Source organism: Streptomyces sp. CA-135486 (assembly GCF_050936555.1).
Lineage (GTDB): Bacteria > Actinomycetota > Actinomycetes > Streptomycetales > Streptomycetaceae > Streptomyces.
Genome location: NZ_JBNJMM010000001.1, coordinates 1,143,090 through 1,604,462, shown reverse-complemented (window position 1 = coordinate 1,604,462; position 461,373 = coordinate 1,143,090). Strand labels below are relative to the sequence as shown.

Annotated in this window: 365 protein-coding genes, 8 tRNA genes and 7 pseudogenes (1 of these 380 cut by a window edge); 130 read left to right on the top strand and 250 right to left on the bottom strand. The window is 69.0% G+C overall.

Translation table 11 applies throughout. From position 1 onward, the window contains the following. A protein-coding gene (locus tag ACQEVG_RS07100) for an aminotransferase class I/II-fold pyridoxal phosphate-dependent enzyme (protein WP_432985126.1) crosses the window boundary here: on the top strand, positions 1-1,209 show its 3' portion. 252 nt of this gene lie to the left of the window's left edge; only the last 1,209 of its 1,461 coding nucleotides appear in the window; its start codon lies beyond the left edge, outside the window; its stop codon occupies positions 1,207-1,209. A gap of 74 nt (positions 1,210-1,283) precedes the next feature. Next, a pseudogene (locus ACQEVG_RS07095) lies at positions 1,284-1,651 on the top strand (SDR family NAD(P)-dependent oxidoreductase); the annotation flags it as partial. A gap of 131 nt (positions 1,652-1,782) precedes the next feature. Here ACQEVG_RS07095 and ACQEVG_RS07090 read toward each other — a convergent pair. Together ACQEVG_RS07090 and ACQEVG_RS07085 are read right to left on the bottom strand one after the other, a co-directional pair. Further along, positions 1,783-1,995 (bottom strand): hypothetical protein, encoded by a 213-nt coding sequence (locus ACQEVG_RS07090; protein ID WP_432978654.1) that lies wholly within the window; start codon positions 1,993-1,995, stop codon positions 1,783-1,785. A gap of 686 nt (positions 1,996-2,681) precedes the next feature. Further along, positions 2,682-6,224: a SpoIIE family protein phosphatase gene (locus ACQEVG_RS07085; protein ID WP_432978651.1), complete on the bottom strand. Its 3,543-nt coding sequence runs from the start codon at positions 6,222-6,224 to the stop codon at positions 2,682-2,684. A 419-nt stretch (positions 6,225-6,643) separates the two neighbouring features. On the opposite strand from ACQEVG_RS07085, the pseudogene ACQEVG_RS07080 reads away from it, so the two are divergent. Next, positions 6,644-6,962: pseudogene (locus ACQEVG_RS07080) on the top strand (DUF2252 family protein); the annotation flags it as partial. A 1,603-nt stretch (positions 6,963-8,565) separates the two neighbouring features. On the opposite strand, the gene ACQEVG_RS07075 reads toward ACQEVG_RS07080, so the two are convergent. The 10 genes and pseudogenes from ACQEVG_RS07075 to ACQEVG_RS07030 all read right to left on the bottom strand — a co-directional run bounded on the left by ACQEVG_RS07075 (position 8,566) and on the right by ACQEVG_RS07030 (position 22,434). Then, a complete protein-coding gene (locus ACQEVG_RS07075; RefSeq protein WP_432978648.1) occupies positions 8,566-12,537 on the bottom strand; it encodes a hypothetical protein in 3,972 nt (1,323 codons plus the stop codon). Between the two features lie 304 nt (positions 12,538-12,841). Continuing rightward, positions 12,842-13,678 (bottom strand): hypothetical protein, encoded by an 837-nt coding sequence (locus ACQEVG_RS07070; RefSeq protein WP_432978645.1) that lies wholly within the window; start codon positions 13,676-13,678, stop codon positions 12,842-12,844. A gap of 112 nt (positions 13,679-13,790) precedes the next feature. Continuing rightward, positions 13,791-14,228 carry a hypothetical protein gene (locus tag ACQEVG_RS07065; RefSeq protein ID WP_432978642.1) on the bottom strand — a complete coding sequence of 146 codons (438 nt, stop codon included), beginning with the start codon at positions 14,226-14,228 and terminating at the stop codon, positions 13,791-13,793. A 356-nt stretch (positions 14,229-14,584) separates the two neighbouring features. Then, positions 14,585-16,162 (bottom strand): solute symporter family protein, encoded by a 1,578-nt coding sequence (locus ACQEVG_RS07060; RefSeq protein ID WP_432978639.1) that lies wholly within the window; start codon positions 16,160-16,162, stop codon positions 14,585-14,587. Next, positions 16,159-16,788, bottom strand: coding sequence for a DUF485 domain-containing protein (locus ACQEVG_RS07055; protein ID WP_432978636.1), 630 nt, complete (start codon positions 16,786-16,788; stop codon positions 16,159-16,161). The genes ACQEVG_RS07060 and ACQEVG_RS07055 overlap by 4 nt, the downstream gene beginning before the upstream one ends. A gap of 420 nt (positions 16,789-17,208) precedes the next feature. Next, positions 17,209-17,433: pseudogene (locus ACQEVG_RS07050) on the bottom strand (IS21 family transposase); the annotation flags it as partial. Between the two features lie 23 nt (positions 17,434-17,456). Beyond that, positions 17,457-18,635: a DUF475 domain-containing protein gene (locus ACQEVG_RS07045; RefSeq protein ID WP_432978633.1), complete on the bottom strand. Its 1,179-nt coding sequence runs from the start codon at positions 18,633-18,635 to the stop codon at positions 17,457-17,459. Between the two features lie 61 nt (positions 18,636-18,696). Beyond that, the gene (locus tag ACQEVG_RS07040) at positions 18,697-19,134 is read right to left on the bottom strand and encodes an ATP-binding protein (protein WP_432978630.1); all 438 of its coding nucleotides are present in this window, start codon (positions 19,132-19,134) and stop codon (positions 18,697-18,699) included. A 196-nt stretch (positions 19,135-19,330) separates the two neighbouring features. Next, complete coding sequence (locus ACQEVG_RS07035) at positions 19,331-20,317, bottom strand: TAXI family TRAP transporter solute-binding subunit (RefSeq protein ID WP_432978627.1); 987 nt, start codon at positions 20,315-20,317, stop codon at positions 19,331-19,333. An 8-nt stretch (positions 20,318-20,325) separates the two neighbouring features. After that, positions 20,326-22,434, bottom strand: coding sequence for a TRAP transporter permease (locus ACQEVG_RS07030; RefSeq protein ID WP_432978624.1), 2,109 nt, complete (start codon positions 22,432-22,434; stop codon positions 20,326-20,328). Positions 22,435-22,649: 215 nt separating this feature from the next. On the opposite strand from ACQEVG_RS07030, the gene ACQEVG_RS07025 reads away from it, so the two are divergent. Together ACQEVG_RS07025 and ACQEVG_RS07020 are read left to right on the top strand one after the other, a co-directional pair. Beyond that, positions 22,650-23,432, top strand: a complete 783-nt coding sequence (locus tag ACQEVG_RS07025) for a response regulator transcription factor (protein ID WP_432978621.1) — start codon at positions 22,650-22,652, stop codon at positions 23,430-23,432. A gap of 15 nt (positions 23,433-23,447) precedes the next feature. After that, on the top strand, positions 23,448-24,878 hold the full coding sequence (locus ACQEVG_RS07020; RefSeq protein ID WP_432978618.1) for an ATP-binding protein: 1,431 nt from the start codon (positions 23,448-23,450) through the stop codon (positions 24,876-24,878). A gap of 19 nt (positions 24,879-24,897) precedes the next feature. Here ACQEVG_RS07020 and ACQEVG_RS07015 read toward each other — a convergent pair whose 3' ends face one another. From ACQEVG_RS07015 to ACQEVG_RS06995, 5 genes are all read right to left on the bottom strand, one after another. After that, positions 24,898-25,857 carry a TAXI family TRAP transporter solute-binding subunit gene (locus ACQEVG_RS07015; protein ID WP_432978614.1) on the bottom strand — a complete coding sequence of 320 codons (960 nt, stop codon included), beginning with the start codon at positions 25,855-25,857 and terminating at the stop codon, positions 24,898-24,900. A 1,251-nt stretch (positions 25,858-27,108) separates the two neighbouring features. After that, entirely contained in the window at positions 27,109-28,389 is a 1,281-nt protein-coding gene (locus tag ACQEVG_RS07010; protein WP_432978611.1) for a TIGR02679 family protein, read from the bottom strand. Beyond that, complete coding sequence (locus ACQEVG_RS07005; RefSeq protein ID WP_432978608.1) at positions 28,386-32,495, bottom strand: TIGR02680 family protein; 4,110 nt, start codon at positions 32,493-32,495, stop codon at positions 28,386-28,388. Before ACQEVG_RS07005 ends, ACQEVG_RS07010 begins: the two co-directional genes overlap by 4 nt. Continuing rightward, on the bottom strand, positions 32,492-33,721 hold the full coding sequence (locus ACQEVG_RS07000; protein ID WP_432978605.1) for a TIGR02678 family protein: 1,230 nt from the start codon (positions 33,719-33,721) through the stop codon (positions 32,492-32,494). Before ACQEVG_RS07000 ends, ACQEVG_RS07005 begins: the two co-directional genes overlap by 4 nt. Further along, a complete protein-coding gene (locus ACQEVG_RS06995) occupies positions 33,718-35,337 on the bottom strand; it encodes a TIGR02677 family protein (RefSeq protein ID WP_432978602.1) in 1,620 nt (539 codons plus the stop codon). The genes ACQEVG_RS07000 and ACQEVG_RS06995 overlap by 4 nt, the downstream gene beginning before the upstream one ends. Positions 35,338-35,444: 107 nt before the next feature. Here ACQEVG_RS06995 and ACQEVG_RS06990 point away from each other — a divergent pair, with 107 nt between their 5' ends. Together ACQEVG_RS06990 and ACQEVG_RS06985 are read left to right on the top strand one after the other, a co-directional pair. Continuing rightward, positions 35,445-35,645, top strand: a complete 201-nt coding sequence (locus tag ACQEVG_RS06990; protein ID WP_432985123.1) for a type II toxin-antitoxin system VapB family antitoxin — start codon at positions 35,445-35,447, stop codon at positions 35,643-35,645. Next, positions 35,642-36,026 (top strand): annotated as a pseudogene (locus tag ACQEVG_RS06985) (PIN domain nuclease). The gene ACQEVG_RS06990 and the pseudogene ACQEVG_RS06985 overlap by 4 nt, the downstream one beginning before the upstream one ends. A 62-nt stretch (positions 36,027-36,088) precedes the next feature. Here ACQEVG_RS06985 and ACQEVG_RS06980 read toward each other — a convergent pair. From ACQEVG_RS06980 to ACQEVG_RS06970, 3 genes are all read right to left on the bottom strand, one after another. Continuing rightward, positions 36,089-37,759 (bottom strand): SWIM zinc finger family protein, encoded by a 1,671-nt coding sequence (locus ACQEVG_RS06980; protein WP_432985120.1) that lies wholly within the window; start codon positions 37,757-37,759, stop codon positions 36,089-36,091. A gap of 657 nt (positions 37,760-38,416) precedes the next feature. Further along, positions 38,417-38,815: a PIN domain-containing protein gene (locus ACQEVG_RS06975; protein WP_432978599.1), complete on the bottom strand. Its 399-nt coding sequence runs from the start codon at positions 38,813-38,815 to the stop codon at positions 38,417-38,419. Further along, a complete protein-coding gene (locus ACQEVG_RS06970; RefSeq protein ID WP_027731192.1) occupies positions 38,803-39,054 on the bottom strand; it encodes a type II toxin-antitoxin system Phd/YefM family antitoxin in 252 nt (83 codons plus the stop codon). The genes ACQEVG_RS06975 and ACQEVG_RS06970 overlap by 13 nt, the downstream gene beginning before the upstream one ends. Positions 39,055-39,969: 915 nt before the next feature. Here ACQEVG_RS06970 and ACQEVG_RS06965 point away from each other — a divergent pair. Together ACQEVG_RS06965 and ACQEVG_RS06960 are read left to right on the top strand one after the other, a co-directional pair. After that, complete coding sequence (locus ACQEVG_RS06965) at positions 39,970-41,457, top strand: hypothetical protein (RefSeq protein ID WP_432978595.1); 1,488 nt, start codon at positions 39,970-39,972, stop codon at positions 41,455-41,457. A 388-nt stretch (positions 41,458-41,845) separates the two neighbouring features. Continuing rightward, positions 41,846-43,078 (top strand): hypothetical protein, encoded by a 1,233-nt coding sequence (locus ACQEVG_RS06960; RefSeq protein ID WP_432978592.1) that lies wholly within the window; start codon positions 41,846-41,848, stop codon positions 43,076-43,078. A gap of 150 nt (positions 43,079-43,228) precedes the next feature. Here ACQEVG_RS06960 and ACQEVG_RS06955 read toward each other — a convergent pair whose 3' ends face one another. The 37 genes and pseudogenes from ACQEVG_RS06955 to ACQEVG_RS06775 form a co-directional block, all read right to left on the bottom strand. Continuing rightward, positions 43,229-43,759 (bottom strand): hypothetical protein, encoded by a 531-nt coding sequence (locus ACQEVG_RS06955; RefSeq protein WP_432978589.1) that lies wholly within the window; start codon positions 43,757-43,759, stop codon positions 43,229-43,231. Further along, a complete protein-coding gene (locus ACQEVG_RS06950) occupies positions 43,756-44,337 on the bottom strand; it encodes a DUF6349 family protein (RefSeq protein ID WP_432978586.1) in 582 nt (193 codons plus the stop codon). The genes ACQEVG_RS06955 and ACQEVG_RS06950 overlap by 4 nt, the downstream gene beginning before the upstream one ends. A gap of 52 nt (positions 44,338-44,389) precedes the next feature. Further along, a complete protein-coding gene (locus ACQEVG_RS06945; protein ID WP_432978583.1) occupies positions 44,390-46,039 on the bottom strand; it encodes a DUF4192 family protein in 1,650 nt (549 codons plus the stop codon). Continuing rightward, positions 46,036-46,563: a hypothetical protein gene (locus tag ACQEVG_RS06940; protein WP_432978580.1), complete on the bottom strand. Its 528-nt coding sequence runs from the start codon at positions 46,561-46,563 to the stop codon at positions 46,036-46,038. Before ACQEVG_RS06940 ends, ACQEVG_RS06945 begins: the two co-directional genes overlap by 4 nt. Then, a complete protein-coding gene (locus ACQEVG_RS06935; protein ID WP_432978577.1) occupies positions 46,560-47,570 on the bottom strand; it encodes an N-6 DNA methylase in 1,011 nt (336 codons plus the stop codon). The genes ACQEVG_RS06940 and ACQEVG_RS06935 overlap by 4 nt, the downstream gene beginning before the upstream one ends. Positions 47,571-47,661: 91 nt before the next feature. Next, positions 47,662-47,964 (bottom strand): hypothetical protein, encoded by a 303-nt coding sequence (locus ACQEVG_RS06930; RefSeq protein ID WP_432978574.1) that lies wholly within the window; start codon positions 47,962-47,964, stop codon positions 47,662-47,664. Between the two features lie 61 nt (positions 47,965-48,025). After that, entirely contained in the window at positions 48,026-48,667 is a 642-nt protein-coding gene (locus tag ACQEVG_RS06925; RefSeq protein ID WP_432978571.1) for a hypothetical protein, read from the bottom strand. A gap of 297 nt (positions 48,668-48,964) precedes the next feature. Further along, positions 48,965-49,594 (bottom strand): hypothetical protein, encoded by a 630-nt coding sequence (locus ACQEVG_RS06920; RefSeq protein ID WP_432978568.1) that lies wholly within the window; start codon positions 49,592-49,594, stop codon positions 48,965-48,967. After that, complete coding sequence (locus tag ACQEVG_RS06915) at positions 49,591-50,091, bottom strand: hypothetical protein (RefSeq protein WP_031477205.1); 501 nt, start codon at positions 50,089-50,091, stop codon at positions 49,591-49,593. The genes ACQEVG_RS06920 and ACQEVG_RS06915 overlap by 4 nt, the downstream gene beginning before the upstream one ends. A 62-nt stretch (positions 50,092-50,153) precedes the next feature. Next, positions 50,154-50,495 (bottom strand): HU family DNA-binding protein, encoded by a 342-nt coding sequence (locus ACQEVG_RS06910; protein ID WP_432978564.1) that lies wholly within the window; start codon positions 50,493-50,495, stop codon positions 50,154-50,156. A 156-nt stretch (positions 50,496-50,651) separates the two neighbouring features. Then, positions 50,652-51,461, bottom strand: coding sequence for a hypothetical protein (locus ACQEVG_RS06905; RefSeq protein WP_432978561.1), 810 nt, complete (start codon positions 51,459-51,461; stop codon positions 50,652-50,654). A gap of 33 nt (positions 51,462-51,494) precedes the next feature. Next, the gene (locus ACQEVG_RS06900) at positions 51,495-51,905 is read right to left on the bottom strand and encodes a hypothetical protein (protein WP_432978558.1); all 411 of its coding nucleotides are present in this window, start codon (positions 51,903-51,905) and stop codon (positions 51,495-51,497) included. 19 nt (positions 51,906-51,924) lie between these two features. Further along, entirely contained in the window at positions 51,925-52,650 is a 726-nt protein-coding gene (locus ACQEVG_RS06895) for a hypothetical protein (protein ID WP_432978555.1), read from the bottom strand. A 34-nt stretch (positions 52,651-52,684) separates the two neighbouring features. Next, entirely contained in the window at positions 52,685-54,175 is a 1,491-nt protein-coding gene (locus tag ACQEVG_RS06890) for a DNA cytosine methyltransferase (protein WP_432978552.1), read from the bottom strand. Between the two features lie 210 nt (positions 54,176-54,385). Further along, positions 54,386-55,003, bottom strand: coding sequence for a hypothetical protein (locus ACQEVG_RS06885; RefSeq protein WP_432978549.1), 618 nt, complete (start codon positions 55,001-55,003; stop codon positions 54,386-54,388). Between the two features lie 90 nt (positions 55,004-55,093). After that, positions 55,094-55,372 (bottom strand): hypothetical protein, encoded by a 279-nt coding sequence (locus ACQEVG_RS06880; protein WP_432978546.1) that lies wholly within the window; start codon positions 55,370-55,372, stop codon positions 55,094-55,096. Between the two features lie 74 nt (positions 55,373-55,446). Then, positions 55,447-56,388 carry a helix-turn-helix domain-containing protein gene (locus ACQEVG_RS06875; RefSeq protein ID WP_432978543.1) on the bottom strand — a complete coding sequence of 314 codons (942 nt, stop codon included), beginning with the start codon at positions 56,386-56,388 and terminating at the stop codon, positions 55,447-55,449. Positions 56,389-56,472: 84 nt separating this feature from the next. Further along, on the bottom strand, positions 56,473-57,609 hold the full coding sequence (locus ACQEVG_RS06870; RefSeq protein WP_432978540.1) for a PD-(D/E)XK nuclease family protein: 1,137 nt from the start codon (positions 57,607-57,609) through the stop codon (positions 56,473-56,475). 73 nt (positions 57,610-57,682) lie between these two features. Next, positions 57,683-58,678: a phage recombination protein Bet gene (gene bet, locus ACQEVG_RS06865; RefSeq protein WP_432978537.1), complete on the bottom strand. Its 996-nt coding sequence runs from the start codon at positions 58,676-58,678 to the stop codon at positions 57,683-57,685. Positions 58,679-58,705: 27 nt separating this feature from the next. Continuing rightward, positions 58,706-59,050: a hypothetical protein gene (locus tag ACQEVG_RS06860; protein WP_158751397.1), complete on the bottom strand. Its 345-nt coding sequence runs from the start codon at positions 59,048-59,050 to the stop codon at positions 58,706-58,708. 108 nt (positions 59,051-59,158) lie between these two features. Further along, positions 59,159-59,362, bottom strand: coding sequence for a hypothetical protein (locus ACQEVG_RS06855; protein WP_389063194.1), 204 nt, complete (start codon positions 59,360-59,362; stop codon positions 59,159-59,161). A gap of 90 nt (positions 59,363-59,452) precedes the next feature. After that, on the bottom strand, positions 59,453-60,025 hold the full coding sequence (locus ACQEVG_RS06850) for a hypothetical protein (protein ID WP_432978533.1): 573 nt from the start codon (positions 60,023-60,025) through the stop codon (positions 59,453-59,455). A 156-nt stretch (positions 60,026-60,181) separates the two neighbouring features. Next, on the bottom strand, positions 60,182-60,631 hold the full coding sequence (locus tag ACQEVG_RS06845) for a hypothetical protein (protein ID WP_432978530.1): 450 nt from the start codon (positions 60,629-60,631) through the stop codon (positions 60,182-60,184). Between the two features lie 82 nt (positions 60,632-60,713). Then, complete coding sequence (locus tag ACQEVG_RS06840) at positions 60,714-60,959, bottom strand: hypothetical protein (protein WP_019753491.1); 246 nt, start codon at positions 60,957-60,959, stop codon at positions 60,714-60,716. Between the two features lie 330 nt (positions 60,960-61,289). Continuing rightward, positions 61,290-62,192 (bottom strand): annotated as a pseudogene (locus ACQEVG_RS06835) (peptidoglycan-binding protein); the annotation flags it as partial. A gap of 148 nt (positions 62,193-62,340) precedes the next feature. Next, entirely contained in the window at positions 62,341-62,778 is a 438-nt protein-coding gene (locus ACQEVG_RS06830) for a hypothetical protein (protein WP_432978527.1), read from the bottom strand. Beyond that, entirely contained in the window at positions 62,779-63,888 is a 1,110-nt protein-coding gene (locus ACQEVG_RS06825; protein WP_432978524.1) for a hypothetical protein, read from the bottom strand. Continuing rightward, a complete protein-coding gene (locus ACQEVG_RS06820; RefSeq protein ID WP_432978521.1) occupies positions 63,885-64,811 on the bottom strand; it encodes a hypothetical protein in 927 nt (308 codons plus the stop codon). The genes ACQEVG_RS06825 and ACQEVG_RS06820 overlap by 4 nt, the downstream gene beginning before the upstream one ends. A 13-nt stretch (positions 64,812-64,824) precedes the next feature. Then, positions 64,825-65,781 carry a phage distal tail protein gene (locus ACQEVG_RS06815; protein WP_432978518.1) on the bottom strand — a complete coding sequence of 319 codons (957 nt, stop codon included), beginning with the start codon at positions 65,779-65,781 and terminating at the stop codon, positions 64,825-64,827. Further along, positions 65,781-70,049 (bottom strand): phage tail tape measure protein, encoded by a 4,269-nt coding sequence (locus ACQEVG_RS06810; RefSeq protein WP_432978515.1) that lies wholly within the window; start codon positions 70,047-70,049, stop codon positions 65,781-65,783. Before ACQEVG_RS06810 ends, ACQEVG_RS06815 begins: the two co-directional genes overlap by 1 nt. Before the next feature lie 33 nt (positions 70,050-70,082). Continuing rightward, complete coding sequence (locus tag ACQEVG_RS06805; protein WP_432978512.1) at positions 70,083-70,397, bottom strand: hypothetical protein; 315 nt, start codon at positions 70,395-70,397, stop codon at positions 70,083-70,085. A gap of 26 nt (positions 70,398-70,423) precedes the next feature. Continuing rightward, complete coding sequence (locus tag ACQEVG_RS06800; protein ID WP_432978509.1) at positions 70,424-70,978, bottom strand: hypothetical protein; 555 nt, start codon at positions 70,976-70,978, stop codon at positions 70,424-70,426. 2 nt (positions 70,979-70,980) lie between these two features. Beyond that, positions 70,981-71,613, bottom strand: coding sequence for a hypothetical protein (locus tag ACQEVG_RS06795; RefSeq protein WP_383365727.1), 633 nt, complete (start codon positions 71,611-71,613; stop codon positions 70,981-70,983). A gap of 131 nt (positions 71,614-71,744) precedes the next feature. Further along, positions 71,745-72,188 (bottom strand): hypothetical protein, encoded by a 444-nt coding sequence (locus ACQEVG_RS06790; RefSeq protein WP_383365724.1) that lies wholly within the window; start codon positions 72,186-72,188, stop codon positions 71,745-71,747. Then, the gene (locus tag ACQEVG_RS06785; RefSeq protein WP_432978504.1) at positions 72,185-72,613 is read right to left on the bottom strand and encodes an HK97 gp10 family phage protein; all 429 of its coding nucleotides are present in this window, start codon (positions 72,611-72,613) and stop codon (positions 72,185-72,187) included. The genes ACQEVG_RS06790 and ACQEVG_RS06785 overlap by 4 nt, the downstream gene beginning before the upstream one ends. After that, positions 72,613-73,044, bottom strand: coding sequence for a DUF6093 family protein (locus ACQEVG_RS06780; RefSeq protein WP_383365719.1), 432 nt, complete (start codon positions 73,042-73,044; stop codon positions 72,613-72,615). Before ACQEVG_RS06780 ends, ACQEVG_RS06785 begins: the two co-directional genes overlap by 1 nt. Next, on the bottom strand, positions 73,034-73,408 hold the full coding sequence (locus tag ACQEVG_RS06775; protein WP_399102862.1) for a hypothetical protein: 375 nt from the start codon (positions 73,406-73,408) through the stop codon (positions 73,034-73,036). The genes ACQEVG_RS06780 and ACQEVG_RS06775 overlap by 11 nt, the downstream gene beginning before the upstream one ends. A gap of 81 nt (positions 73,409-73,489) precedes the next feature. Here ACQEVG_RS06775 and ACQEVG_RS06770 point away from each other — a divergent pair, with 81 nt between their 5' ends. Then, complete coding sequence (locus ACQEVG_RS06770; protein WP_383365715.1) at positions 73,490-73,708, top strand: hypothetical protein; 219 nt, start codon at positions 73,490-73,492, stop codon at positions 73,706-73,708. 7 nt (positions 73,709-73,715) lie between these two features. On the opposite strand, the gene ACQEVG_RS06765 is transcribed toward ACQEVG_RS06770, so the two are convergent. The 4 genes from ACQEVG_RS06765 to ACQEVG_RS06750 form a co-directional block, all read right to left on the bottom strand. After that, positions 73,716-74,192, bottom strand: a complete 477-nt coding sequence (locus tag ACQEVG_RS06765) for an NUDIX domain-containing protein (protein WP_432978499.1) — start codon at positions 74,190-74,192, stop codon at positions 73,716-73,718. 418 nt (positions 74,193-74,610) lie between these two features. Further along, positions 74,611-78,948, bottom strand: coding sequence for a caspase family protein (locus tag ACQEVG_RS06760; protein ID WP_432978496.1), 4,338 nt, complete (start codon positions 78,946-78,948; stop codon positions 74,611-74,613). Further along, complete coding sequence (locus ACQEVG_RS06755) at positions 78,932-79,951, bottom strand: hypothetical protein (RefSeq protein ID WP_432978493.1); 1,020 nt, start codon at positions 79,949-79,951, stop codon at positions 78,932-78,934. Before ACQEVG_RS06755 ends, ACQEVG_RS06760 begins: the two co-directional genes overlap by 17 nt. 198 nt (positions 79,952-80,149) lie before the next feature. Then, positions 80,150-82,039 (bottom strand): ATP-binding cassette domain-containing protein, encoded by a 1,890-nt coding sequence (locus ACQEVG_RS06750; protein WP_432978490.1) that lies wholly within the window; start codon positions 82,037-82,039, stop codon positions 80,150-80,152. Positions 82,040-82,418: 379 nt separating this feature from the next. Between ACQEVG_RS06750 and ACQEVG_RS06745 the strand changes: the two genes are divergently transcribed. Continuing rightward, complete coding sequence (locus ACQEVG_RS06745) at positions 82,419-82,895, top strand: TrmO family methyltransferase domain-containing protein (RefSeq protein ID WP_432978487.1); 477 nt, start codon at positions 82,419-82,421, stop codon at positions 82,893-82,895. Positions 82,896-83,035: 140 nt separating this feature from the next. Here ACQEVG_RS06745 and ACQEVG_RS06740 read toward each other — a convergent pair whose 3' ends face one another. From ACQEVG_RS06740 to ACQEVG_RS06715, 6 genes are all read right to left on the bottom strand, one after another. Continuing rightward, positions 83,036-84,091: a phosphotransferase enzyme family protein gene (locus tag ACQEVG_RS06740; protein WP_432978484.1), complete on the bottom strand. Its 1,056-nt coding sequence runs from the start codon at positions 84,089-84,091 to the stop codon at positions 83,036-83,038. Next, positions 84,088-84,432, bottom strand: coding sequence for a LuxR C-terminal-related transcriptional regulator (locus ACQEVG_RS06735; RefSeq protein ID WP_432978481.1), 345 nt, complete (start codon positions 84,430-84,432; stop codon positions 84,088-84,090). Before ACQEVG_RS06735 ends, ACQEVG_RS06740 begins: the two co-directional genes overlap by 4 nt. 109 nt (positions 84,433-84,541) lie before the next feature. After that, positions 84,542-85,885 carry a glutamine synthetase family protein gene (locus ACQEVG_RS06730; protein ID WP_432978478.1) on the bottom strand — a complete coding sequence of 448 codons (1,344 nt, stop codon included), beginning with the start codon at positions 85,883-85,885 and terminating at the stop codon, positions 84,542-84,544. A 47-nt stretch (positions 85,886-85,932) separates the two neighbouring features. After that, on the bottom strand, positions 85,933-87,468 hold the full coding sequence (locus ACQEVG_RS06725; protein ID WP_432978475.1) for an amino acid permease: 1,536 nt from the start codon (positions 87,466-87,468) through the stop codon (positions 85,933-85,935). 84 nt (positions 87,469-87,552) lie between these two features. Further along, positions 87,553-88,569: a hypothetical protein gene (locus ACQEVG_RS06720; protein ID WP_037640462.1), complete on the bottom strand. Its 1,017-nt coding sequence runs from the start codon at positions 88,567-88,569 to the stop codon at positions 87,553-87,555. 232 nt (positions 88,570-88,801) lie between these two features. After that, positions 88,802-88,996, bottom strand: a complete 195-nt coding sequence (locus tag ACQEVG_RS06715; protein WP_031477169.1) for a hypothetical protein — start codon at positions 88,994-88,996, stop codon at positions 88,802-88,804. A gap of 715 nt (positions 88,997-89,711) precedes the next feature. Here ACQEVG_RS06715 and ACQEVG_RS06710 point away from each other — a divergent pair. From ACQEVG_RS06710 to ACQEVG_RS06685, 6 genes are all read left to right on the top strand, one after another. After that, on the top strand, positions 89,712-90,440 hold the full coding sequence (locus ACQEVG_RS06710) for an HAD family hydrolase (protein WP_432978471.1): 729 nt from the start codon (positions 89,712-89,714) through the stop codon (positions 90,438-90,440). 241 nt (positions 90,441-90,681) lie between these two features. Next, entirely contained in the window at positions 90,682-91,914 is a 1,233-nt protein-coding gene (locus ACQEVG_RS06705; protein ID WP_432978468.1) for a helix-turn-helix domain-containing protein, read from the top strand. Further along, positions 91,911-92,474 carry a flavoprotein gene (locus ACQEVG_RS06700; protein WP_432978465.1) on the top strand — a complete coding sequence of 188 codons (564 nt, stop codon included), beginning with the start codon at positions 91,911-91,913 and terminating at the stop codon, positions 92,472-92,474. The genes ACQEVG_RS06705 and ACQEVG_RS06700 overlap by 4 nt, the downstream gene beginning before the upstream one ends. Positions 92,475-93,281: 807 nt before the next feature. Then, the gene (locus ACQEVG_RS06695) at positions 93,282-94,136 is read left to right on the top strand and encodes a GNAT family N-acetyltransferase (protein ID WP_432978462.1); all 855 of its coding nucleotides are present in this window, start codon (positions 93,282-93,284) and stop codon (positions 94,134-94,136) included. 273 nt (positions 94,137-94,409) lie between these two features. Next, a complete protein-coding gene (locus ACQEVG_RS06690; protein ID WP_432978459.1) occupies positions 94,410-94,925 on the top strand; it encodes a serine O-acetyltransferase in 516 nt (171 codons plus the stop codon). Positions 94,926-94,988: 63 nt separating this feature from the next. After that, positions 94,989-95,888 (top strand): aminoglycoside phosphotransferase family protein, encoded by a 900-nt coding sequence (locus ACQEVG_RS06685; RefSeq protein WP_432978456.1) that lies wholly within the window; start codon positions 94,989-94,991, stop codon positions 95,886-95,888. 122 nt (positions 95,889-96,010) lie between these two features. Here the strand turns inward: ACQEVG_RS06685 and ACQEVG_RS06680 are convergent, their stop codons facing one another. The 4 genes from ACQEVG_RS06680 to ACQEVG_RS06665 are packed head-to-tail and all read right to left on the bottom strand — an operon-like array spanning position 96,011 to position 99,534. Beyond that, entirely contained in the window at positions 96,011-96,736 is a 726-nt protein-coding gene (locus tag ACQEVG_RS06680) for a phytanoyl-CoA dioxygenase family protein (protein WP_031477162.1), read from the bottom strand. Beyond that, positions 96,733-96,933 carry a hypothetical protein gene (locus ACQEVG_RS06675; protein ID WP_158751384.1) on the bottom strand — a complete coding sequence of 67 codons (201 nt, stop codon included), beginning with the start codon at positions 96,931-96,933 and terminating at the stop codon, positions 96,733-96,735. The genes ACQEVG_RS06680 and ACQEVG_RS06675 overlap by 4 nt, the downstream gene beginning before the upstream one ends. A gap of 17 nt (positions 96,934-96,950) precedes the next feature. Next, a complete protein-coding gene (locus tag ACQEVG_RS06670; protein ID WP_432978451.1) occupies positions 96,951-98,624 on the bottom strand; it encodes a hypothetical protein in 1,674 nt (557 codons plus the stop codon). A gap of 25 nt (positions 98,625-98,649) precedes the next feature. Beyond that, on the bottom strand, positions 98,650-99,534 hold the full coding sequence (locus tag ACQEVG_RS06665) for a class I SAM-dependent methyltransferase (RefSeq protein WP_432978448.1): 885 nt from the start codon (positions 99,532-99,534) through the stop codon (positions 98,650-98,652). A 259-nt stretch (positions 99,535-99,793) separates the two neighbouring features. Between ACQEVG_RS06665 and ACQEVG_RS06660 the strand changes: the two genes are divergently transcribed. The 8 genes from ACQEVG_RS06660 to ACQEVG_RS06625 all read left to right on the top strand — a co-directional run bounded on the left by ACQEVG_RS06660 (position 99,794) and on the right by ACQEVG_RS06625 (position 108,297). Next, on the top strand, positions 99,794-100,297 hold the full coding sequence (locus ACQEVG_RS06660; RefSeq protein ID WP_432978445.1) for an NUDIX hydrolase: 504 nt from the start codon (positions 99,794-99,796) through the stop codon (positions 100,295-100,297). Positions 100,298-100,430: 133 nt separating this feature from the next. Beyond that, positions 100,431-101,546 carry a hypothetical protein gene (locus ACQEVG_RS06655; RefSeq protein ID WP_432978442.1) on the top strand — a complete coding sequence of 372 codons (1,116 nt, stop codon included), beginning with the start codon at positions 100,431-100,433 and terminating at the stop codon, positions 101,544-101,546. Then, positions 101,543-102,394 carry a glycosyltransferase family A protein gene (locus ACQEVG_RS06650; protein ID WP_432978439.1) on the top strand — a complete coding sequence of 284 codons (852 nt, stop codon included), beginning with the start codon at positions 101,543-101,545 and terminating at the stop codon, positions 102,392-102,394. Before ACQEVG_RS06655 ends, ACQEVG_RS06650 begins: the two co-directional genes overlap by 4 nt. Continuing rightward, the gene (locus ACQEVG_RS06645; RefSeq protein ID WP_432978436.1) at positions 102,391-105,477 is read left to right on the top strand and encodes a pyridoxal-dependent decarboxylase; all 3,087 of its coding nucleotides are present in this window, start codon (positions 102,391-102,393) and stop codon (positions 105,475-105,477) included. The genes ACQEVG_RS06650 and ACQEVG_RS06645 overlap by 4 nt, the downstream gene beginning before the upstream one ends. Further along, positions 105,474-105,998, top strand: coding sequence for a nucleotidyltransferase family protein (locus ACQEVG_RS06640; protein WP_432978433.1), 525 nt, complete (start codon positions 105,474-105,476; stop codon positions 105,996-105,998). The genes ACQEVG_RS06645 and ACQEVG_RS06640 overlap by 4 nt, the downstream gene beginning before the upstream one ends. Positions 105,999-106,022: 24 nt before the next feature. Continuing rightward, complete coding sequence (locus ACQEVG_RS06635; RefSeq protein ID WP_432978430.1) at positions 106,023-106,889, top strand: histidinol-phosphatase HisJ family protein; 867 nt, start codon at positions 106,023-106,025, stop codon at positions 106,887-106,889. Positions 106,890-106,921: 32 nt separating this feature from the next. Then, a complete protein-coding gene (locus ACQEVG_RS06630; RefSeq protein ID WP_432978428.1) occupies positions 106,922-107,674 on the top strand; it encodes a sulfotransferase family protein in 753 nt (250 codons plus the stop codon). Positions 107,675-107,763: 89 nt separating this feature from the next. Further along, on the top strand, positions 107,764-108,297 hold the full coding sequence (locus ACQEVG_RS06625) for a hypothetical protein (RefSeq protein ID WP_432978425.1): 534 nt from the start codon (positions 107,764-107,766) through the stop codon (positions 108,295-108,297). A 14-nt stretch (positions 108,298-108,311) separates the two neighbouring features. Here ACQEVG_RS06625 and argS read toward each other — a convergent pair whose 3' ends face one another. From argS to ACQEVG_RS06610, 3 genes are all read right to left on the bottom strand, one after another. Beyond that, entirely contained in the window at positions 108,312-110,039 is a 1,728-nt protein-coding gene (argS, locus tag ACQEVG_RS06620; RefSeq protein ID WP_432978422.1) for an arginine--tRNA ligase, read from the bottom strand. 641 nt (positions 110,040-110,680) lie between these two features. After that, positions 110,681-111,226, bottom strand: a complete 546-nt coding sequence (locus ACQEVG_RS06615; RefSeq protein ID WP_432978419.1) for a GNAT family N-acetyltransferase — start codon at positions 111,224-111,226, stop codon at positions 110,681-110,683. An 8-nt stretch (positions 111,227-111,234) separates the two neighbouring features. Beyond that, positions 111,235-112,566 carry a hypothetical protein gene (locus ACQEVG_RS06610; RefSeq protein WP_432978416.1) on the bottom strand — a complete coding sequence of 444 codons (1,332 nt, stop codon included), beginning with the start codon at positions 112,564-112,566 and terminating at the stop codon, positions 111,235-111,237. Between the two features lie 546 nt (positions 112,567-113,112). Between ACQEVG_RS06610 and ACQEVG_RS06605 the strand changes: the two genes are divergently transcribed. The 3 genes from ACQEVG_RS06605 (at position 113,113) to ACQEVG_RS06595 (ending at position 115,169) form a co-directional block, all read left to right on the top strand. Further along, positions 113,113-113,460 (top strand): helix-turn-helix domain-containing protein, encoded by a 348-nt coding sequence (locus tag ACQEVG_RS06605; RefSeq protein WP_432978413.1) that lies wholly within the window; start codon positions 113,113-113,115, stop codon positions 113,458-113,460. A 178-nt stretch (positions 113,461-113,638) separates the two neighbouring features. Then, positions 113,639-114,289, top strand: a complete 651-nt coding sequence (locus ACQEVG_RS06600; RefSeq protein ID WP_432978410.1) for an HAD family hydrolase — start codon at positions 113,639-113,641, stop codon at positions 114,287-114,289. Positions 114,290-114,311: 22 nt separating this feature from the next. Continuing rightward, positions 114,312-115,169 carry a DUF1932 domain-containing protein gene (locus ACQEVG_RS06595; RefSeq protein WP_432978407.1) on the top strand — a complete coding sequence of 286 codons (858 nt, stop codon included), beginning with the start codon at positions 114,312-114,314 and terminating at the stop codon, positions 115,167-115,169. 11 nt (positions 115,170-115,180) lie between these two features. On the opposite strand, the gene ACQEVG_RS06590 is transcribed toward ACQEVG_RS06595, so the two are convergent. Together ACQEVG_RS06590 and ACQEVG_RS06585 are read right to left on the bottom strand one after the other, a co-directional pair. Beyond that, the gene (locus ACQEVG_RS06590; RefSeq protein ID WP_432978404.1) at positions 115,181-115,732 is read right to left on the bottom strand and encodes a guanylate kinase; all 552 of its coding nucleotides are present in this window, start codon (positions 115,730-115,732) and stop codon (positions 115,181-115,183) included. Beyond that, entirely contained in the window at positions 115,729-116,742 is a 1,014-nt protein-coding gene (locus ACQEVG_RS06585) for an AAA family ATPase (RefSeq protein WP_432985116.1), read from the bottom strand. Before ACQEVG_RS06585 ends, ACQEVG_RS06590 begins: the two co-directional genes overlap by 4 nt. A gap of 219 nt (positions 116,743-116,961) precedes the next feature. Here ACQEVG_RS06585 and ACQEVG_RS06580 point away from each other — a divergent pair, with 219 nt between their 5' ends. Beyond that, positions 116,962-117,411 carry a helix-turn-helix domain-containing protein gene (locus ACQEVG_RS06580; RefSeq protein WP_432978401.1) on the top strand — a complete coding sequence of 150 codons (450 nt, stop codon included), beginning with the start codon at positions 116,962-116,964 and terminating at the stop codon, positions 117,409-117,411. Between the two features lie 113 nt (positions 117,412-117,524). Beyond that, entirely contained in the window at positions 117,525-118,511 is a 987-nt protein-coding gene (locus ACQEVG_RS06575; RefSeq protein ID WP_432978398.1) for a phosphotransferase family protein, read from the top strand. A gap of 177 nt (positions 118,512-118,688) precedes the next feature. Here ACQEVG_RS06575 and ACQEVG_RS06570 read toward each other — a convergent pair whose 3' ends face one another. The 5 genes from ACQEVG_RS06570 to queC all read right to left on the bottom strand — a co-directional run bounded on the left by ACQEVG_RS06570 (position 118,689) and on the right by queC (position 122,053). Next, complete coding sequence (locus tag ACQEVG_RS06570) at positions 118,689-119,510, bottom strand: serine/threonine protein kinase (RefSeq protein ID WP_432978395.1); 822 nt, start codon at positions 119,508-119,510, stop codon at positions 118,689-118,691. Between the two features lie 82 nt (positions 119,511-119,592). After that, on the bottom strand, positions 119,593-120,360 hold the full coding sequence (locus ACQEVG_RS06565) for a GTP cyclohydrolase I FolE2 (RefSeq protein WP_383365636.1): 768 nt from the start codon (positions 120,358-120,360) through the stop codon (positions 119,593-119,595). 3 nt (positions 120,361-120,363) lie between these two features. Next, positions 120,364-120,720: a 6-carboxytetrahydropterin synthase QueD gene (gene queD / locus ACQEVG_RS06560; protein WP_030951629.1), complete on the bottom strand. Its 357-nt coding sequence runs from the start codon at positions 120,718-120,720 to the stop codon at positions 120,364-120,366. Continuing rightward, complete coding sequence (gene queE, locus ACQEVG_RS06555) at positions 120,720-121,355, bottom strand: 7-carboxy-7-deazaguanine synthase (protein WP_031477140.1); 636 nt, start codon at positions 121,353-121,355, stop codon at positions 120,720-120,722. Before queE ends, queD begins: the two co-directional genes overlap by 1 nt. Before the next feature lie 2 nt (positions 121,356-121,357). After that, positions 121,358-122,053 carry a 7-cyano-7-deazaguanine synthase QueC gene (gene queC, locus ACQEVG_RS06550; protein ID WP_031477139.1) on the bottom strand — a complete coding sequence of 232 codons (696 nt, stop codon included), beginning with the start codon at positions 122,051-122,053 and terminating at the stop codon, positions 121,358-121,360. 109 nt (positions 122,054-122,162) lie between these two features. Here queC and ACQEVG_RS06545 point away from each other — a divergent pair, with 109 nt between their 5' ends. Genes ACQEVG_RS06545 through dbpB (ACQEVG_RS06530) form a run of 4 tightly spaced genes read left to right on the top strand, consistent with a single transcriptional unit; the run spans position 122,163 to position 126,603 of the window. Next, positions 122,163-123,077, top strand: a complete 915-nt coding sequence (locus ACQEVG_RS06545; RefSeq protein WP_432978389.1) for a hypothetical protein — start codon at positions 122,163-122,165, stop codon at positions 123,075-123,077. Beyond that, positions 123,074-124,216: a DGQHR domain-containing protein DpdB gene (gene dbpB / locus ACQEVG_RS06540; RefSeq protein ID WP_432978386.1), complete on the top strand. Its 1,143-nt coding sequence runs from the start codon at positions 123,074-123,076 to the stop codon at positions 124,214-124,216. The genes ACQEVG_RS06545 and dbpB (ACQEVG_RS06540) overlap by 4 nt, the downstream gene beginning before the upstream one ends. Next, complete coding sequence (dpdA, locus tag ACQEVG_RS06535; RefSeq protein ID WP_432978383.1) at positions 124,213-125,457, top strand: tRNA-guanine transglycosylase DpdA; 1,245 nt, start codon at positions 124,213-124,215, stop codon at positions 125,455-125,457. Before dbpB (ACQEVG_RS06540) ends, dpdA begins: the two co-directional genes overlap by 4 nt. Positions 125,458-125,505: 48 nt before the next feature. Next, positions 125,506-126,603 carry a DGQHR domain-containing protein DpdB gene (gene dbpB, locus ACQEVG_RS06530; RefSeq protein WP_289929089.1) on the top strand — a complete coding sequence of 366 codons (1,098 nt, stop codon included), beginning with the start codon at positions 125,506-125,508 and terminating at the stop codon, positions 126,601-126,603. Positions 126,604-126,658: 55 nt separating this feature from the next. Here dbpB (ACQEVG_RS06530) and dpdD read toward each other — a convergent pair whose 3' ends face one another. Genes dpdD through dpdE form a run of 8 tightly spaced genes read right to left on the bottom strand, consistent with a single transcriptional unit; the run spans position 126,659 to position 144,286 of the window. Continuing rightward, the gene (gene dpdD, locus ACQEVG_RS06525) at positions 126,659-128,698 is read right to left on the bottom strand and encodes a protein DpdD (RefSeq protein ID WP_432978379.1); all 2,040 of its coding nucleotides are present in this window, start codon (positions 128,696-128,698) and stop codon (positions 126,659-126,661) included. After that, positions 128,695-129,213: a phospholipase D-like domain-containing protein DpdK gene (gene dpdK, locus ACQEVG_RS06520; RefSeq protein ID WP_432978376.1), complete on the bottom strand. Its 519-nt coding sequence runs from the start codon at positions 129,211-129,213 to the stop codon at positions 128,695-128,697. The genes dpdD and dpdK overlap by 4 nt, the downstream gene beginning before the upstream one ends. Further along, complete coding sequence (gene dpdJ / locus ACQEVG_RS06515; protein WP_432978373.1) at positions 129,210-133,712, bottom strand: protein DpdJ; 4,503 nt, start codon at positions 133,710-133,712, stop codon at positions 129,210-129,212. The genes dpdK and dpdJ overlap by 4 nt, the downstream gene beginning before the upstream one ends. Further along, entirely contained in the window at positions 133,709-134,395 is a 687-nt protein-coding gene (locus ACQEVG_RS06510; protein WP_432978370.1) for a hypothetical protein, read from the bottom strand. The genes dpdJ and ACQEVG_RS06510 overlap by 4 nt, the downstream gene beginning before the upstream one ends. Beyond that, the gene (dpdH, locus tag ACQEVG_RS06505; protein WP_432978367.1) at positions 134,392-137,487 is read right to left on the bottom strand and encodes a protein DpdH; all 3,096 of its coding nucleotides are present in this window, start codon (positions 137,485-137,487) and stop codon (positions 134,392-134,394) included. Before dpdH ends, ACQEVG_RS06510 begins: the two co-directional genes overlap by 4 nt. After that, positions 137,480-138,412, bottom strand: a complete 933-nt coding sequence (dpdG, locus tag ACQEVG_RS06500) for a protein DpdG (protein WP_432978364.1) — start codon at positions 138,410-138,412, stop codon at positions 137,480-137,482. The genes dpdH and dpdG overlap by 8 nt, the downstream gene beginning before the upstream one ends. Then, positions 138,412-141,012: a protein DpdF gene (gene dpdF / locus ACQEVG_RS06495; RefSeq protein ID WP_432978361.1), complete on the bottom strand. Its 2,601-nt coding sequence runs from the start codon at positions 141,010-141,012 to the stop codon at positions 138,412-138,414. The genes dpdG and dpdF overlap by 1 nt, the downstream gene beginning before the upstream one ends. After that, on the bottom strand, positions 141,002-144,286 hold the full coding sequence (gene dpdE, locus ACQEVG_RS06490; RefSeq protein WP_432978358.1) for a protein DpdE: 3,285 nt from the start codon (positions 144,284-144,286) through the stop codon (positions 141,002-141,004). The genes dpdF and dpdE overlap by 11 nt, the downstream gene beginning before the upstream one ends. A gap of 542 nt (positions 144,287-144,828) precedes the next feature. On the opposite strand from dpdE, the gene ACQEVG_RS06485 reads away from it, so the two are divergent. Then, positions 144,829-145,350: a VUT family protein gene (locus ACQEVG_RS06485; protein ID WP_031477126.1), complete on the top strand. Its 522-nt coding sequence runs from the start codon at positions 144,829-144,831 to the stop codon at positions 145,348-145,350. 675 nt (positions 145,351-146,025) lie between these two features. Here ACQEVG_RS06485 and ACQEVG_RS06480 read toward each other — a convergent pair. The 13 genes from ACQEVG_RS06480 to ACQEVG_RS06420 all read right to left on the bottom strand — a co-directional run bounded on the left by ACQEVG_RS06480 (position 146,026) and on the right by ACQEVG_RS06420 (position 158,066). Beyond that, positions 146,026-146,346 carry a hypothetical protein gene (locus ACQEVG_RS06480; RefSeq protein ID WP_432978354.1) on the bottom strand — a complete coding sequence of 107 codons (321 nt, stop codon included), beginning with the start codon at positions 146,344-146,346 and terminating at the stop codon, positions 146,026-146,028. A 77-nt stretch (positions 146,347-146,423) separates the two neighbouring features. After that, positions 146,424-146,711 carry a hypothetical protein gene (locus tag ACQEVG_RS06475; RefSeq protein WP_432978351.1) on the bottom strand — a complete coding sequence of 96 codons (288 nt, stop codon included), beginning with the start codon at positions 146,709-146,711 and terminating at the stop codon, positions 146,424-146,426. Beyond that, on the bottom strand, positions 146,711-147,760 hold the full coding sequence (locus tag ACQEVG_RS06470; RefSeq protein WP_432978348.1) for a major capsid protein: 1,050 nt from the start codon (positions 147,758-147,760) through the stop codon (positions 146,711-146,713). Before ACQEVG_RS06470 ends, ACQEVG_RS06475 begins: the two co-directional genes overlap by 1 nt. Before the next feature lie 14 nt (positions 147,761-147,774). Continuing rightward, the gene (locus tag ACQEVG_RS06465; protein WP_306501640.1) at positions 147,775-148,191 is read right to left on the bottom strand and encodes a head decoration protein; all 417 of its coding nucleotides are present in this window, start codon (positions 148,189-148,191) and stop codon (positions 147,775-147,777) included. A 105-nt stretch (positions 148,192-148,296) separates the two neighbouring features. Next, positions 148,297-149,004: a hypothetical protein gene (locus tag ACQEVG_RS06460; RefSeq protein WP_432978345.1), complete on the bottom strand. Its 708-nt coding sequence runs from the start codon at positions 149,002-149,004 to the stop codon at positions 148,297-148,299. Positions 149,005-149,131: 127 nt separating this feature from the next. Continuing rightward, complete coding sequence (locus tag ACQEVG_RS06455) at positions 149,132-150,841, bottom strand: hypothetical protein (protein WP_432978342.1); 1,710 nt, start codon at positions 150,839-150,841, stop codon at positions 149,132-149,134. A gap of 123 nt (positions 150,842-150,964) precedes the next feature. Further along, positions 150,965-151,750, bottom strand: a complete 786-nt coding sequence (locus tag ACQEVG_RS06450; protein WP_432978339.1) for an HNH endonuclease — start codon at positions 151,748-151,750, stop codon at positions 150,965-150,967. Between the two features lie 75 nt (positions 151,751-151,825). Continuing rightward, complete coding sequence (locus tag ACQEVG_RS06445; RefSeq protein ID WP_432978336.1) at positions 151,826-153,262, bottom strand: terminase large subunit domain-containing protein; 1,437 nt, start codon at positions 153,260-153,262, stop codon at positions 151,826-151,828. Between the two features lie 53 nt (positions 153,263-153,315). After that, positions 153,316-153,849, bottom strand: coding sequence for a hypothetical protein (locus ACQEVG_RS06440; RefSeq protein WP_224736245.1), 534 nt, complete (start codon positions 153,847-153,849; stop codon positions 153,316-153,318). A 24-nt stretch (positions 153,850-153,873) separates the two neighbouring features. Beyond that, entirely contained in the window at positions 153,874-154,776 is a 903-nt protein-coding gene (locus ACQEVG_RS06435) for a ParB N-terminal domain-containing protein (RefSeq protein ID WP_432978332.1), read from the bottom strand. 2 nt (positions 154,777-154,778) lie between these two features. Next, entirely contained in the window at positions 154,779-156,113 is a 1,335-nt protein-coding gene (locus ACQEVG_RS06430; protein WP_432978329.1) for a hypothetical protein, read from the bottom strand. 133 nt (positions 156,114-156,246) lie between these two features. Next, positions 156,247-156,648 carry a hypothetical protein gene (locus tag ACQEVG_RS06425; protein WP_330283556.1) on the bottom strand — a complete coding sequence of 134 codons (402 nt, stop codon included), beginning with the start codon at positions 156,646-156,648 and terminating at the stop codon, positions 156,247-156,249. Between the two features lie 275 nt (positions 156,649-156,923). Further along, the gene (locus ACQEVG_RS06420; RefSeq protein ID WP_432978325.1) at positions 156,924-158,066 is read right to left on the bottom strand and encodes a ParB/RepB/Spo0J family partition protein; all 1,143 of its coding nucleotides are present in this window, start codon (positions 158,064-158,066) and stop codon (positions 156,924-156,926) included. 364 nt (positions 158,067-158,430) lie between these two features. Here ACQEVG_RS06420 and ACQEVG_RS06415 point away from each other — a divergent pair, with 364 nt between their 5' ends. Then, positions 158,431-159,579 carry an ISAs1 family transposase gene (locus ACQEVG_RS06415; protein WP_371583691.1) on the top strand — a complete coding sequence of 383 codons (1,149 nt, stop codon included), beginning with the start codon at positions 158,431-158,433 and terminating at the stop codon, positions 159,577-159,579. A 261-nt stretch (positions 159,580-159,840) separates the two neighbouring features. On the opposite strand, the gene ACQEVG_RS06410 is transcribed toward ACQEVG_RS06415, so the two are convergent. Then, complete coding sequence (locus ACQEVG_RS06410) at positions 159,841-160,014, bottom strand: hypothetical protein (protein ID WP_432978321.1); 174 nt, start codon at positions 160,012-160,014, stop codon at positions 159,841-159,843. Between the two features lie 243 nt (positions 160,015-160,257). Here ACQEVG_RS06410 and ACQEVG_RS06405 point away from each other — a divergent pair, with 243 nt between their 5' ends. Together ACQEVG_RS06405 and ACQEVG_RS06400 are read left to right on the top strand one after the other, a co-directional pair. Further along, positions 160,258-160,800: a hypothetical protein gene (locus ACQEVG_RS06405; protein WP_158751377.1), complete on the top strand. Its 543-nt coding sequence runs from the start codon at positions 160,258-160,260 to the stop codon at positions 160,798-160,800. Positions 160,801-160,805: 5 nt separating this feature from the next. Next, positions 160,806-161,573 (top strand): hypothetical protein, encoded by a 768-nt coding sequence (locus ACQEVG_RS06400; protein WP_432978317.1) that lies wholly within the window; start codon positions 160,806-160,808, stop codon positions 161,571-161,573. Here the strand turns inward: ACQEVG_RS06400 and ACQEVG_RS06395 are convergent. Then, positions 161,570-162,544, bottom strand: coding sequence for a recombinase family protein (locus ACQEVG_RS06395; protein WP_432978314.1), 975 nt, complete (start codon positions 162,542-162,544; stop codon positions 161,570-161,572). The two genes, ACQEVG_RS06400 and ACQEVG_RS06395, sit on opposite strands and share 4 nt — an antisense overlap. 107 nt (positions 162,545-162,651) lie before the next feature. Next, positions 162,652-162,912, bottom strand: a complete 261-nt coding sequence (locus ACQEVG_RS06390) for a DNA-binding protein (protein ID WP_432978311.1) — start codon at positions 162,910-162,912, stop codon at positions 162,652-162,654. Positions 162,913-163,075: 163 nt separating this feature from the next. Here ACQEVG_RS06390 and ACQEVG_RS06385 point away from each other — a divergent pair, with 163 nt between their 5' ends. After that, the gene (locus ACQEVG_RS06385) at positions 163,076-164,965 is read left to right on the top strand and encodes a tyrosine-type recombinase/integrase (RefSeq protein ID WP_432978308.1); all 1,890 of its coding nucleotides are present in this window, start codon (positions 163,076-163,078) and stop codon (positions 164,963-164,965) included. Between the two features lie 151 nt (positions 164,966-165,116). Here the strand turns inward: ACQEVG_RS06385 and ACQEVG_RS06380 are convergent. The 3 genes from ACQEVG_RS06380 to ACQEVG_RS06370 form a co-directional block, all read right to left on the bottom strand. After that, positions 165,117-165,190, bottom strand: a tRNA-Ile gene (locus ACQEVG_RS06380). A gap of 201 nt (positions 165,191-165,391) precedes the next feature. Then, positions 165,392-165,464, bottom strand: a tRNA-Asn gene (locus tag ACQEVG_RS06375). 5 nt (positions 165,465-165,469) lie between these two features. Beyond that, a tRNA-Asn gene (locus ACQEVG_RS06370) sits at positions 165,470-165,542 on the bottom strand. Positions 165,543-165,715: 173 nt separating this feature from the next. Here ACQEVG_RS06370 and ACQEVG_RS06365 point away from each other — a divergent pair. From ACQEVG_RS06365 to ACQEVG_RS06350, 4 genes are all read left to right on the top strand, one after another. Continuing rightward, positions 165,716-166,015 (top strand): YtxH domain-containing protein, encoded by a 300-nt coding sequence (locus tag ACQEVG_RS06365; protein ID WP_432978305.1) that lies wholly within the window; start codon positions 165,716-165,718, stop codon positions 166,013-166,015. Positions 166,016-166,051: 36 nt separating this feature from the next. Then, positions 166,052-167,497 carry an FGGY family carbohydrate kinase gene (locus ACQEVG_RS06360; RefSeq protein WP_432978302.1) on the top strand — a complete coding sequence of 482 codons (1,446 nt, stop codon included), beginning with the start codon at positions 166,052-166,054 and terminating at the stop codon, positions 167,495-167,497. 103 nt (positions 167,498-167,600) lie between these two features. After that, a complete protein-coding gene (locus ACQEVG_RS06355; protein ID WP_432985113.1) occupies positions 167,601-169,334 on the top strand; it encodes an ABC transporter ATP-binding protein in 1,734 nt (577 codons plus the stop codon). Continuing rightward, the gene (locus ACQEVG_RS06350; protein ID WP_432978299.1) at positions 169,331-171,253 is read left to right on the top strand and encodes an ABC transporter ATP-binding protein; all 1,923 of its coding nucleotides are present in this window, start codon (positions 169,331-169,333) and stop codon (positions 171,251-171,253) included. The genes ACQEVG_RS06355 and ACQEVG_RS06350 overlap by 4 nt, the downstream gene beginning before the upstream one ends. Positions 171,254-171,413: 160 nt before the next feature. On the opposite strand, the gene ACQEVG_RS06345 is transcribed toward ACQEVG_RS06350, so the two are convergent. The 5 genes from ACQEVG_RS06345 to ACQEVG_RS06325 form a co-directional block, all read right to left on the bottom strand. After that, positions 171,414-172,667 (bottom strand): RNA polymerase sigma factor, encoded by a 1,254-nt coding sequence (locus ACQEVG_RS06345; RefSeq protein ID WP_432978296.1) that lies wholly within the window; start codon positions 172,665-172,667, stop codon positions 171,414-171,416. 117 nt (positions 172,668-172,784) lie between these two features. Next, entirely contained in the window at positions 172,785-174,683 is a 1,899-nt protein-coding gene (gene dnaG, locus ACQEVG_RS06340; protein WP_432978293.1) for a DNA primase, read from the bottom strand. A gap of 34 nt (positions 174,684-174,717) precedes the next feature. Next, entirely contained in the window at positions 174,718-175,980 is a 1,263-nt protein-coding gene (locus ACQEVG_RS06335) for an NAD(P)/FAD-dependent oxidoreductase (protein WP_432978290.1), read from the bottom strand. Between the two features lie 128 nt (positions 175,981-176,108). Next, entirely contained in the window at positions 176,109-177,425 is a 1,317-nt protein-coding gene (locus ACQEVG_RS06330) for a deoxyguanosinetriphosphate triphosphohydrolase (protein WP_432978287.1), read from the bottom strand. Positions 177,426-177,471: 46 nt separating this feature from the next. After that, positions 177,472-178,467: a sirohydrochlorin chelatase gene (locus tag ACQEVG_RS06325; RefSeq protein WP_432978284.1), complete on the bottom strand. Its 996-nt coding sequence runs from the start codon at positions 178,465-178,467 to the stop codon at positions 177,472-177,474. A 150-nt stretch (positions 178,468-178,617) separates the two neighbouring features. Here ACQEVG_RS06325 and ACQEVG_RS06320 point away from each other — a divergent pair, with 150 nt between their 5' ends. The 8 genes from ACQEVG_RS06320 (at position 178,618) to ACQEVG_RS06285 (ending at position 194,844) form a co-directional block, all read left to right on the top strand. Further along, a complete protein-coding gene (locus tag ACQEVG_RS06320; protein ID WP_432978281.1) occupies positions 178,618-179,493 on the top strand; it encodes a DUF4132 domain-containing protein in 876 nt (291 codons plus the stop codon). Then, positions 179,490-184,442 (top strand): hypothetical protein, encoded by a 4,953-nt coding sequence (locus ACQEVG_RS06315; RefSeq protein WP_432978278.1) that lies wholly within the window; start codon positions 179,490-179,492, stop codon positions 184,440-184,442. The genes ACQEVG_RS06320 and ACQEVG_RS06315 overlap by 4 nt, the downstream gene beginning before the upstream one ends. After that, positions 184,439-185,590 (top strand): ATP-binding protein, encoded by a 1,152-nt coding sequence (locus tag ACQEVG_RS06310; protein ID WP_432978275.1) that lies wholly within the window; start codon positions 184,439-184,441, stop codon positions 185,588-185,590. The genes ACQEVG_RS06315 and ACQEVG_RS06310 overlap by 4 nt, the downstream gene beginning before the upstream one ends. After that, the gene (locus ACQEVG_RS06305) at positions 185,577-189,197 is read left to right on the top strand and encodes a vWA domain-containing protein (RefSeq protein ID WP_432978272.1); all 3,621 of its coding nucleotides are present in this window, start codon (positions 185,577-185,579) and stop codon (positions 189,195-189,197) included. The genes ACQEVG_RS06310 and ACQEVG_RS06305 overlap by 14 nt, the downstream gene beginning before the upstream one ends. Then, entirely contained in the window at positions 189,194-191,224 is a 2,031-nt protein-coding gene (locus ACQEVG_RS06300; protein ID WP_432978269.1) for a hypothetical protein, read from the top strand. Before ACQEVG_RS06305 ends, ACQEVG_RS06300 begins: the two co-directional genes overlap by 4 nt. 102 nt (positions 191,225-191,326) lie before the next feature. Beyond that, complete coding sequence (locus tag ACQEVG_RS06295; RefSeq protein ID WP_432985110.1) at positions 191,327-191,941, top strand: SanA/YdcF family protein; 615 nt, start codon at positions 191,327-191,329, stop codon at positions 191,939-191,941. 64 nt (positions 191,942-192,005) lie between these two features. Then, a complete protein-coding gene (locus ACQEVG_RS06290) occupies positions 192,006-192,587 on the top strand; it encodes a TIGR03086 family metal-binding protein (protein ID WP_432978266.1) in 582 nt (193 codons plus the stop codon). 115 nt (positions 192,588-192,702) lie between these two features. Beyond that, on the top strand, positions 192,703-194,844 hold the full coding sequence (locus tag ACQEVG_RS06285) for a molybdopterin oxidoreductase family protein (RefSeq protein ID WP_432978263.1): 2,142 nt from the start codon (positions 192,703-192,705) through the stop codon (positions 194,842-194,844). Between the two features lie 27 nt (positions 194,845-194,871). On the opposite strand, the gene ACQEVG_RS06280 is transcribed toward ACQEVG_RS06285, so the two are convergent. Further along, entirely contained in the window at positions 194,872-195,303 is a 432-nt protein-coding gene (locus ACQEVG_RS06280; protein WP_432978260.1) for a gamma-glutamylcyclotransferase family protein, read from the bottom strand. Beyond that, positions 195,300-195,632 carry a divalent-cation tolerance protein CutA gene (gene cutA / locus ACQEVG_RS06275; protein ID WP_432978257.1) on the bottom strand — a complete coding sequence of 111 codons (333 nt, stop codon included), beginning with the start codon at positions 195,630-195,632 and terminating at the stop codon, positions 195,300-195,302. Before cutA ends, ACQEVG_RS06280 begins: the two co-directional genes overlap by 4 nt. Before the next feature lie 397 nt (positions 195,633-196,029). Here cutA and ACQEVG_RS06270 point away from each other — a divergent pair, with 397 nt between their 5' ends. After that, complete coding sequence (locus tag ACQEVG_RS06270; RefSeq protein WP_432978254.1) at positions 196,030-196,539, top strand: hypothetical protein; 510 nt, start codon at positions 196,030-196,032, stop codon at positions 196,537-196,539. 93 nt (positions 196,540-196,632) lie between these two features. Next, a complete protein-coding gene (locus ACQEVG_RS06265; protein ID WP_432978251.1) occupies positions 196,633-197,262 on the top strand; it encodes a class F sortase in 630 nt (209 codons plus the stop codon). Position 197,263: 1 nt separating this feature from the next. Here ACQEVG_RS06265 and ACQEVG_RS06260 read toward each other — a convergent pair whose 3' ends face one another. The 5 genes from ACQEVG_RS06260 to ACQEVG_RS06240 all read right to left on the bottom strand — a co-directional run bounded on the left by ACQEVG_RS06260 (position 197,264) and on the right by ACQEVG_RS06240 (position 201,683). Beyond that, positions 197,264-198,049, bottom strand: coding sequence for a sulfite exporter TauE/SafE family protein (locus ACQEVG_RS06260; protein WP_432978248.1), 786 nt, complete (start codon positions 198,047-198,049; stop codon positions 197,264-197,266). Between the two features lie 37 nt (positions 198,050-198,086). Then, the gene (locus ACQEVG_RS06255) at positions 198,087-198,938 is read right to left on the bottom strand and encodes a putative protein N(5)-glutamine methyltransferase (RefSeq protein ID WP_432978245.1); all 852 of its coding nucleotides are present in this window, start codon (positions 198,936-198,938) and stop codon (positions 198,087-198,089) included. A gap of 252 nt (positions 198,939-199,190) precedes the next feature. After that, positions 199,191-199,841 carry a LuxR C-terminal-related transcriptional regulator gene (locus ACQEVG_RS06250; protein WP_432978242.1) on the bottom strand — a complete coding sequence of 217 codons (651 nt, stop codon included), beginning with the start codon at positions 199,839-199,841 and terminating at the stop codon, positions 199,191-199,193. Between the two features lie 21 nt (positions 199,842-199,862). Continuing rightward, complete coding sequence (locus tag ACQEVG_RS06245; protein ID WP_432978239.1) at positions 199,863-201,104, bottom strand: sensor histidine kinase; 1,242 nt, start codon at positions 201,102-201,104, stop codon at positions 199,863-199,865. A 39-nt stretch (positions 201,105-201,143) separates the two neighbouring features. After that, entirely contained in the window at positions 201,144-201,683 is a 540-nt protein-coding gene (locus tag ACQEVG_RS06240; protein WP_432978236.1) for a hypothetical protein, read from the bottom strand. 231 nt (positions 201,684-201,914) lie between these two features. On the opposite strand from ACQEVG_RS06240, the gene ACQEVG_RS06235 reads away from it, so the two are divergent. From ACQEVG_RS06235 to nirD, 3 genes are read left to right on the top strand one after another with little or no spacing between them, the layout of a single operon-like run. Beyond that, complete coding sequence (locus tag ACQEVG_RS06235) at positions 201,915-203,090, top strand: NAD(P)/FAD-dependent oxidoreductase (protein ID WP_432978233.1); 1,176 nt, start codon at positions 201,915-201,917, stop codon at positions 203,088-203,090. A 1-nt stretch (position 203,091) separates the two neighbouring features. Further along, on the top strand, positions 203,092-205,680 hold the full coding sequence (gene nirB / locus ACQEVG_RS06230) for a nitrite reductase large subunit NirB (protein WP_432978230.1): 2,589 nt from the start codon (positions 203,092-203,094) through the stop codon (positions 205,678-205,680). Then, positions 205,677-206,027: a nitrite reductase small subunit NirD gene (nirD, locus tag ACQEVG_RS06225; protein WP_432978227.1), complete on the top strand. Its 351-nt coding sequence runs from the start codon at positions 205,677-205,679 to the stop codon at positions 206,025-206,027. Before nirB ends, nirD begins: the two co-directional genes overlap by 4 nt. On the opposite strand, the gene ACQEVG_RS06220 is transcribed toward nirD, so the two are convergent. Further along, positions 206,021-206,995 (bottom strand): DMT family transporter, encoded by a 975-nt coding sequence (locus ACQEVG_RS06220; protein WP_432978224.1) that lies wholly within the window; start codon positions 206,993-206,995, stop codon positions 206,021-206,023. The genes nirD and ACQEVG_RS06220 overlap by 7 nt on opposite strands. A 147-nt stretch (positions 206,996-207,142) precedes the next feature. Between ACQEVG_RS06220 and ACQEVG_RS06215 the strand changes: the two genes are divergently transcribed. From ACQEVG_RS06215 to ACQEVG_RS06200, 4 genes are all read left to right on the top strand, one after another. Continuing rightward, positions 207,143-207,937 (top strand): AraC family transcriptional regulator, encoded by a 795-nt coding sequence (locus tag ACQEVG_RS06215; RefSeq protein WP_432985107.1) that lies wholly within the window; start codon positions 207,143-207,145, stop codon positions 207,935-207,937. 133 nt (positions 207,938-208,070) lie between these two features. Next, positions 208,071-209,303, top strand: coding sequence for a cytochrome P450 (locus ACQEVG_RS06210; protein ID WP_432978221.1), 1,233 nt, complete (start codon positions 208,071-208,073; stop codon positions 209,301-209,303). Between the two features lie 5 nt (positions 209,304-209,308). Then, a complete protein-coding gene (locus ACQEVG_RS06205) occupies positions 209,309-209,524 on the top strand; it encodes a ferredoxin (protein ID WP_432978218.1) in 216 nt (71 codons plus the stop codon). 277 nt (positions 209,525-209,801) lie between these two features. After that, positions 209,802-210,962, top strand: coding sequence for an alkaline phosphatase PhoX (locus ACQEVG_RS06200; RefSeq protein ID WP_432985104.1), 1,161 nt, complete (start codon positions 209,802-209,804; stop codon positions 210,960-210,962). Between the two features lie 60 nt (positions 210,963-211,022). On the opposite strand, the gene ACQEVG_RS06195 is transcribed toward ACQEVG_RS06200, so the two are convergent. The 3 genes from ACQEVG_RS06195 to dusB all read right to left on the bottom strand — a co-directional run bounded on the left by ACQEVG_RS06195 (position 211,023) and on the right by dusB (position 217,127). Next, complete coding sequence (locus ACQEVG_RS06195) at positions 211,023-212,042, bottom strand: ArsR/SmtB family transcription factor (RefSeq protein ID WP_432978215.1); 1,020 nt, start codon at positions 212,040-212,042, stop codon at positions 211,023-211,025. Between the two features lie 534 nt (positions 212,043-212,576). After that, complete coding sequence (gene ppdK, locus ACQEVG_RS06190; RefSeq protein WP_432978212.1) at positions 212,577-215,285, bottom strand: pyruvate, phosphate dikinase; 2,709 nt, start codon at positions 215,283-215,285, stop codon at positions 212,577-212,579. A 681-nt stretch (positions 215,286-215,966) separates the two neighbouring features. Then, positions 215,967-217,127 carry a tRNA dihydrouridine synthase DusB gene (gene dusB, locus ACQEVG_RS06185; protein WP_432978209.1) on the bottom strand — a complete coding sequence of 387 codons (1,161 nt, stop codon included), beginning with the start codon at positions 217,125-217,127 and terminating at the stop codon, positions 215,967-215,969. Between the two features lie 52 nt (positions 217,128-217,179). Between dusB and ACQEVG_RS06180 the strand changes: the two genes are divergently transcribed. The 4 genes from ACQEVG_RS06180 (at position 217,180) to ACQEVG_RS06165 (ending at position 223,289) form a co-directional block, all read left to right on the top strand. After that, on the top strand, positions 217,180-218,610 hold the full coding sequence (locus ACQEVG_RS06180) for an MFS transporter (protein WP_432978206.1): 1,431 nt from the start codon (positions 217,180-217,182) through the stop codon (positions 218,608-218,610). 95 nt (positions 218,611-218,705) lie between these two features. Next, positions 218,706-221,237, top strand: coding sequence for an ATP-binding protein (locus tag ACQEVG_RS06175; RefSeq protein WP_432978203.1), 2,532 nt, complete (start codon positions 218,706-218,708; stop codon positions 221,235-221,237). A gap of 153 nt (positions 221,238-221,390) precedes the next feature. Continuing rightward, a complete protein-coding gene (locus ACQEVG_RS06170; RefSeq protein ID WP_432978200.1) occupies positions 221,391-222,098 on the top strand; it encodes a dioxygenase in 708 nt (235 codons plus the stop codon). A 30-nt stretch (positions 222,099-222,128) separates the two neighbouring features. Continuing rightward, positions 222,129-223,289, top strand: coding sequence for a hypothetical protein (locus ACQEVG_RS06165; protein WP_432978197.1), 1,161 nt, complete (start codon positions 222,129-222,131; stop codon positions 223,287-223,289). A gap of 73 nt (positions 223,290-223,362) precedes the next feature. Here the strand turns inward: ACQEVG_RS06165 and ACQEVG_RS06160 are convergent, their stop codons facing one another. Continuing rightward, complete coding sequence (locus tag ACQEVG_RS06160; RefSeq protein ID WP_432978194.1) at positions 223,363-224,217, bottom strand: helix-turn-helix domain-containing protein; 855 nt, start codon at positions 224,215-224,217, stop codon at positions 223,363-223,365. Positions 224,218-224,318: 101 nt separating this feature from the next. Here ACQEVG_RS06160 and ACQEVG_RS06155 point away from each other — a divergent pair, with 101 nt between their 5' ends. After that, complete coding sequence (locus tag ACQEVG_RS06155) at positions 224,319-225,758, top strand: MFS transporter (RefSeq protein WP_432978191.1); 1,440 nt, start codon at positions 224,319-224,321, stop codon at positions 225,756-225,758. A 63-nt stretch (positions 225,759-225,821) separates the two neighbouring features. Here ACQEVG_RS06155 and ACQEVG_RS06150 read toward each other — a convergent pair whose 3' ends face one another. The 3 genes from ACQEVG_RS06150 to ACQEVG_RS06140 form a co-directional block, all read right to left on the bottom strand. After that, positions 225,822-226,031, bottom strand: coding sequence for a DUF6243 family protein (locus ACQEVG_RS06150; protein WP_432978188.1), 210 nt, complete (start codon positions 226,029-226,031; stop codon positions 225,822-225,824). Between the two features lie 185 nt (positions 226,032-226,216). Continuing rightward, positions 226,217-226,420 carry a hypothetical protein gene (locus ACQEVG_RS06145; RefSeq protein WP_432978185.1) on the bottom strand — a complete coding sequence of 68 codons (204 nt, stop codon included), beginning with the start codon at positions 226,418-226,420 and terminating at the stop codon, positions 226,217-226,219. 241 nt (positions 226,421-226,661) lie between these two features. Then, positions 226,662-228,041, bottom strand: a complete 1,380-nt coding sequence (locus tag ACQEVG_RS06140) for a glycine--tRNA ligase (RefSeq protein WP_360880011.1) — start codon at positions 228,039-228,041, stop codon at positions 226,662-226,664. A gap of 201 nt (positions 228,042-228,242) precedes the next feature. Between ACQEVG_RS06140 and ACQEVG_RS06135 the strand changes: the two genes are divergently transcribed. The 4 genes from ACQEVG_RS06135 to ACQEVG_RS06120 all read left to right on the top strand — a co-directional run bounded on the left by ACQEVG_RS06135 (position 228,243) and on the right by ACQEVG_RS06120 (position 231,408). Next, on the top strand, positions 228,243-229,214 hold the full coding sequence (locus tag ACQEVG_RS06135; RefSeq protein ID WP_432978181.1) for a metal ABC transporter substrate-binding protein: 972 nt from the start codon (positions 228,243-228,245) through the stop codon (positions 229,212-229,214). Between the two features lie 26 nt (positions 229,215-229,240). Continuing rightward, positions 229,241-229,999 carry a metal ABC transporter ATP-binding protein gene (locus tag ACQEVG_RS06130; RefSeq protein ID WP_432978178.1) on the top strand — a complete coding sequence of 253 codons (759 nt, stop codon included), beginning with the start codon at positions 229,241-229,243 and terminating at the stop codon, positions 229,997-229,999. Positions 230,000-230,001: 2 nt separating this feature from the next. Continuing rightward, positions 230,002-230,895 (top strand): metal ABC transporter permease, encoded by an 894-nt coding sequence (locus ACQEVG_RS06125; protein ID WP_432978175.1) that lies wholly within the window; start codon positions 230,002-230,004, stop codon positions 230,893-230,895. A gap of 63 nt (positions 230,896-230,958) precedes the next feature. After that, complete coding sequence (locus ACQEVG_RS06120; protein ID WP_432978172.1) at positions 230,959-231,408, top strand: Fur family transcriptional regulator; 450 nt, start codon at positions 230,959-230,961, stop codon at positions 231,406-231,408. Between the two features lie 837 nt (positions 231,409-232,245). On the opposite strand, the gene ACQEVG_RS06115 is transcribed toward ACQEVG_RS06120, so the two are convergent. The 5 genes from ACQEVG_RS06115 to ACQEVG_RS06095 all read right to left on the bottom strand — a co-directional run bounded on the left by ACQEVG_RS06115 (position 232,246) and on the right by ACQEVG_RS06095 (position 235,523). Beyond that, on the bottom strand, positions 232,246-232,581 hold the full coding sequence (locus ACQEVG_RS06115) for a hypothetical protein (RefSeq protein ID WP_432978169.1): 336 nt from the start codon (positions 232,579-232,581) through the stop codon (positions 232,246-232,248). Then, on the bottom strand, positions 232,578-233,423 hold the full coding sequence (locus ACQEVG_RS06110) for an isoprenyl transferase (RefSeq protein ID WP_404723322.1): 846 nt from the start codon (positions 233,421-233,423) through the stop codon (positions 232,578-232,580). The genes ACQEVG_RS06115 and ACQEVG_RS06110 overlap by 4 nt, the downstream gene beginning before the upstream one ends. Before the next feature lie 14 nt (positions 233,424-233,437). Then, a complete protein-coding gene (gene recO / locus ACQEVG_RS06105; protein ID WP_360879981.1) occupies positions 233,438-234,184 on the bottom strand; it encodes a DNA repair protein RecO in 747 nt (248 codons plus the stop codon). A 197-nt stretch (positions 234,185-234,381) separates the two neighbouring features. Continuing rightward, complete coding sequence (locus ACQEVG_RS06100; protein WP_432978164.1) at positions 234,382-234,651, bottom strand: DUF1905 domain-containing protein; 270 nt, start codon at positions 234,649-234,651, stop codon at positions 234,382-234,384. 29 nt (positions 234,652-234,680) lie between these two features. Continuing rightward, on the bottom strand, positions 234,681-235,523 hold the full coding sequence (locus tag ACQEVG_RS06095) for a hypothetical protein (protein ID WP_432978161.1): 843 nt from the start codon (positions 235,521-235,523) through the stop codon (positions 234,681-234,683). A 308-nt stretch (positions 235,524-235,831) separates the two neighbouring features. On the opposite strand from ACQEVG_RS06095, the gene ACQEVG_RS06090 reads away from it, so the two are divergent. Continuing rightward, positions 235,832-237,193 carry an FAD-dependent oxidoreductase gene (locus ACQEVG_RS06090; RefSeq protein ID WP_432978158.1) on the top strand — a complete coding sequence of 454 codons (1,362 nt, stop codon included), beginning with the start codon at positions 235,832-235,834 and terminating at the stop codon, positions 237,191-237,193. Between the two features lie 233 nt (positions 237,194-237,426). Here ACQEVG_RS06090 and ACQEVG_RS06085 read toward each other — a convergent pair whose 3' ends face one another. Both ACQEVG_RS06085 and leuA read right to left on the bottom strand, forming a co-directional pair. Continuing rightward, a complete protein-coding gene (locus ACQEVG_RS06085) occupies positions 237,427-238,086 on the bottom strand; it encodes a TerB family tellurite resistance protein (protein WP_432985101.1) in 660 nt (219 codons plus the stop codon). A gap of 230 nt (positions 238,087-238,316) precedes the next feature. Beyond that, the gene (leuA, locus tag ACQEVG_RS06080; RefSeq protein ID WP_432978155.1) at positions 238,317-240,077 is read right to left on the bottom strand and encodes a 2-isopropylmalate synthase; all 1,761 of its coding nucleotides are present in this window, start codon (positions 240,075-240,077) and stop codon (positions 238,317-238,319) included. A gap of 296 nt (positions 240,078-240,373) precedes the next feature. Here leuA and ACQEVG_RS06075 point away from each other — a divergent pair, with 296 nt between their 5' ends. Continuing rightward, positions 240,374-241,441, top strand: coding sequence for a M4 family metallopeptidase (locus ACQEVG_RS06075; protein ID WP_432978152.1), 1,068 nt, complete (start codon positions 240,374-240,376; stop codon positions 241,439-241,441). A gap of 25 nt (positions 241,442-241,466) precedes the next feature. Further along, positions 241,467-241,733, top strand: coding sequence for a protealysin inhibitor emfourin (locus ACQEVG_RS06070; protein WP_432978149.1), 267 nt, complete (start codon positions 241,467-241,469; stop codon positions 241,731-241,733). Here the strand turns inward: ACQEVG_RS06070 and ACQEVG_RS06065 are convergent. After that, positions 241,717-242,349 (bottom strand): TetR/AcrR family transcriptional regulator, encoded by a 633-nt coding sequence (locus ACQEVG_RS06065; RefSeq protein ID WP_432978146.1) that lies wholly within the window; start codon positions 242,347-242,349, stop codon positions 241,717-241,719. The two genes, ACQEVG_RS06070 and ACQEVG_RS06065, sit on opposite strands and share 17 nt — an antisense overlap. 162 nt (positions 242,350-242,511) lie before the next feature. Between ACQEVG_RS06065 and ACQEVG_RS06060 the strand changes: the two genes are divergently transcribed. Then, a complete protein-coding gene (locus ACQEVG_RS06060; RefSeq protein WP_432978143.1) occupies positions 242,512-242,685 on the top strand; it encodes a hypothetical protein in 174 nt (57 codons plus the stop codon). A gap of 3 nt (positions 242,686-242,688) precedes the next feature. On the opposite strand, the gene era is transcribed toward ACQEVG_RS06060, so the two are convergent. The 3 genes from era to ACQEVG_RS06045 form a co-directional block, all read right to left on the bottom strand. After that, positions 242,689-243,630 carry a GTPase Era gene (gene era, locus ACQEVG_RS06055; RefSeq protein WP_432978140.1) on the bottom strand — a complete coding sequence of 314 codons (942 nt, stop codon included), beginning with the start codon at positions 243,628-243,630 and terminating at the stop codon, positions 242,689-242,691. Between the two features lie 484 nt (positions 243,631-244,114). Next, complete coding sequence (locus ACQEVG_RS06050) at positions 244,115-244,468, bottom strand: cytidine deaminase (protein ID WP_432978137.1); 354 nt, start codon at positions 244,466-244,468, stop codon at positions 244,115-244,117. Positions 244,469-244,490: 22 nt separating this feature from the next. Beyond that, positions 244,491-245,351, bottom strand: coding sequence for a helix-turn-helix transcriptional regulator (locus tag ACQEVG_RS06045; RefSeq protein WP_432985098.1), 861 nt, complete (start codon positions 245,349-245,351; stop codon positions 244,491-244,493). A gap of 117 nt (positions 245,352-245,468) precedes the next feature. On the opposite strand from ACQEVG_RS06045, the gene ACQEVG_RS06040 reads away from it, so the two are divergent. Further along, positions 245,469-246,869 (top strand): MFS transporter, encoded by a 1,401-nt coding sequence (locus ACQEVG_RS06040; RefSeq protein WP_432978134.1) that lies wholly within the window; start codon positions 245,469-245,471, stop codon positions 246,867-246,869. Between the two features lie 205 nt (positions 246,870-247,074). Here ACQEVG_RS06040 and ACQEVG_RS06035 read toward each other — a convergent pair whose 3' ends face one another. From ACQEVG_RS06035 to hrcA, 15 genes are all read right to left on the bottom strand, one after another. Beyond that, positions 247,075-247,428, bottom strand: coding sequence for an MmcQ/YjbR family DNA-binding protein (locus ACQEVG_RS06035; protein ID WP_432978131.1), 354 nt, complete (start codon positions 247,426-247,428; stop codon positions 247,075-247,077). Beyond that, complete coding sequence (locus tag ACQEVG_RS06030) at positions 247,425-248,717, bottom strand: hemolysin family protein (RefSeq protein WP_432978128.1); 1,293 nt, start codon at positions 248,715-248,717, stop codon at positions 247,425-247,427. The genes ACQEVG_RS06035 and ACQEVG_RS06030 overlap by 4 nt, the downstream gene beginning before the upstream one ends. Beyond that, positions 248,714-249,211 carry an rRNA maturation RNase YbeY gene (ybeY, locus tag ACQEVG_RS06025; protein ID WP_432978125.1) on the bottom strand — a complete coding sequence of 166 codons (498 nt, stop codon included), beginning with the start codon at positions 249,209-249,211 and terminating at the stop codon, positions 248,714-248,716. The genes ACQEVG_RS06030 and ybeY overlap by 4 nt, the downstream gene beginning before the upstream one ends. Positions 249,212-249,223: 12 nt before the next feature. Further along, positions 249,224-250,240, bottom strand: coding sequence for a PhoH family protein (locus tag ACQEVG_RS06020; RefSeq protein WP_432978122.1), 1,017 nt, complete (start codon positions 250,238-250,240; stop codon positions 249,224-249,226). Between the two features lie 127 nt (positions 250,241-250,367). After that, positions 250,368-251,477 (bottom strand): carbohydrate kinase family protein, encoded by a 1,110-nt coding sequence (locus tag ACQEVG_RS06015; RefSeq protein ID WP_432978119.1) that lies wholly within the window; start codon positions 251,475-251,477, stop codon positions 250,368-250,370. A 94-nt stretch (positions 251,478-251,571) separates the two neighbouring features. Beyond that, positions 251,572-252,879: a glucarate dehydratase family protein gene (locus ACQEVG_RS06010; RefSeq protein WP_432978116.1), complete on the bottom strand. Its 1,308-nt coding sequence runs from the start codon at positions 252,877-252,879 to the stop codon at positions 251,572-251,574. Between the two features lie 240 nt (positions 252,880-253,119). Beyond that, positions 253,120-254,151 (bottom strand): adenosine deaminase, encoded by a 1,032-nt coding sequence (locus ACQEVG_RS06005; protein ID WP_432978113.1) that lies wholly within the window; start codon positions 254,149-254,151, stop codon positions 253,120-253,122. Next, a complete protein-coding gene (locus ACQEVG_RS06000; protein ID WP_432978110.1) occupies positions 254,148-255,056 on the bottom strand; it encodes a ribonuclease Z in 909 nt (302 codons plus the stop codon). Before ACQEVG_RS06000 ends, ACQEVG_RS06005 begins: the two co-directional genes overlap by 4 nt. A 16-nt stretch (positions 255,057-255,072) precedes the next feature. Further along, positions 255,073-255,432: a histidine triad nucleotide-binding protein gene (locus tag ACQEVG_RS05995; protein ID WP_432978107.1), complete on the bottom strand. Its 360-nt coding sequence runs from the start codon at positions 255,430-255,432 to the stop codon at positions 255,073-255,075. A 154-nt stretch (positions 255,433-255,586) separates the two neighbouring features. Next, complete coding sequence (locus tag ACQEVG_RS05990; RefSeq protein ID WP_432978104.1) at positions 255,587-258,775, bottom strand: S41 family peptidase; 3,189 nt, start codon at positions 258,773-258,775, stop codon at positions 255,587-255,589. Positions 258,776-258,822: 47 nt separating this feature from the next. Next, positions 258,823-259,173, bottom strand: a complete 351-nt coding sequence (locus tag ACQEVG_RS05985) for a hypothetical protein (protein WP_432978101.1) — start codon at positions 259,171-259,173, stop codon at positions 258,823-258,825. Positions 259,174-259,592: 419 nt separating this feature from the next. After that, a complete protein-coding gene (locus ACQEVG_RS05980; RefSeq protein WP_432978098.1) occupies positions 259,593-260,336 on the bottom strand; it encodes a 16S rRNA (uracil(1498)-N(3))-methyltransferase in 744 nt (247 codons plus the stop codon). Continuing rightward, a complete protein-coding gene (locus ACQEVG_RS05975; RefSeq protein ID WP_432978095.1) occupies positions 260,333-261,406 on the bottom strand; it encodes a nitronate monooxygenase in 1,074 nt (357 codons plus the stop codon). The genes ACQEVG_RS05980 and ACQEVG_RS05975 overlap by 4 nt, the downstream gene beginning before the upstream one ends. Positions 261,407-261,678: 272 nt before the next feature. Next, positions 261,679-262,815, bottom strand: a complete 1,137-nt coding sequence (gene dnaJ / locus ACQEVG_RS05970) for a molecular chaperone DnaJ (protein ID WP_404723361.1) — start codon at positions 262,813-262,815, stop codon at positions 261,679-261,681. After that, entirely contained in the window at positions 262,816-263,841 is a 1,026-nt protein-coding gene (gene hrcA / locus ACQEVG_RS05965) for a heat-inducible transcriptional repressor HrcA (protein WP_432978091.1), read from the bottom strand. A 177-nt stretch (positions 263,842-264,018) separates the two neighbouring features. Between hrcA and ACQEVG_RS05960 the strand changes: the two genes are divergently transcribed. Continuing rightward, a complete protein-coding gene (locus ACQEVG_RS05960; protein ID WP_432978088.1) occupies positions 264,019-264,741 on the top strand; it encodes an MBL fold metallo-hydrolase in 723 nt (240 codons plus the stop codon). A 9-nt stretch (positions 264,742-264,750) separates the two neighbouring features. Beyond that, positions 264,751-265,554 (top strand): DUF3097 domain-containing protein, encoded by an 804-nt coding sequence (locus ACQEVG_RS05955; protein ID WP_432978085.1) that lies wholly within the window; start codon positions 264,751-264,753, stop codon positions 265,552-265,554. Between the two features lie 83 nt (positions 265,555-265,637). Here the strand turns inward: ACQEVG_RS05955 and hemW are convergent, their stop codons facing one another. After that, positions 265,638-266,870 (bottom strand): radical SAM family heme chaperone HemW, encoded by a 1,233-nt coding sequence (hemW, locus tag ACQEVG_RS05950; protein ID WP_432978082.1) that lies wholly within the window; start codon positions 266,868-266,870, stop codon positions 265,638-265,640. Between the two features lie 74 nt (positions 266,871-266,944). Beyond that, positions 266,945-268,897 carry a SpoIIE family protein phosphatase gene (locus tag ACQEVG_RS05945; RefSeq protein WP_432985095.1) on the bottom strand — a complete coding sequence of 651 codons (1,953 nt, stop codon included), beginning with the start codon at positions 268,895-268,897 and terminating at the stop codon, positions 266,945-266,947. 206 nt (positions 268,898-269,103) lie between these two features. Here ACQEVG_RS05945 and ACQEVG_RS05940 point away from each other — a divergent pair, with 206 nt between their 5' ends. Both ACQEVG_RS05940 and ACQEVG_RS05935 read left to right on the top strand, forming a co-directional pair. Further along, positions 269,104-273,216: a HAMP domain-containing protein gene (locus tag ACQEVG_RS05940; RefSeq protein WP_432985092.1), complete on the top strand. Its 4,113-nt coding sequence runs from the start codon at positions 269,104-269,106 to the stop codon at positions 273,214-273,216. A gap of 10 nt (positions 273,217-273,226) precedes the next feature. Then, positions 273,227-273,808, top strand: a complete 582-nt coding sequence (locus ACQEVG_RS05935; protein ID WP_432978079.1) for a response regulator — start codon at positions 273,227-273,229, stop codon at positions 273,806-273,808. Between the two features lie 84 nt (positions 273,809-273,892). Here ACQEVG_RS05935 and ACQEVG_RS05930 read toward each other — a convergent pair whose 3' ends face one another. Both ACQEVG_RS05930 and lepA read right to left on the bottom strand, forming a co-directional pair. Next, a complete protein-coding gene (locus tag ACQEVG_RS05930) occupies positions 273,893-275,782 on the bottom strand; it encodes an AMP-dependent synthetase/ligase (protein ID WP_432978074.1) in 1,890 nt (629 codons plus the stop codon). A 278-nt stretch (positions 275,783-276,060) separates the two neighbouring features. Next, positions 276,061-277,926 (bottom strand): translation elongation factor 4, encoded by a 1,866-nt coding sequence (gene lepA, locus ACQEVG_RS05925; RefSeq protein WP_432978071.1) that lies wholly within the window; start codon positions 277,924-277,926, stop codon positions 276,061-276,063. Between the two features lie 232 nt (positions 277,927-278,158). Between lepA and rpsT the strand changes: the two genes are divergently transcribed. Further along, a complete protein-coding gene (gene rpsT / locus ACQEVG_RS05920) occupies positions 278,159-278,425 on the top strand; it encodes a 30S ribosomal protein S20 (RefSeq protein ID WP_360879857.1) in 267 nt (88 codons plus the stop codon). 445 nt (positions 278,426-278,870) lie between these two features. On the opposite strand, the gene holA is transcribed toward rpsT, so the two are convergent. The 8 genes and pseudogenes from holA to leuS all read right to left on the bottom strand — a co-directional run bounded on the left by holA (position 278,871) and on the right by leuS (position 289,649). Next, the gene (gene holA, locus ACQEVG_RS05915; RefSeq protein ID WP_360879854.1) at positions 278,871-279,857 is read right to left on the bottom strand and encodes a DNA polymerase III subunit delta; all 987 of its coding nucleotides are present in this window, start codon (positions 279,855-279,857) and stop codon (positions 278,871-278,873) included. 56 nt (positions 279,858-279,913) lie between these two features. After that, on the bottom strand, positions 279,914-280,159 hold the full coding sequence (locus ACQEVG_RS05910; protein WP_432978066.1) for a hypothetical protein: 246 nt from the start codon (positions 280,157-280,159) through the stop codon (positions 279,914-279,916). An 11-nt stretch (positions 280,160-280,170) separates the two neighbouring features. Beyond that, on the bottom strand, positions 280,171-280,953 hold the full coding sequence (locus tag ACQEVG_RS05905) for an arylamine N-acetyltransferase family protein (protein ID WP_432978063.1): 783 nt from the start codon (positions 280,951-280,953) through the stop codon (positions 280,171-280,173). 212 nt (positions 280,954-281,165) lie between these two features. Beyond that, positions 281,166-283,700: pseudogene (locus ACQEVG_RS05900) on the bottom strand (ComEC/Rec2 family competence protein); the annotation flags it as partial. After that, positions 283,697-284,764 (bottom strand): helix-hairpin-helix domain-containing protein, encoded by a 1,068-nt coding sequence (locus ACQEVG_RS05895; protein ID WP_432978060.1) that lies wholly within the window; start codon positions 284,762-284,764, stop codon positions 283,697-283,699. The pseudogene ACQEVG_RS05900 and the gene ACQEVG_RS05895, both read right to left, overlap by 4 nt. A 124-nt stretch (positions 284,765-284,888) precedes the next feature. Then, positions 284,889-285,734, bottom strand: coding sequence for a DegV family protein (locus ACQEVG_RS05890; RefSeq protein ID WP_432978057.1), 846 nt, complete (start codon positions 285,732-285,734; stop codon positions 284,889-284,891). Between the two features lie 78 nt (positions 285,735-285,812). After that, the gene (locus tag ACQEVG_RS05885; RefSeq protein ID WP_432978054.1) at positions 285,813-286,637 is read right to left on the bottom strand and encodes a hypothetical protein; all 825 of its coding nucleotides are present in this window, start codon (positions 286,635-286,637) and stop codon (positions 285,813-285,815) included. A 150-nt stretch (positions 286,638-286,787) separates the two neighbouring features. Then, positions 286,788-289,649, bottom strand: a complete 2,862-nt coding sequence (gene leuS, locus ACQEVG_RS05880; RefSeq protein WP_432978051.1) for a leucine--tRNA ligase — start codon at positions 289,647-289,649, stop codon at positions 286,788-286,790. Positions 289,650-290,245: 596 nt separating this feature from the next. On the opposite strand from leuS, the gene ACQEVG_RS05875 reads away from it, so the two are divergent. Beyond that, positions 290,246-291,763: a hypothetical protein gene (locus ACQEVG_RS05875; RefSeq protein WP_432978048.1), complete on the top strand. Its 1,518-nt coding sequence runs from the start codon at positions 290,246-290,248 to the stop codon at positions 291,761-291,763. After that, on the top strand, positions 291,760-293,355 hold the full coding sequence (locus tag ACQEVG_RS05870) for an NADH-ubiquinone oxidoreductase-F iron-sulfur binding region domain-containing protein (protein ID WP_432978045.1): 1,596 nt from the start codon (positions 291,760-291,762) through the stop codon (positions 293,353-293,355). Before ACQEVG_RS05875 ends, ACQEVG_RS05870 begins: the two co-directional genes overlap by 4 nt. A gap of 61 nt (positions 293,356-293,416) precedes the next feature. Here ACQEVG_RS05870 and ACQEVG_RS05865 read toward each other — a convergent pair. Further along, positions 293,417-293,489: transfer RNA gene (locus ACQEVG_RS05865), tRNA-Ala, on the bottom strand. 154 nt (positions 293,490-293,643) lie between these two features. On the opposite strand from ACQEVG_RS05865, the pseudogene ACQEVG_RS05860 reads away from it, so the two are divergent. After that, positions 293,644-294,816, top strand: a pseudogene (locus ACQEVG_RS05860) (glycosyltransferase 87 family protein); the annotation flags it as partial. Here ACQEVG_RS05860 and ACQEVG_RS05855 read toward each other — a convergent pair. From ACQEVG_RS05855 to ACQEVG_RS05845, 3 genes are all read right to left on the bottom strand, one after another. Beyond that, positions 294,791-295,024, bottom strand: a complete 234-nt coding sequence (locus ACQEVG_RS05855; RefSeq protein WP_040916346.1) for a hypothetical protein — start codon at positions 295,022-295,024, stop codon at positions 294,791-294,793. The pseudogene ACQEVG_RS05860 and the gene ACQEVG_RS05855 sit on opposite strands and share 26 nt — an antisense overlap. A 3-nt stretch (positions 295,025-295,027) precedes the next feature. Further along, positions 295,028-295,192: a hypothetical protein gene (locus ACQEVG_RS05850; protein WP_432978042.1), complete on the bottom strand. Its 165-nt coding sequence runs from the start codon at positions 295,190-295,192 to the stop codon at positions 295,028-295,030. Positions 295,193-295,262: 70 nt separating this feature from the next. Next, on the bottom strand, positions 295,263-296,699 hold the full coding sequence (locus ACQEVG_RS05845; protein ID WP_432978039.1) for an MFS transporter: 1,437 nt from the start codon (positions 296,697-296,699) through the stop codon (positions 295,263-295,265). 94 nt (positions 296,700-296,793) lie between these two features. Here ACQEVG_RS05845 and ACQEVG_RS05840 point away from each other — a divergent pair, with 94 nt between their 5' ends. Beyond that, the gene (locus ACQEVG_RS05840) at positions 296,794-297,675 is read left to right on the top strand and encodes a helix-turn-helix transcriptional regulator (protein WP_432978036.1); all 882 of its coding nucleotides are present in this window, start codon (positions 296,794-296,796) and stop codon (positions 297,673-297,675) included. Positions 297,676-297,755: 80 nt separating this feature from the next. On the opposite strand, the gene ACQEVG_RS05835 is transcribed toward ACQEVG_RS05840, so the two are convergent. The 7 genes from ACQEVG_RS05835 to ACQEVG_RS05805 all read right to left on the bottom strand — a co-directional run bounded on the left by ACQEVG_RS05835 (position 297,756) and on the right by ACQEVG_RS05805 (position 302,180). After that, positions 297,756-297,828 (bottom strand) — tRNA-Ala (locus tag ACQEVG_RS05835). Between the two features lie 105 nt (positions 297,829-297,933). Next, on the bottom strand, positions 297,934-298,599 hold the full coding sequence (locus ACQEVG_RS05830; RefSeq protein ID WP_432985087.1) for a histidine phosphatase family protein: 666 nt from the start codon (positions 298,597-298,599) through the stop codon (positions 297,934-297,936). After that, positions 298,596-299,027 carry a ribosome silencing factor gene (rsfS, locus tag ACQEVG_RS05825; RefSeq protein WP_432985084.1) on the bottom strand — a complete coding sequence of 144 codons (432 nt, stop codon included), beginning with the start codon at positions 299,025-299,027 and terminating at the stop codon, positions 298,596-298,598. Before rsfS ends, ACQEVG_RS05830 begins: the two co-directional genes overlap by 4 nt. Before the next feature lie 286 nt (positions 299,028-299,313). Further along, complete coding sequence (locus ACQEVG_RS05820) at positions 299,314-301,047, bottom strand: LCP family protein (protein ID WP_432978033.1); 1,734 nt, start codon at positions 301,045-301,047, stop codon at positions 299,314-299,316. Between the two features lie 19 nt (positions 301,048-301,066). Further along, the gene (nadD, locus tag ACQEVG_RS05815; protein WP_432978030.1) at positions 301,067-301,696 is read right to left on the bottom strand and encodes a nicotinate-nucleotide adenylyltransferase; all 630 of its coding nucleotides are present in this window, start codon (positions 301,694-301,696) and stop codon (positions 301,067-301,069) included. Positions 301,697-301,734: 38 nt separating this feature from the next. Further along, on the bottom strand, positions 301,735-301,896 hold the full coding sequence (locus ACQEVG_RS05810; RefSeq protein WP_432978027.1) for a hypothetical protein: 162 nt from the start codon (positions 301,894-301,896) through the stop codon (positions 301,735-301,737). A gap of 119 nt (positions 301,897-302,015) precedes the next feature. Next, positions 302,016-302,180, bottom strand: a complete 165-nt coding sequence (locus ACQEVG_RS05805; RefSeq protein WP_432978024.1) for a hypothetical protein — start codon at positions 302,178-302,180, stop codon at positions 302,016-302,018. Between the two features lie 120 nt (positions 302,181-302,300). Here ACQEVG_RS05805 and ACQEVG_RS05800 point away from each other — a divergent pair, with 120 nt between their 5' ends. Then, positions 302,301-303,440, top strand: coding sequence for a M48 family metallopeptidase (locus tag ACQEVG_RS05800; protein ID WP_432978021.1), 1,140 nt, complete (start codon positions 302,301-302,303; stop codon positions 303,438-303,440). A gap of 118 nt (positions 303,441-303,558) precedes the next feature. On the opposite strand, the gene ACQEVG_RS05795 is transcribed toward ACQEVG_RS05800, so the two are convergent. The 5 genes from ACQEVG_RS05795 to proB all read right to left on the bottom strand — a co-directional run bounded on the left by ACQEVG_RS05795 (position 303,559) and on the right by proB (position 308,648). Continuing rightward, complete coding sequence (locus tag ACQEVG_RS05795; protein ID WP_432978018.1) at positions 303,559-304,635, bottom strand: hypothetical protein; 1,077 nt, start codon at positions 304,633-304,635, stop codon at positions 303,559-303,561. 189 nt (positions 304,636-304,824) lie between these two features. Then, on the bottom strand, positions 304,825-305,430 hold the full coding sequence (locus tag ACQEVG_RS05790) for a hypothetical protein (RefSeq protein WP_432978015.1): 606 nt from the start codon (positions 305,428-305,430) through the stop codon (positions 304,825-304,827). Between the two features lie 78 nt (positions 305,431-305,508). Beyond that, a complete protein-coding gene (locus tag ACQEVG_RS05785) occupies positions 305,509-306,798 on the bottom strand; it encodes a glutamate-5-semialdehyde dehydrogenase (protein ID WP_432978012.1) in 1,290 nt (429 codons plus the stop codon). A gap of 64 nt (positions 306,799-306,862) precedes the next feature. Further along, the gene (locus ACQEVG_RS05780; RefSeq protein ID WP_432978009.1) at positions 306,863-307,390 is read right to left on the bottom strand and encodes a hypothetical protein; all 528 of its coding nucleotides are present in this window, start codon (positions 307,388-307,390) and stop codon (positions 306,863-306,865) included. Between the two features lie 130 nt (positions 307,391-307,520). Then, positions 307,521-308,648 carry a glutamate 5-kinase gene (proB, locus tag ACQEVG_RS05775; RefSeq protein WP_432978006.1) on the bottom strand — a complete coding sequence of 376 codons (1,128 nt, stop codon included), beginning with the start codon at positions 308,646-308,648 and terminating at the stop codon, positions 307,521-307,523. Positions 308,649-309,017: 369 nt separating this feature from the next. Here proB and ACQEVG_RS05770 point away from each other — a divergent pair, with 369 nt between their 5' ends. Next, positions 309,018-310,646 carry a hypothetical protein gene (locus tag ACQEVG_RS05770; protein ID WP_432978003.1) on the top strand — a complete coding sequence of 543 codons (1,629 nt, stop codon included), beginning with the start codon at positions 309,018-309,020 and terminating at the stop codon, positions 310,644-310,646. 60 nt (positions 310,647-310,706) lie between these two features. Here ACQEVG_RS05770 and ACQEVG_RS05765 read toward each other — a convergent pair whose 3' ends face one another. From ACQEVG_RS05765 to rplU, 7 genes are all read right to left on the bottom strand, one after another. Further along, entirely contained in the window at positions 310,707-311,900 is a 1,194-nt protein-coding gene (locus ACQEVG_RS05765) for a glycosyltransferase family 2 protein (RefSeq protein ID WP_432978000.1), read from the bottom strand. Between the two features lie 137 nt (positions 311,901-312,037). After that, positions 312,038-314,173, bottom strand: a complete 2,136-nt coding sequence (locus tag ACQEVG_RS05760) for a hypothetical protein (RefSeq protein ID WP_432977997.1) — start codon at positions 314,171-314,173, stop codon at positions 312,038-312,040. Between the two features lie 161 nt (positions 314,174-314,334). Further along, entirely contained in the window at positions 314,335-315,834 is a 1,500-nt protein-coding gene (locus ACQEVG_RS05755; protein WP_432977994.1) for a D-ribitol-5-phosphate cytidylyltransferase, read from the bottom strand. Positions 315,835-316,085: 251 nt separating this feature from the next. After that, the gene (locus ACQEVG_RS05750) at positions 316,086-318,107 is read right to left on the bottom strand and encodes a glycosyltransferase family 4 protein (RefSeq protein WP_432977991.1); all 2,022 of its coding nucleotides are present in this window, start codon (positions 318,105-318,107) and stop codon (positions 316,086-316,088) included. A 244-nt stretch (positions 318,108-318,351) separates the two neighbouring features. Continuing rightward, positions 318,352-319,788, bottom strand: coding sequence for a GTPase ObgE (gene obgE / locus ACQEVG_RS05745; protein ID WP_432977988.1), 1,437 nt, complete (start codon positions 319,786-319,788; stop codon positions 318,352-318,354). Positions 319,789-319,908: 120 nt separating this feature from the next. Continuing rightward, a complete protein-coding gene (rpmA, locus tag ACQEVG_RS05740) occupies positions 319,909-320,163 on the bottom strand; it encodes a 50S ribosomal protein L27 (protein ID WP_307663554.1) in 255 nt (84 codons plus the stop codon). A 14-nt stretch (positions 320,164-320,177) separates the two neighbouring features. Then, a complete protein-coding gene (rplU, locus tag ACQEVG_RS05735; protein ID WP_015033583.1) occupies positions 320,178-320,498 on the bottom strand; it encodes a 50S ribosomal protein L21 in 321 nt (106 codons plus the stop codon). Between the two features lie 284 nt (positions 320,499-320,782). Between rplU and ACQEVG_RS05730 the strand changes: the two genes are divergently transcribed. From ACQEVG_RS05730 to ACQEVG_RS05720, 3 genes are all read left to right on the top strand, one after another. Continuing rightward, complete coding sequence (locus tag ACQEVG_RS05730) at positions 320,783-322,603, top strand: hypothetical protein (RefSeq protein WP_432977983.1); 1,821 nt, start codon at positions 320,783-320,785, stop codon at positions 322,601-322,603. Positions 322,604-322,658: 55 nt separating this feature from the next. Continuing rightward, a complete protein-coding gene (locus ACQEVG_RS05725) occupies positions 322,659-323,258 on the top strand; it encodes an acyltransferase (protein WP_432977980.1) in 600 nt (199 codons plus the stop codon). A gap of 122 nt (positions 323,259-323,380) precedes the next feature. After that, positions 323,381-325,630 carry a glycosyltransferase family 4 protein gene (locus ACQEVG_RS05720; RefSeq protein WP_432977977.1) on the top strand — a complete coding sequence of 750 codons (2,250 nt, stop codon included), beginning with the start codon at positions 323,381-323,383 and terminating at the stop codon, positions 325,628-325,630. A 66-nt stretch (positions 325,631-325,696) separates the two neighbouring features. Here the strand turns inward: ACQEVG_RS05720 and ACQEVG_RS05715 are convergent, their stop codons facing one another. The 3 genes from ACQEVG_RS05715 to ACQEVG_RS05705 are packed head-to-tail and all read right to left on the bottom strand — an operon-like array spanning position 325,697 to position 328,846. Next, positions 325,697-327,145 (bottom strand): glycosyltransferase, encoded by a 1,449-nt coding sequence (locus ACQEVG_RS05715; protein ID WP_432977974.1) that lies wholly within the window; start codon positions 327,143-327,145, stop codon positions 325,697-325,699. 21 nt (positions 327,146-327,166) lie between these two features. Next, positions 327,167-327,721, bottom strand: a complete 555-nt coding sequence (locus tag ACQEVG_RS05710) for a hypothetical protein (protein ID WP_432977971.1) — start codon at positions 327,719-327,721, stop codon at positions 327,167-327,169. 9 nt (positions 327,722-327,730) lie between these two features. Then, a complete protein-coding gene (locus tag ACQEVG_RS05705) occupies positions 327,731-328,846 on the bottom strand; it encodes a glycosyltransferase family 4 protein (protein WP_432977968.1) in 1,116 nt (371 codons plus the stop codon). Positions 328,847-329,048: 202 nt separating this feature from the next. Between ACQEVG_RS05705 and wecB the strand changes: the two genes are divergently transcribed. Next, positions 329,049-330,137, top strand: a complete 1,089-nt coding sequence (wecB, locus tag ACQEVG_RS05700) for a non-hydrolyzing UDP-N-acetylglucosamine 2-epimerase (RefSeq protein ID WP_360880979.1) — start codon at positions 329,049-329,051, stop codon at positions 330,135-330,137. Between the two features lie 144 nt (positions 330,138-330,281). On the opposite strand, the gene ACQEVG_RS05695 is transcribed toward wecB, so the two are convergent. The 8 genes from ACQEVG_RS05695 to ACQEVG_RS05660 form a co-directional block, all read right to left on the bottom strand. Beyond that, positions 330,282-331,565: a nucleotide sugar dehydrogenase gene (locus tag ACQEVG_RS05695; RefSeq protein WP_404723398.1), complete on the bottom strand. Its 1,284-nt coding sequence runs from the start codon at positions 331,563-331,565 to the stop codon at positions 330,282-330,284. Then, positions 331,562-333,190 carry a glycosyltransferase family 2 protein gene (locus ACQEVG_RS05690; RefSeq protein WP_432977964.1) on the bottom strand — a complete coding sequence of 543 codons (1,629 nt, stop codon included), beginning with the start codon at positions 333,188-333,190 and terminating at the stop codon, positions 331,562-331,564. The genes ACQEVG_RS05695 and ACQEVG_RS05690 overlap by 4 nt, the downstream gene beginning before the upstream one ends. 11 nt (positions 333,191-333,201) lie before the next feature. Then, on the bottom strand, positions 333,202-334,218 hold the full coding sequence (locus ACQEVG_RS05685) for a Gfo/Idh/MocA family protein (protein WP_432977961.1): 1,017 nt from the start codon (positions 334,216-334,218) through the stop codon (positions 333,202-333,204). Then, on the bottom strand, positions 334,215-335,333 hold the full coding sequence (locus ACQEVG_RS05680; RefSeq protein WP_432977958.1) for a DegT/DnrJ/EryC1/StrS family aminotransferase: 1,119 nt from the start codon (positions 335,331-335,333) through the stop codon (positions 334,215-334,217). The genes ACQEVG_RS05685 and ACQEVG_RS05680 overlap by 4 nt, the downstream gene beginning before the upstream one ends. Positions 335,334-335,674: 341 nt before the next feature. After that, positions 335,675-339,613: an Rne/Rng family ribonuclease gene (locus tag ACQEVG_RS05675; protein WP_432977955.1), complete on the bottom strand. Its 3,939-nt coding sequence runs from the start codon at positions 339,611-339,613 to the stop codon at positions 335,675-335,677. Between the two features lie 231 nt (positions 339,614-339,844). Continuing rightward, positions 339,845-340,669 carry a TIGR03936 family radical SAM-associated protein gene (locus ACQEVG_RS05670; protein WP_432977952.1) on the bottom strand — a complete coding sequence of 275 codons (825 nt, stop codon included), beginning with the start codon at positions 340,667-340,669 and terminating at the stop codon, positions 339,845-339,847. A gap of 123 nt (positions 340,670-340,792) precedes the next feature. Next, complete coding sequence (locus ACQEVG_RS05665) at positions 340,793-342,067, bottom strand: hypothetical protein (RefSeq protein ID WP_432977949.1); 1,275 nt, start codon at positions 342,065-342,067, stop codon at positions 340,793-340,795. A gap of 6 nt (positions 342,068-342,073) precedes the next feature. Next, on the bottom strand, positions 342,074-342,607 hold the full coding sequence (locus ACQEVG_RS05660; RefSeq protein ID WP_432977946.1) for a GNAT family N-acetyltransferase: 534 nt from the start codon (positions 342,605-342,607) through the stop codon (positions 342,074-342,076). Between the two features lie 209 nt (positions 342,608-342,816). Between ACQEVG_RS05660 and ACQEVG_RS05655 the strand changes: the two genes are divergently transcribed. Next, the gene (locus ACQEVG_RS05655) at positions 342,817-344,400 is read left to right on the top strand and encodes a recombinase family protein (RefSeq protein ID WP_432977943.1); all 1,584 of its coding nucleotides are present in this window, start codon (positions 342,817-342,819) and stop codon (positions 344,398-344,400) included. Positions 344,401-344,459: 59 nt separating this feature from the next. Then, entirely contained in the window at positions 344,460-344,906 is a 447-nt protein-coding gene (locus tag ACQEVG_RS05650) for an N-acetyltransferase family protein (RefSeq protein ID WP_432977940.1), read from the top strand. A 173-nt stretch (positions 344,907-345,079) separates the two neighbouring features. On the opposite strand, the gene ACQEVG_RS05645 is transcribed toward ACQEVG_RS05650, so the two are convergent. From ACQEVG_RS05645 to ACQEVG_RS05580, 14 genes are all read right to left on the bottom strand, one after another. After that, positions 345,080-345,766, bottom strand: coding sequence for a response regulator (locus tag ACQEVG_RS05645; RefSeq protein WP_432977937.1), 687 nt, complete (start codon positions 345,764-345,766; stop codon positions 345,080-345,082). Beyond that, positions 345,763-347,178 (bottom strand): sensor histidine kinase, encoded by a 1,416-nt coding sequence (locus ACQEVG_RS05640; protein WP_432977934.1) that lies wholly within the window; start codon positions 347,176-347,178, stop codon positions 345,763-345,765. Before ACQEVG_RS05640 ends, ACQEVG_RS05645 begins: the two co-directional genes overlap by 4 nt. 10 nt (positions 347,179-347,188) lie before the next feature. Beyond that, on the bottom strand, positions 347,189-349,174 hold the full coding sequence (locus ACQEVG_RS05635) for an APC family permease (RefSeq protein WP_432977931.1): 1,986 nt from the start codon (positions 349,172-349,174) through the stop codon (positions 347,189-347,191). Positions 349,175-349,616: 442 nt separating this feature from the next. After that, on the bottom strand, positions 349,617-351,569 hold the full coding sequence (locus tag ACQEVG_RS05630) for a TIGR03960 family B12-binding radical SAM protein (protein ID WP_432977928.1): 1,953 nt from the start codon (positions 351,567-351,569) through the stop codon (positions 349,617-349,619). Between the two features lie 52 nt (positions 351,570-351,621). Continuing rightward, positions 351,622-353,184: a CHAD domain-containing protein gene (locus ACQEVG_RS05625; protein ID WP_432977925.1), complete on the bottom strand. Its 1,563-nt coding sequence runs from the start codon at positions 353,182-353,184 to the stop codon at positions 351,622-351,624. A gap of 109 nt (positions 353,185-353,293) precedes the next feature. Then, positions 353,294-354,496 (bottom strand): rod shape-determining protein RodA, encoded by a 1,203-nt coding sequence (rodA, locus tag ACQEVG_RS05620; protein ID WP_432977922.1) that lies wholly within the window; start codon positions 354,494-354,496, stop codon positions 353,294-353,296. 3 nt (positions 354,497-354,499) lie between these two features. Then, positions 354,500-356,668 carry a penicillin-binding protein 2 gene (mrdA, locus tag ACQEVG_RS05615; protein WP_432977919.1) on the bottom strand — a complete coding sequence of 723 codons (2,169 nt, stop codon included), beginning with the start codon at positions 356,666-356,668 and terminating at the stop codon, positions 354,500-354,502. 16 nt (positions 356,669-356,684) lie between these two features. Continuing rightward, entirely contained in the window at positions 356,685-357,350 is a 666-nt protein-coding gene (mreD, locus tag ACQEVG_RS05610) for a rod shape-determining protein MreD (protein ID WP_432977916.1), read from the bottom strand. A gap of 13 nt (positions 357,351-357,363) precedes the next feature. Then, a complete protein-coding gene (gene mreC, locus ACQEVG_RS05605; RefSeq protein WP_432977913.1) occupies positions 357,364-358,332 on the bottom strand; it encodes a rod shape-determining protein MreC in 969 nt (322 codons plus the stop codon). Between the two features lie 142 nt (positions 358,333-358,474). Continuing rightward, positions 358,475-359,494 carry a rod shape-determining protein gene (locus ACQEVG_RS05600; protein ID WP_020610253.1) on the bottom strand — a complete coding sequence of 340 codons (1,020 nt, stop codon included), beginning with the start codon at positions 359,492-359,494 and terminating at the stop codon, positions 358,475-358,477. Positions 359,495-359,748: 254 nt separating this feature from the next. Beyond that, positions 359,749-360,162: a nucleoside-diphosphate kinase gene (gene ndk / locus ACQEVG_RS05595; protein ID WP_360880945.1), complete on the bottom strand. Its 414-nt coding sequence runs from the start codon at positions 360,160-360,162 to the stop codon at positions 359,749-359,751. A gap of 131 nt (positions 360,163-360,293) precedes the next feature. Further along, positions 360,294-360,629, bottom strand: coding sequence for a DUF4233 domain-containing protein (locus ACQEVG_RS05590; RefSeq protein ID WP_432977910.1), 336 nt, complete (start codon positions 360,627-360,629; stop codon positions 360,294-360,296). A 6-nt stretch (positions 360,630-360,635) separates the two neighbouring features. Next, positions 360,636-362,126: a bifunctional tetrahydrofolate synthase/dihydrofolate synthase gene (gene folC, locus ACQEVG_RS05585; protein ID WP_432977907.1), complete on the bottom strand. Its 1,491-nt coding sequence runs from the start codon at positions 362,124-362,126 to the stop codon at positions 360,636-360,638. 129 nt (positions 362,127-362,255) lie between these two features. Further along, on the bottom strand, positions 362,256-364,877 hold the full coding sequence (locus ACQEVG_RS05580) for a valine--tRNA ligase (RefSeq protein WP_432977904.1): 2,622 nt from the start codon (positions 364,875-364,877) through the stop codon (positions 362,256-362,258). Between the two features lie 136 nt (positions 364,878-365,013). Between ACQEVG_RS05580 and ACQEVG_RS05575 the strand changes: the two genes are divergently transcribed. Continuing rightward, positions 365,014-366,003, top strand: coding sequence for a hypothetical protein (locus ACQEVG_RS05575; protein ID WP_432977901.1), 990 nt, complete (start codon positions 365,014-365,016; stop codon positions 366,001-366,003). A 61-nt stretch (positions 366,004-366,064) separates the two neighbouring features. Here the strand turns inward: ACQEVG_RS05575 and clpX are convergent, their stop codons facing one another. The 5 genes from clpX to ACQEVG_RS05550 all read right to left on the bottom strand — a co-directional run bounded on the left by clpX (position 366,065) and on the right by ACQEVG_RS05550 (position 370,734). Then, complete coding sequence (gene clpX, locus ACQEVG_RS05570) at positions 366,065-367,357, bottom strand: ATP-dependent Clp protease ATP-binding subunit ClpX (protein WP_432977898.1); 1,293 nt, start codon at positions 367,355-367,357, stop codon at positions 366,065-366,067. A gap of 145 nt (positions 367,358-367,502) precedes the next feature. Next, the gene (locus ACQEVG_RS05565) at positions 367,503-368,177 is read right to left on the bottom strand and encodes an ATP-dependent Clp protease proteolytic subunit (protein ID WP_360880933.1); all 675 of its coding nucleotides are present in this window, start codon (positions 368,175-368,177) and stop codon (positions 367,503-367,505) included. Positions 368,178-368,217: 40 nt separating this feature from the next. Next, positions 368,218-368,823: an ATP-dependent Clp protease proteolytic subunit gene (locus tag ACQEVG_RS05560; protein ID WP_360881024.1), complete on the bottom strand. Its 606-nt coding sequence runs from the start codon at positions 368,821-368,823 to the stop codon at positions 368,218-368,220. Between the two features lie 253 nt (positions 368,824-369,076). Further along, positions 369,077-370,480 (bottom strand): trigger factor, encoded by a 1,404-nt coding sequence (gene tig, locus ACQEVG_RS05555; RefSeq protein WP_432977895.1) that lies wholly within the window; start codon positions 370,478-370,480, stop codon positions 369,077-369,079. A 177-nt stretch (positions 370,481-370,657) separates the two neighbouring features. Then, positions 370,658-370,734: transfer RNA gene (locus tag ACQEVG_RS05550), tRNA-Pro, on the bottom strand. A gap of 187 nt (positions 370,735-370,921) precedes the next feature. Here ACQEVG_RS05550 and ACQEVG_RS05545 point away from each other — a divergent pair. Beyond that, a tRNA-Gly gene (locus ACQEVG_RS05545) sits at positions 370,922-370,992 on the top strand. Between the two features lie 315 nt (positions 370,993-371,307). Beyond that, the gene (locus tag ACQEVG_RS05540; protein ID WP_432977892.1) at positions 371,308-372,408 is read left to right on the top strand and encodes a tetratricopeptide repeat protein; all 1,101 of its coding nucleotides are present in this window, start codon (positions 371,308-371,310) and stop codon (positions 372,406-372,408) included. Positions 372,409-372,502: 94 nt separating this feature from the next. Here ACQEVG_RS05540 and ACQEVG_RS05535 read toward each other — a convergent pair whose 3' ends face one another. Then, positions 372,503-372,697: a hypothetical protein gene (locus tag ACQEVG_RS05535; RefSeq protein ID WP_313946321.1), complete on the bottom strand. Its 195-nt coding sequence runs from the start codon at positions 372,695-372,697 to the stop codon at positions 372,503-372,505. A 422-nt stretch (positions 372,698-373,119) separates the two neighbouring features. Between ACQEVG_RS05535 and ACQEVG_RS05530 the strand changes: the two genes are divergently transcribed. Next, entirely contained in the window at positions 373,120-374,286 is a 1,167-nt protein-coding gene (locus tag ACQEVG_RS05530; protein WP_432977888.1) for an acyltransferase family protein, read from the top strand. A gap of 28 nt (positions 374,287-374,314) precedes the next feature. Here the strand turns inward: ACQEVG_RS05530 and ACQEVG_RS05525 are convergent, their stop codons facing one another. Both ACQEVG_RS05525 and ACQEVG_RS05520 read right to left on the bottom strand, forming a co-directional pair. Continuing rightward, complete coding sequence (locus tag ACQEVG_RS05525) at positions 374,315-374,776, bottom strand: HD domain-containing protein (protein ID WP_432977885.1); 462 nt, start codon at positions 374,774-374,776, stop codon at positions 374,315-374,317. A gap of 58 nt (positions 374,777-374,834) precedes the next feature. Next, positions 374,835-375,980 carry a PP2C family protein-serine/threonine phosphatase gene (locus ACQEVG_RS05520; protein WP_432977882.1) on the bottom strand — a complete coding sequence of 382 codons (1,146 nt, stop codon included), beginning with the start codon at positions 375,978-375,980 and terminating at the stop codon, positions 374,835-374,837. 106 nt (positions 375,981-376,086) lie between these two features. On the opposite strand from ACQEVG_RS05520, the gene ACQEVG_RS05515 reads away from it, so the two are divergent. Beyond that, positions 376,087-377,340 carry a GNAT family N-acetyltransferase gene (locus ACQEVG_RS05515; protein WP_432977879.1) on the top strand — a complete coding sequence of 418 codons (1,254 nt, stop codon included), beginning with the start codon at positions 376,087-376,089 and terminating at the stop codon, positions 377,338-377,340. 35 nt (positions 377,341-377,375) lie between these two features. Here the strand turns inward: ACQEVG_RS05515 and ACQEVG_RS05510 are convergent, their stop codons facing one another. Both ACQEVG_RS05510 and ACQEVG_RS05505 read right to left on the bottom strand, forming a co-directional pair. Further along, positions 377,376-378,185 carry an Fpg/Nei family DNA glycosylase gene (locus ACQEVG_RS05510; RefSeq protein ID WP_432977876.1) on the bottom strand — a complete coding sequence of 270 codons (810 nt, stop codon included), beginning with the start codon at positions 378,183-378,185 and terminating at the stop codon, positions 377,376-377,378. 153 nt (positions 378,186-378,338) lie between these two features. Beyond that, a complete protein-coding gene (locus tag ACQEVG_RS05505) occupies positions 378,339-378,824 on the bottom strand; it encodes a ribose-5-phosphate isomerase (RefSeq protein ID WP_432977873.1) in 486 nt (161 codons plus the stop codon). Between the two features lie 182 nt (positions 378,825-379,006). Between ACQEVG_RS05505 and ACQEVG_RS05500 the strand changes: the two genes are divergently transcribed. Further along, positions 379,007-380,485 carry an amino acid permease gene (locus ACQEVG_RS05500; RefSeq protein WP_432977870.1) on the top strand — a complete coding sequence of 493 codons (1,479 nt, stop codon included), beginning with the start codon at positions 379,007-379,009 and terminating at the stop codon, positions 380,483-380,485. On the opposite strand, the gene ACQEVG_RS05495 is transcribed toward ACQEVG_RS05500, so the two are convergent. Further along, a complete protein-coding gene (locus ACQEVG_RS05495) occupies positions 380,449-382,155 on the bottom strand; it encodes a serine/threonine-protein kinase (RefSeq protein ID WP_432977867.1) in 1,707 nt (568 codons plus the stop codon). The genes ACQEVG_RS05500 and ACQEVG_RS05495 overlap by 37 nt on opposite strands. 134 nt (positions 382,156-382,289) lie before the next feature. Here ACQEVG_RS05495 and ACQEVG_RS05490 point away from each other — a divergent pair, with 134 nt between their 5' ends. Then, the gene (locus ACQEVG_RS05490; protein ID WP_432977864.1) at positions 382,290-383,015 is read left to right on the top strand and encodes a hypothetical protein; all 726 of its coding nucleotides are present in this window, start codon (positions 382,290-382,292) and stop codon (positions 383,013-383,015) included. A 128-nt stretch (positions 383,016-383,143) separates the two neighbouring features. Next, on the top strand, positions 383,144-383,455 hold the full coding sequence (locus ACQEVG_RS05485) for a hypothetical protein (protein WP_432977861.1): 312 nt from the start codon (positions 383,144-383,146) through the stop codon (positions 383,453-383,455). Positions 383,456-383,506: 51 nt separating this feature from the next. Here ACQEVG_RS05485 and ACQEVG_RS05480 read toward each other — a convergent pair whose 3' ends face one another. Then, positions 383,507-384,091 (bottom strand): biotin transporter BioY, encoded by a 585-nt coding sequence (locus ACQEVG_RS05480; protein ID WP_432977858.1) that lies wholly within the window; start codon positions 384,089-384,091, stop codon positions 383,507-383,509. 400 nt (positions 384,092-384,491) lie between these two features. Between ACQEVG_RS05480 and ACQEVG_RS05475 the strand changes: the two genes are divergently transcribed. Next, positions 384,492-385,928: an amino acid permease gene (locus ACQEVG_RS05475; protein ID WP_432977855.1), complete on the top strand. Its 1,437-nt coding sequence runs from the start codon at positions 384,492-384,494 to the stop codon at positions 385,926-385,928. A gap of 229 nt (positions 385,929-386,157) precedes the next feature. Beyond that, positions 386,158-386,793 carry a superoxide dismutase gene (locus ACQEVG_RS05470; protein WP_432977852.1) on the top strand — a complete coding sequence of 212 codons (636 nt, stop codon included), beginning with the start codon at positions 386,158-386,160 and terminating at the stop codon, positions 386,791-386,793. A 136-nt stretch (positions 386,794-386,929) separates the two neighbouring features. On the opposite strand, the gene ACQEVG_RS05465 is transcribed toward ACQEVG_RS05470, so the two are convergent. After that, the gene (locus ACQEVG_RS05465; protein ID WP_432977849.1) at positions 386,930-387,565 is read right to left on the bottom strand and encodes a mycothiol-dependent nitroreductase Rv2466c family protein; all 636 of its coding nucleotides are present in this window, start codon (positions 387,563-387,565) and stop codon (positions 386,930-386,932) included. Positions 387,566-387,692: 127 nt separating this feature from the next. On the opposite strand from ACQEVG_RS05465, the gene pepN (ACQEVG_RS05460) reads away from it, so the two are divergent. Then, the gene (gene pepN / locus ACQEVG_RS05460) at positions 387,693-390,272 is read left to right on the top strand and encodes an aminopeptidase N (RefSeq protein ID WP_432977846.1); all 2,580 of its coding nucleotides are present in this window, start codon (positions 387,693-387,695) and stop codon (positions 390,270-390,272) included. Positions 390,273-390,933: 661 nt separating this feature from the next. After that, positions 390,934-391,956, top strand: coding sequence for a hypothetical protein (locus ACQEVG_RS05455; RefSeq protein WP_432977843.1), 1,023 nt, complete (start codon positions 390,934-390,936; stop codon positions 391,954-391,956). 38 nt (positions 391,957-391,994) lie between these two features. Here ACQEVG_RS05455 and ACQEVG_RS05450 read toward each other — a convergent pair whose 3' ends face one another. Continuing rightward, positions 391,995-392,468 carry an NUDIX hydrolase gene (locus ACQEVG_RS05450; protein WP_432977840.1) on the bottom strand — a complete coding sequence of 158 codons (474 nt, stop codon included), beginning with the start codon at positions 392,466-392,468 and terminating at the stop codon, positions 391,995-391,997. A gap of 303 nt (positions 392,469-392,771) precedes the next feature. On the opposite strand from ACQEVG_RS05450, the gene ACQEVG_RS05445 reads away from it, so the two are divergent. Both ACQEVG_RS05445 and ACQEVG_RS05440 read left to right on the top strand, forming a co-directional pair. Beyond that, a complete protein-coding gene (locus tag ACQEVG_RS05445) occupies positions 392,772-396,098 on the top strand; it encodes a S8 family serine peptidase (RefSeq protein ID WP_432977837.1) in 3,327 nt (1,108 codons plus the stop codon). Between the two features lie 174 nt (positions 396,099-396,272). Beyond that, on the top strand, positions 396,273-397,301 hold the full coding sequence (locus tag ACQEVG_RS05440) for an aspartate-semialdehyde dehydrogenase (RefSeq protein WP_432977834.1): 1,029 nt from the start codon (positions 396,273-396,275) through the stop codon (positions 397,299-397,301). 134 nt (positions 397,302-397,435) lie between these two features. Here the strand turns inward: ACQEVG_RS05440 and ACQEVG_RS05435 are convergent, their stop codons facing one another. Continuing rightward, positions 397,436-397,939 carry a DUF1203 domain-containing protein gene (locus ACQEVG_RS05435; RefSeq protein WP_432977831.1) on the bottom strand — a complete coding sequence of 168 codons (504 nt, stop codon included), beginning with the start codon at positions 397,937-397,939 and terminating at the stop codon, positions 397,436-397,438. A gap of 174 nt (positions 397,940-398,113) precedes the next feature. Between ACQEVG_RS05435 and pepN (ACQEVG_RS05430) the strand changes: the two genes are divergently transcribed. From pepN (ACQEVG_RS05430) to ACQEVG_RS05405, 6 genes are all read left to right on the top strand, one after another. Beyond that, entirely contained in the window at positions 398,114-400,684 is a 2,571-nt protein-coding gene (gene pepN / locus ACQEVG_RS05430) for an aminopeptidase N (RefSeq protein ID WP_432977828.1), read from the top strand. A gap of 171 nt (positions 400,685-400,855) precedes the next feature. After that, on the top strand, positions 400,856-402,277 hold the full coding sequence (locus tag ACQEVG_RS05425; protein WP_432977825.1) for a sensor histidine kinase: 1,422 nt from the start codon (positions 400,856-400,858) through the stop codon (positions 402,275-402,277). Next, positions 402,274-402,690: a roadblock/LC7 domain-containing protein gene (locus ACQEVG_RS05420; RefSeq protein ID WP_360876075.1), complete on the top strand. Its 417-nt coding sequence runs from the start codon at positions 402,274-402,276 to the stop codon at positions 402,688-402,690. Before ACQEVG_RS05425 ends, ACQEVG_RS05420 begins: the two co-directional genes overlap by 4 nt. After that, entirely contained in the window at positions 402,687-403,046 is a 360-nt protein-coding gene (locus ACQEVG_RS05415) for a DUF742 domain-containing protein (protein ID WP_432977822.1), read from the top strand. Before ACQEVG_RS05420 ends, ACQEVG_RS05415 begins: the two co-directional genes overlap by 4 nt. Next, entirely contained in the window at positions 403,027-403,647 is a 621-nt protein-coding gene (locus tag ACQEVG_RS05410) for a GTP-binding protein (RefSeq protein ID WP_432977819.1), read from the top strand. Before ACQEVG_RS05415 ends, ACQEVG_RS05410 begins: the two co-directional genes overlap by 20 nt. Further along, positions 403,644-405,011, top strand: a complete 1,368-nt coding sequence (locus tag ACQEVG_RS05405) for a cytochrome P450 (RefSeq protein WP_432977816.1) — start codon at positions 403,644-403,646, stop codon at positions 405,009-405,011. The genes ACQEVG_RS05410 and ACQEVG_RS05405 overlap by 4 nt, the downstream gene beginning before the upstream one ends. Positions 405,012-405,013: 2 nt before the next feature. Here ACQEVG_RS05405 and ACQEVG_RS05400 read toward each other — a convergent pair whose 3' ends face one another. The 3 genes from ACQEVG_RS05400 to ACQEVG_RS05390 form a co-directional block, all read right to left on the bottom strand. Further along, a complete protein-coding gene (locus ACQEVG_RS05400) occupies positions 405,014-406,123 on the bottom strand; it encodes a terpene synthase family protein (protein WP_432977813.1) in 1,110 nt (369 codons plus the stop codon). A gap of 4 nt (positions 406,124-406,127) precedes the next feature. After that, a complete protein-coding gene (locus tag ACQEVG_RS05395) occupies positions 406,128-407,012 on the bottom strand; it encodes an SAM-dependent methyltransferase (RefSeq protein WP_432977810.1) in 885 nt (294 codons plus the stop codon). A gap of 128 nt (positions 407,013-407,140) precedes the next feature. Then, positions 407,141-407,992, bottom strand: a complete 852-nt coding sequence (locus ACQEVG_RS05390) for a helix-turn-helix domain-containing protein (protein WP_432977807.1) — start codon at positions 407,990-407,992, stop codon at positions 407,141-407,143. 148 nt (positions 407,993-408,140) lie between these two features. On the opposite strand from ACQEVG_RS05390, the gene ACQEVG_RS05385 reads away from it, so the two are divergent. Beyond that, positions 408,141-408,743 (top strand): NADPH-dependent FMN reductase, encoded by a 603-nt coding sequence (locus ACQEVG_RS05385; RefSeq protein ID WP_432977804.1) that lies wholly within the window; start codon positions 408,141-408,143, stop codon positions 408,741-408,743. A 160-nt stretch (positions 408,744-408,903) separates the two neighbouring features. On the opposite strand, the gene ACQEVG_RS05380 is transcribed toward ACQEVG_RS05385, so the two are convergent. From ACQEVG_RS05380 to ACQEVG_RS05365, 4 genes are all read right to left on the bottom strand, one after another. Next, positions 408,904-409,482 carry a dihydrofolate reductase family protein gene (locus tag ACQEVG_RS05380; RefSeq protein WP_432977801.1) on the bottom strand — a complete coding sequence of 193 codons (579 nt, stop codon included), beginning with the start codon at positions 409,480-409,482 and terminating at the stop codon, positions 408,904-408,906. 207 nt (positions 409,483-409,689) lie between these two features. Further along, positions 409,690-409,923 (bottom strand): hypothetical protein, encoded by a 234-nt coding sequence (locus ACQEVG_RS05375; protein ID WP_432977798.1) that lies wholly within the window; start codon positions 409,921-409,923, stop codon positions 409,690-409,692. 20 nt (positions 409,924-409,943) lie between these two features. Beyond that, complete coding sequence (malQ, locus tag ACQEVG_RS05370; protein WP_432977795.1) at positions 409,944-412,211, bottom strand: 4-alpha-glucanotransferase; 2,268 nt, start codon at positions 412,209-412,211, stop codon at positions 409,944-409,946. A 10-nt stretch (positions 412,212-412,221) separates the two neighbouring features. Continuing rightward, complete coding sequence (locus ACQEVG_RS05365) at positions 412,222-412,416, bottom strand: hypothetical protein (protein ID WP_360876049.1); 195 nt, start codon at positions 412,414-412,416, stop codon at positions 412,222-412,224. A gap of 241 nt (positions 412,417-412,657) precedes the next feature. Here ACQEVG_RS05365 and ACQEVG_RS05360 point away from each other — a divergent pair, with 241 nt between their 5' ends. Beyond that, positions 412,658-415,573 (top strand): beta-N-acetylglucosaminidase domain-containing protein, encoded by a 2,916-nt coding sequence (locus ACQEVG_RS05360; protein ID WP_432977791.1) that lies wholly within the window; start codon positions 412,658-412,660, stop codon positions 415,571-415,573. Between the two features lie 57 nt (positions 415,574-415,630). Here ACQEVG_RS05360 and ACQEVG_RS05355 read toward each other — a convergent pair whose 3' ends face one another. Beyond that, positions 415,631-416,167 carry an HNH endonuclease gene (locus ACQEVG_RS05355; RefSeq protein ID WP_142217192.1) on the bottom strand — a complete coding sequence of 179 codons (537 nt, stop codon included), beginning with the start codon at positions 416,165-416,167 and terminating at the stop codon, positions 415,631-415,633. 249 nt (positions 416,168-416,416) lie between these two features. Here ACQEVG_RS05355 and ACQEVG_RS05350 point away from each other — a divergent pair, with 249 nt between their 5' ends. After that, positions 416,417-417,481 (top strand): mechanosensitive ion channel family protein, encoded by a 1,065-nt coding sequence (locus ACQEVG_RS05350; protein ID WP_432977786.1) that lies wholly within the window; start codon positions 416,417-416,419, stop codon positions 417,479-417,481. Positions 417,482-417,651: 170 nt separating this feature from the next. Here ACQEVG_RS05350 and ACQEVG_RS05345 read toward each other — a convergent pair whose 3' ends face one another. The 4 genes from ACQEVG_RS05345 to ACQEVG_RS05330 form a co-directional block, all read right to left on the bottom strand. After that, complete coding sequence (locus ACQEVG_RS05345; protein ID WP_432977783.1) at positions 417,652-418,284, bottom strand: hypothetical protein; 633 nt, start codon at positions 418,282-418,284, stop codon at positions 417,652-417,654. 10 nt (positions 418,285-418,294) lie between these two features. Next, on the bottom strand, positions 418,295-425,308 hold the full coding sequence (locus tag ACQEVG_RS05340; RefSeq protein WP_432977780.1) for a polymorphic toxin-type HINT domain-containing protein: 7,014 nt from the start codon (positions 425,306-425,308) through the stop codon (positions 418,295-418,297). A 122-nt stretch (positions 425,309-425,430) separates the two neighbouring features. After that, positions 425,431-429,063 carry a LamG domain-containing protein gene (locus tag ACQEVG_RS05335; protein WP_432977777.1) on the bottom strand — a complete coding sequence of 1,211 codons (3,633 nt, stop codon included), beginning with the start codon at positions 429,061-429,063 and terminating at the stop codon, positions 425,431-425,433. 395 nt (positions 429,064-429,458) lie between these two features. Then, positions 429,459-431,345 carry a LamG domain-containing protein gene (locus ACQEVG_RS05330; RefSeq protein WP_432977774.1) on the bottom strand — a complete coding sequence of 629 codons (1,887 nt, stop codon included), beginning with the start codon at positions 431,343-431,345 and terminating at the stop codon, positions 429,459-429,461. 385 nt (positions 431,346-431,730) lie between these two features. Here ACQEVG_RS05330 and ACQEVG_RS05325 point away from each other — a divergent pair, with 385 nt between their 5' ends. From ACQEVG_RS05325 to ACQEVG_RS05280, 10 genes are all read left to right on the top strand, one after another. Beyond that, a complete protein-coding gene (locus ACQEVG_RS05325) occupies positions 431,731-432,933 on the top strand; it encodes an ROK family transcriptional regulator (RefSeq protein WP_432977771.1) in 1,203 nt (400 codons plus the stop codon). Between the two features lie 99 nt (positions 432,934-433,032). Further along, positions 433,033-434,370, top strand: a complete 1,338-nt coding sequence (locus ACQEVG_RS05320; protein ID WP_432977768.1) for an ABC transporter substrate-binding protein — start codon at positions 433,033-433,035, stop codon at positions 434,368-434,370. Between the two features lie 22 nt (positions 434,371-434,392). Then, positions 434,393-435,361 carry a carbohydrate ABC transporter permease gene (locus tag ACQEVG_RS05315; protein WP_432977765.1) on the top strand — a complete coding sequence of 323 codons (969 nt, stop codon included), beginning with the start codon at positions 434,393-434,395 and terminating at the stop codon, positions 435,359-435,361. A 3-nt stretch (positions 435,362-435,364) separates the two neighbouring features. Continuing rightward, the gene (locus ACQEVG_RS05310; protein ID WP_432977762.1) at positions 435,365-436,258 is read left to right on the top strand and encodes a carbohydrate ABC transporter permease; all 894 of its coding nucleotides are present in this window, start codon (positions 435,365-435,367) and stop codon (positions 436,256-436,258) included. 6 nt (positions 436,259-436,264) lie between these two features. After that, entirely contained in the window at positions 436,265-437,530 is a 1,266-nt protein-coding gene (locus ACQEVG_RS05305) for a 6-phospho-beta-glucosidase (protein ID WP_432977759.1), read from the top strand. Further along, entirely contained in the window at positions 437,521-438,516 is a 996-nt protein-coding gene (locus ACQEVG_RS05300; protein WP_432977756.1) for an N-acetylglucosamine kinase, read from the top strand. The genes ACQEVG_RS05305 and ACQEVG_RS05300 overlap by 10 nt, the downstream gene beginning before the upstream one ends. 42 nt (positions 438,517-438,558) lie before the next feature. Next, complete coding sequence (locus ACQEVG_RS05295) at positions 438,559-439,257, top strand: phytanoyl-CoA dioxygenase family protein (RefSeq protein WP_432977753.1); 699 nt, start codon at positions 438,559-438,561, stop codon at positions 439,255-439,257. Between the two features lie 319 nt (positions 439,258-439,576). Then, on the top strand, positions 439,577-440,968 hold the full coding sequence (locus ACQEVG_RS05290; RefSeq protein WP_432977750.1) for a hypothetical protein: 1,392 nt from the start codon (positions 439,577-439,579) through the stop codon (positions 440,966-440,968). An 11-nt stretch (positions 440,969-440,979) separates the two neighbouring features. Then, positions 440,980-441,987: a glutamate ABC transporter substrate-binding protein gene (locus ACQEVG_RS05285; RefSeq protein ID WP_432977747.1), complete on the top strand. Its 1,008-nt coding sequence runs from the start codon at positions 440,980-440,982 to the stop codon at positions 441,985-441,987. Between the two features lie 124 nt (positions 441,988-442,111). Next, a complete protein-coding gene (locus tag ACQEVG_RS05280; RefSeq protein ID WP_432977744.1) occupies positions 442,112-443,452 on the top strand; it encodes a hypothetical protein in 1,341 nt (446 codons plus the stop codon). Between the two features lie 40 nt (positions 443,453-443,492). Here the strand turns inward: ACQEVG_RS05280 and ACQEVG_RS05275 are convergent, their stop codons facing one another. After that, positions 443,493-443,804: a hypothetical protein gene (locus tag ACQEVG_RS05275; RefSeq protein WP_432977741.1), complete on the bottom strand. Its 312-nt coding sequence runs from the start codon at positions 443,802-443,804 to the stop codon at positions 443,493-443,495. A gap of 10 nt (positions 443,805-443,814) precedes the next feature. On the opposite strand from ACQEVG_RS05275, the gene ACQEVG_RS05270 reads away from it, so the two are divergent. The 4 genes from ACQEVG_RS05270 to ACQEVG_RS05255 all read left to right on the top strand — a co-directional run bounded on the left by ACQEVG_RS05270 (position 443,815) and on the right by ACQEVG_RS05255 (position 450,365). Beyond that, positions 443,815-446,178, top strand: a complete 2,364-nt coding sequence (locus tag ACQEVG_RS05270) for a tetratricopeptide repeat protein (RefSeq protein WP_432977738.1) — start codon at positions 443,815-443,817, stop codon at positions 446,176-446,178. Between the two features lie 3 nt (positions 446,179-446,181). Beyond that, the gene (locus ACQEVG_RS05265; protein ID WP_432977735.1) at positions 446,182-447,582 is read left to right on the top strand and encodes a protein phosphatase 2C domain-containing protein; all 1,401 of its coding nucleotides are present in this window, start codon (positions 446,182-446,184) and stop codon (positions 447,580-447,582) included. Between the two features lie 121 nt (positions 447,583-447,703). Next, complete coding sequence (locus ACQEVG_RS05260) at positions 447,704-449,062, top strand: vWA domain-containing protein (RefSeq protein ID WP_432977732.1); 1,359 nt, start codon at positions 447,704-447,706, stop codon at positions 449,060-449,062. Between the two features lie 82 nt (positions 449,063-449,144). Continuing rightward, entirely contained in the window at positions 449,145-450,365 is a 1,221-nt protein-coding gene (locus tag ACQEVG_RS05255) for an FHA domain-containing protein (protein WP_432977729.1), read from the top strand. A 63-nt stretch (positions 450,366-450,428) separates the two neighbouring features. Here the strand turns inward: ACQEVG_RS05255 and ACQEVG_RS05250 are convergent, their stop codons facing one another. Then, entirely contained in the window at positions 450,429-451,415 is a 987-nt protein-coding gene (locus ACQEVG_RS05250) for a methyltransferase domain-containing protein (RefSeq protein WP_432977726.1), read from the bottom strand. Between the two features lie 185 nt (positions 451,416-451,600). Between ACQEVG_RS05250 and ACQEVG_RS05245 the strand changes: the two genes are divergently transcribed. Continuing rightward, on the top strand, positions 451,601-452,005 hold the full coding sequence (locus ACQEVG_RS05245) for a globin (RefSeq protein WP_432977722.1): 405 nt from the start codon (positions 451,601-451,603) through the stop codon (positions 452,003-452,005). Positions 452,006-452,037: 32 nt separating this feature from the next. Here the strand turns inward: ACQEVG_RS05245 and ACQEVG_RS05240 are convergent, their stop codons facing one another. The 7 genes from ACQEVG_RS05240 to ACQEVG_RS05210 all read right to left on the bottom strand — a co-directional run bounded on the left by ACQEVG_RS05240 (position 452,038) and on the right by ACQEVG_RS05210 (position 460,825). Beyond that, a complete protein-coding gene (locus tag ACQEVG_RS05240) occupies positions 452,038-452,703 on the bottom strand; it encodes a hypothetical protein (protein ID WP_432977719.1) in 666 nt (221 codons plus the stop codon). After that, positions 452,700-453,140, bottom strand: a complete 441-nt coding sequence (locus tag ACQEVG_RS05235) for an acyl-CoA thioesterase (RefSeq protein ID WP_432977716.1) — start codon at positions 453,138-453,140, stop codon at positions 452,700-452,702. The genes ACQEVG_RS05240 and ACQEVG_RS05235 overlap by 4 nt, the downstream gene beginning before the upstream one ends. 9 nt (positions 453,141-453,149) lie before the next feature. After that, positions 453,150-454,814, bottom strand: a complete 1,665-nt coding sequence (gene ettA / locus ACQEVG_RS05230; RefSeq protein WP_432977713.1) for an energy-dependent translational throttle protein EttA — start codon at positions 454,812-454,814, stop codon at positions 453,150-453,152. A 292-nt stretch (positions 454,815-455,106) separates the two neighbouring features. Further along, a complete protein-coding gene (locus tag ACQEVG_RS05225; protein WP_432977710.1) occupies positions 455,107-456,519 on the bottom strand; it encodes an LAETG motif-containing sortase-dependent surface protein in 1,413 nt (470 codons plus the stop codon). Positions 456,520-456,744: 225 nt separating this feature from the next. Continuing rightward, positions 456,745-457,305: a single-stranded DNA-binding protein gene (locus ACQEVG_RS05220; RefSeq protein ID WP_432977707.1), complete on the bottom strand. Its 561-nt coding sequence runs from the start codon at positions 457,303-457,305 to the stop codon at positions 456,745-456,747. A 119-nt stretch (positions 457,306-457,424) separates the two neighbouring features. After that, positions 457,425-459,209 (bottom strand): GTPase, encoded by a 1,785-nt coding sequence (locus ACQEVG_RS05215; RefSeq protein ID WP_432977704.1) that lies wholly within the window; start codon positions 459,207-459,209, stop codon positions 457,425-457,427. Between the two features lie 5 nt (positions 459,210-459,214). Further along, entirely contained in the window at positions 459,215-460,825 is a 1,611-nt protein-coding gene (locus tag ACQEVG_RS05210; RefSeq protein WP_432977701.1) for a dynamin family protein, read from the bottom strand. A gap of 307 nt (positions 460,826-461,132) precedes the next feature. Between ACQEVG_RS05210 and ACQEVG_RS05205 the strand changes: the two genes are divergently transcribed. Continuing rightward, a tRNA-Arg gene (locus tag ACQEVG_RS05205) sits at positions 461,133-461,205 on the top strand. The last annotated feature ends 168 nt before the right edge of the window (positions 461,206-461,373 follow it).

Genomic DNA, 461,373 nt, shown 5'->3' with positions numbered 1-461,373 from the left:
TTCTCCACCTGTGGCAGTTCCCTGTCGGTCAAGACAGCGATGATCACGGTCGCAGGCCCCGGCGAGAAACTGCTGGTCTCCCGCAACACCCACAAATCCGTCGTCGCCGCCCTGATCATCAGCGGCATCCACCCCGTCTGGGTCCACCCGCGCTTCGACGCCGAGCGTCACCTCGCGCACCCTCCGGAGCCCGAGAACGTACGGCGGGCGCTGGAGGAACATCCGGACGCCAAAGGAATGTTGCTGATCACTCCTACCGACTGGGGCACCTGCGCCGACATACGAGGCGTTGCCCAGGTAATGCACGAACGGGATCTTCCGCTCATCGTCGACGAGGCGTGGGGAGCCCATCTGCCGTTCCATGACCAGTTGCCCGCCTGGGGAATGGATGCGGACGCCGATCTGGTCGTCACCAGCGTGCACAAGATGGGCGCAGCCGTGGAGCAGAGTTCCGTATTCCACCTCCAAGGCGCCAGAATCCCTCCGACGGTTCTCAAACAGCGCGAGGACCTACTGGGCACCACCAGTTCGTCGTCCCTCGTATACGCCTCGCTCGACGGCTGGCGCCGCCAGATGGTCGAGCGTGGACAGGCACTGCTGGATTCGGCGATCCGTCGCGCCGAACGCATCCGGAAGGAGATCGCGGCGCTCCCCGACCTCGCTCTGCTGGACGAGGAAGTCGTCGGCCCTGGCAAGGCCGCCGACCTCGATCCACTGCGCATCACGGCGGACGTACGACGACTGGGCATCACCGGCATGCAGGCCGCCGAATGGATGCGCACAGCCTGCCGCGTCGACGTCGGAGCCTCTGACACCCTCAGGGTGAATGCCCAGATCACCCACGCGGACGACGACGCGACCGAACGCTTGCTGACCGACGCCTTCCGCCGCCTCGCGGTAGCCGCCTCCACACTGCGGCCCCGACCAACGGTCGAGCTGCCACCTCCGAGAACACTCGAGCTGGAACAGGCCGTCCCGCCGCGCGTCGCATTCTTTGCCGACGCCGAGCAGATCCCGGCATCAGAGGCTGTGGGCCGCATCGCCGCGGAAATGGCCAGCCCCTATCCGCCGGGGGTCCCGGTTATCGCGCCCGGCGAAGTCATCGGCCGCGAAGCCATCGACTATCTGCGAAGTGGCGCCCGGGCAGGAATGCTTGTCCCGGACGCCGCCGACCCGACGATGGAGACGATTCGGGTGATGGTCCGCTGAGGCGACCGCACGCTCACGGCGCAGCGCGTAGCTACGCACACGACCACATTGGATCCAGCACTTCAGGAGTTGCCGTGGCTGCGCAGGAACGCCAGGTGCAGAACCCTGTCACGGCCCACCCCCGGCCCGACTTCCGGACCAGGAACAGTCCCATCCGGGGTGGACCGGGCCGATGGACCCACCGCCCGATCACGGTGAGTCCACCTACGAGGGGCACGGCCTGCTGAAGGACCGGGTCGCGATGATCACCGGCGGGGACTCGGGCATCGGCCGGGCCTTGGCCTTGGCCTTCGCACGCGAGGGCGCCGACGTGATGTTCACGCACCTGGCGGATGAGGCTGAAGACGCCCAGGAGACCTCCCGGCTGGTGCAGGAAGCGGGACGAAAAGCCGTCGCCGTGCCGTGCGACATCCGCGAGGAGCGGGAATGCAGGGCGCTGATCGCCCTCTTCGTATCGTGCGCGCACGAGTTCCTCAGCGGACCACGATCACGGAATCCGGCCCCTGGTGCCCTTGGCCCGCGTCGGCGGGGCTACTGGTCAGCGCAACGTTGCAGACGTATGAGTCGGCAAGGTCACTCGCCGAGACGGGTACGCAGCAGATGCTTGCCCAGTTCGGCGCCCTTGCGGCTGTCGGCTTGGGCTTTGCGGAAGAGGTCTGCAACCTCGCTGTCGCCGTCGCGCTCGGCGTCTTGGATGTATGTCTCCATGCGCAGGGCGTTACTCAGGCACGCCTCCACGCACCAGACCAGGTTGTAGTTCTTGTCCTTGGTGCCGGTGATACCCACGCAGCTGAGGCCGCGTCCAGCACCTGCAGGGCCGTTTCCAGATCGGGCCGTTACATGACGCTCAGTACGCCCACTGCGGTCGCGATCCCCAACGCGACAGGCGAGGAGCCGTTCCCGTTGCGGCTTGCGGAGCCGCAGCCGCGGCTAGCTGCCCAGGACCGCCGCACAAACAGGCTCGTATCGGGCTGACCTTGTCCGCTGGCTTGTCCCCTGGGGCGCCATGGGCCGTCAAAAGCCACCGCGAGGCCACCAGACCCAAGCGAGCAGCACGACAAAGCCGCAGGTCAGAACGTTTCTTCTGACCTGCGATGTGGTGGGGCGGGTGGGACTCGAACCCACGGCCGACGGATTATGAGTCCTTTGGGGATCTTGGCGGCCCTTGTCGATCTACGCCGATCTACGACGTTTTTGCTGGTCAGAGTGGGCGAGCTGCGTCGGCGTCACTTCGTCTTTGTCAGTCTGTTCCTGTCCTTGTGTCCTGACCGCGTCCCGAATGCGTCCCGGTTGTACAGGATCGAAAGGGACGAGAGCGATCTCGCCAGCTCGAAAAAGGGACTCGAGCCTCGGCGCAGCGGATTTCCCTTCCTCTAAGATCCGCGACTCCATTGGCAATGAAGACAGTTTGTTAGCAGTGGATTAGCAAATCCGCAGCTTCCTTAGCAATGACTACGAGCAGTGGCGGTCGGTTATATGGCACTTCCGCCAGCCTGCGGGTCGCCGATTCGACACGCTGGTTCGGCGGTGGCGGCGAGCAGGGCGGTGTCGTCGTCAACCCGGTCGGGGGTGTTCAGCAGGTCCAGGGCCCTTTCGGTGATCTGCTGGGGGTCGGTGCGGGCGGCGGCGGGCAGCGCGCCGCAGGTCTGGCGCAGGGCCGCCAGGCAGTCGTCCAGGGACAGCGCCCGGTTTTCCACCAGGCCGTCGGTGTATAGCAGCAGGCTGGTGCCGGGCGGGAACGCCACCTCGCGGTCGACTGGGGTGCTGCCCAGTCCCAGCGGCAGCGCCGGGGGCAGCTCCAGGTAGGCGGTGTCGGCGGTTACCAGCAGGGGCGGCAGGTGCCCGCTGGCGGCGTAGCGCAGGCGGTGGCGGTGCGGGTTGTAGACCGCGTACAGGCAGGTGGCGAAGCGTTCGATGGCGAGCGACTGCAGGTAGGCGTCCAGCCTGGCCAGCACCCGGGCCGGGCTTGCGCCCTCCATCGCGAGGCTGTGCAGGGCGGAGCGGAGTTGGCCCATCACGATGGCGGCTTCCACGTCGTGGCCCATAACGTCGCCGATGGCCAGCCCCACGGCACCGTCGGGCAGTGCGAGCACGTCGTACCAGTCGCCGCCGACCTCGGCGCCGCGGTTGCTGGCCCGGTAGTGGGTGGCCAGGCGCACCCCGGGCACCTGGGGCAGGCGGTGGGGCAGCAGGGCGCGCTGCAGGGTCAGGGCGAGGCGGCGCTCGTTGTGGTACTGGGTGGCATTGTCGTAGGCCAGGGCCAGGCGGTGGGCGAGGTTCTCCAGATACTTGTGTTCGACCGCGGAGTAGTCGGTGCGCCGGACCAGTACCAGGGCCCCCAGTGTCTGGTCGTGAGCGTGCAGCGGCAGGGCGAGCACGGCGGCGGGCGCCGGGTGCGGGCCGGCTGGGGCTGGGGCGGTGCCGTTGATCGCGTGGGTGGCGGCGGTGGCCAGGGCCTCGCGGGCAAGAAGGGGGGTACCCGCGATGTATGCCGGGGGCGACTGCGCCAGGGCGGGTGCCGCGGCGGTGAGGTGGATGCTGATCTGGTCGGCGAAGTCGGGCAGCAGGATCTGGCCGGCAGTCTGCAGTATCTGGTCCGGGTCGAGGGTGGCGGACAGCCGCAGGCCCGCGTCGGCCAGGGAGGCCAGCACGGCCAGCTGGTTGCGGGTCTCGGTCAGGACCTGTTCGCGCAGCCGGGACAGTTCCAACCCGGTGCGGACGCGCGCCAGCAACTGGCGCGCGGAGAAGGGTTTGGCCAGGTAGTCGTCGGCGCCGGCGTGCCGGCCCTGCACGGATTCCTCCTCGCCGGCGCGGGCGGTGAGCAAGACGATGGGCAGGCGGGCGGTGTGCGGGTCGGCGCGCAGCGCCCGGACCAGCTCAAAGCCGTCCATACGGGGCATCATCACGTCGCTGAGCACCAGCTCCACCGGCTGCGCCAGGGCCATCTCCAGGGCGGCCCGGCCGTCGGCGGCGAGCAGCACGTCGTAGTCGGGCTGCAGGAGCTGGGTGAGGTAGGCGCGCATGTCGGCGTTGTCGTCGACGACCAGCAGGCGGGCCCGGTGGGGGCCGTCGGTTTCGTGCGGGCCGGGGTCGTGGGGGGCATCGTGGGTCGCGGGGGCGTGCGGGGTGCGTGCCGCGGGGGTGGCCGCGGCACGGACGGGGTCGGCCGCCAGCCAGCCCAGCGCCTCGTCCACGTAGGCCGCGGCGCGGCCGGGCCGGCCGCCTCCGCCTTCCCTGGCGGTTTCCCCGAGGGATCCGGCGCCGGCCGCGGGCGGGGCCGGGCGGGGCCGGTGGGCGGCGGCGAAGGGGAGGTCCATGGTGACGGTGGTGCCCCGGCCGAGCCGGCTGTCCACGCCGACGGTGCCGCCGTGCGCTTCCACCAGGTCCTTCACCAGCACCAGGCCGAGGCCGCTGCCCTCGTGGGAGCGGGAGCGGGCGCCGCGGACCCGGTGGAAACGCTCGAACAGGCGCGGCAGCTCGTCCGCGGGGATGCCGGTGCCGGTGTCGGTCACGGTCAGCCGGGCCCGGTCGCCGGCCGCGGCCACCTGCACCCGGGCGCCGCCGGTGAAGGTGAACTTCAGGGCGTTGCTGAGCAGGTTAAGGATGATCTTCTCCCACATCTCCCGGTCCAGGTACACCGGCTTGGGCAGCGGCGGGCAGTCCACCTCCAGCGTCAGCCCGGCCGCCTCGAAGGCGGAGCGGAACACCCCGGCCAGCTCGGCCGTGGCACCGGCAAGGTCGACCGGCTCGAGGGTCGGGCGCATCTGCCCGGCCTCGGCCCTGGCGACATCCAGGAGTGTGTTGACCTGCTTCAGCAGGCGCAGGGCGCCGCGCTCGGCCAACTCCAGCTGCTCGCGCCGCTCGGGCCGGTCCTCGTCGGCCAGGGCCTGCTGGAGCGGGCCCAGGAGCAGGGTGAGCGGGGTGCGGAACTCGTGGCTGACGTTGGCGAAGAAGGTGGTCTTGGCCCGGTCCAGCTCGGCCAGCGCCTCCGCCCGCCGGCGCTGCTCGTCGTGGGCGAGCGCGGCCGTCAGCGCCCCGGCCACGGCGGCGGCGAGCACCTCCAAAAAGTCCCGGTACGCCCCGGCCGGCGGGAAGCAAGGGTTGACGCCCACCACCAGGACGCCCTCCACCTGACCCGCGCAGTCCAGCGGCAGGGCCAGCGCCTGCTCGACTGGGAGCCGGAGGGCCGCGGCGTGCTGCCCGGCCGTGTTGCCGCCGGTGAGCGCGGCGGCTGGCAGCGTGGCTGGGGCACCGTCGGCGACCACCTGCGCCAGCCGGGCCGCGACCTCCGACCCGTCGGCCGCACTCAGCGAGACGGCCTCGGGCGCCGGCCGGAGCCCGGCGGAGGCCGCCGGCCGCAGCATCCCCGGCTCGGAGGCCAGGAACAGGCCCAGGAACGGGATCTCCTCGGGATAGGAGCCCAGCACCTCCGCGACGACGCGGGCGACCTCACCCGGGGTGGGCAGCCCGGCGGTGCGGGCGCCGGTCTCGCTCAGCAGGCGCAGCCGGCGCTCGCCCAGTACCCGGCCGGTGGTCTCGGTGATGATCTGCAGCACGCCGCCGGCGGTGCCGTCGTCCAGCAGCACGGGCTGGAAGGCGGAGTCGAAGTAGCACTGTTCCGGAAAGCCGTGGCGCTCCATGATGAGCGGCTCATCGGGGATCAGCAGGGGCTTGCGGGTGTCGGTCACATAGTGGAAGTGGGAGCTCACGGGGTGGGCCCAGACCTCGGGGAACACATCCTTATAGGGCCTGCCGAGCGCCCAGGGGTGTTTGGCGCCGACAATGGGTGAGGAGCCCAGGTTGTACAGTGTGGCGAATTCGGCGCCCCAGTACAGAGCCATCCCGTGCTCAGAGGTGAGCATGAGGCGCAGGGTGTCCACCAGGGGCCCCGGCCAGGACTCGGGGGGTCCGAGCGGCGTCGCCGCCCACTCGATCCCGGCCAGAAGCTCGCCGAACGCGCCGGCCTCGGCGAACATCCGGGCCGCCGCGGTGCGCGGGTCTTCGGGCCGGGTCATCGAGAAATCTTCCTCCTGGCGCCTGTGTGATCCGCCCGCGCCCTCCCGAGGCTGCCGACGGCCTCGCTGCAGACCTTCCGGGCAGATCGGACCCGACGGTGTCGGCCGCCCACAGGGACTGCGAGTCGACGATCACCGCAGTCGGCGTGCGGCTCCAAGCCGCACTTACGGGCAAATCACAGTTTTAATTATTTTAACCTTGCAATTCTGGCAGGAGCGTAGCCAGAACCTCGGATCCGGCGCCGACGGTGCCGGCCGGGACTGCGGGACCGAGATCGAGTCCCAGGGCTGAGAGCAGACGCCCGCCCAGCATCGGTGATCCACCCGGCCGACATCGGAGGTGACCACGGAGCCCTTCTGTCCGCCGTGCCCTGTGCCGGGCGTCCCAACAGCCGCAGGGCCAGGCAGGAGGGTCTCAGATGTCACAGAAAGCGACCACGGCGATGCGCGCGGCACCGCACGCCACGCTCGAGGAACGCGCGGCTCCCGGCAAAGAGGCGCGGCGCCGTTCGCCGCGGTCGGGCCACGCCGTGTACAAGCCGTCTCCTGACCGGCCGGACCCGCTGGGCGATCCTGGAGTCGCAGTCCGCGGCACGGGTGCCCGAACTCGTTCCGATCCGCTACGGCCGGATGATGGAGTCCCCGTTCCGCTTCTACCGGGGCGCCACGGCGATCATGGCTGGCGACCTCGCCAGCACCCCGCGCTCGGGACTCACGGCCCGGCTGTGCGGGGACGCCCGCGGGCGCTCGTACAGCCGCGCCCCGTAAGGCGTCTCCGCGCGAACCGAAGTGCCCCTTCGGGCCGTTTCCAGTACGGGCCGTTTCTCCCGCGCCTCGGTCGGGCGACAGCCCTCCGGTCCAAAGGCTGCGCAGCACCCCGGCCGCCTGCAGCCACACCGCGCGGACTGAACCACCCACGTCCGGAGCGGTGTCGGGCAACACGGTGCCGAGGCAGTCGCTTCCGATTCCCTGCGTCCTGCCAGCGTCCCGAATTCGCCGTCCAGCCGCTCACACTGGCCAGATGCGGTGACTTCCCGGACTGTGGGGCCAACACATCCGCGTAGGTCAGGCCAGTTCGAACTACCGCCGACGGCAACGCTGTCGAACTCATGGGCAGCGGATTCAGTCCGTTGGGCCAAAGTCCTGAATCCACACGCGTGATGATACGTTTCTGGAGGTCAGAGACCTGCGCAGTGGGGCGGGTGGGACTCGAACCCACGGCCGACGGATTATGAGTCCTTTGATGATCGTGACGGCCTTTGTGATTCTGCTCAGATCTTGGGCGTTTCACAGGTCAGCGATGGTGTTGCTTGCGGCTCTCAGTCGCGCTTTGCAGGTCTGTGCAGATGCTTGTGTCCACACCGCGTCCACACAGCGCCTTCCTCGGCATCTCGGTTGCCAGCCAATCGGCTGCTCGACACAGGCAGCTGCGGGTGGATGTACCAGCGCGCAACGGAGAGTCTTACCGACGAGAGAGGCCCGGCCCTCATCGCCCGTGGGTGGAGCCGCACGGCATTTCCACGTCAGCTGCCTACGTGGAGAGTGGTGCAATGCGCCTCCGCCGGGATCGACACGGGCTGCACCACTACGCCTGAGTTCCAGCGCGTAGACCTTCACCACCGGCTCCGCCAGTGCCCTGTCGCACAGCATCGCGAGCACGAAGGACGCCCTGCGCCACCCGTCTTGTCCCTTGGTGAGCGAGGTCATGGTGCCGCCCTCGGCGACCTACTGGCAGCCGCCACAGCCAACCTCCACGCGTGCTGGGGCCTTGGCGGGGGTGCCCAGGGCGTGGTCGGCTGCCGCCATGCGGTACCGCGCCGGTTCCCGGAGAGCGACCTGGGGAACCGACGCGGTCATGAACAGGACTGCCGAAGCTGCGAGGCAGCCCGCGGAAGCCGGTCAGGTGCAGCTATCGATCTCCCGCGCTTGGACATGGGACCGCTGGGGCGCGAACGTGACTGTGTACGCGTAGCAGCGCAGGACCTCAGTGCCGCCGAACAAGCCGGCCTGGGTGCCGCGGACTTGGGCGACCACCGTTACGGTGTCACGATCCCGCGCTGTGTTCTGTTGGGATGCTTGTGAGTCCCGGAGCGCCCTGAAGATTTCTTCGCCTGTCAGATTGCCGTCTCCCGCCGCTTCCGCCAGGAGTCGCTGGCCCCGCTCAACCGAGGCTTTCACCTGTTGAAGGGCCTTTTCCTGGCTCTGCCGACGAGTGTGAATCAGAGCGTAGGTGGTGACTCCGACCAGCAGGAGCGCGACGATAAGGGCTACGAGGCAGCCCGAGGACAGAAGACGGAGTGGTCTCCTGTCATTCGAACCAACTGCATCTAATGTCATGCGACTAGCTTCCCGTATAGCCGATCGCTTGCAGTGTCTCCTCGATGAATTGCGCGTAGCCGGTGGTACCGGCGGGCTTGGGATGGAAGGACTCACGACTCAGGCACTGGCTGCCCGGGGTCCAGATCATGCAGATGGTGTTTACCTCGTCGTTCTCGTGGAAGTCGCCGTCGCCCTCCGGGCCGATCACGGTCCTGTTGAGCCATTCCGAGCTGTCGCACAGGCCATGTCCCTTGAACTTGGGGATGGGATCGGCGTGCGCCACCTTGATCCCTTGAGTTTTCAGCTTGGCAACCATGGCTGACTGCTTGGCCGCGACGTAGTCCGCCAGCCCGTTGAGCTCCTCGAACGCGGCTCCCTCACAGCTCCACTCAGCAACGATCCGCGGGTAGCCCATGAGGACGATCTGTGCGTTCTTCGCATGATTTGGGTCAGCGATCCGCCGGATGATCTCTTCCGTCTTGACAACCGCGGCATCGATGCGACCGGTGTAGTCCTCTTTCTTGCAGACACCGACGGCATAGCAATTGATGACGGCGTCCTGGAACGCGCCGCCGTCATTGCCTCCGATGCTCAGCGTCACAAGGGTGGTGTCCTCATCGAGCACGCCTGACTCGACCTGGGACATCTCGTGGAATTGTCCTTCGCCGGCGGCATAGTTGTCGGGGGTGTCCCAGGAGAAGGGGACTCCGTCGCCGAGTACATTCCAGGTTTTCGCTCCGGAGCAGGCCACGAAGCCGAGTTCAGCTCCTGCTGACCAGGCGTCGGAGAGCTGGCCGAGCGGCGTGCTCTGTCCGGGCAGGACCATCTTGCGTGGCCAGGATTCGGTGATGCTACGGCGGCAGGCGTTCCAGCGGCGGTTGCCGTGGTCGTCGTCGGATTCCTTGTAGTAGTTCTCCGTGCCTTCGCCGGAGGAGTACGAGTCGCCGAGCGCGGCGACGATGTGCTTCGGTTTGCCCGGTAGCGGCTGGAAGGCGACTGCGTCGAAGGCGATGTCCTCGTCACCGGTGCCGTCCTGCGTCAGGGTGCTGAGCTTCACCCGGGGTGTGCCGTTGATCTTGTGCACCCCCAGCGAGACCCAGTTGTTGGCACGCCGCTTCTGGTTTATATACCGGGTTTTGGTGAAGGAGCCGTTGCCGGTGTCGATGTCGTAGCGCGCCTGCTGGGTGTGCGCACCGTGATCCGGTAGGTGCACTGCGATGCGCATCCATTCGTTGCGCGGGGCGTTGAGCTTCCAGGTCCCAGAGAATTCGAGCCGGTCGCCCTTGTTGGCGAGGGTGCGGGTGTGTCCGAAGTAGAAGTGGCCACCGAAGCCGGCTCCGAGTTGGTGAAGGTCGACCTTCGAGGGATAGACGCCACTACTTCCCGTGAAAGTGAAGGTGAAGGTTCCCGCATTCGGCGCGGGACGTGGGCAGTTCGGTCGCACGGAGGCTGCGGTGGTGTCGTCCACGATAAGGGCGCCAGGAGGTGCGGCGTTCCCGGAGGCGGTGGCACTCACCGAGCAGTTGGGCGGGTAGGCAGTACCGTCGGGCTCCTCGGGATAGGTGTTGTCGAAACGGACGAGTTCCCGGCCGCAGGAGTAGTTGCAGTCGCTCTTCCAGTAGGTGACGGGGATGTGCCACCAGCACTTGCTGTCGCCCCGGCCGCAGGGTCCTGTGGTTCCGTTGTCGTTGCTGGCGTCGTCACTGATCCGGCTGGGGTCGCACTCGTTGGCCTGGGGCGAGCAGAACATGTCCTCCGGCGGCTTGGCGCGTGCCCTGTTGTACTTGGCGCTGCCCTTGACGGTGGCGTCCTCGCTGGTGCCGTTCCACCAGGCTGCGCGGAACCCGGCGACCATCTTCCCGTGGGCTTCGATTGCCTCCAGCGGATGAGCGGCGAAGCCGATGACTTTCTCTGGGTAGGGCCAGTTCTGCGGCTTTGCGGCGTCGGCGTAGTGGTCGTTGCCGAGCCTGTCCTCCATGAAGGGGAGACGTGCGGCGTCCCAGTCGGGGTTGGCGGGGTTATTGGCCCAGCCGACCCCCCATGGTCCGCTGCCGGTGTTTTGGTGGAACCCGGCGTTGTAGATCCACAGAGCGAAGAACCAGTTCTCCAGCCGGGACGGGTCACCGTCGTTAATGACCAGGCCCGCTTTACGGGTCTCGTTCCACTTGCTGGCAAGGATCTGCAGGCCTGCGGCAATATTTGCCGTGTAGTCAAGTGCGACGGCGCGCTGGGTCTGGTAGGGCCAGGCGGCCCCGCCGTGATCGGGGTCGTCGAAGCCGGCCTTGCGCATGTGGTCAGTGACCTGGGTGACGCCGTACCCGCAGTCGGCCTTGCTCCAGTCGACGTCCCAGTCGTTTCCGGTATTGCCGTCGTAGTAGTTGATGCCGTAGAAGTTCCCGATCAGCGGGTTGCCAGTGACGCCTGGGACAGTCATCCGGGCGGCCTGCCACATGTTGGACTCCTGGGCCGTGACGCCCAGCATGACCTGTGCGGGGATGCGCCCCCCGCCTTCCAGCGCCGGCGGCGGGAAGAGGGTCTGCGGCTGGTAGGCGGGCATGCCCAGGTTCTTCCAGTTCGCCGGGCGGGTATTCTTGAGGTTGCCCATGATCCCCTGGTCGACAGCCCACTCGACCTGCCGCGGCTTGGGCTGCATCGCCTGGTTGGCCGGGTCATTGCGGGGCACCGAGCAGACACGCTCGTCCTCAACGGGGTTGGTCGGAGAGCCAGCGGCTGCCAGCCAGACATTCGCCGCACGGGCTCGTGCTGTGCCCGTCGGGCGCTTCAATTTCGGTGACGCTTCGCCGCCCTGGACAATCGTCCTGCTGGGCCGCGCTACAGGATTCACTGTGAAGCTGAGCTTCCTGCCTCGTCCTGGCAGGACCATGGCGACGGCGACGGAGCGGGCTGCGGCGGCGTCCTGCGGCTGGATGCGAGAGTCCTTGCCGTCGGCCCATGCGGTGCTGGTCAGCACCGCATCCCCGCCGGTGCTCACCAGCGAATCCTTCGGGACACCCTGCAAGCGGCGTACCCCGGACGGCAGTCTGCTGGTGGTCTGCTTCACCTCCCCGGTCACAAAGACCGTGCTACCGCCGCGGGTGAGGCCGGTAGCAGTAACCGGGCCGCGGGCCAGGGAGGCTGGCCGAGTGGCAGCGGGCCGGCGGTGTTTGATCTGCGCCGCGGTGATGCGGCGTACCTCGGTCTGCACGTCCATGGAGTCCTGCGCTTTGGACGGCAGCTTGTCAAGGAAAACGAGACCGCCCCCGGCATCGGGTGTCAGCCGGTAGGGCACTCGACGGGTCTGGGCGATGCGGGTCCGCTTGCCGTCGGCGCTGATCTTCATGATCTGGGCGCCCGCAGCGGCTGCGATGCCGCCCCCTTCCAGGGGTACGGCTGAGGTGACCTGCCCTCGCGTTTCAGCAGGGGCGCTCAGCTGTCCGGTCGCCGTATCGAGACGGAACAGCCGAGTGGCGGATTTGTCCTCGCCTCCGGACTGCGACAGCACGGCGTTTTCGCCAGCCCCACATCCGGGATTATGGTACGCCAGCGACGTTTGCAAGTTGAGCTTGTGCACAGCTCCGCTGTTCATGTCCACCACTGCCGTGAACGCACCCCGCGCCATTAGTTCCGGCTTGTTCGTGAAGGTCCGGGGCGCATAGACCACCACCGCTCGCTTGCCGGAGGCCGTCAGGCAGACGTTGCCGATCCACAGATCGGCCTCGAAGCCCGGCTCCGACAACGACGCCGTCGTACGCCACGCATACCCTTGGTTCTGGCGAGCAGTCAGGATGTGGAAGCCCGTGGCGTCCCCGATCGCCGTCCACGCGAGGTCACCTGATCCCTTCCACCCCTTTCCCAGAACATCGGCCCGCTGGGCGCTCGGCACTTCGGCGGGATCGTCCGAGACCGTGGGCTTGACCGCCTTCACGGTCGCCCGGGGTGCGTCTGCCCAGGCCGATGCCTGAATGGACCCGATCAACAGAAATGTCGCAGCCATGACAACTAAGGGAACTCTGGCCTGTCTATGAAATTTCACTTTTTCTCCATGGACGAGGGGAAGCATGCCTGATCACTGCCCTTGGATGGCAAGGGTGTCCGGGGGAGGCGCTTTCCCATCTCGCAGTCCGGGAGGTGGAGCGAGGTTGGGAACGCAGTGGCAAAAGGACCCGGCATGTCGGCCGCGCCTCGCGGTGTCCCACGTGGAGCCGGCTCGCAGCGGATGCAGTGATCGAGCAGATGTGGAATGTGCGCTGTGCCGCGACCGATTCGGCCCCTCGCTGTGGCGGGGCCGAACGCGGTGGCTACTTGGCGATGGTTGAAGCTTTGGCGACTGCGGCCTTGTTACGCGCCTTCACTTTCTCAAGAGCGGGCCGGTTCTCCTCGATGGCTTTGAGCTGCAGCTTGACCTCGGCGTCGAACCAGGTCTTCTCGACGCTGTAGCGGTCCCGGCACTGAATGTCCGCCTTCGCCGTGGCGATCTCGAGGGCGGTCACCTTGTGCTGATCGTTGAAGCGGGGGTCGTCATTGGCCTCCATGGGCTCCTTGTAGGAGTAGCCCTTGGCCTTCATGCACGACGACCACTTGGCCAACGCCGCAACGACGTTCGGGTCGTTCTTGGACTGCATGAAGGACTCGCCATTGATCCTCTGCACAAGTTCGGCAGGTTGGGCTGGCGGAGCCTGGCCGTCGGCCGCCTGGACGCAGGCCCTCAGCTTCCCTTCATCCGCACCCGACTCGTCCACCGCGCCGGCCATCATGGCCTCGTCATAGGCCTGCTGCTGTTCAGCGGCGGGGTGGTAGCCCCGCCCGGCCGCAGTTTCGGCGTCGTGGATGCCGTACCGCCAGTCAACAAGTGTCGTCCCACCAGGTTCGGGGAGGTCCGGCGCGGGGGTCCACCTGTCGAAGCCCGCGTCCTCCATGCACTTGTCGATCAGGCTGTCCCGGGCGTTGCTGATCAGGCGAGCTTCCGCCTTGGTTGTCATGAAGGCCTCGACAGGCAGCTTCCATGTGGCCGGGTTCTGCGGATCACCCACAGCTGCCTTGGCGTTCGTGTTCTGCGGTGCTGCGACGTCGGCGTGCGCCGACTGGGCCTCGCTTGACGGCGAATCGTTCCAGGGCCCATTGAGCGTGAGAACCACCGCTCCCACGGCGGCGGCCGCCGTGACCGGGGCCCAGGCCCTGACGAGCGTCTTCTTCGAGTTCACTTGTCCCCCTCCTGCTCCTGCGTTATCGGCTGGCTGTCGAAGACACCTAAGCGACCCATGCGAAGGAGGCGTTCTCGTTGTAGACGTTTCGGAACCGGTCTATGTGCTGGTACGGAGCCATGGCGTCGTAGACCCCTTTGTATCCGCTATTGAAGTACACCCTGGCCGTGTACTTGTAGTGTCCGTTCTCGCCAGATGCCGCGTTGTTCTTGACCTTCTGATTGGACCCCGGCCAGGGGCTACTGACGCCAACCGGGCAGAATTTGAGGGGGTAGGCGTGACCATCACCAGGCCTCAGCGCGTCGAAGTCGTACACGCTGTACCCAATATTGCGGTACGCCCCGCCTTGGCCAGAGTTATAGAAGATATGGAACTTGAACTTTGAGGCGTGCGGGTCCTTGCCCGCCTCCATGCTGGTCAGGTTGTAGTTGTCTGCTGCGGGGTCGCCCGCGAGCGCGCTGGACGCAACAGCGAGCGAGAGCATCAGTGCGGCGGATGCCGCGCCTGCCACTACTGCAATTGATCTTCGCACCTGTGCCTCTGTTCGTGTCCGCCGCAGGCGGTCACGGGACAGGCGCTGTGATGCACGCCTTGCCCATTGGGGCGGGAGACACCGACATACCGCCGTGCCTCGCGTGTGCAGTCCCCCGTGACCGCTGCCAACGGCTCTTTTCTAACGTCCATCGGCATGCGCCAGTCGGCTTATCGAAGCCGAATCTGGCGCGGTATGAATATAGGCCTAGACCAGACCCTCAAACCAACTATCAGTTCGGTGACGAAGGCGAGGTCCTCCAGGTCCCATGTCGCGAGCTTCGACGCGCTGGGGCACGAGTGATCCGATCAGGCGGTCGAGGCAGGCGCCGCCGGGCCCTCGCTGTGCCGGCCCGCTGCTTCGGCGGAACGCCTCCGCGTGTCGAGGACTGATCCCAGCCATCCGAGGGCGAAACCCACGGGAATGCAGACCAGGCCGGGGCTGCGCATAGGGAAGATCGCGAAGTCTGCGTCGGGCAGCATGGCAGCCGGATGACCGGACACCGCGTGGGACAGCGTCATGAGGAGCAGCACGGTCAGCAGGCCGCCGTACAGGCTCCAGGTTGCCCCTCGGGTAGTGAAGCCCCGCCACCACAGGTTGTAGAGGATGGTGGGCAGGACCGCGGAGGCCGCGATGGCGAAAGCGAGTTCCACCAGGAAGGACAGGTTGAGGTCCTGGGCGAACATGGGCAGGGTGATGGCGCCGGCGCCGATCAGCAGGACCGCCCCTCGGGCCACGGCGAGTTCCTCCCGCTCCGAAGCCTTGCCCCGCCTGATCGTCGCCCCGTAGATGTCGTGGGCAAGAGAGGCCGCCGCGGTGAGGATGAGGCCGGTCACGACCGCCATGATCGTGATGAAAGCCAGGCAGGAGACGGCGGTGAGCGCAAGCGAGCCGCCGAGGGAGTCCGCCAGTAGGAGTACGGCGGTCTTGCCGGAGGGACTGTCCGAGGCGATGGCCTCTGTGCCGAGCAGGCCGGCCGCACCGAGCCCGATCACCACGGCCGCCGTGAAGAAGCAGATGACCAGAAGGCTGCCGAACTGTATCGATCGCCTTGCTTCGCGTGCGGTGGCCACAGTGCCGATCCGCATCAGCACATGGGGCAGACCGGCGGATCCGAGCACCCTGGTGAGCTCCATGCCCAGCGCATCAAGTGCACTGGCGCCTTCGTCGGCGTGCGCGCCGGGCCGCAGGAAGTCGTCACCGAGCGCGCTGTGGTCTGCTGCGGCACTCAGCAGGGCTGCCGGGTTCCAGCCGAAGCGCGAGAGCACCGCGAGCGCCAGGACGGCACCGCCCGCCAGGAGCAGCACGGCTTTGACGCACTGCACCGCGGTTGCCGCCCGCATGCCGCCGCCGACCGCGGAAAGAATCATCAGCGCCCCCAGACAGGCGACGAGGCCCCTCTGGGCGGCCGCCCCGTCCAGGCCGAGGATGGGCGCTGCGAGCGCCCCGGCGCCGACGAGCTGCGCAATCAGATACACCAGCGAGATGAGCAGGGCAACCACGCCGGCGGCCATGTGCGTGGGCCGCGGGCTCAGACGGCGGGCGAGAGAGTCGCCGACGGTGAACCGCGCCGAACCGTGGTACGCATCGGTGATCACGACCAGGAGCACGATCCAGGCGGCTGAGGAGGCCAGCACGTACAGGATGCCGTCGTAGCCTCTCAGCGAGACCAGACCCGGGTTGCTCAGCATCCCGGCGGCGGACATGTAAATGCCGAAGACGGCCAGCCCGTTGCCGACCCAAGACAGCCGTCGATGGCCGAGATAGAAGTTGCTCAGGGTGTCGCGGCCGACGGCAGCAAGGGAGAGGAACAGCGTGCACGTGCCGAAGGCGACGAAGAGCGTGAAGACCGGGAAGGTGTCGCTGAAGGAAGCCTGGGTGATCAACGGTCGCTCTCCGGGTGTGCGAGGCAGGACGGAACGTACTCGGTCAGCGGATCGATCGCGGCCTCGGCGTACGGCCTGTACCACACAGCGGCCCCGGCCGTGACGGCAAGCTGCACCAGCAGGAGGCCGAAGCCGACGTTGAAGGGGCCGGCGATCGGCTGGGCCAGCAGATCTCCGGCCTGCCTGGCCAGGACCGCGATGCCCATGTGGACGCCGAGCACCGTGACGGTGACACGCACCGGCAGCCGCCGCGCCGCGCGCAGGCGCTGCACCGCTGGATCCGGCCGGCGGCTGGGGGAGGCGGCAGCAGCGGGTGAGGACGCAGGGCCGACCGCCCACTGCGAGAGCGTGCTCCCCGTCTGCTGCTCGTAATGTGCCAGAACGGCCGCCATGCGCAGGGCCCACAGTCTTCGCTCCCTCGAGTCCTGATCGCCCGCGTCGGCCGCAAGCTGGGTTGCCCAGTACCGGGGCATGAGCGATTCGGACGGATGAAGGCCCGCGTAGCTCTGGGCGATGGCCTGCCTCAGCTCCGCGGGGGTGTATGACGAGCCTTGGCGGAGTCCGCTGAGGTAGAGGGCGGCGACGATGGTCGAGTCGTGTTCGGGGGACGGGCCGTGGGAGGACACCGAGTCTCCTTCGGACGGGAGGACAGACGGACGGAACGGCCGCATGGATCCAGTGGTGCGGAAATGCCCCGGAGCGCGATCAGCGCACGTCACGTAGGGCAGGAGAACGTGGCCGGGTTCACCCGGCAGCGCGTCCGGCGTAACCTGCCGGAAGGCCGACGCGACAGGAAGGGGCCGGACCGAAACGATCAGACCTACTTGCGTACGTTGCGTTCACCGACACGCCGATCCTCGGAACGGTTCCGCCGGGACGCTGCTCGGGGCCAGGGGGTGACAGCAGCTGTTGATTCGGAGCGGTAGGTGTTCCGAGTCGTTGATCCCTGCGCGAGTCAACTGGAGGGCGCAGGGCAATTGTCGCCGTCGGCGCAGGAGGCCCTTCGGAAGCGGGCCGTGGCTGCGCCGGTGGCGGGCCGGGAGCGGCTCCCAGCCGATCCGCTCGGCGATCAACGTAGGCATCGTCGGCGCGTCCTGGAACAACTCGCGAATGTCCGGCTCGACCGCGTCCACCGCCGAGCCCTTCGGCGGCCGGTCACTGGCCAACGCCGTGTTCTTCGAGATGCTCAGATGCCGCGCGATCGCCGTGATCGCCACCTGCTCGGCACGGTGCAGGCGGCGGAGCTCTGCCCAGTCCTCCACAGGAATCATCCGCTCCTCCTGACCTTGAACCACTATTCACCGTCGCCGAGAAGCCGACATGGCGAGTGCCAGCAGCGGGAGCAGAGGGGTCGCCGGGTGCATGTTGCGACCCCTCCTGGCATGGCCTCCTTCGCCGCGAGTGCGTTGTTGCGGCGGGCGGAGGCGAGGAAGGAGGCGGCGATCAGGACGACGCCGATCAGGCCGGTGATGATCTCGCTGATCTGGTGCTGGACGGTGATCAGCAGGATCGCGGCGAGGGCGCCGATGGCGTAGTGGGCGCCGTGCTCCAGGTAGACGTAGTCGTCGAGGGTGCCCTGGCGGACCAGGTAGACGGTGAGTGAGCGGACGTACATCGCGCCGATGCCGAGGCCGAGGGCCATCCAGAAGATGTGGTTGGTGATGGCGAAGGCGCCGATCACGCCGTCGAAGGAGAACGACCCGTCCAGGACCTCCAGGTAGAGGAAGAGGAAGAACGCGGCCTTGCCTGCGAGGTCGACCGCCGAGACCGGCTTGCCTGCGGCCCTGGCCTCCTCGTGCTCGTGTTCCTCCTCGTCTTCGAGCCTGTCCTCGAAGTAGCCGGAGAGGCCGCCGACGACAAGATAGGTGATGAGGCCGGCGACCCCGGAGAGCAGTACGGTGGCGGACTTGTCCGCGTGGCCCGTGCTGACGTGTGCGTGGGTGGCCAAGGTCATCGCCGTGGCCAGCAGGGCGATGAGCGCGACGCAGACCGCCAGCATGTCGATCTTGCCGAGCTTGGCGAGCGGGCGCTCCAGCCAGGCGAGCCACTTGATGTCACGGTCCTCGAAGATGAAATCGAGGAAGATCATCAGCAGGAACATGCCCCCGAAGGCGGCGATCGCCGGGTGGGCGTCGGTGACCAGGTCCTCGTAGCGGTCCGGCTCGTCGAGGGCGAGCTGCACCGCCTCGATGGGCCCGACTTTGGCACTGATGGCGACGATCACGACCGGGAAGACCAGCCGCATGCCGAACACCGCGATCAGAATGCCGACGGTGAGGAAGATCTTCCGCCAGAAGGCGCTCATCTTCTTCAGAATTCCGGCGTTGACGACCGCGTTGTCGAACGACAGCGAGATTTCCAGGACCGACAGGATCAGTACGATCCCGAAGGCCTCCCAGCCCCACTGCCACGCGGCGAAGGCGAGACCGGCCGCCGTGACGGCGAACGACCAGCCGAATGTCCTCAAGATCATCTTCATCCCAGCTTTGAGGAAAGTGTTCCGTGATACGTGCAGAGCCCAGCGATCGCCGGCGCTACCCCGCCAGCCGGTCAAGGTCTGCGGTCGGCAGCGCGGGCGCCACCTCGAACCAGACGACCTTGCCTGTGGCGGTGCGTGTGCTGCCCCAGCTCGCCGCCAACGACGCGACCAGCACCAGGCCCCGGCCGCTCTGGGCGTACAGCTCACGACCACGCGGTGCGGGCAGCGCGGATCCCGTGTCGGTCACCTCCACCCGCAGCCGGACCCCCGTCCAGCGCACCGTCACCGAGCACGGCCCGGTGGTGTGGCGCACCGCATTGGCGATCACCTCGCTCGAGAGCAGCCCTAGGTCGTCCTGCGTCTCGTCCGCGAGCGGGAGATTCCAGTCGCGGACCACCGCCAGGAGCAACCGACGGGCCTTGGGCACGGTCGCAGGGTCCTCCGGGGAGACCCGGAAGCTGTGGAGCAGTGACTGTCCCGGGATATCCGTCATGATCATTCCTTGGTGGGCGGCCCGCTCCGACAGGGGCGGGAAAATGGGCGCCATGCCTCGTGGAGGGAGGACCTGTCGGTGCTCCGGCCGTACGGGGAGCCTCTGATTCCCCTCGGCGGCGCCGGATTGCCTGGCGGTTGGGGGCCGGTCCCGTGGCGTCCACGGATGTGGACCGACCCCTGCCCGCGAGGCAGGCTCAGGACTTCTGGGCAAGCTCCTTGAGTGCCTTCTCCGCGCCGGGGTTCAGCGGGACGGGCGCGACGCCCTGCGCCTTGTCGAGCTGGATCTCCTTCGCGGCCGCGTTCACCTTCTCCAGGTCGCTCTTCTTGCCGTAGATCAGGCTGACGATCTCCGTGGCCAGATCCGGGTCGAAGCCCTTCTTCACCAGCAGCACGTTCGGTACGACGATCGTCGGGACGTCTTCCGGCTGGTTGTATACCGACGCCGGGATGGAACCCTTCTGGTAGACGTCGCCGTACTCCTTGTTCAGAGTGGGCAGCTGCGGGGTGATGTCGATGAGACGGACGTCCTTCTTGAGGCTGGTGGTCAGGTCGGTGATGCCGCCGGTGGGCAGTCCGCCGGACCAGAACAGGGCGTCGATCGCGCCGTCCTTCATGGCGTCCACCGAGTCGGGCAGCGCGGCCCGCTGCGCCTTCACATCCGACTTGGGATCGAGCCCGGCGGCCTCCAGCAGTCGGTTGGCGATCACTTCCGTACCGGAGCCGGGAGCCCCGGTGGACACTCTCTTGCCTTTCATGTCCTCGATGGTCTTGATCCCGGAGTCCGATCTGACCAGCACTTGCGTGTAGTTGGGGTAGAGCCGGGTCAGCGCCTCGAGTTCCTGCGGCTTCGTGAACGACTCCTTGCCGTTCACGGCGTCACCGGCGGTGTCCATCAGGCAGAACGCGATGTCGTAGGTGCCGGCCCCGAGGCCCTGGATGTTCTGTACGGACGCGCCGGTGGAGGTGGCGGTGGCCCGGTAGCCGTCGAGGTTTTCGGAGATCAGTTTCGCGAGACCGCCGCCGATCTGGTAATAGACGCCGGTGGTGGCTCCGGTCGCGATCGTGAGCCGGCCGCCTTTCGCGCCGCTCGTGCCCGTGTTCTCGCTCTGCTTTCCGCCGGCGCAGGCGGTGGCGGCGAGAGCGGTGACGAGGGCGGCGACGGCGAGGCGTGTGGCACGCATTCGGTACTTCATGAGGGGAGGTGTCCTTCCATGATGGTTTCCGCCGGGCGGCTCTCACCGGTGGTGGGAACCGCGGGGGTCTGCTGCCTGCGGCGTACGAGATGGATGCCGAGGGCGAGTACGAGTGCCACGACCCCCGCGGTGATCGCGACGGGTTCGAGGTAGAGGAGGCAGAGCGCGGCGACGGCGCACAGCGCGCGCTCCACACGCCCGGCCGGGCCGAGCAGCCACCCTCCGGTGGCCGCGGCCAGCGCGGCGACCGCGAGGGCGGAGACCGCGGTGGTCCACACGACGCCCGACAGGCTTCCCGTGCCGAGCAGTTGGGAGCCGTTGTCGGTGAGCACGAAGGCGAACGGCACCAGGAACGCGGGCAGTGAGTATTTCCAGGTCGCCACCATGGTGCGCATCGGGTTGCCGCCGGTGATGGCGGCGGAGGCGGCTGCCGCGAGCGCCGTGGGAGGGGTCACCTCGGACAGGACGGCGTAGTAGAAGATGAACATGTACGCCTCGGAGGCGGTGACTCCCAGCGAGAACAGTGCCGGCGCGATGATCACCGCGGCGATGATGAACGACGCGGTGACCGGTACCGCGAGCCCGAGGACGGAGACCGCGACCGCGGCGAACAGCACGGTCATGACGAGGGTCACGGTCGGGTTGTCGCCGAAGATCCCGGCACCGTCGACGATCACCGAGGCCAGGTTCAGGCCGAGCCCCGTCTGGGTGACGACGGCGACGATGATGCCCGCCGCCGCGCAGGTGGCGACCACCGGCAGCACCGACCGGCAGCCCTCGGCGAGCGCCTCGTACAGCCGCCGCGGCGTCATCCGGTGCTCGGGGTCGAGGAAGGAGAGCAGGAACTGCAGCGCCGTGGCGTAGACGACCGCCTTGAAGGGGGGCAGTCCCACCGCCATGAAGCCGACGATCATGAAGAGCGGGAGGAAATGGTAGCCGAACCGGCCCAGCAGTCTCAGCACCGACGTGCTCTGCTCCCCGACCACGGGCTGCGTCTGGTGCTTGCGGGCGTCGATCTCGACCGCGAGGAGGATACCCAGGTAGTACAGGAGGGTGGGCACCAGCGCGTACAGCAGGACGGTGAGGTAGCTCTCCCGCAGGTACTCGGCGATGACGAACGCCGCGGCTCCCAGGGTGGGCGGTGAGAGGATCGCGCCGATCCCGGCCGCCGCGAGGACGCCGCCGCCCTGCTCCTTGCCGTAGCCGGCCCGGCGCAGCACCGGCCAGGCGACCGACCCGAGGCTCACGGCGGTGGCGGTGCCCGAGCCGGAGACGGTGCCGAGCAGGAAGCCCGCGGCGGTCACGGTGCGGCCCGGGGCGCTGCGCGAGCCCCGGAAGGCCGCGAAGGACAGGTCGATGAAGAACTTGCCCGCGCCGGAGATGTCGAGGACCGCGCCGAAGATGGTGAACAGCACGATGTATGTGCCGGCCACGTTCAGCGGCACGCCGTACGCCCCGTCGGTGCCCATGTAGAAGTGGGCCGCGATCGCGTCGATGTCGAAGCCGCCGTGCGCGAAGGACCAGTCGTACGGGAGCAGCCCGCCGTAGTACGCGTAGAGCAGGAACGCCACGCAGAAGGCGGGCAGGACCCAGCCGGTGGTGCGGCGGCACGCCTCGAGTACCAGCACGATGAGGGCGAGCCCGACCAGCACGTCGAGGGAGGTGGGCAGTTGCCGCCGCTCGATGAAGGGGCCGAAATCCAGCAATGGGTAGACGCAGACGGCGAGCGCCGCCGCGGCGAGCAGCCAGTCGAACCAGCCCGGGTCGTCGCGCCGTGCGCCGTCACGGGTCTTGTCGCAGGCGTCAGCGGCGGCCGAGCGCCGCCAGGGAAGCAGCACCGCCGGTACCCGGACCGTTCCGCGGTAGGCCAGGAACACCAGCGGAAGCGTCGCTGCGAGGAAGATCGTCAGGTAGTACTGGCTGCCTTTGGCCAGCGGGAAGAAGACGGCGTACAGCACGAAGACCGACAGGGCCGCGCACGCCAGGGACACCGGCACGGACACCCGTGGGGAGAGTTTCCGGGCCGGTCGTTCCTGGTCGAACTCGGCCACCAGATCCTCAGCGGTCCGCTGCTGCGGCTCGGTCTGCGCCGTTGCCATGCTCATCTCGGCCATCTCCTGGGGCTGGGTGCTTCGCTGTAGCCCCAACCTGGCAGCCGTTACAAGCCGGCAACAGAGACCGCCTGCGGTCTTAACCTAGGTTTAGGGTTGGGTGACGGGGATCACTTCTACGCTCGTCCCGACGGCCGAAACCCGCGCTGCCCCTGGCCTTCGTCTCCTGACGGGGCTCAGGGTCCGGCGCACGAGAACAGGGGCCTGAGGTGCGGATACTCCTCGTCGAAGACGACAATCGGGTCGCCGACGCCCTGGCGGGCGCGCTGCGGCGCAACGGCTACGAGGTGCGGCGCGCGGCCAACGCCGCCGACGCGCTTGCCGCGCCCGCCGTCGATCTGGTCCTGCTGGACCTGGGCCTGCCGGACCGGGACGGCATCGAGGTGTGCCGGGAGCTGCGAGCCCGGGGCGGGGTCCCGGTGATCGCGGTGACCGCGCGGGGAGGCGAACCCGACCGGGTACGGGGGCTGCGCAGCGGCGCCGACGACTATGTGGTGAAACCCTTCGGCACCGCGGAGCTGCTCGCCCGTATCGAGGCGGTGCTCCGGCGCAGCATGAGCCAGCGCACCCACGAGGACCGGCTCGTCACCGTCGGCGGCCTCGAGATCGACCTCGGGCGGCGCGCGGTCACACTGGACGGGCAGCCGGTGCCCCTCACCCGCAAGGAGTTCGAGGTGCTGGCCGTGCTGGTGCGCGCCGACGGTGCCGCCGTGCCCCGGGACCGCATCGTCGTCGAGGTGTGGCAGACGACGTACGACGGCATGTCGCGCACGCTCGACGTGCATGTGGCCACCCTGCGCGGCAAGTTGGGGCGGGCGGGAAGTGTGGTGCTGACAGTGCGCGGCTTCGGCTACCGCCTCGCGACCGCCGACGGGGTGGCCCCGGACACGGTTCCGGCTGCGTCCCTGGCCCCGGACGCCCCTGATACGGCTCCTGCCCCGAACTCGGGCTGCCCGACCCCTTCCTCGCCGCCCACGGCGGCCGACACCTGAGCGCGCTGATCACCGATGCGCCGCCGACTCCTCGTCATCGTCTTCGCCCTGGTCGCGGGCCTCATCGTGGCGCTCAGCCTGCCCTTGGTGCGGGCCACCGCGGAACGTACGGTCCAGCGTTCGTTCATCGGACGGGTCGAGGACGGCGCATGGTTCGCCGACATGGCGGCCACCGCCCTCGAATCGGGACGGACCGGCCGCCTGGAGGCCGCCGCCGACCGCTATACGGCCCTGTACGACTCGCGGGTCGCCGTCGTCGACGCGGACAGCGAGATCGTCGTCGCCCCCCGCCCCCTGGACCTGAAGGAACCGCAGGTGCGGTCGGCGCTGCTGAGAGCCCTTGCCGACCGGCCGGCGCAGCAGCCCAGCGTGGTCTGGCCGTGGGACGACCGCCCGTTCGTCCTGGCCGAGCCGGTCAAGCGCGACGGCCGGGTGCTCGGCGCCGTACTCATCGTCTCGCCCACCGACCGAGCCCGTTCCGAGGTCGCCGACCACGTGACCCTCGTCGGCCTGGGCAGCCTCGCCGCACTCGCCGCCGTGGTCATCGCGGTCGCGGCCCCGGTCGTCCGGTGGGTGCTCCGCCCGGTCCACGAACTGGACCGCGCCACGCACGAGGTCGCCCTGGGGCGGCTGAAGACCAAGGTCTCGGAACGGGTGGGCGCTCCGGAACTGCGCCGCCTCGCCAACAGCTTCAACGCGATGGCGGACAGCATGCACGCCTCGCAGGAGCAGCAGCGCGCATTCGTGGCGCAGGCCTCCCACCAGCTGCGCAATCCGCTGACCGCGCTCCGGCTGCGGGTGGAGAACCTCGAGGAGTTCGTGAACGACCCACGTGGCCTGCACGAACTGCACTTCGCTGTGGAGGAGACCGACCGGTTCGGCGAGATCCTCGACGGGCTGCTGCGTATGGCCAGGGCCGAGGCGTCCGAGGCGGAACGCCGGAGCGTCGACGTAACGGCCGTGGTCGTCCACCGGGTCGACGCCTGGCGGACGGCCTACGAGGCGGAGGGCGTCCCGCTCACGATGCGGGTTCCGGACGGCGTGAGCGCGCTGTCCCTGCCCGACTGCCTCGACCACGCGCTGGACACCCTGCTCGACAACGCGCTCAAGTTCGGCGACGGCACCCCGGTGGACGTCTCGGTCGCCCGGGCTCCGGGCGGTGACGGTGCGGGGGCACACGGCGGGCAGGACGACGGTGTGGTGGAGGTGACGGTTCGCGACGGCGGCTCCGGGCTGACCGCCGAGGAACTGGCTCGGGCAGGGGGGAGGTTCTGGCGCAGTACACGCCATCAGAACGTTCGGGGTACGGGACTCGGTCTCGCCCTGACCCGCATGGTGGTGGAGGCGGGCGGAGGCGAACTTCGCCTGGCGGCGGCGAAGCCGCACGGACTCGCGGCGACCGTACGGTTGCCGAGTGCTCCCCCGCCCCCCGCTGCGGCACCCTGACCAGAACGTCGGGCCGGTGTCAGGGCTGCGACTCGCGGAACCAGTGAGCCGCACCCGGGTGCAGGTCAAGCGGATAGGTGGCGATCGCCGTACGCCGGTCCAGCCGGCGGGCCTCCGGGTGGGCGCGGATGAGCTGGGACTGCCCCTCGAACAGCAGCCGAGTCAGCCAGTACGCCTCCGCGTCCGGCATGTCCCTCCGCACCACCAGAAAGTTCGGCAAGCTCACGGTGGTCACCGCACTCTGCGCCCCGTAGACGACGGCAGGCACGGTGGTCTCCGTGTAGAGCTCGCCGTAGGACCGGGTGAGAGCAGGGACCACGTCGCCGAGGTCGACGAGGCGGATGGGCAACGTCCGGCGGAGCTCGGTGATCGCCGCAGTGGGCAGGCCGCCGCTCCACAAGAAGGCGTCGATCCGCCCGGCGGCCAGGGCGGCCGTCGCCTCCCGCACATCGAGGCGCTCTGCGCTCACGTCTTCGCCCGGAGAGAGCCCCGCGGCCTTCAGGACGCGTTCGGCCTGCAGCGCGGTGCCCGAGCCCTTGGCGCCCACGGAGACCCGCAGCCCGCGCAGCTCCTTCACACTGCGTACCGGGCTGTCCGCGGGGACCACTAGTTGCAGGTAGTTGTCGTAGAGCGCGGCGAGCGCCATCACGGGTACCCGCCCCTTGAACGGCGCCCGCCCGGCGAGGGCGTCCGCGGCGCTGTCGGCGAGCGTGAGGGCCACCTGCGCCTCGCCCGCGCCCAGCCGGCGCAGGTTGTCGACACTGCCCCCGGTGTACAGGACACGGGCCGACACGTCGGGCAGCCGACGCTCGATGAGATCGGCGTATCCGGCCCCGTACTCCGCATAGACGCCGCCCTGGTTACCGGTGGCCACGCTGATCTCACCGGACGGCCGGGGCGGCTCATCGTTTCCGGTGCACCCTGCGAGCAGCACCACCATCAGGGCGATGGTGGCGGCAAGCAGGCGTGCCACCGGCATGGGGCCTCCTTGGACACGGCGAACCGGGCTCTGACCGCCGGGGACGGACCACAGACCTCCGGCGGGCCCACGCGATCAGCCTAACGGGCCTGGATCGGGTGGCGTCCTCTCGGCGGAGGGCGAATCAGCGTCATGACCTACCACTGCGCTGATGCGCCTTCGCGCCGGCTGACTGGCCGCGGCGGAAGCTCCGGGCCAGGGAACGAAGCGGGGTGAGAAGGGTACGTCAGGGGTTCCTCGTGCTGCCGCTGAGGGGGTGCGTCCAAGGGGGTGCATGAAGCAGTGCGTCCGAGCTCGGCGGCCATACGCAGCGCCCACGTCCGCCGCGCGGCGGACGTGGTGGGGCTTGCCGTGGTGCCCCGCAGGCATTCGATCTAGACGGTCATGAGAGCACCCGGTTCGTCCGGAGCGGCGTAGGTCTCGGCGATGCCTGGCCGAGCTCGGCGTCGGAGCGCAGCGATTCGTGGTCGAGGCCGCTGAGACAGAGGACCGCTGCTGTGCTGGGATCCTGTGACAGCACAGAGGGAAGCCCAAGACCCCGGCCTGGTGGCCGGCACCGCTGCGGCAGCCCAGTGATCCAGACGTTGCCGGCCTCCGGTCGCCCATCGCCACACCGCGTCGCCCCGAGCCGGAGCGGGGTGGGCGACGATCCCAGGGAGCCACTTCCGATTACCTACGTCCTGCCAGCGTCCCGAATACAGCGTCCAACCGCTCGTAGAGGCCACCTGCGGCGGCTTGCCCCGGTGGTGCGCCAACACGTCTGTGCAGGTCGTGGCGGTTCGAACTTACGCCGACGGCAACGGCGTTGAAGTCGCGAGCAGCGGATTCAGTCCGTTCGCCCAAAGTCCTGAATCCGCACGCCTGCTGAGACGTTTCGGCAGGTCACAGACGTGCACAGTGGGGCGGGTGGGACTCGAACCCACGGCCGACGGATTATGAGTCCTTTCCTGATCTTCCAATCCGTCCCGGCTCTTACCTCGCCTTTCCTATAACCGCAGGTCAGATCCGCTTTTCCGTTCGGAGTCCGTGCCGGCCTTCCTGATCCTTCCGGGTCCTTCCGTCCCCTGCGTGTCCCCTGGCGGTCCCCGGAGAGCCCTCCCGTGGGAGGAGCCTGGGGAGGTCCGGCTGCATCAGCCAGGTCGAACAATGGGGGTGCTCCGCCTTTCGCACCCTCCGGCAGCGGAATCCCTTTCCGACGGCGAAGGCCGGCCCCTGCCCCACATCACTTGCCCAAGGTGCCGTCACCCCCGCTCACTGGCCGAGGTCGGCCAGCAGGTCGTCGAGTACCGCCTCTTCCTCGATGCGCACGCCGCCTTCGGTCATGGCCGCGGACAGGTCCGGGTCCCACGCGGCGGTGGTCGGCGTGCCGGTCAGGGTCGTGGCCAGTGGGATGGCGGCGACCGCGGTGCGGTAGTCGGCGGCCATGTAGCGCCAGGGGTGCCAAGGGACACGGCGCAGCAGGGCCGAGGCGATGCGCAGGCCGCCCCAGTCGAAGTCGCCGTGGTAGCGCAGGGCGGCGCCGTGTGCGTGCAGGTGGCGCAGCAGGGTGAGGGCAGCGGCCGAGGGCTGACCCTGGAGGCAGACCAGCGGGGGGCAGGCGGCGCCCAGGGTCTCGGCCGCGGTGGCCAGGATGGCCGGGTTCTCGCACACGTGGACGAGGGCGGGTGCCGTGCGCGGCGGGCACCGGGTGAGCTGCCGTAGCGTCAGGACCGCGGGTTCGCCCTCGCCGGCCGACCAGTCGAGGGCGGGGGTGCCACGCAGACCCAGGGCGAGGACGGTGGAGGAAAGGGCGTCCTTGAGGAGCCCGGCCGCGGCCCATGCCTCGCGGCGCCACTCGGCTCCGCTGCCGTCCGGGAAACCGGTCAGCGTGCGGGCGCCGGCCAGGACGAGTGTGGCGAGCGGGGTGCCGTCGTCGAGGGCGTGGGCGTCGCCGAAGGTCCCTGCGGCGAAGGCGGGCAGGGACACAGCCGGCTCGGCTGGCAGCCGGCGCAGGGCCTCGGCCGTGTCGCCCAGCAGGCTCTTCGCCGCCCGCGGGGTGCGGGCGATCCGGCGTACGAGGCCGTCCGCACGCAGCCGCTCGGCCCAGTCGGCCAGTTCGGGTCTGCGGGTGCGGATGAGCTCGTCGAGCGGGGCGTACGCGTCCCGCCAGGCGCGCTCCTCCCGCTCGCGTACGTCGGCCAGCCGGTCGACAGGTCCGGTGAGGGCGGTGACGGCTGCGGCCAGGCCGTCGGGGCTGACGCCGGAGCGGCGCAGCACGGCGTCCACGGCGTCGAGACGGACGCTCAGCGCACGTCCGGCGCCTGGGGCGCGGCCCAGCAGCCCTTCGGCGGCGGTCCGTTGCCCGGCGGTGGGGGCGGTCAGGGTGACCGGGCCGGTGAGGGGTTCGCCTCGCGCCATGCGGCGCCGTACACGGTCTACCAGCCAGACGAGGTCGGGGCCGCCGAGCAACCGGGTCAGGCGGTCGCGGTCGACGGGTGCCGCGGCCTGTCGGTGGATGTCCCTGAGCTCGCTCGTGTCCTCCCGCTCGCTCATGTCCACAGCGTGTCCTTGGTTTCGGCCGTGTCCAAAGTCGCCCGCGGGCCGGTCTGTGCCGGGATGCCGCTCGTCGGGCGACCCGGTTCGATGCCCCTGAGCCGGGCGGCGCCGTCCCACTCCCAGCGTGTCACCAGGACCGCCGGGATCTCGTCGACGCGCGAGAGCTGGGCGATGGCGATGGCGGGCACCTGTGGGTAGCAGGCCCATTCGCGTTCGGAGGTCATCACCACGTCCAGGTCGAAGGCGTGCAGCAGGCCGAGGCACTTGGCGCGGGAGTCGTCGTCGACCCCGGCGAACGCCTCGTCCAGGGTGACCAGCCGCGGGGCACTGGACGCGGCCGTGGCGTAGTGCGAGGAGGCCGCGGCGAACAGCGGCACGCTCACGGCCAGGACGCGCTCGCCGCCGGAAGCGGGCCCGGTGGCGGGAACCCACTTGCCGTGCTGGTGGCGTTCGATGCCGAACTCGTGCCAGGCGCGGTAGTCGAGGGCCGCGGTGAGCACCTCCAGCCAGCTGCCCGCAGTGTCGTCGGCCTGCCGGCGGATGATCTCGGCCTGGAGGAACTCACCGACCGCGGCCCGGTCCTCGACCGTCCACGCGTCGGCGGACTGGCGCAGCCGCTCACGGGCCTGCGTCAGACCCGTCGGTGCCTTGCGGGAGGGGCGCCAGACGAGCCGCAGTCGCATGCCGGTGGAGGTGGGTCGCTCCTCCAGTTCGGCGTTCATGGCCCGCACCTGGCGCTCTGCGGCGCCGATCAGTTCCTGGAGGGTGCCAGCGACTTCGGTCAGCAGGTGGGTTTCGAGGATCTCCCGCTCGTGCGCGGACAGGATGCGGGTCAGCTCGGCGACTTCCATGGCGAGGGCCTCGGCAAGGTCGGGGACGGCCCGGGTTCGGCCCTGGTAGACGATCTCGACGACCATGCCGTCCTCGGTCATCCGGGCCGAGGCGTTGTGGCCGCCTCTGGAGAGCGCGTCCTGGAGCTTCTTGTACTCCTCGCTGAGCTTCTTCTGCACGCGCTCCCAGGCGCCGTCGGAGTCGTCGGTGCCGGACAGGTCGCTCTCGATCGTGCGGGCGAGGGCGATGGCCGGGGTGGCGGCCCAGGGTCCGGCGTCCACGGCGGGCACGGCCGCCTGGGGCAGGGCGACGGTGAGCAGTCCGGTGGCCGTGAACCGCTGGAGCGCGGCGATGGCCTCGGCGCGGGCCGCGGTGGCCTCGCGGACCTCGACCTCCAGGCGTTCGATGTGCCCGAGTGCCAGGTGGGCGCGCCGGTCGGCGGCCGTTGTGTCTTCGCGTGCCCGGCGCTGCTCGCGCTCGCACGTGGCGAGCGCGGCCGCAGTGTCGGCGAGGCGCCGCTCCAGCTCCGCCACCGCGGCGCCGACGGTGGAACGCAGGGTGGTGTGGCGCTCGTCGGCGGCCGCCGCGCCACGGGCCGCCTCCTCGGCCCGCAGGGCCAGCTCCGCCACCCTTTCCCCGGCCCGCTCGGCTTCCGCGCGCTCCTCGACGACGGCCCGTGCCGCGTCGGTGCGCTCGCGCAGCGCGGGCCACAGACCGGCGAGGACGGCGGTGTGGTCGGCCAGGGCCTGGCGGACGGCGGTGAGGTCCGCGCGGTCCGTGGGCAGGTTCACCGCGGCAGCGGTGTCGGTGAGTTCGGTGGCGGCCTCGGCCTCCTGGCGGGACGCCTCGGCTAGGTCGGCGGCGCGTTCGGCGCGGCGGGCGCGGGCCCGGTGCGCGGCGTCGGCGGACGCGGCGGCGAGGGCGTGCGCGTGGCGCAGGGCGGCGTCGTCGGGGACGCCGGCCAGTTCGGCGTCCAGGGTGCTCCGGCGCCGGGCCACCGCCGCGCGTTCGGCGTCGAGACGGTCCATGTCCTCGGCGTACGCGGCGAGTTCGGCACGCAGGGCGGTGATCCGGGCGCGGCGGGCCTCCTCACGGGCGCCCTCGCCCACGTACTCGGCGACCTGCTTCGCCCAGCTGCCGGTCAGCGCGCCGACACGGAAGCCGCCGTCGACGCTCACCCAGGTGTCACCGCCCGGACCCAGCCCCACCCCGGCGAGCACGCGGGCGACGGTCCGCTCGCCCACCGCCGCAGCCTGCCGGTCGCCGTGGTCCACGGCCGGGCGGAGCACGTCGGCGAGCGTGCCGCCGGTCACCGGGCCGACCGGCGAGAGCAGCACGTCGTGCGCGTCGGCGCGCAGGACGGTGCCGTCCGGGTGCACCCAGGCGTCCAGGAGCCCGGACGCCTCCAGTGCGGCCTCCAGCCCTGCCCGTTCCCTCACCGTGACCTGTTCGTGGAAGTCGACCAGCCGCCACAGGGGTGCACCCGGGACCTGCTCGCGTAGGCCAGGGGTACGGGTCTTCGGCGCCGTCGGCCCGCGTCGGCCGCCCGCCTCCAGCTCGGCCAGCTCCCGCTCGGCCTCGCTGCGCCGGGCCTTCAGGACGGCTTGTTCCTGCCCGAGGAGGGCGGCCCGGTCGGCCAGCTCGGCCGCCCGCGTGCGGTGGGCGTGACCGGCCTCCTCCCGTGCGGGGTACGGTCCCTGGCAGTGGGTCACCCAGTCCTGCAGGGCGTCGAGCAGCCCGGCGGAATCGGCGACGGCGAGTTCCTCGCAGGCGTTCAGGTGGGCGCGGACGCGGGCGACGAGGTCCGCGCCCGCCGCCTCGGCGTTCTGCTCCTCCTCGGCCTGCCGCTGCGCGGTGTGGCCGGCCTCGGTTTCGGCGTCGTCCAGCCGGCGGGCGGCGGCGCGCCCCTCGGCGGCGGCCCGGTCGGCACGGCCCGCCAGTTCCTCCATGTGGTCGATGGTGCGCCGCCTGCGGGCCATCGACTCCTCGGCTGCCCGCCGTAGTTCGGCCTCCGGTGCACCATCGGTGCGCGGTACGTCGTCGAGGCGGGCAGCGGCAGCGGTCTCCCGGGCGTGCTCGGCCAGGTCGGCGACCCGCTCCTCGGCCGCCGCGAGGCGCCGCTCGGCCGTGCCGAGGCGGCCCAGGGTCCGGGTGTGCACCTGGGCCGCGTCCTGACGGTCGGCCTCGGCCCGCTTCAGCTCCTCGGCGGTGCGGCGCGCCTCGGCCGCCGCCTGCTCCAGCTCCCGCGCACTGCGCATCTCGGGACCCTCGCGCAGCGCGGCCTGTTGTGCCTTCAGCCGCGTGGCGGCCTCCTCCAGCTCCGCGAGCCGCCCGGCCGCGGCCTCCCGGTCCGTCTCGGCCTGCTCCCGCTCGGTGCGGGCCTGGGCCAGGTCGCGGTGCAGCTGCTCGTAGCGGGCGTGCTCGCTGCGGGGCAGCCGGGCGCGGCGGCGGGCGGCGACGCGAGCGTAGCGCCGGTAGTGGTCCAGGAAGGCGGAGGCGGCCCGCTCGGCCTCGCTCGCCGCCCGCAGCTCCTCCTTCTCCTCGTCCAGGGAGCGGAACGCCTCGGCCACGTCGGCGATCACGGCCTGGTCCATCGGCGGCAGCGCCTCGGTCAGGGCGCGGGACAGGGCGGCCTCGTTGGGCCGTTTCGACAGCTGCGGCTGGCGCAGCTGGATGAGCAGGTCGACCAGGGCGGCGTAGCGTCGCTCGCCGAGGCCGAACAGCGCCTCGTCGACGGCGCGGCGGTACGCGGTGGCCGTGTCGTACACCATGCCGTGCCCGGCGATGGCCTCCGTGAGCCGGTCGCGCGACAGGGCGGTGCCGGTCGCGTCGAGCAGGCTCAGGTCCTGGCCGATGCGCTGGTCGGTGACCGCGTACCAGTGGCGTGCGATGCCGCGTCCTGCGACGGCCTTCAGCCCGCAGGCGAGGGTGCGGAAGTGGTGGTGTCCGGTGTCGGTGTCGACGCGGCCGAACTCGATCCAGGTGTAGCCGAGCCGCTCGGGGTGCGGGTGCTCCCCGCCCAGCAGCAGGTTCCACTCCATGCGCTTGCCCGGGTCGGCATCGGGCTCCACGCGGCGCGCCGACAGATCGCCGTCCAGCAGGAACGGGAGCGTGAGGGCGAGCACCTTGGACTTGCCGGTGCCGTTGTTGCCGCGCAGCAGCAGGCGGCCGTCGCGGAACCAGAACTCCTCGGTGTCGTAGTAGAAGAGGTCGACCAGGCCGAGGCGCAGCGGCCGCCACCGGCCGGGCACGGGGTGGGGCAGGGCCGTCACGGTTGCGGTGCCTTTCGCTGGGACGTGCGGTGTCCGGATTCCACGACGACGGTCTCGCCGACCGCGTACCGGGCGAGCGCGGGCAGCGGGGCCACGCCGGCAGGTGTACGCCGCACCAGACCGAGCGCGGTCAGTTTGGTGAGCGCCTGCTCGACCAGTTCCCCCTCCATGCCCGGCTGCTTGGCGCTCTTGGACCAGAACGCGCCGTGGACGGCGGCCAGTTCCCGTACCCGGTGCTCCAGTTCCCCCTGGCTGACCTCGCCGTCCGCGCCGGCGAGGTGCTCGGCGAGCAGCAGGGTGACGTGCCCGTGGGTGCCCTGTTCGGGCATCCGTACGTCGGTGAGGTCGTCGTGGGGGTCGACCATGGCGATGCCCTCGGCCCGTACCTCGGGCACCAGGCCGGTCAGTTCGCTGACGCGTGCGGTGAGGAAGGCGCGCTGCCGGGTCAGGTATACCAGCTCCTCGTCGGTCAGCTCGTCGTAGTAGAGCACCGGGTCGTCGAGGAGACGGCGGGTCAGCTTCTGGCGGATCGCGCGGAAGCGCAATTCGTCGCTGTCCAGGGCGCTCTCCGCGGTGAGTGCGTCCAGCCGCTCCTCGAACCCGTCCGCGTCGATCAGCGACGGCCCGTGGCGGGCGGCCAGCAGCCCCGCCAGGACGCGGCGCTCCACGTCGTACAGCACGTCGCCCGCCCCGCTGACGTAGGCGTCCTCGTCCCCGGCCACCCTGCGCAGCACCCCGTACCGCAGCAGTAGCCGCACCACGGCGGCGAGGTCCAGGCGCTCCTCGCGCCGTTCCAGGGTGAACTCCACGCCGACGGCGGCCAGTTGCGGGTCGGCGGCGTCCAGCACCACCTGTTCGGCGAGGCGGCCGAGCGCGATCTGCGCCTCCCCGCGTTCCAGCGCGGCCAGCGCCAGACACAGCAGGACATAGCGGCGGCGGGTGAACGGCACACCGGCGCGGGACGCCTCACGCGCCGGGTGGGTCGCGTCGGCCAGAGTGCCGGGCGTCCTGCGCAACCGGGCGGACTCCGCGTCCACCCGCAGCGACCAGCCGGTGTTGCGGTCGAACCAGTCGCGCAGCTCGGCCGCGTACCGGCGCACCAGACGGTAGGCGTCGGCGCCGGGGCCTCGGGCGAGCAGCAGCGGCTCTTTCAGCAGGGCGCGGGCCGCCTTGTGCAACTCGGCGGTGCGCCGGTCGTCCAGGACCTCGCCCAGGGACGTGGTCATCGCGTCTCCCCCATGGGGATGCCGGCCGTAAGGTCGGTGATCGCGACGGTGTGGTCCGGCCCCCGGAACACGCCGCCCGGGGTGCGGATCTCGGCCGTCGTACCGTCATCCAGAGCGGTGAGGCGGATCTCCATCGTGCCGTCGTTGCTGGTCGCCACGGTCGTGGTCGTACCGGGCCGCCAGGTGGCCAGGGCGTCGCCGAGCAGCCGCAGGAACAGGCCGAACGCCGTCGGGTCCAGCTCACCGAGCGCGGACAGCCGGGTGGGGCGCTCCGTCGCCAGCCGGGCGCGGGCGGCCGCGATCTCGTCCGCCTGCTTCGTGGCGCGCTCGGCCAGCAGCCGCCGCTGCTCGGACCGGTCCTGCACCTTGCGGGGCTTGCCGCGCCGCTCATAACTCCCGGTACGGCGCAATTGCGGACTGATCCGCAGCGGCTCGGCCTCGGACCAGGGCGTGGCAGGGGCTACCGGACGCGTCCCACGTTCGGCGAGGGTGTCGGCGTCGACGGTGAGATGACGGGCGGGGTACAAGCCGAAGGCGGCGCGCCACAGCCGGTGCCGCGCCCCGTCGTCGGGGGCTTCGGCGAACCAGCGGGCCAAGGTGCGGAAGTCCGCCGACCGGTCCGAGCGCCCGGCCCGCCGCTCGTTCAACTGCCGAACGACAGTCAGGAGTTGCGGGATCGCGCCGAGTGCGCGCCCGCGCAGCAGGCGGGCCTGGGACTCGCGGCCGTCCGCCGACACGAACCAGGCGGCGAGCCCGGACCAGCGCCCCGCCCACCGCTCGTACGCCTGTATCTGCGCGGTGTCGGCCTCGTCCGGAGCGGCGTCGGCCGCCTCCCGTGCGGCCGCCAGCCGCAGCAGCACGCCCACCCGGTCCTCGTCCTCCAGCTCACCGATGAGCAGGGCGATCCGCCCGCCGAGAGTGATCAGATCCTGGATGAACCGCTCCAGGTACTGGATCAGCCGGTCCTTGTAGGCGAGAAACACCTCGACCTCGACGCCATGCAGGTCAATGGTGCGCTGGAGCGACCCCATGAACGCCCGCGCGTTCTCGGCGAGCGCCTCGAACCGGCTGGTCAGCGCGGACAGCGCCAAATGAGCCTTGGCCGCGTCGGGCTCCTCCTTGGCGGAGATGACGAGCAGGGCCCGCAGGTGCGTGACGATGTCGTGCAGCGCCACCGCCTGGAGTGCCCCGCGCCGCCCCAGCGCCTCGTCGTAAACCGACAGCGCCTGCTCGGCGGCCTCGCCGGCCTGGGTGAGCTGGTAGATGAACCGTCTGCGGTAGAAGTCCTCGACCGCGGTGACCCGGGAGGTGTCAGGGTCCGCCCGCAGATTGCCCCACCCGACGAGACTGTCCAGCGCCTTGACGACGGCGTCCGGACCGGCGGGGCGGTGCTCCGGCGGCAGCGCGGCGTGCACGTCCTCGGGCCGCAGATGCACCGCAAACCGTTCCTTGGCCGCCAGGAACACGCGCATCACCTGGCGGTAGAGGGCGGCGTTGGGTGCGGTGAGATGGGCGAAGGGGGCGAACGGGGTCTCCGTGGAGGGCTCCGCGGACTGGGCGGCCGCATCGGCCCCGGCAGGGCCGATGCGGTCGAGGGCGGCAGGGCGTGACGTCATCGTCCCGGCATTCTCCCCAAAGGAGACCTGCAACGACAATCCCGGTCCGACTCCTTGCGTCTCCACCAGACATAAGGGAGCGTGCATATTGATATACGACTCCCGATATAGGGGACCTCGGCATCGCGACCAAGCGCGACACCGCCCTGCGCGAGGTCACGGCCCGCTACCGGCGACTGCGCGCGCTGGCAGAAGCCCGCGACCTGGTCGCCGAGGGCGCACTGGACATGGACGTCCTCCTCGACAAGAGCACATACCGGCCCACCGGCGGGCAGGACACTGTCCGCGACGCAGGAGCAGATGCGTGACCGTCACCGACTACCTGATCGGCACCTCCGCCCTCGTCCGCATCCTGCTCGGCCGCCACGGCCGAGTGGGACGGCTCGCCGTGTGACATCACCGAGCTGGAAGTCCTCTGTTCCGCACGCTCGGCGGCAGACCGGGAACGCATGAAACGCGCGCTGGAAGCCCACTACACCCGGTGCCCCCTGCCCGACGGCATCTACCGACACGCACGCGTCGTCCACGAACTGCTCACCGCCAAGGGCGAGCAACGCGGTGCGGGCCTCGTCGACCTGCTCGCCGCCGCCGCGGAAGAGGCGGGGCTGACCCTGCTCCACCATGGCCACGACTTCGAGACGATCGCCCGCACGACCGGACAACCGGCAGGGATGATCGATCTCAATTGATCAGTCTCAGGGCCGTCAGACGCCCTCCGGCACGCGGATGAGCGGCCGCCGCCCGCCCACCTTCATAGCCCGTGCTGGTCAAGGATGCTCATCAGCTTCCGCCTGCGTTTCAGTTCTGTGCGCAGGCCGGCGAGATACACGGTGAATGCGTCCTCGGTCCCCAGCACGCGATGGCAGTCACGGACACCTCCCAACAGTCGTGCGAGACGCTCGTAGGCGCGGTCCCCGGTCGGCTCCTTCGACCGCTCGACCAACCGCAGGTACACGCCGAGCGCCTCGGCCGGACGGGTCTCGCGCGACAGGTCGGCGAGTCGCTCCCACTGCCGGTCGTCCGCGCGGCCGGCCGCCTCGCGCCAGGCGGCGTCCAGGTCGCCGTCGTCGAGCAGCGCGTCGATCAGCACTGGCCCGCCGTACCGGCCGCCGTCCTCAAGACGGGCGTCCTCGCCTAGGGCAGCCAGCGCCGCCGCGCGCTCAGCCTCCCAGCACTGCGCCGCCTGAGCGGCAGCGCGCAGCTGCCGGTAGGCGGCCAGGGACCGCTCGACACGGAACCGGTCACGGCGCACCGCGACACTGTCGGCCGCTCGCCCCGCCTTCGCGTACCGGACGCACACATAGTCGACCAGACGGCCGTCCATGTGCGCCTCGGCGGCGCACTCACGCAGTCCGCGCTCCGCCCAGGCGAGCGCCTCGTCCATGCGGCCCGCCGATTCCAGTTCCTCGGCGATACGCAGATGGGTGGCACCGGACGGGTCGAGGTCCTGCGCGTGCAGTGCGACCAGCGCGTCGACGTCGCCCTCCGCCTTGACCAGGCGTTCCATCAGGTACCGCTCCGCCCAGCCGGACGGTCTGCGCCTGAGTGCCTCGGCCGCCAGCTGTCGCAGGCGGGCCAGTCCGCTCGGCCCCAGCGCGTCGGCGTAGTCGAGCGGATCCAGGTCCGTCACGTCGTTGCTGTCGTCGAGCACCGTGCCGACCAGCCACTCGGCCAGCCGATCCGGATCGGGGCGTGCGACCCCGCAGGCCTCCAGATGTGCCTCGGCCACCGCGGCGGCCGCCTCCCCGACCACACCGTCGGAGTCGTCGATCTCCCCGTACGCCTCCCCCAGCACCCGGATCGCCTCCTCGGCCAGACCGACCGCCTGCGCCGCCTGCCCCTCGGCGGTCAGGGCGCGCAGGGCGCTCGCCGCCTCGGCGACCTGTCGTCCATACCCGGAGGCATCCGCGTACTCGATGTACCCGTACCGGGCGAACGGCCGCGGATCGATCAGGGCGACGATCCGGTCCCGGACCGTACCGAGGTCAGAGCGAGCAGCGGCTGCCCGCAGCTCCAAACGCCTTCGCAATTCTCGGTCCTCGGCGATCTGCTCACGCACCAGCGCCAGGAGCTCGTCACGCGACAGCGCCGAAAGCCACGCCTCCAAGCCGGAAGCCCGTGCCCGTGCCGCGGCTCGCTGCTGGGGGATCGTCTTCGCCCGCCGCAGCACGGTCAGCCCGACCGCCACACAGTGCTTGCAGAAGTTGCCCTCCTGCCCGTACGGGCAGTCGCACGACCCCGAGACCCCCTCGTCGCCGCCGAGGGTGAGCTCCACCTCGTAGACATCCGTACCGTGCACCACGGCGGTGACCGAGCCCTCCCCCACCTCCAGCCCACTCACCGCGTCCAGATACCCCAGCCCCCGCTCGAAGGACCGAGCCCCGGCCAGCACCCTCAGATCGTCCTCGCCCAATCCCACCACTTTCCGTGCCACACCGGCATTCAACCGCGGATCGGCAGCTCTTGGAGACCCGAGCAACCCGGCTCCACAGGTGTGCCCGCATGCGTCGACTGAGCACCCCATCGAGCAGCGGGACTTACGGTGCATCAGCGATGGTGGGCGGCCCCGAGCGAGGGGATGGTGAACGCCGGGTGGCCGCCGTCCTCAGAGCCAAGTGCGTCGGGAGCTTGCGCCGGATCTCGACCACCAACTGCTACACGAGCAGCATGCATTCACGCTCTCTCACTTCATGGGGTGATGCGGACGGAGGCCGAAGCGGCGGGCCAGGTCGTGCGCGACCGCATCCAGCCAAAGCAACTGACATGATCGTCCGCACACCGGGGCCACATGGACACGACCTGGATGTGACTCCCCGGCAGCGGACGCTGCCCGGTGAACGTCGTCGGCTACCCGAGCCGTAGCGGGCATCCCGTGGACCGCAGTTTCACACACCGCCGCTTTCGCCTATCTCACGGGGGTGGATGTGCCTGGCGTTGTTGGGGCTGCTGGCCTCAGCACGCACCGCTGAGTCACGGCGATGACAAAGGAAACCGCGTGCCACGCCACAACTCCCGTCACTCGGTGGGCAGCCAGCGGCTGAGGCAGGCGCACTTGCCAACAGCCAATCGCCCGGGCCCGTCACAATCTACGCACACGAACACCGGGAAGGTCGTCGAAGCGCGCTCGCTTGTCGTAGGTGACTACTGTGCGTGCGGTGGTCAGGGCGGTTGCCGCGATGATCAGATCGTGGGCTCCTCTGGGCTGGCCGGCCCTGCGGACGTGGGCGAGCAGTCGCGCATGAGCCCGCGCGATGTCCACGGTGTACTCCTCGACCGGAACCGTAGCGAGGATGGCGTCGACGAATGACTGGCGGGCAATCCGGTTGGTGTCGTCGGCCAGTTCGACGCCCTGGAGCAACTCCGCGGCCGTGATGGCGGCGATCACCGGGTCGTCATCGTCCGCGAGTACATGGTCGAGGACGACTTTCCGGCGCTCGACCGCGATCAATACGCCGGTGTCCAGGATCAGTCGTTCCACGGATCGTCCAGGGTCAGCAGATCACGGGTGGCCATCACATCGCCCTCGAAGGCGTCGTCGAGGGTGTCGACGTAGGGCAGGAGAGCATCCTTCACCGCACGGCCCGTGGCTTTGGGCGCCGGGCCGAGCACGGCCAGGCGTTTGCCCCCGCGGGTGATCACGATGGTTTCGCCGCGTTCCGCGCTGTCCAGCACGGAGGCGAAGTTCCGTGATGCTTCGGTAGCGGTCATTGTCTTCATGACCTCATGCTCTCAGAGAATCTGATACTCGACAAGGCGGAGGCCGAGCCTGATGACCTTCCCCTGCTTGATGTTCGACATCTCAAGCCGAACAGCGGCCGGAGAGCGATGCCCGGCAGGCTGGGGCGGGGTGGACAGTGACGGCGCCGACGGTCAGGCCGCCGGCTTCCTGCGGGTCCGCTCCATTTCCTCGCGTCCCCTGCGCGTCCCCTGGATCTTGCTTTCGGCTTCACTGCGTAACCTCCAGCAGCCGAGCTTGTTTCTAAATCGCCGCAGGTCAGAGCCTGACAAGGGTGCCCAGACACCCGCCGTGACACCTCAGGCAGTACTTGTGAGCAGCGGATTCTCTCCGTTGGGGCCGAGTAGGTGACTCAGAGGCACTGAAGAGACGTTTCCGCAGGTCAGGGCACGTTACTGGTGGGGCGGGTGGGACTCGAACCCACGGCCGACGGATTATGAGTCCTTTTCGGATCTTCCGATCCGTCCCGGCTCCTACCTCATCTTTCCTATAGCCGCAGGTCAGAGCACTATTGCCCTCCGCCTGCCTCCGTCGGCTTCCTGATCTTTCCCGGTCCTTCCGTCCACTGCGTGTCCACTGAAGGCCAAAGCCTGCCCGTTCTTGCGCGTCGCCGACAGGGTGTGCTCGGGCTTTCTCGCTGGTCGCGGGCTACGTCACGGAAGGGGAGATGAACTCCAGCGCAGCGGAGTGCCTTACCGGCGCAGCAGGTTCTCACCTCCTGTGCCCGGAGGTGGAGCATCGCGGCTTTTCGCAGGTCAGCCGCCTGCGGACAAGAGTATCGAAGTCGACCCGGAGCGGGGCGAGCATGTTCGCCCGGCTGCGTGCTGACAGCCCTGGTCGAGGGCATCACGAAGGCCACTATTGTGACCCGCCTTGATTCCTTGTGAACTTGTCGCATGCACCGCTGGAAAGCGTTGAACGATCGACAGCTCACGCTCCTCAGGAAAGTTGCCGCCGGCGAGGATCCCGGCGCCCAGGATCCGGGCATGCGGCGGTCAACCTATGCGCTGCGCGATCGGGGTCTCGTGACGGTGAGCCGTCGGGGTGGCGGCTGGCGGGCGGAGGTTACTGAGGCAGGGCGGTTCTACCTGCAGCACGGTCGTCATCCGGAGCATCCGGCACACGGGCGCACGGCTGCTGGTGACTCGAAGGCACCGGTTACCGTGGCGAAGGGCAGGGTCCGCGGCTCCACGACAACGACGACAGCTCATGGGAGCAAGCCGGCGACCACCCATAAGAAGCAGCCAACGCCGTACAGCGAAAGGCCCATCCCCGTCGCACGCCGCGCAAAAGCGACCAAGCTCGTGGAGAGATTGGTCGCCGAGCGCCATGTGGTCATATCAGAGCCTGACGAGGATGAGATCACCGAGTGGCGACGTGTCATCGACTTCGCCAAGCGGCACAAACTCGCGCCGGCGGGCAAACGCATCGAGAAGCAGAGACTGTGGAACGCCGGCCGTGATCTGCAAATCTCGTTGGTAGACGGCCCACATGCCAACTCTGGGCGGAGGTCCCCAGAGGAGAACCCGCGGGTTTCAGTCCCCGGGCAGTTGCGCTCGCCGCACCGCGTCGTGGCGGTTTTGCGAGACAGCCAGCGCCGGCTTCTTATGCCGCCCTCTCTGCGTCGCCGCGCTTTGCTGCTGCTGCAAGGGCTCGCAGCAGAGGCGGAACGCCGGGGATACAAGGTACGCGAGCAGCGGGTCCCTGAGCGTGACCATCGTTCAGCGCACTATTACAACGGCCGGTACTTCCCCGCGAGTTGTCGGGAAGGGGTGCTGGAGATCGTTATCGACGGCTTCACCAGCTGCGTCACTATCAAGCAGGAGTTTCCCCAGTCTGCTGATCCAGACCGCTCTCAGCAGCTTGCTCTGGACATCGGGTACAGCCGATCCCAGCGGCAACACCACTGGGGCGACCGCAAGCGGTCGAAACTCGAGGACGTCCTTGGGATCGTGCTCCGGGAACTGGAGACTCGCGCGGTCGAGGAGCAGCAGAGGAAGCTGGATGAGGAACGCGCGAAGGAAGAGCGCCGCATCCGCTGGGAAGCGGCCATGGCTACCGCCAGAGAGAAGGCTGCTCAGGCTCGCTTCGCAACGATTCTCCGTGAGCAGGCAAGGCAGTGGCAGGATGCGCACGCGCTCCGCCAGTACTGCGACGCTCTGGAGCACAGGCTCAATGTAGCGCCAGAAGAGGACGTCGACGTTGAATCGGCTCGCGCCTGGCTGCGGTGGGCACGCGACTACGCGGAGACCCTCGACCCTCTGACACAACTACCGACTATGCCGTCTGGGTTGGCGTTTGAGCCTGAAGATCTCAAGCCGCACCTCAACGGGTGGAGTTCGTACGGACCGGAGGCGCACACGTCTACTTGGAGGTCTTTCTGACGCAACCTCACCTGAGCCTCCGAGAACACTTGCGGCCACCTAACCCGGCCGCTTCTGGCCGGTGCGCGACCAGCCAACGAGAGAGCCTCGGAGTGCGATTACGCAGTTCTTCCGGACATGCCATGCCTATCGAAGGTCCCGGCCAGCTAAGTGGTCACGCCGCAATAGCCTTCACCCCGAGGAATGCCCTCAAGCGCCCCTAGCCTTCCTTGCACCTTCCATCAGTTTACTGCTTGACGAAATAGAGCACTCTGGGAGGGAAGTCGGGTGACGAATGAAATAACCACCAGGTCTGTGACTCCTAACTGTGATCCACAGGCGCGCCACAGAGATGCGAGTTAGACTCTGAAGGTCCGTTAGTCCGCTGAGGCGACAGCGGGGGACTCACATGCCATCGAGCAACACCACGCCACCGCCCGCGGCCGAGCCCGACGAGCCGCCGCAGAATCAGACACCACCGCCCGCGGCCGAGCCCGACGAGCCGCCGCAGAATCAGCGGGATAAGGAGCAGCTCGCGCTACTGGAAGATAGCTTTGAGCAGGTCCTGGACGCCACCAAGCATCAAGACGATAAAATCGGAAGACTCCTTACTGGGATCGCATTTTTGACGGCCGCGACCCTCGCTCTAGCGGCGTTGAATTCCGCTAACTATGCTGCGCGAATGTTCAACGTTCCACCTTTCACGCTACCCCTCGGCCTTGTCTCTATCTCCGTCTTCCTGCTCGGCGTAGCCGTTTCGGTGATACTCCTTCTCGCTGGACTGACGCAGCCTCTTGGGTTGCCTGGAATAACGGACTCGAGGGTTCCAGGGAGCCATATCCGCTACTCTCAGATCTACTTCCTTCACATATCGCAGATGACTAGAGACGAGTGGCAGGAACTGTGGGACCACGAGCCAGAACACCTCAGAAGAAGGCGCATCGAATCCCTAATTAAGGAGATTCACAGTCTCGCCAATCGAACCACATTCAAGCAGGACCGCAGCAGCGAAGGGGTCGCGGTTTTCTCATTCTCGCTACTCGCCTTCGCCGTGTCGGTCATCGTAATAGCTTCCACAGTTGATGAGCCACAAGGTGCGGTTGTAGGCATTGAGCTGTTCGATCGGGTTGCACTAAGCCTGCTCTTTGGGATCTACTTCTGGCTTCAACTTGCTTTGCGCGTTCGGCATGAACGACAGGAAATAATAGGGGTCGAAGAGGCAAGGATTACGACACTTTTTCGACTCAGGAACGCATTTGCAATCACCGCCGCACTCCTTGTTGTGGCGACCCTCATTTTCGCGCGGCCATGGGGTTCTGGAGTTTGGCTCACAGTCATGATTTTTGTGGGCATCACTAATCTTGCACTTCTATGCTGGATAGTCTTGATCGTCTCCTCACGTGACGGTTGGGCAAGATATCGAAAAGCCATTCCCATTGCGGGCACATTGGCCCTCCTCGCCGGAGCAACAGTGAGCGGATTCAATGGCTGGTATGCGGGCCAACTGCTCACTGTGGTGGTTGCTGTACTGACATTGCTCGTGCCCACACTTCTGAGGCCAACCCTCACTGTTGCCAAGTGGCGACGGGACGCACGGACTAGGAATGTGCAACAACCGGAGCAACTACCCGGTGTCCACTAACCCGCTTTCACGAAGCGGGCTGTCCGACAGGTGATCGGCAAAGCAGAAAGTGCCCCTGACCAGCGGTAATGAGGATTGTCTAGGTCCTCGTTCCCGCACCAGCCTGAGGCACTTCCCAGGTGAGTGGGCGTGTCGGGTCCTACCCGGGAATCATTGTTCCCTCCCGCCCTCCTTCGCTAGGGACGCGCGGGCTGTGCCTGATGCGCCTTCCCCGCATTCAAGACGGTGTACTACGGCGATCTCGACAGCGAGTCTCTGACGGGCCCGCTCGAGGCGCTCGCGGTGCTTCTTCAGTGCCTGCCGGGTGTTGTCGAGGGCCGTTGCTTGGCGTGCCTCCAACTCGGTGAGTCTGGCTATCTGCCGTTCGGCGTGAGCAATCTCGTCTGCCCGGAGGAGAGTGGCAGGTCGGCGGGGCGCCGGTCTGCGGGCGGGGGTGCGCTTCTTGTTCAGTTGTGCGCGGGCGAAGTCGAGGAACTCGTCGCGGGGGATGTACTTCACGCGCCTGTCGCCGATACCCGTCAGCAAGACGATCTTCGGGAAGGTTGCGTGGCGCTTGGCCCAGTTGCTGACGGTGGAGCGAGTGACGCCGACGAGGGCTGCTCCGGCGGCGAGGTTGATCAGTTCATCTTCGCGTCCCTTGTACTCGGGGCGGAGCCACGTGACGGACTTCGGGTCGCTCACGCCGCCTCGCTCTCGTGGTACTCCGGGAACAGCGTTTCGATGATCGCTGTCCGATGCTCCGTCCTTGGCGGTTGTACGGCGAGGTCATAGCCACCTCCGGGCGCTTTGCCGGGCAGGTGCCGTTTCTCGATTCCTGTGCGGATGGTGCGCACGGGCCCGCCTCTGTCGAACCAGCCCTTCGGGTACAGGTGCGTGGCGTGGGTGGTCCAGTGCCGGCCTCGGCGTTCGGGAAGCGCCGGGAGGTCGCGCCATCCCTCATGGGTGTGGTCGTGGGCGTCTTCGACGGCTTGGTCGCTTCGTCGGCGGTCGGGGCCTTCCCACGTGCAGCCGAGGCAAGCGCCCCGGTGGAGGTAGGGCCAGATGTCGCCGGATCCGTCCGGGGCGAGGCGGCCCCAGTTGCGGACGAGGACGGTGGGCTGGTGATCGGTGGTCGGTTCGGGCGGCGTGTGACGGGTGAAGCCTGGGTGTCCCCAGGCGATGCGCCAGCGGTCGCGGCTGTTGCTGTTCTTGTCGCGGTAGTGAGGCAGGTAGTCGGTGTGGCATGCGACGGCGCCACGGCGTTCGTCCGATGTCGTCATGGGTCGGTCTCCGGGCGGGTGGCCCCGGCGGTTGCCGGGGCCACGGTTTTGGTCAGGGGGTGTCGAGGTCCGGGCGGCTTGCGGCGAACTCCGCCGCCGCGTCGCGGTACGTCTCCAGAAGCCGGGCCGGGTCGCACTGCATGCGGATGCCGTCGAGCAGCAGCTTGGCCATCGTGTAGCCGGGGTAGATGTCGAGGGCTTCTGTGAAGGCATGGCTGGCGGTGACGGTGTCGCCCTGTCGCCAGGCGACCCAGCCGAGGAGGGTGAGGAGCGGGGGTGCCTTTCCGGTGTGCGGCGGCACACAGCGCCGGGCGATGTAGCCCCACAGCTGCCGCTCGTAGGGAAGGTCGCTGTCCTCGCCGGTGGACAGTGCGGCGTCCCTGGTGTGCGGATCTTGCAAGCCGAGGATGATGCGGGCGGCGATCTCGTCCGTGAGCTGGGGTCGGCCGTTGCGGAAGTCGACCAAGGCTCCCTTGATCAGATCGATGGTGCCGTGGCGGGCGAGGAGCCGTTCCTCTTCGCTGAGGACCTGGTCGTCTTGGTGGCTGGTGGCGGCGTCGAGGGCTTCGCGGTAGCGCACCGCGGTGGTGTCGGTGGTGGGGCGGTATTCGCTGGCGACCTGGACAGCGTGCTGGAGGTGTGCCGCGCGGTGGGCACGGCCCTCGCGGGCGGAGGCTAGCCAGTCTCGGGGGTCTTCGCCGTCGATGGTGCCAAGGTGTATGCCGGTGGCCAGCTCGTAATCGGGGTCCGTGGTGATGGCGTCGCGCAGGGCCAACCGCGCGGCGATGAGGTCTCCTTGCCGCCAAGCGACGAATGCGAACAGCGTCAGGATGGGCACGGCCTCCTGCGTGAACGGTTCGGCGCAGTGCCAGGCAAGGTAGGCCCACAGGCGTCGGGCGTGGGGAAGGTCGCCGTCCTCCGCGCGGGCCACGCCGGCCTCCACGGCGCCGTCGTCCTGAAGTCCGACGATGAGCTGCGTGGTCAGAGCGCGGCTGAGGACGGTCGCCCCGTCACGGAACCGGCTCATGGCGGCGTCGATCTGCTCCAACGTCAACGCGAGCGTGGCGTCGCGTCCAGCGTTGGTCGCGCACCGCGTGTTGAAGTGGTTGGCGGCGGTGTGCAGGTCCTTGAGGAAGTCGGGATCGGCCGTGACCGCCCGGAACTCCTTGATGATGTCGCGGGTGCGGGGGCCGGGAGTGCGCCCGAGGCGGGTCATTTGCGCGACGACGCTGGTGGGATCGTCCGGCGACGGGAGCGGTTCGCCCTCGCAGCACCCGTCGCTGTCGCACTCGTAGGCCCACCACCGGTTCGCGACGAGGCCGATCGTCTGGAGGACGTTGGCGCGGTGCTCCGTGAACTCGTTGGTGAGCCAGGTGCCGATGGGGGCGAGGAGCGCGGCGGTGTCCTCGGGGCTCTGGCCGGGGCGCGGTTCGCGGCAGAGGTAGATGATGACGCCCTCAGCGAGGTCATGGCCGCGGTCGTGGGCGTAGGACACGAACTGGCGGGCAGCGTGCTCGGCGGTGGCCTGCCACTCGGCGCTGTCGTCGGGGAGGGGGCACGTCATGATCGGCCCGTCGTGGAAGTTCGGGCCGGGGGCGTGGAGGGCGATGCTGTCGTCCGGGTAGTGGCCGAGGAGGTACGGCAGGATCTGGGCGAGGTTGGGCAGGCTGGTGACCTGCACGGTGTTGTCGGGGGTGCTCACTTCTGGGTTCCTTCCTTCTGCGATGCGGTGTCGGGCTGCCCGATGCGGGCGGGCGGTGCGGGGGCGGGCATGCCGCGTGGCTTGTTCGTGAGGGCGGGGAGCAGCCGTTCGCGGACGAGCGCGGTGAGGTCTGCGGTCAGGGCTTTGCTCGTGCGGGTGGTCAGGACGGCGTGCCAGGTGCGGCCGGGCTGGAGCCGGGCGTCGTTGGCGGCTTGTGCTTCGGCTTGCTCGATGTCGGTGCCGTCGGGGATCGGCGGCAGGTCGGGGCCTGCGGTGATCCAGGTCTGGATGGCGAGGCCGCGGGGCTGGACGCGGAGGCCGATGCGGTGGCCGTCGGGGTGCTGGTAGACGGCGGTGCGGTCGGGGGTGTCGGTGTCCTCCTTGCTCCACGGCGGGTCGAGGGTGGGGGCGAGCTGGTCGAGGGGCGGCAGGTCGGTCTCATCGCGGGGGCCGGCGAAGGCCGGGCGTCGGCGGCGCGGTGCCGGAGTGGTGCCTGGTCGGTCGAAGGGGTCGGGTTCGGTCACGCGGCGTTCTCTTTGCTGGGCATGAGTTCGTCGAGGAGGGCGAGGGCGCGGCGGTGGGCGATGATCGTGGAGGCGGTCTCCATGTACCGGTCGCGCTGCTCGAAGGCTTCTTTGGCTTCGGCGCGGGTCTTGGCGTAGTCGTCTTCCGGTGCGAGGGAGTCGGCGCAGCCGATGAGGCAGCGTGGGCCGAGGTCCCAGATGATCGCGTTGACGGCGGCGCACCCGGCGGACAGCGAGTCGATGTCGTTGCCGTACCAGTGGAAGTCGTGCGGATTGAGGCCGAGGTCGCGCAGACGTTGGGCGACGGAGCGGAACATCGTGCCGGAGCCGACGGCAGGTTCGCGGAAGGACATGCCTGGCTTGGCGAAGTCCTTGTCCACGGTCATGTTGGCCATCAGGTCGGTGACGCACGCCGGCGTGTGGTACTCGCCGCGCCACTTCTTGTCGCTCTTGTGGCGGAGGCCGGTGAGCAGGGGGCTGAGGACGTCGGCTTCGGAGCGTTGCCAGGGGTCGTCGTGGCCGGTGAGGTCCATCAGGCCGGTGTTGATGGCGGCGCGGGTGACGGCGTGGACGGCGCGGAGCTGCTGCTTGTCGGGGTCGGGGTTCCAGGCCCAGTCGTGGAGGCGTATCGCGCGGTTGATCAGGTCGGGGCGCTTGATCCAGTGGCCGAGGTAGATCTCCTTGAGGAGCTGCGGGAGTTCTTCGGGCTGGAGGTTGAGCACCCAGTCCGCCAGGCCGGGTACGTTGCGCAGCAGGGACAGCCCGGCGACGGTGCCGAGGGGGACGTCGATGCTGCTGCCGCCGAAGGACTGGTACCAGGCATCGAGGACGTTCTCCGCGATCTTGCGGGCGTGCTCGTGCGGGTCGCGCGGGGCGGCGTAGCGGCGGGCGGTGATCTTGCCGGTGGGGCGGGCCTTGGACTTGGGCGGGGGCTTCTTCGCCCACGATGGCGCGGGCCGCGCGGCGGTGGCCGGGGTTGCCGCGCGGGGCAAGAAGTCGTCGGACATGGCTGCGGATTCCTTTCTGCGGGCGCGCATGGGGCCGCCCCGGTGCGCTGGGCGCGGCCGGGGCGGCGTGTGGATGGGGTGGGGAGCGGGATCAGGTGGTCTGCTGGAGGTCCCGGAGGGTGGCGAAGATGCCGCGGACCTCAACGTCGTAGGCAGCGGCGGGGTAACCGGCTTGACGCAGGCCGTTGATGAGGAACATCAGGGCCGCCTCGTCGGTCTCCATGTCCTTGATGAGCTGGTCGAAGCTGGTGTCGCGCAGCTCTTCGGGGCGGTGCTCGTAGCCGATGCGCAGGGTCTCCTCGATCTCGGCGAGGGTCGCGGCGGTCTGCTTGTCGGTGAGGCCGAGCAGCGTGGCCCAGGCCGCCAGAGTCGCGTCGTCAACGGGGAGCTTCACGGGCTGATGCCTTTCTGGTGGGCCGTGCCCGGCCGCAGGGGGCGGCCGGGCACGGGCAGGGTCAAGAGGTGGGGTCGGTGGGGAAGGGGCTGTCCCGGTGGTCGGGGTGGCAGGCGGCGTACAGGCCGCCGGGGAGGCGTTCGGTGATGACGCCCCATCCGGCCCAGCGCATGACGGCGAGGTAGCCGAGATCTCCGCCTGCGAAGCCGGTGCGGCCCTTGGCGCCGGGGTCGGGCGCGATGAACACCCAGCCGGGCAGTTCTCCGGTGTCGTCGGGCAGGACCTGGAAGCCGGGGCGGAGTTCGTGGACGCCGTCGGTGTGGATGGGCGGCAGTCCGGCGGCGGTCAGGATGCGTACGGCGGCCTGGACGTGCGGGTGGCCGTGGCATTCGGGCGGGGTGCCGACGCCGGTGTGGATGGGCCGCTGGTACGGGAGGCGGCCTTCGGCTGCCTTGTAGATGTCCATCAGGAGTTGGGCGTCGCCGCGGCGGCCGGCGTGGCGCATGGCGAGGTTCGCGACGATGGCGATGGAGTGCCGGTCCTGGGTGAACAGGCGGCGGAACTGGTCGAGGGTCATGCCGGTCGTCACTTGCACGCGGGCGAAGGTGCGTGAGGCGAAGCGGACAGCGTGGGCGACGTGTTCGGGGTCGAGCCCTATTTCGTGGGCGAGTTGCCGGACTCCGGGCGAGTAGGTGTCGGTCATGGGTTCTCCAAGAGGCGCTTGCGCGTATGGGTGCGCCCCCGGCGGTTGGCCGGGGGCGCGGGGTGCTGCTGGAGTTCGGGGATGGTTAGCGGCGTCCGCCGCATCCGGCGTGGCCGCAGCCGCCGCAGAAGCCGCCGCTGTTGCACTCGCAGCCGCATCCGCGGTTCGGGATTTCCATTCCAATTCCCCTTCCCCTTCGGGCGTTTCCCGAATTCCTTATTTATATCTTAATGGCAAATACCCCAGAAGCAAGGTATGGCCAACCGAATGCGCATTTAATTTCCGCAATTAAATTCCCTAATCTGCGGCTGCCGGAATGAGATCGGGCCAGCGGACGGCTTCCAGCGCGCGGCGGTGTGAGTCGGGCACGGGCACGGTCGGGTAGCCGAGCCAGTCGAGTCCCATCGCGGCGAGGATCGTGGCGTCCGCCTGGTCGTAGCGGCCCGGCCCTTCACACTGGACGCCGTACCGCTCGACGGCCACCGAGCGCACCATGCCCTTCGCGACGCGGGCCCGGTCCTTGCGCGGGAAGTCCTGCGCCGGGTTGGCCCGACCGGTCGCGTAGATCGTGCGCCCGTGCGGGGTCACGACGGCGTACGGGATGCTGTGGCGCCACAGGTACTGCGTGACCAGCCACCACAGCCCGGCCAGCTCATGGTGCCCGGCCTGCCCTCCCTGGGCGTACGCGGCGCCCTCGACGACCACCAGGTCCGCGCCGTCCTTCACGCTCAGCGCGATGGCCGTGACCAGCCAGTCCAGCCGCTCGTGGCTGCGGCGGCGGCCGGGTCGGTAGGCGCGTGCCCAGTCCGTTCCCGCGATGCCGGTCGAGGTCAGCGACAGGTCGAGGCCGACAACACGCGGCTGCCACTCCCCCTTCTCCTGGACGCTCGGCAGGGTCACCGGGGCGCTTTGGAGTTCGGCGGTCACCGATCACCCTCGCCGGTTGCCGCGCGATGGTCGGTGATAAGCCGGTTGGCCTCAGCCACGGCCGCAGTCTTGGCGCGGGCCGTCCACTCGCCGTCGTAACTGCCGGGCGGCCCCCACAGATACCAGCCGGTGTCGTGGTAACCGTCCTTCGGATTCCTGCGGCGGTAGCTCAGTTCCCACCAGCCGTCGCGCCAGCGCCACAGGCGCTTCGCGTCCGGGTCGGGCACCCAGCCGGCACGCTCGGCCAGGGCCTGGAGACGAGCCACGTCGGTGCGCAGCATCGCCGCTTCGGCGGCGGCGTCCAGGTCGCGCGGAGCGGTGCACTCGCCGCCGCCCGCCTGATGCCCGGGCGAGGAGGGGCGAAGGCCAAGCTGCCGCACGGCCTCGTCCCTCTGTCGCGCGACGCGCCGTAGCAGACGGGCCGCGCCAACCATGCACCGCTCCTCCAGCCACTTCGCCGTGGCATCGATCTCGACGCCCACGGAACGGTCGTTCATCTCGAACTCCTTCGGCGGGGCCGTCTCGACGCGTGCCGGGACGGCCCCTGGTGTGCAGCGGGTTACGGGCGGGCGACCTTGGGGGTCTTGGGGTCCTTCTGGATGCAGTTGCCGGACTCGGGCATCGCCCGGCGGCCCGCGACGAGGCCCTGGAACCGGGCGCCGGGGCGGAACTTCACGACCCGGCGCTCGGCGACCTCCACCGGCTCACCGGTCTGCGGGTTGCGGGCGGTACGGGCCGGGCGCACCTCGGGGGTGAGGCTGCCGAAGCCGGTGACGGAGACGACTTCACCGGCGGCGACGGCGCGCACCATCGCGTCGAGCACGGCCTCCACGGCGTCGGCCGCCTGAGCGCGGTTGCCGGTCGCCTTCGCCACGGCCTGGATGAGCTGGGCCTTGTTCACGGACTTTCCTTTCGATTCGGCTGGGCCGCAGGAGTCAAGGGACGGGCGCGCCACGCGGCGGGCCACGGGTTCAGCCCGTAGCCGGGGTCGGCGACCTGGTCGCACCCCGGAGCACCGGACCTCACATCATGATTCATAAATGTCACCTATCTCGGCTCAGTCGGGCATGCGGACCAGGAACTTGCCAACCGCGAGCACCTGGGAGATGGGCAGGGTGATGGCCGCGTAGTCCGCCGAGATCAGCCGCGGCTCCTCACCGGGCTGGGGCCGGGCGGGCACGACCCACGCCGTACCCGTCCAGTCCGCGTAGCGCGCCCCGACCTCGAGGAACTGCCCGGCGAAAAGGAACAGGCGGGTGCGCAGCGACGAGGACCATCCTTCGCCCGGCACCGAGCCGTCCGAGCCGTGCGGGGTCTGGAGGCCGAGGAAGTCGGGACCGGCGGTCACCAGGGTGCCCACCGACCCCAGAGAGCGGAACTCGATCGCCTCGCCGCTGCCGCCGGCGTTCAGCCACCGGGACAGGTCGTCGGCGCTCAGCTGCACGGGACGACCGTGCAGCGCACCGTGGTCGCGAGCGTCGAGTACCAGGCGCAGCAGGGCGCGCCAGGGCAGGCGGCCGACGTGGGGTGCGGCGGGGATGGTGAGCTGCGCGACGCCCTCGGTGAAGCGGAGCAGTTGGTGGCCGCCACTGGTGAGGTGCTCGACGGTGACGGTGTCGGACGACTCCAGCCAGCCGCGCAGCGCGGTGGCGTCGTCGTAGCCGACGGGGGCCGTCCACACGTCGCCTGCGACGGCAGTGCGGGCGACGGCGAGTGTCCGGTCGCTGTACGCGACGACGTGGAGGTGGCCAGGGGTGCAGTCGAGGATCAGGGCGTCCAGGTCGCCTGCGTCCTCGTCCGCCCGGAAGCGGTGCGGCGCGGCCTGGTCGAGGATGGCCGCCAGGTCGCGGGCCTTGATGGTGAACATGTCGTATCTCCGCAGGAGTTGTAGGGGTGGTGATCAGGCGCCGGAGGCGCGCTTGCGAGCCCGGCGGGCTTGCTGGGCGAGCCGTCCGGCCTCCCGGCACAGGGAGCAGGCGCGCTCCCCGCGCCGGTTGTGGGCACGGGCACCGGCTTCGGTGCCGTGGGTGATCGGGCGTCGGCCGCGCTCGCGTAGTTCGGCGGGCTGAGCGCCTTCGCAAGTCGCGAGGACCTGGCCGTTGCGCCAGAGCCGCCCGCCGCACACGCCGTCGAACAGGCTCGCGCTCGGCATGACCAGGTCGATGCACTGCGACCGGAGCGGGCAGCCCTGGCAGGCCGCGAGGAGGGAGAGAACCAGCGACTCCGTCGGGGCTTCGGCCGCCGTCTCCTCGGACGTGAAGCGGGCGTCCCCGGCGCAGGGGGCCTGGGCGACCCACCCGTTGCCGCTCATCTGCTCCTCTTCCCGTCAGCTAGGCGGTCACCGGCAGCGGCATCAGGCGGACCTGATCGCTGATGCTGGAGCCGTGGGGATGGGCGAAGCCGCGCGGTACGGGCATCAGGTGACGGTCGGCCAGCGACGGGAGGAGGAAGACCTGTGCCACGAGGCGCGTGAGGGCGTCGTCGCACGCGTTGCTGAGCCGGGGCCGGGCCACAGGGACGGGGGCGTCACCGTCCGCCTGTTCCTCGATGACCCCGACGACGCGGCCTCCGCCTGCGCGGCCGTCCACGATGACCGCCGTCGCCGCTGGGTGGTGCCCGCGTATCAGCTGGGCCACGCGGGCGGCGCGGTCGGCCGGGGGCAGCTCCAGAAGCCAGCTGCCGTCCATGCCCGTGTTGCGACGCACGAGCGCCCACACCGGTGAAGTCGGGGGCAGGAGCGCGTACTCGATGTCCAGGGTGATGTCCGAGTCGATCTCGTTGAGCGGATGTCCGGCCTGGGTGCCGTCCCACAGCCAGGGGCACGCTCCCAGCGGGCTCGGCTGCTCGCCGAGCACGCCGTAGACGGAGACGGCGCGGTCTTCGCTGCTGCGGTCGATGGCCACGTAAGCGGCCTCGGGGCAGCGGGCGCGGATCTTGGCGGCGAGGTGATCGATGATGGCCAGGCAGTGGGCTTGCTCGGCTCGACGGAGCGCGAGCGACAGCTCCTCTCGCTGCTGAGCGAGGATGGCCACCTGGTGGTGCGCTGCCGGTTTCATGGCAGGGTGTCCCTTCTTCTTTGGGGTATGGGGGTCAGGCGAGGACGGGCTTGAGGCGTTCGCCCAGCCACCGCGCGACGTTGACGCTCACCGCATTGCCGGCCTGCTGGGTCTGGGCGGCCTTGGAACCGACAACCTCGTAGGTGTCGGGGAACCGCTGACCGCGCAACTGCTCGCGGGGCTGCAACATGCGGAAGTGGCAGTCCTCGATGGCGGGCGCGCTGCGCACGACGGCCGCAGAGTCGCGGGTCGACAGCGTGTGCAGGGGCTCAGCCGCGCTCTTCGGCGCTGCCTTGCGGTACGGGATCACCAGCGTGTTGCGCGCCCGGGTGCGGGCATCACGGTCGGGCACGACCAGGCCATGGTGGCGGGCCGTGGCGATGGTGCTCAGCGGGGCGTCGATCGGCGCGGCGTCGCAGTTGTTGCGGAACTCCACGATGAACGGGTCCACCGTGACGAGGGCTTCGCTCTCCCGGGTGGTGCGGGTGCGCATCGGCTCCCCGACGGGCGAGGCCGTGTCGTTCCACGAGCCGCCGACCGGCACCAGCAGGGCTTCGCCGAGCTTGGCCGTGCGGGTGGGCAGCGGCCGGGTGTGCGGGACGAAGGCCCGGTCGGTGCCGTCCTTGCCGTGCGTAAGCGTGACGACGGACGGCTGGTGGGGGAACTTCGCCAGTCCGGCCGCGATGCGGCGCATGGTGTTGGGCACCAGCGGGCGGGCGCGGTCCCCGATGCGCTGGCCGATGTCGTCCCACATGATCACGTCGGAGGCGGGCCGGACGTACGGCTCCACCAGCGCGTGGCGGCAGCGCCTGTTCGGGCAGCGATAGTCGTACTGCTGCTGGTACTTGCCGACCTTCACCCGCGGGTCACGCCAGCTCTGGCGCGCTTTGACGTCCCGCCCGCACTCGAAGCAATAGGCCAGCGGGCGAGGGGCGAGGTCAGGTCGGCGGATCCCTGTGAGGGTGAAGACCAGGTACACGCGGTCGCGCCATTGCGGGGCGTATGGATTGGTCTCCGACCCGATGTGCGCGGAGGACACGGAGACGATCTGGACGCGGTAGCCGAGCTTCTTCATGGCGCGGATCCACTCGGGGAACAGCAGCCAGTCGGTGATGAACTCGACGACGTTCTCCACGACGACGCACGGGAACCGCTTTGCCTCGGCGGCGCGCAGCACGCACCAGGCGGTCACCCGGGTCATCTCGAAGGCTTCTGGGGGCAGTTCGCGCCACTGCTCCTCTTCCTCGAACAGCGCGTCCTGCGCCGGGTCGGGCCGCTTCTTCCCGCCGGCGGGGCTGACCTCGGTGCAGATGACGCTGGCCCACAGCACGAGGGCCTTCGGGAGCCAGCGCATGGGGTAGTTCTGGATGTCGGCGCAGCGCGCCGCCGCGTTCGGGTGGTTGAGCCCGAAGGTGTCGACGGCGGTCTGCCAGTGGTTGATGCCGAGGATGGGGTCGAATCCGGCTTCCAACAGGCCGGTGGCATCTCCGCCCGCTCCGCAGAGCAGGTGGATGGATCGGGGCACGGTCTTGGGTCTCCAGGCGGTGGGGCCGCCCGGCCCGGATGGTGGGCCGGGCGGCCGTGGTCAGGACTCGTCGGAGGCGCGTAACGCGCGGTGGTGGCGGCTGTCCTCGACGCCGAGGGCGGTGAACCCCAGCAGGCCGAGGGCGCACACGATCAGCAGCCAGATCACCGGTCCGCGCCCCCGGTGGGGCGCGGTGCGCGGCGCTGCCGGTCAGTCATCGCTGCGGGTGACGCGGAGGGTGCAGATGTGCCCGACGTTCTCGAACAGCGCCAGCGGGTAGTCGCTCTCGGGCCGCTGCCACACGCGCCGGTAGCCCTCGTGGTCCATGAGTCGCTGTGACCACTCCCAGAACCGGGCGATGGCGGTGGCCGCTCCCTCGATCCCGCCGGTCTGGTTGTGGCAGGCGCCGTACGGCGCGAGGTGGCTGGCCGAGACGATGAGCCGGGGCGCGCGGTTGGGCACGTCAAGGGCGTCGACGCGCATCAGCAACGGGATGAGGCTGTTGCCGTGGTGGCGCTGGGGGCCGTTGGGAGTGGAGTCGTACAGGACGGTGTGCTTGCTCGGGGCCTGTGCGTCTTGCCGGACGGCCGTCCACCCGTTCACCTCGGCGGGGTCGGCGGGCAGGCTGTGTTCTGAGGCGATGATCAGCTCTGTGCCGTCGCCGAGGTCGGCGCGGACGTGGAACTCGCCTCCGGCGGTCTCGATGTCGGTGACCCATCCCGCGTAGCGCAGCGGCGTGATGACGTGGCCGTAGCTGTGGAAGAGCCGCTGCCACAGCGGGTCGGTGGTGCGGTTGTGGTCGGGCAGAGCCGCGATGGTGGTGGTCATGTGCTGGTCTCCAAGAGGGTGTGCACGGCGGGCGCCACTGAAAGGACGCCCGCCGTTGAAAAATGTCACCTATCTCAGGTGAAGCGAATGTCAGAGGGTGGGCAGTTCGCTGCGGGCGAGGATCTGCACCGACCACATCCGGCCGCCGCGGGTGACGACGCAGCCGATCGCCCGCCCCTCGTGGGGCAGGACGAAGCCGCTGCCACCTTCCTCCTTGCTCAGGTCGGTGACGAGTTCGTGGACGCCGTGCTCGGCACACTCGGCCGAGCAGTACAGGTGGTCGCCGAGGCGCGGCGCGACCGGCGCGCCGTGGATGACTTCGGCGACCACGACGTAGGCGTCGGGGGATGGGGTGAGCGTGTCACTCAAGGTTTCTCCAAGAGGTCGGTGAGTTCGGCGAGTTCCGAACTCATACTTATATCTTAATGGCGTACACCGGGGCGTCAATGTTGCCGATCTCGTGAACGCCCCTGCTGCTGACGAGAGTTGGCCCCCTCTTCGCGCCCCATTCGTGCCAGCTCTCGCACTCGTTGGCGGGCCATCTCCAGAGCTTGCGGGTCCGTTGCCGCAACGCGCCGCTCCTGCTCGGCGAAGAACTGCCGTAGCCAGTCCTGCTGCTGGCGGTGCTCGCGGTCGGCCGCTTCGCGCCGCGCCTGCTCCCTCCCGGCACGCGGGTTCGTCCCGCACCCCCGGCAGTTGCTCACCGGCTCGGCGTGCTTCGGGCAGCCCGCCCGCTGCGACTGTCCACGCTCCGCCTCCGGCTCCCCTGCGGCGTCAGCCGTGGGGGTAGGGGGGTTAGGAAGAGAAGAGGAAGAAGAAGGAAGAGAAGGGGTTTCCCCAGGGGAACCCGCCCGGTTTCCCGAGGGCAACCCACTGGGTTCCCCCAGGGCAACCCTGCCTGGAGCGTCATCAGGGTTCCCCTGGGGCAACCCTGGCTCCGAAGCGGCCTCGGCGGCGGCCCGTGCCTCTTCCCGTGCGGCGACATCCTGTTGTGTCCGGGCCGCCGCCGACGGCTTGCGGCGCGCGGCATTGCGGGCCAGCCGGGGGTTGGTCGGGGCACGCTGCGCCGCCCGGCGCCGCTCGATCAGCTCCTCCGTCGACGGGATGGGCGGCACGCCGTGCGGGAACACCCGGTACTCGGCACGACGGCCGACACGTCCGACCGTGACCCGCTCGACCAGACCGAGGCCGACGAGCTGCGTCACCACCGTGATGACCTGCTTCTCCCCTACGCCGGCCCAAGCCATCATCCGCTCCAGGCCCGGCCGGGCCAGCCGGGTCTGGTCGTCGGCCGAGTCCGCGATCTTCATGAGGACCAACTTCTGCGTGGTGTTGATCACCTCCTTCGGCAGGTAGGCGGCCACCACCATCAGTTGGATGCTCACCGGCACCTCTCCGTGTTCCGTCCGTTCCCACCGCGCCGGGGCGGAGGCGGAGCACGCCGGCTCCGCCCCCGCCCGGTGGCGCGATCAGGGCTTCTTGCGCGCGGTGACGTTGATGCTCACCGCGGTCCGCCGGTCGTGGTCGAGGCGCGTGGGCACGGGGATGCCCACCTCCTTCAACGTCGCCTTCATCGACGCCGCGTCGGGCACCATCGGCACCTCCAGCCCTGCACGGCGGTACAGCGCGACCATCGCCTCGACGTCATCGACCTTGGTCGGGTTGCCACCGCTCCACTTCAGGACGTTGTCGCCGTAGACGCCCGGCTCGGAACCGTCGAGCTGGGCGCGCAGGAACTTCTGCCGGTCCTTGAGCGGCTTGATCTGCTCGGAGACCTCGGCGTACTCGGCAAGCGCCTTCGCGCGTTCCTCGTCGTCGTGGACGAGCTGACTCTGCGGGGAGCGCCCGGCGACAAGCGGCCCCCAGCACGCAGTGCGGAACGGGCAGTGGTCGCAGATCGCGGAGATGCCCGGCCCCTGAAAGGTGCGCGGCAGCTCCTCCGGGGAGGCGGCGGCCCGCACCTGCTGAACCCACCAGCGGGCACGGCGGGCCCGGTCGGCCTCGTAGGCGATCTCCTGAACGTGGTCGTCACCCGAGTCGCGGTTGATGAACCGGAAGCGGATGCGAGCGACCGGCACCGGCCCTAGGTGAGCAAGCTGCCGCTGGCCCCGGACGCTGGCGAAGCCTTCCGTGCCGAGCAGATCGGCGTACAGGTACACCTGCCGCAGCTCCGCCTCGCTCGCGCCGTACCGCAGGACGCTGTCCCACTGGTACGTGCTCTTCGTCTTCACGTCCTCCACGGTCGTCTCCTCGGCCGGGAGCGTGGGGCGCAGGCGCTTGGGGAGCCGGGCGGCGGTGGCGCTGTCGAGCTGGACGGCGTCGATGTGTCCCCGGACGGTCTCGTCCTCGACGCGGCGCTCGACGAGCCAGCCGTACTCCTCGCGAGCGGCCTCGAGTATCCCGGCGTGCAACCAGGTCCCGAGGATCGCCTTCCGCTTCTCACCGACGTCAGTCGGGGTGCGGCCGTGCAGAAGGTACCCGGCCCGGCGTGCGCACACGGTGTCGCTGGCGCCGAGCTTGGTCTGCTGGGAGCGCGGACGGCGTGCGTCCGCCGCGTGAGCGGCGGGCCACAGGCTGACGGGTCGTCTCTCCAGTGCGATGGCCATAGTGGTCACGGTGTTCTCCAAGAGGATGGGGTGCCGCCCACCGACAGCGGGCGGCACGCGGTGTCGTCAGGGGTCAGGAGGCGCGGCGGGACGCGGAGGCCCGCTTACGCGGGGTGCGCTTCGCCGGGGCCGGGGCCTCGTCGGACTCTGCGGCGGTGTCCGGCTTGGCCTCAGGGGTGGCCTTCTTCGCTGCACGCGCCCGCTTCCTCGGCGCGGGCTTGTCCGTGCTCTCGTCCTGGCCCACGGCCTGGGAATCCTTGGCTGACTCGTCCTTCGCGTCGCCGCCCTTGTCGGCGCCCGCTTCGAGTCCGGCGGCCTCGCGCAGGCGTCGGGTCGCCTCTTCCGCCTCGCGGACGACGGCTTCGGCGTCGGCCCGCGCCATCTCCTCGTCCACGTAAACGCCGGACAGGTCCTGCGGTGCGGCCATGCGCAGCGCGCCGGCCTCGGCGCACTTGCGGAGCATGTGGGCGGGCATCTGCTGCCACATCTTCGCCACGACGTACGCGCCCTGCTTGCGGTCGTAGTACGTCGGGGCGAACTCGTCCCAGCGGGCGATGAACGGGAACCGGGCGTTGCCGCGCAGGACGGTGACCTTGACCGCGGCCGGGTACGCCTTGGACAGCCAGACCTCGTGGGCGTTGCCATCGGAGTCGTAGTAGACGGTGTCCTCGTACGAGATGGACTCCCCCGCCGTGATAGCCGCGCGGTGGGCGACCGTGCGGAAGCCGTCGATACCGGTCTGGATGGTCCAGGTCTTCTCCGGCTCGTCGGGATTGTCGGCGGCCTTCCAGTTGGTACGGCCGATCATGTAGATCTGCCGCGCGAACGGGTCGAGGCCGGACCGCACGCAGAAATGGAAGAACAAAGCCAGCTGGGCACGCGGCGCCTGGGCGAGTCCGGGGCTGATCAGCGATAGCGCGGCCACCTGACGTGCGTCGAACTCCACTTGGTCGGCGCGCAGCACAACGGCGCTCTGGGACACGCTGCGTTCGGGCAGCACCACGGTGGCGGTCAGGGCCGGGGCGCTGGACGGACCGTCGTCGCCCTGCTGCTCGGTCGGTTGATTCATGGGTCGTTCGTCTCCAAGAGAACTGGTTCAGTCAGTCCGCAAGGCGCGGACCTCGAACGCGCCCGCCCACTCGGGGTGGCGCTCGATGAGAAGCCGGACGTACCGGCTGCGGAAGTTGTTGTTGAGGCGGAACTCATCGCCCTCGGTCGCCGTGACGTAGCGCCAGCGCAGGACCTCGAAGAGCATCCCGATGCCGACACGGCTCGCGCCGCGCTTCAGGTAGTCGGCAGTCAGGGCCTCCAACGCGCGCAGCACCCAGGGGTTGAGCTCGTGGAATGTCTCGAACTGGGCCTGGATCGACGCCGACTGGCCGTCCGGCTGCCTCACGGCGTGGATGACCAGACCCGGTATCTCGTCCTGGACGGCTGCCACACCCACCCCCTAGTGACTTCTTTCAAGAATGTCACCTATCTTGAGGGTCGGCGGACAGATGATCAACCCCACCGGCTACAGGCGCGACTTCACGCACTCAACCCGAGATCAGACAGAGGTCCGCTCGGCCGCCTCCTCCATGCGCGCCTCGCGAGCCTCGTTGGCCGCCGATGCGGCCCGCAGGGCGTCGATGGCGACGTTGGACTCGGGATGCTTGAGGACGTAGAGCGAGAGGGCTCCTTCGACGACCAGGGCCTCACTGGCATTCATGACCGCGACCTCGCCGCCGCCCGGTGTGGCGATGAACTGCACTGCTGCCTCCTCGATGAACTGCGGACCCCCGCAACGGGGATTACTTATATCTTATTTGCAATTCGAGGCTAAGTACAGTGTTTGCGCAGGTCAGAGGGCCTTCCGGGCATGGCGGCCTCGGGTCAGTACGCGACTGCCGGGCCCGTCGTAGGTGCCGTCGCGCAGGGCGGCGACGACCTCTTCGTCCACGTCCCAGGACAGGCTCCGTGCGCTCTCGCGGAGCTTCGGGACAGCTTCGAGGACGGTCTCCAGCATCCAGAGCATTGACCCGGACAGCAGCCAGTCGTGCTCCGGGAACCGCCCTGTGGCGATGGTCGTCGCCAAGTTGCCCTGCGCGGGCAGGTGGAACAGCTCGATGATCTCCTGCTGGCCGACGATCGGCGGCAGTTCATCCCCCAGGTCCGGCTCCCAGCCCTCTCCCTGCTCCGCGATGATCCGCGCCTTCACGTCCAGGTCGACCTGGCGGAAGCGCGCGGTGGTCGCTCCCCACCCGGCCGCGAAGCCGAGCGGCCAGTACCGCACCCCGCTGACGACGATGGCGGTCTCCGGATCCAGCACGCTGCCGCGGCTCGGCGACAGCCACTGCGCGACCTGCTTCGGATCGACGCGGTACAGCGCGGCGAACTCCTGGTGCCCGACCAGATACGGCTTGCCCCGACTCATCCCCGTCCTCCGGTGTCTGCCCTGGATGCAGGGGGCAGCGTAGCCGTACGCGCACGCCGGCGTACGCGGCGGCCGCTGCTATGGTGGCGGCGGTCTTTTCTCCAAGAGGCCAAACGGCCCCCGCTTCGGCGGGGGCCGTGTGCGTTGCCGCGCGCTCTACGCGGTCTTGCCCTCGGGCTGGTCGGCGGTGGAGCTGAGCCGGGTCGAGCCCTGCTCCTTCGCCTGCCGCGTGAACCGCAGGGCGTGGACGGTGCGCCCGCCGGTCACCTCGCGGAAGGCGGTCGCCACCTCGGCCTTGGTCAGCCGCCGCCCTTCCAGCGTGAACAGCGGTCCGTCCGTACGGGCCCCGATCAGCTCGCGCAGCGTGTTGGCCGCCGACACGGTGATCCCGGCCTCGTAGACGTCGGCCTCGTTCGCGTGCCGGATGACGACCAGACGGTCATCCAGCTCCGCATCCGGCACGTCGAATGTCAGGACCTCGTCCAGCCGGACCTCCGACTCCCAAAGCAGTTGCCACACCGCGCGGATGGCAGCCGGGACCGCCTGGTTCGCGAGCGCGGTGTCCACCTCCAGGTCGCTGACGAGCAAGCTTGTCGTATCCATCATGACCCCCAGGCCGCAAGAACAAGTGCGCCCTCACGCTATGCGCGCCGTCGGACAACACCGCTTGACAGCCTGAGTGTTCGTCTCAGCCGCGGGCCAGGCTGAAGACGGTGAGGACCACCGCGGTGATGCTGGCCAGTACGGCGACGGTCGGCAGCGGCCACCTGGTCTTCTCCAGGGCGCTCACCCTTTCCTCCAGGTCCTCCAGGGCCTTGTCCGTTTGGTCGCTGCGCTGGACGAGCAGCGCCAACTGGCCGTCGATGCGCGCGAAACCGACCTCCAGCGCCTGGCGCAGCTCCGCCAGGGCGAGCGCGACCTGTCCTTCGGGCACGGTCCGTCCTCCTGTTCTCTCGCTGACCGGCGGTCAGTGCTTGGGCGTGGCCGGGTCGCGCTTGAGCGGGAGCCACGAGGCTGTTCCGGGCCTGCCCAGGACGGTGCCGAGGGTGGACTTCAACGCGCTGAGCGCCGCCGGTATCGCGGAGACCGCGGCAGCCTGCCACGCCGACAGGGACACCATGTCCGTCGTGCTGGAAGCTGCCATCAGGCCCAGCAGCGACTGGAGGTAGGTCGCAACAGTGCGCTCGGCAACGTCGGCAAGGGCCTGCGGCATCGGGTCGTGCTCCTGGTTCGGAGTGGTGGGGGTCGGGTCGGCGGCACCGGCGGGGCGCGGGACGCGCAGGTCCGCCCAGGTTTGCGGGCCGGGAATGCCGTCGGCGTCGGCGCCGTGGTGGCCGCGCTTGATCTGGTAGGCCGCGTAGGAACGGCGGTGCGCGTCGCTCCACACCGGGCCGGGCGGCGTGTCGTAGGAGTCACAGCCCTCGGCGATCAGCCGCTTCGCCATCGCGGCGATCACTGGGGAGGAGCGGCCCTCGCGGAAGAACTGCTTGCCCGGGTACGCCGCGTACTTCGGTGTCGGCTTGGGCTTCGGCTTGGGCTTCGGCTTGGGCTTCGGGCCGGGCTTCGGCTTACCGCCGTCCTTGAGGTGTCGAGCGACCCGGGCGCGGAAGTCGTCCATGTCGATGCCGCCCGGGTCCGGCTTCCCCGGCTGCCACTCCTTGTGGCCGATGACGGAGTGCTCGTTCCAGCCGTGCGCACGGCAGATGGCCGCCGCCGCCCGCGCCATCGCGTCGAGCTGGGCCGCCGGCCACGGCTGACTCCCGGAGTTGATGCACTCGAAGCCGTAGAAGTGCCGGTTGCCGTCGGTATCCGCTTCGTTGTCGCGCGGGAGGTCGCTCTTCTCCGCGATGACCGCGAGCAGGACGTCCGTGTCCCCCATGCCAGCGTGATTGGTCCGGCCGTAACCGACCAGGTGGATCGTCCCGGATCGGTCGATGACGCCATGGCACAGGGGACCTGGGAGATCCTGGTAGCCGACGCGGCACAGCTCCACCATGTCCTTCTCAGAGCTGTATGGCCCGGTGTGGTGGATCATGACCCCGTTCGCGGGGCCCCAGTTGCCGTGGGTGTTCCGGTTGTGGGTGCGCCATTTGCCGTGCTCAACCACGCCGAGCCCGGCGCCCTTCAGCACGGACAGGAACCTGTCCGCGCTCAGCGGTGTAGCCACGCGCTTCGTCCTTCTCCCCTGCGCCGGATGGCAGTCGGCCGTGGCCGCCGCGGCGGTCCGGTCCCTCGGGAGTGCGAAGCGGGTGGAGGGTCACCCAGGCGTCATGCTACCGGCGGCACACCGGCCGGTGGCCGGGGTGCGCAGCCGGTCAGGTGTCGCCGCGGTCGGTCCGGAACGATGTGCCATCGAGGCTGATCCAGGACGCGCGGACGCTGCCGCCGCCCGGGACGCGCAGCCGCACCATGCCCTTCGGCTCAATGTCGAGCTGGAGGCTGCGGCGTTCCGCGTCGGAGGCGACATCAACCGTGCGCGGGGCTTCCGGCCAGTACCCCTCGGGCAGCAGCGCGACCAGCTGTTCGTCGGCGGCCCGGCCGCTCGCCAGTCCGATACGGCCGCAGAACTCCGTGGTGTCCCAGGGGTTGGGGCGGAACTGCGGCGGCTGCTCCTCATCCGGGACGGTCGTGTCGCCGGTCAGCGGAAGGTCGCGCCACTCCGGGTACGGCGCGCGGCGGGCGCGCTCCAGGGTGACGACGCGCTTCTCCAGCTTGGCCAGTCGGCGGCCAAGGTCGGCGATCGTGTCCGGCACCTACTGCTCCTCTCCCTCGCTCGCCTCGTCCTCGGGCTTGTTGGTGCGCTCCAGCTTCAGCGTCACGCGCTCGGCCGTCTCACCCTCGCCGGGCCGTACCGTCCAGCCGACGATCCGGCACCAGCCGTCGTATTCGGTGTGCGGCTCGAACAGGCGGATCCGGACGTCGTCCCCGATGCGCAGGGCCTCGATCGGGGCCGCCGGGTGGTCGATGATCTCCAACTCGGTCAGGGAGGGCAGGACCTGGCGGGCCAGGCGTTCGCGGCGAGCCCGCTGCTTCAGCTTCGCCTCGTCCTTCTCGCTCGTCTCCAGCCGGTATTCCAGGCGCAGGCGGCCGTTGCGTACGCCGTCCACGGCGACCTTGCGCTTCTTGCCCTCGCCCGCGCCGAGCCCGATGACCCACTGGGCGTAGGAGTCGGCGTCCTTGATGACGTGCGGGGTGCCGACCACGTTCGCGCCGGTGGTGAACGTCAGGTCCTCGCGGCGTCGGCCAAGGCGCGGCGCACCGAGGAGGATGCGGCGCTCGGCGCGGCGCCCGCGCCAGGCCACGGACTCCGACCACTCCAGGCCGTCATCGATCTCGGCCATCTCGTCCACCATCTCGCCGAGGTTCCGCGGATCGGTCTTGGATGTGGTGTACGGGTCCTTCGCGGTGCCGGTCTTCGCCTTCGACTTCGTGTCGTCCACGACCACGCCGATGTCGCCGTCCGGCTGGGCCTGCGCGTAGGCCCACACATCGCGGATCACCTCGCACGGGTCCGCTTCGATGTACGGGCCGCGGCCGTCGAGGTTGCCGTGCAGGTCAAAGCGGCGGTGGAGGTAGCTCGTGAACCCGGAGGCTTCGATGGGCAGAGTGTTGCCCTCCGGTTCGGCGCGCCACAGCAGCCCGCCCCAGTCCAGGCGGGCGTTGCGCTCGACGAGGAGCACCGTGTCGCCGGCGTCGAGCGCGCCACCCAGGGAGCGACGGACCGCGGTCGGCAGGGTGGCCTTCAACGAGCCGGGCCCGGATATCTCCGGGCCGTACTCGACCTCGCTCAGCGGCAGGTTCCAGTGCAGAACATCGCCGGTCGCGGCCCGCGCGACGATGTAGCGGTAGTCGGCCATCGTCACGCAGGCCCTTCCGTGAACGCGACGTCGAGCGTGACCGTCGTGCCCTTGGCCACCGTCATGTCCCCGTCCCCGTACCTGTCGTTCTGGTTGATCTCGACGGCCAGGTGCTGGCGGGTGCCCCGGTAGGCGGGCGGCACGGCGAGCGTGTCGGCCAAGGTCACGGACGAGCGGCGGGTGGTGGTGCCGTCGTCGTCCACAACGGTCGGCTTCGCGGCGCGCTCCCCGAGCCGGGTGCGCAGCTCGGCGTAGACCGGTCCCGCTTCGGCACGCAGGCCGGACAGGGTGACGACGATGGCTGCCTCTGTCGCCCATGCGGGGATGTCGAGATCCCAGGCGGCTTCCTTGGGCCAGGCCGCCCACTGGCCGTGCTTGCCGGGCACCTTCTCCGTGATGGTCGGGTGCACGGTGCGCAGGGTGCGCTCGGTGCGCGGGTTGGCCAGCCGCCGCAGATCCGTGATCATCTCGGCGGTGATCGTCGCGGTGTTCCGGGGGATCGTGAGGCGGGCCAGCGGGATCGCGGTCATCTCCCGCAGCGCGGCGGTGTCCTGCGCGCCGATGCTCTGGACGAGGTGGAAGTAGCCGATCTCCTGGCGGCGCGGGTCGCGGTCGCCTTCGAACTCCGGGTCCTCGATGCGCAGCACGAGCAGGTCGGTGCGGGCGACGGGCCCAGTCGGCGGCACGTCGACCACGGTGTCGCCGATATTGGACTGGGTGTAGGCCCCTTGCCACGGCCGGGCACCGTGGATCAGAGCAGAGCCGTCGCCGACGCGGACACCGGGGCCTGGAGTCTCCAGGGGGCGGACCTTCAGGTCCTCACCGCCAGCGACACCCTGCCGGCCTCGGGCCAGGTCGCGGATCATCAGGCGCATCGCGCGGGCGGAGTGGTCGGCCCCTCGCACCATCATCGGGGGTTGCAGCGTCACGAGTGCTCTCCGTTCACAGGGTGGTGTACGCCGATCGCCACGCCACCTCGAGGCGCGCGGTGCCGGACGGGTCGGTCGCGCTCCAGGCGATCTCGGACCGTCCGGGCGGGAGGGTGAACAGGTCGAGACGGGATGCGGGGCTGAGGTCGTTGGCGACGTTGACGGCGCCGTTGCGCAGGGCCCAGCAGGTGCCGGGCCGGGTCTCGATCTCCACCCACTCGCCGTCCCGCAGCGACAGGTCGAGTTCGAGGACGCGGCGGGTGACGGTGTTCCAGATGCGCGGGTCGGCGACTGGGCCGTGCACGCGCAGGCTCGGGTAGGTCGGCACGTCGCCGTGGTTGATGACCCATCCGGGGCGGTCGTCGGCCGGGTGGTGTTGCGGGTCGGCCGGGCGGCGGCAGGCGGCGGGTCGGCCCATTGCCTCATCGACGGTGCGGTCCCCGCTGCGGGGGCGGGCGGCCTGGTCCAGGCCGAGCGTCAGCTTCGACAGCTCGTCGTCGTACCAGCGAGGGTTGTCCAGGCCGACGAATTCGATGTCGAGGGGTATCCACCCGTGCACCGCGTTGGCCGTGCTGGTCGCTTCCATGCGCCGAAGTCGCCCGTACATGCGGCGCGTTGGATGTCCGGGCCACCGGCCCCGCAGGACGTGACGGCCGTCGGGATTGGTACGGGCATCGGGGGTGTCCAAGGCTCGCTCCAGCCGGGCCAGGATCTCGGCGGCCTTCACAGGATCTCCGGGCGTCTTGATGCCCGCCTCGAAGCGCAGGGGACGCGGGCCGTAGAAGTCACGGCCCGGGGCGGTGCCATCGCTGTTGGAGTTGTCGGCGTCCTGCGGCCGGGTGCCGGGCGATCCGAGCCCTTCGACGTTCCCGACCGGGACGTAGCTGCCGGTGCCGAGGACGACGCCGCCGATCTCGTACTGCCACGGGGCGAGTTCGGGACGGCTGTGCTTGTTCGGTGCTGTGGTCATCACACTCTCCCGCCCCGCTGCGCGTTGCGCAGGGTGCGCATCATCTCGTTGCCGATCTGCTCGGGGGTGGCGGAGCTGTCGGTGACGGTGACCGGCATGGTGCCGATCAGCGGCTGCTGTTCGCGCACCACGACGACTTGGACCCGGCCGCCGGCCCGGGCGTCCACCACACGGGCGCGGGCGCGGTCGCTACCGGTGCGGATGTCGAAGGAGCGCACGACACCCGCCATCGCCGCGACGCTGCGGGCCTGCTTGAAGCTGCTGGCGAGCATCGGCGGATAGTCGCGGCTACGAGCGCCGCGTAGGCCGCCGTTGGCGTACCAGTCGACCTGGCCACCGAAGCGGTCAACGACTTCCTCCACGATCGCCTTGCTGCGCTCGCGCTTGGAGGCGGCCAAAGGCACGTAGGCCTCCCCGCCGGTCTCCCGCTCACCCCAGATGCGGTAGCTGCCGGCCGGGGCGATCTGTGCGACGTGCCGCTCGCGGCGGCCTGCGCCGGTGAGCCCGCCGTCGGCGAAGTAGTCGACCACCGCGCCGTCGGCATGCCGCTTGGCGGCGCGGGCCTGTGCCTCGGCCTGCTTCTCGATGGCGTCCGCGATGTTGGTGTTCTGCTCGGCGAGTCCACTGAAGACCGAGACGTGCCGGGTGGTGACCGTAACCTCCTTGCCACGCAGGGCATTGATGCGCTGCTGGATGGAGTCGGCCGCCTTGCGCGGACCGCCGGTGGGCACGGTGACCTTCACGTTCTTCGATCCGGGGACCTTCTCGATCCGGAACCCCAGCGCCTCCAGCTGCTTGCGGGCCTCGGCCGTCGGCGCGCGCACGATGACGGACTTCGCGCCGGGCGTCGAACGGATCTTCGCCTGCACGGCTTCCAGGCTCTTGATCGCCGCGGCGGTCGGCGCCGACACCTTCACGTTCTTCGCGTTCGGGGTCTGCCCGAGCTTGTCGATCAGCACGTCCAGGTTCTTGCGGGCGCCCGCGGTCGGCGCGGTGATCTTGATCTGCCGCGTGCCGGGGACCGTCTTGACGGTGAAGCCGAGGCTGCGCAGCTTCTTCTGCGCGCCGTCGCTCAGGGAGTCGACCTTGATCGTCTTCTGCTTCGGCAGCCGGTGGAACTCGGCCTGCACCGCGATCAGGTTCGCCAGCGTGCTGTCCATGCCCTTGGTCTGGAGCAGCAGCGACACCTTCGACGGCAGCAGGCCGAGGCTGTCGGCGACGCCCTCGGCCTGGACCTTGGTCAGCCCGTAGCTGCGGGCGGCCCGGATCGCTTCCGCGCGTGCCCGGCTCATCTCCCCGCGGGCCTTGGACAGCGCGGCCGGCAGGGTCTCGCCGTTGCGCTTGGCCAGGTCGAAGGTGGCGACGGAAGCGTCGGCCGCCGCGTCGGACAGGGAGGTGAGCTGGGTGTAGAGCTGCTGGCCGTTGCGTGTAGTCGTGTTGAGGGTCTTGTCCTCGTTGACGAGCTGCTTGCCACCGTAGCCCTGGCCCCGGTTGAGGTTCTTGCCGCCCTCTTTCAAGTCGAGGACGGCGCTATTCACCTTGGCCTTGGCGGCCTGGAGGGAGATCTGTCCGCCGGACAGCAGGTCGAGGGCGCTCTTGAGGGACCGGGTGCGGGTGTCGGCTTCGGCGGTCTCGTCGGCGAGGCCGCCGACCGCGCTCTTGAGGCGGTCGTACGCCGAGGTGCCGTCGCTCGCGCCCTTGGTGGCCTTGGCCAGCTCCTTCGCGTTCTTGATGGACTCGGCCATCTCGCCCTTGACGCTGCCCAGGGCGTCTGCGGCGTCCTTGTACTGCTGGCCGACATCGGTGTATTCGAGGGTGCTCACCTTCCCGCCGGCCTTGTCGACGTACTCCTTGTTCTTGTCAGCTGTGGCCTGGAGCTTCTTCTGCAGCGCGTCCAGCGACGTGCCCTGGCCGAGGTAGGCGTCGGTCAGGGAGGAAACCGACACTCCCGCGTCTTCCATCACCTTGGTCAGCTGGCCCTGGCTGACCTTGGTGTCGAGCAGGACCTGAGCGGCCTGCCCGCGTACGTTGCCGTTGACCTGGCCGCCCGACTCCCGCAGCGCGGAGGTCAGCGAGGAGATCCGGGACTGGTGCTCGGCCGCTGCCTGTGCCGCGCGCTGCTGACGGGCCGCGAGCAGCCCCAGGCCGACCGAGACACCGGCCATCGCGATACCGAAGGGGCCGCCCAGGGCCCCGGAGATGCCGGACATGGCGGAGCGCAGGCCCGAACCGGCGGCGCGGGACACTCCGTTCATCGTCCCCATGAACGTCACGCCCGCGCCGTTCGCGCTGCGGAACGCGGCGGTCATGTTGCCGAGGAAGCCGACGCGGGCCTGCACCGCAGCCCAGGCCGCCCCGTACCGGGACAGCGATACGCCCGCGCTCGCGGCCAGGCTCTGCTGGACCCGCATCTGCTGGCTGAAGCTGGTGAAGCCGCTGCGTACGGGGCCGGTGACGGTGTTGGCGAGGTTGGTCAGGCCCGGCTGCGCACGGCGGAAGAGCAGCATCGCCAGGGCCGCCGACTGGATGGGGGCGGGCAGCGCGCCGAAGGCGCTGACGAGACCACCGACGATATGGCCGATGGGGACCAGCACGGCGGACAGTCCGGAGACCGCGTCCATCGCCAGGTTGGCGACGGTCGCGATGATGTCGAGTGTGCCGGCTGCGGCGCCGCCGTCCTGTCCGATTCCGGAGATGGCCTTCAGGATCGGTTCTGCACCGTCGGCGGCATTGCGGAGGACGTCGCCGAGCGTGCGGCCCGCGTTGATCAGCAGGTTCAGGCCGGTGGCCAGAGTGTGTTCACCCAACTCCTTCAGCGGGCCGATCAGCGCCTGGGCCTCATCGATGAGCCCGCCGAGCCCTGCGCTGGTCTTGGCCTTCAGCTCGGGCCCGTACAGCACGGCGAGGTTGCGCCCGTACTCCAGCGCGGTGGTCAGGTACGGCGTGGCACCGGCCATGCCCCGCGTCAGCAGTCGCGTCACCCATTCCAGGCCGGGCGCCATGCCTTCGTAGAGGGCGAGTCCGGTCTGCCGGGCCTGGGTGCGCAGTTGAGTCATCGCGCCGGTCAGGCCCTGGCCGCGCGAGGCGGTGATGGTCGCGGCAGCCCCGGTCTGGCGTACCGCGACCGACAGCGCGTCGAAGGACTCGGTGCCCTGGTGTGCGAGTGCTGCGGCGCCGCTCAGCGCGGGCTTGCCGAACGCCTTGGTGACTCCGGCGGTGAAGTCCTTCTGGGACAAGTCGTGTTCGGCCTTGGACAGACCGTCGATGACAACCCGGAGCCCGCGGAACCTTCCCTCGGCGTCCCAGGCATCGATGCCCAAGTCCTTGAGGGCGCCCTGCATTTTGGGGGTCGGCGCCGCGAGGTTCGCGAAGATCCCGCGCAGGCTGGTTCCGGCCGTCTGACCGAGTATGCCGCTCTTGCCGAGCATGCCGACCGCGGCGGCGGTGTCTTGGAGCGAGACACCGAGAGCGTTGGCGACGGGCCCGGCGTACCGCATCGAGTAGTAGATGTCGGTGATCGAGCCCGAGGCGTTGTTGGCCGTGGCGGCCAAGGTGTCCGAGGCGCGTGCCGCCTGGTCGGCACCAAGACCGTACTGGTCCATGATGTCGCCCAAGTACTTGGCCGACGTGGCGGCGTTAACGTCGGCCGCTGAGGCGAGCTGGAGTGAGGCCCGGACGGCGTCGATGGACTGGTCCGCCCGGAAACCGGCCTTGCTCAGTTCGACCATGCCCTCGGCGGCGTCAGCCGCCGTCGAGCCGGGCAGCGACAGGTCGTTGCCGAGTTCCTGCGCCACGACCGCGGCGCGCTTCATCTGCGAGGCGGTGGCCGAGGTGACCGCCCGGAACAGATTCATCTGCTTCTGGTAGCGGTTGCCTTCCTGGATCATTTCGCCCGCGCCGAGCAGCAGGCCGCCACCGGCGAGCATGTTGGTGGCGGATATGCCGCGCCGTCCCGCGCCGGCGGTCGCCCGCTGGAGCCGGGACATGGACCGTGCGCCGTCGTCCCCCGCCGAGCGCAGCGCCGCACGGGCGGCCCCGGCACGGGCGGTGATCCGGTTCAGCTCACCGACGGCGCCGCGGGCGGAACGATTCAGCGCGGCGAACTGCGAAGCGAGGCGGGCCCCGTTGGCGTCCAATCGGGCCAGGGATCGGTTCGCGGCGTCGGTGCGGTCCCCCAGGGTCCGCATCTGCGCGGAGGCAGCACGGGTTCCCGCGATCAGGTCGCGGACCTCGGCGCGCATCGCGACCGTGAGGGTGAACCCGGCCACCGCGGCGGCCTCCTTACGTGGTGCGGGGGTGGATCAGGGGCGCGGCTCGTACTGCTCGCGCGGGAGGAGCTGGATCTTCACGCCGTAGCCGGACCGGTCCGAAGGCACGTGATCGCGTTCCTGCTCGATCAGCTCGCAGCCTGGGCAGCGCAGGGTGTCGGTGACGTAGGCGTGGGGGTCGCCGCCTCGCTCGCGGTCCCACTCCTCCAGCCGGGTGTGGCACTCCGGACACACCGACCGCTGCCACTCCGCCCAGGCCAACGCCTTGGCCCGGTCGAGGTCGGACCAGCGGCCATCGCCGCCGAGGAACTGCGAGTGCGGGATGCCATACCGCTCGCACAGCTCCAATTCGGCGCGCAGGCCGGCGTCACGGCTCAGCCTTTTCCCAGCTCGACCCGGCTCTCCTGCTGGATCTGCCAGGCGGCGTCCCACAGCGCGTTGGCGTCCGGAGCCGACCAGCCGTTCAGCAGCTCCTCGGCCTCCTCACGGCTCATGCCGTCCACGGAGGCCGCCGCCACCAGCGCCGCGGGGAAGGTGTCGGCGTTGAAGATCGCCCCCTCCTCCGCCTGCTGTTCGGTGGGCGGGTGCTCGGAGATCAGCTCCTCCAGCACCGGGCGCGGCAGTGCGCGGAAGGTCAGGAACTCCGAGGCAACGTCGAGCGCCGCCAGGGCCTGGTCCCGCGCCGCATCGGCGTCGGTTGCCTGGCGCGCGGCCAGTTCGTCACCCGGGTTGGCCTCGGCGACGAACCGGGCACGGCGGGCGGCCTGCTCGGCCTCTTCGTACTGCTGGCGCAGCTCGGCGTCATCGCAGATGCGGAGCCGGTTCTGCGGGCGGGCTCGGCGGCGGAGCCGTTCCATCTTGGCCGACCACGCCCCCTCCGCCGCCGTGGCGGAGGGGGACGGGCGCTTGGCCTGTGCGGGGCGCGACACGATCAGCCCTCGTCGGCGTCGTGCTCGCGGACCGTCGCCTCGGTCTTGGTCTTCGTGGTGCTGACCACGGTCACGTCGACGTGGTCACCGTCGTGGCCGTGCCCGTGGTCGTCGTCGCAGTCCTCGTCCGGCAGCGGACGGGGATGGGCCTGCGGCACCGGGCGGTCGAGTGACGGCTCGTCGGTGATCGTGAAGTCCACCTTGAACTTCGCGGCTTCGTTGCCGGTGCTGTACGTCGCGGCGCGGGTGGCGACCTGCACGGGGAACACGTCCACCGAGCGGGAGCCGGGCAGGTCGCCCTTGCGGAGCAGGATGATGTAGCCCTTCGCGCCCTTGGGGAGCTGCTGCTCGATCGCGTCGGAGAAGCGGTCCTCGTAGAACGTCAGGCTGGAGTTCTCGGCCTTGTCGTTGCCCGGGATCGAGGAGTTGAAGGTCGAGCCCATGTCGGGGGTCTCGATGGGGTCGTTCTCCAGCGCCCAGCCCTCGATGTCCGAGACGGCGTCGGTCAGGCCGAAGGCGTTGGTGATCTCTGGGCGGCTGGGGTACTTCGGGTCGTTGAGGTCCTTGGACCACAGGATCTTGGAGATGCCGCGCCGCAGAAATCGGGTCTGGGTCTTCTTCGTGCTCGTGGACACAGGTCCGCTCCCACTTCTGGGGCAGCGTCCCGTGCCGAGGCCCTGCCCCTTGAGGTTCAAAGGGGGTTCGCCTGGCCTGGGGCCTAGCGTCCGCGCGGGCCTCCGCGGTGAGGATCAGAAGAATCGATTCTTCATGCTGGGGTCACGGTGATCGTGACCCGCTGCACGTAGGACACGATAGCGCCTGCCGCCGACACCGAGGGCTCTCCTCCGGCGTCGTAGGTCAACTCCCGGTCGATGACGCGTGCTTCGGGAACGTGCAGGTCGTGGGTCCAGCGTCCGTCGGTCCGGCCGACGACGCCGGCGCGTACGCGGTCGGCCAGCCACTCGACCTGATCGGCTCGTTCCCCGACCGAGGTGACCTGGTAGGACCAGGAGGCATCGGCGTGCCAGTCCCACAGGGGTGGGCCTGCGAACTCGGCGGGCAGCGAGTCGAGGATCGTGTACGGGACGGGCGCGGGCTCCCAGCCGGATTTCCCCTGAACGCGCGGGAGTTCACCGACACCGCAAGGGCGGCCCGTGGTGTGCTCCAGGAGGGCGGCGAGCGCGCGGGTCACCGGAAGACGAGCGATCACGGCAGCACCCCGTCGGCCAGGGCCTGGATGAACGCCGGTTCGGTTTGCTGGAACGCGGGCTCGACGTGCGGGAACGGCGGCTGCCGGTAGTGCCGCCCGAGGCTGTCGACGCCGACGAAGCCGTATTCCAGTCGTCGCGCCTGCGGGGCGTCGGAGAACACCTCGGCGGTGACCTCGCCGCCAGCGGTGCGCATCCGCACGTCCCAGGAGGCGCGGTACTGCCCGGTGATCACGTTCGGTCCGGGCCTGCCGCTCGCGTTCCGCTGGATGCGGACCCGCAGCAGCGTGGCGTGGTGCCGGGTGATCGTCCGCGTGCGGGCGCGGGTGGCGGGACCCATCCGGGCCAGGGCGGCGGCCAGCGCGATCGGATCACGGAACGCGGTCGCGTCCGGGTGGGCGTTGGGGTGCGGGTTCGCCGGTGCCATCAGTCGATCACCTGCACCCTGACGATGCGCACCACGCTATAGGTGCCCACGGTCTCGTCCGAGACGCGGAAGCGGCGGCCGATCAGCTGAGGATCACGCGGCCCGCCGGGCCTCACCGATCCGGCCACGCGCACCACGTCGTCCGGCCGGAGTTCCGGAGCATCAACGGGGAGCACGGCCTGGTAGTCCGTCGTGGGCGGCTCGACTGCGACGGCACCGCTCAGCGGCCGGGTGATCGCGGGACGGCCCAGCGGCATCACGGCGCCGAGCCCGTCCCAGACCAAGCACTCGTCAGGCGTCGGGGACACGAGCTGCCCGGTGGCTTCGTCCAGCACATCGTCCGCGCGGCCGGCGCCGTCCCGCCACACTTCGAGCTTGTCGTCCAGGATGCGGCCGACAACCCGGCGTGCACCCTCCACGTCAAAGGCCACGCGCCCACTCCACGAGCTGGGTGAGCATCGCCTGAGTCAGGGAGTGCGGGCCGGTACCGAGGTCGGGCCTGGCCAGCGCAACCCGCTCCAGTTCCGCAGCGTCAATCGCCGCCAGAAAGACGGCGGCGGCCGGGCCGGGGTCGGGCACGTCGGCAACAGCGACACGGGCCATGCCCTCGAAGATGGTTTCGACGTGGTCCCCGGAGTAGAGGACCACCTGCGGCGGCTCTCCTTCTCGGTGGCTGACGGTGTAGCCACTCAACGCACCCGGGTCTACCCGCCGCCCGTCGATCTCGATCGCGGCCTTCGCGCCGCGAGCGGTGATCTGTACTCGGTGCACGTTCTCGTCGCTGTCGTGATCCATTCCCACGACGCTAGAACGGCTGTCGGACAGCCCTGCCAGTACGATATCTACGCGATCCGGCACGTGGACGGGGAGGTGCCCATGGGGGCACGTACGCCGTGGTGGTACCGCGTGCCGACCAAGCCACTTGGGATCATCGTCACCTGCGCCGTCGCCATCGCGATCATCGTCAGCACGCCCGACATCGCAACAGGCGGCATCGTCGCCGCCATATTCGCGGGCGGCTGCGCCGGCCTCCTCACACAGTTCGTTCAGGGCGCGGCGCAGGCCCGCTACGACGAGCGTTCACAACAGGAGTGACGCCCGCCTACCGATGAGCGGGATCACCTCTCCCCGCCATTTCCCCCAAACGCCCCGAGCGCGTGTGCTCTGCGAACAGCAGGATTCCGAGTGCCCCGCCAGCCAGCGTGATGGAGCCGTCGGTAGCTGCGGCCACTGCGTCTTGCAGGTCCCACCACTCCACAGTCATGCCGTTCTCGTTGCCGCTGAGCTTCCGCTCGCCGGGGGTGAGATCCATCGCCGCGAACAGGTGAAGGCGTACGGTCGAGCGGTTCAGCAGGCGTGTCACGGTGAGGGGGGTGAGCTGCTGCGCGATCACGCCTGCTTCTTCCTCCAGTTCGCGTCGGGCTGCCTCCTGTGGGTCTTCTCCCGGCTCGATCGTTCCGCCGGGGAGGTTGAGGGTGTCGCCGTGCAGGTAGTGCCAGACGCGGACGAGTGCGATCTTTCCGTCTCCACGCTGGGCGACGACGGCCGCGCCATGCCCGATCTCTTGGTACTCGAACACGGTCCGCTGCCGTCGGGCCGCGTGACGTCGTCCCGTCTGATGCAGAAGTCCTGGGTACGCACGGGCTCCAGGTGGCCATGGCGGGTCCAGCCGCCGCCAGGTTGGTGGGTCACTTCACTCCTTGGGTAGGGCGAGGTGCGTGGGTTCTAGGATCCGCAACTTCGTTAGCAATGAAGGCAGTTCGTTAGCAGTGGATTGGCAAATCCGCGATGTCGTTGACAATGGCTACTTTCAGTAGTGGTCCCCTTTGAGGCCATTTCGATCGTCGTTCAGTCTGTTGCTGGTCGTCCGCACGGTGCCCGGCAGGGCGGTACGGCGCGCGGGCAGCGCCCGCCGTACGGGCAAGATGCCCACGGCGTCGCCGGGATCAGATGTGGGGTCATACGGGCCTGGTCGCCTCACCGACGGTCCATCTCGCTTACCCCTGGAACTCGATCACGGAGAAGCCTTCACCGTCGCCGATCGCCAGCATCGGCCCGGCAAATGCGAGAGAGAGGACCTTCGACCGGCGGCGCAGAGTCGCCAGGCATGTCGCCGAGGTCGGGCCCCACAGTCGCACTGTGGCGTCATCGCTCCCCGAAGCCAGCAGCAGTTCGCCGTGTGGAGTGCGGCCAAAGGCCATCGCATCCACTGCGCCGGTGTGGCCCTGCAACGGTTGACCAATCAGGGTGCCGCTGATCAGATCCCATACCCCGATCGTCCCGTCACGGCTGCCGTAAGACACAAGCAGTCGGCCCTCCGGGGAAACGCCGAACGCTAGCGAGCTCACGATGTCGTCATGGCCGTACAGCGGTTCGCAAATCGGAGCGCCGCTGCCCAGATCCCACGCGCGCACCGTGCCCGCATAGTTCCCGCCGACCAGCAACAGTCGACCTTCTGGTGAGGCACCCAACGCCATGGAGACATACCCCGAGGGGAGGCGGCCGGGTTTGCCGACGGCGGAGCCCGTGGCCTCGTCCCACACTCGAACAACATCAGAGTGGTCGCCCGATGCCAGCAGCAATCGTCCCTCTGCCGAGGTGCCGAACGCTAGCGACCCCACCGAGCTGCGGTGGTGGGCGTACACCGGTTCGATGATTGGGCTACCGCCAATGGGGTCCCACACCGCTACTGTTCCGTCCCGGCCGCCAGAGGCAAGTACGAGTTGGCCCTCCGGCGTGTTGCCGAACGCCATCGAATCCACCGCATCGTCGTGGACAACAAGGGGTTCCCCGACCAGGGTGTCACTGACCGGGTCCCACACCCGGACCAAGCCGGCTTCGTCACCACAGGCAAGCAGCAGTCGGCCCTCCAGGGAGACGCCGAACGTCACCGCAAGGACCGGGGCCTGGTATTCGGTCATCGGCTCGCTGACTTCAGCGTCGCTGGCTGGCCACCACAGCCGCGTCATCTCGTCACGACCGCCAGACGCCAGCAGGAGTTGGCCCTCCCTTGAGGTGCCGAACGCGAGTGATAGCACCGAGCGAGTGCTGCCGTGCAGCGGCGTGCTGGCCGGAGCGCCGGTCAAAGGGTCCCGTATCAGCACAGTCCCGTAGTGGTCGCCCGAGGCCAGCAGTAGTCGCCCCTCGGGGGAAGTTCCGAACGCCAGCGAATAGACGTGGCCGGTGTTGCCGATGAGTGGGTCGCTGACCGCGGCGGCACTGACCGGGTCCCAGACCCGCACCGTCCCCTCACTGTCGCCCGTGGCGAGCAGGCAACGGCCGTCTGGTGTGGTTCCGAACGCCAGGGCGTGCACGGAGCTGTGCTCGCCTGCCGCAGGCTCGCTGACCACAATGCCGATGGCCGGGTCCCACACCCGCACCGGCCCCAATAGGGCGCAGGTAGCTATCAGCAGACGGCCCGCAGGAGTGCTGCCGAGCGCCACTGCGAAGATCGGGCCCTGGTGACCCGGGAGTGGTGCGCCGACCGCGGCCCCAGTGACCGGGTCCCACACCTGCACCGTGTTCTCGAATTCGCTCAGGGCCAGCAGCCGGCGCCCCTCTGGGGTGGGTATCCACACGACTCTGCGAACCTGGCCGGGATAGCCGGTGAGTGGCTCGCCGACGGCGGCGCCAGTGGCCGGGTCCCACAGCTGTACCGTCCCGCCTTCGTCGCCAGCGGCAAGCAGCAACTGACCATCCAGCGTGGCGGTGAACGCTACCTGCACATCACCGCGGTGGCCGGTGAGCGGCTCGCCGACGGCGGCGCCAGTGGCCGGGTCCCACAGCTGTACCGTCCCGCCTTCGTCGCCAGCGGCAAGCAGCAGCCGACCATCCGGCGTGGCGGTGATCGCCACCGAGACGACCCATCCGTTATGCCCCTTGAAGGTGAGCAGGCTGTCATCACGAAAGGCTTTGGCCATGCGGGTGTGGTACAGCGGGAGAATCCCGGTGGAACCTTCCGGGACAGGGGCGCCTGTGACGACGAGGGTGGCCTCTTCAAGGTAGGCGGCGTTAGCGCGGGCATCCTCGCTGAGCAAGGGGCGGACGCGTCGGTAGAGACGTGCTCTGTTGCGTAGGTGCGGGGCGGTGGGGGTGAGAAGGGGGGTGAGGGTGGCGGGGTCGGCCACCGCGAGGAAGTCGAGGTCATGCACGAGCAGGGACAGGGCATCGAGGCTGGCAGCAGCTGCGTGCTGCCCCAGGTAGGTACGCAGATAGGGGTGGGCAGCGAGCCAGTTTCGGCGGCCGGGTGCGTCGGATGGCACGGTACGCAGAAGCGCGTGGGTGATGGCCTGCTGTGTCCTAGCTCGGCGCTGCTGCCAGGCATCGCCAGACACAGGGTCGGCATTATTCTGCTCGACACTGGGTTGGCCGCGGAGATGGGCGGCGATGAGGTCGTGGAAGGGCCGGAAGACTGACCGCCCGCCTGGTCCGAGGTCCTCGACGATGTAGGCCCCGGCTTTGTCCAACAACCAGCGCACGTCCGCGTCGCTGATCGGTCTGCCCTCGCCTGGCCCTTCCTCTCCCTGATCGGCTAGTGCCTGAGCGACGGAGACCCAGAGGTTCTCCCAGGGCAGGCCGGGACCGTTAGCCCAGGCCAAGGCCTCCAGCAAGGCGTGGGCCAGAGGCGTCTTATTACCCGTCAAGCGGGTCAGATCTTCGTCGAAGGCATCACCCACACTCGCTGGCAACTGGGACTGCCAGTCGTTGGTGACGTCGACCACCTCGGCGCGTTCGCGTACGGCCCGGGCCAGCAACTGGCCGATGAGGAAGGACTCGGCGACGCGGCCTCGGCCGGTTGAAGCTGTGGCTTGATGGGCGATCGCCTCGGCAACTGCGGCAGCAACGTCATCCGGTCGACCATCTGCTGCGTGGCGGGCCGGTTGATAAGGGGTGGTGATGCCTTCGCGGGAGGCGAGCAGCAGTTGGCGGATGTAGTCGACCAGGGCATCTGGATCAAGGTAGGGCTCGGTGTCCAGATCGATGGTTAGGTCGGCCTCGCCAATGTGGGTGAGCCCATGACTGCGCACGCCAACCAAAACCTTCAGATCGTGTCGACGCGTCAGCGGCAGGAGCAGGCTGCCGAGTAGAGTCGCGACGGAGTTAGCTTCATCGACGGCGTCGACGACCACGACCCGCCCAACGTCAATGGGGTTGGACTCCAGGTTTTCGAGCAGGCCCGAGGCGGTGTCGGCGTCGCGGCCGAGCCCCGCCGCGATCGCGCGGGCGACCTGGTCGGTGGTTAGGCCGCGGGCGTGAACGGAGACGAGCGAAGTGTCTGTCTGGAGCAGGGTCGCCGTGAGGGTAATCAGTCGGTCGGGCCCTGCCGACGCGAGCAGCCGCTCACGGTCGGGCCCTCTACTGAGATAGACAGTCAGAGAAAGCAGCGCCGATTTGCCTGTGCCCGGGCTGCCTGTGACGACAGCGAGCCCCCCGCGCTGCGGGCCAGTCATCCACTTCGCGAGGTCCTCCGCAGCGCGAATGCGTCCGGTCCTGCCGGTGAGGTAGAAGCCGTTGGTGGACTCCTGCGGCGTGCCGCGCAGCCGGGACAGCCAATGCTGCTCGGCCACCGTGACGCCCGGGATGCCAGGGTCGAGGATGGGGAAGAACGGCGGAGGCTCTTCCACCCCCGCAGCCGGTGCGAAAACGCGGACCCGCTGCCCCTCGCTGGCATGCGCGTTGTTGATGGCTTGCGCGATGATATCTGGGTGGATATATGGCGGGGCTGAGGTCGTGCCGGTCGGCGGCTTCCGCAGTGCCTTGGCGAATTCCTTGGCGAAGACTCCCTCCTGGGCATACTCGAGTGGGCCCGAGCTAACCATGACCCAGGTGTTGGGATTGCCGATTCCCTGGACAGCGGCGCGGATCACCTCAATGCCGCCGGCTCCAGCGAAGCAGCAATCGAGAATGAGCAACACCGTCGGCTGGGCTGCTTCGAGCCCTTCCCCCTCGTCCCGGCGGGTGAGCAGCTCGCATAGGTCCGTTGCCATGAGCGTGGAGCGGGTCAGCGCACCTGGAAGGTAGTCCCGCAGAACGAGATAATAGCTACCTCTCTCGGGTTGGAGCCCATGGCCGGTGTAGTAGACGATCACGACATTCGCTGCACGCGCGGCCTGTTGCACCGCCTTGCATAGCTCCTCGCGCCCGGGGTCAATGCAATAACCCGGAGCGTGGCTTACCGCGGCAACACCTCGCTCTTCAAGTGCCTCAACGACCGTCTTCAACGCAGTGGGGACTTTTGTCAGCGTCTGGAACAGGTGGCTGGCCCGGTAAGTCTCTGTACCGGCGGCCAGCAGCACCCGCTCGGGCAACTTGGATGGATCAGGCAAGGGCTGCACCGAGCGCGCTCCCTGTCTGCTTGGCGCCTAGGTAGCGGTTGACGGCGTGCGGTTGATCACCGTTGTCGACCAGACGGTCATCGACTTTCACGTTCGGCGGTGATCCGGAGAACAGCTCAGCGAGATCCTTACGCAGGGCGACGACGTCGTTGGGATCGGCAACGTTGACCCAGCCCGCTACGCCGCCCGGCCAGGCACCCTTCCCATCGGTCGGTGTGGGAGTGAGCCGGTCGAAGATCAGATTGGGGATCCCTAGCGGCGACCCGAGGGTCACCAGGAGCTCCACAGAGGTTGGCCGACATTGATACAGGTACTCATACGCAACCACGGATCCTAGAGAGTGTCCGATCAGAACGCGCGTGTCGTCGCTGATCTCCGCCTGCACGCGCTTCAGCACGCGTTCCTTTATCGAGGCACACGAAAGGAACCGCGTGACCTGTTTGAGGTCACCGACCAATGCCCGCTCTGCGATTCCGGCGAACGCACGCGCGCGCAGCATTCGCTCCACCATGACCTGCGCTGCGACCCGGCCTGGGCCCATGACCTCTTCCGGCGGTCCGAGTGACGGATCCTGGGCCACTGTGGCGCGGTAAAACTCATTCAGCAGGTCACGCTCCAGACCAGTCTGGACATCTGCGGATGTGTATGGCGGGTCGTGTGCCGCCATCGCACCTCGTGGGCGGAACAAGTCCCCGAAGAACACAACCCGCACATCGCTGGCCGTCAGCCTTTGCGCCGCAGATTGCTGTCCTGCGGCAACCAAGCCGTCTCGCAGTGCGTCATACCAGAGTGACGCGAGTTGATAGCCGCCGCTGTACTGCTGCGCGATCCCATGTATCCCCGCAATCGCCGCCATATCAACAATTCTCTGCTGAACCGCCCGGGAAAGCTCGGCCACCAGGGCCAACCGGATGAAGTCGAGCAGCGTCCGCGTAACAACTGCGCCGAGTCGTTCCCAGGTCCGGCAGACAGTGAAGGACATGGAGGAAGGGATCTTGCTCACCCATGCGGGGATGTTCGCTAGCGGGCTGTCACAGAGCCCCGAATCTGGATCTCACCCTGAGTGACCGTCCTCAGGGTCACAAATCGCCGGTTGCTCAAGACGCACCGACACGCAACTGCTCACCGAGCCGAATTCGTAGGTTTCCGCAGGAACTAGTGCTGACGGAATCGCGGATCCTACATGGGTTTGGTCAGGTGATCAGCGGTCCTTGGCCAGGGCGAGGAGTTCTGCGAAGAGCCCACCGCCGTTGGCGAGTTCCTGGTATCGGCCCTGTTCGGTGATCCGGCCGTCTTGCATGACGATGATCCGGTCGGCGATCTTGGTGTTTTCGAGTTGGTGAGTGACCACCACCGTGATGCGGTCTGCGGCGATGCTCTTGATCTCCTCGAAGATGTCGTGCTCACCGCGTGGGTCCATCTGCGAGGTGGGCTCGTCGAGGATCAAGAGTGCCGAGCGCCGGTACAGCGCACGGGAGCAGGCCAACCTCTGCCACTGTCCTCCGGACAGTTCGGAGCCACCGAAGAACTCCCGGGCGAGGAGTGTGTCCAGTTCCTTGGGCAGTTCTTCGATCGCGGTGCGCATGCCGACGGCGTCGATGGCCTCCCACACGGGATCGTCGTTGAAGGTGCGGGGCTGTCCGAGCGTTACGTTCTCCCGGGCGCGCAGGGGCCACTGAGCGAAGATCTGCGGGACCAGGCCGGTGTGCGCCCACACACTGCTCGGGTCTGCGGAGGCCAGATCGACTCCGTCCCAGATCACGCTGCCTTTATCGGGTAGGAGGATCCCGGTGATCAATCGGCTGAGGGTGGACTTTCCGGAGCCATTCTCGCCGACGATCGCCAGGATCTCGCCCCGGCGCAGGGTGAGGGAGACGTGGTCGACGGCTGGCCGCTCCTTGCCGGGGTAGCAGTAGACCGCTTCCTCCAGACGGATCTCTTCGACCGGTGCGGAGATTTTCTCCTTGCCGCGCTTAGGGGCGCGCTCGGCGGCGAGGTCGAGGAAGGAGCGCATGTCGGCGAGGTACAGGGAGGTGTGGAACAGCGCGGCGCCGTTGATGACGAGCTGGGACAAGGCGGCCAAGGTGGTCTGGACGGCGACGACAGCGGTGGCGGCGATGGCCAGGTCCAGGCGTCCGGTGGAGGCCAGCCAGGCGAGGGTGGCCCAGGTGGCGAGGAGGAAGATGCCACCGAGAGCCGAGGTGGTCAGCACGATGCGCAGCATGCGGGGAGCAGCAGTAAGGGTGCGCTGGTCGATGCGCTTGGACAGAGTGCGGTACCAGTACACGATGTAGTCGGTCATGCCGTTGGCACGGACTTCGTCGCCGTGTCGGGAGGTGGTCGCCCACCAGCGCATCATGCCTCGTACGTTGCGGTCACCGACGTTGGCGTAGTGCGTCTCGTAGTCGACTCGGGCGGAGAGCACGGCACCGAGGCCCGCGGGCACGACAGCCAGGAGTAGCAACGGCAGCATCAGAGGGTGCAGCGCCGTGAGGACTCCGCTGGCGGCGATCATACGAACGGAAGCAGCCGTGAACCGCTGCGCGTCCTTGACCATCATCGTGGTGCGCGAGACGCCGACTTCGGCGGCTTCCTGCCGGTTGGCGAACCCGTCTTCGCTGTATGCGGAGGCTTCCACTCGGCAGACTGCCTCGACCAGGGCGGTGTCGGCCGCCGTGATCAACCCGGGGCTGATCCGGCCGTCACCGTAGGAGGACAGCGCGCTGGAGATTCGGCCAACGGCGACCGCTGCCGTGATGACCACGAGCGCGGGGAAGGCGGCGTGCAGCCGTTCGGACACGGGCCCGTCACCGACGAGGTGCTGCATGGCCGTTGCCGTGAATGCCAGCACTACGGCGGCGGTAACGCCGGTGAGCACCTGGCACACCAGGAGCAGGATGACGGCCAGCCGGTCGATGGCCCACGCCATCTGCGCGGTCTGCCGCAACACGCTGGGCAGCCGGGCGCACATGGCTGTGAAGGTGGCCTGTCCCAGCGGGTTCTTCCCGTAGTTGCTCTCGAACGAGATGGTCGCTGGGGGCGGAGGAGGGGGCGTTTGCGGGGCTTCGATCGGGGTGTCAGTGGCGGTCAACTGCGTCCCTCCTGTGCGGTTGTTGCGGCACCTGGGCGGTGTCGCGGTGCCAGGCTCAACGAGGCTGCGAGCGAATCGAACGCGCTCGATTTCGGACGACGCACAGGCCTGGAATCTGGGGGCGTCGAACGCGTGGTCGTGGTGACGTACGGCTTTCAGGGCGACCGAAGTTGGCCGAAACGCCGACACCTGTGGCGGTTGTGACTTTTGAGGTTTCCTGACCGAGGGGCGACCGTGTTCCGTCGCCCTACGGCGTGATGACCAACGTGAGGGCCACGGCAGCGTGTCGGTTCCCCGGCCATCGCCGAGTTGGATGCTCTGACGCCCGTCTGGCCCCCGTAGATTGACGGCGTCACGACGAGGATCAAGGGGAAAGCGCATGACTCAGTCGCTGGAGATCAAGCCCATCGGCATCGTGGTTGGAGGGCGTACCGAAGTCACCGACGACCATTGGAGCGGGAGCGCGATCATCCGACTGAACAGCGACTTCCCCCTCGAGGTGGTACGGGGCCTTGAGGAGTTCTCCCACCTGCTGGTCGTCTGGCACTTCCACAAGGCGTCTCCCAGTGATGTCGCCCTGCATGCACGCAGCCCTCGTAACAACCCGCGGTGGCCGGCCACCGGCACGTTCGTGCACCGAAACCATCGTCGCCTGAACCAGCTCGCGCAGTCCTTCCCACGCCTCCTTAAGGTCAACGGCCTGGACCTGCACGTCACCGACCTCGACGCTATCGACGGCACCCCCGTCTACGACCTGGGGCCATACTTCGCGGAAATGGGTCCCCGTGGCGAAGTCCGGGAGCCGAAGTGGCCAGCCGAGATGCTGTCGGACTACTGGGGCCAGGCTCAAGACTGAGCCAGGGCGCGCTTCAGCGCGGGAACATGCCACTTTCAGCACCCTTTCGTGCAACCCCTTGGCGGGCTCCGCGGTTCCGGAGACGGCATGCGGGTGGCAGGGGTAAGAGCTGCCGGTCACGAGCCAGTGCCACGCATCGATCACGGTCGGCCTCCAGGTCGCTCAGTGGTGGAGCGGAGCACATCTTCGAGATCCGCAAAGCGGTCCAGGAGTCGGCTGATGCTGGTCTGCCGCTCGTGCCAGTGCCGCTGCAAGTCCGCTTCCGCTTCCGCAGGCAGGCCGTACTCGGATGTGACCGCGCCGTAGAAGCTGAACAGCATGTAGAGCAGCGCAACACGTACGCACGCCACGACGTCGGCCAACGGCAGAGTGGGGTTCTCAGATCGGTAAGCCTGAATCATCACCAGAGCGCAGTCAGCCCACTGGTCGCTGATGGCGACCGTACGGGGGTCGAAGGCAGCGCGCCCCAGCTCCCAGGCCGGAAACGCCCTCGCTCCGCGGAAGTCGATGACGCCGGTGACGACATCGGCGAGGACGAGCATGTTCGTGCGGGTGAAGTCGGCGTGCACAGCCTGCTCCACGAACTCCTCGGGAAGCCCCGCTCGTAGACCGTCCACGTGTGCGCGCAAGTCATCGCACCGCTGGTTGAGTTCGTGGCTCAGAAGCACCATGTCCGGGTGCTGCTGCCGCTTAGCGGCCGCCAGCACGGCGCCGGCTTTGACCATGGAGTCTTCGACCGAACCGGTTCGCCACCGTGTGTGCTGCCGTAGCCGGGGCAGCGGATAGGCGGCCAGGACTCGGTGCATACGTCCCAGGACCATGCCGATCTGTTCGGCTCGCGCTACCGTCATCGCCGAGGTGGCCACCCGACCCGGAGCTTCATCGGCCACCGCCCAAGCACTTCCTTCGGCCACCGCGACGAAACTGCCGTCTTGGTCGGGCCATACCCTCGGCACGGGAAGCTGTGCCGCGCGGCAGTACTCCGCCATGTCCCAGGCCGCTCGGACTGCCGTGAGGTCCACGGTCGCCCCGTACTCCTTCACGAAGAGCCGGCGGCCGTCGGCCGTCAGCACGCGCCGGTTGATGGTGTCGGTGCCCATCGGCACCATCTCGACCGTTTCGACGGCGATCCCGTACTGGTCGGCCAGCACGTCGGCCACCAGTTCCTCGTTCCAGTCGGTGTCCATCTCGCTCATCGTCCTTCCAGGGAGGAATGCCGCCGGGCGGTGTGCACGGTGAACGCGTTGTCCTCGGTGAGCACATCGCCTGTGGCGTACTCGACGCTCCACGTTCGGCGCACAGGGATGATGGTCTCGGTGACGTCGCTGAAGGCCGAGTCGCGCAGCACGGTGAGAGCAGCGCGGCCGCTCACCCCGAGCCGACGGCTCGTGGACGACGCCTGGACGCTCACCGTGCCGCGCGTGATGTTGAGGGCGAGGGCTGTCGCCTCGGTGTCGAGACCGTTGGCGATCTTGTGGAGGACCCGGTCCTGTGCTGGGGTCAGCCGGTCGGGAACCGTACTGGGGCGTGCAGACATGCTCTTCCTTCTTCGTTCTTCAACCCGCCCGGGTTATGGCTGGCTACCGGGGCGGCCAGCACCGGCGAGGGGGGCCTCCCCGTCCGGGCCTGGTCACTGGCAGCGTGGATCAGGCGCGGGTGAACCAGCGGGCCTGTTCTGCGTCGGTGACGATGCCGCGGTGATGATCGAGCTCGAGTTGGGCGAGGTGGGCGTAGTGTTCGACGACGCCCTTGCCGAACGACCCCTGAGCGACGGGGCTGTGCCGGAAGGCGGAGCGGGCCTGGTCGAGGGTGAGCGGCACGAGGGGTACGTCCACGGTCTCGTAGGCATTGGTGGTGCAGGGCGGTGGCGGGGTGAGACGCGGCTCTATGCCATGGACGATGGCGGCTATGGCGGCGGAGAGGGCGAGGTAGGGGTTCGCGTCGGCCCCAGGGAGACGGACTTCCAGGTGCAGTCCCGTGCCGTGGCCAGCGATCCGTATAGCGCAGGTGCGGTTGTCCGGCCCCCAGGTCATGTGGGTGGGGGCGAAGGAGCCTGGCGTGAATCGCTTGTAGGAGTTGGTGTTCGGCGCATACAGCGGGGCGAGCCCGGGGAGGGCCGCGAGCAGTCCGGCGACCGCTTGCCCGCCGGTCTCGGAGAGTTGGCCGGCTGGGTCGGAGAGCATGGGGTTGCCGCTGCGGGTGAGTGAGATGTGCAGGTGGAGTCCGCTGGCGACACCGGTCTGGGGCGCGGCCATGAAGGTGGCGGTCATGGCGGACCGGTTGGCCAGGGTGCGCACGGCGTGCTTGAAGACGACGTGGTTGTCGCAGGCGGATAGCGCCGCTCCGTAGGGGAAGGTGACCTCGACCTGGCCGGGAGCACCTTCCGTCTTGATGGCCTCCACCGGCATCCCGGCCCTGGACAGCGAGCCCTGCAGGCGCCGGAAGAACCGGTCGTACTCCGGGGGGTGGTCGAGTGCGTAGTCCAGGTTGTCGACGGTCACCGGCACGAGCCCGTTGAGGCCGATTCTGCTGGTCGGGGTGTAGGCGCCGCGGTAGAGGACGAATTCGGTCTCCAGGCCGGCCTGGGCGTGCAGACCGTGGCTGGCGAGGCGTGTCAGTTGGTGGCGCAGGATCTGTCTGGGAGCGACTTCGATGGGCTCTCCTTCCGGGCCGAGGGCGTGGCCGAGGATGAGGGCGGTGCGTGGCATCCAGGGCAGGATCCGCAGCGTCGACGGATCCGGCTCGACGCGCAGGTCCTCGTACCCGCTGGCCCAGGAGGTGAGGGCGAATCCGTCGACCGGGGTCATCTCGGGGTCCGTGGCCAGGATGTAGGCGCACATCTCAGCGCCACCGTCGAGCACGCGGTTGAGAAAGTGCCGTGCCCCGTACCGTTTGCCCTTGAGGCGCCCCTGCAGGTCCGGAACAGCAAGGAGCACTGTGTCGATCAGCCCAGCACCGACGGCCCTGCGCAGCTCCTCGACACCGAACACGCGAGCAGGATGATCCGCGGAGGTCGGCGCGGCCTCAGCCTGGTTCATCACACGACCTCTTCCTGGATCTTCGCCATGCCCGAGTTGGCGTCGGCTGCGGCGGCCGGCACCGTGTAGTCACGTCCCGCGACGCGCCACCACAAGGACGCGAGGCCAAGCACGATCAGCAGGGCGATGGGTGCGTAGTTGAACGTGGTCACGGAGACGAGTCCGGAGTCCGGACGCGTCTGGGGCAGGCAGAACAGCACCGTCACGAAGGCCACCCAGGCGACGGCGACCACCCCGACGGGTACGCCCCAGCGGCCCAGGTTCCACGGGCCTGGCTGGAAGCGGTGACGGTTGCGGACCCGCAGATAGATCGGAATGGCGTACGCGGGCGTGATCCCGATGACGTTGATCGCGGTGACCGCGGCGTACGCGGTCGGGCTGTACAGCGACGGCAGCGCAAGCACTGCGGCCACGCCGACCGACAGCCACACGGCGCGCGTCGGCGTGCCGGAGCGGGCATCGACGTGGCGCCACAGGTGCGAACCGGGCAGGGCACCGTCCCGGGAGAAGGCGAACACCATACGGCTGGCGGCAGCGGTCTCCGCGTTGCCGCAGAAGAGCTGCGCGACGATCACCACGAGCAGCAGAGCCTTCGCCCCGGCGAGCCCGATGGCATCGAGGAAGATCTGCGCCGGCGGCACCCCGGTGGCAGTGGCCTGGGTGGCGGTGTAGTCCTGGATGGCGAAGGTCAGCCCGGCCAGGAGCACGAACCCGGCCAGCCACGACCAGCCGATCGCTCGCACGATGCCGCGGGAGGCGGAGACCTGCGCGTTGGTGGTCTCCTCCGACAGATGTGCGGAGGCGTCGTACCCGCTGAAGGTGTACTGCGCCAGCAGCAGCCCGATCAGCACCACGTACATCGAGTTGGACCAGCCGGTGTTGTTGACGAACTCGCCGAACACGAAGGACGGGTCCTGGTGGTGGGAGGGCACGATCGCCAGCACGCCGACGATCAGGGCGACGCCGCCCAGGTGCCACCACACGCTGATGGAGTTCAGGATGCTCACCAACCGGACACCGAAGAGGTTGAGGGTGGCGTGGAGGGCGAGGATGCAGACGTAGATCGCCAGGATCTTGCCCGGCGTGGGGACGAAGCCGAACTGCAGGTTCAGGAAGGCGCCGGTGAACAGCGCGGCGCCGTAGTCGATGCCGGCGATCGCCCCGAGGAGGCCTAGGAGGTTGAGCCAGCCGGTGTACCAGCCCCATTTGCGCCCGCCGAGTTGCTCGGCCTGGTAGTACAGCGCGCCGGAGGTGGGGTAAGCGGAGGTGACCTCTGCCAGTCCGGCGCCGACGAGCATCACCATGAGGCCGACGGCGAGCCAGCCCCACATCATCACGGCCGGGCCTCCGGTGCCCAGGCCAAAGCCGTACAGCGTCATGCAACCGGAGAGGACGCTGATGACGGAGAAGCTGATGGCGAAGTTGCCGAACGGCCCCATGCGCCGGGTGAGCACTGGCTCGTAGCCGAGCTCGCGCAGGTACACGTCATCGGCTTTGCCGCCAGCACGCTGACGGCTCGGGCCTGAGCGGAACATGAAGCAACCTCCAGTAAACGAGGGACGGGGTCAAGCACGTGCGATGGGCGGGTTCATGCCAACCACGTGCTGCAGCGGGAACAGTCAGGGATGCGGGCCGACGCGTGGCCCGTGCGTACGCGCGAAGGACAACGATTCCCTTCGCGCCCGGAGCAAGAGCGCCTCGCCACGGTCCAGCGTCGAGGGGCCTTCAGCCACCGAGCCCCACGGCTCGCGCGACGCGTAAGGCTCCATGGCGGCGAAAACTTCGGCCGCTTCAACGAAGTTGTGGCTGACCCACAAGGCATAGGCCAGGTGGCTCATATCGGCCACGGACCGCAAGTGCCGGTCCCCCTTCAGGAACCACTCGGCGAAGGCTTTGAGCGTGTAGGTGAGCGTCGGCTCCTCCACCCACTGCCGCCGCCACAATGGATCGACCCGTCCCTGCGCCAGTTGCTGTCGGCACTGCTCCACCTGCGCGTACACCGGCAGAAGCAGCAGCGGCGAGCCGATCGGTGCCCACGAAGCCACCCACCTGCCGAAATCAAAGACAGCAGCCAACGACGCAGCCCGGGGAGCCTCCCGCGCAAGCAGGAACTGCAGCACCCGGTGGAAGGCTTCGCGGTTGTACGGGTCGCGACGGTTGACCTCGTGCAGCAGCCCCCACGGCCCGCTCGGCAGCATCGGCTCCGACGACCATTCACGATGCTCCCGCAGCACCTGGCGGGAGTCGATCTGCGCCAAGGCCAGCAGACATACCCACGGCACGGGATCCTGCTGCGCGCGGCGAGCGGCCAACAGTGCCGTATGCCGCGCACCGGCTTCGAGGTCCGCCACTCCCGGGTGCTGTTGGCGATGTGCGCGCAGAGCGCGTTCGGCGAGTACCCGTGCCCGCATCACCTGGGCGTCGTAGCTGTCCGGCTCCTCAGCCAGCCACACATCGACCACATCGGAGCGCGCAGCAGCGACCGCCAGCACCTGAGTGCGTGAAGTCCGAAGCGTCCAATGGGCCTGCGTGCCGCGTAACAGGTCCCGAGCAGCCCTCCAACGACCTGCCTGCAGTTCAACCAGCGCGACGCGTAGGTCGTCATCCGCGCCAGCGGGGTGATACACCGGGCGCATCAGCGACCGCCCGGACAGACATGGAGCGCCGACTCTGCAATGCTGCCAAACAGACGGGCAACCCCGGCCCTCGGGATGCGGTGGAAGGGGAGGCGATTGGCCGCAGTAGCGATAAGCGACATCGAAGTCCTTGGCAGGTGGGGGGCTTCCGCTCGTGGGCAACGAGAGGCTGAAGCTGGAGGGCCGCCGGGAGACCCGGGAGCCTTTGGCTCGCCCGTGCCCCGACGGTCGGCTAGAAGTCGATCTTCGCGATCAGTTCGACCGCACTCTGCACGCCGTCCCTGATCGTCGGCGCAGCAGAACTGCCAGCCAGGAAGAAGCCGAACAGAATGCACACGATGCCGTGCACGACGTTCAGGCCCGCCTTCTTCACGAGGAGGAAGACGATTACGCCCAGGAGCACAACGGCGGAGAAGCTAACGACCACAACGGGCCTCCAGGCGGAGGTGCCTGCCACGGCCTGATTGGTGCTGCGCCGCCGGATCCCACTGGGGCATCCGTGGCAAGGGCTGATCCATCCGTACTCGTAGGGCCGAAAACACCTTGGACTCCGGTGGCCGAGATCAGGGACAGCTGAACCCGCAGCGCGAGCATCAGGCAGGCGTCATAAAGATCCGTTCCCGGACGGTTCGCCGGTGCCATGTGCTACGGGAGACCCCAGAGTGATGGGAAAAGGCGCGGTGCGCACATTGCCCAGGTGATATCACTGGAGTGATCTCGGTTCCACCAGGGATAAGTTGGGCCAGCAGGGCCGAGTTCAATCAGGGCAGGAGTGCTTGCGTAGTCGCCGCGACGCTGCGATCAACGACGGCGAGATCCACGGCCAGGCTGGCAGCCTGATACCTCGACCTGGGCGAGCCGCAGCGCGCCGTCACCAGCTTCACGAAGGCGCACGAATCACTGAACCCATCCGACCAGCGCACGCGGGCCCTGTCCCGGTCCGCGTCCGCTCATCTCCGGCAAGGCGACGTTGAAGCAGCGTGCAACACCGCACAGGGCACTGGATCTCGCCGAGCAGCTGCGGCCCGCTTGAACGAGCACGCCGAGACGATGCTCGGTGACCTCCGGACGACAGGAGATGCTGCGTACGCTCGGGACCTAGTGGACCGTGCCGCCGCTGTGACGGGAGTAAGGAAATGAGCGTGACCGGCGCCCAACCGACCCTGGTCCTGTGGGACATCGATCGCACGCTGCTCTACGTCGGAGACATCGACCGCCAGGTGTACCGCGAGACGTTCGCCGCAGTCGTCGGCCGTCCCGCCGAGCGTCTGCCGGCGCGCGGTACGGGCGTGACTATGCCCCGCGCCATCCGCTCCCTACTCCTGGACAACGGCGTACCGGAAACGACAGTCCCGGAGCTGCTGCCACGCATGGTGGAACTGCTGCCCAAGCGTCTCGCCGCCCACACAGAGGATCTCCGCAGCCAAGGCGTCCTCATGCCCGGAGCCGTAGCTGCCCTCGAGGCCGTGCGCGATCACAAGCACTGGATGCCTACGGCCGTTACCGGCAACCTCAAACCAAACGCTCTCCTGAAGCTCGCGGCCTTCGACCTCGACGGCTACCTCGACGCCGACATCGGCGGGTTCGCCTCTGACGACGACCACCGCCCTGCCCTCGTTGGCATCGCGCAGAAACGCGCTCAGGCCAAGCACGGAGCGGTCTTCACCCGCGCCAACACGGTGATCATCGGGGATTCCCTCGAAGACGTACGCACCGGCCTGGAGGGGGGCGCTTCGGTCATCGGCCTCACCTCGGGCAAGACCACACGAGACGAGCTTGCAGCGGCAGGGGCTGACATCATCCTCGACAGCCTGGAAGACATCGCGAGGCTCCGAGCCTCCATTGAGAAGGTGACGGCTCGACCTGAATAGGGGAAGTCGCCTGGCCGTCAACTCGCCCGGCAACTTCACCGTAGGCGAGAGCGGTGCCCGGGTCTCCCGTACCCGTGGGTGCATCGATCGAGCCTCTCGAAGCCGGACAGAGTGTCCGGCACGCTCCAGACCCGAGAGCCGATGCTGAGCCCCGGCACCACCTACCCGAATCACTCCCTGATCCCGGGGTCTGGTCGGCCGCTACCGTGAATTGCAGACCGAAAGCCGGGAGGCAGCGCACATGCGGGGTCTTGGGGACCACCTCAGCATCGGAGAGCGGATCGCGTTCTACCGCGAGCGCCGGGGCTACACGCAGCCTGTGCTCGCAGGGCTCGTCGGGCACAGCACCGACTGGCTGTCGAAGATCGAGCGGGGTGCGCGGAAGCCTCCGCGGATCGACAAGCTCGCCGAGCTCGCCCGCGTGCTACGCGTACCACTGGGCGACTTGATGGGGCAGCCCCTCCTCATGGAAGACGACGACAGGCACATGGACGACGTGCCAGCCGTTCGTGATGCACTGATGAACCCTCGCCGGCTCTCCAAGCTGCTGTTCGGGCCGACGGCAGACAGACAGCTGCCCCGGCCAGAGCAGGCCCAGACGTTCGTGGAACGAAGCTGGGATGACTACCAGGCTGGCGTTCTCGGGGACGTTATCGCCGCGTTGCCTGGTCTGCTCCGCACGGCTCAGGAGCTCGAAGACCTTCCGCCCGGCGATGAGCGTCGACGAGGCCTCGCGGTCTCCGCTCGCACGCATCATCTGGCGGCGACCACCCTTGCCAAAGTGGGTGAGTCCGACCTGTCGTGGCTCGCGGCCGAGCGCGCCATGCGGGCAGCCGACGAGTCCGAGGATCCACTGTCACTCGCCTCCGCCGCACGCTCCGGCACTCATGCCCTCCTGGCCAACGGGCGTTACGTGGACGCCCTCGAACTGGGCGACACCGCCGCAGCCTGGCTCGCGCGCCAGGTCGACGAGGACGATCCCGCCGCCCTGAGCCTGCTCGGCATGATTCACCTGCGTGCCGCTGTAGCCGCAGCGCGTCACCAGGACCGGCCCACAGCCAGCACTTTGCTCGAACGTGCGACGAGGCTGGCCGATCGCCTCGGCTCCGACGAGAACTACTGGCAGACCTGCTTCGGCCCGACGAACGTCGAACTGCACCGACTCTCGATCGAGCTGGACTTGGAGAACATCCCGTACGTCATCGACCACGGGAACATCGACGTCGACCACATGCCGCCAGAACGCGCAGTGTCCCACCGCATCGACTACGCCCGCGCCCTTTGCCTCAGCGGACGCGTCGACGACGCCTTCAGCGAGCTGCGCGAGGCTGAGCGCACATCGCCGCAGCTCGTACGGAACAATCCGCGAGTACGAGAGACTCTTCGTGATCTGAGGAAGCAGTCCCCGGTCACTGGTGGCAGACACTCGTCCGAGCTGCTGGCCATGGCCCAACGGTGCAGGGCGGTGCAATGACGTTGATGCAGGGCAAGGTGCTGGGCGTCGTAGGGTCGGGCGCCGGCGGAGTCGAGGAGCTGCATACGGGACTCGTGGTTCCCGCCCTCGAACGCGGCTGGACCGTCGCGGTTACGCTCACACCGACAGCAGGTGAGTGGCTCCGTTCCAGCGGAGAGGCCGCCAGGATCGAGGAGCTGACGGGCCTGCCCGTACGAACTGAGTCACGTATGCCTGGTGACTCGCGCCCACACCCTCCGGTGGACTGCTACGTCGTTGCCCCCGCGAGCGCCAACACCGTCGCCAAGCTCGCCTTGGGCATCTCGGACAACCAGGCGTTGACGCAGGTCAACGAGGCTATCGGGACCCTCAACCTTCCAGTTGTCGTCTGGCCGCGGGTGAATGCCGCGCACGCTCGCCACCCGGCGTGGGAGGGGCACATCAAGGCTCTGCACGATACGGGGGTTCGGTTGATCTACGGGGACGAGGTGTGGCCGCTCGCCGAGCCGCGGGCTGGGATGCCGGGGCGCCGGTACCCGTGGGAAGCCGTACTAGACCAGGTGGAGACGACCATCGTCTGATGCTTAGTCAATAGCCGTTAGGCGGCGCTGAGTCGGACCCGGACAGACTGTCCGGGTCCTTTGCTCTGCACCGAGCCATTCTGAGGGCGTCACCGACCAACGACCGACTGTGCTGGCGAGGCAGCGTACGGCCATGAACGGGAACGGTCATACGCTGACCGGCTCGCTGTGGTTGTCGGAGGGCAACGCCACCGGTATCAGTTCACCAAGGAGTGGATGTCCGTGTCAGGGCTGCGCACCGCTGAGGGACCCGCGACTGCCATGCGTCCGCGCCGCTGCATCGAGTGTGCGTGCCAACTGAGCAGATACAACAGGGAGGACTGCTGCAGTGCCTGTCTCCGAGGGCGGCAGGTGACCGCACCGGCCTCCCGCTGCGTGCCCGAGCAGGTCTGGGAGGTGCCAGAAGTCCGGTTAGCCCTGGCAGAGCGAGACTTCGGGAGACTCTGCACGTTGGTGCGAACCCTCGGAGCCCTGCGACAGGATGACATGGTCACGCTAACTGGGTTGAGTCAGTCATTCCTGTCAATGCTTGAAAGAGGCGAACGCCGCCTCACAAACGTAGACAGAATCGTCCAACTTCTCGCCGGCCTGAGAGTCCCCCTCGAACTCACAGGCCCGATATTACGGCCATAGGCAAGTCCGGAAACAAGTGACTTCCATTCGCTCAGCCGCGTATCGCCATCTCCCCCATGCCTGCGCGATCACTTCTGAGAGCAGGCGCGACTGGCAGAGTCCTGATCGCGCCCCGCGGCCTCGCACCGTCCGAAAATCAGGGGCGCAGCCAGTGAACGCGCGGGATCATCAGGCATGCGCCCAGATGACTGGCACCTCGCAAACGACGTCGAGAGCTTCCTAGCGCGTGCAGGGCACTTCTTACGCTCGCGCCCCGCCCTGCACACCATCCCTCTGACGGTGACCGAGGCGCTGCGTACGCGAGGACCGCATGCCTACGGCACCGAAGCCCCCATTTTCGGCACCCTGGAGAGGACGGGCGAGGTCCTCGCGGCCTACCTCCGCACCCCGCCACACCGCCTGGTCCTAACCCCCCTCACAACTGACGAGGCCGACACCCTTGTCTCTCATCTGATCGCTCTCGGCCTCACCATCCCCGGGGTCAGCGCGGACCGCGACACCGCCGCCGCCTTCGCCGAGTCCTGGCAACAACACACCCGCGTGACGCCGATGCTCCATGAGCGCCAGCGGCTGTACCACCTCGGCTCTCTCAACCCTCCGGAACCGCAACCGGAGGGCCAGGCCAGGCTCGCTGGCGAGCGAGACCGTGATCAACTGATCTCCTGGTACAGGGAGTTCGCTGCCTCCGTCGGAGGAGTCGTCACCTCGGACCCCGGTTCCTGGGCCGACACTCGGATCGCCCAGGGACGAGTCACATTCTGGGAGACCCCGGAGGGCACTCCTGTCTCCATGGCGGGCGTGACACCGATGGTGGCTGGCCAGATCAGAGTGGCTCCTGTCTACACTCCAGCCCACCTTCGCGGCCGCGGGTACGCGGGTGCCGCGACGGTCGCGGCGAGCCGAGCGGCGCTGGTGGCGGGCGCGGCCGAAGTGTTGTTGTTCGCGGACTTGGCCAACCTCACGAGCAACGGCCTGTATCAGCGGATCGGCTATCGCCCCGTGACGGACTTCGCGCTGTACGACTTCTAATCAGTCGGACGCGTAGGATCTCCACCCTCGACGTCACCATCCCACCCTGAAAGTGCGCTCGCATGGCCTGCAGAGCATCGTCCCAACGCGGAACAGCGGCGGTTCCTCCAACCATGTGCTGGCACGTGTTGTTCAGCCGCCTCACCGAAGAACGCCACAGTGTGCGGCCTCCTTCGCTCTGGCCGATGTCGTATTACGCCAGTGATATCGGTACCGGGTGCATGGCCGTACGCTGGCCCGCGCGGACGCAAATTCTGCACAGTGGAGCAGTGTGTGATCGGCCCCTTGTTGGAGGCCACGGACTACAACTCCCATCTCTCAGGATACGACAAAGGGGTATTTGCCATGACTCCTGAATGGCTATGGCTGCGCTCTATCGCATTGCGGCGGCGGGGACACCGTTGGATGGCGAAGCGAGTAAAGCAGTTCAACTCCTTCCTCTACCACAACTCGCTCGCCGCAGGTGGGGACATCAGTCCTGATGTGTACCTGGGACATCATGGGCTCGGCACAGTCATTCACGACAACGTGACTATCGGCAGACGTGTGCGGATATGGCAGAACGTCACATTGTCCGTGCGCGCCCCTGCAGGATCACCGCACCGCATCATCATCGAGGACGACGTCATGATCGGGGCTAACGCCGTAGTGATCACCCCGTTCGAGAAGAGCCTCCTCATCGGCCAAGGGGCGAACATCGGAGCCGGAGCTGTCGTAACCCATGATGTTCCGGCCGGCGCCACAGTGGTCGGTGTACCCGCCCAGGTCGTGAGAGTGAAGACGACCTAGCCTGTCCGTTCGACTTGAAGACGACAGACAGAGCAGAGCGGATCAGGCCTACAAGGGTGCTGGATGATCGAGATACCGGACGACTTCACAAGCAGCACAATCGACCGGGAGGGCGAAGGCAGCAGGGTCTGGATTGCGTCTCTGCCCCTTCTGGTGGATGAGCTACTCGAGCGTTGGAGCTGCACCCCAACTGCTACAGCAATGCACGGACAGGTCGGCCTTGTAGTCCCCGTGCTGCGCCATGGCAGCCCCGGCGTCTTGAAGATCTCGCATCCGCACCCCGGCCTTGTCCACGAGCCCCACGCTCTTGCCTGCTGGGATGGACACGGAGCCGTTTTGCTGCATGAGCGTGACGACTCGAACTTCGCCATGTTGCTGGAGCGAGCAGAACAGACCAGCCTTGCTGATCTCGATGACGTTGACGAGGCGGTGGCCGCCGCAGGCCGCCTCGTCCGTCGACTGGCTGTGCCAGCTCCGCCTCGCCTGCCACGACTGCGTGATCATGCCGAGCAGTGGTGGCTGGATGAAATCCGCGAGGGAGCAGAGGAGTTGGGCCACCCGCTGCCGCAACGGGCAGTCGACGCTGCGCTTTCGACCGTGAAGGAACTTGGTCCCGATCAGCCAGACACGCTCGTCCACGGCGACCTGCACTATGCCAATGTGCTGCGGTCCGAGCGAGAACCCTGGCTGGCGATCGATCCTAAGGGGTACGTCGGCGATCCGGCTTATGACGCCATCAAGCTACTCCGTGGCTACTTTGATGATCTGCTCACCGCCAGCGACCTGAGGACCGCGCTATTTCGTCGTCTCGACATCTTTGCCGATGCCGCCGAACTCGACCGAGAGCGCGTATCCCGTTGGGCCCAGGCGCGTGCAGTGATGTCCGCGCAATGGGGTCGCCAGAATGGAGACCCTGCTTGGCTCGTGGACATCACTGACCAGATCGCCGAAGTCCTGAGCTGAGCTCCCGCTGCGGATGCGCCCCCTCTGGCGGATCATGCCGAATGCGCGGCACCAATAGGACGCGGTTGATTCCCCGCGACCCGATCCGCCGCGCAGCCCTGGCCTCCACAGCCCCTTCTAGTCTAGATAGGCACCCCGTTGATGGTTTCCGGGGGACGCTGCATTCCAAGGAGAGTTCGCAGCGCCCCGGTGCGGGCCCATGGGCCTTCTTCCGGAGGATCGCTCATCGGCCGGACCCACCTCTCCACGAAGCTCAGAAGGATCGCCGATCGCGGATGGGGAGAGGCGTTGAAGCCCGAACGGTGCCACGTTGCCGCTGCCATGACCAGCAGGGAGCCAGGCTCGGCGTCGAATACCACCTGGCCATTGATCTGCTGTGGGTCCGGCGGCGACTTCCTTGTGTGAGAACTGGGAACCAGCTCAGTCGCGCCATTGGCGGCATGGAACGGACTCAGCGGCAGCACGCATTGCAGCCCCAGGAGTGATCCCGACACGGGTGCTGGCATCTCGTTGTACGGATAGTCGATGTGCCAGCCATCGACGGGCTGCTGCGGGTGGACGACGTTCAGACTGAAGTCGGAGAGGAGATGGTGCTCGCCCAGAAGCTCGTCCAAGACGGCCGTAAGAGCGGGGTTGGCCAGCAGGTCCACGAACGGTTCACCGTGACGGAACAGGTCCCACACTCGCGTGGACTTGGGGTAGTGATTCGCATGCACTCCAGATACGAGGCGGTTCACGTGGTCTTGGAGCCGCGCTGTGGCCGGCCCTGTGAGGAAGCCCGGCCAGATCGCATAGCCCTGCGCCCGCACATCAGCCGAGACGTGGGCCGGATACTCGGGGAGCGTCATTGCTGCGATGTCCTCCTCGACTGTGCTCGCAGTTCGATGGCCGTACCACGATGGTCGTGGTGCGAGACGTCAACGAGCGTCACGCCTGACGCGAGGAGCCCCAATACCTGGGTAACGAACCCGTCCACATCGCTGTCGGCCCGACGGATGTCAAAGCTGGTGACATGGTCCAGTTCCGGTTCGACAGTGGGTTCCACGCAAGCTCCAGGTTTCTTCACGACTGCTCCAGGAGGCGCTGGGCAACGCGAGCGATGGCCTCTTCAGAGGTGAGCAGCGTGACCGGCTGTGTACCCAGCCACTCCGCCAGCCCTTGCAGGTAGTGCTTGACAGAGTCGTCGTCATCGGCCAGGTGGGACAAATCCAAGATCGCGCAGGCGGTTTCCTGGCGCGCGGCTGTCCGTGCTATTCGGCGGAGGTTCGCGTCGAGGCTTCCTTCGCGCGCCACGATGTGTTCGGCGGCCAACACCCCCAACGAAGGAACCGCAGGTGCGAGCTCAATCCAGCGTGTGATCGCCCGCGGTACGGGACCCGGCGTGATGGCCAACCTGGCCCCGCGGTCGATGAACTCCTGAGGCGGAACGGCCGGGGGCTCAACCCCTGGCAGAGCCACGATGCCCGCTCGGTCGCGAGGGCGTGACACGGTCTCCGAAGCAAGGCCGTCGGCATCAGCCGCCGAGGTTCCGTCGAGCAGCTGCACATTCTTCAGCGGCAACGGAAGCATGCCACGGAGGCCCGCCACATCGCGGCCCTCCCCGAAGGTCAACGCGAGCATGAGCTGACGCTGCGGCACCCTCGGCCTCACAGGATGGGCCAAGTCTTCGATGGCCTCCAAGGTCTGGAAGAGCCCCTCGTGGTTCGCCTCGGGACGCTCTGTACGCGGGAGGCGGTCAAGAGCTTCCCGGACCAGCTGTTCAAGTACGTCGGGGTCGGCAGTGGAGGTTGCGCCACCATACTGGTCGACGACTCGACTAGCGTGTTCGTCGAGTCCTTCGAGGAAGGACACGTCAGGCACGAGCACCAGGTGGGCCTGCCCGCTCAGGGCCTCAGAGAGCGCGTTGTTCCCGGGCTTGATGACTGCCACGCGGGCTGCCGCAAGGAGCGCCGCCAGACGCGGCTCGTAGCGGCGTACCGTGACGTTCGCTGTTTCGCTCAGGGGCCTGCCGGCGTAGTACGGGCCGGTAACGAAGACGAAGCGGGCGCGGTGGCCTGTTGCGAGCAGTCGTTCCGCGACCTGAGCACAGGCGCTAAAGAGCCGGTCCCCGTAGCCGTCGGGCATCTGGTCGCCGCCCGCGCCGCCGTTCACGACGACCAGCGGCTCGCCGTGAGGTGCGTACTCGGCTCGCGTTCGCGCGATCTCCTCAGGCGTGGGCGTGTAGCTCAGGTTACCGACGAAGGAGAAACGGCCGCTCCACTCGACTGCGGCGGCGGATTCTCCGCTGTGGCCCTCGAGGGCAAAGTCTGCGCGGCTCTGGGCAATGAGGACCTTGTCGAAGGCCACGAACCTGCCCTGGCTGCGCAGGTGGTCGAAGGAGGCCCCGTCGAGGCGGCGCATGACCAGTAGCCGCGGACGGTCGGCGAGAGAAGGAAGACCAAGGTAGCGCGGGTCCGGGTAGGTGTCCTCGACCACCACGGCGGGGTCGAGCTTGTCCAAGAGCCGATCGAGGATCGCGGTGTACGCATCCTCGGCGACAGCCGAGGAAACCCGGTGCAGCAGCGGAAAGTTGACGACGTCCACCGGAGTGTTCTTGAAGAGGCTCAGGGAACTCGCCTGGCTGATGATCACCGGCTTCAGACGGCCCCTTTTCTGCATGGCCTCGGCGATCAGAACAGCGCGCCTGAGATGGCCAAAGCCGATGCCGTTCTTCACCAGCAGCGCAACGGTCTTCACGAGGCTCCTCCCAATCTCTGCGGGCCTACCTGCGGGCGAGTACGGCGTACAAGAGCGGGATACGGGGCTCGCTTGCCGGGAGCTGCCACCAGCCCTCCGGAGTGGACTCCATCCGGTGCCATCGGCGCCAAGGCAGCTGGTGAGTCTCACGCAGGGCCTCGACACGCAGGCCGGCTCCGATCACAGCGTTGATCACGTCGTCCAGCCCGTGCATCCACTCGAAGAACTCCGTGGAACCCTCCAGGGCGGGACCATCGGTATACGTGTGGGTGGACTCGCGCTGGATCGCGCCATTGGCCAAGTAGTCGTGCCCGATCACCAGCTCCTCGGCCTCGTAGTTGTGACCGACGAGGTCGGGGCCGTCACCTCTGTGCGGCTTTGGGCGCAGAGCGTTGAGGAGGGGATGGAATTCAGCGATGTAGAGCTTGCCGCCGGGGCGCAGGAGTTGCGTGATTGCCTTGGCCCAGGCGTCCAGGTCTGGGAGATAGTACAGAGCGCCCTTACCTGTGTAGATGATGTCGAACTGGCGGCCCTCGAAGACGCGCGGGGCGTCGTAGACGTTGGCGTGCACGTACTCGACGGGGATCGCGGCGCGAGTAGCGAGGTCCCGGGCCGCAGTGATTGCGTCGCCGGAGATGTCCAGGCCGACGGTGCGGGCTCCACGTTGGGTGAAGGCGATCGTCTCAGTGCCCAAGTGGCACTGCAGATGGAGCACGTCGAGGCCGTTCAGCTCTCCGAGGTCGACCCACTCGAAGGGGGCGAACCAGCGGGACGGGTCGGGAGTCTTCCCTTCCTCGAGGCCGTAGTACCGACTGGCGATGTGGACGGATGTTCGCGCGTCCCAGTTCAACTCGTTGACGCGCATCATGTCCTGGTGCTCGGGGGCGAGTCCTCCTGCTGCCTCAGTCATGCAGTTATCGAAGCACCGAGGCATACGATTCGCGCATCACAGTGGTGATATCACTCCAGCAATAGACGTCAGACCCCCATGAGGTCATCCTCGGTCGGAAGTTACCCGCCCGGGCCAAACAGGCCTGAGAGCGGGTGCTCGCAGGAGTTGAATCAACAACTTCCGAAGAGGGAAGCGCCACCGCTTGAAGGAAAGTGGCCTTCTCACGTGCTCGTGTCCAAGTCCGAACATCTCGCTGGGCCGGGAGAAGAGGCACAACATGACCACGCTGACGCGCCGCTGGTTCCCTAGGCGAATGCCGGACGACACGCGAGTTCGCCAGATTTACGGCTTCTGTTTCGACAGTGCCGGCCGCGTGTTGTTGGGCGACGAGAGTGAAGAGGGCGCTCAGTGCACATTGCCCGGAGGGGCCCCAACGTGGGACGGATTTGACTGCCTCGCCGCTTTGACCAGGGAGTGCCGGGAGAAGTACGGGGTCAGCATTACCAGGCCCATCTATCTCGGTTACTGGAAGGTTTTGGGTCAGAGCCCTGAACTGCCCGATGCCGAGTTGTTCCTCGCTGCGAGGGTCACCACTTTCCACCGCACGAGCGTGGCCCCGACGGCTCACCGATTGCCGGACAGGCTGCTGTCCCCGATTTCTGAGGTCGCCGACAGGCTTGGCTGGAGTGAGGATGGCCCGATTCAAGTGGCTGGCTCAGTAGCAACCAGCGTCTTCGGCCTGAACCCGTCCACCGCAAGACAGACGCTGCGGCGTGCGTAGGGCTCGCTGGAAGTAAGGAAAATTCTGAGGTCGTCCGGACAAGGCCGTACCAATCAGGGCCCCAACCGGCGATATCCCGCCGAGCCACTAAGCGACCCTCGCGGCCGTCGCCAACTCGTCGGAGCCGTGACAGATGCAGATATACGGGAGTGTGCAAGGCCGTGATGCAGTTGAAGCGAAGGGAGAGTTCATGAGGGCCTGGCCGCCGAGCCTCAATCCCCATGAGAGCGGGATCCGAAAGGTGAGCGAACACCCCGAGCATGGAATCCTGGTCCTTGCCTACGGTCACAAGCGGTATCACCGCCAAGCGCACACGCTTGCCCTCTCCTTGCAGCGGCACTCACCCGGGCTACACCGCACACTGGTCACAGACGATGGCAACTGTCGTGCTGCCGAGATGTACGACGACGTAATCGAGATGGGTGCGGCGCAGTCGGATGACTGCCGACAGAAGCTGTACCTCGACAGGTACGCGCCCTACCCGTCAACGCTCTATTTGGACGCCGACGCGATCGCTGTACGCCCCGTCGAGCCGGTCTTCGACCTCTTCGACGCATCCGACATCGGAGTTGTCGGCCGCGACATCACCCCAACCGAGGAGAGCGCCTGGTACGGCGACGTCGCCTCAATGTGCGTCAAGGCAAACTCAACCTGGCTGCCCAAGTGCAACAGCGGGCTCATGCTCATACGGCCCTCGGATACAACGCGAAAGGTCTTCGATCGAGCCCGCCAACTCGCCAATGACTACGACGAATTAGGGCTTCATCCCTTCCGGCGTGGAATCGCCGATGAGCCCCTTCTCGCCATGGCACTGGCCGAGAGCGGCATCCACGCACAAGACCTCACCGCGATCACGTCCGCAACCCCCATCGGCATCAGCGGCCCACTCCAACTTGACGTACTCAACGGGGAATGCGCCTTCGCCAAGAACGGCACGAAAGTAGCGCCCGTACTCATTCACTTCGCCGCCGACTACAGCTCGGACTACCGGCTCGCCGGCGCCCCCTACCGACGCGAACGATGCGCCCTTCGGCTGGCACAGCACAGGCACATCACCGACACGACCGCTCGGATCATCGCTGACCTCCGGTACGGGCTCCAGTGCGCCGCCTTCAACACCTGGATCCGCATAGCAGGTCGCGCTCCACGTGACCCCTCCGGCGTCTTCGACGAACCGCGGCGGCGCAGCACTAGCCCTATGGCGATCAGCGGCACGAAGCAGCCCTCAGCCCAGGAGAAGACCACGTGAAGCAGACAGGTCAACCCATAGGCACCGTGCAGAACACCAGCACGGGAGATCCAACCTTCAGGATCTCCTTCCTCTTCCACAAGGACCTCGCGCTGCTCAGCGAGACCCTCCCGCGCTGCCTGGACGCCCTGACCCGGCACACCCAGGAGACCTACGAAGTGGTGCTGCACTGCGACGGAACCCCACCCGAAACCATCGCCCGACTAACGGACAATCTCGACCAATGGGGAGTCGACGAACTGCGCGTCCGTCGTCGCGACAGGTTCGTACCCTCCGGCGACGCATCGAACAACGGGCATCGCAGATTCTTCGACCTGCGCTCTCCGTACCTCATCGTCATCGAAGACGACGTGGTCATGTACCGCACCGACCCGTCCTTCGATCCCCTGGCCACCTGCCGACGCCTCTTCGAGCGCCACCCGCACGTGCCCGTGCTGAGCAAGGTGAGCGACTACGACCAATGGTCGTGGAAGCTCGAAGACAAGGGGGACGAGATCGAGCCGGGAGTACGCTCAGTGAACCGGCTGTCCACCCACTTCATCGCCTACGACGTGCAACGCTTCACCCCCGTTGCCAACCGGTTCGGCGCCTTCGACCTCGACGTTTTCATCGATCGGCACGACCTCAGCTACAACTGGGAAGACCTCGTGTCGCACGTGGGCACCACAGGCAGCCGCCAAATCGCCTTCCCTGAGAGCTGGCCCGTCGAGATCTTCCACTGTGACCGCAAAGTCGAGCCGGGTTCGATGTACCACACCCAGGACCCCGAGACGAAGGCGCACGTCCTGGCCGAACTGGAACAACAGTTCCGCCCCGCAGTGGACACGAGCGAGGGAGCGGCGGCATGACGTCAGCTCCGCAGACTGCCCGACCGGTACGCCCGTACGCCGAGCGGCTGGCGCAGTGGCGTACGGCCATGGAAGCAAATCGGCGCATCTCCGACCGTTTCCGTAACCGGTACTCCATCGTCCTCACACAGATGGAAGCCGCCGCTGCCCCAAAGGACGTGGCAGCGGCGCGGGAACTCGCCGACCGCCATCCGCACCACGCTGTCAGTGCCCTGGCAGGAGCTAGCACCATCGCACCGACCGAGACGAAGAGCCCACTGTCCTTCAGCGGCGACGAGGACCTGGTGAACGTCCTCCAAGAGCTGTTCACGACCACGGCGGAACTGGAAGCCTTCCTGGCCAGGCAGGCCCCTCTGGCGCAAACCGCGGTCCCCATCCACCCCTCCCGCCAGGCGCGGCTCATCCAGGCGGACGGGCCACTGCCGTACGACCTGGTGGCGCTTGTATGGCCTTTCACGTCCGTGGGCACCAGGCGCACCAACGAGGCGCTGATCGCTGGCCTCCTCCCGCAGACTGCCGGCGACGGCCAGCTGCAGTTCACCGTTCAACGCTCATACGCGCTCGTCCAGGCACGCCACGACACAGATCCCTGGGCGTTCTCTCAGAACCTCGGCATCACGCTCGAGGACCAGCTGCGCTCGGGCAACCTCACGCCGACTGAACGGCACCACGTCGTCACCGCCCTACGGGATTTGCGGCGGGCCATGCTGGCTGCGGGCCAGATCTGGCAGGGATTCGCCCCGAGGAACATGTTCCTCCACAACGGCGTGATCGTCCTCATCGACTTCGAGGAAGTCGTCGACACCGCAAGTGCGCCGGCCCGAGCATCCGAGTGCCTGCTGTGGCACCGCATCTTCTTCGCGGACAGCCTGACCCCCGGCGAGGCGGAAGAGATCTTCGCAAACGACGACGGAGCGCCTCAGATTCCTGATTCTCTCGCACTGCCCGCCGACCCCTTCGAGAAGGCGCTGCTTGCCGTCGAGTCTGTTACCTGGGGGCAACGCCGCGACCTTCTGATGCAGTCGCTCCGTCTCGAAGGCCGCCACAACCGCCCTGAGCGGGCACGCGACAACGGAACCTTCTACGGGCACGAACTGGGCCACTTCTGGGGTGACTTCCTGCCGGTCGCCCAGGAGGTCCGCCTCTTCAAGCAGCTGTCCCGGCTCGAAGACGAAGCGACCCTGGTCGGATGCCTCGAAGCGTTCGAGGCGGCCATGGAAGCGGACATCTGCCGCACCATCCGTCTGGCTTCCCCGGCCGATGACCGCCCTGCGATGCGCACCGATAGCCTCATCGAGGTCCTGGACGCCACTGGCACGGCCGCCCTGGCCGAAGCACGCCACAGCACCGAGGACTGGTACGAGCGTCTGGACACCGACCCTGCGCGCCTGGTCGACGACCTGCTGTTCCACCTGGGCACGCATGTCGACGGTGTGACGCAGGAAGCCAAAGACACATACCTGGTCGGAAGCCTCGAAGCGCGCGACAAGCACCAAGCCGACCTCATAGAGACCCTGCGGTCTGGGCTGGACTTCCTGCACGGCCGTGAGCCGGAACAGCCCTTCCTGCGCTACGCCGACCCATCCGCGTTGAGGAAGTCGATCGCGCAGCCGCTCCCACAGCATGGCACCGGCTTCGGACAGGTCCTCGCCGAAGTCAATGACGTTGTCGCCCGCTACTCGATCGGGCAGGGCCACCCCCGGTATCTCGCATTCCCCGACTCCGGCAATGCCCTGGCTGCCCTCGCCGGCCACGTCCTCAGCCCGCTGCTCAATCAGAACCTCATCGCGGTCGACCGCAGCGCCCCCTCAGCGACCTTCGTAGAAGCCCAGGTTATCGAGTGGCTGCGCGAGTTGATCGGCTATCCGACGGTACCGCTGACCGAACTCCGCGGCGTCAAGGACGTCTCTGGCCTATGGACAACCGGCGGTCACCTGTCGAACCACATCGCCATGCTCGCCGCCCTCGGGCACACATTCCCGCAGGCACGCAAGAACGGCCTTCGCGCACTCGACACCCAGCCCTCCGTCGTAATGGCCGGTCCGATCGCTCACTACTCCCACAGCGACTCCGCCTTCCACCTCGGCCTTGGCTGGGACGCCGTTCTCTCCGTCGATGCCAAGGACGGCTTCACCACCGACCCGAAGGCCGTCGACAAGCTGCTGTCCAACCCGCCCTCCGGACGCACCCCGTTCATGGTGGTCGGCGTCGCGGGCAACTGCCGCACCACAGGCCTGGACGACCTCCAAGAGTTGGCCGACGTGTGCCGCAAGCACGGCGTCTGGTTCCACGTCGACGCCTGCCACGGAGGCAGCCTCATCTTCAATGAACGCTTGAAGCAGCAGCACCTGCGCGGAATCGAGCAGGCCGACTCCGTGTCCCTCGACCCACACAAGGGCCTCTTCACCCCCTACCCCTCCTCCTACGTGCTCTTCCGGCAGCGGGAAGTCCTGACCCAGTTCAGCCGCCACGAGAAGACCGTCATGGAGGACGACTGCTGGGACCTCGGGCTGATCACACCCTTTCTCGGGTCGCGAGGCTTCGAGAGCCTGCCGACCTGGATGCTTCTCCGTCACGTAGGCACAGACACGCTGGGTGCCCTCGTCGAGTCACGCCAGGCCCTAGTGCGATACCTGGAACGGCGGCTCGACGAGACCGGGCTGTTCATCCGGCTCAACGACGTCGACTTCTACCGGTTGGCGTTCGTGTTCTGCCCTCCCGCCGTACGGCGAGCCGTCGCAACGCTGGATCCGGCAGGCAAGAAGCGCGCGGCGAAGATCATCAGCTCCTACACCTCCCGCGTCAACACCGCCCTGTACCAGGCCGGCGAGGTCTGCTTCGACGAGCACTCCCTGGCCGACCTCGCCGACCGTGTCGGCGCAGGACGAGGCACTAGCTACACGATCATGGCCGCATGTCCGGGTAACCCGCTGCTCACCCAACGCGATCTCGACGTGGCCGTGGAACGGCTGGTCGACGAGGCGCTGCCGCTCGTCCAGGCCATGCTCACGGAGATATTCGGCAACACCACCCCCAACGCTCCACGTCTGAGCGGCCCGGCCGGTTGGAACGACGCCGAATGACCATCACAGTCACGGCAGCGATCGACCAGTACCTCCACGACACGTGCCCGCATGCCATCGGCGTGTTCATCTACGGGTCCGTCGCGACCAGCCGGGCCGGTCCCGGCAGCGATATCGACTGCTTCGTACTGCTCGCCGAACCCGAGACCGCCGAGACGGCGACCCGACTGCGATCCGGGTTCGCCGAACTACAAAGCCGCCTCGGCTACACACCGGACCCCGACTACCCGATCGAACTGTTCACCCTCCAGCAGTGTCAGGAGGCCCTCGACAGCAGCAGCGTTCGCCAAGCCGTTCAGCAGGCTCAGGCACGCGGGCACGTAGACCCCGAGCTGGCCGCTTCAGACGAGGCGGAGGTGCTGCGCGCCCTACTCGGGACACGCCTCACCGTACGCGCCTGCCCCCAGCTCGACGAGCTGACTGACCACGCCAAGCAGGTCGTCGCACAGCAACTGGGCATCCCGGGATCACCAGCCGAGCGCAGGGCGCTTCAGGCGCTCGGGGTCCGCAACCGCAGTTGAACTACACAAGGGAAGGACGATCCGTTGACCACGGAAGAATTCGCATGGAAGGCCGCGCCGGGACTGCCGCTTCCGGCAGACAACCACGTCCACACGGAGTGGTCCTGGGACGCCTCGACAGCGGTGATGGAGAAGGCCTGCGAAGAGGCCATACGCCTCGGCCTGCCGGCCATCTCCTTCACCGACCACGCCGACTTCACCACGTGGGCATTCCCTGGGGAGAAGGAAGACTCCTCCATCGTCCGTGTCATCGACACACACGCAACCAGCGGCCTGTTCGACTCGGACGGGTACTGGGAGTGCCTCGAACGCTGCCGCGACCGCTACCCGGATCTCAAGATCCTGTCCGGGATGGAGCTCGGTGAGCCCCACATGTTCAAGGACGAGATCGGCGCGCTGCTGGAGCGTAGGACCTTTGACCGGCTCCTTGGCTCGCTGCACTCGCTGGTCGTCGACGGACAGATCCACTATGCGCCGTTCCTCTTCACGCCCGACAACGCCCAGGAACTGATGCGCACCTACCTCATCGAGACGCTCAACATGGTGGAAAGCAGCGACGCATTCCAGGTCCTCGCCCACATCGACTACCCGATGCGCGCTTGGCCGAAGGACGCGAAGCCGTTCAACGCGAACGACTACGAAGAGGAGTACCGGGCCGTCCTGCGCGCTCTGGCCCGCTCGGACAGGGCACTCGAAATCAACACCCAAGGCCCCTGGCCCGCGGCAGAGGTTGTGCGCTGGTGGTACGAGGAGGGCGGATCAGCGGTCTCCTTCGGCAGCGACTCCCACGAGCCGGAGACCGTCGGCCGGAACTTCGCCGCAACGGCGGCCATGGTCGAAGCTCATGGCTTCAAGCCGGGCAAGGACCCCATCGACTTCTGGCGTCGATGACCAATCCAGGACAGGAAACGAGGAGACTGCGCGTGCCATCGAAGCCAGCACCGGATCGCCTGGTGCCATCGCCGGTGTTCATCCTCAGCTCGATACGCTCCGGGTCGACGCTTCTGCGGTGCATCCTGGACACTCACAGCAAGATCCGGGCACCGCACGAGTTGCACTTGGCCGATCTCGAAGTCCAGCTCACCAGCCCCTACATCGAATTGGCGATGCAGGCCTCGAACCTGGAGAAGGACGAGATCGAGCACCTGCTCTGGGACCGCATGCTCCACCGCGAACTGGCCTTCACAGGCAAGGACATCGTGGTGGACAAGACCCCCGGTAACCTGCTGCTGTGGCGCAGGCTCGCGACATGCTGGCCGCAAGCCCGGTACATCTTCCTGCTCCGGCATCCCCTGCACATCCTGGAGTCGGCGCTGGCCGGTAGACCCGAGCAAGACCCGGAGCAGACAGAGCAGTTGGTGACCACGTACCTCCAGGAGCTCGATGAAGCCCGCCGCACACTCAAGGGAACCACCGTGCGCTACGAGGACCTCACCGGCGATGCGGAGCAGTTGACCCGGGAGATCTGCACGTACCTCGACGTGCCGTGGGAGCCCGAGATGCTCAACTACGGGAGCGTGGACCACGGCCCGTTCGTGCAGGGGATCGGCGACTTCACCGACAACATCAAGAGTGGCGTCGTCCAGGCCAGCCGCAGCATGCCGACAGACGCAGATGTGCCGGACAGTCTGATGGAAGCCTGCCGCGCCTTCGGGTACCTGGAGGCTCATCGGTGACAACTACGGCAGCCACGGGCCAAGGGCAGGACAACCGCACCACCCCCCTTCAACGACAGGACGCCCGGCAAGAGCAGGCGCGTACCGTCATGAACGCGCTGCAACCGCTCAAGCAGTGGAAGCAGTTCGGCGTGCCGGAGCTGTGCGGAGCGATGTCGTACGGCCTGCTGGTTGCCCCCGACATAGACATCGAGATCTACGGCGCTCTACGTGTCGAATCCGGGTTCGCCCTCGTGTCCGCGTGGGCACAGGACCCGGCCGTCGACAGAGTCCTGTTCCTCAACGCGGTCAACGAGCCAGACGCCGGCCTCGGCTGGGAGGTGCGCTACCGCGTCCACGGCATGCCGTGGACAGTTCAGATGTGGCTGCTACCCGCCGACTACGACGGGCCGCGCTCGGCTGACCTCGTGGAACCCATGCGCGCCGCACTGAGTCCCCACACCCGCAGTGCGATCCTGAGCATCAAGGAATCCCTCGTGGCACGCGGCACCGGGTACCGGTCCATCGATGTCTACCGCGCGGTCCTCGACGACGGTGTTAACGACGTTGAGGAGTACGACCAGTGGTGCCGGTCGTACTCCTCAACGGGATTGCTCAACTGGCGCCCGCTACCTCGCCGGTAGCGGGCGCCCACGCATCACATACGGTCAGGGGCTTCGATACCGAGGAGGCCCAGGCCCAGCTCCAGTGTCCGAGCGGTGATGTCACAGAGAGCCAGGCGGCTCTGCTTGACATCACCCTCGGCGCGCAGGACAGGGCACTTCTCGTAGAAGCTCGTGAACGCCGAAGCCAACCCGTACAGGTAGTTGGCGAGCTTGTGGAACTCGAGCGTCTCGGCAACCTCTGCGAGGAGGCTGCTGAACTCGAGCAACTCCAGAGCAAGCGCACGCTCGGCAGGCTCGGTGATGACCAGCTTCTCTACACCTTGCAGCGGCGTTTCCACGCCAGCGCGGCGGAAGATGGAGCAGATCCGAGCTCGCGCGTACTGCAGGTAGGGGGCGGTGTTGCCTTCGAACGACACCATCCGGTCGACGTCGAAGACGTAGTCCCGCGTGCGATCGGTGGAGAGATCCGCGTACTTGACCGCGCCGATACCGACCGCCTGGGCGACCGCGGCACGGGCATCTTCATCAAGCTCGGGGTTCTTCTCGGCGACTACTGCGGAGGCCCTGACCACGGCCTCTTCGAGGAGGTCCACCAGCTTCACTGACTTACCGGCACGGGTCCGCAGCATCTTGCCGTCGTCGCCGAGGATCGACCCGTGTCCGACGTGCTCGGCGCGGGCGGGGGGAACGAGCCAGCGTGCGTCCCGAGCAACGTCGTAGATCATCGCCAGGTGCTGGTGCTGGGGCAGGCCCACAACGTACAGCAGACGGGTGGCCTGGAGGTTCCGCAGACGGTGCCGGATCGTGGCGAGGTCGGTGGCGCCGTAGCCGAAGCCGCCGTCGCCCTTCTTGACGATGATCGGCAGAGGGTCGCCGCTCCGGTTCTTGTAGCCCTCGGGGAACACGCACTGGGCGCCATCGCTCAGCCGCAGGAGGCCGAGCTCGTCCAGTTCATCCACTACGGACTGAAGCTGGTCGTTGTAGTAGCTCTCGCCGAAGAAGTCGTCTTCGGTCAGCCGGACACCCAGCATGCCGTAGACGGTCATGAAGTACTTCTTCGACTCGTCCACGAGCGTCTTCCACAGACGCAGAGTGGTCTCGTCGCCGCTCTGCAGCAGGACGACCCGCTTGCGGGCCCGGTCCTTGAATGTCACGTCGGCGTCGAACTTGACGCGCGCTGCCCGATAGAAACCGTTCAGGTCACCGACCGACAGCTCGTGCGCGGCCTCGGACTCGCCGATGTCCAGCAGGTGCTCGACGAGCATGCCGAAGGGGGTACCCCACTCGCCGATGTGGTTCTGTCGGATGACGGTGTGCCCCTGCCACTCCAGTAGGCGCACTGCCGCATCGCCGATGATCGTCGAACGCAGATGCCCGACGTGCATCTCCTTGGCTGCGTTCGGGGCGGAGTAGTCGATCGCGATGGTTTCCGGGTTCTTGGCTTGCGGCACACCGAGTCGCTCGTCACCGACCGAGTCGGCGAGGAGGCGTGCGAGCACGTCGTCAGCGAAGGTCAGGTTGATGAAGCCGGGGCCCGAGATCTCGACCGAGGAGCAAAGATCGCCCAGCTCGGCGGCCTCTACTACCCGGCTGGCGATGTCACGCGGGTTGCCGCCGATCTTGCGTACGAGCGCCAAAGCGGCGTCCGACTGGAAGTCAGCACGCTGGGATCGTCGGATGACCGGGTCGACGGGGGCGCCAGCCACCGTCTCGAATGCCGGGGCCAACCTCTGATGCAGCAATTCTTCCAGATTCGCCATTCGAAAAATCTATCCGAGGCGAAAGAACAGTGTCCAATCACAGCGTCCAGGGGCCTAGCAGCACCTGAAGGGCGCATCGCGGGCCCCATTACCCGCACGAATGAAGGCGAGCTTGGAAGCTTGCTGATCAGCCTGTACGAAGAATATGCGGCATTTGTCTCCGGGTACCTCAAGATCGTTTACATCTAAGTTCCCGCAGTCATCAGCCCCCAGGGCCGCCTGCTACAGGGCGGACCTCTCCCTGCCGTGCGGACGTTCGCCCGGAGCTTCGAGATGTTCAGCGAAGGCCTCCGTGAGGTTGGCCAGTCCGCCATCCCCTGCCCGCAGTGGCGCAGCAGGGGTAACCGATCACGCCGGAGTCCATGTAGGCGTCCATACCGACGGTGAGAGCTACCCCCAGCATCGCCCTCATGATCGACGGTCTCGTAGCCGGGCGCACAAGCTTGGGAGCGGAGCGCAACGGGATGGAGGTCGCTATCTCGCCAGCGGGCATGTCGCCGAATCAGCCACACCCGAAAGGCTCCGGGACCGGACGCACCTGAGGCCTGTCCGACTGGGCGGGGTTTCGCGCCGCGGTCAGAGGCCGCATTTCGAAGGCCCGGGTCAAGGACCCGGGCCTGAGGAGCGGAGTCTGGTGGTTCCTACATAGGCTGCCACTCGTGCTCGAGGACGGAATACAGGACGCTGTCCCGCCAGGAACTGTTGGTGAAGACGTGGTCCCGGAGGATTCCTTCCTTGGTGAAGCCAAGTCTCTCCACCAGGGCGATCGAAGCAGAGTTCTCCGGACCGATGGCGGCACTGACGCGGTGAAGCTGGAGAACACGGAAGGCGAAGTTGGTGAGAGTCCGGGCGGCATCGGTTGCGTACCCGTGGCCCCATTCATCCGCCGCGATGGCATAGCCCAGCTTCCCGGCCTTGACGCCGGCGAATGCGATGCGGGCGAAGCCGATCATGCGGTCGTCGTCGAGGCGGGCCACCGCGAGGTAGAACTCCGTCCGAGGCGACTCCTGGGCGCGCTTCACCGCGCCTTCGATCATGGCCTGAGCCTCGTCACGGCTGCGGCTGTCGAAGGACAGGAAGCGCGTGACCCGCTCGTCACCGATGATTCTCAGTGCGTCGTCGACGTCGTCCAGCGTGAACTCGCGAAGGACCACACGCCGGCCGCTCAGGCGCAGGGGGTAGGTCACGAGACTCCTCAACGGGGGAGAGACTTCAGTGGTGTGCGGGTGAACATCTCGATCTGCTCTTGCAGGTCCGATCCTGCCTCAGCCAGCGGAGAGTCCCGCAAAGCCCTGTGTACTCGCTGCGCGCTGTGAACGATCCCGTTGATGCGCTGCTCGGGTGCGAGGTCAAGGACGGGGACGACGGCCTCCGTCGCGCCCTCCAGCTCGCCCATCTGGATCCGAGCGATCGCCAGGTCGGCCCGGCTACCGGCCTGGTCGCCGAAGGCCCATTCAGGGGTCGACTCGTCCTCGTACTCCAGCACGGCCCGCTCGGCGTAGTCCTGAGCAGCTCCCGCTTCGGATGGCAGCCACGTCAGGGCGTCAGCCGCGTAGTAGATCTGGCGCACCCGGCCGAAAGTGCAGAGTCCGCCCAGCTCGTCCACCTCGTCCTCCTGGACGGACTCCCAGGCGTCCTCGGCTCGCTGGATCGCTGCGCGGGACTTGTCTGCGTTGCCGAGTGCCGCCCAGGCGCGGGCCTCGTTCATCGGCAGCCACACTTTGGCCGTACTGCCCGCCAGGTCGGCGAACTCCGCGCCAGATTGCGCGTACTGCACGGCCTCTCGGGTGCGGCCAGCCCAGTACGCCACCAGGGACTGCACGCCGCGGATCCACGCCCGCAAGCCGTTGTGATCAGCCTGGTCCGCGCACATGAACGCTGTACGGGCCTGCGTGAGCGCGGCATGCGGATCAGCCAGGTCGTGGCTCGCCTTGGCCAACAGGCCTCCGGTCACTCCTGCCAGAAGGTAAAGCTGGCGCGCTTGCCCAGGGCGCCGCTGGCGCTCGAGCAAGGTGTAAATGGTGTCCTGCGCCTCGATCATGTCAGGCAGCAGTTCAGAGAGAGGTCGCTGCGGATAGTCCATGGCGAGGCGTTGAACGTCCGCGTGGACCTGTTCCATGGCCTCGGGAGTGAGGTCGGTCTGCCCCGTCGTCAGGGCGAAGCGTCGGGCCCGCTGTGCCGCCACGTTGATCAGCTCCTTGTCTGCCGTGGGATGGCCAGTCGCAATGACCACACCCGAAGGCGTGCTCCCCGCCACGAGCGCCCCATCCCACGGGCTGAGCAGCTCCTCAAGCGGTTTGCCGAACATCATCTGCAGAACACGGCGGGTGACGGGGTTGACCCCTGACCGCTGACCAGAGGCAAGACGTCGAAGGTGCCGAGCAGTTAGCGTCGCGTCCTCCCCCATCTTGCGGGCTAGCACCCCGAAGTCCCGAGCGATCTCCTCGTACGTCTTGGGCTGCTGCGATAGCAGTAACTCAAGCACTGTTCGTGGATCCTGGCCGCTCTTGCCGGCGTTGCCAGCCATAGCGTTGCCCCCTGCTACGTGGTCTGCATCGTCAGGTTCCCGCGCTTTCAGAGAGCTGCCGGTCTTGGTCCCGTTCTGGTCCGCATACGGTCCGCCAGGGGTCCGGATCAGGCCCTCGCGTGGTCATCGTCTCCTATCCGAGGCTTCTCGTCATGAACTTGACGAGCACTCAGCGCAGGTCAGTGGTCGGCATGGCCTTGCTCTCTCGGGTTTTCAGCTCGTACTCAGAGGGCGCTCCCGTGTGCGCATTGCGGCTCGGCAGCCGGGCCACCGAACTCGCCCATCGCGGCGCCGCCGTCCGGACCTCCGTATCTTCGGCGAGTCCGTGAGGCCTCAGGCTGTCCAGTCGCCGATGTCGTGATCCTTTACCCGCCATGGTCCCACCAGTCGTCCCAGCGTCTGGCCGCGAGAGAGTGCCCACCAAACGGAGGAGATGTGTCTGTACCGGCTGTACCTACCTTCGAGGCGCCTCGCTCCCGACAGGCGCGCCGGTGCAACGGGTGCGGGTGCCACCTCAGCCGCTACAACGATGAGACGTTCTGTGCGGTGTGCATCCGCCGGACACAAGAGCCACCGACGCTGGCGCATGTCTGGTCCGATGCCGAGGTTCAACAGGCGCTCGCGCTACGGGACTTTGGGACCTTCTGTGTGCTGGTCCGTCGCCTCGGAGGGTTACGGCAAGAAGACCTGGCCGCGTTGACCGGGCTCGGTCAGCCGTTTCTATCGATGCTGGAATCAGGCGTACGGCGGCTCACCAACATCGACAAGATCATCATGATGCTCGATGGCCTTGATGTGCCGATCGAGCTCACTGGCCCCATGCTGCGGACCTCAGCGCACCCCGCTCCACTCCAGGACAAACCCATGGGGCCATTGGGGCATCCGCCGTTGTAGGACGCGGTCGGTGGCGATCGGTGTGCCGTCGAGGCGACGCCTGCGCGCGAAGCTTTCCGCTGCCGAGCCCCAGGGGATACGTGCTCGGATGTGCTGTGAACGAGAGCGGGCACGCCTGAGACCGCTGACGTACGCCTGTGTATCCGATGACTCATAGCCTCCCGTAGGGTCGGCCTCCATGCAGCAGCTGGTGATCTTCGACCTCGACAACACCCTCGTTGACCGTCAAGGCCCCCTTGCCGATTGGGTCTCAGCCTTCTCCGCCCACCACGCTCTGGACGACCACGACCGCGTGCGCCTACTCCAGTTCATGCGTGAGCGTTGCTGCCCATCAACTTTCGAGGTGATTCGCGCACAGTTTGGACTTGCCCCTTCGCCCGAGACGCTCTGGCGCGACTACTGCGCCCACATGGCACGTTCCGTCACCTGCTTTCCCGGAGTGCTCGACGGCCTGGCCATGCTCAGAAGCGCCGGCTGGAACGTGGTCGTCGCCACGAACGGCGGGACAGAGATCCAGACAGCGAAAGCAACCACCTCAGGGGTCGCCGATCATGTTGATGCAGTGTGCACCTCAGAGGCAGTCGGCGAACGGAAACCGGACGTAACGATCTTCGAGAAGGCAGCTGCCGCATGCGGAGCCGATCTTGCGCTCGGCGGTTGGGTGGTGGGTGACGGCGTGGAGACAGATATCCGCGGCGGCAGGGCCGCCGGACTACGCACCATCTGGATCAGCGGCGGCAGGCCCTGGCCCGAAGGAGACATAGTCCCGGAGCACATCACCGCTGACGCATGCCAAGCGATCAAGCTGCTGCTCACCACCGCGAGCTGAGGACATCGTGACGGATTCGCAAATGATCACAGTTGGGCTGCTGCACCCAGGCAGCATGGGCGCTGCCTTCGGTGCCCAGCTGCGCAGGCAGAACGTGCGGGTGCTGTGGTGCACGGACGGCCGCAGCAGCCGCTCCCTAGCCCGCGCCGAGAACGCCGGCCTCGAAGGCGTTCAGAACCTTGGGCATCTGGTGGCGCGCGCCGACGTGCTGTTGTCTCTGTGCCCGCCTGCGGCTGCGGTGGACGTCGCACAGCAGGTGGCTGCCTGCGAGCTCGACGGCCAGTTGTACATCGAGGCGAACGCGATCACACCGCGCCGCGTCAAGGATGTCGCAGAGCTTCTCCCCGGCGCGGTAGTCATCGACGGTGCGGTAGTCGGCTCCCCGCCGACTGGCGGCAGGCAGCCCACGCTGTATCTGTCCGGAAACCCGGACGGCTGTATCCGGGCCACGGCCTTGTTCAGCGAGAGTGAGGTGAAGACCAAAGTGCTAGGCGCCGAGGTAGGGGCCGCCTCCGCGCTGAAGCTGTCGTACTCGAGCTATCAGAAGGCCTCCCGTGTCCTGGCGGCGCTCGCCTACGGCGTCGCCGATGCCAGCGGCGTTGCCGGCGAACTCCTTGAGATCGCAGGCAAACGGGGCGGCAGCTACCTGACCGAGATCGACTACATCCCCAAGACCGCGTCCCGCGCCTGGCGCTGGGGCCCGGAACTCGACGATGCAGCAGCCCTGCTGCGGGAAGCCGGGCTGCCGGACGACCTGATGCGTGCAGCCAGCCGAGTCCTCAGCCGGTGGTCGGGCGCCCGAGAGCGCGAGCTCACCATCGACCAGGCCCTCTCACACCTCTGCGTCGACCACGACTGCGGGGAACGCGACGAACCGTAGTGCCCTGGTGATCAAATAGCTCGTCGAGTCAGAAGATCAATCTCTTGTGCCGCCTCTGCGGGGGACATTGCCTCAGTATCGAGCTGCAGATCCCAGGCGAAATCCGGGCTCGCCTTGATGTCCTCGGCTGTAGCGTCCCAGGCTGTCAGGCGGGCCTCCGTGTCGCTATCGCCGCGCCCCTTGGATCGAATCTCGGTGCTTTCCCTCGAACACCACAGCAGCACACTGGTCCACGACGCGGCGAACTTCTCCACCACCGCCTCAAGGCCTGCAATCTGCCCTAGATGGAGGATGGGGATGCGCCCCTCCTGCGTGGCCTGGACGAGGCCGGGTCGGTCCACGAGGTAGATGTTGCCGTACCTATCGTTGCGGTAGATCACCTCCCCGCGCGCCTCCAGCTCTGTGAGCTGATCAGCCGAACCCATCCGGTAGCCATGGGTGCGGCCACTGCCAATCTTCAGGCGCGTGAACGCACAATATGCCTCGTTGAGTTCGCACAGCGCCGCTGTGACGGTGTCCTTTCCGGATGCGGGAGGACCGTACAACAGGATGCCCCGGTTCATGCGAATACCGTCCCAAAGATCTGCCGAACCTGATCAGTGAGGGATATGGCCGCGCCGAGACGGTTGTCCACCACCAAGTGCGGTACAGCTGGTCGCAGTTCCGGATCCACGGTCGAGGCGTACTCCTCCCAGTTCTGCAACTTCCAGCTGTCGCGGGCTGCTGAACGGAAGCTGATGTACTCGTGCATAGTCTCCAGGTCGCACCGGATCCAGATGACCGCCACGGTCACGCCCCGTGCCTCACAGCGGTTGATCAGCCGGCGCATCCACTGCACGTCGTTCACTTCAGCCACGAACGGTGCGGTGAGCACCGTGCTGATCGAACAGTCGACGTTGGCATAGGCGGTCTCCAGCAGGCACTGGTACTCCAACGGCCGCACCTTTTCCCGATATACCTGGGAGTGGCGGTCATTTGGGTCGCTTCCCATCTCGACAAGTAGACGTTCAACGAGCGGACGCGTGATGGGGTCTTTGTCGAGAACGGGCCACCCGGTGAGCCGTGAAATGAACCTCGAGAACTCCGACTTCCCGCTTCCGGCGAAGCCACCCACCATCAACAGGGTTGGCCGATTCGGGTCGCCGCCTGTGTGGCGACGTTTCCACGCGTCAATGATCCGCTGCTGAACCTCCTGACCGTCGTTGCCGGCGTCGTCGCCTGGAGCGATCTGCAGCACCGCGCGCTCGACGGCCAGTACGTGGTCGCCGAGAGGCTCCACCTGCGCTGGGGTGAGCTTCAACTGCGTCTGCTCGCCCGGCAAGGCCTTCCGAAACCCCAACTCGGGCTCGGTGGACCGGTAGAGAAGGCAGTAGGCCCTGCGGTAGTGGGGGCCGGGGTAGACCTCGCCCTGCTCGTGCTGCCACAGGGTCTGAAAGTTTGCTGCTGGCACAGTGAGTCCAGCGGCGCGGGCCACTTCACGTAGCCGCTCACCGGCACCCTCAAGCGTCAGACCATGTGCTTCGCGCATGGCGCGAAGCTGGTACGGACGCCACCCCGCGCGACTCTTCGCCATGCCTACCGCCTGCCCATTACTCACCATGATCGGGACTCTAAGTCTGCCCCGTGCGAACCCATGTGTAAGCGGATGTTGAAAAGTCACGTCGCCCGATGTTGAGCGGCTTCACCAAGCCCCAGTGATACTCCGCGGTACTGATCGCAGATGTGATTGGCCCCTCCGGCAGAGCACTGGCCGGAGCCCAAAGTTGAACACTCGACGAGGGGGACGATCAGGGTGTCGGGGCCGCGAACCACCGAGGTAACTGCAACCGCGCGCGCCAGTGGCCGGTGTACCACCTGCGGGTGCCGCCTGAGCCGGTACAACAACGACAGCATCTGCTCCGGCTGCAACCGCAGTAGGACAGCAGCCCATCCAGCTCGCCCCTCTGTCCCCGCTCAGGTCTGGTCCCACCAGGACGTCAAAGACGCCCTACTCCAGAGGGACTTCGGCAGACTCTGCCAACTCGTACGAGAGCGCGGCCATCTCCGCCAGGAGGACATGGCTCTCCTAACGGGGTTGAGCCAGTCGTTCCTGTCGATGCTGGAGTCCGGGCAGCGGCGCCTCATCAACATCGACCGGATCATCGTGCTCCTGGACGGCCTGGACGCACCCGCTGACCTCACAGGACCGATGCTCCTTCCTGCCCAGGTCATGCCGGCCCTGCCTCTGTATGCCGTCTCCTGACCTTGGGACCCAGCATGAGAACTCCACGATTCAGGGGAAACACGCGCCGCTGACGATCAGAAATCAGCAGGAAACCTGTCGCGCGCTGTCGAGCGTTCCTTCACCCTTGCTGCATGCCGAAGATCCTCACCCCGCGGCTTCAATACGATTCCACTGCCGCGCGCCCGCGCTGGTCACAGCTTCCGCAACACGTACGCGATCTCATCGAACGCCATCTCGGCGGTGCCGTACACGCCGAGGAGAGCGCCGGGGGCGGCTTCACCAGCGGGTACGCAGCCGTGGTCGAGGGCACTCACGGCTCCCAGTTCGTCAAAGCTGTCGACGCCCGGACCAACACGGTGGTGGCCGAATGCTACCGGCGCGAGGCACTGATCAACGAGGCGCTCCCGTCGGCCGTTCCAGCGCCCCGTATCCGCTGGTTGGACGAGCAGGAAGGGTGGCTCGTGATCGCCTTTGACGCGGTCGAAGGAGGACGTATGCCTGCCGCGCCGTGGACGACCGACGACCTCAACCTCACCCTTGCCACTTACGCTGTCACCGCCGAGGCTCTCGCGGAACCGTCCGAGCAACTTCAACAGGTCGGTCTGAAGCCGGTCGGTGACGGCGGCGACTTCGACGACTGGCGCACCGTAGCCTCCGGTGCGCCCAGCCCGAAGGTTTCCCTTCCCGACTGGGTGCCTTTCGACAAGCTGGATGCGTTGGCTGAGCTGGAATCAGCATGGCGACCAGCGGTGGCCGGCAACGCCGTCCTGCACCACGACCTGCGTCAGGACAATGTTCTCATCGACGCCCACGGGACCGCATGGATCTGCGACTGGAACTGGCCCTGCCTCGGCGCCAGCTGGTTCGACCTCGTACTGCTCCTGGCCACCGCGTACGCCGACGGCCACGATGCCACCGCCCTCTTCCAGACCCATCCCACGGCTCGAGGAGTGAACGGCGAACAGCTCGATGCTGTGCTCGCCGCCCTCTCGGGCTTCTTCCTGGTCTCCGGCGCGCAGCCACCGGCGGACTGGTCCCCTTACATTCGCCAGCACCAGACATGGTGTGGCGAGGTAACTCTGCGATGGCTCGCGGATCGCCGGCGCTGGCGGCTCTGAGGACGATGGCCGTCCACGGTCTCAGCGGGATCCTGGCCACAACCTGCCAGGGCTGTCTCAGGCCAGGCCCGACGAGCTACCCGAAGATTCGGGGACCGCAGTCTCGTCGGACAACGAAGATGGCATGCACCCTCCTCGGCTGTGCACTCGCTCAGCTCAGTCGCCGAACCTTAGAAATCAACTGTCGAGACCCCAGACGCCACGCCATGCCTGCGTCAACGCCTCGACAGAGCCGAACCGATGAGCGGGATCGTCGGCCGTCGCACGCTGAATCACGGCCAGCTGAGCACGAGAGCCGCGCCACGCCTGCTCCTCATCACCGGCGTCCAGGAGTAGACGCAGCGCGCGGCCAAGCACGAATACGGTCGTGCGAATGTCGATGGTCGAGCCCCTGATGAACTCTTCGGGCGCCATGTAGCGCCGTGACCCTGGGAGCCTTTCCTCTTCCAGGATGAAGGGCCCAAACCGGTACTCATCCAGATCACATAAGACCATGCGGTGTGCTTCGAAGTCGTACAGGAAGCATCCGTCATAGAGATCGACCGCGACCAACCCCGCCTGCTCGACAGCCAGGTGTGCGTCCAGGACCTCGTCCATCGCCCGCAGAATGTCGGGGACAGGCAGCCTGCGAAACCGGGCCATCGGGCTGTCTGGGGCGGCGCGGCCCCCGTGTGCATGGGTCGTGGGGTGATATAGGACCTCACCCTCGGCCCAGGGGTAGACCAGCGCCAGGCCATCTCGGAGTTGGAAGTAGTGCCGCAGGGGCACGATCGCCGAGTGCTGCACTGCGCCGTGCACGTCCACGGCTCGGCGTAATGAGGATGCTGCCGGCGGAGTGGTTGCGCCCTTTACGAACCACCGTTCATCGCCGACAGCCACCCCGTAAGACTGGCAGCCAGAGTCCTGGTCGCGGAAGGCTCGGAAGATGCTGCCCACGTCTTCCAGGTACGGCTCCAACAGATCAACGGCTTCAACGTCCAGCAGTGGATGCGAGGGCATGGGCCACATCATTCACTGCTCTGTCGTGCAACCACTCGATGTGAGCAGAACGATGCGGCAGTGGCTTCTACCCGATGCTCGCTCACCCGGCGACGTATGCGACGGCGTCGTGGCTATGGATGCTTTCTAGGTTGCGGACCCTCACCGAGTGACGAAGACCCCGCTCGCGGCAGACGTGGCTGACTTCGCGGGCAATGTCTTCGACGAACACAGGGTGGTCGTACGCCTGCATCGTCAGCACACGCTCATCCGGACGCTTTACCAAGGGCACGACGGGAGCGGACGCACACCGTTCCAAGAGTCGTACGGCCTGCTGCACCGCAAAGGGGTAGGGAGTGTCCCCGTGCCCTGTCACGGACAGCGTGACGCGGCTGCGCTGGTTGTGGGCGCCGTAGTCAGAGATCGCTTTCGAGCACGGACACAGACTGGTGACCTCGGTGGTAACCGACGTGATAACCGTCGTGTCTCCGTCGTCCCAGCGGCCGTCGAACCGGACATCGTGGACCTGGTACGACTCGGCGCCAGTCGCTGGCGCGACTACGGTCGTGCTCAGCGGGACGGCTACCGACACCGCGAGCGCCGGTGCATCCAGGAGGTCCGCACCGACTTTCAGAACGTGCGGCAGCCTTCGCGGATCGAACCGGCGAAGGTGCTCGTGGACGAGAGCCACCATGCGGCTCATGTGGGTGCCCCGGCGGTCATGCTGGAGCCGCACGGTCACGTCGATCTCGGCGATGCCCTCCTGGCGGAGGTGGCCGTCCTCGAAGTACAGCGGGTAGCGCAGGCCGCTGATGCCAACATCGTCGATCTCGATGCCGCGGGTGTCAGTCTCGTTCTGGATGTCGTGCATCGCTCACTCGCCCCGATAGGTGCAGCCTGACGTGCACGTCTCGCGAACGGTGAGCGCGGAGAGGTCGGGCAGGGTCGGCTTCAGCCGCTCCCAGATCCAGCGGGCGAGGACCTCGCTAGTCGGGTTCTCCAGGCCCTCAATGTCGTTGAGGTAATAGTGGTCGAGCTGCGCTTCGAGGGGCTTGAAGGCCTTCTTGAGGTCGCCGAAGTCCATGACCCAGCCCGACTCGGGGTCGACGGGAGCCTCGACATGGACGATGACCTTGTAGGAGTGGCCGTGCAGGCGCGCGCACTTGTGGCCCTCGGGCACGTTGGGCAAGCGATGTGCAGCTTCGAAGGTGAACTCGCGGAAGATTTCCATTACTGAATTCCCAGATACTTGTGCGTCTGGAGAGAGAGGATCCAGCGCGGGTTCTTCATGCAGTAGTCGACAGTCGCCCTGGTGTTGGCTTCAACGTCCGGGCCGTCCATGGGCTGGAGCCGAAAGTACCGGAAATCCAGATGCTCGAACTGACCGGGGTCGCCGCCCAGTTGAGGGTAGACCAGCTTCAGTTCGTCTCCGCTAGTCACGACCAGTTCGGAGCCGATCTTGGGGCTGACGCAGAGCCAGTCGATGCCGTTCGGCGGTACGCGGGTGCCGTTCGTCTCTACGGCAACCTCGAAGCCGCGGGCGTGCAGCGCGTCGATCGCCGCTTCGTCGAGTTGTAGAAGCGGCTCGCCGCCGGTGCACACCACGAAGCGATGCTCCCTGGATGATGACGGCCACGCCTGCTCGATGGCTTGAGCGAGGTCGTCCGGGGTCCGGAACCGGCCGCCGCCTTCCCCGTCGGTTCCGACGAAATCTGTGTCGCAGAACTGGCAGATCGCACGGTGACGATCCTTCTCCAGTCCCGTCCACAGATTGCACCGGGAGAAGCGGCAGAAGACGGCTGGACGGCCTGCGTGACTCCCTTCGCCTTGCAGGGTGTAGAAGATCTCCTTGACCAGGTAGGTCATTCTCACGCGCCCTGGTACTGCACGGGGTCGGTGACGCCGGCCTCGGCGAAGCCCTTGAGGCGGAGCAGGCAGGTCTCGCAATGTCCGCATGCCCGCCCCTGCTCGTCCGGGTCGTAGCAAGAGGAGGTAAGGGCGTAGTCCACGCCGAGGCGCAGGCCCTCACGGACGATGTCGGCCTTCGACATGGCGATGAGCGGTGAGTGGAGCTTGAGACTCTGCGTGCCCTCGACCCCGGCGCGGGTGGCCAAGTTGGCCATGCGCTCGTAGGCCTCCATGTACTCAGGCCGGCAGTCCGGGTAACCGCTGTAGTCGACCGCAGTTACACCAGTGAAGATGTCACTGGCGTTGACAGTTTCGGCGTACGCCAGAGCGAACGAGAGGAAGATCGTGTTCCGTGCAGGCACGTAGGTGATCGGCACGCCGCCTTCCTCGGTGTGGTCCAGGGAGTCGTGCTTGGGCACGTCAATGTCGGAGGTCAGTGCCGACCCACCGAAAACTCGCAGGTCAATGTCAGCAATGACGTGCCGGGCCACACCCTGGGCCGCGACCACGCGCTTCGCAGCCTCAAGCTCCACGCTGTGGCGCTGGCCGTACCGGAAGCTGAGGGCATACGGCGTGTAGCCCTGGTCCTTCGCGATGGCCAGAACCGTGGTCGAGTCCAGACCACCGCTCAGCAAAACGATCGCAGGACGTCCCATGCCTTACTCCCTAGTTAGACCGTCGTGTACGCGTGCAGCCTAGCGTGATAACTGGCAGGTAGAGTAACCGCCATCAGGTACTAGTTATGGCTGTCAGGAGTCGAGCTGCGTGAGGCAACTATCGCTGGTGGTTACGTGTACCGACCGCAAGGTCGACACGCCGGACGCAGCTCTGTACGCCAGGAACCTGCCGAAGGGCAGCGTGAAGGAACGCTCCAGTAACTGGCAGAAGCGCATCCAGACAGCGACCGCACGCGGCGGAGCCTCTCTGCCCTCGCTCACGGACCTCTACCGCGGTGATCACTGGACCCGAGCTCGCCGACTGACGGTGGCTGCCTCGGCTGCAGGTTTCAAGACGCAACTGTGGGTGGCATCGGCCGGACTGGGCCTACAGCCGGTGGAGCCGAAGACGGAGACTGCGCCTGCCTATGCGGCAACCTTCAGCACGCGGCACGCCGACTCCGTAGCCACTTCTGCAGCGGAGAATGCCCAGTGGTGGGGCCACCTTCAAGCGGGATCCGGCCAAGCCCAACTCCAGGAACTCGGTCAGCGGGGGCCGGTGCTCATGGCGCTGTCCGAAGCCTATGCAAGCGCGATGGAGGAGGAACTCCTAGCTCTTGGATCCCTCGGGGGTGAGGCGCTTCTCATTGGTGGCTTGCGCGAGATCCCTGGAATCCACCGAGTTCGTTCCGACGCTGGGCTGCGCCATGCGCTGGGGGGCACGTTGACGAGCCTGAATGTGCGCATGGCTGAGTCGTGGCTCCAGCACTCCAAGGACGGCACTCTCATCTCGCCGGCCACGCAGAAGGCGTGGAACGAGTGGGCTACAGCCACCACGAAGCCAGAGCAGTACAACCGACAGCCCATGTCGGATGATGACGTGATCGTCTTCATCAAGCGGGAGACAGCGAAGCTGCCAGGCGTCTCCCGCACACGGCTACTGCGAGCTTTGCGCGATGACGGCAAAGCCTGCGAGCAAAGCAGATTTGCGAATCTATACAAGAGGACCATGGGGGAACGGTGACAGAAAACGTCATCCGCCGCAGGGCACTACGGATCGAGCAAAATCCGGGCATCCCGCTGTATGTGTTTGCGCTCGAAGCGGGAGAGATTGACCGCGTAGCCGACGTGGCCCGGATCTCTCGGGACGAGGCAGGCAGACTGTTCGGGTACCAGAGGGCGGAGAAGAAGCAGCATGTGAACCAGATCCTGGAATACCTCGACAGCGAGAACGTGCTGTTCCCTAACGGACTCATCCTTGCTCTGCCCACCTCGGTACGGTTCCGGGGGAGTCGTGGGCCAAACAGTACAGACGGCCTCTCCACGATCGGGACGTTGGAGATTCCCCTGCCGGCGTCGTCAACCGCGCCCAGGCCTGCCTTCATTGTGGACGGTCAGCAGCGAAGCCTTGCCCTCGCACGCACTCGGCGGTCCAAGCTGCCTGTCACGGTGGCTGGCTTCGTGGCTGAGGACATTCAGGTGCAGCGTGATCAGTTCCTTCGCGTCAACACCGTGTCGCCCCTGCCCGGCAGCCTGGTGACGGAACTTCTCCCCGAGGTGCATACCAAACTCCCGACGAAGCTGTCCGCGAAGAAGCTGCCTTCCGTCTTGGTGAGTGCTCTGAACCAGGACTCCGATTCCCCCTTCAAGGGACTGATCAAGCAGGCGTCAACGATCACGGATAGACGGTCCAACGCTGTGGTGAAGGACAATAGCCTGATCTCGGCTATTGAGGAGTCTCTGAAACCGTCGGGCGCATTGTTCCCGTACAAGAATCTCTCGAACGGTACGGTCGACACTGACGCAATGCGCAACATTCTTGTCACGTACTGGAGTGCTGTGCGAGACACCTTCCCTGATGCCTGGGGCGTGTCTCCTACCAAGAGCCGCCTCATGCACGGCGTCGGCATCCGCTCGATGGGGCGACTGATGGACCGAGTCATGGACCGAGTGCTAGCCGACGCAGAACCAGGTTCGCCGGAAGCCTATGAGAGGGCTAAGGCCGAACTGGCGTTCATCGCGCCACACTGCCGATGGACCAAGGGGCGCTGGCCGGAACTCAACACCCCCTGGAATGAACTCCAGAACTTGCCGCGCCATATCAGCACCCTATCGAACCTTTTGATTCGCATCTACCTCCAGTCAAGGACGAGCGCGTCGTGAAGTTCTACTTCCCTGACAGTCAAGACCAGATCTATCCCAGGTATGACTTTATCCACGATGAGTACCCCGATGAGCGCCATCGCCAGCGGGACGACTTGTATGCCCATCAGGCAGTGAAGCCGGCCCCCTACGACGGGATACTGGTCAGCAAGGCCATCGTAGATGGGTCAATTAAGGGGGCCGGGAAGTACAGCGCCCCTCAGAGGGCACGGCTTTATCGCGACGGTGTGAGAACCTTTTTCGGGCTGCCTGAACCGATGGAGAGCCTAGGCGACTGCGGATCCTTCAATTACATCAATGAAGAGCGCCCACCTTACGAGACTCCTGAAGTTCTCCACTACTACACTGAGTGTCGATTCAATGCGGGAATCAGTATCGACCACGTGATCTTCGGGTACCGGCCCGATGCTCCCGACGAGGAGGTCGATGAGGCATGGGTAACGCGTCGCGAGATGTCACTCGATTATGCGCAGAAGTTCTTCAAGGCCACTAAAAGTCACAATAGACTGATCGCTGACGGGAAACTGCATCTGGAGCCAGTCGGCGCAGCGCAGGGCTGGAGCCCGGCCAGCTACGCGGATAGTGTCGTGCAACTCCAGAAAATGGGCTACAAGCGCATCGCCTTGGGGGGCATGGTTCCGCTGAAGACGCCGGAAATCATTGCTTGCCTTAAGGAAATTTCCAAGATTCGCAAGCATGACGTCGGGTTCCATCTTCTCGGAATTACCCGCATCGACAGCATGGAACGCTTTGCCGATTATCACGTCACTAGTTTCGATAGCACATCGGCATTCCGGCAAGCCTTCATGGATGAGAAGAACAACTATCACACCGCCGATCGTTCGTACGTTGCGATTAGGGTTCCCCAAGTTGATGGAAACCCTACTCTAAAGCGGCTGATCTTGGCGGGTATGGTTTCGCAGTCGGCGGCAATCAAGGCTGAACGTGAATGCCTCAGACTGCTGCGCCAATATAGAGACGATGAGGATTTCGACGTGCAGGAGGTCATCGATGCTTTGCGCGCCTATCACGCCCTCATCGGTGACCCCAAGAAACTAAAGAAGGTCGACGACTATAGAGAAACTCTTGTCGACCGCCCTTGGGATCGCTGCCGGTGTGACCTTTGCAAGAAGCACAAGATCGACATGGTCATCTTCCGCGGAACAGAGAGAAACAAGCGTCGCGGGTTCCATAACATGACTGTGCTCGAAGCTAAGATGCGCAAGCTGCCGCTCACATAATCGCCCAGACCGCGCACAGCACTCAAAGTAACTCAAACAGGAGATGATGTGGCCGACCGCTACGTTCTGAAGGTTCCCGCCCTCAAGGTGCTCCAAGGCGACAAGGAGATCTACTGCTTCGCTGTCGATGGCAAGAAGTTGGAAGACTTTGCAGCCGTCTCGCGCATCCGCCGCGACAGCCAGAGGAAGCTGCAGGGGTACCAGCGGCCTGAGGTCCTGAGCCACATCCGCTCGATCCGCCGCTACCTTGAGTCCGAGGGTGCGATGCTCCCCAACGCCTTGGTTCTCGGCTTCGATGATCGCGTCACGTTCGAACCCGCGGTTCGCGGCGGCAGCGTGAGCTACTCAATCCCCGGCGAGTTGATCATCCCGGTCGACGAGTCACTGGCTGACGACGAGAAGCCGGCTTGGCTCGTGGACGGTCAGCAGCGCAGCGCAGCGATCAGGGACGCTGACCTGGCAGAGTTCCCCGTCGCGGCTGTGGGCTTCATTGCGTCTCAGGAAGAGCAGCGGTCGCAGTTCATCTTGGTCAACTCGACCAAGCCACTGCCCAAGGGGCTCGTGTACGAACTCCTGCCAGAGACCACCGCCAAGTTGCCGCGCTCGTACGCGCGCCGCCAGCTCGCCGCGAAGATCATGGTCATGCTGAACATGGGAGACGGCCCCTTCTGCGGAAGGATCAGCAGCCCCACGTCGCCTACCGGCAATATCAAGGACAACAGCATTCTGAGCATGCTGGAGCACAGCATCTACGAGGGCGCACTCTTCCAGTACCGGAATGCCGAGGACGGCTCCGCGGACGAGGAGGCGATGCTGGCGCACCTTCTGGGCTTCTGGACAGCAGTCGAGAACGTCTTCGAGGGTGCGTGGAACAAGCCTCCCAAGGATTCCAGGCTGACTCATGGCGTGGGCATCCAGGCCATGGGCTATGTAATGGATCAGCTCACCACAGGCGTCCACTACGACAAGGTCAACTGGGACAAGATTCGCATCAGCCTGCGCCGACTCGAGAAGCACGTCGCCTGGACTCCCGGCGGCACGTGGAAGTTCTCGAATGGCGAGGAACGCAACTGGAACGGCCTCCAGAACACGGCCAAAGACGTACGGCTGCTCAGCACTCACCTGCAGACCCTGGTCAGCAAGTAGCCGAAGCCTTGCCCTTGGTGGTCTCCCCGGAAAGATCAGGGAGACCACCAGTGCGTTAGTGGTCTACTGCGGCTGCTCGGAGACCGGCCACTGCTGCTCGCAGCATGGACGCCGATCCGCTGCCGTCCGCGTAGTGGATGTGCTCGGTGCGGGCGTGCTGCGTAATGAAGCCCGTCGCCGCGTGCTTCGCGCAGCGCGTCGCGATAACGACCAAGTCAGCGGAGCGTGCTTTCTGCCGAAGCTGAGCACTGCCGACGTGATCGCTGGCCTTTGCGGCGTCCACTGCGGGGGCAAGCTGCTTGATCTCCTCGGCGCAGCGCGAGAGCACAGCGTCGTCCAGGGAGTACAGCAGCACTTTCATGGGCGGAAGGTCTGAGAGCGACAGCTCACGCTCATCGTCGTCGGAGCCGACCCGGTCCTGCCAAGAGAAATCGACACCAAGTTCCCTTGAGAGACGCTTGGCGAACGCCAAATCAGCTTCGTTGAGGCGCCCTTGGTGCCGCCAGAGCGGCTCCAGCAGGTTGTATGCGAGCTTGCTGCGAGCGTCCACGTCTGGGCAGGCGACCAAGAACAGCCGGTCGACGAAGTCCAGCGCAATTGATGCCCGTTCAGGTGAGACCCATCGACTGCTGTAGGCGCCGATCTCGTCGAGAAGTTCGGCGTAGGTGTGCGCCGAAGGGCCACTTCGGAGTGCGATCTCTGTGAGGGCCTGGAGCGCGGCGAGGTCGCCGGGGCCGAACCGGTCGAAGGCGACCGCGTTCCGAATGAATGCATGGGCGGTCAGACCAGCCGGAGCAACATATCCGTCGGCGTCAATGAACGCTCCAACCGCCCGCCAGGCCTCCTCAGCAGCTTGATTCTCCAGCCCGTCCAGGAATCCGGCGAGGGACGCATCATGAACTGCGGGTGGAGCCCACGCAGTCCAACTGCGCTGTTCAACTGCTGACTTGCCTGCACGGCTGCCCGCGGCTACGGCAGCGAGGAAGGCCGGCCAGGAGTCGATCGGCGGAATCGTTTTCGACACATCGTCTTCAGGAACTTGCGGCACGGGCTCTGCCACGACGGGAGGTGCTTCCTCGCCAACGCCTTCAGCAAGAACGCGTTGAGCGTCCTCCCAGACCAGCGGGGGCAGTTCTCCGATGCGATCTGCGCTCCGAACGACTGTCACGAGACGACGCAGAGCAGGCAGGTCCTCAAGGATGGTGGCCGCCATCAGAAGAACAGCGACGGCCTGTGCGCCGAGCTTGCCTGCATCGGTATCCAGCAGGGCAGGGACGAAGCGACCTCGTTCTTGGAGCTTCGCCCGTGCCGATGAGAGGTCGCCCTCTGCGAGAGGCTCCTCCAACGTCGAATACACAGCGGTCAAGATTGCTTCCTTGACCGGGAGGGGAGGGTCCTGCCGGATTGCGTCAGGCAGCTCAGGGAGTTGGAGAATCTCCTCACTGCGGCCGAGCCGGTCAAGCCGCTTGATCCTCAGGTTCGCTAGGTTGGCTGCGGTGACACCACCAGCCGCCGCTAGATGCTCAAGGACCACGTTCGAGGCGGCCTCAGCGCCCGCGGAGAGCGACGCATCGAACTCGGCGAGGAGCCGGCCGATCGGTTTGGCCACCCGCCACATCCTGGGAGGACGCCGAGCCTCGGTCCTCTGCATCAACTCCAGGGCCCCGGCCAGGTTCAGGCGGTGCTCAAGCGTGCGCCCCGTCTCCAGACGGAACGTGGTCCGATCGCCAGCGAAATCGCGGATGGCCTGCTCGATGGGATCATCAGGGTCCAGCCAGGCGGGCTGGATCCCAACCTGCTCGTCATACGCGATGTACGTCGGGCCAGCGAAAGCGCGGATCAACTCGGCTGTTTTGGCACGCTCGCCAGGTTCCCGTGCAATGACGTACACGACGAAACGATCGCGGTCCGTATAGACGCGCGGAAGGACTACGGGCGCGTCGTCGCCGCGTCGAATGGCTTCGACGAACGGCAGCGTGCGGTCCTTGTAGCGGAAGTCCGGATCGAGGTTCGGCCAGACACCGTTTCCTGGGCCGAAGAATCGGTGCAAGAACCCTTCGAGAGCCTCTCGCTGCTGATTCTGGGTCTGCGTCACGAGCCACTCCTCCACCGCTGAGCCAGGTCCAGCCGCGCCTGACCGGCATCTGGCCCGCCCACCTTGTAGGTGACCAACTCATCGTTCTTCGCCATACCGCGCACCGTGTAGTTCATCGACCCGGTGAGAATCCATTCCTGCCCGCACAGCGTCTTCTCGTGGACGTCGGGGTCGCGCTGGACATGCACTCGGTCCAGTTCTGCGGCCTCGATCCGACGCAGGAACGCATCGTTGTGAGGGTCCGGGCGCGTGACCACGTGGATGTGGGCCCCGGCTCCAGCGATGCGTAGAAGGGCGTCTGAAAGCCGCCAACTGCTCGGCGGAACGTCGCCAAAGAAGGCGTCGTAGGTGCCGTGGCTGTTGTCGATGACCTGCACATCCGTGATCCACGGCGAGACCAACCACAAGTCGTGGCTCGGGCTGAGCATCTCTGCCATCAGCGCCGCCGACAGCATCGAGTCGATGCGCAGCCCTGTACGAGCACCTGTGCGCACGGTCCTGGTCAGATTCTTCACTGGGTTGCCTCCCGCAACTCCACCCGCACACGGAGCTCATCTCGATGCCTGGCGTAGCCACGGACCTCCCCGTGGACCCGCAGGACATCCCGGTCCACCGGCAGCGCCGGCACACGGACCAGGGCTTCCGCCAGGGCCTGCGACTCGCCTGCTGGACAGACGAGCTCTGCGGCACCGCTATCGGTCATGGCCTTCTGATAGGCAAAGACCCAGTCGCTCGCCGTGACGTCCACTTCGGGCAGACGGTCGTTATGAGCCTCGCGCACGAGGAGGCGATCCAGCACTGGCGTGTCGGCATAGGGCTGGTAATGCTGGAGGTCCTGCGTACGAGCCTGCCGTCCGCGAGGCCAAAGCATGCTGAAGGCCTGGTCGGCTGTCAGCCGCTTGTTCCCGCCGACGTTCAGTTGCTTGTCGCCGACCGCGAAGGCAATGACGTTCGCGTCGACCTCAACACCGAGCCTCTGCTCCAGTTCCGCCCACGCGTCCACCATGGCGAGAGCCTGCGCGTCAGTGTCGGGTCCGGACCCTGGCCGAAGAAGGCGGGCCGACAACGCTGAGACCGCAGTGACACGCGGACGGCCGTCCAACTGTTCCCACGCGGATAGGAGGGTGTTCAGGGCCTCCTGGGCGGCTTCGGCATCCTCGGCTCCTCGCAGTGCGCGCATGGCTTCTGCGGCATCTCCCCCCGGCTCGTCGGACAGGTGACGGAGCAACCGGGTGAGCGTGGCATCTACATACTCGTAGTCGCTTGGGGCCAACGCACTGGTGACAAGCGCCCAGAAGCGGCGAGGGTCCTCCCCGTAGAAGCGCACCAGGCTTTCTACAACACCCAGTCCCCCTACAGAGGTTTCACTGAGCCACACGACAGAAGGGTCGCTGCTGGTGGCACCAGGCGCCACGTCGACGATCAAGTCCCCGTCCTGTGAGTCGGGGCAGGCTCGCTGCGCGGCGGCGAGGATCGCCGCGGCCACCGTGTCGCGATAGGCGCGCTGAGCCAGGTCCTCAGTCCGGGCAGCAATATCCGGGTCGACGAGGTGTTCGGCCGCACGGTCAACGGCGGCGAGAACCCGTGCGTCGCGCAGCAAGTCCGTGAGCCCTTGAACCAGTCGCGCATTCTCGACAGCGTGGTCGGGGTCGCTATTGTCGCGGTAGAGGACGCTCAGGATGCGAGGCAGCTCCCCAGTCCACGCTCCGTTAGCGAGTGCTGCTCGGATCTCCCCAGGAGTACGAGACCCCTTGAGGCCTTCGAGCGCGAAGGCGGTGAGATAGACCTGGCTGAGCCACGCACGCTGGAACTTGTTCGCGACGTCCTCGAGAGCAGGATCCCCGGCGAAGGTGTACGCGAACGCGAGTGACCGCCACTGCGGAGACGACAGGTACTCCCTGATCACAGCTTCCGAGGTGTTCAGGGGCCTGAGCAGGATCTGTGCAGCGTCGACACCCAGCCGGAAGCCGAGCGCAGCTGGCTTGCCGTGTAGTTCGTAGTAGACCTTGCGTGTCTCGACTTCTCCGCGTTCGAGCGCCACCTGACAATCGGCGCCGATGGTCATGCGCCGCATCTCGATGGGATTGCCGGCAGCGTGTGTAGCGAAGCGGACGGCCTGCACGCGCTCGTACCAGAGAGACGGGTTAGGAATGTCCGCCGGGGCCGGAGGCGCCTCCTCGGACACAACGATTTGAGTACCCCAAATGGGGAGGCCCTGCGATCGGTCGGAGATTTCCTGGCCTGGCTGCTCCAGTTTCAACTGTGTGGGCCGAAAGACCTGAAGTCCCTCCGGTCCATGCCCATCGGGATGCCAGGTCCCCTCGGGATCAGCGTGCTGCACGATCTGGGGGAGTGGCAGAGTGCTGCTGCCGGCGGGTGGAACTGGGAGCCATGTGCGGTGCTCATCACGGCGGTGCCCGAATCGTCGGCTGACGCGCCCCGGTACGGCCTCGCGTAGCGCCCTGGCGATCGGCAGTTGCTCCAACGTGTCGTTCGTATTGAACGGCAGGAGCAGTTCGACCTCCGGCAGATTCAGCGGATCGAAGAGTGAGCGCGTGATGAACTCGGGGAGCAGAGTACCTTCCTTCGCGCCCGGATCGATGCGCTGGAATGACCAGTCGCTGCGAAGGCGCCGCAGCGCCGTGGGAACGACAGACAGCAGGAGTGATCGGGGCTGTTCCCACAGCAGCGCCTGTACCTCGTCTGCGCTGACCTGCAGAGCTCTCCCCAGGTGCTGGGCAAGCTCGTCCTGGAGATCAGGCTTGTCGAGGATCGCCTGCAGCAGGGATGTCAGCATGTCGTGGCCCGGCCGGTCCTCGTTGCGCACGACATGGCCTGGGGGGGCCTTGAGGATCTTTCGGGGGTTGGCCCACAGTTTCTTGGAACGGAGCTTGCGGCTTGCCCAGTCCAACAGGGCCTGGGTGGCTTGGATCTTGAGTACGAAGCGGTTGCCGATCGGCAGGCTTCGTGCAGGCACCTGAGGCGCGAACAGGGTCTCGTACGCCTGGTATGCGAGTCGGTCGCGGCCGTAGTCCGAGAGGGTAACCACGGTCAGTGGCCTTGTGCCGCGCTCTCGGCCAGCGCGCCCTCGGCGCTGGATGAACGCTGCTGCGTCACGGGGCGCTTTGTGCTGGAGCACCAGGCCCACTCGTGGGTCGTTGAAGCCGACTTCTAGGGAGGCCGTCGCTACGGTCAGGTTCGCGTCGTGGTCGACCCCGACGTCCTGAGAGGACGTACGGCCAACATGCAGGTGGTGGAGTTGCAGGGTGGGGTCGAGGTCATGCCCGATCTTCTCGGCAATGTCCCACGACTGGCCGTCCAGGTAGCGCGCAGCATGCTCGTCACGTTCAGAGGAGCGCAGGCCTGCAAGCACGGGCTTGCGGCCGTTACGGCGGCCGGCGCGGTTCTGCCCGCCTTCCGCATCGCGGAGATCGTTGTAGAAGCGGTTGGTGACGTCCAGATCGTCCGTGAACAGGAAGCCCGTGGAGCCGTACAGATATTGCCTCTTGTCCAGGTCGAGCAAGCGGCCATGGAGCATGGCCGTTTGGATCGACGTAGACAGCAAGCTTGTTCCCGACACGGGGTCGCCGCGGAGTGCCACAGCGTACTCACGGCCCTCGAACGTCATGTCCTCGTCGGCCGGTTCAATCGGGTCGACATCGACCGGACGAAGACCGACGAGTTGAGCGAAGAACTTGTCCGCGTCACGAAGAGTCGCGGAGAGACCGACGAACGTCATGGGACGGCGGGCTGCCTCACGCCAGCGGCGCAACAGCAGTGCCACTTGCGCGCCGTGAAGCCCGCTATAGGTGTGGACCTCATCGAGGAGCACGAGGGAAGGGGCAGAGTCGCTGCCGCGCCAGCCGAGCAGCCACTCCAGATAGCTGTCGCCGCTACAGAGGTTCAGCATCTCCGTCGTGGTGAACAGCAAATCGGGAGGGTTCTTCTTGAGGGATTCCCGGGTGAGAGCAAGACGCCCGTCCTTCAGGACGTAGCCGCACTTAGTGCAGTTCAGTTGCTCACGGCCACGCTGGCGGTCCTCGTCTGTCCACTGGAGTTCCCCAGTGCCGCAGTCAGGGATGGGGCATGGCAGAAACGGGCACACGACTCCCCGGGGAGTGCGCTTCCAGGCAGTGGTGTGACGTGAGTTCGGTTCCAGCCTCTGATCCCGAGCATTCCATGGGGTATCACCGTAGAGCGCACCGACTCGGATGGGACGTCGCCGGCTCTCGTGCAGCGCCTGCTCGATGTCGTCAACAGACCGGATCGACTCTCGCAGTTGATCGCGCAGGAGTTCCTTGCGTGGATAGAGCGCCAGGGTGTGAACGCGCTTTGCCGCACCAGGGCGGGCGTGTTCCGCCATCGCTGCGAAGGCTGGCAGGTAGAACGAGAGTGTCTTACCGCTACCCGTACCAGCTCCGACGATGATCCCTTTGGACCGCTCAGAGTTGAGCGAGGCGAATACGGAGCGGGTGGCATCCAACTGGAAGCGTGCCAGTTCGCGGCCCTGCAATTGGGCTGTTGCTACGTGTTCTTGTACCTCACCCCAATGGGGAAGCTGTGCGAGGACGCGGAGTGCTTCGGATGCCGGGATGTTTCGGCGCGGGTAGCGTCGCGGCGCGACGTGTAGCCGATAGTCAGCGACGAGGCGCCGCTGATGCTGCCACCAACCAGGCCGCTCCTCCTGCGCCCACCCACCTCGGGTAAAGAGCTGTCGAAGACCAGTCGTGAGTCTGAGTGACTCCGCCAGCCGGGTGCGATACCGCGGCGGCGACGTCACGGGCACCGGCACCTCGAACAGCAAGGCACGGAGCAGGAACTCCTCCAGCACAGAATCAGCGGACATGCCGGCCGGGGCATCGTCGTGACTGTGCAAGAGACTGTCGATGGTCTCTATCACCTCGGCTTGGGAGAGCGCAGTCTCCGTGACGCCCCAGGACAGCAGCGGCAGTTCGCGGTTTTCCAGGTGATTCAGGAGTTCGTTCGCAAAGCGAACGTCGAGTTGCTCTGTCACGCTCCGGTCCTCTGCAGGGTGATGTGGATGTCCATCTCAAACTGGCGCAGCAGCGCAATGTCGCCATCTGTGATGTCGCGGAGCGTGGGGCTGGGGCGCTTCTCAAGCCGCTCCAGGAGCTCTAGTAGCTCGCTGGGGGGATCACTCTTGTCGTGTAGGGACTCCGCGAGGAGGGTGTACGTGCTGGTGAAGAGGGTGACGTCCGCCTTGGACAGGTTCCTGGTTGCCACCGCCTGCCGGAGTTCCTTCTCCCGGTTGCGTGCTGCCTCGCGTTCGTCGCGCGAGAGCATGGGGATCCGGGCCAGGGGAAGGTCGGCGACTTGTGCTGCTGCCCAGGTGACCCACGCCGTGCTGCTATCAGCCTTGAGCTTGCCTGACAGATCTTGGACTTTCTTTCTGGCTGTGTTGAAAACCGTGTCACTGGGCAGCCCGTTGAGGGCCTTCCGCTCGAACGCGGTGCGTGCGGTGTCGATGCCTGACAGGTCGGGCTTGTGCGTCGCGCCGAGTGCGGCAAGCGTATGGCTCAATTCCACTTGGGTTCTGAGTTCGGCCAGCGCAGCGCGGAGTTCTTTCGTGCGGCTCAGAACCCGCGCTGCCTCCTTCTCTCCGACAGCACCTGCAGCGATCTGGCGGGCACGGTTTTGCAGCTGTACGGCCTTGTCATACACAGACAAGTTGGTCACCAGTCCTCCCCGTCGTCTTCGGCGGACGGGACAGCGGTGAGCGTCTGCCACTCCACACAGATTTGCCCCACGTCTTCCGCAGCACTGTCGCCTGCGGAGCCACTAGAGCGTGACTCGGCGCTGGCAAGAGCAGCGTCAAGCCAGTCGTTGCTGGCAACGAGTAGTTGTTGAATCAGTTTGAGCGAGTCGCCGCGGTCCTTGACTGCCGCAACTACACGGGCATGCAGGCGAGTTGAGGGATCGCGGCTGTCGTCGCTTGCCTTGGCCAGGTCATCTTCGAGTACAGAGATGGCCTTCCAGTCCGCGTTCTGGGCGCCCAGAAGGAGAGTGTTGAATTGTCGTGTCTGTTCAGCGGTCAGTGGTAGTCCCACTTCTCGTGCGGCACCGAGAACGTCGCGGATTGCAGCCATGGTCTGGACTCCAGTGGTGCCACGTGGCTGACGGCTTCGGATCGAGTTGAGTAGATCTGCGTGGTGGGTGAGTTGGTCCTCGATGATGGTTGTCCAGGACGCGAACCCAGTGACGGCTGGCTTCACCCATTTCGGGATGTCCATGGTCTCGGCATCCCAGTTCCATACGGACGCGGCCCTGTCGAGTAGAGGAAGAACGCGTGCGGCGTCAACCATGTTGACCGCACCGATGCCTTGGGCAATGCCGACGGCATATCGGAGTTGCTTCACGAGTTCGGGGCGCACCTTGAGGTGTCCCTGGAGCATGTCCATCCACTTCGCTGCACGGATTCCACCATCCTCACGGCGCCACTCTTGCCCCTCATCGAGCGCCGCGGCAATGAGCTGAGAATGAGTCATTCCGGGCCAGGCCTTGCCAGCCATCGCCGCACCAAGCAGCGATGCGCGGAAACCCGCAACTAGGTGATCGTCGGTAACCTCCATGTGCCGCTGCAGTCGCGCAGTGAGATCTTGGCCGTGCTTCTCTGCCAGGAACGCCAGCCGTCGGATGTCCTCGGCTCGCGCCGGGAGCTCCCGGTCAGCCTTCAGCAAGCTGTCGAAGAACCAGCTGTCCTTCGGGCGACGGGAGAACGTGATGGGGGCATCCTCGACGCCGGCCAGGTTCTCCTTTGCGCCCTCGATGGAAACGACGGTCGCCTTCGTGGGCCAGGCCGCCCTCCGTAGTTCGGTACTGCCCACCTCCCGCATCAGAGGTGAGTTCCATTGGTACCGCTGCAATACTGCGGTGGAAACGACTACACGGATCCGGTTTGCGGTGGCGGTATCCAAGCCGCCTTCGAGGGTCACCCAGTCGTCCACTGTCTCCAGCATTCGCTGAAGCTCCCTGGGTAGCTCGTCGTGTCTGCCGCTGGCGCCTGTATCGGGCCTCGCCCCCCCGCCATCAGCCAGCCCTGAGCCGGTGGCAGGCACAGTCGGAGGGCTTTGCCCTTCCTCACTGCTCAGCGGCTCCAGAGAGAAGGCCTCCAGGATGGTGGGGTGGAGGTTGTTGGCGTGCTCAGGGGCGTCTCCCCAGAACTCGAGCACGAGGTTCCGCCGCTCCGCAGAGTCAGGGTCGTGCTCGGCTACGAAGCCGAGCACGTCACGGCTAACTGGTTTGTCGAGCTTCGTCGGCCGGAACCGTTGCCGGAACATGGGGTCGGGGAATTTGCCCTGCTCCATGGCAGTGGCATGCTCAACCAAGACCGGTCGCACGACGCTTCCCAGCACGACACGGGGGTTGAAGGACCAAGGCTTGGCCTGGTCTGCTGTCGAGTGTACGGCCCTCACGAGAGAGGACTCGTTGAACGGATACAAGCCGTGGCCGTCAGCGGTTACTCCGAACGCCTCGTGGCACTCCGTACGGAACGAGCAGGTCAGACATTTATTGGGGACCTCGTCATTGTTTGCGCGCTCAAGTTCTTCGCGGCCCAAACGCCCAGCGTTCAGGTAGCGGCCGACGAACGACGCAATCTCTGTGCGTCCCGTCTCCTCCGGGCTGAAGGGAACATCCAGGTGGTATACGTAGCCCGTCCCAGCCTGGATACGGGTCAGGGCTGTCTCATCCAAGGATTGGAAATAGCCCGTCGTCACGGCCATGAGCGTGCGGATAGGAGCGAGAGTCGTCTTGCCCTCACGGTGCGCTGCCTCTACAACGGCATCTAGGAGGTCCCGCTGAACCCCTTGGATGAGAGCAAAATCCTCGATGAGCAGGACAATCTCCTTGCCCTGCCTGTGATACTCCTCTCGAACCTGCGTCATCGCATCGAGGAGCCGGCCTGCCCCAAGGTTCGCGGCACTCTTGATAGCGGCTTCGAGGTGCTTATTGAGGAGATCAACAGCGATGCTTTGAAGGTCGCCGCGTGTGCTCATGGTGCCAAGCAGGCGTTGCGCCATGCCAGACGCGGATTGGATGTCACGAATGTCGAGCGGAAGATCACCGACGCTGAAGCCCTCGGGGCGGTCCGCTTGCCCATCCCGGCGATTGTGAATCAACTGGTGGGCCAATTCGGGCACGAACTTGCCGGGTGCGAGCAGTTCCGCACGGACATGAGGGTCGAGGAGTACCGCTGCCAACTTGCCTGGACCGACAAGCATTCGGGCCAACGGGCGTGACTCTGAGCTAGGAGAGGTCGCTTCAAGCGCCTCGCTCAGTTCATTGAGGATGCGCCTCGCCAGGGACTCCTCGTCGATGTCCTCAGTGAACCTGTTGATGTCATCTTTGAGTTGAGCCAACTCGCTGCTGTCTGCCTTCGCGATGAGCGTGCTGACAACAGCCTTGAGACTGGTCTTGGACTTCTCGAGGTAGATGACCTCTCGCTGGTCCGCCCCCTCCTCCATCACGGCCAACTCTTCGCGCACCCACCGGACAAGGTGCGACTTACCAGAGCCAGACTCGCCGACGACCGGCATGAGCAACGCGCCGCTATCCGCCCGGAGCGCCATGAACTCGTTGAGTACCGACCTCTCACCGATCGGGTTGCCCTCGATAGCGAGTTCTTTCCCGTCCATGATTCGGGCACGCTTGATCCGTAGCGGCGCGTGAGTGGCCAGGAAGACCGCCCTCGAAGGGCTGACTGCCTCTGTGTTGATGGTGGAGGCTGCCACTGCTGGTTCCCAGCAGAGCATCCCGCGGAAGTCAGCCATCGGTGGGCTCCAGGATGGTGATGTCGCTAATTGGGCGTGGGCTGCCGGGTCGTTCAGGATCATGCAGCAGAAGGATCTTTCGGGCATCGTCGTCATGCTCCAGGCGAAGCCACTTCTCGTCGTGGCCACGTAGCAGAGCGAACGACAGTGCAGTGCCGGCCGTACTGTCACCCGGACTGGGGATCCCTACCGCGAGCGAGTGTGCGCCGCCAGGCAGCACAGGTAGGTGCTCTCGCAGCACTTGCAATGCCTCAACAGCATTGACGCGTTGGCCGGCCTGCCACACTTCGAGCACGGATTGCTTGACAGCAAGAGTGCAGTCCGGGACTAGCGGGCCGCGGCCGTCAGTTCGGAAGACAGGTGCAGCAGCGAGACCGAGCGCAGTCGCCCAATAACCGAACCGGGGCCACCGAGTGTCGTTGGCGAACAGGGGAAGGACCTCGTCCTTCAGTAGTCTGCGGTCCTTGCCGTCCTTCTGATCCAGGAGTCGCTGTGCGGCGACCCAATCAATCGGTTGCTCCATTGGGTCGTGCATGAGAAACCACGCCAGGGCACGAGTCAGGTCTCGGGGCCCTGTCGGGTCGTTGTCGGCGCCCAGGTCCGTGTTGTAGTCCGCTTTGAGAACCGCGCGACGCAGGATGCGGGTGTAAGTCTCCAGATCGTCGCTGCTGGCGAGTTCTTTGGTTGGGCCGACCAGTGAGAGTTCTTGCTGGTTGGCATCGACGTGCGCCAACTCCAGGACCTGGAGGGAACTGATGGCGCAGTCAAAGGGAGGCCTGGTCGACGTGTCCTCTGAACGCAAGGACGGAGGACTGACCAGCGCCCGCGCCTCGTCCAAGGCGATGCTCTTCCCCAAATAGGTAAGGAGGCGCACGACCGCCCACGTCTGGGAGGGGATGGCGGCGTCTACGTTCAGAAGAGTCATCAGAGTTCCTCCAAGGCACGGCGGATCGACAAGTTCGCCGGGTGGACATCGACGAGTGGTGTACCTCGGCGTTCTGGGTGATGCATGGCCCGGGGGTGGATCAGGTAGGTCGGTGCATCCCAGGTGAAGCGTCGAGCGATCTGAGGCCCTGGAGCTTCTGTGTTCGGGTCCGCCATCCAGATAACAGGGCCAGCCCAGTCCGACAGGAGGACTCCGTCGTCATCGATGATCACGGTGCGGGTGCGTGCCGTCGCCTTTAGTTGGCTTCTGAGACGCCCGTCCAGGCCTGGCCCTCCGACCACGCAGATCCTGCGACGGACAAGGCTTTCCACGAGCCGAGCCGCCAATGCCTGGTCGTTGGTGTCTTCCCACCAAAGGCTCAAGCATTCACGGTCCCCAAAGTACGGCGCCAAGGGCAGATGCCCGTGACTCTCGGGCGCTGGGAGTAGGGGCTGTGGTTCTCCAGCAAGTCGGTAGAAGCCTGACGGAAGCAGCCTGGCTGTGGCCCTGCAGTGAGGGCAACCACGGCAGGTGATACCGGTGCGGCGATAGCCACCACCGTGCGGGATACGGTAGTACGCGCCCAGTACGTCGCCGATGCACTGATCACCCCGCAGAGTAGCTTTCAGTTCACGGAGTGCCGAAGCTCGACCATCCAGCAACTTGTGACGCTCAGCTTCAAATCGATCATGAAAGCTCTCGGGGTTCCTCGCGTCCGAGTCCAGGAGTTCCACGTCTGCGTAGCCGTCAGCCGTGGCATAGAAAAGGTCAAGCCGCGCCTTCCAGAAGATATCCGACTCTCCCTCATTCTTTGCGGGAGCCTGTGGTGGATGGACGGCCACAATCCCCGATCGCATCATGAGATTCAGGATCCGAATGTTCCATTGCCGGTTCCGTTGAAAGCCCTCGTTCATGTCAGGGGGGTAGGCATCGAGACTCACTCGGTGACGCCCTTGGATCGTCTCCCGGCCGTGGAACATCGCCTCCCACCGCTGCCATGCGCGCGGGGCGCCAATGACCACCTCGTCGCTCATCTTGTTGGCGATGGCCTCGTCCTTGCGAGTGGTGGCCAGGTAGGCGATTGAAGGGCTTCCGTTGCGCCCTGCCCGGCCGACTTCTTGGTAGTAGCGGTCCACCGTTTCCGGCAGGCAGGCGTGCACAATCGTCTTGCCGTCGTCGAGATCCACGCCCAGACCGAAGGCAGAGGTGCCAACCACGACGTCGTACCGTTGCTCCACATCGCCTTCAGCCGTCCTACCAGTCCATCCTTCCAAGGCATCACGACGTTCTGGATCGGTGGAGTCACCAGTAACGACAGCTACGCGTCGAAGACCGTGGTTACGAAGTCGGCCCGCCCACTCCTGCGCATCTACGACCTTGGTCGTGTACAGAATCATCGGCTTCGGCAAGTACGAGACGGCATCGAGGACGGCGGCCTCCCGGTCGGCCTCGCTCCGAAAGACGTCGATGTAGTAGCTCGGCTCGTGACGGAGTTGGGATGCCCAGACGATCCTCGCCCGCCGCGGCGAAGCGAACAGCGAGTCGAGCGTCTCCACCTGCTGCCCAGTGAGTGTCGCGCTCATCGCAACAGTAATTGGCTGCCGCCCCTCTGGTGCCTTACTGAGCCAGATGCGGCGGTAGCTCGACATCGTCTGGAACGCGGTGCGGAAGCTGTTGCCCCACTGCTCGACCAGATGTGCTTCGTCGATCACGAAATAGTTGAGCAAACCGGCCTCAGCCGCGTCCTCCAAAGGCTGCTTCAAGCTTTTCACCAGAGCCTCGGGCGATGTGAATACCAGCCGTTGACGGCCGGCCGCGATGTCGTCTCGTATCTGTTGCCGGTCTTCTTCCGACAGCCCGCTGGTGTAGGCGTACCGGCGTGTGGGGCTGTGATGTCCGTACCGTTCAAGGGTCTTGAAGGTGCGCCGTTCCAGGTCCGCTGCTAGAACACTCGTAGGCACAACCACCACCGATACGCCGCTGCTCATGCTCGCCAGGAGCGCGGGAGCCATCGCAACGGCGGTCTTTCCATGTCCCGTGGGGAGACAGACGATCGTGGTGCTCCCCGGTTCGACAAGCGCGATAGCTCTGGCTGCCTGCCGCTGGCCGCTCGACACATAGTGACTGTGATCCTCACCGAGGGCGGTCGTGAAGAACGGGTCAGCCGGATACGACTCCAGCTTGCGACGGTGCGGTGAGTCCTCGCCGAGATGGATCTGCCGAAGATCCTCTTGAGCCGCCTGGCGGGAGACGTCATCTGGCACGGGTGGATGCCACGGCAGCGCGCTCACCCACAGGTTGGCGCCACGATCGCGAATCGCGGTTTGGCAGCGCATCTCTTCCCACTGTGCGCGACTAGGCAGCCGCGGAAGTAGCGGGACCGTGAATCCAGTTGTGTTCTCACGTGCTTGAGCTTCGAGCAGGATCTGTCGAGTCAGCGAGGCAATGTCCCTCCACCCGCTGGACTTGTTGGCCAGAGCATCGCGGAGCCTGCGCAACGTCCCCTTTGCTTCAGTGAGTTCGGGGAGTTGCTGGAGGTCTCGGTGCTTGGACAGGTGGTCGAAGAGCGTCTTGGCGCCGGTCCAGTTGTCAGTTGCCACGACGGACCCTCCTGAGCCCCGTCTTCACCAAGCAGGTCGCAGCCACGAGCCGAACCGTCGGTTCGCTCAGTGCCCGCACGAGCGCATCGGTGATGTCGACATCAAGCAGATAGCTCTCTTCGCCTCCCAGGAGCCGACCCGCTGCTTGTCGGGCTTCCGCCTGCGCTTTCGCGACGGCTAGGCGTTCCTGCCCCTGTTGCTGGGCCAGGTCGGACCGTTCGGCCAAGTTGGTCACTCGCCTGAGTTCAGCTCGGGCGACCTTCTCAGCGGCACGTGCGGAAGCTTCGTACCCGGGCTGGCCGTCGAACAGGTCCAGCAACTCGTGGATGTTGCCAGAGTTGTAGTTGTGGTCGGTGGTCCTGTATGGGGCATCCAGCCACTTCTGGGTGTTCTTGTCGGTCAGGGCCTCGGCTGCTCCTGCCGGCACCCACACCTTCAGCGTGAAAGGCGGGAGGAGCTGCGCAGCTTGGCGCCTCAATGCTGCTTCAGCGTCGCGGGGCCTCCGCACGAGAGGCAGTGCCAGTTCGAGTGCCGAGGAGATGTCGGCTTCGACGAGGAAGTCGAAGCCGAAGTGGGGCTCCGGCTCGCCCCGGTGGCTCGGGTCTGCACGCCAGAAGGCCGTGGCCTGGCCGCGGTCGTCGCACCACACAACGTTGGCGAGCATGTCGACGAGCGGACTCCCGATACGGAACAGGCGTGTCCCGGGGGCTTTGAGTGCCTCGGACCTACTGAACGTGCCCTTGGCCGCGTCCTCGGTGAGGTTCCGTCGGTCGTAGAGGTGCGGGGAGATGAGGGTGCGCGATTTGAGGTCGAAGACCTCGCACATGCAGTCCTTGATCTTCCGGGTGGTGTGGCGAAGTTTGATCCCGTCAGAACTCTCTTCGCCGGTGTATCCCAGCATGGCTTTGCGGGTGGCGTCCCAGCCAGCTTCGAACGTTGCCAGCCGTTCGGCGAAGTCGATGTCGTGAGGGGACGTGCTGAAGATCGCCTCAAGGGTGTCCATGGTGTTGATCTCGTGGAGGGCCTTGGCGAGCGTCTCCTGCACAGTCTCGGAATAGCCAGGCAGGCCTTCTGGCCCGTGCTCGAGTGCCTCTGCCCAGACGTCAGGGAGACCCTCCGCGATGGCGTCCTGGAGTGTGGACACCGAACCGCCGAAGATGCGGTATCCATCGGTGAGCAGCGAAAGCCACGCCTCGGTGTGCGCTTCAGCATCCGTGAGTACGAACTGGAGTGGTGCCTGGCGCTGCCGGTGGGACTCGACGTAGCGGTCGGTGCGGCCGAGACGCTGCTCGAGTTGGTTGGGCGACCACGGCAACCGCACATGGATTACGGTCTGGGCGGTCTGGAGATTCAGCCCGTCCTCGGCAGAGTCATCCGCAATGAGAACGGCAGCCTTCTCGCTGGGTTGCCGCCATGCAGTAGTGGCCGACTCTGATGCGTCGGGGCCCGCGCTGCGGGTGTGCTCAAAGAAGCCGACCTTGTTGAACCGTGCGCGCAGACGCGCGGTGAGCGTCGAAGCGAGTGAGCCTGGTCCACAGAAGACGATGATGTGTCCTCCCTTGCGCAGGGCCGGGAGAAGATCGTTGATGAGGTCGTCGACTTCAGACGCGCGGGCCTCGTCTGTGATCTCTGATTCGAGGCTGTCCAGACTCTCTGCTTCGTGGGGTGCCAGTGGCACGTTAGAGAGGTGGTCCCGCTCGCGGGCACTCAGACCGGCACGCTGAGCGGCGGCTTCATCACCGCGGACCCGCCAGCGAAGTGCGTCGAGATGGTCGGCGGACGGGCCACCGAGACGGGACGCGAGCACGGCCAGGGCCAGGGCGTAGTCGGCGCGTTTACCCTCAAGCTCTTCATCAAGGAGATGTCCCCACAGTCGGGTCTGCCATTCCAAGAGGCTGTCCGCGGCCGGGGAGTGGGACTTGGCCGTCAGCTTTGTCGGCTCCGCGCGACCCCGCACCTCGTAAGGGACGGCCGCTGAGTCCTTGTCTTGGCGGAGTACGTTCAACCGGCGGTTCCTGATCACACGCCGGTGCAGTCGGTACGTCTCGCTAATGTGTGCCCGAAGAGTAGCGACGCGCGCTGTGAGATCCCGCACCCCCGCCTCCGACTCGTCGAGGAGGTTCTCCTCCTCGCCGAAGAGGGCGCGCACTTGGGCCCCCAACTGCTTGAAGCGGGCGTCTTCGGGGGGCAACAGCGTCTCGATGATGCCGATCGTGGACGGCAGCAGCGGATAGAAGTCTGCGTTCAAGCCGAGGACGTGGTTGGCCAACTCAGCCCGGTCGTTGTACCGCTGCTCGAACGCCTCCCGCTCGCTCCACTTGTATACGTCGGGATCGAGTAGATGCAGGAGCCCCAGATGTGTGGTGTGCCGGGAGGTGACCGGCGTCGCGGACAGGAGCAAGAGCTTCGACGCAGAGTGCGCGAGATCGCGCAGTGCGCAGTAGGTGGGGTCAGTGTCATCACGGTCTTGGACCAACTGGTGGGCTTCGTCGACCACAAGAAGATCACGTCCGAGGTGCTGCTCCCACACCTCGGGAGAGTCGTGGGATATGACCTTTACGCGGCTCGGGAAGTCATCGGTAAAGAACTTCGTGCGCAGTTCGGCCACCCACTGCCGGCGCAGAGACTCGGGAACGAGGAACGTCACACGTGCCTGCGGGTTGTCGATCAAGGTCTGCAGGGCCACGTATGAAGCCTCGATGGTCTTGCCTAGCCCGACCTCATCAGCGAGTAGGTACCGCTGGACGGGGTCCGAGAGCACGGTCAGCGCGGCGCGGACCTGATGTGGGTAGATTTCGGCGGCAGCGGCCAGGAACGCCGGTGTACTCGCGCTCGCCGCGCGTTGAGCGACCAGGCTATGCAGCATAGGAATGCGCGCGTTGTAGAGGTGCCCGGACTCGTTGCCCCCGGACACGAGAACCTCAAGAGGGTCACGTACGGGCTTATTCCAGCGCACACGGAGTTCGGATTCTCGGACCGGCATGTCGTAGCCGGCGTTAGGGAACCGGACGAAGTAGCCCTCAGAGGTCGCGTCCAGGACGCGACCGGGCATCCACTCGTCGGTGCTGGGGTTGTGGCGAAACACGCGTGTTTGAGGTTTCAACCGCACGCGCGCGCATGCGACAGCGGGGATGGTCTGGGATTCGATCTTGGGCTCGGCCGTGGACTCGAAGAAGTCCACGCGCAGCGAGCCGTCGGTGATCGCGCCGACTCGTCCGATTCCAGGGGCCCCCTGGAACTCGACGAGGTGCCCAACCGCGAAGCCCGAAGACATTCTTCTGCTCGCCCCCCACCTGCTCGTTTAACAACTGACACGAGCTTAGGCGCCCCCACTGACAACACGGTCGACGGACTATTAATGAAACTCGCACACATATTCGAGATTGGATTGCGGGTGTGTCGTTGATGGCACCTACCTGGCGTAAACATAGCGGGTTAATCGGCACAAAAAGGGTAATCGGATGCGCCGCGCGACGCGTGACGCGCCAGAAAATACGACTGAAACGGAACCTTGCCCTGCGAGGCAAGCTCGGCTTCGCGGCCGAGGGAGGCTCGCCGTCACGATCGTGCCGCCGCGAGGAGTGGGTCGCGTGACCTGCGCCGGTTCGAAATGGCTTCGGCGTGTAGGGGTGCACGGCGTTAAGTCGTTCACGCATATGCCTCTGACAGTGCACTTGATCTCGGCCAAAGTCCTGAGCCTGGGGCCGGGTACGTAGTGTCAGTGCCCTGGGCTGTACTGTCTGGGCGCTCGCCTCGCTGTCCGTCCGCGGCGTGGTATCGGCGCAAAGACGACATCACTGACACAGAGAGAAGAACGTGAAGCTCCCCGCCCCTGCCGGTATCGCGACCCTCGTCGCCTACGTCGCCACCATCCCCGCGGCGAACCTCGCCGTCACCCATTTCGGAGCCGTCCCCGTCGGCTTCGGCTACGCCGCCCCTGCCGGCGTCTACATGGTGGGTCTCGCCTTGGTACTTCGGGACCTCGCCCGTGAGTCCGCCGGCCGTGGTGCTGTTCTCGCGGCCATAGCCGTCGGCACCATCCTGTCGTACTTCCTTGCTGACCCGGCGCTGGCTGGCGCCTCAGCTGCCGCCTTCGCGGTGGCCGAGACAATGGACTTCGTCGTCTACGAGCCTCTCCGGAAGCGCGGCCTGCTGATCGCGATGCTCGCCTCGAACGCCGTCGGCCTGCTGGCGGACAGCCTCCTCTTCCTCAAGTTGGCCTTCGGTTCCTTCGAGTACCTGCCCGGCCAGATTCTCGGCAAGGCGTGGATGACCTTCGCTGCAATCGCCGTGCTGGCCCTCCTTCGACGCAGCAAGCCAGCGAGCGCGAGCGCCTGATCACCTCAGCACCGTTGGCGACGTCATCGAGGGTGCTGGTGAGGGCGTCGCGTGGCACTGACCTGTGCACGCGCAGCACCAGGACAACTCCCCGTTAACGTCTGGCCATTGACGCCAGGGCACGAGTCGCAAGGCCAACTTGCCCCGCTCCTGGTGCCTCCGATACGGTCGCGTCATCAATGAGGGCCCCACCGTGCCTACTAGGTCTGGTGGGGCCCTTTTGTGTCCTCTCGAACCCGGGGGGACCGAGTGTCGCGTGCCACCGTCTTCTTCAGGTTTGGCGGCCAGGGAGACGGCGGCCGTGCTCATGCGAAAGGACAACTGGTGAGTACACACCATGGCACAGGCTCCAGCCAGCAGTCACCCGGGCATGGCCCCGCAGATGACTCCTGGGGCCCGGAGGCTCCATCGTCGACGTCCGCCCCTGTACGGCGTGCAAACGTACAACTGCTGGTCGGCGGCCGCACCGTCTTCGCGGTGTACATCTCGCCCGCGATTGTGGCAGGTACAGCAGTTGCGTCCCTGGTACTCGGAGCGGCGAGTGGGGGCCACTGGCCTTGGCCGTAGAACCGTGAGACAGGCCGCGGGGCCACCTGCTCCCGCGGCCTTCGGCCGGCCATTGAAGGCACAGACGGCGTGCTGCAGTGTCTCGTCGGCGTGGCCCTGGGCCGCGCGCTATCTGTAGCGGCGGGTCGGCACGAGCCTAGCCACTGCCAGAGTTTCGCTCGCTTCGTCTTCGTCCTCTGGCGCAGGTACCTGCCGTACAGCTTCGATATGCCGCTCGATCCCTCGCAAGTTCTCCTGGAGGTCCATGGTCACAACCCCGTCTACGGTGACCTTCAGCGGATCCGCGAGGAGCTTCGCTCGCCGCTCGCCCAGCACCTCCAGCGCAACTGCGCGCACCGATCGCAGGCGGAAGAAGCGGCGTTCCAGGTCGGCCGGGTCGGTGTCCGGGCCGACCTGCGCGAGCAGCCACGACCGCTGGAACTCGTCCACCAGGTTCACATCCCTCGGTACGAGGTACGGCCTGGAGCCGCTCGGGGAAGTGGCTCCAGGCCGTACGTGTGAGCGTATTACGCAGAGGACGAGCGTCCCCGTCGCGACGCAGTCTTCTTCGCCCCGCCCGCGCCGGCCGTCTCCTCCTGGCCGTCGTCCTTGCTCCCGGACGGCTCCGCCGTCTCCACCGCGACAGCCTCATCCGGCTCGTCGCGGTCGTCCGGCGGCACCTCCCACGCGTCCGGGTTGGTGATCAGCACGGCCACCTCCGAGTCCGGGCAGTCGCCCGGCAGCAGGACCAGTTCCTCCCTCGTGGTCGGGTCCTGTACGTAGACCGCGGCCTTCAGCCGCCCCCGGCCCGCCATCACAGGACCTTCGCCACGATGTGCGCGTCCGGGGTGTGCATGACGGGCATCCCGACCGCGGCGCCCTTGGTCCAGATCTGCACGGGGTCATCCTGGACACCTCGGGTGATGATCAGGCCGGGAGCATCCTCGCGGATGATCTCGGGGTTCGACCCGCGCGACAGCACCAGGGCCTCCGCGGTCACCCCGTACATGGTCTGGGCCCACTTCTCCCGCTCCGGCGGCACGAGAATCCACAGGTCCTCGGGCAGCACCTTGCGGGGCTTGCCGTCCACCCGCACCTGGGCCTTGTAGAACTGGATCGGCGGCAGGCTGTAGTTGCCCCGCACCACGTTGATCTGCTGCGGAGTGAGCGTCGCCGTCGGGGTGGTCGACGGGTTCACGCTGCCGTAGTAGGCCGCCCGGTAGGCGTTGTTCGCCGCCAGGTAGCTGAACGCCTTCCGGGAGGTGATCACCAGCTCCGGCTCCGGTGCGCCGATGTCGTCCAGGTGCTGAATCCACCGCAGTTCGTCCGCGATCGGGTCGGAGGCCGGCTCCGACCACGGTATCCGGGCGACCGGCATGTTCTCGGCGGGGACGTTCCAGTCCACCTCCAGCGTCAGGCCGTTCTCCTGTTCCAGCGTGAACCGGCCGTCCGCGAGTACGTCGCCGGCGGCCAACTCCAGCCGGGAGCGGATGGCCTCGACGTGCCGTTCCACGTCGTCGTACAGCAGCTCGATCAGCCGGTCCTGGTCCGAGCCGTGCGACGCCTCCAGCAGGATCTGCTCCTGCTCGGAGACGACGAGCTTCTGGCCCAGCGCGGGCAGCGCGCCCTCGCGGGACGTCTGCCACGCCTCACGAGTCGCGAACGGCACCGAGGCGTTGAACGCCCGGTACTTGGCGACGTTCACGTACCGGCCGGAGTCCTTCGTACGCCACTTCACCTCCCGCATCTCCACGGTCGGGAAGATCGTCTGGGTGAGGAGGAAGTCCTTCGGGGACGGGATCGCCCTGGCGAACGCCGTCAGGTCCATGACCGAGACGTCCTTGAGCAAGTCCTGAATCGTCACAGCTCAGCCCCCGCTCACACGAAGCGGATCTGCGCGGCACGCGGGTGCCACACAAGCTGGGACACGTCGATGCCGCCCGGCACCTTCGACGCCTTCACCGCGCCGTGCCACAGCAGCGCGGCCGGAACCCGAGTCTGGCCCGGCGCGAACGGGGCCTCGGCGATCACGAAGCCGCGCAGGATCTGGCGGCCGCAGTGCGCCTCCGGGTCGTACGGGCCGTACAGGCCGGACTCAGCGACCCTGCCGACCGGCACACCGGACAGCACCCGGCCATACGGGTCGCAGCCGTCGCCGCACACGTAGTGCGTGCCCTCGCAGAACAGGTTCAGGTCGAGGGTGATCGTGTCGACGGAGTCGGTGCCGTGCAGGGACGCCAGCCACTCGCGGTTGGCGGTGGTGTACTCGGACTTCGAGACGGGCTGGATGGTCATGTGCGTGTCTCCATGGACGCTGCGGTCAGATTCCGCACACCGCCCACGGAGGCGATGCCGTCCACGAAGTTCAGGGGGCGTGGTCCCCCAAGGTCTGGGCCCGGACTATCGGGCTGCGGAGTCGCTGAACTCCGGGATCAGGCCACGGCGCTTGGCCATCTCCAACCCAGCCGAACCGGGCCTGGACACCGGGGCCGTACGGATCGGGCCGCGACCGGCCGGTGCGCCCGCGGGGGCGGCCGGCACAAGCGCGCGGACCCCGCCGAACAACTCAGGGCGACGTGCCCGCAGGGCCTCGGCCGCCGACTGGATCTGCGCCTCGTCCGCGTCCTCCTCATCCACGGCCAGCAGACGCTCCGCGTCCACCAAGTCGTCACCCTCCGCACCGAGCGCCACCAGCGCGGCCCGGCGAAGCGCCGCCCTCTCCCGCTCGGCGGCCAGCTCCTCCCGGCGTGCAGCCTGCAACTCCCGCTCGGCAGCCACCTGTTCCCGACGCTCCACCTCCGACAGCGCGGCCTGCTCTGCCTCACGCTGCGCGGTCACGAACTCGGTAAGTGCCTTCGGGGAGTCGAACCCGAGCGTGGACAACAGCCGCTTGATCGCGGCCCGTTCGCCCTGCGCCTTCTCGCGGGTGAGCATCTTGCCCAACCGGTCCTGGGTAACCGTGACCTGCTGCTCCTGGCCGCCGCTGTCCGTGGCGTCGTCGAGCTGGTCGTTCGTCTCGTCCTCCGACGAGGCACCAAGAATCGGGTAGATCGGCCGCCCGTCACGGCGGTGGCCGACAGGACGGCGAGGCGGCAGGGGCCGGACCATACATCTCCTCCAGAGCGCGCCCCCGCGCTGACAGCCAGTGTAGCCACCTGCACCGACACGGCCACGAGCCCTGTCCGACTGCCCCCAGGATGGCGTCGAACAAGGAAGGCACCACCCCGAGGCCGCGTCACCGGCCCGCCTCCACCGGCTCCCGCTCGCTCACCTTCCCCACCGGCTTCCTCACCCCGGCCGACCCCGACCCGTCGTCCTCCTCCTGGTCGCCGTCATCCTCGTCGCGCTCGCGCCGAGCAGCGGCCTCCGCCATCCGCACCGCGGCCTCCTGCTCCGCCTTAGCCCGGATCCGCTCCACCTCCTGCGAGGCGTCCTTGATCGGGTACCCGGCCTCCAGCAGCATCGCCACCGCCGTCTCCAGCGACAGCACCCCCGCCCCGTACGCCTTGACGACCTCCTCCAGCACCGCGCCCCGGTCCGTCGGCGTGTGCGGCGCCCACGCCAGCCGCGCCGGCAGCGTCTCCCCAGCAGCCCAGCCCTCCGCACGCCCGGCCTGGTACAGCCGCTGCACCATCTTGAACAGCAGCCGGTACTTATGTTCACGGGCGAGCCGCATCATGCCGATCAGAGCATCCAGCGGACCCAGAGCCAGCTTCAGCGCGTACCCCGACGGTACCTCCGTGGCCTCCAGCGTCCCGAGCCCGGCCGCCGTCACCCGCGAGTTGGCCGCGATCCGCTCCAGCAGGTGATCCACACGCGCCCGCAGTTCGGCCAGCTGCGGCGACGTGTCCAGGGCATCCATCCGCCCGGTTTCACCGAGTTGCCACACCGCACCGGCCTTCACCTGAAGCTCCTGAGGCTTGCCCGTTGCCCGGTCCACCGGCAGCCGCGCACCCGCGAGGCCGATGATCGGCGTGCCCGTTGTCGCGGAGGCCGCGGAGCTGTCCGAGTCCGTGGCCGCGAGCTCATCGAGCGCCTGCAGAACCCGAGCCAGAATCGAGCGCCCCCACTGCTCCCCGCCGTCCGGAATCGTGTTCGCGATGTGCACCACCGGCACAAAGTCGATCATCAGATCCAGCCGGTTCAGCTCCGTGCCGTCCGATCTCACCCGGAAACGCGCCTTGTCCATCGGCAGCCGGTCTAGCGTCTCACCGTTCTTCAGGTCCTCCAGCAGCCACTCCGCGTCCGTGAGATAGCACGTCACGTTGGACGCCCGCCCCGGCTCCCACGGGTACTGCCGTCCACCAGCCGCAGCGCCGACGTCGCCGTCGGGCTCGTCCTCGAAGATCGGACCCAGCTCGTACGTCACCCGGCGCACCCTGGCCTTCAACCCTGCGTCGTCGTCCGCCGGCAACTCCCACGCCAGATGCACGCAGCTCGGGAAGTCCTCATCCTCATCGCCCCACTGCGGGAAGAAGAACCCCGGATCGTAGACCCGCAGCGTCGGCCGCTGCTTCTGCGGGTTCCACGCCAGCACCATCACGCTGTCCCCGAGCAGCACCGCCGCCCGCTCCGCCTGCTGGACCCGGAACGTCAGCAGCTCCTTGTCCGCCCACTTCCGCAACCGGTCCTGCACCGCGGCGGCCTCCGCCGCGCCGGGCGTCGGCGTCTCCTCATCGGCGTGCTCCGCGCCCTCGACCGCGACCTTCTGTTCTGAACCGAGGAGGTAGCCGAGCGCGGTGTCTACGAGGTTCGCCGCGTCGCCCAGCTCCCGCCGCTCCAGCGCGCTCTCGTCGCCACCGGCCGCCGCGAGCTGTCCGGCCTGGTTGTTGTCGTACGCCGCCAGCACCTTGTATGCGGCCAACCGCCGTAGCTCCTGCGGCGGGACCCACGTCTTGGCCAGCTCCGGAAACGCGCGGCTGCCGGGACGCCCGGCATCGGCCATAACGGGCTTGTAGTTCAGCCACGACCACGCATCGATAACGAGTTGGCGCAGGCCCACAGTCTCCTCCGGACGTCGGCCCCGCGCCGTTGATCAGCCTATAACCCAGCGAACCCCACGACCCGGCTACGTGACACTGGCCGCCCAGGTGGCATGGCGTTCTGCCGCCACCTTGCGCAGGCGTTCGGTAAGCGCACCCCGCTCCGCTCCGTGCGTCTTGTTGCTGTGGCAGTTCGGGCACAAGGCGATCATCGCCGCCGGATGATCCCGGCCGCCGCCAGCGTGGTCATCGATGTGGTCGACCTCGAGCAGCGGCTCCCCGGCCTTCGTCCGGTACGGGAGGTCCGGCAACAAGCACTCTGGGTTCTCGCACCTTCCCCCACTTCGGATGACCACCGCCCGACGTGCTGCGGAATTCCGAACACGTCGGTCTCCCCCCACGGCCCGCCGCTCCTGATCCCGCCCGGACTCCTCCCATTCCGCCGCCCTCATACACAACGCCCGGTACGCGGCTACCGGGGTGGTGCGAGCACGCAACCGTCGGGGTGCGTACGGCTCGGGAACCAGATGGAAGCTGTCCGGTGCGGCCTGATCACCTGCCGCCTCATCCAGCCCTGCCCATGCGGCCTTCAGCTGTGCTTCGACCGCCTCCTGTTCGGCACGGTCCTTGACCACGAGCGTCAGCCTCTGGCCCTGCCTGGCCATCTCGATCGCCACCGCCACAGCGGTCGCGGTTTTCCCCGTCCCGGTGGGCAGACTCATCACGCTCTTCATGCCCACCCCGAACCGGCCGAGCACGCCCTCACGGCGAGATCTCATCTTGCGGGCGTCCACGACCGACGCCACGGCCGGAACCCCAACGGTCCGGCCGCTCTCCACCCATGCCGGCATCACCCGAGCTTCCCCCGCCATCCCCGACTCCCTGTCTGTCCAGCGCCGATCAACTCGCAACGCTGCCACAACCCACTGACAACGGCCTTGGCCCAACTACCGCCGACCAGCGAGCCGCTGGTCATCCCCACCACGCGGAGGCGGCATCGTCGGATCCAGGAACAGGTCCCACAACGCCCACACCGCCGAGTCCAGCAGGTCGGGCGAGTCCTCCGTCTCGCCCTGGCCGACAAACGTCGTCATCTGCTCCTCCAGCTCCGCGAACCGCCGGGCCGGACCCACATGCGACACCCTGGCCTGCTCGTACAGCTGCGCCGCCGGCGCCGCCCGCGCCCGCTTCCCACGCGTCGCATGAACGATCCGCCAGTTCACCGTCGGGTCCACCTGCTCCAGCAGCGCGGGCAGGTAGTCACCACCGTTGTTGGCCTCGATCACCACGCAGTCGGCGCGGTGCTCGTGGTATAGCTCAGCGGCCCGCTTCATCGCCTGCGTCGGCGTATGCCGGTCCTGCTCGCAGTGCAGCAGGTACCCGCGGGGCCGTTCGTCCCCGAACATCGTCTCCACTGGGAACCCACGGCCCGCCACGGTGAACGCGGTCATGTCCGCGTTCTCGTGCGACTTCGTGGCCGGATCGACGGAGACCACCACGCGCTGGAGGTCAGGCAGATGCTCGGGCCGGGGGCGGAAGCCCTCGACTTCCAGCATCCACCCCTTCCACAGCGCGCCCTCCACGTCCTCGAGTAGCTCGCCGGACAGCTCCTGCCGCCCCAACCGGGTGCCGGCGTACTCCTCCTCCAGCTCTTCTCGGGCCGCCGCCGACAGGTTCGCGTCGTTCTCCCGCATGTGCCCGCGGGTCAGCACCACCCGAGGCGGCGCCCCGCCCTCCAGGTGCGCCTTCTCCTGGGCACGGCCCCGCTCGACGAGCCTCTTGACGTGTGGGAGCGGCTTCGGCGTCGTGGAGATCACGACTTGCGGGGTGTCCGCCTCACGCAGGCAGAACCACAGCATGTCGTAGACCTCTTGCGCGGTGTGCCGCGACCAGGCCGCGTACTCGTCGCACCATGCCTTGTCGAACGCCCAGCCGCGCAGGTTGTCCGGCGTCTCTGCACCGAATCCCCGGATCAGCGTGCCGTTGACCAGGCGCAGCGTCGTTTCACCCAGCGACGAGTTGTACTTCGCCACTTCCTCAGGCGGGAACACCGACAGCAGCCCCGACTTCGGGGACTCGAAGCAGATGTCCCGCACGAGCGTCGCGTTCTTCGCCACCACCGCGATCTGAAGACCTGGTGTCTGCGCCCACTCCTTCACCGTCTCCGCCGCCGTCCGGGACTTGCCCCAGCCACGGCCGGTGAGCAGCATCCACACCGTCCACAGCCACAGCGGCTTACGCTGTGCCGCGCGGGCATGGTGGTGCAGCCACCCAACGTGGGGCAGCCCATCACAGTTCGGGACCTCGCACGCCCACCTGCGCGCCGACAGCTCATCGGCGCGGACCAGTGCGGCGACCTCGGCCTTCATCTGCTCATCGCTCATTACCGACGGGTCCGCGAACCCCTCAACCATGCGGCGCTTGGCCCGACCGCGGCTCACTGCGCGCCCTCCGACAGCCGGCGCTCCAGTTCACGGCGGAGCTGGTCCATCCGGGCCCGGCGCTCCTCGTCCGACAGTGAGGCCACGTCCACGCCCTGGTCCCGGTCCTCGACCGTCCCGGCCGCCGGGGCCTCACCCACGGCCCGCCGTTCGATCTCCGCCGCGACCTGGATGTAGCGCAGCAGTTCGGATGGCGACAGCTCCCGCGGGTCGAGTGTCTGAAGCCGCGCGACCGCCTTGCTCTGAACGGCCTGCGCCAACTTCGCGTGCCTGCGGGCGATATCCCGCCGCGCCTGTGCCTGTTCCGCGAGGAACAGGCGGTCCTGCTCCCGGTCGTAGGCCGCGGCCCGCATCACCCATGCGTACTGCCGCGACCACCGGCCCAGCAGCGTGCGGGATTTATGCAACTCGCGTGCCGTCTTTGTCAGACTCCGCGCTGGACCGAGATCGCGGTACACGGCGAACGCCTCGAACGCCTGGACCGACTCCCCGCTCTGCCGCTCCCAGGACTCCACGGTGTCCTCGGCCACCGCTCACCTCCTGGCCGACGGCCGTCAGTTGCTCTGTGCGGCCAGGACTTCCAGCGCCCGCCACGGCTCGTCGGCCGGGACGGTGCCGTCCTGCACCATCCGATCGATGGCCGCCCGCACGACGGCGGCCGTCTCCACCGGCACGTCCCGAACGCCGAACACCGTCTCCAGCGGTGCCGTCCCCGCCCTCGTCGCCTCTCCCGTGGTCGTGTCGAACCAGCCTTCGGCCAGCTCGCCGAGATGCCGCTCGAACACAGCGAGGATCACGCTGAGGGCCGTCGCGCTGTTGCCGATCTTGTATGCGGCTCGGGAGGTCTCCAGCGCATCGAGCACCGGCTCGTACTGCTCCAGCCCGGCCACCCACCGCTGGTCCGCCGTCGCCGTGGATCGGGCCGCGTCGAACGCGGCCTCGGCTCGCTCCAGCTCATCGGGCAGGAACATGAACTGCACGCTGGCGAAGTCGAGGTTCGCCTCGCCCAGGGAGGCGACGTCCACCTTCTCCAGCAGGTCCAGGGCCTTGTCGTCCAGGCCCGTGTACTGCCGCCACTCCACCGACTCCAGCTCGTCGTACAGCTCCTTGAGGATCGCCGGATCGTCCTGGCCTGCGATGGCGTTGTGCGAGAGCTGGAGAGCGATCTGCCGCTGGCGGGGCAGCGGCTCGTCTATCTGCATCCACCAGATCTGCGACAGGCCGGCCTCGATCGCTGCGAGCGTGCGGTGGTTGCCGGACAGGACGACCAGCCGCCCCGTGTCGCGGTCGTTCCACACCAGCGGCGTCGAGGTCAGGCAGCCGTCACGCTCGATGTTCGCCACGAGCTGCCGGAACTGCTCGTGTGGCAGGAACCGCGCGTTGACGTCGAGCAGCGTCAGCGTGCGCGGGTCGCCTTGCACCATCTGCGGCGGGGCGAGGCGCGTGGTCTCCTCCATGGTCAGACTCCCGTCTTCGTCGTCGGGGCGCCCCACCGCTTCGCCCACATCTGAAGGGCCTCGGCCAGCGTGTGCTGGCCCACAGCCCCCTGGTATTGGAGCTGGAACTTCCAGCCGTCCTCGTTCGATGGGCTGCGTTTGTGCAGCCGCAGCAGCCCGCGGTACTTCATCGACACCGGGTTGTTGCTGAACGCCGTCGTCGCCACCCGCCGGATCCGCCGCGAGAACGCCCGCTGGCACAGCAACTGCGCCTCGGCGCTGGTGGCCGCGAGCACGATCAGCTTCGACAGCCGCGGGTAGTCGGTCGGCGCGACCGCGAAGTCCGAGAGCACGTACGCCTCGTCCGGCGTGTACGTGCTCGGGGCCATAGCGAACACGCCCAGGAGCCGTCCGCCGCCGTCCTTCACCGCGACGGCCAGGTTCGCCGCGCCCGGTGCGATCTTCGGGTTGAGGTACCGGGAGCGCAGCGCGTTGAACTGGCCGGGTTTCAGCAGCGACAGCGTGAGCGGGCCGACCAGTTCGTCACCCTCGCGCAGGCGGGGGACCTTCACCGGTTCGATCGGCTGGCGTGGAGCGACGATCCTCGTCCGGGCCTGACTGGCGTACACGTAGAAGGGAGCGGCGCGCGGGGTCGCCTTGATCACGCCGTGCAGGTAGGGGTGCAGCTCGGGCACGTCGTGGTTGGAGGCCGTCAGCCAGTACGGCCGATCCGTGATCGCGCCGAGCACGCTGACCACGTCGTCGTCGGACAGCGGCTCGTATTCAGGCGCGTCCCAGGTGAAGTGCGCCTCCAGCGGCTCGTACAGCTTCTCGTAGCCGCCGCCGTAGAAGGGAGGGAAGGAGCACACCGGGGCGTCACGGGGAACCTTCTGGAGCCAGGAGCGCACGTCTTCCACCTCGTACGAGGCGAGTTCGATGTCCGAGCCGGACAGCCGCTCGACCGTCTCGGCGTGCTTGACCTTCCACTGCTCACGGTAGGAGCGAACGACCCGTTCGTGCCACAGCCCCTCGCGGCCGACACTGGCGAGGAACCGCGTGCCGAGCATCAGCGTGGCGACGGTGCCGACACCGTCGTCCAAGGAGTCCGCGAGCCAGCCGAGTTCGTCTCGGCTCTCCTCTCGGAGCTGGATGCCGACCGGTTGCCGGGTGAGCCATCGGCCGACCGCGCTGGTGTAGATGGACACGTCGGAGGAATGGAGGGCGAAGCCCATGCCGGCCACGCTGCGCTCGATGGTGAAGTTGCCGCAGCACGGGACGTACACCGGGCCGCTCGGCCACTGGCTGGCGGTCTCGCGCACGATGGAGCGCATGGGGCCCGGGATGGTGCCCTGGAACATCTCTCGCCTCCCGACGAACGACAACGCCCGGCCCCGGCGGGTGCCGGGGCCGGGCGCTGCGCTGGAACCTTACACAAGGAGCAGGCAGCCCTTTGGAATCATGTCACCTATCTTTGCGGTGCGGTTCCGACGCTCATATCAAGGTGCCCTGCTGATCCATCGGGGACAGCTCCCGCACGTCATCTCCGGTGGCCTCCTTCCACCAGGCGGCGAACACTCGGCGGTGGCACCACAGGCCCGGCTTGGCCAGGTCCTCGAAGCAGAGCAGCACCAGACGGTGATCACCCTCGGCCTGCGTGATCTGCCGCAGCCGGGCGGCGATCCGCTCGGGCCCGAGCCGGTCGAGGTCAGCACGGTAGGCCGTCGTGAACTCGGGCTCGGGCTGGGAGAGGTAGTCCCGACGCGGCGCGAGCTCCCGCACCGAGTGGGTGAGGGAGTACGGGAGTTTGAAGCGGGGAGCGCCCAGGGTGATGCGTACCGGCACCCCTTGCGGGGGCTGGAACGCCTGGAACCGATTGGTGAACAGGGTGAGCACGTGGCCATTCCTTTCATGGTGCTCAGATGCCGGGGTGCGTCGACGTCGCCGCCGGCGGCCCCGGTGACCGATGATGCCGCCCGCTCGGACCTTCGGGGGCCTGAGCGGCACCGGGCGCGTAGGGAGAGTCCCCCTGCACGCCCGGCCCGGGACGAAACGGGTTGGAATTCAGAGAGGAATTCAAGCGGAAAGAGGCGCGGCCGGAATTCCGGCCGCGCCCACTCACCCAAACCCGTAGGAGAGAAGGGGCGCGACCGCTGCCGCGCCCCTCCGTTCTACTTCGCTGCCGCTTCAGTCTTCTTGGCGGGCGTCCGGCGCGCCGGGGCCTTCGTGCCCGCGGCCGTGCGCGCCGCGGGCTTCGGGCCGGGCTTGGCCGCCACCTTCTTCCCCGTGGACTGCGACTCGTCCGCTGCCTTCGCCTCCGGCTTCTCGGCCTTCGCCTCGGGCTTGGCCGCCGCCTCGGTCTTCTTCGCAGCCGCGGCCTCCTGCTGGACCTCAACGGCCGCCTTGTTGAACTCCTCGGTCATGGCCCGCTGGATGCCCTGCGCCTTGCTCAGCAGGTTCCGCACCATCTGCACCTTGGCGTACAGGCGGCCGACGACCCGCAGGTGACGGGTGAGGTCGTCACCGAGGATGACGGCCAGGTCCTCCGGCTTCTTCTCCGCCAGCTCCTCCAGCAGCGGGATCAGGACCTCCTCCGCCTTGCCGAGCTCGTCCTTCGCCTTGGCCTTGGCCTTCTTCTGCTTCTCCTGCTCCTCGGCCGTCGGCGCCTTCTCGTTGGTGAGGGAGGTCTGCTGCTCCATCATCTTGAGGCCGTTGGCGAAGTGCTGCGCCTCGGCCTCGCTGTCGAAGTCGCCGCGCACGTACCGCATGGCGGCCACCATCTGGTTCGCCGGGTTGAGCTGGGCGATGTGCCAGGCGAGGTTGTTCTTGATCTGTCCCTGGTCGACCATCTCGGCCACCTCGGGGCGCAGGGTGAGCAGGCCCAGCCTCCAGGTGATGTGGGTCTCGGTCTTGCCGAACTGCTTGGCGATCTTCGCCGGGGTCCATCCGGCGGCCTTGAGGTCGGCGTACGCACCGGCCTCCTCCATGATGGTCATGTCCGCCCGGTTGACGTTCTCAGCGATGCTGAGGACGTACGCCTCTTCCTCGGTGGCACCCTCGACGACCTTCGCCGGGATGACCTCCAGGCCGGCCGCCTGGCAGGACCGCCAGCGCCGCTCGCCCGCGATCAGCATGTAGGGGACCTTGGCACCCTCGACCGGCCGGACGACGACCGGCTGGAGGAGGCCGTTCTCCTTGATGCTGTTGGTCAGCTCCTCCTGCGCCTCCTCCGAGAAGAACTTCCTCGGCTGCTCCGGGTTGGGAGCGATCTCGCTGACCTTGATGTTGATGAACTCGACCTTGTTGTCAGCCATTTCCCCGCGCCTTTCGTGAATTCCGTTTGGGGCGTTTCCCTTTGTTCTTACACTTACATCTTAATGGCGAATACCGCCAAAGCAAGTTCAGAACTCTTTTATTTCAAGGGAATTCAGAAAAGGGAATTTGCCCCATTGCTCAATTCCTCTTTCTGGGCGCGAACATGAGAGAGCCCGCCACGACCAAGCGGTCACGGCGGGCTGGCTCCCGTCACGCACCCCAGGGCTGATTCAAAGTCTTGGGGGTCATGGAAACGTGCAGGTCGCGGAGGTGCGACGATCCGGCGGAAGTCCGTCACGAACACAACGAAGCTCCGGTTGACGGGGTGACCTTCCCAAGTCGCCCTGCCCGTCCGGAGCTTCGATGTGCCGCCAGTCTGCCACTGTCTGCCTGACCAAGTCGCCCACCGCCGCCCAGCGAGGCGTGAAGGGTGTCGCCGAACGACTGGCCGTTCTTCGCGATCCGCGAGATCGGCGGGGACGACGCCATTCGCTGGCATCGGTCCTGCTCACCGCCTGCTGCGCGGTGCTGGCCGGGGCTCGCTCCTATCTGGCCGTGGGCCAGTGGGCCCGCCACGCGCCCCTGGACGCACTGGCCCGCCTCGGCGTGCGCGCCACCGGCCCACTGGGCGTGCGCCGCGCACCGTCCAGCTCAACCATCCGCCGTCTGCTGACTCTCGTATGTCCCGGCGGGCTTGCCGACCTACTCGGATGCGACCCCACGGGCAGCCGGCACCTGGCCATGGACGGCAAGACCGCCCGCGGCTCGCGCACGGACACCGGCCCGGCCGCCCACCTGCTCTCCGCCGTCCTGGAAGGCGGACGCACCGTCAGCCAGCTGCGGGTGCCGGACAAGACCACCGAGGTCACCGGCTTCACGAAGCTGCTGTCCCCGTTCGACCTGACCGGTGTCGTGGTGACCGCCGACGCCCTGCACACCCACCGTGACCACGCCAGGTGGCTGGTCGAAGCGAAGAGGGCGCACTACCTGCTCGTGGTCAAGCGGAACCAGCCGACGCTGCACAACGCGTTGCGTTCGCTGCCGTGGAAGGAGGTGACCGCCCGCCGCTACGACCGCGAGGCGGGGCACGGGCGACGTGAGACCCGCTCGGTGCGCACCCTCACCGTCACCAGTCTCGGGCTGGACTTCCCGCACGTGGCGCAGGCCGCGAAGATCCACCGGCATCGCACCGACCTCAAAACCGGCAAGATCACCCGTGAGACCGTCTACGCCATCACCGACCTGACGGCGCGTGCGGCATCTCCCCAGGCCATCGGCCAACTCGCCCGCGCGCAATGGGGCATCGAGGCCGTGCACCACGTAAGAGACACCACGTTCGGCGAGGACGCCTCGAAGATCCGCACCGGCCACGGACCGGAGAACATGGCCACCCTGCGCAGCTTCGCGATCAGCACCCTACGCACCGCTGGGCACCACAGCATCGCCGCCGGCCTGCGCGAGCTCTCCTACACGCCCTTCACCCGCCCACTGGACCTGATCGGACTGCCTTGACCAGCAACACCACATGATCACCAGGACTTTGAATCAGCCCTGTCACGCACCCCGACGGCCGCACCGGACGGCCGACTCCTCACCGGGCGGGGCGCGGGGGGGGTCGGCCGCCCGGCGAGGAGTAGGGAAGGACGCCGCTCGCGCGACGCTGCCGTGCGGGCTCCTGCGGCTGCTGTACCCGCCCGGCACGTCAGAACGTACAGCAGCATCTCAAAAATGTCACCTATATTGTTCCCGTCTGGGTGCTGGTCACCCTGTGACTCAACAGCACCCATCCTCTTGCGGGCCGTCGTCTGGCTCCCTGCCGCGCATACCGGCCTGCCACTCCAGCAGCTTTCGGGCCTCCTGGCGGGTCGAGACGCCCGCCACGCCCCGAAGCAAACACGGGGGCTGCTTGGCCAGTTCAGCGATCCGCCGCTCGTCGATTTCGGACATGCGATTCCTCCCGTGAACGGCAAGCGCGCCGCCTTCGCCCGCCCAGATGCGACTTCTTCGACAGCCCACCATGAGGCAGGCAACGGAGCGCGTGACGCCCGCAGTTCACCCGCCGGCTCCCCCGAGGAAACTGTCCAACAAACCCTATAACCCCTCCGAGCTGCGAGGTATCGTAGAGGCAGGGACGATTGTTACCGGCCAGTCACCTGCGGCGAGCATACGACACGGCCAGAGAAGGCGGACATGACAGACACCACCGACCGGCGTCAACACATGAGCCTGGCCTCGAAGTTGCTCGTCCTGCTGCGCCTGCGCCGCGATCCGGACGGGTTCACTCCCAGCGCCCGAGACGTCTCCGATGCGACGACCCCAGTGGGCCAGCGCAAGCCCCTGCTGTCGCACGGCACTGTCAACAGCTTGATGAACGGCACCAGCAGCAATCCCAGGTCGTCTACCATCGCTGCGCTCGCTCAGGCACTCGACGCCCCGGCCGCCTTCCTGCTCTCAGGACGGGAGTGGGACGACCTCGCAGCCCTGTCCGTGTACCGGGAGCACCCTGAAGCCCGCGAAGTCCTGCGTTTAATGCAGGGCCTCGAAGTGCAGGACATTCTTGAAATCCGTTCGAAGCTCCGGGAGATTCGTGTTCGCAGGGGACTGTCCGAAGAGGTCCCCGCGATCCCCCCACCTCCCCCCGGCGTCGACCAGCCCCGTGAGGGCCGGCCGCGCCGCCTGCTGAGCCTGCACGAAGCCGCTGAGAGGGCAGCGGATGATCTGGAAGGACGTTGAACCTCTTGGACGGCCTCATCTACGGTGTCTGTGCCCTTGCCACAGCCATCAGCGCGGCGACACGCCTGCAGTACACCCGTAAGCGTCGCAATCAAGCAGTCTATCAAATCGCCCACAGGGCCCGAATGTCGGCGTTCGCAGCCTGCTTCATCGGCTCACTCCTGGCGATCCCCACAGTCGCCGAAGCCGTTGACCGACTCATGGACCTCAACGAGGTCTCCTCCCTCGCCTCGGACCTCGCCGCGGTGATCTTCTGGGCATGCCTCCAAGTCATGATCGTGGACTGGACGCACTCAAGAAGCCACGTACAGGCGGGAGTCGCGGTGCGCATCATCGCCGTGTGCTGTGTTGTCGCGGCGATGATCTGGGAGTTCCACATGGCCGACACCGCGCACACGGAGCTGTCCGCGACCTACGCGCGTAGATCCGACGTCCGGCTGTACCTGCTCACCTACCTCGGCTTCACAGCCGTGGCCGGGCTGGAAATCGGCGCCTTTTCTACCGGGCTGGCCATTGCGGCCTGGCAGCAACGACGCGCAGCCGCAACCGGACTGTCCATCGCTGCAGCCGGGGGCATCTTCGCCGTCGCCCATGCGCTCAGCCGTAGCGCGTACATCATCGCTGACCGGACCGGGCACGCTTGGCCGCTGTCTGTCGAAAACGCCGTCAGCCCCGCCTTGGCGGGGCTCTCCATCATCTGTGTGGCCACCGGTCTTGCGCTGGCCACCATCGGCTACAACGTCAGCCCCAAAGGCGCTGGCAGAGCAGTTTAGGCGGACTTCTCCTCAGCCTCCGCGCCCCACTGACGCCAATGAAGTGCCACCCGGTCCGCGTCCACCGTGCGAGAACCCCTGGACGCGGCCGGGTACACGGCCACCTTCTCCAGCATGAGAACCAGGACACCCTTCTTCGCCCTCATCGGCGCGTGCTTCCACCAGCGCACGAGGTCAGGGATGTCACCGACCGGCACGTGCTTGACCTGCTCCAGGAGACGAGCCTTTGTCTCACTGTCCCGGATCAGCTGCGTGAGTTCCTTGTCGGCCGCCCTGAACGCCTTGAGTGACATGTCCGGCGAACGCCCGTAGTCCACGCCCAGCTTCTTCTGCCGACGGCGCGCGGCTGCCGCCTCCTTACGCAAGAGGGCAGCCTGGGCCAGCAGTTCATCTCGCGCCTGACCAATCAGCGCGCTGACCTCCGACTTGGCCAACTCTGCCAGCACATGCTCAGCAACGTACGTCTCCAGCAGGTCAGCATTGATGCGGACCTTGCCGCACCCGCCCGGATGCTGAGCTGTGCTGGGCGCACACCGGTAGCCGCGGCTGCCGCGGTTCGAGGGAGAGGAGCCCAGCGAGGTCGTGCACAGCCCGCAGGTACCCATCAGACCCGGAATCAGGTACTCGCGCTGTGGCGCCCGCTGCTTGTCGGGGTCATGGACGGGGCGCATGGCACGGATGGCCTCGAAGTCCTCCCGAGGGATGATCGCGGGGCCGCCCGTTTCGACGAGGTTGCGGTTCTCGTCTTCCTCCAGGCCGGCAATGGCCGGGTGATCGAGCACGTTTGCCAGGACGTCTGGCTTCCACAGGCCACCGCGCGTCGTGCGGTACCCCTCGGCGTTCATCCACTCCGTGATGGCGGGATAGGGCTGCTTGAGCAACCGCCGCGAGGCGGCAGCACGAATGCCCTCCGCCTCGCTCTCGCGCACCCGCCGGTACGCCATGTCCTCAAAGCCGTACAGCCTCGGCATCTCCTCGCCCCTCCTACCGACCCCCTTTAGTGAACTAGTTTACCGAAGATAGGTCACATTGTTGGAAACCCAACAAACACCCCAAGATCACACGCCGCCTCCGTCGATCACGTACTCGCCCCCGCGTCCCGGCGCTGCTCGATGCCGAGGACCTTCCACAGCTCCACCGTTGGTACCCGGACTGTGCCGCCTAGCGGGAGGGTCCGAACAGGGAACTTCCCATTGCGGATCAGCTCGTACGCCTTGTCTCGGCCGATTCCCAGAGCACGCCCGGCAGTTGTCACGTTGACCGTGGCCGGAAGAGCCAGCAGCTCCTCCAGACCCATCGCTCCGGCCGAAGCCTGTCCGCCCGCTTCCTGAGCAGTCATCTCGTTGGTCGCAATCTCCCCCGCGCCAACTTGTCAGCAACTTTACAACGCTGTCCGACACCCCTAGCAAGATCGAGAGAGATCACGCCAGACACGTACGGACACGTACGCACACCAACGGCTGACTGTGATCCAAGCGACAGTCAACAGGGAGCAGTGTCGGATGTTCGAGCCGAGCTACTACAGGCGGTGCCAGTGCAAGGGACCACTCAAGGACAAGAAGGGCAACCCCGTCCTCGACACCGACGGCAACCCCAAGATCGGCTCCATCGGCACGACGTGCCCCAAGCTAGGCAAGGGGCACGGCACCTGGAACTTCTACTTCGAGCTCGAACCAGCCGAGGGCGGCACCCGCCAGCGGGTACGCCGCGGCGGCTTCACCAAGTTGGAAGACGCCAAGAAGAAGGCCAGGGAGATCTACGACGCCGCCATGGCCGGCGGCGACGTGCTGTCCGATGAGAAGTGCGGCGACTTCTTCCTCCGGTGGCTCAAGGCGAAGAAGTCCCTGGCCCGTACGACCCGCCACGGCTACGAGGAGCACATCAACAACTACCTCCTCCCGCATCTCGGGCACATCAAGTGCCGCGACCTCAAGGTTCGGCACCTCGACAAGATGTACGACGCGATCGAGAAGGAGAACGCCAAGCGGATCCTCCATCGGCTGCGTGTCGACGAGCTCCAGAAGAAGCGCGACGCCGCGCACCGGGCCTGGGTGAAGACGGCGGGCTACTCCAAGAAGGAGGAGCGCCGCGCCGCGCGCCGGACATTTCTCGACGCGAACGCAGAACTGCGCGAGGGCAAGAAGGGGCTACGGAAGGTCACCTCCGCAGCCACGATGCACCGCATCAACGACACTCTCAGCTCGGCACTGTCCTGGGGGATCAAGCGCGAACAGCTCTTCCAGAGGAACTGGGCCCAGCTCGTGGAGCTGCCGCCAGTCACTCGGCCCAAGCCGCTCGTCTGGACTCCCGAGCGCATCGAGCACTGGAAGCGCACCGGCGAGAAGCCCGGCCCGGTCATGGTCTGGACACCGGAGCTGACCGGCCAATTCCTCGACTTCGTCAAGGACGATTGGCTCTACGAGCTGTGGCACAGCTTCATCTTCCTCGGCCCCCGCCGCGGCGAGATGGCCGCACTGCCCTGGACGGAGGTCAGCCTCGATGCCCTGTGGCTACGGATCTCCCAGCAGATCGTCGAAGTGGCGTACGAGCTGTACGGAGAAGCGCCGAAGGCCGACAGCGTTCGCACCCTGTCCCTGAGCCTGGAGTCCGGGGACAACCTCGCCGCCTTTCGCGCGAAGCAGGAGAAGCAGCGCCAGGAGTGGGGGGACGCCTACGTCGAGAGCGGCCGGGTGTGGACGCACGAGAACGGCGAGGCGCTGCACCCCGACTGGATATCCCGACGCTTCACCCGCCTGGTCGAGCTGTCCGGCCTGCCGCCGGTCCGCCTCCACGACCTGCGCCACCTCGCCGCCACCCTGTCCCTGCTCGCCGGGCACGACATCAAGGTCGTCCAGGAGAAGCTGGGGCACTCCTCGCGCCAGATCACCTCCGACACGTACACCAGCGTGCTGCCCGAGATGCTGCGGGCCGAGGCCGAGTCGGTCATGGCCGTCGTCCCCCGCGACGTCCCCTTCCAGGTGCGCACCCCGCTGACGATCCCCGAGACAGCCTGGCAGAACGACATCGCCGTCTTCTTCGCGCACGGCGCCAGGCAGTCAGGTGGCACCTGGGCCGTCGGAGCGCAGCCCCACCCGGACTCCGACCTCCTCGGCATGATCACCCTGACCGGCCGGGGTCAGGACGACGCCGCCAATGCAGCGGTGAAGTGGGTGCGTGATCACTGCTCCGCGAGCGACCTGGAGCTGGTGCGTGTGGAGAACTTCAACGACCGCTACCCCGAGGAGCAGCGTGCCGACTTCTCGCTCACGCGCTTCACGGTCGCCCGCTCCGAGTCCCCGACCGTCGAGGGGTGGGCCCTACCGACCGGCCTGCCGCCGGCGGCGTCCCGCCCCGGTCGCCAGGCTCCGAACAGGCGCCGGAAGGTGGCGTGAGGGCGCTTCTGTCCACTGAATCGTCCCCGCGTCCACTGTGCGTCCACTGGATCTTGGTCTGAACGGATGAACGGGGGTCGCCACCCTGGAGCGGTGGCCCCCGTTCTCGCGTTTCCGCAGGTAGAAACGGTTCTCTGGGAGAACCTCGGGGTGGGGCGGGTGGGACTCGAACCCACGGCCGACGGATTATGAGTCCGCTGCTCTAACCGGCTGAGCTACCGCCCCTAACGGCGCGTCGCGCACAAATGTGCGCGCCGTCTGCCGCAGCATAGCCGCTCATACGATCTCCTGCCTCGGATGGTCGGCAACGCACAACCATGAGGACTGCGCTGCCCCTGCCCGGTTGCAGAAGTCGCGAAGAAGATCGTCGGAACATCGTCCAGGACACATGAAAAAGGACCCCGAGGGGCCCTCTTCCCGCATCTGCTCCCCCGGCTGGACTCGAACCAGCAACCCTCCGGTTAACAGCCGAATGCTCTGCCAATTGAGCTACAGGGGATCGCGCTCCCCCGACTGGACTCGAACCAGTAACCTGCCGGTTAACAGCCGGCTGCTCTGCCAATTGAGCTACAGGGGATTGCTGCGCGTGCACCGAACGTACCTACCCGGGGCGTCCCGGGGGGCGTGTGCTCGCTGCGACACATACATTAGCGCAAGCAGGGGGGTGCTCCGCCAATCGGTATGGGCCTGGGTGATCACGGGCCACGACGGGTAGGCGGCCTGCACCGACGCAAGGGAAGGGTGGCAGTCATGCGGTACAAGGTCACGTTCGTCCTTGGACTCGCCCTCGGCTACGTACTCGGCACTCGGGCCGGGCGTGAGCGGTACGAACAGCTGAAGAAGTCAGTGCGCGAGTTCTCCCAGAATCCCGCCGTGCGCAATGCCGCCGAGGCCGCGGCGCAGAACGGCCGCCAGGTGGCGGGCAAGGCCTTCCACGCGGTGAGCGAGAAGGTCGGGGACCGGGTGCCCGACTCCGTGGCCGAGCGGGTGCGCTCCCTGCGGGAGCGGACCGCGAGCGGTGAGGACGACTGGGGAACCACCAACACGTGACGTGATACCCCCGCGGGTGCGGCAGAATCTTCAGACATGGGGATAGTCGCCGGCTTGGACAGTTCGTCTGGATTCACGCGCATCGTGGTCTGTGACGCGGACACGGGTGCCGTGCTGCGCCAGGGATACGCGCCGCACCCCGTCGAGGCCAAGGCCACCGAGATCGATCCGCAGGCGTGGCTGCTCTCGCTCGGTGACGCCGCGGCCGGCGGACTCCTCGAAGGCGTGCGGGCCATCGGCGTCTCCGCACAGCAGCACGGCCTGGTCACGCTGGACGCGCAGGGCAATCTCGTACGGCCCGCGCTGCTCGGCAACGACAAGCGGGCGCAGGTCGCCGCCGCCGATCTGATCGATGCGCTGGGCGGGCGGCAGGCCTGGGCCGAGGCCGTCGGCTCGGTGCCGCAGTCCGCGCAGCCGGTCGCGAAGCTGCGCTGGATGGCGCGCTCCGAGCCCGAAGCGGCACAGCGCGTCGCGGGCATCATGCAGCCGCACGACTGGCTGGTGTGGCAGCTGCTCGGCCGGCCCGCCCGCAGGACCACCGACCGCGGCGGCGCTTCGTGCACCGGCTTCTGGTCTGCGGGTACCGGCTCCTACCGCACCGACCTGGTGGAGCTCGCGCTCGGGCACCAGTGCGCGCTGCCCGAGGTGCTCGGACCTGCCGAGGCGGCGGGGACGACGCCCGAGGGGCTGCTGATCTCCGCCGGGACCGGCGAGACGATGGCGGCGGCGTTCGGGCTCGGTGTCGGGGTCGGCGACGCGGTGGTGTCACTGGGCGCATCGGGCTCCGTGATGGCCGTGCACCATGAGGCGCTGGCCGACCCGAGCGGGCTGATTACGTCGTTCGCCGATGCGACCGGGATGCACCTGCCGGTCGTGCACACGCTCAATGCCGTACGGGCGCTGCGCGGCGCGGCCGAGCTGCTGGGGGCCGAGGGACTCGACGAGCTCTCCGCGCTGGCGACGAAGTCGACGCCCGGTGCGTCGGGGCTTGTGCTGTTGCCGTATCTGGAGGGCGAGCGCACCCCGCAACTGCCGCACACCGCAGGGACGCTGAGCGGTCTGCGCCGCGAGTCGATGAAGCCCGAGCATCTGGCGCGGGCCGCCTTCGAGGGCATGCTCTGCTCGCTCGCGGACGCCATGGACGTGCTGCGCGGGCGCGGGGTCGAGGTACGCAGGGTCTTTCTGCTGGGTGCGGCCGCCGAACTGCCCGCCGTACAGGCCGCGGCGCCCGCGATCTTCGGGGCGCAGGTCGTGGTGCCGCAGCCCGCCGACTATGCGGCGCTGGGCGCGGCCCGGCAGGCCGCATGGGCGCTCGGGGTCTCGCAGGGGACACTGTCGCCGGCCGTTCCGCCGGCCTGGCAGGGCGCGGCTGCGCAGATTTTCGGGCCGGGCGAGGAGCTGGCGGTGGGGCAGGCGGTGCGCCAGCAGTACGGAGCGACGCGGGACCAGATCCATCCCGGGGCGTTCAACCCGCCATCCTGACCCACGACATCTTGACCCTGCCTTGAATTAATGGCTTGAGGTTCCAGGGGTGGAGTGTCGGAAGATTGGGGTGACCCCAGATCTTGCCGACGAGAGACAGCGTGTGCTGATACGACTACTACGGACTCATCTGAGCCCGTACAGACAACCCATCGCCCTGCTGGTGGTGCTGCAGCTCCTACAGACCAGCGCCACCCTCTATCTACCCACTCTCAACGCGAACATCATTGACAGCGGTGTTGTCGAGGGGGACACCGGCTACATCCTCCGGGTCGGCGCTCTCATGATCGCCGTCAGCATCGTCCAGGTGCTCTGCAACATCGGAGCGGTCTTCTACGGAGCCCGGACGGCCGCCGCCCTCGGACGCGATGTCCGGGCCGCGGTCTTCGACCGGGTGCAGAGCTTCTCCGCCAGGGAGGTCGGCCACTTCGGGGCGCCGTCGCTGATCACCCGTACGACCAATGACGTCCAGCAGGTGCAGATGCTGGCCCTGATGGCGTTCACGCTGATGGTGTCGGCGCCGATCATGTGCGTCGGCGGCATCATCATGGCGCTCGGCCAGGATGTGCCGCTGTCGGCGGTGCTGCTCGCGGTGGTGCCGGTGCTGGGCATCGCGGTGTCTTTGATCGTCAAGAAGATGCGGCCCCTGTTCCGCACCATGCAGGAACGTCTGGACACGGTGAACCGGGTACTGCGGGAGCAGATCACCGGCAACCGCGTCATCCGCGCCTTCGTCCGGGACGAGTACGAGAAGGGGCGCTTCCGCGGGGCCAACACCGAGCTGACCGATGTGTCCCTGTCCACCGGCCGGCTGATGGCGCTGATGTTCCCGGCCGTGATGACGGTCGTGAACCTGTCGTCCATCGCGGTCGTCTGGTTCGGTGCCCAGCGGGTCGACAGCGGCGCGATCCAGATCGGCGCGCTGACCGCGTTCCTCGCGTATCTGATGCAGATCGTGATGGCCGTGATGATGGCCACCTTCATGTTCATGATGGTGCCGCGCGCCGAGGTCTGCGCCGAGCGGATCGAGGAGGTGCTGGGCACGGATTCGAGCGTGGTGCCGCCGGCCGAGCCGGTGCGGCAGCTGCGCCGTCGCGGGCATCTGGAGGTACGGGACGTGGAGTTCCGCTATCCGGGTGCGGAGGAGTCGGTGCTGCGCAGCGTCGGCCTGGTGGCCAGACCCGGCGAGACGACCGCGATCATCGGGTCCACGGGCAGCGGAAAGTCGACGCTGCTCGGGCTCGTACCGCGGCTGTTCGACGTGACCGGCGGCGAGGTGCTCGTCGACGGGGTCGATGTGCGCGAACTCGATCCCGTCCTGATGGCGAAGACGGTGGGGCTCGTTCCGCAGAAGCCGTATCTCTTCTCCGGGACGGTGGCCACGAATCTGCGGTACGGCAAGCCCGACGCGAGCGACGAGGAACTGTGGGAGGCGCTGGAAGTGGCGCAGGCCGCCGACTTCGTACGGGAGCTCGAAGGCGGGCTGAACGCGCCGATCGCGCAGGGCGGCACCAATGTCTCCGGCGGGCAGCGCCAGCGCCTCGCGATCGCCAGGACGCTGGTGCAACGCCCGGAGATCTATCTCTTCGACGACTCCTTCTCCGCGCTGGACTATGCGACGGACGCGGCGCTGCGCGGGGCGCTGGCCCTTGAGATCGCCGAGTCCACGGTGGTGATCGTCGCCCAGCGGGTGTCCACCATCCGGGACGCGGACCGCATCGTGGTTCTGGACGAGGGGCAGGTCGTGGGAAGCGGACGCCATCACGAGCTGATGGAGAGCAATGAGACCTACCGAGAGATCGTGCTCTCGCAGCTGACGGAGGCTGAGGCCGCATGAGCGGGCCGGGCGGACGGATGATGATGGGCCCCGTCGAGCGGTCCATGGACTTCAAGGGCTCGGGCAAACGGCTGCTGCGGCAGCTCGCTCCCGAGCGGATGACGCTGTGGGTGATGCTCGCGGCGTGTGTGCTGAGCGTCGCGTTCGCGGTGGTCGGGCCGAAGATTCTGGGGCAGGCGACCGACCTGGTCTTCGCGGGGGTCGTCGACCGGGAGATGCCGGCGGGGACCAGCAAGGAGCAGGCGGTCGCCGGCCTGCGGGACAAGGACCAGGGCGGGCTCGCCGACATGCTGTCCGGCGTTGACTTCACGCCCGGCGACGGCATCGACTTCACCGCCGTGGGCCATGTGCTGCTGGTGGCGCTGGTGGTGTATCTGGCCGCGGGTCTGCTGATGCTGGTGGCGACCCGGCTGTCGATCCGGGTGATCAACCGGACCGTCTACCGGATGCGCGAGGACGTACAGGCGAAGCTGTCGCGGCTGCCGCTGTCGTACTTCGACCGGGCCAAGCGGGGCGAGGTGCTCAGCCGGGCGACCAACGACATCGACAACATCTCGCAGACGCTCCAGCAGACGATGGGCCAGCTGATCAACTCGCTGCTGACCATTGTGGGCGTGCTGGCGATGATGTTCTGGATCTCGCCGCTGCTCGCGCTGGTCGCGCTGGTGACCGTGCCGGTGTCGGTGTTCGTGGCGACGAAGGTCGGCAAGCGCTCGCAGCCGCACTTCGTGCAGCAGTGGAAGTCCACGGGCAAGCTCAACGCCCATATCGAGGAGATGTACACCGGCCATGCACTGGTGAAGGTCTTCGGGCGGCAGGACGAGTCGGCCAAGGACTTCGCCGAGCAGAACGAGGCGCTGTACGAGGCGGGGTTCAGGGCCCAGTTCAACAGCGGGGTCATGCAGCCGCTGATGTTCTTCGTGTCGAACCTCAACTATGTGCTGGTGGCGGTCGTCGGCGGGCTGCGCGTCGCGTCCGGCGCGCTGTCGATCGGCGATGTGCAGGCGTTCATCCAGTACTCCCGGCAGTTCTCGATGCCGCTCACCCAGGTCGCTTCGATGGCGAACCTGGTGCAGTCGGGTGTCGCCTCGGCCGAGCGGGTCTTCGAGCTGCTGGACGCCGAGGAGCAGGAGGCCGACGAGCCGACGGGCGAGCGGCCCCGGCGTCCGCTCGGGCAGGTCTCGCTGGAGAAGGTCGCCTTCCGCTACGACCCGGAGAAGCCGCTCATCGAGGATCTCTCGCTGAGCGTGGAGCCGGGCCACACGGTCGCGATCGTCGGTCCGACCGGCGCGGGCAAGACGACGCTGGTGAATCTGCTGATGCGGTTCTACGAGGTCACCGGCGGCCGGATCAGCCTGGACGGCGTGGACATCGCGAAGATGTCCCGGGAGGAACTGCGGTCCGGGATAGGGATGGTCCTCCAGGACACCTGGCTGTTCGGCGGCACCATCGCGGACAACATCGCGTACGGCGCCTCCCGCGAGGTGACCCGGGCGGAGATCGAGGAGGCGGCGCGGGCAGCGCACGCCGACCGGTTCATCCGTACGCTCCCCGACGGCTACGACACGGTGATCGACGACGAGGGCTCGGGCGTGAGCGCGGGCGAGAAGCAGCTGATCACCATCGCGCGGGCGTTCCTGTCCGACCCGGTGATCCTGGTGCTCGACGAGGCCACCAGCTCGGTGGACACCCGTACCGAGGTGCTGATCCAGAAGGCGATGGCGCGGCTCGCCCACGGTCGTACGAGCTTTGTCATCGCGCACCGGCTCTCCACGATCCGGGACGCGGACGTGATCCTGGTGATGGAGAACGGCGCGATCGTGGAACAGGGCACGCATGCCGAGCTGTTGGCCGCGGAGGGGGCGTATGCGCGGCTGTACGCTGCGCAGTTCGCGCAGGCGGTGGTGGAGGTCGAGTAGGGCGGGGGCGGTGCGCCCGTAACCGGGGCTCCGCCCCGGACCCTCCCCCTACGCCCTGCGGGCGTGGGGGGGGACCCCCACCCCTCAATCGCCGGAGTGGCTGCATTTTCAGGCCGTCCGGCGATTGAGGCCGGGGGGTCTGGGGGGGCGGAGCCCCCAGTCAGTCCAGGTAGCCCCGCAGCTGGTCCGCGAACGCGTGGTCGCGCAGCTTGTTGAGGGTCTTCGACTCGATCTGGCGGATGCGTTCGCGCGTCACGCCGAAGATCCGGCCTATCTCTTCGAGCGTGCGCGGCCTGCCGTCCATCAGCCCGTAGCGCAGCTGCACCACCTTGCGCTCGCGCTCGCCGAGGGTGGAGAGCACCGCCTCCAGATGCTCACGCAGCAGCAGGAAGGCAGCCGACTCGACGGGGGACGCGGCATCGCCGTCCTCGATGAGGTCGCCGAGGGCCACATCGTCCTCCTCCCCCACCGGCGCATGCAGCGAGACCGGTTCCTGGGCGAGCCGCAGCACCTCGCTGACCCGCTCGGGCGCCAGGTCCAGCTGGACCGCGACCTCTTCGGGGGTGGGTTCGTAGCCGCGCTCCTGGAGCATCCGGCGCTGGACCCGGACGACCCGGTTGATCAGCTCGACGACATGGACCGGGACCCGGATGGTGCGGGCCTGGTCCGCGAGCGCCCGGGACATGGCCTGCCGGATCCACCAGGTGGCGTACGTGGAGAACTTGTAGCCGCGGGCGTAGTCGAATTTCTCAACTGCCCTTATAAGGCCGAGGTTTCCCTCCTGGACGAGGTCGAGCATGGTCAGGCCGCGGCCGATGTACCGCTTGGCCACGGAGACGACGAGCCGGAGGTTGGCCTCGATCAGCCGGCGCTTGGCCATCCGGCCCATGACCACCAACCTGTCGAGGTCGACAGCGAGTTGGGAGTCGTCGATGTCGGGGGTGTGGCCAAGCCGCTCCTCGGCGAACAGACCGGCTTCGACGCGGCGCGCCAGCTCCACCTCCTCGACGGCCGTGAGCAGCGGAATCCTGCCGATCTCCCGCAGATACTGGCGGAACAGGTCGGAGGAGGGGCCGCTCTCGACACGGCTGCCGGCCCGGGGGCCCGGGGGCTCGGGCACTTCCACCGGATCCTCGACAACGGTCTCCGGGACGGCTTCGGGCACGGTCTCCGGGTGAAGTACGGCCCGGCTCTGCGCGGGGACCTGCGCGGATACGGCCGCGACAGTTTCGGTCTCGGTCAGGGTCTGGGTCTGCACGGGGGCGACCTCCAGGGTGATCGCTGCCGGGTCGGGGGCGTGCGGCAGCGGGACGGGGGCGGCCGGGCCGCTTTCCGTCCCGTACACGATGAGCGGATCCGCGGGGGTGAGAGGCCCACTGTGGGTGGACCGGCCGCGCTCCGGGGACTCAGGCACCGCACCCCAGTGTGGGGTACGACACACAGCGTCCACGAGGGGCGTGCGGCGACTTTTTGAGTCCAGTGCGTGACCGGGCGGTTACCGAAGCAGGATCTGCGGTCGACCGGACAGGGTCTAGAGGGCGGCTGCGCCTTGGTTGCGCAGGGACTGTGCGTACTGCTGGAGAACCCAGAGTTCGCCCTGTACGGCAGTGTGGTGCTCGGGGTCGGCGTGCTGGCCGAGGCGGGCGAGGGTGCCCTGGACCTCACGGATACGCCGGTCGACCGCACGCAGGCGGACCTGCACGAGCTGGACTCCGGCATAGCTCTCGTCGACGGTCCTCGCGTGGACGGCTTCCACCGCGAGCTCGGTGACCAGCGCGCGCACCGTATCGTTCGCGGCGGCCTCGCGGACCCGCGCGAGGTACTCCGGGGTGTCCTGGGTGCCCTGTTCGGCGCCGCCCGCCTCGGCGATGGTCTGGCGGACCGCGGCGTACGGCGGGGCGGTGAACTCGTCGACTCCGTACGCGTCGAAGGCCGGTGAGACCAGCTCCGGGTGCTGGAGCGCCAGCTTCAGCAGCTCGCGTTCGGTGCGGTGGGCGGGGCTGCGGAGATTGAGGGCGGGGCCGGACGGCACGGCCGGGGCCTGGACCTGCTGTGCTGCGGTGTTACGGGAGGGAGCCGGGCCGCGGCCGCCGCGGTCACGGGCCCAACGCGCCAGCTGCGCAACGCGCTTGACCACGAACTGCGTGTCGAGGATGCCGAGGATGCCGGCCAGCTGCACCGCCGACTCGTGCTGGATGGCGATGTTCTTGATGCCCGCGACGATCGGCGCGGCCTCGTCCAGCGCGGCGGCCCGGCCCGCGGGCGTCTCCAGATTGTGGCGCTGCACGCTGTGGCGGATCGCGAACTCGAAGAGCGGGGTGCGCGTTTCGACCAGTTTCTGCACCGCGTCGTCGCCCTCCGCGAGGCGCAGCTCGCAGGGGTCCATGCCGCCCGGGGTGATCGCGATCGAGGTCTCGGCGGCGAACTTCTGGTCGTCCTCGAAGGCTCGCAGCGCCGCCTTCTGGCCGGCCGCGTCGCCGTCGAAGGTGAAGATCACCTCGGCGGTGGCGTTGTCCATCAGCAGCCGGCGGAGGATCTTGATGTGGTCGCCGCCGAAGGCCGTGCCGCAGGTGGCGATGGCGGTGGTGACCCCGGCCAGATGGCAGGCCATCACGTCCGTGTAGCCCTCGACGACCACGGCCCTGCTGGTCCTGGCGATCTCCTTCTTGGCGAGATCGATGCCGTAGAGCATCTGGGACTTCTTGTAGATGCCCGTCTCAGGGGTGTTGAGGTACTTCGGCCCGTTGTCGCTCTCGTACAGCTTGCGCGCTCCGAAGCCGACGACATCGCCCGAGATGTCGCGGATCGGCCACATCAGGCGGCCGCGGAACCGGTCGATGGGCCCGCGGCGGCCGTCCTGGGAGAGGCCGGAGAGGATCAGCTCCTTGTCGCTGAAGCCCTTGCCGCGCAGAAAGCGGGTGAGGTGGTCCCAGCCCTGCGGGCTGTACCCGACGCTGAAGTGCTGGGCCGCGGCCTGGTCGAAGCCGCGCTCGGCAAGGAACTTGCGGCCCGTCTCGGCCTCGGCGCTGTTCTCCAGCTGCTCGATGTAGAACTGCGCGGCGATCTTGTGCGCCTCGACCAGGCGGATGCGCTCGCCCCGCTGATGGCTGGGGTTGTACCCGCCCTCCTCGTAGCGCAGGGTGATGCCCGCCGTCGCGGCAAGGCGCTCGACCGTCTCGGAGAAGGAGAGATGGTCGATCTTCATCACGAAGGCGATGGTGTCGCCGCCCTCCTGGCAGCCGAAGCAGTGGAAGAGACCCTTGCTCGGGCTGACCTGGAAGGAGGGGGACTTCTCGTCGTGGAAGGGGCAGAGCCCCTTGAGGTTGCCGCCGCCGGCGTTGCGCAGCTGGAGGTACTCGGAAACGACGGCGTCGATCGGGACCGCGTCCCGTACCGCCTTCACGTCGTCATCGTTGATCCTGCCTGCCACGCGTGAAGTCTACGGTGGCGCGGTGACACTCCCGTCAGCCGTGGAGGGAAGTGAGCGCCGCGGACGGGTCGGAGAGCGCCTCGGGGTCCACCGGGGTGCCGGAGCGGATCAGCTGCTGGATGGGGTCGGTGACGTCCCACACATTGACGTTCATCCCGGCGAGGACCCGGCGGTCCTTCAGCCAGAACGCGATGAACTGCCGCTTTCCGACGTCTCCGCGCAGCACCACCTGGTCGTACGAACCGGGCGGCGCCCAGCCCGAGTACTCCAGGCCCAGGTCGTACTGGTCGGAGAAGAAGTACGGAATGCGGTCGTAGGAGACCTCCTGGCCGAGCATGGCGCGCGCGGCGGCCGGGCCGCCGTTGAGGGCGTTCGCCCAGTGCTCGACGCGCAGCCGGGACTCGAGGACCGGATGGTCGGCGGCCGCGACGTCGCCCGCGGCGTAGATGTCGGGGTCGGAGGTGCGCAGGCTCGCGTCGACGGCGATGCCGCCGCCGTGCGCCCGGTCGGCCATGTCGAGACCGGCGGCTTCGGCGAGCGCCGTGCGCGGGGCGGCGCCGATCGCGGCGAGGACGGCGTGGGCGGGGTGCTCGTCGCCGTCGTCGGTACGGGCCGCGAGCACCATGCCGTCCTGACCCGTGATCTCGGTCAGCCGGGCGCCGAAGTGGAAGCGGACGCCGTGCTCGCGGTGGAGTTCGGTGAAGACCTGGCCCAGCTCGGGGCCGATCACGTGGTGCAGGGGGGTGGCTGACGGCTCGACGATGGTGACCTCGGCGCCGTAGCCGCGGGCGGCCGAGGCGACCTCCAGGCCGATCCAGCCGCCGCCCGCGATGACCAGCTGGCCGTTGTCGCGGCCGAGCGCGGCGAGTACGTTCCGCAGCAGGTCGGCGTGGGCGAGGCGGCGCAGATGGTGGACGCCGGCCAGCGCGGTGCCCGGGATGTCCAGGCGGCGCGGCTCGGCGCCGGTGGCGAGCAGCAGTTTGTCGTAGTGCAGAACGGTGCCGTCGCCGAGCCGGACGGACTTGGCCTCGCGGTCGACCGCGACGACGGTCTGGCCGAGGTGCAGTTCGACATCGGCCTGGGCGTACCAGGCGGGTTCGTGCACGAAGACGCTGTCGCGCTCCTCCTTGCCCGACAGATAGCCCTTGGAAAGCGGCGGCCGTTCGTAGGGGTGGTCGCGTTCGTCACCGATGAGGATCACTCGTCCGGTGAACCCCTCGGCGCGGAGGGTCTCGGCCGCCTTGGCCCCGGCAAGCCCACCGCCGACGATGACGAATGTCCGATGTGCGTCGACCACTTGATGCCTCCTCTTTGCTTTTACGCTGCGCAGCCTTCAGCGAGCGTCCCGCACGGAGCGTGATGGCGGAAGAGGGAGTGGCCCGGGCGTGTCATCCCGGACGCGCCGCGGCCGCCTCTCCCGGCTGTTCAGCGGCGGGCCGTGAGGTCGGTGTGCAGGGTGCGCGCCGAGGCGTCCGTGAGGGAGGCGAGCTGGTCGACGATCACCCGCTTGCGGGCACGGTCGTCCGGTGCGGTGTCGAACAGTGCGCGGAACTGCGGGTCGAGGGCGTCGGGTGCGCGGGCCGTCATCGCCTCGGCCAGCGCGGCGAGCACGATGCGCTGGTCGGCGCGGAGCGCCTCCTGCTCGGCGCGCTGCATCACATAGCGGTCGGCGACGGCCTTGAGCACCGCGCATTCGTTGCGCGTCCCGCGCGGCACGACCAGCTCGGCCGCGTACCGGGTGAGCCGCCCCGATCCGTACGCCTGGCGGGTCGCTCCCTCGGCGGCGAGGCAGAACCGGCCGATGAGCTGGCTGGTGGCGTCCTTCAGCCGGGCCTGCGCGACGGCCGAGCCGTCGTAGTGGTGCGGCCACCACTCCTGGTCGACGAGCCGGTCCAGGGCCTCGGCCAGCTCCTGCGGATCGGTGTCCTCCGGTACGTACCGGCCGATCGCCACCCGCCAGATGTCGCTGCGCTCGGGCTCGGCGATGAGGAGGTTGGGGTCGATGTGGCCGGCGTGCAGACCGTCCTCGAAGTCGTGCACCGAGTACGCCACGTCGTCGGACCAGTCCATGACCTGGGCCTCGAAGCACTTGCGGTATGCCGGGGCTCCCTGGCGGGCCCATTCGAAGACCGGCAGGTCGTCCTCGTAGACGCCGAATTTCACCGAGTCGGGATCGGTGGGGTGCCCGCCGCGCGGCCACGGGTATTTGGTGGCGGCGTCCAGGACGGCCCGGGTGAGATTGAGGCCGACGCTGACAAGATCCCCGCTCCCGTCGTGGACAAAGCGCTTGGGCTCGATACGGGTCAGCAGGCGCAGTGACTGGGCGTTGCCCTCGAAGCCTCCGCAGTCCTTGGCGAAGTCGTTGAGGGCCTGCTCGCCGTTGTGCCCGAAGGGCGGGTGGCCCATGTCATGGGCGAGGCAGGAGGCCTCGACGAGGTCGGGGTCGCAGCCGAGGGCCGCGCCGAGCTCGCGTCCGACCTGGGCGCACTCCAGGGAGTGGGTGAGCCGGGTGCGGGGGCTGGCGTCCCAGGCCAGGTTGCGCGTGCCGGGGGTGACCACCTGCGTCTTGCCGGCGAGCCGGCGCAGCGAGGCAGAGTGCAGCACGCGTGCGCGGTCGCGCTGGAAGGCGGTGCGGCCGGGGCGCTTGTCCGGCTCGGGAGCCCAGCGCGCGGTGGCCGCCTCGTCGTACGCGCCGTCGAAGGAGCCGCTGCCTGATGAGGTGGTGCCGGTGGTGCCTGCCATGCACCGAAGGTAACCGGAGCCGGTGGCAGTCGGGCGATGAGGTGGCTCACGCGGTGGCGAGTTCGCGCCACTGACCGGTGTACGAGGACGAGGACGAGGTCGGGTCCGGGGTCACCGCCGCTGTCGAGGCCGGGGGCGTCGTGGTCAGGGCGTCGTCGTAACGCTGGAGCACCAGCCGGGCGAGGGCCGGGTGGGCGCCCAGCGGGGCGGCGGCGATCCAGGGCGCGGCGGCGGCGCTGGCGGCGGCGAACTGGCCCGGGAAGGCGAAGTAGGAAGCGACGGCGATGCGGTGGCGGCCGCGGGCGGTGAGCGCGCGTATGGCGGCGGGCACGGTGGGCGAGACGGCGGAGGCGTAGGCGGGGATGACGGGCACGCCCCCGAGACGCTCGCTGAGCAGGTCCGCCATCCGGCGGGCGTCGGTCGCCGAGTCGGGATCGCGGGATCCGGCGGCGGCCAGAACGACTCCTGCGCTGCGGTTCGCGCCGTCCTCGGGTCGCCAGCCGGCCTTGGCCAGGCGGGAGCAGAGGGCCTCGACGAGGAGGGGATGCGGGCCGAGCGGGGCGGCGATGCGGATGTCCGCGCCGACCACTGCCGCGGCGGACTGCGGCAGATCGTGCTTGACGTGGTGGCCGCGGCCGAGCAGCAGGGGCACGAGGACGGCCCGGACGCCTTCGGCACGCTGCTCGGCCTCGACGGCGGCGAGGGTGTCCGGCAGCAGTGGCTCGTTCAGTTCGATGTGGCCGAGGCGGACGTCGAGTCCGGGGCGCAGTTCGCGGACCCGCTCCAGCAGCCGGGTGACCGTGTGCAGGGCGCCTGCGTCGCGGCTGCCGTGGGCGACGGCGACGAGGGTGGGCCTTGATATCTGGGGCATGCGCCTGCGGCTTCCGTTCAGTGTGACGTGGCTGAGTTGAGTGCCCAGCTGGTCCGTGATGCGCGAGAGCAGCTGCGCGGTGCTGTCGAGAGGGCCGGCGTCGAGGGGAGTTCTCTCGAGCCGGGGCGGGTCGAGGGGCAGGGACTCACGAAGGTGTGCCGACTCCGTCATGCACCGATCCTGACGGGCGCAGGTTGCGAGGTCGTTGCGTGAGGGTGACGAGTGTTTTCCACGGGCTCACCGGCTGCCCGGCGGCGTTGTCAGACCCGTCACCTACTGTGATCGACATCGGAACCGGAACGTCGGGGAGGCGGTCTCGCCATGGGCTGGATCGAGACGGAGGGCGGCGGATACGCCGTGACGCTGGACGGCACAAAGCTGCTGTGCAGAAATGCGGCGGGGCGGGCCTTGAAGCAGGTGCCGGCGAAGCTGCGGGACGACGCCGAGGTGGTGCGGCTGCGGCAGCTCGCCGAGTGGCTGGAGCGGCACGAACGGGAGTGCCGGGAGCAGGTGGACACCTGGCTGGTGCGCTCGCTGCCGGTGCCGGTGGCGCTGCTGGCGCGGGTGTGGCCCGACACGGCGTGGCAGACGGCCCTGCGCGATCTGGTGGTGGCACCGGTCGGGGCCGACGGGACGGCCGGCATGGAGCGCGCCGGGTTTCTGCGGGACGCGGACCCCGAGAAGGGCGCGGGCATCGTCGACCTGGACGGCGACTCGGTGCGGCTGGAGTGCGAGACGGTGCTCATACCGCACCCGGTGCTCCTCGAAGACCTCGACGATCTGCGGGAGTTTGCCGTGGAGCTGGAGGTCGAGCAGGGCGTGGAGCAGCTGTTCCGCGAGGTGTGGCGGCGGCCCGAGGAGGCGCGCGGCCACGACTGGCAGACATACGCCAACGGAAAGTTCGAGCAGCTGCGGCACGCGACCACGCGCGCGGTCCAGCTGGGCTACCGGGTGCGCGGCGGCCAGGCGGTGTGCCCGCTGGTGGAGGACGGCCGGCCGCTGGAGGCGGCGTACTGGGTGGGGGACGACTATCCGGACGGGGAGACGCTGACCGGGGCGCTGGAGTGGCGGGACAGGGACGGCCGGCGGCTGCCGCTCGCCGAAGTGGGGCCGGTCGCCTGGTCGGAGGGTGAGCGGATGGCAGCGCTGGTGTACGCGGGCCGGGTGGTCGCGGACGACGAGGAGGGGCGGCTGTGAGCACCGCACGGAGGACGACACGGGGATCGGTGGAAGACGGGCTGCTGGAGGCCGGGGCGGTGCTGCCGCTCGGCGCGGGAAGACGCCGGAAGAAGGGGCGGGGCGACGAGCTGACGGCGCGGGCGTACGGACACCCGGCGCTGGAGGGCCGCACGGTGGTGCGGCTGGTGCCGGAGGCGATCGCACCCGCCGAGGACCTGGCCCTGGAGTATCTGGGGTTCGCCGGCTCCGGGTCGGCACCGGTGGGCCGGGTGAAGCGGCAGTCGCTGGGCTTTCCCGCCTGGGCCCTGGTCCACGACCCGGACAACGGCCATCATGCGCTCGCCGTGGTCAAGGAGATGGAGCGGCTGGCGCGGCTGGTGACGACCAAGCCGGGACTCGCCAAGGAGGGCTTCGACGAGATCGGCGAGCGGCTGGACCGTTCCGTGCCGCACTTCCTGCCGACCTTCTACGAGCAGGCGGCGCGGCTCTTCCTGGCCGCCGAGTCGCGGCAGCACGCATCGGTGTTCTTCGGCAAGGCGCGGGCCGCCGAGCAGCGGCATGCGCTGGCGGTCGACGAGGAGCGGTTGCGGGAGGTCTTCCTGGAGTTCGCCGGGGCAGGCGCGCTGAGCGGCAAGGCCCTGCGGGAGTACGCGAAGGGGCTGGCCGCGCGGCTGTCGGCGCCGGCGGCGTACGCGGAGTTCAGAGCCGTGTCCGCGGAGCGGTGCGCGGCCGGACTCACCCCGTACGCGGGCATGATTGAGGATCTGCGGCGGCTCGCCAAGGCAGCGGGTCTCGACGCCGCGGCCGAGGAGCGCGCGCTGATCGCGGAGATCATCCACACGGGCGCGATGAACCGCGCGGCGGGGAGCTTCTGGAAGTCGGCGCTGCCCGCGCTCGCCGCTGTCGCCGCCGAGGACATCGCCGTACGGGAGCGGCTGCTGGCGCTGCTGCCCGTGACGAGCGGTGACAGCCCTGAGCAGTTCGACGAGGAATGGCTCGCGCTGCTGGACCGGTGCGGGGCGATCGGGCTGCTGCTCGACGGGACGGTTCCGGCGGCCGAGTGGCTGTCGTCGTGGGCCCGCCACCGCCAGCGTGGCTGGCGCGGCATGAAGCGGCTGGCGGCCGACCTGACGCTGCTGGAAGGGCTGGCGGACCGGCTGATCGCGGACGGCACACCGCTCAAGCTGCTGCGCGGCGGCGGCTGGCGCACCACCGTCGACGTCGATCTCCTCGACCTCGCCCTGGCGCTCGGCGTTCCGGTCGAGTCGCCGTCGGACGGCATGGAGAACCTGGAGCTGGCGCCCTGGCTGTCCGACGAGCGCGAGGGGCGCAGGGATCTCGCGGCGCTGGCGGCCGACGCCCGGTTCGCGCCACTGCTGCGCGGCGGAATCGAGCGGCTGGCAGGCACCCATGAGGCCGCCATCCAGCTGCAGCGGATCGCGGAGCACCCGGCGCTGCGCACGGCGCTCGCGGGCTGGCTCACCGACCGGGCCGACGATCTGTCGCAGCCGCTCGGACTGCCGGGTCTCGACCGGCTGCTCGGCCGGCTGACCCACTTCTCCGCACCGTCCGTGCTGGCGACGGCTCCCGAGGCCGTGGCGCGGATCACCGCCGTCGACCCCGCCGGCGCGCTGGCGCGCACCCTGCGCGCGGGCATCCTCGACGAGCTCGGCTGGCCCGCGCTGGAGGCGGCCGCCCCAGAGCTCGGCAAGGTCGACCCCAAGGCCTCCGGCCAGCGGTACGGCCGCAGCGTCGACGAGTGGTACCGCCTCTCGGACGCCTGGCCCGCTCTTGTCGTACGGGTCGGCATGCAGGCCGCCGCGGTGGGGCCGGACGCCGTGCTCGACCGGCAGACGCTCTCCCTGCCGGTGCCTTCGTCGCACTATTGGGACGTGCCCACGGTCCGTTACATCGGCGGCCAGTGGCTGGTGGCCAACGGCCACGGCGACAGCCGCCGGGCCCGCTGGTCGGGCAGGGCGGCCGAGGTGTTCAAGCCCGCGGGCGAGCTGAACGACCACTGGATCGCGTACCAGACCCCCTCGCTTCAACTGCCCGACGGCAGCCGCACGTTCGGCGGGCGGCCGATCCACGCCGGCGACACCTCGTTCGCTGCGGAGCGGCGGCCGGTCGCTTCGGACGGCATCTCGGTGTGGGTGCTGCACGAGGGCAAGTGGTGGGAGTACGACCCGGAGTCGGCCCGCAGGGGCCGGATCTCGGTGCCCGCCTTCTTCGACTCGGCGCTGGCCGAGGGCACGGGCACACTGCTGGAACACTCCTGCCGGCTGCTGCCCGTACAACCAGGCATGGAGTCCTCGCCGTTCGGCAGCAAGGACGGACTGCTCGGCTGGTGGGTGCGGTACGACCCGCAGGCCCGGACGCTCACCGCCTGCTCGGTGGACGGCAGCCGCAGCCCGGCCGTCGAGATCCCGGCGGGCAGCAGGTTCGAGCATGTCACGCACGGCATTCCGCTGCCGCCGCTGCGACTGCCGGGCGGAGCCGTCCTGCATCCGCGCGAGGAGCGCGGCCATGACGCGAAGGTCGAGCTGTACGACACGGACGGCATCTGCCTGGCCACGCTCCAGGAGGGTGACCACGGCAGGGCGCATGCCGCGGGGACCCCGCTGGTGCCGCCGATCGGCTACTGGCACGCGCTGCGGCCACGCGACGAGCGGGGCTCGGCCGCGCTGCGGCAGGTGACGGAGACAGAGGCCGGGGCGCTGCTCGCGGCCGTCGCACAGGGCGCGAAGCCGGACGCCGCCGTACGGCAGGTGCTGCCGGAGATCACCCACCCGGGGCTGCTGGCGGGCGTGGCCGGTCTGGTGGAGGAGGCGGCCCGGCACGGCAAGCGCATCGGCGTCCTCGCGGAGCATGCGACGAAGGGGCAGCGGGACCCGGCCGCGGACGAGGCGCGGGAGCAGGCCGTACAGCATGCGTACGACGGCAGGCTGCGCGATGTGCTCGCCGCTTTCATGGGCTCCAAGCACTTCTACGCGGCGCACGGCTGGGAGCGCAGCACCACCACGGCCGTGGATCAGCTCCGGCTGCTGCGCGGGGTGCTGGCGCCCGGTGCCGATGACGCCAAGGTGGCGCTGACCGGCACCAGCGTCGGCTGGCTGACCCTTCCCGGCGCCGGTATGGCGGCGATCGCCGTGCGCGCGGCAGCGCCGGCGACCGAGGACGCGGACCGGGCTGCTCTGCTGGAATTCCTCGATGCGGCGCTGGAGGTACGGGCGGACGGCGACGCGGTCCTCATCGACCCGCGCGGGCGGCTGCGGCTCGTCCAGCTGAAGGCGGAGCGGACCTCGCACGGCGATCAACTGCTGGGCACGGTAAGGCACTCGGAGTCGCGGCGGCTGCTGATCGTCGCCTGCCAGCGCGTCGAGGACGAGCACGCGTTCTGGAACGGCATCGAGTACGACCCGGCCGGGTCCTTCGGTGCCTGGGACGGCTTCGCGCTCGTCGAGTCGGAGGTGCTGGGCACGGCCGGCGACCCGGTACGGGCGGACGCGGTGCGCCGGCTGGTGGACGGCGTGCGGGAGCGGGGTCCGCTGCCGTACCGGCCGGAGCAGGCGCAGGAGTTCGCCGAGCGGGTCGGGGTCGGCGCGGTGACGGGTGCGCTGCTGTCTCTCGGCGTGCCCGGAGTCGGCGAGTACGGCAGGGACGGCCTGCTGGCGGCCGAGTATCTCGTGCCGCTGGGTGCCAAGAGCGCTCAGGCGCAGACGGGACGGGCAGTCTTGAGCGCGCTGACTCCTGCCGAACGGCAGGTGTTCACCGGCCTGTTGCTGCCGGTCGAGCCCGCGCGGGTGGACGAGCTGTGGACGAAGGGCTTCGATCTGGAGCCGCTCACGGAGGCCTGGCTGGCGGCGCGCGGCAAGCGGCGCACCGCGCCCGCCTGGCTGATCACCCGCGTGGTCGCGGAGATCGGACCGGGCACAATCCTCGACTCGGTACTCAACCCGGAGACGCAGAGCCAGCTCACCGGCCGCACGGAACAGCACTCCGACGGCGGCGGGATGATTCCGGCGGAGCCGCAGAAGATGTTCACCGGCTCCATGATGAGTTCGTACGTCACCGTGCTGCGCTGGCTGGCCTACCGGCTGCCGTACGGCGATCCGCTGCGCGAGATCCTGCCCCTCACGCTGCGGATGGTGCGCGAACGCATGGCCGATCCCGGGCTGCTGCTCGATCTCGGTGTCGACTGGGACATCGACGGGAACGCGACCTCGGCGAAGCTGCGGGAGACCTACGCACTGCCGCTGAAGCGCGAAGGCGCCGACAAGGACGGGGTGGTCGAGCTCTCGGACGCGTTGGTGCTCGCGCCGATGCGGTACCGGGCGGAGTGGGACTCGGTGTGGGTGCGGCCCGCGGCTCTGCTGGGCGAGGGCGGGGGGCCCGACCATCCCGCGCTCAAGCTGCTGGCGGGGATCACCCGGGAGACGCCCGGGCTGACGTCGTTGCGTGCGGTGCTGAGCGATGAGTTCACGGCACTGGTGGCGGCCGACGGACCGGCGGGTGCTCCGCAGTGTCCATCGCGCAGCGCCCCGGAGTTGGTGGGGCAGGCTGCTGAGCGGTACGGGCTGTCGGAGGATGCGGCCGCGCTGTATCTGATGCTGCTGGCGCTGCCCGATCCGACCGACCGGAACCAGGCGGAATGGACCGGCTGGAAGACCGCCCGGCTGAAGGCGGCACGGGCGGAACTGGCCGCCACCGACCTGGTGGTGGAGGCCAAGCGCGCCCGCGCGGGGCGTTCGCTGTTCCTGCCCGGCGGCTGGCTGGAGCAGAGAACACCGCGGCTGCCCGCGGAGAGCTGGAAGGCGGCGCTCCTGCCGTGGGATCTGTACGGCTTCGTGGTGCCGGACCGTCCGGTGGCGCTGCTGTTCGCGGCGGCGTGGCAGCGGGTCGTGGACGGCGATGCGCCGGGGTTCGAGGAGTTCAAGGGCCGTAGCGGCAGGGGAGGTTCGCGATGAGCGAGAACACCGTGGATGTGGGGCGGGCACGGCAGGTGGAGCTGCCCGAGGACCGGTACGGCGAGGAGCTGGCCTTCCTCGCCGCGTACGACGCCGGGCCGAGGCCGCCCGGGTGGCGGATGACACCGCGCGCCGCCGTGCTCTTCGTCTGCGGTTCGGACGGCGAAGCGCTCCGGTCGGCCGACGGTCAACAGCTCGGCGTCTCACGGAAGTTCGTGGGCGACCGCGCCCTGGTCGAGCGGTGCGTGGTGACACTGGCGGGCGAGCGCGGGCTGCTGCTCGTCGGCAAGCCCGGCACGGCCAAGTCGATGCTGTCCGAGCTGCTGGCCGCCGCGGTGTGCGGCACCAGCACGCTCACCGTGCAGGGCACCGCGGGCACCACCGAGGACCAGCTGCGGTACGGCTGGAACTACGCGATGCTGCTGGCCAAGGGCCCGAGCCGGGAAGCCCTGGTGCCCTCGCCGGTCCTCACCGCGATGACCCGCGGCGCGGTCGCCCGGGTCGAGGAGGTCACCCGCTGTCTGCCCGAGGTACAGGACGCGCTGGTCTCGCTGCTCTCCGAGCGCCGGATGTCCGTGCCCGAACTGGCCGGCGGCGACGGAGCGGACGGGACCGTGCACGCCGTGCCGGGCTTCACCCTCATCGCCACGGCCAACCTCCGCGACAAGGGCGTCTCCGAGATGTCCGCGGCGCTGAAGAGACGGTTCAACTTCGAGGAGGTCGGACCGATCGGCGACCTCGACGCCGAGACGGCGCTGGTGCGCGGGCAGGCCACGGCGGCGCTGGCGCGTACCGGCGCGGCCTTCGGGGTGGACGAGGCGGTGCTCGAGGCGCTGGTGACCGCGTTCCGGGACCTGCGGACCGGGCGCAGCACCGAGGGCTGGGAGGTGGAGCGTCCTTCGACGGTCATGTCGACGGCGGAGGCGGTGCACGTGGCCACCTCGATGGGTCTTGGCGCGGCGTATCTGAGCGACGGGCGTGATGTCGTACGCACCCTGCCCGGGCATCTGCTCGGCACGGTCCGCAAGGACGATCCGGCAGACCACGCACGGCTGTTGGGGTACTGGGACGGTCCGGTGCGGCGACGGGCGGAGGGCGGGGCGCCGCTGTGGCGCACCCTGTGGGAGCTGCGCGATGAGCTCTCCTGAGCCGGACCCCACCGGTGCGCTGGCTGCGCTCGCGGGGTGCCGCGACCCGTATCTGATCGGGGTGCGGCACCACTCCCCAGCGCTGGCGGCGGCCGTTCCCGCGTTGCTGGACGAAGCGGCGCCGGAGGTGCTGTTCGTCGAGTTGCCGGAGGAGTTCGCGCCGTGGCTGGAGCACCTCGCCGACCCGGCGACGGTGCCGCCGGTCGCTCTGGCGGGCAGCGGGGCCGGGCTGGTGTTCCTGCCCTTCGCGGAGTTCTCGCCCGAGCTTGCGGCGATCCGCTGGGCGCGGGAAGCGGGCGTGGAGGTGGTGCCGTTCGATCTGCCGCTGGGCGCGCGCTCGCAGGGGGACGCCGATCCGGTGGACCCCGGTCCGGGGGCGGGGTCGATCGCGGCCGCGCGGCGGGCCAGGGCCGGGGGGCGGCCCGGTGACGATCTGTGGGACCGGCTGGTGGAGGCGACCGCTCCCGGTTCGGGCGCACAGGCGCTGCGGCGTGCCGCGCTGATGGTCGGCTGGGCGCTGCGTCGGGACGCGGGCGCGGTGGACCCGTACGACCTGCGGCGCGAGGCGAACATGCGGCGGCGTCTTGCGGAGCACCCGGGGCGGCGGGCGGCGGCGGTCATCGGGGCGTTCCACGCGCCCGCGCTGACGGCCGCGCTCACGGCCGACGGCGGCCTGCCCGAGCCGCCGCCGACGGACCGCGCCGAGGTGGTGACGTCCCTGGTGCCGTACTCGTACACGCTGCTCGACGAGCGGTCCGGATATCCGGCCGGGATCCGCGACCCGGAGTGGCAGCGCGGCGTCTTCCACGCCGCGGGCGATCCGGCGCGGCTGGACGAGCTGCTGACCTCCACCGCCGTACGGATCTGCGCGACCGTACGGGACGCCGGTCACCCCAGCGGGCCTGCCGACGCCCGTGAAGTGGTGCGGGTCGCCAGAGACCTGGCGTCGCTGCGCGGCCTTCCCGCCGCCGGGCGGGGCGAGCTGGCGGAGGCGGCGCAGACCGTGCTCACCCAGGGACGTCTGCTGGGGCGGGGCCGGGTCGTGGCCGCCGCGATGGAGCAGGTGCTGGTCGGCAGACGGCAGGGCAGGCTGGCACCGGGCACGCCGCGTTCGGGGCTGGGGCCGGCGGTGGAAACGCTGCTCGGCGAGCTGAAACTGCCCGGTCCTGACGCGCCCGGGCAGCGCGATCTGCGCCTGGACATGCTCCGTTCCGAGCTCGACCGGCGGCGCGAGATCTGTCTGCGGCGGCTCGCGGTCTGCCGCGTTCCGTACGGGGACGAGTCCGCTGTCGCCGGCACGGGCGACGCGGCCGCGCTGACCACGCGGTGGGCCGTGGCCTGGTCCCCGTCGACGGCCGCGATGCTCGATGTGGCGAGCGTGCACGGGGTCACGCTGGAGCAGTCCGCGGCCGGGATGCTGCGGCAGCGGCGCGCCGAGGAGCGGCGGCAGGGCGGGCCGACTGCCGCTCAGGCGCTCGACGGTCTTGCGGAGGCCGCGCGGTGCGCCCTTCCCGGCCTCGCCTCGGAACGGCTGACCGAGACTGCCGAGCTGCTCCCGGCCACCGGTAGCCTGCCCGAACTGCTCGCCGGGATGGCCCTGTTGGACCGGATCAGATCCGGGCATGTGCCGGGGCTCGACGCCAGGTGGGAGCGGGGCGCGGTCGACGCGGCCTACGAGGAGTTGGCCGCGGCAGGGGTGCGCGCGCTCGACGGCCTTGCGGGCTCCACCGAACCGGACGACGCCCGCGCTCTGGTCGCGCTCGCCGGGCGCGCCGCCGAGGTGGGCGGGGTCCTGCGCCTCGCGGACGCGCTGACCCGGCTGGAGGCGGAGGCGACGCCGCTGATACGGGGTGCGGCGGGCGCGGCGCGGGTGCTGCTGGGGCAGCGGGACCCGGGCGATTTCGGTGCCCGTCTGGCCTCACGGGCGGACGGCGCGACATCGGCGGAGCTGCGCGCGGGACTGACCGAGTTCCTGCGCGGCACCCTGCTGGCGGCGAGTCCGCTGCTGGAAACGGGCCGCGCGCTGGACCCGCTGCTGGAACGGGTGGAGTCGCTGCCGGACCGGGCGTTCCTGGACCGGCTCCCCGCGCTGCGGGCGGGCTTCGACACCCTGTCTCCGGCGGCCAGATCCCGCCTCCTGTCGGTGGTGGAGGACCGCACGGGCACGGCGGCGGGCACGCTCTCGGGCCCGGTGACCGACCCGGCGGTGCTGGCGCTCCTTGCGTCGGCGGACCTGGCGGGCCGCGAGGCCCTGGCGGTACGGGGGCTGGCGGTACGGGGGCTGGCGGTACGGGAGTTGGTGCGGGCGGGGTCGGGCACCCCGGATCGCCCGGCCGAGGAGGCGAACCCCGCGGTCGGCGCGCCCGCACCCGCACCCGCGCCCACGCCCGCACCCGCGCCCACGCCCACGCCCACGCCGACGCCCGCGTCCACGTCCACGTCCCCATTCGCGTCCACATCCGGGACGGGGACCGGGGCCGACGGGCTCACTCCCGGTGAGCGATGGCGGCTTCTCCTGGGACGGGGACGGGAGTTGTCCGGGCCCGGGGCGCGTATTGCCGCCGCGCTCGACGAGTTGTACGGAAGCGGCCGCGGCGAGGGCTCCCGGGGCGAGGACGGGAATGACGGCTTCGGTTCCGGCGGCGGGAGCGAGGCCCCCTATCCCGATGTGCGTGCCTGGTCGGACGAGCTCGCCGCGCTCTTCGGTCCCGGGGTGCGCGAGGAGGTGCTCGCCGCGGCCGCCGACGCGGGCCGGCTCGACGCCGCGCTGGAGCTGGACCCCGCCGCCGCCCGCCCCTCCGTCGAGCTGCTGCGCACCGTCCTGTCCTACGCGGGCGGTCTGCCCGAGCAGCAGCTCGCCCGCCTCAGACCTCTGGTGGCCCGGCTGGTGCGCGAGTTGACCGAGGCCCTCGCCAACCGGCTGCGTCCCGCCCTCACCGGGCTCGCCCATCCACGTCCCACCCGTCGCCCCGGCGGCCCGCTGGACCTCCCCCGTACCCTGCGGGCAAATCTGGCGACGGCCCGCCGGGACGCGGTCACCGGCGCGGTGACGGTCCTGCCGGAACGGCCCGTCTTCCGTACCCGGGCCCGCAGATCGACGGACTGGCGGCTGGTGCTCGTCGTCGACGTCTCGGGCTCGATGGAGGCCTCGACGATCTGGTCCGCGCTCACCGCGTCCGTGCTGGCCGGAGTCCCCGCCCTGAGCACGCACTTCGTCGCCTTCTCCACCGAGGTGCTCGACCTCACCGACCATGTGGACGACCCGCTGAGCCTGTTGCTGGAGGTCCGAGTCGGCGGCGGCACAAGCATCGCCCGCGGACTGCGGCACGCCCGCGAGCTGGTGACCGTGCCGTCCCGCACCCTGGTCGTCCTGGTCAGCGACTTCGAGGAGGGCGGTCCGATCGGCCCGCTCCTTTCGGAGGTACGGACACTGATCGACGCCGGCTGCCATGTCCTGGGCTGCGCCTCGCTGGACGACAAGGGCCTACCGCGCTACTCGGCGGGCGTGGCGGGCCGGTTGGTGGCGGCGGGCATGCCGGTCGCGGCACTCAGCCCTCTGGAGCTGGCCCGTTGGGTCGGCGAACGCGTAGGAGGTACGCACCGGTGACGACGAACCCTTCCCCGGGACTGCCCCCGGTGGCCGCCGAGGTGGCGGCCGGGGCGCTCGACCTGCTCCCGGCGAGGCTGCGCAAGCGCGTGGACGGCGCGTTGGCGAAGGCGGCGGCGTGGCCGGTGGAGGCCACGCCCGACGGCGTTCGCGTCAGGGTGGACGACGACACGGCGGTGACGCTGAAGGTCACGGACGGCATCGTGGCGCACGCGGCCGACGCGGCGTGCGACTGCCTGCTGGCCCCGGCGTGCCTGCACCGCGCGGCGGTCCTGTCCCTGACACCGCTCGCGGAAACTGCGCCGCTCACGGAGGACGCGCTGCCCGGGCAGGAGGCGGCGCCCGCGGAGGACGCGGCTGCCTCGGCGGACGCGCCACCCGGGCAGGAGCCAGCACCGGCTGTGCACGCCGCGACCGCACGGGCCCAGGCTCCCTCGGAGCACGCCGCGACCGCACAGGCCCAGACTCTCTCGGAGCACGCCGAGGGCACAGGCGCAGGCACAGGCGCGGGCTCGGGCACAGTCCGCATGCCCAACGCCCGGACCACCGTCGCCGGGACGCCCCCGGCCGCACACCTCACCCCCGCCCAGACCACCGCCCTGCGTGCCCTCCACTCCGCCACAACGGCCGTTCTGGTGAGCGGAGTTACCGGTGGGGGTGCCGTACAGCGTGCCGAGTTGCTCCATGCCGCCCACTCCGCGCGCCTCGCCGGGCTGCATCTGCCGTCCGCCGCCGCGGTCCGCATCGCGCGGCGGCTGGGCGAGGCGCGTTCCGAGGATCCGGCGTTCCGGCTGTCCGAGCTGTCGGCCGAACTGGCTGGGCTGCTCGATCTCGTACGGCGGCCGGCCGACGCTGTCACACCCGCGCGCCGCGCCTACGAACCGGCCAAGCCCCTGCGCCTGTACGGCCTGTTCACCGAGCCGGTCGTCACAGCCTCCGGCTATGCGGGGGCGACCACCTACGCCGTTGCGCCCGACGGCACCCTCCGCACCGTCTCGGACGTCGCGCCCGGCGGGCCCGAGCGGGCGGCTCAGGCGGCGGGTTCGCCGGTGCCCGGCGGATGTGCGCTGCCGCTGCGCGAGTGGGGCGACGGCGGCGGAGTGATCCTCACCAACCCGACGGTGTCCCCGGACGGCCGGATCGGCGGGGGCTCGCGCGTCCGCTCCGTACGGGCGACCGGAGCCCAGTGGCATGAGCCACCGCTCGACGCACTCTGGCAGCAGCCGCCCGCGGCTCAGCTCGCGGCCGCCCTCGACCGGCTGGCCCAGCCCGCCGACACCCGCCCCGCGGGCAGCGACCTGCTCTTTCTGACCGGGACGATCAGTGACGGCGGCTTCGCCGTCACCGAAGGCCCGGCCCTGCGACTGCTCGCCCCGGACGAGCGGCCCGAGCTGCCGTACGCGGAGAATCTGCGGCTGCTCGGCGTGCGCCCCGGGCTCGCTCTGCGGCTGATCGCCCGGGCCGTTCCCGACCGCCCTGGCGGCGTCCATGCCCTCGCCGCCGCCTGGACCGGGCACGACGGCGAGACGGTCCGCGCGGACCTCGGCCTGCGTCGGCTGAACCGTTCCCACATACCGGCACAGACCGCCGCCGCGCCGGCACAGGCCGCCGCCATCCCGGCACGGGCCACCGCCACATCCGGACAGGCCCCTGCCCCGAGCGTCGGCGACCGGCCGCTTCCCGCCGCGCCGCCCGCTCTCCCCCTGGAGCTGGACCTGCTGCGCCGGGCCGTCGACCGTACGGTCGCCGGCGGCCGCGCGGTCACCGCCGCATCGGCCGACGGCGAACTCCCGCGCAGACTGCGCGCCGTGGGCCTGACCACGGGCGCGGAGTGCGCGCGCGCCCTCGCCGAGGCGGCCGCGGACCGCCGCCATGACGCGCTCGGGCGGCTGCTGCCCGCCGACCCGGACGCCTTCGCGGCGGCCTGGCTGGCGACGGCGGTCTACTCATCGGCGGCGGCCAGATCCCTGCTGCTGGCCGCCTGGTCTGCGCCGGGAACGAACCGATCAGCCCCTCCGCGCGTCTGACCAGGCGTGAAGCGACCAAGACTCACCTTGCGACTGCCGCAGCCGCGCCTGCCGAAGTTGCCCCGCACCCGGCGCGCCCAGCGGCGCCTCGCCCAGACGGTGATGCTCGCGTGCGTATTCGCGCTCGCGCCGGCGACCTGGATGCATGCCGTCGCCGACGGCCGGGTCCGCACGGTCGCCGAGGTGCCCGCGCGGGATGTCGCCGTCGTCTTCGGGGCCGGTCTGTGGAAGGGCCGCCCCACGCCCTACCTCGCGCACCGGCTGGACGCGGCGGCCGAGCTGTACCGGGCGGGCAAGGTCAAGGTCGTGCTGGTCACGGGTGACAACAGCCGCGTGGAGTACGACGAGCCGGACGCCATGCGCACGTACCTCACCGCCCGCGGTGTGCCGGACAAGCAGATCGTCAGCGACTACGCGGGGTTCGACACCTGGGACTCCTGCGTACGCGTCAAGAAGATCTTCGGGGTCGACCGCGCGGTCCTGGTGACCCAGGACTTCCACATCCGGCGCGCCGTCGCGCTCTGCCAGGCGGCCGGCGTCGAGTCGTACGGGGTCGGGGTTGCCGAGCCCCATGACGCGACCTGGTACTACGGCGGGACGCGGGAGCTGTTCGCGGCGGGCAAGGCGGCACTGGACGCCGCGTTCGCCCCGGATCCGCGGTTCCTCGGGGCGAAGGAGCCCGGCGTGCAGGAAGCGCTGGCCGCGGCGGCAAGGTGACACGCGTCGGCGGCTCGCGGCCACAGACTCGCTTCGCGATCCGCCGCGCGCGACAGTGAGCTGTATGGAAAAAGACGTAGCAACCCTGCTCAGCCTGCACGCCGAATCGCTCGCGCTCTTCACCGACCGCGTCCACTCCGTGCGGGCCGATCAGTGGGACGACCCGACGCCCTGCACCGAGTGGTCCGTACGCGATCTCGTCAACCATCTCACCGCGGAACAGCTGTGGGTGCCGGACCTGATGACCGACGGGTTGAGCACGGAAGAGGTGGGCGACGCATACGAGGGCGATGTGCTCGGCGACAACCCGCGGGCCGCCTGGGACGCCGCCGCGCGCGCCGCCCGCAGGGCCTTCGCGGCGCCCGGCGCTCTGGAGCAGACAGTGCAGCTCTCGTACGGCGAGACCCCGGCCGTCGCCTACTGCGCACAGATGATCACGGACGCGGTCGTGCACGGCTGGGACCTGTCCCGGGCGATCGGCGCGCCCGAGCGGCTGCCGGACGCGCTGGTCGGCTTTGCGCTCGAGGAGGTCACGCCATACGCGGCGGAGCTGTCGAAGTCCGGGATGTTCGCGGCGCCCATTGAGCCGCCGCCGGGGGACAGCCACCAGGCGAGGCTGCTGGCCCTGCTCGGCCGCCGCGCCTGACGCGACCTCGCGGGACGCCGCCTCACGGGGCGGCGGGGCGCGGGCGGAGGTGGGCGTACCCGGACCGTAATCCGGAACGCCCCAACGCGTAACACGGGCGTTTCAACCTGGCTGTATGCCCGACGTCGCAAGCGCCACCCCCACCGCTCCGGCCGCCACCCCGACCCACTGTCCCTACTGCGCCCTGCAGTGCGGCATGAGCCTGCGCGGGGGCGCCGAGGCGGTCGAGGTCGTGGAGCGCCCGGACTTTCCCGTGAACCGGGGCGCGCTGTGCGGCAAGGGCCGTACCGCGCCCGCAGTGCTCTCCTCCCGGGTGCGCCTGACCGAGCCCCTGGTTCGTCGCCACGCCACAGGCAGGCTCGAGCCGGCCACCTGGGAGGAGGCCCTGGAGACGGTCGCGGCCGGGCTGCGGCGTACGAGGACTGTGTACGGTCCCGACGCTGTCGGCGTCTTCGGGGGCGGGGGGCTCACCAATGAGAAGGCGTACGCGCTCGGGAAGTTCGCGCGGGTCGTTCTCGGCACCTCGCAGATCGACTACAACGGACGTTTTTGCATGTCGTCGGCGGCGGCCGCGCATCAGCGGGCGTTCGGCCTCGACCGCGGGCTGCCGTTCCCGCTGGAGGACATTCCGCGCAGCGGGTGCGTGATCCTCGTCGGGTCGAACCTCGCCGAGACGATGCCGCCCGCGCTGCGCTATCTGACCGAGCTGCGGGAGAACGGCGGCAAGCTGATCGTCGTCGACCCGCGGCGCACGCGGACCGCGGAACAGGCCGATCTGCATCTTGCGCCCCGGCCGGGGACGGACCTGGCGCTCGCGCTGGGACTGTTGCATGAGGTGGTGGCACAGGGGCGTACGGACGAGGCGTTCATCCAGGACCGCACGAGCGGCTGGGAGGAGGCCAGGGCGGCGGTGATGGCGCACTGGCCGGAGCAGGTCGAACGCCTCACCGGCGTCGGCGTGCCCCAACTGCGCGAGGCGGTACGGCTGTTCTGCGACGCGGACTCGGGGATGGTGCTCACGGCGCGCGGACCCGAGCAGCAGTCCAAGGGCACGGACACGGTGAGCGCGTGGATCAACCTGTGTCTGGCGACGGGGCGGGCGGGCCGTCCGCTGTCCGGCTACGGCTGCCTGACCGGCCAGGGCAACGGGCAGGGCGGCCGCGAACACGGCCAGAAGGCGGACCAGTTGCCGGGCTACCGCAAACTGGACGACCCGGCGGCGCGGGCGCATGTCGCCCGGGTGTGGGGTGTGGAGCCCGAGACCCTGCCGGGCCCGGGCCGCAGCGCGTACGAACTGCTCGACGCACTGGGCGGCGACATCCGGTCCCTGCTGCTGATGGGCTCGAACCCGGTGGTCTCCGCACCACGCGCCGGGCATGTGGAGGAGCGGCTGCGTTCGCTGGACTTCCTGGCGGTGGCGGACGTGGTCCTCTCGGAGACGGCGGCGCTGGCGGACGTGGTGCTGCCGGTCACCCAGTGGGCGGAGGAGACAGGCACGATGACCAACCTGGAGGGCCGGGTCCTGCTCCGCAGGCGTGCGCTGTCGCCACCGCCGGGAGTACGCAGCGACCTGGAGGTCCTGGGCGGCCTTGCGAGCCTGCTGGGCCACGAGAAGGGTTTCCCGTCGGACCCGGAGGAGGTCTTCGACGAACTCCGCCGGGCGTCGGCGGGAGGCCCGGCGGACTACTCGGGCATCACGTACGGGCGGATCGCGGCGGAGGACGGGGTGTTCTGGCCCTGCCCGGAGACCACGGCGGCCGAGCCTGACGGCCCCGGGCGCGCGGCCCACCCCGGGACGCCCCGGCTCTTTCTCGAGCGGTTTGCCACGCCCGACGGGCGTGCCCGGTTCATCGCCGTCGCGCATCGGGCCGCCGCCGAGGAGACCGACGAGGCCTATCCCGTGCTGCTGACCACCGGGCGGGTCGTCTCGCACTATCAGTCCGGGGCGCAGACCCGGCGCGTCGACGAGCTCAATGCCGCCGCGCCGGGGCCGTTCGTCGAGTTGCATCCGATGCTCGCCGAGCGGCTCGGGGCCGTCGAGGGTGAACCCCTCGCCGTCGTGTCGCGGCGGGGCCGGGCTGTCGGGCCCGCGCGGATCACTGCCGGGATACGGCCGGACACCGTATTCATGCCGTTCCACTGGCCGGGCGAGGGCCGGGTCAACTCGGTGACGAATCCCGCGCTCGACCCGACCTCGCGGATGCCCGAGTTCAAGGTGTGCGCGGTCCGCGTGGAGCGCGTGAACCAGCAGCTCTAGCCGCAGCCCAGCCGCGGTTCGGCCGGTTCAGCCGCGCCAGTCGCCGCTGCGGATCCGCGCGCCCTTCGCCCGCAGCTCACGGGCCACGACCGGCGCGGCGACGTACACCCACGCCCGTATCGCCGTGCCGTCCGGGCGCACGACCTCGCGCGCCACCCGTTCGTACAGATTGCGCGGGTGACCCGGCGCGAGGTACTCCTCCAGCCGGTCGAGTACGGCCAGCAGCTCGCCGTACTCCCCCGGCGCCGCCGTCACCACCTCACCGACGACCGTGCCGCCGCCGGGTTCGAGAAGGGCGTACGGATAGCCCGGCCCCTCGTACAGCACCGCGTCCTCGAGCACCGCGGGCGCCTCCGCCGCCGTGCGGCCGTGCAGGAACAGGTCGTGGTTGCACTCGCCGGGGCGCAGCGTGCCGTAGACGAAGAACGGCAGCGCTTCCCGAGGCCCGCACCCGCTCACGGCGCGACGGTCTCCGCGCCGATCCACGCCAGATACGCCGCGCTGCCTCCCACCACGGGCGTCACGATGATCTCCGGGGTCTCGTAGTTGTGCCCCGCGATCAGCTGCGCTTCGAGCGCCGGATAGCACGCCTCTGTCGTCTTGAAGAGAACCTGCCACTCCTCCGCCGTCTCGATCGCGTTCTTCCAGCGGTAGACGGACGTGACGGGGGCGGAGATCTGCGCGCACGCGGCCAGCCTCGCCTCCACCGCACCGCGCGCGAGCTGCTGCGCCGTGTCGGCGTTGTCGGTCGTGGTGGATACGGTCAGTACGGTCAGCGCCTCGGCCACTGACAGGCTCCTTCTCGCCGTCGGGTTCCGGGGCGGGACCCGAGTCCAGCACCGGTCGGTCGGGCCACCGTACGCATGCTGTGGAACAACATGCCGCTGTCCGTGCTCCCGCCCGGCGGCTGCATGTCACCCGTCGCGCTCCGGAGGGAACGGGCCCCAGTCGCCATGACCGCCGGGCCGACGCGCCGTCACCCGTTCGGCGCGCCGGGGCCCCCATAGGTCACCTGATTCCCCATCACCCGTGATGACCTGCGACGACGCCTCACGTCCAGCGCGACACACCGGGCCAAGCCGGGAAATCTGATTGACCATCAGCAGGCTTGGTCGTGGGCTGCGCCGTACCAAGGGAGAGGAGGACGACGCCCGTCGCAGCTCCGCACTTCCCCGGAGGACCACCATGCGCACCACCGCCCGCCTGCTCACCGGCACCGCGCTGGCGCTCGCCACCCTGGCGATCGGTGCCCACGGGGTCCACGCCGAGGATGTCGACTCGCTGGAGATCTTCCCCTCGACCGCCACGCCGGGCACCGTCATCATCGTGAACATCACGATCTGCGGCACGGGCGGCCGCGGCGTCGGTGACGCGCGTGCGCTGGGCGTCGAGGAGTTCAAGCTGGCACCGGGGACGCACAAGGAGGTCGTGGGCGGCCAGTTCAGGGTTCCCGACCACGCCCAGGCGGGGACCTACGCCATCGGCGTGAAGTGCAACAACGGCCGGCATGCCTCCGGGGACCTGGTCGTACGGCACCACAGCCAGCAGCCCAGTGGCCATGTGAACACCGGCGTCGGCGGCAGCGTGGGCCCCGACACCACCAAGATCGCGGCGGGTGTGGCTGTGCTGGCCACGGCCGCCGTCGGCGGGACGCTGCTCCTGCGCCGTCGGGCGAGCGGCGCGCAGGACAGGTGAGGGGCCGGTTGCCACCGCCCCTCGTACCGCCGTGTCCCCGCTCCCGTCAGGTCTTCGCGACCTGCCGGGAGCGGGCGAGATTCCGGAGGACCGATGAGCGCCAGGGGCAAGGGCTGGGGCATAGCCGTCGCCGTCTGCGCCGGCCTCTGGCTGGTTCACAGCGGCTCCGAGAATGTGACCCCACCCGTTCCGTCCGCCGCCGAAGCGTTCGCGGCCGGCCCCAGGATCCACACCGACGCGGCCGCCGACCCTCTGCCGCCGTCCGCGCCGGTACGGCTGCGCATACCCGAGATCGAGGTCGACGCCCCGGTCGCACGACTGGGCCTCCGCGAGGACGGCAGCCTGGAGGTGCCGCCGGCCGGCGACCGCAACCTTGTGGGCTGGTACCGCGACGGCACTGCCCCGGGGGCGAAGGGCACGGCGATCGTCGCCGGACACGTCGACAACGCGAAGGGTCCTTCCGTCTTCTACAGCCTGGGCGCGCTGAAGAAGGGGCACCGGATCGAGGTGTCCCGCAAGGACGGCCGCACGGCGGTGTTCACGATCGACGCCATCGAGGTGTACGAGGCCGACGACTTCCCGGACGAGAAGGTGTACGGGTCCAGGGACCGCGCCGAACTGCGGGTGATCACCTGCGGGGGCGGATTCACGAAGAAGACCGGCTACCGGGGCAATGTGGTGGCGTACGCGCATCTCATCGGGGTACGGCCCGCGCCGGTGTGAGCTACGCCGTCCACTGGTCGAAGGCGAGCTTCGCGACCAGCGAGAACACCACGACGAGCAGCACCCCGCGGACGAATTCGCTTCCCTTCCTGAGCGCCATCCGTGCCCCGAACATCCCGCCCGCCAGGTTGAACAACGCCATCAGACCGGCCAGTTGCCACATCACCGTGCCCTGATAGGCGAACATCGCCAGCGCCCCGCCGTTGGTGCAGACGTTGACGATCTTGGCAGTGGCGGACGCGGTCACCAGGTCGAGATGGAGTACGGCGGTGAGCGCGAGCACCAGGAAGGTGCCGGTGCCGGGCCCGAACAGCCCGTCGTAGAAGCCGATCCCGCCGCCCACGAGCACGATCGCGACCACCGTCCTGGCCCGGCCGACGGTGTGCCGGTCCGCGTCCGTCGCGGTGCCGAACGCCGGGCGCAGCATCACAAAGGCGGCGACGCCGAGCAGCACCACCATGATGACGGGCCGCAGTACGTCGCTGCTGATCCCGGCCGCGAAGAACGCGCCGCCCATCGAACCCGCGAGCGCGGCGAGCCCGATCCGTACCGCCGTCTCCACCTGCACCGGCGCCTTGCGCACATAGGTGATAGCCGCTCCCGAGGTGCCGACGATGGCGACGGCCTTGTTCGTACCGAGGATCTGCGCGGCCTGGACCTGCGGCAGGCCGAGCAGCATCGCCGGCAGAAGCAGCAGCCCGCCGCCACCGACCACCGCGTCGATCCAGCCGGCCGCCGCGGCGGCGAGGCAGAGGAGGACGAGCGTGGTCAGCGATATGTCGGGCATGCTCGCGACCCTACGAAGGTGATGGGTGTGGCGTCCATCAGTCCCGGAAGAGTTGAGCGACGTCTGAGCCTGCGGCGGCGGGCCCGGTCGCGACGGGCAACCTGGTGCCGATGACGACGGTGGCGTACAGCTCATCGGACGCAGCCACGCGCGGGACCAGTCCGCCGCGGGCGACGGTCTCCACGGCCCGCGGCGCCTGGCGCTCGCTCGTCTCGAAGAGCAGACAGCCGCCCGGAGCCAGCCACCGCGCGGCCTCGGCGGTCACCCGGCGCAGCACGTCGAGCCCGTCCGCGCCGCCGTCGAGCGCCACCAGAGCCTCGTGCACGCGGGCCTCCGCGGGCAGCAGTTCGATCTCCTCGGTCGGCACGTACGGGACGTTGGCCAGGAGGACGTCGACGCGGCCGCGCAGGCCGGCGGGCAACGGATCGTAGAGATCGCCCTCGTACACCCGCCCACCGGCGGCGGCGACATTGCGCCGGGCACAGCGCACCGCTGCGGGGTCGATGTCGGAGGCATGCAGCTCTCCCCCGTCCAGCACTGCGACGAGCGCCGCGCCCAACGCGCCCGAGCCGCAGCACAGATCGACCACGACGGCCCCCGGCCCGGCGAGGGCGGCGGCCTGACCGACAAGGAACTCGGTACGGCGGCGAGGTACGAAGACGCCCGGGTCCACGGCCACCCGCAGACCGCAGAACTCGGCCCAGCCGAGGACGTGTTCGAGGGGCTGCCCGGCGATGCGCCGGTCCACCATGGCCGCGAGGTCGTCCGGGGTCCGTGCCGTGGAGATGAGCAACTGCGCCTCGTCCTCGGCGAAAACACAGCCGGCGGCGCGCAGCCTGGTGACGATGGCGGGCTGAGAAAGGGACGACGGAGAAGGAGAAACTGACACGAGAGCCTTTCGGGACACCGAAGGGCGCTCTCCCGGTCAGCTAGCTCGGGTGAGCCGCAGAGCCGTGAGATGAGAGCACCCAGCCTGCTACAGCGGTAATGGGTCTCACCTCCTGGAACGTGTGCTGCTGGAGACGGCAACATTACCCGACGGGGCCGACGACGGGCACCCGAGGACCCTCGGCTCAGGTCCTCGGCACGGAGCCTCGGGCTCAGGTCCTCGGCACGGAGCCTCGGGCTCAGGACCGCGGGCTCAGGACCGCGCGTCCAAGTAGCGCAGCACCGCCAGGACGCGGCGGTGGCCCGGCTCCCCCGGCACGAGGCCGAGCTTGGCGAAGATGTTCGCGATGTGCTTCTCCACCGCCCGCTCCGAGACCACGAAGCTCTCGGCGATCGACTGGTTCGTACGGCCCTCGGCCATCAGTCCGAGCACCTCGCGCTCCCTCGGGGTCAGCGCGTCGAGTGCCGAGGCCCTGCGGGTGGCGCCGAAGAGCCGGGCGACCACCTCGGGGTCCAGCGCGGTGCCTCCCGATGCGACCCGTTCCAGTGCCGCCACGAACTCGCCGATGTCCACGACCCGTTCCTTCAGCAGATAGCCCACCCCCGCGCCGCCGTCGCCGAGCAGCTGGGTCGCGTACCGCGTCTCCACGTACTGGGAGAAGATCAGCACTCCGATGCCGGGCCACGAGGAGCGGATCTCGACGGCCGCGCGCAGGCCCTCGTCCGTGTGGCCCGGGGGCAGCCGGATGTCGATCACGGCCGCGTCCGGCTGGTGTTCGGCGACCGCCGCGAGCAGGGACGCCGCGTCGCCGACCGCCGCCGCCACCTCCACGCCGCGCAGGGCGAGAAGCTGGACCAGGCCGTCGCGCAGCAGCGCGGAGTCCTCGGCGATGACCACGCGCATGGGATGAGTCCTCGGTAGGTTTCAGCGGCAGGGAAGCAGGACGGTCACCACCGTAGGGCCTCCCGCCGGGCTGTCGCAGGTCAGTACCCCGTCGACGGTTCGGATCCGGGCCAGCAGCCCGGTCAGTCCGCTGCCCGCCCCGATCGCCGCCCCGCCGCGGCCGTTGTCCCGTACGGACAGGCGCAGTTCGCCGTTCCCGCACGACACGTCGACGGTGGCTCGCGTGGCGTGCGCGTGCTTGACGACGTTCGCGAGGAGCTCGGCAGCACAGAAGTAGGCGATGGACTCCAGGGCGGGCGAGGGACGTTCGCGCATGTCCGCCGTCAGCGACACCGGCAGCGGCACGTCCGCCGTGAGTGTCTCCAGCGCCGTGTCCAAACCCTGGTCGAGTACGGGCGGATGGATACCGCGCACCAGATGGCGCAGGTCGGCCACCGCCTGGGTGGCGTTCGTACGGGCCGTCTCGACCACGGCGAGCACCCGCTCCCGGTCCGCGTCCGCCGCGATCAGTTCGCCGATCATCGTCAGGTGCATGCCGAGTCCGACGAGCCGGACCTGTGTGCCGTCGTGCAGATCCCGCTCGATGCGGCGCAGGGTCGCCGCCGCGTCCTCGACGGCCAGCGCCCTGGTCTCCTCCAGCGTGCGGATCCGGCGTTCCGCCGGGTCCCGGCCGAGCAGCGTGGACAGCAGCAGCCGGTGCGGTACGAGGGCGTGACGCAGCAGCCAGGGGGCTATGTAGAGCAGCAGCGCGCCGGCCGCCACGACGACCGGCCAGCGCGGCCAGGAGTCCATCTGGACGCCCCAGAACTCGAGCGTCACATGCCGTACGGAGCCGTCCGGCTCGCGCACCGTCGTATAGTTCCAGCGCTTGAGGAGGGGGTGCAGGACGAACAGCGCCCCGTACACATAGGCGACGACGGCCGCGGCGAAGGGCAGGAGTGCGGTCAGCGGGGCCGCCGACGCGCAGCCCACCGCCCGCCAGCCGGCCCGGTCCCCCAGCACCGCCCGCCGCCAGCCGAAGGCCCCGGGTTCCTCGCGCCGCACCGGCGGCTCGATGTCGAGGCCGAGCAGGGCGCGGGCGAGGGCCCGCTGGAGCCCGCCGGCGGCCAGCGCCCCGCGCACGGTCAGAGCGATCAGCCACGGACCGGCCGCCGTCACCGAGAGCACGCCGCCCACCAGCAGCCCGCCCAGCACCAGCGGCATGTTCACCAGGGCGAGCGGCAGGGCGAGGACGGCGTATCCGGCGGTGCGCAGTCGGCGCATGGGGCGAGACGGTATGAGGCGGGGCTGCATGGCGCCAACCTAGAGCTGGTGGATCACGGGTACGGAAAGGACTCCACACATCGCGGCGACTGCCGCAGCGATCCCAGCGGTCCTCGGCAGCCCCCTGCGGTCCCTGCCGAGGAAGCCCGTGACCAGCCGGGCCTGCAGCTTCGTGAATCCCTTGACGACCCACGGCGTGAGGAGCAGGAAGGGCACGCCGCCGCCGATGGCGTGCACGGCCCAGGCGCCGGCCAGGGTGGGGCCTCCCCAGGACTGGGTGGGGTCGTTGTCGGGACGCAGCGGGAAGCCGAGGTTGACCGCCACCACGGTCCAGCAGTAGAAGGTGACGGTCAGCGCGGCAACGTTGACCGGCAGGCTGACCAGCGCGTGCGCCAGCGCGAGCGGTCCGGTGTGTTCCGGCCCGTCGTCGTCCCCCCCCGAGCAGGCGCGCGGCGAGCCCGCGCTGTATGCGCCCGGCCGGGCCGCCCACGAGAGCGATAGGGACGCACAGGATGCCGACCGGGAGGGCGAGCGCGATGTATCCGACCCGCTTCCAGGTATACGCGGTGAAGGGGGCACGGAGGATCGCGCGGGTACGGTTCGCGACGAGCGGGGTCCGGTGTGTGGTGTCCATGCACCCCAGGCTTCCGCGGGGCGGGCCGCCGCTCGATCGTGCCAGTACGGAGCTGTGGGGTGGGGCAGACCGGACCCCAACCCTCACACCCTCTCGCCCGGCGCGCTGAGCTCAGCGTTCCCGGTGAGTAACAGCAAAGGACCTGCCGGGTAACACCGACGCCGCAGGCTGCTGACATGGCTTCGCAGACTGTGGTGATCGGCGGCGGGACGGCGGGCGCGCGACTTGCGCGGCAGCTCGTCACCGGCGGCATGTCCGTCACCGTCATCGGCGAGGAGCCGCACGCCCCCTATAACAGGGTGCTGCTCGCGGATGTTCTCGCCGGACGGTACGGGCCCGAGGTGATCGCCCTGCCCGAGGTGCCGGTGCGGTCCGGCGTGCGGGCGACCGCCATCGACCGGGACCGGCGCCTCGTGCACTGCGAGGACGGTACCTCGCTGGCGTACGACCGACTGGTGCTCGCGACCGGCTCGAACCCGGTGCTGCCACCGCTACGGGGGCTCGACGGCGGGCTGCCCGAGGGGGTGCACGCCTTCCGCACCATGGACGACTGCGCGGCCCTGTCCGCGGCCGTACGGCCCGGCATCGGCGCGGTCGTCGTCGGCGGCGGGCTGCTCGGCGTCTCCGCGGCACGGGCGCTCGCGGCACGCGGCGCCAAGGTGGTGCTCGCCCAGCAGGGTGAGCACCTCATGGAGCGCCAGCTGGACGTCGCCGCCTCCCAGTTGCTCCGCACCCACCTCGAAGAGCTGGGCGTCGAGGTGCACACCGAGTGCCGGGTTCGCGGACTGCGCGGACTGCGCGGCACGAGCGTGGAACTCGCCGACGGCTATGTCCTCGACGCCGAACTCGTCGTCATCGCCTGCGGCGTCCGCCCCCGGGTCGGTCTTGCGCGGGACGCCGGTCTCGATGTCCGCAGGGGCATCGTCGTCGACGACGAACTGCGCACCTCGGACCCGTACATCCACGCCATCGGCGACTGCGCCGAGCACGGCGGTCAGCTCTATGGACTTGCGGGCCCGGCCCTCGACCAGGCGGACGTCCTGGCGACCGTACTCGCGGGCGGCACCGCCGCATACACCGGCACCCGCGCCCTGACCCGGCTGACCCTGGCCGGCCAGGGCCCCTTCGACCTCGCCGCGTTCGGCGAGACGACCCCGCTCCCGGGGGACGACGTCGTCCGGCTCGCCGATGCCACCCGGGGCGCATACCGAAAGGTCGTCGTCCGCGGGGACCGGCTCGTCGGCGGGATTCTCCTCGGCGATCTCGGCACCGTCGGCGAACTGGCCCGTACCTGGGAGGGCGACGAGCCGCTCCCCTCCACCCCGTTGTTGCATCTGCTTGGAGGCTCCTGAGATGTCCACCCCCACGATCGTGGTCGTCGGCCACGGGATGGTCGGCCAGCGCTTCCTGGAGGCCCTCGCAGAACGCGGGGTTGCCGGGCGGGCGCGGATCGTCGTGCTGTGCGAGGAGCCCCGCCCCGCCTACGACCGGGTCCAGCTGACCTCCTACTTCAGCGGCCGCACGCCCGACGAACTCTCCCTCGTCGAGGACGACTTCTTCGAGCGCCACGGCATCGAGCTGCACATCGACGACCCGGCCGAGACCATCGACAGGCAGGCGCGCACGGTCACCTCACGCGCCGGACGGACCTTCACGTACGACACGCTCGTGCTGGCCACCGGCTCGTACCCCTTCGTGCCGCCCGTGCCCGGCAAGGACAGCGACGGCTGCTTCGTCTACCGCACCATCGAGGACCTTCTCGCGATCGAGGAGTACGCCAAGAACTGCACGACCGGCACCGTGGTGGGCGGCGGGCTGCTGGGTCTCGAGGCGGCCGGGGCCCTCAAGGGGCTGGGACTCGCCACACACATCGTCGAGTTCAATCCGCGGCTGATGTCCCTACAGGTGGACGAGGGCGGCGGCGCCGCGCTGCGCCGCACCGTCGAGAACATGGGCCTGGTCGTGCACACGGGCGTCGGCGGGAAGGAGATCATCGCGGGCGAGGACGGCGCGGTGACCGCGATGGCGCTGTCGGACGGCTCGTCCATCGACACCGACCTGGTCATCTTCTCGGCGGGTGTGCGGCCCAGGGACCAGCTCGCGCGCGACAGCGGGATCTCCGTCGGCGAGCGCGGCGGCATCACGGTCGACGAGCAGTGCCGTACGAGCGACCCTGCGGTGTACGCCATCGGCGAGTGCGCGCAGGCCGCCGACGGCCGGGTCTACGGACTGGTCGCGCCCGGATACGAGATGGCGGAGGTGGCCGCCGACGCCATCGCCGAAACGGCCGGCAACACGGGCGGCTTCACGGGCGCCGACACCTCCACCAAGCTCAAGCTGCTGGGCGTGGACGTGGCGTCCTTCGGTGACGCGCACGGGACCGCCGACGGCTGCCTGGACGTCGTGTACTCCGACTCCCGGTCCGGGGTCTACAAGAAGCTGGTCATCGGCCGCGAGGGCGAGCTCCTCGGCGGCGTACTGGTCGGCGACGCCGACTCCTACGGCATGCTGCGACCGTTCACCGGCTCCGTCCCGCCGCTCTCGCCCGAGCAGCTCGTGCTGCCCGCTGGGATCGGCGCACCGACCGCGCTCGGCCCGTCCGCGCTGCCCGACGACGCGGTCATCTGCTCCTGCCACAACGTCACCAAGGGCACGATCCGCGGAGCGGTCACCGAGCACTCCTGCACCACCGTGCCCGAGGTCAAGAAGTGCACCAAGGCCGGTACGGGCTGCGGCAGTTGCGTCAAGGTGCTCGGTCAGCTGGTCAACGCCGAGCTGGAGGCCTCGGGCGTAGAGGTCGACAAGGGCCTGTGCGGCTGCTTCGGCCAGAGCCGCCAGGAGCTGTACGAGATCGTGCGGGCGCTGCGCATCACCTCGTACCAGGACCTCCTCGACCGGCACGGACGGGACGCCGCCCGCGGCGGCAACGGCTGTGAGATCTGCAAGCCGACCGTCGGCTCGATCATCGCCTCCCTCGCGCCCACGATCGGCGCCTCGGGCTATGTCCTGGAGGGCGAGCAGGCCGCGCTCCAGGACACCAACGACCACTTCCTCGCCAATATCCAGAAGAACGGCTCGTACTCGATCGTGCCGCGTATTCCGGGCGGCGAGATCACGCCGGAGAAACTGATCGTGATCGGCGAGGTGGCCCGTGACTTCGGTCTCTACACAAAGATCACGGGCGCTCAGCGCGTCGACATGTTCGGCGCACGCGTCGATCAACTGCCGCTGATCTGGGCGCGGTTGGTGGAGGCGGGCTTCGAGTCCGGGCATGCGTACGGCAAGGCGCTGCGCACCGTGAAGTCCTGTGTCGGCCAGACCTGGTGCCGCTACGGCGTGCAGGACTCGGTCCGGATGGCGATCGATCTGGAGCTGCGCTACCGGGGGCTGCGCTCCCCGCACAAGCTGAAATCCGCCGTCTCGGGCTGCCAGCGCGAGTGCGCGGAGGCGCAGTCCAAGGACTTCGGCGTCATCGCCACGGCGAACGGCTGGAACCTCTACGTCGGCGGTAACGGCGGCGCGACCCCGCGCCACGCGGATCTGCTCGCCCAGGATCTCTCCGACGCGGAGCTGATCCGGCTGATCGACCGGTTCCTGATGTTCTACATCCGCACCGCCGACCGTCTCGAGCGCACCTCGACGTGGCTGGAGCGGATCGAGGGCGGACTCGATCACATTCGGGACGTGGTCGTCCACGACTCGCTGGGCATCTGCTCCGAGCTGGAGTCGTTGATGGCGGACCATGTCGCGGGCTACCGCGACGAGTGGTCCGAGACGATCAACGACCCGGAGCGGCTGCGTCGCTTCGTCTCGTTCGTCAACGCGCCCGACGTCCCGGACCCGACGGTGAAGTTCGTGCCCGAGCGCGACCAGGTCAAGCCCGATCTGCCGCTGCTGTCCATCCGTCCGCTGGAAGCCCTGGAAGGTACCGCCGCCCGATGACGATCGCACCCGAAAAAACGGAAACTCAGGTCCAGCTCCGCCTGGGCCAGGAGTGGATCGCGCTCTGCGCGCTGTCCCTGCTCACCCCGGGCCGGGGGGTCGCGGCGCTGCTGCCCGACGGCCGCCAGGTTGCGGTCTTCCTGGACCGCGAGGGCACTGCGTACGCCATCGACAACCGCGACCCCTTCTCGGGCGCCCAGGTCCTCTCCCGCGGCCTTCTCGGCTCGTCGTCCGGCGGCCCGTTCATCGCGTCGCCGCTGCTCAAGCAGCGCTTCGACCTGGCGAGCGGGCGCTGCCTGGACGACGACACGGAATCGGTGACGGCGTACGAGGTACGGCTTCACTGACCTTGAACTCCGCTCACGCGTCGCGTGTCACTGCCCTGATCGCCCGCGACGCGTGAGCGGCCAAACCGCCATCTCCTCCCTTGCGTCACGGCGAGCACCGCTCCGCCGAGGAGTATGAGCGCGCCCACCGTCTGGACCGGGCCGAAGGACTCACCCAGGAAGACCGTGGCGCAGAAGGTCCCGAACACCGGCACCATGAACATCATCACGGACGCCGACGCGGGTCCGACCGCCGCAACTCCCCGGTAGTAGAGGAGATTGGCGACTGCGGTCGGGCCGACGGCGAGGAAGACGACGTTCAGCCAGAACCCCGGCGTGAGATCGCTCCAGGCCACCCGGCCCATCTCGGGCGCGGAGTAGATGCCGAGGAGCACCGCGCCGGCGAGCGTGGCGTACATCGTCGCGCGCAGCGGCTCGATTCCCGCCAGGACCCGCGGTCCGGCCAGGGTGTACGCGGACCAGCAGCCGGCGCCGAGGAGGAAGAGCAGATCCCCGGCAAGCCGCTGCGTACCCCCGCCGCCGGTGCCGACGCCGATGAAGAAGACCACCGCTCCGGCCACCCCCAGGCACAGTCCCGCGATCCGCGCGGGCGAGGCCCGTTCCTTGCGGCTGACCAGCAGAAAAGTGGTGGTGAGTACGGGGCTCATGACAGGGATGATCACGCCGCCGTCCATGGCGGGCGCGAGGGCGAGGCCCCCGAAGAAGCAGATGTTGTACGCGAAGACGCCGAGGACCCCCGCGAGTGCGGCCCGGCCACGGTCGCGTGCCGAGACCGCCGTGTCCCGCCTGCCGAAGAGGCGCAGGGTGAGCAGCAGCGCCAGCGCGCCGCCGCCGAAGCGGAGCAGCGCGGCGATGCCGTGCGGCACCTGCTCGACGACGACCTTCGAGCTGCTGAAGGCGCTGCCCCAGAGCACCATGGTGGTCGTCAGCAGGAGGTAGGGGTTGTCGTGGCTCTTGACTGTGCGCATGCGCCGATGGTCCTCCCCCGGCACCCGGCCCGTCTTGAACGCTCGTGCGGCGGCGACAATGGAGAGGTGGACACCGCACCGACCACGGCAGACGCCTGCGACGGCTGGGCACGCTACTGGCGCGACCCCGACCGCCCGCTGGAGGCCATGCACGCGCACTTCTTCCAGCACGTGTACCACGTGCACAGCCATGACGCGTACTCCTTCGGGATCACCGAGGCCGGCGCCCAGCGCTTCAGCTGCCGGGGCGCGGCGCACACCAGCGGCGCCGGAATGGTCATGGCGTTCAACCCGGACGATCCGCACGACGGGCGGGCCGCGGCCGAACTCGGATACCAGTACCGGATCGTGCACATCGGCCCCGACGTCGTACGCGAGCTGCTCACCGATGTGACCGACGGGCGGGCCGTGATGCCGCTGTTCGCGCAGCCCGCGCTGAGCGATCCGGTGCTCAGGACCGCCCTGCTGCGTCTGCACACCGCGCTGGTCGGCGACGCCGATCCGCTGGTGCGGGACGAACGGCTGACCGCGACCGTCACCGCCATGGTCGGGCGCGGCACGACGCGACCGCTGCGGGTGCGCGAGCTGGAGCGGGGCGGCCGGACCAGGACCGTGGCGCGCCGGGCGCGGGCGCTCCTCGAGGAGGCGTACGCGGAGCAGATCCCCGCCGAGCGGCTCGCCGAGGCCGCGGGCTGCAGCCGGTTCGCGCTGTACCGCGCCTTCCACGCCGAGTACGGCATGTCGCCCAGCGACTGTCAGCGGCTGCTGCGGCTGCGCCGGGCGCGGGCGCTGCTGGCGCACGGCAGTTCGGCGGCGGAGGCGGCGGCCGCGGTCGGATTCGCGGACCAGAGCCACTTCCACCGCTGGTTCGTGCGCTGCTTCGGGGTGACTCCGGGCGCGTACCGGAACGCCACGCCCATCGTGTCCGGTCTTTCCGACTAAGCCCAGGGCGAGAAGGAGCCATCGGAGCGGGCTGCGCCACTGCGCTATTTGGCCGAACTGTGCGTGGACGACTAGATGCCCGAGGCATCTAATGGTGATCGGCACGGCGGAACTCTTCGCTTATGAGGTCACCATGACTGAACCCACTGCCGCAGAACGCATCGCCTCAGAGCCCGCAGACGTGGACCGGATCACCTTTCCGCAGAACCGCAGCTGCCCCTACCACCCGCCCACCCCCTATACGCCCCTGCGCGAAGCGCGGCCCCTCTCCCGTGTCTCGCTCTACGACGGCCGCTCCGTGTGGATCGTCACCGGACACGCCGTCGCACGCGAGCTGCTGGTCGACCCGCGGCTCTCCACCAACCGCGAGAACCAGGCGTTCCCGATGCCCACGGAGCGCTTCGCGCGGCTGAGCAATCGCCGTACGGCACTGCTCGGCGTCGACGACCCCGAGCACAACACCCAGCGGCGGAGGCTCATCCCCAGCTTCACCCTCAAGCGCGTCACCGCGCTGCGGCCGCAGATCCAGCAGACCGTGGACCGGCTGCTCGACGCCATGACCGAGCAGGGGCCGCCCGCCGAGCTGGTGAGCGCCTTCGCGCTGCCGGTACCGTCGATGGTGATCTGCGCACTGCTCGGCGTGCCCTACGCCGACCACGAATTCTTCGAGGCGCAGTCGCGCAGGCTGCTGCGCGGCCCGACCGCCGCCGACACGGAGGAGGCGCGCGACCAGCTGAACGACTACCTCGGCAGGCTGATCGACCGCAAGCGCAGGGACCCGGGCGACGGGCTCCTCGACGAGCTCATCCAGCAGCAGCTGCGTGAAGAAGCCGTGAACCGGCGCGAGTTGATCAGCATGGCCGCGATCCTGCTCGTCGCGGGTCACGAGACGACGGCGAACATGATCTCGCTGGGTACGTTCACCCTGCTCCAGCACCCGGAGCAGCTGGCGGAGCTGCGCGCCGAGCACTCCCTGATGCCCACCGCCGTCGAGGAGTTGCTGCGGTTCCTGTCGATCGCGGACGGAATGCTGCGGGTGGCCACGGAGGACATCGAGGTGGCCGGCACGACCATCCGGGCCGACGAGGGCGTCGTCTTCTCGACCTCTTTGATCAACCGCGACACCGCCGCGTACGCGGAGCCGGACGCGCTGGACTGGCACCGTTCGGCCCGCCACCATGTCGCGTTCGGCTTCGGCATCCACCAGTGCCTCGGGCAGAACCTGGCCCGCGCGGAGATGGAGATCGCGCTGCGGACGCTCTTCGACCGGCTGCCAGGACTGCGGCTTGCGGCGCCCGCCGAGACGATCCCCTTCAAACCCGGCGACACGATCCAGGGGATGCTCGAACTCCCCGTGGCCTGGTAGGCGCCATGGGTACCGACCGTAGGGACACCGGCATCGCCATCGACAAGGACAGGTGCGTCGGGGCGGGGCAGTGCGCGCTGACCGCGCCGGAGGTGTTCACCCAGGACGACGACGGATTCAGCGAGCTGCTGCCGGGCCGCGAGGACGGCACGGGCGGCCCGCTCGTACGGGAAGCGGCCCGGGCGTGCCCGGTGGGAGCCATCCGCGTCCCGCACCGCTGAGACGCGCGCATGGGGCGGGCGGGAGGGTGGCCGGGTACGCCCGTCAGGCGGTGGAGGAACAGCATCGCGACAGGACGCCCGGGTGGTGAACGGCCGCGCGCCCGGCGCACGCCCAGGCGCAACCTTCCCTACCCCCGAGTCGGCGCGCTGGTCGACCGCTGCAGGTCACCACTCGTTGAGGTGCTGTCAATTCAGGACTCCTAGGTTCCGTTACCGCGCCAACTCCGGGACGCCGACCGGCGCCCCGGAGCGGTCACCACCCTCACCTGGAGTGACAGTGGAACGTCGCAACTTCCTGCGTGGAGCAGTCATAGGCACGTCCGCCGCCGCCTTCGGCGGCACCCTGATGCGCGGTGCCGCCTATGCCGCCCCGGCCCAGCCCGGCCCGGGGCCCTACGGGGCCCTCGGCGCCGCGGACGCCAACGGCATTCAGCTGCCCAGCGGATTCAGCAGCCGGGTGATCGCCCGGTCCGGTCAGCACGTCGGCTCGACCTCGTACAACTGGCACAACGCCCCCGACGGCGGCGCCTGCTTCGCGGACGGCTCGGGCTGGATCTATGTCTCCAACTCGGAGATCAACCCGTCCGGCGGCGCGAGCGCGGTGAAGTTCTCCTCGGCCGGCGCGATCACCGGTGCGTACAGAATCCTCTCCAACACCCGCCAGAACTGCGCGGGCGGCAAGACGCCGTGGAACACCTGGCTGTCCTGCGAGGAGGTCAGCCTCGGGTACGTCTACGAGACCGACCCGTACGGCGTGAACGCCGCCGTCCGCCGGGACGCCATGGGCAAGTTCAAGCACGAGGCCGCGGCCGCCGACCCGGTCCGCCATGTCATCTATCTGACCGAGGACGAGACCAACGGCTGCCTCTACCGGTTCATCCCCACCACCTGGGGCAACCTCGCCTCCGGCACGCTCCAGGTGCTCGTCGCGGGCTCCGGCACCTCCGGCTCCTTCAGCTGGCAGAACGTGCCCGACCCGGACGGCTCGCCGACCACGACCCGCACCCAGGTCTCCGGCGCCAAGCACTTCAACGGCGGCGAGGGCTGTCACTACGCCAATGACACCGTCTGGTTCACCACCAAGGGCGACAACCGGGTCTGGCAGCTCAACCTCGCCAGCAGCACCTACGAACTGGCCTACGACGACTCGCTGGTGGTCGGCGGCGGCGCCCCGCTGACCGGCGTGGACAACGTCACCGGCTCGTCCTCCGGCGATCTGTTCGTCGCCGAGGACGGCGGCAACATGGAGATCTGCATCATCACACCGGACGACGTCGTCGCGGTGTTCCTGCGGATCAACGGCCAGTCCTCGTCCGAGATCACCGGACCGGCCTTCTCCCCCGACGGCACCCGGCTGTACTTCTCCAGCCAGCGCGGCACGAGCGGTTCGTCCTCCGGCGGCATCACCTACGAGGTGACGGGACCGTTCCGCTCCTAGGTCGTATACGGCCTGACCGTTCCGCGCCGGGCCGTATACGGCCTGACGACCGGCCTCGACCTAGCCCGCGGCCTCCGCGGTGGCGCCGCCCCTCAGCAGGGCGGCGCCCAGCGGAGTGAGGGTGTGCAGTACGGCGTTGCCATGGCGCAACGTCACTATCAGGCCCGCCTCCCGCAGAACCGCCGCGTGCTGGCTGGCGGAGGCCAGTGACACCCCTGCCCTGCGGGCGAGTTCACTGGTCGTACAGCCGTAGCGGATGGCCTGCAGAACGGCTGAGCGGGTGTGGCCGACCAGCTTGCCGAGCGAGGGTCCGCCGCTCTCGCAGAAGGCCGGTGCGCTGCTGTGGGCGGCGGGATAGACGAGCACCGGCGGCAGCTTGGTGTCGCGGTAGACCACCGGAGTGCCGCGGCAGAAGAACGACGGCTGGAGCAGCAATCCCCGCCCGTTCAGATGCAGTTCACGGTCGACGGGATAGTCCGCCTCCAGGACCGGCGGCCGCCAGCGCAGCACCGGCGGCAGCGAGTCGAGCAGTTCGCCCGCGCCGCCGTCAAGAAGCGCGCGGCCGCGCACCGCACGGTCCGCCTCGACTCTGGCCTGGATGTGCGGCCAGTACGGCTCGATGGCGGCGCGGTGATAGCTGCGCAGCGCGCCGGCGAGACGGGCCACCGCCTCGGGCCTGCCCTCGGCGAGGTCCGCGAGCCGGCCCGGCAGCACCGGCGTGGTGGGACGGCCCCGGAGCACGGAAACGGGGGTGCGTCCGGTGGCCGCCAGGGCCAGTTCGGAGTGCAGGCGTCCGGGCGGTGTGGCCCGCAGCGCCTCCAGTCCCGCCTCCAGACCGCACCCTCCTTCGGGAGGTGTCAGAAAGTCCGGGAAATAACCCCGCGGCGGCACCAGCGCGGCGAGCAGCCGTGTTTCACCATTCAACCGGGCCCGGGTTTCCGAGCGCCATTCCCCGAACGCCAGGGCACGTCGCCGCTCCCGCAATCGGTGAAAACTGAGAATGGTTTCCCACAACACATCCGGTCGGGCCGCCATCCGTACCCCGGCTAGGTCGTCCCCAGTGAAATGGATACGAAGCACTGAACCCCCACCTGTTGCATCCGCAATCGCCCCCGGCACTGAGTATGCACGCAATCACAGGACGTTACCACGGTGTTTCAGCCACAGTTGAAACGCCTCGCGAGGGTCGGGTGCCAACCGAAAGGCTGTACGGCGTCGGGCAGGAAACCTTCTGTCACCGATGGGCGCTGCGAAGACCGTGGGGGGCTTTGCGCGTCCGGCGGCGGGCGACAGAAGGTTGCGGCTCCCTGTCCGGCACGGGTAATGGGGCGCGGCCTGCGGATGGGGATCCGCAGGCTGCGCCTCGCCCCTTGTTTGCTCAGTGAATGGCAGGAAGATGGCAGGAATTCGATTGCCGGTAACGGCCTGGTGCCGTGGCGGTCCGGAATTCAACAGGGACTTTTTCAAACCCGTGAAAAAGGCGGAAGGGGCGGGCGCCCCGCACAAGGCGCCCGCCCCTTCCTCTGGTGCTCCGGAGCCGCCACCGGGTCGGTGAGGGTGGGTACCGAGCTCCCGGGGGCGAGCCCCCGAGAGACCGGCAACGGCTCCGGCGGCCTATCGGGAGTCGCTGCCCTTCGACTCGGCCGCCGCGCGGCCGGCCTCCAGACGCGCCACCGGGATGCGGAACGGCGAGCAGGACACGTAGTCCAGACCCACCTCGTGGAAGAAGTGCACCGACTCCGGGTCGCCGCCGTGCTCACCGCACACGCCCAGCTTCAGATCGGGCCGGGTGGCCCGGCCCGCCTCCACCGCGCTGCGTACGAGCGAGCCGACGCCGTCCTTGTCGATCGTCTCGAACGGGGAGACCCCGAAGATGCCCTTCTCCAGGTACGCCGTGAAGAAGCTCGCCTCGACGTCGTCGCGGGAGAAGCCCCACACGGTCTGGGTGAGGTCGTTCGTGCCGAAGGAGAAGAACTGGGCCGCCTCGGCGATCTGACCGGCGGTCAGCGCGGCGCGCGGCAGCTCGATCATCGTGCCGATGGTGAGCCTGAGGTCGGTGCCGGTGGCGGCCTGCACCTCGGCGATGACCTGGTCGGCCTCCTCGCGGACGATCTCCAGCTCCTGGACGGTGCCCACCAGCGGGATCATGATCTCCGCGCGGGGGTCGCCCTTGGCGTTCTTGCGCTCGGCCGCGGCCTCGGCGATCGCCCGTACCTGCATCGCGAACAGACCGGGGATGACCAGCCCGAGGCGTACACCGCGCAGACCCAGCATCGGGTTCTGCTCGTGGAGCTTGTGCACGGCCTGGAGGAGGCGCAGGTCGTTCTCGTTGGCGTCCTTGCGGGACTCGGCGAGGGCGACGCGCACCGACAGCTCGGTGATGTCGGGCAGGAACTCGTGCAGCGGCGGGTCGAGCAGCCGGACCGTGACGGGCAGCCCGTCCATCGCCTCGAAGAGCTCGACGAAGTCCTTCTTCTGGAGCGGCAGGAGGGCGCCCAGCGCCTGCTCGCGCTCCTCGTCCGTGTCAGCGAGGATGAGCCGCTCGACCATCTCGCGGCGCTCACCGAGGAACATGTGCTCGGTGCGGCACAGGCCGATGCCCTGCGCGCCGAAGCGCCGTGCGCGCAGCGCGTCCTCGGCGTTGTCGGCGTTGGCCCGTACTCGCAGGCGGCGTACCCGGTCCGCGTAGGCCATGATCCGGTGCACGGCGCCGACCAGTTCGTCGGCGTCGTCGGCGCCCGCGTGCATCCGGCCCTCGAAGTACTCGACGACCGGGGACGGCACGACCGGCACCTCGCCGAGGTAGACCTTGCCGGTGGAGCCGTCGATGGAGACGACGTCGCCCTCTTCGATGACGGTCCCGTTGACGGTCAGTCGGCGCCGCTTGGTGTCGACCTCGAGGTCCTCGGCGCCGCAGACACAGGTCTTGCCCATGCCGCGGGCGACGACGGCGGCGTGCGAGGTCTTGCCGCCGCGGCTGGTCAGAATGCCCTCGGCGGCGATCATGCCGTCGAGGTCGTCGGGGTTGGTCTCACGGCGGATGAGGATGACCTTCTCGCCGGAGCGCGACCACTTGACCGCGGTGTACGAGTCGAAGACGGCCTTGCCGACGGCCGCACCCGGGGACGCCGCGATACCGCGGCCGAGCAGCTCGGCCTTCGCGTTCTCGTCGAAGCGGGGGAACATCAGCTGGGCGAGCTGCGCGCCGTTGACCCGCTGCAGCGCCTCGGCCTCATCGATCAGGCCCTGGTCCACGAGCTGGGTGGCGATACGGAAGGCCGCGCCGGCGGTCCGCTTGCCGACCCGGGTCTGCAGCATCCACAGCTGGCCGCGCTCGATGGTGAACTCGATGTCGCACAGGTCCTTGTAGTGCGTTTCGAGGGTCTCCATGATCTGCATCAGCTGGTCGTACGACTTCTTGTCGATCGTCTCCAGCTCGGCGAGCGGCACGGTGTTGCGGATACCCGCGACGACGTCCTCGCCCTGCGCGTTCTGCAAGTAGTCGCCGTAGACGCCCTGGTGGCCGCTGGCGGGGTCGCGGGTGAAGGCGACGCCGGTGCCGGAGTCGGGGCCGAGGTTGCCGAAGACCATGGAGCAGATGTTGACGGCCGTGCCGAGGTCGCCGGGGATGCGCTCCTGGCGGCGGTAGAGCTTGGCGCGGTCGGTGTTCCACGACTCGAAGACCGAGCGGATCGCGAGGTCCATCTGCTCGCGCGGGTCCTGCGGGAAGTCGCGGCCCGCGTCGCGGGAGACGATCTTCTTGAACTGCTTGACCAGCTTCTTGAGGTCGGCGGCGTCGAGGTCGGTGTCGACGGTGACCTTCTTGGCGGCCTTGGCCTCGTCGAGGGCATCCTCGAAGAGCTCGCCGTCGACGCCGAGGACCGTCTTGCCGAACATCTGGATGAGACGGCGGTACGAGTCCCATGCGAAGCGCTCGTCGCCCGCCTGCTGGGCGAGCCCGACCACCGAGTCGTCGGAGAGACCGATGTTGAGGACGGTGTCCATCATGCCCGGCATGGAGAACTTCGCGCCCGAACGTACGGATACGAGAAGGGGGTTGTCGGCCTGGCCGAGCTTCTTGCCCATCGACTGCTCGAGGGCGTCGAGGTGCGCACTCACCTCGTCGCGCAGCGCGGCGGGCTCCTTGCCACTGTCGAGGTAGACCTTGCACGCCTCAGTGGTGATCGTGAAGCCCGGAGGGACGGGCAGGCCGAGGTTGGTCATCTCAGCGAGATTCGCGCCCTTGCCGCCGAGCAGGTCCTTGAGGTCCCTGTTGCCCTCGGTGAAGTCGTAGACGAACTTCTGATCTTTGTTTTCCGACACGGGTCTCGACTCCTCGAGGACTCGGTGGCTGCCCTGACGGCGAGGAACATACCCAGATCAAAGGCGTCTGGGTACGTCCACTTGCTCGTCATACGGCTGTAACCACTCATCCGCCACCAGATCGAAAGTATCCAGCGGCGAAGTGGATCTATCGTGTGTTTTCAAGTCCTGAAGCCATGAATGCGCAGGGCGATGATTTTAGGGGTCACTACTACACCCAGCGACGATTCACTATGCCGACTGAACCCAGAAAGGGTGGCACTGGGTGCCACACGTCCGAGAGGTGCAGTCGACGCTATTTTGCTCATCTGAGCGCCACCCCTATCAAGGGTGGCGAGAATCACGCGGCCGCGAGGCCTTCCGTCCCATCATCCGGACCCCGTTTCCCGGGCCGAAACACACCGCCTGAGCACGTCGAGATCCACGTCCTCCAGGCTATCCGCGAAGACCCGGCCGGGCGATGCGAGCGCCCGGAGCGGGTGGTGACCGCCTGATGGGGACCGGGATGCGGCTGGTCCGTACGGTGTCGTCGGCGCCGCTGCCGGCGAGGTGGCACTCAGGGCCACGCCGGCCGGCGGCTTGTTCGGGCGGCGGCGACGACCCCCATCAGATGAGCGGCGCTGTCCTCCGGGGCCGGGACGCGCTGCTGGGCCGGGGCGGAGCCCCGGCGGCCCGCCGGCGTCAGCCGCCCGAGGTGTCCAGTTCCGCGTCCGCGCTGACGCCCGCGCAGTCGTACGGGTCCTTCAGCCATCCCTCCGGCAGGACAACCCGGTTGTTCCCCGACGTACGACCGCGAGGCCCATCCGCGCCCACCGGCCACGGCTGGTCCAGATCCAGCTCGGCCAGCAGCCCGTCCATCTCCGCGAGCGACGACGTGATCGCCATCTTCTTGCGCATCTCGGAGCCGACCGAGAAGCCCTTCAGATACCAGGCCACATGCTTGCGGAAGTCGATCACGCCGCGCGCCTCGTCGCCGATCCACTCCCCCAGCAGCTCCGCATGCCGGCGCATCACGACCGCGACCTCCCTCAGCGTCGGCGTCGCATACGTGCCCGCACCCTCGAACGCCGCCACCAGGTCGCCGAAGAGCCACGGCCGCCCCAGGCAGCCGCGCCCCACGACCACCCCGTCGCAGCCCGTCTCGCGCACCATCCGCAACGCGTCGTCCGCCGACCAGATGTCGCCGTTGCCGAGCACCGGGATCTGAGGGACGTGTTCCTTCAGCCGGGCGATCGCGTCCCAGTCCGCCGTGCCGCCATAGTGCTGCGCCGCCGTACGCCCGTGCAGCGCGATCGCCGTCACGCCCTCGTCGACCGCGATCCGGCCCGCGTCGAGATACGTGATGTGGTCGTCGTCGATCCCCTTGCGCATCTTCATGGTCACCGGCAGCGCGCCGGCGTTCGAGACGGCTTCGTTCAGGATCGCCCTCAGCAGCGGCCGCTTGTACGGGAGCGCCGAGCCGCCGCCCTTGCGTGTCACCTTCGGCACCGGGCAGCCGAAGTTCAGGTCGATATGGTCGGCCAGATCCTCGTCCACGATCATCCGGACGGCCTTGCCGACGGTGACCGGGTCCACTCCGTACAGCTGAATGGACCGGGGGGTCTCACTCTCGTCGAAGTGGATGAGCTGCATCGTCTTCTCATTGCGCTCGACCAGCGCCCGCGTCGTGATCATCTCGCTGACGAACAGCCCCTTACCGCCGGAGAACTCACGGCAGAGGGTCCGGAAAGGCGCGTTCGTGATGCCGGCCATCGGCGCGAGCACCACCGGCGGCTGCGCGGCGTGCGGGCCGATCCTCAGCGCCGGGGAGGGCGTCGACAGGGGCGGGGCGAGCGTGGTCATCCGTCCATTGTCGCGTACGACGCCGGTCACTAGTCAGCCGTACTATCCGCGTATGCCCGAGCTCACACATCGACGGCGCCTGCTGGTCCTGGCGATCTGCTGTATGAGCCTGTTGATCGTCAGCCTCGACAACACCATCCTCAATGTCGCGCTGCCGGCCATGCGCAGCGAGCTGGGCGCCTCCGTCGCCGGGATGCAGTGGACCATCGACGCATACACGCTGGTCCTCGCCTCACTGCTGATGCTCTCCGGCTCCACCGCCGACCGGATCGGCCGCCGCCGCGTCTTCCGTATCGGGCTCGTGCTGTTCACCCTCGGCTCGGTGCTCTGCTCCCTCGCCCCCAGCCTCGAAGCGCTCGTCGCCTTCCGCATGGTCCAGGCGGTCGGCGGCTCCATGCTCAACCCGGTCGCCATGTCGATCATCACCAACACTTTCACCGACCCACGCGAACGCGCCCGCGCGATCGGGGTCTGGGGCGGTGTCGTCGGCATCTCCATGGCCGCGGGGCCGCTGGTCGGCGGAGTGCTCGTGGACAGCGTCGGCTGGCGCTCGATCTTCTGGGTCAATCTGCCCGTCGGGCTCCTGGCGCTCCTGCTGACCTGGCGTTACGTACCGGAGTCCCGCGCCCCGAAGCCGCGCCGCCCCGACCCGGTCGGCCAGCTCCTGGTCATCGCCCTGCTCGGATCGCTCACGTACGCGATCATCGAGGCGCCCGCTCCCCTCTTCGCCGTGATCGCCGCCGTCGCACTCGTGGGACTGCTGCTGTACGAGCCAAGGCGCCGTGAGCCCCTGATCGACCTGCGCTTCTTCCGCTCCGCGCCGTTCAGCGGGGCCACCGTCATCGCCGTGTGCGCCTTCGCCTCGCTCGGCGGATTCCTCTTCATCAACACCCTCTATCTGCAGGACATCCGCGGCCTGTCCGCCCTGCGCGCCGGTCTGTACATGCTGCCGATGGCCGCCCTCTGCTTCGTCTGCGCACCTCTGTCGGGACGGCTGGTCGCCGGCCGGGGACCGCGCCTGTCGCTGCTGATCGCGGGCACGGCGATGGCCGCGAGCGGGGTGTTCTTCGCCGCCTTCCGGGCCGAGACGTCGACGCCCCTCATGTTCGCCGGCTACGTCCTGTTCGGCCTCGGCTTCGGCATGGTGAACGCGCCGATCACCAACACCGCCGTCTCCGGAATGCCGCGCGCGCAGGCCGGCGTCGCCGCCGCCGTCGCCTCCACCAGCCGCCAGATCGGGCAGACCCTCGGCGTCGCCGTCGTCGGGGCCGTTCTCGCGGCCGGTGTCTCCGCCACCTCGTACACCGCAGGCTTCGTCGCCGCGAGCAGGCCCGCCTGGTGGGTCATCACCGGATGCGGACTGTGCGTACTCGTCGTCGGAGCACTGACCAGCGGGCCATGGGCGCAGGAGACGGCGCGGCGCACGGCGGAGCGGCTCAAGTCGCCGGAGCGGGACCAGGCGCCGTCCACAGCGAGCGCATAGCGGGCGCTCAGCCCGTGCTCAGACGCCGTGGGGCGTGGCTCACCTTCTGCGGAGACGGTGGTGCCGGGTGCGGCCGGTCGGCAAGGATTCGAGGGATGAGCCCGAGTCGAACGTGCGAGGAGTGCGGGAGAGAGCTGCCCGGCAAGGGCAGGCGTACGGGAAGTGAGCCGGCGCAGGGTGGCCGGCCCGCCCGCTACTGCCGTGCCGCCTGCCGGCAGCGAGCCTTCCGCCGCCGCTCGGCACAGGACGGCACGGGCCGTACGCAGCCGCCCGCCGCGCCCGGCGCCCCCACACCGGCCGCGCCCGTGCGGGGCCGGGAACTGCCGCGTGCACTCGACTCCTTCGTCGGCCGCAGCCGCGACCTGTCCCGGCTGCGCACCCTGGTGAAGTCGGCGCGGCTGCTGACCCTCACCGGCCCCGGCGGGGTCGGCAAGACCCGCCTCGCGCTGGAATTCGCCGGGAGCCTGCGCGGCGGCGCCGACGGCCGGGCCCAGTTCGTCGAGCTGGACTCGCTGCACGACGGCAACCAGCTGCCCCAGGCGGTGGCCACCACACTGGGCCTGGGCGAACGCGGCGGCCGCAGCGGCGTCGAGATGCTCGCCCACACCCTGGGCGACCGCTCGATACTGCTGATCCTGGACAACTGCGAGCACCTGGCCGAGCCGTGCGCACAGCTGGCCGCGGCCCTGCTGAGCCGGTGCCCCCGGCTGCGGATCCTCGCCACCAGCCGCGAGGTGCTGCGGGTTCCGGGCGAAGTGGTGTTCCGGGTCGGCGAACTGTCCCTGTCAGAGCTCGCCGACGAGGACGACCCGGCAGCCGTGCTGCAGGCCGATGCCGTACGGCTCTTCGTGGAGCGCGCCGCCGGCCGCGTGCCCGGATTCGCGCTGGACGCCGGCAACGCCCGCACCGTGGCGGAGATCTGCCGTCGTCTTGACGGGATGCCGCTGGCCATCGAACTGGCGGCCCGCCGCACCGGAGCCCTTCCGCTGAGCGACATCCTGGCCGGCCTGGACGACCAGCTCGCCCTCCTGACGGACGGCAGCAGGACCGGGCCCGGCCGGCACCGCGAACTGGCCGCGGCGATCGACTGGAGCCATCGATTACTGGACCCGGAGGAGCAGACCCTCTTCCGCCGGCTCGCCGTCCTCGCCGGCGGATTCGACGCCGTGGGCGCGGCCGCGGTCTGCGCCGACGGCGAGGTCCCGCCGCGTGATGTGCTGCGCGTGCTGTGCGCCCTGGAGGCCAAGTCCCTGATCGTACGGCTGCCGGGGACCGAGGACCCCGCGAGATTCCGGCAGTTGAGCGCCATCCGTGCCTACGCGCTGGACCGGCTCGCCGACTCCGGCGAGCTGCACAAGACCTGGCAGCGGGCCCTGGACTGGCTGACCGGTCTGCTGGAGCCCGCCGCCGAGCGGCTCTTTGCCGACCAGATCGGTGGAGCGCCGGCGAGGGAACGGGAGAACCTTGCGGCGGCCGTCGCCTACGCCACCGGCCGCGACGGCAAGCCGCCCCTCGGGCTGGCCCTCGCGCTGGCGCGGGTGCGCTTCCAGCAGGAGCAGCTGACGGCCGCCCGCGCCCTGCTGACCCAGGTACTCGCGCAGGAGGACGGCTCCACGCACGGCGGTGCGGCACTGGCACTCGCCGCACGCGCGGCCTGCCAGCAGCAGGACCCGGCGGCCGCGCTGCACTTCGCGGAGCAGGCGGTGGCGATCGAGCGGCGGCGCGACAACCCCACCGCACTCGCCAACGCCCTGGACGCCCGGGCGGCCGCCCTGGTGTGCGGCGGCGAGTTCGCCCGGGCAGTCGCCGACTTCGCGGAGTGCCTGGACATCGTCGCCACACTCGGCCGCCCCCGCGACACGGCGTCGTGCCGCCACCATCTGGCCTGGGCGCTGCTGCACATCGGCAAGGCGGCCGAGGGCGACGAGCTGATGGCGTCCTGCCTGCCGCTGCTGCGCGGACAGTCCCCCTGGACCCAGTCGGCGGCCGCCCTGCACACCGCCGGTGCGATCCGGCTCGCCCTGCGCGATGCCGACTCGGCCCAGGGCCTGTTCGCCGAGGGCCTGCGCTCGGTGCCCGGCGAGAGCTTCCACGCGCTGTATCCGCTGGAGGGGCTTGCCGTCGTGGCGGCCGAGCGGGGCCAGATGAAGCGGTCACTGCGGCTGTTCGCGGCCGCGGCGCAGGCGCGCCGACGGCTGGACACCGAGCCGGAGGCCGAGTGGCAACGGCAGGTCGAGTCGGCGACGGCCCGCGCGGCGTCGGCGCTGCCCCCGGCGGGGCGGGAGGCTGCGGTGGCCCAGGGCCACGGGATGGGCTGGGAGCGACTGATCGCGTACGCCCTGCGCGGCACCGACGAAGGAGCGACACCAGCCGTCCGTACGGAAAACGGGCAGTCCCCGCTCACAGGGCGGGAGATGACGGTGGCGGCGCTGGTCGCCGAGGGACTGACCAACCGCGAGATCGCCGCCCGTCTGGATCTGTCGGCGAGCACGGTCTCGACCCACCTCGACAACGTGCGGGACAAGCTGGGCATGCGCTCCCGTACGCAGATCGCGCTGTGGGTGGCCGGCAGGGAGAAGCGCCGGGCCGCCTCCGAGCACGGTCCGCGCCGCGGCGAGGTTTCGTAACGCCGCCAAGTCGCCGGTCATCCGATCGATCCGCGTGCCCGCCGCAGCGACCAAGCTGAGCGGAACAGGGCATTCCAAGGACCCGACGGCGTGGATCCGGTTCCTCCCCCCACGGAATGCCCTGCCTGGACAGTAATCCGGCAAGGAGACGCGATGCGGCACGACCACGATGCGGACGGCGAACACACCAGCTCGAGGCGGGCGTTCATCAGAACGAGCTCGGTGGGAATGACCGCCGCCCTTGTGGCGACGAGCGGGGCCGGTGCCGCTCTGGCGGCACCGGTGAGCACTGTGCAGAAGGCACGCGCGGCGGGACGCCCGCTGGCCGTCACGCCCGCCTGCGACGGTCATGAGACCCCGGCGGCGACCGAGGGCCCGCTCTTCAAGCCGCAGTCCCCCGAGCGGACGGACTTCCTCACCCCCGCGATCCGCGGAGTGCGGCTCGAACTGAGCGGCATCGTCTACGACACCGCCTGCAAACCCCTGCCCGGGTCGCTCATCGAGTTCTGGCAGTGCGACCAGAACGGCGACTACGACACCGCCGGCTTCTCGCTGCGCGGACACCAGTACACCAACAGCAGGGGCGCGTTCCGGCTCGCGACGATCATCCCCCGGGACTACTGGGGCCGTTGGGGCCAGCGGGCTCCCCATATCCACACCCAGGTCCAGGCCCCCGGCGGACCGGTGCTCGTCACCCAGCTGTACTTCCCCGACAACACCCAGGCGTACGGAAGGGACTTCGCCGCGCTCAACGCCGCGGACCGGCTCCTCAACCGGGCCTGCACGATCACGCTCGCAGGCCCGAAGGACGGCCGCTACACCGGCGCCTTCGACTTCGTCATCCAGACCACGGCCAAGTAGCCGACCGCCGATCACCCAAGGATTTCCGTGATGAATACGAGCAAGTCATCCCGGCGCCTGCATCTCGGACGGCGGCCGCTGGTGGCGGCGCTGGCCGCGGGCGCCATCGCGGCCGGGGGCCTGATCGCCGCCGGCACCGGCTGGGCCGGACCCGCGCCCGCCGCCAAGGACGCGGCGGCCGCACCGGCGCGCGTCGCCGGACAGTGGCAGTCGACCGCGGTCCCGGTGACCAAGGGCGACATCACCGCCGTGGCCGCGCTCAGCGACAAGCAGGCCTGGTCCGTCGGCTACCGGCTCAAGAGCGACACCGAGCTGGAGACCCTGGCCCTGCACTGGGACGGCACGTCCTGGACTCAGCAGTCGACGCTGCCGGACGGCAGCTTCCCGCAGGCGCTCGCCGTACGGTCGGCCAGTGACATCTGGGCGGTCGGCGCGACGGCGGTCCACTGGGACGGCACCTCCTGGACCACGCGCAATCTCGACCGTGACCCCGCGGGCCGGTTGACACCCGACGCGGTGGTGACAACGTCCGACGGGAAGGCCTGGACGGCCGGCCGCGCGGTGCCGCAGGGCATCAAGAACGGGGTCCCCGCCATCCAGGCGTGGGACGGCACGGCCTGGCGCCGGCAGACCCTGCCCGATGTCGGCAAGGGCGAACTCACCAGCCTCACGGCCGTCGCACCGGACGACATCTGGGCGGCGGGCACGTCCTTCGCCACCGACGACGCCGCGGAGACGGCCCTGCTGCTGCACTGGGACGGCACCTCCTGGACGCGGGTCGCCGCGCCCACCGCCGCCACGGACGAGCACCGCTGGCTCAGCGGCATCACCGCACTGGGTGCCGATGACATATGGGCGGTGGGCGGTTCGACGTCCACGGCAGGCGATCGCCCCTACGCCGTGCACTGGGACGGCAAGAAGTGGACCGACGTCAAGACACCCGAGATCGCCGACGGCCGGCTTCGAGCCGTCGGTAGGGCCGGGGACGGCAAGCTGTGGGCGGTCGGCGGCAAGGGCGCTGTCTCACTCGCCCTGCGCTTCGACACGCAGCAGCGCCGCTGGGAGAAGGCAGCCGACCCCGGTGTGGTGGTGCGAGCCTTCACCACTGTGCCGAAGACCGCAGACCTGTGGACCGTGGGCATCGCCAAACAGGGCGACCTGGTCCCAGCGGTGACCCGCTTCACGGGCTGACCGGCACACCGAACCCGGGCCCGGACCGCACGCCACGGTCCGGGCCCGGACCCGTGCGGACTTTCTTGCGCGTTCAGACCTCGGCGAGCGCCAACGCCTGGAGTTTCTCGAGCCGTTCGCGGCTCTGCTCGTCGAGGGGTACGTAACTGATCAGGCGCGGGCCCGTGGTGGGCCCCAGCCAGAGGTTGTTGTGCTCCAGGTGCAGCAGGCCGACATGGGCGTTGCGGATCAGCTTGGTCCTGCCGCCCTGGCTGACGACCTCATGGCGCGCCCACACCTCGCGGAACTCCTCCGAGGCCGTCTCAAGACGCCGCAGCAGTGCCGTCCAGGCGGGCTCGGCGAGATGCTCGGCCATCGACGCACGGAACTTGGCCGCCATCGTCCGGTTCACGTCCCCCACATCGGCGACCGCCGCGCGCCAGTCGTCGTTGGTGAAGGCCAGGATCATGCAGTTGCGGTCCTCGGGCGGCACCGCGTCGAGGTCGCAGAGCAGCCGTCCGTACGTCCGGTTGTAGGCGAGGATGTCGTACCGGCTGTTCTGGATGCAGGCCGGGATCGGTTCCAGCTGCTCCAGCAGCTGCCGCAGCGCCGACGTGACGGTCGGGCAGGGCCCGCCCGGCGCCGGGTCGGCGGCCGCGGCCAGCGCGAAGAGATGGGCGCGCTCGCTCTGGTCGAGGAGCAGCGCGCGGGCGAGCGCGTCGAGGACCTGCGGGGAGACCTGGATGTCCCTGGCCTGCTCCAGCCAGGTGTACCAGGTGACGCCGACGGCGGAGAGCTGGGCGACCTCCTCCCGGCGCAGCCCCGGGGTGCGCCGACGGCGGCCACGCGGCAGGCCCACCTGCTCGGGCGTGATCCGCTCGCGACGGCTGCGCAGAAAGCCCGCGAGCTCATGCCTGCGTACGTCGGACTCCTGCACCATCGTCGTCATGCCCCCAGGGTGCCGAACGGCCGGGACCATTGCCAGGTACTGCTTGTACCAGGATAAAGAGACTCTGGTACCAGGCTACGCGGGGGCGCATCGTCGAGGACGTGAGTGAGACCAGTGTCCTTTCCCAAGAGCCCGTCCGCGCCGCCGACGGCCGGAGCGCGCCTGTCCTCGGCCCGCTCGGGCTGTTCACCCTGCTGCTCGGTGCGGCACTTCCGCTGATCGACTTCTTTATCGTCAATGTCGCCCTGCCGACCATCGACCACGACCTGGCCGCGGGTCCGGCCCTCCTTGAACTGGTCGTCGCCGGATACGGACTCTCGTACGCCGTGCTGCTCGTCCTCGGCGGACGGCTCGGCGACATGTTCGGCCGCCGCCGGCTCTTTCTCATCGGCATGGCCGCCTTCGGACTGACCTCCCTGGCGTGCGGCCTCGCGCCGGACGCCTGGACGCTGGTCGGGGCGCGGGTGGCCCAGGGCGCCGCGGCCGCGCTGATGATGCCGCAGGTGCTCGCCACCATCCAGGCGGCGACGGCCGGGCCGCGCCGGGCCAGGGCAATGAGCCTGTACGGAGCGACCGCCGGGCTTTCGATGGTCGCCGGGCAGATCCTCGGCGGCGTGCTCGTCGCGGCCGACATTGTCGGCAGCGGCTGGCGCGCGGTCTTCCTGGTGAACGTGCCGGTGGCGCTGATCGGTCTGGTGCTGGCTGCCCGCTCGGTGCCAAGGACGCGCGCCGAGCGCCCGGCGCCGGTCGATGTGCCCGGGACGCTGCTGCTGACCGTGGCCCTGCTGACGCTGCTCGCGCCGCTGACGGAGGGGCGGGCCGCCGGCTGGCCGCTGTGGACCTGGATCGCGCTGGCGGTGTTCCCGTTCGCGGCCGTCGCCTTCTACCGGGTGGAGCGGCGCGCGGACCGGCGGGGGCGTACGCCGCTGGTGCCGCCGAGCCTGTTCGCGCAGGTCTCGCTGCGGCGTGGGCTCGCGCTGGTGCTGCCGTTCTCGATCGGCTTCGGCGGCTTCATGTTCGTGATCGCGGTGGCGATGCAGCAGGGGGCCGGGATGGGGGCCGTCGCCTCCGGTCTGGCACTGGCCCCGATGGCACTGGCCTTCTTCGTGGCGTCGCTGGCGGGGCCGCGACTGGTCGTGCGCTACGGGAGCCGGATCGTGACGGCGGGCTCGGTCATGCAGGCCGTGGGCATCACGGTACTGACGCTGACCGTGTGGGGCACCTGGCCGCACGTGGGGTTCGCTGAACTGCTGCCGGGCGTCGCACTCGCCGGCTTCGGCCAGGGCCTGCAACTGCCGGTGATCTTCCGCATCGTGCTCTCCGACGTACCGGCGGAGCGGGCCGGGGTGGGCGGCGGGGTGATGGTGACGACCCAGCAGTCCGCGCTGGCGCTGGGCGTGGCCACGCTGGGCTCGCTGTTCCTGTCGCTGGTCACTTCGGCGGGGATGCGTGAGGCGCTGACGGTCACGCTGCTGGTGCAACTGGGGATGGTGGTGCTGGTGGCGCTGCTGAGCCTGCGCCTGCCGCGCACGGTGAACTGACCGCACGCCCGGACATGACCGTGGGCCCGGATCGCACTGTGCGATCCGGGCCCACGGTGTTGATCAGGCCTCGCCCTGCGGCGACTGGTCGGGCGACTCGTCGTCCGTCGCGCCCTGGGCGCGCTCGCGCATCTTGCGCACCAGCTCCTGCTTCTGGTCGGCGGCTGTCTTGCGGTCGGCGTTGCGCGCCGGACCGTTGCCCTGCTGGTCGGCGCGCGACAGCTTCTTGCGCTGTCCGCCCACGCCGAGGAGGTTGTTACGGCTCTTGGCCACGGGGTTCTCCCATGAGAAGTGACTCGGGACTCGTCAGACGGGGGCGGTAATCGACCGCCACCCTCTCACTCGTAGATCTGGAAGAACGAAGACATGCAGGTGACGCTACCGTGCCGGGGGCAGCCTGAGCACATCGAATTCGAGCGTGTGGCCGGTTCAGCCCGGTCAGCCGGTGCGGGGAGCCGTCACGCGCTCGGGTCGACCGTCGCCTGGTGGGCCTCGGCCAGATGCTCCTCCGCCTTCAGCCAGGGCAGGAACTGCGCCCCCTTGCGCCAGCCGCAGGTGTCGCAGGTCAGCATGCGCTGCATGCCCGATTTCTGTACATGCACGACGTGTTCGCGGCCGTGCTGATCCCATCTGCTGACCTTGCTCGTGGTCATGGACGGCATCGTTCCTCCAGGTGATGGGTGCGCCCAGTGTGCAGCAGGTTCAACATCAACAGCACTACCTTGTCGCGCTATTGCCCCACGCTTCGCCCCGCATGCTCCCGGCGGGCGCTCAGGCGCCACCTCCGGCCCGGCGCGGCATGTCGATGAACTCCTCGACGTGCGCGACGCGTTGGCGCTTGCGATACGGGGGCACGCGAAGGCCGGCCGGGCCCTTGGCCCGGCCGGCCGGTGAAGCGACTGGTCAGCAGCCGAGCAGACGGCTGCCCAGGTACTGCTGGATCTGGTCCAGCGAGACACGCTCCTGCGTCATGGTGTCGCGCTCGCGCACGGTGACGGCGTTGTCGTCGAGGGTGTCGAAGTCGACGGTGACGCAGAACGGGGTGCCGATCTCGTCCTGGCGGCGGTAGCGGCGGCCGATGGCGCCCGCGTCGTCGAACTCGATGTTCCAGTTCTTGCGCAGGTCCGTGGCGAGACCCTTGGCCTTCGGGGAGAGCTGCGGGTTGCGGGACAGCGGCAGCACGGCGACCTTGACGGGCGCGAGGCGCGGGTCGAGGCGCATCACGGTGCGCTTCTCCATGACGCCCTTGGCGTTGGGGGCCTCGTCCTCGTTGTAGGCGTCGAGGAGGAAGGCGAGCATGGCGCGGCCGACACCCGCGGCGGGCTCGATGACGTACGGGGTCCAGCGCTCGCCGGCTTCCTGGTCGAAGTACGACAGGTCGTTGCCGGAAGCCTTGGAGTGCGCCGAGAGGTCGTAGTCGGTGCGGTTGGCGACGCCCTCGAGCTCGCCCCACTCGTTGCCGCCGAACTGGAAGCGGTACTCGATGTCGGCGGTGCGCTTGGAGTAGTGGGAGAGCTTCTCGGCCGGGTGCTCGTACCAGCGCATGTTCTCCTCACGGAGACCCAGGTCGCGGTACCAGTTCCAGCGCTGCTCCATCCAGTATTCCTGCCACTTCTCGTCCTCGCCCGGCTTGACGAAGAACTCCATCTCCATCTGCTCGAACTCGCGGGTGCGGAAGATGAAGTTGCCGGGCGTGATCTCGTTGCGGAAGGACTTGCCCATCTGGGCAATCCCGAACGGCGGCTTCTTGCGCGAAGTCTGCTGCACCTGGGCGAAGTTGGTGAAAATGCCCTGGGCGGTCTCGGGGCGCAGATAGGCGATGGAGCCGGAGTCCTGGGTGGGGCCGAGGTGCGTGGCGAGCAGGCCGGAGAACTGCTTGGGCTCGGTGAACTGGCCCTTGTTGCCGCAGTTGGGGCAGTTGACCTCGGCAAGGCTCTCGGGCAGGCGGCCGTGCTTCGCCTCGAACGCCTCCTCCAGGTGGTCGGCGCGGAACCTCTTGTGGCAGGAGGTGCACTCGGTGAGCGGGTCGGTGAACGTGGCGACGTGACCGGAGGCCTCCCAGACCTCGGTGGCCAGGATCACCGACGAGTCGATACCGACGACGTCCTCACGGGAGGTGACCATGTAGCGCCACCACTGGCGCTTGATGTTCTCCTTGAGCTCGACGCCGAGCGGGCCGTAGTCCCAGGCGGCACGCTGACCACCGTAGATCTCGCTACAGGGATAGACGAAGCCACGGCGCTTGCTCAGGCTGACGATGGTGTCGATCTTGTCGGCGGCCACGGTGCTCTCTTCATTACGACGACGACGGGAATTAACAGGTGCGGCGCGAAGCGCCTCGGTGAGGGGGTGGTGGTCGGGAGACGGGCGGGCGAATGCTTCAGATTACCGGCGGCCGCACCCCCCGGATCAAATCGGTAGGGGCCAGGGGCGGCTCAGCACCCTTGTTGACAATCGTTTCCAGTTTTGTTGAAAATGACTGTCATGAACGTACGCCGCCTCATACCCACCACTGCCGTTGCGGGAGCCGTCGTCCTCGGCCTCATGGCCGTCTCCGCCTGCTCCACCTCCGCCGCCGACGGCCGGAGCGACGACGGCAAGCTGAAGGTGGTGGCGTCGTTCTACCCCATGCAGTTCCTGGCCGAGCAGATCGGCGGCGACCATGTCTCGGTCTCCACCCTCACGCCGCCGGGCGTCGAGCCGCACGACCTGGAGCTCAAGCCGCGCCAGACCGCCGCGCTGAACGAAGCCGGCTACATCCTCTACCTCAAGGGCATCCAGCCCGCCGTCGACAAGGCCATCGCCCAGTCCGACGCGAAGAACAAGCTCGACGCCGCCACCCTGACCACGCTGGAACACCACGGCACGGAGGGCGGCCACAGCCACGAGGGCGAGGAGGCCGGGCACGACGAGCACGGTGACGAGGGCGAGGCCGGCGCCGACCCGCACATCTGGCTCGACCCCGTGAAGTACGCCGAGGTCGCCAAGGGCGTCGGCACGTCCCTGGGGAAGGCCGACCCGGACCACGCGGCGGACTACAAGAAGAACACCGACGCGCTGGTCACCAAGCTGAACGGGCTGCACACCGAATTCCAGTCGGGCCTGAAGAACACCACCACCAAGACCTTCATCACCACCCACTCCGCATTCGGCTACCTCGCCGAGCGCTACGGCCTGGACCAGGAGGGCATCGCGGGCCTCGACCCCGAATCCGAGCCCAGCCCGGCCCGTATCAAGGAGCTGCAGGCCGTCGCGGCGAAGGACAAGGTCGGCACGGTCTTCTTCGAGACCCTGGCCAGCGACAAGACCGCAAAGACCCTCGCCAAGGACACCGGCCTGAAGACGGACGTCCTCGATCCGCTCGAGGGGATCACGGACAAGTCCCAGGGCCGCGACTACACCGAGGTGATGAAATCCAACCTCGCCGCGCTGCAGAAGGCTCTCGGCGCGAAGTGACGCACGACGTATCGGAGGCAGGAGCGATGGAGCCCGTCATATCCGCCAGCGGGGCGCAGGCTACGCTCGGCTCGCGGCCCGTGCTGCGCGGCATCGACCTCACCGTCGAGCGCGGTGAGGTCGTCGCGCTGCTCGGCGCCAATGGTTCGGGCAAGTCGACCGCCGTGCGCTCGGTGATCGGCCAAGTGCCGCTCACCGGCGGCGAGATCGCCCTGTTCGGCACCGAGCTGCGCCGTTTCCGGGAGTGGTCGCGCATCGGTTACGTACCGCAGCGCACCACCGCCGCGAGCGGTGTGCCCGCGACCGTGCGGGAGGTCGTCTCCTCCGGTCGTCTCTCGCGTACGAGGCTGGGCCGGCTCGCCAAGGCCGACCGGGCGGCCGTGCAGCGCGCCATCGAGCTCGTGGGGCTCACGGACCGCGCCAAGGACTCCGTGAACGCCCTGTCCGGCGGCCAGCACCAGCGGGTCCTGATCGCCCGTGCGCTCGCCTCCGACCCCGAACTGCTGATCATGGACGAGCCGATGGCGGGCGTGGACCTCGTCAGCCAGGAGATCCTCGCCGGGACACTGCGCGAGCAGGTCGCCGCCGGGACGACGGTGCTGCTGGTGCTGCACGAGCTGGGTGCGCTGGAGCCGCTCATCGACCGCGCGGTGGTGCTCCGCGACGGCTGCGTGGTCCATGACGGGCCCCCGCCGAAGGCCGTGGGGCAGCACGCCCTGCCCGGCCACGACCACGTACATCCGCACGCGGCCGACGAGCCGCTCCGCACGGGACTGCTGACCTGATCATGGAAATCCTCGAGACCGCCTTTATGCAGCGGGCGCTCATCGCGGCCGTGCTCGTCGGCATCACCGCGCCCGCCGTCGGCATCTATCTGGTGCAGCGCCGGCAGGCGCTGATGGGCGACGGAATCGGACATGTCGCGATGACCGGCGTCGGCCTCGGCTTTCTGCTGTCGACCAACCCCGTCTGGATGGCGACGCTCGTCTCCGTCGTGGGCGCGGTCGCGATGGAGCTGATCCGGGCGTACGGACGCACCCGCGGCGACATCGCCCTCGCGATGCTCTTCTACGGCGGTATGGCGGGCGGCGTGCTGCTGATCAACATCTCGGACACCGGGTCGACGGCGAATCTGAGCTCATACCTGTTCGGATCGCTCTCCACGGTCTCCGAGGAGGACCTGACGGCGATCGCGCTGCTCGCCGCGTTCGTGGTGCTCGTCTCGCTGGGGCTGCGGCGGCAGCTGTTCGCCATCAGCCAGGACGAGGAGTTCGCCCGGGTGACCGGACTGCCGGTGCGGGCGCTGAATCTGCTGATCGCCGTCACCGCGGCGGTCACGGTCAGCGTGGCGATGCGGGTGGTCGGGCTGCTGCTGGTCAGCGCGCTGATGGTGGTGCCGGTGGCGGCGGCGCAGCAGCTCTCCCGGTCGTTCAGGGCCACCTTCGCCGGGGCGGTGGCGATCGGTATCGCCGTCTCACTGGCCGGAACCGTCACCTCCTACTACCAGGATGTGCCGCCAGGAGCGACGATCGTATTGCTGGCCATCGCGGTCTTCGTGACGCTGACCGCGCTGGCGGCACCTCTGGCGAGACGGCGTGCACACACGGCGGAGGCGAGTACGGCAGAGTGCACCGCGGACCTGCCCGGCACCCGGCGGCCGGGCGACGACGTCAAGGTCTGAGTCCGGGCCTGGCACAATGACCCGACGTACCTGGCGTATGGCGGGCAAAGCGAGGAGGCACCTGTGGCGACGGCGCCAACGGGCGGGAACACCGCCCCTGTGCGAGGCCGGTCGACCCGGCAGCGTGCCGCGGTGGCGGCGGCGCTCGACGAGGTGGACGAGTTCCGCAGTGCGCAGGAGCTGCACGACATGCTCAAGCACCGCGGCGACTCGGTGGGCCTGACCACGGTCTACCGCACCCTGCAGTCCCTCGCCGACGCGGGCGAAGTGGACGTGCTGCGTACGTCCGAGGGCGAGTCGGTCTACCGGCGCTGCTCGACCGACGACCATCACCACCACCTGGTGTGCCGTGTGTGCGGCAAGGCGGTGGAAGTGGAGGGCCCGGCGGTGGAGCAGTGGGCGGAGACGATCGCGGCGCAGCACGGGTATGTGAACGTGGCGCACACGGTGGAGATCTTCGGCACGTGCGCGGAGTGCGCGGGCTCCTTGGCGGGCTCCTCGGCGGAGGGCTGACCGGACCGAGGTCCGGGCGCACCCCGGGCGTCTCCGTGCGGTTCGCCCGCGAAACCCACCACCGGCAGCAACCACCAACGCCTCCTGGCCCACGCCGGCCACGAACCCGGTCACTTGCTGCTTCGGGGCTCGAATTCTGGACTGCAGGTCAGCCCCGGCCGCTACGAGTGCATTGATCTTCTGACCCGTGTCCGGACGGAGGAAGTACCAGTCGGGAACCTCGGCACGAAGCGCCTCGTACAGGCAGCGCGTTTTTCCAGCGGCGGAGCCGCCGACCAGGACGACCAGGCCGCCTGCAACAGTGTGCCCTCTCAGCCATGCGCGGAGATCCGCGTCCAGGTCGCGAGGGACGTACTCCGGATACTCCTCCGACAGTTCCGGATCGGATTCTTCGGGAAGAGGGATAGCGGCATGAATGTTCAACACCAGCCGCCCGGTCACGTGCTCGACTCTCTCGTGTCGGCCACCCACCGCACCAAATGCCTCATCGCGCAGGCCAGACTGCTGCAATGGCCGCGACAGTCGAACGCTCAGCGCCTCGAACAATCCCTTAGCCAGTCCTGCACCCAGAAACGCCGCAGCGCCGATCAGAACAGTCATCCAGGCAGGAACGTGGATGGGCAGGCCAGTTGATACCGCAGCCAACACCGCTGCGGCGATGACCGCTATCAGTGATACCGCGTAGATCAGCCGCTTTCCCCCCATGGGACAAGCATGGGCAGTCGTGTCCATAGGTGTCTACAGGCTCTCACCGGCGCGGGTGGTGGCGGCCACGAGGATCGGATGCGCGTCCGCCCGGTGGACCAGGCGTACCGGCCGGCGCAGCGACGGCGGTTCCTAGCGGTCGTAGCAGTCGTAGGAGCCGTCGTCGTTGCGGCCGACGCTGTTGTGGTCCCAGCAATGCATCGCCGGTGCGACGGTGTACGCGCGCCAGGTCAGCGCGACGGCCACACATGCGGTGGCCACCAGGGCAGCGCGGGAGCGGCGTCCCGCGAAGAAAAGACCGGCCACAGCGGCCCCTGCCGCGAGGACAACGAAGAAGAGGGCGAGCCCGGCGTCGTTGTCGCGCAGCCCGGGGAACGTCTCCATCTCGATGGTGCTCATGATGCTTGCGTAGGCGAACAGCGCCGCGACCGTGAAGAGCACGGCGCCACCACATCCACGTCCGCTCATGCAGAGGTGCCCTCGGGCCGCCCCCGCATCGCCTCCAGCTCCTCGTTCGGGATCGCACCGCCGAACCGCCGGTCCCGCTGCGCGTACTCCAGGCACGCCCGCCACAGGTCCCGCCGGTCGAAGTCCGGCCACAGCACGTCCTGGAAGACCATCTCCGCGTAACTGCTCTGCCAGATCAGGTAGTTGGACGTACGCTGCTCGCCGCTCGGCCGCAGGAAGAGATCCACGTCCGGCATGTCCGGGTAGTACAGGTACTTCGCGAACGTCTTCTCGTTCACCTTCGACGGGTCGAGCTTCCCCGCCGCCACGTCCCGCGCAATCGCCTGCGCCGCGTCCGCGACCTCCGCCCGTCCGCCGTAGTTGACGCAGAAGTACAGCGTCATCGCGTCGTTGTCCTTCGTCTGCTCCTGCGCGACCTGGAGCTCCTGGACGACCGACTTCCACATCTTCGGCATCCGCCCCACCCAGCGGATACGGATGCCCAGCTCGTTCATCTCGTCACGGCGACGCCGGATCACGTCCCGGTTGAAGTTCATCAGGAAGCGCACCTCGTCGGGCGAGCGCTTCCAGTTCTCGGTGGAGAAGGCGTACAGGGAGAGGTTCTTGACGCCCATCTCCAAACAGCCCTTGAGCACGTCGAGGACGACACCCTCGCCGACCTTGTGCCCCTCGGTGCGCGGCAGCCCGCGCTCCTTGGCCCAGCGGCCGTTGCCGTCCATCACGCACGCCACATGGTTCGGCACCAGCTCGCCGGGGATCTTCGGCGGACGCGCGCCCGACGGGTGCGGCTCGGGGACCTTGTACTCGCGGCGGGACCGGCCCAGGATTCCGCGTCGTGCCATGCGGCTCACATCTCCTATTTCTCTACGTATCTGAGCGAGCGCAGGCCGCGCTCCAAGTGCCAGTGCAGATAGGCGGACACCAGCCCGCTGCCCTCCCTGACGTGACGCGCCTCGCACGCGTCCGCCGTGGGCCAGTCGCCGGTCAGCAGTGCGCTGAGCAGACCGATGGCCTCCGCAGAGGGTACGACGCTGCCGGGCACCCGGCAGTCGCCGCATATGACGCCGCCGGCGGCGACGGAGAAGAAGCGGTTCGGCCCGTGCAGGCCGCATTTCGCGCAGTCCTCGAAGCTGGGCGCGTAGCCGTTGACGGCGAGGGAGCGCAGCAGGAAGGCGTCGAGGACGAGGTTCGGCGCATGCTCGCCGCGGGCGAGGGTGCGCAGGGCGCCGACGAGGAGGAGGTACTGCTGGACGGCGGGCTCGCCCTCGTGGTCGGTGAACCGCTCGGCGGTCTCCAGCATGGCGGTACCGGCGGTGTAGCGGGCGTAGTCGGTGACGATGCCGCCGCCGTACGGAGCGATGGTTTCACTCTGGGTGCACAGCGGGAGCCCGCGGCCGACGAGTTCGCTGCCGCGGGCGAAGAACTGCACGTCGACGTGCGAGAACGGCTCCAGCCGCGCCCCGAACTTGGACTTGGTCCGCCGCACGCCCCGGGCGACGGCCCGTACGCGCCCGTGCCCGCGCGTGAGCAAGGTGATGATGCGGTCGGCTTCGCCGAGCTTCTGGGTGCGCAGGACGACGCCGTCGTCACGGAAAAGACTCATCGCGCGCCCCCACGGGTGCCCGGCCGGCCCGCGGCGCAGCCGCTATCGAGGGCAGTCGGGGGTTGCCCCCCGGGTGAGCACAGCATGATGCGGCCGGCCTCACCCAGCTTCTGGGTGCGCGGCACGACGCCGTCATCACGGAACAGGCTCATGGCGCCATTGTCCCGTACGGACAGCGGCCGACGGCCATCGGAGGGTCAATCCGCCACGCGCTCCTCAAGATGCACGGTCACCGAGTCGCCGGCCTCCTTGCCGATCGCCTTGCGCACATCCGCCTTCACCGGCAGTTTGTGCGTGCCGTCTCCGAGCGCCATGAACGAGCTGCGGAACGGATGACCGTCGATCGTCCCGCGGACCTTGACCAGGCCCCGGGTGCCGAAGTACTCGACGGACTCGGACCACACCAGGTAGGTCCAGCCGCCCTTCTCCGGGCTCTTCTGCAGCGTTGCGCTGAATTCCTTGTCCATGCAGTTAGGACGGCGCGGGGCAGCAGAACTCATCGGAGCCGCCAGTGGGACCGCTTTCGTCGATGGTGTCCGCGGCTGGATTGCTCCATCTCCGTGTCCTTGTTGATGGCGCGGGCCAGGATCACCCCGATGAGGATCAGTCCGACGCCGAACCAGGACGCCGCGGCGTCGAAGATCAGGGAGACCACGCCCACCGGGATGATCAAGCCGACCAGCGGGATCAGCAGACTGCGCACCGGTGGCGGGAGCTCGCCGGTGCGGGTGCGGCTGCGGACGAGCTGGGGGTACCACTCGGTGTAACTGAGCGCGGTGACGATCGCCACGATCTGGATGATCCACGCGGTCCAGAGGTTGTTCGCGTTGTGCAGGACGAGATCCCCGAAGCCGCCCGCGATGGCCGCCACCAGGAAGGCCGCGCCCCAGACGCCGGTGATCACGTAGTTGATGCTGAGGAATTCGGGCGACTTCCAGTATTCGGGGCCGACGCGCTCCCGTCCGTACTGCACCGTGAAGGGCACCCGTACGGCCATGGAGCCGAAGGCGATGACCACCAGCGCCAGGTTGGAGATCTCGCCCGCGTATGTCTCCAGCCACTGGTGGGTGCCCGGCGAGGCGGCGGCTCCGACCGCGGCGAGCAGGGCGAAGAAGACGATGTCCGACACTTCGAGGATCTTGACCGAGCTGCCGCGCCGGCGCTTCCGCGTCGCGATGAGGAGCGCGACCGCCACCGCGAGGGCGAGACCTACGGCCAGTTCGAAGCGGCCCGGTCCGACGAGGACCGAGAAGATGATCCACGGGGACATCCCGACGATCGGGCTTTCGAGCGCGGCGTCGAGGCGACCGCCGGGTGCCATGCCTGCGACAGCTTTCATTGCGGGGGCCCCTTTGCCCGGGCACATCCTCCTGGTCCCAGCGTGCCGCGTGATGCCCGGCGGCGCCAGATGAGGCCAGGCGGGGGCCGTGGCGGTGGGTCACGGGCCGAAGGTTAGGGTGTGCTTACCTGGCTCTTCTGTCGGGTGCCGGGTCATAGACCAGGCTTATGGGTTCATAGGTACGGGGCGGGTACCGCGGCGGGAGCGCTGTTGCCAGGGTGGCGTAGGAGAGCCGGCTCCCTCCGCACGCGCCAGGCCGTCTCACTCGCCGGTCACGCCCCATGGACCTCGTTCGAAGGGAACCATTCATGCCCCGCCCTCTGCGGATCGCGATCGTCGGTGCCGGCCCCGCCGGGATCTACGCCGCCGACGCACTGCTGAAGTCCGAGGCCGCCGTCGAGCCCGGTGTCTCCATCGACCTCTTCGAGCGGATGCCCGCGCCGTTCGGGCTGATCCGGTACGGCGTCGCACCCGACCATCCCCGGATCAAGGGCATCGTGACCGCCCTGCACCAGGTGCTCGACAAGCCGCAGATACGCCTCTTCGGAAATGTCGACTACCCGAGCGACATCGGCCTGGACGATCTGCGTGAGTTCTACGACGCGGTGATCTTCTCCACGGGCGCGGACGCGGACCGGGCGCTCGACATCCCCGGCATCGAACTCGACGGCTCGTACGGGGCCGCGGACTTCGTGTCCTGGTACGACGGCCACCCGGACGTTTCGCGCGGCTGGCCGCTCGACGCGGAGAAGGTCGCCGTACTCGGCGTCGGCAATGTCGCGCTCGACGTGGCCCGTATTCTCGCCAAGACGGCGGACGAGCTGCTGCCGACCGAGATCCCGCCGAATGTGTACGAAGGTCTCGCCGCCAACAAGGCCCTCGAGGTCCATGTCTTCGGGCGGCGCGGTCCCGCGCAGGCCAAGTTCAGCCCGATGGAGCTGCGCGAGCTCGACCACTCGCCGAACATCGAGGTCATCGTGGACCCCGAGGACATCGACTACGACGAGGGCTCCATCGCCACCCGGCGGGGCAACAAGCAGGCGGACATGGTCGCGAAGACGCTGGAGAACTGGGCGATCCGGGATGCCGGCGACCGCCCCCACAAGCTGTTCCTGCACTTCTTCGAGTCCCCGACCGAAGTCGTCGGCGAGGACGGCAAGGTGGTGGGCCTGCGTACGGAGCGGACACAGCTGGACGGCACCGGCAATGTCACCGGTACCGGCGAGATGCGCACATGGGACGTGCAGTCCGTCTACCGGGCGGTCGGCTATCTCTCCGACGAACTGCCCAAGCTTCCCTTCGACTTCCTCACCGGCACTGTGCCGCACGAGGGCGGACGGGTGATCGAATGCGGCGAGCATGTGCAGTCGACGTATGTGACCGGCTGGATCAAGCGCGGACCGGTCGGGCTCATCGGCCACACCAAGGGCGACGCGAATGAGACGGTCGCGAACCTGCTGGAGGACCACGGGAATGGGCGGCTGCACACGCCGGTCGCGCCCGGCGAGGACGCGGTCGTCAACTTCCTTGAGGGCAGGGGCGTTCGCTACACGACGTGGGAAGGCTGGCACCGCCTGGACGCGGCGGAGCGGGCGCGGGGCGAGGCGGAGGGGCGGGACCGGGTGAAGATCGTCCCCCGCGAGGAGATGCTGCGCGCGAGCGGGGCGTAACCCTGGGCTCGGCCCCGGACCCCCGCGCCTCAATCTCCCCCAGACTTCGTCCGGGGGGACCCCCACGTGGCTTGAAATGCCCGGGCGAGCCGGAAGTTCGGGCCGGGCAATCAAGCCCGTCCGGCGATTGAGGACACGCGGCCGAGGGCGCGGGTGGCCCCGGGCGCGCATTACTCCCGGGGGAGTACGCCACGTGCGGGAGCCACGTAAGCGGGCGGCGCGCGGACCGCGTACTAGAACGGCGTGCGGGCCGTGGCCAGTAGCCGCGCCGTGTCGTCCGCGCCCAGTTGCAACGCCGTACCGACCGTGGTCAGCACATCACGCTCCGCCGGGCTGTACGGACCGTCCGCGAGGGCGATACGCGCACCCTGCAGCAGAATCGATTCGCGGCCCGCGGGAGCCAGATGCGGTGCGAGCGGCTCCAGCGCCTCGTGCAGTTCGATGGCGAGCGCCGCGCCATAGGGCCCGGTGTCGGCGACGAAGCGACCGGTGTCCGCCGCGAGCGCCTCGATCAGACCGGTGAGCTGGTCCTCGGTGCAGTCGTCGAGGCCGGCCGCGCGGACCGTGGCCACGGCGGCGTCGCGGACCGGGCGGGAGGAGGTGCCTCCGGAGGCGAGGACCGCGAGGGCGACGGTGTGGACGGCGTCGCGGAGCATCGCGGAGAAGCGGGCGGTGGTGGGGTGGTCGAGGGCGTCGGTGCCGAAGTGGCCGTGGCAGGCGGCACATTCGATGACCGGGCCTGCCGCGCCGCGCGGCAGCAGGGGCAGGCCGAGGAAGGTGAAGCGGCGTCTGCCGGTGCGGCGGCGGTAGTTGCGATCGCCTCCGCAGTCGGGGCAGAAGAACTCGCCGTCGCCGACCGTGTTCCAGGAGGTATGAACGCCGCAGACCAGCATTTTTCGGCCGAACGGTCCCTGGTCTGGCTGCACGTCGCACCTCCGTAATGCTCCGGCAACATTGCCGCGTTGACGTGATGTTAGCCACAGCGACGATGTGGCGTCAGCACCCCGGAAGCAGGACGCCGGGACATGGCCGATTCCTCGCCCTGACATGAGTCGCCGGACGGGCTCGATTTCAAGCCCGTCCGGCGATGGAGAACGAAGATACGGGGCGAGCCCCGCCCGTCCTAGCGCGCGGCCCTGTTCACCGCGGAGACAACCGCCTTCAGCGACGCCCGGGTCGTGTTGGCGTCGATACCGATCCCCCACAGCACCTTGCCGTCGATCGCGCACTCGATGTACGACGCGGCCTGCGCGGACGCGCCCTCGCTCATCGTGTGCTCCTGGTAGTCCAGCAGCCGCGCGTCCACGCCCACCGCGTTCAGCGCCTCGAAGAAGGCCGAGATCGGGCCGTTGCCGGTACCGGTCAGCACGGTCTCGGTGCCGTCCACGACCGCCTCGACATTCAGCGTGTCGGTGCCGTCCTTGTCGGTGGAGCTCTGGCCGGAACGCAGCTGGATACGGCCCCACGGATTGTCCGGGTTGGGCAGGTACTCGTCCTGGAAGACCGACCAGATCGCCTTTGGCGTGACCTCGCCGCCCTCGGAGTCCGTCTTCGCCTGGATGATCTTCGAGAACTCGATCTGCATCCGGCGCGGCAGGTCCAGCTTGTGGTCGTTCTTCAGGACGTAGGCGATACCGCCCTTGCCGGACTGCGAGTTGACCCGGATGACCGCCTCGTAGGAACGGCCGACGTCCTTGGGGTCGATCGGCAGATACGGCACGGCCCACTCGATCTCGTCCACCGTCTTGCCCTGGGCGGCCGCGTCGGCCTCCAGAGCGTCGAAGCCCTTCTTGATGGCGTCCTGGTGGGAACCGGAGAAGGCGGTGTAGACCAGATCGCCCGCATACGGGTGGCGCGGGTGGATCTCCATCTGGTTGCAGTACTCGCTCGTACGACGGATCTCGTCGATCTGCGAGAAGTCGATCTGCGGGTCGACGCCCTGCGAGAACAGGTTCATGCCCAGCGTCACCAGGTCGACATTGCCGGTGCGCTCGCCCTGCCCGAACAGACAGCCCTCGATCCGGTCCGCGCCGGCCATGATCGCCAGCTCGGCGGCGGCGACGGCGGTGCCGCGGTCGTTGTGCGGGTGCACCGACAGGCATACGTGCTCGCGGCGCGTCAGGTTCCGCGACATCCACTCGAAGCGGTCGGCATGCGTGGACGGCGTCGAACGCTCCACCGTGGCAGGCAGGTTGAGGATGATCTCGCGGCCGGCCTCGGGCTGCCAGACGTCACAGACGGCCTCGCAGACCTCCAGCGCGAAGTCCAGCTCGGTGTCGGTGAAGATCTCCGGGCTGTACTGGTAGCCGAAGGTCGTCTCGGGGCCCAGGATCTTCTCCGCGTACTCCATCACCAGCCGCGTGCCGTCCACGGCGATCTGCTTGATGTCGTCCTTCGAGCCGCGGAAGACGACCCGGCGGAAGGTGGGTGCCGTGGCGTTGTACAGGTGCACGGTCGCGCGGTGGGCGCCGACGATGGACTCGACGGTGCGCTCGATCAGGTCCTCGCGCGCCTGGGTCAGGACGGAGATCGTCACGTCCTCGGGGATCGCGCCCTCTTCGATGATGGAGCGTACGAAGTTGAAGTCGGTCTCGCCGGAGGAGGGGAAGCCGACCTCGATCTCCTTGTAGCCCATGCGCACCAGCAGGTCGAACATCTCGCGCTTGCGGGCGGGCGACATCGGGTCGATCAGGGCCTGGTTGCCGTCGCGCAGATCGGTCGACAGCCAGCGCGGCGCCTTGGTGATCCGGTTGTCCGGCCAGGTGCGGTCGGGGATGTCCACGGCCTCGTACTTGCCGTACTTGTGGATCGGCATCCCGGACGGCTTCTGGGTGTGGGTCGCGTTGGTGACGGGCGTGGGGCGACCGACAGAGTTGTCAGACATTGCGTAGGGCTCCTCGGGGTCCATCAAGTAGGACGGCCGACTGAGTCGAAGCAGCACCAGATCCCGCGGGGAGGGGGTCGGCCTACGACTACAGGCCCTCGCCGCGGCAGCTAAGAAGAAGCAGCCCGAAACGCATGATGCAGAGAAGCGTAACCGAGTGGCGAGAAGACGGCTGTCCCGTATCAGTATGCGGGACACCATTCCGGTTACGCCCAAACAGTGGTGCATCACTCCATTTCACTAATCATGGTGGCAACTAGTGACAGCTCCATGACCCAGTGCCACAGTCCCGTTGCATGAACTCCAACGCCCGCCGGGTGAACCCGGTCTTCTGCACCATCGTGCCGCCCCATGTCCTCGACAAACTGGCCCGCGCCGAGGACCCGGCGATCGCCGAGTCGGCGGCCCGCACTCTCGAACACGACGCCCTCCAGCGCACCCGCCGCCGGATCACCACGGTCCGCGGCCTGGCTCCGAGCGTGAGCGCCACCGTCTCGGACCGGCCGAACCGCACGATCTACGACGCCGGGCACCGCGAGACCGTACCGGGCAGGAAGGTGCACTCCGAGAACGACCAGCCCGCCACGGACGCCACGGTCAACCGCGCGCACGCGGGCCTCGGTGCGACCTTCGACCTGTATCTGCAGGTGTACGGACGTCACTCGATCGACGACTCGGGCCTGCCGCTGAACGCGACCGTCCACTACGGCGAGAAGTACGACAACGCGTTCTGGGACGGACATCGGATGGTCTTCGGCGACGGGGACGACGATCTGTTCCTGGACTTCACCCTGCCCGTGGACGTGATCGGGCACGAGCTCACCCATGGGGTCACGCAGTACACGGCGAACCTGGAGTACTTCAGCCAGTCCGGCGCGCTGAACGAGTCCATGTCGGACGTCTTCGGCTCGCTGATCAAGCAGTACGCGCTGGGCCAGAGCGCCGACCAGGCGGACTGGCTGATCGGCGCGGGCCTGCTCGGGCCGAATGTCACCGGTGTCGCCCTGCGCTCGATGAAGGAGCCGGGCACGGCGTTCGACGACGATGTCCTCGGCAAGGACCCGCAGCCCGCGACGATGGAGGACTACGTCAAAACCGGTCGCGACAACGGCGGCGTCCACATCAACTCGGGCATCCCGAACCATGCCTTCTACCTCGTCGCCACCGCACTGGGCGGCAATGCATGGGAGCGGGCGGGCCAGATCTGGTACGACGTACTGACCGGTGGAGAGCTGGCGACGACCGCACAGTTCTCGGACTTCGCCGCCCTCACGGTGGCCGCGGCCCGCGCGCGCTACGGCGAGGGCGCGGAGCAGGAGGCTCTGCTGAAGGCGTGGTCCCAGGTCGGGGTACCTAGCAGCTGAGCCGTTCTCGTACTAGACAGAACCCATGCGTATCCAGGTAAGGCGCACAGGAGGATTCGCCGGCATCGAGCGGGTCACCGAGGTGGACACCACCGGGCGGACCGACGCGGGCGAGTGGCACGCCCTGGCCGAGCAGGCCGTGGCCGACGGCCGGGGCACGCCACCCGCGGGGGTGCCGGACGGGTTCAGCTACCAGATCACGGTCGACGGGCGGACGGTGTACTGCGCCGACCCCCGGCTGTCCGAGGCGCAGCGACAGCTGATCTCGCTCGTCCTCAAGGAAGGTTCCTGAGGGAGTCGGGAGCGGAGGCGGTCGCCGCTTCGACACTGTCCCCCTGACCGATCGCGAAGTCCCGGACGAGTGCGAACAGGGTCTCGTCCGGGGTGCGCGGGCCGGTGAAGTAGCCCGCCCGCTCCAGTTGGGCGAGACCGTGCATCTGACACCAGAGCTGCCAGGCCCGCAGCGACGCGTCGCCGTCCCGGAAGCGGCCGGCGTCGGTGCAGCGGCGGATCACACCGTAGGGGACACGGAGCATGCCGGTGCCCATCTCCCGGTCGGCGTCGGTGAGTTCGAAGCCGGCCAGCTGGGATCCGCCGAACATGACGGCGTAGACGTCCGGCTCGGCACGGGCGAACTCCTGGTAGACGTGGCAGATGGCGTACAGGTCGGCGACCGGGTCGTCGGTGGGCCGTGCGACATCGGTCCGGGCCTTGAAGCGCTCGAACCCTTCGCGCATCACCTCGCGCACGAGCGCCGGCATGGAGCCGAAGTGGGTGTAGACCGCCATGGTCGAGGCGCCGACGGCCTTGACCAGGCGGCGGGCGCTGAGAGCGGCGGGGCCTTCGTCGGCGAGGACGCGGGCGGCTTCGTCGAGGAGTCGGCGGCGTACGGGTTCCGGGGCTGACACAGCAGCAGCGTAACGCTGTTATGGCTATAACGGTGTTATTCAACGGGATGCGGGGACCATGCTGCTGACCAAGAGGGTGTTGCGGACACGCGTGCGGCGGCTGCCGGAAGCGGCGGGTGACAGCGGTTTACGCAAGGGGCGGGCCCGGCGCTGCGGTTACTGGTGCTCGGCGACTCGACGGCCGCGGGGGTCGGCGCGGCCGACCACGAGGAGGCGCTGGCCGGCCGGCCCGATGCCCCAACGCCCCGGACGCCGAAACGCGTCCGCATCCACAGCATCGCGGCCCACAAGGCGCGCAAGCGGGCCGGGGCCGAATGCGCCGAGCTCACCCCGTGAGGGTCAGAAGCCCAGCTTGCGCAGCTGCTTGGGGTCCCGCTGCCAGTCCTTCGCGACCTTCACATGGAGGTCCAGGAAGACCGGCGTACCCAGCAGCGCCTCGATGTGCTTGCGGGACTTCACGCCGACTTCCTTCAGGCGCTTGCCCTTCGGGCCGATGATGATGCCCTTCTGGCTGGGGCGCTCGATGTAGACGTTCGCGTGGATGTCCAGCAGCGGCTTGTCCGCCGGGCGGTCCTCGCGCGGCAGCATCTCCTCCACCACCACCGCGATCGAGTGCGGCAGCTCGTCCCGTACGCCCTCCAGCGCGGCCTCGCGGATCAGCTCCGCGACCATGACCTGCTCGGGCTCGTCCGTGAGGTCGCCCTCCGGGTAGAGCGTGGGACCCTCCGGCAGCAGCGGGATCAGCAGATCGGCCACCAGCTGGACCTGCTTGCCGCCGACCGCCGAGACGGGGACGATCTCCGCCCACTCCATGCCCAGCTCCTGGCCGAGCCGGTCGATCGCGATCAGCTGCTCGGCGAGGGTCTTGGAGTCGACCAGGTCGGTCTTGGTGACGATCGCGACCTTCGGGGTCTTCTTGATGCCCGCGAGCTCCTTGGCGATGAAGCGGTCGCCGGGGCCGAGCTTCTGGTCGGCGGGCAGACAGAAGCCGATCACGTCGACCTCGGCCCAGGTGGTGCGCACGACGTCGTTCAGACGCTCGCCGAGCAGCGTGCGCGGCTTGTGCAGGCCAGGGGTGTCGACCAGGATCAGCTGCGCGTCCGGGCGGTGCACGATGCCCCGCACGGTGTGCCGGGTCGTCTGCGGCCGGCTGGAGGTGATCGCCACCTTCTGGCCGACGAGAGCGTTCGTGAGGGTGGACTTGCCCGCGTTGGGGCGGCCGACGAAGCAGGCGAAGCCGGCCCGGTGGGGGGCTTCGGAAGACTGGGTACGAGCGCTCATGGCGCCCATTCTCCCTGATGCCAGACGCCCTCGGTGACGCGCGCCCGCCCACGCCGCGCCCGGGCCCACACCGCCGCACCCGTCACGGCCGCCGCAAGCAGCAGCGCGACCAGCACGGCAGCGCGAATAAAGAGATCCCCCGCCGACTCGTGCACGTCTGCCGACGGCGACCGAGCCGGTCGCTGCGCCGATCTTCTGAGGAATGCCGGCGGCCATTGACGCGTGAGGGCCGAAAGAAGTCAATGGAATCGAAATGCGCCGTCTGATGACCCATCAGATACTGTCAAGATCCGCGTTCTCGCAGGCCGGAAGGGGAATCGGCGCCACCGGATCGCTGACGCCGATTCCTGTCACAGTCGTGCTGTCACCGCCGCGGGCATCATGACCCCCTCGACGAATTTGCCGATCCCGACGGTGCCGGAGCCCGCCGGCGCGACCCAGGCGAACAGCCGCCGGCGCCGCGCTGCCGTCGAGGCGAGGCGCATCAGCCCGCCGCCACCGAGGCCTTGAGCTCCCCGTCGGGCCCGGCGAGCAGCACCGGGGTCGCGGGCCCGCCCAGGTCGCGTACTGCCGCGCGGTCCGCGTCGGAAGCGGCCTCGGCCGCCGAGACGACGGCCGCGGCCTCCAGGGACTTCGCGCCGCTGGCGACGGCCATGGCGACGGCGGTCTGCAGGGCGCTGAGCTTGAGCGAGTCCAGGTCCACGGTCCCGGCGACGTAGGTACGTCCGGTCTCGTCCCGTACGGCAGCGCCCTCGGGCACACCGTTGCGGGCCCGGGCGCTGCGCGCCAGCGTGATGATCTTGCGGTCCTCGGGGCCGAGGTCGGTGCTCTGCGTCATGGCTCGAGCATAGACGGCCTGGTCAGCCCGCCACGGGATACATGGAGCCCCGGCGTCCCTCCGGGCTCGCCAGCCACTCCAGCTTCTGCGCCGTGTCCGCCTCGGGCAGCGCCGTATGCATCACGATCGCGAGGTCGGGGCGGGCCGGGACCCGCAGTTGGGTCGATTCCACGAAGAGCGTGCCGACCAGCGGGTGCTCGATCTCTTTGCGGACCTGGCCGCCGGGGGCGATGTCGCGCCGCTCCCACAGCTCGGTGAACTCGTCACTGACCGCCTTCGCCTCCTCGACCACCGCCTTGAAGCCCTCGTCGTCCGGGCAATCGGAGCAGGCGGCGCGGAACTGCGCGACGACATACGGCGCGTTCTGCTCCCAACTCGTCGCCCGCGCACGGTAGATGGGGTCGGTGAAGAAGGCGACCAGACAGTTCTGCACGAGGTCGGGGCGCATACCGAGGATCATCCCGGCCGCGTCGTTGTACATGATCGTGTTCCAGTAGCGGTCCATGATGTGCGCGGGGTACGGCATCCAGGCGTCGATCAGCCTGCGCAGCCCGGCGCACATGTCCGCATCGCCCGGATCGACCTCGGGCGCGGGCGGGTTGAGCCCGGCGAGTACATAGAGATGGCGGCGCTCGGTGCTGCTCAGCCGCAGCACCCGGCCCACCGAGTCGAGGACCTGCGGCGAGACGGTGATGTCCCGCCCCTGCTCGAGCCACTGGTACCAGGACACGCCGACGCCCGCGAGGACGGCGACCTCCTCCCGGCGCAGTCCGGGCGTACGACGGCGGGCCCCGCCGTCCGGGAGGCCCGCCTCGGCCGGGCTGATCCGGGCGCGCCTGCTCATCAGAAACTCGCGCAGCTCACCGAGGCGGTGCGCCTTCATCACATTGTGCTCGACCGACGCGGCCACGTACTCCCCCTGTCCGTCTGCCTGGTGGTCCGACCAACAGGATAAGTTCCCGCTCCCCATGGCTATTCCTGGAGACCGAAGGTGTTGACCATGGCAATCGACACCTCCGTCCCCACTCCCCCAGCGACGGCTCCGCCGAAGCTCACCGGCCGCGCGCGACTGATCCTCTTCGTGCTGTGCGCCGCGCAGTTCATGGTCGCCCTGGACTTCTCCGTACTGAATGTGGCGCTGCCCGACCTCGGCAAGGACCTGGGGCTCAGTCAGTCCGCCCTGCAGTGGGCGGTCACGGCCTTCGCGCTGCCGTCGGGCGGCTTTCTGCTGCTGTTCGGCCGGATCGCCGATCTGTACGGGCGGCGCAGGCTCTTCCTGACCGGGCTCGCCGTCTTCGGCGCGGCATCGGTGCTCGCGGCGCTCGCCTGGAACCCGGCGGCGTTCCTGGCCGGGCGGGCGTTGCAGGGCCTCGGCGCGGCGGTCATCGTGCCGACCGGCATGGCCCTGCTGACCACCACCTTCCCCGAAGGCCCGCAGCGTGACCGGGCGTTGGGCATCAGCGGCACGCTGCTGTCGCTCGGCTTCACCGTCGGCATGGTGCTGGGCGGCGTGATGACCGACACGCTGGGCTGGCGCTCCACAATGGGTCTGCTGGCCCTGTTCACCCTGATCGTCCTGCCGCTGGCGCCGGGGCTGCTGCCCGAGTCGCGTACACCGGACCGGCCTCGGCTCGACGTGCCCGGCGCGATCACCGTCACCGGCGGTCTGCTCGCGGTGATCTACGCCCTGTCCACGGCGGCGCAGCGCGGCTTCGGCGGCGCGGACGTCGTGGACACGCTGGTCGCGGGCGTCGCGCTGCTGATCGCCTTCGGGGTGGTCGAGTCCCGGTCGGCCGCCCCGCTGGTCTCCCTGCCGATGCTGCGGCGGCGGACGGTGGCCTGGGGCAATCTCGGGGGCCTGGTCACCTTCTCGATGATGAGCACGGTCGTCTTCGTCCTCACCCTGTATCTCCAGGAGACCCTGGACCTCTCGGCGTTCCGGACGGGTCTGGTCTTCGGCGTCCAGGGCGTCCTCTCGGCCGTCGCCGGTACCTATGCCCCCAAGGTCATCGGTCGCCTCGGCGCCCGGCGCACCCTGGTCTACTCCCTGCTCGGCCAGGGCCTGTTCGTGGCGGCACTGCTGTGCCTCGGCGCCGAGTCGGGCGCGCTGCTCGCGACGGCCGCGGTGTCGCTGGCGAGCATGTGCCATCTGGGCGCGATCATCTCGTACGGGCTGACGGTGACGTCGGGCGTCCCGGACGAGGAACAGGGCCTGGCGACGGGTCTGGTCACGACGACGCAGCAGGTGGGCATCACGATCGGCATCCCGCTGCTGGGGGTGCTGGCGACGACGCAGGGTTCGCTGTTCGACGGCGTGCGGGTGGTGCTGGGGGTCGACGCGGCGATTGTGGTGGGGGCGGCGGTGCTGGTGGGCTTTGGCTTGCGGAAGGGTCGGGCGTAACGCCTGCGGCGGGGCTTTCCCCTACCCGCCCCTTCCCTGAACTGGGGCTCCGCCCCAGACCCCGCGCCTCAAACGCCGGCGAGGCTGGAGATGTGCGGCTCACCAGCACAATCAGGCCCCGTGGGGGTCCCCCCGGACGAAGTCTGGGGGAGTTTGAGGAGCCGGGGTCCGGGGGCGGAGCCCCCGGTTCGTTCGGGAAGGGCGGCTACGGCCGGTCCAGGCGGAGCCGGTCCGCCCTCGGGAGGCCCGCCACCACCAAGTCGTACGAGTCCTCGATCAGCTCGCGGACCATCCGGTCCGGCAGCTCCCCCACCGTCACCGTGTTCCAGTGCCGCTTGTTCATGTGCCAGCCCGGCACGATCGCCTCGTACTCCCCCCGCAGCCGCACCGCAATCTCCGGCTCACACTTCAGGTTCACCTTCAGCGGTTTCGCATCCAGCGCGCCGAGCGCGAAGAGCTTGCCGTGGACCTTGAACACCGATGTCTCGGGCCCGAACGGAAACTCCTCCACCGCCGCGTTGAATTCGAGGCAGAACGCCCTCAGTTCCTGTGCCTTCATGCCGCCGCACCCTCTTCCGGTCGCACCGGCTCCGCCAGCACCGTGACGATCTTGTTCCGGCGGCCGGCCGGGGACTCGGCCGTCAGGCGCAGGGCGCGCCCGTCCGGCAGGTCGACCACCGCGGACGCGCCCGCGATCGGGACACGGCCGAGTGCCTTCGCCAGCAGACCGCCGACCGTCTCCACGTCCTCGTCGTCCAGTTCGTCGAGGCCGTAGAGCTCGCCCAGGTCCCCGATGTCGAGCCGGGCGGTGACCCGGAAGCGCCCGTTGCCGAGCTCCTCGACCGGTGGCAGTTCACGGTCGTACTCGTCCGTGATCTCGCCGACGATCTCCTCCAGGATGTCCTCGATCGTGACGATGCCCGCCGTCCCGCCGTACTCGTCGATGACGACCGCGACATGGTTGCGCTTCTGCTGCATCTCGCGCAGCAGATCCCCGGCGTTCTTGGTATCCGGCACGAACACCGCCGGCCGCATCGCCGTCGAGACCAGGTCCGACTCCGACTCACGGTTGATGTGCGTCTTGCGCACCAGGTCCTTGAGGTAGATCACACCCACGATGTCGTCCTCGTTCTCCCCGGTGACGGGGATCCGCGAGAAGCCCGAGCGCAGCGCGAGCGTCAGCGCCTGCCGGATGGTCTTGTAGCGCTCGATGCAGACCAGATCGGTCCGCGGCACCATGACCTCGCGTACGAGCGTGTCGCCGAGTTCGAAGACGGAGTGCACCATCCGCCGCTCGTCGTCCTCGATGAGGGACTCCTGCTCGGCCAGGTCCACCATCGCCCGCAGCTCCGCCTCGCTGGCGAACGGGCCCTTGCGGAAGCCCTTTCCGGGGGTGAACGCATTGCCCAGCAGGATCAGCAGCTGCGGAATCGGGCCCATGATCCTGGCGAGCGGCAGCAGGACGTACGCCGCGGCCGTCGCCGTGTTCAGCGGATGCTGGCGGCCGATCGTGCGTGGTGAGACGCCGACCGCGACATAGGAGACGAGCACCATCACGCCGATCGCGACGAGCAGTGCCTGCCAGGTCTCGTTGAACTCCTCCAGGCAGGCATAGGTGACCAGCACCCCCGCCGCCATCTCGCAGGACACCCGCACCAGCAGGGCGACATTGAGATAGCGGGTCGGGTCGGCGGCGACCTGCGACAGCTTCGCGGAGCCGCGGCGCCCGTTGCGTACGGCCTCGGCGGCGCGGAAGCTCGAGACACGGGCGAGGCCCGCCTCCGCGCACGCCGCCAGCCAGGCGACGACGACCAGCAGAATCGCGCCGAAGATCAGTTGAGCGGTCATGAGACGGTCGGCGCCGGGGACGGACCGGTCAGGCCCTTCTCCGCCCGCCAGCCGTCCACGATCGCCGCCTGCAGACCGAACATCTCGGCCTTCTCGTCCGGCTCCTCATGGTCGTAACCGAGCAGATGCAGCACTCCATGGACCGTCAGGAGCTGGAGCTCCTCGTCCATGGAGTGCTGCGTCGGCGCCTCTTCGCCCTGCTGCTTGGCGACTTCGGGGCAGAGCACGATGTCACCGAGGAGCCCCTGCGGGGGCTCTTCGTCGTCCTTGACCGGCGGGCGCAGCTCATCCATCGGGAAGGACATGACATCCGTCGGACCGGGAAGGTCCATCCACTGGATGTGCAGCTGTTCCATGGCCTCGGCGTCCACGACGATCACCGAGAGCTCGGAGAGCGGGTGGATACGCATCCGCGCGAGCGCGTAGCGGGCGACATCGAGGATCGCCTGCTCGTCGACCTCGGTTCCGGACTCGTTGTTGACGTCGATCGACATGGTGCGCTGTGACTACTTCCCGTTTTGGCTGTCGTACTTCTCGTACGCGTCGACGATACGGCCGACGAGCTTGTGCCGTACGACGTCCTGCGAGGTGAGCAACGAGAAGTGCACGTCCTGCACGCCGTCCAGGATCTCCCGGACCTGGCGCAGACCGCTCTTGGTGCCATTGGGCAGGTCGACCTGGGTGACGTCACCCGTGATGACGATCTTCGAGTCGAAGCCGAGCCTCGTCAGGAACATCTTCATCTGTTCGGGATTCGTGTTCTGCGCCTCGTCGAGGATGATGAACGCGTCGTTGAGCGTCCGTCCTCGCATGTACGCCAGGGGCGCGACCTCGATCGTGCCCGCCGCCATCAGCCGCGGGATCGAGTCGGGGTCGAGCATGTCGTGCAGCGCGTCGTACAGCGGCCGCAGATACGGGTCGATCTTCTCGTAGAGCGTGCCGGGCAGGAAGCCGAGCCGCTCGCCCGCCTCGACGGCGGGCCTGGTCAGGATGATCCGCGTGACCTGCTTGGACTGCAGGGCCTGGACCGCCTTGGCCATGGCGAGATACGTCTTGCCGGTACCGGCGGGGCCGATGCCGAACACGACCGTGTGCTTGTCGATCGCGTCGACGTACCGCTTCTGGTTGAGGGTCTTGGGGCGGATGGTGCGGCCGCGGCTGGAGAGGATGTTCTGGGTGAGCACCTCGGCCGGGGTCTCGTCCGCTCCATTGCCGTTCTCGCTCGCCTTGAGCATGGCGATCGAGCGTTCCACTGCGTCCTCCGTCATCGGCTGACCGGTGCGGAGCACCAGCATCATCTCGTCGAACAGGCGCTGGATCAGTGCGACTTCCGCCGCGTCGCCGACCGCGCTCACCTGATTGCCCCGGACATGGATGTCGGCCGCCGGGAAGGCCTTCTCGATCACGCGCAGCAGGGCATCACCCGAACCCAGGACGGTCACCATCGGATGCTTGGCGGGGACGGTGAAGTGGGCTCGTGCCTGCCCCGGCGCTGGGGTCTGGGCTGTAGGTGTCTGAGTCATGGGCCGGCTCTGTGGCCTGCACATACCTCCCGTTGCAGGGTTCTCGCTGCTCGACAACCTCTGGAACACCAGCGTACGACCTGACACTGACAAGGCCGAGGGCTTTTCCGGCGGGGCCCCGGCGGATCTACGCGGAGCGGCCGAAGCCGATGGTCGGGACGGCTCTGCGCAGCGGCCAGGGCCGGGCCTGCGTGGGCAGCAGGGCGTCGAGGAAGGCGTACCGCCGCAGGGCCGCCGGGTCCTGGTCGGCGACGCCCTGGACCCGCTGCCACCAGGCCCCGACCTCGGACCAGCCCGGGGCGGAGAGCGATCCGCCGAATTCCTGCACCGACAGGGCCGCGGTCAGCCCGGCGAAGGCGAGACGGTCGGCGAGCGGCCAGCGGGCGAGGGTGCCGGTGACGAACCCGGCCACGAAGACATCGCCGGCGCCCGTCGGGTCGAGCGCCTCCACCTCGATGGCCGGGACCTGTGCGGTCTCGCCGGTGGCTCCGTCCACGGCGTACGCGCCCTCCGCACCGAGGGTGACGACGGCGAGTGGTACGCGGTCGGCGAGCGCGTGGGCGGCGGCGCGCGGGCAGTCCGTGCGGGTGTAGCGCATCGCCTCCTCGGCGTTGGGCAGAAAGGCCTCGCAGTGCTCCAGATCGGCGAGGTCGGCCGGGTCCCAGTGACCGGTTTCGTCCCAGCCGACGTCCGCGAAGATGCGGCTGCCCTTGCGCGCGGCCTGGGCGATCCACTCGGCGCGGCCGGGGGTGAGGGATGCGACGGCGGCCCTGGCGGGCGGCGGGCAGTCGGGGGCGGGCTCGGGCGGCGGGGCCTCGTGGCCGTGGGAGACCATGGTGCGCTCGCCCTCGTACGCCATGGAGACGGTGACGGGCGAGTGCCAGCCGGGCACGGTGCGCGAGAGGGTGAGGTCGATGCCCTCGCCCTGTTCCAGGGCGTCCCAGCAGTACTCGCCGTAGTGGTCGTCCCCGAACGCGGCGGCGAGCGAGGTCCGCAGCCCCAGCCGGGCGAGCGCGGTGGCCATATTGGCGACGCCGCCGGGGCTGGAGCCCATGCCGCGGGCCCAGGACTCGGTGCCGCGGACGGGAGCGGTGTCGAGGCCGGTGAAGATGATGTCGAGGAAGACGTTGCCGGTGAGGTAGACGTCGCAGGCCGGGTCGGCGGGGGTGCGCACGGCGGCCAGGGGGTCCAGGCCCGCGGCAGTGTGGTCCCGTTGCTCTCCGTGTCGAGTGGTCACCGTGCCGCCGCTCCTGGTACGTGGTGCAGATCAGGCCAGTGTGCCTGACGTAGCCCCGACCTCGCCCCTCCTCGCCACCGTGCCTGACCGGTCGCTACCAGCGGGGTACCGGCGGCGCCGTCCAGCCCGGCTCGGCGACGCGCATCGCCGCCGCGTCGTCCCGGTCCCGCATCGCGCCGTCGTCGTCGAGCCAGCGCCGGTGCAGGCGGGCCAGCTTGTTGCGGTCCAGTTCCACGCCGAGTCCCGGCAGATCACTCACGGCCAGGCGACCGCCCTTGAATTCGAGGCGCTCGGTGATCACGTCCTCGCTCTGCCACGGGTAGTGGCTGTCGCAGGCGTGGTCCAGATGGGGTACGACGGACGCGACATGGGTCATGGCGGCGAGGCTGATGCCCAGGTGGGTGTTGGAGTGCATGGACAGGCCGACCCCGAACGTCCGGCAGATCGCGGCCAGTTCACGGGTGTTGCGCAGCCCGCCCCAGTAGTGGTGGTCGCTGAGGACGACCTGCACGGCCCCGCGGGCGAAGGCCTCCGGGATCTCGGCGAAGGTCGTCACACACATGTTGGTGGCCAGCGGTACGTCGGTGCCGGCCGCGACCGCGGCCATCCGGTCCGTCGTGCTCGCCGGGTCCTCCAGATATTCGAGGACGTCACCCAGCTCCTCGGCGACCCTCAGTGAGGTCTCGACCGACCAGGCGCCGTTGGGGTCGAGCCGCAGCGGCCGGCCGGGGAAGGCCGCCGCCAGTGCGCGGACCGCCGCGATCTCCTGGTCCGGATGGAAGACGCCGCCCTTCAGCTTGAAGGAGGTGAAGCCGTAGTCACGGGCGAGGCGACGGGCCTGCGCGACGACCCCCGCCGGGTCGAGCGCCGCGCCCCAGTCGTCGGACTCCCCCGCCCCGCCAGGGTGTTCGGCCCACCGGTAGAAGAGGTACGCGCTGTACTCGACGGCGTCCCGCACCTTGCCGCCGAGCAGCGCGTGCACGGGCAGTCCGAGCGTCTTGCCGAGCGCGTCGAGGCAGGCGACCTCGAAGCCGGAGACGACCGAGAGCCGCAGCTTGTCGGCGGTCTGCACACCGCGCAGCCCGCCGGCGTCGACGGCGTCCGCGCCGGTGGCTGCCGCGGCGAAGTCGCCACACACCAGGTCCGCGAGCCGGTGCAGCCCGTTCACATCGCTGACCGGGCTGCCGGGCAGCGCGTCCGCCAAGGGGGCCGCCAGGTCGAGGTACTTGGCGTCGCCGTAGGTCTCGCCGACACCGGTGACGCCGCCCGCCGTGACCACTTCGACGATGAGCCGCGGGGTGTACGGCTGGTGCACGCCCTGCGTGTTGAGCAGCGGGGCGTCGGCGACGAGGATCGGGGTGAGCCGCACCTGGGTGATCGTGAGGTCGTTGCCGGTGCTCATGCCGTCTCCCCATGGGGTGTGTACATGTATGAGAATGAAGATTAGGTACGCGAACGATGAGCGTCAATGGCAAGTCACCGGGTTCGTGGTGAGCGTGGGCCAGGGGGCGTTGGTGTTGCTGCCCGGTGGGTGGTTTCGCGGGCGAACCGCACAGGGATGGCCCCGTACCCCGTACCCACACCTCAATCGGCCCAGAAGCCGGAAATTCAAGCCCGTCCGGCGATTGATGCGACCCGGGGTCTACTCCGCGCCGCCCGCCTTGAAGTCGTACGCCTCCACCTCCGCCAGCAACCGCCCCCTCCGCTCCTCGTCGTCCTCCAGGAACGACGCCACGAACGAATTGCGCGCCAGCTCCCGCAACTGCTCCTCGCTCAGCCCCAGCGCCTCGTGCACCGCACGGAAGTTGTCCCCCACATAGCCGCCGAAGTACGCCGGATCGTCGGAGTTCACCGTGCACAGCAGGCCCTCGGCCATCATCCGCGGCAGCGGGTGTTCCGCCAGCACGTCCACGGCCCGCAGGCGCACGTTCGACAGCGGGCAGAGCGTCAGCGGAATCCGTTCCCGGGCCAGGCGTTCGACCAGGTCCGGGTCCTCCATGCAGCGCAGGCCGTGGTCGATGCGCTCCACGCCGAGGATGTCCAGGGCCTCCCGGATGTACGCCGGCGGGCCCTCCTCGCCCGCGTGGGCGACCTTGCGCAGGCCGAGCGCGGCCGCTGCCTCGTACACCTCGCGGAACTTCGACGGCGGATGACCCGCCTCCGCCGAGTCCAGGCCCACCCCCGTGATCCGGTGCAGATACGGCTTCGCGGCCTGAAGCGTCTCCATCGCCGACTCGGCGGACTCGTCCCGCAGGAAGCACATGATCAGCCGGGTGGAGACGCCGTACCGCTCCTCGCTGTGGTCCAGCGCACGGGCCAGTCCCTCCACCACCGTGCCGAGCGGGACGCCCCGCGACGTGTGGGCCTGCGGGTCGAAGAAGATCTCCGCGTGGCGCACGCCCTGCGCGGCGGCGCGCGCCAGATACGCGTCGGCGAGATCGGCGAAGTCGTCCTCCGTGCGCAGCACGGCCATCAGGCCGTAGTACAGGTCCAGGAACGACTGCAGATCCTGGAAGAGATACGCGCGGCGGAGCTCCTCGGTGTCCTTGTACGGGAGCGTCACGCCGTTGCGCGCGGCGAGCGCGAACGCGAGCTCCGGCTCGAGGGTGCCTTCGATGTGGAGGTGCAGTTCGGCCTTGGGGAGTGGGGGGAGTGACACGACGTTCTCGCTCACTGGTGACGTTTGGGGAAGGGGACGCGCAACAGATCCCGGGCAATGGTCAGATCGCCGTCGAAGCCGGCCGCCCGCGCCTGCCGCTCGAACTCCTCGGCCTCGTTGTACCGCTGCGAGAAGTGCGTCAGCACCAGATGCCGCACACCCGCCTCACGGGCCGCCGTGGCCGCCTGGCCGGCGGTCAGGTGGCCATGGTCGGCGGCAAGTTGATGATCCCCGTCGAGGAATGTGGACTCGATGACGAGCATGTCGCAGCCCTCCGCCAGCGCGTGCACGCCGTCGCAGAGCCGGGTGTCCATCACGAACGCGAAGCGCTGGCCTCTGCGGACCTCGCTGACCTGCTCCAGCGCGACGCCGTTCACGTGGCCCTCGCGCTGGAGCCGGCCCACGTCAGGGCCCTTGATGCCGTGCTCGGTGAGCTTCTCCGGCAGCATCCGGCGGCCGTCCGGCTCGACGAGGCGGTAGCCGTACGACTCGACCGGGTGCGACAGCTTGCGCGCCTCGAGGGTGTACGAACCGGTCGCGGCCAGCAGCCCGTCCGCGGCGACCGGGGCGGGGGCGAGCTCGGCCGTCTCGCGGTACGCCGTCGCGTACCGCAGCCGGTCGAAGAAGTGCTGCCCGCTCGCCGGATAGTGCACGGACACCTCGTGCGGCACCCGGTCCAGGTTGATCCGCTGGATCACTCCGGCGAGTCCCAGGGAGTGATCGCCGTGGAAGTGCGTCACGCAGATCCGGTTGATGTCGTGCGCGGCGACGCCGACCCGCAGCATCTGCCGCTGCGTACCCTCGCCGGGGTCGAACAGGATGCCCTCGCCGTCCCAGCGCAGCAGATAGCCGTTGTGGTTGCGGTGCCGGGTCGGGACCTGGCTGGCCGTGCCGAGCACGACCAATTCACGTACGGACAAGGTGAGCCGGCTTTCGTTATCCGGGGGGCCACTCGAGGCCGCGGCCGCCCAGCAGATGCGCGTGAGCGTGGAAGACGGTCTGGCCCGCGCCGGCGCCGGTGTTGAAGACGATCCGGTATCCGGTGGCGTCGATCTTCTCCTCGGCGGCGACCTCGGCGGCCTCCCGCAGCACATCGGCGACGAGCTGCGGCTGGGCCGCGGCGAGGGTCGCGGCGTCGCGGTAGTGGGCCTTGGGGATGACCAGGACGTGCGTCGGGGCCTGCGGGTTGATGTCGCGGAAGGCGACGATCTGCTCGGTCTCGCGTACGACGGTGGCAGGCACCTCCCCCGCGGCGATTTTGCAGAACAGGCAGTCAGCCTGCGGTTCTCCCGCCATGCCGGGCTCCTCCTCGGTGAGTGCACTGGGACCGGCATCGTATCCAGTGATCGGGTTCCCAGGCGCGGCGTGCCGGGGCGTTGGAGGAGTCTCCCGAGTTCGCGGGCGGGGGCCCGCAATGCGAGCCCCCGCACCCTTCAGCCGGCCCGCACCACTACGGCAGCACCGGCGGCGACTTCGCCGGGTTCTCCGACAGCACCGCCAGCGCCATCCGCACCGCCTCGTCCAGCTGCGGGTCACGCCCTGCCGCGTGGTCCTGCGGCGACATCACCACCTCCACGTCCGGATCGACGCCGTGGTTCTCCACCCCCCAGCCGTACCCCTCAAGCCAGAAGGCGTACTTGGGCTGAGTGACCAGCGTCCCGTCCACCAGCGAGTACCGGCTGTCGATGCCGACGACACCGCCCCATGTGCGCGTGCCCACCACCGGGCCGATCCCCAGTGCTTTGATCGCCGCGTTGACGATGTCGCCGTCCGATCCCGAGAACTCGTTCGCCACCGCGACGACCGGGCCGCGCGGCGCGTCCAGCGGATAGCTGAACGGCTGCATCCCGCGCGGCAGGTCCCAGCCCACGATCCGCCGCGCCAGTTTCTCGACGACGAGCTGCGACGTATGCCCGCCGCGGTTCTCCCGTACATCCACGACCAGGCCCTCGCACGCGACCTCGACCCGCAGATCCCGGTGGATCTGGGCCCAGCCCGGCGCCTGCATGTCGGGGACGTGCAGATAGCCGAGCCGGCCGCCGGACCTCTCATGGACGTACGCGCGCCGGTCGGCCACCCAGGCGTGGTACCGCAGTGGCTCCTCGTCGGCGAGCGGGACGACGACCGCGTGCCGTGGATCGCCGCCGCCCGCCGGGGAGATGGTCAGTTCGACGGGCTTTCCCGCCGCGCCGACGAGCAGCGGCCCGGGCCCGGCCACCGGGTCCACCGGCCGGCCGTCCACCGCGAGGATCGCGTCCCCCGCGCGCACCGCGACGCCCGGCGCGGCCAGCGGCGAGTGGGCGTGCGGGTCGGACGTCTCGGACGGCAGGACGCGGTCGATGCGCCAGATGCCGTCCGCCGCGCGGGAGATGTCCGCACCGAGCAGACCCTGCCGCGTCGACCTGTCCCCGTACCAGGTGCGCGGCGTGACGTACGCGTGCGAAGTGCCGAGTTCGCCCTGCACCTCCCAGAGCAGGTCGATCAGATCGTCGTGGGTGGCCACCCGCGAGAGCACCGGGCGGTAGCGGTCCAGTACGTCGTCCCAGTCGACGCCGCCGAGGTCCGCACGCCAGAAGTTGTCGCGCATCAGCCGACCGGCCTCGTCGTACATCTGCCGCCACTCGGCGGCCGGGTCGATGCTGCCGCGTACGCGCGAGAGGTCGACGGTGATGTTGGTGTCGCTGTCCTCGTCGCGCGAGGCCCTGCGGTCGCTGGGCACGACCTTGAGGGTGCCGTCGGTGTACAGCAGCACCCGCTTGCCGTCGCCGCTGACCGAGAAGCTCGTGGCGTCGGACGAGAGCTCCTCGACCCGTTGCTGGACGAGGTCGAACCGCTCCAGCTCCGTCCGGGGCCCGGGGTCGTCGGGCGTTGCACGGGTCGCGCCGAGGACGCCGCGCACCGGGTGGCGCAGCCACAGCAGCCCGTCCTTGGCGGCACGCAGTGTCGAGTAGCGGGCGGCCTCGACGGGGAAGGGCACTATCCGGTCCGCGAGCCCGTCGAGGTCGATGCGCGTGACCGCGGCGTCCTCCGCGTCCTGCCCGCCGTCCTTGTCCTTGTCGGCGTCGAAGGCCCGGCCGTGGCGCTGCGGGCCGAACGGCGACGGTGTGGTGGCCGCCAGGGTGATCAGGTGCGGGCGGCAGCCGCCGACGAAGGCGAGGTCGAAGACGTGTGTGTCGTAGACCGGGTCGAAGGCCCGCTCGGAGAGGAAGGCGAGATGCTTGCCGTCGAGGGTGAAGGCGGGCTGGAAGTCGCGGAAGCGCAGCGGGGTGGCCTCGGCGACCGACAGATCGGCGGTGTTGGCGAGCTTCAGCTGGCGCAGCGGATCCGGTCCCGCGTGCGACCAGGCGAGCCAGCCGGAGTCGGGCGAGAAGGCCAGCCCGTTGGCCTCGCCGTGCTCGCTGCGGTCGACCTCGCGGACCTCGCCCGACTCGCGTTCCACGAGGAGTACCCGGCCGTCGTGGGAGGCGACGGCGGCGCGGCTGCCGTCGGGGGCCGCGGCGAGGCTCAGTACGCGGCCGAGCCGCCCCGCACCGAGCCTGCGGGGCGTCGCGCCGGGTCCGGTGGCCGGGGCGAATTCGAGCGCGTCCTCGCCCTCGGCGTCGGTGACCCAGACGACCTGCTCCTCGCCGTCCACCCGGAAGGTGCGGGGCAGCCTGGCCCGTACCCCGGGCTCCACGGCGAGCGCCCGCGCGGGTCCCTCGCGATGGGTGACCCAGTGGATGCCGCCGCGGATCTCCACGGCGCTGCCGCGTCCGGTGTGGTCGGGGGTGGCGGTGCCGAGGTGGTGGTCGGCTCTGACCGGGCGGGGCCGCAGATCGGTGCGCTGACCGCCCAGGCGGATGTCGAGCCGGCGGGGCTCGGCCGTATCGAGGTCGTCGAGGAGCCACAGTTCGCCCGCGCCGGCGTAGGCGACGCGGGTGCCGTCGGTGGCCGCGTGGCGGGCGTAGAACCCGTCGACCGAGGTGTGCCGCCGCAGATCGGAACCGTCCGGCAGGGACGAGTACACCGCCCCCACTCCTTCGTGGTCGGAGAGGAACGCGATCCTCTCCCCCACCCACAGCGGATACTCGATGTTCCCGTCGAGCTCCTCATGCAGGCGTACGAACTCCCCCTCGCCCGCCCGGTCTATCCACAACTTGCCCGCCGTGCCGCCCCGGTAGCGCTTCCAGGCGGCGGCCTCGCGCCCCATGGTGGCGGAGAGCAGCAGGACGTGCGGTCCGTACGCGATGTCGCCCACCGGCCCGTACGGGAGCACGGTCGCGGGCCCGCCGTCGAGCGGGACGGCCCGCGCCCAGGTGCGGCGCAGCGAGGCCTGGCCGTAGGTGCTGATCGCGAGGATCTCGCCGTCCGGGGTCCAGCCGCGTACGGAGGTCTTGATGCTGCCCCAGTACGTCAGCCGGTCCGTGGGCCCGCCGTCGATGGGGCCCAGATGGACCTCGGGGGCACCGTCCCGGTACGAGGTCCAGGCTATGTGCGTGCCGTCGGGCGAGATCCTGGGATGGTTCACCGGAACGTTGTCGGCGCTGACACGCCACGCCCGGCCCCCGTCGAGCGGGGCGACCCAGACGTCGTCCTCTGCGGTGAAGGCGATCAACTCGCCGTGGACATGCGGGTACCGGAGGTAGGCAGGGTGCGTCACACCGTCACCCTAGGCAGGGTGCCACCGCCCGGTCACGGCTTTGGGGATCACTTGCCCGGCGGGTCGCGTGTCTCGGTCACGGTAACGGTCACCGTGACCGTGGGCCGCGGCTGCCCGCCCGGTGGGGTGGGCGAAGGGCCGCTGCTGGAAGCGGCGTTGCAGTTACCGAGGACGCTGGCCTCGAAGACAACCTTGCCGTCGATCCTGGCGATCAGGTTGCCGCGTACGCACGCGCCGGAACGCTCCTCCGTCACCCTGCCCTTGAGCGTGATCTTCTGGCCGGAGTCGGTCTCTCCCTGGCAGTCGACGGTGGCAACGCCCCCGCCGGAGGGCGGCGTGGACGCCCCGGCACTGGCCTTCCCGTCGCCGATCTTCGCCGTACAGCTCAGCCAGCGCACCTTGAAGCCGATCCGCTCCAGCGTGCTGGTCCCCGTCTTGTCGGTGGTGACCGCGACCGCGACGGGCTCAGCCCGCCGCTCACCGGCTCACAGGCCGCGACACCCACAACTGCCGCCCCTGCGACGCCGATTGCGACAAGGGAGCGCCGGTACCTCGTTGGTCTCATGCCCCGCATAGACGCAGGGTGGCACCTAGTCCCCCGGGAGGAAAGAGTGGTTGCGGACACAAATCCCCCGTACGGTCGGTGACATGACCAGAAAGCCGCATCGCACGCGCCGGCTCGTGGTCGACGCCGACACGTTCCTCGCGGTGCGTGCGGCGGGCCGCTCAAGTCGCTGGGCCAGATCGTGACCCCGCAGCATGTCTTCACACTGCCCGCCCAGCCGGCCGCGAAGTGAAAGCCGGGCCGGTCAGACAGCTAGGACCAGCGGCCGGTGCGGCCCAGCAACAGCGCCGTCGCGGCCGTGCCGGCGGTGGAGGTGCGCAGCACGCTGCGCCCCAGCCGGTACGGCTTCGCACCCGCCTCGGCGAACGCCGCCAACTCCTCCGGGGACACGCCCCCTTCGGGCCCCACCACCAGCACGATCGACCCCCGCGCGGGCAGTTCCGCGGTGGCCAGGGGCTCGGCGCCCTCCTCGTGCAGCACGGCCGCGAAATCGGCCTCGGCCAGAAGCGCCGCAACCTGCTTGGTCGTTGCCGCGTCCGCGACCTCGGGAAAGCGGAGCCTGCGCGACTGCTTGCCCGCCTCGCGCGCCGTGGCCCGCCACTTGGCGAGGGACTTGGCGCCCCGCTCGCCCTTCCACTGCGTGATACAGCGCGCGGCGGCCCAGGGCACGACGGCGTCGACGCCGGTCTCCGTCATGGTCTCGACGGCGAGTTCGCCACGGTCGCCCTTGGGGAGGGCCTGGACGACGGTGAGACGGGGCGTGGGCTCGGGCTCCGTGGGAAACTGCAGCGGTTCGACGATCAGCCGGTCCTTGCCCTCGGTCCGCAGCACCACACCTGCCGCGCCGCGCCCTCGCCCGTCCGTCAGCACGATGTCCTCACCGGACTGCAGCCTGCGTACGGAGACGGCGTGCCGCCCTTCCGGCCCGTCCAGGGTGATCAGCGAGCCCGGGCCCACGCCGTCCAGTGAGTCGACGAGGAACACGGGCGCGGTCATCGGGAGCCGCCCAGCGCGAGCGCGGCGCGCGCGGAGTCGGCTTCGGCGGCGAGGACCTCGACGAGCTGCCCGGCGGGCAGTTCGCGGGCCATCCGGTGGCCCTGACCGGCCCACAGCGCCATACCCTGCGGGTCGCCCGCCTTGGCGGCGGCCTTGCGCAGGCCACTGGTCAGGTGGTGCACCTCGGGGTAGGCGGCGGGGGCGTACGGGCCGTGCTCGCGCATGAAACGATTCACCAGGCCGCGGGCCGGCCGCCCGGAGAAGGCGCGGGTCAACTCCGTACGTACGAACAGCGGATTCGTCATGGCCTGCTTGTGCAGCGCATTGGCGCCGGACTCGGGGCAGACCAGGAACGCGGTCCCGAGCTGCCCGGCGACCGCGCCCGCGGCGAGCGCGCCGGCGATCTGACCGCCGCGCATCAGGCCGCCCGCGGCGATGATCGGCAGCTGTACGGTCTCGCGGACCAGCGCGATGAGCGAGAGCAGCCCGATCCCGGCGCCGTCGAACGCGGGGTCGTCCCGGTGCGTGCCCTGGTGCCCGCCCGCCTCGATGCCCTGCACACACACGGCGTCGGCACCGGCCCACTGGGCGGCCTGCGCCTCGTCGGGCGAGGTGACGGTCACGACGGTGAAGGTGCCGGCCTTGGCGAAGGAGTCGAGCACGTCACGGGTCGGGCAGCCGAAGGTGAAGGAGACGACGGGAACGGGGTCGTCGAGGAGGATGGCGAGCTTGGCCTCGTACCCGTCGTCGCGCCCGGAGTCGGGGTCGCCCAGGGGCGTCTCGTACCAGGCCGCCTCACCGGCGAGCTGATGCCGGTAGACCTCGACGGCGGCGGGGTCGGCCGTGCCCGGCTGCGGCATGAAGAGATTCACGCCGAAGGGCTGCGAGGTGAGCCCGCGGACCTGTTTGACGTCCTGGTACATGCCGTCCGCGGTCTTGTACCCGGCAGCGAGAAACCCGAGCCCACCGGCTTCGGACACGGCGGCGGCCAAGGGGGGACAGGATGCGCCGCCCGCCATGGGGGCCTGCACGATCGGGTGCCGGCAGAGATCGGTCAGTGCGGAGGACATGCAGGCATGGTGCCACGTCACCGGCGCGGCACCGAATCGGGTGTTCGGTGCCCGAAAGAGGGCGTGGGCGGGGCTGTGCGGGCCCCCGCTGCGGCGCCGCGGCCGAGCTCTGGGGTGCGATTTCCCCCACCCGGCCATTTCCCGAAACCGGGGGGCATGCCCCCGAGCCCCGTCCGCCGTCGGCTGCGCGACCGCGCAAGGTCTGCGGTACCCACGCGGGGCGGACCCGCCGACAGGCGCGCGCAGCTCACGCGCCCCCGCCGGCCCAGACCCTACCGACCGTTGAACGCGTCCTTCAGGCGGGAGAACAGACCCTGCTGGCCCGGCTGGAACTGGCCCAGTGGCCGTTCCTCGCCCCGCAGCTTCGCCAGATCCCGCAGCAGCCTCTCCTGGTCCGCGTCCAGCTTCGACGGCGTCATCACCTCGACGTGCACGATCAGGTCGCCGCGCCCCCCGCCCCGCAGGTGCGTGATCCCGCGCCCGTGCAGCGGGATCGACTGGCCCGACTGCGTGCCCGGGCGGATGTCGACCTCTTCCATCCCGTCCAGCGTCTCCAGCGGGCACTTCGTGCCCAGCGCCGCCGCCGTCATCGGGATCGTCACCGTGCAGTGCAGATCGTCGCCGCGCCGCTGGAAGACCGGGTGCGGCAGCTCGTGGATCTCCACGTACAGATCACCCGCGGGGCCGCCGCCCGGCCCGACCTCGCCCTCGCCGGCGAGCTGGATGCGCGTCCCGTTGTCGACACCGGCCGGGATCTTGACCGTAAGAGTCCGGCGGGACCGTACACGCCCGTCGCCCGCGCACTCGGGGCACGGCGTCGGCACGACCGTGCCGAAGCCCTGGCACTGCGGGCACGGCCGCGAGGTCATGACCTGCCCCAGGAAGGACCGCGTCACCTGCGAGACCTCACCACGGCCACGGCACATGTCACACGTCTGCGCCGAGGTGCCCGGCGCGGCGCCCTCGCCGGAGCACGTGGTGCACACGACGGCCGTGTCGACCTGGATGTCCTTCGTCGTGCCGAAGGCCGCCTCGTTGAGGTCGATCTCCAGGCGGATCATGGCGTCCTGGCCTCGCCGCGTGCGCGACCTCGGTCCCCGCTGCGACGCCGTCCCGAAGAACGCGTCCATGATGTCCGAGAAGTTTCCGAAGCCACCGGCTCCGAAGCCGCCCGCGCCACCGCCGCCCGCCTGCGACAGCGGGTCCCCGCCGAGGTCGTAGACCTGCTTCTTCTGCGGGTCCGACAGCACCTCGTACGCGGCGTTGATCTCCTTGAAGCGCTCCTGCGTCTTCGGGTCCGGATTCACATCCGGGTGGAGTTCACGGGCAAGCCGGCGGAAGGCCTTCTTGATCTCGTCCTGGGACGCGTCGCGGCGTACGCCGAGTACGGCGTAGTAGTCCGTGGCCACTTACGACTCCGCCAGGATCTGTCCGACGTAACGTGCCACTGCGCGTACCGCTCCCATCGTTCCGGGGTAGTCCATGCGGGTCGGTCCGACCACGCCGAGTTTGGCAACTGCCTCGTCGCCCGAACCGTAGCCCACCGCGACGACGGACGTGGAGTTGAGGCCCTCATGGGCGTTCTCATGACCGATCCGTACGGTCATGCCCATGCCGCCCGATTCCTTCGCCTCACCGAGCAGTTTGAGGAGCACCACATGCTCCTCGAGCGCCTCCAGCACCGGCCTGATGGTCAGCGGGAAGTCGTGCCCGAAGCGGGTCAGATTGGCGGTGCCGCCGATCATCAGCCGCTCCTCGGTCTCCTCGACCAGGGTCTCGAGCAGGGTCGAGAGCACCGTGGAGACGGTCCCGCGGTCCTCCGAATCGAAGGACTCGGGAAGGTCCTGCACCAGCTGCGGCACATCCGCGAAGCGGCGCCCGACGACCCGGCTGTTGAGCCGGGCCCGCAGGTCCGCGAGCGAGCTGTCGCCGAACGGCGCGGGGCAGTCGATCATGCGCTGCTCGACCCGCCCGGTGTCCGTGATCAGCACGAGCATCAGCCGGGCCGGCGCGAGGGAGAGGAGCTCCACATGCCGGACGGTGGACCGGGTCAGCGAGGGGTACTGGACGATGGCGACCTGCCGGGTCAGCTGCGCCAGCAGCCGTACCGTACGGCCGACCACGTCGTCGAGATCGACGGCTCCGTCCAGGAAGCTGTGGATGGCGCGCCGCTCGGGCGACGACAGCGGCTTGACGCCGGCCAGCTTGTCGACGAAGAGCCGGTAACCCTTGTCCGTGGGGATACGGCCGGCGCTGGTGTGGGGCTGGGCGATGTAGCCCTCGTCCTCCAGCACGGCCATGTCGTTGCGGACGGTCGCCGGCGAGACGCCGAGCTTGTGACGCTCGGTGAGCGCCTTGGAGCCGACGGGCTCCTCGGTGCCGACATAGTCCTGGACGATGGCGCGCAGCACCTCGAGTCTGCGTTCGCTGAGCATCGCGCACACCTCCAGCTGTGGTTCCTCGGTGGTGCCTGGCACTCGCTGCGTACGAGTGCCAGCATTTTCCCCGTGCCAGTGTACGGCGGTGAGGTACACCCCTAGCAAGGGCCGCCAGCCAGGACAGCCGACCACGCTACCGCGCGCTGTGCCGGTCGCTGCCAGTAGCGTCGCGGTATGGACGTCAGTTGGGAAGACTTCGGCTGGGAGCGGTTGGCCGACGGGGTGGGGCGTCGACGGCTGCCGGTCTGGGACGCGACCACCGGATTGATCGCCGGTGAGGACCGTGTCCTCATGTACGACACGGGCTCCACACTGCGTGAGGGCGCCGAGCTGCGCACTCAGGCACAGGCGCTGCTGCCCGGCCGCCGCGTGACGCATATCGCACTGAGTCACCCCCACTTCGACCATGTGCTGGGGACGGCGGCGTTCTCGGGGGCCGAGGTGTACGGCGCGGTGGGCATCGCGGATCTGATGCGGCGGGACCGGGACGCGATCCGGGGCTCGGCGGTACGCCACGGGGTCTTGGCCGCCGATGCGGCGGAGGCGGTCGACGTGCTGGTGGTGCCGCAGCATCTGGTGTGCGGCGAGTGGACGCTGGAGCTGGGCGGCCGCCAGGTGCTGCTGGCGAACGTGGGCCCCGGTCATTCGGGCCACGACCTCGCGGTGCTGGTGCCGGGGGACCCGGAGGTGGTGTTCTGCGGCGACCTGGTGGAGGAGTCCGGCGAGCCGCAGGCGGGCCCGGACGCCATCCCGTCCCGCTGGCCGGCGGCGCTGGACCGGCTGCTGTCACTGGGCGGCGAGGACGCGGTGTATGTGCCGGGGCACGGGGCGGTCGTGGACGCGGCGTTCGTACGCGCGCAGCGAGACATGCTGGCGGCGCGCTTCGGGGTGTCGTAGCGTCGCCGAATGCGCAGCTACAGCCCGGATCTGACCCCGCCTTGGAAGAAGTCGCGGCCCGCACCGGAGGTGCCGGCCGAGCCCGATCTGGTCGTGGAGGAGGTCGGGACGGGCTTCTGCGGTGCGGTGATCCGCTGTGAGGCGGGGACGGTGACGCTGGAGGACCGCTTCGGCAAGCACCGGGTCTTCCCGCTGGAGCCGCGGGGCTTCCTCCTGGAGGGGAAGGTGGTCACCCTCGTCCGCCCCTCGGCTGCGGGCCCGGCCCGCCCGGCCCGTACGGCCTCGGGATCGATAGCGGTCCCGGGGGCGCGCGCCCGTGTCGCCCGTGCGGGCCGCATCTACGTGGAGGGCCGCCACGACGCGGAACTCGTGGAACGCGTCTGGGGCGACGACCTGCGCATCGAGGGCGTCGTCGTCGAGTACCTGGAGGGCATCGACGACCTCCCGTCGATCGTCGCCGACTTCGCCCCCGGCCCGGACGCACGCCTCGGCGTCCTGGTGGACCATCTGGTCCCCGGCTCGAAGGAGTCCCGCATCGCGGACCGGGTCACGGGCGCGGACGTGCTGGTGGTGGGCCATCCCTACATCGACGTGTGGGAGGCGGTGAAGCCCTCCTCGGTGGGCATCCCGGCGTGGCCGTCGATCCCGCACGGCCAGGACTGGAAGACGGGCGTCTGCCGCGCACTGGGCTGGCGGGAGAACACGGGGGCGGCGTGGCAGCGGATTCTCTCCGGGGTGCGGTCCTACAGGGACCTGGAACCGGAGCTGCTGGGGCGGGTGGAGGAGCTGATCGATTTCGTGACGGCGCCGTAGGAATGTCCCGCCCCTCCGGCGACTGAGGAGCGGGGCTCGGGGCGGAGCCCCCACTCGGGAAGGCCCGGCAGGGCTCCGCCCCGTCAGTCCACCAGGTCCCGCACCACCGCATCCGCCAGCAACCGCCCCCGCAACGTCAGCACCGCACTCCCCGCCTCGTACGCCCCCGACTCCAGCAGGCCGTCCCCCAGCGCGCGCCCCGCCGCCGCGAGGCCCGCGGGCCGGAGCAGCGACAGTGGCACGCCCTCGCGCAGGCGCAGTTCCAGCAGGACGCGCTCCACCCGGCGGTCCTGCGGCGAGAGCACCTCGCGGCCCGCCCCCGGCGACCGCCCCTCCGCCAGCGCCGCCGCATACGCGCCCGGGTGCTTCACGTTCCACCAGCGCACGCCGCCCACATGGCTGTGCGCCCCGGGTCCCGCGCCCCACCAGTCCGCGCCGCGCCAGTACAGCTCGTTGTGCAGGCACCGGCCCGCCCGGGAGGTCGACCAGTTGGAGACCTCGTACCAGTCGAAACCGGCGCGCGACAGCACGTCGTCGGCGATCAGATACCGGTCCGCGTGGACGTCGTCGTCCGTCATCGGGACCTCACCGCGCCGGATCCGCCGCGCCAGCTGCGTGCCCTCCTCCACGATCAGCGCGTACGCCGAGATGTGGTCGGGACCCGCGCCCACCGCCGCGGCGAGCGACGCGCGCCAGTCGTCGTCGGACTCCCCCGGCGTGCCGTAGATCAGGTCGAGGTTCACATGGCCGAAGCCCGCCGCCCGCGCCTCCGCCACGCATGCCTCGGGCCGCCCCGGCGTATGTGTACGGTCCAGCACCTTCAGCACATGCTGCCGCGCGCTCTGCATGCCGAAGGAGATCCGGTTGAAGCCGCCCTCGCGCAGCTCCGCCAGATACTCGGGGTTCACCGACTCCGGATTCGCCTCGGTGGTGATCTCCGCGTCGTCCGCGAGCCCGAACTCCTCCCGTACGGCATCCAGCATCCGTACGAGATCGGCGGCGGCGAGCAGCGTCGGCGTACCGCCCCCGACGAACACGGTCCGGACCTGTCGCGGGTCGTCGCCGAGCACCTTCCGGGCCAGCCGCACCTCGTCGGTGAGCGTCGCGGCGTAGTTGTCGCGGGAGGCCAGCACGCCGCCCGAGCCGCGCAGCTCGGTCGCCGTGTAGGTGTTGAAGTCGCAGTAGCCGCAGCGGGTCGCGCAGTACGGCACATGCAGATAGAAGGCGAGCGGCCGGTCTCCGGCGCCCTCGAGCGCGGACGCGGGCAGCGTCCCGTTCTCGGGCATCGGCTCACCATCGGGCAGTACGGAAGGCATGCCCCCCATTGTCCGTCACCCAGGACGTGGCCCGGCACGTCGCCTGTGGGCACCCAGGACGTGGCACGGCACGGCTACTGCGCCCGCAGCACCAGCAGCGCGAGATCGTCTCCCGGCGGCGTCTCCGCGAACTCGTGCACCGCCTGCCTGATCCGCTCGGCCACCCCCTGCGCGGTCAGCCCCACGCAGCTCGCCAGCACCCGCGCGAGCCCGTCCCCGTCGTCGAACATCCGCGCCCCCGAGCGCCGCTCCGTCACCCCGTCCGTGACGCAGAGCAGCGTGTCGCCAGGTTCCAGGTCGAAGGTCTGGCTCTGGTAGGCCACGTCCTCGACGACCCCGAGCAGCACCTGCGGCTCAGCCGCCGTGAGCACCCGGCCGTCGGGCCTCAGCAGCAGCGGCAGGGGATGGCCCGCGCTCGCGACTGTGCACCGCACGCCGCCCTGCGCAAAGGGCACCAGCTCGCCGTAGAGGACGGAGAGGAACCGCGCCTGCGGCCCCTCCGGCAGCCCCTGCCCGCCCGCGGCAGCCACCATCAGCGCGGCTGCCTCGGCCGCCTCCATCGCATCGTCGAGGAGGAGTCCGTTCAGCCGGTCGAGCACCGCGCCGACCTGGTATCCCTCGCGAGCGAGCAGCCGCAGCCAGGGCCGGGCGAGCCCGGTCACGACGGCGGCCTCGGGCCCGCTGCCCTGGACGTCGCCGAGCATGAAGCACCAGCGGCCGCCCGAGCCCGCCGGGAAGATGTCGTAGAAGTCGCCGCCCGCGACTCCGTCGTCGCTCGGCTCGTACACGAGGAACTGGTCGACGCCGGGGATCTCCCCGACCTTGCCCGGCAGCAGCCCGCGCTGCAGGATCCTGCTGATGGTGGCCTGCCGGGTGTACTGGCGGGCCGCGCCGATCGCCAGAGCCACCCGCCGGGCGAAGTCCTCGATCAGCGCGGTCACTTCATCGGGCACGCGCCCCGGCCCGTGCCGGGCGACGACCAGTGTGCCGAGCCCGCGCCCGCCCGCGACGAGTCGGTAGGCCAGCGCCGTCCCCTCCTCTTCGCCGGGTTCGCCCTCGGTCGGCCAGGGGATCGACACCGGCCCGTTGCGCGGTGTTTCGGGCAGCCGTGGCGGCTCCTTGCCGAGGACCTCGCGCAGCTTCTCGATCCGGGACTCGTCGCCGTGCCAGACGCGGGCGAGCCGTTGCGCGGCCCCCGACGGGCCGCCCGTGCCCCACCCCGCGCGCCCGGCCTCGCCCTCCAGCCAGATCGCGCACCAGTCGGCGAGCCGCGGCACCAGCAACTGCCCCGCCAGCGCGGCGACCATGTCCTCGTCGAGTTGCCCGGCGAGCAGGTCGGACGCTTCGGCGAGGAAGGAGAGCGCGCCGCGGCTGAGCCAGTCCTGGTCCTCGCGGACGGCGCGGCGCGGCGCGGGCGCGAGGATCTCGGCGGCGCGCAGTCCGCGTTGCATTGCCGGTTCGGCGCCGGGCAGCGGGCAGGTGTCCCAGCCGTCGACGGGCAGCCGGGCCCAGACGGTCTTGAGGGCCGTGAGGTAGGTGATGCCCCAGCGCTCCGCGAGGGCGCCGACGAGATGGAGGCCGCGCCCGTACTCAGGGGTGCCGGTCCGGTCCTCGCCGTCCGGTTCGTTCCGTACGGCCCTGGCCGGGTGATGGTCGGAGACCTCGATCACCAGCGCGGCCGGCTCGCCGTCGGCCTGCTCCTCGAGCCGGCAGAGGAGTTCGACGGTGGTGCCCGCATGCACGACGGCGTTGGTGACCAGTTCGTTGACGACGAGTACGGCGTCGTCCGCGAGCCGGTCCGTACTGTGCCGGCCCGGCTGGCAGCCCCCGCTGCCGGCCGTCCCTCGGCAGAAGGCGCAGGTGGCGAGCAGGCCGAGGTTGGTCCAGTCGGCGAGGGCGGCGCGTACGAAGCGGCGTGCGGCGGACGGCGCGAGGGGGTTGCCCGGCAGACTGGTGCGCGAAATCGACCGTGCGTCATCCCGTAACGGGTACAACGGCGTTGAGCGTTGGACCGTATCGCGCTGCATCGGAAAGGACCCCACGGTGTGGCTCCTGGTCGGTTCTGGCAATGCGCCGCTTATGACACCGACAGAGTGACAGACTGAGCCTGCCCATAAGCGTCGAGTCACCGAAGTGGGCGGATATGAATAAAGATCTTGCGCTGTCGCCCGCCCAGCCGCCCTCCGACGGCGCCTGGATACGTGTGGCGGAGCTGCGCCCGCTGCTGGCCGCGATGACGGCACTGCGGGACGGAGACTTCACGGTACGTGTGCCCGAAACCCATGAGGGCATGTCGGCGGAGCTGGCGGCGATGTTCAACCAGATCGCCGTGCGCAATCAGCACTTCGCGGATGAACTGACCCGGGTGCGCCGGGAGGTGGTGCGGCACGGCAGGCTGGACGACCGTCTGTCGGCGAGCCCCGGCCAGGGCGCCTGGACGTCCGGAGTCATCAGTACGAACGCGCTGCTGGACGCCTTGGTGGTACCGGCCGCCAACGCCACCCGGGTGCTGGACGCGGTGGCGGGCGGCGATCTCACTCAGCGGGTCGATCTGCACGACGGCAACCGCCAGTTGCGCGGCGATCTGCGCCGTCTGGGCCGCGCGGTCAACAAGATGGTGGACCAGCTGTCCCTGTTCACCGGCGAGGTGACCAGGGTGGCCCGGGAGGTGGGCACCGAGGGCCGCCTCGGCGGGCGCGCCAAGGTGCAGGGCCTGTCCGGCAGTTGGCGGGACGTGACCGAGGCGGTCAACACCATGGCCGCCCGGCTGACCGCGCAGGTGCGCGACATCGCCGCGGTGACCACGGCGGTGGCGCGCGGCGACTTGACCCGTACGGTCACGGTCGAGGCGACCGGCGAGCTCCTGGAGCTGAAGCTCACCGTCAACACCATGGTCGACCAGCTCTCGGCCTTCGCCGACGAGGTCACCCGGGTGGCCCGCGAGGTCGGTACGGAGGGCCAGCTGGGCGGGCGGGCCCAGGTCCGCGGCGTGTCCGGCGTCTGGAAAGACCTCACCGACAACGTCAACTTCATGGCGTCCAACCTGACGTCCCAGGTCCGCAACATCGCACAGGTCACCACCGCCGTCGCCAACGGCGACCTGTCCCAGAAGATCACCGTCGACGCCCAGGGCGAGATCCTGGAGCTGAAGTCGACCATCAACACCATGGTCGACCAGCTCTCCGCCTTCGCCGACGAGGTCACCCGCGTCGCCCGCGAGGTCGGCACCGAAGGAAACCTCGGCGGCCGCGCCCAGGTCCGCGGCGTGTCCGGCGTCTGGAAAGACCTCACCGAGAACGTCAACTTCATGGCCGACAACCTCACGTCCCAGGTGCGGAACATCGCGCTCGTGTCCACGGCCGTCGCCCAGGGCGACCTCGGCAAGAAGATCACGGTCGAGGCGAAGGGCGAGATCCTGGAGCTGAAGTCGACCATCAACACCATGGTCGACCAGCTCTCCGCCTTCGCCGACGAGGTCACCCGCGTCGCCCGCGAGGTCGGCACCGAAGGAAACCTCGGCGGCCAGGCTCAGGTCCGCGGCGTGTCCGGCGTCTGGAAGGACCTCACCGACAACGTCAACTTCATGGCGTCCAACCTGACGTCCCAGGTCCGCAACATCGCACAGGTCACCACCGCCGTCGCCAACGGCGACCTCTCCAAGAAGATCACCGTCGACGCGCGCGGCGAGATCCTGGAGCTCAAGGACACCGTCAACACCATGGTGGAGCAGCTGCGCGCCTTCGGCGACGAGGTCACCCGGGTGGCCCGCGAGGTGGGCACGGACGGCAGGCTCGGCGGCCGCGCCCAGGTACTCGGTGTCACCGGTCTGTGGAAGGACCTCACCGACAACGTCAACTACATGGCCGACAACCTCACGTCCCAGGTCCGGAACATCGCGCAGGTGGCGACGGCAGTGGCCCAGGGCGATCTCTCCAAGAAGATCGACGTGGACGCGCGCGGCGAGATCCTGGAGCTGAAGACCACCATCAACACCATGGTGGACACGCTCTCCTCGTTCTCCTCCGAGGTCACGCGCGTGGCCCGCGAGGTGGGTTCGGAGGGCCAGCTCGGCGGCCAGGCGCGGGTCGAGGGTGTGTACGGCACCTGGAAGCGCCTGACGACCAGTGTGAACGAGCTCGCGCTCAACCTCACCACCCAGGTCCGCGCCATCGCCGAGGTGGCGTCCGCCGTCACCCAGGGCGACATGTCCCGCTCGATCACCGTCGAGACCCGCGGCGAGGTCTCCGAGCTCAAGGACAACATCAACCTGATGGTGTCCAACCTCCGCGAGACCACCAGGGCCAAGGACTGGCTGGAGTCCAACCTCGCCCGCCTGGCCAGTCTGATGCAGGGCCACCGCGACCTGATGGAGGTCGCCGACCTGATCCTGCGCGAGCTGACCCCGCTGGTGAACGCGCAGTACGGCGCGTTCTTCCTGGCCGATCCGGACGCCGACGGCACTCCGTCCCGTACGACGTCGACCACCAAGGGACTGGCGTTCATCGCCGGTTACGGCTCCGCCCAGTCGGCCACCATAGACACCACCGGCATGCCGGGCCACGGCCTGGTCCGCCAGGCGGCCCTGGAGAAGAAGCGGATCCTGCTGGAGGAGGCCCCGCCGGACTACATCAAGATCAATTCTGGACTTGGCGAGGCGTCCCCGACCAGCGTCGTCATCATCCCGATCCTCTTCGAGGACAAGCTCCTCGGCGTGATCGAGCTGGCGTCCTTCTCCCGCTTCTCCGACGTCCACCTGGCCTTCTTCGACCAGTTCGTGAACACCATCGGCGTCGCGATCAACACCATCATCGCCAACTCCCGTACCGAGTCACTGCTGGGCGAGTCCCAGCGCCTCGCCATACAGCTCCAGGAGCGCTCCAACGAGCTGCAGCGGCAGCAGGCCGAGCTGCAGCGCTCCAACGCCGAACTGGAGGAGAAGGCGGCGCTGCTGGCGACCTCCTCGCAGTACAAGTCGGAGTTCCTGGCGAACATGTCGCACGAGCTGCGCACCCCGCTGAACTCGCTGCTCATCCTCGCCCGGCTGCTCTCCGACAACCCCGACGGCCATCTCTCCGACCAGGAGGTGCAGTTCGCGGCCACGATCCACCGCTCGGGCTCCGACCTGCTCCAGCTGATCAACGACATTCTGGACCTGTCGAAGATCGAGGCCGGCCGGATGGACGTACGCCCGAAGAAGCTGCCGCTGATCAAGCTGCTGGACTACGTGCACGCCACCTTCCGCCCGATCACCATCGACCGGGGTCTCGCCTTCGAGGTCGCGGTGGGCGAGGACGTACCGCGCGAGATGTTCTCCGACGAGCAGCGGCTCCAGCAGATCCTGCGCAATCTGCTCTCCAACGCGATCAAGTTCACCTCATCGGGCCGCGTCGAACTGCGCGTGAACAGGGTCAAGGACCCCGACAACAAGCTGCTCAAGGGCATGGAGGACCTGATCGCCTTCGCCGTCACCGACACCGGTATCGGTATCGCGAAGGAGAAACTGCCGGTGATCTTCGAGGCGTTCCAGCAGGCCGACGGCACCACCAACCGCAAGTACGGCGGCACGGGCCTCGGTCTGTCCATCAGCCGGGAGATCGCGGGGCTGCTCGGCGGCCGGATCATCGCGGAGAGCGAGCCGGGCCGCGGCTCCACCTTCACGCTGTACGTCCCCGTGGTCTACCCAGGCCATGTCGGCGCCGAGAGCGACGGCTCCCACGACGGCCACGACCCCCAGGAGGTGCGGGCCGTCCCGCCTACCTCGCCGGAGCGCCCTCTCGCCGACCACATGGGGCTCCCGGACCTGGACGACGGCTGGCCGACGACGACCAAGCTGGAGGAGTGGAGGTCGGGCCGGGCCGGCCGGATCCTGTCGAGCCGCCGCGTCCTCATCGTCGACGACGACATCCGCAACGTCTTTGCGCTCACCCATGTACTGGGCAGGGTGGGCATGCCCGTGCTGTACGCGGAGAACGGCCGGGAGGGCATCGAGACACTGGAGCGCAACCCCGACGTCGAACTGGTCCTGATGGACATCATGATGCCCGAGATGGATGGTTACGAGACGATCGAGGCGATCCGGCGCAGCCCGCTGTGGACGGATCTGCCGATCGTCGCGCTCACCGCGAAGGCGATGCCCGGGGACCGCGAGAAGTCGATCGCGCAGGGCGCGAACGAGTACGTACCGAAACCCGTCGATGTGGACCGTCTGCTGACCGTCGTCTGCGCCCTGCTGGACCCTGAGCGCGAGACGGCCGACCCGGACGGCGCGGCGTCCGAAGAAATACCCGCAGCACCGGGAGAGCCAGGCGGCGACGAGCAGCCGGCTGTCCCACCGACGATCACGTAAGGCAGACACGATGAGCACAGAGGCGCCCACCGCCGACCGCGCGAGCATCCTCCTCGTGGACGACATGGAGGACAATCTCGTCGCCCTGGAGGCAGTACTGGGGTCCCTCAACGAACCGCTGGTGCGGGCACGTTCCGGCGAGGCGGCGATGAAGGCACTGCTGCGGCAGAAGTTCGCGGTGGTCCTGCTGGATGTCCGGATGCCCGGCATGGACGGCTTCGAGACGGCGACCAACATCAAGCGTCTGGACCAGACGAAGGACGTCCCGATCATCTTCCTGACCGGGGCGGAGGCGGACCGAGGCTACGCCTTCAGGGGGTACGCGACGGGGGCGGCGGACTTTCTGACCAAGCCGTTCGACCCGTGGGTGCTGCGGGCGAAGGTGAATGTGTTCCTCGATCTGCACCGCAAGAACCGCCAGTTGGAGCGACTGCTGGCCCGCGAGCAGCATCAGCTGGGCACGATCGCGGACCGGCTGGGTGCGATTGAGAAGGCGCTGGACCTCAGCGGCCCGGCCGATGCGCCGGAGCTGCGGACGCAGTTGACGCGGGTGGAGGAAGCACTGAGGGACCTGGGCCGCGTCCGAGGCTGAGGCCCGGACCGGGACCGGGACGCCACCCTTTTGCCTGCCCTGCAGGGAGCAAGGGGTGGAGTCCCGGTTCGGGAAGGCGCGGCCTCAGGCCTCGCGGGAGCCCGCGTACATGTCCTCGATCAGCTCGCGGTACTCACGCTCGACGACCGGCCGCTTCAACTTGAGGCTCGGCGTCAGTTCGCCGTGCTCGATGTCCAGGTCGCGCGGGAGCAGCCGGAACTTCTTGATCGTCTGCCAGCGCTGCAGCCCCTCGTTCAGCCGCTGCACGTACCCCTCGATCAGCTGCTGGGCCTGCGGCGTGGCCACCACCTCCGCGTACGACTTGCCGTCCAGGCCGTTCTCCTTGGCCCAGCCGAGGATGGTCGGCTCGTCGAGCGCGATCAGCGCCGTGCAGAAGTTACGGTCCGCGCCGTGCACCAGGATGTTGGAGACGAACGGGCACACCGCCTTGAACTGTCCCTCGACCTCCGCCGGCGCGATGTACTTGCCGCCCGACGTCTTGATCAGGTCCTTCTTGCGGTCCGTGATCCGCAGATAGCCGTCCGCGGAGAGTTCGCCGATGTCCCCGGTGTGGAACCACCCGTCGGACTCCAGGACTTCCGCGGTCTTCTCCGGCAGACCGTGGTAGCCCTCCATGATCCCGGGGCCGCGCAGCAGGATCTCGCCGTCGTCCGCGATGCGCACCTCCGTGCCGGGAAGCGGCTTGCCGACCGTGCCCGTGCGGTACGCCTCGCCCGGGTTGACGAAGGACGCCGCGCTGGATTCGGTGAGGCCGTAGCCCTCCAGGATGTGGATCCCGGCGCCGGCGAAGAAGTAGCCGATGTCGGGCGCGAGCGCGGCGGAGCCGGAGACCGCGGCGCGCAGCCGCCCGCCGAAGGCGTCACGGAGCTTGGAGTAGACGAGCGCGTCGGCGACCTTGTGCTTTGCGCTCAGCCCGAAGGGCGCGGAGGCCGTGCCCGTACGGCGGAAGTTGTCCTGCACGGCCTTGGCGTACTCGCGCGAGACACCGGCCGCCCACTGGAAGATCTTGTACTTCGCGCCGCCGCCGGCCCGCGCCTTCGCGGCGACGCCGTTGTAGACCTTCTCGAAGATGCGCGGCACGGCCGCCATATAGGTCGGCTGCACCACCGGCAGATTCTCGATGATCTTGTCGACCCGGCCGTCGACGGCGGTGACATGGCCGACCTCGATCTGTCCGGAGGTCAGCACCTTGCCGAAGACATGGGCGAGCGGCAGCCAGAGGTACTGCACGTCGTCCTTGCTGATCAGCCCGGTCGCGGCGGTGGCCTTGGCCATGTACGACCAGTTGTCGTGCGGCAGCCGCACGCCCTTGGGCCGTCCCGTGGTGCCCGAGGTGTAGATCAGCGTCGCCAGCTGGTCCGCGGTGATCGCCTCGATCCGCTCCTTCACGGCCTCGGGATGCTTTTCGAGGTACTGCGCGCCGCGCGCCTCCAGGTCGGCGAGCGAGAGCACCCAGCCATCGGGCTCGCTCTCGTCGGGCTCGACGCCGGTCGTGTCGAGGACGACGACGTGCTTGAGCTCCGGCAGATCCGCCCGCTTCTCGCGCGCCTTGGCGAGCTGGGAGGCGTCCTCCGCGATCAGCACGCGGCTGGCGGAGTCGGCGAGGATGTACCCCGACTCCTCGGCGTTCGTGGACGGGTAGATGGTCGTGGTCGCGCCGCCCGCGCACATCACACCGAGGTCGGCGAGGATCCACTCGACCCGGGTGGAGGAGGCAAGCGCGACCCGGTCCTCGGGCTGCACGCCGAGATCAATCAGACCGGCCGCGATGGCGTAGACCCGCTCGGCGGCCTGGCCCCAGCTCAGCGACTTCCAGTCGTCGGGCCCTTGACCGGCGGCGGGGGCCACCGGGTAGCGGTAGGCCTCGGCGTCCGGCGTAGCCGCCACACGCTCGGCGAAAAGAGTCGCCACGGAGGGCGGTCGGTTCTCGATCAGGGTCTGTGTGTCGCTCACGACGTCCTCCGGGCCTGCGGCAGCACTGCAACTGGCTGGTTGTTTAACTGGCGAGTAACCATCGAGCCGTGATCAGAGTAGAGCGCACAAAGCCGGTGCGTAAGAGGCTGCAGGCTGCCGCTTGATAACGAACAGACGCAGAGATCAATGGCTGGAACCGATGGTCGGTGTATCCCTCACCTATCGGGTGATGCGCCCGCAGACACACGAAAAGCGCCCGACCGGACCACGGTCGGGCGCTTCCGCTCATCAGTCGCGACCACTGGCGACGCTTGAGGCTACTTCTTCCCCTTGCCACCCTCGTCACTGGACAGCACGGCGATGAAGGCCTCCTGCGGAACCTCCACGCTGCCGACCATCTTCATCCGCTTCTTGCCTTCCTTCTGCTTCTCGAGCAGCTTCCGCTTGCGGGAGATGTCACCGCCGTAGCACTTGGCGAGGACGTCCTTGCGGATGGCGCGAATGGTCTCCCGGGCGATGACCCGGGAGCCGATGGCGGCCTGGATGGGCACCTCGAAGGCCTGCCGCGGGATGAGCTCGCGCAGCTTGGCGACCAGCCGGACGCCGTACGCGTACGCCGCGTCCTTGTGCGTAATGGCGGAGAAGGCGTCGACCTTGTCGCCGTGCAGCAGGATGTCGACCTTGACCAGGCTGGCGGCCTGCTCGCCGGTGGGCTCGTAGTCGAGGGAGGCGTAACCGCGCGTCTTGGACTTCAGCTGGTCGAAGAAGTCGAAAACGATCTCGGCGAGGGGGAGGGTGTAGCGGATCTCGACCCGGTCCTCGGAGAGGTAGTCCATGCCCAGCAGCGTGCCGCGGCGGGTCTGGCAGAGCTCCATGATCGAACCGATGAACTCGCTGGGGGCGAGGATCGTGGCCCGTACGACCGGCTCGTGCACCTCGGCGATCTTGCCCTCGGGGAACTCGCTCGGGTTGGTGACGGTGTGCTCGGTGCCGTCCTCCATGACCACGCGGTAGACCACGTTGGGTGCGGTGGCGATCAGGTCCAGCCCGAACTCGCGCTCCAGCCGCTCCCGGATGACGTCCAGGTGCAGCAGCCCGAGGAAGCCGACGCGGAACCCGAATCCGAGCGCGGCGGACGTCTCGGGTTCGTACACCAGCGCGGCGTCGTTCAGCTGGAGCTTGTCGAGGGCGTCGCGCAGCTCGGGGTAGTCCGAACCGTCCAGCGGATACAGGCCGGAGAACACCATCGGCTTGGGGTCCTTGTAGCCGCCGAGGGCCTCCGTGGCGCCCTTGTGCAGGGTGGTGATCGTGTCACCGACCTTGGACTGGCGGACGTCCTTCACCCCGGTGATGAGGTAGCCCACCTCGCCGACGCCGAGGCCGTCGGCCGGCAGCATCTCGGGCGAGTTGGTGCCGATCTCCAGCAGCTCGTGGGTGGCGCCGGTGGACATCATCCTGATGCGCTCGCGCTTGTTCAGCTGGCCGTCGATGACTCGTACATACGTCACCACGCCGCGGTAGGAGTCGTACACCGAGTCGAAGATCATCGCGCGGGCGGGCGCGTCGGCGACGCCGACGGGCGCGGGCACGTCCCGTACGACCCTGTCGAGGAGGGCTTCCACACCGACACCGGTCTTGGCCGAGACCTTGAGAACGTCCTCGGGCTGACAGCCGATGAGGTTGGCGAGCTCCTCGGAGAACTTCTCCGGCTGGGCGGCCGGCAGGTCGATCTTGTTGAGGACCGGGACGATCGTGAGGTCGTTCTCCATCGCCAGATAGAGATTGGCGAGGGTCTGCGCCTCGATGCCCTGGGCGGCGTCGACGAGGAGGACCGTGCCCTCGCAGGCCGCGAGCGACCGGGAGACCTCATAGGTGAAGTCCACGTGGCCCGGGGTGTCGATCATGTTGAGGATGTGGGTCGTGTTCTGACCCTCGCCCTCGGTGGGCGCCCACGGCAGCCGGACCGCCTGGGACTTGATGGTGATGCCGCGCTCGCGCTCGATGTCCATGCGGTCGAGGTACTGAGCGCGCATCTGCCGCTGATCGACCACACCGGTCAGCTGAAGCATCCGGTCGGCAAGGGTCGACTTGCCGTGGTCGATGTGCGCGATGATGCAGAAATTGCGGATCAGCGCCGGGTCGGTACGGCTCGGCTCGGGCACGTGGGTAGGAGTCGCGGGCACGCAGGGTCCTGATTCTTGAGACGCGGGGCGTCTCGTCTCGGGCGATGTCGGATCGATACGTAGCTTCCATGGTCCCATGGCTGCGGGGCTGCGACCGGTTTGGGCCGTCCGATGGGCGGCTGGTAGCCTGGGCAGCTGTGTCTCGTGCCCTCTCATGTACGAGACACGACGTAAAAGATCAAGGTCCGTAAAGGATCAAGATCAATTTCATCGAACCTGAAAAGGCTCTTTCGTGGCGAACATCAAGTCCCAGATCAAGCGGAACAAGACGAACGAGAAGGCGCGCCTGCGCAACAAGGCCGTCAAGTCGTCGCTCAAGACCGCGATCCGCAAGGCCCGTGAGGCTGCCGCCTCGGGCGACGCCGAGAAGGCCACTGTGGCCCTCCGCGAGGCGTCGCAGAAGCTCGACAAGGCCGTCTCCAAGGGTGTCATCCACAAGAACGCCGCCGCCAACAAGAAGTCGGCGCTGGCCTCCAAGGTTGGCTCCCTCAAGGGCTGAACCTCTTGATTGTCGCCGGTAGGGATCCAGCGGGCCCTCTCATCCGCTCCCGCCCCGGCACCTCTTAGCGCCGCACGCGGCCTGCGTTCGCCACGCGGGTGCGGCGCACCAGCTTGAACCGTGGGCCCCGTTCGCCGTCCTTCCCCAGGACGTGCGGTCGGGGCCTTCGGCGTTGCGCGGGTGAGGGCGGAAGCGCGGGCTGTGCGGGTCCCGGCCGGGGGCGGGGCAGGGGCGGGCGCGAGGCAGGGGCGGGCGCGGCGCGAAGCAGGCGCATCCCTGAGAGCTTCGGCCCCGAGGGCCGAGGCGTCGCGAAGCCGGCGCTCCCGGGGGGGGCCGGGGCGTCCGCCCCCGCGGGGCTCTCGCCCAGGGGTCCGGGGCGGAGGCTCCCCACGCGGCGGAGCCGCACATCGATACGGCGGGAAGGGGCGGGGTCGGGGAAACCGCGCTAGCGACGCGACCGCGCCGCGCGAGCGATCGCCACCACCGCCTTCTCCAGCGCATACTCCGCGTCGTCCCCCCCGCCCTTCACACCCGCATCCGCCTCCGCCACCGCGCGCAGCGCCACCGCCACCCCGTCCGGCGTCCAGCCCCGCATCTGCTGCCGCACTCGGTCGATCTTCCACGGCGGCATGCCCAGCTCGCGTGCGAGATCCGCGGGCCGCCCGCCACGCGCCGAGGAGAGCTTGCCGATCGCCCGTACCCCCTGCGCCAGCGCGCTGGTGATCAGGACCGGCGCGACCCCCGTCGACAGGGACCAGCGCAGCGCCTCAAGTGCCTCCGCCGCCCGTCCCTCCACGGCGCGGTCGGCGACCGTGAAGCTGGAGGCCTCGGCCCGGCCGGTGTAGTAGCGCCCGACGACCGCCTCGTCGATCGTGCCCTCGACATCCGCCGTGAGCTGCGAGACCGCGCTCGCCAGCTCGCGCAGATCGCTCCCGATGGAGTCGACCAGCGCCTGGCACGCCTCAGGCGTCGCCGACCTGCCCAGCGCACGGAATTCGGACCGTACGAAAGTGAGCCGCTCCGCGGGCTTCGTCGTCTTGGGGCAGGCGACCTCCCGCGCGCCCGCCTTGCGCGCGGCGTCCAGGAGACCCTTGCCCTTCGCCCCGCCGGGGTGCAGCAGCACGAGCGTGATCTCTTCGGCGGGCGCGTCGAGATACGCCTTGACGTCCTTGATCGTGTCCGCGGACAGATCCTGAGCGTTCCGCACGACCACGACCTTGCGCTCGGCGAAGAGCGAAGGGCTGGTCAGCTCCGCGAGCGTGCCCGGCTGCAACTGGTCCGCGGTGAGGTCGCGCACGTCCGTGTCGGCGTCGGCGGCACGCGCTGCCGCCACCACCTGCTGCACGGCGCGGTCGAGAAGCAGATCCTCCTGGCCCACGGCGAGCGTGACGGGGGCGAGGGGATCATCGGTCGAATTCTTCCTGGTGGCCATCGCGAACCAGCATCCCACGCACCACTGACACGACCCCCGTCCTCCCTACCGCTTCCCTACGGCTCCTCGCGCCAGCCGTCCCACTCCCCCGCGAACTCATCCAGCTTCGCGGGGTCCAACCGCCCCGCCGGGTCCTCGACGACGACCAGCCACTGGGCGTCCTCGGCGTCGTCCTCACCGGCCAGCGCGTCCCGTACGAGCAACGGCTCATCGACGACGCCGAAGCGGTCGCTGAGCGCCTCGACCGCCTCTTCCGCGGCATCCCGGTCGGGCAGCACCAGTACATGTCTCACAGCACTCACAGGGACATTGTTCAGGTTGCTCGGCCCGGAGCCGGCGGCAGGCGGTCGAGCAGCAACCCGAAGTGGTCGCGGTACGCCGCCAGCACCGCCGCGTCGTCGGCCAGCGGCTGCTCCTGGCGCCCACCGTGCTCGGTGGTGACGAGCTTTCGGCCGCTGAGCGTGATCCTGCCCTCGGGGGAGAGCCGGGAGCAGACGACGGACCGGGTGAAGTGCGAGGCGGGCGAGGTGCGGTGCCACCACGCCCCGGCCCGGAAGTCGTCCAGCACGCGGGGCCGCCGCTCCAGGCGGAACTGCGGCTTGCCGTCGCGGTGGACGTCGAGATCGCCGTGTTCGGACTCCGGCACCTCGACGATCCGGAACGTACCCGCCGGGTCATGCTGATCCCCCCGCTCGTCGAACGCGAGCGGGTGGTGGGCATGGTCCCCGAAGCCGACGTCGGCCAGCCAGGGGCCGGTCGAGTCCGCCGTCCCGACGAGCAGGGCGAGATGGTCGTACGGGATGCCGAGCCGGCCCTCGCCATCGAAGACACCTGCCTGGAGAAGGGTGACGGTGAAGCCCAGGTCGCGCAGCAACGCGGCGAAGGCTCCGTTGAGTTCGTAGCAGAACCCGCCGCGGCCGGCGTCCACGATCTTGGCGAGGAGCGCCTTCTCCTGCAGCTCGATGTCCTCGCCGAGGTGGATGGAGAGGTTCTCGAAGGGGACCGTCCAGAGGTGCCGCAACTGCAGATCGCGCAGCGCGGCGGCGTCGGCGCGCTCCGGGCGGCTCGCCCCGATACGACGGAGGTAGGCATCCATGGGGAGAGTGTGGCCCGAGGGGTGCACACCCGCCATGGACCCTTGGTCCTACGCCTGCCGCCCGAGGCGACGGCTCGCACCCCGGCCCGGGGCCGGCGGCCAGGTCGCACCACGGCCGGGGGCCGGCGGCCAGGTCGCTCTCCGGCTCCTAGTAGGGGAGTTCGCACAGCCGCGGCACCGGTGGAGGCAGCAGCCGCGGAAGGATCCGCGCCGCCCCGGGGGACCGCCCTCAGGTCCCGGCCGCCTCCCGCCACCGCGATCGCCCCGTCCGTGTCCGTACGCAGCACCACCGCGCCCTGGGCGCGGAGCGCGCCGACAGTACGGGGAGAGGGGTGGCCGTACCCGTTGTCGCGGCCGACGGAGATCAGCGCCAGGCGCGGGCGCACAGCGTGCAGCAGGCCGGGGTGCTGATGCGCGGAGCCGTGGTGGGCGACCTTGAGGACATCGACGTGCGGGAGTGCGGGAAAGGCCCGCAACAGCCCCCGCTGGGACGGTGGTTCGAGGTCGCCGAGGAGCAGCAGGGTGGGGCCGCCCTCGATCCGCACGAACAGCGTGACGCTTGCGTCGTTGGGCCCTTCGATCGCCGGGGCCGCTCCCGCCCCCGGCCAGAGCACCTCCCAGTCGAGAGGCCCGGAACGGCGCCGCTCCCCCGCCTCGGCCCGTACCACCGGCACCCGGGCGGAGTCGGCCACTCGGCGTACGAACGCAGCCTGGTCCTGCGGCTCGTCGAGCACCGTGGTCTCGATTGCGCCGACCGCCCGGCCGCGGAGGACCCCGGGCAGCCCGGCCACGTGGTCGGCGTGGAAGTGGGTGAGGAGCAGCAGCGGGACCCGGGTGACTCCCAGCTCGCGCAGACACCGGTCGGCGAGGTCGGGGGCCGGCCCCGCGTCCACGACCACGGCCGCGCCGTCGCCCGCCGCCAGCACCGTTGCGTCCCCCTGCCCCACATCACACATCGCGAACGTCCAGCCCGGCGGCGGCCAGCCGGTGATGAACCTGGTCAACGGGACCGGACGCACGATGGCAAGCACGAGCAGCAGCGCGCACACCGCGGCCGCCCAGGGATGTCGCGGCAGCCGGCGGGCCAGGAGTCCGACCAGAACCGTGACGGCGGCCAACAGCAAGCCGCCGCGCCAGCCGCCCGGCCAGTCCGTTGTGGCGCCGGGCAGCGCTGCCCCCGTGCGGGCGACGGAGGCGATCCCCCCGGTTGGCCACCCGGCACAGCGGGCCACCAACTCGGCGACCGGCATTGCCACCGGGGCAGCGGCGAGCGCAGCGAAACCGAGGACCGTGGCCGGGGCGACGGCGAGCTCAGCGATCAAGTTGCAGGGGATCGCCACCAGGCTGACCCGGGCGGCGAACACGGCCACCACAGGAGCGCACACGGCCTGTGCGGCGGCTGCCGCGGCCAGGGCCTCGGCGAGCCGGGGCGGCACCCGTCTGCGTTGCAGCGCCGCACTCCAGCTCGGGCCGATGGTGAGCAGGGCGCCTGTGGCCAGCACGGAGAGCAGAAAGCCGTAACTGCGGGCGAGCCACGGGTCGTACAGGACCAGCAGCAGCACGGCGGCGGCCAGCGCCGGGACGAGCGAGCGGCGGCGTCCGGTGCCGATGGCGAGCAGTACGACGGTCCCGCAGGCCGCCGCCCGCAGCACGCTCGGTTCCGGCCGGCACACCACCACAAAGGCGAGCGTGAGGGCCCCTCCGAGGATTGCGGCTCCGCGCAGCGTGATGCCCAACCGTGGGGCCACACCCCGCCGTTCGGCCAGCAGGGCGGTGCCCGGTGGCCCGATGAGCAGGACGAGCACGATGGTCAGATTGCTTCCTGACACAGCGACCAGATGAGTCAGGTCGGTCGCCTCGAAGGCGTCCTGGAGATCGGGCGTGATCCGTGAGGTGTCCCCGACGACCAGCCCGGGCAGCAGCGCACGAGCGTCCGGGGCGAGCCCGTCCGTCGCCTCGCGCAGTCCGGCCCGGAGCCCTCCGGCTGTGCGCTGGACGGCTGTTGGCGGTCCGGTGATCTGCGGCGGACCGTTCCCCTGCGCCTTCAGCACCGCCGCGAACGGGTCGTCGTCGCCCGAGGGCGGTGCGAGCCGTCCGGTCACCCTCAGCCGGGTGGAGGGCAGCAACCGCCGCCACTGCGCGCCGGTCCCGTCGGCCTTGCGGAGGGCACCCGACGCCACGATCACGAGGACGGGCGTCTGGATCTCGGTAGCCCCGCCACGAGGAGCCGTCACCCGGGTGGCCTCGGCGTTCAGCACGAGGAATCCGCCACCCGCCCGATTCCCGCGGATACGGGGACGGATCATCCGGGGGTCGGACGTGACCGTCAACTCGGTGGTGACGTGCGCGTATTGGCGTGCCAGCTCCGGTAGCGGCCCGCGCCGCACATCTGCGCCGTGCAGCCCTGCCGAGGCCGCACCCGCTGCGGCGCACAGCAGCATCGCTGCCACGGCTGTGGCGTTGAGCCGACGCCGTCGGGTGTGTGTGCTGACGGGCGTCTCCTCGCCACCGCGCGTGATGCGGCCCCTGCCCCCGCTCGCACCGACGACCAGTAGCAACCCCGCTGCGGCGACGCACACCATGACGCCCACCGCCGTCCACCACCCCCGCGCGCCGACGGCCAGAGCCGCCGCTGCCCAGGCGGCCAGGGCCGGTGGCACCAGCCGCAGATCAACCGGCCCCTCCTGCCGGGGGTCGGCCGCCCCCAGCCGGTGCCCCGAGCCGGCGTGAACAGCGGGGCGCGTCATGGCTGTACCAGGGTCTGGAGGTCCGCGAACCGGCGATCGCCGATCCCGTCGACGTCGCGGAGCTCGTCGACGGACCGGAAGCCCCCGTGCTCGGTGCGGTAGTCGACGATGTGCTGGGCCAGTACGGGACCGACCCCCGGCAGGGTGTCCAGCTGTTCCACGGTCGCCGAGTTGAGGCTGACAGGACCCGCGGCCTGTGACCCGCCCTGGCCTGACCCCGTCGGCCCCGGCGGTGCCGCCGGTGCGGGTCCGCCCACTACCACCTGCTCGCCGTCCATGAGCACCCGTGCCCGGTTGAGCCCGGTCAGATCCGTGCCGGCCTTGACGCCTCCGGCCGCCCGCAGTGCGTCCGCGACCCTCGATCCGGCAGGCAGCCGGAGCACTCCCGGCCTGCGCACCTTTCCGCTCACGTCGACGACGATCCGCCCGCCGGGCTCCGCGGCCGTCGGCGGCGGCCCGGGCGAAGGGCTCGGCTCCGGCATGGCCGCGCTCTGATGGACCAGCTCCGGGGCCCGTACAGGCTGCGGACTCGCCATCCAGAAGTGCTGGACCGCGAAGGCCGCGGCCACCACCAGCACGACGGTCAGGGCTGCCAGCGTCCTGGCTTCGAGCCCGCATCTGAGCTGGACCCACAACGGCAGCCGTTCGCGCGCCGCAAGCCGCACGCGCTGCCAAACGCCCGTGCCGATGGCGCCCGTACCGATGTCGACGCCCCCGGGAGGGACGCCGACAGCGGCAGTCCCGCCGCCTTCTCCGGCCCGGGAGCGCCCGCCGCCCTCTCCGGCCCGGGAACGCCCGCCTCCCCCTTCGGCCCGGGAGCGAACGACAGCCGCGTCGAGCACGACGGCCGCGTCCGGACTCGGGTCCGCACTGCCCCGCGGCCCCTCGAAGAGGGCGTCCGCCCGGCGGCGCAGGGCTGTACTGGACACCGTGGCATTCGAGATGGCGGCCACGCGTCGTCTACTGCGAGAGCGCGAGCCTGATCCGCGCCCGTCACGGGCACGGCTGTCCGAGGCGGGGGCGCGGCCCGGCCCACTGGTTGCAGAACGTGATCGGATAGCCATGCCACAGGACGGTAGGCACATCCGTCCGAACCCGCTGAGCGGGCTCAATTTCCGTGGACAACCGCCCTGTTGTGGATAACTCGGTCACCTACAAGGGTGACTGCGCGTACGCCACACTGTGCACCTACCGCGGTGAGATCACGGCCGCCAGCAACCCCGGCCCCGTGTGCGCCCCGATCACCGCGCCCACCTCGCTGACATACAGGTCGGCCAGGCCGGGAACCCGCTCGCGCAGCCGCTCCGCCAGCACCGCGGCCCGCTCCGGCGCGGCCAGATGGTGCACGGCGATGTCCACACTGCTCGCCCCGGCCCGGTCGACGACGATCTCCTCAAGCCGGGCGATCGCCTTCGACGCCGTACGTACCTTCTCCAGCAGCTCGATCCGGCCGCCGTCCAGCTGCAGCAGCGGCTTCACCGCGAGCGCCGAGCCGAGCAGGGCCTGCGCAGCCCCGATCCGTCCGCCACGACGCAGATAGTCCAGGGTGTCGACATAGAAGTACGCGGACGTGCCGGCTGCCCGCTTCTCCGCAGCGGCCACCGCCTCGTCGATCGTGCCGCCCCCCTCGGCCGTCTCCGCGGCGGCGAGCGCGCAGAAGCCCAGCGCCATCCCGACCATCCCGGTGTCGACCACCCGCACCGGCACCGGTGCGTCCTTGGCGGCCAGCACCGCGGCGTCGTACGTACCCGAGAACTCGCCCGACAGATGCAGCGAGACGATGCCGGTGGCGCCGGCTTCGGCCCTGGCCCGGTACACCTCGGCGAACATCTCTGGACTCGGCCGGGAGGTGGTCACCGAGCGTCGCTTCTGCAACGCCAGTGCCAGCGAGCGGGCCGAGATCTCGGTCCCCTCTTCGAGCGCCTGATCACCGAGCACAACGGTCAGCGGCACCGCGATGATGCCGTGACGCTCCATCGTCGGCGGCGGCAGGTAGGCCGTTGAATCGGTGACGATAGCGACATGGCGGGACATGAGCGGGAGGTTACCCGCAGGGGCTGCCGGACGGCAGCCCGGCCCCTCGCGAATGATCGCGTCGCCGCGCCCGGAGGGTCAGTTCGTGGTCTCCGGTCGCGTGGACTTCTGCCAGGGGTATGTGGTCTGCTGCCGCGGATCGCGCGCTGTGATCGCCGGCGGCTGCTCGGCCACGGTGTGCCCCGGCCCGGGCTGAGCCCCGGTTCCGGCACCCGTCCCGGTCCGCGACCCCGACTCGGACCCCGCCTCGGGATCCGCCCAGGTCTGCTCCGGCACAACCCCGTCGCCGGTCCCCGCATCCGGCCAGGACGCCTGTGGGGCGTGCGCCGCCTTCGGCCCATCGGCAGCCGGCGATTCCACCTCCGACCAGTGCCGCAACGCCCCCGCCTCCACGTCGATCTGCGTGCTCAGCGCGTCCAGCTCGTCGTCCGCGAACTTCCGTGCCCGGTCCCGCGCCGCCCACCGCAGCGACTCCGCCGAGTGCGTGATCCGCTCCGTACGCTCTCGCAGCCCCGGCAGCAGCGAGGCCACCGTCGCCCGGTCGGGCTCGCGCTCCAGCCGCTTCAGTTCGTCGTCGAGCTCGTGCCCATGCGCACTCAGCCGCTTGAACAGGGCGAGCGACTCGGACAGCGAGGCGTCCTCCGCCACGCCCGCGTGCAGCGCGTCCTGGGTCGCCCTCATCGACGTACGCAGCGCCAGCCGCAGCTGCGCCAGCTCGCCGACCACGCCGCCCTGCCCATAGGACTTCGCCCGCAGGGTGGTCTCCTCGACGGTGCGGCGCGCCTGCGTGACGGTGCGTTCCACACCTCGCTTCGCCGCGCCGACGATCTTCACGGTCACGTACACCCCCAACGCCACGAAGGCGACGAAAAGCAGCGTCAGTATCAGAATCGCGGCTTCCATGAGCGCCCCTCCGGCGTCGGCTGTTGTCCCTCCACCGTAAACGGAACGGGCAGGTTGGGGGTTCCGTCGGAACCCCCAACCTGCCCGTAAGGGAAACCCCTCACTCTGCGCAGCGAGGCTGCCCAGCGCCGTGACGACGCAGGGCCGCGACTACGCAGGGACGATGTTGACCAGCTTCGGCGCCCGCACGATCACCTTGCGGATGCCCGCGCCACCCAGCGCCGCGACCACCGCAGCGTCTCCCAGTGCCAGCGCCTCCAGCTCCTCGTCCGAGATCGACGGGGAGACCTCCAGCCGCGCCTTGACCTTGCCCTTGATCTGCACGACGCAGGTCACCGACTCGTCCACGACATACACCGGGTCGGCGACGGGGAAGTCCTGGTGCACGACCGAGTCGGTGTGCCCCAGCCTGTGCCACAGTTCCTCGGCGATGTGCGGGGCCAGGGGCGCGATCAGCAGCACCAGCTGCTCCGCCACGCTCCGTGGCAGCGGTCCGCCCACCTTGGTCAGATAGTTGTTCAGCTCGGTGACCTTGGCGATGGCGGTGTTGAAGCGCAGCGCCTCCAGGTCCTGTCCGACGCCGTCGATCGCCTTGTGCAGGGCACGCAGCATCGCCTCGTCGGCCTCGCCGTCGACGACGGTCACCTCACCCGTCGCCTCGTCGACCACGTTGCGCCACAGCCGCTGCAGCAGCCGGTACTGGCCGACCACCGCGCGCGTGTCCCACGGCCGGGACACATCCAGGGGGCCCATCGCCATCTCGTACAGACGCAGCGTGTCCGCACCGTACTCGGCACAGATCTCGTCCGGAGTGACCGCGTTCTTCAGGGACTTGCCCATCTTGCCCAGCTCGCGCTTGACGGGTTCGTCCTCGAAGTAGAACTTTCCGTCCCGCTCCTCGACCTCGGCAGCGGCCACCGGGAAGCCGCGGCTGTCCCGGTAGACGTACGCCTGGATCATGCCCTGGTTGTACAGCTTGTGGAACGGCTCGACCGAGGAGACATGCCCCAGGTCGAACAGCACCTTGGACCAGAACCGCGCGTACAGCAGGTGCAGTACGGCGTGCTCGGCGCCGCCGACGTACAGGTCGACGCCGCCGTGCGGCTGACCCTCGCGCGGCCCCATCCAGTACTGCTCGATCGCCGGGTCGACCAGCTTGTAGTCATTGTGCGGGTCCAGGTAGCGCAGCTCGTACCAGCACGAACCCGCCCAGTTGGGCATGGTGTTGGTCTCCCGGCGGTAGCGCTTGACGCCGTCGCCCAGGTCCAGCTCGACGTTGACCCAGTCCTCGTTGCGGGACAGGGGCGTCTCGGGCTGGGTGTCCGCGTCGTCCGGGTCGAACGTGCGAGGCGAGTAGTCGTCGACCTCGGGCAGCTCCAGCGGCAGCATCGACTCGGGCAGCGCGTGCGCGACGCCGTCCTCGTCGTAGGCGATCGGGAAGGGCTCGCCCCAGTAGCGCTGCCGGCTGAACAGCCAGTCACGCAGCCGGAAGTTGACCGTCCCCTCACCGATTCCGCGGGCGGTCAGCCACTCGGTGATCTTCGCCTTGGCCTCGGCGACGCCCAGGCCGTTCAGCGAGATCTCGTCGTTGGCGGAGTTGATCGCTGGCCCCTGTCCGGTGAAGGCCTCGCCCTCCCAGCCCTCCGGCGGCTGGACGGTACGGATGATGGGCAGCTCGAATGCCTCGGCGAACTCCCAGTCGCGCTCGTCCTGCCCGGGGACGGCCATGATGGCGCCGGTGCCGTAGCCCATCAGGACGTAGTCGGCCACGAAAACGGGGATCTGCGCGCCGGTGACGGCGTTCACGGCGTAGGCGCCGGTGAACACACCAGTCTTGTCCTTGTGTTCGGTCTGCCGCTCGACGTCGCTCTTCGTCTGGGCCTGCTTGCGGTACGCGGCGACAGCCTCGGCCGGAGTCGCGGCGCCGCCCGTCCAGGCCTCCTTGACGCCCTGCGGCCACTCGGCCGGGACGATGGAGTCGATCAGGCCGTGCTCGGGCGCCAGCACCATGTACGTGGCGCCGAACAGGGTGTCGGGACGGGTGGTGAAGACCGTGATCCGCACGTCGTCGTGACCGTCGACCGAGAAGTTGACGCGCGCGCCCTCGCTGCGGCCGATCCAGTTGCGCTGCTGCAGCTTGATCGCCTCGGGCCAGTCCAGCACGTCCAGATCGTCCAGCAGCCGGTCGGCGTAGGCGGTGATGCGCATGTTCCACTGGCGCAGCTTGGCCTTGAAGACGGGGAAGTTGCCGCGCTCGGAACGCCCGTCCGCGGTGACCTCCTCGTTCGCCAGCACGGTGCCCAGCCCGGGGCACCAGTTGACGGGCGCGTCGGAGGCGTACGCCAGCCGGTAGCCGCTCAGTACATCGGCGCGCTCCACGGCGCTCAGCTCGCTCCACGCGCGCGTGGAGCCCGGCACGGCACGCTCACCGCTCTCGAACTGGGCCACCAGCTCGTCGATGGGGCGGGCCTTCTTCGCGTCCTCGTCGTACCAGGAGTTGAAGATCTGCAGGAAGATCCACTGGGTCCACTTGTAGTAGTCCGGGTCGATCGTCGCGAAGGACCGGCGCTTGTCGTGGCCCAGGCCCAGCCGACGCAGCTGGGTCTTCATGTTCTCGATGTTCGCCTCGGTGGACACGCGCGGGTGCGTGCCGGTCTGCACGGCGTACTGCTCGGCGGGCAGGCCGAAGGCGTCGAAGCCCAGGGTGTGCAGGACATTGTGCCCGGTCATGCGCTGGTAGCGGGCGAAGACGTCGGTGGCGATATAGCCCAGCGGGTGGCCGACGTGCAGACCCGCACCCGAGGGGTACGGGAACATGTCCATGATGAACTTCTTGGACTTCGCCGCCAGGGCCGGGTCCCCGGCCAGCTCACCGCTCGGGTTCGGCGCCTCGTACGTGCCCTCGGCGTCCCAGACGTCCTGCCAGCGTGCCTCGATGTCGGCCGCCATGGCAGCCGTGTAGCGGTGCGCTGCAGCCACCTCTGCGGCGGCAGCGGAATTCGTCTCGCTCATGATCCTTGAAGCTCCATCGATTCGTCTCTGCCAGCGGATTCCAAAACGAAAAAACCCCTCGCACAGGAGGGGACGCCGCGCCGATTCCGACCGGATTCTTCATCCGTCGGGACTGATCAGCGCGGCTCGCTAAGCAGAAGGCGTACGGCACGCATGGCGTCAGGGTACCGCAGCGAGCGAACCGGGCGCATGGGACCAGCCTCCTAGGCCACTCGACGGCCATCGGTGATCACCCAAGGCCACCGAACGCTCGTTGAAGATCCACCGAAGCTCCATCAACGGAATCCGGCATTCTTCGCAATTGCCTCAATCAACCCCTTGGCACCCGCCTCCGGAGCACCCACGCCGAGCCCTCCGATACGCGCCACGCGCTCCGGCGCACACCCTGAGTGAGTCCCGGCGCAGACCCCGAACGACGTGGGCGCGATCCTCTAACCGCCGTTAGTTACCCCGCGTATCGCCCCTATCCGGGGCAACCTCAAAGTCAGTTCTCTGTGGTTCGGCTCTCTAAACGTTGAAACGTCGTACCACTCAGTATGGGTCGACCTAGCATGCGTCAACGGGACCGCATTTCCCGCACCATTCGGAGTCGCCCCATGAACCCTCAACGCAATAACCGTTCGTCCCCCGCCCCGAGTGCCGGGCTCAGCCGCCCTGTGCAAGGCGGCCTGACTGTCGCGGCGTTCGTGCTCATACCCGTGCTCGCCGTCGGCGGGAGTGACAGTTTTCGCGCCGCGCTCGACTTCACCAGCGGCGTTCTGTCCCTGTTGTCCCTGACCGCTTCCGTCGCGTGGGGTCTGCTCGCCACCGACCGGGTGCTGCTCAACACCCGCCACCGGCTCCTCGCCCAGGCAATCCACCGCGCCACCGCCACCGCGTCGCTCGGCTTCCTGCTGCTGCACGCCACCGTGAAGGTATCGCTGGGGAAGACGGAAGTGATCGGCGCACTGATCCCGTTCGGACTGGGCGTCAGCGGTACGAACGGCCTCATCGGCTTCGGCTCGCTGGCCGGGTTCCTGATGGTGGTCGCCGCCACGACGGGCGCGCTGCGCAGCACGCTGGCAGCCAATATTCGCACCGCGGGCCGCTGGCGGCCGCTGCACATGCTGGCGTACCCGGCCTGGTGCGCGGCGCTGGTGCACGGCCTCTACACCGGCCGGCCCGCCGCGACGTGGGTCACGACCATGTACTGCCTGGCGCTCGCCGGGGTCGCCACGGCCGTGTCCGTACGGCTGCTCCCGCGCCCGACTCAGCGGCGCATCGCCAACAAGATCATGTCGCTGACCGGCGGCGGCTCCGACGGCCCGTCGACCGACGAGGAGTCGCGGCGCGACCTGACCGTCTCCCCGCTGCCCGGCGCGACCGCACCGGCGGGCCTCAACGGCATCCGGGGCATCCCCTCGCAGCGTCCGTACGAGTCGGAACTCCAGCGCCAGCCTCCCTTCGACCAGGCGCGCGCGCAGCCCAGGCGGCTGGCAGCCCCCTCGCCCCAGCTGTACGAGGTGCCCCCGCCGCCTGAGGCCGAGCCGACCGTCAGCCGCGGCGTGGGCCCCGGCCCCGGGATCTCCGCCGCGTACCGCGCGGTCTCCCTCGCCGGCGACGAGGCCGCTCCGCTCGCTGAGCGCATACCGATGACGGAAGAGATCCCCATCGTGTCGGAGTCGGGCCCCCCGCCCGGACTGTGGCCCACCCCGTCCCCGCCGCCGCCCGCCCAGGCGTTCCGACCCGAAGCCCCTGAGTCCCCCGCTCCTTCGGCGTACGAGCCCCCGGCGTATGCGCCCCCTCCCGCCTACGACCCGGCTCCCCCGACCACCGCCTTCGACACTCCGACCACCTTCGACACCCCGGCGTTCGACACCTCGACCTCGTTCGAGACCGCGGCCGCCTACGACCCCGCTCCCCCGTTCGGGACCCCGACCGCTTACGACCCCGCTGCCCCGTTCGAGACTCCGACCGCTTACGACCCCGCCCCCTCGTATTCCTCGTACGAAGAAAGTCCCTCCCCGTACGCCGCCGGCAACCCCGCCGCGTACGACGACACAGCGCCGATGCCCGGGCTCTTCCCGCCCCCGGCCGGGGAACCCTGGCACGCGCCCGCAGGAGACCGACCGTGAACACCCCCCTCCCTGATGTCCCCGAGGTCCGTGTTGTCGGCCTTCCCCAGCTGACGCAGGGGTTCGATCTTGTCGAGCGCCTCGACCTCCCCATGCATCTCAAGGTGCACGGCCCTCTTGAACCCATGACCGGCGAGCGGCTCGCGCAGCTCGCCGACGACATATCGCTGCGCGGCCGCGGCGGCGCGGGCTTCCCCTTCGGGCAGAAGCTCCGCGCCGTCGCCAAGTCCGCCATCCGACGCGGGGTGCGGCCCGTCGTCGTGGTCAACGGCAGTGAGGGCGAGCCCGCCTGCCGCAAGGACACCGTGCTGCTCAATCGCGCCCCCCATCTGATCCTGGACGGCGCCCTGCTGGCCGCCGAGGCGCTCGGCGCGCGCACTCTGGTCGTCGCGGTCACCCGCAACTCCACCGAGATCTCCATGCGCGCCGCACTGGCCGAGCGCGGCCTGTCCGACCGGCGCGGGCAGCAGCTACGCGCGCGGATCGTCCGCACCCCTGAGCGGATGGTCTCCGGCGAGGCCTCCTCCGTCATCCGCGCGGTGAACGGCGGACCCGCGCTGCCGCCCGGCCGCCGTGAGCGCGCGTCCGACACCGGCGTCGGCGGCGCCCCGACCCTGCTGTCCAACGCCGAGACCTTCGCGCAACTCGCCGTCGGCGCCCGCATCGGCGCGCGCCGCTACAGCCACACCGGCCTGGACACCGAGCCGGGCACGGTCATGCTGACGATCTCCGGGGCGGTGGCGCGCCCCATGGTCGTCGAGGTCCCCACGGGTGTGCCGCTGCGGTACGTGCTGCAGCTGGCGGGCGCCCCGCCGCTCCCCCAGGGCGTGCTGACGGGCGGCTACCACGGCAACTGGATCGACTCGGTCGCCGTCCACGAGTCCAACGTCTCGCGCGAATCACTGGCCGCCGTGGGCGGCTCCCTGGGCGCGGGCGCGATCCTCCCCATCGGCCCGGAGACCTGCCCTCTCGGCGAGGCGCAGCGCGTGGCCAACTGGCTCGCCGCCGAGACCGCGGGCCAGTGCGGCCCCTGCAAGCTGGGCCTGCCCGCAGCGGCCGGCGGTCTGTCCGATGTCATCAACGGCGGCGGCCCCGCCGCACTGGAGGCGCTGCGCGAGGTGACCCAGGCCGTCAAGGGCCGGGGCGCGTGCAAGCACCCCGACGGCTCGGCGCGCTTCTTCGCCTCGACCCTGTCCGCCTTCACGGACGACCTCGCCGCCCATGTGCTGCACGGCGGCTGCGGACGCGAGACGACCGGTGTGCTGCCACTGCCCCTGCCCGGCTACGAGGAGGCGGAGGAGTCGATTCCGAGCGGCGAGAAGGTCTTCATCGACTGGACGCTCTGCCAGGGCCACGGGATCTGCGCGGAAATCATCCCCGAACTGATCCGGCTCAACCCCGACGGGTATCCGGCGGTGGCCGACGCGGTCGTTCCCGTGCACCTGCAGGGGCGGACACAGCGGGCCGTACGGCGGTGTCCCGCGCTGGCTATGCGTATCGAGCAGGCGCCGGCCGAACGGGCTCCCAAGCCCGCCGACCGCCCCGCCCTCCCCGGCGGCAACCGCAAGGCCCTTGGCAGCGGCCGCAGTTGACCGGCGCACAGGAAAGCGGGCCATCCGATCGGATGGCCCGCTTCCTTGTGTCTGCTTGAAGTGGAGCTAAGGAGAATTGAACTCCTGACCTCCTGCATGCCATGCAGGCGCTCTACCAACTGAGCTATAGCCCCTTGCGATGTGCCGCCTTGCCGACTTCCAGCTGGGAGTTTCCTGTGTGAAGGTTCCCCCGCGGCGACGTCGCCAAGAGTACACGCTCCCCCCGGGGCATCACCAAATCGTTTCCGGGCCCTACGAGCCGGTCCGGTAATGTCCCCATTCGTGACCATGATCACGCGGCCCGGAACCCAACGTTCCATCCTCGCCGCCGCAGCAGTCTGTCTGCTCTCCTTCACGGCCTTCTGGCTGGCGCAGCGCGCCGCCTACGTCTCGATGATCGACCTGATGGTGTACCGGGCCGCGGGCGCGACCGTACGCGCGGGGGCGGACCTCTACGCAATGCGCACCACCGAGGCGAACCTCCCGTCGACCTACCCGCCGTTCGCCGCACTGCTGTTCACGCCGCTCACGCTGCTCGGCGTTCCCGAGATGCGCACCCTGGCGACCGCCGCGAACCTGCTGCTCGTGGTGGCACTCGTCGACCTCTCGCTGCGGCTGACCCACCCGCGTGCGGACCGGCGCACGACGACGCTCTGGGTGGCGGCGGCGGCCGTATGGTGCGAGCCGGTGTGGGCCACAGTGCGGTACGGCCAGATCAATCTGCTGCTCGCCGTCGCCGTGCTGTGGGACTTCACCCGCCGTGAAGGGCACCGATGGGCGGGCGCGGGCATCGGGTTCGCCGCCGCCGTGAAGCTCACCCCCGCACTCTTCGCGCTGCTTGCACTGATCGCAGGGCTGGTACATCTACGGGCCCGGGGCGGGGGCCCGAACCCATGGCTGCGGCGGGCGGCGACCGCGACCACGGTCTTTCTCGGCGTGACCCTCGCGTCCGCCGCCGCCCTTCCGTACGACTCCCGGCGCTTCTGGACCGGCATGGTCTTCGCGGCCGACCGCGTCGGCCACGCCGAGGACACCGCCAACCAGTCGCTGCGCGGTGTGCTCGCCCGACTGCTGCACACCCCCGATCCGGGGCCGTGGTGGGCCGTGACGGCCGCTCTCGTCGCCTTGGCGGGCCTCGGGGTGGGCGTGGATTGCGCGCTGCGCGGCGATCGCGCCTGCGCGGTCGTGGCCGGTGCGGCGACGGCCCTGCTGATCAGTCCGATCTCCTGGTCCCACCACTGGGTGTGGTGCGTGCCCATAGTGCTCTTGGTGGCGGCACGCGGCAGGACGGGGTGGGCCGCAGCGGCGGGGCTGGTGTTCCTTTCGTACGCCCTGTGGTGGGTGCCCCACGGCCAAGGGCGACTCGAACTCGCCCAGAACGGAAGCCAGATGGTCCTTTCCGCTCTCTATCCACTCACGGCCGCAACCGTTCTGGTCATGCTGTGGCGAACGAATAGAACCGTTTCAGGGTGCAGTGCTCATCCAGGAGTCGCCCGTAGATCGGCTCCCCTTCGAGTTCCCGATAGGTCTCGATGGGGTCGCCCTTTATGATCAGCGCCCGCGCGCACTCCTCGCACCAGTACTGGTACTCCGGATTGATCGGATCCATGTCCCGGACGATGGGCGTACCACTGCCGCACCAGTCGCATTTCCGCCTGTGTGCACCCATCATTCAGCTCCAGCTGTGGCCGCAGGCCGTGCACACGTAGGAAACTCCACCATGGTCGCCGAGGACTTGGGCGACATGCCCCGATCCGCAGGACGGGCAGCTGAGACGAGCGCGTTCCTCCGCCGCGGCAAGCAGGTCATCGGCCTCCTCGCTGTTCCTGGCGGACATCGTGCTCTCCCTCCCGTCCTGGCCGGTGTCCCCTCCGGCCGTCCGATTCTGCCATGGCCACGCAAGAGGGTCAGTGGCGTTTGGGCACGAGACCGGCCACCGCTCCCAAGATCGACGCCGCCGCCAGCGTGAGGGCGCTCACCCACAGGGCATCCGCAGACCCCTGTACCCCGGGTACTGTCTGCCGATTCAGGAAAAGTGTGCCGAATGCGGCGACGCCGATCAGCTGGCCGAGCTGCGTGACCGTCACCAACAGACCGCTGGCGTCCGCGGCGTCCTGCTGCCGTACGGTCGCGAGCGCGCCCGTGAGCGTGGGGCTGAAGGCGAGCGCCAGACCGGCGCCGACGAACATGAAGGCGAAGTACAGCCACAGTCCGCCGTCCCCGCCGTCCCGCAGCACCGCGCCGACCGCAACACACGCGAGCGCGGTGAGCGCGAAACCGCCCGGGACCAGGGCCTTTTGGAGACCCGCGGGCCAGCGCCGCCAGGTCAGACCGACCGCTCCGAAGATCAGCGCGGTGGGTGCGAACGTCAGCCCCGCGCGGAGCGCACTGTGGCCGAGACCACCCTGGACATGCAGGGTCAGGGTGAAGAGGAAGCCCGCGTTCACCGCCATCACGAGTGTGATCCGCAGCACCGCGCGACCCATGCCCGGGATGCGCAGCACGCGCGGCGCGATCAGTGGTGCGCCGCCGCGGCCGGCGAGTCGCGACTCGTACGCCAGGAAGATGCCGAAAAGGACCACGGAGGCCGCGAGCGAGAGCCAGGACCAGGCCGGCCAGTCCTGTTCCTGCCCGAGCACCAGCGGCACCGTGAACAGTGATACGGCCGCGGCGAGCAGCACCAGGCCGGGCAGATCGAGGCCGCGGGCGCGCTCGGGCTCGTCGCGCCGGTCCTCGGGCAGCACCCGCGCGCCCAGCACCAGCAGGAGAAGGCCGATCGGGACGTTCACCAGGAACACCGGCCGCCAGCTCGCGCCGAAGAGATCGGCACTGACCAGAACACCGCCCACGACCTGCCCGGCGGCGGCTCCGGTGGCCAGGACCGCGGAGTACGCGCCGAGCGCCCGCACCCGTCCCTCGCCGGTGAAGTTCCGCTGGATCAGGCTGAGCACCTGGGGGATCATCAGGGCCGCGCCCGCCCCCTGGACGAGCCGGAAGGCGATCAACTGGCCGGTGCCCGCGGCGAGTCCGCAGGCCAGCGAGGCGGCGGTGAAGAGCAATAGCCCGCCCAGATAGGCCCGTCGGTGCCCGAGCAGATCACCGAGCCTGGCGCCGGTGATCAGCAGGACGGCGTACGAGATGGTGTAACCGGCGATGACCAGCTGCAACCCCCCGCCGGACGCGTCGAGTTCTGTACGGATGGTGGGGGCCGCGACATTGACGATGAAGGTGTCGAGGAGCGCCATGAACTGCGCGGCAAGCACGATCGCGAGCAGCAGCCGTGGCCGGTTGTCAGTGGCTGGGTGTCTACTGAGCCGTGGAGTCTGGACCGAGGTCGTCGTCATGGCAGTGAGCCTGAGGGGGATCCGGTACGGGTAACGAGAGCCCGCTGATGCTGGTACCAACAGCACCTGGCAACGGCCGGCCCCGACCTCGACCATGAGGGATGTGACCACGATGACGGCGACGACGACGCACACCACGGGCGCGGCGCACCATCGCCGCAGACCCGAGCTGGCCGCGTTTCTGCGCAGCCGCCGGGCGCGGGTGACGCCCGCCGATGTGGGCATGCCGCCGGGCCTGAGACGACGTACACCGGGTCTGCGCCGTGAGGAGGTCGCCCAGCTCTCCGGTGTCGGCGTCACCTGGTACACCTGGCTGGAACAGGGCCGCCCGATCAACGCCTCGGCCCAGGTCCTGGACGCCGTGGCGCGTACGCTCCGCCTCGACCAGCCGGAGCGCGAGCATCTCTACCACCTCGCGGAGGTGCCGTACGCCGCGGACCCGCAGAAGGCGGCGGAGAGCGTCAGCCCGGAGATCCAGGGCATCATCGACGCCCTCGACCCGCGTCCCGCCGTGGTCTACAACGCGCGGTACGACGTGCTCGCGACCAACCCCGCCTACCGCGATCTGTTCGCGCTCAACCGCACAGAGCCCTTCGGCATACGCAATGTGCTGTGGACACTCTTCACGCTCCCCGAGCCGGCCTGTCCGCTGGTTTTCCGCGACTCGGAGCTGCCGCTGATGGTGGCGCAGCTACGCGGTGCGTACGGCAGGCATGTGGGCGAGCCCGCCTGGGAATCGTTCGTCCACCGGCTCTCGGTCGCCAGCGACTACTTCGCCGAGCTGTGGGAGAGCGGGAACGTCCTGCCGCCGGGTCCGCGCGTGAAGACGTTCCGGCACGAGCGGATAGGCGAGGTGCGGATGACCTCCGTATCGCTGTCGATCAACGGAATGCCGGAGTGCCGGATCGTCGCCTACACACCGAACGACGAGGAGAGCCTGCGACGGATCGAGCTGCTGCGGGAACTGCGCGACTGATACGGGGCTGTGCGACTGGGCGACTGGGAAGCAGAAAATCCCGCCCGGTCGAACGAATCGACCGGACGGGATCTTGACTGTGGAGCTAAGGAGAATTGAACTCCTGACCTCCTGCATGCCATGCAGGCGCTCTACCAACTGAGCTATAGCCCCGCGTGTTCTTCGCGCTCCGCGCTGCGAACAAGAAGAACTTTAGCCTGCGACCTGCCGGAAAGTGAAATCCGGGGGTGGGGTGCCGACGGCCGGGCCCGGGCGGGGTCAGTCGTCGTCGCCGAGGACCGGTTCCGGGAGGGTGCCGGCGTTGTGCTCGAGCAGTCGCCAGCCGCGCGCGCCCTCGCCGAGCACCGACCAGCAGCAGTTGGAGAGGCCGCCGAGACTCTCCCAGTGGTGGGCCTCCAGGCCGAGCAGCCGGCCGATGGTGGTACGGATCGTGCCGCCGTGACTGACCACGACGAGGGTGCCGTCGTCGGGCAGCTTCTCGGCGTGGTGCAGCACCACGGGAGCGGCCCGGTCGGCAACCTCGGTCTCCAGCTCGCCACCGCCGCGGCGCACGGGCTCGCCACGCTTCCAGGCGGCGTACTGCTCGCCGTACTGCGCGACGATCTCGTCGTGGGTCAGGCCCTGCCAGGCGCCGGCGTATGTCTCGCGGAGGGCGGCGTCGTAGGAGATGTCGAGTCCCGTGATCCCACCCAGCTCGCCGGCCGTGGCCGCCGCCCGCTTGAGGTCCGAGGCGACGATCGCGTCGGGCTTCAGGGAGGCGAGCAGCCGGGCCGCCCGGCGCGCCTGGGCGACGCCGGCCTCGGTCAGTGTGATGTCCGTGGAGCCCTGGAAGCGGCGTTCCAGGTTCCACGAGGTCTGGCCGTGCCGCCACAGGACGACGCGGCGACCCCTGTCTCGCTTGCTGCTCCTGTCGCGGCCGTTCAGCTCAGCTCACCGTCCGGACCGCCGGCGAGCCGGGCGTGCTCCTCGGCCTTGCCGCGGGTCTTCAGGGCGTCCTCGGGGAGAGGCAGCTCGGGGCAGTCCTTCCACAGCCGCTCCAGGGCGTAGAAGACACGCTCTTCGCTGTGCTGGACGTGCACGACGATGTCCACGTAGTCGAGCAGGATCCAGCGGGCGTCGCGGTCGCCCTCGCGGCGCACCGGCTTGGCGCCGAGCTCCTTGTTCAGCCGCTCCTCGATCTCGTCGACGATCGACTTGACCTGGCGGTCGTTGGGCGCGGAGGCGAGCAGAAAGGCGTCGGTGATCGAGAGCACATCGCTGACGTCGTAGGCGATGATGTCGTGCGCGAGCCGGTCGGCTGCCGCCTGAGCGGCGGTGTTGACGAGCTCGATGGAGCGGTCCGTGGCGGTCACAAGCAGGCTTTCGTCGGCGGTCAGGTACCCCTCAAGGGTCTCACGGACCACCGACAGCCCATGCCGCGTTTATTCGGCCTCGATCACAGGGCTTGATCACCGGCCTTGATCACGGGGCATGGTCGCGGGTCTCGATCGCGGGTCTTGATCACGAACCGTGGCGCCCGCCCCCTCACCGGTCGCCGTGACCGCCCGTCGACCGCCCCCCGATCACTCACGCCTCGATCGCTCACGCCTGGATCACTGCCCGAGCGCGGTCGCCCGGCGCCGGTCGATCACCGGTCGATCACTCGTCCTGGCCGGCCGGCTTGTAGTCCTTGCCGAGCACCACGGAGACATCCGCGTTGGCGGCCGCAGCGCCCTTCGTGACCGCGCTCGCCGGCAGGCCGAGAGTCTTGGCGACCTCCACCGCCTTCGCCTTCTGCGCCTCGTCCCTGTACGTGACCTTCGAAGTCGACTCGGTGTCCGCCTTGCCGCCGTCGAGGACCGAGTAGCCGCCGTTGACCAGGGCGATCCGGGCCTTCTCTGTGAAGCCGGCGTTCCCGGTGGCGTTCTTGATCCCCACGCGCACGGCCGCGCCCTTGTCCGGTGCGGTGACGCTGCCGCCCAGGATGTCCTCGACGACACTGTCCGCGGCCTGCGCGGTGAGCGTACCGTCCTGCTGGACCGGCAGCAGCGCCGTCTTGAAGTCGCCGCCCTTGGCGTGCTCGGCCAGCTTGGCGAGCGCGGCGCCCAGGTCGCTCTCGCGCAGCGACGGGTCGAGGATCTGCGCCAGCGTCTCCACCGTGACGGTCGCCGACTTGGGGTCGTCGGGGAACTTCTTCAGGACGGCCTGCATGACCTGGCCGAAGCGCTGCAGCTGCTTGGCCTCGGCCTCGCCGGGCCCGAGGTAGGTGGCGTATGCGACGGCTGCGCGCCCGTTCAGCGTCTGGTTCTCGCCCTTCTTCACCAGCGGCGCCTCGCCCTTCTTGGCGCCGGGCACCTCGGTGTCGGTGGTCAGGTCGATGGTTCCGACCAGCTCGACGAGGTTCTCCAGATACGGGGTGTCGAGCCGCCAAGTGCCGGTGATCCTGGCGCCCAAGAGGGTACCGATCGCCTCGCGCGTGCCCGTCGATCCGTCGTCGTCGACCGACTTGCCCAGCGTGGTGGCGGTGCCGTCGTCGTTGGCAACGGAGAGGGAGTTGGGGAGCAGGACGGTGGTGCCCTGCTTGGTGGTGGCGTTGTTGACGAGAAGGGCGGTCGAAGTGCCCTTCTTCTTGGTGTTGTGCAGATGCACCACGATCACGTCCCGCTTCTGCGGTCCCGTCGCGGTGTTGCTCTTCTTCTCGGCGCCCGACAGGACGGGCAGTTTGCCCGCGTACCAGAGGTAGCCGACGCCGCCGACAACGGCGAGCGCCAGCACGACCACGAGCGCAACGAAGCGATTACGGCCGCGGCGCTTGGCCTCCTCGCGCCGCTCGGATCGGCTCTCGGTGAACTTCAGCCAGTCGATGACGTCTTCCGAGTCCTCGTCCGGCTCTTCGATGAAGGAGAACTGCTCGGTGCCGTATTCACGTTCGCCCTCGGGCCGGCGCTGCCCGGGCACGGCGGCCTGCGCCTGGTCGGGCTCGGGTGCCCTCGCGGGCGGCTCGGCCGGAGCCTGCTGCTGCTGTTGCCGCAGTTGTTGCTGCTGCGGGATGTTCCACTGCTGGGTGGTGTCGACGACTGCGGGCTGCTGACCGGTGTCGTAGCCGTAGCCGTATCCCTGCTGTCCCTGGCCCTGCTGGGGGTACTGGGCATACGGGTCGTACTGCTGGGCCTGGTCGGTCCCCGGCGGCTGCTGGGCGTACGGGTCGTAGCCGTAGCCCTGGTCGGGTCCCTGCGGTTGCTGAGGGTGTTGTTGCTGAGGGTGCTGCGGTTGCTGCTGCGCGTAGGGGTCGTACTGCTGGGGCTGCTGATAGACCGGCTGCCCGTACTCGTCGTAGCCGATGATCTGCGGCTGCTGGTAGTACGGGTCGTACGGATTCTGCTGGTCGTTCAACGGTGCCCCTCTCCGTGGCTCACTCGCCGCGGTACAACTGGCGCTTGTCGATGTAGCGCACCACACCGTCCGGAACCAGGTACCAGACCGGATCGCCTTCGGCGACCCTCGCCCGGCAGTCGGTCGACGAGATCGCCAGCGCCGGAACCTCCACCAGGGAGACCCCGCCCTCGGGCAGCCCATCGTCCGTCAGGTCGTGACCCGGCCGGGTCACACCGATGAAGTGGGCGAGCGAGAACAGCTCTTCGGCGTCGCGCCAGCCCAGGATCTGGGAGAGAGCGTCGGCTCCGGTGATGAAGAAAAGATCCGCGTTCTTGTTGAGCGAGTGCAAGTCCCGCAGCGTATCTATCGTGTATGTCGGCCCGCCGCGGTCGATGTCGATGCGGCTCACCGAGAACTGCGGGTTGGACGCCGTGGCGATGACCGTCATCAGATAGCGGTCCTCGGCCGGAGAAACCGCCTTGTGGCTCTTCTGCCACGGCTGCCCGGTCGGTACGAACACCACCTCGTCGAGGTGGAACAGGGCGGCCACCTCACTGGCGGCCACCAGGTGTCCATGGTGGATCGGGTCGAACGTCCCGCCCATCACGCCGATTCGGCGCTTGCCGGAACCGGAACCGGTACCGGTAGGCACTTTCTGCTCTCCCATGCGTGCAGAGCCTACTGGCACGACGGCTCGGCCCGGGCTCAGCGGTCGCGATTGAAGCGGGTGGTGATCCACAGAAGCAGCAGGAGTGCGAAGAGTGCGCCGCCACCGGTGAGGTAGGGGCTGAGGCTTTCGTGGTTGCCACCGTGCTCGCCGCCTTCGGCGAGAGTGACCAGGTTGGCGGCGGTGCTGGCGAGGCTCATCTTCAGCAGGACCTATCGATCGGGAGTCGGAGCTCGGGACGGGTTCAGGCGACTATCCGACGGAGCGGAGAGACTTCGCGCACATCGTATGCGGGCCGCCCGGGCACGCTCACGCCGACTCAGTCGTTGTCACGGTCGTCGGCGCCGTTGCCGCGGTAGCCGCGCAGCAGGAACCAGGCGAGCAGGGCGGCTCCGACGATCGACGCGATCAGCAGGATGCGCAGCGTGTTGCCCAGTCCCTGCTGCTCGGATGCGGCGGCGAGCAGTGCGGCGGTGTCCGGCATGTCGGGTCTACTCCTCAGTTATCCACAGCCCCCGCCACACGGTATCCCCAGCACCTACGCTGGGGTCCGTCAGGGGGACGAGCCAGCACTCGCACCAAACAGGGGCATCAGGGGGCTTGAATGACAGACAGCAGTAACGAGAACGTGCCGAGCAGGCAGCGCAAGCGCTTCCCGGGCATCTCCTCACGTGCGTACGAACATCCCGCGGACCGCTCGGCGCTGGTCGCCCTGCGCAAGCTCAGCGGCTTCGACACGGTTTTCAAGGCGCTGAGCGGACTGCTGCCGGAGCGCAGCCTGCGGCTGCTCTTCCTCTCCGACTCGGTGCGGGTGAGCGACGCGCAGTTCGCGCATCTGAACACCATGCTCCGGGACGCCTGCTACATCCTGGACCTGGAGAAGGTCCCCGCGATGTACGTCACGCAGGACCCGCGGCCCAATGCCATGTGTATCGGCCTGGACGAGCCGATCATCGTGGTCACCACCGGTCTGGTGGAGCTGCTCGACGAGGAGGAGATGCGGGCCGTCGTCGGGCACGAGGTGGGCCACGCGCTCTCCGGTCACTCCGTCTATCGGACGATACTGCTCTTCCTCACCAGTCTCGCGCTGAAGATCGCATGGATTCCGCTCGGCAGTGTCGCGATCATGGCGATCGTCACTGCGCTGCGTGAGTGGTTCCGCAAGTCCGAGCTTTCGGCGGACCGTGCCGGGCTGCTGGTCGGCCAGGACTTGCAGGCGTCGATGCGCGGCCTGATGAAGATCGCCGGTGGCAACCATCTGCACGAGATGAACGTCGACGCGTTCCTTGAGCAGGCCGAGGAGTACGAGGCGGGCGGGGATCTGCGCGACTCCGTGCTGAAGATCCTCAATGTGCTGCCGCGCTCGCACCCGTTCACCACGGTGCGGGCCGCCGAGCTGAAGAAGTGGGCTGCGAGCCGCGACTACCAGCGGATCATGGACGGCCACTACCCCCGGCGTACGGAGGACAAGGACACCTCGGTCTCCGACTCCTTCCGCGAGTCCGCATCGCACTATGCGGAGACGGTGCGCACGAGCAAGGATCCGCTCATGAAGCTGGTCGGCGACATAGCCGGCGGCGCGGGCGACCTGGGCGGGAAGCTGCGGGACAAGTTCACCGGCGCGAGCGGCAGCAGCGGCTCGGGCCCCGGCGGAAGCGCCGGTGGGAGCAACGCGAATGGCGACGGCAGCGGCCCGGCGGGCGAGAACGGGAGTGGGAGCGGCGGGGGCAAGGGCGAGGGCTGAGGCGGCGCGGGCCGGAGCAGGACGGAGCGCGGCCGGGCGAGCGCTCAGCCCCCGGGACGACACGGCCCCGGGCACGGCGGGCGCGGATCACCAGATCGCGGCGAGCGCACGGCGCCGGTCACGGTGACGGCTGCGCGCCCGGTGCCAGTGAGCCGCAGAGCGCCGCGGTGGGGCGGCCCGTCGCGTACGGGTCGGTTCCGGCCGGCCCGGACGCCGTCGCCCGCTCGCCGGCGAGCAGCGGGCGCAGGCCGCCGGTCGTGTCCGCCGAGCAGGCTTGGGGCCCGGCCTGGACATAGCTGACCAGCAGCTCCGCGCGGTGCTGGTGCAGATCGTCCCGGTCGAAACGGAAGTGCAGCTCACGGCGGACCGTGAACAGCGAGGCATCGCCCACCCGCGGGCCGTTCACCCCGGCCGGCCGCAGTGCGTAGGCGAAGGTGTGGTCCGACGTCACCTCCAGGGCGTCGGGCCCCACCTCGGCGACGCGCAGTGTGCCCTGCACCCTCACCTGGGGGTCGGCCAGCACCACCTTCGCCGGGTCGTAGCGCACCAGCCACCCGCTGGCGGCATGGCGGCCGTCGGCGGCGGGGGTGGTCATGCTCCGGTCGAACTGTGCGTACTGGTCCGGGTCGAGCAGCAACCGGACCGGCCGCACCGCGCCTCCGGTGAGGACGTCGGGGTCGAGCGAGGACTCCACGATGTAGTCCTTCGCGGTGGTAAGAGCCGTCATCACCTGGCTCTCGGAGAAGCTCTTGGTGTGCCGAACGCCGGGGAGAGTGATGCCCGAGGCGCCGATGCGGAAGTTCGCGGCGGGGCTGTGCGCATAGAGGTCGGCAGGAGTGCCGCCAGGGACCGGGCCCTGGGGCGCGAGCGGAAGGAAGGTGATACGCAGCGGTTCCGCCGGCTTGAAGGCCGGGGTCTGGTACGGATGCCGGATGCCCAGGTATATCGCGGTGCCGAAGGCCACCGCGATCAGCAGTATGAGCACCAGGACCTGCTTGGCCCCCCTCCTGCGGCCCCAGGCGGGGAGGCTGCGCACGGCGCGGGAGTGCTCGACCATCCGTTCCTGCGCGGAGAACTCCTGAAGCCGCGCAGCCCGTACGAACGATTCGTCGAAGACGACGGATCGGTACTCGTCCTCACCACCGCCGGGGAGCCCCTCGGGTGTCCCCTCGGGCGGGTCTCCGCGCCCAGCCATACTTTCAGGGTAGGTCCGCCGGGGCCACGGTAAACGCCCTGGTGCACGACAAACTCTGACGAGTTCTCACGCGGTCGCTCAAGAGCTCGTACAGCGGCTGGGGAGAAGCTGCTCAAGGGCTGATCAGAGGCGGTTCCAAGGAGGTCGAGAAGGTCGGGGGTGCGCGTCCAGGGTGTCAGCGTCCAAAGGTCAGGGGGTGCGGGGGTCGGCTGAGACAGGCGGCGCGGAGTACTCCGCCGAGGCGGAGGGGCTGCTCACCCGGTCCGTGGCCGAGCCGTTCGTGGGTGTGGCGTCGACGCCGGTCGTGGCGGGCGGCGGCACCCGGTCCTGGCGGTTGCCCGCGGCCCCTCGGTAGACGGCCGTGAAGGCGAGGGCGACCATTCCGATGCCCATCACCAGGGCGAGGATCCAGGCCACGGGCCGGTGCCAGCGGGCGCTGCCGCGGTAGGGGCGCAGCGCACCGCCGTGCCTGCCGTACGGCCCGCCGTACTCGTCGTCAAAGTCCGTGCTGTCGTCGTACGCCCGCTCCCGGCCGTACTCTCCGAGGCCGTACCCGTCGTCGTAGAGCTCTTCGTCGGGCACTCCGCCGCGGGATCTGCCCCGTGCGGCCTCGGCCTCTGCGCGGGCCTGGGCGGCAGCCAGAAGCCGCTCGACGGCGGTCGGCTCATGAAACTCGGCGGCCCGTACGAAGTCCTCGTCGAACGCCACGGTGGCGAAGTCCTCGTCCGCGCCCCCGCGGTCGTCGTCGGGCTCCCAGCCGTCCGGGAACGGCTTGCCCCCCACGTCGTCCGGCACGCATTCAGAGTAGACCTGGCCGGTCGGTTTGGGCAGACAGAGTCCGAACTCCGGCGGCCCGAGTGACCCAGCCGACAGCTACCGAGTGTGACCGTCTCCTGTCACGATGTACTTCGTCGAGGTCAGCTCCGGCAGTCCCATCGGGCCACGTGCGTGCAGCTTCTGGGTGGAAATTCCGATCTCGGCACCGAAACCGAACTGGCCACCGTCCGTGAAACGCGTGGACGCGTTCACGGCGACCGTGGTGGAGTCCACCAACTGGGTGAACCGGCGGGCCGCCGCCTGCGAGGTGGTGACGATCGCCTCCGTGTGCCCGGAGGACCAGAGCCGGATGTGGGCGACGGCCGCGTCCAGGGACTCGACGACGGCGGCCGCGATGTCGTACGAGAGGTACTCGGTCTCCCAGTCCTCCGCCGTGGCCGCCACGAGGGTGGCCTTGGTGGCGTCGGCGTACTCCAGCACCCGCTCGTCGCCGTGCACGGTGACCCCGGCGTCGGCCAGCGCGTCCAGGGCGCGCGGCAGGAATGCGGCCGCGACGTCCCGGTGGACCAGGAGCGTCTCGGCGGCGTTGCAGACACTCGGGCGCTGCGCCTTGGAGTTGATGAGGATGTCGACGGCCATGTCGATGTCGGTCTCGGCGTCGACATACACATGGCAGTTGCCGGTGCCGGTCTCGATGACCGGGACGGTGGACTCCTCCACGACAGTACGGATCAGGGAGGCGCCGCCGCGCGGGATGAGCACGTCGACCAGGCCACGGGCCCGCATCAACTCCCGTACGGAATCGCGGCTTTCACCGGGCACGAGCTGCACCGCGTCGGCCGGCAGGCCGGAGCCTCCGACGGCATCCCGCAGGACCTTCACCAGTGCGGCGTTGGAGGAGTAGGCGGAGGAGGAGCCGCGCAGCAGCACCGCGTTGCCGGACTTCAGGCAGAGGGCGGCGGCGTCCACGGTGACGTTCGGCCGGGCCTCGTAGATGATCCCGACGACGCCGAGAGGGACGCGCACCTGGCGCAGGTCGATGCCGTTGGGCAGGGTCGAGCCGCGCACCACCTCGCCGACCGGGTCGGGCAGCGCGGCCACGTGCCGCACATCGGCGGCGATGGCCCGAACCCGCTCCGGGGTCAGGGTGAGCCGGTCGATGATCGACTCGCTGGTGCCCGCCTCCCGGGCGCGGGCGATGTCCTCGGCGTTGGCCGCGACGATCTCGCTCGTACGGACCTCGAGCGCGTCCGCGATCGCCAGCAGCGCGTCGTCCTTCGCCGACCGCGGCAGCGGCGCGAGGTCGGCGGCCGCACCGCGGGCCCGGTAGGCGGCCTGGGCGACCGGGGAGAGGCTGTCGTACGGCGAAAGCGGCGACGTCGTCATACCCGCAGGGTAGTGCCACTCCGGCGGGCGTCCCTCACGTATTCCGCACTGCGAGACAGAAGCCTCAGAAGGGATGCACGCCCACGGGGGCGGCCGGTGGCGGGCCGTACCCCTCAGCGATGCGCTGGTGGTAGGTCTGGCGGTCGATGACCTCGAGGCCGACGATCTCCCACGGCGGAAGCCTGGCGGTGGAGCGGTGCTCGCCCCACAGTCGCAGCGCGACCGCTGCGGCGTCGTGCAGGTCCCGCGCCTCCTCCCAGTAGCGGATCTCCGCGTGGTCGTTGGCATAGCGGCTGGTCAGCAGGAAGGGGTGGTCGTGCGCGAGCTGTTCCAGACCACGCCGGACCTCCTTCAGCGGGGCTTCGGCTCCGGAGACGCTGAGCGTGATGTGCCACAGCTTCGACTGCACACGTTCCCTGCTGTGTGCGCCCGTCTCGGATCCGGTCTCCTGGCCCGCTTCGGCGTCGTCGACGTCGCCGAAGTCCGCGCCCGCACCGACGCTGGTCAGGGCGCGTTCCTCGCCCACGGCCCTACGGGCGTGAGGGATGCCCCCCGACCCGCGGGGCACATCCCCTGGGCGCGCTCGTCTCACCGGCGGCCTCCTGTTGCGTGTCGTCCTGCTGTACCCCGCCATTCCTCCGCAACAAAGTTGACCAGTCCGGGACGGAGCATGGGGCGCTTTTGGTGAAGGTCCCTGTCGGAAGACCGGTCTTTCAGCCGATTCAGGGGTGCAGGACGACCAGATCGTCCCTGTGTACGACTTCGCGCTCGTACTCCGGGCCCAGCTCCTGGGCGAGCTCGCGGGTGGAGCGGCCGAGCAGCTGCGGGATCTCCTTGGCGTCGAAGTTGACGAGTCCGCGGGCCACCGCCCGGCCCCCGGTGTCGCGCAGCTCGACCGGGTCCCCGGCGCTGAACTCGCCCTCGACCGCGGCGATCCCGGCCGGCAGGAGCGACTTCCGGCCCTGCACCACGGCCCGTACCGCGCCGTCGTCCAGGGTCAGCGAGCCCTGCGGGGTCGAGGCGTGGGCGAGCCACAGCAGCCGGTCGGCGGAGCGGCGTCCGGTGCTGTGGAAGTAGGTGCCGGTGGCACGGCCGGTGAGGGCGTCGGCGGCCCGGACGGCGGAGGTGAGGACGACGGGGACGCCTGCGGCGGCCGCGATCCTGGCCGCCTCGACCTTGGTGACCATCCCGCCGGTGCCGACTCCGGCCTTGCCCGCGCTGCCGATCTGCACATGGGCGATGTCGTCCGGGCCGCGCACCTCTTCGATCCGCCGGCTGCCGGGCCTGGCCGGGTCTCCGTCGTAGAGGCCGTCGACGTCCGAGAGCAGGACCAGCAGATCGGCTCGTACGAGATGGGCGACGAGGGCCGCGAGACGGTCGTTGTCGCCGAAGCGGATCTCGTCGGTGGCCACCGTGTCGTTCTCGTTGACGACAGGGACGGCGCCCATGTCGAGCAGCTGGTCCAGGGTCCGGTAGGCGTTGCGGTAGTGGGCGCGACGGCTGGTGTCGTCGGTGGTGAGGAGGACCTGGCCGACGCGTACGCCGTAGCGCGCGAAGGAGGCCGTGTAGCGGGCGACGAGCAGTCCCTGACCGACGCTTGCGGCGGCCTGCTGGCGGGCCAGGTCCTTGGGGCGGCGGGCCAGGCCCAGCGGTGCGAGGCCCGCGGCGATGGCGCCGGAGGAGACCAGCACTATCTCCTTCTCGCCGCCGCTGCGGACCTTGGCGAGCACGTCGACGAGGGCGTCGACGCGGTCGGCGTCGAGTCCGCCGGACGCGGTGGTCAGCGAGGACGAGCCGACCTTGACGACGATCCTGCGCGCTTGCGTTACCTGCTGTCTTGCCACTGTCACAGAGCCGAATCTATGCCAGCGCGCGCGGCGGGTGCGCGCGTATTCCACTCGCTGGACAGGCGGTGGCGGCCCGGGCGGCCGCCAGGAGGCTGAGCCGTACGCAGTCGCGAACACCAGGCGGGCGGAAGGCGGGCACTTTTCCATCACCCGGTAGAGATGCTGTGTGCGCGGCCAGGTACGACCCGAGAGCGGACCCCAAGCCCGCTCAGCCGGGCTGAGCAGCCAATCTCCTTGACGTACAACGGACTTGAGCCAGTGATAGATCACGATTTGCGAATCTGATCAGGTATCAACCGAAGTTTGTCCACCGAATGTTTGCTCTGCGAGCATCCATTTGCCTCATTGGCAATGCGAGTCTCGGAGACAACTTTGTCGAAACGTCGAATACCGGTCGCGCGCTCAGGGCGGATCATCGCCGTCGGTGCCGTCGCGGCGGTCACAGCAGGTCTTCTCGTCATCCCCGCCATGGGTGACGAGGCCCCTGCGTCCGACCCCGCCACCCTGACCGAAGCGGCCACGGGGGCCGAGCAGCCAACCGCCGACTACGCCACGGACGCGGAGGCCGAAGAGCCCGCGTTCACCACCATGGCGTGGGGCGGTCCCGGCTCGGCCACCAAGGCGAGCAACTTCAATCTCAAGGCGGGCAGGAGCCTCACCTCACGTGTCAAGCGGCTGGACGCCGCGCTCCCCAAGCAGGGCGTCCAGAAGATCCTCAAGTACGCCAACCGCCCGTTCACGTCCGGCGCGGCCTGCAAGGTCGACCCCTTCGGGAAGGGCGACAACGGCAAGAAGCCGCTCTCTCCCAGCAAGAAGTACTGCTGGAAGGGCGACGACGCCGTCAGCCCGGAGTGGATTCCGCAGGCCATCACCGGGGTCTCGGACGCGCAGAAGGACGAGAAGTGGGGCGGCAAGCGCCCCATCCTGATCGGCTCGTACGACGACGCGAACCCGGGCCGCGGCAACGGCTGCACGGCCAAGGAGTCCGACCAGTGCAACGAGAAGGGGGTGCGCCTCACCTTCCTCGACCCGGCGACCAAGAAGTACCGGCACGCGCTGCTGGTCTGGCCGTACATCAGCAAGAAGACGAAGAAGATCACCTTCGACGCGGTGCACGCCAGCGGCGACAAGAAGGCCAAGCAAGCCAAGAAAGGCAAGAAGGGCAAGAAGGGCAAAAAGCAGACGGGCATCCACATCGGCGGGATGGCCTGGTACGGGAACTACCTGTACATCGCCGACACCTTCAACGGCCTGCGGGTCTTCGACATGCGCAAGATCATGGACCTCAACCCGGACAACAAGGTCGGCACCAATGACAAGGTCGCCGGCGGGATGAAGGTCGACGTCAAGAACAAGCGCAAGATCGGCCGGCACGGCAAGACCTGGTACAGCTTCGGCTACCGCTATGTGATGCCGCAGGTGGCCACCTGGACCTTCAAGGCCAAGCAGCACAACAGTCCCGCGCACGCCTATTGCGTGGGCACCGGCGCGCCCAAGTCCTCGTATCTCTCCATCGACCGCTCCACGGCTCCGGACGTGCTGGTGATGGGTGAGTACTGCAAGACGGCCAAGGGCCACCCGTCCACGGGCCGCATCAGCGCGTACCAGCTCAACCCCAGGACGGGCAGGCTGGCGTCCAGCGGCGGAGTCACCGTGACGCCCAACTGGGCGTACTTCCTTCCGCAGGACGGCATCCAGGGAGCCGCGCGCTACAAGGGCAAGTACTTCCTGAACCAGAGCCACCGGTACTCCAACGGCACGATCGTCCAGGCCAGGATCTTCCCGAGGAAGGGCCTGCTGACCTCCGGGCCGCCGGTGCCCACGGCCGTCGGACCCGAGGACTTCTATCTGGAGCACGGCCGGAAGACCGGGAATCCACCGCTGCTCTGGTCCGTCTCGGAGCACAGGTCGACGATCAAGGACAAGTCCTGCCGGGGCAACACGCCCTGCGGACGCGTGATTTACGCACACAAGGTGAGCGCCGTCGAGTCCTACTCGTAGCGGCACGCCCCACAGCGGGGCCCGTACGGCGCGCGATCGCCGTACGGGCCCCGTCACCGCTCATCTCGTCAGGCGGTGCACTACACGCCGTACGAAGGAGGCCCCTCGCGGGCCCGGCGCCGAATCCGACTGGAGCGGCGTGACACGCTCCCCACCGACCTGCTCGGCGACCCGCACCTCGTACACCCCGTCGGGGAATCCCTCCACACCCGCCCCGAAGTGCGGATACGCGAGACACCGGCGCCCTTCCCGCTCCACCACCCCGGGTACGCTCCCGGCCCGCTCGAAGGCGAGCACGTCCTTGAGGACGTCGAAGCGGCCCGCCGGGGCGCAGCTGAGCCGCAGCCGTTCGCCGACCTTGAGACGGCGCGCCACGCCGTCGGTCCAGTACGCCTCCATCAGCGGTGCCACGAGGCCGAGCTTGTCGCGCCCCCGCTCGTCCGGCTGCTTCAGCACGATCGGTCCCAGCTGGGGCAGCACCGAGGTCACGAAGGGCCTGACCATCAGCAGGTCACGCCGGTCGCCGGGTGGCACGTGCACCGCGATCAGCTTCATCAGGGCGTGCGCCGCCTCGATGATCGCGGCATGGTCGACGCCCTTGGTGACGTGCTTGCCGTCGTCCCGGCCGACCAGGTAGTAGCAGGTGTAGTCGGCGACCACGGAGACGCCGTCGGCCCGCAGATACGCCTCCATGGTGAACAGCGCGTCCTCGCCGAGCCGCATGCCCTCGTCGAAGCGCAGATCGTGGCGTACGAGGAGCTCGCGCCGGAACAGTTTCTGCGCGCTCAGCGTGAACTTGATGTTGGAGGAGAAGACGTCCGTCCGCTCGGCGCTCTTGCGGTACATCGTCCGGGGGGCGCCCCTGTTGACACCCTCCATGCGCCCGAGCACCACATCCGTGCCGGCCCGGTCGGCCATCGCGACCATCCGCTCCAGCGCCTCGTCACCGAGGTGGTCGTCGGCGTCGAGGAAGAAGACATAGCGGCCGCGGGCGAGCGAGAGCCCGAGATTGCGCGGGCCACCTGGGCCACCGGAGTTGGCCTGCCACACCACGCGCGTCTCGGCCTTGCTGCGGGCCGCGAACTCCTCCAGGCACTCCCCCGTGCCGTCCGTCGAGCCGTCGTCGACGGCGACGATCTCGATCCGGTCGGCGCCGATCGTCTGTGCCTCGACCGACTCCAGGCAGCGCACCAGGTAGGGCATGGCGTCATAGGCGCCGATGATCACGCTGACATCGGGTTCATTGCCGTTCATGGCACTATCCTCCCGCTGTCGGCGTGCCGTCCTGTTACAGGACGCGAAACGGCCCGCAACTCCTTCTCCGTGAGCTCCGTGAGCTCCGTGTACGAAAGGAGTGCGGGCCGTCCGTCCGTTGCGTATGCCCCGGTAGGTCAGCGGGCGACCGACGGGTCCAGGCCTGCTGCCGCGGTCCCGGCCTCGGTCTCGGACTCGGTCCCGGTGACACGCTCGCCCTCACCGGCCGCGGCGTCCTCCGCGGCAACCTCCGCCACGTCGTCCATCGACAGCTCGACCAGCTGCTGGCCGGTGCCCGCGTTGCGCGCCTCGGACCGGGCGGCCACGGCCGCCACCGCGGCGTTGAACTGCTCGATGGAGGTCGGCTCGTCGGGCCCGAGCAGATACCGCTTCAGCTCACGCCGGTCATCCGCGAGGGCGTCCGCCGCCGGATCGGCGACGGCGTCCAGGAACTCGCCCAGTTCGTCGGCGCTGTTGGAGAGGATGACCGCGGCCCGTACGGCGGTGTTCTGCCGCTTGAACTCCTCGGCACCCACCTCTGCCGAGTCCGTCACGGCATACGGCTTGCCGCTCGCGATGAAGTCCGAGACCACGCTGGAGATGTCGGACACCATGCCGTCCGCCTCGTTGAAGCAGTCGTACAAGTGCGGCTGCGAGCCGGTCACCGTCTTGTGCTCCCACCAGCCGAACGAGCGCCAGTACGCGTCGTTCCACTCGGCCCGCAGCCGCTTGATCTCCGCGAGTCGCTGCGGGTCGGCGAGCGAGACCCGCGAGACCTCGGACTCGTCGCCGCCCGCCCGGCCGGGCTTGGACAGCTCGGCCAGCCGCGCCTCGACGCGGGTCAGCGTCGCCTGCGCAGCCGCCTGGTCGGCCTGTGCGGCGGCGGCTTCCTTGGCCCAGCGGGGCTCGGCGGCGCGTGCGGCGGCGGCCTTGTCGACCATCGTCGTGATGCGGGTGTGGACCGCCTTGGCCCTGGCGCTGCGCGTGCCGGTGAAGGGGTGCGGCTTGTAGATCAGGCGGACGGGACGCTCGGCATTGAGCAGGCCCTTGACGATGTTCTCGCCGGCCAGCAGCAGCGAGGTGTTGCCCGGGTTGTCGTCCCAGCCCTCCCACGTGGGGGCGTACAGGACGGTCGGGATCGGGTTCTTGGGCGTGCCGGTCCCGGTCTCGATGGAGGCCAGCTGCGGGCGGCCCACCTCGACGATGTCATCGTCGCGTACGCCGATGTCCGCGAGGGCGTAGCGGTCGCGGCCCGCGCGGCCGGCCGTCCACACCTCGTCGTACACCTTGCTGAACGGGTTGACGCTGGCCACCTTGTCGCTGTCGCCGTGCCCGATGAAGACGTGCTTCATGGTCGGTACGCGCAGGATGTGGATGTTCTTGCCGACGTTGGCCGGGTACAGCGCGACGCGGACCGTGGACAGGTCCATGTTCATCAGATGGATGCCGCCCGGCACGCAGATGACCGGCACCGAGGTCTCGCCGAGCTGCGGCACGATGTAGCGCTCGCGCAGAATGATCAGCGGCCGGGCCTCCAGCTGCTCCATCGTCTCGACCCACATCTTCACCTGGTACGCCGACTCCTTGGAGCCGGAGAAGTACAGGACCACGGTCGGCCGGTACTCGTTCAGCCAGGCGTCGATCCCCTTGAGCACCTTGGCCGCGGTGGGCACGCGCCGGCTCGAGCGGATGTACCGGAAGAGGGCCGCGGTGTAGAGGACGGCCAGGCCGAGGCTGACGCCGAGGCCGACGTACGCGACGACGTCGCTGTCCATCCGGGTGGCGGCCAGCACGCCCGCGACGGCGGGGATGTCCAGGTGGAGCATCTTCTCCGAGGAACGGCGCAGCAGCAGCTTCGGCGGGGCGTCCGGGATCTTCATGCCGTACAGGTCGACGTTGCGTGTCACCACCGGCATGGTGCGGCGCAGCCGGATCAGGGTGGCCAGGGCGCCGTGCGGGGCCTGGAGGCCGAAGATGAGCAGGAAGCCGCCGACCGCGAGGTAGAAGAGCGTCTGCTCGGCGAGGTTCAGCCGGGACAGCAGCAGCACGAGCAGCAGCTGACGCACCAGAAAGTGCATCGGCAGACCAAACTTGATCTTGTTCAGTCTGTTGACGAGATAACTGCCCCGCTGATGCAGGTACCAGTCCGCGACATACGTCACGACAGCGGCCGCGACGAAGCCCCAGAAACTGGGAATCAGCGCGGCGATCAGCGCGCACGGAAAGCCCAGTCCCAGAAGGACTGCGGCGACCAATTCAGATCCGCTGCCCACGCGGGCCAGGCGAATGGCGGTCGAAATCAAGAACCTGCTCCAGGGGGTGCCGGTTTTACCACATTAAATACGCAATCGCGAAGACCAGGCTTCACGAATTCGGGCCTCCGCGATCGCAATTTCGGCGACCACAGAGGCCCTAATTCAATTAGTCGTAATTATTACACATCTTCCTGACGATCCAGGACGGATGCCAATGCCTGCTCGAACCCGGACGCCTCGCTGGCCTCGCGGGTCGGGTCCTGCTGCCGTACGTCGATGACGTGGCCGGTCAGCTCGGAGAGCAGGACGTCGAGAGAGCTCCTGGCCACCGTCTCGGAGGAGAGCAGCGAACCGCTCGGCTCCTCGCCGAAGGCCTTGGTGCGCATCGGGGTCGCCGTGCGCTCCGGATTCACGCAGTTGACGCGAATTCCTTCGCCTGCCCATTCGTCGGAGAGGGCCTGGGTCAGGTTGACCATGGCCGCCTTGGTCGACGAATAGAGACTGTACTCGGCGCGTCCACGGGTGTAGCTGGAAGAGGTGTACAGGAGCAGCTGCCCCTTGGTCTCCGCCAGGTACTTGTACGAGGCACGGGCAATCTGGACCGGCGCCAGGTAATTGACGTTCAACGCCTCCTGAATCGTGGTGTTGTCCGTCTCCGCGAGCTTGCCGATGCGCAGCACACCCGCGGTGTTGATGACGTAGTCGATCCGGCCCGTCTCGGAGTACGCCTTGGAGAGCGCGTCGTCGACGTGCTCCGGGTTCTCGACATGCGTACCGGTGGTGGAGCGGCCCAGCGCGTACACATGGGCGCCGTACCGCTTCGCCAGTTCGGCGATGTCCGCGCCGATGCCGTACGAGCCGCCGAAGACGACCAGGGTGCGGCCCGCGAGCAGTTCGCGGTACGCCGCCTCGTCGGCCTGCCGGGGTGAGGCGGTCGTGGCCAGCTGGAACAGCTTGTCGGCGATGAACACGTCGACCGGCTGCGTCACCTTCATGTTGTACTCGTCGCCCGCGACGACATAGATCGGCACGTCCGGCAGATACTTCAGGACCACCGAACAGTCGTCGGTGGCCTGGAAGTTGGGGTCTCCGGCCGCGACCTCGTATGCCCTGCGGATGGTGGAGAGCTTGAAGGCCTGCGGCGTCTGGCCGCGGCGCAGCCGCGAGCGGTCGGGGACGTCGGTGATGAATTCGCCGTCCTCGCCGTGGGTGCGGGTCACGATGATCGTGTCCGCCGACGGGATTGCGACATCGACAGCCTGGTAGCGGTCGAGGGCGTCGACACAGTCCTGGATCACACGCTGTGACAAAAGCGGACGGACAGCGTCATGGAACAGGACGTTGCGGTCCTCGCCCTCGGCAAGTCCCTCACTCAGCGCGGCGATCGCGCGCTCGGTGGTCTCGTTGCGGGTCGAGCCGCCTTCGATGACCCGGGTGACCTTGGTCAGTCCGGCCTTTGCGATGATCTTCTCCACGTCAGGCACAAAACCCGGCGCCATCAGCACGATCACGTCATCGATGGACTCGGCCAGCTCGAAGATCGTCAGCGTGTGCTCGATGACAGCCTTGCCGGCGATCTTCAGCAGCTGCTTGGGGATCGACAGGCCCACGCGCTGGCCGGTACCACCGGCGAGCACGACTGCTGTGGTGCGGGGCTTGGCTATGGGCTGCACTGACACAGACGACGACCTACCTTGCGGGGGCTGGGGAACATTCCGATAGTTGCACTCTGCGTTACCGTCTCGCAAGGCGGTCGCCTTTCACTCCACACCGCTGCGCAACCTGCTGTTCGCCTTGTGAACAGGGCGGATTAGGCCATGTCCGGCGATTGACCGAGTGACCGACGCCACATGGGAACGAGTTGCACATCACTCCTGCACCCAAAAAGCCTTAACAAGTCCGACCCTCGGAATCCATGTGCGGGAAATCTCTACAGATCAACCACGTTGAGAGCCAGATCGTTGGAGGCGGTGTAGAGGAAGCGGACCCGCACCCGCTGCTTCGGCCTTCTGAGGACATTCTTCGCGAGCGCGCGCACAAGACTCCCCTTCCTCTTCTTCGGGAGAATGGTCAGCGGATAGTTGTAGATGTCCTTCTTCATCACCACGTCGTCAAGCACCCTGCCCACCTTCACCGGTTGGGCATTCGGTGCATAGCGGATGAATACGTCCCAGACATCGTGCGCGGTGACTTGTTGAGCGGCAGGCGCCGCGCAGGGAACGGTGAAGTGGAAGCCCCTTTCGCCGTCCCACTGCCCGGTGAAGGTCAGTTCGTGGGCCTTGCCGCGACGACGCAGTACGAGCACCGGGTCGCCGGCCACCGTCGCCGGGCCGAGCAGACTGCCGGACAGGGCGATCTTCTTGCCGACGAGCCGCACGTGTCCGGCCTCCGCATGCACGGGACGGACCCACGACCGCAGCACGAGCGTGCCCTTGGCCTTGTCGACATACGGCACGAGGTTGCGGACGGGGCCGCCGGGCACCAGCCGCTCGGCGGCGTGCATGGCGCCACGCTGGTCGACATTGCGGCTGCCGAGGCGGGCGCGCGCACCGGTCGCCGCCGACTCGGCGAAGAGCTCCCAGACACCTTCGCCGAGCTGCTCGCCGGCCGGGATCGTCGCGACCCCGTCCGGGCCGAAGGGGAAGGTGCGGACCTCGGTGCTGCCCTCGGTCCGTACGCACAGCAGCCGCAGCCCGGCGTCGTCGGCCGCCGGGCGCGGGCCGACCAGGGTGAGGGCCAGCTCGCCGTCGGTACGCACCACGCAGTCGGCCACGGGCGCGAAGTCCGGTACCGGACCGCGCCGTGAGGTGGCGGCGGCCAGCTCCTCGAAGAGGTTCTCGTACTCCTTGACGACCTGCGCGGGGTCGAAGCGGCGGGCGCTCTCCCGCGCGGCCGTGCCCAGCCGGCGCCGCAGGTCCTCGTCGTCGATCAGCTTGAGCAGCGCGTCGACGACGGCCTTCACATCGCCGACCGGCACAAGAAGGCCGTCCACGCCGTCCTCGATGATCTCGCGCGGTCCGTAGTCGCAGTCGGTGGAGATCATCGGCAGACCACAGCGCATGGCCTCCACGAGCGTCATGCCGAACGACTCGTGGCGCGAGGTGGAGACGGCGATGGCGCCCTTCGCCCACTCGGGTTCGATGGGTGAATGCGGCCCCATCAAGTGGACCTTGTTGTACAGGCCCATCTTCAGGATCTGGTCGCGGAGCCCCGGGCGCTGGTCGCCGCCGCCGTAGATGCGCAGCACCCAGTCCGGGCGCACGGCGGTGACCTTGGCGAAGGCGTTGATGAGGACGTTGTACTGCTTCTCGGACGCGAGGCGGCCCGCCGCCACGACAACCTTGCCCGTCCCGTCGGAGGGAGCGACCTGCGGCTCGGGGACGCTGTTGGGGATGGACAGCACGCGGGTACTGGGCAGCGGCATCTTCTCCCGCCAGACCGCGGCGTCACCCTCGGAGACCGTCACGAAAGCGTCGATCGCGGCGAGATGCTCGTACATCTCGGCACGCAGGGCCGCCTTGTGGTGGTTGTGCGTCATGTGTTCCTGGCCGATGCGGACCGCCCCGTCGGGGGCGAACTGCGCGACATACGCGACGAGACCGGGCCGGGTGCCGACCACGATGTCCGCGTCGGAGGCGGCGTAGTGCGCGCGGACGCGGTCGTCGGTGAGGCGGCTGTACTCCTTGTAACGCGCCTCGCTCTGCGGGAAGAACGCGGCGGGCTGGAGCTGGAAAGGGTGCTCTTTCTCGTTCGTCGGCGAGTTCGGGCGGGTGTCGACGAGGGGCACGACGGAGATGCGGGGGTCGATGTTGAAGAGCGGGATGTCACGGTGCCGGAAGACCGAGACGATCTCCACCTCGTGCCGGTTCACAAGCTCTTCGGCGAGGTTGAGCGTGGTGCGGATCGTCCCGCCAATACCGTAAACGGTATGGATGAGGAAGGAGATCTTCATCGGCCCTTGGTGCTCCGTTCAGCTGAGACTCGGGTGACGTACAAGAAGTGAGGCCCCGTCACGCCAGCTAGACGGCCCTGGCAGCCCGGAGGTTGCTCTGATCCGACGATTTAGCAGGATGCGTGCCGCAGAACGGGACGAACACGGCGTACACACCCACTGTGCCCTGTCCCGCGGGCCTCGCAGGACAGGGCACAAGCTGATGGACCGGCGCGGCGGGCGTCAGGCGGCCGCGCTCAGCGGCCTAGAAGGGGTCGAACTCGTCGAACTCGCGCTGCGCGTCGTCCCGCTCCGCCTCGCGGTCCCGGCGCCGCTGCGCCGCCGGACGCGGGGCCTCAAGGCGGTGGTCCTCACCGCGTCGGCCCAGCATCTCCGCGCCCGCCATCATCGTGGGTTCCCAGTCGAAGACGACCGCGTTGTCCTCGGGGCCGATGGCCACGCCGTCACCCGCACGGGCTCCGGCCTTCATCAGCTCCTCCTCGACACCGAGGCGGTTGAGGCGGTCGGCCAGATAACCGACGGCCTCGTCGTTGTTGAAGTCGGTCTGGCGCACCCAGCGCTCCGGCTTCTCGCCGCGCACCCGGAAGAGGCCGTCCTCCTCCTTGACGACCGTGAAGCCCGCGTCGTCGACCGCCTTCGGGCGGATGACGATACGGGTCGCCTCCTCCACCGGCTTGGCCGCGCGCGCCTTGGCGACGATGTCGGCGAGCGCGAAGGAGAGCTCCTTCAGGCCCGTACGAGCCACCGCCGAGGCCTCGAAGACCTGGTAGCCGCGCTCCTCCAGATCCGGGCGGATCATGTCCGCGAGGTCCTGGCCGTCCGGGATGTCGATCTTGTTGAGGACGACGATCCGCGGGCGGTCGTCGAGCCCGCCGTACTGCCCCAGTTCCTCCTCGATGATGTCGAGGTCGGAGACGGGGTCGCGGTCGGACTCCAGCGTCGCGGTGTCCAGCACATGCACCAGCACCGAGCAGCGCTCGACATGGCGGAGAAACTCCAGGCCCAGGCCCTTGCCCTGGCTGGCGCCCGGGATCAGGCCGGGGACGTCGGCGATGGTGTAGACGGTCGACCCGGCGGTGACCACGCCGAGGTTCGGCACCAGCGTCGTGAAGGGGTAGTCCGCGATCTTCGGCTTGGCCGCGCTGAGTACCGAGATCAGCGAGGACTTTCCGGCGCTCGGGTAGCCGACCAGCGCCACGTCGGCGACGGTCTTGAGCTCCATGACCACGTCACGTGCCTCGCCCGGCTCGCCGAGCAGCGCGAAGCCGGGCGCCTTGCGGCGGGCGGAGGCCAGCGCGGCGTTGCCGAGGCCGCCGCGGCCACCCTGGCCCGCGATGAAGGTGGTGCCCTGGCCGACCAGGTCGGCGAGCACATTGCCCTGCTTGTCGAGTACGACGGTGCCGTCCGGCACGGGCAGGACCAGGTCCTGGCCGTCCTTGCCGGAGCGGTTGTCGCCGGCGCCCGGCTGGCCGTTGGTGGCCTTGCGGTGCGGGCTGTGGTGGTAATCGAGGAGTGTGGTGATCGACTGGTCTACGACCAGGATCACATCACCGCCACGGCCGCCATTGCCGCCGTCGGGGCCGCCGAGCGGCTTGAACTTCTCCCGGTGTACGGAGGCGCAGCCGTGGCCTCCGTTACCCGCGGCGACATGCAGCTCGACGCGGTCCACGAAGGTGGTCATGGGTACGTGCCTCCAGTAAGTACGGAAATGTCTGGGGTGTGCTGTCTGGCTTGCACAACACGCGAAAGGCGGACCCACTTCCCGAACGGGAAGTGAAGTCCGCCCTCGCAAAGCTTCCGATCAGGCGACCGGAACGATGTTCACGACCTTGCGGCCACGGTGCGTGCCGAACTGCACGGCGCCGGGCTGCAGCGCGAACAGGGTGTCGTCGCCACCGCGACCGACGCCCGCACCCGGGTGGAAGTGGGTGCCGCGCTGGCGGACCAGGATCTCACCGGCGAGCACGACCTGACCGCCGAAGCGCTTCACGCCGAGCCGCTGAGCGTTGGAGTCGCGCCCGTTCCGAGTGGACGATGCGCCCTTCTTGTGTGCCATCTCTCCTCAGTCCCTTACTTCGCAGCCGCGGGGATGCCGGTGACCTTGATCGCCGTGTACTGCTGACGGTGACCCTGGCGACGGCGGTAGCCGGTCTTGTTCTTGTAGCGAAGGATGTCGATCTTCGCGCCCTTGTGGTGGTCCACGACCTCGGCCGTGACCTTGATACCGGCCAGCACCCACGGGTCGCTGGTCACGGCGTCACCGTCGACAACGAGCAGGGTCGAGAGCTCGACCGTGTCGCCAACCTTGGCAGTGGAAATCTTGTCAACCTCAACGATGTCGCCGACAGCAACCTTGTGCTGGCGACCACCGCTGCGCACGATGGCGTACACGCGGATCTCTCTCTCGCTCGGAACGGAACCCCTGATGCCAGCCGCTCGCGCAGGCCGAAGCCTGCGGCGATCCGGAAGGACGAGCGGCCTCTCCCGAACCGGCGGAGCCGTCGGGAGGGAGTTGCTCAGGGGTGGGCGTGCATGGAAACACACCGAGGGTCAAGGTTACGGGGCCCGGCTTGAGGGGTCAAACCGGGTACGCGCCATGAATCCCTGGTGGATGTCCGCCGTGGCCTGTTGAATGTGCGCTCGTGTCTCTGCGCTCCGTGATCACGATGCCTCGTATGCTCCGCCACGGCTCGGCCGTGGGCGCGGATCTGCCGCCGGACGAGGCCGTCACCGTCGATGCCGTGGCCGATCCCGCCCTGCGCGCCGCGTTGAGTGCCGCCGCGGCCGGCGACGCCGCTCCGGCCCGCGAGCTGCTTGCCGAGACCCGGCTCGGCGCCCAGTGGGAGCGGCGCAGCGCGTGCGTCACGCGGCTGGCCGAGAGCGCGCTGCACAACCCGGGCTGGCTGGAGGGCTGGCTGGCCCGGTCGCCCGAGGACCCGGACGCGGTGCTCGTGAAGGCGGATCTCTGTATCCAGCAGGCCTGGGAGATACGTACCGGCTACCGGGCCCGGCATGTGTCCGAGGACCAGTTCCGGGCCTTCTTCACGCTGCTCGACGACGCGATTCCGGTGATCTCCGCGGCGGCCGCGCTGAACCCGACCGACCCGGTGCCGTGGGAGATCGCTCTGACGCACGCACGGGGCATCCAGGCGCCGCGCGATGTGTTCGACGCGTACTGGGCCGAGGCCGTCGCCCGCGCACCGCACCACTACGGCTGCCATGCCACCGCGCTGCAGTACCTGTGCGACAAGTGGTACGGCTCGCACGAGGAGATGTTCGACTTCGCCGAACGGGCCGCCGACGGGGCGCTGCCCGGATCGAAACTGCATGCCCTGCCGCTGCTGGCCGCCATCGAGTACGAGGTGATCTCCGACGACTCCACCGAGGACGGCCCGATCGACCGCGCCCGGGTCGAGGCAGCCGTCACCCGCGCCCTGGAGCTCTCCGCCTGGTACGCGCCGGGCGACCCGGACGCCGCCGGGTTCCGCAATCACCTCGCCCTGATCCTTATCTTCGCCGAGCGGTGGGGGGATGCCCTGGACGTCTTCCGGGCGATCGGCGTGCACGCGCGCGCCTACCCGTGGGCGTACGTCGGCGAAAGCCGCAAGGAGTTCCTGGAGTTCCGCCTGGGGGTACGGATGCAGGTCGCGTCCAAGACCCCGTTCTTCGGCAGACCGCCGCAGCCCACGACCCCGGCGGCCGGCGTCCCCTCCGTACCGGCGCCACGCTCGCTGGCGATAGCCGCGGCCCCGCCGCACGAGGTCGCCGAGGCGGCGCTGATGTGCGGTGTCTCGCTCCGTATAGCCCCGGCCGCGTCCCGTATGAGCTACGTCGAGCTCGTCCCCGACCCGTCCCCCGGCAAACGTGCGACGCTCGCAGCCGGCGAGGAACTGCTGACGGCCGCCGCCGACAACTTCACCACTGGTGAGAAGTGGCCCGCCCTGGTCCTGCGCCGCACGGCCGACCGCTGGGGCTTCACGCTCTTCCACAAGGGCAAGCCGCGCGCCTCCCATCTGTGGGACCCCTCGGCCCCCGTCACCGACCACGCTGAGGCCACCGCCACCGCGCAGGCCCTCGCCGCGATCTTCCCGGTGCCGGACCAGCGCCCCCTGGTCACCCTGCTCCGCGGCACGAACGACCCGGCCGCGCGCCAGTCGGAACTGGTGACGGCGCTCGGACTGCCCCCGCTCCCGGACGGCTTCGGCGAACGCGACGAGATCCTGGCCGGCGCACCCGGAGCCCAACTCCTCGCCCGCCGCGGGGTGTTGAAGGGAATCCGCGACGCCATGTCGACGGACCTGGGCACTCCGACCCTGCCGATCCCCCGCCCGAGGCGCTGGTGGGTGCTGCGGACCGCGGGCCTGGTGATCCTCGTCCCTGCGGCGGCGTACGCCTGGTGGTCCCCGGAGGTGAGCTGGTACCGCACGCTGGTCCCGTCGGCGGCGGCGCTGTTCCTGGCACTCCAGCTGCGGAAGGCCTGGGCCCAGCGGCGCTGAGCGCGGCGCGAGCCGTATGCTCGCCGGGCGAAGCCGCGCACCGGAAGGCAGAGAAGTGAACTACAGGGTCCAGCCCACCGCCCAGGTCGACGAGAGCGCCGTGATCGGCGACGGGAGCAGCGTCTGGGAGCTCGCCCAGATCCGCGAGGGCGCAAAGCTCGGCGAGGGCTGTGTCGTCGGTCGCGGTGCGTATGTCGGGACCGGTGTGCAGATCGGCAACAACGTCAAGCTGCAGAACTACGCCCTGGTGTACGAGCCCGCCGAGCTCGGCGACGGTGTCTTCGTCGGCCCCGCCGTGGTGCTCACCAACGACCACAACCCGCGCTCCGTCGACCCCGAGGGCAAGCAGAAGCGCGGCGGCGACTGGGAGGCCGTGGGCGTCAAGGTCGCCGAGGGTGCCTCGCTCGGTGCGCGTTCCGTGTGTGTGGCGCCGGTGCGGATCGGGCGCTGGTCCATGGTCGCCGCGGGCGCCGTCGTCACCAAGGACGTACCGGACTTCGGGCTGGTCGTCGGCGTACCGGCGCGGCGGATCGGCTGGGTCGGCCGGTCCGGTGTCCGGCTGGTCGAGCGCGAGAGCGAGGCGGGTGTGTGGGAGTGCCCGCAGACCGGTGCCGTGTATGTGGAGAAGGACGGCGTGCTCAGCGAGCGCGGCTGACCGTGCTCGACGAACGCGGCTGACCCGTCCGACGTCACACCTATGCGCTCTCCTCGGCCGCAGAGCCCGCTTCAGGCTTCGATACGCTGGGCCCCTGCGTCATGTTGTGCGAAGGGAACCAGATGAAAAGCCACGTGCTCTATCTCGCGCTCGGAACGTACCGGGTTCGGGCAGCACGCGAGCATGTCAAGGAACTTGCGTCGTCCGGCTCGCAGATCGCGCTGGTCGTCACGGACAGCGAGGAGTGGGCGGAGACCGCCGACGAACTCTCGCGCCTGGACGGCGTGGATGTCGTGCAGCTCTCCCACGACAAGCACGGCTCCGCATGGCCCGCCGCCAAGAAGCTGGTCTCCGACAAGTCGGGGCCCTTCGCCACGGCCGAGCGGCTGATCGCCGGTGACGCGCACGCGCTCCCGGTGGCCTGGGCGGCCGTCAAGCGCCGGCCGGAGCTCACGCTGGAGCTGGAGCCGGCCAACACGGACGGCCACACCGCGGGGCCTTCGGACCTCGCGGTGATCACCCCCTGGTACCCGTCGCCGAACAACCCGTACGCCGGGTCTTTCGTTCAGGCGATGACGGCGGCGGTGGCCGACCAGTTCGACCGGGTCACGGTTCTGCACACCGAGGACTGGTCGGGCAGGGCCCACCCCGCGCTCAACGACGCGATCAAGGTCACCACGGACCGCCTCCAGGAGCGCCGGGACCTCATCCCCGTCGTGGACAGCCCCGAGGGCACTGTCGTGCGGGTCCCGGTGCCGCTCATAAACCGCAAGAACTACAGCCCCTGGGTCGCCGCCCAGGAGAAGGCGCTCCTCCCCGCACTGCCCACGGGGAAGATCGAGGCCCCGCTGGTCCACGCCCACACCGGCATCTACGGCGGTGTGCTCGCCCTCCACCTGGCCAAGCCGGACGCGCGGGTGGTCGTCACCGAGCACTCGTCCTTCCTCGACCGGGTCTTCGCGCAGCCCGCCGCCCGTGAGCTGTACGGCGAGGTGCTGGAGCGTGCGGACGCGTTCCTGTGCGTCAGCACCCGGCTGCGGGACCAGATCGCCGAGGAGTTCCCGGCGTACGCGCACAAGCTCGGCGTCGTACCGAACATGATCGACTTCGGTCGCTTCACCCCCGGCCCCGAGCGCTCGTCGGAGCTGCTCAGCTGGCTGTACGTGGGCCGTCTGATCAAGCCGAAGGGCGTCGACGAACTTCTTGAGGGCTTCGCGCTGGTGGCGAAGAAGGAGCCGCGGGCGACCCTCACTCTGGTCGGCCACGGGCCCCGCGAGGAGGATCTCGCCGCCCGCGCCAAGGAGCTGGGCCTGGCCGACCGGGTCAGCATTCTGCCGCCCGTGTCCCCCGAGGACGTCAACGAGCTGATGCACCGTCACGACCTGCTGGTGCACGCCAGCAAGGGTGAGACCTTCGGCATGACGGTCGTCGAGGCGGTCGCCGCCGGGCTGCCCGTGCTCGCCACCCGCAGCGGTGGCCCGCAGGAGAGCCTGGCCGGGATCGAGTCCAGGGCCGGCGCGTTCATGGACATCAGCGAGGACCCCAGGGTCATCGCCGACGCCTACTGGCAGCTGCGCCAGGACACGGCCGGGATCGACCTGCCGGCCGCCCGTGAGGTCCTGGAGAGCAGGTACGGCACCGAGGCGGTGGCCAAGCAGCTCATCTCGGTCTACGAGGGCACCCCGCTGCCCGCCGCGGAGGTGGCGGCCCCGGTCGTGAAGGCGGCCGAGAGCGCACCCGCGGTCGACGAGCAGACCGCGCAGGAGACCGCCCCGAAGAGCGCCCCGCCGGCGGAGCCGCTCGGGCGCGCGGTCATCCTCGCGCTGACGCCTCCCGGCAAGCCCCGGCGCATCGTCGAGTTCGCCAACTTCCTTGTCGAGGTGGGCGTGGAGGTCACCCTCGTCGCGGGCCGGGCCGACACCTTCTGGCAGCGCGCACAGCTGGACGCCCGCGTCCCCGTGATCAGCATCGAGGACGCCGAGAAGAAGCTGCGCATCCCGCGCGGCGAGCGCTTCCTCGTCTACCGCGCCCCGCGCGCGGTGCTGCGCAAGGCCCGGAGGATGGCTGCCCGCAACCGCGCGTCCATCGGCCCCGAGCTCGCCGTCGCGTCCGTACAGCGGGCGCACACCCGGGCCGCCAACGCCTTCCACAAGAAGATCTTCAACCGTGGGTACAAGGAGATCCGGCCGCAGCTGCTGTCCCGTATGGCCAAGCGTGTGGCCCTCCCGGAGCTGCGTCTCGACCTCGCCGACCATGTGTTCGTGAGCGACATCAACTCCACGGTGACGGGCTGGAAGTGGGCCAAGGCCCACCCGCATCTCACGGTCACCATGCACCTGGACCGGGAGATCTACGCGCCGAAGGGCGAGTGAGCTGCCAAGCCGCCAACGGCGAAGGCCCCGACCGGAGTTCCGGTCGGGGCCTTCGCCGTTGCGGTTCTAGTTCTCCGAGGCGCTGTCCGACGTGGTCTGCGAAGCGCTCTCCGAAGCCTCGGCGGGCTCCCGGCCGATGATGGTCCGCAGCTGCTCCTCGAACGGCTTGAGCACCGCGTCACGCTGGTACTTGTCCGCGTGCCGACGCGCGCTCTCGCGCTGCTCCGGCGTCAGATCACGGGCGGCCTTGCCCGCCGCGACCATGGACGCCGCGAGAGCGTCCACATCCAGGCTGTCGGCGTTGAACCAGAGCGGATAGCCCTCCAGCACGTCCTGGGCGGCGATGCCCGGCGCGTGCACCGAGACGATCGGGTGCCCGAAGGCCATGTACTCGAAGATCTTGCCGGAGGTCACGTACTTGCCGCCGCCGGCCAGGAAGACCAGCACGTCGGCGTCCTCGTAGACCCCGCCGACCTCGGTCTTGGAGACCGGGCCGCAGTAGCGCAGACCGGTGTCCTCGGCGCCGTTCTCGGGGCCCTCCTCGTCCAGGCCGAGCTTCTTCTTCAGCGTGGCCGGGCTGTTCTTGAAGAAGCCGAGGTGACCGTGGATCTGCAGCTCGGCGTCCGCGAGGTCCGGGTGACGACGGGCGATCTTGAACGCCTCGGCCATCTCCTCCACCGGCTGCTTGACGGTGAGCGTGCCGAGGTAGGCGAACTTCAGCGGACGCGTGGACCCGTCGGCGGAGGGCTCCGTCACGGTCGTGGGCTGCTCCTCGGTCTCCGAGGGCTCCGGCGCCGCCGGAATCACATCGGCGTCCCAGCCGTTGGGGACCACCATCATGCGGTCCGCGACCTCGGGATACCGCTCCGCGTGCCAGCCCCGCAGCGCCTCGTTCACGAACACCGAGGCGGACGCCCTGTTCAGCATCCGCTTCTCCCAGGCCCAGGCGATGTGGCCCTTGGGGAAGGCGGGCTCGTCGTGGAAGAGGTCCAGCGTCCACGAGTCGCGGTAGTCCATGACGTACGGAACACCCGTGAGCCGGCTGAACAGCCAGGCCGCACCGAAGGACGCGAACGGGTTGCCGGTGGCCACCACGATGTCGAAGCGCTTTTTGGAGTGCAGCTTCAGCGCCCGTACGACGGAGGCCCAGGCCCACGACGAATAGCGCTCCGGGAAGAGCTTCGTCTGGCTGAACTGGTAGACGCGCTTCGCCATCAGCGGGAAGCTGCGGCGCAGCCAGCTGAACTCACGCAGATCCTGCTGCCAGGTGTACTGGTTGAGCTCCGGACGCTCCACCCGGATACGGGGGTCGACGGTCTCGGAGAGACCCTCGTCGACCGAGCCGATCCTCTTGTAGAGGAAGTCCAGCGGCGAGGCGAAGACCGTGACGTCCCAGCCCTTCTCCACCAGATGGTTGGCCGTCGCCCTGGCGCGGTACACGCCGCTGGCCCGGGAAGGCGGGAAGTAGAACGCCAGGTAGAGCACGCGGGGCCGCCGGCCGCTGCGGTTCTTCATGAATCTTCCTCGTTGTCGAAATCAGCGAGCGGCTGAGGTCTGCGGGGACACGTCGGAGTCGATGCCGTAGCTGACCCTGGGGACTGCCAGGCCCTCGGACTCCCACGCCTGAATCAGTTGTACGGCACGGGGCACCGAAAGCGCATCGGCCACCACCATGAGCTCCGGGCCCTTGCGCGGCGAGAAGTGGCGCCAGACCATCCGGTCGGCGAGCCTCGGCCACACACGGCGGTGCAGCGGAACGAACACCCTGCGGTGTATACGGCCCGCCACCCGGCGCTCGTACGCCTTGAGGGCACGCTTGGCCCTGCTGCGGAGCGGGCCGCGGCCGGCCACCCGCACCACGAGCCGCGGCACGCGGTAGAGCACCAGACGCTCCAGCCGGCGCGGCAGATGGCTCGCCTCCAGCTCGTCGGCCGTCACCAGCTCGACCTCGGGGGCGAAGCCCTGGTCGAGCCACGGCTTGCGCACGCCGACCAGGACGACCGCCCGGCCGCCGCGCGCCACCACTTCCGCCGACTCTTCGACGACGGCCCGCTTGCGGGAGGCGCCGAGAGCCAGGAACAGGACCTGCATGTCACTCCATCACGGGGAGTCGGGGAACCAGAGACGGTAGTGCGCCTGGGCGACGGCCTCGTAGCCGTACTGCGCGGCCAGCTGGTCCTGGGCACGCTTCAGATCCAGACCGCTGCTGTCGAAGCGGCTGCGCAGGCGCCAGTAGCCGTCCCTGATCGACTCGGCGTTCTCTTCCACATCAATGAGCTCGCCGGCCGCGTCCTCGATGCCGGCCAGCGTCTTCTCGGGCCCTCCGCAGCGGGTCACCAGCACCGGCATACCGGCGGCGATGCCCTCCACGATGGTCATGCCGAAGGTCTCGTACCGGCTCGGGTGCACCAGCAGATCGTGCTCGCGCATCAGGTCCAGTGCCTGCTCGTGCGGGATCGAGCCGGGAAGGTCGACGGCGTCGCTCAGACCGAGCTCGGCGACCCGGGCGGTCAGCGTCCGCCGCAGCGGGCCCTCACCCACCAGCGTCAGCCGCAGCGCCGGGTCCTGGGCGTGGCACTGGGCGAAGGCCTCGACCAGCCAGTTGACGCCCTTGAGCTCGACCATGCTGCCCAGGTAGAGCCACTTGCGCAGCTCGGTGACCGGGGCGGGGCGGCTCTCGTCGAAGGAGATCGGGTTGGGGATGCGCAGGATCTTCTCCGCGTGGTGCGGGAACTGCCTGCTCAGCACCTCGGTGACCTTGTCCCCGACGGCGAAGAAGCCGGTGACGCGGGCCAGCAGCTCGTCGTACAGCTCCACGGCGTCCGGGTCCTGGAAGACCCGCTCCAGGAAGGAGGCGTGCTCGGTGACGAAGACCCGCGCGTTTGGCCGGGCGTTCTGCAGGGCGGCCCAGCCGCTGGGGAGCCCGACATGGGCGTGCACGACCGGGGCGTCGATGGGCTTGCCGCCGAGGGCCGCGCGCAACTGCCGTTCGTGGCTGCGGGACTGTGCGCCGTAGTCCTGGCCGCGCGGGGTGGTGACCGGGAAGTGCACCAGTTCGGCGCCGCCGGCGGTGGGCACGCGGTGCGCGGCCCGGGTCACCAGTTTGCCACCGGCCGCTTCCACCGCTTGAGTGGTGGCTGCGTCCATCGGGGCGACCCACGGGTCGCAGTGGTAGACCACGAAGCTGTCACAGCCCGGGGCCGTCGCACCGACCATTGCCTGGACGAAGGATCCTCTGAAAGGCAGCTCACGTGTGGGATACCACGGCGTGACTACGGCCGCATCCCTGGATGCTGCCTGATTCATTACCGACTTCCTCCCCGGAGCACACGTCGAGGCGTCACTTTATCATCGGACGGAATTCGGTCTCCGGCCCCGCCGGCGGCCGGTAGCCCAAGGTATCGAGGAGCAGTTCACGGTGAAGGTCATCAGCGTCGTCGGCGCTCGTCCCCAATTGGTCAAACTCGCACCGATCGCCGCCGCGTTCGCGGAAACCGACCACCAGCATGTGATTGTTCACACGGGTCAGCACTATGACGCCGACCTTTCCGACGTCTTCTTCTCGGGCCTTGGCATTCCGGACCCCGATGTGCATCTGGGCATCGGCTCGGGCAGCCACGGCGCCCAGACCGGCGGTGTGCTCACCGCGATGGACCCGGTCCTGGACGCCGAGCAGCCCGACTGGGTCCTGGTGTACGGCGACACGAACTCGACGCTCGCCGGTGCGCTGTCCGCGGTGAAGATGCACCTGCCGGTGGCGCACCTGGAGGCCGGGCTGCGCTCCTTCAACCGCCGGATGCCCGAGGAGCACAACCGCATCCTCACCGACCACGCCGCCGACCTGCTGCTCGCGCCGACCGAGGAGGCCATGCGCCATCTGGCGGCCGAGGGGCTGAGCAAGCGCTCCGTGCTGGCGGGGGACGTCATGGTCGACGTGTGCCTGCGGATCAGGGACGCGGTGCTGGCCGGCGAGCACCCCAAGCCGGTGCTGCCCGAGGGCATCGACCCCGAGGCGCCGTACCTGCTGGCGACGCTGCACCGCCCGGACAACACCGACGACCCGAAGCGCCTGGCGGCGATCGTCGACTCGCTCGCGAGCCTGCCGGTGCCGGTGGCCCTGCTGGCGCACCCGCGCCTCGTCGTGCGCGCCGAGGAGCACGGCATCAAGCTCAACCAGGGCTCACTGCACTCGGGCCGTCCGCTGCCGTACGCGGGTCTTGTCGCCGCGGTCCTCGGCTCGGCCGGTGTGGTCACGGACTCGGGCGGTCTGCAGAAGGAGGCCTTCCTGCTGGACCGCGTCTGCACCACGATCCGCCCGGAGACCGAGTGGGTCGAGACGCTGGAGGGTGGCTGGAACCAGCTGGTCCCGAACCCGCACGAGCTGGACGCCGCCGAGTGGGCCAAGATCGCTACTCGCCCGGCTCCGGCGGCCGAGCGCGGCACCCCGTACGGCGACGGCCGGGCGGCCCACCGCGTGGTGGAGTTCCTGGAGCAGCACAAGCGCTAGCACACACGGCGAAGGCCCCGGCCGCCTCCTGCGAGGCGGGCCGGGGCCTTCGTCCTGCTACATCAGCCATCAATTGAGCAACCCCAACGGCGCCCAGCCACACCCGCGAGAGCGGCGCCGGTTCAGGCGCAAAGGGGGACTACATCACCCGCCGATGACGACGCGGCGTACGCCTTCCCAGCGCGCCGGGTCGGTGGTGCGCCGGCCGTCGACCAGGACGCGGACGTCCGGCAGGTCGGAGGCCGCGAGCTCGCGGTACTCGGCGTGGTCGGCCTGCAGGATCGCCGCGGTGACGACCTGTCCCTCGTGCGGGGTCAGACCGTGCGCGGTGAGCTCCTCGGACGTGTACATCGGGTCCGAGACGAAGGGGACGGCCCCGCGCGCCTTGAGCGCCTCGACGGTCGGGAAGACGCCGGAGAAGGCCGTCTCCTTGACGCCGCCGCGGTAGGCAGCGCCGAGCACCAGCACGCCCACGCCGTCCAGGTCGCCGTAGGCGGCGGCCAGCAGGTCCACGGCGTACTCCGGCATGGCGGCGTTCGCCTCGCGCGCCGAACGCACGACGGTGGCCTCCGGGTCGTTCCACAGGTACATCCGCGGATAGATCGGGATGCAGTGGCCGCCGACGGCGATGCCGGGCTGGTGAATGTGGCTGTAGGGCTGCGAGTTGCAGGCCTCGATGACCTTCTTGACGTCGATGTCGTTCTTGTCGGCAAAACGGGCGAACTGGTTCGCCAGGCCGATGTTGACGTCGCGGTAGGTGGTCTCGGCGAGCTTCGCCAGCTCGGAGGCCTCGGCGGTGCCCAGGTCCCAGACGCCGTTCGGCTGCGCCAGGTCGTCGCGCTCGTCGAAGTCGAGCACCTGCTCGTAGAACTCCACGCCGTGCTTGGCGGAGGCCTCGTCGATGCCGCCGACGAGCTTGGGGTAGCGGCGCAGGTCGGCGAAGACACGGCCGGTGAGCACCCGCTCCGGTGAGAAGACCAGGTGGAAGTCCTTGCCCGCGGTGAGCCCGGAACCCTGCTCCAGCATCGGCGCCCAGCGGGTGCGGGTGGTGCCGACCGGCAGGGTGGTCTCGTACGAGACGAGGGTGCCGGGCTTGAGTCCGGCGGCGATCGCCTTGGTCGCGGAGTCCATCCAGCCGAAGTCCGGCACGCCCTCGGCGTCCACGAACAGCGGGACGACGACCACGACGGCGTCGGACTCGGCGACCGCGGCCGCGGTGTCGGTGGTGGCGGACAGCAGTCCGGCGTCGACGGTCTCCTTGAGCAGACGGTCGAGGTCGTGCTCGCCGGGGAAGGGCTCGGTGCCGGCGTTGACCAGCTCGACGACCTTCTCGTTCACATCGGCGCCGATGACCTTGTGGCCCTTGGCGGCGAACTGCACGGCGAGCGGCAGCCCGATCTTGCCGAGCGCGACTACACAGATATTCATCGGGTTACTTTCCTCTTCAACCGGACCAGCAGGGGCCGCACACGCGGCCACACCTTATTCTCGGGCGGGAACAGCAGGCCGGTCAGTATGACCATCCTGCCCTTCTGGTTCACGCGAGCGCCCACCCGATACGCGGTGCCGCTGCGCCAGCGCCGGGCCAGCGGCATGGGCTTGTCCTTGCCACGCACGGGGATCTCGTACGTCGAGCCCGCGACGTCCACATGGACGCGCACCCCGAGCGAGGCCTGACGGGGCTCTATCGGGATCCGCCCACGGACGACCGTGCCGGCTCCGTCGGCGGTCACTTCCTGGGTGAAATCCCCCACGGGGGCGGGCAGTTGATGTCCGACGGGCAGTCGGCGGCCGCCCGCCTTGTCCGCGCTCTTGGGCATCGAGCCCTGGATGAGACGGATGACGGCCGACCCGGTGTCGCCGGTCAGCCCGAGCCGTACCGCGATGGCCAGCGAGAGATCCTCGCCGTCCTGCTCCCACTCGGCCGAGACGAGCTCCGTGCCCGACGCGAGCTGGGCGGCCACCGACTCCCCGGTCACCTCGAAGACCCGGTCGGGGATGTTCAGTACGGGGTCCCTGAAGCCCGGGTAGCGGGCGTAGGCCCGGCCGTCCTCCAGGTGGAACGGCGGAGCGCCGTTCTCCTCCTCCGCCTCGATCGCCCGGGTGAGCTCGTCCACCGCGCCGCGCTGGGCCAGCGTGAGCCTGACCCGCCGCATGACCGGCAGGGCGTCGCTCAGCGAGTCCGTGAGGTACTCGTCGGCCAGCTCGGCGATCCCGGCGCACACCTCGCGCCGGGTCTCCGCGTCCAGCGCCGGGAAGTCGCCCTTGAGGAGCTTGGAGAGCTCCCAGTTGAAGTGGCGCTCGAAGAGCATGTCCCGCCTGTGCCCGGCCTCGACGAGCCCGGCGGCGTGATGCAGGATCTTCGCGGTGCAGCGCAGCCGTGACAGATGGCTGGACTTGTAGGTGATGTTGCTCGCGTCCCCGCGCTTCACCGCGTAGTAGTACGTGTAGTCCGCGAGCACCGAGATCTTGCCGGCCCTGACGCACGCCTCGATGGTGAAGGGCATGTCGCTGCCGACCGGCAGGTCCTCGGGGAACCGCAGGTGGTACTTCTCGACCAGCTCACGGCGGAACAGCTTCGTGTTGGCCAGCGTGTACGGCAGCGCCGAGTCGAACATGCTGATGTCCGGGTTGCTCTTCTTGAAGAGCGCCTGGTGGACATAGCGGCCGTTGGTGCCGACCATCTTGCCGATCACGACGTCGGACTCGTGCTTGTCCGCATAGGCCACCATCCGCTCCAACGCCTCTTTGCCGAGGTGGTCGTCGGAGCCGATGAAGTAGACGTAACGTCCGGTGACCAGGTCCAGCGCCCTGTTGCTGGGTGCGGCCGGGCCACCGGAGTTCGCCTGGTGTATCACCCTGACGGTGTCCGGGTACTTCTTCGCGAAGCGGTCGAGCTCCGCTGCGCTGTCGTCCGTGGAACCGTCGTCGACGGCCACGATCTCAAGCCTGTCCAAGCCAATGCTCTGCCCGACAAGGGAGTTAAGGCATTCCGTCAGGTACGGCATCGTGTTGTACACGGCGACGACGACGGAAACATCAGGACTGGTCAAGGCTCCTCGCCCTACTGGGCCGCGGCGTGCGCGGAGAGATCGACTGTGATGCCGCTGGCGGCGGATTCCAGCACGGCTGCCGCCACTTCGACCGTACGAAGACCCTGGCGCAACGTACAGATGTCGTCGGACTTGCCGTGCACGGCGTCACGGAAGAGCTCGTGCTCGACCAGCAGCGGCTCCCGCTTCGGGATGGCGTAACGGATCATGTCGCCCTCGGCCACACCGCGGAAGGCCTGCAGCGCCTCCCACTCGGTTGCCTGGGCGGCGTTCGAGTAGAAGGTCAGGTCGGCGGTGAGGGTGTCCGCGATGAAGCAGCCCTTCTCACCGGTGACCGAGGTGAAACGCTCCTTGAGCGGGCTCAGCCAGTTGACCAGGTGGTTGACCATGGTGCCGTCGGAGAGCTGACCGACCGCGGAGACCATGTCCTCGTGCGGACGGCCCGACTTGGAGACCGTACGGGCCGAGATCGATGTGTACGTCTGGCCGGTCACCCAGCCCGTGAGGTCGATGTCGTGGGTGGCGAGGTCCTTGACCACGCCGACATCGGCGATGCGGTGCGGGAAGGGGCCCTGGCGGCGGGTGACGACCTGGTACACGTCGCCGAGCTCACCGGCCTCCAGGCGCTGACGCAGCGAGCGCAGCGCCGGGTTGCAGCGCTCGATGTGGCCGACGCCGGCGACCAGGCCGCGCGACTCGAAGGCCTCGACGAGGCGGCGGGCGCCCTCGACGGTGTCCGCGACCGGCTTCTCGACGAGCGCGCTGACACCGGCCTCGGCGAGCTTGAGGCCGACTTCCTCGTGCAGCGCGGTCGGGCAGGCCACCACGGCGTAGTCGATGCCGAGCGAGATCAGCTCCTCGACGGTGGAGAGCACGGGGGCGCCCTGCGCCCAGCCGTTCTTGTCCCCCATCGGGTCGACGACGGCGACGAGTTCGACGCCGTCCAGGCCGGCGAGCACGCGGGCGTGGTGGCGGCCCATCGAGCCGAGGCCGATGAGGCCGGCCCGCAGTCCCTGGGCGGTGGTCACTGGTTCTCTCCAAGCTCGTTCACGGCGGCGACGATGCGCTCGAGGTCCTCGGCGGACAGCGAGGGGTGCACCGGGAGCGAGACGACCTCGGCGGCCGCCCGCTCGGTCTCGGGCAGGTCCCAGTTGCGGCCGGCCTTCTGGTCCGGCTCCCAGTACGGCTTCAGCCGGTGGATCGGAGTCGGGTAGTACACAGCATTGCCGACGCCGGCCTCGGTGAGCTTCGCCATGGCGGCGTCGCGGTCCCCGCTGATCCGGATCGTGTACTGGTGGTAGATGTGGCGCGCACCCTCGGCGACCGTCGGGGTCGTGACGCTCGGCGCGGTGATGTGCTCGGTGAGGTACGCGGCGTTGGCGATGCGCTGCTCGGTCCAGCCGTTCAGCTTCGACAGCTGTACGCGGCCGACGGCGGCGGCGACGTCCGTCATCCGCATGTTGGCGCCGACGATCTCGTTGGCGTACCGCTGCTCCATGCCCTGGTTGCGCAGCAGGCGCAGGGTGCGGGCGATTTCGGCGTCACCCGTGGAGATCATGCCGCCCTCGAGGGAGTGCATGTTCTTCGTCGGGTAGAAGCTGAAGGTGCCACCGGAGCCGAACGCGCCGACCGGGGTGCCGTTCAGCGCGGCGGCATGCGCCTGGCAGGCGTCCTCGACGACGGCCAGCTTGTGCTTGGCGGCGATGGGCATGAGCTTGTCCATCGCGGCGGGGTGGCCGTACAGGTGCACCGGCATGATCGCGGCGGTGCGCGGCGTGATGGCGGCCTCCACGGCGGCCGGGTCCAGGCCGAAGCTGCCGGGCTCGATGTCGGCGAAGACGACGTCGGCGCCGACGAGCCGGACCGCGTTCGCGGACGCGGCGAAGGAGAACGAAGGAACGATCACTTCGTCACCCGGGCCGATGCCCAAAGCCAGCAGAAGGAGGTGCAGCGCGGAGGTACCCGAGTTGACGGCCACGCAGTGGCGCCCCTCGACCAGCTCCGAGAAACCCTCCTCGAATGCTGCGACCTCGGGGCCCTGTACGACCCTGCCGCTGCGCAGTACGCGTACTGCGGCCTCGATCTCTTCCTCACCGATGACCGGGCGGGCAGCGGGGATGGGCTGCTGGTTGCTGCTCGTCATGGACGTCCTCCTTGAACACCGCAAGAGCTCTTTGTGGCAGAGGTCAGGGGCGGAGCGGACGTCTCGCGAGGCCGCGCTGTACCCCTCCGGCGCAAAGCCAACGCCCTACCGAGGATCTGGGACCGGTCTTGTCCCGAACCGGGCCGGTCACCCACCGTAGTGTCCGGAACGGGGCCCGCACCCGGCAGCGACCGCCGTCACATTATCAGGGATTTCCTAGTCAATTTCAGGGCTGTTAACGGAGCACTGCATCGATTCGGCGACAAAAACCGTGTCCCATCCCGCGGTCTGCGAGATGGGACACGGTCCGTTCACTGAGGCCTCATCAACTGTTCAGCTGTTCAGCCCTCGGTGGAGGCGGTCACCGCCGGCAGAGCCTGCTGCTCGGCCGCCGCCGTCTTCTTCGCACCGGCCTTCTTGGCGGTCGTCTTCTTCGCCGCGGTCTTCTTGGCCGCCGTCTTCTTGGTGGCCGCCTTCTTCGCGGTGGCCTTCTTGGCGGTCTTGCGGGCCGCCTTCTTGGCCGGGGCCGAAGCGTCGGCGTCTTCCTGAGCGCCGTCCTCCTTCGGCTCCGCCGTCGCGGGGACCACGACGACCGCGGCGTCCTCGGCGCCCGAGGGCGAGCCGGCCGGGGCGGTGACCTTGCGGGTCACCCGGCGGCGCGCACGCGGCGGAACCGCGACCGGGGCCTCGTCGACGACCGGCGCCTGGGCAGGGGCCTCTTCGGCCTCGGCCTTGGGCTCAGCATTCGCCTCGGTCCTGGCCTCGATGACGACCTCGGCCTCGGCCTCGGCGGCTGCCTTCGGCGCACCGGCAGGGGCAGTCGCCTTGCGGGTGGCCCTGCGGCGGGTACGGCCCGCGGGGGCCGCCTCCTCCGCCGGAGCCTGCGCCTCGGCGGGCTGCGCCGGAACCTCGGCCTCGAGCTCAGTACGGGGCTCGGCCACGGCCTCCGCCCTGGCCTCTGCCTTGGCTCCGGTGACGATCTCCGCCTCGGCGGCCTTGGGGGCACCGGCCGGAGCCGACGCCTTACGGGTCGCCCGGCGGCGGCCACGACCGCGCGTCGCTGCCGCCTCGGCCTCCGCGGGGCTGCTGTACAGCTCCTCGTCCGGCACGAAAGTGTCCGACAGCGGCTCCGCCACGGGGGCGGCCACCTCGGCGGCGACCTCCGCCTCCGCCTCCGCCTCGATCTCGGCCTCGGCGGCCACCTCGTGCTCGTGGACGTGCTCCGCACCACCACGGCCGCGCTTCTTGGAGCGCTTGCCGCCTCCTCCGCCGACGGAGGTCGGCTGCTCCATGTGCACGATCACGCCACGGCCGTTGCAGTGGACGCAGGTCTCGGAGAAGGACTCCAGCAGACCCTGGCCCACCCGCTTACGGGTCATCTGGACCAGGCCCAGCGAGGTGACCTCGGCGACCTGGTGCTTCGTACGGTCACGGCCCAGGCACTCGAGCAGCCGCCGCATGACCAGATCGCGGTTGGACTCGAGCACCATGTCGATGAAGTCGACGACGACGATGCCGCCCAGGTCACGCAGCCGCAGCTGACGCACGATCTCCTCGGCCGCCTCCAGGTTGTTCCTGGTGACGGTCTCTTCGAGGTTGCCGCCCTGACCGGTGAACTTGCCGGTGTTGACGTCGATCACGACCATGGCTTCGGTCTTGTCGATCACCAGCGAACCGCCGCTCGGCAGCCAGACCTTGCGGTCCAGCGCCTTCATCAGCTGCTCGTCGATCCGGTAGGTCGCAAAGACGTCGACCTCGCTCGTCCACCGCTGCAGACGGTCGACCAGGTCGGGCGCGACGTGCGAGACATAGCCGTGGATGGTCTCCCAGCCCTCGTCACCGCTGACGATGACCTTCGAGAAGTCCTCGTTGAAGATGTCGCGGACGACCCGGACGGTCATGTCCGGCTCACCGTAGAGCAGCGTCGGCGCGTTGCCGGTCTTGGCCTTCTTCTGGATGTCCTCCCACTGCGCCTGCAGGCGCTCGACATCGCGGCGCAGCTCGTCCTCGCTCGCGCCCTCCGCGGCCGTACGGACGATGACGCCCGCGTCCTCGGGGACGATCTTCTTGAGGATGGTCTTCAGACGCGCGCGCTCGGTGTCGGGCAGCTTGCGGCTGATGCCGGTCATCGAGCCCTCGGGCACGTACACCAGGTACCGGCCGGGCAGCGAGACCTGGCTGGTCAGGCGGGCGCCCTTGTGGCCGATCGGGTCCTTCGTCACCTGGACGAGAACGGACTGGCCGGACTTGAGCGCGGCCTCGATACGACGCGGGCCGTTGGCCATGCCCAGCGCCTCGAAGTTGACCTCACCGGCGTAAAGGACGGCGTTGCGGCCCTTGCCGATGTCGACGAACGCGGCCTCCATGGACGGCAGTACGTTCTGCACCTTGCCCAGGTAGACATTGCCGACGTACGAGGTCGCCTGCTCCTTGTTGACGTAGTGCTCGACGAGCACGTTGTCCTCGAGGACGCCGATCTGGGTCCGCTCGCCACTCTGACGGACGATCATCTCCCGGTTGACCGCCTCGCGGCGGGCCAGGAACTCGGCCTCGGTGATGATCGGCACCCGGCGGCGGCCCTGCTCGCGGCCCTCGCGGCGGCGCTGCTTCTTCGCCTCCAGACGGGTCGAGCCCTTGATGGACTGCACCTCGTCGGACGGCTCGTCGCCCTTGGCGCGCGCGGGACGGGGCTCGCGGACCTTGACGACCGTACGCTCCGGGTCGGTCGCGGCCGTCTCGTCCTCGGCCACGGCCTCACCGCTGCGACGGCGACGGCGGCGACGGCGACGGCTGCTGGAGGTGCCTGCGGCCGAGGGAGTCTCGGTCTCGCCGTGCTCCTCTTCCTCCGCGCCGTCCTCCTCGTACTGCGCCTCCTCGGCGGCAAGCTCGTCGGGCTGCTCATCCGAGGTCTCGTCGGCCTCGGCGGACTCGCCACGACGGCGGCGGCGGCCACCACGGCGACGACGGCGCGAGGGGCGGTCCTCGAACTCGTCCGACTCCTCGCCCTCCTCGGCGGCCTGCTCGGGCTCGGTCTCCGCCTCGGGCTCCGCCTGCGCGGCGGGCGCGGGGGCCTCGGCCGGCTCGGCGGGCTCACCACGGCGGCGCCGACGGCGACGGCCGGCGGGCTCGGGAGCGGTGGTCTCGGCGACCGGCTCGGCGATCTCCTCGTCCTCCTCCGGCTCCGTCTCCCCGGCCGCGGCGGCGGCAGCGGCTGCCGTCTCCGGGGTCTGGAACATCGGCTCGGTGAAGACCGGGGCCTGGAACACGGCCACGGCCGGCCGCGTGGCACGGCGGCCACGCCCAGGGGCCTCGCTCTTTGCGGCCTCTTCCGGCTGCGCGGTGAACTCGGGCGCGCCGGTGCGACGGCGCGTACGACCCCGGGTCGCGGCCTTCTCCGCGGCCGCGACCTCGGCCTCGTCGGAGGTGATCTGCGCGACGGCGCCCGTGGGCAGGCTCTCGCCCGCCCCGGCCACGCCGTTCTCGTTGGCCTCCACGGCCTCGACGGCCTGCGGGGCACCAGCGGGCGCGGTGACCTTACGGGCGGCGCGACGGCGGGTACGGGTCGCGGGGGCCTCCTCCGCCTGCGGCTCCTCTGCGGTCTCGGCCGTCTCAGCGGCCTGGGGCGCACCGGCGGGGGCGGACGCACGGCGGCGCGCACGGCCACGCGATGCGGGGGCCTCGGCCGGGGTCTCGTCCTCGACTGCGGCCTCGGCCGTGACCTCGGCCGTGACCTCGGCTGCGGCGGGCTCGGCGACCGGTTCGGGCGCGGCGACCTTACGGGTGGCCCGGCGGCGGGTACGCGGCGCGGGGGCCTCCTCCGCCTGCACTTCAGCGGCCTCAGCGGCCTCTGCGATCTCAGCCGCCTCGGGCGCACCGGCAGGCGCAGTCGCCTTACGGGTCGCACGGCGACGCGTACGCGGCGCGGGAGCCTCGTCGGCCCCCTCGGGCGCGGCGACCTCAGCGGCCTCCGCGATCTCAGCCGCCTCGGGCGCACCGGCAGGCGCAGTCGCCTTACGGGTCGCACGGCGACGCGTACGCGGCGCGGGAGCCTCCTCGGCCCCCTCGGGCGCGGCGACCTCAGCGGTCTGCGGCGAGGCGGCAGCGGTGTCGGTGACGTCCGCGGTCACCCCGGACGCGGGCGCCGACGCGGCAGCGGTCGGCGGACCCGCGGGACGCGACGCAGCGCGGCGCCTGCGGCGAGGCGGCAGCGTGTCGCTGGGAGTGTTGTTCTCTTCGTTCTGGTTGTCCCCGGAAGTACCGGGTTCGTTCGGCTCGAGCATGCGGGCGGTTCTCCCGTCGCGCTCCCGGGCGCCACGCCTGATTCCGGTCCGGCCACGGCCCGCGTGATGTGCGCGGTCCGCCGTCCGGGGCGCGGGCGCCGCACGGGAGCTGATGTATGGCTCGCCGGTTCCGTACGCGATGTACGCACGGCCTGGCGAAAGTCTTCTGTTCGGTGCGCGGCCCGACCCAGGTGGCTCCCGAGTACCAGGGCTGCGCTACAACGACTGCCCTTACGCGGCGGGACCTTCGTGCGCCGTCGCGGTGGCTGTTCCGGCGGCCGTGGGTGGAGCGGCCGGAACTGCCTCGCGGTCGAGCGCGAGCGGGTCGGTCACCGTGCCGGACTCCCCGTCGAAGAGCCCCTGCGCCAGCCTGGTCACCGCTGCGGGGACCGGCGGCGCCAGGTCGGCCACAGCTCGGAGACCGGACAGGACGTCGTCGGGTCGCACGGCAGGTGTCACGTGCCGAACAACCAGCCGCAGTATCGCACAGGGCCCGTCCCCGGACCTATTGATGAGCGCAGCGTCAGCCGCTCCGGTGGATCCGGGGCCTGCCTCGGCCTGCGCGGGAAGCGCCTGCAGGTCCGCTACGGCGCCGCGGGCGTCGAAGGTCCGCATGCCGTTCTTCGTCTTGCGCTGGACCTCGACGGTCTCGGCGCCGAGGAAGGCGGACACGGCCGCCGACGCGTCCTCGAAGCCCACCCCGTCGAGCCGCAGCTCCCACACGGAGGCGGTGAGCCGGTCGGCGAGCCCGGACGTGCGGGCCTCGACGGCGTCGGTGATGTCGAGTCCGGCCGGCAGCGACTCGTCGAGCAGGAGCCGGAGCTTGTCCGGGTCCCGGTGCTCGGTGAGGGCGATCTCCAGATACTCGGCCTCGCTGCCCGTGCCGGTGGGTGCGGCATTGGCGTACGACACCTTCGGGTGCGGCGTGAAGCCGGCCGAGTACGCCATGGGCACCTCGGCACGGCGCAGGGCACGCTCGAAGGCGCGCTGGAAGTCACGGTGGCTGGTGAACCGGAGGCGGCCGCGCTTGGTGTAGCGCAGTCGAATGCGCTGCACCGCGGGTGCGGGCGGCGGGCCTTCGGGCTGTCGCTTGCCCAGTGGTTCTTCTCCTCGGTGCGGGGCGGGCGCGGAGGCGCGCCACCCTCGGACGTGCGGGTGCTCCCTGGGGGCCTGCCCGGCTCACCCCCGCTTGTGCAGGGAGATCTCTGGGTCGGCCGCCGCGCCGGGAACAGTCGTTGTACTACCCAGAGTACGCGCCTGCCGCACCCCCGGTTCCACGGGCCGCGGCGCCGTCTGCTCGCCGACGGCCCCGGCGGGCGCCGTCTGCTCGCCGACGGGCGCCCGCCGGGGCTCCCCCGCGCGATGCCGGGCGGGGGAGCTCCTGGCCGGCCATATCGCCTCACTAGCGGCCCGCACCGTCTCCCGGGCCGCCTGGAGCGCGCCCCGGGCGGCCCGCCCCGCCTCGACGGCGGCCTTCCTGGCGGGCCGCCAGAGGGTGTCGCGCACCGCGTGCCCGACGGGGGTACAAACGCTCTGGTAGAACCAGCGCACCGGCCGTCCGACGAGGTTCCGGGCGAGCCACTTGATCGCCCTGCCGACGGCGCGCGAGATATACCCGGCGATGCGCCAGGCGACGCCCACGGCCGCGGCGATCTCGCGGCCGACGGGAGCGAGGATGTGCCGGTAGATCCAGACCACGGGCACCACGAGCCCGTACGTCACCACGGGCACCACCACATACCGCCACAGCGCCACCCACGGCCAGACGATCCCGCGTCCGATCACGGTGAGCAGCCAGGCGATGCCGTGTCCGAGCGGAGTCAGCAGCTGCCGGTAGACCCACACCAGTGGCACCACCAGCCCGTACGTCACCACCGGCACCACCACATACCGCCACAGCGCCACCCACGGCCAGACGAACAGCGCCCTGCCCAGCCAGGCCAGCACCGCGGCGACGCCATGACCGAGCGGGGTGAGCAGCCGGCGGTAGACCCAGCCCGCGGGCGCGAGGAGCAACTGCTCGACGAGCCATGCGATGCCATGTCCGAGCGGAGTCAGCAACTGCCGGTAGACCCACACCAGCGGCACCACCAGCCCGTACGTCACCACCGGCACCACCACATACCGCCACAGCGCCACCCACGGCCAGACGAACAGCGCCTTGCCGATGAAGTCGACGAGCCAGGTCGCGGCGAGCCCGAGCGGAGTGAGCACATTCGCGAACACCCAGGCCAGCGCCCGCCCCAGCGGCCGCAGCAGCACACGCTCGACGGCGCGGCCGCAAACTACGAGAAGATCCCAGACCATCCGCACGGGCACAACCACCAGCAGCACCACGATCCGCACGGGGATCCGGACGACTGTGGTCAGACAGCCGTCTCCGGGCTCGTAGTGCGCGGGTGCCTGGTGACTCCCGTATGTCTGGGGCGACTTCTCGAACTCCATGTCAGCCATGACGCACTACAGCCCCGTTCGGATCCAGTACCTGCGCTTTTCGCCCCGCTGGTCCTCCAGAACCCCGCCGTTCGCGTCGATCACCTTCCGCGAACCGGCGTTGCCGGCATCGCAGGTGGCCAGAAGGGATTCGATGCCGAGCGTGCGCGCGTACGGCAGACAGTCGCGCAGCATCGCGGTGGCGTGCCCGCGCAGCCGGGCGCTCGGGCGTACGGCATAGCCGATGTGCCCACCGAACTCGTGCAGGAACGGAGTCAGACGGTGGCGTATCGCGAGCCGCCCCAGAAAGGTGTCGCCGTCGACGTACCAGAGATTGGTGTGCGGGACCCAGCCCTCGGGACGCGGGGCCTCCTCCAGCGACTCGGCGCCCAGCCGCGCGACGTACCCGGCGAAGGCATCCGGGCGGTGCCAGGTGCCGCCGAACCCCTCGATCTCGTGCGGCAGCAGGGTGTTGGGGTCGGCGCCCTCGGCGTGGAACTCCTTCACCGCGGCGAAAAAGGACTCGTGGACGCGGACGTCGGGCGCGATCAGCTGGGGCATCGCGCCATTGTGCCGGGGCCCGACGGGCCCCGGCCAGGCGGTTGTTACTTGACGACCGTCAGCGGCAGCAGCTTCTTGCCGGTCGGACCGATCTGGATATGGGTGTCCATCTGCGGGCATATGGAAAAACTCCCAAAACCATCCCTACGCTGGTCAGCATGGGGAAACGAGGACAGCGGCGGCTCGCGGCAGAGCGAGCGGCCTACCACGTGGAAGCCGAGTGGACCGAGGCCGACCTTGCTCTGTTGGAGGAGTTGAAGCGGGCTGAGGCACTGCTCCCCGAGGATGCGCCTCGGGCTCTGTTATCGATCCGTCTGTCTGTGCTGACGGATGACACAACATCACCGGTGCGGCAGGAGCTCGACCTTCGCATCCTGGCCAGGGAGCGAGGCTGCCGAGTCGTCGGCGTCGCCTCAGATCTGAACGTGTCGGCAACGAAGGTTCCGCCCTGGAAGAGGAAGGAGCTCGGGGAGTGGCTGAACAACCGCTCGCCCGAGTTCGATGAGCTCCTGTTCTGGAAGCTCGACCGCTTCGTACGTCGCCTCTCTGATCTCTCGACGATGATCGAGTGGAGCCTGAAGCGCGAAAAGAACCTGGTCTCGAAGAACGACAGTCTCGACCTCACGACGACGGCCGGGAAGATCATGGTCACGATCATCGGCGGAATCGCCGAGATCGAAGCAGCCAACACCTCTACCCGAGTCATCAGCCTGTGGGACTACGCGAAGACTCAGGAAGACTGGATCATCGGCAAGCCGACATACGGCTACGTCACGGATGAGGACGACTCGGGGAAGCTCGTTCTCGTCATCGACCCCGAGGCTCACAAGGCGCTGCACTGGGCCCGACGCATGGCGCTTCGAGGACGCTCCGCCCGGTTCATGGTGCGCTGCCTGAAGCGGTCGGACCTCATGAGCCAGGGGCTCACCGTGGCAACGCTCCACCGCCGCCTCCGTAACCCTGCGCTCCTTGGCTACCGAGTAGAAGAGGACAAGCAGGGAGGGCAACGGCGCTCGAAGCCGATCCTCGGCAAGGACGGCAGGCCGATCAAGGTCGCTCCCTCTATCTTCACCGAGGAGGAATTCGAGACCCTCGGCGCCGCTCTCGACAAGCGCAAGAAGAACCAGCCTCCGCGCCGTGTCGGCGGAGCGACTCAGTTCCTCGGCGTCCTCCTGTGCGCCGACTGTAAGACGAACATGACCGTGCAGATCACGAACAACAAGTTCGGGACCTACCACTACCTACGGTGCCGCAGTTGCAAGAGCGGCGGGCTGGGCGCGCCCAACCCCGAGCAGGTCTACGAGCGGCTCGTTGAGGACGTACTCAAGGTCCTCGGGGACTTCCCCGTACAGGTTCGCCAATACGCCGAGGGTGCCGAGGTACGGCGGGAGATCAAGCGCCTTCAAGAGTCCATCGCGCTCTACATGAAGGAACTCGAACCCGGAGGCCGGTACACGAAGACCCGGTTCACCAAGGAGCAAGCGGAGGCGACGCTCGACAAGCTCATCGGGGAGTTGGAAGCCATCGACCCGGAGACCGCGAAAGACCGATGGGTCAACGTCCACGGCGGGAAGACCTTCCATGAACACTGGCAGGAAGGCGGCATGGAAGCCATGGCCGCAGACCTGTACCGAGTCGGCATCCGGTGCGAGGTCACGCGCACGAAGGTGCCGAAGGTGCGAGCCCCGAAGGTGCACCTCCGCCTGCTGATCCCGAAGGACGTACGCGAGCGGCTCGTGATCCGCGAAGACGACTTCGCAGACTACTGTGCCGAAGGCGCGACAGTCAGTTGAGGAGATGCGGGTTCTGCGCGAGGTATTGGCGCTGCCCCCGGGGAGAGGGACGGACGACGATGGTGACGATCGACCGGGCAACGCCTGAAGATGCGGCAGTCATCTCCCAAATTCTGGGAGAGATTGAGGCCTACTACGGCGGCGAAGCCGTCCCGGGCAACGTCGACCAGATCACGACCGCACTCTTCGGCGACCACCCCGTAGCCACCGTGCTGCTCGCCCACGAAGGCGCAGAGGTACTTGGCCTCGCCAGCTATTCGTTCCTCTGGCCTGCCGCCGGAGCGGAGACGTCCCTCTTCCTGAAAGAGCTGTACGTGCGTGAGCACGCGCGGCGGCAAGGCATCGCGGGACTCTTCATGTCTGCGCTGAAGGATGCAGCCAGCGCCGCCGGATGCTCCCGCATCGAGTGGACCGCCGACGGCGACAACCCTCCGGCGCTGGCCTTCTACGAGGCGTACGGGGCAGAACCGCGCGGCGACAAGGTGTTCTACCGCACGAAGAAGTGACCGCTTTCGAGCCAGTTGCCACGCCGCGACAAGGCCGCCGGAAGGCTTTCCGGGGTCCGCGCAGCTATGCCGGGCGATCTTCAGACAACGTTGGTTGTTTGAAGGCCCTCCAGGCGCCAGTCGCGGAAGGCTGGCTTGGGCCAGGGGGTGGACCCGGGGTGCGGGCCGCGGAGTCAGTCGGGGGTATCGGGAATGAAGCGGTATCCGATGCCGGGTTCGGTGATGAGGTAGCGGGGGCGGGAGGGTTCGGGTTCGAGTTTGCGGCGGAGGTTGGCGAGGTGGACGCGCAGGTAGTTGGTCTCCTTCTCGTAGCGTGGTCCCCAGACTTCGTGGAGGAGTTGGCGTTGGGTGACCAGGCGTCCTGAGTTGCGGACGAGGGTTTCGAGCAGGTGCCATTCGGTGGGAGTGAGCCGGGTTTCGCCGGTGGGGGTGGTGACGCGTTTGGCAGCCAGGTCGATGGTGAAGGCCGCTGTGGCGATCACGGGCTGTTCCTCGGCGGGGGTGGCGCGGCGTAGGGCGGCGCGGATGCGGGCCAGGAGTTCGCCCATGCCGAAGGGTTTGGTGACGTAGTCGTCGGCGCCGGCGTCCAGGGCGTTGATCTTGGCTGTTTCGTCGTGTCGGGCGGACAGGACGATGATCGGGGCGGTGGACCAGCCGCGCAGGCTTTCCACGATGGTGATGCCGTCGCGGTCGGGCAGGCCGAGGTCGATGACGGCCAGGTCGGGGGCGGCGGTGGCGGCGGTCTGTAGGGCGGTGGTGGCGTCGGGGGCGGCGTTGGTCTGGTAGCCGCGGGCGTTGAGGGCGATGGTCAGGGCGCGCAGCAGGTGAGGGTCGTCGTCGACGATGAGGATGCGGGTCATGGTGCTGTGGGGAGGGTGAGGGTCATAGTCAGGCCGCCGCCGCGTGTGTCGGTGGGGGTGAGGGTGCCGTTCATGGCTTCGGTAAAACCGCGGGCGATGGCCAGGCCCAGCCCCAGGCCCTGATGGGTCGTGTGGTCGTCCAGGCGTTGGAAGGGGGCGAAGATGCCCTCCCGCTGATCGGCGGGGACACCAGGGCCGTGGTCGGTGACCTTCAGATGGACCCGGTCGCCTGTGGCGTGGGCGTACAGGTGGACCGGCTGGTTGGGCGGGCCTGCGTGGAGCGCGTTGGAGACCAGGTTGGCGATCACTCGTTCGAGCAGGCCGGGGTCGGCCCAGGCGGGCGGCAGGTCGTCGGGGACGTCGACGTCGACGGTACGGCCGAGGGGTGGCGGGGTGTGCAGGAGGGCCGCCGCCGTGATCTCATCCAGCGCGGTGGCGCAGGGGTGGACGCTGAGGGCGCCGGCTTGCAGGCGGCTGAGCGCGAGGAGGTTCTCCACCAGGTCGTTCATTTTGTCGGCGGAAGCGTCCACGGTGGCCAGGAGTTCGGCCTGCTGGGCGTCGGTGAGCTCCAGGTCGGGTTCGCGGAGGCTGGACACGCACGCCTTAATGCCGGCGAGAGGGGTGCGCAGGTCGTGGCCCACGGCGGCCAGAAGGGCCGCCCGCAGGTTGTCGATCTCGGTCAGTTCCCGTGCGCGGGCGGCCTGGGCGGCCAGGCGCTCGGCCTGCAGCGCGCGGGCGGCGGCCGTGGCCAGCAGGACGAGGAAGCGCTGGTCGGCAGCGAAGACGGGCGGCCCGTCGGCCACCAGCCGCAGGTGGTCGCCAGCTGGTGCGGACAGTGTCGGATCAGCCGATGGCGTCTCACCGACGACGGCGACCGGGTGCTCGCCTTCGGCGTCGTTTTCCAGCAGAGCGGCGCCGGTCATGCCGAAGGTGTCCCGGACGTGCTCCAGCACGGCACTCAGCGGTCGTTCCTCCAGCGGCGTCTCGGTGATGCGGGCCAGCAAGGCAGCTTCGACACCTCTGCGGGCGGCGGCGGCGCGCTGCCGGGCAGCCAGGTCGACCGCGACGCTGACGGTGGTGGCGACCACCACGTAGACGGCCAGGGTGATGACCAGATCACGGCTTTCCACGGTCAGGGTGTGGAAGGGCGGCACGAAGAAGAAGTTGACCACCCCGCCCGAGGTGACCGCGGCCGCCAGGGCCAGGGGCAGGCCGCCGGTGGCGGCGACAATGACCACCGCGGTGAGGTAGATGAGCACGATGCTGGCCAGCGACAGCGAGTCCCTGGCGGGGACCAGGGCCGCGGTCAGGAGCGCCAGGCCCGCCGCGGCGGCGCCGACCGCGACCAGTCGCCGGCTCACGCTCCTGCGACTCTGTCCGCCGCCGCTGTGCCGCACATTCGAGCCCTTCATGATCGCAACGCTAACCGACCTTATGCGTGTCGCTGCGCGCATCGTCCAGCGGCTGCTGCGGGTGGACGCGGTCACTGGAGTCCAGCTGCCACGGCACGCTGGTGACCATCACCCCACGCTGAAACAGCAGCCGGGCCTTCAGCCGCAGTGCGGACTGGTTGTGCAGCAGCTGCTCCCACCAATGGCCGACCACGTATTCGGGGATGTAGACGGCGATCAGGTCCTGGGGGTGGTCGCGGTGCAGGCGCGCAATGTACTCCAGTACCGAGCCGGTGATGTCACGGTACGGGGACGCCATCACGGTCAGCGGAACCGAGATCTCCCGCTCGTCCCACTCGGCGCGCAGTGCACTCACCTCTTCCTCACTGATCTTGACGGTGAGCGCGGTGAGGGTGTCCGGGCGGGTGGCCTTGGCATAGCCCAGCGCGCGCAGGGTGGGCTGGTGCAGCTGGGAGACCAGCACCACCGCGTGGGTGCGGCTGGGCAGCACGATGCCGCCCGGCCGCGGACGCAGCTCGCGGGCCACCCGGTCGTAGTGGCGTCGGATGCCGCGCATCATCGCGTACAGCACCGGCATGGCGATCACCACGAGGTAGGCGCCGTGGGAGAACTTGGTGACCAGCACCACGACCAGCACCAGCGCGGTCAGGCAGGCGCCCACCGCGTTGATCGCCCGGGATCGGTGAATGCGCCGTCGCTGCACAGGATCGCTCTGGGCGGCCAGCTCACGATTCCAGTGCCGCACCATGCCGGCCTGGGACAGGGTGAAGGAGGTGAACACACCCAGGATGTAGAGCTGGATCAGACGGGTCACCGACCCGTCGAAGGCATAGATCAGGATTGCGGCGACCACGGCGAGGATGACGATGCCGTTGGAGAACGCAAGCCGGTCCCCGCGGGTGTGCAACTGGCGCGGCAGGTAGCGGTGCTCGGCCAGGATCGCCGCCAGCAGCGGGAAACCGTTGAAGGCGGTGTTGGCCGCCAGGATCAGGATCAAAGCGGTCGCGGCCTGGATGTAGAAGAACATCACCGTGTCCGTGCCGCCGAACACCGCCGCAGCGATCTGAGCAATCACCGTGCGCTGGCTCCCGGTCGCACAGTCCCCGGGGAAACCCACCAACTGGCAGGCATCCTCGACATAGCGCACATCCGCGATCAGGGCCAGCGCCGTGATCCCAGCGAACATGGTGATCGACAGCCCACCCATCACCGCCATCGTGGTGGCCGCGTTACGTGCCTTGGGCGGCCTAAACGCGGGCACCCCATTGGAGATCGCCTCCGCACCGGTCAGCGCGGTACAGCCAGAGGAGAACGCCCGCAACGCCAGCAGCACCAAAGCCATGCCCGTCAGTCCTAGGCTTCCGGGCTCGGCGTGGACCTGCCAGCCGGCGCTCTCGGCCACCGGCGCGTGACCGAAGGCCGCCTGCAGCAGCCCGATGACCACCATCGCCAGCACCCCGGCGATGAACAGATAGGTCGGCACCGCGAACAGCCGCCCCGACTCGCGGACCCCGCGCAGGTTCATCGCGGTCAGCAGCGCCACGAAGCCCAGGTTCACCGCCACCCGGTACGGGCCCAGTGCCGGCACGGCGGAAATGATGTTGTCCACGCCGGCCGCCACCGACACGGCCACCGTCATCACGTAGTCCACCATCAGCGCCGACGCCACCACCAGCCCCGCCCACGGACCCAGGTTGCGGGAAGCCACCTCGTAGGATCCGCCGCCGGACGGGTAGGCCTGCACCACCTGCCGATAGGACAGCACCACCACCGCCAGCAGCACCACCACTGCGGCCGCCACCCACGGCGCCAGGTGCAGATAAGCCAGCCCGCCCAACGTGAGCACCAGCAGGATCTCCTGCGTCGCATACGCCACCGACGACAAGGGGTCACTGGCAAAAACCGGCAGGGCGATCCGCTTGGGCAGCATCTGCTCACCCAGACGATCACTACTCAGCGGGCGGCCCACGATCAGCCGCTTAAACGATATCGACACAACCGGCAGCCAACGCGTCCAGCCGAACGGCGCCCGAATCTTCGCGCCGTCTTAACGCCACCACCGGCGATCTTCACGCCGTCTTGGCGTGACCGCCCAGCGACAGCACACGAGTCCGCCTCCATTTGATGGTGAGCATGGACGGCGACCTGACCGGCCGGCGGGAGGGGCATCACCGGGGCGGCCAAAGGTGCGTGGACATCCCGCCAGCGACAGGCCCAAGGCACTGCCTGGCCCCTCAGACCCCCCTCAGACCCACTCAACCTCTGAATGGATGCCTGATGGGCTTCCCTGCGGCGGCAGTGGCGTCCTGGGCGCGTCTCCGTCTCCCTTGAGCGGCGTCCGGCTACCCGAGACACCGACGGCACCCAGCACGGCGACTACTTCGCTCTCGCTGGCGTCTGCAAGAGCTTGGGCGATGCGGCCTAACGCCTCGCTCACCTCAGTGCCCGTGTCCGCTGGTCGCAGCGTCTTTCTTGACCGTCAGCGGCAGCAACTTCTTCCCGCTGTTACTTACTTGTGGCCAAGTATCCATCTGCGGGCAGACACCGCAGTCGAAGCACGGCGTCCAGCGGCAGTCCTCGACCTCCGTCTCGTCGAGCGCGTCCTGCCAGTCCTCCCAGAGCCAGTCCTTGTCGAGACCGGAGTCCAAGTGGTCCCAGGGCAGGACCTCTTCGTATGTGCGCTCACGCGTCGTGTACCAGTCGACGTCCACGCCGAAGGCCGGCAGCGTCTTCTCGGCGCAGGCCATCCAGCGGTCGTACGAGAAGTACTCGCGCCAGCCGTCGAAGCGGCCGCCGTCCTCGTACACCGCGCGGATCACCGCGCCGACGCGGCGGTCGCCGCGGGAGAGCAGGCCCTCGACGATGCCCGGCTTGCCGTCGTGGTAGCGGAAGCCGATCGAGCGGCCGTACTTCTTGTCGCCGCGGATCTTGTCGCGCAGCTTCGCCAGACGCGCGTCCGTCTCCTCGGCCGACAGCTGCGGGGCCCATTGGAAGGGCGTGTGCGGCTTGGGCACGAAGCCGCCGATGGAGACAGTGCAGCGGATGTCGTTCTGGCCGGAGACCCTGCGGCCCTCGGCGATGACGTTGACCGCCATGTCGCCGATCTGCAGCACGTCCTCGTCGGTCTCGGTCGGCAGGCCGCACATGAAGTACAGCTTCACCTGACGCCAGCCGTTGCCGTACGCCGTCGAGACCGTACGGATCAGGTCCTCTTCGGAGACCATCTTGTTGATGACCTTGCGCATGCGCTCGGAGCCGCCCTCGGGGGCGAAGGTCAGACCCGAGCGGCGGCCGTTGCGCGTCAGCTCGTTGGCCAGGTCGACGTTGAAGGCGTCGACGCGGGTGGACGGGAGGGACAGGCCGATCTTGTCCTCCTCGTACCGGTCGGCCAGGCCCTTCGCGATGTCGCCGATCTCGCTGTGGTCCGCCGAGGACAGCGACAGCAGGCCGACCTCCTCGAAGCCGGTCGCCTTGAGGCCCTTCTCCACCATGTCGCCGATGCCGGTGATGCTTCGCTCCCGCACGGGGCGCGTGATCATGCCGGCCTGGCAGAAGCGGCAGCCGCGGGTGCAGCCGCGGAAGATCTCGACGGACATCCGCTCATGGACGGTCTCGGCGAGCGGCACGAGCGGCTGCTTGGGGTACGGCCATTCGTCGAGGTCCATGACGGTGTGCTTGGACACGCGCCACGGGACGCCCGACTTGTTCGGGACGACGCGGCCGATGCGGCCGTCGGGCAGGTACTCGACGTCGTAGAAGGCCGGCACATAGACATTGCCGGTCCTGGCGAGGCGGAAGAGGACCTCCTCGCGCCCGCCCGGGCGGCCCTCGGCCTTCCAGGCGCGGATGATCCCGGTCATGTCGAGCACGGCCTGCTCGCCGTCGCCGATGACCGCGCAGTCGATGAAGTCCGCGATCGGCTCGGGGTTGAAGGCGGCGTGGCCGCCCGCGAGCACGATCGGGTCGTCCAGGGTCCGGTCCTTGGACTCCAGCGGGATGCCCGCGAGGTCGAGGGCGGTGAGCATGTTGGTGTAGCCGAGCTCGGTGGAGAAGCTCAGCCCGAAGACGTCGAAGGCGCGGACGGGGCGGTGCGAGTCCACGGTGAACTGCGGGACCTTGTGCTCCCGCATCAGCTCTTCGAGGTCCGGCCAGACGCTGTACGTGCGCTCGGCGAGCACGCCCTCGCGCTCGTTCAGTACCTCGTAGAGGATCATGACGCCCTGGTTGGGCAGTCCGACCTCGTACGCGTCGGGGTACATGAGGGCCCAGCGGACATCGCAGTCGTCCCACGGCTTCACCGTGGAGTTGAGTTCTCCGCCGACGTACTGGATCGGCTTCTGGACGTGCGGGAGCAACGCCTCGAGCTGAGGAAAGACGGAGTCGGCAGGCATCTCGCGAACCTTCGTGAGCGGGCAAGGGTGACCATCAAGGCTACCTTGACGTTCAGCCCGCCAGCGCCGCCCGAAGATCCGGATCCGCTGCCTTGTGCCAGACCTCGGGCAGCTCCCGCTCGCGCTCGGCCGCCTGCGCCTGCTCCTGTCCGTACAGGAGGCCCCATGTGAACGCGCTCTCCCCCGCCGCATGGGCCTGGATGGCGAGATTCCGCAGGGCCTCCCGGGCCACCACGCTGTCCTGGTGGTCGCCGAGGACCGTCTGCACGGCCTTCATCCGTTTGGCGAACTTCTTGGCCGCCTTGCCGAGCGCGGGCGTCGCCGCCTCGCCCGCGTACCTGGCGCGCTTGGCGGCCTTGCGGGCGTCGTGCATGGCAAGGTCGCGTGCCTCTCCGGCCGGGAGCTCCAGGGCGTGGTCGATCCGGGCAGCGAGCCGGTCGAAGTCCTTGAGGATCGCCTTGGGGATCACCCTGGCGCCCGCGCCGCCCGCCGCCTTGAGCAGCGGTGGGTCGGCGAGCAGCGTGTCCAGGGAGTCGAGGAGTGCGAGGTAGCGATTGCTGTCGAGCACGGCGACGGCCCGGCGCCGGGAGCCCGAGCCGTGGGCGACGGTCCAGATGCGCAGCCGCCCGCGCACCGGGCCGAGCAGCAGGGGCCGGGGCACGGCGTCGATCCGGGACTTGAGCCGCTCGGTGAGCACTTCCTGGTCACGGGCGACGCCCAGCTCCGCGGCGAGCCACTTGAGCTCTTCGCCGATCGGGTCGGTGACGGCGCGATCGATGATCTTGCGGTACGAACGGAACGCGCTGCGCAGCCGCCTGGTGGCGACCCGCATCTGGTGGACGGAGTCGGGCAGGTCGCGGCGCACGGCGGGGTCGTACGCGAGCAGGGCGTCGCGCTGTTCCCGCAGGTAGGCGAGGATGTACGCGCCTGCGGTGTCCGGTGCCGGCTCGGCTGTGGCGGTCCCTGGTGGCTGCTCGGCGGCCGGGCCCTCACGCGTCGCGCGCTTGCCCGCCTTGGGCGCGGTCTCCGCCAGCGCCCTGGCGAGTTTCGACGGTGCCGCGGCCGGTTTCAGGCCGGCCTTGCGGAGCTTCTTGTCGACCGCGTCCAGAAAGGCCGGGTCTCCGTCGTCGGCGAGCTCGACCTCGATCTCGTCCCAGGCGGCGGTGCGGCCGCCGTCGGTGAGGCGCTCGGCGCGGACCGAGTCGCGGCTCAGCTCGGCGAGCAGCTTGCCGTCGGCATCGACCAGGTGGCGGATGTCGCGGGAGGACAGAAGTCGCACCACGGGGGCGGGTTCGGCGTCGCGTGTGCGGGCGCGGACCAGGTTCGTGAGCGTCCGTGGGATCTGCTCGGACAGCGGCGCGGTGATCTCGTCCCGTACGCCGGGTGCGACGGGCAGTTTGAGGTGCCAGCCCGCATCGTCACCGCCGGTTCTGCGGCGGAGGGTGATGGAGGCGGCGGCGAGACGCAGGTCGGCCGTGTCGTAGTAGACGGCGTCGAGCTCGGCGACGCCTTTGTCGATGACGGCCGACACTCCGGGCACCCGGGTCAGGTCCGGCAGCCGGGTCTCGGGGGTGGCTTCGTACTTTCGCTCGATCTCGCGCTTCGTATCCGCCATGAACCGAATCTAGTTGCCTGGGAGCCTGCGTGGCAGCCCCGGGTGTTCACCCGGGGCGCGTTTCGGATGCCTCCCGGCCGCGGGGCGGGCGGGACTTCCACTACACGCGCTATGCCGTTATCGGCCGCTGCACCCGGATCGACTGGAGCAGCCCGACCGCGATCCAGACCGCGAACATCGACGTGCCTCCGTACGACACGAACGGCAGCGGCAGACCCGCCACCGGCATGATGCCGAGGGTCATCCCGATGTTCTCGAAGGACTGGAAGGCGAACCAGGCGATGATCCCGGCGGCGACGATCGTGCCGTACAGCTCGGTCGTCTCGCGTGCGATGCGGCAGGCGCGCCACAGCACCACGCCGAGCAGCAGCAGGATCAGGCCGGCCCCGAGGAAGCCGAGTTCCTCGCCGGCGACCGTGAAGACGAAGTCCGTCTGCTGTTCGGGGACGAACTGGCCCGTCGTCTGGGAGCCCTTGAACAGGCCGGTGCCGGTCAGTCCGCCGGAGCCGATCGCGATCCGCGCCTGATTGGTGTTGTAGCCGACGCCCGCCGGGTCGAGCTCCGGGTTGGCGAACGCCGCGAAGCGGTTGAGCTGGTACTCGTCGAGCAGTCCGAGCGCGGTGACCAGCACCGCGCCGATGACTCCGGCCCCGATCAGCCCGAGGATCCAGCGGTTGGAGGCGCCGGAGGCGAGCAGCACCCCGAGCACGATGACCGCCATGACCATCACCGAGCCGAGGTCCGGCATCAGCATGACGATGGCCATGGGCAGGGCAGCGAGCCCCAGGGACTTGGCGACGGTCCGGTGGTCCGGATGGGCGAGGTCGCCCGCGTCGACGCGCGCGGCCAGCATCATCGCCATCCCCAAAATGATCGTGATCTTCACGAACTCCGAGGGCTGCAGGGAGAATCCGCCGCCGATCACGATCCAGGCGTGCGCGCCGTTGATGGTCGCGCCGAGCGGCGTGAGCACCAGCAGCACGAGCACCACGGACAGCCCGTAGAGGACGGGGACCGCGCCGCGCAGGGTGCGGTGCCCGAGCCAGATCGTGCCGACCATCAGGGCAAACCCGATGCCGGTGTTGAGCACATGGCGGAACAGGAAGTAGTACGGGTCGCCCTGGTTGAGCGTTTCGCGGTTCCGGGTCGCCGACCACACCAGCAGCGAGCCCACGAAGGAGAGCGCGATCGCGGAGCACAGCAGCGGCCAGTCGAGCTTGCGCACCACTGAGTCGCGGGCGGACAGCTGGGACCACAGGCCGCCGCGCTTGGGCCCGTATCCGGAGACGGAGAAGCCATTCGTGCCGGCCATGGCTCAGTCCCTCCGCGCGGGCGGGCCCGCGAGCTGCTGGTTCTCGTCCGGGGACGGCTTCTCCGCCGGCTCGTACGGCTTGATCTCCGGGGCGTCGATGGAGCCGTCCGGCTGGATCTTCGGCAGGGAAGTCTGCGGCGCGGGCAGCAGGGCCTTCTTCAGGTCCTGGCCGCCTTCCTCGTCGAGTCCGTACATCGCCTCGTAGATCTTGCGCACGGCGGGACCCGAGGCACCGGATCCCGTACCGCCCTGGGCGATGGTCATGATGATCGTGTAGTCGCTGGTGTACGAGACGAACCAGGAGGTCGTCTGCTTGCCGTAGACCTCGGCGGTACCCGTCTTGGCGTGCATCGGGATCTTGTCCTGCGGCCAGCCGCCGAAGCGCCAGGCGGCCGATCCGCGGGTGGTGACTCCCGCGAGGGCTTTGTCTATCTGCGACCGGGTGTCGGCGTCCATGGGCAGCTTGCCGTGGGACTTCGGCTTGATCTCCTGGACGGTCCTGCCGTCCGCGCTGATGACGGCCTTGCCGATGGTCGGGTTGTACAGGGTTCCTCCGTTGGCGATGGCCGCGTAGATCGTGGCCATCTGGATGGGGGTGACAAGGGTGTCGCCCTGGCCGATGGAGTAGTTGACGGAGTCACCGGCTCGCATCCGGTTGCCTTCGAGGCAGTTCTCGTACGCGATCTTCTCGACGTAGTCGCCGTCCTTCTTGCCCTGCTTGCACCAGCCGTCCTTGTTGGCCTCCCAGAAGCTCTGCTTCCACTGACGGTCCGGGACGCGGCCCTTGACCTCGTTGGGGAGGTCGATGCCGGTCTCCTTGCCGAGGCCGAACTGGTGGGCGGTCTTGTAGAACCAGTCGTTGGTGTGCTTCTTGGGCTTGATGCCGCCGTCCTTCTGCCACTCCCGGTGGGCGAGGCCGTAGAAGACGGTGTCGCAGGAGACCTCCAGGGCCCTGCCGAGGGTGATGCTGCCGTAGCCCTTCGACTCGAAGTTCTTGAAGACCTGGCCGCCGACGGAGTACGAGCTGGGGCAGGGGTAGTCGCCGTCGAACGGGTAGCCGGCGTTGACCGCGGCCGTCGACGAGATCACCTTGAAGATCGAGCCCGGGGCCGCCTGGCCCTGGATCGCGCGGTTGAGCAGCGGATAGTTGGAGTCCTTGCCGGTGAGCTTGGCGTAGTCCTTGCCGGAGATGCCGCCGACCCAGGAGTTGGGGTCGTACGTCGGCTGCGAGGCCATCGAGACGATCCGGCCGGTCTTGTTCTCCATCACCACGACGGCGCCGGCATCCGCCTTGTACTTCTCGCCGGTGTTCCGGTCGGTCTCCAGGCGGGCGGTCTTCATCGCCTCGTTGAGCTCGTACTCCGCGACGCCCTGGACGCGCGCGTCGATGGAGGTGACGAGGTTGGCGCCGGGCTGGGCCTCGTCCTTGTCGGCCTGGCCGATGACCCGGCCGAGGTTGTCGACCTCGTAGCGGGTCACTCCGGCCTTGCCGCGCAGCTCCTTGTCGTAGGTGCGCTCGATGCCCGAGCGGCCGACCTGGTCGGAGCGGAGGAAGGGCGAGTCGGTGTCCTTGGCCTTGGTGATCTCCTCGTCCGTGACGGGCGAGAGATAGCCGAGGACCTGCGCGGTGTTGGCCTTGCCGGGCGCGGTGTAGCGGCGTACGGCAGTGGGCTCGGCGGTGATGCCGGGGAAGTCCTCGGCGCGCTCCCGGATCTGCAGGGCCTGCTGGGTGGTGGCCTCGTCGGTGACCGGGATGGGCTGGTAAGGCGAACCGTTCCAGCAGGGCTGCGGGGTCTTGGCGTCGCAGAGCCTGACCTTGTCCCTGACGTCCTTCGGCTTCAGGCCGAGGACGCCCGCGAGCCTGGTGAGGACGCCCTTGCCGTCGTCCTTCATCTTCAGCAGCTCGGTGCGGGACGCGGAGACGACGAGACGGGTCTCGTTGTCGGCGAGGGGGACGCCGCGGGCGTCGAGGATCGAGCCGCGCACGGCGGGCTGGACGACCTGCTGGACGTGGTTGCTCTTGGCCTCGTCGGTGTACTCCTGGCCGTTGCGGATCTGGAGGTACCACAGACGTCCGCCGAGGGTGAACAGGAGGGAGAAGACCAGTACCTGGATGACGACAAGCCGGATCTGGACCCGGGGGGTCCGCCCGGTCTCCGGAATATTGCTCACGCCGCTGCCCCCTCGGTCACAGTCGCTTGACTCCCTTGATCCGTCCGGCCCGTGCCGCCCGGGTCCTGGCGGCCTTGCCGCGCAGTCCGCCGCGCTGGTTGCCGATGCGCAGTCCGGTGCCGGAGGCGCGCCAGCCGGTGGTGACGTCCCCGCCGCCGTTCTGGCTCTCGGCGAGCGGATCGTTGTCGGCACGTCTGGCGAGCGCCATGATCAGCGGCACGGTGAAGGGCGCAAGCAGCAGGTCGTAGACGGCGGCGGTGAACAGCAGGCTGCCCAGGCCCACATGGCGGGCCGCCGTGTCGCCGACGAGGGCGCCCACGCTCGCGTACAGCAGCGTCGATCCGACGGCCGCGGCGACGACCACGAACATCGGTCCGGTGGCCGACCTGAGCTGGCCGTTCTCGGGGCGCACCAGGCCGGCGAGGTAGCCGATCACACAGAGCACGAGGGCATAGCGCCCGGCGGCGTGGTCGGCGGGCGGGGCGAGGTCGGCGAGCAGTCCCGCGCCGAATCCGATGAAGGCGCCTGCCATGTGCCCGTACACGAAGGCGAGTCCGAGGACGACGAGCAGCAGCAGGTCGGGGACGGCGCCGGGGAGCTGGAGGCGGGCGAGGACGGAGACCTGGACGACGAGGGCGACCACGACGAGCGTCGTGGAGAGCAGCATCCGGTTGAAACGCATGACGGATCAGCTCCTACCGCTGGTCGTTCTGGTCGGCCGCACTGACGTCGTCCTGGGCGGCGTCTTCGCCGGGCGAGGGGGTGACCGTCACCGTGACCGTCGGCGTCGGCTTCGGGGCGGCCGGCTTGGGCGGCAGAACCGTGTCGCGCGGATCGGACCGGGGGGCCACGACGACCACGCCGACGATGTCGAGCTTGGTGAAGCCCACGAACGGGCGGACGTAGACATTCCGGGTGAGGTCGCCGCCGGAGGGGTCGACGCGGACGACCTCGCCGACCGGGACGCCGGGCACAAACGGCTTGTCGGCCTGCGAGCCGAAGGTGACGAGCCGGTCCCCCTTCTTCACCTTGGACTTTCCGTTGAGCAGCTGGACCAGCAGCGGCCGGTCGCCCTGGCCGGTGGCGAAGCCCAGTTCGTCGGTCTTCTCCATCCGGGTGCCGACCGTGAATTTCGGGTCGTTGGCGAGCAGTACGGTCGCGGTCTCGGGGCCGACCGTGGTGACCCGGCCGACGAGCCCGTCGCCGTTGAGTACGGTCATGTCGCGCTTGATGCCGTCGTTCGCGCCGACGTCGATGGTCACCGTCCAGGAGAAGCCCTGGGCCGCTCCTATGGCGATCACCTCGGCGCCCTTGATGCCGTACTGGCCCGCGCCGGCCTTCTTGAGCATGCTGTCGAGCTCATTGGCCCGACTGCGGTTACGGTCGTCGCTGCCGAGCCGCTGCTTCAGCGCGGCGTTCTCGTGCTCCAGTTCGCTGATGCGGTCATGACGCTTGCCGGAGTCACGTACGGCCCCGATCGCGTTGCCGATCGGGTCGATCGCTGTCGCGACGCCGTTCTCGACGGGTCCGAAGACCGTGGCGGCGGCCTGCCGGGCGCCGTCGACCGGTGAATCCTCGCCTCCGCGGATATCCACCGTGATCAAAGCGAACGCGATGGCGATCAGCAGCACCAGGAGCAGCCGGCTCTCTCGTGTGTCCCTCACGTGCGGCGGCCGTGCCTTCCTCGTAGGAATGTCGATGTCTGTATACCAACGATCCGCTGTACGGGTTGGCAGGCACCCGTACGGGGGTCCCCCGCGCCCACCAGGGGCGCGGGGGGAGGATCGTGCCGATCCCCGAGTTCCCCTAGCGGCGGGGCTGGGCGTCCAGTACCTGCTGGAGCGCCTCGAACTCCTCCACACACTTTCCGGATCCGAGGGCCACCGAGTCCAGCGGGTCCTCGGCGATATGGATGGGCATGCCGGTCTCGCGGCGCAGCCGCTCGTCGAGGCCGCGCAGCAGGGCGCCACCGCCCGTGAGGACGATGCCGCGGTCCATGACGTCGCCGGAGAGCTCCGGCGGGCACTTGTCGAGCGTGGTCTTGACGGCGTCGACGATCGCGTTGACCGGTTCCTCGATCGCCTTGCGGACTTCGGCGGCCGAGATGACCACGGTCTTCGGCAGACCGGAGACGAGGTCACGGCCGCGGATCTCGGTGTGCTCGTCCTTGTCCATGTCGTACGCGGAGCCGATGGTGATCTTGATGCTCTCGGCGGTCCGCTCACCGAGCAGGAGGGAGTACTCCTTCTTGATGTGCTGGATGATCGCGTTGTCCAGCTCGTCGCCGGCGACGCGGATGGACTGTGCTGTGACGATTCCGCCGAGCGAGATCACGGCGACTTCGGTGGTGCCGCCGCCGATGTCGACGACCATATTGCCGGTGGCTTCATGGACCGGGAGTCCGGAACCAATGGCCGCGGCCATGGGCTCCTCGATGATGTGCACCTGGCGGGCGCCCGCCTGCGTCGACGCCTCGATGACCGCGCGGCGCTCGACGCCCGTGATGCCGGAGGGCACACAGACGACAACACGCGGGCGGGCGAGGTACCGGCGCTTGTGGATCTTCAGGATGAAGTAGCGGAGCATCCGTTCGGTGATCTCGAAGTCGGCGATGACGCCGTCCTTCAGCGGCCGGACGGCAACGATGTTGCCCGGTGTCCGGCCGATCATCTTCTTCGCCTCGGCGCCGACCGCGAGAATGCCGCCCGTGTTGGTGTTGATGGCGACGACGGACGGCTCGTTGAGGACGATCCCCCGGCCCCTGACGTACACCAGCGTGTTGGCGGTCCCGAGGTCGACAGCCATGTCACGGCCGATGAACGACATGTTGTTCCCCATGAGGATGCGTCTGGCCTTCCCAAATCGAGCGTTGATGGCTTTTTAGGACGGCGAGGTGGGTGCTGTGGCGTGGAGGCTTCATCGTAGTGCCGCCTGCACGGACACCGCGCGGTGAGTCCACCTCTGTATAGGTGACGAGGTGTCGGAGCGATGCGTTCCCGCAAAGAGCTCATGTACACCGTGGGGCGACCGAAATTCCATCGGTCGCCCCAGGTGGAGAGCTCTGTATGGCTGACGGCCAATCAGGAAAGTCCGGGGAAGAAAATCTTGAGTTCCCGAATGGCGGACTCCTCGGAGTCCGAGGCGTGGATGAGATTCTCCCGCACGATGGTGCCGAAGTCCCCACGGATGGAGCCGGGCGCGGCAGCGATCGGGTCGGTCGGGCCGGCGAGCGCGCGCAGGCCCTCGATGACCCGCTCACCCTCGACGACGAGCGCGACGACCGGGCCGGAGGCCATGAACTCGACCAGCGGCTCGTAGAAAGGCTTGCCCTTGTGCTCGCCGTAGTGCTGCTCCAGGATCTCCTGATCGAGGGTGCGCAGCTCCAGCGCGCTGATGGTCCAGCCGGCCTTGGCTTCGATACGGCCGATGATCTCGCCGATCAGGCCGCGGCGTACGGCGTCGGGCTTGAGCAGGACGAGCGTGCGCTGGCTCACGTGGGGGCTCCTTGAAAACGGATGTGCGGAAGTCCGAGGCTACCGGTGTGTCTGCCGGGTCTCCGCCCCGGACCCCGCTCTCACACGGGGCCCGAGGGCTGCGCGGGTCCCGGGACGGGGGTACCTCCCGCTCAGCCCGTCTGCGCCGCCCACTTCGCCTTGGCCTCGTCGATCTTGCGGCCGTAGCGGACCGAGGCCCACCACAGGCCCGCGAAGACGGCGCCCAGGAAGAACATCGTCGGCACCACGAAGCCGCTCGCGATCAGCCCGATCTGGAGCGCCCAGCCGAGCTGAACCCCGCCGGGGCGGCCGATCATCCCGCAGAGCAGCACCGAGAGCAGCATCCCGATGCCGCTGACCGTCCAGACCGTCGCCACCGACAGGTCGTCGGACTTCATGGCCACGAGGCCGGCGAAACCGATCACGAAGAACTCGCCGATCAGGGTCGAAGCACAGAGCGTACGCATCGGATGTCAGCCCTTTCCCAGGAGCAGCCGGGCCTCGCCGACCGTGATCACGGAGCCGGTCACCAGCACACCCGCGCCCGCGAACTCCGACTCCTCCTCGGCGAGCGTGATCGCCGCCTCCAGCGCGTCGTCGAGTCGCGGCTCCACGACCACCCGGTCGTCGCCGAAGACCTCGACCGCGACCGCGGCGAGCTCGTCCGCGTCCATCGCGCGATGGCTGGAGTTCTGAGTGACGACGACTTCCACGAAGATCGGCTCGAAGGCTTCGAGGAGCGCCCTCACATCCTTGTCGTCGCTCGCGCCGACGACGCCGATGAGGCGCGAGAAGCCGAACGACTCGGTGATCCCGTCGGCACACGCGCGGGCGCCCGCCGGGTTGTGCGCGGCGTCCAGAACGACCGTGGGGCTGCGGCGTACGACCTCCAGACGGCCCGGCGACGTCACCGCGGCGAACGCCTTGCGGACCGTGTCCAGGTCCAGCGTGCGGGCGTGCTCGGAGCCGATGCCGAAGAACGCCTCGACCGCCGCGAGCGCCACCGCGGCGTTGTGCGCCTGGTGCGCCCCGTACAGCGGGAGGAAGATCTCGCCGTACTCCCCGCCGAGTCCGCGCAGGGTCACCAGCTGACCGCCGACGGCGACTTCCCGGGAGACCACGCCGAACTCCATGCCCTCACGGGCGACCGTGGCGTCGACCTCGACGGCCTTCTTCAGCATCACCTGCGCGGCGTCCACGGGCTGCTGCGCCAGGATGACCGTCGCGTCCTGCTTGACGATCCCCGCCTTTTCGACGGCGATCTCGGCGGGAGTGGCGCCGAGCCGGTCCGTGTGGTCCAGATCGATGGGCGTGACGACGGCGACCGACCCGTCGATGACGTTCGTCGCGTCCCAGCTGCCGCCCATGCCGACCTCGACGACCGCCACGTCCACGGGCGCATCGGCGAAGGCGGCGTACGCCATTGCGGTGAGCACCTCGAAGAAGGACAGCCGGAATTCCTGGGCCGCGTCGACCATCTCGACATACGGCTTGATGTCGTTGTACGTCTCGATGAAACGCTCGGCCTCGATGGGGGCGCCGTCCAGGCTGATCCGCTCGGTGACCGACTGCACGTGCGGCGAGGTGTACCGCCCGGTGCGCAGGTCGAAGGCGGCGAGCAGGGCCTCGATCATGCGGGCCGTGGACGTCTTGCCGTTCGTCCCCGTGATGTGGATCGAGGGGTACGCACGCTGGGGCTCACCCAGCACGTCCATCAGCGCCGAGATACGGGCAACGGACGGCTCCAGCTTGGTCTCGCCCCAGCGTGTCGCCAGGTCTGCCTCGACCTCGCGCAGCGACTTGTCCACCTCCGGGTCTGCGGGCCTGGCGGGCACGGGATCGCCCTGCGGCGACCCGGACTGTGCGCGCAGGGTACGGCTGCCGGCCTCGATCACCGCCAGATCGGGGTCACGGTCGGTCTCGGAGTCGACGATCGCGTCGAATGGGTCGGGCTGCTCACTCACGCCGCCCAGTCTACGGAGGAGCACTGACAGGATGTTCGCCCCGCCCCGTTCGGCGCTGTCGGTCCCCGGACGCACGAGAGGCCCCGGGGTTTCCCGGGGCCTCTCACACCTGCCGAATCCGGCGTACGGCTACGACTGCGGCAGCCGGTCCAGCTGAGCCGTGATCCGCTCGATGTCCTCCTCGGCCTTCGCAAGCCGCGTACGGATCTTCTCGACCACGTTGTCCGGAGCCTTCCCGAGGAACGCCTCGTTGCCGAGCTTCGCCTGTGCCTGCGACTTCTCCTTCTCGGCCGCCGCCAGATCCTTCGCGAGACGCTTGCGCTCCGCGCCGACGTCGATCGTGCCGGACAGGTCGAGGGCGACCGTGGCCCCCGCGACCGGCAGGGTCGCCGTCGCGCTGAAACCCTCGCCCTCCGGCTGCAGCCGCAGCAGCTGCCGGATCGCGGCCTCGTGCGGCGCCAGCGCGGTGCCGTCCAGAGTGAGCCTGGCCGGGACCTTCTGGCCCGGCTGGAGCCCCTGGTCGGACCGGAACCGGCGGACCTCGGTGACGACCCGCTGGACCAGCTCGATCTCCCGCTCGGCCGCGGCGTCACGGAAGCCGCTGTCGCCCGGCCAGTCGGCGATGACGATCGACTCCCTGCCGGTGAGCGTGGTCCACAGCGTCTCGGTGACGAAGGGGACGATCGGGTGCAGCAGCCGCAGGGTCACGTCGAGGACCTCGCCCAGGACGCGGCCGGAGACGCGCGCCTGCTCGCCGCCCGCGAAGTACGTGGTCTTGGACAGCTCGACGTACCAGTCGAAGACCTCGTCCCACGCGAAGTGGTAGAGGGCGTCGGACAACTTCGAGAACTGGTAGTCCTCGTAGTGCGCGTCGACCTCGGCCACGGTCTCGCCCAGCCGGGAGAGGATCCACCGGTCGGCCGCCGACAGCTGCTCGGTGGGCGGCAGTTCGCCTTCCACCGTTGCGCCGTTCATCAGCGCGAAGCGGGTCGCGTTCCAGATCTTGTTGGCGAAGTTGCGGGAGGCCTGGACCCAGTCCTCGCCGATCGGGACATCCACCCCCGGGTTGGCACCGCGGGCCAGCGTGAACCGCACGGCGTCGGAGCCGTAAGTGTCCATCCAGTCCAGCGGGTTGACCGCGTTGCCGAAGGACTTCGACATCTTCTTGCCGAACTGGTCGCGGACCATGCCGTGCAGGGCGATGGTGTGGAACGGCGGGGTGCCGTCCATCGCGTACAGGCCGAACATCATCATCCGGGCGACCCAGAAGAAAAGGATGTCGTACCCGGTGACCAGGACGGAGTTCGGATAGAACTTCTCGAGGCTCTCGGTCTGTTCGGGCCAGCCGAGGGTGGAGAAGGGCCACAGGCCGGAGGAGAACCAGGTATCCAGGACATCGGTGTCCTGGGTCCAGCCCTCGCCCGTCGGCGGCTGCTCGTCCGGTCCGACGCAGACGACCTCGCCGTTCGGCCCGTACCAGACGGGGATGCGGTGGCCCCACCACAGCTGGCGCGAGATGCACCAGTCGTGCAGGTTGTCGACCCAGCCGAAGTACCGGGACTCCATCTCCTTCGGGTGGATGTTCACCCGGCCGTCGCGGACCGCGTCGCCCGCGGCCTGGGCGAGCGGGCCGACCTTGACCCACCACTGCATGGACAGGCGCGGCTCGATCGTCGTCTTGCAGCGCGAGCAGTGGCCGACGGAGTGCGTGTACGGGCGCTTCTCGGCGACGATGCGGCCCTCGGCGCGCAGCGCGCCGACGATCGTGGAACGGGCCTCGAGCCGGTCAAGACCTTGGAACGGGCCGTGCGCGGTGATGACCGCGTGCTCGTCCATGATCGCGAGGTTGGGCAGGCCGTGCCGCTGGCCGATCTCGAAGTCGTTCGGGTCGTGGGCGGGCGTCACCTTGACGGCGCCCGTGCCGAACTCGGGGTCGACGTGCGTGTCGGCCACGACGGGGATCCGGCGGCCGGTGAGCGGCAGCTCAATCTCCGTGCCGACGAGGTGGGCGTAGCGCTCGTCATCGGGGTGGACCGCGACCGCGGTGTCACCGAGCATCGTCTCGGCCCGGGTCGTCGCGACGACGATCGACGCGTCGCCGTCTCCGTAGCGGATCGAGACCAGTTCGCCCTCGTCGTCCTGGTACTCCACCTCGATGTCCGAAATGGCCGTCAGGCAGCGCGGGCACCAGTTGATGATGCGCTCGGCGCGGTAGATCAGTTCGTCGTCATAGAGCTTCTTGAAAATCGTCTGGACAGCCTGGGAGAGGCCCTCGTCCATGGTGAAGCGCTCGCGGCTCCAGTCGACGGCGTCGCCGAGGCGGCGCATCTGGCCGGAGATCTGCCCTCCGGACTCCGCCTTCCACTGCCAGACGCGCTCGACGAACGCCTCGCGGCCGAGATCGTGGCGGGACTTGCCTTCCTTCGCCAACTCGCGCTCGACGACGTTCTGGGTGGCGATACCGGCGTGGTCCATGCCGGGCTGCCACAGCGTCTCGTACCCCTGCATCCGCTTGCGGCGGGTGAGGGCGTCGATCAGCGTGTGCTCGAAGGCATGGCCCAGGTGCAGCGAGCCCGTGACGTTCGGCGGCGGAATGACGATGGTGTACGCCGGCTTCTCGCTCTTCGGATCCGCCGAGAAGTAACCGCGCTCTACCCAGCGCTCGTACAGCTTCCCCTCTACCTGGGCCGGCGCGTACTGGGTCGGCAGTTCGGGGTTGCTGGCTGGCTGCTGCTGAGTGTTCTCGGTCACGGGCACAGTTTAGAGGTGTCACAGGGCCGTACTGAAACGGGAATCTTCCGTAACGGTGTGACCCCCGCCGCCCCATGGCATCGGTGCTTGGGCCAGGATGTTCGAATCACATAAGTATCTGGAGGGGAACGCAGGAATGAGCTACAACCAGCCGGGCCCGTACGGCGGCCAGCCTCAGCAGCCCGGACCGTACGGTCAGCCGGGTCCCTACGGCCAGCAGCCGCCGCAGGCCCCGCAGCCCGGCTACGGGTACCCGCAGCAGCAGCCTCCGCAGCCCGGCTACGGATACCCGCAGCAGCCTCCGCAGGGCGTCCCCCCGCAGCAGCAGCCCGGCCAGTGGGGCCAGCCCCAGCAGCCGGGCCCGTACGGTCAGCAGCCCCAGTACGGCCAGCCCTACGGCGGCGGCCAGGTCCCGCCCCCGCCGGCCGCGCCGAAGAAGAAGACGGGCCTGATCGTGGTGGCCGCGGTGGTGGCGCTCGCGGTGATCGGCGGCGGCGCGTACTTCCTGCTGGGTGGTAGTGGCGGCGGGAACGGGGACGTCTCGGCTGACACGAAGGGCTACAAGATCACGCCTGCCGCGTCGGTCGACGACTACAAGAAGTCAGGTTCCGACAAGTCGGCATCCCTGTCCGAAAAGGACAAGAAGCAGGCTGACAGCCTTGGCATCAAGAACCCGACGGAGGTGGGCGCAACGTACAAGTCCGGTTCAGCGGACGACCCGCTGAATGGGAAGATGCTGCAGCTCAGCGGCCTCTGGGGGGAGATCTCCGATCCCGAGAAGGCCATCGACGGGTACTTCCGGGGTATTAAGGAGGGGGACGAGAGTGGCGATGACGTCAAGATCGAACTCCTCGGCAGCGCCGAGTCCGTGAAGCCCTCCGGTTTCAAGGGCGCTCTGATGAAGTGCCAGACGGCAAAGCTCACGGATTCGAGCAAGAAGCCTGGGACGTCGAAGGGGCCCACGGAGGCCGAGTTCCCGGTGTGCGTCTGGGCCGACTACAGCACCATCGGCATGGTGCAGGCCTACGACATGTCGCTGGTCCTCACGGGCGGCAAGGGCATGCCGCAGAACCAGGTCGCCGAGCTGGCCGCCAAGCTCTACAGCACCTCGCGCACCAAGGTGTGATCCAACACGAAGGGGCGCCCGGCCAGTTAACTGGCCGGGCGCCCCTTCGCAGGTCTGAGCGCTACGCCGACTTCTCGTGACGCCCGTCGTTCTTCACGATCCGCGGCTCCCGCGGCACCAGCGTCGGGTTCACATTGTTGTGCACCACGTCCGCCGTGATGACCACCCGGGCGACGTCCTTGCGCGAGGGGACCTCGTACATCACCGACATCAGGACCTCTTCCATGATGGCCCGCAGGCCCCGCGCGCCCGTGCCGCGCAGGATCGCCTGGTCGGCGATCGCCTCCAGCGCCGGGAGGTCGAAGTCCAGCTCCACGCCGTCCAGTTCGAACAGGCGCTGGTACTGCTTCACCAGCGCGTTGCGCGGCTCCACCAGGATCTTCAGCAGTGCCTCGCGGTCCAGGTTGTGGACCGAGGTGATGACCGGGAGGCGGCCGATGAACTCCGGGATCATGCCGAACTTCACCAGGTCCTCCGGCATGACCTCCTGGAACTGGTCGCTCGCCTCGATCTCGCGCTTGGAGCGGATCGTCGCGCCGAAGCCGATGCCCTTCGCGCCCGCACGCGATTCGATGATCTTCTCCAGGCCGGCGAAGGCGCCGCCCACGATGAAGAGCACGTTCGTCGTGTCGATCTGGATGAACTCCTGGTGCGGGTGCTTGCGTCCGCCCTGCGGGGGCACGGAGGCCGTCGTGCCCTCCAGGATCTTCAGCAGGGCCTGCTGGACGCCCTCGCCCGACACATCACGGGTGATCGACGGGTTCTCGCTCTTCCGGGCGACCTTGTCGATCTCGTCGATGTAGATGATCCCGGTCTCGGCCTTCTTGACGTCGTAGTCGGCGGCCTGGATCAGCTTGAGCAGGATGTTCTCGACGTCCTCGCCGACATAGCCCGCCTCCGTCAGCGCCGTCGCATCGGCAATGGCGAACGGGACATTGAGCATCCGGGCCAGCGTCTGAGCGAGAAGGGTCTTGCCGGACCCGGTGGGCCCGAGCAACAGGATGTTGGACTTGGCCAGTTCGATCGCGTCGTCCCGGCTCTGCGCGCCGCCGTTCTCGCCGGCCTGGACGCGCTTGTAGTGGTTGTAGACCGCTACCGAGAGGGCCTTCTTCGCGGGCTCCTGCCCGACGACGTAGCCCTCGAGGAACTCGTAGATCTCGCGCGGCTTGGGCAGTTCCTCCCACCGCACTTCGGAGGTCTCGGCGAGCTCCTCCTCAATGATCTCGTTGCAGAGGTCGATGCACTCGTCGCAGATGTACACACCGGGGCCTGCGATGAGCTTCTTCACCTGCTTCTGGCTCTTTCCGCAGAACGAGCACTTGAGCAGGTCGCCGCCATCACCAATGCGTGCCACGAGGTGCTTCCCCTTCGCCTGGGAGCAGCTTGGTTCAGCCGGCTCCTGGTGCCTCATATCCGACGGTACCTTGCCTGGCCCCCCGTTCGGGCCCCCCTTGGCGCGGTTCACATTGTCGTGCTCCGCGCCAAGGGCGCCGGACCCGTCAGGCGGCCGCTGCTGCGGTGCTCTTACGGGTCGACACGATCTGGTCGACGAGGCCGTACGCAAGCGCGTCCTCGGCGGTCAGGATCTTGTCGCGCTCGATGTCGTCGCGGATCTTCTCGATCGGCGTCGTGGAGTGCTTGGCCAGCATCTCCTCGAGCTGGGTGCGCATGCGCAGGATCTCGTTGGCCGCGATCTCCAGGTCGGAGAGCTGCTCACGGCCGGTCTGCGAGGACGGCTGGTGGATCAGCACCCGGGCGTTCGGCAGGGCCATCCGCTTGCCGGGGGTGCCGGCGGCGAGCAGCACGGCCGCGGCGGAGGCCGCCTGGCCCATGCAGACCGTCTGGATGTCCGGCTTCACGAACTGCATCGTGTCGTAGATGGCCGTCAGAGCCGTGAACGAGCCGCCGGGGCTGTTGATGTAGATGGAGATGTCGCGGTCCGGGTCCATCGACTCCAGGCACAGCAGCTGCGCCATGACGTCGTTGGCGGAGGCGTCGTCGATCTGCACGCCGAGGAAGATCACGCGCTCCTCGAAGAGCTTCGCGTACGGGTCGTACTCACGCACGCCCTGCGAGGTGCGTTCGACGAAGCGCGGGACGACGTAGCGGTTGTCCACCTGCGGGCCGGTGTAGAGGCCGCTCGCGGAGAAGTTACTCATATGGGTGTTCACCATCCTGGTGGCGTTCAGCGGGCGGGGGCTGGGGCAGTACGGCTCAGGCGCCGGTGCCGCCGCCGCCCGGAACGCCCGATGCGGCGGAGATGATCTCGTCGATGAGGCCGTAGTCCTTGGCTTCTTCCGCGGTGTACCAGCGGTCGCGGTCACCGTCCCGGATGATCGTCTCGACGGTCTGGCCGGAGTGCCGGGCGGTGATCTCCGCCATGCGCGTCTTCGTACGGAGCAGGTACTCGGCCTGGATCTTGATGTCCGAGGCAGTGCCGCCGATGCCGGCCGAACCCTGGTGCATCAGAATGTCGGTGTTGGGGAGCGCGAAGCGCTTGCCCGCGGTGCCGCCGGTCAGCAGGAACTGGCCCATCGAGGCCGCCATGCCCATACCGATCGTCACCACGTCGTTCGGGATGTACTGCATGGTGTCGTAGATCGCCATGCCGGCCGTCACCGAGCCGCCGGGGCTGTTGATGTAGAGGTAGATGTCCTTTTCCGGGTCGGCGGCCAGGAGGAGCATCTGCGCCGTGATCTTGTTGGCGATCTCGTCGTCGACCTGCTGGCCGAGGAAGATGATCCGCTCACCGAGCAGCCGGTTGTAGACATGGTCGCCGAGGCCACCACCGATGGACGGCTCACCCGCGGCGTTAGGCATCAGATTCGTCACGTATCCACCTGCTCGTCTCTGACGGCTTCGGCCGTCTCAGCGTCTTCGTACTGGGGGCGGGGACTCCCCTGCCCTCGTATTCATGGACCCTAACGCGCAGGTCGGACAACGCCATCCCGCTTCCCGAACTGTTCGCTCGGAGCGCAAGGTAACCGGAGGCTCACGAGGGGCCCCGGGCGGTACGGACCGGGCCCCGGGCGCGTGCAGCGTCCGGGGCCCGGTGTACGGGTCAGCGCGAGGCTCAGGCCTCGTTCTTCTCCTCGGACGCCTCGGAGGCGTCCTCGCCCTCGGCGACGGCCTCGACCGTCTCGGCGGCGGCCTCGGTCTCGTCCTCGTCGTCCTCCAGGTCGACGACCTCACCGTTGGTGTCGACGACCTTCGAGGCCTCGACGACCACGGCCAGTGCCTTGCCGCGGGCGACCTCGCCGACGAGCATCGGCACCTGGCCGCCCTCGACGACGGCCTGGGCGAACTGGTCGGGGCTCATGCCGGAGGAGGCAGCGCGCCGCATGAGGTGCTCGGTGAGCTCCTCCTGGTTGACGTTCAGCTTCTCCTTGTTGACGAGCTCATCGAGGATGAACTGCGTCTTGATGCCCTTCTCGGCCTGCTCCTTGGTCTCGGCGTCGAACTCTTCCTCGGTCTTGCCCTGGATCTCCAGGTACTTGCCGAGGTCGATGCCCATCTGGCCGAGCTGGTGGTGCTCCAGGTTGTGCTTGCGGGTGTTGATCTCGTCCTCGAGCAGCTTCTCGGGGATCGGGACCTCCGCCAGCTTCAGCAGCTCGTCGAGGACGCGCTCCTGGGCCTGGGTGGCCTGGTCGTACTGCTTCATGTTCTCGAGGCGCTTGCGGCTGTCCGCCCTGAGCTCCTCGAGGGTGTCGAACTCGCTCGCCAGCTGCGCGAAGTCGTCGTCGAGCTCGGGGACCTCACGGGCGGCGACGGCGGTGATCTTGACGGTGACCTCGGCGTCCTTGCCCTCGGCGGAGCCGCCCTTGAGCTGCGAGGTGAAGGTGGCCTCGCCGCCGGCCTCCAGGCCGGTGACGGCCTCGTCGATGCCGTCGAGCAGTTCGCCGGAGCCGATCGTGTACTGGACGCCGGACGCGACGCCGTCCTCCAGGACCTCGCCGTCGATCTTGGCCTCGAGGTCGATCGTCACGACGTCGCCCTCGGCGGCGGCGCGCTCGACCGGGTTGGTGGAGGCGAAGCGCTCGCGCAGCTGCTCCACCGACTTGTCGACGTCCTCGTCGGTGACCTCGACGGCGTCGACGGTGACCTCGATACCGGAGTAGTCCGGGATCTCGATGGCCGGGCGGATGTCGACCTCGGCGGTGAAGGCGAGCAGTTCGCCGTCCTTCAGCTCGGTGATGTCGACCTCGGGCTGACCGAGCGGGTTGACCTCGGCCTCGTTGACCGCCTCGGTGTAGAACTTCGGAAGGGCGTCGTTGACGGCCTCCTCCAGCACCGCACCACGGCCGAACCGCTGGTCGATCACTCGGGCCGGGATCTTGCCCTTGCGGAAGCCCTTGACCGTGACCTGCTGGTTGATCTTCTTGTACGCCGCGTCGAGGCTGTCCTTGAGCTCCTCGAAGGGCACCTCGACAGTGAGCCGAACCCGGGTCGGGTTCAGGGTCTCCACGGCGCTCTTCACGGTTCGGTCTCCTTGGTGGCTGATTCTGGGGTTCTGCTGCATCCGCCGCATATGAGGCGGCTCAGCGGATCGGCCCGGCTCTTCGTGAGAATCTTCAGACACACGGGCACGCAGCTTGCATAGTAGCCGCAAGCAGGATGACGCCCACAACGTGATCTTGAAGAGCGATCGTCATGATGGTCGGGGTGGCCGGATTCGAACCGACGACCTTCCGCTCCCAAAGCGGACGCGCTACCAAGCTGCGCCACACCCCGTCGGTGCGACACGTAGGGTACATGCCCGCAGCCAGTGCGGTTGCCGCATTCCGGCAGGACGCTCCCCCCAGGGATCGCGGAACGCTCCCGGAGGGAGGGTGGCGCGGAATGGGGTGTGCGGCGGCGGCCCCGGACCCGCTACGATGCTCTTCGTACCGCGGCCCTCGTGACCTGCGGTGCGATGTCTGCGGGCGTAGCTCAATGGTAGAGCACTAGTCTTCCAAACTAGCTACGCGGGTTCGATTCCCGTCGCCCGCTCCGAACGACTCAGGGCCAGGTCGAGGATGATTCCTCCGACCTGGCCCTGATCGCTTCCGAGGACTGTGTTCCGTCCTTCATGTCCCCCGCGTTCCCCTTCCGTACGGGCGCCGGAGACCACGTACGTGCGCCAGACAGGCGAATGTGCCATCCAGTTGGCGGGGGCCGGTACCGGACCGGTTGCCGCGCTCCGCATTTCGCTGATTACTGACGGTGTCAGCATGAACGGGTTGCACCGCCCTGGCCCCGCCGTCGCTCGACAACGTGAGGATTAGGCAGTTCAGGGCGGGAGCGCTCGACGCCCCTGGAGAGACTATGAGCTATCAGCAGGACCTAACCATCTGCCGCGAGCTCGGCGAACGCCACGGCGAAGGCCGGGCGCTGAACAGTCTCGGACTTGCGCTGCAGCAGGTCCGGCAGTTCGACGAGGCCATAGCGGCCCACCAGCAGGACCTCGCCATCTGCCGCGAGCTCGGCGAACGCCACGGCGAAGGCCAGGCCCTGAACAACCTCGGCAGCGCCCTGCAGCAGGTGCGGCGGTTCGACGAGGCCATCGACGCCCACCAACATGCCGCCGCCCGTTTCACCGAACTCGGCGACACCCACCGAGAGGGCCAGGCCCTCAACAACCTCGGCAGCGCCCTGCAGCAGGTAAGGCGGTTCGACGACGCCATCGAGGCCCACCAGCAGGCCGCCGCCCGTTTCACCGAACTCGGCGACCATCACCGGGAAGGCCAGGCCCTCAACAACCTCGGCAGCGCCCTGCAGCAGGTACGGCGGTTCCACGACGCCATCGAGGCCCACCAGCAGGCCGCCGCCCGCTTCACCGAACTCGGCGACCAGGACGGCGAAGGCCAGGCGCTGAACAACCTCGGCACCGCGCTGCAGCACATGCGGCGGTTCTCCGAGGCCATCGACGCCCACCAACTCGCCGCCGCCCGTTTCACCGAACTCGGCGACACCCACCGAGAGGGCCAGGCCCTCAACAACCTCGGCACCGCGCTGCAGCAGGTACGGCGGTTCCACGAGGCCATCGAGGCCCACCAGCAGGCCGCCGCCCGTTTCAGCGAACTCGGCGACCACGACGGCGAGGGCCAGGCCCTGAACAACCTGGGCAGCGCCCTGCAGCAGGTGCGGCGGTTCGACGAGGCCGTCGACGCCCACCAGCATGCCGCCGCCCGCTTCACCGAACTCGGCGATCACCACGACGGCGGAGGCCAGGCCCTGAGCGACCTCGAAGTCGCCGAGCAGCAGCGAGGTCTGTGGCGGGTGCTCACGGGCCGAGGCCGTGGCGACCGGGAACGGCCGTCTGCCGCAGATGCCCCCCTGGCCGCGGAACTCGCCCCAACCCCGTACGTCCCTGCGCTCCCAGCCGCGGCGACGGTGCCGTCGGCGTACATGGAAATCGACGATTGACAGCAACAGCGGACAACCCGCGGGATGTTCAGACGCCTCACAGGCCCGGCTCGGCAGTTGATCGCCCGAGGCGGGCCTGAGGCTTTTCCGCAGGTCAGAAGTTGATCTGGTTGATCGTGTCGGCTATCGAGTTGAGAAATCTGTTGATCGACGGCGCCATGCCCGTCGAGGCGAGGAAGAAGCCGAACAGCACCGCGACGATCGCGGGTCCGGCCTTTATGGAGCCGCCGCGGATCAGCACCACGAGGATGATCGCCAACAGCAGCACCACAGACAGTGAAATGGCCACAACTGATCACACCCTCGGTCGGTCCGCCTTGCCGCCCGGGGGTATACGGCCCAGTACGCCCCCGCCTTGACCATCGTGCCACCAACACGCCCATGCATGCCTGCACCTGACGAATCATCGACGACGGTTTCGCGCCACCCCGGGGCCCGTGTGCGCCGGTCGGCGAGGGGACCGATCGGCCGCCGGGGTGAATTACGGGCAGGAATTCAACCTGATCGTTTCCATGTACGCACACATCGGTCACGAGAAATTCGAAGGCGAGCGGTGAGGAAATTCACGCGGTCACAAGCTCGTGGCGGTATGCACCATTTAAGGGGGATTAATTAGGGCATAGCGGGCGGTTGGGGGCAGTTTCGGATTCGAATGGGAGACATGCGGAGAGGGTTTTACGAAATCGAATCGGCGAGGCTATGGTGCCTCGAATGTTTCACGCTCCGCATGGATATCGCAGGGGCCCGCTCCCCCAGGCCCGGGAGTCGGAGCCCGTCCCTACCACCCCGAAGGCGGCCGGATCGGCCACCCTCGCCACCGCCGAGAAACCCGTACCGAAGCCCGCCGAGAAGTCCACCAGGCGAGACGCCTACTTCGACAACGTGAAGTATCTCGCCATCGTGCTGGTGGCGGTCGCGCACGCGTGGGAGCCGGTGATGGAGGGCAGTCGCGCCTCCCGGGCGCTCTACATGCTCGTCTACACCTTCCACATGCCGGCCTTCATCCTCGTCTCCGGCTACTTCTCCCGGAGTTACACCGGCCGGCCCGACCAGCTCAGACGGCTTTTGACCGGGGTAGCCCTGCCGTACGTCGTCTTCGAGGTGGTGTACTCCCTCTTCAGACGGTATGCGCAGCACGCCCCCGAGCAGCCGATCAGTCTGCTCGACCCCTTCTATCTGACCTGGTTCCTGGTCGCGCTGTTCATCTGGCGCCTGACGACGCCGCTGTGGCGGCTGATCCGGTGGCCGCTGCCGGTGGCGCTCACGCTGGCCTCGCTCGCCGCGCTGACGCCGAACATCGGGGCCGACCTGAATCTGCAGCGAGTGCTGCAGTTCCTGCCGTTCTTCGTGCTGGGGCTGTGTCTGAAGCCCGAGCACTTCCAGCTGGTGCGCCGCCGTGAGGTACGGCTGCTGTCCCTGCCGCTCTTCGCCGGCGCGGGGCTGTTCGCGTACTGGGCCGCTCCCCGGATGAATCTGGGCTGGATGTACCGCTCCAGCAGCGCGCAGGAACTGGGGGTGCCCTGGTGGTCGGGGATCGTGATGACGCTGGCGTTCTTCGGGTGCGCGGTGCTGCTCTCGGCCGGGTTCCTGGCGTGGGTGCCGCGGCGCAGGACCTGGTTCACGGTGCTGGGCGCGGGCACGATCTGCGGCTATCTGCTGCACGGTCTGCTGATCAAGGCCGCGGACTACGGGCATGTCTTCGAGAACAACGCCTGGCTGAGCACCCCGGGCGGCGAGATCGTGGTGACGCTGGTCGCGGCGGCCGCGGTGACGCTGCTGTGCACGCCGCCGGTGCGGCGGGCGATGCGGTGCGTGACGGAGCCGGAGATGGCGTGGGCGTTCCGGCGGGACGCGACGGAGCTCGCGCCGCGGGGCTGACGCGGCCGGGCCGTCTCGGGCGGCCGGCTCAGGGCTGCGCGTTGGGCGCCGACAGGCCCAGCAGGTCGCGCACCCTCGCGTACTTCGCCGTCAGCCGGAGCCGCGTCGCCTCGTCCAGTACGGCGAGCCGCGCCGGGTCGGCGTTGTGGTCGAGGTCGGCCTCCTTGACGAGGCGGGCACCGGGCGTGGCCAGGATGCGCCCGGTGTACTCCTCCAGTTCCTCGCCCTCGCGCTTGGTCAGGGCGAGAACCATGTCCTTGACCGGCTGCGGCAGCGCGGCCGCGTCCAGCCAGTCCTTGGACAGCGCGTCGTCCTCCACGGAGTCGTGCAGCCACCCTGCGGCGATCTGCTCGTCGCTGCCGCCGCGGGCGCGTACGCCCTCGGCGACGGCGGCGAGATGTTCCGCGTACGGGCGTCCCGCCTTGTCTCGCTGACCGGCGTGGGCCGCACGGGCGATCGCCTCGACCTGGGCGAGGGTCAGTTGTGGCATGGCCCGACTGTACGGCCCAGGGGTCCGGCCCAGGGCTGCCGGGGACCGTACCGAGAGGTCATGCCTCCCGGCAGAGCAGCAGCAGCGCCCGGTCGTCGTTGACGTCCTTCGCGACCGCCTCGATCAGATGCCAGGCCGCGCCCTCGAAACCCGCCGCCACATAACGGTCGGCCTCGCCGGTCAGGCGGTCTATGCCCTCGCTTATGTCCCGGCCCGACGCCTCCACCAGACCGTCGGTGAAGATCATCAGTACGTCGCCGGGGCGCAGGTTGCCCTTGACCGGATCGAACTGCGCGCCGTCATAGACGCCGAGCAGCGGACCCTCGGCGTCCATCTCCTCCCAGCGGCCGCTGCCCGCGTGCAGCTGGAGCGCGGGCAGATGGCCGGCCGACAGCAGCTCATAGTCGCCGGAGTCCAGGTCCAGGACGAGATGTATGGAGGTGGCGAAGCCCTCGTCCCAGTCCTGGCGGAGCAGATAGCCGTTCGCCGCGGGCAGGAAGCCGTGCGGCGGCAGGGAACCGAGCAGACCGCCGAAGGCGCCGGACAGCAGGAGCGCACGGGAGCCCGCGTCCATGCCCTTGCCGGACACATCGGTGAGGACGACCTCCAGGGTGCGGCCGCCGTTCGTACGGGCCGCGACCACGAAGTCGCCGGAGAAGGACTGGCCGCCCGCCGGGCGCAGGGACATCTCACGGTGCCAGCCCTTCGGCAGCCGGGGCAGGGCGCTCTGCACCCGGATGCGTTCGCGCAGGTCGAAAAGCATCGTTCCGCCGCGCCGCCAGGGCACCCCGACCCGCGCTCGGAACTGGGCGATGAGCAGGCCGAAGAGACCGCAGGCCGCGACCGTGAGGACGATGCCGGGGGTGACTCTGGCCGGGCCCTGCGTGTACGGGCCGAGCACGACCGACTCGACGATCAGGGCGCCTGCCGCCGCCGCGTACAGACCCAGCAGACTCGCCGGGCGCAGCAGCAGACCGCCGGCCACGATGGGCAGGACCAGCGCCGCCGGGGAGACCCAGACGGGCATCACGATCGTGCCCCAGGTGAAGGCCGGAACGGTCAGCAGCAGACCGGCCAGCGCGATCCAGTCGGAGCCGTCGCCGCGGAAGTAGTCCACCCCGGATTTGCGCAGGGCGATGCGCGCCCGGTGCACCGCCTTCCGCAACCGGGCCGTGTACGAGTCTGCTGCAGAGCCGCGGGCCATTGCCGTGGACCTTATCCATCCGCTCGCCTTCCGTGCAGGGGGACCCCGGTGACAATGCGTTCGATATCGGTTCGCCCCGATGCCGCGACCCTGGTAGGCATGGCATATGACAATCGAGTTGCGAGCGCTGCGTCCGTCCGAATGGAGCGGCTGGTACGGGAAGTTGGAGCTCGCCTTCGGTGGTGTGCCGGGGACCCCCCAGGAGCGCGAGCTGTATGAATCGCTCACCGAGACCGAGCGCTCCATCGGCGCCTGGGAGGGGGACGAATGCATCGGGACGGCCGGGGCGTTCTCGTTCGGGGTCTCGGTCCCGGGCGGCGCGATGGTGCCCGCAGCGGGGGTCACGATGGTCAGCGTCGCCGCGACGCACCGGCGGCGCGGGGTTCTCACCTCAATGATGCGGCGCCAACTGGACGATGTGCGTAGCTGGGGCGAGCCGCTCGCCGTGCTGACGGCTTCCGAGCCGGAGATCTACGGTCGGTTCGGCTACGGAATCGCGACGCAGATGCTGTCCGCGACGATCGACACCGTCCGGGCACGGATCGACCTCCCGGAGGGCGCGGACGCCGTCCGGCTGCGATTCGCGGACGTCCAGGCGGTGGCGCGGGAGTGCGAGGCGGTGTACGTACACAGCATCGGCTCACGGCCGGGCATGCTCGCCCGAAAGCCGGGCTGGGAGCGGCTGCCGCTGCTCGACCCTCCCCCTGCCTCCGGCGGGGGGACCCCCAGCGATCGGGACGGCAAGTCGCCGATGCAGTGCGTGGTCGCCGAGCGGGAGGGCGAAATCGTCGGCTTCGTGCGCTTCCACAACAAGCCGGAGTGGGGGCCGCGGGGCCCGAAGGGCACCATCACACTGCGGCACATCGAGGCGCTCGACCCCGTGACGTACGCCGTGCTGTGGCGCTTCCTCTTCGACATCGACCTGACGGTGCAGGTGGTGGTCCGCAACCGGCCCGTGGACGATCCGCTGCTGCTGCTCGTCAATGACGTGCGGCAGTGCGAGGTACGGGTGCGGGACGGCCTCTTCGTACGGCTGGTGGAGCTCGGGAGCGCGCTGGAGGCGCGTACGTACCAGACACCGGTGGATGTCGTCTTCGAGGTCACGGACGACTTCTGCCCGTGGAACGCCGGGCGCTGGCGGCTGACCGGCGACCACAAGGGCGCGTCCTGCAAGCGGACTGACGGCGATGCCGATCTGGCGCTGTCCGTACGGGAGTTGGGTGCGGCGTATCTGGGCGGGGTGCCGCTGACCGCACTGGCGGGAGCGGGGCGGGTGCGGGAGCTGCGGCAGGGGGCGCTGGCCGAGGCGTCGGTCGCCTTCGGCACGGACCTGGCGCCCTGGTTGCCGCACGGCTTCTAGCCTCGCCCCTTGAGTGGGGCCGGGTCGGGGTGTGGCTACCGGCGCTGGCAGGCGGGGCACCAGAAGAGATTGCGTGCGGCGAGACCGGCGGTGCGGATCTCGCCGCCGCAGACATGGCAGGGCAGGTTTGCCCGGCGGTAGACGTAGACCTCGCCGCCGTGGTCGTCGACGCGCGGCGGGCGGCCCATCGCCTCGGGAGTGTGCTCGGGGCGGACGGTGTCGATGCGGTTGTTCCGTACGCCCTCGCGCATCAGCTCCACGAGGTCCGTCCAGATCGCGGTCCACTCGTCGTGGGTGAGGTCCTTGCCCGCGCGGTAGGGGTCGATGCCGTGCCGGAACAGGACCTCGGCACGGTAGACATTGCCGACACCCGCGATGATCTTCTGGTCCATGAGCAGCGCGGCAACGGTGGTGCGGGATCGGGAGATACGTGCCCAGGCCCGGTGGGGGTCGTCGGCGAGCCGCAGCGGGTCGGGGCCGAGCCGGTCGTGTATCGCCTGCTTCTCGGGGTCGGTGATCAGTGAACAGGTGGTGGGGCCGCGCAGATCGACGTACGACTGCGGGTTCGCGAGCCGCAGCCGGACGGTGTCGGTCGGCGGGGCCGCGGGGGCGTCGCCGAGGTTCACCTTGCCGAAGAGGCCGAGGTGGATATGGACCCAGCCGAGCGGGCCGAAGCCGAGGAAGAGGTGCTTGCCGTGCGCCTCGGCGGCCTGAAGGACCTGGCGGTCGAGGAGGGCGGCAGCGTCCGAAAACTTGCCCTGCGGGCTGCTCACCCGGACCCGCCGGTCCAGAAAGCGCTCGCGGTGATCCTCGGCGAGGCGGTGAATCGTGTGCCCTTCGGGCAAGGTGCGCTCCTCAGTGGGGGCCTCGAGCGCCGGGCGGTCGGCCCGCCCGGCGCTCGAGGACAAAGCACAGCCGGCCCGCGCGTCCGGGTGAGGTCAGGACACAGCCGGGCCCCGTCCGGCGCTTGAGCACGGGGGCCGGCGCGAGGCCCCGGGTCAGCCCTGCGGGTGGTGCGCCGGGATCGGAGGGAGCTCGCCGGTGGTCTCGTACGCGGAGAGCATCTCGATCCGGCGGGTGTGACGCTCCTCACCCGAGTACGGGGTGTTGAGGAAGATCTCGACGAACTTGGTCGACTCCTCCAGCGTGTGCATCCGGCCGCCGATGGCCACGACGTTCGCGTTGTTGTGCTCACGGCCGAGAGCGGCGGTCTGCTCACTCCAGGCGAGGGCGGCGCGCACCCCCTTGACCTTGTTCGCGGCGATCTGCTCGCCGTTGCCGGAGCCGCCGATCACGATGCCGAGACTGTCCGGGTCCGCGGCCGTCTTCTCGGCCGCACGCAGGCAGAACGGGGGGTAGTCGTCCTGGGCGTCATAGATGTGGGGACCGCAGTCGACGGGCTCGTGGCCGTGGGCCGTGAGCCACTCGACGAGGTGGTTCTTGAGTTCGAAGCCGGCATGGTCGGAACCGATGTACACGCGCATGTTCCGAGTGTGGCACGCGGGTAGCTGGGTAGCGGTGACCGGGGTCAGGACCTGTCGGGGTCGCCGGCCTCCGCTTACCACCGGGATCTAACGATCCGAAAACGGGACTTCACACATCTGGAGTCGCGGGTTTGAATGCGGGGGCTCGTGACCCGAGTGCTCTCAAACCTAAGGATTCGTCCATGACCCCGCAGCAGACCCTCACGAAGGAAGGCGAGCAGGCCGGTACAACCGGTAAGCCGCAGGCCTCCGACGGTCTCCAGGCCGGACTCAAGAACCGGCATCTGTCCATGATCGCCATCGGCGGTGTGATCGGCGCCGGACTGTTCGTCGGCTCCGGTTCCGGTATCGCCGCCGCGGGCCCGGCCATCCTTCTGTCGTACGCACTCGTGGGCGCTCTCGTCGTGTTCGTGATGCGGATGCTCGGCGAGATGGCCGCCGCCAACCCGACCTCCGGCTCCTTCTCCGCCTACGCGGACCGGGCACTCGGCCGCTGGGCCGGGTTCTCGATCGGCTGGCTGTACTGGTTCTTCTGGGTCGTGGTGCTGGCGGTCGAGGCGACGGCCGGCGCGAAGATCCTGGAGAGCTGGATGCCGGCCGTCCCACAGTGGGCCTGGGCGCTGATCGTGATGGTCGTGCTGACGGCGACGAACCTCGCCTCGGTGTCGTCGTACGGCGAGTTCGAGTTCTGGTTCGCGGGCATCAAGGTCGTCGCCATCGCCGCCTTTGTGGTGATCGGTCTGCTGGCCGTCTTCGGCGTGCTGCCGGGCTCCGACAACCCGGGCGCGGGCTTTGCACATCTGACGGACGCCGGCGGATTCATGCCGCACGGTGCGGGCGCGATTCTCACCGGTGTGCTGATGGTCGTCTTCTCCTTCATGGGCAGCGAGATCGTGACGCTCGCGGCCGGTGAGTCGGAAGACCCGCAGCGGGCCGTCACCAAGGCCACGAACAGCGTGATCTGGCGGATCGGCGTCTTCTACCTGGGCTCCATTTTTGTGGTGCTGACGCTGCTGCCGTGGAACGACAAGTCGATCGTCGACAAGGGCTCGTACGTGGCCGCGCTCGACTCGATCGGCATCGCGCACGCCGGGCAGATCATGAACGTGATCGTGCTGACCGCTGTTCTGTCCTGCCTCAACTCGGGCCTTTACACCGCGTCCCGGATGGCGTTCTCACTGGGGCGGCGCGGCGATGCGCCGAAGGCGTTCGCCCGTACCAACGCGCGGGGCGTGCCGCAGGTGGCCATCCTCGGCTCGGTGGTCTTCGGCTTCCTCGCCGTCTTCTTCAACTACAAGTGGCCGGACACCGTCTTCGCGTTCCTGCTGAACGCGTCCGGCGCGGTCGCCCTGTTCGTGTGGCTGGTCATCTGTGTCACCCAGCTGAGGATGCGGGGAATCATCCTGCGTGAGTCGCCCGACAGGCTCGTCGTGCGGATGTGGCTCTTCCCCTATCTGACGTGGCTGACCATCGCGATGATCCTCTTCGTGCTGGGCTACATGGTCTACGACGGCGGCGATGCGCGGGAGCAGGTGCTGCTGTCACTGCTGGTGGCGGCCGTGGTCATCGCGATCGCGGTGGGCCGTGACTGGTTCGGCCGCGGGGCCGCGGACATCGAGCTGGATCAGAGCGGTGTGAAGGACTCGGTCACCCCGTCGTAGGTGGTCAGCGCGGCGGGCCGGGTGGCGGCGGCGTACCAGATGTTGAGCTGGTACGACTTGCCGCCGGCGGTGAAGCCGAGCTGGCGGGCGCGCCACGGTGCGCCGCCCTGGGTGAAGACGTACTCCCAGATGATCGCGGGGTTGCCGCGGAAGGCGGTGCGTTCCAGGCGGAGCTTGCGGTAGCCGGGGGCGTCGTGGCTGTCGCGTTCGAACTGCTGCCATTGGGTGAGGAGATCGCCGCCTCGTGCGAGAGCGTACGAGGCGGCGATCTCCTGTTTCCCGTCGGGCGAGTGGTAGTGGACGTTGGAGGGGCTTTTCGCGCTGCGGGTCCAGGCCTTGGGGGGCGCCCAGGCGAAGCCGGTCTCGCTGCGGGTGCCGGGGGGCGGGGTGGTGGGGGGCGGGGTGGTGGGGGGCGCTTGGGAGGTGCCGGCCACGGTGGGGGGCGGCGAGTCGGCTTCGAGGCTGGTGTCGGGGTGCCGGGCCTGGTCGTTGTCCCGGTTCTGGGAGGTGAGGACGAGGACGACGGTGACGGTGACTGCGGCGAGGGCGGCGGTGGCGGTTGCGATGAGGGTGCGGGTGCGGGGGTGGCCGGTGGGCTCCTGGGCTGCGCTGCCCTGAGGGGGCGCGGGCACGCCGGGCGTACGTGCGGCGGCGCGCTCTGTCCCGCCCTCCGCGGGCCCAGGTTCGGGCGCACGTGCGGGCTCCGCGGGCGCGGGTGCCGACGGGCCAGGCGCCGGCCCAAGCGGGGGCGAACCCGGCGTCGGCCCAAGCGGGGGCGAAGGCGGTGCGGGCCCCAAGGACGGTGAAGGCGGCGAAGGCGGTAGGGGGGACGGGACCGGCAGCGTGGGGACGTACACCGCGGCCGCCCTCGTCAGCATCGTCTCCAGCGCGTCCAGCGTCGGGCGCGCCTCCGGGTCCTTCACCAGCAGCGACGCCAGCACCGGGGACAACGGGCCCGCGCCCGGCGGGAGTTCGGGCTCCTCGTACAGCACCGCATGGAGCGTCGCCAGCGTCGTCGGGCGGGCGAAGGGGGAGTGGCCCGCCACCGCCGCGCACAGGGTGGCGCCCAGCGACCACAGGTCCGACGCCGGACCCTGCGGGCGGCCGCCCACCCGTTCCGGGGCCATGTAGTCCGGGGAGCCGACCAGCATCCCCACCACCGTCAGAGCCGTCGCGTCCTGGATGGCGGCGATGCCGAAGTCCGTCAGGACCACCCGGCCGGTCCGGCCCAGCAGCACGTTGCCGGGCTTGATGTCGCGGTGCAGCACTCCCACCGCGTGAACCTCGCGCAGCGCCGCCACCAGGCCGAGGCCGATGCGCGCGGCCTCGCGCGCGGACACCGGGCCGTCCTCCACCAGGAGACCTTCCAGGGAGCGGGATTCGACGAGCTCCATCACGATCCACAGCCGGTCGCTCTCCTCGACCACGTCGTAGACCCTCACCACATTGGGGTGGTCGATACGCGCGGTCGCACGCGCCTCGCGCAGGGTGCGTTCGCGGCGGACACGGGTGGCCTCCGCGTCCGCCTCGTCCATCCGCATCTCTTTGACCGCGACCGGCCGGTCAAGCATGACGTCGGCCGCACGCCACACCCGCCCCATTCCCCCCTGCCCAATGCTTTCGTCCAGCCGGTAACGCCCCACCACCAATAGCCCTGGAATACCCGGCATTCCCTTCCTCCCCGTCGTACCCCTCTGTGACCAGGACAGAAGCATGAACTTTCCCCAATGACAGCATAGTTCGCCGCAATCTTGTGGAACCCTTCTCGTACGCACTGCCCGATGTGCATCAAGGGGGCTGGGAAATGCAGGGACGGAAAAGGCAAGGAAATTACTCGGGGGTATTCATCACGGCCATTGCGGCGGCCGTACTGGCTCTTCCGGTCAGCGCGCATGCCGCCGACGACCCCGCGCCCGGGAGCAGCAAGGGGGGCTCCCCCGGGCCCGCCGCACCCGCGGACGTGAAGATCACCACGGAGCTGCCGGGGAAGATCACCGTCGAGAACAAGAGCGAACAGACCTCCGTGACAGCGAAGGTCAAGAACAGCGGGAGCAAGGACAGCGGGCCCATCACCCTCGCCGTCGTCGGGTTCGACGGCATGCGCATCACCGGCGTCGAGGGCTGTGTGCCCATCCCCGAGGCGCGCCTGCCCAAGGGTTCCAACAGCGGCTTCGCCTGCGCCATCGACAACCTCGCGGCCGGCAAGGACCGTTCGTACCAGGTCGCCGCGACCTTCGATCTGCAGAAGACCGGCAAGATCTGCCTCCCGGTCACCGTCGGCACCGGTGACAAGCTGATCTGGCAGCAAGGGCCCGTCCCCTTCGGCACATCGCAGCCGACACCCAACGCCCCCGACACTCCCCTGCTGCTCGGCACCGAGAACGTGCCCTTCGGGCCGGAGAAGCCGCCGGCCGCCGAGCTGCCGCGCACCGGCACCCCGGACGGCACGCTGCCGCTCGGCCTGGCCGCACTCGCGCTCCTCGCGACCGGCGGCACGGGGATCTGGTGGACGACCCGGAGCGAACGGTAAGCAGGTGGGGCCCGCGGCCGTCGTCGGTCGCGGGCCTCCGCAAAAGCTGACGGCGGGTGTCAGGTTGAGACCTGGGCACGGCCCGGCGGCTGCTGGAGCTGACGGGGCCGAAGTCGCCGGTGTGGTGCGTGACGCAGATCAACCATCTGGGCGGCGCACTGGCCAAGGAGCAGCCGAACGCGGTGCCGTACCGCGATGCCCGTTTCCTGGTGCGGATGCTGTCGGGGCTGATGCCCGGCACCGCAGTGGACGACGTTCGTGCGATGCATGCCGAGGTCTACGCGGCGCTCGCGCCGCTCACGCTGGGCCGTTCGCTCAACTTCGCCTTCGGCGCCGGTGATCGTACGGAAGGGCTGTTCGACGCCGAAACGCAAAAGAGGCTCGCGCGGGTCAAGTTGCATTACGCCCCGACGAACCTCTTCAGGCGCCCAGTCTTCTAGAACGGGCTGTCCAGTTCTCGATGGACTGTCCAGCAAGGGCTGTCGGCGTTGTCAGCCCCGCCTGCCGATGAGCTTCCAGGCCGCGGGCAGCGCGCCCATCGCCAGCGCGGCCTTCAGGGCGTCGCCGATCAGGAAGGGAGTGAGACCCGCGGCGACGGCCTGGGAGAGCGTCATGCCGGTGGCGAGCGCGAGATAGGGGACGCCGACCGCGTAGATGATCACGGAGCCGGCCGCCATCGCGCCCGCGGTGCGCACTGCGGAGCGGTCGGCGCCGCCGCGCGCGAGGGCGCCGACGACCGTGGCGGCGAGCATCATGCCGAGGATGTAGCCGAAGGACGGCATCCCAAAGCCGGACGTGGCCTGCGCGAACCACGGCACGCCCGCCATCCCCGCCACCGCGTAGAGCGCGAGGGCGAGGAAACCGCGGCGGGCACCGAGCGCGGTGCCGACGAGGAGAGCCGCGAAGGTCTGACCGGAGACGGGGACCGGGGAGCCGGGGACCGGGACCGCGATCTGGGCCGCGATGCCGGTGAGCGCTGCGCCGCCGACGACGAGCGCGATGTCCTTCGTACGCGATGCGGGCAGCAGGTCGGCGAGGACCGCTCCAGGACGGGAGATGACGGAAGCAGCACTCATCGGGGCTCCGCGGAGGTGAGGGCAGGCAGGGACACGGTGACGCTATCCCGCGGAGAAGCACTCGATCACCGTCAGCCGCCGACAAAGGCTAAGTGATCGGCTTGATGGGGATTGCACAAAGGCCGCCCGTGATACGCGAGTTGGCGTGATGCTCATCACTGAGGTCGGAGCGGAGTGGGTCCGTTGTGCACGGAGGGCGGGCCCCCGGGAGACTGTGGGGTCCCACCAATGCGGCTGCCGCGGCGCTCCCGAGCACGGTGGTACGCGAGGGGCGGGTGGGACGTGAATAAGTGATCACCTTGTGTGAGCATCGTGCCCGTATAGCGGACATACGTTCCTCGTGAGCGGGCCGTTGCCCAGACTGGTCCCCTCCCCCTCAGCTACTGAACAGGGCATGCCCATGTCTCGGACTTCCGCGCCCGCGCCCGTCGACCAGCAGGCCGACGCATCGCTCTCGCACGGACTCAAACAACGCCATCTCTCGATGATCGCCCTCGGCGGCGTCATCGGCGCCGGACTCTTCGTCGGATCCGGCGCGGGCATCGCCGCGGCCGGCCCGTCCATCGTCATCGCCTATGCGATCTCGGGCCTGCTCGTCATGCTCGTGATGCGCATGCTCGGCGAGATGTCGGCGGCGAACCCGGCATCCGGCTCCTTCTCCGTGCACGCCGAGCGGGCGATCGGCCCCTGGGCGGGCTTCACGGCGGGCTGGTCGTTCTGGTTTCTGCTCTGTGTGGCCGTCGGCCTCGAAGGCATCGGGGCCGCGAAGATCGTGACGGGCTGGCTGCCCGGCACCCCCGAATGGGCGTGGGTCGCCCTCTTCATGCTGGTGTTCTGCGGCACCAACCTGGCCGCGGTGAAGAACTTCGGCGAGTTCGAGTTCTGGTTCGCGGCGCTCAAGGTCGGCGCGATCACGCTCTTCCTGGCCATCGGCGTGCTGGCGACCCTCGGCGTCCTGCCCGGCACCGACGCACCTGGCACCACCAACCTCACGGGCGACGGCGGCTTCATGCCGAACGGCTCCGAGGGCCTCGTCGTCGGTCTGCTCGCCTCCGTCTTCGCCTACGGCGGCCTGGAGACGGTCACCATCGCGGCGGCCGAGTCCGAACACCCCGTGCAGGGCGTCGCCAAGGCCGTGCGTACGGCGATGTGGCGCATCGCGGTCTTCTACATCGGCTCGATGGCGGTCATCGTCACGCTGGTCCCGTGGGGCGACCCGAAGGTCGTCGAGAAGGGCCCGTACGTCGCGACCCTGGACCACCTGGGCATCCCCGGCGCCGGGCAGATCATGAACGTCGTCGTGCTGGTCGCCCTGCTCTCGGCGATGAACGCCAACGTCTACGGCGCCTCCCGCATGGCCTGTTCGCTGGTGGCCCGCGGCCAGGGCCCGAAGGCGCTGGGGCGGACCTTCAGCGGGGTGCCGCGGACAGCCGTGCTGGTCTCGTCCGTCTTCGGCTTCGCGTGTGTGCTGCTCAGCTACTGGCGGCCGAACGACGTCTTCATGTGGCTCCTCAACATGATCGGCGCGATCATCCTGGTCGTCTGGATCTTCATTGCCGTCTCGCAGCTGGTACTGCGCCGCCGCACGGAGCGCGAAGACCCGTCGAAGCTGGTCGTGAAGATGTGGCTGTACCCGGTGCTGACGTGGGTGGCGCTGGCGGGGATGGCAGCGGTGTTCGTGCTGATGGCGCGCGAGCCGGACACGCGTACGCAGCTGTACTACTCGGGTGGGCTGACGCTGGCGCTGGCGCTCGTCGGGTACGTGCGCCAGGTCGCTTCCCGCGCGGGCGCGACGACCGGTGCGGAGGCGGTCGGCTCGGAGACGAACGGCGGCTGACCTGGACCGCCCGGCGGCGGAAGCGACGCAGCACACAGGACCCCCGGGCCGCTACGGCCCGGGGGTCCTGCGCGTCCGGGGGTCCTGCGCGTCCGGGGGTCCTGCGCGTCCGGGAAGCCATCGACACTCCCGAGTCCTAGGACCAACGCCTGATCATCACCCGGCACTCCTGCTGCTAGCGTGCACTTGCATATGATGTGCAATAAGCAGTGCGAGGGACCGGAGAGACATGGCCATTTACACGCTTCCTGAACTTCCGTACGACTACGCGGCGCTCGAACCGGTCATCAATCCGCAGATCATCGAGCTGCACCACGACAAGCACCACGCGGCCTACGTCAAGGGCGCCAACGACACCCTTGAGCAGTTGGCGGAGGCCCGCGACAAGGAGCAGTGGGGAACGATCAACGGTCTGGAGAAGAACCTCGCGTTCCATCTCTCCGGCCACATCCTGCACTCGATCTACTGGCACAACATGACGGGCGACGGCGGCGGCGAGCCGCTGGAGAAGGACGGCGTGGGCGAACTCGCCGACGCGATCGCCGAGTCCTTCGGCTCCTTCGCCAAGTTCAAGTCCCAGCTGACCAAGGCGTCGGCGACCACGCAGGGCTCGGGCTGGGGCGTTCTCGCGTACGAGCCCGTCAGCCGCCGGCTGATCGTCGAGCAGGTCTACGACCACCAGGGCAACGTCGGCCAGGGCTCGGTGCCGATCCTCGTCTTCGACGCCTGGGAGCACGCCTTCTATCTCCAGTACAAGAACCAGAAGGTGGACTTCATCGAGGCGATGTGGCAGGTCGTCAACTGGCAGGACGTGGCGAAGCGCCATGCCGAGGCCAAGGAACGCACGCCGCTGATCGCGCCGTAGCCCACAGATCGTCCTGCTCGTGATCGTCTTCTCAGCCTTCACGTGCGGGCGGAGTAACGAAGGGCCCCCGCGAGGACGTGACTCGCGGGGGCCCTTCCCTGGGCAGGGCGCGCACGGACCGCGCGGCGCCGAGCCGTCAGTCGAAGCTCGGGCCGGCGGTGCGCGTCCGCTTGATCTCGTAGAAGCCGGGAATGGACGCCACCATCAGCGTGCCGTCCCAGAGCTTCGCCGCCTCTTCGCCCTTCGGGGCGGGCGTGACGACCGGGCCGAAGAAGGCGAGCTGCTTGCCGTCCGCGCCCGGGACCGCGATGACCGGGGTGCCGACCTCCTGGCCGACCTTGTCGATGCCCTCCTTGTGGGAAGCGCGCAGCTCGGTGTCGTACGCGTCCGAGTCGGCGTAGTCGAGCAGATCCGCGGGCAGGCCGGCCTCGTCCAGCGCACCCGCGATCGCCTCACGGGTCGCACCCTCGCCTCGGTTGTGGAAGCGGGTGCCGAGCGCGGTGTAGAGCTTGCCGAGTACCTCGTCGCCGTACTTCTGCTGTGCGGCGATGACGACCCGGACCGGGCCCCACGCCTCCTTCATGCCCTCGCGGTACTTCTCCGGGAGCGTGTCGAGCTTGGGTTCGTTCAGCACGGCGAGACTCATCACGTGCCAGCGGACCTCGACGTCGCGGACCTTCTCGACCTCGAGCATCCAGCGGGAGGTCATCCAGGCCCACGGGCACAGGGGGTCGAACCAGAAGTCGACCGGTGTCTTGCCGTTCTCGGACATGCTTCTCCTCATCAGGGACGTCGTGCTCCTCGAACGGGCAAACGCCACCTGCCGCCGGTCGATTCCCGGATACCGCGTGCCAGGAGCACATGGGAGGATCGGTCCTGTTCGAACGCGACACGAAGGAGTGCCCGTGCCCGGTGAGAATCTGTCCCGCGACGAGGCCCGCAGGCGGGCCGAGCTGCTGTCCGTCGACGGGTACGAGGTGGCCCTCGACCTGCGTTCCGCGGTCGGCGATGCGCCGGGGGGCTCCGGGCCGCGCACCTTCCGGTCGGTGACGACGATCCGCTTCCGCTGCTCGCAGCCGGGCGCCTCGACCTTCGCGGACCTGATCGCGCCCGCGGTCACCGAGGTGACGCTGAACGACGAGAAGCTGGATCCGGCCGCGGTCTTCGACGGCTCGCGGATCGCGCTGAGCAATCTCTCCGCGGAGAACGTGCTGGTGGTGGATGCGCAGTGCGCGTACAGCCGTACGGGTGAGGGGCTGCACCGGTTCGTCGACCCGGAGGACGGCGAGGTCTATCTCTACACGCAGTACGAGCCGGCCGACGCCCGCCGGGTCTTCGCCAACTTCGAACAGCCGGATCTGAAGGCGCCGTTCCGCTTCGAGGTGACCGCGCCGGAAGAGTGGACCGTCTGGGGCAACGGGGAAGGCACGCTCGGCGGGGACGGGGTGTGGCGGTTCGCCGGGACGAAGCCGATCTCGACGTACATCACGGCGGTCGTGGCCGGCCCGTACCACTACGAGACCGATGTCTACACGCGGACGTTCGAGGACGGCACGACGCTGGAGATCCCGCTGGGAGCGCTCTGCCGCAAGGGGCTGGCCAGGCACTTCGACGCCGACGACATCTTCCTGGTGACGAAGCAGGGTCTGGACTTCTTCCACGACCACTTCGACTACCCGTACCCCTTCGGGAAGTACGACCAGGCCTTCGTGCCCGAATACAACATCGGGGCGATGGAGAACCCGGGGTGTGTGACCTTCCGCGAGGAGTTCATCTTCCGCGGGAAGGTGACGCAGGCGTCGTACGAGCGCCGGGCGAACGTCATCCTGCACGAGATGGCGCACATGTGGTTCGGCGATCTGGTCACCATGGTGTGGTGGGACGACCTGTGGCTGAAGGAGTCCTTCGCGGACTTCATGGGCTCCTTCTCGATGGTGGGCGCGACCCGGTTCAGCAACGGCTGGATCACCTTCGCCAACAACCGCAAGTCGTGGGCGTACCGGGCGGACCAGCTGCCGTCGACGCATCCGGTCACGGCAGACATCCGTGACCTGGAGGGCGCGAAGCTCAACTTCGACGGGATCACGTACGCGAAGGGCGCGTCAGTACTGAAGCAGCTGGTGGCGTACGTCGGGCAGGACGCGTTCCTGGAGGGCGCGCGGCGCTACTTCAAGCGCCACGCCTACGGCAACACGCGCCTGGGCGACCTGCTCCTGGTCCTGGAAGAGGTCTCCGGCCGTGACATGGCGTCCTGGTCGCGGTCCTGGCTGGAGACGGCGGGCGTCAACTCCCTCACTCCCGTGGCGACGTACGACGCGGGCGATCGGATCACCGAGCTCGCGGTGGGGCAGGACGGCGACGAACTGCGGCCGCACCGGGTGGCGGTCGGGCTGTACCGGAACGAGGGGACGGACCTGGTGCGTTACGCCAGGGCCGAGGTGGATGTCACCGGTCCGCGGACGGTCGTCGAGGCGCTTGCGGGCGCCGAACGGCCCGACCTGATCCTGGTCAACGACGACGATCTGACGTACTGCAAGATCCGCTTCGACGAGGGCTCGCTGGCGACGCTGCGGGCGCGTCTGGGCGCCATCACGGATCCCCTGGCCCGGGCGCTGTGCTGGTCGGCGCTGTGGAATCTGACCCGGGACGCGCTGATGCCGGCGCGGGACTTCATCGACCTGGTGCTGAGGTTCGCGGGGCGCGAGTCGGACATCGGGGTGCTGCAGATGCTGCACGCGTGGGCGCGTTCGGCGCTGGTCCACTACGCCGCGCCGCAGTGGCGCGAGGAGGGCGGACGGCTGCTCGCGCAGGGCGCACTGCGGGAGCTGCGGCTGGCCGAGCCGGGGAGCCAGCACCAGCTGACATGGGCGCGGTTCTTCGCTGCGACGGCGACGTCCGCGGCGGATCTGCAGCTGCTCACCGGGCTGCTCGACGGCACGGCGAAGATCGACGGGCTGGACGTGGACCAGGAGCTACGTTGGGCGTTCGTGGAACCGCTGGCGTCGCACGGGGTGACGGACGAGTCCTTCATCGCGGCGGAACTGGCCCGCGACGACACGGCCTCGGGCAAACGCCACCAGGTGCGCTGCCTGACGGCGCGGCCGTCGGCGGCGGTGAAGGACCAGGCGTGGGCGCAGGTCGTGGAGTCGGACTCGCTCTCCAACGCGCTGGTGGAGGCGACGATTTCGGGCTTTGTGAAGCCGGGGCAGCGGGAGCTGCTGGCGCCGTACGCGGCGAAGTACTTCGATGCGATCGAGCGGGTGTGGGAGGAGCGGTCGATCCAGATCGCCATGGACGTGGTGAAGGGCCTGTTCCCGAGCCTGCAGGACGACGAGTCGACGCTGACGGCGACGGACGAGTGGCTGTCCACACACTCGGGGGCGGCCCCGGCACTGCGCCGTCTGGTGCTGGAGGCACGGGACGACTTGGCGAGGGCGCTGCGGGCCCAGGCATGCGACGCGGCGTCGGGCGCGGCCTGAGGGATTGTTCCCCCACCCGCCCCTTGCCTGAACCGGGGCAAGCCCCGGACCCGGCGGTGGTGCGGCAGCGCCGCGCGCGGGCGCCTCGCGCGTGCGGGGCGCCTGGTGCACCTCGTGCCGCCCGCGGCACGCGGCGCGCGCGGGGACCTGTGTGGTCACCACCTCGGGCGCGCCCGGCCGAGGCGGGGCACGCGCAACGCCCCTGCGGCGCGAAGCTGCCGCTCCCGGGGCAGCCGGGGCAGGCCCGCCGCACCCTCGTGCGGCGTCCCGCCCTGCGGGGTCCGGGGCACGCCCCCGTAACGGCAACGGGCGGGGAACAAACACCCCACCGAACCCCCGCCCACGCTCGCGGCGCGAAGCTGCCGCTCCCAGGGCAGGCGGGCCCAGCCACATCCCCGTACGGCGTCCGTTCCTTCGGGGTCCGGGGCACGCCCCCGTAACGGGAACGGGCGGGGTGGGGAACAGGCCCCCGGCCCATGCCCGCGGCGCGAAGCCGCCAGGCCCCGGCGCCGGGGGCGGCCCGCGCACCGCCCCCCGCTCCCGCGCGCCCCGCGCCCTTTCGGCAGTCGAACGTCCGTACTTTAGGGCGGCCTTGTCCCGAAATGTCGACGAGACTGTAACAGCGGGTAGAAAGCCGGCCGGCCCCGGGCATTCCCGTCCCATGAACCACAACACCCCTCTCTCCCCCCTCCCCCTCAGCCACCTCGCCGACGTCCAGCGCCGCGTCCTGTCCTCCGCGCAGCTCCGTGCGCACGGGGTCTCCGCCGCGCGGACCGCGTCGCAGTGCCGGCCCGGGGGTCCCTGGCAGTTGTTGCTGCCGGGGGTGTATCTCCTGCACCCCGGCCCGCCCACCAGCGAGGAGCGGCTGCACGGAGCGCTCCTGTACGCCGGGCGGCCCGTGCTTCCCGCGCAGGGCGAGGCCCGGAGCGCACCCGGCTTCGGCGAGGCCATGATCACCGGGCTCGCCGCGCTCGCGCTGTATCAGTTCTCGTCGGCCCCGCCGCTGCTCTCTCTCGACCGGATCGACGTCCTCGTGCCCCGCACCCGCCGGCTCCGCTCGACCGGATGCGCCCGACTCGTACGCGCGCACGGAATGCCGCGACCGCAAGAGATCACGGGCGTACCCGTCGCCCCCGTGCCCCGTGCCCTCGCGGACGCCATCACGCAGGTCGCCGACCCCAACGCCGTACGCCGACTGCTCACCGAGGCCGTCCGCGGCGGGCACTGCGAACCCGCCGCCGTCGTCAAGGAGTTGAACCGTGCCCGGCTGCTGAGCCGCCCCCATGTCGTCGGCGCCGTCGACTCGCTTCTCGCCGAGGGACGTGCCCTCGCGGAGGAGCGGCTGTACGAGCTGGTGCGCACGCAGGGACTCCCCGAACCCGTGTGGAACGTGGACCTGCGGCTCCCCGGCGGCCCCCTCCTCGGCGGAGTCGACGCCTACTGGCCCGGCCCGGCCGTCGCCGTCGAGCTGGACACCCGTGCGCCCCGCCGCGACGAGGACGCCCTGTGGTCGGAGTACGCCCGTAAGCGCGAGCTTCTGGAGCGGCTCGGCATCACCGTCGTACACCTCACGCCGAAGAAGCTGCGGGAGTCGCCGGAGCAGCAGGCGACCGTCGTCCGCACCGCCCTGATGGCGGCGGCCGAGCGGGACCCCGCCGCGTACGTCGTCGTCCTCCCGCGCTGAGCCGGCGGCCCAGTCACAGGCGTGGCAGAGCCGGGCGGCTAACGGCCGGTTCCGGCCGGCCGTCCGGTCGGCGGCCTGGAGCGCCACAACTCCAGGCCGATGTCGACGAGTTCGACCCGTTCGAGGGCGGTCACCGCCGCCAGCGGGTGCCAGGCGGCCAGGTCCGTCGACCCGTCCGTCTCATGGCGCAGCTCACCGCCGGTGATCCGGCCCTCGTACACGATGCGCAGCCCCTGGAAGTCGGCGAACGCACCGAGTTTGCGCGGGTACTGGCGGCGGATGGAGTCGAGGCCGAGCAATGCGGTCATCTCGGCCGCGTAGCCGGTCTCCTCCTCGACCTCGCGGATCACGGTGTCGAGGGGGTCCTCCCCGTGGTCCATGCCGCCGCCGGGCAGCGTCCACTTCTTGGTGCCGTCGCGCGCCACCCAGCGGGCGAGCAGGATCTCGTCGTCCCGTACGCACACGGCGTAGGCCGCGACCCTCAGTTCCCTGTTCCGCAACTGCTTGTTCATGCGGTGAGGTTAGAGGGGCGCCCGCGCCCTCGGGTGGGCGGACGAGTACTCGGGGGCCGACCGGCGCGGTGGACCGGCCCCCCTGGTTGTCCAGCCGCGTCCCGGGACTATGCCCGCCGCCGCGAAAACTGAAGCGAGACCCCAGAAATACCCATTTGCCCCGCGTGGCGCATCGTCCGCAGTGGCGGATCTCCGCCATGTCCGCAACCCGCCGCTGCCAACTCTCCACAAACCCGTGTCATTTACGAAAGGCTGAGCGGTCATCCGGCACCGAATTCCGGACCCCGTCTTTCACAAACAGGGATGCTGATGACCCCCGAATCCCAGAGCTCCATACAAGGGCGCTCCGTACCAGGTCACAGACGCGTGGCCCGCATCGCGGCCGCGGCTTCGATCGTGGCCGCGCTGGTGGCCACGGGCGCCGCGCCGGCCTTCTCCGCCGCGCCCACCGACGATCCGGGCACCTCCGCCGGCGTCAAGGCCGCGTCCTCCTCCGACAAGCTCGGCTCGGCCGACGCCCAACTGCTCGCCGATGCCGAGGCCAAGGGCGAGAAGAGCGTCACCGTCATGGTCGCCACCGCACCCGGTGCGACCGAGCAGGTCGCGGGGCAGCTCGACGCCGTCGAGGGCGCCGTGGTCGGCAAGACGTACGACCAGCTCGGCTATGTGCGGGCCACCCTGCCCACCGCCCGGGCGGAGGCCGCGATCAAGGCGGCCGCCAAGCTCTCCAGCGTCCACGGCATCGACCTCAAGCACGAGGTCAAGCTGGACGACCCGACGCCGGCCGGTGACACCACCAAAGCCGCGGGCACCGCCGACGCGCAGGCCGGTACGTACCCGGCGCCGGGCAAGAACACCCCGGCGAAGAACCCGTACAACCCGTCCTTCGAGACGGGCGCGGTGGACTTCGTCAAGCAGCACCCCAAGGCCGACGGCCGCGGCGTGACCATCGGCATCCTCGACTCCGGTGTCGACCTCGGCCACCCGGCGCTGCAGAAGACCACCACCGGCGAGCGCAAGATCGTCGACTGGGTGACCGCGACCGACCCGGTGACCGACGGCGACGCCACCTGGCGCCGGATGTCCCTCGATGTCAGCGGCCCGACGTTCGCAGTCAACGGCCGTACGTACTCCGCCCCGGCGGGCGCGTACAAGTTCAACCTCTTCTCCGAGGCCGCCACCAAGGGCGGCGACATGGCCGGTGACCTCAACCGGGACAGTGACACGACCGACGTCTGGGGCGTGCTGTACGACCCGGGCACCCGCACCGCAACGGTCGACCTGGACAACGACGGGAACTTCTCGAACGACACCGTGATGAAGCCGTACAAGAACGGCTTCCAGATCGGCTACTTCGGCAAGGACAACCCGGCGACCGAGGTCGTCGAGCAGATCCCGTTCGTCGTCGAGGTCCGCAAGGACGTCGTCTACAACGCCGCGGGCGCCAAGGCCGACTACGTCAACATCGGCGTCATCGAGTCCGAGCACGGCACGCACGTCGCCGGCATCACCGCCGCCAACAGCCTCTTCGGCGGCCGGATGAACGGCGCCGCCCCCGGCGCCAAGCTGGTCTCGTCGCGCGCCTGCACCTGGAGCGGCGGCTGCACCAACGTCGCGCTCACCGAGGGCATGGCCGACCTGGTCATCAACCGCGGCGTGGACATCATCAACATGTCCATCGGCGGTCTGCCCGCACTGAACGACGGCAACAACGCCCGCGCGGAGCTCTACACCCGCCTCATCGACACCTACGGCGTCCAGCTGGTCATCTCGGCCGGCAACGAGGGTCCGGGCACCAACACCATCGGCGACCCCGGCCTCGCCGACAAGGTCCTCTCCGTCGGCGCCGCCATCTCCAAGGAGACCTGGGCCGCCAACTACGGCTCCGCGGTGACCAAGAACTACGCCATGCTCCCCTTCTCCTCCCGCGGACCGCGTGAGGACGGCGGTTTCGCGCCGATCATCACCGCGCCCGGTGCCTCCATCAACACCACCCAGACCTGGCTGCCCGGCAGCCCGGTCAAGGAGGCGGGCTACCAGCTCCCGGCCGGCTACTCCATGCTGCAGGGCACCTCGATGTCCTCGCCGCAGGCCGCGGGCGCGAGCGCGCTGCTGCTCTCGGCCGCCAAGCAGCGGCACATCGAGCTGACCCCGGCGAAGCTGCGCACGGCGCTGACCAGCACCGCGCACCGTATCCCCGGAGTGCAGGCGCACGAGCAGGGCTCCGGCCTGATCAACATCGTGGACGCATGGGACGCCATCGAGGACGGCGCCACCGCCCATGAGTACAGCGTCAAGGCCCCGGTCGACACCGCGATCGACTTCGCGCTGAAGACCCCCGGCTTCGGCACCGGCCTCTACGACCGCGAGGGCGGTCTGAAGGCCGGCCAGAAGAAGTCCTACGACGTCGTCATCACGCGGACGACCGGCCCGGACCGCCCCGTGCGGCACGAACTGGACTGGAAGTACAACGACGGCACCTTCGACCTGCCCGGCAGCGGCGCGGTCACGCTGCCGCTGAACACCCCGGTCACCGTCAAGGTCGAGGCCAGGGCCAAGGCTGCCGGTGTGCACAGCGCGATCCTGGAGGCGGACGACCCGCGCACCGAGGGCGTGGACAAGCAGATCATGACGACCGTGGTCGTCTCCAAGGAGCTCGCGAAGCCCGAGTACACCTTCTCGGCGTCCGGCTCGGTGCAGCGCAACAGCCACAAGTCGTACTTCATCACGGTGCCCGAGGGCGCGAAGAACCTCGAGGTCGCGCTCGGCGGCCTGGCCGCGAACAGCCAGACCCGGTTCATCGGCATCCACCCGTACGGCGTGGGGGTCGAGGACAGCTCGACGATCTTCTGCTACCCGAACTACAACAATCCGGCGAACACCTGCCGTCCGGACTTGCGCTCGTACCCCGAGCCGACACCCGGCGTCTGGGAGATCGAGGTCGAGTCGCGGCGTACGTCTCCGCTGCTCGACAACCCGTACAAGCTGGATGTCAGCCTGCTGGGCGCCTCCTTCGACCCGGCCGTCAAGACGCTCCCCGAGGCGAAGGCCGGCACTGCGGCCCCCGTCGAGTGGAAGGTCACCAACGACTTCGCCGCGATCGACGGCAAGCTCGCGGGCGGTTCGCTGGGCTCGGCGAAGGTAGCCCGTCCGTCCATCAAGGACGGCGAGTCGCAGGAGACGACGGTCACCATCGGTGAGGGCGTCGAGCGTCTGGACGTCGCCATCGGCGGGGTCTCCGACACCGGCGCCGACCTGGACCTGACGGTCCTGCTGAACGGTGTGCAGGTCGGCCAGTCGGCGGACGGCGACTCGGAGGAGGCGGTGAGCCTGCTCAAGCCGGCCGCGGGCACGTACACCATCGTGGTCGACGGCTACGCCGTCCCCGCCGGGACCACCGAGTACAACTACCGCGATGTGTTCTTCGCGCCCTCGCTCGGCTCGGTCAAGGTCGACTCGGCGAAGCCGGTCAAGCTGGCCAACGGGGCGTCGGCGCAGGTCAGCGCCGAGGTGCTGGTGGGCGGCGCGGCTCCCGAGGGACGGCAGTTCTTCGGCGAGGTGCAGCTGCTGAACGGCCGCGGCACGGTCGCGGGCACCGGCAGCGTCGTGATCGAGAAGGTCACGCCGTAGTCGCAGTGGGCCGACTGAACGGGGCGGGCGTCCATGCCGGACGCCCGCCCTTTTCGCATGCCGGACAATGGATTGGACAAGACGACCCCGGTCATACGCATGATGGGCAGGCTGCCCGCGTCATACGCACAGATTTACGCGCACAGACAGTACGCACAGACACAAGGAGTCACTGTGAGGGTCGGAATCGTCGGAGCCACCGGTCAGGTCGGCGGAGTCATGCGCAAGATCCTCGCCGAGCGGAAGTTCCCGGTCGACGAGCTCCGTCTGTTCGCCTCCGCCCGGTCCGCGGGCTCCGCCCTCACGTGGGAGGGCCAGGACATCACCATCGAGGACGCCTCCACCGCGGACTACTCCGGCCTGGACATCGTGCTCTTCTCGGCCGGCGGGGCGACGTCCAAGGCCCTCGCCGAGAAGGTCGCCGCGCAGGGTGCCGTGGTGATCGACAACTCCTCGGCCTGGCGCCGCGACCCCGAGGTGCCGCTGGTCGTCTCCGAGGTCAACCCGCACGCGATCAAGGACCGCCCCAAGGGCATCATCGCCAACCCGAACTGCACGACCATGGCCGCGATGCCGGTGCTCAGGCCGCTGCACGCGGAGGCGGGACTCACCGCGCTGGTCGCCACCACCTACCAGGCCGTGTCCGGCTCCGGCCTGGCCGGTGTCGCCGAGCTGAAGACCCAGGCCTGCGCGGTCTCCGAGGCCGCCGACCAGCTCACCTTCGACGGCGGCGCGGTCGACTTCCCCGAGCCCGGCGTCTACAAGCGCCCCATCGCCTTCAATGTGCTGCCGCTCGCGGGCAACCTCGTCGACGACGGCTCCTTCGAGACCGACGAGGAGCAGAAGCTCCGCAACGAGTCCCGCAAGATCCTGGAGATCCCGGAGCTCAAGGTCTCCGGCACATGTGTCCGGGTGCCGGTGTTCTCCGGCCACTCGCTGCAGGTCAATGCGCGTTTCGAGCGGCCGATCAGCGTCGAGCGCGCGTATGAGCTGCTGAAGGACGCGGCAGGGGTGGAGCTCTCGGAGATTCCGACCCCGCTGCAGGCGGCGGGCAAGGATGCGTCGTACGTCGGCCGCATCAGGGTGGACGAGACGGTCGAGAACGGCCTTGCGCTGTTCCTGTCGAACGACAACCTGCGCAAGGGTGCGGCGCTGAACGCGGTGCAGATCGCGGAGCTGGTGGCGGACGAGCTGCGCGCGTAGCCGCCGGTACGCCCTTCGGGCGTGTCCTCAATCGCCGGACGGGCTGACATTCAGCCCGTCCGGCGATTGAGGACTGGGGGTCCCCCCACGCCCGCAGGGCGTAGGGGGCGGGTCCGGGGCGGAGCCCCGGGGGTCTACGGCCGCCGGACCTCGAAGAGGAAGCAGCCGTACTCCACAGCCCGGACGTGCACCAGCGCCACCTCCGGGTCCGCGAACGCCTCCGTCAGCGCCGCGTCGAACGCCTCCGTCGCCGCCTGCGGGATCTCCAGGAGGCGGCCTCCCGCGATGTGCCCCTCCGCGTCGTACCGCCGCAGCGTCCGCAGCGCTCCCGGGCGCGCGAAGGGGCAGCCGTCGTCCTGGCCCGGCCCCTCGCACTCCTCGGCGTGGATGAAGACGGGCCCCTGCTCGTCGTACGCGCCGGGTCTGGCCCAGGTCTCCGCGGCCCAGCGGCGCAACGGTGCGTACGAGACGAGGGCGATCCGCTCACCGGTCCTGCTCGGGCGCAGACAGCAGCGCAGCGGGGCGTCTCCCTCGGTGTCGGTGTACGGGACGCAGGCGCGGCCGGCGTCGTCGGTGTCGCGGAGTTGCTTGAGGGCGGCGGGCCCGATGGGCCGCGCGGTCCAGAGTGTCTCGGTCATGGGTTCAGCGTGGCGCTCCCGCGCGCCTCGTTCCGGCGGAAAACGGACATGGCGTTTCGGCTCCACCGCACGGGGCCGAACTCGCGCCCCACGGCACCCGGATTAAGGCGGGCAGCCGCACCGCGCCCCGTGGAAGGATGGCCGCAAACGTCACGAAACCGAGGAGATGACAGCGTGCCTGGCACGAATCTGACCCGCGAAGAGGCGCAGCAGCGGGCCCGTCTGCTGACCGTCGACTCGTACGAGATCGATCTCGACCTCAGCGGCGCGCAGGAGGGCGGCACCTACCGGTCCGTGACCACCGTGCGCTTCGACTCCGCCGAGGACGGTGCGGAGTCCTTTGTCGACCTGGTCGCCCCGGCCGTGCACCAGGTCGTACTGAACGGCAAGGCACAGGATGTCGCCGCCGTCTTCCGCGACTCGCGGATCGCGCTCAAGCATCTGCACCAGGGGCTGAACGAGCTCAAGGTCGTCGCCGACTGCGCATACACCAATACCGGCGAGGGTCTGCACCGCTTCGTCGACCCGGTGGACCAGCAGGCGTACCTCTACACGCAGTTCGAGGTGCCGGACGCACGCCGCGTTTTCGCCTCGTTCGAGCAGCCGGATCTGAAGGCCACCTTCCAGTTCACCGTGAAGGCGCCGTCCGGCTGGACCGTCATCTCGAACTCGCCGACGCCGGAGCCCAAGGACGACGTCTGGGTCTTCGAGCCGACGCCGCGGATCTCGACGTACATCACGGCGCTGATCGTCGGCCCGTACCACTCGGTGCACAGCAGCTACGAGAATGACGGCCAGTCCGTTCCGCTCGGCGTCTACTGCCGGCCCTCGCTCGCCGAGTTCCTGGACTCCGACGCGATCTTCGAGGTCACCCGGCAGGGCTTCGAGTGGTTCCAGGAGAAGTTCGACTACGACTACCCCTTCGCCAAGTACGACCAGCTCTTCGTGCCGGAGTTCAACGCGGGCGCGATGGAGAACGCGGGCGCGGTGACCATCCGCGACCAGTACGTCTTCCGCTCCAAGGTGACGGACGCGGCGTACGAGGTGCGGGCGGAGACGATCCTGCACGAGCTGGCCCACATGTGGTTCGGCGATCTGGTCACCATGGAGTGGTGGAACGACCTGTGGCTGAACGAGTCGTTCGCCACCTACACCTCGATCGCCTGCCAGTCGTACCACCCGGACTCGAAGTGGCCGCACTCCTGGACCACGTTCGCGAACTCCATGAAGACCTGGGCGTACCGGCAGGACCAACTGCCGTCCACGCACCCGATCATGGCCGAGATCCGCGACCTGGACGACGTCCTCGTCAACTTCGACGGCATCACGTACGCCAAGGGCGCGTCGGTCCTCAAGCAGCTCGTCGCCTACGTCGGCATGGACGAGTTCTTCAGCGGTGTACAGGCGTACTTCAAGGCCCACGCCTTCGCCAACACCCGGCTGTCCGATCTGCTGGGCGCGCTGGAGGAGACCTCCGGCCGCGATCTGAAGACCTGGTCGCAGAAGTGGCTGCAGACGGCGGGCATCAACATCCTGCGCCCGGAGATCGAGATCTCCGAGGAGGGGTACGTCACGTCCTTCGCCGTACGCCAGGAGGCCCCGGCGCTGCCCCCCGGCGCGAAGGGCGAGCCGACGCTGCGCCCGCACCGGATCGCCGTCGGCTGCTACGACCTCGACGCGGGCGGCAAGCTGGTGCGCACGAACCGGATCGAGCTGGACGTGGACGGCGAGCTGACGGATGTGCCGTTCCCGCAGAACACCCGCCGTCCCGCGGTGATCCTGCTCAACGACGACGACCTCACGTATGCGAAGGTCCGCCTCGACGAGGAGTCGCTGCGGGTCGTCACCGAGCACCTCGGCGACTTCACCGAGTCCCTGCCGCGCGCGCTGTGCTGGGCCTCCGCCTGGGACATGACCCGCGACGGTGAACTGGCGGCGCGGGACTATCTCTCGCTGGTGCTCTCAGGCATCGGCAAGGAGTCGGACATCGGCGTCGTGCAGTCGCTGCACCGCCAGGTGAAGCTGGCGATCGACCTGTACGCGGCGACGGACTGGCGCGAGACGGGTCTGACGCAGTGGACGGACGCGACGCTGGCGCATCTGCGTGCGGCGGAGCCGGGCAGCGACCACCAGCTGGCGTGGGTGCGCGCCTTCGCGGCGACCGCGCGCACTCCGCAGCAGCTGGACCTGCTGCAGGCGCTTCTCGACGACACCGAGACGATCGAGGGGCTGGTGGTGGACACCGAGCTGCGGTGGACGTTCGTGGAGCGGCTTGCCGCGGTCGGCCTGCTCGACGAGGACGAGATCGCCGCCGAGTACGAGCGGGACAAGACGGCGGCGGGCGAGCGGCACGCGGCCACCGCCCGCGCGGCACGGCCGACCGCCGAGGCGAAGGCGGAGGCCTGGGCGTCGGTCGTCGAGTCCGACAAGCTGCCGAACGCCGTGCAGGAGGCAGTCATCGCGGGCTTCGTCCAGACCGACCAGCGCGAGCTGCTCGCCCCGTACGGCGAGAAGTTCTTCGCGGCGGTCAAGGGTGTGTGGGAGTCCCGCTCGCACGAGATGGCCCAGCAGATCGCGATCGGGCTCTACCCCTCGCTCCAGGTCTCACAGGCCACGCTCGACGCGACAGACGCGTGGCTGGAGTCGGCCGAGCCGAACGCCGCGCTGCGACGGCTGATTTCGGAGTCGCGCTCGGGCGTCGAGCGGGCGCTGAAGGCGCAGGCCGCGGACGCTGCCGCCGCATAAGTGGAATGAAGGGGCGCCGCGGGCCGTCTGGCCTGCGGCGCCCTTCCGTTTGCCGGCTGTGTGAACATCCCGCCAATTCGGTGACCCGGCGTCAATTTCAGTAACAGAAGCCGGATATGCTTCCCGACCGTCGTCATATGATCTTTCCAGTTCGATGGTTTGAGGGTGCTGATGGTCCGACAGGAAACCTCGACCGGAAGTCCGCGGACTACGGCCTCCTTCGCGTGGCTCCTGCCCGTCGTGGTAACCGCCGTGGCCGTAGCCGTCGCAGCGGCCCTGGTCTCCGGTTCGGCGCGCACCCCCGTGGTCTGGATCGGGGTCGGGGCCGTCGCCGTAGTCGCTGTCGCCTGCGCCGAGACCGCGCGCAGGGGCCGGCGGCTCGCCGTGCTGAGCGACCGGCTCGCCCAGCGCGAGGCGGTGCTCTCGCGGCAGCAGGCCGAGACCGCGCGGCTCGCCGGCGAGCTGCTGCCCCAGGTGGTGGAGCGGCTTCGCAAGGGCGAGTTCCCCGAGGATGTGCTCGACTCGCTCGACGCACCGGCCGAGCACCAGGCGGTGCTGCGCTCGGTGCTCGACGCCGTCGTCGCCGAGGAGGACCTGCGCGAGTCCGCGCAGCGCGCGTTCGTGAACATCGCCCGGCGAGTTCAGGCCATCGTTCACCAACAGGCCCAGGAACTGCGTGAGATGGAGGACCGGCACGGCAAGGCCCCCGACGTCTTCGGCGATCTGCTGCGGATCGACCACGGCACCGCGCTGATCGGCCGGCTCGCCGACTCCATCGCGGTGCTCGGCGGCGCCCGGCCCGGCCGCCAGTGGAGCAAGGCCGTACCGCTCTACAGCGTGATGCGCGGCGCCATGTCGCGGATCATCGACTACCAGCGCGTCGAGCTGCACTCGGTCTCCGAGGTCGCCGTCGTCGGCATCGCCGTCGAGCCGCTGATCCACGCGCTCGCTGAGCTCCTCGACAACGCGACCCGCTACTCGCCGCCGCAGACCAAGGTCCATCTGACCGCCGTCGAGGTGCAGTCGGGCATCGCCATCGAGATCGAGGACGGCGGTGTGAGCATGAGCGAGGAGGCCCGCAAGCGGGCCGAGCGCATGCTCCGTCAGGCCCAGCAGGGAATCGATGTCAACGACCTCGGCGAGACGCCCCGGCTCGGCCTCGCCGTGGTCGGCCGGCTCTCGCAGGCGTACGGATTCCAGGTCTCGCTGCGCTCCTCGGCGTACGGCGGTGTGCGTGCCGTCCTCGTCGTACCGCAGGAGCTCATCACCACCGCCGCATCGGCGACAGGTCTGGCGCACGGCATCGGCGCCTCCTCCGGTCCCCGCGCGGCCGTCCCGGTCACCGACGAGCGGCCGGCGAGGCCGGTCACCGGACCGAGCAGCCCGGACGACGACGTTCCGGTTGTCACCGAGCGGACCGCACTCGGTCTGCCGCAGCGGCGTCGCAAGGCCCCCGTCACCGCACCGGCCGCGGCCGCGGCGCCCGAGCCGGAGTCCGCACCCGCCGTGCAGCCCGGCATGTGGCTGGCCGCCTTCCAGAGCGGCCTGTCCGGTGAGCCCACCCAGACAAACAAGGGGAACACGCAGCCATGATTCAGCAGCAGTCCAACCAGACCAACATGGACTGGATGCTCAAGGACCTGGCGGAGGGAGTCCCGCAGACCAGGAACGTGGTCGTGCTGTCCGCGGACGGGCTCCGGATGGCTCAGTACGGCTCCGACAACGACACCGCCGACCGGCTGGCCGCCGCCTGCGCCGGGCTGCAGAGCCTCGCGGGTGCGGTCGCCTCCGAACTCCCGCACAGCGACGGGCGGATGCACCTCGTCGTCATCGAGATGAACGGCGGCTTCTTCTATCTGATGGCGGCCGGAGCGGGCGCGTTTCTCGCCGTGCTGGCCGACGAAGGTGTCGACGCCGGGCTGATGGGCCAGCGGATGCGGGACCTCGTGCTGCGGATCGGCGAGCACCTCAGCACACCGCCCCGGCACGAGGGACACACCGCGTGAGCAACCCGGGCGGGGACTGGGAAGACAGCAGCCCCGAGCGGCTCTACGTCATCACGGGCGGCCGCAGCGGCTCCTCCGCGCCCTCCACACTCGACCTGGTCACGCTGATCGTGGCCAAGTCGGGTCCCCGGCCCGGTATGCAGCCGGAGCACGCCGCGATCGTCCGGCTCTGCCACTCGCCGCTCTCGGTGGCCGAGATCTCCGCGTATCTGAGCCTCCCGGTGAGCGTCGTCACCGTGCTGCTCAGCGATCTGCTCGCCGAGGGCCGGGTGGTGGCCCGCGCTGCGGTCCCGCCCGCCCAACTCCCCGACCGCGCTTTGATTGAGGCAGTGATCGATGGACTTCAGAAGCTCTGAGCAGGCCGTGGGGCCGCGCAGCGAGGACGTGCTGCCACAGACGGCCGCGGCCGCCGTCAAGGTGGTCATCGTGGGCGGCTTCGGAGTCGGCAAGACGACCCTGGTCGGCTCGGTGAGCGAGATCAGACCGCTGACCACCGAGGAGACGATGACCCAGGCCGGGGTCGGCGTCGACGACACCCATGGCGTGGAGCGCAAGACGTCGACCACGGTCGCCATGGACTTCGGCCGCATCAGCATCAACGAGGAGCTGGTGCTCTATCTGTTCGGCACCCCCGGCCAGGAGCGCTTCTGGTTTCTGTGGCGCGGCCTGTTCGAGGGCGCGCTGGGCGCGGTGGTGCTGGTCGACACCCGCCGCCTCGAAGTGAGCTTCGACGTCATCGGGCGCCTGGAGGAGCGCCGGGTGCCCTTCGTGGTCGCCGTCAACTCCTTCCCGGACGCGCCGAGTTACCCGCTCGAAGAGCTGCGCGGCGCGCTCGATCTGCCGGCGGCCGTGCCGATCGTCGAGTGCGACGCCCGGCTGCGCGGCTCCAGCCGTGACGTACTGATGACCCTGATGCGCTATCTGCAGTCCCTCGCCGTGACCACGGAGGCATCGTGAGCACTTCCACTCCCCCGCCGGGTTGCCCCGCGCACCGGCTGTACGGTCCCGAGGCCGAGGCCGACCCGACCGGCCTGTACGAGAAGCTGCGCGCCGAGCACGGCGCGGTGGCCCCCGTCCTGGTCCAGGGCGATCTGCCGGCCTGGCTGGTGCTCGGGCACCGGGAGAACCTGGACGTGGCCCGTACGCCGTCGCGCTTCTCCCGCGACTCGCGCCGCTGGCGCGACATGCAGGAGGGCAGGGTCCCGTCGGATCACCCGCTGACTCCCGTCGCCGCCTGGCAGCCGGTGTGCAACTTCCAGGACGGCACGGAGCACGAGCGGCTGCGCGGCGCGGTGACCGAGTCCCTGGAGCGCTTCGACCGGCGCGGCATCCGCCGCCATGTGAAGCGCTTCGCCGACCAGCTGATCGACACCTTCATAGACCGCGGACAGGCCGATCTGGTCGGCGAGTTCGCCGAGCCGCTTCCCATGCTGGTGATGACGCAGCTCGTCGGCATGCCCGACTCGCACGGCCCCCGTCTGGTCGAGGCGGCGCGTGACATGATCAAGGGCACCGCGACCGCGGTGTCGAGCAATGAGTACGTCACGGTCGCGCTGAAGGAGCTGGTGCAGCGCAAGCGGGCCGCGCCCGGGCGCGACTTCGCCTCCTGGCTGCTCGAGCACTCCACGTCGCTCACGGACGAGGAAATCATCGAGCATCTGCGCCTGGTGCTGATCGCGGCGTTCACCACGACCGCGAACCTGATCGCGAACACGCTGCGGATGGTGCTCACCGACCGCCGCTTCCGCGCCAGCCTCTCCGGTGGTCATATGACGCTGCCGGACGCGCTGGAGCAGGTCCTGTGGGACGAGCCGCCGCTCGCCACGGTGCTGGGCCGCTGGGCGACCGGGGACACCGTGCTGGGCGGCCGGCAGATCAAGGCCGGTGACATGCTGCTGCTCGGTCTGGCCGCGGGCAACGCCGACCCGGAGATCCGGCCCGATCTCTCGCAGCCGGTGCACGGCAACCGCTCGCACCTCGCGTTCAGCGGCGGCCCGCACGAGTGCCCGGGCCAGGACATCGGCCGGGCCATCGCGGACACCGGCATCGACGTACTGCTCGCCCGGCTGTCCGACCTGCGGCTTGCCGTGCCGGAGGACGAGTTGCGCTACGACTCATCGCTGATGTCGCGGCAGCTGATCTCGCTGCCGGTGTCGTTCGTGCCGGGCGGCAGCACGGTGACGGCGAACTCGCAGCTGCCCCGTACGCCCAAGGCCCAGCCGCTTCCCGAGGCTGCCGCGCCGCCCGTGGTCGTGTCCGTTCCCGCGGACGCGGAGCGGCCGGCCCGGCGCTCGTGGTGGGCCCGACTGCTGGGCCGCTGAGTTCAGGCGTCGAGCTGCTGCCACCACCAGGCGATCGCCGGGATGGGCAGCGGCTCGACGCTCGGGTCGCTGGGCGTGTCCCGCCAGGTGATGTCGTACGAAGCACCCTCGACGGGAAGTGCGTTCCGGTTGCGGGGACTGGCATAGCGCGGCGCCAGGTTCTGCCACTCGATACAGCCGGACACATAGTGCCCGAGTGAGTCGAGATGGCGGGTGAGCTGCTCGTCCGCGCCGGTGTAGAGCTGCTTTCTGAGCCGTACGAACAGGGTCATGACTCGATCCCGAAGTGCGACCGCGGGCTCTATCGCCTCGGCGGGCGTGCAGCCCTCGTGGCGGGCGACCACGTTGAGCAGGTTCTGCTCCCAGGGGTCCTGGTGGTCCTCCTTGTTGTACGAGTAGAGGTCGTTGTCGCAGGAGACGATGAAGCCGGCCACGTCGGTCAGCGCCTGGACCTGCGCGGAGTAGAGCACGTCGGCCGGCACGTGGATGCCGTTGGATGCGTCGCACCAGGTGAGCGTGAAACGGGTGCCGTTGACCGACATCCGCATCGCCGCGAAGTCGTTGAGCGACGGCATCACCTTGCGCTCGGCGTTGGAGGTCTGCCATCCCGCGCCGAACAGCCAGTCCCTGGTGCCCTCGGTGAAGCGGCGCAGCTGGAAGGGCGTGAGCATGGCGCGCGTGCGGGCCACCAGATCGTCCAGCGCGGTGGTGAGCGGGCCCGGCGGCAGCAGCTGCGAGCCCGGCGCCTCGATGGCGCGCACCAGGCGCACACTGTGGTCGGCGATGTCCGCGGTGCGGGTGGCCGCGGAGCCCGAGTCCTGCCAGTCGTCGACGGCGTTGGCCCAGTAGTTCCACTCGATGAACAGCAGCACCGGCTCCACGTCGCCGAACGGGATGATGCGGCTGGTGAAGTCCGCGCTGTGGGTGGCAAGACCCCAGGCGCGCTCGGTCGCGTCCGGATAGATGCCGAAGTCGTCGATCCACTCGATGGCGCGCTGCTCGAGATCCGCCGCCTTGGGGTGGATCAGCTTCTCGTTGAACGGGCAGTAGAACGGGGGCAGTTCCCAGCCGATGCGGGAGGGGCTGCCGTCCCTCGCGTACACAGGAGGCATCGGGTCAGCCGCCCAGCCGGAACAGCAGCAGCCTGGTCTCCATCGCATGGTCGCGCCAGATGCGGAACAGCTTGCCATGCGTGATCGTCGACTCGATCAGCCGCTCCCGGGACCAGGCGTCCCGCTCGCCGCCGCGCTCCGCGCGGTCCAGCTCGGCGGTGTTCCAGGCCATGGACTGCACCCAGAACTCGGCGACCCGGTCGGTGACGTCCTCGTCCTGCTCCAGCTCGAAGCCCGCGGCCTCGGCGGCGAATATGTACTCGCTGAGGGTGCCGAGGCGGGTTTTGTAGTAGCCGTCGATGAACTCTGTCCACTCGGGACGGCAGATGAAGTGTTCCTGGATGCCGAACCAGCCGCCCGGTCTCAGGGCCTTGGCCACGACCTCGAAGAGTCGCTCTCGGTCCATATAACCCGAACTTTCGTTCGCATACGCGGCGTCGAACTTCTTTCGGCCGGGTACGAAGTCGTGCACGTCGACGAGACGCGGGCTGACCAGTGAGGTGACCCCTGCCTGCCGGGCGAACTCCTCGATGAGCGGTATGTGTTCCCCGGCGACGGTGAGCCCGGTGACCTTGGCGCCGTGCTCCTGGGCCCAGTAGAGGGAGCCGCCGCCGACACCGCAGCCGATGTCGAGGAGCCGTCGTGGAGGCTCTGTGTACGCGCCCCAGCTGCGGGCCGCGTGGTCGACTATGGCTTCCTGGGAAGCAACGATGCGCTGTTTGAGCGCGCGCTGCGAGACGGTGGTGTTGGGAGTCGCACCGGGGGCGAACAGGCCCATGTGGAAGTGGATACGGGGACCGGGACCGTACTTGTGCAGGATGTCGGCCGTCTTGCGCGAGTAGTAGATCGGCACTTGGGTCTCGTCGAACGCGACGAGGCTCTGTTCCATCGGGTCTCCGTGCGTCCTGAGCGGGGGTGACAGGGCGCTTTAACTCTGCCCGAAAATGATCGTTTCTGTAACCCTCGCCTCTGGTGTCACACCGTCAATTCTTCATTACAGCTTGCACATTGACACCATCAGGCCAGCGCGCGGAGCAGGCCCGGACGGCGGCCGGCGAGGCGGTCGAGCGCCGCGGACGTGGCGTCGTCGGCGGGAAGATGGACCATCAGCCGCTGGTCGTCGTCGGCGGGAAGTTCGAGGGTTTCGTACGCGAGGCGCAGCTCACCGGCCTCGGGGTGGACCAGCCGTTCGATGCCGCGGGACTCGGGGAGGCCGGGAATCCTCTCGACACGACCGGCGAAGTCGGACCCGGCGGTGACAGTCAACTCGTCGGCGAGCACCGCGACATGAGGGTCCGCACGGAACGGCCCCTGCTTTATGGCGGCGACCTGCTCGTCGGCGATGCGATCCCAGTCGGGGTAGGCGGTACGGGCGCGATCGTCGGTGAACACAAAGCGCACGAGGTTGGGCGGGGTGCCGTCGAGCAGTCCGACCGGCCCGGCCAGCCGATCGTACGCCTCGGTCCAGGCGAGGAGTTCGCCGAGCCGGTTGAGGAGCACGGCGGGGGTGGGTTCGAGGCGCTCCAGCAGGGCCTGCACGGTGGGGCGGACGGTGCGGTTGGGCGATGCGCCGCCCATGCAGGTGAATCCGCCGTCGGCGGCCTTGGTGAGCCGGTGCAGATGGATGCGCTCGCTGGGGGTCAGCCGGAGCGCCTCGGCGAGCGCGGAGAGCACCTGCACGGACGGCCGCCGGTCGCGCCCCTGCTCCAGCCGGGTCACGTACTCGACGCTGACCCCGGCAAGCGTGGCCACCTCGGTCCGGCGCAGCCCGGGCGTACGCCGCCGGGGGCCGGCGGGCAGCCCGGCCCGGGCGGGCGTGATGGCTTCGCGGCGCGTACGCAGGAAGATGCCGAGCTCGTTGTCGCTCACGCTTCGACGGTACCGCCGGGGGCTGCGGGGGTGGTGGCCCTGCTGCTACCAGCCTGAGCACGGCCTTCCTGGCTGGGGCCGCGCCCGGCAGCTTTGACCGAGGTGACCGCCGGGGTCACCCACGCCTTTGAAGCCGGAGCACACAGCCATGCCCAATGAGCCCCTCAACCTCGCAGTGATCATCGGAAGCGTCAGGGAGGGCCGCTTCGGCCCGGTGGTCGCGAACTGGTTCGCCGAACAGGCCGAGCAGCACGGCCGCTTCACGGTGGACGTGATCGACCTGGCGGACACACCACTGCCGCTCGCACTCCCGCCGGTCCCGCCGGCGCTGGAGCCGGACATGCCCCGCCCCACGGAGATGGAGGACCTTACGCGGCGACTGGCTGCGGCCGATGCGTTTGTGGTGGTGACGCCGGACTACAACCGCAGTTTCCCCGCGTCGCTGAAGGCGGCGATCGACTGGCACTACACGGAGTGGCAGGCGAAGCCGGTCGGCTTCGTGGGTTACAGCGGCGGCAGCGGCGGCCTGCTGGCGATGGAACAACTGCGCCAGGTCTTCGGCGAACTGCACGCGCACACGATCCGGGACTATGTCTCGTTCCCCCGTTACTACGAACTCTTCGCCCCCGACGCCACCCTGAAGGACCCGGAGGGCCCGAACGCCGCGGCGAAGGTCCTGCTGTCCCGACTCGACTGGTGGGCCTCGACCCTCCACACGGCCCGCCGCGAGCGCCCTTTCGGCGCGGCGTAACTCCGCTGGAGGCGTCCGCCCGCGCCGCGGACCTGGCGCTCCCAGGAAGACGGGGGCGTCAGCCGCGCCTCGCTCACCCCAGCCGCTCCGCCTCTTGATGTCCCACTCGGTCCTGCCCGCACGTCAACCGGGCCGCACGTTGACCGGACCGACTGCGGCGCTACCGCTTCCTGCGGTACGTCGTGAAGATCAGACCGTTGTCGAAGACCCGGTTGCTCAAGACCTCGAAGTCCTGTGCGCCGTACTCCGCCGAGAACATCGGCACCCCGGAACCGAGCACCACCGGATACGTCTTGACGTGCAACTCGTCGATCTCGTCGCGCAGCTGCCCCGCGAGGTCCGCACCGCCGCAGAGGTAGATCCCGAGATCGCTTTCCTCCGCCTTGAGTTCGCGGATCTTCGCGACCACGTCGCCGGAGACGACCTCCACCGCCGGGTCGAGCGACTCCTTGAGACTGCGCGAGACGACGTACTGCCGCATATGCGCATACGGACTCGTGACATCGATCTGCAGCGCCGGTTCATACGTGCCGCGCCCCATCACGACGGTGTCGAAGTGCACATTCGCCGCGTCCGCGATGCCGAGCATCGGGCGGACGTGCGTGGGGAGGGTCTCCGGGTACTCCGCCGCGGAGTACGCGGTGAACTCCTCGCTGATCGGATAGACGCTGCCGTCCCCGTCGGGGGCGGCGATGAAGCCGTCGATGGAAACGGCGATGTAGTACACGAGCTTTCGCAAGCCGAACCTCTTCTGCCGTCGAGGTGGTGCGCATCGAGTGCATCGAGTGATACGCGTCGAGAGCGGCACCCGCCGCCGCAACCAGGACAGTCATAGTGCTTCATCCGTAGTGGTAACGCAACACCCTTCTCCAGGCGCACGACCGCGCGGGCACATGCCAAGGGCGCCTTGGGGGATGACTCACCCCCAAGGCGCCCTTGGAAAAGATCAGCTCTGCGGCTTCCTGGACTTGTCGAGGACCATCACCAGGCCCGCGATCACCGCGAAGAGCGCCAGCGGCGCAACGACAAACAGGCCCAGCGTCTCGGCCACGCTCAGGCCCTGGCCCGGGTCGTCGCCGTCGTCGGGCGTCAGGGCGAGCGCGGGCGACGACAGGAGCAGCATCATCAGCGTCGTACCGGCCGCGACAGTACCGGCGCGCAAAGCGTTCTTCTTGTCCACGATGCCAACGTAGCGAACGCCTATCCGGGTCGCGCGTCCGGGGGTGCCGTACGGGGCAGGCCCCGGGGGCCGAAGACCTCCATCAGAGCGTGCAGCCGGGGCGAGGCCGCCAGCTCCTCCAGGGTGACCGGGCGCGCATCGGCGTCCGCGACGGGCAGCCGCCAGTTCGGATACTCGTCCCAGGTCCCCGGCAGGTTCTGCGGGCGGCGGTCGCCCACCGCGTCCGGCAGCCAGATGCCGACCATGCGCGCGGGCGTACGCAGCAGAAGGCGGTAGACCGCGCGGATCTGGCCCTCCTCGTCGCCCGTGCCCTCGGGCAGCAGGCCGAGGCCGCCGAGCACGCCGAGCCATTCGGCGACGTCCGCGGCTTCCTCGGTGCGCTCCTGCTCCAGGGGGCGGGTGAGCAGGCCGAGGCGGTGCCGCAGCGCCACATGCTCGCCGGTCAGCCGGGCCGCTGTGGACGGCAGATCGTGCGTGGTGGCGGTGGCCAGGCAGCCCTCGCGCCACTGCTCGGGCGGTAGCGGGCGGCCCGTGCCGGCCCAGTCGCGCTCGAACCAGAGCACGGAGGTGCCCAGCACGCCCCGGCTGGTCAGGGCCTCGCGCACGCCCGGCTCGACCGTGCCGAGGTCCTCCCCTATGACGATCGCGTCCGCGCGGTGAGCCTCCAGGACGAGGACCGCGAGCATCGCCTCCGCGTCGTAGCGGACATACGTGCCGTCGGTGGGCGGGCTGCCCTGCGGGACCCACCAGAGGCGGAACAGGCCCATGACATGGTCGATGCGCAGCGCGCCGGCGTTGCGCAGGAGACCGCGCAGAAGTCCGCGGTACGGGGCGTAACCGCACGCGGCAAGCACATCGGGCCGCCAGGGGGGAAGGCCCCAGTCCTGGCCGCGCGCGTTGAACGCGTCCGGCGGGGCACCCACCGACATTCCGGCGGCGAAGACTTCCCCCTGCGCCCAGGCGTCCGCACCGCCCGGATGCACGCCGACGGCCAGGTCATGGACGATGCCGACACCCATGCCCGCCTCACGCGCCGCCTGCCCGGCGGCGGCCAGCTGCCGGTCGGTGAGCCAGGCGAGCCTGCTGTGGAAGTCGACCCGGTCCATCAGCTCGTACCGGGCGCGGGCGGTCCCGGCCGAACGCGGGTCCTGCAGGGCGGCCGGCCAGGAGTGCCAGTCGGGGCCGTGCACCTCGGCGACGGCGCACCAGGTGGCGTGGTCCTCCAGGGCCCGGCCCTGCTCGGCCAGGAAGTCGCAGTAGGCGGCGCGGCGGCCGGGACTCAGCGGGACGCCGTACACGATCTCCAGAGCCTCGCGCTTGAGGGCCCAGACGGCATCCCGGTCGATCAACGCACCCTTCTGCAGCACCGATTCGCGCAGCTCGGCCGCCTTCTCGCGAAGCGCGTCCAGCCGCTCGCGGTCGTGGGCGCCGACGCAGGCGTACTCGGGGATGTCCTCGATCCGCAGATGGACGGGGTCGGGGAAGCGGCGCGACGAAGGCCGGTACGGGGAGGGGTCGGTGGGTGCGCCGGGTACGGCCGCGTGCAGCGGGTTGACCTGCACGAACCCGGCCCCGAGCGCCCGCCCGGACCAGGTCGCGAGCTCGGCCAGATCGCCCAGGTCACCCATGCCCCAGGAGCGGGCGGAGAGAAGGGAGTAGAGCTGTACGAGAAAACCGTACGAGCGCCCCTGGGACTGCGGCGCGCGGACAGGCGTGACGACGAGAGCCGCGCGGGCGGCGCGCCCGTCGGGGGCACAGACGTACAACTGGTGCACACCACAGGGAAGTTGGTGCCACCCGGGTCCACGCTCGGTGGCGGCGGCGGGACCGCCGGAACCACGCTCGGCGGCCGCAGTGGGCCCGCCGGGGGCGCCCTGGGCAGCGGCAGCGGGCCCGTCGGGGGCGGACTCGGTCGCGGCAGCGGGCCCGCCTGAGCCGGTGCCGCGCGGTTCGGGCCCGCCCGCGCCCCTCGGCGCAGGCGTCAGCCACTCCGCCGTCCCACCCGCCTCCCGCTCGACCCGCACGGTCGTGCCCGCGGGGAGCCCGGTCAGCGGCGGCGGGACCTCGCCCTCGCCCCACAGGACCACCGTCGGCGGCAGCAACCGCTCCGCCGCGGCGGACTCGGCGCGGGCCAGCGCGTCCCGTAACGCCGCGGGCGTGGCGGCATCGACCCCGAGTGCGGCGAGGACCGCGACGACCGTGGCATCGGGGACAGGGACGCTGACGCCCTCAGAGGGCGCGTACGCCGTGGCGACTCCATGCAGCGCGGCGAGCCGGGCAAGGCCCATGAAGACTCCTTCAGACTCCTGGGGACTGGGTGCCTCCGGCCGTCCCGGGGGCGGTCGGCTCGCTGGTGAGGGGCGTGACCTCGGCAAGAGGCGGTTCGCTGGTGAGAGGGGCGGCGTCGGGGAGCGGGGGCTCGCTGGTCAGCGGGCCGGGGCCCGGGACCTGTTTGGACAGGGCGGAGAGCAGCAGATGAGCGGATGCGGCCACGACGGTCACTCCAGACTGACGGTAACGGGACACAGCAGCCCTACCCAGCGGGCACGACGGCAGACATACCTGATCAGTCAACGTGTTCCGCGTCACATTCGGTTCCCCGCGCGCCAGTTGGATCAAACCGCCCATCGCGTCAGGCAAAAGGTGCACAACGGCCACCCGCATTGACACCCTCAGTGTGCTGGTGGTGGGCTCGAAACCGACCGGAACGACAGGGGACCGAGGGGAGACGGGCGTGCGGCTCGCGCGCAGGAGGCGTACTGCGACAGCCGTCGCGGTCGCCGTCATCGGCAGCCTGCTCGGCGGCGCGCACGGCGCGATCGCCGCCCCCGACGCCCCGGGCTCCCCCGCCACCACCGCCAAGGACCCCGAGGGCGAGGGCGCGCTGCCCTCCGTATGGCCGCGCCCTCAGTCCATACGGCCCGCGGGTCCGGCGGTGCCGCTCGGCGAAGAGGCGACCGTCGTCGCGGACCGGGGGACGGATCCGTACGCCGTGGAGCGGCTGAAGCAGTTGCTGCGCGAGTCGGGCGTCAACACCCTGTACACCGACTTGCCGGGACGCGGACCCCTTGTACGGATCGGCGGAAGGGGCGCACAGGAGGCACTGCGCGCCCTGCGCGCACCCGAACGCAACGATCTCCCCTCCGGCGGCTACCGGATCGCCGTCGGCCGGATCCAGGGCCGTGACACGGTCGCGCTCGACGGCGTCGGCGACGACGGCCTCTTTCACGGAGTCCAGACGCTGCGGCAGCTCATCACGCAGGGGAGCGTCGCCGGAGTACTCGTACGCGACTGGCCGGGCACCGCCGTACGCGGTATGACGGAAGGCTTCTACGGTCAGCCGTGGAGCCACCAACAGCGGCTGGGCCAGCTGGACTTCATGGGCCGCACCAAGCAGAACCGCTATCTCTACGCGCCCGGCGACGACCCGTTCCGGCAGGCCCGCTGGCGCGAGCCGTACCCGGCGGACCAGCGCACACAGTTCCGTGAGCTCGCCGAGCGCGCCCGCCGAAACCATGTCACTCTCGCCTGGGCCGTCGCGCCCGCGCAGGAGATGTGTCTGTCGAGCGACGGCGACATCAAGGCGCTCACCCGCAAGATCGACGCGATGTGGGCGCTGGGAGTGCGGGCCTTTCAGCTGCAGTTCCAGGACGTCAGCTACAGCGAGTGGCACTGCGGCAAGGACACGGACGCCTTCGGTTCGGGCCCTCGGGCGGCGGCGAGGGCGCATGCGCGGGTCGCGGGTGCGCTGGCCCGGCATCTGGCGGACCGGTATCCGGCGGCCGAGCCGCTGTCCCTGATGCCGACGGAGTTCTACCAGGACGGTGCCACCGACTACCGGCGGGCGCTCGCGGACGAGCTGGACAGCCGCGTCCAGGTGGCCTGGACGGGCGTCGGCGTGGTGCCGCGCACGATCACCGGGCGCGAACTGGCGGGCGCGCGGAGCGTGTTCAAGCATCCGCTGGTCACGATGGACAACTACCCGGTCAACGACTACGCACAGGACCGGATATTCCTCGGCCCCTACACGGGCCGCGAGCCGGCCGTCGCGGCCGGTTCGGTGGCGCTGCTCGCCAACGCGATGGAGCAGGCCTCCGCCTCCTGCATCCCGCTGTTCACCGCCGCCGACTACGCATGGAACCCCAAGGGCTACCGCCCCCAGGAGTCCTGGCAGGCCGCCATCAACGACCTCGCGGGCGGCGATGAGCCGACCCGTCAGGCACTGCGCGCGCTGGCCGGCAACCACTCCTCGTCGATACTCAACCCGGCCGAGTCCGGCTATCTCAGGCCCCTCCTCGACGACTTCTGGCGCTCGCACTCCGGGCCGGACGCGGCGGCCAGGGACCGGGCGGCGGGGGCGCTGCGCGCCGCGTTCACCGTGATGCGCCAGGCCCCGCAGCGGCTGAAGGGATCCGCCGACGGCCGTCTTGACGACGAAGTACGCCCGTGGCTGGAGCAGTTGGCCCGGTACGGCCGGGCGGGCGAACTCTCCGTCGACATGCTGCAGGCGCAGGCGCGCGGCGACGGCGCGGCCGCCTGGCGGGCCTCGCTGGACCTGGAGCCGCTGCGCAAGACGCTCGCGGCGAGCCGTGCGACGGTCGGGCAGGGCGTACTCAACCCCTTCCTGGAGCGGGCGGCGAAGGAGTCGGCAGCCTGGACGGGCGCGGACCGCGCAGCGCGGACGGCCGGGAACGACACCGTGTGGCTGGAGCGGGCCCGGCCGGTCGCGGCGGTGACCGCGATGACCGAGCCCGCCGCGCCGCGCTCCGGCCGTCTGGAGGCACACGTGCCGGGCCAGGGCTGGCGCACACTCGGCCCCCTCTCGGCGAGCGGCTGGACCCAGGCGGACGCCAAGGGCCTGCGGGTGGATGCCGTACGTGTCGTTCCGGAGGGCGCCGAGCCCGTCGCCGTACGGTCCGTGGTGCCGTGGTTCGCCGACGAGCCGGTGGCCGGCCTCGATCTCGTACGCGGCGAGACGGACGCGGAGATCGGCGGCGGACCGCAGCGGGCCGGCGTCCGGCTGACCGCGCAGCGCCCGGCCGAGGTGCGCGGCGAACTCACCGCGAAGGCCCCGGCGGGGATCAAGGTGACGGTGCCGAAGCAGACGACGGTTCCGCGTGGCGTGCGGACGACCGTGCCGGTCGAGGTCACGGTCCCGGCAGGCACACCGGCCGGGGAGTACCGGATACCGCTGTCCTTCGCCGGCCAGGAGCGCACACTGACGGTTCGCGCCTATCCGCGCACGGCGGGCCCCGACCTGGCGCGGGCCGCGGGCTCGGCAGCCTCCTCGTCGGGCGACGAGACGGCCGACTTCCCGGCCGCGGCGGCGATCGACGACGACCCGAAGACCCGCTGGTCCTCCCCCGTCGAGGACGGCGCCTGGTGGCAGCTGGAACTGGCCCGCCCGGCCCGCCTCGGCCAGGTGGTACTGCACTGGCAGGACGCGTACGCGACGAAGTACCGCATCCAGGTCTCGGCGGACGGCCGCACCTGGCGCACGGCCGCGACGGTGACCGACGGCAGGGGCGGCCGCGAGGCGGTCCGCATGGACAGCCTCGACACCCGCTTCATCCGCGTCCAGGGCGAGGCGCGCGCCACGCAGTACGGCTACTCACTGTGGTCGGTGGAGGCGTATGCGGTAGCCGACTGACGGCGCCGGTGGGTGCCTGAGCACCGACCGGCGCGAGGGACGACGAAGGCCCGGTCCTCAGGCAGAGATGCCGTCGATCCGGGCCATCGCGTCGTCCGCGCCGTACGGCTGCAGGTATGGCAGCCAGCGCGGGTCCCTATGCCCGGTCCCGATGATGCGCCACGCGAGCCCGCTCGGCGGGGCGGGGTGCTGGTGCAGCCGCCACCCCAGCTCCCGCAGATGCCGGTCCGCCTTGACATGGTTGCAGCGGCGGCAGGCCGCCACCACGTTGTCCCAGGCGTGCTGTCCGCCACGGCTGCGCGGAATGACATGGTCGACGCTGGTTGCGACGCCACCGCAGTACATACAGCGCCCGCCGTCGCGGGCGAAGAGTGCTTTGCGGGTGAGCGGAACGGGCCCCCGGTAGGGGACCCGCACGAACCGCTTCAGCCGTACGACGCTGGGTGCGGCGATGACACGGGTCGCGCTGTGCATGAAGGCGCCGGATTCCTCGAGGCAGAGAGCCTTGTTCTCCAGTACGAGGATGAGCGCGCGGCGAAGCGGTACGACGCCGAGGGGCTCGTACGACGCATTGAGGACCAGAACGTGCGGCACGGTGGATGCCTCCTTGTACGCCGGCGGCGCGTGGCTCGCGCCGGGACGATCTGCTCTTCAGTGTCGCCTCATGCCAGGTCCGAGCGCCACCACGTGCGGGTAACGGGCTCGAAGTGTTTTCGACCACAGCGACTACGACTGCTTCATCCCCAGGTGAGCCTCGTCTCTCCCTCGAACATGGGAACGGAACACCCAGTGGGCCCCGTTAGTGTGGATGGCTGCCACCCGCAATGCCTGGAGGTTCCCGTCGTGTCCCCATCCGTCCTACTGGCCGCTGACCCGTCTGCCGAGCCAGTCTCGCTCGACGAAGCCGCCAAGCAGGCAGGAGACGCCGCAGGCTGGGTGGAGGAAAACTGGTCCACCTGGCTGAACACCAGCCTGCGGATCGCGCTGATCCTGGTGGTGGCGCTGGTGCTGCGCATGCTGATGCGCCGCGCCCTCACCAAGCTGATCGAGCGGATGAACCGCTCGGCCCAGGCCGTGGAGGGCACGGCCCTCGGCGGCCTGCTGGTCAACGCCGAACGGCGCCGGCAGCGCTCGGAGGCCATCGGCTCCGTACTCCGCTCGGTCACCTCCTTCGTGATCCTCGGCACCGCGGGCCTGATGATCCTCGGCGCCTTCAAGATCGACCTGGCGCCGCTGCTGGCCTCCGCGGGTGTCGCGGGTGTCGCGATCGGCTTCGGAGCGCGCAATCTCGTCACCGACTTCCTCTCCGGCGTCTTCATGATCATGGAGGACCAGTACGGCGTCGGGGACAGCGTCGACGCGGGCGTCGCCTCCGGCGAGGTGATCGAGGTGGGACTGCGCGTCACCAAGCTGCGCGGCGACAACGGCGAGATCTGGTACGTCCGCAACGGTGAAATCAAGCGCATCGGCAACCTGAGCCAGGGCTGGGCCACCGCCGGGGTCGACGTGGTGGTCCGCTCCTCGGAGAACCTGGACCACGTCCGCTCGGTGATCAGCCAGGTCGCGGACGACCTGGCAAAGGCCGAGCCGTGGAACGAGCAGCTGTGGGGCCCGGTCGAGGTACTGGGCCTGAACGAGGTGCTGCTGGACTCGATGACGGTGCGGGTCGCGGCGAAGACGATGCCGGGCAAGGCGCTGGGCATGGAGCGCGAGCTGCGCTGGCGCATCAAGAAGGCCTTCGACGCGGCCGGCATCCGGATCATGGGCGGCGTGCCGCCGGTGACGGAGGAGGCCACGACGGCGGACCCGACGGCGGGGATGGCGGCGCCTTCGGCGTATGCGTCGACGACGTCGCCGCAGTCGATGGCGGCGACGCCGCTGACTCCGGCGGCGAATATGTCGAAGTAGGACTGCGTACGGGAACGGGCGCCCCCACCGTCGCGGTGGGGCGCCCGTTTTCATGTCCGCGTCAGCGAACCCAGCTCTTGAGCGGCTCCGTATCCAGCGTGATCCCGATCGGGTCGGGCAACGTGACCACCTGCCATTTCAGCCGAAACAGCCCCGATCCGGTCAGGCATTTACTGAATGAGGAATTCAGTCCGCGACACCACGAAGTCCCCGTAGGAGAATTCGTGCCCCAGTTCAACAAACCTGACGTACTGGCGCCGATTAATATTGAACGAATACTCCATCAGAACTCTCAGGAAGATTCTGAAAGCGAGCTCTGGACAGATCTCCGTAGCGCATTTTCTCAGCTCCGAGGTGGCAGACGGAATACCCTTCCACGAGTTTCGTTCAATCGTCTCGACTAGGGCAGGGCCGATTTCGTCAATTTCCGCTACTACCCTTTCAGTGAGTCCGCCGTACAAACTCTCTCCGACTTCGCGCGATGCGGGCAGGCCAGCTCCACGGAGGCTCGCTTCGCAAATAACTGCGATTTCTCGAACCCAATCCAACCCATTGACCTCATTGACATCGAGACGATAGTTGGAACCCGTTATACATTCCCAGAGTGTCTCCACTGTGCCAGCGGCGCCGCTTGCCATCAGCCTGAGCGCATCTTCAGCTAGCGCCACAGCGTAGGGAGCTGACGTCTGGCCAACATAGTCCACGACCACGTCACGAGCACTTCCGGACATCCTCCAGTCCTGGTGGAATAGAGAGGCGAGGTGCGTGATCCCAAAGTCATCCTCGGTAAATCTGCTACCCATTAAGGATCTCCTACCTCGGGTAGGCCGTCGAGACATAATATCCACCCGGATGGCCAGGGGCTCGCTGCAGAACCATCGTGTACGCGTTCCCCGTCGGGACGATTGAACCACCGGCGTCTGCCCTTACCCCAATCGGGTTATTCGCGCCAAATCTTCCCTTGATTTCCAGTGGCCCTACCCCTCCACCTCGAAGCCAGTTACTGATGCGCTTCTGGCTTGACGCAATGCCATAGTCGACAACCTGCTGGGCCGTCTGGAGATCAGTGAAGCGAGACTTCACTCCCGAGGATTGCGCCATTTGAACAAGCCGCTGGTCACTTATATTCACATGCTCGTCGAGTACATGCGCAGCCGAGAATCGAGCGTCATCCGCAACCAGGTTGTTGCAATTATGAACCAGGACAGGAGTGACGCCTGCCAGCACATAGTACGTGTGCAGGTCGTCGACGTTCAGGTTGTATGTCCTCGCGCGCTTGCTGAAGGGGTGGTTCGCCGTGATCGTGACAGTATCGCCGTCGTTAGTAAGGAGCGTCATCCCAGGTTCTAGCTGGCGAGCCTCAACCCAGCGATGCTCAGACGGCGACCAGAACGGATGCTCGTACGTTGCAGTGAGCCCCTCCATTCCACCCTTCGTCGCTATGGAGAGCCTATTGAAGTGCTTGTCGTCCTCGGTGACGATAAGACTGACAACCTCCCGCGGGCCCGTCTCTCCTGTCTCCGGATCGGTAGCCTGAACCATGTCGCCGAGTTCAACGTCTTCGATATCCCTCGCCGATCCATCCGCCATGAGCACTTCAGTTCCAGCCAGGAAACATTGAGTGCAAATAGCGGGCGCCTTACTCCCCGCGGCCCCCTTATCCGAGCCCTTCGCGGCATCTTCGGCGAGATCAACAATTCCCTCCGCCGTTTTCGCCGCAAATTTCATCTTTGCGGCAAATGCTAGGTCTATGCCGAATTGCAGGCACGCATCGGCACTCCCCCCCTTACAGGCTTCATAGGAATCCAGCCCAAAGAATTCCTTCCCCCTGGCCATCAGCCAATCATGACCATCCGGCACCGGATCGCCGTGATAGACGTATATGTCGTCTATGGCAGTGCCGTATCCTGTTCCGCCAGCCGTACTGCAGCCGACGAATCCACACCGATAGTCAGCCGCAGCGGTGCCAATGTCCGTGGAGGCTGTTCCGCCACCGCCGCCGGTTCCGCCACCGCCTCCACCCGTGCCACGTGGGCTTCCGTCGTTGTTCTTTCCGCCGTCGGGGTCCCCTTGAGTTCCGCCGTCTGGACGTGTCCATCCCGCGCCATCGTTGCAACTGTCGCACCACAGGCCTGTGGCATCGCTGGATGTGACGGGGGTGTTGTTTGCGTAGCTGTAGCCGTTGAGGGATTGGTGCTGGTCGAGGGCGAGGATGGGGTCAACGCTGATGAATTGACCGATTCCAGGGTCGTATTCGCGGGCGCCGACGTGGGTGAGGCCGGTGGTGGCGTCGGCCGGCTTACCCAGAAATGCCTTGTCGTCGGGCCACGCCGTGGGCTTCGTGCCGCGCGGGGTGCCGAACGGCGTCGTGTAGCGCTTCGTAAACGCCAGCGTGGTCGCATCCACCGCGAGGCTGGAGGTGCCGTGGTGGTCGCCAGCAAGGAAGCTGAGCTTGGTGCCCGTGGTTCCCACCGTGGCGGTGCGGACCGCGACGGTCTGGCCGGCCGCCGCGTAGTAGCGGGTACCGGACAGGGTCTTCGTCGCACCCTTGGTGGTGAGGCGGACTTCGTTGCCGCCGACGTAGAGGACCGTGTCGCCGTCGCCAGTCGTGTTGCGCCGAATCAGGAGCTCGCCGTTGGCGTCGTAGAGGTAGCTCGTGCCTGTGGCGGGCTTGTTGCCGGCGGCCGGTTCGGTCGTGCCGACGAGCTTGCCTTCGGTGTTCCAGGTCAGGGTCTGCTGCGCCTGGGTGCCGGGCCGGCTGGTGGTATTCCCCACCTCGTCGTACGCGTAGTCGTTGGTCTTGGTGCCGACGACTGTCTTGACCAATGGGTGGGGCTGTTTGCGGGCAGTGCCGTGAGTGTACGCCGTCGTGACATCGCCCGAACCCGTGTGCTGGGTCTCGGATTTCCGCTGGCCCGCGTCGTTGTAGGTGTAGCTCGACCAGTACGAGGCGGCGCCGTCGAGGTTCGCCGTCATGCGGCCGCTCGCAGCGCAGTCCGCGGTCTTCGGCGTCCATGCCTCGCTCAGACGGCGATGGCCGTCGTAGGCGAAGCACTGGTAGTCGGCCTTGGACGTACCGCCCTGAGTAGCCGTGTCAAGGATCGACGTGACATTCCCTGCGTCGTCCTGTTTGAAGGCGAGTTCCTGCAGAGGATTGGGATTGCCGGATGCACTGGCGACAGACGTCTTCAGGCGGCGCGTGCCCTCTTCGTAGCCGAAGTCGAGAGTCAATTTCTTCGCCGCTGTCGGGTCGGCGGCGAGGAGGAGTTCATCGACGTCGCCGTACGGCGTGTACTTGGCACTCTGGAGATAGCCGGAGGTTCCGCTTGAGGACTTCTGGAGGCCCACTCCCGCGAAGTCATACGTGTTCAAGACGTTCTCGGCAGCGAGGCCGGCAACAGCCGGATGGCTGACTTGCTTGATGCTGCCGTTGAGGTGGTACTGAGCCGAGAACGAAAGGGTCTGGGGAACTCCGGCCTCGACGAGGGGTTCCTTGTCAGGCAGGATCAACTGACTTCCGGCGACCCGGTAGAGCTCGTCGTACTTGGTGACCTTGCTGGTGTAGGCCCTGCTGTTGGTCTGATTGACGCCGTTCTCATAGCGGACGCCGGTGTCCTGCTGGCCCTTGCGGAGCGTGTCAAAGGTCCAGGCGGCCAGTTTGGTGGCGTCAGTCTTTGTGCCGTCCCACAATCCCGTCTTGCGACCGAGGCTGTCGTACTCAGAAACCAGGGTCTTGCTGCGCGCGTCGGTGGTGCTGACGGCTTGGTCGAGTTCGTTGTACTTGGTGGTGCCGGTGCCCTTGTCAGGGTCGGTGGCACTGGTCTGACGGCCGAACAAGTCGTACGTGTAAGACCACACGGCTTGATCGGGGCCGGTGACGGTGGCCTGTTTCCCGGCCGGGGTGTAGGTGTACGAGGTCTCCGTGAAGTCGGTGCCGGTCGGCTTCGGTCCACCGTATTCGCGACGCTTCACCGTCTGCCCGAAAGCGTCGGTTTCCGCTGCCGTGGCCTGACCACCGTTCGGAGCACTGGTGGAAACCGTGTCGCCGGTGTACGTGGTGTCGATGGTCCAGAGGGTGACATTTCTGGCTTTGGTGACCGCCGTCACTGCGCGGCCTGCCCCGTCATACGTGGTGTCGGTCTGCAGCGGAGGCTGCCCACCGTCGGTCTGCATGATCGTGCTGGACGGCTTCTTGTCCGACGCCCAGATGTCCGCCTGCGTCGATGCCGCGAGGCCCCGCTCGTCGTACAGGGTCTGTGCGACCGTCATGCCGAGCAACGGTGAAGGGCTCTGGACTTGGCGTGGTCGCAGCAGCGTGTCGTAGATCGCGTAGACGGTGTCGTATCCGGAACCGTCGCCCTTGAGGGTGGCGGTGGACACCCACGGCAGATCGGTTGCCGAGATGCCGTACTTGTAAACGTAATTGGGGCTGTTGTTCAACAGCCGGGGGCTGTCCGCAAGCCACACCTGAGTGACGCGGCCCAGAGCGTCATATTCCGACTCGGTGATCTTGCCGTTGGCGTCGGTGACCTTCCTGACAGCTCCCGTGGCGAAGTCGACAAGCGTGGTGGTCTTGTGGCCCTTGGCGTTGGCGGCCGTTGTGGTGGTCAAAGGACCAGCGGCCGCCGGAGTGTAGGTGCTGGTGGTGACGGTGGTGTCGTTGGTGTCCTTGACCGTCAGCGGGCGGCCGAGCGTGTCGTAAGTGATGGTGCCCGTCTTCTGCCAGATGGGCTGCCCAAGGGCGTAGCCACTGACACGTCCCGTCCAGCGCGCCTCGCCCAGATTCGGTTCCTGCGAGGCCGACCACGTGGTGGAGTCGTACGCGGTGGCGGTGTCGGAGATGACGGGGCCGGGGTTGGCGGAGTCGGTGGGCAACTTCAGCAAGGCGTCGGGGACGCAGATTCCCGCGGTGGTGCGCACTCGCGCGACCAGGGAGTTGATGCCGACATTGTTATTGCGCGCGAACCAGGTAACGGTGCACTTCTCGTCGTCGGCAACGTCGTCCGCGCCCTTGTCCTCGACCTGGTAGGCCATGCCGTATGCGTCGTACAGCATCTCCGTCGTACGGACCCGGTCCTTCGGGGTGCCGCTGCTGGTGATGTTGGTGCGAGCGTGGGAGGCACCGGTACGGACGAAATGGGCCTCGGTGTCGGCGTATGACTTGTGCTGCGTTGCGGTGCGCTTCGACCACGGGTCGTTGACCGTGCCGGAGACTTCTTGGGCTCCGTTGTAAGTCACCGATTCGCGTGTGAAGCCGGCGTACTGCTCGCTGTCAGTGAGTTCTGGAGCCTTTACACCGGTAACCGTGACGGATTTTCGTTGATCAGCGTCGAGTTTGCCGTCCGCGCCCAGGACCCGGTCGCCATTCATACCGCGCAGGTACACGCTGACCGTCTTGGACTGAGTCTTGCCAGAGGCACCGGTGACGTGCGTGACCTTCTCGAAGCCGCGCCAGATCGACCAGGTCCGTTCCTTCTCCTTGGTCAGTGGATCGTCGTTGTAGTGCCAGGCACCACCACCCGAGTACGTGTAGTTGTGCTGGACCGCCTGGGAGCCGCCGCGCGGGTCGTTCGTGACAATCGCTGCGACGGGATACTTCTGGAACCAGTCCAGGGTGGGTTCCTTGGCACCGTTCGGAGACCAGTAGACCGGGTAGCAGCGGCGCGTGTTGGTGTCGACCTTCGGCTTGGCCTGACCGGCGAGACAGTCGGCCTGCATGTAGGTGACCATGGTCTGAGCGCCCGTCTCGGACGTGATCGTGTACAGGCGCGGCTTGTTGAGGGGAAGGATGTTGTCGCTGTTCCCGTCGACCCGGTTCGCGCGGAACTCGTGTCCGAACTTCACCGGCGGCAAGGAGATGGCCGTACCGCGCTCGCCGGTGTGGCGGATCTCCGACAGCCACAGTGACTGGTCGGTGGAGTCACCCGTGTCGCCCGGATCCAGATAGGTCTGCTTCAGCGCCCAAGAGTCCACCGGAACGTAGGCAGGGGTGGCAGCGGCAGCGTCCCAGGCCTGGGTGGTGATGCCCGTCATGCGCTTGCGGGTGTAGAAGGCGGGACTTACATTGCCAGTGCACTTCAGGTCGGCCTTGCACTCTACGTCGAAGGGCACGTCCGGCCAGTTGTCCCGAGTGCCTTCGGTCAGCGAGTCACAGCCCGGGGACGGTTTGTCGCAGCGCTCGGCGTAGTCGAAGAGCACTCGGTTGGACCCGGCCGGGGAGGCGAAGAGAGTGTCCTTGCGCTGCCCGTAGCGGATCTCTTTGAGGATGCCGCCGCGCACATACGGGGTTCCGACCGTGTCGTCCCCGAGCATGTCGTAGTTGTTGGTCTCTGCCGCGTACCAGTACGACGAGGCGTTGCCGTGGGTGTCCTCGATGTAGTCGAGGTTCCACCGCCAGGCCTGCTTCTCCGCCCGGCCGGCGAAGTTACTGCTCTGGCTGTAGCCGGGCTCGCCGGCGTCGTCGCCGAAGACCGGCACCGTCCACACCGACTGGGTGGCCTGGGTCGTCGAACCCGGCAGCTTGTTCAACCCGAAGTGAAACTTGGTGCCCTCACCGGTGATGACGGTCCAGTACTCCTTGTTGTCGTCGCCGTTGTCGGCGCCGTCGGCGTCGGCGTGATGAATGACGGTGGAGGCGTCGTCGTCCTTCAATCTCCACTGGCCGCTGGTGTCGTCCTTGACCAGCTCGGTGGCCTTGCCATTCAGGACCAGGGAGGCGTTCTCGTACTTCCAGCACAGGTCGAACTTGTCCGCCTGCTCGTCGTCGTCACACGAGCCGTACTTGCGCTCGACGTAGGACGAGGTGATGTCGAAGCCCTCGCCGATGACCGTCCCCTGGTTGTTCGTCGACGCGGTGCGGCCATCGACGCTCCCCGAGTCGTACGAGATCTTGAGATCCGGGGCAGGGCCCGCCGCGGCCGGAGGCGTACGCAGCGGATACGACCAGGTGAACGTGCCGGACGAACCGCCGGCCTCCCACGTCGATGAAGCCGCAAGCGGGGTGGCCTTGTAGTCACCACCGCCCGACTCGGTACCTGCCGCCAGCGCCAGCACCATCGTCTGACCCGATGCGGAATCCTTGGCCTGGGTCGAGGGAGGCGAGGCAAAGGCCAACTGGGCGTCGATACGGTTCTTCTTGCGGTGGTTGGTGAATTCCAGCGGCGTGCGGGACCGGCACTTCGATGCATCCGGCGTCTTGAGCGCACACTCCGGAAGACGCTGTACCTGCAGACGACCGGCCCAGTCGCCACCGTAGGCCGAGGCAAACGCGGCGTAATCAATGCCCAGTTGGGCAGATCCACCGGCCGCTGGTCCGGTGACGGACAGGACGATGCCTTTGACCCCGAGCTTGGCCGCCTGCTTCTGATCCAGGACTGTGGCCTTGACCGTGTCGGCGGCCTTGACCGCCTTGGCACCCCTGCCGACCCTGACAGGCTCAAGGGTGAGCGGCAGACCACCGGGGGTGGCCTTGGCCGTACCGGGCTTGGCCCCATTGAGGGTCACGGCACCGGCCGTGGGCCACGACACCGTGCGGCCCTGTTCCCGCTTGGCTCGGGCAGCATCCGCACGGCCCGCCTCAGCGGTCTTCCTCATGACCGCCGCCGTCTTCTCATCCACCTTCGGGATGAACGGCGACACCTTGTCCGGACGGTGTTCCGCAGGCTTCGGTCGGCCCTCCCTGACTGCGGATTCCGTGGCGGAGGCCACCGGCGTGACCAAGCCCGGGAGCAACACGAAGCCGACGACCGCGGCGACTCTCCGGATCCAGGGTCCTCTGGCCCGTCGAACACGTCTGCCGTCGTGGTGTGCCGATGCGAACTGCTTCATTCCCGCCCCTACTGTGGGCCGGCCTCAGGCCTGCCCGTCCACCGTCCCGGCCCGTCATGGCCGGGACGCCCCGGTTGATCTCAGTGGTGGTCTTTCGGTCCGGCGCGCTGCGCTCCGAGTCGCTAGACAGGGCTGTCCGAGTTCACCACTTGCTCTCCGACCTGGTCCGCGCTCATGGCACCTGTCCAGATACGCAGTAGCTGCAGCTTGCCGGGCAGGTAGTGACCTGTGCTTCCGCCGCCGCTGCCCCGGCCCATCGTCAACTCGCCGCTGCCCTGCTGCGAGGCCGTCAAGCCAGGATTGGTCCGGACGTCCTTGTCCTCGGAGCCGACGAAGAGGTGCAGTTTGCCCGTGCCTGAAGCAGTCTTGTCGGGGTCGTCCGCGTCGGCCCACTGCCATTCCTCATGGGCATCGAATACGCCGGTGACGTCCACCCAGTCGGCTGTCTCTGACACGTCGGCGAATTCCGTTCTGGGAGTCGCCTCAGCGGTCTGCGTGGCCTTTCCGTCTGTGCCGATGACGGTGCGGGTGAAGCGCCATTGGTACGCATCAGCCTTTATCTTCACCAGCCACAGCGCCCAAGAGGACTCGCCGGACGTTGCGCCGGCGCGCTGTCCGGCCACTTGTGCCTGGTAGCCATCGGGTTTCGTGGCCAGTTCGGCAGGGTTCAGCTTGACTCGAGCCGAGACCGTGAACGAGCCGCTCTCGTCAACCACCGGGCCGTTGGTGGAGGCGGAACCCGCCTTGCCGTCCAGGACAAGCGCGTTGTCGTCCCCGCCCAGTACCGCTCCGGCGGACAGCTTCATTGCAGTCCGCTTGTACTCCGACTTGTCTGTCACCTCAGCGCCGGTGGCAGTTACCGCGTCCCAGCGCGCCACCAGTTCGGTCTCTGCCCCGCCGGCCTTGAGCAGCCGGGCTTCCTGAAGCAGTGCGTGCTCGTTGAGGGCGTAGCGCCACACGGCCACTTCATCTACGTAGCCGTGGAAGTACTGCTGGAAAGTACCGGCGGCCTTGGTGCGCCCGAATTGCAGGCTATAGGTGGATGTCCACGGCTCGTACTCCGGAGCCTTCTCGGACAACTTCACCGGAGCGGTGCCCTGCGGGATGCCGTTGACGAACAACTGAATCGTGTCGTCCGCCTTGTCTGTGTTCCCCCTGGTGTTGAACACCCCTGCCAGATGCGTCCACACTCCCGCGGGGGGATTCACCGTGTCGCCCTCGGAGATGACATCGGGGGTGGTGCTCTTGTCCTGGGCACCGCGGTTGAACGCCCACCGCTTCCTGCCGGACGAGTAGTACAGCGTGAACGCCGTGTCCTGATCACCGGGAGCAGAGAGCACCACTTGATTGGCACTCGTGTCCGTCAGATATGCCCACGCGGAGACAGTGAACGAGTCCCGGGTGTTCACCACGTGCTCGGTGGTGGCGGCGTATCCCTGCTGTTGTGCGGGGTCCTCACTATTCAGTCCCAGCGAGAAGTCGCCCGCGCCGCGCCGGGCCCGTTTGTCCCACAAAGCCCCGCCCGTATAGAGCGTTGCGTCATGTCGAGTAGCTCCAACTTCCGCGGAGTCTGGGCTGGTCCGATCCGTTCCCGCACCGTCGTCGAACCTCCAACGCCCGATCGGGCCTTCAGCCTCAGCCACATTGATCTTGTAGATTGCCGGATCACCCCAGCGGTCGCGGATATCTGTGGCCCGAACCTCCAAAATCTGGATGCCGGCGTCAGGAGGTGTTGCGAGCACCGACTTCGCCTGGGAGGGGAGAACCTTCGTCGCCGCCTTCTCCCCGTGCCACCGCCACAGGTACGCCTTGATGTCCGAATCGGCAGCATTCGGCGCGAAGGAGAATGTGGCCGTGACGCCAGGCCCGCCCCGTTCCTCGCACTGCCCGCCGGTCACGCATTCCTTGTACGGGCTTCCACCCGTGATCACAGGGGCCTTCGGAAGCGTGGTGTCGACCTTGAAGTAGCACCAGTCCGTGGGAGCCGAGTCCATGTGCTGGGTCACGCCCTCGTGCGTCCAGAAGGACTGGGTGACCGCTCGGACCCGGTAGAGCGTGCCCTCTTGCCGTTGGGTCATCTGCTTGCTGAGCAAGGTGCCGTCGGGGCTGTACGCCGGTGCCTCAGGCATGGTCTCGGGGCCCCAGGTGTTGAGCCAGGTGGAGCCGTCGGACCTGTGCGCCTGGAACACCACGCGCAGCGCGCCCTTGAACCCGTTTGACGCGGGCTGCACAAGCGCCTGCGCCCCCGCTACCACAGTAGGGGTCAAAACAGTGACGGCCTCCGGATAGCGGTAGTCCCGAGCGCACTCGGACACGGTGCCAGTGCCCGGGATAACACCGACGGGTACCGGAGTCCCCGGCTTGGGCACATAGTTGATTGTCAGCGCGGCGTTGTCGTCGAACCGCTTCCACGCATCGGGGTCGCCCTCGTCCTTCGCGCGCAGCATCAACGTCAGCCGCGAGAACTTCCCGTCGGCGAACGACCGCACCGTGGAGGTCAGATTCTCGTCACCCTCAGCGGGGTTGTCGTGGAACTCGACCCAGCTGTCGGGCTGTTCGGGTGAGCAGTTTGTGCCCCGTCCCGCGGACACATTTCGGTCGCCCATCAAGTCCAGCTGCCCAGGGCCCGGCCACCTGGTGCCCTCCGAGATGTTGTTGGTGCGCCACAGGTCCACCTCGTGGGGCGTGCAGGAGAACGACCAGGTCTCGTGCGCGCGGAAGACCGCGTCCACCACGTACTTGCCCGCCAGATTCGTGGGTGCGAACTCGAAGTACATGCGGTTGGTGTAGTCCCTGCCGCAGTACCAGGGGCCAAGATGGCTGCAGTTGCCGACCCCGTAGTCGCCGTCGAAGTTCCAGAACCGGTCGCCGTCCGAGGAGAGTACGGTGCGTTCCTGCAGGGCCGCCCCCATCGGGGGGTCGATGAAGACGGGGTAGACCGTCTTCTCGCCCCGCAGCAGGTCCAGGTCCGGCCTGACCGCCACCGCGTTGCCGTCCACCTGCACTGGCAGCTCCGCGCTGGCGTCGCCCGCGCCCGGACGGTTCGGGTCCTCCTTCGACGGTTCCGGCTTCTCGGCCCCGTCCGTTGCACGTACCAGCTGCGGCGCGGCCCCAGCGTCGCCGGCCGAGTCCCACATCACCCCGGCCGGACCCGTGAAGGCCGCATTGCCGTCAGCATCGATCGCGCGCAAGCCGCCGCCTGCCCCCGGCGCGACATCCAGGCCATCCCCCTTGACGGTCAACTTGATCCGCTCGAGCTCGGGGTTGGCGGCTGCCTCCGCGGACTTGACCACCAGCACCTCGCGATAGCCCTCGGCGGTCGCCGTCAGCTTCAGGTCAACCCCCTTGAAGACCTCCGGGTAGATGGCGGTGGCTCCCGAGAGCTGCGGCTCCGGCAACGCCCCCGGCCAGCCGAGCGACAGCGAGCCTCGCTTGCCGCCAAGGGTGATCACGGGCTTGGCGCTGCCTCCGCCGGAGAACGCGAGGTCGACCACCGCGGACTTCGGGCCGACCGTTCCGTCCGACCGGCGCTCCAGGGTGACGTCGATACCCCGCCAGGAGCCGTCCTTGGCCCGGGCCCGCTGAGGCCGGGTCGACTGGGTCAGCGTGAAGGTACCGTCCGGGTTGGCCATGGTGGTTGCGTACTCGGTGCGCTCCTCGACCACCTCGACCGGCTGCCCTGAGGCCGCGGCACGCGCCGACGCGGACTGGTCAGCCGACTGCTCTGCCTCCGGGGCCGCGCTCGGCGCCTTCAAGGCTGGCGCCCCGAACGCCAGGGCAGGCGTAAAACCGGCCACCAACGCGGCGCCCACCAATGCCCCCACAGCACGAGAAACGCGTCGTCTACCCGCAGGCATGACTGACCCCCCTTTAAGGGCCTCCCCAGACCCTTCACAGAACGGACGACTATGTGAAGTCCGTGGGGGAACCCTAGGCACGCTTCGCACGTCTGATCGATGACGTACGGATGTAAAAAGCTGCAATCGCAGGAGCCTGCCCCTCTACAGACCGTCCCAGACCGGCAGGAATCCAAGCAAGATCCCCGCGTCGACCAGGGGTGCACCGATCTCGTCGCCGGGGAGCCGTCGATACAGCGCCGCAAAACGCGAATGGGCCCCTGCCAGGCGGCAGGGGCCCATTCATGTCCGCGTCAGCTGACCACGGCCGATTCCAATGCGTGCAGAAGACCATCTGCCGACATCGCACCGCTCCAGATGCGCAGCCGGTCCAGGTTGCCAGGGAGATAGTGGTCCATGGTGCCGCCGTCGGCGCCGCGCCCCAAAGCCAGTTCTCCCGCGCCCTGGGCCTGAGACGTGAGCCCGGCGTGGGGTTTCTCGATCTGCGGGACTGTTCCGATGTAGAGCCTGAGCTTGCCGGATGTATCCGGCTCACCGGGCGTGGTCGCAGTCGCGTCGTACACACCTGAGACATCGATCGGGGTGTCGAACTCAGACGGTTCCATGCCGGAGTCCGCCCGGAGTACGACCCGCTCGGTCACCTTGCCCGCCGCGTCCACAGCGGTCCGCTCGAAGCTCCATACGGTGACATCCTCACCGTCGCCATCGGGATCGATCTTGTTCAGCACCAGCGCCCATGACGACTCGTCCGCAAGCTTCTGACCGGCCACGATCGCGCGGTACCCGGACGGCTTGGCAGCCCACTTGGCACTGTCCACCCGTACCCGGGCCGAGACCGTGAACGAGCCGGTCTCGTCCACCGCCGGACCGGGAGCCGCGGCATACCCCTGAACTCCGTCCAGGACCAGCTGACTCCGCCCGGACTCGTCCGCCCGAAGCTGCGCCCCCTCGGCCGACAGGCTCAGGCCGGGCTTGGCGTAGCCGCTCGCGTCCTTGATCTCACTGCCGGCGGAAAGCCCCGCGTTCCAGTCGGCCACCAGCGCGGTGGCGGGCCCTCCGTCAGACGTGAGCTCCGACACCTGCTGTACGTCCACCGGCCTGAGCGCCCGCTGCCAGACCTGCGCCTCGTCGAGATAGCCATGGAAATACTGCCGGTAGGCGCCGGCGTCCTTGGTCCGGCCGATCTGAAGCCCCTTCGAAGACGTCCAGGGTTCGTACGCCGGGGCCACGGCGGACAGATTCACCGGCCGGCCCTGGGGCCGGCCGTTGACGAAGAGCTGGATGGTGTCGTTCATCCTGTCCGTGTCGCGCTTGGTGTCGAAGACCCCGGCCAGATGCGTCCACACGCGGGCCGGAGGATTCGCCGCATCGCCGTACGAGACAACATCCGTCGTGCCGATCTCGTCCTTGGCGCCGCGGCCGAAGGCCCACTTCTTCTGCTTGGCGGAGTAGTACAAGGCGAACGCCGCGTCCCTCCTCCCCGGTGCCGAGAGCACAACCTGATCCGACTGCGTACCGGCGAGATACGCCCAGGCCGAGACAGTGAACGAATCCTTGGTGTCGGCCACCGGTCCGCTCGTGGCCCCGTACGCCTTTCGCTTGGCCGGGTCGGCGCTGTTCAGGTCGAGCGAGAAGTCGCCGACCCCGCGCCTGCCCAGCTCCGACCAGCCCGCACCGCCCTTGAGGGTCGCATCGTGGCGCTCCGTTCCCTCGGTGGCGGTGTCCTTCGTGGTGTGCACTCCCGGGTCCGTCGGACGGTCGGCGAACTGCCAGTGCCCCACCGCACCCGACGCAGGCTGCACGCGGAAAGTGAAGTAGGTGGGAGCGCCCCACCGTTCGCCCCGGTCCTTGGCCTCCACTTCCAGAGTCTGAGTGCCGGCGTCGGACGGCACCACGGCATGTGACACTTCGGCGCCGCTGATCACCGTGGCTCCGAACTCGCTCTGCAGCCTCACTCGGTAGGCCGTGACGTCCGTCTTGCCCGTCGCCGGATCGACGTCAGCCTCGTTCGGCCGGAACGTGAACATCCCCGCCAGCCCGGGCTCGCCCCGCCCAACGCAGTCGTTCGCCGAGCACTCCGTGTACGGCCCGTCGCTCGTGATCCGCGGCGCCAGCGGCACCGGATCGTCCACCCCAAAAGCTGGCGTCGTGAGCACCCCCGCCATCAGCGCCGTACCCACCAGCCCGCCCCATGCGCGAGAGCCTCTCCGTCTGTGCAAAGACATGACTGATCCCCCTCCGAGGGCCTCCCCAGGCCCTTCCTGCGCACATTAGACACACGACGGCACCGCGATCGATCAAATATCAGGAGCCTGCCCCCACCACAGACCGGCCCAGACCAGCAGGAATCCCGCCAGAAGCCCCCGCGGCGATCCCGCGCCCCCGCACCCAGGCTGCCCTCGTCACCCCTGCCCACAGGTAACACTTTGACTGCCTAAAAAGCCCTGACCATTGACGTCCGCCCGACATGCGGCTTACCTTCCTCCCACCGAATAGGAAACTTTCCTAACAGTCCAGCAAAGGACCAGGTGGGAAACAGGCAGCCGAAGGGCAGGTGCATCCGTCGTGGCCGGAACCACTCCCGGTACACCGCGCGTACTGCGCGCCATGAACGACCGGGCCGCGCTCGATCTGCTGCTGGAGCACGGGCCGCTGTCACGCACCAAGATAGGGAAACTGACCGGTCTGTCCAAGCCCACCGCTTCCCAGCTGCTCGCCCGGCTGGAATCCGCGGGGCTCGTCGTCGCCACCGGGACCACCGAGGGGCGGCCCGGGCCCAACGCCCAGTTGTACGCCGTCAACGCTCGCGCCGCCTTCGCCGCCGGGCTCGATGTCACGCCGCATCGCATCCGCGCCGCCGTCGCCGACATCACCGGAGCCACCGTCGGCGAGTTCGAGCTGCCGACCCCGGGCCGGCGCGCCGAGAGTGTCGTGCGGCAGGTCACCGAGGCGCTCGACGGGGCGGTGAAGGCCGCCGGGGTCACCCGCTCCGATGTGCACCGGCTCGTCATCGGCACGCCCGGCGCGTTCGACCCGTCCACCGGGCGGCTGCGGTACGCGTCGCATCTCCCCGGCTGGCACTCCCCCACCCTCCTCGACGAGCTGGCCGCCGTGCTGCCGATGCCCGTCGAGTACGAGAACGACGTCAACCTGGTCGCCGTCGCCGAGCAGCGTCTCGGCGCCGCGCACGGCCATGAGAACTTCGTGCTGCTGTGGAACGAGGAGGGCCTCGGCGCCGCGGTCGTCATCGGCGGCCGGCTGCACCGCGGTTTCACCGGCGGCGCCGGTGAGGTCGGCTTCCTGCCGGTGCCCGGCACCCCGCTCGTGCGCCAGGTGACCAAGGCGAACAGCGGCGGCTTCCAGGAGCTGGCCGGCGCCCAGGCGCTGCCCCGGCTGGCGCGCGAGCTGGGCATTGGCGGCGTCGCCCACGGGCCGCACGCCGAGGTCGCCACCGAGCTGGTCGCCCGGGCCGCCGAGGCCGACTCGGGGGCGTACCGCCAGCTGCTCGACGCGTACGCGACCGGGCTTGCCACCGGTCTCGCCTCCATGGTCGCCGTACTCGACCCCGAACTCGTCGTCCTGTCCGGCGAAGTGATCGCCGCCGGCGGGGAGCCACTGCGCGAGCGCGTGCTCGCGGAGCTCACCGAACTGGCCGCCCCACGGCCCCGTCTCGTACTCGGTTCCGTACGGGAACACCCTGTCCTGCGAGGGGCGCTCGAGAGCGCCCTTGCCACCACGCGGGACGAAGTCTTCGACACCTCTCGCTGAACACGTCTCACCGAACACGTCTCACCGAACACCTCTCACTGAAAGCACCTTCCCGCCCTTTCCTCTTGAGCCCTCGACCCGTCACAGGGAGACACCGTCATGTCCACACGCACCCGGAAGACGGCAGCCGCACTCGCCGCGACCGCCGCCATATCCCTGTTCGCCTCGGCTTGTACGGGCTCGAGCGACACCGCGGCCGACGACGACCCCAACGCCAAGACCACCATCACCTTCTGGCACGGCTGGAGCGCCCCCAGCGAGGTCAAGGCGATCCAGGAGAACGTCGTCCGCTTCGAGAAGGAACACAGCAACATCAAGGTCAAGGTCGTCGGCAATATGACCGACGACAAGATCAACCAGGCGCTGCGGGCCGGTGGTTCGAACGCCCCGGACGTCGTGAGCTCCTTCACCACCGACAGCGTGGGGAAGTTCTGCACCTCCGGCGCCTTCGTCAACCTCAGGCCCTTCCTCGAGAAGTCGAAGATCGACCCGGCCAAGGTCTTCCACAAGCCCCTGCTCGACTACACCCAGTTCGACGGCAACCAGTGCTCGCTGCCGCTGCTCAATGACGCGTACGGCCTCTACTACAACAAGGACGCCTTCAAGGCGGCCGGCATCACCGCCCCGCCGAAGACGTGGAGCGAGTTCGAGGAGGTCGCAGAGAAGCTGACCAAGCCCAAGGGCGACTCGTACGAACAGCTCGGCTTCATGCCGAACTACCACGGCTACGAGACCACCCCGATGCACTACGTCTCGCAGTGGGGCCCCACCTACTTCGGCGCCGACGGCAAGTCCAACATCGTCAAGGACCCCGCCTTCTCGAAGATGCTGACCTTCCAGAAGGGTCTGGTCGACAAGCTCGGCGGCTTCACCAAGCTGGAGAAGTACCGCAACACCTTCGGTGACGAGTGGGGCGCCAAGCACCCCTTCCACACCGGTCAGGTCGCCATGCAGCTGGACGGCGAGTGGCGGCTCGGCATGGCCAAGGACGCGAAGGTGAAGTTCGAGATCGGCACCGCGCCACTGCCCGTCGCCGACGACCAGGTGGCCGACTACGGCAAGGGCTATCTCTCCGGCACGATCATGGGCATCGCCTCCACCAGCAAGAAGCAGAACGCCGCATGGGAGCTGGTGAAGTACATGACCACCGACACCGACGCGGTGGTGGCCTTCGCCAACGGCATCCACAACGTGCCCTCCACGATCGACGCGCTCACGTCGCCGCAGCTGAAGATCGACCCGGCCTTCAAGACCTTCATCGACATCGCGCAGCACCCGAAGTCCAACACCACGCCGGCCAACGTCGACGGCGGCGCGTACCAGGTGACCTTCCAGGACTTCGGCTACCAGTACGAGTCCGGGAAGGCGAAGGACCTGCAGGCCGGTCTGGAGAAGACGGCCAAGCAGATCGACACCGACATCGCGAAGCAGAAGTAGCAGAGAAGACAGAAGGCAGACAGTGACTACGCACACGCTGCGGTCGAAGCGCCGGCAGTCCGGTCTTGTTGCGAAGCACAGAAGACAGGCACTGCGTACCGCGGCCTTCATGTCGCCCTGGCTGATCGGCTTCAGCGTCTTCTTCGCGTACCCGCTGATCTCGACCGTGTACTTCTCCTTCATGAAGTACGACGGCTTCCGGCCCCCCGTCTTCAACGGCCTGGACAACTGGACGTACGTCTTCAGCGAGTACCCGATGTTCTGGCCCGCCCTGCGCAACACGCTGTGGCTGGTGCTGGTGATGGTCACCTGCCGGGTCGCCTTCGGCCTCGGCATCGGACTGCTCATCACCAAGATCAAGACGGGCGCCGGGGTCTTCCGGACCCTGTTCTATCTGCCCTATCTCGCCCCGCCGGTCGCGGCGACACTCGCCTTCGTCTTTCTGCTCAATCCCGGTACCGGACCGGTCAATTCGGTCCTCGACTCGATCGGGCTGCCCACCCCGGGCTGGTTCACCGACCCCAGCTGGTCCAAGCCGGCCCTCACCGCGCTCGCGCTCTGGGGCATCGGCGACCTGATGGTGATCTTCATGGCGGCGCTGCTCGACGTACCGAAGGAGCAGTACGAGGCGGCGGAGCTGGACGGGGCCACGGCCTGGCAGCGCTTCCGCTTCGTCACCCTGCCGAACATCTCCCCGATCGTGATGTTCGCCGTGGTCACCGGAGTGATCCAGACGATGCAGTACTACACACAGCCGCTGGTGGCCGGAAAGGTCGCCTCCGGCATCATCGGCGGCAGCGGGCAGCAGTTCGAGCCCGGTTACCCCGAGAAGTCGACGCTCACGCTGCCTCAGCTGGTCTACAACGTCGGCTTCCAGCGCTTCGACTACGGCGCCGCGGCGGTCGTCGCGCTCGTCCTGTTCGTGCTCTCGATGGTCTTCACCGCGTTCCTGATGCGACGGCGCGGCGGCCTCGTACGGGTGGGTGACTGAGCCATGGCGCAGATTCTCGACAAGCCCGCCCCCGCCGTCATGAGCGTCGCCGGTGCCGAGCGCACCGCGCGCCGCAGGGCGCTGCTGCACTGGATCGCCGTGCACTCGCTGGGCGTCGCGGCCGCGCTCTTCTTCGTGCTGCCGTTCGTCTTCGTCGTCCTCACCTCGCTGATGAGCGACCAGCAGGCGCTCACCCGTGATCTCGTCCCGGACACCTGGCAGTGGGACAACTACCGCCGGGTGCTGGACACTCCAGGCTTTCTGACCTGGTGGAAGAACACGCTGCTGTACGCCGGTCTCGGCACGGTTCTGACCGTCGTCTCGTCCATCCCGGTGGCGTACGCGCTCGCCAAGTTCCGCTTCCGCGGGCAGCGTCTGGCCCTGATGCTCGTCATCTCGATGATGATGCTGCCGCCCCAGGTGGTCATCATCCCGATGTATCTCTTCTGGGCGAAGCAGCTGGACCTGGCCGGCACGCTGTGGCCGCTGATCATCCCGATGGCGTTCGGCGACGCGTTCTCGATCTTCCTGCTGCGGCAGTTCCTGCTCACCATCCCCAATGAGTATCTGGACGCCGCGAAGGTCGACGGCTGCAGTGAGTTCCGCACGCTGCTCAGGGTGGTGCTGCCGATGGCCAAGCCGGGCATCGCCGCCGTAGCGCTGTTCCAGTTCTTCTACGCCTGGAACGACTACTTCGGTCCACAGATCTACGCCTCGGAGAACCCGGCGGCCTGGACTTTGTCGTACGGCCTGGAGTCGTTCAAGGGCGCGCACCACACCGACTGGAATCTGACCATGGCCGCGACCGTGCTGGTCATGGCCCCCGTGATCCTCGTCTTCTTCTTCGCCCAGAAGGCATTCGTCGAGGGCGTCACACTGACCGGAGTGAAGGGCTAGATTTTCATGAAGCTCGCAGTCGTGGGTGGCGGATCCACCTATACCCCAGAGTTGATCGACGGCTTCGCCCGGCTGAGGGACACCCTCCCGATCAGTGAACTCGTGCTCATCGACCCCGCGGCCGACCGCCTGGAGCTCGTCGGTGGGCTGGCCCGGCGGATCTTCGCCAAGCAGGGCCACGACGGGAAGATCGTCACCACCTCCGACGTGGACGCGGGCGTCGCGGACGCCGACGCGGTGCTGCTCCAGCTCCGGGTGGGCGGCCAGGCCGCCCGCAACCAGGACGAGACCTGGCCGCTGGAGTGCGGCTGTGTCGGACAGGAGACAACGGGCGCGGGCGGTCTCGCCAAGGCGCTGCGCACCGTCCCGGTCGTGCTCGACATCGCCGAGCGGGTGCGGCGCAGCAACCCTGATGCCTGGATCATCGACTTCACCAACCCGGTGGGCATCGTCACCAGGTCACTGCTGCAGGCCGGGCACAAGGCCGTCGGGCTGTGCAATGTCGCCATCGGCTTCCAGCGCACGTTCGCGAAGTTCCTCGAGGTCGCCCCGGCCGATGTGCACTTGAACCATGTGGGTCTCAACCACCTGACGTGGGAGACAGGTGTGCGGCTCGGCGGTCCCGACGGCCCGGACATGCTGCCGAAGCTGCTGGCCGGGCACGGTGACGCGATCGCGGACGATCTGCGGCTGCCGCGCGAGGTGCTCGACCGGCTCGGCGTGGTGCCCTCGTACTATCTGCGCTACTTCTACGCGCACGACGAGGTCGTACGGGAGCTGAAGGCGAAGCCCTCGCGGGCCGCCGAGGTCGCGGAGATGGAGAAGCAGCTGCTCGAGATGTACGCCGACCCGGCGCTCGATACGAAGCCGGAGCTGCTCGCCAAGCGCGGCGGCGCCTACTACTCGGAGGCGGCCGTGGATCTGGCGGCCTCACTCCTCGGCGGGGGCGGCAGCCCGAACCAGGTGGTCAACACCGTCAACAACGGCACCCTGCCCTTCCTCTCCGACGACGCCGTGATCGAGGTGCAGGCGGCGGTCGGCTCGGGCGCCCCGACTCCGCTGCCCGTGCCGGAGCTCGACCCGCTGTATGCGGGGCTGATCGCGCAGGTCACGGCGTACGAGGACCTGGCGCTGGAGGCCGCACTGCGCGGCGGACGCGACCGTGTGTTCAAGGCGCTGCTGTCGCATCCGCTCATCGGCCAGTACGAGTACGCAGACGCGCTCACCGACAAGCTGATCGCGCACAACCGGGAGCACCTCACGTGGGCGTGAACGCATCGGTCCTCGCCATCGACGCGGGCAACAGCAAGACCGACGTGGCCGTCATCGGCACCGACGGCGCTGTACTCGTGTCGTCGCGCGGGCCCGGCTTCCAGCCGCCGAAGGTCGGCGTCGAGGCGGCGCTCGACGTGCTCGGCTCGACGGTCGGCGAGGCGCTGGCCACGGCGCGTGCGCAGGGTGCGGCCATCGACAGTGTCGGGCATGTGTCGGCCTGTCTCGCCAACGCCGATCTGCCGGTGGAGGAAAGGGAGTTGACGGCCGCTCTGCACGCGCGCGAGTGGGGCCGAACCACCGAGGTGCGCAACGACACCTTCGCGATACTGCGCGCCGGGGTCGACGAGCCGCGAGGCGTGGCCGTGGTGTGCGGGGCCGGCATCAACTGCGTGGGGATGCTGCCGGACGGCCGTACCGCCCGCTTCCCCGCGATCGGGAAGATCTCCGGGGACTGGGGCGGCGGTTCGGGGCTGGCCGAGGAGGCGCTGTGGTTCGCGGCACGGGCGGAGGACGGGCGCGGTGAGCCGACGGCGCTCGCGCGCACGCTCCCCGCGCACTTCGGCCTGGACTCCATGTACGCCCTGATCGAGGCGCTGCACCTCGGGCACATCGCGTCGGCGCGCAAGCATGAGTTGACTCCCGTCCTCTTCGCGACCGGTGCGCAGGGCGATCCGGTCGCCCGCTCGCTGGTGCACCGGCTTGCGGAGGAGGTCGTCGCGATGTCCACGGTGGCGCTGGGCAGGCTCGAACTGCTCGATGAGGAGGCGCCGGTGCTGCTGGGCGGGAGCGTGCTCGCGGCCCGGCACCCGGAGCTGGAGGAGCACATCGGCAAACTGCTGGCGGCCCGGGCGCCGAAGGCGGTCATCGAGGTGGTGACCGCGCCGCCGGTACTGGGTGCGGCGCTGCTGGGGCTCGATCATGTCGGGGCGCCGGCCGAGGCACGCGCCAGGCTGCGCGCGCACTACGCCCGGACGCCACGTTAATTGGGATGCGTCGCCCGTGTTCCCGCTATCAGGATCGGGGGCATGGGCGACTTACTGCGTGAACGATTCGATGCGGACGGGTTTGTGAAGCTCGAAGGGGCCGTTCCCGCGGATGTGGCGGCAAAGTGCGCCGCGCTCCTGTGGGCCGAGACCGGCTGCGACCCGGACGATCCGGCGACGTGGAGCAAGCCGGTCCACTGGGTGTGGGGCATGGGGCAGGAGCCGTTCCGGCAGGCAGCCAACATGCCTGTCCTGCATGATGCGTTCGACCGTCTGGTCGGGCCGGGGCGGTGGCAGCCGCGATCGGTCCTCGGGTCGTTCCCGCTGCGCTTTCCGCATGCGGAAGAGCCGGCCGACGCGGGATGGCACATCGAGGGCAGCTATCTGCCCGAGGGGGCGAGCACGTATTGGGCCAACCACCGCTCCCGCGACCGGGTGCTGCTGATGCTCTTCCTGTTCAGCGAGGTCGGCGAGGAGGACGCGCCGACCCGGATCCGGGTGGGATCCCATCAGGACATGCCTGGCGTGCTGGAGCCGTACGGGGAGGAAGGTGCCGCGATCATGGAGATCGGTCCGGAGATCGATGCGGCGTCCGCGCACCGGCAGGTGGTGTACGCGACGGGGCGGCCGGGCGATGTGTATCTCTGCCACCCATTCCTGGTGCACGCCGCGCAGCCGCACCACGGGACGCGGCCCCGGTTCATGGGGCAGCCCGCACTGCTTCCGGCTGCCTCGGCGTAGCGGCCGGCGCTGTGTGGGCGGTCCCAATGGTGTGGCGGTCGCAATGGTGTAGCGGCCCCAATGGTGTGGCGGTCGCAGTGGTGTGGCGTGGGCTCGCCGATACCTGGGCAGCGTCCGTGCAACGGGAACCGATCTACGCAGAGAAGCGTGTTCATGGTGGGGAGTTCGGACTGGCGGGATCCTGAATCGAAGCGAAAGGAACAAGATCCAGTCAATCCTGCTGTGATTGTCGGTCACTGCGGCCATACTGCTGGCCGGGGGACATCCCCAACCCGCCGCCGGGGGGCGGGCCGACGTCAGGGACCGAGGGGGAGGTCACGTGACATACCCGCCGAGTGTGCGCAGCGCACCTCAGTCGGCTCCGACGCATGCACCCGCACAGCCGCCGGGCCGGCCGCCCGCGCACCGCGGCGCCTGGGCCGAGGGCAAGGAGCGGCTGCGGGCGGCGGCGACGACCGAGCCGGGGCGGCTGCAGATCATCGGGGCTGTCCTGGCAGCGCTGGTGATTGTGTTCGGCGCGGTGACCGCTTTCGAGATCTCCGACCGGGCGGCCGCGGCCGACGATGTGGTGAGCCGCAGCCAGCCGCTGAGCGCGGACGCCGCGTCCGTCTACCGCTCCCTGGCCGACGCGGACACGGCGGCCTCCAGCGGCTTCCTGGCCGGCGCCGAGAAGGAGCCCGCGGCCCGCGAGCGGTATCAGAAGGACATCGCCCTCGCCTCCAAGCTGCTGGTCAAGGCCGCGACGAACACGGACAGTGCGAGCGAGTCCGGGCGGCAGATAGCCACCCTCAATGAGCAGCTCCCCCGCTATACGGGCCTGGTCGAGACGGCCCGTTCCTACAACCGCCAGGGCCTGCCGCTCGGCGGCGCCTATCTGCGGTATGCGAACGAGCAGATGACCAAGCAGCTGCTGCCCGCCGCCCAGAAGCTGTACGACGCCGAGACCGCCAGGCTGGACGAGGACGACGACCACGCCCGCTTCTGGCCCCTGTTCTCGCTCGCGGTCGGCGTGATCGCACTGGCCGCCCTCGCCTGGGCGCAGCGTCGCAACTACCTGCGTACGAACAGAGTGTTCAACCACGGCCTGCTCGCCGCCACTGCCGCCGCCACCGTCGTCCTGCTGTGGCTGGCCGTCGGACACATGGTGGCCCGCGCCGAGCTGAACGACGCAAAGGCGCACGGCCAGAAGTCCCTGAAGGTCCTCAACGACGCGCGGATCAACTCCCTGAAGGCACGCGCCAATGAGAACCTCACGCTGGTGGCGCGAGGTGCGGTGCTCACCGACGACGGCAAGAGCGACAAGTACGAGACGGACTACAGCACGGGCATGGACAAGCTCGGCACAGAGCTGAACGAGGCTCAGAAGCTCGCCGATGACACCGAAGGCCGCGATCCCGTCGAGGCAGCGGTCGCGAGCGTGTCCGAGTGGAAGGTCCGGCACAAGAGCGCCAGCACGACCGACAAGGCCGGTGACTACGTCGGCGCGCTGGACAAGGTCATCGGACCCAAGGCATCGACAGGTCAGTCCTTCGACCGGGTCGACGAGGCGCTGGCGAATGCGCTCGGGCATGAGCAGCGCGAGTTCACCCGTGCCGCCGAGGACGGGCGCGGCGCGCTGACGGGGCTGCCGATCGGTGCGGCCGCACTGGCGGTGCTGGGTGGAGCGGGCGCCGTGATCGGCATCAACCGCAGGCTTTCGGAGTACCGGTGAGAGGGGGAGAGATGACGAGCACGAGGAGCAGGTTCCGCGGCTGGGGCGGCGTCGCGGGGATGGCCGCGGCCTGTGCGCTGACCGCAGCCGTCACGCTGCTGCCGCTGTCCCACAGCGGCGCGGACGCCCCCGGCTCCAACTCGGTCGGCCAGGGCCCGGCCGGCACCACGCCCGCGAAGGCGGACAGCTGCACGGAACCGGAGCGCTCCCTGCCGTCATCGGCAGCCGGCGGGCCGAACATCGACGCGATCGTGCAGCGCGGCAAGCTGATCGTCGGCGTCGACCAGAACAGCTACCGCTGGGGCTACCGCAATCCGGCCACCGGTGGTCTTGAGGGCTTCGACATCGATCTCGCCCATGCCATCGCCAAGGACATCCTCGGCAAGCCCGACGCCATCATCTTCCGCGCCATCCCGACCAACCAGCGCATCCCCGCGCTGAACAACGGCACGGTGGACATCGTCGTCCGCACCATGACGATCAACTGCGCCCGGATCAAGCAGGTCGCGTTCTCCACGGCGTACTTCCAGTCGGGCCAGCAGGTCCTCGCCCCCAAGGGCTCATCCATCACCGGGTACGACAAGTCCCTGGCCGGGAAGAGGGTGTGCACGGCAGAAGGCTCGACGGCCTACGAAGAGCTGGAGAAGAAGTCCTTCGGCGCCACGTTCAAGGACATGCACGACGGGCAGCCGGGGGACGAAGACGTGTTCACCGTGTCCAACCAGCTGGATTGTCTGGTGCGGCTCCAGCTCGGCCTGGTCGACGCGGTCGTGACGGACAACGCCCTCGGGGCGGGCCAGGCGGCCCAGGACCCGGCGGTCGAGCTCAAGGGCGGCAAGCCCTTCACCACAGAGTTCTACGGTGTGGCCACCAAGCTCGGCAAGGACGACCTGGTGCGCCGGGTGAACAAGGTGCTCGACGACTATCGCAGGGGTCCGTGGACCGAGGCGTACAACAAATGGCTGGCCGCCGATCTGCCCGGGATAGCCGGGCCGCCCGCGCCGAAGTACCGGAGTTGACCAAGCCGCACTGCTGAACAAGCCGTGCGGCTGAACAGGCCCTACAGCTGAACAAGCGGACGCACAACTGAACTGGCCGTACAGCCGAACAATTGTCCTGCAGGGAAGAGCGGAGAGGTGATCGATGGGCGCGGCGGGATCCTCCCCCAGCTTCGCGGGGGGACCCCCGGGGCCGGTAATGGACCGGGACGAGGTGGACCGTGCGCTGGCGCGGCTCGGCGCGGAGCACGAGGCGATCGAGACGTCGCTCCTCGCCCTCCAGGACCATGCGGGCCGCAGACTCCTCGAAGGCGCCGAGCTCACGGGCGTCACCAAGGACCGCTGGGCCTCCACCGAGCTGGCGATCAGCCTGCTGTGGGGGTACTTCGACGCGTACACCGCCGCCCTGGAGGACACCCGTGAGCTGCGCGCCGGGCGGCGCTGGCCCAGCCGGGACGACCTGGTGGAGCTGACCGACCGGCTGCGTGGCCGCAGTGTCACGGTCGCAAGCTCCGCCACCCACCCCTCGCCCTCGATCAACGGACCCGCCAAGCTGTCCGAGCAGTTCACCCTCGAAGAGCTCGTCGCGCGGATGAACGAGCTGTATGCGAGCTCGCTGGACATGGTGGTCACCGCCGATTCGGTGTGGTCCGCGCTGCCCGCCCGGATAGACCTGCTCTCGGCCGAGCTGCAGCGCACCCGCTCACTCGCACACTCCGTCGGCGTACGGCCCGGGGAGCACCCGTCCGGCGACGAACTGGAGTCGATCACCCATGAACTGTCCACGCTGCGCGCCCAGGTGATCTCCGACCCGCTCGCCTTCTGGAGGTCCGCACCCGGCAGTTCGGCCCCGGGCGGCGGCCGCCCCGACACCGACCGCTACGACCGTGCGGCGCGCGCCCTTGAGGACATCCGCCGGGAGATCGAGGCCGTACTTCGCGTCAGGCAGGATTCCGAGGAGCGGCTGATCCGGCTGCGTGACGTGCTTTCGCGCGCCGACCGGACGCTGTCCGAGGCGCGCTCCGCGCGCGGCGAGGTGCTGGCGAAGATCGCGGCCTCCGAGGTGCCCGCGGTCAGCGGTCCGCCGACCGCGCTGCAGGAACGGCTCTCCACCGCCGCCGAATACCGCAGGCACTCCCAGTGGAACCGGCTCTCGCCGCTTCTGGAGTCCCTGGAGCGCGAGGCCGAGGACGAACTGCTGCGCGCCCGCGAGTCGTTGACGGCGGTCACCGCCCCCCTCGCGGTCCGCGCCGAGCTGCGCGGCCGGCTTGACGCGTACAAGGCGAAGGTGGCCCGGCACGGGCTTGCGGAGGATCCGCTGCTGATCGAGCGGTACGACGCGGCCCGCCGGATGCTGTGGAGCGCGCCGTGCGATCTGCGCGTCGCCGAGCAGGCGGTGTTGCGCTATCAGCAGGCAGCCGCTGAAGCACTGGTGCCGAGGCAGCCGGGACCCAGTGGGCCCAATGACCGAAGGGGGGATTCGTGAGCGAGAACAAGCAGTGCCAGCGCCCCGGTTGTGAGGGCTCCTACGAGGACATGGGCAGCGGTGAGCTGTACTGCGACACCTGTGGGCTCGCGCCCGTCGTCTCGTCGAGCGGCATGGTGTCCTCGCCGCCCACCGGCATCACCGGCGGCGGCCGGGGCTCCAGCTCCGCGCGGAGCAGTTCGCGCTCCTCGCGGGCCTCGTCGCGTTCGTCGACCTCGCGCCGTTCCGTCTCCGGGCGGCTTTCGCGCTCGCTGACCGGGAGCAGCACCTCGACCCGGTCCGTGTCGGTGCGCAGCTCCGGCAGCTCCACGGGTGCGTCCGGGCGCAACCGGCTGGGCGCGGGCCTGGTCACGGTGCCGGAGGTGCCGCGACCCGATCCGCGTTCCGCGGTGATGGAGAACCCCGAGGTCCCCGAGCGCAAGCGGTTCTGCTCGCGCTCCGACTGCGGGGCGCCGGTGGGGCGTTCGCGCGGTGAGCGACCGGGCCGTACGGAAGGGTTCTGCACCAAGTGCGGCCACCCGTATTCGTTCGTGCCCAAGCTCGCCCAGGGCGACATCGTGCACGGGCAGTACGAGGTGGTGGGCTGTCTCGCCCACGGCGGCCTGGGCTGGGTCTATCTGGCCGTCGACCGCGCGGTCTCCGACCGGTGGGTGGTGCTCAAGGGACTGCTGGACACCGGCGACCAGGACGCGATGGCCGCGGCGATCTCCGAGCGCCGCTTCCTGGCCGAGATCGAGCACTCCAACATCGTCCGCATCTACAACTTCGTGGAGCATCTGGACCAGCGGACCGGCTCGCTCGACGGATACATCGTCATGGAGTACGTCGGCGGCAAGTCGCTGAAGGAGATCGCCAACGAGCGGCGCAACCCGGTGGGCAAGCGGGATCCGCTGCCGGTCGGTCAGGCCTGTGCGTACGGCATCGAGGCGCTGGAGGCGCTCGGGCATCTGCACAGCAGAAACCTGCTGTACTGCGACTTCAAGGTCGACAACGCCATCCAGCAGCAGGACGAGCTCAAGCTGATCGACATGGGCGCGGTCCGCCGGATGGACGACGACGAGTCCGCGATCTACGGCACGGTCGGGTACCAGGCCCCGGAGGTCGCCGAGGTCGGCCCCTCGGTGGCCTCCGACCTGTACACCGTCGCGCGCACGCTGGCCGTGCTGACCTTCGACTTCCAGGGCTACACGAATGTGTTCGTGGACTCCCTGCCGGACCCGGAGAACATCAAGGTCTTCCAGACGTACGAGTCCTTCTACCGGCTCCTCGTGAGGGCGACGGACCCGGATCCCGCACGACGGTTCGCCTCGGCGCAGGAGATGGCGGAGCAGCTGACGGGGGTGCTGAGGGAGGTCGTCGCGATTCAGACGGGCCGGCCGCGGCCTTCGCTGTCGACGCTGTTCGGGCCGGAACTGCGAGTGACGGACACACAGTTGTTCGCCGAGCTGACAGGGGACGTTTCGCAGCTGGGGGCCCGCGCCGAGGGGACCTCGGGCCGCGTACGCGGCAAGCATGCCGGAGGGGGCGCCATCGTGGGCGGCGCGGCCGGGATTACGGGCGCCCCGCTGGTGCCGGGTGCGCGGGTGGGCGGTGCTGCCCTCCAACAGGGGGGCGGAGCCGTCGGATACGGGGCCGCCGGATACGGGCCCGGCACGGCCGGGAACGGGGGCGGCGCGCTGGTGCCGGGCGCCGGGATCGCGGGCGGCGGGATCGCGGGCGGCGGAGCCGCCAATGCCTCCGCCCTCGCCCCCCACCTCGCACCCCTCGACGCCCGGGCGACCTCCCTCGCCCTGCCCGTGCCGCGCGTCGATCCCAACGACCCCAACGCCGGGTTCCTGGCCGGTCTGATGGCCTCCGCGCCCGCCGAGCTGATCACCGCGCTGCACACCGTGTCCGCCGCATCCCCGGAAACCCGGCTGCGCGAGCTGCGCGCCCGGCTGGAGATGGGCGAGCTGGACTCCGCCGCGAGGGCGCTCGCCACTCTGGAGAGCGAGCACCCCGACGACTGGCGGATCGTCTGGTACCGCGGCCTCGCCTCCCTGGTGTCCGGGGACCACGACGTCGCGGCGCTCTCCTTCGACGCGATCTACGACGCGTTCCCCGGCGAGCCCGCGCCCAAGCTGGCGCTGGGCGTCTGCGCGGAGGTGCTCGGCCAGCTGGACAACGCCGCGGAGTACTACCGCCTGGTGTGGACGACCGACCCGAGCTATGTCAGCGCCGCGTTCGGCCTGGCACGGGTGCAGCTCGCGGCAGGCGACCGCGCCGGAGCCGTACGGACTCTGGAGTCGGTGCCGGAGGCGTCGATCCACTACACGGCCGCCCGCGTCGCCGCCGTACGGGCGCGGCTGCGGCGACGCGCCGCGCACGACCCGCTGATCGACGACCTGTCGGCGGCAGCGGCGCAGGTGGACGCCCTGAAAGACTTCGGTCTGGACGCGGTGCGCCGCGAGCGGTTGTCCACAGAAGTACTCGGCACGGCCCTCGACTGGGTACTCTCCGGTAGTCCCGGAGCCCCGCCGTCCGTGCCAATCGCACCGCACGCACCACACGCACCGCATCCGGGCAGCGCGCAGACCGTGCTGCTCGGCAGTGAACTGGACGAGCGCGGCCTGCGCTTCGGGCTGGAACGCTCCTACCGGGTGCTCGCCCGGCTCGCCCAGCGCGGCGAGGAGCGGATAGAGCTGGTGGAGCGGGCGAACCGCTTCCGCCCCCGGACGTGGGTGTGATTGATGGCGTCGCAGAAGCATCGGCCGACCGCCGGCTCGACATGCCCCGGCTGCGCGGAACCGCTGGAGACGGGTGACCTCTTCTGCGGTGCGTGCGGGTACAACCTCGCCGCAGCGCCCGCGCCGCAGCCCGACCGTCCCACCATGGCCATCGGCACGCCGGTCGCGTGGCCGACGGCCAGCGGGACGGACAGCTCCGGCAAGCCCGCGCCGGTGCAGCGGCCCGGCGATCTGCCGGGGACGGACTCGGGCGGCGGCCCGCTGTCGGCCTCGGCCGTACGGTACGACGGCCCGCCCGGCGACTCGCCGGCAGCTTCACCCTCAGTCCCGTCCAACGCCTCGCCCCAGGCCTCGCCCAGCGCCCCGCCGAACCCCGGCGGAGACTTCGAGCTCGCCGCCCCGGACCCCGGCAGCGCCGTCGCCGCCGACCCGCGCGCCGTGGAGCCCGTCACGCCCCCTTCCGGCGTCAAGCTGTGCGTGGCCTGCCGCGCCGGCCATGTCGACACGGACGGCTACTGCGAGAACTGCGGTCACGCCCAGCCCCGCGAGCGCGATCACATGGAGCAGGAGCTCGGCTCGGTCGCCGCGGTCAGCGACCGCGGCCTGCGCCACCACCGCAACGAAGACTCGTTCGCGGTCTCCTCCACGGCCCTGCCGGACGGCTCACCCGCCGTCGTCGCGATCGTCTGCGACGGGGTGTCGTCGGCGACCCGCCCCGACGACGCCTCCGCGGCCGCCGCGAGCGCCGCCAATGAGCTGCTGCTCGAGACGCTGCCGCGCGGCACCCACCCCCAGCAGGCCATGCACGAGGCGATCGTCGCCGCCTCCGAGGCAGTCAACTCCCTTGCCGCGAACCCGGGCCAGAGCGAGGCGATGGAGCACGATCCGCACCGCCATCAGAACGCGCCCGCGTGCACGATCGTCGGCGCGGTGGCCGCGGGCGGTCTGCTGGTGATCGGCTGGGTCGGCGACAGTCGCGCCTACTGGGTGCCCGACGACCGCAGCGGCCCGCCCGCCCGGCTCACGGAGGACGACTCCTGGGCCGCCCAGATGGTGGCGGCAGGCCTGATGAGCGAGGCGGAGGCGTACGCCGACGAGCGCGCCCACGCCATCACGGGCTGGCTCGGGGCCGATGCGTACGAATTGGAGCCGCACACGGCGTCGTTCAAGCCGGACCGCTCCGGCGTGGTCGTCGTCTGTACGGACGGCCTGTGGAACTACGCGGAGGCCGCCGATGACATGGCCCGCACGATCCCGGCCGACGCCGCGGACCGGCCGCTGCACAGCGCACAGGTTCTCGTCGGCCACGCGCTCGACGGCGGGGGCCACGACAACGTAACAGTGGCTGTCCTGCCGTTCACCGTGCCGCAGCAAGGGGCAGGATCGGCCTACAACAAGGCTTGAGCCCCTATTTGTCCGCCTCTTCCATCCGCCGAAACGGTCCGCCACGCTCGCGCCCGCAGACGCCCGTGTCAATTTCCTGCTGACCAACTCCGCCCGAGTGGAGCCTCAAGGAGCCGATCCGATGGCCAATTTCTCCAAGTCCCAGGTGCCGCAGTTCTCCGTCGAGGTGTATCAGAACGAATATCTGCCGGAGGGCGGCCGCGAGGTGAACGGGATCGTCACCGTCACCTCCACCGGGGGCGGTACCAGCGGCCGGGTTCCGCTCACCGGCGCAGCCCCCTCCCCCTCCGCCATACCCGGACAGTCGCCGGGCGCCGCCGTAGTGATCATGGTCGACTGTTCCGGCTCGATGGACTATCCGCCGACCAAGATGCGCAATGCGCGCGATGCCACGGCCGCCGCCATCGACATCCTGCGCGACGGCACCGCGTTCGCCGTGGTCGCCGGTACCCATGTGGCGAGCGAGGTCTATCCGGGAGGCGGCCGGCTCGCGGTCGCCGATGCGGGGACCCGCGCCCAGGCCAAGGACGCCCTGCGGCGGCTCACCGCGGGCGGCGGCACCGCGATCGGCACCTGGCTGCGGCTGACCGACCGGCTGCTCGCCTCCTCCGACGGGGCGATCCGGCACGGGATCCTGCTCACCGACGGCCGTAACGAACACGAGGAGCCGGAGGATCTGCAGGCCACCCTGGAGGCCAGCGCGGGCCGCTTCACCTGCGACGCCCGCGGAGTCGGCACCGACTGGGAGGTCAAGGAGGTCACCGGCATCGCCTCCGCGCTCCTCGGCAGCGCCGACATCGTCGCGAACCCGGCCGAGCTGGCCGCGGACTTCACCAGCATGATGGAGAACGCGATGGGCAAGGAGGTCGCGGACGTTGCGCTGCGGCTGTGGACACCGGTCGGCGTGGAGATCAAGTTCGTCAAGCAAGTGGCGCCGAAGGTGGAGGACTTGACCGGACGGCGCACCGAGGCCGGGCCGCGGTCCGGGGACTATCCGACCGGTTCCTGGGGCGACGAGTCCCGCGACTACCACGTATGCGTCACGGTGCCGGAGGCGGGAATCGGCCAGGAGATGCTGGCGGCCCGGGTCTCGCTGATCATTCCGGCCGCGGACGGCGGTACTCCGCAAGTGCTGTCGCAGGGGCTGGTACGCGCGGTGTGGACGGACGACATGGTGGCGTCCACCTCGATCAACCCCCAGGTCGCGCACTACACAGGCCAGGCCGAACTGGCACAAGTCATCCAACAGGGGCTGGATGCCCGCAAGTCGGGTGATATCGACGGCGCGACGGCGAAGCTGGGCCGCGCGGTGCAGCTCGCGGCGGACTCGGGGAACGAGGACACTGCGAAACTGCTTTCGAAGGTGGTGGACGTCGTCGATGCGGCGACGGGTACTGTGCGACTGAAGGCGAAGGTCGCGGAGGCTGACGAGATGACCCTCGAAACGCGTTCCACCAAGACGGTTCGTGTGAAGAAGTAGCCTGCCGAAACGCCTGGAAGCACCCAGAAACACCGATGTGAAACGGCCCTCGGGCCGGACGAGGAGAGGGGGAAGCGCCGACATGCCGACCTGCCCGAACGGACACCAGTCGGGTTCCGACGACTGGTGCGAGGTCTGTGGCCACCGCATGGCCGGTCCTGGCGCTCCCGCGGGTGCCGTTCCGCCGCCGCCTCCCCCGCCGCCGCCGGCCTACGGCTACCCCGGTCCCGGCGACCCGAACGCCACCGCCCAGGCCGAGCTCTGCCCGCAGTGCCGCACCCCGCGCGAGGCCATGGCCCCGTTCTGCGAGGAGTGCCGGTACAACTTCCTCACGCACACGGCGACGTCGTACACCCCGGTGGCTCCGCCCCAGCCGGTCGGTGGGCTGAACCTGCCGCCGGGCTTCCAGTCCCAGCCGGCACCCGGACCGCCGCCGCCTCCCGCTCCGCGGCAGCACGATCCGTACGAGTATCAGAGCTCGCGGCCCTCGCAGATGAACAGGCCCGCCGAGCCGCTGACGAACGAGCCGTCGGCGCGGCATCAGCCGTCCTTCCAGCAGCCTGGTCCGCCGCCTCCGCCGTCTTTCCAGCAGCCGCCGGGGCAGCCCGGACCGCCTGCGCCGCCCGGGTATCAGCAGTCGGCCCCGCCCGCGCCGCCGCAGCCGCAGCCGGGCGGCGGGGACGACTGGATGCTGTCGCCGCCCTCGCACACACAGGCGCCGCAGCAGCCTCAGGCACCGCAGGCTCCTCAGCCGCCGCAGCCGTTCCAGCAGCAGCCGTATCAGCAGCAGCCGCCCCCGTACGCGCAGCAGCCCGGCCCCTCGCAGAACCAGCAGAACCAGCAGGGCCAGCAGGGCCAGCAGCCGCCGTACCAGCAGGCCGGCCAGGGCGAGGCCTCCGCTGGCTGGACGGCCGTGATCGGACCCGACCGCGAGTACTTCATGGCGATGATGCAGCGCAGCGGTCCCGACGCCAGCGGCCTCAACCTGCCTGCGTACTCGCCCGAGCAGCATCTCCCGCTCGTCGGCAACCAGATCTCCATCGGCCGCCGCAGGCACTCCACCGGTGAGTCCCCGGACATCGACCTGTCCGTCCCGCCGGAGGACCCGGGCGTCTCGCACCAGCACGCCGTGCTGGTGCAGCAGCCCGACGGCTCCTGGGCCGTCGTCGACCAGAACTCCACCAACGGCACCACGCTCAACGGCGCCGAGGATCCGATCCAGCCGTATGTCCCGATCCCGCTGAACGACGGCGACCGGGTGCACGTCGGAGCCTGGACGACGATCACGATCCGCCGCGGCTAGCCGCAGCCGGTCACGCGGCCTCCGCAACACGGGCCGCCGACACGAGGCCTCCAACACGGGCCTCTAACTGGACGGATGCCCGAGGGGCCAGGCATAAGGCCCCTCGGGTTCGTCCAGCCAGGCCCATTGGTGCCGGCCCCTGACGGTGACCCCGAAGCGGTCCCGCTGCGGCCGCCGTTCACGTTCCCACAGCGAAAGCGCCTCGTGCGGATCGAGGCTGCCCGCGGTCAGCGTCAGCAGGAAGCGGAAGAGGTCGTTCTCGATTGCGCGCCTCGGCAGCCCGCCGATGTGCCCCTCTCGTACGGCCTCGCCGCCGCGCAGCGGCACAAAGTACGCCGAGGTCCGCAGAAAACGCCCCTCCGCGCTCCGGCCGCGGCTGTCGTCGCGCACTCGCAGCGCGATCAGCCCGGTGGACAGCGGGGCCAGGATCCGGGCCCCCGGCCGGCACTGCGGCAGCCAGTCGAAGGGCACGGACGGCAGCGTGCAGGTCGCGATGATGCGGTCGAAGGGTGCACGCGCCGGGCAGCCACGTGCGCCGTCCCCGGTGATCACGGCCGGGTGGTAACCCGCGGCCGCGAGATGCGTGCGCGCCGACTCGGTGATCTCCGGGTCCACGTCGACGGTCGTCACCAGCTCGTCGCCCAGCCGGTGCGCGAGCAGTGCGGCGTTGTAGCCGGTGCCGGCGCCGATCTCCAGGACCGCGTGCCCGTCCCGTACTTCCAGCACTTCGAGCATCCGGGCCATCAGCGAGGGCTGGCTGCTGGACGAGATCAGCCGTCCGTCGCGCACCCGGGTGGCGAGCGGCCCGTCCATGTACGCCTCGCTCAGCCAACGGGCACGGCGCCGCGGATCGGGGTCCTCACACCACAGACGCTCGTACGCACCGGCCCGGCTCACGAAGTAGTACGGCACGAACAGATGCCGCGGCACCTCCTCGAACGCCTCCCGCCAGGCCGGATCGCTCAGCCCGCCCTCGGCCACAATCGTCTGCACCAGCGAGCGCCGCGCCTCGGCGGCGGGCTCGGCGAACCGCTCCAGCTCCGTACTCATGCATCCACTGTCCTGCGGGGCCGCCGTCGACGCGAGCACCCGGGCGGGGGTGGTCCCAGGGCCTCGGTGCCCGGCCGGTCCGTCTGAGACGATGTACGTGTGCTGCATTCCCCGGGGGACGACCCCCGGACCCCCGGCCGGCACACCTCGGGGCTGACCAGAGACACATTGCGAGGCTTATTCACGTGAACGAGATTCCGCGCGGCACGCTTCAGCAGCAGACCTTCTTCGAGCAGGTCGGCGGCGAGGAGACCTTCCGGCGCCTCGTCCACCGCTTCTACCAGGGCGTCGCCGACGATCCGCTGCTGCGGCCGATGTACCCGGAGGAGGATCTGGGCCCGGCCGAGGAGCGGCTCGTGCTGTTCCTGATGCAGTACTGGGGCGGCCCGCGCCACTACAGCGACCACCGCGGCCACCCGCGGCTGCGGATGCGCCACGCGCCCTTCACCGTCGACCGGGCCGCGCACGACGCCTGGCTGAAGCACATGCGTACGGCCGTCGACGAGCTGGGACTCTCCGCGGAGCACGAAAAGCAGCTGTGGGACTACCTCACCTACGCCGCCGCCACGATGGTGAACACCGCCGACTGAACACGGCCGGCTGAGCACCGCGCCGGTGGAGGTCAACCGCGCCGGGCGGGGGTGACGGTCAGGCCGCCAAGGCCATTGGTGCGTACGGCGATCGACCCGAAGGGCGTACGCAGTCTGAGCCATGCGCCCGTGGACAGCAGGGCGACCGGAACATCCGGGCGCAGAAAACCGAGCGACTGGGCGGCGTGCACCGCACGCAGCGGAAGCCCGGTGGCGCCGACCGTGCGCGACCAGATCTCGCGCCCGATCCGGTCCCGCTCGGCGCGGGTGCGGCGCTCGGCGGGCAACTGCTCGTCGCGGGTGCGGAATTCGGCGACAGCGGCGGCGACAGCGCCGCGCATCGCGGTCACCTCGGGGAGCCCGGGAAGCTCCCGCCAGCCGCCGCGCGGCGGCAGCAGTCCGGCCCACGGCGGCCCGGTGACCGGCGCGGGCACGGTGAACTCCGCGCCTTCCAGAGACTCGAGCAGCTCACCCGCGGAGACGGTGACATCCAGCTCGACGGGGTCACCGAGGCGTGCCGTACGGATCGCGAGCACCTCGAAGGAGGGCGGGCGTCCGAAAACGGCGAGCGCGCCACCGCCGGCCTGGAGGCGGACGGCGGCGGCGCGGTCGTAGTGGATCAGCCGGGCGAGGAAGGCGGCGAGATCCTCCGCCTCGCTCGCATCGGCGAAGTGCAGACTCTGCACGGGCACGCTCATGCGGCGAGGGCACCCTCGTCGGCGTCGTCCAGATACTTCTGGAGGAAGGACTTCTCCTCCGCGCTGATCCGGCGCGGACGTTCGGCGGAGAGGTCGTAGGGCACGACGATGGTCGAGGCCCGCACATAGATCTGCGAGGGGCCCTCGGCGTCCTTGACCTCGTACGCGATGGTCAGCGAAGCCGCGCCAATCTTGGTCACCCACGACTCGATGATCACCGGCTCGTGCCGGTGGACCAGCGGCCGCTTGTACTCGATCTCGTGCCGGGCCACAACGGACCCGCCCGAGAACGACGGGGAGCCGTCCCCCGGCGCCAGCCGGAACATGAAGTCGATCCGCGCCTCTTCCAGATAGCGCAGGAAGACGACGTTGTTGACATGCCCGAAGGCGTCCATGTCCGACCAGCGGAGCGGGCAGCGGTAGATATGACGGGCCATTGGTGAACCTCAGCCCCGGGTGAGCTTCTTGTAGGTGGCACGGTGCGGACGGGCCGCGTCCGGGCCGAGCCGCTCGACCTTGTTCTTCTCGTACGACTCGAAGTTGCCCTCGAACCAGAACCACTTGGAGTCGCCCTCGTACGCCAGGATGTGGGTGGCGACGCGGTCGAGGAACCAACGGTCGTGGGAGACGACCACGGCCGCACCGGGGAACTCGAGCAGGGCGTTCTCCAGGGAGGAGAGCGTCTCGACGTCGAGGTCGTTGGTGGGCTCGTCGAGGAGCAGCAGGTTGCCGCCCTGCTTCAGGGTGAGCGCCAGGTTGAGGCGGTTGCGCTCACCGCCGGACAGGACGCCGGCCGGCTTCTGCTGATCCGGGCCCTTGAAGCCGAACGCCGACACATAGGCGCGGGACGGCATCTCGACCTGGCCGACGTTGATGTAGTCGAGCTCGTCGGAGACAACGGCCCACAGGGTCTTCTTGGGGTCGATGTTGGCGCGGCTCTGGTCGACGTACGAGATCTTGACGGTCTCGCCGACCTTGATCGCACCGGAGTCGGCCTGCTCCAGGCCCTGGATCATCTTGAACAGCGTGGTCTTGCCGGCGCCGTTCGGACCGATCACACCGACGATTCCGTTCCGCGGCAGCGAGAAGGAGAGGTCGTCGATGAGGACCTTGTCGCCGAAGGCCTTGGAGAGGTTCTCGACCTCGACGACGACACTGCCCAGCCGGGGGCCCGGCGGGATCTGGATCTCCTCGAAGTCCAGCTTCCGCATCTTGTCGGCCTCGGCGGCCATCTCCTCGTAACGGGCGAGACGGGCCTTGGACTTGGCCTGCCGCCCCTTCGCGTTGGAGCGGACCCACTCGAGCTCTTCCTTCAGGCGCTTCTGGCGCTTCGCGTCCTTCGCACCCTCGACCTTGAGACGCGAGGACTTGTTCTCCAAGTAGGTGGAGTAGTTGCCCTCGTAGGGGTGGGCACGGCCGCGGTCGAGCTCCAGGATCCACTCGGCTACGTTGTCGAGGAAGTACCGGTCGTGGGTGATGGCGACGACGGTGCCGGGGTACTTGGCGAGGTGCGCCTCCAGCCACTGCACGGACTCGGCGTCCAGGTGGTTGGTGGGCTCGTCGAGGAGCAGCAGGTCGGGGGCCTCGAGCAGCAGCTTGCACAGGGCGACGCGGCGCTTCTCACCACCGGAGAGGGTGGTGACGGGCCAGTCGCCGGGCGGGCAGCCCAGCGCGTCCATGGCCTGCTCCAGCTGGGCGTCGAGGTCCCAGGCGTTGGAGTGGTCGAGCTCCTCCTGGAGCTTGCCCATCTCCTCCATCAGCGCGTCGGTGTACTCGGTCGCCATCTCCTCGGCGATCTCGTTGAACCGGTCCAGCTTGCTCTTGACCTCGCGGACGCCGTCCTCGACGTTCTCCAAAACGGTCTTGGACTCGTCGAGCGGCGGCTCCTGCAACAGGATGCCGACGGTGTACCCGGGCGAGAGGAACGCGTCACCGTTGGAGGGCTGCTCCAGACCGGCCATGATCTTCAGCACGGTGGACTTACCGGCGCCGTTGGGGCCGACCACACCGATCTTCGCACCGGGCAGGAAGCTCAGCGTCACGTCATCGAGGATGACCTTGTCGCCGTGCGCCTTGCGCGTCTTGCGCATCGTGTAGATGTACTCAGCCAAGAGAAACCGTCCGGCAAGAAGTGGGTGGGCAGATACACCCCATCTTGCCGTACGTCCATCCCTCGATGGAAACCAGTACTGTCAGCGGCTCCGATCTGGCCTGCAACCGGCGATCGCACCGGTCCCTCTAGTTGACGTTGGTCGTCGTTGGTCACCCTTGGCGGCCCTCCGACGGCCCGCAGAGGGCCCGCAGAGGGCCCGCAGAGGGCCCAGGCGGCATGAAACGGCCCCGGCCAGGCGCAGGCATACCGGGGCCGTCCTGAGCGCAGCGTCACATTGCGCTCACGTGCGCTCACTCCTCGGTGGCTGCCGGCTTCTTCTTGCGCAGGAAGAAGACCGCGCCGCCGCCGATCACGACGAGCGCGACCGCTATGCCCGCGATCATCGGGGTGGCGCTGGAGCTGCCCGTCTCGGCAAGGTCGCCCTCGAGGCCGCCGGAGGTGCCGCCGGCCGACGCCGGGCTGGGCTGGGACGAGGGGATGTCCGGGCCCGCGGTGCCCTTGGTCTTGCAGTCGAGGACGCCCTTGAAGGTCTTCTTGAAGCCGTCGGGCCTTGTGATCGTGAAGTCGTACGCCTGGTCCTCGGCGACCGGGATGGTAACCGTCCGGGACGCACCGGCCGGGATCGTGTGCTTGAAGCCCGTCAGCTCGAAGGTGAACGCAGCGTCGCCCTTGTTGCCGGCGGTGATGTCCACGCCGCCCCCCGCGCAGTTCTTCTTCGCCGAGAGCGCCGGTATCGCGCCCGCCTTCGCCCAGGTGGCCGTCGCGCTCGCGGAGACTGTGGACTCGCTGGAGCCGGCCAGGATCTGGGTCTGGCTCTTGGTCACCCCGGCGAACGCCCGGCCCACCGGGACGGAGGTGGTGGCCTGCGCGGTCAGCGTGGCCGAGCCGTCCGCGGCACCGGCCGGGACGTCGAAGTACAGCTGAGCGCCGTTGACGACGGCGGTCAGGGGCCTGCCCGCCGCGTCGGTGATCTTGACTCCGCTGGCGGCCACGTCCGCGGGCGGGGTCACCGTGACCTGCCCCGCGTCGGTGCGGACCGTGACGGGGCCGAGCCTGCCGCCCGCCTTGCCGGAGACCGCGTTCCCCTCCAGGCTGAGCGAGGCCCTCGGTTCGGCTGCGTCCTTGGCCTCCTTCTCCAGCCAGTCCGCCAGCTTCTCCGCGGCCGGGTCGAGCGCATCGACGTCCGCGTCGTCCGAGTACCGCCAGATGGCCACCTGAGTGCCCGCCGCGGCGGTCCGCTCGGAGAGCGGCCCGGTGCCCGCTTCCTTGGCCAGCGCAGCCAGGTCGTCGACCTGGGGGTAGGAGTGCTGCAGGATCCAGCGGATCTTGCCCGCGTCCTTGTTGCCGCCCAGCGACGTCTGGTTCCAGGGGGTCTCCAGGTACTTGGCCTGGTCCTGGGTCGGGTTGTGGATGTCGATGCAGTACGTCTTCAGCCTGCCGCCGCCGTCGACGGTCATCTCGAACACCCCGGCGGGTATTTCGTGAGTCTTGCCCTTCGTGCGGAGCACGGCCCGGTCGAAGGTCTTCAGCCCGTCGAGAGTGGCAACTGCGCCACCCGGGTGCTGGACGTCGTCGGCGGCGGCGGCCACTCCCGCGCCGGCCATGGAGCCCATCGCGATGAGGCCCGACATCAACGCCGCGCCAGTGAGCCGACGAGCAGCGCCCCGCCTGCGTACGGCTGACGCAGAGAACACAGCAAACACAGAATTCCCCTCCGGGCGAGGCCGTATTCGCGTGTGACGCGTGGGGGGAGTGCCTCGCCAGCAGACTCAAGTGCCCCGTGAGTACGCGGAAATCCTAGAGATGCCGCGCACCCCAGTCCCCCGTCATACCGTCAGACAACCATTCCGACTCGGAATCGTTATCGCGAACTGTCCGGCCATCGCCGTTCCCACTCTTCCGACTCGACAAATCACCACAACTCCAGGTCAGCCCACGGGTGTCGGTGCCGTACGCGCCTGCTCGGAATGTCCCGCAGGGTGCTCTGAGGGACGCTCAGCGTGACGTTCCCAGGCGCTTTGCACGGTCCGTTCCCCGGCTGCCCGTTCCCCGGCTGCCCGTTCCGCGGTCCGTTCCGCGTGGGTCCGTTCAACAGGGCGTTCCGCCGGACGCGCACTCAGATTCGCTTCTGCCTTCACCACGCGGCGAAATGCCGCGGTCCCGCGCGTCAGATCGTGCCCCACCGCCACCGCGTCGATCTCGGCCGACGTTCTGCGCTGCCCGTCCCGTTCCTCCTCGCGCACCTTCAACCGCCCATGAACGAGAAGAGGTTCACCGACCGAGACCGATCCGGCGAGATTCATGGCGAGGGAGCGCCAGGCGACCACCGTGTAGAAGCTGGTGTGTCCGTCCGTCCAGCTTCCGCTCTGTCGGTCGAACCGTCGCGGCGTCACCGCGAAACGGAATCGCGCCACCCCGCCTGTCGCCGTCTCCCGGTACTCCACATTCGTGGCGACATTGCCCACCACCGTCACCATCGTGTCGTTCACGACGGCCACCTCCCCGTCCGGTTGCCTCGGCCAGTCCGTACTGACCGATCTCCATGCTGGACCGGACGGGAAGAACCCGCTGACGCCTGTGGACGACAGCGCTGCTGTGGACAACTCCGTCACCCCAGCAGCCGTACCGTCCCGCCCCCGCCAATTCCGGGCCTCGGGCCGACGCTCGCCCCCGCCTTCCCCGACACCGTCGCGTACTGCTCCCGAACTTCCCGGTAACGCATGAGCTCCCCCGCGATCGGATCGAGCACCTTCGCACGCCCGCACCCGGCCGCGGCTTCCTGCAACCGCCGCTGCGCATCCTGCCCGTACCGCCGCGCCGGCCCCCGAGCGGCCGCCGCGCACGCCCATTCCACCAGCGGCCCGCCCACGATCCCCGCGAGCATCAGCATCGCCGGAAACAGCAGCCCCGGCTCCAGTACGCCGATGATCTGGCCGACCAGCCACAGCCCGCCGTAGATCTGAAGCAGCGTCATCGACGCCTGGGCCAGTACCGCGGCCGGCCACCATGCCGGCCGCAGCGGTCGCCCGCGCGTCACCGCCGCCTCGCGCACCGCCAGCCCGTCCAGCGCCTCCGGCAGCCCCTCGGCCCCCCGCACCGCCGCCTCGCGCACCGCCTGCGCCCACGGCGCCGGCAGCCCCGCGGCCGCCTCGTCCGCGACCGTACGCACCGCCTGCTCGACCCGTTGCCGCGCGGTGAGCTCGTCCTCCACCGGCACCGCGGCCCCAGCCACGGACTTCCCCGGCAGGCCCTTGCCCTCGTACCAGCGCCACAGCCGCAGCCACGGCGTTCCGCACGCCCGGCTCGCGTGCCTGCGCCACTCGCGCTCCGCCGTCTCACCGGCCGCCTTCGCGCCGATCGCCTCCGCCAGCCGCGCCGCGAAGTCCTCGCGCGAGCGCTCACCGAGACCGGTGCGCCCGTCGGCGACGTACACAGAGCGGAGCTTCGCCGCGGCCGCGTCCACATCGGCGGACAGGCGCCGCGCGGCGGCATCACGCTCCTGTACGAACTTCCCGATCAGGTCGCGCAGTTCGTCAACGCCCTCCCCCGTGAGCGCGGAGAGCGCGAGCACGGTGGCACCCGGATCGCCGTGTTCACCAAGGGCGATTCCGTCCTCGTCGAGGAGCCGGCGCAGATCGTCGAGCACCTGGTCGGCGGCCTCGCCGGGCAGCCGGTCCACCTGGTTGAGCACCACGAAGGTGATCTCCGCATGCCCGGCGAGCGGCCGCAGATACCGCTCGTGCAGTGCGGCGTCCGCGTACTTCTCCGGGTCGACCACCCAGATCACCGCGTCCACCAGCGCCACCACCCGGTCCACCTGCTCCCGGTGCCTGACCACCGCCGAGTCGTGATCGGGCAGATCGACCATCACGAGGCCGGACAGTTCCTCGTCGCCGCCCGCCAGGGGCCTGCGCCGCAGGCGTGGCGGGATGGCGAGCCGGTCGAGCAGCCCGGCCGCGCCCTCCGACCAGGCGCAGGCGATCGGTCCTGTGGTGGTGGGCCTGCGCAGCCCGGTTTCCGAGATGGGCACCTGGGCGAGTGCGTTGAAGAGCGTGGACTTCCCGCTTCCGGTTGCGCCCGCGATGGCGACGACGGTGTGCCGCGAGGACAGCCGCTGGCGGGCGGCGGCCTCGTCGAGGACCCGGCCCGCCTCGGCGAGGGTCTTCCCGTCCAGCCGGGTCCGTGAGAGGCCGACGAGTTCGCGCAGCGCGTCGAGGCGTACCCGCAGCGGGCCGACGTACGCCCCGCCGATCGGCTCGTCCTCCTCCTTGGCCTCCGTCTCCTCCTCGTCCTCCTGCGCCGCCTTGGCGTCCGCGCCGCCTGCCCGGCGGGCGATCAGCCCGTCGTCCCAGTGGTCGCCGGTCTCGTTCTCGTCGTCAGTGATGGCGGTCACCGCCGTCACCTCTCCTTCTGCAGTACGGACAGCGCGGCGATCAGCTCGGCCTGTGGCTCGGGGGTCACTTCCAGTGCGTCGAGGGGCGCGAGACGGCGGTCGCGCTCGCTGTGCAGTACGCCGTCGATGTACGTCGCCATGAGCTCGCCGCCCTTGTCACGCAGCCGCAGCGCACCCAACGCCCCGATCCGCTCGGCGAGCCGCTCCCCCGCGCCGCTGGCCCGCCGCCCGCCGAGCAGCACGGCCGCGACCAGAGCGGCCAACGTCTCGGGGTCGGGCGCCACGGTCCGCTCCGGCCGCCGAGCCTCTTCGTCGGCGAGCTCCTCCAACTCCCGCCGCCAGCGGCGTACGGCGATCCCGATCCGCTCCGCCGCCTCCAGATCGAGCCGCCCCTGTGCGACGACCGCCCCGGCGGCCGGCTCCCGCCGCCAGGCCTCCTGCACGCGCTCGTCGGCGGCGGCGACGGCGCACTGCAGCAGCGCGGACAGGCTGCCGACCAGGGAGTCCAGCACCTCGCCCGCGGAACTGTCACGCGGAAAGCCGCGCCAACGGGTCCGGGCGTCCCCGGCGAGGACCGCGCCCGACCGAAGCTGCCTGCGAACCCGCTCGCGCTCCTTCTCGTACGACTCCTCGACCGCGGCCGTCAGCCGCAGCGCCGCGGCGTACTGCCCGGCCACGGCCGCCGCGAGCTCGGGCATCCGTGCATTGAGCGAGTCGATCACGCCCGCGGCCGTACGCCCCAGGGCCTGCTGCCTGGCCGCCGGATCCTGCACCCGGTGGGCCAGCCAGGCGAACAGCGGTGCCACGGCCGTGGTGGGCAGCAGCCCGCTGCCGCCGCCCGCAGACTCCGGCAGCTCCGGGATCGTGAACCGCGGCACCTCGCCGAGCCCGGCCTTGGTCAGCAGCGCCCCGTACTGCCGCGAGACATCCTCGACGACCTGATGCGGCACCCTGTCAAGCACCGTGACCAGGGTGGCGTCGTACTGCTTCGCAGTACGCAGCAGATGCCACGGCACGGCGTCCGCGTACCGCGAGGCCGTCGTCACCATCACCCAGACGTCGGCGGCGCAGATCAACTCGGCGGCAAGCAGCCGGTTCTCGACGACGAGCGAGTCGATATCGGGCGCGTCGAGCAGAGCAAGCCCGCGGGGCAGCGTGGCGGCGGTCTCGATCCGCAACGATCCCTCCTCCCCGGCCTCGCGCCCGCCGTCCTCCGGCGCCTGGGTCTCGTCCTGCTGCGGCAGCCACACGCGGGTGAGCTGAGGCAGCACCCGCATCCCCGCGAACCAGTGGTGATCGTCCGGATGGCACACGAGCACGGGAATCCGCGTGGTGGGCCGCAGCACCCCGGCCTCGCTGACCCGTCGGCCCACAAGGGAATTGACGAGCGTCGACTTCCCGGCCCCGGTGGACCCGCCGACAACCGCGAGCAGGGGTGCTTCGGGCTCCTTGAGCCGGGGCACGAGATAGTCGTCGAGCTGTGCGAGCAGCTCATCACGTGTCTGCCGGGCACGCGGAGCACCGGGAAGGGGGAGAGGCAGACGCACGGCGGCGACACGGTCGCGGAGGGCGGATAGTGCGTCAATCAGCTGAGGCCGTGCATCCAAGGTCACCACATGCGAAGAATGCCCAATTCTGGTGGGATTTTGAAGCGTATGGCACTCTCTGCGCGCCGGTCGAACGGACGGGACAGACGGGACGAGTGGGGCGCAGGCATAACGAGTGCACAACACCCGAGACGCGAGGCGTCAAAAGCGGTGCAGGAATCGCACCTGCCTGCGATTATCGGTTCGCTTCACCGAACCTCCACATCGTGCCACGCAGGTGAAGCATCCGGGTCAAGGCGATCGGAGCCCTATCCTTGTCCCCGGCAAGGTCACGGACCACCCATCACGGGCTCCAGGCCACCGAGGCCACGATCCGGCCCCCGTAGCTCAGTGGATAGAGCAGGCGCCTTCTAAGCGCTTGGCCGCAGGTTCGAGTCCTGCCGGGGGCGCACATTCGGCGCGATGGTTCGGCCCTCCTCCCGGGAGGGCCTTTTTGCTGGTCAAGGGCACTTTAGCGGGGCGGCCGTAGCGGACGCGTAAGCACCGGACCGCTCTCGGTGATCACGAGCGAGGTCCGGCGCGGCCCGGGCGAACGCCAGCCGCGGCGAACATCCCGT

Coding starts and splice junctions, on each gene's coding strand:
- ACQEVG_RS06040 (WP_432978134.1), top strand. CDS start 245,469: ATGGCAATCGACACCTCCGTCCCCACTCCCCCAGCGACGGCTCCGCCG.
- ACQEVG_RS06905 (WP_432978561.1), bottom strand. CDS start 51,461: ATGTTCACCATCAAGGCCCGCGACCTGGCGGCCATCCTCGACCAGGCC.
- ACQEVG_RS05465 (WP_432977849.1), bottom strand. CDS start 387,565: ATGTCCGAGAACGGCAAGACACCGGTCGACTTCTGGTTCGACCCCCTG.
- ACQEVG_RS05785 (WP_432978012.1), bottom strand. CDS start 306,798: ATGACGACGTCGCCGCTTTCGCCGTACGACAGCCTCTCCCCGGTCGCC.
- ACQEVG_RS06595 (WP_432978407.1), top strand. CDS start 114,312: ATGATCACAGTTGGGCTGCTGCACCCAGGCAGCATGGGCGCTGCCTTC.
- ACQEVG_RS06285 (WP_432978263.1), top strand. CDS start 192,703: ATGCCCGACGTCGCAAGCGCCACCCCCACCGCTCCGGCCGCCACCCCG.
- ACQEVG_RS05805 (WP_432978024.1), bottom strand. CDS start 302,180: ATGCCGGACACCGCCGCACTGCTCGCCGCCGCATCCGAGCAGCAGGGA.
- ACQEVG_RS05680 (WP_432977958.1), bottom strand. CDS start 335,333: ATGACGAGCAGCAACCAGCAGCCCATCCCCGCTGCCCGCCCGGTCATC.
- ACQEVG_RS06020 (WP_432978122.1), bottom strand. CDS start 250,240: ATGACTCAGACACCTACAGCCCAGACCCCAGCGCCGGGGCAGGCACGA.
- ACQEVG_RS07030 (WP_432978624.1), bottom strand. CDS start 22,434: ATGAGCATGGCAACGGCGCAGACCGAGCCGCAGCAGCGGACCGCTGAG.
- ACQEVG_RS06035 (WP_432978131.1), bottom strand. CDS start 247,428: ATGAAGGCACAGGAACTGAGGGCGTTCTGCCTCGAATTCAACGCGGCG.
- ACQEVG_RS05960 (WP_432978088.1), top strand. CDS start 264,019: ATGGACGTCAGTTGGGAAGACTTCGGCTGGGAGCGGTTGGCCGACGGG.
- ACQEVG_RS06360 (WP_432978302.1), top strand. CDS start 166,052: ATGGGGATAGTCGCCGGCTTGGACAGTTCGTCTGGATTCACGCGCATC.
- ACQEVG_RS06320 (WP_432978281.1), top strand. CDS start 178,618: ATGGGCTGGATCGAGACGGAGGGCGGCGGATACGCCGTGACGCTGGAC.
- ACQEVG_RS05675 (WP_432977955.1), bottom strand. CDS start 339,613: ATGCTCGAGCCGAACGAACCCGGTACTTCCGGGGACAACCAGAACGAA.
- ACQEVG_RS06645 (WP_432978436.1), top strand. CDS start 102,391: ATGACGTCAGCTCCGCAGACTGCCCGACCGGTACGCCCGTACGCCGAG.
- ACQEVG_RS05645 (WP_432977937.1), bottom strand. CDS start 345,766: ATGACCCGCATCCTCATCGTCGACGACGACCCTCACCTGCTGCGCGCC.
- ACQEVG_RS05560 (WP_360881024.1), bottom strand. CDS start 368,823: ATGCCTAACGCCGCGGGTGAGCCGTCCATCGGTGGTGGCCTCGGCGAC.
- ACQEVG_RS05385 (WP_432977804.1), top strand. CDS start 408,141: ATGCCCAATGAGCCCCTCAACCTCGCAGTGATCATCGGAAGCGTCAGG.
- nadD (WP_432978030.1), bottom strand. CDS start 301,696: ATGGGAGAGCAGAAAGTGCCTACCGGTACCGGTTCCGGTTCCGGCAAG.
- ACQEVG_RS05450 (WP_432977840.1), bottom strand. CDS start 392,468: ATGAACAAGCAGTTGCGGAACAGGGAACTGAGGGTCGCGGCCTACGCC.
- dpdE (WP_432978358.1), bottom strand. CDS start 144,286: ATGTCTTCGGGCTTCGCGGTTGGGCACCTCGTCGAGTTCCAGGGGGCC.
- ACQEVG_RS06960 (WP_432978592.1), top strand. CDS start 41,846: ATGCCATCGAGCAACACCACGCCACCGCCCGCGGCCGAGCCCGACGAG.
- ACQEVG_RS07075 (WP_432978648.1), bottom strand. CDS start 12,537: ATGGCTGCGACATTTCTGTTGATCGGGTCCATTCAGGCATCGGCCTGG.
- ACQEVG_RS06475 (WP_432978351.1), bottom strand. CDS start 146,711: ATGGCGGGCCGGGGGCGGCTGAAGGCCGCGGTCTACGTACAGGACCCG.
- ACQEVG_RS06815 (WP_432978518.1), bottom strand. CDS start 65,781: ATGACCACAGCACCGAACAAGCACAGCCGTCCCGAACTCGCCCCGTGG.
- ACQEVG_RS07045 (WP_432978633.1), bottom strand. CDS start 18,635: ATGATCTTGAGGACATTCGGCTGGTCGTTCGCCGTCACGGCGGCCGGT.
- ACQEVG_RS06010 (WP_432978116.1), bottom strand. CDS start 252,879: ATGAGCACCGGCAACGACCTCACGATCACCCAGGTGCGGCTCACCCCG.
- ACQEVG_RS06030 (WP_432978128.1), bottom strand. CDS start 248,717: ATGACCGCTCAACTGATCTTCGGCGCGATTCTGCTGGTCGTCGTCGCC.
- ACQEVG_RS07040 (WP_432978630.1), bottom strand. CDS start 19,134: ATGACGGATATCCCGGGACAGTCACTGCTCCACAGCTTCCGGGTCTCC.
- ACQEVG_RS05890 (WP_432978057.1), bottom strand. CDS start 285,734: ATGTCCCGCCATGTCGCTATCGTCACCGATTCAACGGCCTACCTGCCG.
- ACQEVG_RS05625 (WP_432977925.1), bottom strand. CDS start 353,184: ATGGCGGATACGAAGCGCGAGATCGAGCGAAAGTACGAAGCCACCCCC.
- ACQEVG_RS06600 (WP_432978410.1), top strand. CDS start 113,639: ATGCAGCAGCTGGTGATCTTCGACCTCGACAACACCCTCGTTGACCGT.
- ACQEVG_RS07010 (WP_432978611.1), bottom strand. CDS start 28,389: ATGAGCGAGCGGGAGGACACGAGCGAGCTCAGGGACATCCACCGACAG.
- ACQEVG_RS05255 (WP_432977729.1), top strand. CDS start 449,145: ATGCCGACCTGCCCGAACGGACACCAGTCGGGTTCCGACGACTGGTGC.
- holA (WP_360879854.1), bottom strand. CDS start 279,857: ATGGCCACCAGGAAGAATTCGACCGATGATCCCCTCGCCCCCGTCACG.
- ACQEVG_RS06095 (WP_432978161.1), bottom strand. CDS start 235,523: ATGAAAGCTGTCGCAGGCATGGCACCCGGCGGTCGCCTCGACGCCGCG.
- dpdG (WP_432978364.1), bottom strand. CDS start 138,412: ATGACTCTTCTGAACGTAGACGCCGCCATCCCCTCCCAGACGTGGGCG.
- ACQEVG_RS05340 (WP_432977780.1), bottom strand. CDS start 425,308: ATGAAGCAGTTCGCATCGGCACACCACGACGGCAGACGTGTTCGACGG.
- ybeY (WP_432978125.1), bottom strand. CDS start 249,211: ATGTCGATCGACGTCAACAACGAGTCCGGAACCGAGGTCGACGAGCAG.
- queD (WP_030951629.1), bottom strand. CDS start 120,720: ATGGAAATCTTCCGCGAGTTCACCTTCGAAGCTGCACATCGCTTGCCC.
- ACQEVG_RS06160 (WP_432978194.1), bottom strand. CDS start 224,217: ATGACGACGATGGTGCAGGAGTCCGACGTACGCAGGCATGAGCTCGCG.
- ACQEVG_RS06785 (WP_432978504.1), bottom strand. CDS start 72,613: ATGGCACCGGCGAACCCGCACCCCAACGCCCACCCGGACGCGACCGCG.
- ACQEVG_RS06850 (WP_432978533.1), bottom strand. CDS start 60,025: ATGAGTCGGGGCAAGCCGTATCTGGTCGGGCACCAGGAGTTCGCCGCG.
- ACQEVG_RS05750 (WP_432977991.1), bottom strand. CDS start 318,107: ATGAAGATCTCCTTCCTCATCCATACCGTTTACGGTATTGGCGGGACG.
- ACQEVG_RS05660 (WP_432977946.1), bottom strand. CDS start 342,607: ATGCCCCAGCTGATCGCGCCCGACGTCCGCGTCCACGAGTCCTTTTTC.
- ACQEVG_RS05975 (WP_432978095.1), bottom strand. CDS start 261,406: ATGTCCTCCGCACTGACCGATCTCTGCCGGCACCCGATCGTGCAGGCC.
- ACQEVG_RS06295 (WP_432985110.1), top strand. CDS start 191,327: ATGCTCGCGTGCGTATTCGCGCTCGCGCCGGCGACCTGGATGCATGCC.
- ACQEVG_RS07065 (WP_432978642.1), bottom strand. CDS start 14,228: ATGCTCTCGCTCGCTGTTGCGTCCAGCGCGCTCGCGGGCGACCCCGCA.
- ACQEVG_RS05715 (WP_432977974.1), bottom strand. CDS start 327,145: ATGAAGAACCGCAGCGGCCGGCGGCCCCGCGTGCTCTACCTGGCGTTC.
- ACQEVG_RS06655 (WP_432978442.1), top strand. CDS start 100,431: ATGCAGATATACGGGAGTGTGCAAGGCCGTGATGCAGTTGAAGCGAAG.
- ACQEVG_RS05945 (WP_432985095.1), bottom strand. CDS start 268,897: ATGCAGCGCGATACGGTCCAACGCTCAACGCCGTTGTACCCGTTACGG.
- ACQEVG_RS05525 (WP_432977885.1), bottom strand. CDS start 374,776: ATGCCACAACTGACCCTCGCCCAGGTCGAGGCGATCGCCCGTGCGGCC.
- ACQEVG_RS06100 (WP_432978164.1), bottom strand. CDS start 234,651: ATGGACAAGGAATTCAGCGCAACGCTGCAGAAGAGCCCGGAGAAGGGC.
- bet (WP_432978537.1), bottom strand. CDS start 58,678: ATGAATCAACCGACCGAGCAGCAGGGCGACGACGGTCCGTCCAGCGCC.
- ACQEVG_RS05305 (WP_432977759.1), top strand. CDS start 436,265: ATGAAGCTCGCAGTCGTGGGTGGCGGATCCACCTATACCCCAGAGTTG.
- ACQEVG_RS06365 (WP_432978305.1), top strand. CDS start 165,716: ATGCGGTACAAGGTCACGTTCGTCCTTGGACTCGCCCTCGGCTACGTA.
- ACQEVG_RS05540 (WP_432977892.1), top strand. CDS start 371,308: ATGAGCTATCAGCAGGACCTAACCATCTGCCGCGAGCTCGGCGAACGC.
- ACQEVG_RS06415 (WP_371583691.1), top strand. CDS start 158,431: ATGTGCCGCCAGTCTGCCACTGTCTGCCTGACCAAGTCGCCCACCGCC.
- ACQEVG_RS05505 (WP_432977873.1), bottom strand. CDS start 378,824: ATGCGCGTGTACATCGGTTCCGACCATGCCGGCTTCGAACTCAAGAAC.
- ACQEVG_RS06180 (WP_432978206.1), top strand. CDS start 217,180: ATGCCCGAGCTCACACATCGACGGCGCCTGCTGGTCCTGGCGATCTGC.
- ACQEVG_RS06115 (WP_432978169.1), bottom strand. CDS start 232,581: ATGAGCGGACGTGGATGTGGTGGCGCCGTGCTCTTCACGGTCGCGGCG.
- ACQEVG_RS06165 (WP_432978197.1), top strand. CDS start 222,129: ATGAATACGAGCAAGTCATCCCGGCGCCTGCATCTCGGACGGCGGCCG.
- ACQEVG_RS06965 (WP_432978595.1), top strand. CDS start 39,970: ATGCACCGCTGGAAAGCGTTGAACGATCGACAGCTCACGCTCCTCAGG.
- ACQEVG_RS06610 (WP_432978416.1), bottom strand. CDS start 112,566: ATGGCTGGCAACGCCGGCAAGAGCGGCCAGGATCCACGAACAGTGCTT.
- ACQEVG_RS05250 (WP_432977726.1), bottom strand. CDS start 451,415: ATGAGTACGGAGCTGGAGCGGTTCGCCGAGCCCGCCGCCGAGGCGCGG.
- ACQEVG_RS05765 (WP_432978000.1), bottom strand. CDS start 311,900: ATGAACGGCAATGAACCCGATGTCAGCGTGATCATCGGCGCCTATGAC.
- ACQEVG_RS07020 (WP_432978618.1), top strand. CDS start 23,448: ATGCGCCGCCGACTCCTCGTCATCGTCTTCGCCCTGGTCGCGGGCCTC.
- ACQEVG_RS05940 (WP_432985092.1), top strand. CDS start 269,104: ATGACGGCACTGCGGGACGGAGACTTCACGGTACGTGTGCCCGAAACC.
- ACQEVG_RS05565 (WP_360880933.1), bottom strand. CDS start 368,177: ATGGTGAACACCCATATGAGTAACTTCTCCGCGAGCGGCCTCTACACC.
- ACQEVG_RS06845 (WP_432978530.1), bottom strand. CDS start 60,631: ATGATGGATACGACAAGCTTGCTCGTCAGCGACCTGGAGGTGGACACC.
- ACQEVG_RS05425 (WP_432977825.1), top strand. CDS start 400,856: ATGGTCCGACAGGAAACCTCGACCGGAAGTCCGCGGACTACGGCCTCC.
- ACQEVG_RS06405 (WP_158751377.1), top strand. CDS start 160,258: ATGACAGACACCACCGACCGGCGTCAACACATGAGCCTGGCCTCGAAG.
- ACQEVG_RS05435 (WP_432977831.1), bottom strand. CDS start 397,939: ATGACCGAGACACTCTGGACCGCGCGGCCCATCGGGCCCGCCGCCCTC.
- ACQEVG_RS05705 (WP_432977968.1), bottom strand. CDS start 328,846: ATGGTCGGTGCGACGGCCCCGGGCTGTGACAGCTTCGTGGTCTACCAC.
- ACQEVG_RS05875 (WP_432978048.1), top strand. CDS start 290,246: ATGAACCCTCAACGCAATAACCGTTCGTCCCCCGCCCCGAGTGCCGGG.
- rpmA (WP_307663554.1), bottom strand. CDS start 320,163: ATGGCACACAAGAAGGGCGCATCGTCCACTCGGAACGGGCGCGACTCC.
- ACQEVG_RS05575 (WP_432977901.1), top strand. CDS start 365,014: ATGAGCTACAACCAGCCGGGCCCGTACGGCGGCCAGCCTCAGCAGCCC.
- ACQEVG_RS06445 (WP_432978336.1), bottom strand. CDS start 153,262: ATGAGCGATGAGCAGATGAAGGCCGAGGTCGCCGCACTGGTCCGCGCC.
- ACQEVG_RS05980 (WP_432978098.1), bottom strand. CDS start 260,336: ATGACCGCGCCCGTGTTCCTCGTCGACTCACTGGACGGCGTGGGCCCG.
- ACQEVG_RS05800 (WP_432978021.1), top strand. CDS start 302,301: ATGACAGACAGCAGTAACGAGAACGTGCCGAGCAGGCAGCGCAAGCGC.
- ACQEVG_RS05410 (WP_432977819.1), top strand. CDS start 403,027: ATGGACTTCAGAAGCTCTGAGCAGGCCGTGGGGCCGCGCAGCGAGGAC.
- ACQEVG_RS06085 (WP_432985101.1), bottom strand. CDS start 238,086: ATGCTGGTCTGCGGCGTTCATACCTCCTGGAACACGGTCGGCGACGGC.
- ACQEVG_RS06575 (WP_432978398.1), top strand. CDS start 117,525: ATGCCGAAGATCCTCACCCCGCGGCTTCAATACGATTCCACTGCCGCG.
- ACQEVG_RS06450 (WP_432978339.1), bottom strand. CDS start 151,750: ATGGCGGGGGAAGCTCGGGTGATGCCGGCATGGGTGGAGAGCGGCCGG.
- malQ (WP_432977795.1), bottom strand. CDS start 412,211: ATGGGCCTTGCCCGGCTCGCCGCGCTGCATGGAGTCGCCACGGCGTAC.
- ACQEVG_RS06170 (WP_432978200.1), top strand. CDS start 221,391: ATGCGGCACGACCACGATGCGGACGGCGAACACACCAGCTCGAGGCGG.
- ACQEVG_RS05320 (WP_432977768.1), top strand. CDS start 433,033: ATGTCCACACGCACCCGGAAGACGGCAGCCGCACTCGCCGCGACCGCC.
- ACQEVG_RS05935 (WP_432978079.1), top strand. CDS start 273,227: ATGAGCACAGAGGCGCCCACCGCCGACCGCGCGAGCATCCTCCTCGTG.
- ACQEVG_RS06665 (WP_432978448.1), bottom strand. CDS start 99,534: ATGACTGAGGCAGCAGGAGGACTCGCCCCCGAGCACCAGGACATGATG.
- ACQEVG_RS06205 (WP_432978218.1), top strand. CDS start 209,309: ATGGGTACCGACCGTAGGGACACCGGCATCGCCATCGACAAGGACAGG.
- ACQEVG_RS06330 (WP_432978287.1), bottom strand. CDS start 177,425: ATGGCAGGCACCACCGGCACCACCTCATCAGGCAGCGGCTCCTTCGAC.
- ACQEVG_RS06625 (WP_432978425.1), top strand. CDS start 107,764: ATGAACGCGCTGCAACCGCTCAAGCAGTGGAAGCAGTTCGGCGTGCCG.
- ACQEVG_RS06265 (WP_432978251.1), top strand. CDS start 196,633: ATGAGCGCCAGGGGCAAGGGCTGGGGCATAGCCGTCGCCGTCTGCGCC.
- ACQEVG_RS05720 (WP_432977977.1), top strand. CDS start 323,381: ATGAAAAGCCACGTGCTCTATCTCGCGCTCGGAACGTACCGGGTTCGG.
- ACQEVG_RS06870 (WP_432978540.1), bottom strand. CDS start 57,609: ATGGCCATCGCACTGGAGAGACGACCCGTCAGCCTGTGGCCCGCCGCT.
- ACQEVG_RS05240 (WP_432977719.1), bottom strand. CDS start 452,703: ATGAGCGTGCCCGTGCAGAGTCTGCACTTCGCCGATGCGAGCGAGGCG.
- ACQEVG_RS05905 (WP_432978063.1), bottom strand. CDS start 280,953: ATGGATGCCTACCTCCGTCGTATCGGGGCGAGCCGCCCGGAGCGCGCC.
- ACQEVG_RS06310 (WP_432978275.1), top strand. CDS start 184,439: ATGAGCGAGAACACCGTGGATGTGGGGCGGGCACGGCAGGTGGAGCTG.
- ACQEVG_RS05285 (WP_432977747.1), top strand. CDS start 440,980: ATGACGAGCACGAGGAGCAGGTTCCGCGGCTGGGGCGGCGTCGCGGGG.
- ACQEVG_RS05730 (WP_432977983.1), top strand. CDS start 320,783: ATGCTCCGCCACGGCTCGGCCGTGGGCGCGGATCTGCCGCCGGACGAG.
- ACQEVG_RS07000 (WP_432978605.1), bottom strand. CDS start 33,721: ATGACCACGTCCCTGGGCGAGGTCCTGGACGACCGGCGCACCGCCGAG.
- ACQEVG_RS05590 (WP_432977910.1), bottom strand. CDS start 360,629: ATGCGTACGCTCTGTGCTTCGACCCTGATCGGCGAGTTCTTCGTGATC.
- ACQEVG_RS05455 (WP_432977843.1), top strand. CDS start 390,934: ATGAACCACAACACCCCTCTCTCCCCCCTCCCCCTCAGCCACCTCGCC.
- rodA (WP_432977922.1), bottom strand. CDS start 354,496: ATGGCCGGCACGAATGGCTTCTCCGTCTCCGGATACGGGCCCAAGCGC.
- ACQEVG_RS05855 (WP_040916346.1), bottom strand. CDS start 295,024: ATGGGTGCACACAGGCGGAAATGCGACTGGTGCGGCAGTGGTACGCCC.
- ACQEVG_RS07015 (WP_432978614.1), bottom strand. CDS start 25,857: ATGCCGGTGGCACGCCTGCTTGCCGCCACCATCGCCCTGATGGTGGTG.
- ACQEVG_RS06070 (WP_432978149.1), top strand. CDS start 241,467: ATGCGTATCCAGGTAAGGCGCACAGGAGGATTCGCCGGCATCGAGCGG.
- nirD (WP_432978227.1), top strand. CDS start 205,677: ATGACGATCGCACCCGAAAAAACGGAAACTCAGGTCCAGCTCCGCCTG.
- ACQEVG_RS05710 (WP_432977971.1), bottom strand. CDS start 327,721: ATGCAGGTCCTGTTCCTGGCTCTCGGCGCCTCCCGCAAGCGGGCCGTC.
- ACQEVG_RS06455 (WP_432978342.1), bottom strand. CDS start 150,841: ATGGCCGATGCCGGGCGTCCCGGCAGCCGCGCGTTTCCGGAGCTGGCC.
- ACQEVG_RS05630 (WP_432977928.1), bottom strand. CDS start 351,569: ATGCCTGCCGACTCCGTCTTTCCTCAGCTCGAGGCGTTGCTCCCGCAC.
- ACQEVG_RS05530 (WP_432977888.1), top strand. CDS start 373,120: ATGTTTCACGCTCCGCATGGATATCGCAGGGGCCCGCTCCCCCAGGCC.
- ACQEVG_RS06460 (WP_432978345.1), bottom strand. CDS start 149,004: ATGGTCCGGCCCCTGCCGCCTCGCCGTCCTGTCGGCCACCGCCGTGAC.
- ACQEVG_RS06325 (WP_432978284.1), bottom strand. CDS start 178,467: ATGACGGAGTCGGCACACCTTCGTGAGTCCCTGCCCCTCGACCCGCCC.
- dpdH (WP_432978367.1), bottom strand. CDS start 137,487: ATGGCTGACTTCCGCGGGATGCTCTGCTGGGAACCAGCAGTGGCAGCC.
- ACQEVG_RS06995 (WP_432978602.1), bottom strand. CDS start 35,337: ATGACGTCACGCCCTGCCGCCCTCGACCGCATCGGCCCTGCCGGGGCC.
- ACQEVG_RS05665 (WP_432977949.1), bottom strand. CDS start 342,067: ATGGCTGACATGGAGTTCGAGAAGTCGCCCCAGACATACGGGAGTCAC.
- ACQEVG_RS05445 (WP_432977837.1), top strand. CDS start 392,772: ATGCTGATGACCCCCGAATCCCAGAGCTCCATACAAGGGCGCTCCGTA.
- ACQEVG_RS05650 (WP_432977940.1), top strand. CDS start 344,460: ATGGTGACGATCGACCGGGCAACGCCTGAAGATGCGGCAGTCATCTCC.
- obgE (WP_432977988.1), bottom strand. CDS start 319,788: ATGACCACCTTCGTGGACCGCGTCGAGCTGCATGTCGCCGCGGGTAAC.
- ACQEVG_RS06435 (WP_432978332.1), bottom strand. CDS start 154,776: ATGGAGGAGACCACGCGCCTCGCCCCGCCGCAGATGGTGCAAGGCGAC.
- ACQEVG_RS06735 (WP_432978481.1), bottom strand. CDS start 84,432: ATGTCTGCACGCCCCAGTACGGTTCCCGACCGGCTGACCCCAGCACAG.
- ACQEVG_RS05885 (WP_432978054.1), bottom strand. CDS start 286,637: ATGGAAGCCGCGATTCTGATACTGACGCTGCTTTTCGTCGCCTTCGTG.
- ACQEVG_RS06685 (WP_432978456.1), top strand. CDS start 94,989: ATGATCGAGATACCGGACGACTTCACAAGCAGCACAATCGACCGGGAG.
- ACQEVG_RS05640 (WP_432977934.1), bottom strand. CDS start 347,178: ATGAAGGGCTCGAATGTGCGGCACAGCGGCGGCGGACAGAGTCGCAGG.
- ACQEVG_RS05955 (WP_432978085.1), top strand. CDS start 264,751: ATGCGCAGCTACAGCCCGGATCTGACCCCGCCTTGGAAGAAGTCGCGG.
- ACQEVG_RS06900 (WP_432978558.1), bottom strand. CDS start 51,905: ATGAGCGGCAACGGGTGGGTCGCCCAGGCCCCCTGCGCCGGGGACGCC.
- ACQEVG_RS06045 (WP_432985098.1), bottom strand. CDS start 245,351: ATGAAGGCGCACCGCCTCGGTGAGCTGCGCGAGTTTCTGATGAGCAGG.
- ACQEVG_RS06395 (WP_432978314.1), bottom strand. CDS start 162,544: ATGCCGAGGCTGTACGGCTTTGAGGACATGGCGTACCGGCGGGTGCGC.
- ACQEVG_RS05400 (WP_432977813.1), bottom strand. CDS start 406,123: ATGCCTCCTGTGTACGCGAGGGACGGCAGCCCCTCCCGCATCGGCTGG.
- ACQEVG_RS06145 (WP_432978185.1), bottom strand. CDS start 226,420: ATGCCGTCCATGACCACGAGCAAGGTCAGCAGATGGGATCAGCACGGC.
- ACQEVG_RS06590 (WP_432978404.1), bottom strand. CDS start 115,732: ATGAACCGGGGCATCCTGTTGTACGGTCCTCCCGCATCCGGAAAGGAC.
- ACQEVG_RS05280 (WP_432977744.1), top strand. CDS start 442,112: ATGGGCGCGGCGGGATCCTCCCCCAGCTTCGCGGGGGGACCCCCGGGG.
- ACQEVG_RS05260 (WP_432977732.1), top strand. CDS start 447,704: ATGGCCAATTTCTCCAAGTCCCAGGTGCCGCAGTTCTCCGTCGAGGTG.
- ACQEVG_RS06390 (WP_432978311.1), bottom strand. CDS start 162,912: ATGACTGCTCAGGAAGCGGGCGGACAGGCTTCGGCCGGAGCGATGGGT.
- ACQEVG_RS05695 (WP_404723398.1), bottom strand. CDS start 331,565: ATGAATATCTGTGTAGTCGCGCTCGGCAAGATCGGGCTGCCGCTCGCC.
- ACQEVG_RS06565 (WP_383365636.1), bottom strand. CDS start 120,360: ATGCACGACATCCAGAACGAGACTGACACCCGCGGCATCGAGATCGAC.
- ACQEVG_RS06705 (WP_432978468.1), top strand. CDS start 90,682: ATGCGGGGTCTTGGGGACCACCTCAGCATCGGAGAGCGGATCGCGTTC.
- ACQEVG_RS06465 (WP_306501640.1), bottom strand. CDS start 148,191: ATGACCATCCAGCCCGTCTCGAAGTCCGAGTACACCACCGCCAACCGC.
- ACQEVG_RS06235 (WP_432978233.1), top strand. CDS start 201,915: ATGGCTTCGCAGACTGTGGTGATCGGCGGCGGGACGGCGGGCGCGCGA.
- ACQEVG_RS05850 (WP_432978042.1), bottom strand. CDS start 295,192: ATGTCCGCCAGGAACAGCGAGGAGGCCGATGACCTGCTTGCCGCGGCG.
- leuS (WP_432978051.1), bottom strand. CDS start 289,649: ATGAGCGAGACGAATTCCGCTGCCGCCGCAGAGGTGGCTGCAGCGCAC.
- ACQEVG_RS06680 (WP_031477162.1), bottom strand. CDS start 96,736: ATGACGCTCCCCGAGTATCCGGCCCACGTCTCGGCTGATGTGCGGGCG.
- ACQEVG_RS06250 (WP_432978242.1), bottom strand. CDS start 199,841: ATGCGCGTGGTCATCGCCGAGGACTCCGCGCTGCTGCGCGACGGCCTG.
- ACQEVG_RS06430 (WP_432978329.1), bottom strand. CDS start 156,113: ATGTTCCAGGGCACCATCCCGGGCCCCATGCGCTCCATCGTGCGCGAG.
- hrcA (WP_432978091.1), bottom strand. CDS start 263,841: ATGCTCAGCGAACGCAGACTCGAGGTGCTGCGCGCCATCGTCCAGGAC.
- ACQEVG_RS05995 (WP_432978107.1), bottom strand. CDS start 255,432: ATGGCGGGAGAACCGCAGGCTGACTGCCTGTTCTGCAAAATCGCCGCG.
- ACQEVG_RS05470 (WP_432977852.1), top strand. CDS start 386,158: ATGGCCATTTACACGCTTCCTGAACTTCCGTACGACTACGCGGCGCTC.
- ACQEVG_RS05475 (WP_432977855.1), top strand. CDS start 384,492: ATGTCTCGGACTTCCGCGCCCGCGCCCGTCGACCAGCAGGCCGACGCA.
- nirB (WP_432978230.1), top strand. CDS start 203,092: ATGTCCACCCCCACGATCGTGGTCGTCGGCCACGGGATGGTCGGCCAG.
- ACQEVG_RS06215 (WP_432985107.1), top strand. CDS start 207,143: ATGCACGCGCACTTCTTCCAGCACGTGTACCACGTGCACAGCCATGAC.
- recO (WP_360879981.1), bottom strand. CDS start 234,184: ATGAGTCTTTTCCGTGACGACGGCGTCGTCCTGCGCACCCAGAAGCTC.
- ACQEVG_RS06970 (WP_027731192.1), bottom strand. CDS start 39,054: ATGAAGACAATGACCGCTACCGAAGCATCACGGAACTTCGCCTCCGTG.
- ACQEVG_RS06290 (WP_432978266.1), top strand. CDS start 192,006: ATGGAAAAAGACGTAGCAACCCTGCTCAGCCTGCACGCCGAATCGCTC.
- ACQEVG_RS06050 (WP_432978137.1), bottom strand. CDS start 244,468: ATGACGCAGAGCACCGACCTCGGCCCCGAGGACCGCAAGATCATCACG.
- ACQEVG_RS05345 (WP_432977783.1), bottom strand. CDS start 418,284: ATGGGTAGCAGATTTACCGAGGATGACTTTGGGATCACGCACCTCGCC.
- ACQEVG_RS06175 (WP_432978203.1), top strand. CDS start 218,706: ATGAGCCCGAGTCGAACGTGCGAGGAGTGCGGGAGAGAGCTGCCCGGC.
- ACQEVG_RS06305 (WP_432978272.1), top strand. CDS start 185,577: ATGAGCTCTCCTGAGCCGGACCCCACCGGTGCGCTGGCTGCGCTCGCG.
- ACQEVG_RS06210 (WP_432978221.1), top strand. CDS start 208,071: ATGACTGAACCCACTGCCGCAGAACGCATCGCCTCAGAGCCCGCAGAC.
- ACQEVG_RS06260 (WP_432978248.1), bottom strand. CDS start 198,049: ATGCCCGACATATCGCTGACCACGCTCGTCCTCCTCTGCCTCGCCGCC.
- ACQEVG_RS05295 (WP_432977753.1), top strand. CDS start 438,559: ATGGGCGACTTACTGCGTGAACGATTCGATGCGGACGGGTTTGTGAAG.
- ACQEVG_RS06895 (WP_432978555.1), bottom strand. CDS start 52,650: ATGAAACCGGCAGCGCACCACCAGGTGGCCATCCTCGCTCAGCAGCGA.
- ACQEVG_RS06130 (WP_432978178.1), top strand. CDS start 229,241: ATGGAGCCCGTCATATCCGCCAGCGGGGCGCAGGCTACGCTCGGCTCG.
- ACQEVG_RS06125 (WP_432978175.1), top strand. CDS start 230,002: ATGGAAATCCTCGAGACCGCCTTTATGCAGCGGGCGCTCATCGCGGCC.
- ACQEVG_RS06585 (WP_432985116.1), bottom strand. CDS start 116,742: ATGGCGAAGAGTCGCGCGGGGTGGCGTCCGTACCAGCTTCGCGCCATG.
- ACQEVG_RS05395 (WP_432977810.1), bottom strand. CDS start 407,012: ATGGAACAGAGCCTCGTCGCGTTCGACGAGACCCAAGTGCCGATCTAC.
- ACQEVG_RS05600 (WP_020610253.1), bottom strand. CDS start 359,494: ATGTCGTTCATCGGCCGTGACATGGCTGTCGACCTCGGGACCGCCAAC.
- ACQEVG_RS05845 (WP_432978039.1), bottom strand. CDS start 296,699: ATGACGACGACCTCGGTCCAGACTCCACGGCTCAGTAGACACCCAGCC.
- dusB (WP_432978209.1), bottom strand. CDS start 217,127: ATGACCACGCTCGCCCCGCCCCTGTCGACGCCCTCCCCGGCGCTGAGG.
- ACQEVG_RS06770 (WP_383365715.1), top strand. CDS start 73,490: ATGGGGGCACGTACGCCGTGGTGGTACCGCGTGCCGACCAAGCCACTT.
- ACQEVG_RS05810 (WP_432978027.1), bottom strand. CDS start 301,896: ATGAGCCTCGCCAGCACCGCCGCCAACCTGGTCACTCTCGCCGAAGGC.
- ACQEVG_RS06110 (WP_404723322.1), bottom strand. CDS start 233,423: ATGGCACGACGCGGAATCCTGGGCCGGTCCCGCCGCGAGTACAAGGTC.
- ACQEVG_RS06090 (WP_432978158.1), top strand. CDS start 235,832: ATGCCCCGCCCTCTGCGGATCGCGATCGTCGGTGCCGGCCCCGCCGGG.
- ACQEVG_RS06570 (WP_432978395.1), bottom strand. CDS start 119,510: ATGCCCTCGCATCCACTGCTGGACGTTGAAGCCGTTGATCTGTTGGAG.
- ACQEVG_RS05235 (WP_432977716.1), bottom strand. CDS start 453,140: ATGGCCCGTCATATCTACCGCTGCCCGCTCCGCTGGTCGGACATGGAC.
- ACQEVG_RS06935 (WP_432978577.1), bottom strand. CDS start 47,570: ATGTCCGACGACTTCTTGCCCCGCGCGGCAACCCCGGCCACCGCCGCG.
- ACQEVG_RS07085 (WP_432978651.1), bottom strand. CDS start 6,224: ATGACCCGGCCCGAAGACCCGCGCACCGCGGCGGCCCGGATGTTCGCC.
- ACQEVG_RS06350 (WP_432978299.1), top strand. CDS start 169,331: ATGAGCGGGCCGGGCGGACGGATGATGATGGGCCCCGTCGAGCGGTCC.
- ACQEVG_RS06885 (WP_432978549.1), bottom strand. CDS start 55,003: ATGACCACCACCATCGCGGCTCTGCCCGACCACAACCGCACCACCGAC.
- ACQEVG_RS06700 (WP_432978465.1), top strand. CDS start 91,911: ATGACGTTGATGCAGGGCAAGGTGCTGGGCGTCGTAGGGTCGGGCGCC.
- ACQEVG_RS06420 (WP_432978325.1), bottom strand. CDS start 158,066: ATGGCTGACAACAAGGTCGAGTTCATCAACATCAAGGTCAGCGAGATC.
- ACQEVG_RS06410 (WP_432978321.1), bottom strand. CDS start 160,014: ATGTCCGAAATCGACGAGCGGCGGATCGCTGAACTGGCCAAGCAGCCC.
- queE (WP_031477140.1), bottom strand. CDS start 121,355: ATGACCTACCTGGTCAAGGAGATCTTCTACACCCTGCAAGGCGAAGGG.
- ACQEVG_RS06925 (WP_432978571.1), bottom strand. CDS start 48,667: ATGACCGACACCTACTCGCCCGGAGTCCGGCAACTCGCCCACGAAATA.
- argS (WP_432978422.1), bottom strand. CDS start 110,039: ATGGCGAATCTGGAAGAATTGCTGCATCAGAGGTTGGCCCCGGCATTC.
- ACQEVG_RS05480 (WP_432977858.1), bottom strand. CDS start 384,091: ATGAGTGCTGCTTCCGTCATCTCCCGTCCTGGAGCGGTCCTCGCCGAC.
- ACQEVG_RS05490 (WP_432977864.1), top strand. CDS start 382,290: ATGCAGGGACGGAAAAGGCAAGGAAATTACTCGGGGGTATTCATCACG.
- ACQEVG_RS06220 (WP_432978224.1), bottom strand. CDS start 206,995: ATGCGCACAGTCAAGAGCCACGACAACCCCTACCTCCTGCTGACGACC.
- ACQEVG_RS06135 (WP_432978181.1), top strand. CDS start 228,243: ATGAACGTACGCCGCCTCATACCCACCACTGCCGTTGCGGGAGCCGTC.
- ACQEVG_RS06740 (WP_432978484.1), bottom strand. CDS start 84,091: ATGAGCGAGATGGACACCGACTGGAACGAGGAACTGGTGGCCGACGTG.
- ACQEVG_RS06950 (WP_432978586.1), bottom strand. CDS start 44,337: ATGACGACATCGGACGAACGCCGTGGCGCCGTCGCATGCCACACCGAC.
- ACQEVG_RS06075 (WP_432978152.1), top strand. CDS start 240,374: ATGAACTCCAACGCCCGCCGGGTGAACCCGGTCTTCTGCACCATCGTG.
- leuA (WP_432978155.1), bottom strand. CDS start 240,077: ATGTCTGACAACTCTGTCGGTCGCCCCACGCCCGTCACCAACGCGACC.
- ACQEVG_RS05420 (WP_360876075.1), top strand. CDS start 402,274: ATGATTCAGCAGCAGTCCAACCAGACCAACATGGACTGGATGCTCAAG.
- ACQEVG_RS06640 (WP_432978433.1), top strand. CDS start 105,474: ATGACCATCACAGTCACGGCAGCGATCGACCAGTACCTCCACGACACG.
- ACQEVG_RS06660 (WP_432978445.1), top strand. CDS start 99,794: ATGACCACGCTGACGCGCCGCTGGTTCCCTAGGCGAATGCCGGACGAC.
- era (WP_432978140.1), bottom strand. CDS start 243,630: ATGAGCGCTCGTACCCAGTCTTCCGAAGCCCCCCACCGGGCCGGCTTC.
- ACQEVG_RS05840 (WP_432978036.1), top strand. CDS start 296,794: ATGAGGGATGTGACCACGATGACGGCGACGACGACGCACACCACGGGC.
- ACQEVG_RS06695 (WP_432978462.1), top strand. CDS start 93,282: ATGCGCCCAGATGACTGGCACCTCGCAAACGACGTCGAGAGCTTCCTA.
- ACQEVG_RS06915 (WP_031477205.1), bottom strand. CDS start 50,091: ATGAACGACCGTTCCGTGGGCGTCGAGATCGATGCCACGGCGAAGTGG.
- mreD (WP_432977916.1), bottom strand. CDS start 357,350: ATGCGTTTCAACCGGATGCTGCTCTCCACGACGCTCGTCGTGGTCGCC.
- queC (WP_031477139.1), bottom strand. CDS start 122,053: ATGGGACGTCCTGCGATCGTTTTGCTGAGCGGTGGTCTGGACTCGACC.
- ACQEVG_RS06270 (WP_432978254.1), top strand. CDS start 196,030: ATGCGCACCACCGCCCGCCTGCTCACCGGCACCGCGCTGGCGCTCGCC.
- hemW (WP_432978082.1), bottom strand. CDS start 266,870: ATGCCTTCCGTACTGCCCGATGGTGAGCCGATGCCCGAGAACGGGACG.
- ACQEVG_RS06725 (WP_432978475.1), bottom strand. CDS start 87,468: ATGTTCCGCTCAGGCCCGAGCCGTCAGCGTGCTGGCGGCAAAGCCGAT.
- ACQEVG_RS06245 (WP_432978239.1), bottom strand. CDS start 201,104: ATGCGCCGACTGCGCACCGCCGGATACGCCGTCCTCGCCCTGCCGCTC.
- ACQEVG_RS06745 (WP_432978487.1), top strand. CDS start 82,419: ATGACTCAGTCGCTGGAGATCAAGCCCATCGGCATCGTGGTTGGAGGG.
- ACQEVG_RS05520 (WP_432977882.1), bottom strand. CDS start 375,980: ATGGCCCGCGGCTCTGCAGCAGACTCGTACACGGCCCGGTTGCGGAAG.
- ACQEVG_RS05310 (WP_432977762.1), top strand. CDS start 435,365: ATGGCGCAGATTCTCGACAAGCCCGCCCCCGCCGTCATGAGCGTCGCC.
- ACQEVG_RS05495 (WP_432977867.1), bottom strand. CDS start 382,155: ATGCCGGGTATTCCAGGGCTATTGGTGGTGGGGCGTTACCGGCTGGAC.
- ACQEVG_RS06775 (WP_399102862.1), bottom strand. CDS start 73,408: ATGGATCACGACAGCGACGAGAACGTGCACCGAGTACAGATCACCGCT.
- ACQEVG_RS05895 (WP_432978060.1), bottom strand. CDS start 284,764: ATGGCTATCCGATCACGTTCTGCAACCAGTGGGCCGGGCCGCGCCCCC.
- ACQEVG_RS05515 (WP_432977879.1), top strand. CDS start 376,087: ATGACAATCGAGTTGCGAGCGCTGCGTCCGTCCGAATGGAGCGGCTGG.
- ACQEVG_RS06385 (WP_432978308.1), top strand. CDS start 163,076: ATGTTCGAGCCGAGCTACTACAGGCGGTGCCAGTGCAAGGGACCACTC.
- ACQEVG_RS05265 (WP_432977735.1), top strand. CDS start 446,182: ATGGCGTCGCAGAAGCATCGGCCGACCGCCGGCTCGACATGCCCCGGC.
- ACQEVG_RS05500 (WP_432977870.1), top strand. CDS start 379,007: ATGACCCCGCAGCAGACCCTCACGAAGGAAGGCGAGCAGGCCGGTACA.
- ACQEVG_RS05795 (WP_432978018.1), bottom strand. CDS start 304,635: ATGGCTGGGCGCGGAGACCCGCCCGAGGGGACACCCGAGGGGCTCCCC.
- ACQEVG_RS06720 (WP_037640462.1), bottom strand. CDS start 88,569: ATGCGCCCGGTGTATCACCCCGCTGGCGCGGATGACGACCTACGCGTC.
- ACQEVG_RS07035 (WP_432978627.1), bottom strand. CDS start 20,317: ATGCGTGCCACACGCCTCGCCGTCGCCGCCCTCGTCACCGCTCTCGCC.